Source organism: Alteromonas sp. HB246098, from assembly GCF_054890645.1.
The window spans coordinates 57,672-441,050 of sequence record NZ_JBTZUG010000003.1; the positions used below are offsets into that span (position 1 = coordinate 57,672).

The 383,379-nt window shown below is 43.5% G+C and carries 342 protein-coding genes, 1 tRNA gene, 3 pseudogenes and 1 other annotated feature (1 of these 347 cut by a window edge); of the genes and pseudogenes, 156 read left to right on the top strand and 190 right to left on the bottom strand.

Features of this window, described 5'->3' with window-relative positions:
* The 3 genes from ACYTPF_RS08195 to fldA all read left to right on the top strand — a co-directional run.
* Positions 1–172, top strand: the final stretch of a protein-coding gene (locus ACYTPF_RS08195; protein ID WP_461851856.1) for an alpha/beta fold hydrolase. The gene continues 608 nt to the left of window position 1, outside the view; the window shows 172 of its 780 coding nt (coding positions 609–780); its start codon lies beyond the left edge, outside the window; the stop codon is at positions 170–172.
* Positions 173–296: 124 nt separating this feature from the next.
* The gene (locus tag ACYTPF_RS08200) at positions 297–515 is read left to right on the top strand and encodes a DUF2788 domain-containing protein (protein ID WP_012519093.1); all 219 of its coding nucleotides are present in this window, start codon (positions 297–299) and stop codon (positions 513–515) included.
* Between the two features lie 26 nt (positions 516–541).
* The gene (gene fldA / locus ACYTPF_RS08205) at positions 542–1,066 is read left to right on the top strand and encodes a flavodoxin FldA (RefSeq protein ID WP_014949739.1); all 525 of its coding nucleotides are present in this window, start codon (positions 542–544) and stop codon (positions 1,064–1,066) included.
* 135 nt (positions 1,067–1,201) lie between these two features.
* On the opposite strand, the gene ACYTPF_RS08210 is transcribed toward fldA, so the two are convergent.
* Positions 1,202–3,208: a methyl-accepting chemotaxis protein gene (locus ACYTPF_RS08210; RefSeq protein WP_461851857.1), complete on the bottom strand. Its 2,007-nt coding sequence runs from the start codon at positions 3,206–3,208 to the stop codon at positions 1,202–1,204.
* Between the two features lie 312 nt (positions 3,209–3,520).
* Here ACYTPF_RS08210 and fur point away from each other — a divergent pair, with 312 nt between their 5' ends.
* The gene (fur, locus tag ACYTPF_RS08215) at positions 3,521–3,949 is read left to right on the top strand and encodes a ferric iron uptake transcriptional regulator (RefSeq protein ID WP_179983643.1); all 429 of its coding nucleotides are present in this window, start codon (positions 3,521–3,523) and stop codon (positions 3,947–3,949) included.
* Between the two features lie 51 nt (positions 3,950–4,000).
* Here fur and ACYTPF_RS08220 read toward each other — a convergent pair whose 3' ends face one another.
* The 4 genes from ACYTPF_RS08220 to ACYTPF_RS08235 form a co-directional block, all read right to left on the bottom strand.
* Positions 4,001–4,867 (bottom strand): D-amino acid aminotransferase, encoded by an 867-nt coding sequence (locus ACYTPF_RS08220; RefSeq protein ID WP_461851858.1) that lies wholly within the window; start codon positions 4,865–4,867, stop codon positions 4,001–4,003.
* Complete coding sequence (locus tag ACYTPF_RS08225) at positions 4,864–5,811, bottom strand: 5-oxoprolinase subunit C family protein (protein WP_461851859.1); 948 nt, start codon at positions 5,809–5,811, stop codon at positions 4,864–4,866. Before ACYTPF_RS08225 ends, ACYTPF_RS08220 begins: the two co-directional genes overlap by 4 nt.
* The gene (locus ACYTPF_RS08230; protein ID WP_461851860.1) at positions 5,808–6,548 is read right to left on the bottom strand and encodes a 5-oxoprolinase subunit B family protein; all 741 of its coding nucleotides are present in this window, start codon (positions 6,546–6,548) and stop codon (positions 5,808–5,810) included. The genes ACYTPF_RS08225 and ACYTPF_RS08230 overlap by 4 nt, the downstream gene beginning before the upstream one ends.
* A gap of 134 nt (positions 6,549–6,682) precedes the next feature.
* A complete protein-coding gene (locus tag ACYTPF_RS08235; RefSeq protein ID WP_461851861.1) occupies positions 6,683–7,420 on the bottom strand; it encodes a 5-oxoprolinase subunit PxpA in 738 nt (245 codons plus the stop codon).
* A 65-nt stretch (positions 7,421–7,485) separates the two neighbouring features.
* On the opposite strand from ACYTPF_RS08235, the gene ACYTPF_RS08240 reads away from it, so the two are divergent.
* The 5 genes from ACYTPF_RS08240 (at position 7,486) to ACYTPF_RS08260 (ending at position 16,779) form a co-directional block, all read left to right on the top strand.
* The gene (locus tag ACYTPF_RS08240; RefSeq protein WP_461851862.1) at positions 7,486–8,370 is read left to right on the top strand and encodes a CvfB family protein; all 885 of its coding nucleotides are present in this window, start codon (positions 7,486–7,488) and stop codon (positions 8,368–8,370) included.
* Positions 8,371–8,454: 84 nt separating this feature from the next.
* Positions 8,455–8,847 (top strand): OsmC family protein, encoded by a 393-nt coding sequence (locus tag ACYTPF_RS08245; protein WP_014949747.1) that lies wholly within the window; start codon positions 8,455–8,457, stop codon positions 8,845–8,847.
* Between the two features lie 213 nt (positions 8,848–9,060).
* A complete protein-coding gene (locus ACYTPF_RS08250; RefSeq protein ID WP_461851863.1) occupies positions 9,061–10,194 on the top strand; it encodes an efflux RND transporter periplasmic adaptor subunit in 1,134 nt (377 codons plus the stop codon).
* 25 nt (positions 10,195–10,219) lie between these two features.
* Positions 10,220–13,603, top strand: a complete 3,384-nt coding sequence (locus ACYTPF_RS08255) for an efflux RND transporter permease subunit (protein ID WP_461851864.1) — start codon at positions 10,220–10,222, stop codon at positions 13,601–13,603.
* Positions 13,600–16,779: an efflux RND transporter permease subunit gene (locus ACYTPF_RS08260; protein ID WP_461851865.1), complete on the top strand. Its 3,180-nt coding sequence runs from the start codon at positions 13,600–13,602 to the stop codon at positions 16,777–16,779. The genes ACYTPF_RS08255 and ACYTPF_RS08260 overlap by 4 nt, the downstream gene beginning before the upstream one ends.
* A 125-nt stretch (positions 16,780–16,904) precedes the next feature.
* Here ACYTPF_RS08260 and ACYTPF_RS08265 read toward each other — a convergent pair whose 3' ends face one another.
* A complete protein-coding gene (locus tag ACYTPF_RS08265) occupies positions 16,905–17,234 on the bottom strand; it encodes a DUF3718 domain-containing protein (protein WP_014979515.1) in 330 nt (109 codons plus the stop codon).
* A gap of 416 nt (positions 17,235–17,650) precedes the next feature.
* Positions 17,651–18,445, bottom strand: a complete 795-nt coding sequence (locus tag ACYTPF_RS08270) for a DUF2189 domain-containing protein (RefSeq protein WP_461851866.1) — start codon at positions 18,443–18,445, stop codon at positions 17,651–17,653.
* A gap of 272 nt (positions 18,446–18,717) precedes the next feature.
* Here ACYTPF_RS08270 and ACYTPF_RS08275 point away from each other — a divergent pair, with 272 nt between their 5' ends.
* The 3 genes from ACYTPF_RS08275 to ACYTPF_RS08285 all read left to right on the top strand — a co-directional run bounded on the left by ACYTPF_RS08275 (position 18,718) and on the right by ACYTPF_RS08285 (position 21,959).
* On the top strand, positions 18,718–19,938 hold the full coding sequence (locus ACYTPF_RS08275; RefSeq protein ID WP_461851867.1) for a pyridoxal phosphate-dependent aminotransferase: 1,221 nt from the start codon (positions 18,718–18,720) through the stop codon (positions 19,936–19,938).
* 1 nt (position 19,939) lies between these two features.
* Positions 19,940–20,539, top strand: a complete 600-nt coding sequence (yfbR, locus tag ACYTPF_RS08280; RefSeq protein WP_012519109.1) for a 5'-deoxynucleotidase — start codon at positions 19,940–19,942, stop codon at positions 20,537–20,539.
* A gap of 76 nt (positions 20,540–20,615) precedes the next feature.
* Positions 20,616–21,959, top strand: a complete 1,344-nt coding sequence (locus ACYTPF_RS08285) for an anti-phage deoxyguanosine triphosphatase (RefSeq protein ID WP_461851868.1) — start codon at positions 20,616–20,618, stop codon at positions 21,957–21,959.
* 64 nt (positions 21,960–22,023) lie between these two features.
* On the opposite strand, the gene ACYTPF_RS08290 is transcribed toward ACYTPF_RS08285, so the two are convergent.
* A complete protein-coding gene (locus tag ACYTPF_RS08290; RefSeq protein ID WP_461851869.1) occupies positions 22,024–22,851 on the bottom strand; it encodes a hypothetical protein in 828 nt (275 codons plus the stop codon).
* Positions 22,852–23,149: 298 nt separating this feature from the next.
* Here ACYTPF_RS08290 and msrP point away from each other — a divergent pair, with 298 nt between their 5' ends.
* Both msrP and ACYTPF_RS08300 read left to right on the top strand, forming a co-directional pair.
* Positions 23,150–24,157 (top strand): protein-methionine-sulfoxide reductase catalytic subunit MsrP, encoded by a 1,008-nt coding sequence (gene msrP, locus ACYTPF_RS08295; protein ID WP_461851870.1) that lies wholly within the window; start codon positions 23,150–23,152, stop codon positions 24,155–24,157.
* Positions 24,158–24,254: 97 nt separating this feature from the next.
* The gene (locus ACYTPF_RS08300) at positions 24,255–24,914 is read left to right on the top strand and encodes a protein-methionine-sulfoxide reductase heme-binding subunit MsrQ (protein WP_461851871.1); all 660 of its coding nucleotides are present in this window, start codon (positions 24,255–24,257) and stop codon (positions 24,912–24,914) included.
* A gap of 22 nt (positions 24,915–24,936) precedes the next feature.
* Here ACYTPF_RS08300 and ACYTPF_RS08305 read toward each other — a convergent pair whose 3' ends face one another.
* Positions 24,937–25,335: a YqaA family protein gene (locus tag ACYTPF_RS08305; protein WP_461852102.1), complete on the bottom strand. Its 399-nt coding sequence runs from the start codon at positions 25,333–25,335 to the stop codon at positions 24,937–24,939.
* Positions 25,336–25,663: 328 nt separating this feature from the next.
* On the opposite strand from ACYTPF_RS08305, the gene ACYTPF_RS08310 reads away from it, so the two are divergent.
* From ACYTPF_RS08310 to ACYTPF_RS08320, 3 genes are all read left to right on the top strand, one after another.
* A complete protein-coding gene (locus tag ACYTPF_RS08310) occupies positions 25,664–26,074 on the top strand; it encodes a hypothetical protein (RefSeq protein WP_039216466.1) in 411 nt (136 codons plus the stop codon).
* A gap of 288 nt (positions 26,075–26,362) precedes the next feature.
* Positions 26,363–26,845: a YchJ family protein gene (locus tag ACYTPF_RS08315; protein WP_461851872.1), complete on the top strand. Its 483-nt coding sequence runs from the start codon at positions 26,363–26,365 to the stop codon at positions 26,843–26,845.
* 90 nt (positions 26,846–26,935) lie between these two features.
* Complete coding sequence (locus tag ACYTPF_RS08320; protein ID WP_461851873.1) at positions 26,936–28,189, top strand: GGDEF domain-containing protein; 1,254 nt, start codon at positions 26,936–26,938, stop codon at positions 28,187–28,189.
* A 40-nt stretch (positions 28,190–28,229) separates the two neighbouring features.
* Here the strand turns inward: ACYTPF_RS08320 and ACYTPF_RS08325 are convergent, their stop codons facing one another.
* Complete coding sequence (locus tag ACYTPF_RS08325) at positions 28,230–28,823, bottom strand: DUF6515 family protein (RefSeq protein ID WP_461851874.1); 594 nt, start codon at positions 28,821–28,823, stop codon at positions 28,230–28,232.
* A 271-nt stretch (positions 28,824–29,094) separates the two neighbouring features.
* On the opposite strand from ACYTPF_RS08325, the gene ACYTPF_RS08330 reads away from it, so the two are divergent.
* The 3 genes from ACYTPF_RS08330 to ACYTPF_RS08340 all read left to right on the top strand — a co-directional run bounded on the left by ACYTPF_RS08330 (position 29,095) and on the right by ACYTPF_RS08340 (position 32,408).
* Entirely contained in the window at positions 29,095–29,823 is a 729-nt protein-coding gene (locus tag ACYTPF_RS08330) for an SDR family oxidoreductase (RefSeq protein WP_461851875.1), read from the top strand.
* 224 nt (positions 29,824–30,047) lie between these two features.
* Positions 30,048–31,463 (top strand): alpha-amylase family protein, encoded by a 1,416-nt coding sequence (locus ACYTPF_RS08335; RefSeq protein WP_461851876.1) that lies wholly within the window; start codon positions 30,048–30,050, stop codon positions 31,461–31,463.
* Between the two features lie 180 nt (positions 31,464–31,643).
* A complete protein-coding gene (locus ACYTPF_RS08340; RefSeq protein WP_461851877.1) occupies positions 31,644–32,408 on the top strand; it encodes a DUF6174 domain-containing protein in 765 nt (254 codons plus the stop codon).
* Positions 32,409–32,496: 88 nt separating this feature from the next.
* Here the strand turns inward: ACYTPF_RS08340 and ACYTPF_RS08345 are convergent, their stop codons facing one another.
* The 4 genes from ACYTPF_RS08345 to ACYTPF_RS08360 form a co-directional block, all read right to left on the bottom strand.
* Positions 32,497–33,471 (bottom strand): NADPH:quinone oxidoreductase family protein, encoded by a 975-nt coding sequence (locus tag ACYTPF_RS08345; protein WP_461851878.1) that lies wholly within the window; start codon positions 33,469–33,471, stop codon positions 32,497–32,499.
* A 74-nt stretch (positions 33,472–33,545) separates the two neighbouring features.
* A complete protein-coding gene (locus ACYTPF_RS08350) occupies positions 33,546–34,604 on the bottom strand; it encodes a phosphotransferase family protein (protein ID WP_461851879.1) in 1,059 nt (352 codons plus the stop codon).
* Positions 34,605–34,613: 9 nt separating this feature from the next.
* Positions 34,614–35,843, bottom strand: coding sequence for an acyl-CoA dehydrogenase family protein (locus tag ACYTPF_RS08355; protein WP_461851880.1), 1,230 nt, complete (start codon positions 35,841–35,843; stop codon positions 34,614–34,616).
* A gap of 11 nt (positions 35,844–35,854) precedes the next feature.
* On the bottom strand, positions 35,855–36,541 hold the full coding sequence (locus tag ACYTPF_RS08360) for a histidine phosphatase family protein (RefSeq protein WP_461851881.1): 687 nt from the start codon (positions 36,539–36,541) through the stop codon (positions 35,855–35,857).
* Between the two features lie 336 nt (positions 36,542–36,877).
* Here ACYTPF_RS08360 and ACYTPF_RS08365 point away from each other — a divergent pair, with 336 nt between their 5' ends.
* The gene (locus ACYTPF_RS08365) at positions 36,878–39,490 is read left to right on the top strand and encodes a TonB-dependent receptor (RefSeq protein WP_461851882.1); all 2,613 of its coding nucleotides are present in this window, start codon (positions 36,878–36,880) and stop codon (positions 39,488–39,490) included.
* Here ACYTPF_RS08365 and ACYTPF_RS08370 read toward each other — a convergent pair.
* From ACYTPF_RS08370 to ACYTPF_RS08380, 3 genes are all read right to left on the bottom strand, one after another.
* Positions 39,487–40,479: an XdhC family protein gene (locus tag ACYTPF_RS08370; protein WP_461851883.1), complete on the bottom strand. Its 993-nt coding sequence runs from the start codon at positions 40,477–40,479 to the stop codon at positions 39,487–39,489. The two genes, ACYTPF_RS08365 and ACYTPF_RS08370, sit on opposite strands and share 4 nt — an antisense overlap.
* A gap of 27 nt (positions 40,480–40,506) precedes the next feature.
* Positions 40,507–41,175, bottom strand: coding sequence for a DsbA family oxidoreductase (locus ACYTPF_RS08375; protein ID WP_461851884.1), 669 nt, complete (start codon positions 41,173–41,175; stop codon positions 40,507–40,509).
* Positions 41,176–41,282: 107 nt separating this feature from the next.
* A complete protein-coding gene (locus ACYTPF_RS08380; protein WP_461851885.1) occupies positions 41,283–42,071 on the bottom strand; it encodes an SGNH/GDSL hydrolase family protein in 789 nt (262 codons plus the stop codon).
* Positions 42,072–42,150: 79 nt separating this feature from the next.
* On the opposite strand from ACYTPF_RS08380, the gene hemN reads away from it, so the two are divergent.
* Entirely contained in the window at positions 42,151–43,527 is a 1,377-nt protein-coding gene (hemN, locus tag ACYTPF_RS08385; protein ID WP_461851886.1) for an oxygen-independent coproporphyrinogen III oxidase, read from the top strand.
* Positions 43,528–43,529: 2 nt separating this feature from the next.
* Here the strand turns inward: hemN and ACYTPF_RS08390 are convergent, their stop codons facing one another.
* From ACYTPF_RS08390 to moaB, 7 genes are all read right to left on the bottom strand, one after another.
* Positions 43,530–44,753 carry an ATP-binding cassette domain-containing protein gene (locus ACYTPF_RS08390; protein WP_461851887.1) on the bottom strand — a complete coding sequence of 408 codons (1,224 nt, stop codon included), beginning with the start codon at positions 44,751–44,753 and terminating at the stop codon, positions 43,530–43,532.
* A 1-nt stretch (position 44,754) separates the two neighbouring features.
* On the bottom strand, positions 44,755–45,450 hold the full coding sequence (modB, locus tag ACYTPF_RS08395) for a molybdate ABC transporter permease subunit (RefSeq protein WP_039225451.1): 696 nt from the start codon (positions 45,448–45,450) through the stop codon (positions 44,755–44,757).
* A 2-nt stretch (positions 45,451–45,452) separates the two neighbouring features.
* A complete protein-coding gene (gene modA / locus ACYTPF_RS08400; RefSeq protein WP_461851888.1) occupies positions 45,453–46,679 on the bottom strand; it encodes a molybdate ABC transporter substrate-binding protein in 1,227 nt (408 codons plus the stop codon).
* Positions 46,661–47,134 carry a molybdenum cofactor biosynthesis protein MoaE gene (locus tag ACYTPF_RS08405; protein ID WP_461851889.1) on the bottom strand — a complete coding sequence of 158 codons (474 nt, stop codon included), beginning with the start codon at positions 47,132–47,134 and terminating at the stop codon, positions 46,661–46,663. Before ACYTPF_RS08405 ends, modA begins: the two co-directional genes overlap by 19 nt.
* Positions 47,135–47,136: 2 nt before the next feature.
* The gene (locus ACYTPF_RS08410) at positions 47,137–47,385 is read right to left on the bottom strand and encodes a MoaD/ThiS family protein (protein ID WP_461851890.1); all 249 of its coding nucleotides are present in this window, start codon (positions 47,383–47,385) and stop codon (positions 47,137–47,139) included.
* 154 nt (positions 47,386–47,539) lie between these two features.
* Positions 47,540–48,019, bottom strand: a complete 480-nt coding sequence (gene moaC, locus ACYTPF_RS08415; RefSeq protein WP_461851891.1) for a cyclic pyranopterin monophosphate synthase MoaC — start codon at positions 48,017–48,019, stop codon at positions 47,540–47,542.
* Positions 48,016–48,522, bottom strand: coding sequence for a molybdenum cofactor biosynthesis protein B (moaB, locus tag ACYTPF_RS08420; protein WP_014949775.1), 507 nt, complete (start codon positions 48,520–48,522; stop codon positions 48,016–48,018). Before moaB ends, moaC begins: the two co-directional genes overlap by 4 nt.
* Positions 48,523–48,646: 124 nt before the next feature.
* On the opposite strand from moaB, the gene ACYTPF_RS08425 reads away from it, so the two are divergent.
* A complete protein-coding gene (locus tag ACYTPF_RS08425; RefSeq protein ID WP_461851892.1) occupies positions 48,647–49,429 on the top strand; it encodes a HesA/MoeB/ThiF family protein in 783 nt (260 codons plus the stop codon).
* 91 nt (positions 49,430–49,520) lie between these two features.
* Positions 49,521–50,639, top strand: coding sequence for a peptidase M14 (locus tag ACYTPF_RS08430; RefSeq protein WP_461851893.1), 1,119 nt, complete (start codon positions 49,521–49,523; stop codon positions 50,637–50,639).
* Positions 50,640–50,840: 201 nt separating this feature from the next.
* Here the strand turns inward: ACYTPF_RS08430 and ACYTPF_RS08435 are convergent, their stop codons facing one another.
* The 6 genes from ACYTPF_RS08435 to ACYTPF_RS08460 form a co-directional block, all read right to left on the bottom strand.
* On the bottom strand, positions 50,841–51,875 hold the full coding sequence (locus ACYTPF_RS08435) for an FAD:protein FMN transferase (RefSeq protein WP_461851894.1): 1,035 nt from the start codon (positions 51,873–51,875) through the stop codon (positions 50,841–50,843).
* Positions 51,876–52,206: 331 nt separating this feature from the next.
* On the bottom strand, positions 52,207–52,968 hold the full coding sequence (locus ACYTPF_RS08440) for a hypothetical protein (protein WP_461851895.1): 762 nt from the start codon (positions 52,966–52,968) through the stop codon (positions 52,207–52,209).
* Between the two features lie 164 nt (positions 52,969–53,132).
* Positions 53,133–53,435 (bottom strand): type II toxin-antitoxin system RelE/ParE family toxin, encoded by a 303-nt coding sequence (locus ACYTPF_RS08445; protein WP_461851896.1) that lies wholly within the window; start codon positions 53,433–53,435, stop codon positions 53,133–53,135.
* A complete protein-coding gene (locus ACYTPF_RS08450; RefSeq protein ID WP_014949780.1) occupies positions 53,423–53,680 on the bottom strand; it encodes a type II toxin-antitoxin system Phd/YefM family antitoxin in 258 nt (85 codons plus the stop codon). The genes ACYTPF_RS08445 and ACYTPF_RS08450 overlap by 13 nt, the downstream gene beginning before the upstream one ends.
* A 93-nt stretch (positions 53,681–53,773) precedes the next feature.
* Positions 53,774–54,430, bottom strand: a complete 657-nt coding sequence (locus tag ACYTPF_RS08455) for a hypothetical protein (protein WP_461851897.1) — start codon at positions 54,428–54,430, stop codon at positions 53,774–53,776.
* A gap of 15 nt (positions 54,431–54,445) precedes the next feature.
* Positions 54,446–56,893, bottom strand: coding sequence for a zinc-dependent metalloprotease (locus tag ACYTPF_RS08460; RefSeq protein WP_461851898.1), 2,448 nt, complete (start codon positions 56,891–56,893; stop codon positions 54,446–54,448).
* Positions 56,894–57,116: 223 nt separating this feature from the next.
* Here ACYTPF_RS08460 and ACYTPF_RS08465 point away from each other — a divergent pair, with 223 nt between their 5' ends.
* The gene (locus tag ACYTPF_RS08465; protein ID WP_461851899.1) at positions 57,117–57,359 is read left to right on the top strand and encodes a YdcH family protein; all 243 of its coding nucleotides are present in this window, start codon (positions 57,117–57,119) and stop codon (positions 57,357–57,359) included.
* A gap of 74 nt (positions 57,360–57,433) precedes the next feature.
* Here ACYTPF_RS08465 and ACYTPF_RS08470 read toward each other — a convergent pair whose 3' ends face one another.
* From ACYTPF_RS08470 to ACYTPF_RS08480, 3 genes are all read right to left on the bottom strand, one after another.
* Complete coding sequence (locus tag ACYTPF_RS08470) at positions 57,434–58,036, bottom strand: peptidoglycan-binding domain-containing protein (protein ID WP_461851900.1); 603 nt, start codon at positions 58,034–58,036, stop codon at positions 57,434–57,436.
* A gap of 60 nt (positions 58,037–58,096) precedes the next feature.
* Entirely contained in the window at positions 58,097–59,509 is a 1,413-nt protein-coding gene (locus ACYTPF_RS08475) for a choice-of-anchor L domain-containing protein (protein ID WP_461851901.1), read from the bottom strand.
* Between the two features lie 425 nt (positions 59,510–59,934).
* Positions 59,935–60,162, bottom strand: a complete 228-nt coding sequence (locus ACYTPF_RS08480) for a type II toxin-antitoxin system CcdA family antitoxin (protein WP_461851902.1) — start codon at positions 60,160–60,162, stop codon at positions 59,935–59,937.
* A gap of 160 nt (positions 60,163–60,322) precedes the next feature.
* Here ACYTPF_RS08480 and ACYTPF_RS08485 point away from each other — a divergent pair, with 160 nt between their 5' ends.
* Both ACYTPF_RS08485 and ACYTPF_RS08490 read left to right on the top strand, forming a co-directional pair.
* Complete coding sequence (locus ACYTPF_RS08485; RefSeq protein ID WP_461851903.1) at positions 60,323–61,537, top strand: aminotransferase class I/II-fold pyridoxal phosphate-dependent enzyme; 1,215 nt, start codon at positions 60,323–60,325, stop codon at positions 61,535–61,537.
* Positions 61,538–61,673: 136 nt separating this feature from the next.
* A complete protein-coding gene (locus tag ACYTPF_RS08490) occupies positions 61,674–62,849 on the top strand; it encodes a saccharopine dehydrogenase family protein (protein ID WP_461851904.1) in 1,176 nt (391 codons plus the stop codon).
* 90 nt (positions 62,850–62,939) lie between these two features.
* On the opposite strand, the gene ACYTPF_RS08495 is transcribed toward ACYTPF_RS08490, so the two are convergent.
* The gene (locus tag ACYTPF_RS08495; RefSeq protein ID WP_461851905.1) at positions 62,940–64,121 is read right to left on the bottom strand and encodes a pyridoxal phosphate-dependent aminotransferase; all 1,182 of its coding nucleotides are present in this window, start codon (positions 64,119–64,121) and stop codon (positions 62,940–62,942) included.
* Between the two features lie 374 nt (positions 64,122–64,495).
* On the opposite strand from ACYTPF_RS08495, the gene ACYTPF_RS08500 reads away from it, so the two are divergent.
* Positions 64,496–64,759, top strand: a complete 264-nt coding sequence (locus tag ACYTPF_RS08500; protein ID WP_269918036.1) for a DUF7218 family protein — start codon at positions 64,496–64,498, stop codon at positions 64,757–64,759.
* 309 nt (positions 64,760–65,068) lie between these two features.
* Here the strand turns inward: ACYTPF_RS08500 and ACYTPF_RS08505 are convergent, their stop codons facing one another.
* Positions 65,069–65,938, bottom strand: a complete 870-nt coding sequence (locus ACYTPF_RS08505) for a sterol desaturase family protein (RefSeq protein ID WP_461851906.1) — start codon at positions 65,936–65,938, stop codon at positions 65,069–65,071.
* Between the two features lie 205 nt (positions 65,939–66,143).
* Between ACYTPF_RS08505 and ACYTPF_RS08510 the strand changes: the two are divergent.
* The 7 genes and pseudogenes from ACYTPF_RS08510 to ACYTPF_RS08540 all read left to right on the top strand — a co-directional run bounded on the left by ACYTPF_RS08510 (position 66,144) and on the right by ACYTPF_RS08540 (position 75,711).
* Positions 66,144–66,734, top strand: a pseudogene (locus ACYTPF_RS08510) (GrpB family protein).
* Between the two features lie 248 nt (positions 66,735–66,982).
* Positions 66,983–67,504 carry an RNA polymerase sigma factor gene (locus tag ACYTPF_RS08515; protein ID WP_461851907.1) on the top strand — a complete coding sequence of 174 codons (522 nt, stop codon included), beginning with the start codon at positions 66,983–66,985 and terminating at the stop codon, positions 67,502–67,504.
* Positions 67,505–67,509: 5 nt separating this feature from the next.
* Positions 67,510–67,869: a DUF6768 family protein gene (locus ACYTPF_RS08520; protein WP_461851908.1), complete on the top strand. Its 360-nt coding sequence runs from the start codon at positions 67,510–67,512 to the stop codon at positions 67,867–67,869.
* Between the two features lie 175 nt (positions 67,870–68,044).
* Positions 68,045–69,034 carry a DUF1852 domain-containing protein gene (locus ACYTPF_RS08525; RefSeq protein ID WP_461851909.1) on the top strand — a complete coding sequence of 330 codons (990 nt, stop codon included), beginning with the start codon at positions 68,045–68,047 and terminating at the stop codon, positions 69,032–69,034.
* Between the two features lie 145 nt (positions 69,035–69,179).
* Entirely contained in the window at positions 69,180–70,220 is a 1,041-nt protein-coding gene (locus ACYTPF_RS08530; RefSeq protein ID WP_461851910.1) for a methionine synthase, read from the top strand.
* A gap of 300 nt (positions 70,221–70,520) precedes the next feature.
* The gene (locus ACYTPF_RS08535; RefSeq protein ID WP_461851911.1) at positions 70,521–72,263 is read left to right on the top strand and encodes a GGDEF domain-containing protein; all 1,743 of its coding nucleotides are present in this window, start codon (positions 70,521–70,523) and stop codon (positions 72,261–72,263) included.
* 601 nt (positions 72,264–72,864) lie between these two features.
* On the top strand, positions 72,865–75,711 hold the full coding sequence (locus tag ACYTPF_RS08540) for a TonB-dependent receptor plug domain-containing protein (RefSeq protein ID WP_461851912.1): 2,847 nt from the start codon (positions 72,865–72,867) through the stop codon (positions 75,709–75,711).
* A gap of 155 nt (positions 75,712–75,866) precedes the next feature.
* Here the strand turns inward: ACYTPF_RS08540 and ACYTPF_RS08545 are convergent, their stop codons facing one another.
* From ACYTPF_RS08545 to ACYTPF_RS08555, 3 genes are read right to left on the bottom strand one after another with little or no spacing between them, the layout of a single operon-like run.
* A complete protein-coding gene (locus tag ACYTPF_RS08545; protein WP_461851913.1) occupies positions 75,867–76,553 on the bottom strand; it encodes an SCO family protein in 687 nt (228 codons plus the stop codon).
* A complete protein-coding gene (locus tag ACYTPF_RS08550) occupies positions 76,504–77,109 on the bottom strand; it encodes a toxin-antitoxin system YwqK family antitoxin (RefSeq protein ID WP_461851914.1) in 606 nt (201 codons plus the stop codon). The genes ACYTPF_RS08545 and ACYTPF_RS08550 overlap by 50 nt, the downstream gene beginning before the upstream one ends.
* A gap of 13 nt (positions 77,110–77,122) precedes the next feature.
* Entirely contained in the window at positions 77,123–78,007 is an 885-nt protein-coding gene (locus ACYTPF_RS08555; protein ID WP_461851915.1) for a YHYH protein, read from the bottom strand.
* 304 nt (positions 78,008–78,311) lie between these two features.
* Between ACYTPF_RS08555 and ACYTPF_RS08560 the strand changes: the two genes are divergently transcribed.
* Both ACYTPF_RS08560 and ACYTPF_RS08565 read left to right on the top strand, forming a co-directional pair.
* Complete coding sequence (locus ACYTPF_RS08560; RefSeq protein WP_461851916.1) at positions 78,312–79,499, top strand: DUF3500 domain-containing protein; 1,188 nt, start codon at positions 78,312–78,314, stop codon at positions 79,497–79,499.
* Positions 79,499–80,101 (top strand): hypothetical protein, encoded by a 603-nt coding sequence (locus ACYTPF_RS08565; RefSeq protein WP_461851917.1) that lies wholly within the window; start codon positions 79,499–79,501, stop codon positions 80,099–80,101. The genes ACYTPF_RS08560 and ACYTPF_RS08565 overlap by 1 nt, the downstream gene beginning before the upstream one ends.
* 23 nt (positions 80,102–80,124) lie before the next feature.
* Here the strand turns inward: ACYTPF_RS08565 and ACYTPF_RS08570 are convergent, their stop codons facing one another.
* Positions 80,125–80,979, bottom strand: coding sequence for a hypothetical protein (locus ACYTPF_RS08570; protein WP_461851918.1), 855 nt, complete (start codon positions 80,977–80,979; stop codon positions 80,125–80,127).
* A 196-nt stretch (positions 80,980–81,175) separates the two neighbouring features.
* Positions 81,176–81,625 carry a GyrI-like domain-containing protein gene (locus ACYTPF_RS08575; protein WP_461851919.1) on the bottom strand — a complete coding sequence of 150 codons (450 nt, stop codon included), beginning with the start codon at positions 81,623–81,625 and terminating at the stop codon, positions 81,176–81,178.
* A 186-nt stretch (positions 81,626–81,811) separates the two neighbouring features.
* On the opposite strand from ACYTPF_RS08575, the gene ACYTPF_RS08580 reads away from it, so the two are divergent.
* From ACYTPF_RS08580 to ACYTPF_RS08600, 5 genes are all read left to right on the top strand, one after another.
* Positions 81,812–82,708, top strand: a complete 897-nt coding sequence (locus tag ACYTPF_RS08580) for a class I SAM-dependent methyltransferase (protein WP_461851920.1) — start codon at positions 81,812–81,814, stop codon at positions 82,706–82,708.
* Positions 82,709–82,716: 8 nt separating this feature from the next.
* The gene (locus ACYTPF_RS08585; protein ID WP_461851921.1) at positions 82,717–84,066 is read left to right on the top strand and encodes an MBL fold metallo-hydrolase; all 1,350 of its coding nucleotides are present in this window, start codon (positions 82,717–82,719) and stop codon (positions 84,064–84,066) included.
* Positions 84,067–84,218: 152 nt separating this feature from the next.
* A complete protein-coding gene (locus tag ACYTPF_RS08590) occupies positions 84,219–85,103 on the top strand; it encodes an EamA family transporter (RefSeq protein ID WP_461851922.1) in 885 nt (294 codons plus the stop codon).
* 209 nt (positions 85,104–85,312) lie between these two features.
* Entirely contained in the window at positions 85,313–85,531 is a 219-nt protein-coding gene (locus ACYTPF_RS08595; RefSeq protein WP_179985215.1) for a hypervirulence associated TUDOR domain-containing protein, read from the top strand.
* 26 nt (positions 85,532–85,557) lie between these two features.
* Positions 85,558–86,178, top strand: coding sequence for a DNA-3-methyladenine glycosylase (locus ACYTPF_RS08600; protein WP_461851923.1), 621 nt, complete (start codon positions 85,558–85,560; stop codon positions 86,176–86,178).
* Positions 86,179–86,223: 45 nt separating this feature from the next.
* Here the strand turns inward: ACYTPF_RS08600 and ACYTPF_RS08605 are convergent, their stop codons facing one another.
* The 4 genes from ACYTPF_RS08605 to ACYTPF_RS08620 form a co-directional block, all read right to left on the bottom strand.
* Positions 86,224–86,559, bottom strand: a complete 336-nt coding sequence (locus ACYTPF_RS08605) for a hypothetical protein (RefSeq protein ID WP_461851924.1) — start codon at positions 86,557–86,559, stop codon at positions 86,224–86,226.
* Positions 86,560–86,588: 29 nt separating this feature from the next.
* Positions 86,589–86,969 carry a VOC family protein gene (locus ACYTPF_RS08610; RefSeq protein ID WP_461851925.1) on the bottom strand — a complete coding sequence of 127 codons (381 nt, stop codon included), beginning with the start codon at positions 86,967–86,969 and terminating at the stop codon, positions 86,589–86,591.
* A gap of 37 nt (positions 86,970–87,006) precedes the next feature.
* On the bottom strand, positions 87,007–87,345 hold the full coding sequence (locus ACYTPF_RS08615; protein ID WP_269918058.1) for a nuclear transport factor 2 family protein: 339 nt from the start codon (positions 87,343–87,345) through the stop codon (positions 87,007–87,009).
* A gap of 82 nt (positions 87,346–87,427) precedes the next feature.
* Entirely contained in the window at positions 87,428–88,030 is a 603-nt protein-coding gene (locus tag ACYTPF_RS08620) for a LysE family translocator (RefSeq protein ID WP_461851926.1), read from the bottom strand.
* A 256-nt stretch (positions 88,031–88,286) separates the two neighbouring features.
* On the opposite strand from ACYTPF_RS08620, the gene ACYTPF_RS08625 reads away from it, so the two are divergent.
* Positions 88,287–89,714 (top strand): aminotransferase-like domain-containing protein, encoded by a 1,428-nt coding sequence (locus tag ACYTPF_RS08625; protein WP_461851927.1) that lies wholly within the window; start codon positions 88,287–88,289, stop codon positions 89,712–89,714.
* A 169-nt stretch (positions 89,715–89,883) separates the two neighbouring features.
* The gene (locus tag ACYTPF_RS08630; protein WP_461851928.1) at positions 89,884–90,279 is read left to right on the top strand and encodes a hypothetical protein; all 396 of its coding nucleotides are present in this window, start codon (positions 89,884–89,886) and stop codon (positions 90,277–90,279) included.
* A gap of 48 nt (positions 90,280–90,327) precedes the next feature.
* Here the strand turns inward: ACYTPF_RS08630 and ACYTPF_RS08635 are convergent, their stop codons facing one another.
* From ACYTPF_RS08635 to recC, 4 genes are all read right to left on the bottom strand, one after another.
* Positions 90,328–91,566 carry an IS4 family transposase gene (locus tag ACYTPF_RS08635; protein WP_461851929.1) on the bottom strand — a complete coding sequence of 413 codons (1,239 nt, stop codon included), beginning with the start codon at positions 91,564–91,566 and terminating at the stop codon, positions 90,328–90,330.
* 109 nt (positions 91,567–91,675) lie between these two features.
* A complete protein-coding gene (recD, locus tag ACYTPF_RS08640) occupies positions 91,676–93,850 on the bottom strand; it encodes an exodeoxyribonuclease V subunit alpha (protein ID WP_461851930.1) in 2,175 nt (724 codons plus the stop codon).
* A 31-nt stretch (positions 93,851–93,881) separates the two neighbouring features.
* Positions 93,882–97,739 (bottom strand): exodeoxyribonuclease V subunit beta, encoded by a 3,858-nt coding sequence (gene recB, locus ACYTPF_RS08645; protein WP_461851931.1) that lies wholly within the window; start codon positions 97,737–97,739, stop codon positions 93,882–93,884.
* Positions 97,736–101,353, bottom strand: a complete 3,618-nt coding sequence (gene recC, locus ACYTPF_RS08650) for an exodeoxyribonuclease V subunit gamma (protein ID WP_461851932.1) — start codon at positions 101,351–101,353, stop codon at positions 97,736–97,738. Before recC ends, recB begins: the two co-directional genes overlap by 4 nt.
* 639 nt (positions 101,354–101,992) lie before the next feature.
* Here recC and ACYTPF_RS08655 point away from each other — a divergent pair.
* Positions 101,993–102,646: a dUTP diphosphatase gene (locus ACYTPF_RS08655; protein ID WP_179983719.1), complete on the top strand. Its 654-nt coding sequence runs from the start codon at positions 101,993–101,995 to the stop codon at positions 102,644–102,646.
* A gap of 210 nt (positions 102,647–102,856) precedes the next feature.
* On the opposite strand, the gene ACYTPF_RS08660 is transcribed toward ACYTPF_RS08655, so the two are convergent.
* From ACYTPF_RS08660 to ACYTPF_RS08690, 7 genes are all read right to left on the bottom strand, one after another.
* Positions 102,857–104,536, bottom strand: a complete 1,680-nt coding sequence (locus tag ACYTPF_RS08660) for an AMP-binding protein (protein ID WP_179983720.1) — start codon at positions 104,534–104,536, stop codon at positions 102,857–102,859.
* Positions 104,537–104,753: 217 nt separating this feature from the next.
* The gene (locus tag ACYTPF_RS08665; protein ID WP_461851933.1) at positions 104,754–108,926 is read right to left on the bottom strand and encodes an EAL domain-containing protein; all 4,173 of its coding nucleotides are present in this window, start codon (positions 108,924–108,926) and stop codon (positions 104,754–104,756) included.
* Between the two features lie 245 nt (positions 108,927–109,171).
* The gene (locus tag ACYTPF_RS08670; RefSeq protein ID WP_461851934.1) at positions 109,172–110,560 is read right to left on the bottom strand and encodes a ribonuclease J; all 1,389 of its coding nucleotides are present in this window, start codon (positions 110,558–110,560) and stop codon (positions 109,172–109,174) included.
* Positions 110,561–110,627: 67 nt separating this feature from the next.
* Positions 110,628–110,861: a DUF2789 domain-containing protein gene (locus ACYTPF_RS08675; RefSeq protein WP_179983722.1), complete on the bottom strand. Its 234-nt coding sequence runs from the start codon at positions 110,859–110,861 to the stop codon at positions 110,628–110,630.
* 164 nt (positions 110,862–111,025) lie between these two features.
* Complete coding sequence (locus tag ACYTPF_RS08680; RefSeq protein ID WP_179983723.1) at positions 111,026–111,376, bottom strand: DUF2750 domain-containing protein; 351 nt, start codon at positions 111,374–111,376, stop codon at positions 111,026–111,028.
* A 73-nt stretch (positions 111,377–111,449) separates the two neighbouring features.
* The gene (locus tag ACYTPF_RS08685; protein WP_179983724.1) at positions 111,450–112,280 is read right to left on the bottom strand and encodes a LysR family transcriptional regulator; all 831 of its coding nucleotides are present in this window, start codon (positions 112,278–112,280) and stop codon (positions 111,450–111,452) included.
* 126 nt (positions 112,281–112,406) lie between these two features.
* Entirely contained in the window at positions 112,407–112,604 is a 198-nt protein-coding gene (locus ACYTPF_RS08690; protein ID WP_179981859.1) for a hypothetical protein, read from the bottom strand.
* A 367-nt stretch (positions 112,605–112,971) separates the two neighbouring features.
* Here ACYTPF_RS08690 and ACYTPF_RS08695 point away from each other — a divergent pair, with 367 nt between their 5' ends.
* Complete coding sequence (locus ACYTPF_RS08695; protein ID WP_461851935.1) at positions 112,972–113,328, top strand: MaoP family protein; 357 nt, start codon at positions 112,972–112,974, stop codon at positions 113,326–113,328.
* 201 nt (positions 113,329–113,529) lie between these two features.
* Positions 113,530–114,270, top strand: coding sequence for a PRC-barrel domain-containing protein (locus ACYTPF_RS08700; protein ID WP_461851936.1), 741 nt, complete (start codon positions 113,530–113,532; stop codon positions 114,268–114,270).
* Positions 114,271–114,357: 87 nt separating this feature from the next.
* On the opposite strand, the gene ACYTPF_RS08705 is transcribed toward ACYTPF_RS08700, so the two are convergent.
* On the bottom strand, positions 114,358–114,669 hold the full coding sequence (locus ACYTPF_RS08705; protein WP_179983727.1) for an ArsR/SmtB family transcription factor: 312 nt from the start codon (positions 114,667–114,669) through the stop codon (positions 114,358–114,360).
* 189 nt (positions 114,670–114,858) lie between these two features.
* Between ACYTPF_RS08705 and ACYTPF_RS08710 the strand changes: the two genes are divergently transcribed.
* The gene (locus tag ACYTPF_RS08710) at positions 114,859–115,209 is read left to right on the top strand and encodes a rhodanese-like domain-containing protein (RefSeq protein ID WP_461851937.1); all 351 of its coding nucleotides are present in this window, start codon (positions 114,859–114,861) and stop codon (positions 115,207–115,209) included.
* A 55-nt stretch (positions 115,210–115,264) separates the two neighbouring features.
* Entirely contained in the window at positions 115,265–116,188 is a 924-nt protein-coding gene (locus ACYTPF_RS08715; protein WP_461851938.1) for a LysR family transcriptional regulator, read from the top strand.
* An 8-nt stretch (positions 116,189–116,196) separates the two neighbouring features.
* Here the strand turns inward: ACYTPF_RS08715 and ACYTPF_RS08720 are convergent, their stop codons facing one another.
* Positions 116,197–116,802: an exopolysaccharide biosynthesis protein gene (locus ACYTPF_RS08720; RefSeq protein ID WP_461851939.1), complete on the bottom strand. Its 606-nt coding sequence runs from the start codon at positions 116,800–116,802 to the stop codon at positions 116,197–116,199.
* Between the two features lie 486 nt (positions 116,803–117,288).
* Here ACYTPF_RS08720 and ACYTPF_RS08725 point away from each other — a divergent pair, with 486 nt between their 5' ends.
* From ACYTPF_RS08725 to ACYTPF_RS08780, 12 genes are all read left to right on the top strand, one after another.
* The gene (locus ACYTPF_RS08725) at positions 117,289–118,620 is read left to right on the top strand and encodes a sigma-54-dependent transcriptional regulator (RefSeq protein WP_179983731.1); all 1,332 of its coding nucleotides are present in this window, start codon (positions 117,289–117,291) and stop codon (positions 118,618–118,620) included.
* A gap of 15 nt (positions 118,621–118,635) precedes the next feature.
* On the top strand, positions 118,636–118,860 hold the full coding sequence (locus ACYTPF_RS08730) for a hypothetical protein (RefSeq protein ID WP_118494075.1): 225 nt from the start codon (positions 118,636–118,638) through the stop codon (positions 118,858–118,860).
* 4 nt (positions 118,861–118,864) lie between these two features.
* Positions 118,865–120,382: a sensor histidine kinase gene (locus ACYTPF_RS08735; RefSeq protein ID WP_461851940.1), complete on the top strand. Its 1,518-nt coding sequence runs from the start codon at positions 118,865–118,867 to the stop codon at positions 120,380–120,382.
* The gene (locus tag ACYTPF_RS08740) at positions 120,372–120,824 is read left to right on the top strand and encodes a response regulator (RefSeq protein ID WP_025255558.1); all 453 of its coding nucleotides are present in this window, start codon (positions 120,372–120,374) and stop codon (positions 120,822–120,824) included. The genes ACYTPF_RS08735 and ACYTPF_RS08740 overlap by 11 nt, the downstream gene beginning before the upstream one ends.
* A gap of 12 nt (positions 120,825–120,836) precedes the next feature.
* Complete coding sequence (locus tag ACYTPF_RS08745; protein WP_461851941.1) at positions 120,837–122,930, top strand: response regulator; 2,094 nt, start codon at positions 120,837–120,839, stop codon at positions 122,928–122,930.
* 181 nt (positions 122,931–123,111) lie between these two features.
* Complete coding sequence (locus ACYTPF_RS08750; RefSeq protein ID WP_179983735.1) at positions 123,112–123,441, top strand: DUF883 domain-containing protein; 330 nt, start codon at positions 123,112–123,114, stop codon at positions 123,439–123,441.
* Positions 123,442–123,445: 4 nt separating this feature from the next.
* Complete coding sequence (locus ACYTPF_RS08755) at positions 123,446–123,970, top strand: hypothetical protein (protein WP_461851942.1); 525 nt, start codon at positions 123,446–123,448, stop codon at positions 123,968–123,970.
* A 95-nt stretch (positions 123,971–124,065) separates the two neighbouring features.
* Complete coding sequence (locus ACYTPF_RS08760; protein WP_179983737.1) at positions 124,066–124,323, top strand: hypothetical protein; 258 nt, start codon at positions 124,066–124,068, stop codon at positions 124,321–124,323.
* 24 nt (positions 124,324–124,347) lie between these two features.
* Positions 124,348–124,926 carry a CC0125/CC1285 family lipoprotein gene (locus ACYTPF_RS08765; protein ID WP_461851943.1) on the top strand — a complete coding sequence of 193 codons (579 nt, stop codon included), beginning with the start codon at positions 124,348–124,350 and terminating at the stop codon, positions 124,924–124,926.
* Positions 124,927–125,477: 551 nt separating this feature from the next.
* On the top strand, positions 125,478–126,122 hold the full coding sequence (locus ACYTPF_RS08770; protein ID WP_461851944.1) for a phosphoribosyl-AMP cyclohydrolase: 645 nt from the start codon (positions 125,478–125,480) through the stop codon (positions 126,120–126,122).
* 306 nt (positions 126,123–126,428) lie between these two features.
* Positions 126,429–126,605, top strand: a complete 177-nt coding sequence (locus tag ACYTPF_RS08775; RefSeq protein WP_118494051.1) for a DUF1328 domain-containing protein — start codon at positions 126,429–126,431, stop codon at positions 126,603–126,605.
* 32 nt (positions 126,606–126,637) lie between these two features.
* Positions 126,638–126,832 (top strand): hypothetical protein, encoded by a 195-nt coding sequence (locus tag ACYTPF_RS08780; protein ID WP_025255565.1) that lies wholly within the window; start codon positions 126,638–126,640, stop codon positions 126,830–126,832.
* Between the two features lie 83 nt (positions 126,833–126,915).
* On the opposite strand, the gene ACYTPF_RS08785 is transcribed toward ACYTPF_RS08780, so the two are convergent.
* The 7 genes from ACYTPF_RS08785 to ACYTPF_RS08815 form a co-directional block, all read right to left on the bottom strand.
* Entirely contained in the window at positions 126,916–127,134 is a 219-nt protein-coding gene (locus tag ACYTPF_RS08785) for a hypothetical protein (RefSeq protein WP_179983741.1), read from the bottom strand.
* 12 nt (positions 127,135–127,146) lie between these two features.
* Entirely contained in the window at positions 127,147–130,098 is a 2,952-nt protein-coding gene (locus ACYTPF_RS08790) for a DUF349 domain-containing protein (protein ID WP_461851945.1), read from the bottom strand.
* Positions 130,088–130,381, bottom strand: coding sequence for a YeaC family protein (locus ACYTPF_RS08795; RefSeq protein WP_179983743.1), 294 nt, complete (start codon positions 130,379–130,381; stop codon positions 130,088–130,090). The genes ACYTPF_RS08790 and ACYTPF_RS08795 overlap by 11 nt, the downstream gene beginning before the upstream one ends.
* Complete coding sequence (locus ACYTPF_RS08800; protein WP_118494035.1) at positions 130,382–130,708, bottom strand: zinc ribbon domain-containing protein; 327 nt, start codon at positions 130,706–130,708, stop codon at positions 130,382–130,384.
* Between the two features lie 263 nt (positions 130,709–130,971).
* Positions 130,972–132,630, bottom strand: a complete 1,659-nt coding sequence (locus tag ACYTPF_RS08805) for an alanine/glycine:cation symporter family protein (protein ID WP_461851946.1) — start codon at positions 132,628–132,630, stop codon at positions 130,972–130,974.
* A 109-nt stretch (positions 132,631–132,739) separates the two neighbouring features.
* Complete coding sequence (locus tag ACYTPF_RS08810) at positions 132,740–133,879, bottom strand: M14 family metallopeptidase (protein ID WP_136782846.1); 1,140 nt, start codon at positions 133,877–133,879, stop codon at positions 132,740–132,742.
* 192 nt (positions 133,880–134,071) lie between these two features.
* The gene (locus ACYTPF_RS08815) at positions 134,072–135,517 is read right to left on the bottom strand and encodes a glyceraldehyde-3-phosphate dehydrogenase (RefSeq protein WP_269918089.1); all 1,446 of its coding nucleotides are present in this window, start codon (positions 135,515–135,517) and stop codon (positions 134,072–134,074) included.
* Between the two features lie 192 nt (positions 135,518–135,709).
* Here ACYTPF_RS08815 and ACYTPF_RS08820 point away from each other — a divergent pair, with 192 nt between their 5' ends.
* On the top strand, positions 135,710–136,591 hold the full coding sequence (locus ACYTPF_RS08820) for a DUF2989 domain-containing protein (protein ID WP_461851947.1): 882 nt from the start codon (positions 135,710–135,712) through the stop codon (positions 136,589–136,591).
* Positions 136,592–136,762: 171 nt separating this feature from the next.
* Here ACYTPF_RS08820 and msrB read toward each other — a convergent pair whose 3' ends face one another.
* The 5 genes from msrB to malQ all read right to left on the bottom strand — a co-directional run bounded on the left by msrB (position 136,763) and on the right by malQ (position 145,966).
* Positions 136,763–137,191 carry a peptide-methionine (R)-S-oxide reductase MsrB gene (gene msrB / locus ACYTPF_RS08825; RefSeq protein WP_269918091.1) on the bottom strand — a complete coding sequence of 143 codons (429 nt, stop codon included), beginning with the start codon at positions 137,189–137,191 and terminating at the stop codon, positions 136,763–136,765.
* Positions 137,192–137,289: 98 nt separating this feature from the next.
* Positions 137,290–138,843 carry an NADP-dependent phosphogluconate dehydrogenase gene (gene gndA, locus ACYTPF_RS08830; protein ID WP_461851948.1) on the bottom strand — a complete coding sequence of 518 codons (1,554 nt, stop codon included), beginning with the start codon at positions 138,841–138,843 and terminating at the stop codon, positions 137,290–137,292.
* A gap of 443 nt (positions 138,844–139,286) precedes the next feature.
* Positions 139,287–141,386: a glycogen debranching protein GlgX gene (gene glgX / locus ACYTPF_RS08835; protein ID WP_461851949.1), complete on the bottom strand. Its 2,100-nt coding sequence runs from the start codon at positions 141,384–141,386 to the stop codon at positions 139,287–139,289.
* Positions 141,387–141,434: 48 nt separating this feature from the next.
* Positions 141,435–143,609, bottom strand: coding sequence for a 1,4-alpha-glucan branching protein GlgB (gene glgB / locus ACYTPF_RS08840; RefSeq protein WP_461851950.1), 2,175 nt, complete (start codon positions 143,607–143,609; stop codon positions 141,435–141,437).
* Between the two features lie 158 nt (positions 143,610–143,767).
* A complete protein-coding gene (gene malQ, locus ACYTPF_RS08845; protein WP_461851951.1) occupies positions 143,768–145,966 on the bottom strand; it encodes a 4-alpha-glucanotransferase in 2,199 nt (732 codons plus the stop codon).
* A gap of 236 nt (positions 145,967–146,202) precedes the next feature.
* On the opposite strand from malQ, the gene gap reads away from it, so the two are divergent.
* Entirely contained in the window at positions 146,203–147,198 is a 996-nt protein-coding gene (gene gap, locus ACYTPF_RS08850) for a type I glyceraldehyde-3-phosphate dehydrogenase (protein ID WP_118494003.1), read from the top strand.
* 176 nt (positions 147,199–147,374) lie between these two features.
* On the top strand, positions 147,375–148,226 hold the full coding sequence (locus ACYTPF_RS08855) for a D-hexose-6-phosphate mutarotase (RefSeq protein ID WP_461851952.1): 852 nt from the start codon (positions 147,375–147,377) through the stop codon (positions 148,224–148,226).
* 126 nt (positions 148,227–148,352) lie between these two features.
* On the opposite strand, the gene ACYTPF_RS08860 is transcribed toward ACYTPF_RS08855, so the two are convergent.
* From ACYTPF_RS08860 to zwf, 5 genes are read right to left on the bottom strand one after another with little or no spacing between them, the layout of a single operon-like run.
* Positions 148,353–148,997 (bottom strand): bifunctional 4-hydroxy-2-oxoglutarate aldolase/2-dehydro-3-deoxy-phosphogluconate aldolase, encoded by a 645-nt coding sequence (locus ACYTPF_RS08860; protein WP_179983754.1) that lies wholly within the window; start codon positions 148,995–148,997, stop codon positions 148,353–148,355.
* A 3-nt stretch (positions 148,998–149,000) separates the two neighbouring features.
* Positions 149,001–149,954, bottom strand: a complete 954-nt coding sequence (locus tag ACYTPF_RS08865) for a glucokinase (RefSeq protein WP_269918098.1) — start codon at positions 149,952–149,954, stop codon at positions 149,001–149,003.
* Positions 149,954–151,780: a phosphogluconate dehydratase gene (gene edd, locus ACYTPF_RS08870; protein WP_461851953.1), complete on the bottom strand. Its 1,827-nt coding sequence runs from the start codon at positions 151,778–151,780 to the stop codon at positions 149,954–149,956. The genes ACYTPF_RS08865 and edd overlap by 1 nt, the downstream gene beginning before the upstream one ends.
* An 8-nt stretch (positions 151,781–151,788) precedes the next feature.
* A complete protein-coding gene (gene pgl, locus ACYTPF_RS08875; protein WP_461851954.1) occupies positions 151,789–152,481 on the bottom strand; it encodes a 6-phosphogluconolactonase in 693 nt (230 codons plus the stop codon).
* A gap of 1 nt (position 152,482) precedes the next feature.
* Positions 152,483–153,976, bottom strand: a complete 1,494-nt coding sequence (gene zwf / locus ACYTPF_RS08880; protein ID WP_118493985.1) for a glucose-6-phosphate dehydrogenase — start codon at positions 153,974–153,976, stop codon at positions 152,483–152,485.
* Between the two features lie 284 nt (positions 153,977–154,260).
* Here zwf and ACYTPF_RS08885 point away from each other — a divergent pair, with 284 nt between their 5' ends.
* Positions 154,261–155,112: a MurR/RpiR family transcriptional regulator gene (locus tag ACYTPF_RS08885; protein WP_025255586.1), complete on the top strand. Its 852-nt coding sequence runs from the start codon at positions 154,261–154,263 to the stop codon at positions 155,110–155,112.
* A 238-nt stretch (positions 155,113–155,350) separates the two neighbouring features.
* Positions 155,351–156,787 (top strand): pyruvate kinase, encoded by a 1,437-nt coding sequence (pyk, locus tag ACYTPF_RS08890; protein ID WP_179983758.1) that lies wholly within the window; start codon positions 155,351–155,353, stop codon positions 156,785–156,787.
* A gap of 131 nt (positions 156,788–156,918) precedes the next feature.
* Here the strand turns inward: pyk and ACYTPF_RS08895 are convergent, their stop codons facing one another.
* Complete coding sequence (locus ACYTPF_RS08895; protein WP_179983759.1) at positions 156,919–157,296, bottom strand: hypothetical protein; 378 nt, start codon at positions 157,294–157,296, stop codon at positions 156,919–156,921.
* Between the two features lie 668 nt (positions 157,297–157,964).
* Here ACYTPF_RS08895 and ACYTPF_RS08900 point away from each other — a divergent pair.
* Positions 157,965–159,041: pseudogene (locus tag ACYTPF_RS08900) on the top strand (polysaccharide lyase family 7 protein); the annotation flags it as partial.
* A 621-nt stretch (positions 159,042–159,662) separates the two neighbouring features.
* Here ACYTPF_RS08900 and ACYTPF_RS08905 read toward each other — a convergent pair.
* Positions 159,663–160,262, bottom strand: a complete 600-nt coding sequence (locus tag ACYTPF_RS08905; RefSeq protein WP_118493973.1) for a BON domain-containing protein — start codon at positions 160,260–160,262, stop codon at positions 159,663–159,665.
* Positions 160,263–160,709: 447 nt separating this feature from the next.
* Between ACYTPF_RS08905 and ACYTPF_RS08910 the strand changes: the two genes are divergently transcribed.
* Positions 160,710–161,693 (top strand): endonuclease/exonuclease/phosphatase family protein, encoded by a 984-nt coding sequence (locus tag ACYTPF_RS08910; RefSeq protein WP_179983761.1) that lies wholly within the window; start codon positions 160,710–160,712, stop codon positions 161,691–161,693.
* A gap of 16 nt (positions 161,694–161,709) precedes the next feature.
* Here the strand turns inward: ACYTPF_RS08910 and ACYTPF_RS08915 are convergent, their stop codons facing one another.
* Positions 161,710–162,258: a hypothetical protein gene (locus ACYTPF_RS08915; protein ID WP_179983762.1), complete on the bottom strand. Its 549-nt coding sequence runs from the start codon at positions 162,256–162,258 to the stop codon at positions 161,710–161,712.
* A gap of 298 nt (positions 162,259–162,556) precedes the next feature.
* Entirely contained in the window at positions 162,557–162,793 is a 237-nt protein-coding gene (locus ACYTPF_RS08920) for a hypothetical protein (RefSeq protein WP_179983763.1), read from the bottom strand.
* A gap of 217 nt (positions 162,794–163,010) precedes the next feature.
* Here ACYTPF_RS08920 and ACYTPF_RS08925 point away from each other — a divergent pair, with 217 nt between their 5' ends.
* The 7 genes from ACYTPF_RS08925 to ACYTPF_RS08955 all read left to right on the top strand — a co-directional run bounded on the left by ACYTPF_RS08925 (position 163,011) and on the right by ACYTPF_RS08955 (position 169,151).
* On the top strand, positions 163,011–164,450 hold the full coding sequence (locus ACYTPF_RS08925) for an ATP-binding protein (RefSeq protein ID WP_461851955.1): 1,440 nt from the start codon (positions 163,011–163,013) through the stop codon (positions 164,448–164,450).
* Positions 164,450–165,142, top strand: a complete 693-nt coding sequence (locus ACYTPF_RS08930) for a response regulator (protein ID WP_461851956.1) — start codon at positions 164,450–164,452, stop codon at positions 165,140–165,142. The genes ACYTPF_RS08925 and ACYTPF_RS08930 overlap by 1 nt, the downstream gene beginning before the upstream one ends.
* A 100-nt stretch (positions 165,143–165,242) precedes the next feature.
* Positions 165,243–166,262, top strand: coding sequence for a YHYH protein (locus ACYTPF_RS08935; protein WP_269918106.1), 1,020 nt, complete (start codon positions 165,243–165,245; stop codon positions 166,260–166,262).
* Between the two features lie 32 nt (positions 166,263–166,294).
* Positions 166,295–166,585, top strand: a complete 291-nt coding sequence (locus ACYTPF_RS08940) for a hypothetical protein (protein WP_461851957.1) — start codon at positions 166,295–166,297, stop codon at positions 166,583–166,585.
* A 254-nt stretch (positions 166,586–166,839) separates the two neighbouring features.
* Complete coding sequence (locus ACYTPF_RS08945) at positions 166,840–167,820, top strand: glycosyltransferase family 2 protein (protein ID WP_461851958.1); 981 nt, start codon at positions 166,840–166,842, stop codon at positions 167,818–167,820.
* A 47-nt stretch (positions 167,821–167,867) separates the two neighbouring features.
* Positions 167,868–168,533: a guanitoxin biosynthesis heme-dependent pre-guanitoxin N-hydroxylase GntA gene (gntA, locus tag ACYTPF_RS08950; RefSeq protein WP_269918109.1), complete on the top strand. Its 666-nt coding sequence runs from the start codon at positions 167,868–167,870 to the stop codon at positions 168,531–168,533.
* A 24-nt stretch (positions 168,534–168,557) separates the two neighbouring features.
* On the top strand, positions 168,558–169,151 hold the full coding sequence (locus ACYTPF_RS08955; RefSeq protein WP_179983768.1) for a DUF1989 domain-containing protein: 594 nt from the start codon (positions 168,558–168,560) through the stop codon (positions 169,149–169,151).
* Between the two features lie 35 nt (positions 169,152–169,186).
* Here the strand turns inward: ACYTPF_RS08955 and ACYTPF_RS08960 are convergent, their stop codons facing one another.
* Both ACYTPF_RS08960 and ACYTPF_RS08965 read right to left on the bottom strand, forming a co-directional pair.
* Positions 169,187–170,929, bottom strand: a complete 1,743-nt coding sequence (locus tag ACYTPF_RS08960; protein WP_461851959.1) for a hypothetical protein — start codon at positions 170,927–170,929, stop codon at positions 169,187–169,189.
* Between the two features lie 65 nt (positions 170,930–170,994).
* Positions 170,995–172,851: an alkaline phosphatase PhoX gene (locus tag ACYTPF_RS08965; RefSeq protein ID WP_461851960.1), complete on the bottom strand. Its 1,857-nt coding sequence runs from the start codon at positions 172,849–172,851 to the stop codon at positions 170,995–170,997.
* Positions 172,852–173,244: 393 nt separating this feature from the next.
* Here ACYTPF_RS08965 and ACYTPF_RS08970 point away from each other — a divergent pair, with 393 nt between their 5' ends.
* Positions 173,245–175,368 (top strand): response regulator, encoded by a 2,124-nt coding sequence (locus ACYTPF_RS08970; protein WP_461851961.1) that lies wholly within the window; start codon positions 173,245–173,247, stop codon positions 175,366–175,368.
* Between the two features lie 64 nt (positions 175,369–175,432).
* Here ACYTPF_RS08970 and ACYTPF_RS08975 read toward each other — a convergent pair whose 3' ends face one another.
* From ACYTPF_RS08975 to ACYTPF_RS08990, 4 genes are all read right to left on the bottom strand, one after another.
* A complete protein-coding gene (locus tag ACYTPF_RS08975; protein WP_461851962.1) occupies positions 175,433–176,320 on the bottom strand; it encodes a WYL domain-containing protein in 888 nt (295 codons plus the stop codon).
* Positions 176,321–176,435: 115 nt separating this feature from the next.
* Complete coding sequence (locus ACYTPF_RS08980) at positions 176,436–177,053, bottom strand: PEP-CTERM sorting domain-containing protein (RefSeq protein WP_461851963.1); 618 nt, start codon at positions 177,051–177,053, stop codon at positions 176,436–176,438.
* A gap of 16 nt (positions 177,054–177,069) precedes the next feature.
* Positions 177,070–181,092, bottom strand: coding sequence for an ExeM/NucH family extracellular endonuclease (locus ACYTPF_RS08985; RefSeq protein WP_461851964.1), 4,023 nt, complete (start codon positions 181,090–181,092; stop codon positions 177,070–177,072).
* A 285-nt stretch (positions 181,093–181,377) separates the two neighbouring features.
* Positions 181,378–181,629, bottom strand: a complete 252-nt coding sequence (locus tag ACYTPF_RS08990) for a hypothetical protein (protein ID WP_461851965.1) — start codon at positions 181,627–181,629, stop codon at positions 181,378–181,380.
* A gap of 167 nt (positions 181,630–181,796) precedes the next feature.
* Between ACYTPF_RS08990 and ACYTPF_RS08995 the strand changes: the two genes are divergently transcribed.
* On the top strand, positions 181,797–182,201 hold the full coding sequence (locus ACYTPF_RS08995; RefSeq protein WP_179983776.1) for a type 2 periplasmic-binding domain-containing protein: 405 nt from the start codon (positions 181,797–181,799) through the stop codon (positions 182,199–182,201).
* A gap of 74 nt (positions 182,202–182,275) precedes the next feature.
* Here ACYTPF_RS08995 and ACYTPF_RS09000 read toward each other — a convergent pair whose 3' ends face one another.
* Positions 182,276–183,184 (bottom strand): LysR family transcriptional regulator, encoded by a 909-nt coding sequence (locus ACYTPF_RS09000; protein ID WP_179983777.1) that lies wholly within the window; start codon positions 183,182–183,184, stop codon positions 182,276–182,278.
* 109 nt (positions 183,185–183,293) lie between these two features.
* On the opposite strand from ACYTPF_RS09000, the gene ACYTPF_RS09005 reads away from it, so the two are divergent.
* From ACYTPF_RS09005 to ACYTPF_RS09015, 3 genes are all read left to right on the top strand, one after another.
* Positions 183,294–184,160 (top strand): type 1 glutamine amidotransferase domain-containing protein, encoded by an 867-nt coding sequence (locus tag ACYTPF_RS09005; RefSeq protein WP_461851966.1) that lies wholly within the window; start codon positions 183,294–183,296, stop codon positions 184,158–184,160.
* Positions 184,161–184,174: 14 nt separating this feature from the next.
* Entirely contained in the window at positions 184,175–185,329 is a 1,155-nt protein-coding gene (locus ACYTPF_RS09010) for an iron-containing alcohol dehydrogenase (protein WP_461851967.1), read from the top strand.
* A gap of 99 nt (positions 185,330–185,428) precedes the next feature.
* Positions 185,429–186,535 (top strand): NADH:flavin oxidoreductase/NADH oxidase, encoded by a 1,107-nt coding sequence (locus tag ACYTPF_RS09015; RefSeq protein ID WP_461851968.1) that lies wholly within the window; start codon positions 185,429–185,431, stop codon positions 186,533–186,535.
* Positions 186,536–186,602: 67 nt separating this feature from the next.
* Here the strand turns inward: ACYTPF_RS09015 and ACYTPF_RS09020 are convergent, their stop codons facing one another.
* Together ACYTPF_RS09020 and ACYTPF_RS09025 are read right to left on the bottom strand one after the other, a co-directional pair.
* On the bottom strand, positions 186,603–187,259 hold the full coding sequence (locus tag ACYTPF_RS09020; RefSeq protein ID WP_461851969.1) for an NADPH-dependent FMN reductase: 657 nt from the start codon (positions 187,257–187,259) through the stop codon (positions 186,603–186,605).
* 104 nt (positions 187,260–187,363) lie between these two features.
* Positions 187,364–188,035, bottom strand: coding sequence for a nitroreductase (locus tag ACYTPF_RS09025; RefSeq protein ID WP_179983782.1), 672 nt, complete (start codon positions 188,033–188,035; stop codon positions 187,364–187,366).
* A gap of 295 nt (positions 188,036–188,330) precedes the next feature.
* On the opposite strand from ACYTPF_RS09025, the gene ACYTPF_RS09030 reads away from it, so the two are divergent.
* From ACYTPF_RS09030 to ACYTPF_RS09040, 3 genes are all read left to right on the top strand, one after another.
* Positions 188,331–189,860, top strand: coding sequence for a DUF3369 domain-containing protein (locus ACYTPF_RS09030; protein ID WP_461851970.1), 1,530 nt, complete (start codon positions 188,331–188,333; stop codon positions 189,858–189,860).
* Positions 189,857–191,209, top strand: a complete 1,353-nt coding sequence (locus ACYTPF_RS09035) for a sensor histidine kinase (RefSeq protein ID WP_461851971.1) — start codon at positions 189,857–189,859, stop codon at positions 191,207–191,209. Before ACYTPF_RS09030 ends, ACYTPF_RS09035 begins: the two co-directional genes overlap by 4 nt.
* A gap of 141 nt (positions 191,210–191,350) precedes the next feature.
* Positions 191,351–192,205 carry an alpha/beta fold hydrolase gene (locus ACYTPF_RS09040; protein WP_461852103.1) on the top strand — a complete coding sequence of 285 codons (855 nt, stop codon included), beginning with the start codon at positions 191,351–191,353 and terminating at the stop codon, positions 192,203–192,205.
* Positions 192,206–192,426: 221 nt separating this feature from the next.
* Here the strand turns inward: ACYTPF_RS09040 and ACYTPF_RS09045 are convergent, their stop codons facing one another.
* Positions 192,427–193,446 (bottom strand): hypothetical protein, encoded by a 1,020-nt coding sequence (locus tag ACYTPF_RS09045; RefSeq protein ID WP_461851972.1) that lies wholly within the window; start codon positions 193,444–193,446, stop codon positions 192,427–192,429.
* Positions 193,447–193,543: 97 nt separating this feature from the next.
* On the opposite strand from ACYTPF_RS09045, the gene ACYTPF_RS09050 reads away from it, so the two are divergent.
* Both ACYTPF_RS09050 and ACYTPF_RS09055 read left to right on the top strand, forming a co-directional pair.
* On the top strand, positions 193,544–194,563 hold the full coding sequence (locus ACYTPF_RS09050; protein WP_461851973.1) for a helix-turn-helix transcriptional regulator: 1,020 nt from the start codon (positions 193,544–193,546) through the stop codon (positions 194,561–194,563).
* A gap of 72 nt (positions 194,564–194,635) precedes the next feature.
* Positions 194,636–195,364: a hypothetical protein gene (locus ACYTPF_RS09055; RefSeq protein ID WP_461851974.1), complete on the top strand. Its 729-nt coding sequence runs from the start codon at positions 194,636–194,638 to the stop codon at positions 195,362–195,364.
* Positions 195,365–195,644: 280 nt separating this feature from the next.
* Here the strand turns inward: ACYTPF_RS09055 and ACYTPF_RS09060 are convergent, their stop codons facing one another.
* On the bottom strand, positions 195,645–196,046 hold the full coding sequence (locus ACYTPF_RS09060) for a hypothetical protein (RefSeq protein ID WP_461851975.1): 402 nt from the start codon (positions 196,044–196,046) through the stop codon (positions 195,645–195,647).
* 384 nt (positions 196,047–196,430) lie between these two features.
* Between ACYTPF_RS09060 and ACYTPF_RS09065 the strand changes: the two genes are divergently transcribed.
* The 9 genes from ACYTPF_RS09065 to ACYTPF_RS09105 all read left to right on the top strand — a co-directional run bounded on the left by ACYTPF_RS09065 (position 196,431) and on the right by ACYTPF_RS09105 (position 204,117).
* Positions 196,431–197,327 carry a tyrosine-type recombinase/integrase gene (locus tag ACYTPF_RS09065; protein ID WP_461851976.1) on the top strand — a complete coding sequence of 299 codons (897 nt, stop codon included), beginning with the start codon at positions 196,431–196,433 and terminating at the stop codon, positions 197,325–197,327.
* A gap of 201 nt (positions 197,328–197,528) precedes the next feature.
* Positions 197,529–198,236 (top strand): hypothetical protein, encoded by a 708-nt coding sequence (locus ACYTPF_RS09070; protein ID WP_461851977.1) that lies wholly within the window; start codon positions 197,529–197,531, stop codon positions 198,234–198,236.
* Between the two features lie 579 nt (positions 198,237–198,815).
* Positions 198,816–199,388 carry a recombinase family protein gene (locus tag ACYTPF_RS09075; RefSeq protein WP_461851978.1) on the top strand — a complete coding sequence of 191 codons (573 nt, stop codon included), beginning with the start codon at positions 198,816–198,818 and terminating at the stop codon, positions 199,386–199,388.
* Between the two features lie 975 nt (positions 199,389–200,363).
* On the top strand, positions 200,364–200,558 hold the full coding sequence (locus ACYTPF_RS09080; protein WP_049586892.1) for an RNA-binding protein: 195 nt from the start codon (positions 200,364–200,366) through the stop codon (positions 200,556–200,558).
* A gap of 192 nt (positions 200,559–200,750) precedes the next feature.
* The gene (locus ACYTPF_RS09085) at positions 200,751–201,512 is read left to right on the top strand and encodes a hypothetical protein (protein WP_461851979.1); all 762 of its coding nucleotides are present in this window, start codon (positions 200,751–200,753) and stop codon (positions 201,510–201,512) included.
* A gap of 4 nt (positions 201,513–201,516) precedes the next feature.
* Positions 201,517–202,254 carry a hypothetical protein gene (locus ACYTPF_RS09090; protein WP_461851980.1) on the top strand — a complete coding sequence of 246 codons (738 nt, stop codon included), beginning with the start codon at positions 201,517–201,519 and terminating at the stop codon, positions 202,252–202,254.
* A gap of 16 nt (positions 202,255–202,270) precedes the next feature.
* A complete protein-coding gene (locus tag ACYTPF_RS09095; protein WP_461851981.1) occupies positions 202,271–202,735 on the top strand; it encodes an RNase H family protein in 465 nt (154 codons plus the stop codon).
* Between the two features lie 56 nt (positions 202,736–202,791).
* Complete coding sequence (locus tag ACYTPF_RS09100) at positions 202,792–203,217, top strand: hypothetical protein (protein ID WP_461851982.1); 426 nt, start codon at positions 202,792–202,794, stop codon at positions 203,215–203,217.
* A gap of 141 nt (positions 203,218–203,358) precedes the next feature.
* Positions 203,359–204,117, top strand: a complete 759-nt coding sequence (locus ACYTPF_RS09105) for a hypothetical protein (RefSeq protein ID WP_461851983.1) — start codon at positions 203,359–203,361, stop codon at positions 204,115–204,117.
* A 139-nt stretch (positions 204,118–204,256) separates the two neighbouring features.
* Here the strand turns inward: ACYTPF_RS09105 and ACYTPF_RS09110 are convergent.
* From ACYTPF_RS09110 to apbC, 4 genes are all read right to left on the bottom strand, one after another.
* Positions 204,257–204,333: transfer RNA gene (locus ACYTPF_RS09110), tRNA-Pro, on the bottom strand.
* A gap of 137 nt (positions 204,334–204,470) precedes the next feature.
* Entirely contained in the window at positions 204,471–205,907 is a 1,437-nt protein-coding gene (locus ACYTPF_RS09115; protein ID WP_461851984.1) for an SLC13 family permease, read from the bottom strand.
* 131 nt (positions 205,908–206,038) lie between these two features.
* Positions 206,039–206,632, bottom strand: coding sequence for a dCTP deaminase (gene dcd, locus ACYTPF_RS09120; RefSeq protein ID WP_461851985.1), 594 nt, complete (start codon positions 206,630–206,632; stop codon positions 206,039–206,041).
* 250 nt (positions 206,633–206,882) lie between these two features.
* Positions 206,883–207,989, bottom strand: a complete 1,107-nt coding sequence (gene apbC / locus ACYTPF_RS09125; RefSeq protein ID WP_461851986.1) for an iron-sulfur cluster carrier protein ApbC — start codon at positions 207,987–207,989, stop codon at positions 206,883–206,885.
* A gap of 108 nt (positions 207,990–208,097) precedes the next feature.
* Here apbC and metG point away from each other — a divergent pair, with 108 nt between their 5' ends.
* Together metG and ACYTPF_RS09135 are read left to right on the top strand one after the other, a co-directional pair.
* Positions 208,098–210,125, top strand: coding sequence for a methionine--tRNA ligase (gene metG, locus ACYTPF_RS09130; RefSeq protein ID WP_461851987.1), 2,028 nt, complete (start codon positions 208,098–208,100; stop codon positions 210,123–210,125).
* A gap of 342 nt (positions 210,126–210,467) precedes the next feature.
* Positions 210,468–211,307 carry a mechanosensitive ion channel family protein gene (locus ACYTPF_RS09135; RefSeq protein WP_461851988.1) on the top strand — a complete coding sequence of 280 codons (840 nt, stop codon included), beginning with the start codon at positions 210,468–210,470 and terminating at the stop codon, positions 211,305–211,307.
* A gap of 185 nt (positions 211,308–211,492) precedes the next feature.
* Here ACYTPF_RS09135 and ACYTPF_RS09140 read toward each other — a convergent pair whose 3' ends face one another.
* Positions 211,493–212,350 (bottom strand): class I SAM-dependent methyltransferase, encoded by an 858-nt coding sequence (locus tag ACYTPF_RS09140; protein WP_461852104.1) that lies wholly within the window; start codon positions 212,348–212,350, stop codon positions 211,493–211,495.
* Between the two features lie 84 nt (positions 212,351–212,434).
* Here ACYTPF_RS09140 and gloB point away from each other — a divergent pair, with 84 nt between their 5' ends.
* From gloB to ACYTPF_RS09160, 4 genes are all read left to right on the top strand, one after another.
* Positions 212,435–213,226, top strand: a complete 792-nt coding sequence (gene gloB / locus ACYTPF_RS09145) for a hydroxyacylglutathione hydrolase (RefSeq protein ID WP_461851989.1) — start codon at positions 212,435–212,437, stop codon at positions 213,224–213,226.
* 64 nt (positions 213,227–213,290) lie between these two features.
* Positions 213,291–214,955: a lytic transglycosylase gene (locus ACYTPF_RS09150; RefSeq protein ID WP_461851990.1), complete on the top strand. Its 1,665-nt coding sequence runs from the start codon at positions 213,291–213,293 to the stop codon at positions 214,953–214,955.
* A gap of 79 nt (positions 214,956–215,034) precedes the next feature.
* Complete coding sequence (locus ACYTPF_RS09155; protein ID WP_269917806.1) at positions 215,035–216,066, top strand: ion transporter; 1,032 nt, start codon at positions 215,035–215,037, stop codon at positions 216,064–216,066.
* A gap of 120 nt (positions 216,067–216,186) precedes the next feature.
* Positions 216,187–216,612: a halomucin gene (locus tag ACYTPF_RS09160; protein WP_461851991.1), complete on the top strand. Its 426-nt coding sequence runs from the start codon at positions 216,187–216,189 to the stop codon at positions 216,610–216,612.
* 19 nt (positions 216,613–216,631) lie between these two features.
* On the opposite strand, the gene ACYTPF_RS09165 is transcribed toward ACYTPF_RS09160, so the two are convergent.
* A complete protein-coding gene (locus ACYTPF_RS09165) occupies positions 216,632–217,066 on the bottom strand; it encodes an Lrp/AsnC family transcriptional regulator (RefSeq protein ID WP_014949919.1) in 435 nt (144 codons plus the stop codon).
* A gap of 213 nt (positions 217,067–217,279) precedes the next feature.
* Here ACYTPF_RS09165 and ctlX point away from each other — a divergent pair, with 213 nt between their 5' ends.
* Entirely contained in the window at positions 217,280–219,277 is a 1,998-nt protein-coding gene (ctlX, locus tag ACYTPF_RS09170; protein ID WP_461851992.1) for a citrulline utilization hydrolase CtlX, read from the top strand.
* Positions 219,278–219,386: 109 nt separating this feature from the next.
* Here the strand turns inward: ctlX and cysS are convergent, their stop codons facing one another.
* Positions 219,387–220,769, bottom strand: a complete 1,383-nt coding sequence (cysS, locus tag ACYTPF_RS09175) for a cysteine--tRNA ligase (protein WP_461851993.1) — start codon at positions 220,767–220,769, stop codon at positions 219,387–219,389.
* 219 nt (positions 220,770–220,988) lie between these two features.
* Here cysS and ACYTPF_RS09180 point away from each other — a divergent pair, with 219 nt between their 5' ends.
* From ACYTPF_RS09180 to gtfA, 6 genes are all read left to right on the top strand, one after another.
* On the top strand, positions 220,989–221,480 hold the full coding sequence (locus ACYTPF_RS09180) for a peptidylprolyl isomerase (protein WP_020743833.1): 492 nt from the start codon (positions 220,989–220,991) through the stop codon (positions 221,478–221,480).
* Positions 221,481–221,614: 134 nt separating this feature from the next.
* On the top strand, positions 221,615–222,343 hold the full coding sequence (lpxH, locus tag ACYTPF_RS09185; RefSeq protein WP_461851994.1) for a UDP-2,3-diacylglucosamine diphosphatase: 729 nt from the start codon (positions 221,615–221,617) through the stop codon (positions 222,341–222,343).
* A gap of 175 nt (positions 222,344–222,518) precedes the next feature.
* The gene (locus ACYTPF_RS09190) at positions 222,519–223,133 is read left to right on the top strand and encodes an OB-fold-containig protein (protein ID WP_461851995.1); all 615 of its coding nucleotides are present in this window, start codon (positions 222,519–222,521) and stop codon (positions 223,131–223,133) included.
* An 18-nt stretch (positions 223,134–223,151) separates the two neighbouring features.
* Entirely contained in the window at positions 223,152–224,921 is a 1,770-nt protein-coding gene (locus tag ACYTPF_RS09195; protein ID WP_461851996.1) for a flotillin family protein, read from the top strand.
* A gap of 191 nt (positions 224,922–225,112) precedes the next feature.
* A complete protein-coding gene (locus tag ACYTPF_RS09200; RefSeq protein WP_179983806.1) occupies positions 225,113–225,292 on the top strand; it encodes an oxidoreductase-like domain-containing protein in 180 nt (59 codons plus the stop codon).
* A 386-nt stretch (positions 225,293–225,678) separates the two neighbouring features.
* Positions 225,679–227,175 (top strand): sucrose phosphorylase, encoded by a 1,497-nt coding sequence (gene gtfA / locus ACYTPF_RS09205; protein ID WP_461851997.1) that lies wholly within the window; start codon positions 225,679–225,681, stop codon positions 227,173–227,175.
* A gap of 140 nt (positions 227,176–227,315) precedes the next feature.
* Here the strand turns inward: gtfA and ACYTPF_RS09210 are convergent, their stop codons facing one another.
* Entirely contained in the window at positions 227,316–227,738 is a 423-nt protein-coding gene (locus ACYTPF_RS09210; RefSeq protein WP_461851998.1) for a winged helix-turn-helix transcriptional regulator, read from the bottom strand.
* A gap of 197 nt (positions 227,739–227,935) precedes the next feature.
* Between ACYTPF_RS09210 and ACYTPF_RS09215 the strand changes: the two genes are divergently transcribed.
* The 3 genes from ACYTPF_RS09215 to ACYTPF_RS09225 all read left to right on the top strand — a co-directional run bounded on the left by ACYTPF_RS09215 (position 227,936) and on the right by ACYTPF_RS09225 (position 230,352).
* The gene (locus ACYTPF_RS09215; protein WP_461851999.1) at positions 227,936–228,925 is read left to right on the top strand and encodes a YhdH/YhfP family quinone oxidoreductase; all 990 of its coding nucleotides are present in this window, start codon (positions 227,936–227,938) and stop codon (positions 228,923–228,925) included.
* Positions 228,926–229,172: 247 nt separating this feature from the next.
* The gene (locus tag ACYTPF_RS09220; RefSeq protein WP_461852000.1) at positions 229,173–229,820 is read left to right on the top strand and encodes a peroxiredoxin-like family protein; all 648 of its coding nucleotides are present in this window, start codon (positions 229,173–229,175) and stop codon (positions 229,818–229,820) included.
* Positions 229,821–229,923: 103 nt separating this feature from the next.
* Positions 229,924–230,352, top strand: a complete 429-nt coding sequence (locus ACYTPF_RS09225; RefSeq protein ID WP_461852001.1) for a DUF2383 domain-containing protein — start codon at positions 229,924–229,926, stop codon at positions 230,350–230,352.
* Between the two features lie 138 nt (positions 230,353–230,490).
* On the opposite strand, the gene ACYTPF_RS09230 is transcribed toward ACYTPF_RS09225, so the two are convergent.
* From ACYTPF_RS09230 to ACYTPF_RS09240, 3 genes are all read right to left on the bottom strand, one after another.
* Complete coding sequence (locus ACYTPF_RS09230; RefSeq protein ID WP_269917792.1) at positions 230,491–231,393, bottom strand: SDR family oxidoreductase; 903 nt, start codon at positions 231,391–231,393, stop codon at positions 230,491–230,493.
* Between the two features lie 389 nt (positions 231,394–231,782).
* Positions 231,783–233,852, bottom strand: a complete 2,070-nt coding sequence (locus ACYTPF_RS09235; RefSeq protein WP_461852002.1) for a catalase — start codon at positions 233,850–233,852, stop codon at positions 231,783–231,785.
* Between the two features lie 284 nt (positions 233,853–234,136).
* Complete coding sequence (locus ACYTPF_RS09240) at positions 234,137–235,150, bottom strand: zinc-binding alcohol dehydrogenase family protein (RefSeq protein WP_461852105.1); 1,014 nt, start codon at positions 235,148–235,150, stop codon at positions 234,137–234,139.
* Between the two features lie 99 nt (positions 235,151–235,249).
* On the opposite strand from ACYTPF_RS09240, the gene ACYTPF_RS09245 reads away from it, so the two are divergent.
* The gene (locus tag ACYTPF_RS09245) at positions 235,250–236,170 is read left to right on the top strand and encodes a LysR family transcriptional regulator (protein WP_461852003.1); all 921 of its coding nucleotides are present in this window, start codon (positions 235,250–235,252) and stop codon (positions 236,168–236,170) included.
* Here the strand turns inward: ACYTPF_RS09245 and ACYTPF_RS09250 are convergent, their stop codons facing one another.
* Both ACYTPF_RS09250 and ACYTPF_RS09255 read right to left on the bottom strand, forming a co-directional pair.
* Positions 236,171–237,688 (bottom strand): S10 family peptidase, encoded by a 1,518-nt coding sequence (locus ACYTPF_RS09250; RefSeq protein WP_461852106.1) that lies wholly within the window; start codon positions 237,686–237,688, stop codon positions 236,171–236,173.
* Between the two features lie 323 nt (positions 237,689–238,011).
* Complete coding sequence (locus ACYTPF_RS09255) at positions 238,012–238,608, bottom strand: acyl carrier protein phosphodiesterase (protein WP_461852004.1); 597 nt, start codon at positions 238,606–238,608, stop codon at positions 238,012–238,014.
* Positions 238,609–238,804: 196 nt separating this feature from the next.
* Here ACYTPF_RS09255 and miaE point away from each other — a divergent pair, with 196 nt between their 5' ends.
* Positions 238,805–239,587, top strand: a complete 783-nt coding sequence (gene miaE, locus ACYTPF_RS09260) for a tRNA isopentenyl-2-thiomethyl-A-37 hydroxylase MiaE (RefSeq protein ID WP_461852005.1) — start codon at positions 238,805–238,807, stop codon at positions 239,585–239,587.
* 209 nt (positions 239,588–239,796) lie between these two features.
* On the top strand, positions 239,797–240,396 hold the full coding sequence (locus ACYTPF_RS09265; protein ID WP_179983817.1) for a Yip1 family protein: 600 nt from the start codon (positions 239,797–239,799) through the stop codon (positions 240,394–240,396).
* An 86-nt stretch (positions 240,397–240,482) separates the two neighbouring features.
* On the opposite strand, the gene purF is transcribed toward ACYTPF_RS09265, so the two are convergent.
* From purF to ACYTPF_RS09315, 10 genes are all read right to left on the bottom strand, one after another.
* Positions 240,483–242,006, bottom strand: a complete 1,524-nt coding sequence (gene purF / locus ACYTPF_RS09270; RefSeq protein WP_118493769.1) for an amidophosphoribosyltransferase — start codon at positions 242,004–242,006, stop codon at positions 240,483–240,485.
* Positions 242,007–242,020: 14 nt separating this feature from the next.
* Positions 242,021–242,509 carry a CvpA family protein gene (locus ACYTPF_RS09275; RefSeq protein WP_179983818.1) on the bottom strand — a complete coding sequence of 163 codons (489 nt, stop codon included), beginning with the start codon at positions 242,507–242,509 and terminating at the stop codon, positions 242,021–242,023.
* Between the two features lie 157 nt (positions 242,510–242,666).
* Positions 242,667–243,290: an SPOR domain-containing protein gene (locus ACYTPF_RS09280; protein ID WP_461852006.1), complete on the bottom strand. Its 624-nt coding sequence runs from the start codon at positions 243,288–243,290 to the stop codon at positions 242,667–242,669.
* A 45-nt stretch (positions 243,291–243,335) separates the two neighbouring features.
* Positions 243,336–244,667 carry a bifunctional tetrahydrofolate synthase/dihydrofolate synthase gene (folC, locus tag ACYTPF_RS09285; RefSeq protein ID WP_461852007.1) on the bottom strand — a complete coding sequence of 444 codons (1,332 nt, stop codon included), beginning with the start codon at positions 244,665–244,667 and terminating at the stop codon, positions 243,336–243,338.
* A complete protein-coding gene (accD, locus tag ACYTPF_RS09290) occupies positions 244,667–245,512 on the bottom strand; it encodes an acetyl-CoA carboxylase, carboxyltransferase subunit beta (protein ID WP_461852008.1) in 846 nt (281 codons plus the stop codon). Before accD ends, folC begins: the two co-directional genes overlap by 1 nt.
* Positions 245,513–245,821: 309 nt before the next feature.
* Complete coding sequence (gene truA, locus ACYTPF_RS09295) at positions 245,822–246,613, bottom strand: tRNA pseudouridine(38-40) synthase TruA (RefSeq protein WP_179983822.1); 792 nt, start codon at positions 246,611–246,613, stop codon at positions 245,822–245,824.
* A gap of 203 nt (positions 246,614–246,816) precedes the next feature.
* Positions 246,817–251,385, bottom strand: a complete 4,569-nt coding sequence (locus ACYTPF_RS09300) for a FimV/HubP family polar landmark protein (protein ID WP_461852009.1) — start codon at positions 251,383–251,385, stop codon at positions 246,817–246,819.
* A gap of 544 nt (positions 251,386–251,929) precedes the next feature.
* On the bottom strand, positions 251,930–252,946 hold the full coding sequence (locus ACYTPF_RS09305; RefSeq protein WP_179983824.1) for an aspartate-semialdehyde dehydrogenase: 1,017 nt from the start codon (positions 252,944–252,946) through the stop codon (positions 251,930–251,932).
* A gap of 29 nt (positions 252,947–252,975) precedes the next feature.
* The gene (locus tag ACYTPF_RS09310; RefSeq protein ID WP_461852010.1) at positions 252,976–254,184 is read right to left on the bottom strand and encodes a 4-phosphoerythronate dehydrogenase; all 1,209 of its coding nucleotides are present in this window, start codon (positions 254,182–254,184) and stop codon (positions 252,976–252,978) included.
* A gap of 240 nt (positions 254,185–254,424) precedes the next feature.
* Positions 254,425–255,180, bottom strand: a complete 756-nt coding sequence (locus ACYTPF_RS09315) for a class II aldolase/adducin family protein (protein WP_461852011.1) — start codon at positions 255,178–255,180, stop codon at positions 254,425–254,427.
* A gap of 189 nt (positions 255,181–255,369) precedes the next feature.
* Between ACYTPF_RS09315 and ACYTPF_RS09320 the strand changes: the two genes are divergently transcribed.
* Together ACYTPF_RS09320 and ACYTPF_RS09325 are read left to right on the top strand one after the other, a co-directional pair.
* Positions 255,370–256,059, top strand: coding sequence for a Crp/Fnr family transcriptional regulator (locus ACYTPF_RS09320; RefSeq protein WP_461852012.1), 690 nt, complete (start codon positions 255,370–255,372; stop codon positions 256,057–256,059).
* 81 nt (positions 256,060–256,140) lie between these two features.
* A complete protein-coding gene (locus ACYTPF_RS09325) occupies positions 256,141–257,049 on the top strand; it encodes an alpha/beta hydrolase (RefSeq protein ID WP_461852013.1) in 909 nt (302 codons plus the stop codon).
* Between the two features lie 219 nt (positions 257,050–257,268).
* On the opposite strand, the gene ACYTPF_RS09330 is transcribed toward ACYTPF_RS09325, so the two are convergent.
* The 3 genes from ACYTPF_RS09330 to ACYTPF_RS09340 all read right to left on the bottom strand — a co-directional run bounded on the left by ACYTPF_RS09330 (position 257,269) and on the right by ACYTPF_RS09340 (position 259,048).
* On the bottom strand, positions 257,269–257,556 hold the full coding sequence (locus ACYTPF_RS09330) for a type II toxin-antitoxin system RelE/ParE family toxin (RefSeq protein WP_461852014.1): 288 nt from the start codon (positions 257,554–257,556) through the stop codon (positions 257,269–257,271).
* Entirely contained in the window at positions 257,557–257,787 is a 231-nt protein-coding gene (locus ACYTPF_RS09335; protein WP_118493727.1) for a ribbon-helix-helix domain-containing protein, read from the bottom strand.
* 514 nt (positions 257,788–258,301) lie between these two features.
* A complete protein-coding gene (locus ACYTPF_RS09340; protein WP_461852015.1) occupies positions 258,302–259,048 on the bottom strand; it encodes a hypothetical protein in 747 nt (248 codons plus the stop codon).
* A gap of 436 nt (positions 259,049–259,484) precedes the next feature.
* Here ACYTPF_RS09340 and ACYTPF_RS09345 point away from each other — a divergent pair, with 436 nt between their 5' ends.
* Positions 259,485–261,206 carry a serine hydrolase domain-containing protein gene (locus ACYTPF_RS09345; protein WP_461852016.1) on the top strand — a complete coding sequence of 574 codons (1,722 nt, stop codon included), beginning with the start codon at positions 259,485–259,487 and terminating at the stop codon, positions 261,204–261,206.
* A gap of 126 nt (positions 261,207–261,332) precedes the next feature.
* On the opposite strand, the gene ACYTPF_RS09350 is transcribed toward ACYTPF_RS09345, so the two are convergent.
* The 4 genes from ACYTPF_RS09350 to ACYTPF_RS09365 all read right to left on the bottom strand — a co-directional run bounded on the left by ACYTPF_RS09350 (position 261,333) and on the right by ACYTPF_RS09365 (position 265,256).
* Positions 261,333–261,596 (bottom strand): Txe/YoeB family addiction module toxin, encoded by a 264-nt coding sequence (locus ACYTPF_RS09350; RefSeq protein WP_179983832.1) that lies wholly within the window; start codon positions 261,594–261,596, stop codon positions 261,333–261,335.
* On the bottom strand, positions 261,589–261,843 hold the full coding sequence (locus ACYTPF_RS09355; protein ID WP_118493715.1) for a type II toxin-antitoxin system Phd/YefM family antitoxin: 255 nt from the start codon (positions 261,841–261,843) through the stop codon (positions 261,589–261,591). Before ACYTPF_RS09355 ends, ACYTPF_RS09350 begins: the two co-directional genes overlap by 8 nt.
* 338 nt (positions 261,844–262,181) lie before the next feature.
* Positions 262,182–263,396 (bottom strand): beta-ketoacyl-ACP synthase I, encoded by a 1,215-nt coding sequence (gene fabB / locus ACYTPF_RS09360; RefSeq protein ID WP_118493712.1) that lies wholly within the window; start codon positions 263,394–263,396, stop codon positions 262,182–262,184.
* Positions 263,397–263,690: 294 nt separating this feature from the next.
* Positions 263,691–265,256 (bottom strand): AMP-binding protein, encoded by a 1,566-nt coding sequence (locus ACYTPF_RS09365; RefSeq protein WP_461852017.1) that lies wholly within the window; start codon positions 265,254–265,256, stop codon positions 263,691–263,693.
* A 223-nt stretch (positions 265,257–265,479) separates the two neighbouring features.
* Here ACYTPF_RS09365 and ACYTPF_RS09370 point away from each other — a divergent pair, with 223 nt between their 5' ends.
* Positions 265,480–266,754, top strand: a complete 1,275-nt coding sequence (locus ACYTPF_RS09370; RefSeq protein ID WP_461852018.1) for a Kelch repeat-containing protein — start codon at positions 265,480–265,482, stop codon at positions 266,752–266,754.
* A gap of 3 nt (positions 266,755–266,757) precedes the next feature.
* Positions 266,758–268,818, top strand: coding sequence for a bifunctional tRNA (5-methylaminomethyl-2-thiouridine)(34)-methyltransferase MnmC2/FAD-dependent 5-carboxymethylaminomethyl-2-thiouridine(34) oxidoreductase MnmC1 (gene mnmC / locus ACYTPF_RS09375; protein ID WP_461852019.1), 2,061 nt, complete (start codon positions 266,758–266,760; stop codon positions 268,816–268,818).
* Positions 268,819–268,944: 126 nt separating this feature from the next.
* On the opposite strand, the gene ACYTPF_RS09380 is transcribed toward mnmC, so the two are convergent.
* From ACYTPF_RS09380 to ACYTPF_RS09405, 6 genes and pseudogenes are all read right to left on the bottom strand, one after another.
* Positions 268,945–269,670 (bottom strand): FlgO family outer membrane protein, encoded by a 726-nt coding sequence (locus ACYTPF_RS09380; protein ID WP_461852020.1) that lies wholly within the window; start codon positions 269,668–269,670, stop codon positions 268,945–268,947.
* Between the two features lie 10 nt (positions 269,671–269,680).
* The gene (locus ACYTPF_RS09385; protein WP_014949957.1) at positions 269,681–270,445 is read right to left on the bottom strand and encodes a FlgO family outer membrane protein; all 765 of its coding nucleotides are present in this window, start codon (positions 270,443–270,445) and stop codon (positions 269,681–269,683) included.
* A gap of 4 nt (positions 270,446–270,449) precedes the next feature.
* A complete protein-coding gene (locus ACYTPF_RS09390; protein ID WP_461852021.1) occupies positions 270,450–271,115 on the bottom strand; it encodes a FlgO family outer membrane protein in 666 nt (221 codons plus the stop codon).
* Positions 271,116–271,499: 384 nt separating this feature from the next.
* Positions 271,500–271,919, bottom strand: coding sequence for a GNAT family N-acetyltransferase (locus ACYTPF_RS09395; RefSeq protein ID WP_461852022.1), 420 nt, complete (start codon positions 271,917–271,919; stop codon positions 271,500–271,502).
* Positions 271,916–272,294, bottom strand: a pseudogene (locus ACYTPF_RS09400) (VOC family protein). The gene ACYTPF_RS09395 and the pseudogene ACYTPF_RS09400 overlap by 4 nt, the downstream one beginning before the upstream one ends.
* A gap of 45 nt (positions 272,295–272,339) precedes the next feature.
* Positions 272,340–272,777 carry a GNAT family N-acetyltransferase gene (locus ACYTPF_RS09405; protein WP_461852023.1) on the bottom strand — a complete coding sequence of 146 codons (438 nt, stop codon included), beginning with the start codon at positions 272,775–272,777 and terminating at the stop codon, positions 272,340–272,342.
* Between the two features lie 268 nt (positions 272,778–273,045).
* On the opposite strand from ACYTPF_RS09405, the gene ACYTPF_RS09410 reads away from it, so the two are divergent.
* Positions 273,046–273,756, top strand: a complete 711-nt coding sequence (locus ACYTPF_RS09410) for a hypothetical protein (RefSeq protein WP_461852024.1) — start codon at positions 273,046–273,048, stop codon at positions 273,754–273,756.
* 106 nt (positions 273,757–273,862) lie between these two features.
* Here ACYTPF_RS09410 and ACYTPF_RS09415 read toward each other — a convergent pair whose 3' ends face one another.
* Complete coding sequence (locus ACYTPF_RS09415; RefSeq protein ID WP_461852025.1) at positions 273,863–274,354, bottom strand: DUF2938 domain-containing protein; 492 nt, start codon at positions 274,352–274,354, stop codon at positions 273,863–273,865.
* Between the two features lie 91 nt (positions 274,355–274,445).
* Here ACYTPF_RS09415 and ACYTPF_RS09420 point away from each other — a divergent pair, with 91 nt between their 5' ends.
* Together ACYTPF_RS09420 and ACYTPF_RS09425 are read left to right on the top strand one after the other, a co-directional pair.
* Complete coding sequence (locus tag ACYTPF_RS09420; protein WP_461852026.1) at positions 274,446–274,859, top strand: helix-turn-helix domain-containing protein; 414 nt, start codon at positions 274,446–274,448, stop codon at positions 274,857–274,859.
* 312 nt (positions 274,860–275,171) lie between these two features.
* Positions 275,172–275,696: a lactoylglutathione lyase family protein gene (locus ACYTPF_RS09425; RefSeq protein ID WP_136783032.1), complete on the top strand. Its 525-nt coding sequence runs from the start codon at positions 275,172–275,174 to the stop codon at positions 275,694–275,696.
* Between the two features lie 86 nt (positions 275,697–275,782).
* Here ACYTPF_RS09425 and ACYTPF_RS09430 read toward each other — a convergent pair whose 3' ends face one another.
* The 6 genes from ACYTPF_RS09430 to ACYTPF_RS09455 all read right to left on the bottom strand — a co-directional run bounded on the left by ACYTPF_RS09430 (position 275,783) and on the right by ACYTPF_RS09455 (position 280,875).
* Positions 275,783–276,847, bottom strand: a complete 1,065-nt coding sequence (locus ACYTPF_RS09430; RefSeq protein ID WP_461852027.1) for a YcbK family protein — start codon at positions 276,845–276,847, stop codon at positions 275,783–275,785.
* 41 nt (positions 276,848–276,888) lie between these two features.
* On the bottom strand, positions 276,889–278,277 hold the full coding sequence (locus ACYTPF_RS09435; RefSeq protein ID WP_461852028.1) for a L,D-transpeptidase family protein: 1,389 nt from the start codon (positions 278,275–278,277) through the stop codon (positions 276,889–276,891).
* 280 nt (positions 278,278–278,557) lie between these two features.
* Positions 278,558–278,947, bottom strand: coding sequence for a hypothetical protein (locus ACYTPF_RS09440; RefSeq protein ID WP_461852029.1), 390 nt, complete (start codon positions 278,945–278,947; stop codon positions 278,558–278,560).
* A gap of 19 nt (positions 278,948–278,966) precedes the next feature.
* Positions 278,967–279,455 (bottom strand): GNAT family N-acetyltransferase, encoded by a 489-nt coding sequence (locus tag ACYTPF_RS09445; protein WP_461852030.1) that lies wholly within the window; start codon positions 279,453–279,455, stop codon positions 278,967–278,969.
* 5 nt (positions 279,456–279,460) lie between these two features.
* On the bottom strand, positions 279,461–280,192 hold the full coding sequence (locus ACYTPF_RS09450) for an SDR family oxidoreductase (RefSeq protein ID WP_461852031.1): 732 nt from the start codon (positions 280,190–280,192) through the stop codon (positions 279,461–279,463).
* A 29-nt stretch (positions 280,193–280,221) separates the two neighbouring features.
* The gene (locus ACYTPF_RS09455) at positions 280,222–280,875 is read right to left on the bottom strand and encodes a hypothetical protein (protein WP_461852032.1); all 654 of its coding nucleotides are present in this window, start codon (positions 280,873–280,875) and stop codon (positions 280,222–280,224) included.
* Positions 280,876–281,115: 240 nt separating this feature from the next.
* Here ACYTPF_RS09455 and ACYTPF_RS09460 point away from each other — a divergent pair, with 240 nt between their 5' ends.
* Positions 281,116–282,600 carry an ATP-binding cassette domain-containing protein gene (locus tag ACYTPF_RS09460; protein WP_461852107.1) on the top strand — a complete coding sequence of 495 codons (1,485 nt, stop codon included), beginning with the start codon at positions 281,116–281,118 and terminating at the stop codon, positions 282,598–282,600.
* 136 nt (positions 282,601–282,736) lie between these two features.
* On the opposite strand, the gene ACYTPF_RS09465 is transcribed toward ACYTPF_RS09460, so the two are convergent.
* The gene (locus tag ACYTPF_RS09465) at positions 282,737–283,420 is read right to left on the bottom strand and encodes a DUF1826 domain-containing protein (protein WP_461852033.1); all 684 of its coding nucleotides are present in this window, start codon (positions 283,418–283,420) and stop codon (positions 282,737–282,739) included.
* Position 283,421: 1 nt separating this feature from the next.
* On the bottom strand, positions 283,422–284,624 hold the full coding sequence (gene zigA, locus ACYTPF_RS09470; protein WP_461852034.1) for a zinc metallochaperone GTPase ZigA: 1,203 nt from the start codon (positions 284,622–284,624) through the stop codon (positions 283,422–283,424).
* Positions 284,625–284,830: 206 nt separating this feature from the next.
* Here zigA and ACYTPF_RS09475 point away from each other — a divergent pair, with 206 nt between their 5' ends.
* Positions 284,831–285,031 (top strand): cysteine hydrolase family protein, encoded by a 201-nt coding sequence (locus ACYTPF_RS09475; protein WP_371342296.1) that lies wholly within the window; start codon positions 284,831–284,833, stop codon positions 285,029–285,031.
* A gap of 120 nt (positions 285,032–285,151) precedes the next feature.
* On the opposite strand, the gene ACYTPF_RS09480 is transcribed toward ACYTPF_RS09475, so the two are convergent.
* Positions 285,152–286,459, bottom strand: coding sequence for a short-chain fatty acid transporter (locus tag ACYTPF_RS09480; RefSeq protein WP_461852035.1), 1,308 nt, complete (start codon positions 286,457–286,459; stop codon positions 285,152–285,154).
* Positions 286,460–286,526: 67 nt separating this feature from the next.
* Positions 286,527–290,660, bottom strand: coding sequence for a two-component regulator propeller domain-containing protein (locus tag ACYTPF_RS09485; protein WP_461852108.1), 4,134 nt, complete (start codon positions 290,658–290,660; stop codon positions 286,527–286,529).
* A 162-nt stretch (positions 290,661–290,822) separates the two neighbouring features.
* On the opposite strand from ACYTPF_RS09485, the gene ACYTPF_RS09490 reads away from it, so the two are divergent.
* Positions 290,823–291,077 (top strand): carboxymuconolactone decarboxylase family protein, encoded by a 255-nt coding sequence (locus ACYTPF_RS09490; RefSeq protein WP_461852036.1) that lies wholly within the window; start codon positions 290,823–290,825, stop codon positions 291,075–291,077.
* Positions 291,078–291,139: 62 nt separating this feature from the next.
* Here ACYTPF_RS09490 and ACYTPF_RS09495 read toward each other — a convergent pair whose 3' ends face one another.
* The 4 genes from ACYTPF_RS09495 to ACYTPF_RS09510 form a co-directional block, all read right to left on the bottom strand.
* Positions 291,140–293,893, bottom strand: a complete 2,754-nt coding sequence (locus ACYTPF_RS09495) for a M16 family metallopeptidase (protein ID WP_461852037.1) — start codon at positions 293,891–293,893, stop codon at positions 291,140–291,142.
* Positions 293,894–294,111: 218 nt separating this feature from the next.
* A complete protein-coding gene (locus tag ACYTPF_RS09500; RefSeq protein ID WP_179983857.1) occupies positions 294,112–294,405 on the bottom strand; it encodes a YfcL family protein in 294 nt (97 codons plus the stop codon).
* Positions 294,406–294,524: 119 nt separating this feature from the next.
* A complete protein-coding gene (locus ACYTPF_RS09505; RefSeq protein WP_461852038.1) occupies positions 294,525–295,688 on the bottom strand; it encodes an ATP-NAD kinase family protein in 1,164 nt (387 codons plus the stop codon).
* A complete protein-coding gene (locus ACYTPF_RS09510; RefSeq protein ID WP_461852039.1) occupies positions 295,685–296,314 on the bottom strand; it encodes an elongation factor P hydroxylase in 630 nt (209 codons plus the stop codon). The genes ACYTPF_RS09505 and ACYTPF_RS09510 overlap by 4 nt, the downstream gene beginning before the upstream one ends.
* A gap of 154 nt (positions 296,315–296,468) precedes the next feature.
* Here ACYTPF_RS09510 and ACYTPF_RS09515 point away from each other — a divergent pair, with 154 nt between their 5' ends.
* The 3 genes from ACYTPF_RS09515 (at position 296,469) to ACYTPF_RS09525 (ending at position 298,961) form a co-directional block, all read left to right on the top strand.
* Complete coding sequence (locus tag ACYTPF_RS09515) at positions 296,469–297,179, top strand: FFLEELY motif protein (protein ID WP_461852040.1); 711 nt, start codon at positions 296,469–296,471, stop codon at positions 297,177–297,179.
* 106 nt (positions 297,180–297,285) lie between these two features.
* Positions 297,286–297,735: an acyl-CoA thioesterase gene (locus ACYTPF_RS09520; RefSeq protein ID WP_461852041.1), complete on the top strand. Its 450-nt coding sequence runs from the start codon at positions 297,286–297,288 to the stop codon at positions 297,733–297,735.
* A complete protein-coding gene (locus tag ACYTPF_RS09525; RefSeq protein ID WP_461852042.1) occupies positions 297,732–298,961 on the top strand; it encodes a retropepsin-like aspartic protease family protein in 1,230 nt (409 codons plus the stop codon). Before ACYTPF_RS09520 ends, ACYTPF_RS09525 begins: the two co-directional genes overlap by 4 nt.
* A gap of 64 nt (positions 298,962–299,025) precedes the next feature.
* Here ACYTPF_RS09525 and ACYTPF_RS09530 read toward each other — a convergent pair whose 3' ends face one another.
* The 3 genes from ACYTPF_RS09530 to ACYTPF_RS09540 all read right to left on the bottom strand — a co-directional run bounded on the left by ACYTPF_RS09530 (position 299,026) and on the right by ACYTPF_RS09540 (position 302,704).
* A complete protein-coding gene (locus ACYTPF_RS09530) occupies positions 299,026–299,385 on the bottom strand; it encodes a HopJ type III effector protein (protein WP_461852043.1) in 360 nt (119 codons plus the stop codon).
* 208 nt (positions 299,386–299,593) lie between these two features.
* Entirely contained in the window at positions 299,594–301,636 is a 2,043-nt protein-coding gene (locus ACYTPF_RS09535) for an oxidoreductase (protein ID WP_461852044.1), read from the bottom strand.
* Positions 301,637–301,864: 228 nt separating this feature from the next.
* Positions 301,865–302,704, bottom strand: coding sequence for a crotonase/enoyl-CoA hydratase family protein (locus tag ACYTPF_RS09540; RefSeq protein WP_461852045.1), 840 nt, complete (start codon positions 302,702–302,704; stop codon positions 301,865–301,867).
* Positions 302,705–302,842: 138 nt separating this feature from the next.
* On the opposite strand from ACYTPF_RS09540, the gene ACYTPF_RS09545 reads away from it, so the two are divergent.
* Positions 302,843–303,448, top strand: coding sequence for a TetR/AcrR family transcriptional regulator (locus tag ACYTPF_RS09545; RefSeq protein ID WP_461852046.1), 606 nt, complete (start codon positions 302,843–302,845; stop codon positions 303,446–303,448).
* A 212-nt stretch (positions 303,449–303,660) separates the two neighbouring features.
* On the opposite strand, the gene ACYTPF_RS09550 is transcribed toward ACYTPF_RS09545, so the two are convergent.
* The gene (locus ACYTPF_RS09550; protein ID WP_461852047.1) at positions 303,661–305,313 is read right to left on the bottom strand and encodes a GMC family oxidoreductase; all 1,653 of its coding nucleotides are present in this window, start codon (positions 305,311–305,313) and stop codon (positions 303,661–303,663) included.
* A gap of 214 nt (positions 305,314–305,527) precedes the next feature.
* Between ACYTPF_RS09550 and ACYTPF_RS09555 the strand changes: the two genes are divergently transcribed.
* A complete protein-coding gene (locus ACYTPF_RS09555) occupies positions 305,528–306,253 on the top strand; it encodes a DUF1439 domain-containing protein (RefSeq protein WP_461852048.1) in 726 nt (241 codons plus the stop codon).
* A gap of 24 nt (positions 306,254–306,277) precedes the next feature.
* Here the strand turns inward: ACYTPF_RS09555 and ACYTPF_RS09560 are convergent, their stop codons facing one another.
* The 3 genes from ACYTPF_RS09560 to ACYTPF_RS09570 are packed head-to-tail and all read right to left on the bottom strand — an operon-like array spanning position 306,278 to position 309,657.
* On the bottom strand, positions 306,278–307,717 hold the full coding sequence (locus ACYTPF_RS09560) for a wax ester/triacylglycerol synthase domain-containing protein (RefSeq protein WP_461852049.1): 1,440 nt from the start codon (positions 307,715–307,717) through the stop codon (positions 306,278–306,280).
* Positions 307,718–307,727: 10 nt separating this feature from the next.
* Positions 307,728–308,393: a TetR/AcrR family transcriptional regulator gene (locus tag ACYTPF_RS09565; protein WP_461852050.1), complete on the bottom strand. Its 666-nt coding sequence runs from the start codon at positions 308,391–308,393 to the stop codon at positions 307,728–307,730.
* Positions 308,394–308,448: 55 nt separating this feature from the next.
* Entirely contained in the window at positions 308,449–309,657 is a 1,209-nt protein-coding gene (locus ACYTPF_RS09570; RefSeq protein WP_461852051.1) for a DUF445 domain-containing protein, read from the bottom strand.
* 414 nt (positions 309,658–310,071) lie between these two features.
* Between ACYTPF_RS09570 and ACYTPF_RS09575 the strand changes: the two genes are divergently transcribed.
* Positions 310,072–311,532 carry a DUF3336 domain-containing protein gene (locus ACYTPF_RS09575; RefSeq protein WP_461852052.1) on the top strand — a complete coding sequence of 487 codons (1,461 nt, stop codon included), beginning with the start codon at positions 310,072–310,074 and terminating at the stop codon, positions 311,530–311,532.
* Positions 311,533–311,610: 78 nt separating this feature from the next.
* A complete protein-coding gene (locus ACYTPF_RS09580) occupies positions 311,611–313,044 on the top strand; it encodes a hypothetical protein (protein ID WP_461852053.1) in 1,434 nt (477 codons plus the stop codon).
* A 76-nt stretch (positions 313,045–313,120) separates the two neighbouring features.
* Here ACYTPF_RS09580 and ACYTPF_RS09585 read toward each other — a convergent pair whose 3' ends face one another.
* The 5 genes from ACYTPF_RS09585 to fadR all read right to left on the bottom strand — a co-directional run bounded on the left by ACYTPF_RS09585 (position 313,121) and on the right by fadR (position 318,421).
* A complete protein-coding gene (locus ACYTPF_RS09585) occupies positions 313,121–313,396 on the bottom strand; it encodes a hypothetical protein (RefSeq protein WP_461852054.1) in 276 nt (91 codons plus the stop codon).
* Between the two features lie 279 nt (positions 313,397–313,675).
* Positions 313,676–314,440 carry a hypothetical protein gene (locus tag ACYTPF_RS09590; RefSeq protein ID WP_461852055.1) on the bottom strand — a complete coding sequence of 255 codons (765 nt, stop codon included), beginning with the start codon at positions 314,438–314,440 and terminating at the stop codon, positions 313,676–313,678.
* Between the two features lie 210 nt (positions 314,441–314,650).
* Positions 314,651–315,010 carry a phasin-related domain-containing protein gene (locus ACYTPF_RS09595; protein ID WP_025255732.1) on the bottom strand — a complete coding sequence of 120 codons (360 nt, stop codon included), beginning with the start codon at positions 315,008–315,010 and terminating at the stop codon, positions 314,651–314,653.
* 170 nt (positions 315,011–315,180) lie between these two features.
* The gene (locus ACYTPF_RS09600; RefSeq protein WP_461852056.1) at positions 315,181–317,358 is read right to left on the bottom strand and encodes a S9 family peptidase; all 2,178 of its coding nucleotides are present in this window, start codon (positions 317,356–317,358) and stop codon (positions 315,181–315,183) included.
* A gap of 352 nt (positions 317,359–317,710) precedes the next feature.
* Positions 317,711–318,421 (bottom strand): fatty acid metabolism transcriptional regulator FadR, encoded by a 711-nt coding sequence (gene fadR, locus ACYTPF_RS09605; RefSeq protein WP_461852057.1) that lies wholly within the window; start codon positions 318,419–318,421, stop codon positions 317,711–317,713.
* A gap of 429 nt (positions 318,422–318,850) precedes the next feature.
* Between fadR and nhaB the strand changes: the two genes are divergently transcribed.
* From nhaB to ACYTPF_RS09620, 3 genes are read left to right on the top strand one after another with little or no spacing between them, the layout of a single operon-like run.
* Positions 318,851–320,425, top strand: a complete 1,575-nt coding sequence (gene nhaB, locus ACYTPF_RS09610) for a sodium/proton antiporter NhaB (RefSeq protein WP_461852058.1) — start codon at positions 318,851–318,853, stop codon at positions 320,423–320,425.
* A gap of 3 nt (positions 320,426–320,428) precedes the next feature.
* Positions 320,429–320,956, top strand: coding sequence for a disulfide bond formation protein DsbB (dsbB, locus tag ACYTPF_RS09615; RefSeq protein ID WP_461852059.1), 528 nt, complete (start codon positions 320,429–320,431; stop codon positions 320,954–320,956).
* On the top strand, positions 320,953–321,507 hold the full coding sequence (locus ACYTPF_RS09620) for a GNAT family N-acetyltransferase (RefSeq protein WP_136782973.1): 555 nt from the start codon (positions 320,953–320,955) through the stop codon (positions 321,505–321,507). The genes dsbB and ACYTPF_RS09620 overlap by 4 nt, the downstream gene beginning before the upstream one ends.
* A gap of 42 nt (positions 321,508–321,549) precedes the next feature.
* Here ACYTPF_RS09620 and ACYTPF_RS09625 read toward each other — a convergent pair whose 3' ends face one another.
* The 12 genes from ACYTPF_RS09625 to ACYTPF_RS09680 all read right to left on the bottom strand — a co-directional run bounded on the left by ACYTPF_RS09625 (position 321,550) and on the right by ACYTPF_RS09680 (position 333,686).
* Positions 321,550–322,833 carry an alginate export family protein gene (locus tag ACYTPF_RS09625; protein WP_461852060.1) on the bottom strand — a complete coding sequence of 428 codons (1,284 nt, stop codon included), beginning with the start codon at positions 322,831–322,833 and terminating at the stop codon, positions 321,550–321,552.
* 155 nt (positions 322,834–322,988) lie between these two features.
* A complete protein-coding gene (locus ACYTPF_RS09630) occupies positions 322,989–323,483 on the bottom strand; it encodes a YcgN family cysteine cluster protein (protein ID WP_461852061.1) in 495 nt (164 codons plus the stop codon).
* Positions 323,480–324,148 (bottom strand): fumarylacetoacetate hydrolase family protein, encoded by a 669-nt coding sequence (locus ACYTPF_RS09635; protein WP_461852062.1) that lies wholly within the window; start codon positions 324,146–324,148, stop codon positions 323,480–323,482. Before ACYTPF_RS09635 ends, ACYTPF_RS09630 begins: the two co-directional genes overlap by 4 nt.
* Positions 324,148–325,230 carry a lytic murein transglycosylase gene (locus tag ACYTPF_RS09640; protein WP_461852063.1) on the bottom strand — a complete coding sequence of 361 codons (1,083 nt, stop codon included), beginning with the start codon at positions 325,228–325,230 and terminating at the stop codon, positions 324,148–324,150. The genes ACYTPF_RS09635 and ACYTPF_RS09640 overlap by 1 nt, the downstream gene beginning before the upstream one ends.
* A 6-nt stretch (positions 325,231–325,236) precedes the next feature.
* Positions 325,237–325,533 (bottom strand): YcgL domain-containing protein, encoded by a 297-nt coding sequence (locus ACYTPF_RS09645; RefSeq protein WP_179983919.1) that lies wholly within the window; start codon positions 325,531–325,533, stop codon positions 325,237–325,239.
* 77 nt (positions 325,534–325,610) lie between these two features.
* Positions 325,611–326,768 carry a ribonuclease D gene (gene rnd, locus ACYTPF_RS09650; protein WP_461852064.1) on the bottom strand — a complete coding sequence of 386 codons (1,158 nt, stop codon included), beginning with the start codon at positions 326,766–326,768 and terminating at the stop codon, positions 325,611–325,613.
* A gap of 62 nt (positions 326,769–326,830) precedes the next feature.
* Positions 326,831–328,483 carry a long-chain-fatty-acid--CoA ligase FadD gene (gene fadD / locus ACYTPF_RS09655; protein WP_179983921.1) on the bottom strand — a complete coding sequence of 551 codons (1,653 nt, stop codon included), beginning with the start codon at positions 328,481–328,483 and terminating at the stop codon, positions 326,831–326,833.
* Between the two features lie 121 nt (positions 328,484–328,604).
* Positions 328,605–329,444: an alpha/beta fold hydrolase gene (locus tag ACYTPF_RS09660; RefSeq protein WP_179983922.1), complete on the bottom strand. Its 840-nt coding sequence runs from the start codon at positions 329,442–329,444 to the stop codon at positions 328,605–328,607.
* 97 nt (positions 329,445–329,541) lie between these two features.
* On the bottom strand, positions 329,542–330,198 hold the full coding sequence (locus ACYTPF_RS09665) for a Slp family lipoprotein (protein ID WP_461852065.1): 657 nt from the start codon (positions 330,196–330,198) through the stop codon (positions 329,542–329,544).
* Between the two features lie 349 nt (positions 330,199–330,547).
* Positions 330,548–330,841 carry a hypothetical protein gene (locus tag ACYTPF_RS09670; protein WP_014950008.1) on the bottom strand — a complete coding sequence of 98 codons (294 nt, stop codon included), beginning with the start codon at positions 330,839–330,841 and terminating at the stop codon, positions 330,548–330,550.
* A 130-nt stretch (positions 330,842–330,971) separates the two neighbouring features.
* A complete protein-coding gene (gene tsaB / locus ACYTPF_RS09675; protein ID WP_461852066.1) occupies positions 330,972–331,688 on the bottom strand; it encodes a tRNA (adenosine(37)-N6)-threonylcarbamoyltransferase complex dimerization subunit type 1 TsaB in 717 nt (238 codons plus the stop codon).
* 78 nt (positions 331,689–331,766) lie between these two features.
* Positions 331,767–333,686 carry an ATP-dependent DNA helicase gene (locus ACYTPF_RS09680; RefSeq protein ID WP_014950010.1) on the bottom strand — a complete coding sequence of 640 codons (1,920 nt, stop codon included), beginning with the start codon at positions 333,684–333,686 and terminating at the stop codon, positions 331,767–331,769.
* Positions 333,687–333,995: 309 nt separating this feature from the next.
* On the opposite strand from ACYTPF_RS09680, the gene ACYTPF_RS09685 reads away from it, so the two are divergent.
* Positions 333,996–334,235 (top strand): hypothetical protein, encoded by a 240-nt coding sequence (locus ACYTPF_RS09685; protein WP_461852067.1) that lies wholly within the window; start codon positions 333,996–333,998, stop codon positions 334,233–334,235.
* Positions 334,236–334,430: 195 nt separating this feature from the next.
* Here ACYTPF_RS09685 and ACYTPF_RS09690 read toward each other — a convergent pair whose 3' ends face one another.
* Both ACYTPF_RS09690 and ACYTPF_RS09695 read right to left on the bottom strand, forming a co-directional pair.
* Complete coding sequence (locus ACYTPF_RS09690; RefSeq protein ID WP_461852068.1) at positions 334,431–334,763, bottom strand: hypothetical protein; 333 nt, start codon at positions 334,761–334,763, stop codon at positions 334,431–334,433.
* A 102-nt stretch (positions 334,764–334,865) separates the two neighbouring features.
* Positions 334,866–335,786, bottom strand: a complete 921-nt coding sequence (locus ACYTPF_RS09695) for a cation diffusion facilitator family transporter (RefSeq protein ID WP_461852069.1) — start codon at positions 335,784–335,786, stop codon at positions 334,866–334,868.
* A gap of 162 nt (positions 335,787–335,948) precedes the next feature.
* Between ACYTPF_RS09695 and ACYTPF_RS09700 the strand changes: the two genes are divergently transcribed.
* The 4 genes from ACYTPF_RS09700 (at position 335,949) to ACYTPF_RS09715 (ending at position 339,212) form a co-directional block, all read left to right on the top strand.
* Positions 335,949–337,004 (top strand): aromatic ring-hydroxylating oxygenase subunit alpha, encoded by a 1,056-nt coding sequence (locus ACYTPF_RS09700; protein ID WP_461852070.1) that lies wholly within the window; start codon positions 335,949–335,951, stop codon positions 337,002–337,004.
* A 47-nt stretch (positions 337,005–337,051) separates the two neighbouring features.
* Positions 337,052–337,450 carry a GFA family protein gene (locus ACYTPF_RS09705; RefSeq protein WP_461852071.1) on the top strand — a complete coding sequence of 133 codons (399 nt, stop codon included), beginning with the start codon at positions 337,052–337,054 and terminating at the stop codon, positions 337,448–337,450.
* A gap of 319 nt (positions 337,451–337,769) precedes the next feature.
* Positions 337,770–338,465, top strand: a complete 696-nt coding sequence (locus ACYTPF_RS09710; protein ID WP_461852072.1) for an EF-hand domain-containing protein — start codon at positions 337,770–337,772, stop codon at positions 338,463–338,465.
* Between the two features lie 132 nt (positions 338,466–338,597).
* Positions 338,598–339,212: a phosphatase PAP2 family protein gene (locus tag ACYTPF_RS09715; protein WP_461852073.1), complete on the top strand. Its 615-nt coding sequence runs from the start codon at positions 338,598–338,600 to the stop codon at positions 339,210–339,212.
* A gap of 93 nt (positions 339,213–339,305) precedes the next feature.
* On the opposite strand, the gene ACYTPF_RS09720 is transcribed toward ACYTPF_RS09715, so the two are convergent.
* The 3 genes from ACYTPF_RS09720 to ACYTPF_RS09730 all read right to left on the bottom strand — a co-directional run bounded on the left by ACYTPF_RS09720 (position 339,306) and on the right by ACYTPF_RS09730 (position 341,920).
* Entirely contained in the window at positions 339,306–339,524 is a 219-nt protein-coding gene (locus ACYTPF_RS09720; RefSeq protein WP_179983931.1) for a hypothetical protein, read from the bottom strand.
* A gap of 84 nt (positions 339,525–339,608) precedes the next feature.
* Complete coding sequence (locus ACYTPF_RS09725) at positions 339,609–340,913, bottom strand: alpha-amylase family glycosyl hydrolase (RefSeq protein ID WP_461852074.1); 1,305 nt, start codon at positions 340,911–340,913, stop codon at positions 339,609–339,611.
* Positions 340,914–341,011: 98 nt separating this feature from the next.
* Positions 341,012–341,920, bottom strand: coding sequence for a sulfite exporter TauE/SafE family protein (locus ACYTPF_RS09730; RefSeq protein ID WP_461852075.1), 909 nt, complete (start codon positions 341,918–341,920; stop codon positions 341,012–341,014).
* A gap of 152 nt (positions 341,921–342,072) precedes the next feature.
* Between ACYTPF_RS09730 and ACYTPF_RS09735 the strand changes: the two genes are divergently transcribed.
* The 4 genes from ACYTPF_RS09735 (at position 342,073) to ACYTPF_RS09750 (ending at position 345,064) form a co-directional block, all read left to right on the top strand.
* Positions 342,073–342,555 (top strand): DUF2244 domain-containing protein, encoded by a 483-nt coding sequence (locus ACYTPF_RS09735; protein WP_461852076.1) that lies wholly within the window; start codon positions 342,073–342,075, stop codon positions 342,553–342,555.
* Positions 342,556–342,765: 210 nt separating this feature from the next.
* Entirely contained in the window at positions 342,766–343,011 is a 246-nt protein-coding gene (locus tag ACYTPF_RS09740) for a DUF6482 family protein (protein ID WP_136782995.1), read from the top strand.
* Between the two features lie 187 nt (positions 343,012–343,198).
* Positions 343,199–343,771, top strand: coding sequence for a lipid-binding SYLF domain-containing protein (locus ACYTPF_RS09745; protein ID WP_136782996.1), 573 nt, complete (start codon positions 343,199–343,201; stop codon positions 343,769–343,771).
* Between the two features lie 303 nt (positions 343,772–344,074).
* Positions 344,075–345,064 (top strand): hypothetical protein, encoded by a 990-nt coding sequence (locus tag ACYTPF_RS09750; RefSeq protein WP_461852077.1) that lies wholly within the window; start codon positions 344,075–344,077, stop codon positions 345,062–345,064.
* 78 nt (positions 345,065–345,142) lie between these two features.
* On the opposite strand, the gene ACYTPF_RS09755 is transcribed toward ACYTPF_RS09750, so the two are convergent.
* Complete coding sequence (locus ACYTPF_RS09755; RefSeq protein ID WP_461852078.1) at positions 345,143–345,361, bottom strand: hypothetical protein; 219 nt, start codon at positions 345,359–345,361, stop codon at positions 345,143–345,145.
* A gap of 18 nt (positions 345,362–345,379) precedes the next feature.
* Positions 345,380–346,183 (bottom strand): MBL fold metallo-hydrolase, encoded by an 804-nt coding sequence (locus tag ACYTPF_RS09760; protein WP_461852079.1) that lies wholly within the window; start codon positions 346,181–346,183, stop codon positions 345,380–345,382.
* Positions 346,184–346,345: 162 nt separating this feature from the next.
* On the opposite strand from ACYTPF_RS09760, the gene ACYTPF_RS09765 reads away from it, so the two are divergent.
* The gene (locus ACYTPF_RS09765; RefSeq protein ID WP_461852080.1) at positions 346,346–347,119 is read left to right on the top strand and encodes a ParA family protein; all 774 of its coding nucleotides are present in this window, start codon (positions 346,346–346,348) and stop codon (positions 347,117–347,119) included.
* A gap of 15 nt (positions 347,120–347,134) precedes the next feature.
* Here the strand turns inward: ACYTPF_RS09765 and ACYTPF_RS09770 are convergent, their stop codons facing one another.
* Entirely contained in the window at positions 347,135–347,374 is a 240-nt protein-coding gene (locus ACYTPF_RS09770) for a hypothetical protein (protein WP_014950026.1), read from the bottom strand.
* A gap of 230 nt (positions 347,375–347,604) precedes the next feature.
* Positions 347,605–347,722, top strand: a sequence feature (His leader region).
* Between the two features lie 51 nt (positions 347,723–347,773).
* Here ACYTPF_RS09770 and hisG point away from each other — a divergent pair.
* From hisG to hisIE, 8 genes are read left to right on the top strand one after another with little or no spacing between them, the layout of a single operon-like run.
* Positions 347,774–348,676, top strand: a complete 903-nt coding sequence (gene hisG / locus ACYTPF_RS09775) for an ATP phosphoribosyltransferase (RefSeq protein ID WP_179983939.1) — start codon at positions 347,774–347,776, stop codon at positions 348,674–348,676.
* 13 nt (positions 348,677–348,689) lie between these two features.
* Complete coding sequence (gene hisD, locus ACYTPF_RS09780) at positions 348,690–349,994, top strand: histidinol dehydrogenase (RefSeq protein WP_461852081.1); 1,305 nt, start codon at positions 348,690–348,692, stop codon at positions 349,992–349,994.
* The gene (gene hisC / locus ACYTPF_RS09785) at positions 349,994–351,073 is read left to right on the top strand and encodes a histidinol-phosphate transaminase (protein WP_461852082.1); all 1,080 of its coding nucleotides are present in this window, start codon (positions 349,994–349,996) and stop codon (positions 351,071–351,073) included. Before hisD ends, hisC begins: the two co-directional genes overlap by 1 nt.
* The gene (gene hisB / locus ACYTPF_RS09790; protein ID WP_461852083.1) at positions 351,070–352,140 is read left to right on the top strand and encodes a bifunctional histidinol-phosphatase/imidazoleglycerol-phosphate dehydratase HisB; all 1,071 of its coding nucleotides are present in this window, start codon (positions 351,070–351,072) and stop codon (positions 352,138–352,140) included. The genes hisC and hisB overlap by 4 nt, the downstream gene beginning before the upstream one ends.
* The gene (hisH, locus tag ACYTPF_RS09795) at positions 352,140–352,781 is read left to right on the top strand and encodes an imidazole glycerol phosphate synthase subunit HisH (RefSeq protein ID WP_461852084.1); all 642 of its coding nucleotides are present in this window, start codon (positions 352,140–352,142) and stop codon (positions 352,779–352,781) included. Before hisB ends, hisH begins: the two co-directional genes overlap by 1 nt.
* Positions 352,781–353,518, top strand: coding sequence for a 1-(5-phosphoribosyl)-5-[(5-phosphoribosylamino)methylideneamino]imidazole-4-carboxamide isomerase (gene hisA, locus ACYTPF_RS09800; RefSeq protein ID WP_461852085.1), 738 nt, complete (start codon positions 352,781–352,783; stop codon positions 353,516–353,518). Before hisH ends, hisA begins: the two co-directional genes overlap by 1 nt.
* Complete coding sequence (gene hisF, locus ACYTPF_RS09805) at positions 353,500–354,312, top strand: imidazole glycerol phosphate synthase subunit HisF (protein WP_039222819.1); 813 nt, start codon at positions 353,500–353,502, stop codon at positions 354,310–354,312. Before hisA ends, hisF begins: the two co-directional genes overlap by 19 nt.
* Entirely contained in the window at positions 354,309–354,926 is a 618-nt protein-coding gene (hisIE, locus tag ACYTPF_RS09810) for a bifunctional phosphoribosyl-AMP cyclohydrolase/phosphoribosyl-ATP diphosphatase HisIE (RefSeq protein ID WP_015067587.1), read from the top strand. Before hisF ends, hisIE begins: the two co-directional genes overlap by 4 nt.
* 98 nt (positions 354,927–355,024) lie before the next feature.
* Here the strand turns inward: hisIE and ACYTPF_RS09815 are convergent, their stop codons facing one another.
* Together ACYTPF_RS09815 and ACYTPF_RS09820 are read right to left on the bottom strand one after the other, a co-directional pair.
* Positions 355,025–355,330, bottom strand: a complete 306-nt coding sequence (locus ACYTPF_RS09815; RefSeq protein ID WP_197964241.1) for an excalibur calcium-binding domain-containing protein — start codon at positions 355,328–355,330, stop codon at positions 355,025–355,027.
* A gap of 235 nt (positions 355,331–355,565) precedes the next feature.
* A complete protein-coding gene (locus ACYTPF_RS09820) occupies positions 355,566–355,811 on the bottom strand; it encodes a hypothetical protein (RefSeq protein ID WP_461852086.1) in 246 nt (81 codons plus the stop codon).
* A gap of 103 nt (positions 355,812–355,914) precedes the next feature.
* Here ACYTPF_RS09820 and ACYTPF_RS09825 point away from each other — a divergent pair, with 103 nt between their 5' ends.
* Complete coding sequence (locus tag ACYTPF_RS09825) at positions 355,915–356,856, top strand: LysR substrate-binding domain-containing protein (RefSeq protein ID WP_461852087.1); 942 nt, start codon at positions 355,915–355,917, stop codon at positions 356,854–356,856.
* A gap of 605 nt (positions 356,857–357,461) precedes the next feature.
* Positions 357,462–360,122, top strand: a complete 2,661-nt coding sequence (locus ACYTPF_RS09830) for a hypothetical protein (protein ID WP_461852088.1) — start codon at positions 357,462–357,464, stop codon at positions 360,120–360,122.
* Between the two features lie 209 nt (positions 360,123–360,331).
* Here ACYTPF_RS09830 and ACYTPF_RS09835 read toward each other — a convergent pair whose 3' ends face one another.
* A complete protein-coding gene (locus tag ACYTPF_RS09835) occupies positions 360,332–361,177 on the bottom strand; it encodes a formate/nitrite transporter family protein (RefSeq protein WP_461852089.1) in 846 nt (281 codons plus the stop codon).
* 324 nt (positions 361,178–361,501) lie between these two features.
* Here ACYTPF_RS09835 and lepB point away from each other — a divergent pair, with 324 nt between their 5' ends.
* Complete coding sequence (gene lepB / locus ACYTPF_RS09840; RefSeq protein WP_461852090.1) at positions 361,502–362,176, top strand: signal peptidase I; 675 nt, start codon at positions 361,502–361,504, stop codon at positions 362,174–362,176.
* A 447-nt stretch (positions 362,177–362,623) separates the two neighbouring features.
* Positions 362,624–365,218, top strand: a complete 2,595-nt coding sequence (locus ACYTPF_RS09845; protein WP_461852091.1) for a TonB-dependent receptor — start codon at positions 362,624–362,626, stop codon at positions 365,216–365,218.
* Positions 365,219–365,301: 83 nt separating this feature from the next.
* Here the strand turns inward: ACYTPF_RS09845 and ACYTPF_RS09850 are convergent, their stop codons facing one another.
* From ACYTPF_RS09850 to ACYTPF_RS09920, 15 genes are all read right to left on the bottom strand, one after another.
* Positions 365,302–365,496, bottom strand: a complete 195-nt coding sequence (locus ACYTPF_RS09850; protein ID WP_461852092.1) for a hypothetical protein — start codon at positions 365,494–365,496, stop codon at positions 365,302–365,304.
* Positions 365,497–365,760: 264 nt separating this feature from the next.
* Positions 365,761–366,156 carry an MAPEG family protein gene (locus ACYTPF_RS09855; protein WP_179983953.1) on the bottom strand — a complete coding sequence of 132 codons (396 nt, stop codon included), beginning with the start codon at positions 366,154–366,156 and terminating at the stop codon, positions 365,761–365,763.
* Between the two features lie 149 nt (positions 366,157–366,305).
* Positions 366,306–366,950 (bottom strand): adenylate kinase, encoded by a 645-nt coding sequence (gene adk, locus ACYTPF_RS09860; RefSeq protein ID WP_461852093.1) that lies wholly within the window; start codon positions 366,948–366,950, stop codon positions 366,306–366,308.
* 349 nt (positions 366,951–367,299) lie between these two features.
* The gene (gene htpG, locus ACYTPF_RS09865; RefSeq protein ID WP_461852094.1) at positions 367,300–369,222 is read right to left on the bottom strand and encodes a molecular chaperone HtpG; all 1,923 of its coding nucleotides are present in this window, start codon (positions 369,220–369,222) and stop codon (positions 367,300–367,302) included.
* Between the two features lie 235 nt (positions 369,223–369,457).
* Positions 369,458–370,057 (bottom strand): recombination mediator RecR, encoded by a 600-nt coding sequence (gene recR / locus ACYTPF_RS09870; protein ID WP_039222833.1) that lies wholly within the window; start codon positions 370,055–370,057, stop codon positions 369,458–369,460.
* A 5-nt stretch (positions 370,058–370,062) separates the two neighbouring features.
* Positions 370,063–371,010 carry a hypothetical protein gene (locus ACYTPF_RS09875; RefSeq protein ID WP_461852095.1) on the bottom strand — a complete coding sequence of 316 codons (948 nt, stop codon included), beginning with the start codon at positions 371,008–371,010 and terminating at the stop codon, positions 370,063–370,065.
* Between the two features lie 284 nt (positions 371,011–371,294).
* Positions 371,295–373,709: an EAL domain-containing protein gene (locus ACYTPF_RS09880; protein ID WP_461852096.1), complete on the bottom strand. Its 2,415-nt coding sequence runs from the start codon at positions 373,707–373,709 to the stop codon at positions 371,295–371,297.
* A gap of 4 nt (positions 373,710–373,713) precedes the next feature.
* Positions 373,714–376,275: an HWE histidine kinase domain-containing protein gene (locus tag ACYTPF_RS09885; RefSeq protein ID WP_461852097.1), complete on the bottom strand. Its 2,562-nt coding sequence runs from the start codon at positions 376,273–376,275 to the stop codon at positions 373,714–373,716.
* 423 nt (positions 376,276–376,698) lie between these two features.
* Entirely contained in the window at positions 376,699–377,025 is a 327-nt protein-coding gene (locus ACYTPF_RS09890; protein ID WP_014950049.1) for a YbaB/EbfC family nucleoid-associated protein, read from the bottom strand.
* 38 nt (positions 377,026–377,063) lie between these two features.
* Positions 377,064–380,129 (bottom strand): DNA polymerase III subunit gamma/tau, encoded by a 3,066-nt coding sequence (dnaX, locus tag ACYTPF_RS09895; RefSeq protein ID WP_461852098.1) that lies wholly within the window; start codon positions 380,127–380,129, stop codon positions 377,064–377,066.
* A 41-nt stretch (positions 380,130–380,170) separates the two neighbouring features.
* Positions 380,171–380,707 (bottom strand): adenine phosphoribosyltransferase, encoded by a 537-nt coding sequence (apt, locus tag ACYTPF_RS09900; RefSeq protein ID WP_179983962.1) that lies wholly within the window; start codon positions 380,705–380,707, stop codon positions 380,171–380,173.
* Positions 380,708–380,729: 22 nt separating this feature from the next.
* Positions 380,730–380,852, bottom strand: a complete 123-nt coding sequence (locus ACYTPF_RS09905; RefSeq protein ID WP_257720278.1) for a hypothetical protein — start codon at positions 380,850–380,852, stop codon at positions 380,730–380,732.
* 154 nt (positions 380,853–381,006) lie between these two features.
* Positions 381,007–381,771 (bottom strand): HvfC family RiPP maturation protein, encoded by a 765-nt coding sequence (locus ACYTPF_RS09910; protein ID WP_461852099.1) that lies wholly within the window; start codon positions 381,769–381,771, stop codon positions 381,007–381,009.
* Entirely contained in the window at positions 381,768–382,619 is an 852-nt protein-coding gene (locus ACYTPF_RS09915) for an HvfB family MNIO-type RiPP peptide maturase (RefSeq protein WP_461852100.1), read from the bottom strand. Before ACYTPF_RS09915 ends, ACYTPF_RS09910 begins: the two co-directional genes overlap by 4 nt.
* A 150-nt stretch (positions 382,620–382,769) precedes the next feature.
* Entirely contained in the window at positions 382,770–383,153 is a 384-nt protein-coding gene (locus ACYTPF_RS09920; protein WP_461852101.1) for an HvfA family oxazolone/thioamide-modified RiPP metallophore, read from the bottom strand.
* Positions 383,154–383,379 lie beyond the last annotated feature (226 nt).

A 383,379-nucleotide genomic window follows, 5' to 3' on the forward strand; every position in this document is an offset into this window, starting at 1 on the left:
TATTAAGGGCAGCGAGTCCGACTACATTACACCGGCCTATCGCGATGCGATAGCTCGCTACTTTCCAAATGCGAAAGCGCATATTATTGAAGGTACAGGGCACTGGTTACACGCAGAAAAACCAGCGATATTTAACGGTATTGTAGAAAGAACGCTCAACAAATCGTCATAAAGTAGAACATTTCTCATCCAACAGGATGAGAATGACTATTATTACATATTTTTGAACGTTTTAGGCTCTTACAGGCGTATATACTGTGATATAGTTGCGCCAGATTTTTTTAAGTAACAACACTATGCTTGCAGAAAATTACGAACTCATTGAGTCCATTATGCTGTATGGCGGCTTATCTATTCTTTTTGGATTGATGGGTTTTGCCGTACACGATGTATTACGTAAGAACGATGTTCCTCTTATTGGAAGAGTAGTCACCTATGGCGTGCTGGGTTTAGGCGCGTTAGGATTTCTTGCGAAAGGCATTATTGAATGGTTTTGGCTAAGCACAGGCGTTTAATTAGTAACGATTAATAGAGGTTAGATATGGCAAGCGTTGGCCTATTTTTCGGAAGTGACACGGGTAACACCGAACATGTTGCGAAAATGATCCAGAAGGAATTGGGTAAACAGCTAATTGATGTAAAAGATATTGCCAAGAGCAGTAAAGAAGACATCGCTGAGTTTGATTTGCTTATCTTCGGTATCCCTACGTGGTACTACGGCGAAGCACAGTGTGACTGGGATGACTTCTTTCCTGAATTAGAGCAGATAGACTTTAACGACAAGCTTGTTGCTATTTTTGGTTGTGGCGACCAGGAAGACTATGCGGAATACTTCCTTGACGCAATGGGCATGGTACGCGACATTGTAGAAGCTAAAGGCGCTATTTTAGTAGGTCAATGGTCTACGGAAGGCTATGACTTTGAAGCATCTAAGGGTATGGCAGACGACAACCACTTTGTGGGTCTTGGCATCGACGAAGACCGTCAACCAGAGCTAACAGACTCTCGCGTTAAAGCATGGTGCAAGCAAATTCACGACGAGCTTTGCTTGGCGGAATTGGCGTAGACATAGCTGAATCAGCCATAAATTGGCTATTTAGAAGCTATAAAGTAGCTATCAATTGAAAAAACCGCTCTAATTGAGCGGTTTTTTGTTATATAGAAACACTCCTTGAATTATTAGCTTAGCTGATTGAACTAACTAAAGCTGAAACCGCTCTACCGCCTTTCTCAAGCTCTCTGTTTGCGCGTCTAGCATCATTGTCGATTCGTTCGACTGTCGGGTGCTTTGTGCACTTGAATCTGCCAGCGCTACAATGCGGTTTAAACTTGTGGCCACATCACCGAGCAACACATCTTGCTGCTCTGTATCTTCAACAATATGTTCGTTAATGTCGCTCAGACGCTCAATAATTTCTCTAATGCTTTCTACTTGTTGAGAAACCTGTTGGGTTATTTCTACCCCTGCTTGCGCTTGCTCTCGACCTGCATTAATAGCTTTTACAGCCTGCGCTGCATCTTTTTGTAAGTTGCCAATCATTTGCTCGATTTCTTCCGTGGAATCGTGCGTTCGATTTGCTAATGTTCGCACTTCATCTGCAACAACTGCAAAGCCCCTACCCTGTTCGCCTGCCCGCGCAGCCTCAATAGCAGCGTTTAGGGCTAATAAATTAGTTTGCTCTGCTATGGTTTTGATAACGTCCAAAATACTGCCAATACTCCTAGAGTTATCATCTAGGCGCCCAATAACCTGTGCTGAAGACTCAGCTTGCTCGGCTTGATTGCTAACTTGATCACTACTTTTTTGAACCAGCAACCCAATGTCAGTACTCTGTCTTGTGATAGTACGTAATGCATCCATCGCTTCATTGATTTGCGCAAGATTACTGCGACTTTTGTCTTGAACATTTTTAGTATTGGTGGAGGTAATAGTAACTTGCTCTCGCTGTTTATCCACTTCAGATAAGCTCTTATTGCCAAGCTCAACACTTTCTTTAGTAATTTCAATTAAGCGCTTTTCCTGTTCAAGAATATTGCCTACCAGTTCTCGCAGGCTATCGGTTAAGCTGTTTACCTTTGCTGAAAGAGCAGAAAACTCATCGTTGCCTTCTTCGGGTAATTTGGTACTTAAATCACCATGGCTTAACTGGTTTAGCCCTTTGTTTATATGCTTAAGTGGCTTTGAAATGCTGCGTGTTACTATTACCGCTAAAAAAATGGCAGCCGTAAGTCCTAAGATTGCAACGACAGTGTTGCGAACTAAATTTTCTTGTACCGATTCGAGTATAGCGTTTTGCCCTTCGAGGGATTGCGCTTGAACGGTATCAAACAGAGTATTTATATCAGTAAGCGCGGTTTCTAATGCTTGCATTGCTTGTTTTTGTGCTTGCGCCGCTTTGTCTACTTCAGCAAGTTTTTGTTGTTGCAACGCAATTAGCCCGTTTGAACCGTTTACGGCGTCTATTAATAAATCATATTGTTCATTAAACGCCTCTATTGTGCCACCATCATCCACACTTGAAGCCAAACGGTTCACATAATCCTTATCTACCTGTAAATTGCTTAGCTGGTATTTAAGGTCTTCAATGATATTTGCACTTTGGGTTTCATCGATAGATTCAGCTAACTCAATAAAAGAGTCGTTCATGGTAAGCAGCTTATTATCAATGGCGGTGCCAGCGCCAATAAGCGTATCTAGACTAGGGTCATTACTTTCCAAATAAGAGAGGTCGAGCATCAATGCGCTTGCTTCGTCTGCCGCCATAAGTACTTTTTCAAGCTGCGTAGCAAGCGCGCTTTCAATATTCATTCTTTCATCAATTGCAATGTACATTTCAATACTGTCGCTCACATAGCTCGAACTTACTTCAACAGCATTTTTAGCTATCGAGTTTTCTGGCATGAGAGATTTCAGTCGCGACAAATCGTTTGAAAAGGTTGATGACAGCGAATCAAATGTTTGCTTATTTTTTTCTAATTCGTCTCTACTTTCTACGTGATAACCATTGGCCGTTATTACCGATAAAGACAATATTTCAGTTTTTACTTTTACCATACTGGTCTGTACTGGCATTTTTTGCTCTACTACGTCTTGTGCAGAGTCTTTAATACTAGTTAAACCGAAATAGGAAAGAATACTTGTAAGCAATAGCAAGCAGCCAAATAAGCCGAAGCCTAAAGTGATTTTATTTATAATTGTTAATCGCATGGACACTTCCACTTAAATACGTGCAAAAAACTACCAAATGAACGCAACTTTTTAAGTTTAGTTTAACAGGATGTTAATTCAATACATCAAAAGTTTTATTTATTTTACTTATTTGTTAGATAAATCGAGCACTTACATTCTGGTCAGGCCACATGTTGCAAGGCCCACACTTAAGTACAATATTTTTTGCAATTAGCGCCTTGGGCAAATTTTCGGCGAGAAGACAAAGATTCCACGGTTTTGCTTTTAAATTGTTTCAACTTACCTATAATAACCACCAAATACTTATTCACTCGTTCTTAGTAGGCTGTAATGGATCAAAATAAAGAATTGAAAAAAGCAGGGCTAAAAGTCACTCTGCCTCGCCTTAAAATTTTACAAATTCTGCAAGAGCCAGAAAACCAACATATCAGCGCTGAAGATGTCTATAAGATCCTAATTGAACAGGGTGAAGAGATAGGTCTTGCGACCGTTTACCGCGTATTAAACCAATTTGATGATGCAGGTATTCTTAACCGCCACCACTTTGAAGGTGGAAAGTCAGTATTTGAAATCAGTCATAAAGATCACCACGACCACCTTGTATGCCTTAAGTGTGGTAAAGTGATCGAATTTGAAGACGAGATTATCGAAGAACGTCAAGAGATGATTGCTAAGCAGCATAAGATGAAGCTTACTCACCACAGCCTTTACCTATATGGCGAATGTACAGACGGTAACTGCGACAACGCTCCTGAATAAGTTGCAATATTAATTAGTAAGAAGCCCGCTTGAGCGGGCTTTTTCAATTTATTAGGCTTTGAATTTGTATGCATGGTAGGCGTTGATTGCCTTTTCCCATACATCGCCCACTTCTCCGGAACCTATCTGCTTGCCCTCTACTTCGACTACCGGGGCAACTTCTTTGCTTGACGACGTTAACCAAACCTCATCAGCCTCTAGCAATTCGCCTTTACTAAACCAGGTTTCCGTCACCACCAGCCCTGCTTGTTTGAATGCCTCAATGGCAATGGCACGAGTAATACCGGGAAGCAGTTCATGGTTTAATGGAGGCGTAAAAATACATCCATTTTTCACCATAAAGACGTTACATGAGCTTGCCTCAGTTATCATACCTTCGCTGTTGTACAAAATAGTTTCATTAACACCTGCGTCAACACCTGCTTGGTAGTGCATTACATTGCCTAACAAGGAAGTAGATTTAATATGGCAGCGTTGCCATCTTTTATCTTGCTGAAGCGCAACTTTAAAAGGCTTAGCATCAGCCTTGGCAGTTGGCTGAGGTGGCGCTATTTCAAAGGCGAACCCAAATACGGTTGGTGCTATATTCTTTGGGTATGCATGAAGTCGTTTTGTATCTGCACCTCGACTTACGTGGAAATAAACACCTATGTTTCCACTTTCAATAAACGCTTTGTTTTTCTCAACCAAACTGGACAAAATGGTTTGCCATTCTTCTATCGTATACGGGTTAGCGATTTCTATCGCTTTAAGGCCTTGCGACATGCGAGAAGTGTGCCCTTTAAACCCTACCGCTTTACCTGAATAAGTAGGTATGACTTCATAGATACCGTCGCCAAAAAGAAAGCCTCTGTCCATCGGAGAAATCTTGGCCTCAGAAAGAGGCATATACTCACCATTTAAAAACGCAATTGTCACAATATTTCTCCTTGTAATCGACGACGCCTACTTGTCATTAGTAGCCAATCCGCCCTTGCTTCTTCTTCGTTTTGAAATACGAAATTCACTTTTTCACCTGGCACCGCTTGGGCCAAGCGACTTATATCACAGGGGCTTACACAGCCAAGCTTAGGGTAGCCTCCCAGAGTCTGCCTATCACGCATCATTACAATTGGCTGCCCGTCACCTGGTACTTGAATGGCCCCTAAATGAATTGCCTCAGAGCGCATATTTTCTACATCGGCGGTAACTGATTCGCCGGTAAGCCTAAATCCCATTCGGTCTATAGATGATGAAACTGTGTAGCTACTGGTTTCAAAAGTACGTAACGCAACCTTGCTAAAGCTTGAAAATTGATAACCAGGGATCACACGAATAGACTCTATAAAGCCATAATCATCAATGTGCTGGTGTGGAAGCCTGCGCATTTTAGCCTTGTCTTGGTTTCTGGTGTTAGCTAAAACCTCGATTAAATCGCCGTCTTTTAAGGCGCTGCCTTGACCGTTTAACCCACCTAGCTGCTCACGCACTACTGTACAAGCACTCCCTACGGCTTTTGGTACTTGCCAGTTTCCGCCTATGGCTAAGTAAGCTTTGCTCCCAAGTAACCCACTTGAAAATGTGATAACAGACCCTGCGGTTGCCTTGTGGCTATGATAAGGCTCTCTAGGACTGCCATCTATATTAAGGGTTGGCTCCCTTCCAGTAACGGCAACTATGCAATCTTCATCAACCTGCAATCGCATTTCGCCAATGGCCTCTATGCAGGGCGTACCATCAAGGTTAAAGGCGAGAAAATTAGCCCAGTCATAGGCATTGCCGTCCATAGGGCCTGACTCACAAAAACCATCCCGTTGTCGCCCTACCCGTCCGTTATCAATGATAAGGCTAAACAGTCCTTTACTGAGTACTTCAATTCTCATCGTTCAACCTGCAATCCTGCTCTATATTCCTGTTCAGTAACTGAAACAAACCTAACCTCATCACCTGCTTTTAAACGGGCTTCACTTTGCTCTTTTTTATGAATGAGCATGTCGAATGCCGTAAGCCCCAATAGATTCCATCCTCCAGGCGATTCACTGGGGTAAACGGCAGTTTGCCTGTCAGCGATTGCGACCGCACCTTTGGGTACTCGTTTGCGCGGTGTGCCTAGTCGCGCACATTTGAGCGCTTCTGGAATATCGCCCATATAGGCAAAGCCCGGAGAAAACCCCACTGCGTATACTTTATAAGTCGTGCTTGTGTGCAATTCGATAACTTCTTCAATAGACAGTGACGTTTTTTTACTCACTACACTCAAATCACTTGCATTAGGTGCACCGTACCAAACGGGAATATCAATCACTGCGCTACTTTCGTTTCCTTTTGCTTGTGAAGAGTCTGACCGCTGGTATATGTCTTCAGTGCTTAAGTTGCTTAGGGCACGGTACACACCGTGGCTATCAATTAATGTCATGTCAAAAACAATTAATAAACTGTCGTAGGACGGCACACATTCACGCAGCCAAGCCCACGGATTGCTTCCCTTTTTGCTATCTATCGCTGCCAGCATGTGATGACAAGCGTTATTGGCGTCATCCAGGTTTGCGCCATCAAAATACAAAATAATGGCGTCTGCACTTGCTGTAACTATTCGCTTAATGCGACCGAAAGCTTGCATCTGCTGTCCTTGTTGTCTTAACGGCCATAACTATTGCTATTGAGCGCTAGATAATAGGTATCTAACACCTAGTACAACAAAGGTTAACAGCCTTTTATATTGTTCTTTTAAATTGTGTTTTTAATGAGGCAAATTTATAGAAATGTTCTGATTTTTTTTGCAATACTCACCGCCCCTTTAGTATCACCATGTACACACAGAGAATCCGCTTCTATTGCAAGTGTTGCTCCCGAAGCTGTGGTTACCGTACCCGACGATATAAGTTGTTTAGCTTGAAGTAGTGCGTCGCTCTCGCTTAACACGGCACCTTCGATCAAGCGGGATTGTAGCAAACCTTCATCGGTATAACGTCTGTCTGAAAATGCTTCAAAATACAACGGCAGTCCCCACTCTTGCGCAGCGTCTTTAAGCGCTGCATTGTGCGACGTAGCCTGCACCATTAACGCAAGGGACGAATCTGAAGACTGCGTATTTATTTCAGCGATGCTTTGCATGACAGTGCGCATGACTGCAGTATCTTTCATCATGTCGTTGTAAAGCGCACCATGAGGTTTCACATAGCTCACTTTAGCTCCGCAAATTTTTGCCATTCCACTTAACGCGCTTACTTGATATTGAATCATAGCGCTAAGTTCATCGGCAGCAATCGCCATACTTCTTCGGCCAAAGCCCTGTAAGTCTGGATACGCTGGATGTGCTCCTATGACCACGTCATGTTCTTTAGCTGACAGAATAGCCTGCTTCATGACTAACGGATCACCCGCATGAAAACCACATGCAATGTTGGCCTGATCAATTTCTGCCATAATGGCCGCTTCCACCGGCATAGACCATGCGCCAAAACTCTCACCTAAATCGCAATTTAACTTCATAATGGTTTAGCTCTTACGTTCATTCCAGTATCATGTTACCTGTTCTTTTTAAAAAGTCAGTGCTGATGATAAATATTGGAAAAATTAATACATTACGCGTGGTAGCCCAATACCCTTTTGGCTACGCTTTAGCGCCACTTGTCGAAAACAACGACGAAAGCGACGGCGTAATAGAAATAGATGATGCTGAAGAGCTGCAAACTGTTACCCTTGCGATTGACGAAGTAGAAACTTCCCTCGCAGAAGGACAACAGATAGACGTATTTGTAGCCACAGATCAGCGCGGCGATCTCTATGCCACCATGAAGAAACCTTTGATTCAAGTTGGTGAAACTAAGGTACTTAAAGCGGTGTCTGCCACTAACTTTGGTGCATTTTTCGACTGGGGTTTAGACAACGACCTTTTAATGCCCAACGACTACCAAGCCCAACCTGTTAATCCAGGTATGTACTATGTTGTTCACACCTTTTTTGATGATAAAACCCAGCGTATTTTAGGTGCTACCAAGCTTCACTATTTTTTAAAGGAAAGTAGCGCCTACCTCAACGAGGGCGACACAGTGCACTGCTTGGTTTATGCCAAAACTGATTTAGGTTTTAAGGTAGTTATCAATGAAAAAAGCTTAGGTCTTATTTTCCATAGCGATGCCTTTAAGCCGCTTAAAGTCGGGCAAGCTACTGAAGGGGTAATTAAAACAATTCGTGAAGACGGCAAAGTGGATGTAGCCCTTCAGCGCATAGACAAAGGTGGCCGTGATGCACTTCAACAAGCCATTTTGGATGATTTGGAAGCCCACGGTGGGATTTCTACGTTAACAGATAAAAGTGCGCCAGAAGCCATTTACTCTCATTTTAACGTGAGTAAGGCGGCGTATAAAAAAGCGTTAGGGGCGCTATATAAGCAAAAGAAAATCACGCTTAGCCCAGATGCAGTTCGCCTTAACAAATAAACGCACATGTTACAGCTGCATTGAAGCGCTAAACTAGCCTGTCTTGCAGCTTCCTTTTTTATTCTTATGACATTAGGACAAACAATGAAAGCACGTGTTTCTTGGGACCAGGATTTAACGTTTACCGGTACAACAGACAGCGGATATAAAACGGTAATGGACGGCAGCGGTAAGGCCGTGTCACCAATGGAATCAGTACTATTAGCAGTTGGTGCGTGTTCAAGTATTGACGTGGTAGACATTCTTAAAAAAGGCCGCTTTAACATTGAAGCCTGTAATTGTGAGTTGGAAGCTGAACGCGCTGAAGAGCCACCTCGAGTATTTACTAAAATTCACGCGCATTACACTGTGTCAGGCGAAGGCATTAGTGAAAAGGCCCTTGCTCGTGCTGTGCAGCTTTCTGCAGAAAAATACTGTTCCGTCATGCTAATGCTAACGGGAAATGTAGAGATCACTACAAGCTATACTTTGGTTTAATAAACTATAGTAGAACCAACCTCTTTTTAGTGATTCTCGCTAAGCATTAGTATAAAAAGCCAACCGTTTAGGTTGGCTTTTTCGTAGACACCGTTTGTTACAATCGTAAACCTCTGAAATATATAACAATTAACATTAGTTAACATCTTTGGCATATTAGCTGCTGTATGTGGTCATTATTATATAACGACAATTACGTTAGGGTTATTGACCATGGAAACTACAACGCACAGCAACACCTCTTTTGCACCAATACGTTCTTTATTACCGTTTTCGCCAACATCACTCAAATTACTTGTTGGAAGCGGTATTGTTGCCCTCACTCTCTCTATGACAGCATGTTCTGATGCTGATGCTGTTAACGACCAAGCCAATGCCACTGAAGTCGAAGAAACCGTTTTTGCTATTCCCGTTGAAACCCAAACCATTGTTACAGGCGACATTACGTCTACTTACGATACAACCGCTATTTTAGAAGCTCGTGAAGAGGCATTTGTGGTTGCGCGAGCATCTGGAATTATCGAAGAAATCTTCGTAGAAGAAGGTGATTATGTTGAAAAAGGCCAGGTACTGGCACAGCTTGATAAGCGCCGCTACGAGCTGAACTTATCAAAAGCTTTGGCTGATTTAGCTGGCATTGAAAGCGAACTAGAAAAGGTCAACAAAGTCTATTCTAAAAAGCTTATCAGCGATGACACTTACGACAAGCTCACTTCGCAATTTGAATCAGCAAAAGCATCTGTACGCTTAGCTGAACTTGATTTGAAAGAAGCCACTATCACAGCCCCAATTGATGGATACATTGCAGAAAGGAATGCCAAGGTAGGTAACCTGACTGAATCGTTCCAACGGGAGAGAATGTTTCATATCGTTCAGCAGCGCAATCTTCAAGGCATTGTGTACCTGCCTGAAAATGAGCTACCCAACGTAGTGATTGGACAAGGTGCAATGCTTACTGTGGCAGCTTTAGGCGACAGAACGATTACAGCCAACGTAGAGCGTATAAGCCCGGTCATCGATGCGACCACCGGCACGTTTAAAGTAACCTTAAAAGTACCTAACGAAGGCAACCAACTCAAAGCCGGCATGTTTACTGATGTGTCGCTTGAATACGCGACCCACGCTAACGCCACGCTGTTACCCCGCAGAGCCTTAGTCACCATTGACAATAGTCATAGCGTATTCGTTGTCGATAACGGCAAAGTTAAAAAAGTGAATATTTCTACTGGCTTTGAAAACAACGAAGTAATTGAAGTTACCAATGGTTTAAGCGGCAATGAAGAAGTAGTGACTGCAGGCCACCAGAATTTGAAAGACAGCGCTCCCGTTGAAGTCGTAAACAGCTAATTCGGCCAAACAAGGAATTCACACAATGCGTATTGTAGATATTGCTGTAAAGCGCCCTGTTGCCGTTAGTATGTTCACTTTTGCGGTATTGCTATTTGGTATGGTGTCGTTAGGCAGACTGTCGGTTAACTTACTGCCCGACTTATCTTACCCTACTCTCACTATTCGCACCGACTACGACGGTGCAGCACCAGGAGAAGTAGAACAACTGGTTTCAAAACCCATTGAAGAAGCCATCGGCGTAGTAAAAGGTGTACGTAAAGTCACGTCTACATCGCGAGCTGGCCAGTCTGATGTGGTGCTTTCTTTTTCGTGGGGTACCGACATGGATTTCGCGAGCTTGGAAGTACGCGAAAAGCTTGATGTGTTGCAGCTTCCCCTTGATATTGAAAAGCCAAGACTTCTTCGTTTTAACCCAAGTTTAGACCCGGTAATTAAACTGGGGCTGACGGCACAAAGCGATACGTCAAGTTTAAGCGTAACGCAAATGAAGCGATTACGTTTATATGCCGAACAGCAAGTAAAACGAGCGCTAGAGTCAGTAGAGGGTGTGGCAGCAGTGCGCGTTGGCGGTGGTTTAGAAAACGAGATTCACATTCTTATCGACCAGCAGAAAGCCAGTCAACTGTCTATTCCCATTACCCGCATTGTTGACCGAGTAAGTGCTGAAAACATCAACGCGGCGGGCGGTCGAATTGATAACGCAGCCCAGGCGTTTTTGGTCAGAACCTTGAATCAGTTTGAAACGCTTAGCGATATAGAAAACCTTTTCATTGGGCGTTTTGAAGGCAGAAACATTCAACTTAAAGACGTGGCTACAGTTGAAAGTGCCTATAAAGATCGTGATGTGGTAACGCGCTTTAACGGCGATGAAGGTATTGAAATTGCCATTTATAAAGAAGGCGATGCTAACGCCGTTAACGTTGCGCAAAAAGTGGCTAGCCGGTTAAATGAGGTCAACAACAACCTGCCTTCAACCTACACGCTTAGCGAAATTTATGACCAAAGCGTGTTCATTAAGCAAGCTATAGATAACGTGAAATCAGCGGCAGTAATGGGCGGTATTTTGGCCATGTTAGTGCTGTACCTTTTTCTTAAAGACTTCTGGGCTACCGTTATTATCTCGGTTTCTATTCCGGTATCAGTAATTGCTACCTTCAACTTGATGTATGCCAACGACATAAGCTTAAACATGATGAGCTTAGGTGGAATCGCACTTGCTGTTGGCTTGTTAGTAGACAACAGCATTGTTGTGCTTGAAAACATAGACCGTCACAAAAAGTTAAAAACGGCTGGAAGTGACAACGCTACAGCTAATGAAAACTCAAGAGCTGAAAACACTAAAGCAGAGGATTCCGCCGCAAGTGAAGGGACAAAAGAAGTCTCTGGCGCAATTGTGGCTTCGACACTAACCACTATGGCCGTGTTTGTGCCGCTGATATTTGTAGAAGGTATTGCAGGTCAGCTGTTTAAAGATCAAGCGTTAACCGTGTCGTTCGCTTTAGCTGCATCGCTTGTTGTTGCGCTCACACTTATCCCTGCGATGGCACATAAGAAGAAAAAGCAACAGCTAGATCACGAAGATGTGTTTACTACACCAGCGCCTACCCCTCCTACGTCAACATTGGGCAAAGTTATGTACTACCTTACCCTGCCAGTTCGTTGGGTATTCAGACTTATCTTTGTATTTTTACCTGCAGCCTTGGTTACCTTGGTGATAGGCGCATGGCATATCGTTAGCAAATTACTGAGCGTTGCGTTTAAACCACTTATTTGGGTATTTAATAAAGGGTTTGACCTTCTTGCTTATGCTTATGAAAAACTGCTGCGCATAAGCCTTAAAGCCAAAGCGGCGGTGTTAGCTACTGCCTTTATTCTTGCTGCTGGCGCGATAATGCTTATACCAAGACTAGGTATGGAACTTATCCCTACCCTATCACAAGGAGAATTCTCGGTAGAAGTGACCCTTGCTGCAGGTTCGCCACTAGCGCGTACCGACGCTATTATCAGCGAGCTTGCTGCGGTTGCAGTAAATAACAATGATGGCGGCGAAACCAAGGTGCTCCGCACGTATGCCATGTCTGGTACGGGTAGCCTTATAAGCGCCGCGCCTAATCAGGGTGGCGATCATTGGGGCCGCTTAAACATTGTCATGCAGCCTTCGGCGACAGCTGCCGATATGGACGCGGTAAAGCGTGCCCTTCGCGATCATTTAGCGTTTAAACCTCAGGTTCAGGCAACGTTTTCAGAGCCAGAGCTATTTAGCTTTGCATCGCCTATTCAAATTGAAATTGCGGGTTACGACCTTAATCAACTACAACAGTATGGTGACGCTATTGCGACCAAGCTAGCCAGTTTTAATAATTTTGCAGACGTAACGACCAGCATTCGTGACGGGAACCCAGAGCTTAAAATAGCTTTCCATCACGCCAAACTTGCTCGCCTTGAGCTTGATGCATCAACCGTTTCTCAGCTTATTGCGGCCAAAGTAGGTGGCCGTGTCGCTACACAGTATAGTGTTGAAGACAGAAAGGTGGATGTGCTGGTAAGAACCCAACAAAACCAGCGAGATGACATCGCCAGCGTGCGTGCCATTGTTGTTAACCCAGGCTCTGCACAACCTATTCCATTAAGTGCCGTTGCAGACGTGTATATGAGCGTAGGCCCTAGCGAAATCACCCGCGTTGGACAGCAGCGTGTAGCGCTGGTATCTGCAAACTTAGCCAAAGGTAAGCTTGATGAAGCAGTTGCCGTTGCTAATAAAGTCATTGATGAAACCCAACTTCCTCTATCTTTAAGTGCAACAGTAACTGGACAAAGTGAAGACATGCAAAGCAGCTTCCGTTCCCTACAGTTTGCCCTAGCACTTGCCGTGTTTATGGTGTATTTGGTTATGGCGTCTCAGTTTGAGTCGTTGCTGCACCCACTGCTTATTTTGTTCGCCGTGCCGCTAGCCGGTGCAGGTTCTGTGTATGGGTTGTGGCTTACCAATACGCCGCTTAACGTGGTGGTATTTATCGGTTTGATTATGCTGTGCGGCATTGTAGTGAACAACGCTATTGTATTAGTTGACCGTATAAATCAGTTACGCCGTCAAGGAGTAGATAAAGACACCGCTATTCTAGATGCTGCAAATACCCGCCTGCGCCCTATTTTCATGACAACACTTACCACAGTGTTGGGTCTATTGCCTATGGCGTTTGGTTTTGGTGAAGGTGCTGAAATTCGCACGCCAATGGCCATCACCGTTATTTACGGCCTTCTGTTTGCTAGCTTGCTCACCCTCATTTTACTGCCAGTGCTTTACAGCCTGTTCGACGTGAAGAAAAACATTGCGCAGAAAACGTCTGTTAATACTAATGCGGGCTTTGGTGACGAAGAAGCAATGTCGAAAGGAGGTGTACTATGAGTACACCTTCTCACAACGCTAATAACAGTTCTGAAACCCACACTGACAAGCGCCAAACACGTGACCCGAATCAACGCGAGACAGACATAGCTTCACAGCCGCAGCTTTCAAAAATTGCAGGTATAGGCGCTGGGCTGGCACGCTTTGCGTTAAATAAGCCCGTTACCATCGGAATGCTGTTTTTGTCTATGTTGCTGTTCGGCATTGTATCTGGCCGCTTATTACCTTTAGAGAAATTCCCTGGGATTGATATTCCAGAAATGGTAGTGCAGATCCCCTACCCTGATGCAACGCCAGTTGAAATTGAGACGATGATAACCCGTCCAGTTGAAGAGGCTGTTGCTACCATGTCGGGGATAAAGCGATTAAGGGCACGTTCGTACGACAATATGGCTGAGGTCATTGTGGAATTCGATTGGGATGAAAACCTTAAAGCCAAAAGTATTGAAGCGCGGGAAAAGATTGACGCTATTCGCCACGAACTCCCTGACGATATAGAGCGGATCATGGTGTATAAATTTAACACCAACGATATGCCTATATTCCAGCTGCGCGTATCGAGCGACCGCGACTTATCGAATGCTTACGACTTGCTTGAGCGTAACCTTAAGCGTCCGCTAGAGCGTGTTCCAGGTGTATCGAAAGTTGAGCTATATGGCACCATGAAGCGTCAAATTACTATTCGCTTAGATCCTAAAAAAATGGCGGCCTACCAAATAGACGGTACCCGTTTAGAACAGCAGCTTCAAAACGCCAACTTCTCGCTAACCGCGGGCTACATGTACAACAACGGTGAAAAAGTTTTAGTTAACCCCACTGGCGAATTCACCGATGTAAACGACTTTAAAAACATGTGGGTTACTCGCAGCGTGCGCTTGTCTGATATTGCCAGCGTGACATACGAACTTCCTCAGCGCAACGAAGGGCGTCATTTAGATCGCACCTTTGCGGTAGGCTTTAACGTATTTCGCGAATCGGGCAGCAATCTTGTAGAAGTGTCCGACGCGGTAATGAAGGTTATCGAAAAAGCCAAGGAAGACCCCGAGTTTACAGGCATTAGTTTGTTTGTAATGGACGACACCGCGAAAAGCGTGACTTCGTCGCTGAGCGATTTGTTAAATGCAGGCCTTTTAGGTGCGTTGCTTTCAGTTATTGTGCTGTACTTATTCTTGCGTCAGTTAACCACCACCTTAATTGTAGTGCTGTCGGTGCCGTTTTCTATTTGTATAGCCTTGGGCGTAATGTATCTTTTAGGCTATACCCTTAATATTTTATCACTCATGGGCCTCATGCTAGCGGTAGGTATGCTGGTAGACAACGCCGTTGTGATCACCGAAAGCGTATTTCAAGAACGCCAACAAGAGGGAGACATTAAACGAGCCACCCAGATTGGTGTAAACAAAGTCAGTCTTGCGGTCATTGCTGGAACTGCAACCACGGCAATAGTGTTTTTACCTAATATTATTGGGGTAAAAATAGACGTGACCATCTTTTTAGAGCACGTTGCTGTGGCTATCTGTATATCTCTGTTCGCGTCGCTTTTCATTGCCAAAACACTTATTCCCTTACTGACAACTAAGGTAAAGATCCCAGTTGTAAAAACACCTAAAACACCGTCCTACATAAAAGGCTATGGCAGCGCGCTTAACTGGATGTTAAAGCACCAGCTCATAACCTGCATTATCGCTTTATTTATTCTGGGGTCGACTATTGTGCCCATGCAAGCGGTAACGTCTGACGATGAAGGTAACGACAATCAAGAGCGTATTTGGCTTAACTATCATGTAACGCAAAACTTCACCTTGGAAGAAGTGGAAAAAACCGTCGATAAAATGGAAGCTTACCTATATGAAAACCAGGAGCGCTTTCACATTAAACAGGTGTATACCTATTTTACTGCCGGTCATGCAGTAAGTGGTATCACGCTTAACGAAGAGTTGCCCGTAAGTGTGAGTAAAATTAAGGAGGATATTCGTGAAAACATGCCTTCATTTGTGCGTGCTCGCCCCTCTTTCCAGTGGGATAGCGGCAACGGTGGTGGCGTAAGAGTAACGCTGTTGGGTGAATCTTCAGAAACCTTGCTGAATATTTCAGAGCAGATCATTCCTATTCTTTCCACCATAGACGGGTTGGAAGATGTAAAAGCCGACACTGGCTCTACCCGCGACGAAGTTCAGATACGCATAGACAGAGAGAAAGCAAACCGCTTCGGCATTCAGGTGAACGATGTGGCTAAACTTATCTCTACAGCACTACGAGGTAGTAATTTACGTACATTCCGCTATGGTGACGCCGGAGAAGTGGCGGTGCAGCTTAAGTTTGGCAGCGATATTCAAGCCTCGCTAAGCGAACTTAAGAACATCAATATTGGGTTTACGCAGGGACAATCGGTAACGCTGAACATGATTGCCGATTTCTCTGTGGTGCCACAGCTTTCGCAAATTAACCGCAACTATCGTCAAACCGCGCTTGCTATAGGTGCAAACCTAGAGGGTGAAACCACCACCGAACAAGCTCGAGAACGCATAGAAAAAGCACTAGCTAATATCGAATTGCCTACGGGCTATAAGTGGACGCTAGATGGCAGCTTCTCTCGCCAGGATGAAGCTAATGCCGTCATGCAAATGAATATGCTATTAGCGCTTTGCATGATATACGTTGTAATGGCTGCATTGTTTGAGTCTCTCATCCTTCCAACGTCTGTGATCACTTCGCTGTTATTTTCGTTCACCGGTGTGTTTTGGGCATTTATGGTGACGGGTACCTCAATGTCTATTATGGGCATGATTGGTATGCTGATATTGATGGGCATTGTGGTTAACAATGGCATTGTCTTAGTAGACAGAATCAATCAGCTAATCAACGAAGGTTTATCGCTGTATGACGCAGTGATTGAGGGATGTATAACACGCATCAGGCCTATTCTGATGACAGTAGCCACCACGGTATTGGGGCTTATTCCACTAGCTATGGGAAGTACTCGAATTGGCGGCGACGGCCCTCCCTACTCGCCAATGGCGATAGCGATCATTGGTGGGCTGGTGTTCTCAACGCTAACCAGCTTGTTCTTGGTACCACTTGCTTACGTGCTGCTGCTAAAACTTAGGTTTAAAACCCAACGTCTGTTCAAAACCAGTAGAGCGCGTGTAGCCACGTATATAAAAATCGTTAATTAAGACGCATATTAAAACGAGCAAAAAGACAAAAAGCGGGTCTAGTTTTCAACATTTACGTCAACGTGATGACGAAAAGTGTAAGCTAGCCCGCTTTTTCTGGATTTATCGTTACAACAACCAAAGCCTTAGCTACGCGACGTTAAGTATTCGTGTACCGCATCTGCGTGACGCTCTTCAGAAAACTTGATAAGGCTGCTTCCATTACATGTTAGGCCTTCTTCAGACGTTACCATGCGCAATACTTCACGTTGGCTAGCGCCAATACGACCCACGTTACGTGAAAGGCTAGAACGAAGAACTCTTACATCATCGTTGATTATTGCTTTACAAAAACCTGCAAACTGGGTTTCACCAACGAAGCGAATGTCTTTTGACTCTGCTGCTGCATTTGCATTGATGCTAAAAGCGACAGTCGCAGTAGCTGCAAAAACTTTAAGTAAGTTAGATAGTTTCATTTTAAAATCCTCAATGTGTGGTTAAGGGTGCTGTGTAAGTTTGTGGCAAACTCTTAAATTAAGTTGAGCAGAGTTAAATGAATCAACAATTTGCTCAACGCCCTTTATTTATGCATCAAGAATGAAAATTTTTCTGTTGAATGATTGTGTAACCTGGGTAAATGCATAGTAAATCAAGTTGTTACGCTGTTGTTACGACACTAAGCCTTTGAATTAATTAGAATAATATAAATTGCATATTACTTATATATCTAGCGATAGCATTTGTAGGAAGAAAGAAGTATAAAACTTAAGTATAAAAAAGCCCCTTTCGGGGCTTTAAAAGTGTAATTTTAACAAAATTAAAGATATTAACGCTCACTCATTGTACAAATAAAAGCCATTTTACGTAATTTAATTACACAAATTGGAGTAAACTATTCGTATTTACGCTCTCGCTTAGTCTCAATTGCATCAATGTAAGCATGCCACGACGCATAGCCGATAATCGGCATGAGCACGATGAAACCCACGAAACCGGTCACGTAACCAATTGCAACTGTGGTGAAAATGATAGCCCCCCAAATGAGCATGGGTACCTTATTTAGCCATACTGCATTCACACTGGTAAGCACTGCAGTTGCAAGATCTACCTTACGCTCCATTAAAATCGGTTGGGTAAACGCCGTAATAAATAGCACTGCCAGGGTAAAACCCGCGCCAACGATAGTGCCTAACGCTAAAAACGGTAACAAGCTTTCTAAATCGTTCTCTATATAAGGTGGATAAAGTGCATGAATCAGCGATGCCACACGCAACCAAAATATCATCATTACCATAAGCAGTATGGCAAAGCCCCACTCGTTAAATGCGTTTCTTCGCATTGCGCGCAGCGAATGACGAAGTGAAGGCTTATGACCTTTCTCCATCTCCCAGCTTACATCATAAAGACCAGCAGCCAGAAAAGGCCCTACCAACATGAAACACACAATGGCGGGTAAAATAACTAAGTGCCAACCTGTCATTTCAACCAAGTACATAATGAACCACGGAATAACCGCGAAAAGAACGCCATAAAACAATGTGAGACCTGGTGCGCGCATAGCGTCTCGTAATGCCAATGACAACCACTTTATAGGGTCGCCAACGTCTAACTCTTTACAGGGAATAACGCGAGCTATACCGCTTTGCGTGATTGCATTCTCTGGTGTTTCTTTGAAATGGTGCGACATATTCTTATCACCTCTGCTTGTTAGCCTGTTTGTTACTAACGCGTTTTTTATACACGCCTTACTACTACGATAGGCGCAGAATGAAAAGTTCACAAGCTATTAACATATTTTTTATACTTAAGTGACATTTAGAATGTATATCTCGCAATGCGCTCAATAAATAACCAGTTAGTAAAAAAAGTCCTGTTTAAAGTATAAATACTGCAAAAAGGCCATCGCATATGACTTTGTATTGCGATAATCTCAGGGTATGTAAATCAACCAGATAGACCATGAAAACTGTATCTCGCTCACATAAATTAGATAACGTCTGTTACGACATTAGAGGCCCAATTGCTGCGCAAGCACGCAAAATGGAAGACGAAGGACACCGTATATTAAAACTGAATATCGGTAACCCCGCCCCATTTGGATTTGAAGCCCCTGACGATATCGTAAAAGACGTTATTCATAACCTGCCTACGTCTCAAGGATATTCAGACTCGACAGGAATTTATGCCGCCCGTGTGGCCGTGATGCAGTATTACCAGCAGCGCAATATTAAAGACATTCGTGTAGACGATGTTTATATTGGCAACGGTGTATCTGAGTTAATCATGATGGCGATGCAAGCTTTACTTAATCATGGCGACGAAGTGCTTATTCCAAGCCCTGACTACCCGCTATGGACAGCAGCAGTTAGCCTCTCGTCAGGTTCACCAGTTCACTATCGCTGCGACGAGCAAGCAGGCTGGTTCCCCGACATTGACGACATAAAAAGTAAAATCACCAGTAAAACTCGCGCAATAGTACTTATTAACCCTAACAACCCTACTGGTGCAGTTTACGACAAAGCCCTGTTGCAAGAAGTAGTTGAAGTTGCCCGCGAGCACGGGCTAGTGGTATTTAGCGACGAGATTTACGACAAAATTCTTTACGATGAAGCAAAGCACACCAGTATCGCTTCACTGGCTGACGATGTGTTTTTTGTTACCTTTGGCGGTTTAAGCAAAAACTACCGTGTGGCGGGCTTTCGCTCTGGCTGGCTTGTAGTAAGCGGCAACAAGCGATTAGCGTCTGACTATATTGAAGGGCTTAATATCCTATCTTCCATGCGAATGTGCGCGAATGTACCTTGTCAAAGTGCCATTCAAACAGCGTTAGGCGGCTATCAAAGCATTGATGACTTGGTGAAAGAAAACGGGCGCCTTCGCATTCAGCGCGACGTAACTACAGATATGCTAAACGGCATTGACGGTATTTCTTGCGTTAAACCTAAAGGTGCCATGTATTGTTTTGCCAAGGTGGATGAGAAGAAATTCAACATCCACAATGATGAACAAATGGTGCTGGATTTATTAAGCTCTGAAAAAATTCTGCTGGTACACGGTCGCGCTTTTAACCTGACCGAAGGCACCTACTTCCGGTTAGTATTTTTACCGCACAGCGATGTATTGGTACCTGCACTGCATCGTATAGGCAACTTCTTTAGAACCTACAAGCAAGGGGCGTAACGTGTCTGATAAAAGTCACTTTTTTGCGCACCTGGCGCGCTTAAAGCTTATTAATCGCTGGCCGCTAATGCACAACGTGCGCACAGAAAATGTGCAGGAGCACAGTTTGCAGGTGGCCATGGTTGCCCACGCACTTGCTTTAATAAAAAATAAGTTTTTTGGCGGCACACTAAACCCTGATCGTATTGCTACCATGGCAATATTTCACGACGTGTCGGAGGTACTTACCGGTGACCTCCCTACCCCAGTAAAATATTTTAACCCTGCAATTAAAGAAGAATATAAAAAGATCGAAAAAATTGCAGAGAACAAGCTAATTGAAATGGCACCAGAGGCATTTCGAGAAGACTATGCGGCGCTTATTGATCATCACTACCATAGTGAAGAAGAAGCTTTTATTGTGAAAGCAGCAGACGTACTTTGCGCTTACCTAAAAACGCTTGAAGAATTAGCTGCTGGTAACCAAGAGTTTAAGCTGGCTAAAAAACGATTAGATAAAACCCTTAAAGAATATCATTCTGAAGAGGTGGACTACTTCTTAACGCGTTACGTACCAAGCTTTTCTTTAAGTCTTGATGAAATTACGCAAGACGATATGTGAGCAAGGCGATTAACAGCCCATAAATCACTATACTGACGAATAGAAGTAGCATACACAGCAAGGCAGCGAGGTTTTTTTGGCAACAAGCGATTGGGAATTAGCATTACACGAGCGTCGTTTACCCCGTAGCGAAACAAGAGACGGCGATCATCGCAATCCATATCAACGTGATAAGGCGCGCGTTCTTCACAGCGCTGCCTTTCGTAGATTGCAGGCAAAAACCCAGGTGCTCGGTGTGGGGCTGAGCGACTTCTATCGCACTCGACTAACCCACTCTCTAGAAGCCGCCCAAATTGGCACCGGTATTACTGCCCAACTTTGGGTGAAATTTCCAGATATTGCCTCGACGTTAGCGCTTGATCCTACGTTAATCGAAACCCTCTGCTTGGCTCACGATATTGGTCATCCCCCATTCGGCCATGGTGGTGAAATTGCGCTTAATTACATGATGCACCAATACGGCGGGTTTGAGGGAAATGGCCAAACTTTTAGGATCATCACTCAGCTAGAGCCCTATACCGCCGAACACGGCATGAATTTATGCAGAAGAAGCGTGTTAGGCTTGGTTAAATACCCAAACTTTATTGATGCCCTTCATAGTAAAGGACCTACGCCTGAGCGCCCTGCCTCGCTTCGTCAGGTTAAGGCCCATGAATGGCATCCGCCAAAAGGTCTGTTTCGCTGCGATGAGCCCCTATTCGACTGGCTACTTGCGCCATTTAGCAATGAAGATAAAGATGGGTTTATGCAGTTTACTGCAAAACTGAATGCACACAGTAAAACGCAATTTAAATCGTTCGACTGCTCAATTATGGAACTGTCTGACGATATCGCCTATGGCATTCACGACTTAGAAGATGCCATTGTAATGGATATGGTCGACAAGCATCATTTTGTCGAGGATGTAACCACCCCGCTAAAAGCACTAGATGTACCCTGGCTGTCAGACAATATAGAAGTGCTTACCAATAAGCTATTTAGCGCTGCACATCACGAAAGAAAAAATGCTATAGGTGCGCTGGTAAATAGCTTTATCACAGCCATTGAAATAAAAGGCGTTGAGGGTTTTGCTCATCCGTTACTGGCGTTCAACGCTGTGATGCCTGAACAATTTGCGCAAGCTCTAGAGCTTTTCAAACGCTTTGTGTTTAACAAAGTAATACGCCGCCCCGATGTGCAGCTTCTTGAATATAAAGGACAACTGGTGGTTATGGAGCTTTTTGAAGCCTTTGCATCAGATCCCGACCGCTTACTTCCCGAAAACACCCAAGTTCGCTGGCGTAAGGCCTGTGAGAACGACAATGGTATGCGCGTTCTCGCCGACTATATATCGGGTATGACCGATGAATTCGCATCTCGCCTATACAGTAATATCTTTTCGCCTAAACAAGGCGGCATTCAAGATAGTCTGCATATGTAAACTGAGCGACTAATTTTCCAATCATGCAGCAATATTTGTTTCTAGAAATAGCGTTGAGCTTAATTTACAAACGAGTAGACGTACTTGCTAACCAAGGAAGGTGCTCAATTTCAATATAGCTGTACACTCTGTTTGTTAGCGATGCTGCTGGTATTACACCTTCATTTTCAAGTTGTTTGATCAAACGCTTCGTACTCAATTCGAGGGATTGGGCACGCATCTGATTATAGCCAACGGCTAAGTTTCGCAATAGCAGGGCAACATCAATGCGCTCATCTAATACGCTTTCGGGATAGCGTTTGTGAAAGTTGAGAATTGCGCGATGTGTTTTCGCCATGAAAATTGTTTCTCTGGTAACCATCCCGTACATTTGAGCAGCTAAACTTTGCGTTGTCTGGTCTGTATCTCTAAAGTGCCTCATTTGGACTTGATTAAAATATTCATCATTTGCATCAACCAAAGTGTCCAACGCTTTAAGGGTGTATTTAACTTTTTTATTTCCATAAAGCATACAGCTTAAAAAATTTCGTCGCTGCACCCTATTGTTCTTTAAATTTGCTTTGGCTTTTTCATACAGGTCGGATATATCTTCCAGAAAAAGTGGAGAAGTACCGTTAACGATGTTCGCAGATAAAAATTGAAGACCGAGTGAAGCGACTACCATATCGGGCAATTGCACGTTGGGGTCAGTTAATATGTTCTCAATTGCGCTAAGCGTAGAAGCTTCGCTTTGATTTAGGTTACCCGAAATAATGGAGTGATAAAGGGCTGCACTTTTATCTGAAGTGCGTTCTATAAAAGGAAATGCATCGATGTTGGATAATTCGTTAGCCCAACTGGTATTTGCCACATGGGCACAAAAGACAACCAGGGTTGCCAAAAGTATTTTCATAGGGTCCTTCCTTTGCTACTAACATCAACTTTCCTGTATTATTCAAACCCTACTGCCATTATTACAGCATGTCAAAATCGAAGAGTTGTAACAGCACCATACTTTCTTGAAATTTTAATCCGAGTTCTAAGGTCTATTTTTATACGCATCTAAAACTTAATTACTGTGCGCTCGTATTAACAGCAGTGGTAATACATCAAATACAGCTTAATGCGAGCTAGAACATTCTCAAGTGTCAAACATACATAGAGAACCCATTTAGAAATGGCGTTTATTAACGGCAGATAAAGGTAGAGTAATGGCAAAACCATTTAAACCCTCGGTTAAATTAACTGATAATGACGTAACTAATGAAAGCGTTTATATGAATCGTCGATCATTGCTCAAATCTATGGGCTTTGTGGGCGCCTCTACGTTACTTGCAAAGTCGGCAAGTGCTGCCGGTTGGTTTTGGGAAGATGAGGAAGAAAAGGCTGCTTTTAAAGGTAAAGCACTGGAGTTTAGTCAGCCCCCAAAGTACCAAATAGCGGAAACCCGAACGCCTGAAGATAAAGTCACCAGCTACAACAATTTTTACGAGTTTGGCACTTCAAAAGATGCGCCAGCCAAAAATGCGACTGAATTTCAAACTAATCCATGGACGCTGAAAATTGATGGTATGGTGAAAAACCCCATTGAGCTTGATCACGACGCCTTAACCAAACGCTTTCCCCTAGAAGAGCGCATTTACCGTTTGCGCTGCGTTGAAGCGTGGTCGATGGTGGTGCCTTGGATTGGGTTTGAGTTAGGGGCGTTGTTAAAACAAGCTGCTCCGTTGATGTCAGCCAAATATGTAGCATTTGAAACCCTATACGACCCTGAGCAAATGCCTGGCCAACGAAGCCGCTTTACCGGTGGTGGTATTGATTACCCATATGTAGAAGGCTTGCGACTTGATGAAGCCATGCATCCGTTAACGCTTATGTCGGTTGGCCTTTACGGGAAAACCTTGCCACCTCAAAACGGCGCGCCTATTCGGCTTGTTGTACCGTGGAAATACGGTTTTAAGAGTATTAAGTCTATTGTACGAATTCGTCTTACCGACAAGAAGCCCCCTACCACGTGGAATCGATTGGCCGCCAACGAGTACGGTTTTTACGCCAACGTGAATCCAAACGTGTCACACCCAAGGTGGAGCCAGGCCAGCGAGCGTAGAATAACCACAGGTGGGCTACTCGCCAGAAACCGCATCGACACCCAAATGTTCAACGGTTACAGCGAAGTCGCGCCGCTATACAAAGATATGGACTTATCCCGTTATTACTAGCTGCTACTTTTTATAGGGCTACGAGCAAATAGCTAGCCCTTTTAACCAATATCTTATAACCGAAGCTATTAAACATTATTATTAAGTTGTTCATTTAATGCCGTTAAGAAAAAAACCATTTCGATTCTCTATTTGGCAGCGTCGCAGTTTGAAGGGCCTTATTCACCTTTTCGCATTGGGCTATATCGCCTGGTTGTTTTTTGCAGGGGTAACCGATCAGCTTGGTCCAGACCCTGTAAACACGCTCATCAACGAGACTGGAACCTGGGCAATTCACTTTCTTTTACTAACGCTTACTCTAAGCCCACTTGCTAAATGGCTACCAAGCCCAGAACCAATGCAATTTAGACGTATGATTGGCGTATACACCTTTGTGTACGCCTTTGCACACCTGCTCACTTACATTGTGTTTGAACTCCAGCTTGATATGGCACTAGTGGCTAGCGAGATAGTAAGCAGGCCTTACATCATTGTTGGCATGGCAGCGTTACTTCTTCTTTTAGCTCTCACTGCTACGTCGTTTAAGCGTATCCAGCGCAACATGGGAAGAAAGTGGCAGAAGCTTCATAACGGCATTTACCTGATCCTGCCTCTTGCACTACTTCATTTCAGCTGGTCGCAGAAGACGTTTTGGCAAGAGCCCGTTTGGTATTGGATGATTGGACTGACATTAATGAGCCCAAGAATGAAGCAGTGGTATGTGACGTATCAGAAGAAAAGCCAAAAGAAGTCGAGAGACAAAAACGCAGTGGAGTGAGAAAACTAAAGTCGAAAACCTTCTAAACAAGCACGTAAAGCAGCGCAGCATAACGCGCTGTTTTGCTAAGAGTTACCGCGAGGATAAAAAACCAAAACGGGCTTCTAAGTACACCTGATACTAAAGTAATAGGGTCGCCAATAATAGGTACCCAGCATAAAAACAAGCTCCACTTCCCCCACTTTGTAAAGGTGTAGCTTGCACGATTAAACGCTGCTTCGCTCACTTTTAACTTATCGGTCGCAATTTCTTTTCCGAACTTGAAGCCCAATGCATAATTAACCACCGAGCCGAGTACATTTCCTAACGAAGCAACAACAAGCAACAACACCCAGCTCAACCCACTACTGTATAAAGCACTAAGCACAATTTCAGAGCTGAAAGGCAATATAGTGGCAGCCAACAATGCTGATAAGAACATCCCCAAGTAGCCTAAATGTATTAATACGCTCAACGCTCCTCCAGCTTTATACAGTAGTGTTCTATGTAAGATTCGCGCGCATCTTACCTTAATCGGAGTATGAATACTTCCTTCAGAATTCGATAGCACAAAAAAACCATTATCTTTTATATAGTTACTGACAAAGCACCAATTTGTGTGAAAAAAGTACAACTAAATACTTGCCAAATCCCTCTTTTATGAATACTGTATACACATACACACTGTATAAGTAACCAGTATTAATTAATAACAATATTCCTGAAGTTCGATTTATGAACTTAAGGGCAAATGCATAAAGGGTTTTACTATGAACACATCTTCAGTTTCACGATTCAATGCTTTACGCGCTTCGGTTTCAAATGTTGTTCAACTACCTTTGCCGATAGAAGGGTTTCCTGGCGAAAAACAAGGTAATGGAAAAGGAAATAACGACAAAGGTTGGAATTATCTGCTTTCAAATACGGTGTCGTTTTCTAAATCTGTAGATCACGCTATCCGTATTCAGAAACCTGAAAAAGAAAAAATGCCTGAATGGATCAGTAAGCTGATTACAGGTGGCCAGTGTAAAACACTGTATGTGGAAAACATCGATTTAGACCTTCAACCAACAGACAGTGAAATGATTAGAAAGCTGTGTGAGCTTTACTCTGTCAGCCTAGTGAATGTACGTGTTAACAGCATTAATGACGAACAAAACGTAGCATTAGGCCCTTGGTAATACAAAGCCTGTTTATGCCTAAAACCTGTTTTTGCCCAAATAGAGACATAGGCAAAGCTTAAACATTTATTGTCATACGCCCTTTTGCCCTATTTTTTGGTATGAGTTTTTTGGTATGGTTTTCTTGGTATGAGTTCTTTGGTGTGATTTCTCTGACATGAGTTATCTGGCATAGCTCGCCACGGAATCATTGAATACCTGCAACATTCACGTTTAAAAAAGTTGGGGCTCACGCCACTTATATTTATACTGTAGCGCTTGTTATACTCTTAAACCGCGAGTTGTCTTATGCGCTGTTACTGTTGCTCATCAAAACCCTTTAACGAATGCTGCGAGCCTTTTATTAAGGGTGTTAAATACCCTAATTCTGCCGAGCAACTTATGCGCTCGCGATTTTCAGCCTACGCTACAGCGCACTATCAATATATTCTGGAAACCTATACCAAAGAGAAGCAGCTGGCTCTTTCTGTAGAGGAATTGGCGAAAAGCGCACAAGGTGCGACATGGTTTGCGCTGAAAGTACACCCCACTCTAGCGGCTAACTCCAAGCCCAATACTGCCGTCGTTGAATTCACTGCTTATTACTTTGAAAATAAAAGCATGTATCAGCTTCACGAAACGTCAAATTTTAATATTGAAGACGGTAAGTGGCGTTATCACGACGGTGTACTACACGACGACTGCGGCAAAATTAAGTACGGAAGAAACCTCCCATGCGTTTGCGGTAGCAATAAGAAATTCAAGCAGTGCTGCAGCCTTAAAAACCATTAATGTATTAGAACATTGAAAAAGTTACTCTAGAAGGATAATTGCTCTACACTAAAATATGATGATGAGCACGTTGAGGAAAATAGCTATAACATGATCAACACATTGTCGCTTCCGCTGTTTGTTACATCTAGCATCTGCTTGCTGATGAGCTTTTTCTTCGCTTTGCTATATTATCGCTTAACTTTCCACCACCAAGAGCCCGTTAAGTACTATTTTCTCTTTGCTCTTTCGGCTTTCATAAGCTCAATTTTCTTCGGGGCTTTTGGTGTACTGATTAATGCAGGTGAGAATCTTTTTGCTCTTAGTGTTTCAAATAGACTTACCATTATTGGGGCTATGTTTACCCTTGTCACTAGTCTTCATTTCTACCTTGCATTCTATAGCTACACCGCCCCTTATTTTTTGAAATGGTGTTATGTCATTTGCGGTATATTTTCTGTTTTAACTGCTGTGCCCAGCCCATACTTTTTAGATAATGCGTTCTATGCGACGTCTAAGTACTATACTGGGCTAAAGTACGGGCTACTTTTCGAGATCTGGGGTCTTTGGATCTTAGTATTGGGGTCGTACTGCATATATATTCTCATTCGAGTTTTTGTCCGGCAGCGCTCAAGACTTGAGGGAAGTGGCCCTATACTATTGTTACTTCTAGCGAACACTCTATGGCTTATCACCGGTATTGGCGATACCTTAACTGGTATCGAAATTATCGACCTCCCGCCGCTTACATGGCTTGGCTCTTTTGTAGTTACCAGCACCATCGCATGGGTTCTAGTGCTCCACATTGATGGGCTTTATAAAGAAAGACGTACGCTCAACAATCAATTGATGTACGACCATTTAACTCAGGCGCTCTCTCGAAGCTTTATGGAAGTAAAGCTAAATGAGGCTATTTTTCAGATTCAACGTAGCGCTAAAAATCGATTAGCCGTATGCATATTTGATGTTGATAATTTTAAGAACATCAATGATAGCTACGGTCATTCCAGTGGTGATGTATTACTCAAAAACATTACTGAAATTGTGAAAAGACACCTCAGTCCAAGCGATTGCGTGGCGCGTTTAGGTGGCGATGAATTTGTGATCTTATTCTCTGATTACCACTCTGCACTTAAAGCGAGTGATATTGTAGAGCAAATTCGCCAAACTATTGCTTCTACAGTATTTAAAGCAAAAGCACACACTTTTAATACAACCTGTTCATTCGGAATAGTAAATATCTTATCTGAAGAGGGCCTCGCAGAAGACCCGGCTCACGATATTTTATCAATCGCTGACGAGGCCCTATACACGGCGAAATCTTTAGGCAAAAATACTATTAAAAGCATTGGCTATCATGATTGATATTTGCGTTTTTAGCTTGATGATAGCGTCGTTTCCCACTTTATAATTCAACCACTAGATAACGAATTTTACCATTCACAGCCTGTGGCAGAAAAAACTGTCCATTGTATGTAAAATACTGAATTCCGTTAATTTTGACCGTTTGTGCTTCATTCGGCAATTGGCTGTAGAAATGACCTGATAAATATTGATCTTCACCCTCGTGTTTTTCAAGTATAGGTTCACCTACCACCACGTATTCATCGCCCGATTGAAAGTAGTAAACACCCTCCGCCGTAAAATATCTATCTCCCTCGAAAATAATCACGTCGGGGTTTGGTGGAAGTGTCTTAACAGTGATACCTATAGGAGGTTTAACTACTTGGTAATGCCCGTCGAATTCACGGTAAAACACACCATGATGGTAGCGATAAGCTGCCCCGTGATAATGAATGACGTGCGCATTTTGGGGAATGTCTTTTGGTTTATGTCCCGGCTCGTAATTAGGTTTAGTTAACACGTTTGTGATAAGTGCTCCTATTCCAATTCCTGCTGTTACTGCAACCACGGCACCGCTGCCATGTCCACCGACCCTAACGTGCCCTCTAGCACCGCCAGGTGAATGCGCACATGCTGTGATAAGTGATACTGACAAAACAGATACCATCGCTATTTTTAATTTCATATTGCAATCCTATTAGAATTGAAGTTGAACGGTTGGAAGACTGTCGTTACTGTCTGTTCTATTTGATTTCATCCGTCCGAGAAAATTCGTCAGCAACTCATCAAGTAATGTATAAATTGAGTAAAGCGCATGCCTTTAATTTAGTGTCTTCATGCCTAACCTTGTTTCGTGAAAAATGTGATCCTTTACCTATATTTCGAGGAAAGAATTTACGACTGTAACTAAATGGAGGTACTACATTATGGATTTACAAGGTAAGACAGCGCTTATTACAGGTGCAAATCGTGGGATTGGAGAAGCAACTGTAGAAGCACTTTTCGAAAAAGGCGTAAGCAAGATCTATTTGGCGGTACGCGATCCGGAATCTACTACGCATCTTCACGACAAGTACGCAGATAAAGTAGAAACGCTACAAGTTGACGTTACCGACAAAGCATCAGTCCAAACGCTTGCCCAGAAAGCCACTGATACTCACATTGTCATCAATAATGCGGGAATTATGAAGCATGAATCACCGCTAAGCGAGGACGCAGAAGACGCCCTTCGCAGTGAGTTTGAAGTGAACGTGTTTGGTTTAATTCACGTTGCACAAGCATTTGAATCGACATTAGTTGCAAACAAGGGCGCCATTGTTCAACTTAATTCAATTGCATCAGTTAAAACCTTTGGCGATATATCAACATACTGCGCATCTAAAGCAGCAACCTACTCATTAACCCAAGGGTTACGTGAAAAACTATCTGAAAAAGAGGTATCTGTCATAAGCATCCACCCAGGCCCTATTGGAACTGATATGGGTAAAAATGCGGGATTTGATGATGCTCCCGGTCCTGATATCGTAGCAAACGCGATAGCAGAAGCGCTAGAAAGTGAAGATTTTCATACTTTCCCTGATGAAGTTGCCAAACAAATTGGCGATGCATACGAAAGTTTCGCGGAGAATATTATTTTAGGCGATATGTCCCTTTAACCTCTAAAAAGAACGCCCCCGTGCATAACAATCAGGGGGCGTTGCTCTCTACCGTTCATTACACCTTATGTACATTCCTTAGTAAGTAACTTCTATTAATCAAAAAGCACTTTCTTCTTAACCAATAAAAACATGAATACGTATGCATCTTGTTTATTATAGGTTAATAACTTGTAAATATAAATATCATCTTTTATCCGCTCCTTTCCGAAAGAGATCACACTATGAAGATGAAGAAACATGCAGCAGGTGTCTTAATAAGTGCAGTATTGAGTACGCCAAGTTATCACAGCCATGCAGACGTTATCCTACACGCGTTTAACTGGTCCTACGACGATGTTGCCGCAAAGGCGCAAGAGATTGCAGACCTAGGTTACAAGAAAGTACTTGTTTCGCCTGCTTATAAATCGACAGGTAATCAGTGGTGGGCGCGATATCAACCACAGGACTATCGAGTTATTGATAACCCACTTGGTGACACTGCTGACTTTCAAGCGATGGTTAATGCATTAAATGCCAAAGGTGTAGAAACCTATGCGGATATTGTCTTTAATCATATGGCGAACGAAGCATGGAAACGTTCAGACTTAAACTACCCCGGAAGTGAAGTACTACAGCAATACTCATCAAATCAGGGATACTACAATGGCATCACACTATTTGGTGATGTAAGTAGCGGCCTTTTTGGCGGTGGTGACTTCCACGGTACGTATGATCAAGGTGGCCCTAAGTGCATCAGTAACTACAGCGACGTGGGCGATGTTCAGTACAATAGATTATGCGGCGCCGCGCCAGATCCTGGCTTGCCCGACCTAGACCCCAATAATTGGGTCGTGGCCCAACAAAAAGCGTATCTTCAGGCGTTAAAAGACATGGGTGTTACCGGTTTTCGCGTTGATGCTGCAAAGCATATGACCAACTATCATATAAACGCGGTGTTCGACAGCAATATAAAAAACGACGTACATGTTTTCGGAGAAATAATTACCACAGGCGGTGCAGGCTCTAGTGAGTATGATAACTTCCTTGCACCTTATTTGTCAGCAACAGGTCACTCGGCCTACGACTTCCCGCTTTTCGCGCAAATACGCAATGCATTTAGCTCCGGTGGCTCGATGAATGCTTTAGTTGACCCAGCCGCGTACGGTCAGGCTTTATCAGGCGACAAGGCCATTACATTTAGTATTACCCACGACATCCCGCTAAACGATGGCTTCCGCTACCAGTTACTTGACCCTACCGACGAACATTTGGCAAATGCCTATGTACTAGGGCGTGACGGTGGTGTTCCATTATTGTACTCAGATAACAATGAAAGTGGTGATAATCGTTGGGTAGATTTATACAAGCGTGATGACATCAAGGGTATGGTTAAATTCCATAACGGAGTTCAGGGCAGTGGCATGCAAGTGGTAAGTCATAATGATTGCGTTATTTTCTTCAAGCGTGACCACCAGGGCGTTGTGGGTATTAATAAATGCGCAGACGGCCAAGATATTTGGGTAGATACATCAACGGACAATTTGTGGTGGTACAGAAATTACCGCGATACGTTAAGTAACGATGTGCAATATATTACGTCTCAGTGGCATAAGTTCTATATACCAGGCAGAAGCGCCCGCATGTGGCTTATGGAATAACGCAGCGTCACAACGTTTCTGAGCGAAACTGTTTACTTTTTCATCAGTCATATTAATATAACCTTATGGCGGTTTTGTATTACGTGAAGTACAAAGCCGCTTTTTATTTCTATTTGTCACAAAACTGCCGCGAAACCTATTATCGCGGCTAATTATGAAAAATAAAAAACAAGGAAGGTTATGATTACTATTTTACGTATTGCTACGGTGATTTCTGCTATTACGCTCTTATTAGGCTGCGGTGGTAGCGATTCAAACGATGTACTCGACGACCTCAACGCTAATCGCGCAAAATGGGAAAACGAGAACATCGACACTTATCAGTTTGAGTATCAAGTATCATGTTTTTGCACCGAAGAAACTACGCTACCTCGCTTAGTCTTGGTAGAAGATGGTCAGGTCACCTCTCAAACCATTATTGAAGGCAATATTGCCTTACCCTTAGATGATGCAACTACAGAAAGCATTGATAGCTTGTTTCAACTTATTGCATTAGAAGAAAGTCGCGCAGAATCGCTATCGGTGAAATACGACCCTGAACTCGGCTATCCGACCGAAATTAGCGTGGATATCAACGAGCAAATAGCTGACGACGAATATACCCTAACAATTAGCAACCTTGTTGCCGAAAGCGATGTGGCTTGTACAGCAACGGTAGAAGATGGCCTCTTGCTTTCGGTAACAGATCAAGCGACGCAAACGCCGATTGCATGTGGCGTTACGGCTACTGCAATGGAAGAAGCGTATTCTGAAACTGTTATGGTTGATGATACGGATTGTGCAGATGACAGTTTGATCGCAATGCTTGACGAACGTCCTGGTTTTTACACCCTCACAGTACAAAAACAGGGTTATCAAGACTATCAGGTAGATAATTTAGGCATTGGTAAAGACTTGTGTCATGTGTTGACCAGAGAGTTCAATGTAGAACTAATACCAGAATAACCATTGCTTTAAGATTCACGAAAAAAGCCTGAACCATAGAAGGGTCAGGCTTTTTTCGTTAAGTTGTCTTTTTATCAGACGTGTAGGATCAGGGCACAAGCACCATTTTGCCTTTCACCTCGCGGTTCATAACCTTCGCCATGGCTTTTGTTGCTTGTTCTAGTGGTAGGGCTTCATCAACCACTACTTTAACTTTGCCTTGCACGTACCAAGTAAGCAATTCCTGCATGTTCTCAGCAAACCCTTTTGGGTCGTGCTGAGTGAATGAGCCCCAAAATACGCCCATAACCGAATAGCCTTTGACTAGGGCAAGATTTACTGGAAACTTTGGAATTTCACCACCTGCAAATCCAACTACAAGCAAACGCCCTTCCCACGCCATACTGCGGCTGCAAGCGTGGAATGTGTCACCGCCAACGCATTCATAAACTACGTCAACACCTTTGCCGCCTGTGACTTCTTTCAGCGTTTCTTTGAGATCTTTTTCTTTGTAGTTAATTAAAACATCAGCGCCATACTCTTTAGCAAGCGCCAGTTTTTCTTCAGTTGAACAAACGGCAATAACTTTGGCACCCATTATTTTACCTATTTGCACAGCTGCTAAGCCAGTACCACCAGCAGCACCCGTTACCACCAATGTTTCGCCAGGCTGCAGCTTTGCCCGTTGTTTCAAAGCATGATGGGCTGTTGCATGGGCGGTTACAAGGGCAGCCCCTTCGTTCACGTGAATGGGGTCGGGTAACGGCATAACATACGTAGCTGGGATTAGCGCTTTTTCTGCATATCCACCTAAGTTAGAGAGTGCGATAACTCGCTGCCCTTCTTTTAGGTGGCTTACGCCCTCACCTACTTCGCTTATAGTACCCGCTACTTCGTTACCTGGCACAAATGGGAAGTCTGGCTGCATTTGGTAAAGACCTTGTACCAACAGCCCATCTGGAAAATTAACTCCTGCGGCTTCAACATTTACGACCACATAGCCTTTTTTAACTACTGGGTCTGCCACATCTTTTAATTGAAGGTCATCAAGTGGACCAAAAGATTCGCATACAATTGCTTTCATACTGTCTCCAGTTAACTTGTTCGACGTGCCCGCCGTAAATTACATGGCATGTCATTAAATATGTTATGTGGCGTTTATTCGCTTTGGTGTATGGTGTGGTTTGCAATTTGAGCAAGGGGTCGCACCATTGCCCCCAACTGCATAGCCTTTTCACTTGATGCATTGCCATCGTGAGCGCGCTTCACTACACCTTGTAAAATAGCGGCTAAACGGAAAAAACTAAATGCCAAATAGAAGGTCCAGTTATCAATGGTTCCTATACCTCTGCGCCTGCAGTAGGCATCGATATACTCTTTTTCTGAAGGTATTCCTAACTGCTTTCTATCAAGGCCACCTAACCCAGCCGCGTGCGCAATGTCAGAAGGCAAACGCAGTTGCATGCACTGGTACGCCAAGTCGGCGTAAGGATGACCCAAGGTTGAAAGCTCCCAGTCTAATACTGCAACAACCTGCGGCTTATCAGTATCAGACATATCAAACATCATATTGTCTAAGCGAAAATCGCCGTGAACTAACGACACTTGGCCATCGTCTTCAGGCAAATTAGTTTCAAGATACTGAATAAGACGCTCAATCTCTTCAATATGCTCAAGTTCAGACGCTCGGTACTGCTTTGTCCACCTACTTAATTGTCGCTCGAAGTAGCTGCCAGGCTTGCCGTAATCACTTAAACCAGCACCTTCAATATCAACGCTGTGAAGCGCAGAAAGGACTCGATTCATTTCATCGTACATTGCACCGCGTGTCGCAGAAGACTCTACTTCCGGTAACGCACTGTTCCAGAAAATATCCCCCTCTACAAACGCCATAATGTAGAACATACTGCCGATAATGCTGGTATCTTCACATAAATGGTACGCTTTAGGCACTGGCACTTCTGATCCCTGCAAGGCGTTAATAACGCGGAACTCTCTGTCTACTGCATGCGCAGACTTCAATAACTTACCCGGCGGTTGGCGACGTAATACATAAACGCCGTTATCCGTAGTTAGCTTAAACGTAGGGTTCGATTGCCCCCCTGCAAATTTATCAGCACTTTCAACGTGCCCAACACTTGGGCACGCAGTAGATAAGTAATCATTAAGCACCGTTAAGTCTATTGCATGTGGCGCATTAGCTTTGTCGTTTGACACACTTACTCCTTACGCGTTTTTTTCAGCAATTAAATTGCGTCCGAGCTGCATCATATGAACTTCATCTGGGCCATCGGCCAGCTTAATGGTGCGCGCATACGCATACATTGCAGATAGTACAAAGTCTTGACTGGTTCCGGCAGCACCATGCATTTGAATGGCTTGATCGATAACTTTACATGCCATTGTGGGCGCTACAATTTTGATAGCAGCAATCAAGTCTCTCGATACCTTATTGCCGTAGCGATCCATTTTGTCTGCCGCCTTCAACGTAAGCAAACGAGCCTGTTCAATATCGCAGTGCATTTGCGCTATGTTTTCTCTTATCGACTGCTGTTTTGATAAGGGCTTACCAAAGGCAACACGCTGTTCAACACGCTCACATGCCATGTCCAAAGCACGCTGTGCACAGCCAATAAGACGCATACAATGATGAATACGGCCAGGTCCTAAGCGACCTTGGGCAATTTCAAAACCGCGACCTTCTCCTAGCAATAAGTTCTCAGCCGGTACGCGTACGTCTTCAAACAAGACTTCCGCGTGGCCTACTGGCTCATCGTAGTAGCCCATAGCAGCCATTGGGCGCACAATGGTTACGCCTTTTGTATCCATTGGTACCAAAATTTGTGACTGTTGCTGGTGACGGGGGGCATCAAAATCAGTTTTGCCCATTACCACCATTATCTTGCAGTTTTCGTTCATAGCGCCGCTGGTATACCATTTACGACCATTTATTACGTACTCGTCACCATCGCGTTTAATAGATGTTTCTATGTTGGTTGCATCGCTAGACGCTACTGCAGGCTCAGTCATAGCGAAGGCGGAGCGTATTTCTCCGTTTAACAATGGCTCTAACCACTGCTTTTTATGCTCTTCGTTGCCGTACTTAGCTAACACTTCCATGTTGCCTGTATCTGGAGCGCTACAATTAAATATTTCAGCACTGAATAATACGCGCCCCATTTCTTCGCAAAGCGGCGCGTACTCTGCGTTAGTTAGTCCTGCGCCGTAAGGCTTATATTCTTCAGGCAAAAACAAATTCCAAAGCCCTGCTTCTTTGGCACGCTGTTTTAGCGTGTGCATCATTTGCGGCGTTTTCCAGCGCTCTTCACCATTATTGGCTGAGCCATTTTCTACGGCATGAATGTACTCTCTCTCAACCGGGTACACTTCTTCTTTCATAAACGCTTTTAGTTTTTCTAAAAGTGCTTGGGTCTTTTCATTATATTCAAAGTTCATAACTGCCCCATTTAGCTGTAGGTAATGGCGTGTAACCTGTCAATCACATCCAGGTGAGGTACGCTGTTGAAGTTATTTAGGTGAACACCTCGCGCATTGGCGAAGCATTGCGAAAAACTGGCATTGCGAATTTGTAAGTTCATATTCACAACCGTTGCAGAATCGTAGCCAAGAATGTGTTTGAGCATCATGGCAATAGCACCACCAGAACTAACGACCAGCACTCTTTTAGCATCTGTCGTTTTGAGGTGAGTAAGCATGGAGTGAACGCGGTCTTCAAACTGTTTCCACGTTTCGTCTAGCAATTCGTGAGCTAGTTGATCTTCAGACCAGGCTATCATTGCCTTTTTAAGCAGTCGGTAATATTCAGAGGGCGATGCCCCTTCTGGTACTTTAGCTTCGGGGAACCTTGTTAGATATGCTTTAGCCACCGCTTGGAAGTTAAATTCGTTAAGCGCGCTATTTACAGTTACATCAGGCAATGTGTATTCGTCAGATGCAATTCCTTTAGCAATGCCCTCTTTAGTTTCGTGATGGCGAACCATGTCGCCAGAAAATACCGAATCAAACTGAATGTTCCGATGCTTAAAATAATCACCAAGCCAGATAGCTTGTTGCTCACCCAACTCACTAAGTTTGTCGTAGTTCGCTTGACCAAAAGACGCTTGACCATGGCGTACTAAGTAGATGTCTGTCATACCGCTGCCTGATGTTATGAATATGTTAACCAGTTCAAATCACATACTAAGTAAAACAGCAGTATAAGTTTAATTAATATTTTGAATGAGTATGCATCATGTGAAACTATGAACCGGCCTCTTGTGATCATTAAGCAAACGTTTTGAACAAAACTTGACTTATTCGCCGCAATTGCGTGGAATATGCTCGCTTAATTTGTCTACCTAACAGGCAATCTAAACGTCTTATTGGAGTAAAGACGAGACAATGTAAAGGACTGCGCGCACATGGACGCGACTTTGTCGTGATAAGTTTGGCTAGAGGCGCTTAGCTTCTGAACGATAAAAAGAACTAAAATGAAGTCACTTACGTACGCCTTTCCCTGCCTTTCTGCAAATGTAAGAGCAACAGTAAACCCTATCACTTATTGTCTTGTAACTACGCTTCTATTTTCTGCTAGCTCTGTTAGTGCCCAAGCTAGCACCGACGATGGCGCACAAATACAAGCTGCGAACAAGAAACTTGAACGCATATTAGTTCAGGCTCAGAAGACATCACAAAACCTGCAGGACGTTCCCGTGGCTGTCACAGCCCTAAGTGGTCAAGACATGTCAGACACTGTTAGTCGTGACATGTTCGACTTACAAAACTACGTACCTGCTTTTGGTGCGTTTCAAAATCAAAGTGTAACAAATTCAGGGTTTTCAATACGCGGTATCGGTACTGCTTCTCAAAACTTTGGCTTCGAGTCATCGGTAGGCCTGTATGTTGACGGTGTTTACCGCTCCAGACAAAATGCACTTATTAGCGATCTAGTCGATATTGAATCTATTGAAGTGTTGCGTGGGCCACAAGGTACCTTATTTGGTAAGAATACCGCCGCCGGCGCGATGACGGTATCAACCGTGGCGCCTTCACATGGCGAACGTAATGGCTTTGCTGAGGCTATTATTGGCAATGACAACTTGGTTCGTTTGAGTGCAGGATCGTCGTTTTCACTTATCGACGATATTCTTGCTATGCGAGTATCTGGCTTTAGTTCCCAAGGCGATGGCTTTATTACCGATGAGGCCAGCGGGCAAACCCTGAACAACCGTAACCGTTCTGCGTTAAAAGCACAGCTACTTTACACACCAACAGAAAACGTTAGTGTAAGATTAATTGCCGATTACGGCGAGCTAGACGAAAGGTGCTGCGGCGCACTGACGTTTCAAAATAATATTCAGGCCAATGACATAGCGGGTAAATTCGGCACTGATGCACTGCTGCTACAACCTCCATTCAACGCCACCATCTACGGGCGCGAAGACTTTTATAATTATAAGACATCCTTGTCGCAGGCTCCCCTTTCAAAAATGGAAGATAAAGGACTATCAGTTCAAGTAGATGTGGCTTTAAACAATGCATGGGATTTAGTGAGCATAAGCGCGTACCGCGCGTTTGATAGCTTAGATACGGTAGATACCGACTTTTCTGATGCTGACCTGCTTACTGCCACTAACGACGCCAGACAGCAATCATTCTCTCAAGAAGTCAGGCTGCATTACAGCAGTGATGATATACGCGGACTAATAGGCGCTTATTTCTACAGCCAAAACTTAGACTTAACCTTTGATACCACTACCCAAAATGATTTTAGCGTATTTTTCAATGCCGCCGCGCCTGACCTACTGCCGCTAGCTAACGCTATCAACGAGCTATCTGCAGTTACATCCGGTTTTATTGCGCCTGCTGCAGCACCAGCCCCGTCTGGTATCGCTTTTGTGCACTCGGCTAATCAAGAACAAGACAGCATTGCTGTATTTTCTCAGTTCGATTGGCTGCTAAACCGCAATTTTACGCTAACCACAGGCTTACGTTATACCCGTGAAGAAAAATCTATTGACGGAGCTTATGACGAACGAGGCCCCGGTATTGATGGGCTAAGTCAAAACCCTGCGCAATGGCCTAATATCGAACGTGCAGTACAAGGTTTACAAGACATTTCTGCAGCCTTGACTACTGGCCAAGCGCCCTCTGCTGAATCACTGAATGCCATTGCGCCTTTTCAGCAGGCAGGCTGGGGATATTTTTTCTTGGGATCTGCAGCGGTTATGCCTCGCCCTGATTTAAACGAGCAGCTTGACGATTCCCAGCTTACAGGCACAGTAAAACTGGCTTATCACCCCAACGACAACACGTTGACCTATGCCAGTTTAGCCACTGGTTATAAAGCAGGCGGTACGAATACTGACAGGATCTTGCCTTCGCTTAGCCCGCTGTTTGATGCTGAAAAATCGCGAAGTGCTGAAATAGGTATAAAGCACGATTTTGAAGAATACGGCGTTCGCGTAAATGCCGCTGCGCACTACACGCAAATTAGCGACTTTCAGGCAGCGACCTTTACCGGAACAGGTTTCAACTTGCAGAATGCGGGCGATATCATAGTTAAAGGCGTAGAACTGGAAGCAACATGGTTGGTAACAGAAAACACCGAATTACATGCCGTTGCCTCGCGCACTTTAGCGAACTTTGATGAGTTTGAACGTGGCACCTGTTGGGTAGCGTACACTTGGCATACTGGCATCGACGACCCGGGCCGTGCGAACCCTAGCGACCCTTTCTGCGCAAGAGATGGTGATCGCGTTGGCTTCGAACCACAGAATTCACTGTCACTCATGTTGAATCACTATTTCGAGGTTGGGAATTACCCTGCCTCTGCAAGTATTGACTACCAGTACACAGGGGATGTATTTCTTGATGATGCCAACGACCCGTATAAGTACTCAGATGATTTTTCGCTGTTCAACATTCGTTTAAGTTTCACTATTCCACAATGGGATAGTGAAGTTATTGCATGGTCGCGCAACGTATTCGACGAAGAGTACGTTGCCCGAAGCGGATTTGATGTGCCAGTACAAACCGGAAAGATCATGGCCTACCCAGGCGCGCCTAGAAGCTTTGGCGTTACCTTCAGAAAGTCTTTCTAACGCTTTAAATGTGTAGGTTTGGTATGAAACACCGCATGGCACTGAGCAATAACAGACAGTGCTATATGTTCTGGTAGCTCACCACCAATGTCGAAACCAGCGGGGCTTGCGAAATACTGAGTAAAGTTGGTATCGCCAAGCCCGGCTAAATCCATAATTTCCTGCTTACGGTGCAGTGGACCAAGCATTGCCGTATAGGTTAACGATTGCTTACTTAGCACCTGCAGCGCTTTTGCATCTATTTCTCGGTGATGGGAAATAAGCACCGCAGCTTGAATATTATGTTCGCCCATGTGAAGACGCAAGCCTTCCGTAGACGGGTCTTCAATTAAGAAATTTACCTCGGGAAAGTGTTCAAGTCTTGCTTGTGCAGGCCTTGGATCCCAAAGACTTACTAAATAGCCCTGCAAACTAGCAAGCTTAGTCAGAAAGGTAGCGTCGTACCCACCTCCAACAACAAGTAGGTGGATAGGCGGCAGCATCAAAACCGACAATGTGCGCTCGCCATTAACGGTATCTAGCACAGCCTTTCTAGGTGGAGCAGTATGGTCTTCCAATTCCGTACAGTCACCCAAAGTACCGTCTACGGCGCAGTGCCACTCACACACTTTTCCGTTTGATAAGCTTTTGCTAACCACATCCAGTGATAAATACTGATTACTCTCGTTAACAGGTACAAGTGCTAGATGCACCACACCGCCGCATCCTACACCTAGTTTAAACGCAATATCTTCTTCATCTTCATCGTCATAAACTGCAGTACGGCTAACGCCGTCAGTCATTACACGCTGTGCTTTTTTAACGATATCACTTTCTAAACAGCCGCCGCTTAAAATGCCAAGTTGATGCCCGGCATCACTAAACAGCATCATGGCGCCGGCTTTGCGGTAACATGAGCCTTCTGTTTTAAAAATAAACCCTAGCACCCATTTGTGCTTTTTCTTAAGTGGAAGCCACTGCGCGAGCAAATGGTTAACGTGATTACTCATAACTACCTTTAAACTCGTGTAACCTGTTTATTGCTGCGATGCTGCTTTAGCAATAAATGCAGCCAATGTTTCAGGCTCTTGCGCACCTGCTACGCCCTGATTACCAATCACAAACGTAGGTACACTTTGAATACCGCGCTGCATCCAAAGGGTTTCTTCCTCACGCACTACTTGCGCGTATTTTTCACTTTTAAGCACTTGTTCCACATCAGATTTATTAAGACCGACAGCCTCGGCCAGTTCTACTAGTACGCCAAGATCATTCACGTCTTTACCATCAGTGAAATAAGCGTTAAACAAGCTAAGCTTCATTTCTTCTTCAAGGTCGTTTTGTGCTGCAAAGTGAATAAGCTGATGTGCTTTGAAAGTATTCTGCATACGGGAGTCGTCAGTGAAATTAAATGCAAAACCCAACTCTTCACCTGCTTGTACTAGTCGTGCTCGGTTCTCCACACTCTGCTGCTCGCTAATGCCGTATTTTTCCATAATGTGTTCACGAAGGTTTTGTCCTTCAGCAGGCATATTAGGGTTTAGCTCAAATGGGTGGAACTTGATATCTACTTCAATGTTATCAAGGGTTTTAATCGCTTCTTGCAACCGCTGATACCCCACTATACACCATGGGCATACCACATCAGATACCATATTAACCGTTACTTTCTGTACACCCTGTGCACCTTGCTCACTTGCTGCCATGATAGGACTCGCTTTATTGAAGTCGTGAATTTATAGGGGGTTAGATAAGGTTACAAAAAGAAACTTCAACCCCATTTAGCAATTATTTTCGTTGTCGCCAGTCAGTTTTAAAACGTCTTTTTTGAACCATTTATATCGGCATGGTGAATGGGCGTGATTTTATCTAAAGCCAGGCGCGCCCAAATCTCGTAGCCCTTAGAAGAGGGATGAAAGCCATCTTCAGCCATTAAGCCGCTTCGCTGAATATCGGCAACAGTACCACCTAAGTTAAGCGCGGTAACATACAATATTTCTGCGTTAGAATATGCTGTTACGGATTTAACCAAAGCTTGGTTTAAAAGTAATGCTCGCCAGCCTAACAGTGCGCGCAAAGGTTGCGGTAGCGCTGGAAAGCAATGAATAGGAGGAAGAGCAGTAAACACTATTCTTTTACAGCCAAATTTGTGCGTTAAAAGTGTACTGATGGCATCAATATTTTGCTGCCATCGCTTTAGTGACACAAATTTAGTGACATCGTTAACACCTATAGAAATAAGCGCAGATGAGAAGTTTTCGCTGGGGATATCTCTCAGAAGACTAAGCACATCTTCGCTTTTAAACCCTGTTTTGGCATGCAGCGATACACGGGCTGGTCCAATTTGACTAAGGCTCGAATACAATAAACCAGTTAGCGCGTCCTGTTGCGTTAAAGCGCCTACGCCAGCCGCTGCAGAATCACCCACCACTAGTAGATTAGTGAGGGGTAACAACGAACCTTCTACTGAAGCTAGTACACGCTCTCCTTCAGGTTCTGGCAGCACAGTGGTCTTTTTTCGCACCCACAGCGCCTGCATCAATACAACAGGGGAAAGTAAAACAATAGCTAGGTTTAACGCCAAAACTTTGAAGTAGATCAAATCATATACCTAAGCAATCACATAAACTAAAACCATAACGCTCAGTTCGCGCCATATACCTAAAGACAAGTGCAAACATATGACTCACGCTATCACTGTACAACACCAAGCCGTATCGACAATTACCAAATATGCGCTTAATGCTCCTCGTTATACGTCTTATCCCACTGCACTTAAGTTTGAGCCATTGCAAATTGACCCGTTGCCGCAAGCATTAAACATTTCTAAAGCACCTGCGGTGAGCCTGTATGTGCACATTCCGTTTTGCAAAACGCTATGTTATTACTGCGGTTGCAACAAAATGGTAACCCGTCACAACGAGAAAGCAGACGAATATTTAGACTATCTAGAAAAAGAAATTTTGTCTAAACGTTATTTAACAGAAGGTAGGCGCGTGGTTTCACTCCATTTAGGAGGCGGCTCTCCGAGTTTCCTAAGTGAGACTCAACATACCTATTTAATGTATCTGCTTAAAAAACATTTCACGTTTGAGGCAGGGGCTGAGCTATCTATAGAATTAGACCCCAGGAACATAGATAAACGCTACCTTCAAAATTTAAAATGCTTAGGTTACACGCGCATCAGCTTTGGCTTGCAAGACACCGACTACAACGTACAGAGAACGATTAATCGCGTGCAAAGCACATCGCACATTGCCGACTTAGTGTTTGAGGCGCGTTCGCTTGGTTTTGACTCAGTTAATTTGGATTTAATATACGGTTTACCAAACCAATCACTAGACACATTTTCATCAACTATTGCCGCTACAAAAGCCATGATGCCAGACCGCATCTCGCTTTTTAGCTACGCACACCTGCCTGAACGATTTGCCGCGCAGCGCAAATTTGCGGAAGAAACACTTCCAAACAGTGAAGAAAAAGCGTCGTTATACGACCTTGCTGTTAAAAGCTTTACGAGCATAGGTTACGAAATGATTGGCCTTGATCACTTTGCCTTAAGCAAAGATTCATTAGCCATTGCCAAAAATAAAGGCTTACTTCACCGTAACTTCCAAGGGTATACCTTACGTGGCGACGCTGACCTTATAGGGTTCGGCGTGTCCGCCATTAGCACCGTAGCTAATGCGTACGCGCAAAATGCTAAAGATCTAAAGGAATACTATAGCCGATTAGACAACCACCTACCCTGCTCAAAGGTTGGACTTTCACTAACCGTAGACGACCTTATACGCAGAGACGTAATTTCTAGCCTGATGTGCAATCTAGTGGTTTATAAACAAGCTATTGAAAGCAAACACCACATCAAATTCGATGAATATTTTGCTTCAGCTTTAGATAATCTTGCAGAGATGAAACAAGATGGACTTATTGAAATTACATCCGAATATATTCGAGTGCCAGAGTCAGCGCGCATATACATTAGGGCTATTTGTGCGCGTTTCGACGCCTACTTGAATAGAAGTGAAACGCTGAGTAGCTACTCCAGGGCCATCTAAAATTAAGGCAATTTGAAACGCGCAATAACCTGCATACCTTTTACAAGATTAAGGCGCTCAAGGGAAATACAGCTAATGGTGGCGTAGAGGATCTGGCTGCTATCGAGTACATTGAGCGTTAGCAATACTTTGGCGCTTTTTGCAGTAGCTCGCCCAGTTTGAGTGGTATTTGCATAGCCTTTCGCAGAGTCTTCTGAAGAGCTAAGCGGAAACGATACATGCTCGATACTAGATATAGCGCACGGCAACGCATTTAGAATACTACTTGTACTAGCAGTACCTAATTCAGTGATGTTAGTATCGATACTTACATCACAAGATTTAACCGCAAACCGAACCGGAACCTGCCCATCGCTTGTCTGGGGCAAATAAGACAAAGATTCTGCAGTAACGTATATCTCTTGACCCGCTACCGTAACTTGCTCAATTCCGTTTTCCGACTGACACTGCTCGTTGCTTTGTAATGGCAAAACACTTTGTCCCTGTTGCGTATCGCTACCCTTTTTGTGGTCGATAGCGGTACTTTGCGACCGGTTGTTATCGAGAGCTTTGTTTGGTGATACAACTTTAACCCCTTCAAGTACGCTAGAGGGCGTTGCAAACCCTTCTTTTTCGAATACTTGAGTCAAAACATCGCGCGTTTTTCCACAAAGCTCGGTGCGGCCTTGGTCAATAAAAACCAACTCATCGCTGAACAAGGCAAGGTCATCTAAATCGTGAGAGATTACAAGGCATGTGAGCTTCCCCGACACACACAAATTGTTCAAAAACTGGTAAATTTTGCGACGGGTGAAGATATCAATTGCGCTTAACGACTCATCTAGCAATAACACATCTGGTCCATTGACCAACGCACGCGCAATCGCGACCCGCTGCGCTTCTCCACCAGAAAGCGCCTGAATAGGCTTATCAATTAAATGTTCGCAATAACAGCCGCGCAAACACGCATCGATAGACATTGCATTAGGGCTTGCGTGACGCTGCGCTAGAGCTAAATTCCCCCGCACATCGGTATGGGGAAATAGCATGGGCTGCTGAAAAACGATACCGACCTTTTGAGAGGTCCACGGCGTTTGCACTTTTGCGCTTTTTTCTACGCCAGCTAGGGCGCGAAACAAGCTGCTTTTTCCCGCACCTGATGGACCGGTAACCCCAATGAATCGGCTTTGTGGCTGCAATGAGATTTGTGCGTTAATGCGATTAGAAAGTCGCGCAGATATTTGCATGTTAACGCGCCTCATCACTTCGTGCGACACCGTTAAAACGATAGAGCGCCGCGAGCATCACGAATGAAAAAATCAGAAGGGCCAACGCAAGGTTGTGTGCACTGTTATATTCCAACGCTTCTACCTGTTCATATAGCGCGATAGACAGCACCTGAGTTTCTCCAGGAATATTGCCACCTATCATTAATACTACGCCAAACTCGCCTATGGTATGTGCAAAGCTTAAGCCTAATGCCACCACTATGGGCGCTTTGCTTAAAGGCAGCACTATTTTTATAAACGCTTCAAAAGCCGAAAACCCCAGCGTTTTTGCTACATCTAAATAACGGTTATCCAATTGTGAAAAGCCGCTGTACAAAGGCTGCAGAGCAAATGGTAGGGAGTAGATGACAGACCCCAACACCAAACCTTCAAAGCTAAATACTAAATTGCTCCCGGTTAGGCTTTGCCATCCCTGCCCCAACGCACTTTGCGGCGAAAAAGCAATAAGCAAATAAAAACCCAGCACAGTTGGCGGTAACACCAAAGGCAACGCGAGTATCGACATAACCAAAGGCTTAGCTTTGCTCTGCCAGTTCGCTAAAAACCACGCTAGCGGCAATGCGATTAACAACAGCAAACCACTGGTTATAAAGGCCAGCTTTAAGGTAAGTAATATAGCTTCAAGTGTCGATGCCCCGAAGAATTCTGTGAGCATACTTAGTTACCGACGCCCGATGCAATGGTAGGTTCATAGCCCCATTCAATTAAGCTGCGCTGCACCCCTTGCGACATTAAATACTGTACGAACAGGCTGGGTGATGACACTCCATTAGCATCACTCAAACGAAACGCTCTGGTTGTCTCTTTGTCGCCTTTGAGAACAGGCTCATCAACTGGCGCTGCCGCATTTTTAATTGGAAGTGGTTCGAACAGATTCGGAGATAATGTAGCTACCGTTTTACTATTAACCACCAACGACTGAATGATGGGTTGATACAAGGTTTCAGGTACTGGGACGATAACCGTAACAGCATCGGCGCTTTTGGTATTCACAACACTGTTAAAGTTAGAAGGCAAATTAGAGGATAAGTCTGCGGGCAAATCTAAGGCCAATGAGTACGCAACGAACGCCCCTTTCACGCTGCCGGTGGTATAAAACTGCAAGGTTTGTAGCACGTTTTTACCCATCACTCTGTGAGGTAAAAACTGTTGCCATAAGGATAAGTTTTGCAACGCCTGTTGCGCAGCATCACCATAGGGAGCCAGTTTAGGGTTTGCGATAGCTACCTTGTTTTGAGGGTTTTCCATTAATTGAACAAGCTGCCTCGACAAGCAATCGGTAAGCTGAACGTTTATTTGTGCAGTTGTGTCTCCAGTAGATGAGCGCGCGATTTGCTCGCAATTCCTTTCACCGGATGTTTCATGTGATGCCTCACTTGATAAGTCGCCAGCATAGACAAACGCAAGCTTGCCTTTAGCGTAATCCACCAGATTGCCGTGGTGAACTACGTTGTTATCAACCAAAGCTTGCGGCCTAGCGCGATCTGCAGATAGAAAAACGTCGAAGCTAGCACCATGTTGAATTTGCGCATACAAAGTACCGCTTGAAGATACCGTTACCGCGACTTCTATGCCGGTTAGCTCAGTAAACTGCTCGGCAATACTCTTTAGCGGTTTTGCAAAGTTTGCCGCAACGGCTACGTTAATTTTTTCATCGCGCTTGAAATTTACTGACTGGTTTTGTTTTTCGGCACTAATAACCCTCCCTTCATTTACAGTATTATTCGCCGCTTCAAAACTGCTCGCCTGTGCCACAGAACTTGAAAAAGCCGTAACGCCTAGGGCTACACTTGCACATGTACTTACCAAAATAAGCATGGCTAGGTTAACAAAGCTTGAAAGTCGCATTGCCAAAGAAAAAACCATTACTTTTTGCGCATCCACTTGAGTGCCGCTTTATCGTCAGATGCTTTTGCCGCAACCCAATCAGATTTATCGCCCTTAAATTCTTTTTTCCAAAGCGGTACCGATTGCTTAAGCATATCCATTAAATAGCAGGCTGCGTCAAACGCCGCTTGACGATGGGGAGCGGCGGCACCCACCCATACAATTTGTTCGTTATTATATATGCGCCCTACTCTGTGCAGTGCGCCAGCGCTATTAAGTTCAAAACGATCTACTGCTTGCCCAAGTAGCAGCATTAATGCCTTTTCGGTCATACCGGGATAATGCTCTAATTCGATGCCGTCTATGTCGCCAGAATTATTGTAATCACGCACTAACCCAGTAAAAGTAACAACCGCGCCCGTATTACCGCACGCCTTTTCGTCTGCCGACTGTTTCAGCCTAGCGTAAAGCTCTCCTTGGTCGAAATCTTCTACTTGAACTAGTGCAAACATAGCTACCCCCCCGTCACAGGTGGAAATAGCGCCAGCTCATCGCCGTCGCTGAGTACGGTTTGCAGGTCGCAGAGCTCTTGATTGCAGGCAGTTAGTACACTGCCCTCTAGGGCTAATGCCCACTTTTCACTGCGCGTTTTAAGCTGCGATATCACGGTCTCTATGGTGCTGCTCTCGCTTAGATTAAGCACAATATTGTCCTCTCCCGTAACCTCTCGGGTCTGTGCGAATGTTTTTACCGTTACCTGCATACTTTGCCTGTTATCTACTTTGTTGAGGTCGCTTGGTGTGCGCTGATTAATCTTTCCAAGCCTCGAAAATACGTTGAGCCTAAAGTGCGTTGATTTTTGAGTGCGTGTACGCTTTATGCACGTTACTTTTTGAGCTCACTGGTCTTTATTTGAACTAGGTGCCAGACTGCCAATGGCCTGTCTTACCGCCTTTTTTCTCCAGTACCCGTACCCCTTCCATATGCATGCCAGGGTCGATGGCTTTGCACATATCAAACAAGGTTAAGAGCGCCACATTTACGCCCGTGAGCGCTTCCATTTCAACGCCGGTTTTACCGCTTAACTTACAATAGCAGGTGGCTTGAATTCGGTTTTGGTCGGCCTGAATGTCGAAGTTTATATCCACCTTTGACAATGCCAATGGGTGACAAAGAGGAATAAGATCGGCGCAGCGTTTTGCCCCTTGAATACCCGCTACACGGGCAACTGCAAATACATCACCTTTCGCAATTTTTGCTTCAGAGATTTGGCGAATAACGTCTTCGCTTACGTATAAAAAACCTTCTGCTGTGGCTTCTCGCTTGGTAACGTCTTTGTCGCTAACGTCTACCATGTTAGCTTCGCCACCAGCGTTTAAATGGCTAAAGGTACTCATGCTTCCACCAAATGCTTCACAAAATTACACGGTCTAAAGTCGGCATCAAGCTGGCTAGAAATAATTTTTTCCCACGCCGTACGACACGCGCCTGTTGAGCCTGGTAAGCAGAAAATAACCGTATTATTAGCAAAGCCCGCAACCGCGCGAGACTGAATGGTTGATGTACCAATCTCTTCATAGCTTATTTGACGGAATAGCTCACCGAAGCCGTCCACTTCTTTATCGAACAATACGCTAATGGCCTCTGGCGTTGAGTCACGGTGGGTAAAACCTGTACCACCGGTAATTAATACGGCGTGAATGTTTTTATCGGCAATCCATTTCGACACCACGGCGCGCTGCTGATAAATATCGTCTTTCACCAAATCGCGATCGTAAAGGTTATGGCCAACCGAGGTAAGCGCCTCTTTCAAGTAGTCTCCCGACTTGTCGTTTTCGAGGGTGCGCGTATCTGAAATAGTGAGTACGGCAATATTAAGGGGTTGGCTGACAACTGACATATGAAATCCTAATTTGATATGCGACATTTTGGCGGTTTTTGATAAAGTACCAGCCAAAATACTATTTGGTAATCACTTTATAAGGGTGCATGCCATGAATTCAACAATTAAGTTGGCATAAACTATGTCTAAAAGCCTAACTCATCAGCAGGCTATGCGTTATAACCGCCATATCGTGCTTCCTAAAGTGGACCTAGACGGCCAAGAAGCGCTGCTAAACGCCAATATCTGTATCATTGGTATTGGCGGGCTTGGCACCGCGGCCGCCACTAGCCTTTGCGCCAGTGGCGTGGGCTCTCTTACACTTATCGACCACGACACAGTTGAGGCCACCAACCTGCCAAGGCAAACATTGTTTAGCGAACAAGATGTAGGCACAAATAAAGTAGAGGCGGCTAAAGCGCGGCTTACTGCAATAAACAGCGACTGCGACATTACCGTATTGGCAGAACCGTTTTCGGCGCTCAACAGTACCGAGGGCAATACTCAGCTGTCACCAGCGTTAAAACAAGCCATAGAGCGTGCTGACGTTGTGCTTGATTGCACGGACAATACAGACTCGAGAGATTTAATAAACCTACTGTGTTTTAAACTAAACACCCCGCTAGTATCGGGTGCAGCCATTCGCTTTGAAGGCCAGCTTTTCGTAGCTATACCCGGTGAGAGCCGCTGCTATGCATGCTTACGAACGCTATTTGAATCACCCGATTTAAGCTGTGTTGAGGCAGGTATATTCTCGCCAGTAGTAAATATTGTTGGTACTTACCAAGCAATGCTAGCGATGCAAGTATTGATGGATTTCGATAATATTCCTAAAAACACGTTAATGACGTTTGATGCTCTATCGCACGAGTGGCGAAACTGGAAACTACCTAAAGGCGTAGATTGCGAGCTATGTGCTTGCTAACTATACGTGCTTTTGCAGCATTGATGATAAAAGCTGTGTTTAAAAGCAGCATATTTAAACAAAGAACAAGACAGAAAATAGGTTGATTTAAATGACAACCCAAGTAGTGAAAAAACACATGGTAGTGGCGCAAAACGCGTCTGGACGTAACATGAACGTGCCAATTTATCGAATGAAAGGAGCGCGCCCTGGCCCTACTGTGTATATTCAAAGTTCTATTCACGGCGCTGAAGTGCAAGGCAACGTGGTAATTTACCATCTTATTCAGCGCTTAAAAGACATGGATATTTGCGGCGAAATTATCTTAGTGCCCAACTGTAATCCCATTGGCACTAACATTAAAGCCGGTGAGTACACGTTAGGCCGGTTCGATCCTGTGAACGGCACAAACTGGAACCGCGGCTATTTCTTCGATAAAGAAGCGGTTGAGCATTTCGCCAAAACGGTCACCCGCGAAGAGTCTATTGAGGGCATAAAACAACGTTTTCGTGCGCATCTTTCCAATGCTATCGACAACAAATTGGCTGAACCATGGGGTTTAGGCTTGGCACAGCAGTTAAACCTAAAGCTACAGCAAATGGCGGTCAACGCCGATTTCGTGTTAGATCTTCACAACGGCCCGGTGTCTACCCGCCACGTTTATATTCCCGAGTACGCCAAAGACAGCGCCGAGCTGTTTAACATTCCTCACTGTATTTTTATTCCAAACGTATTTGCGGGGGCGTTGGACGAAGCGACGTTCTGCCCGTGGTGGACACTGCAAGAAAGCATAAAAACTAATTTAGAGCGCGAGATTAGCTTTAACGTAGAGGCCTTCACGCTAGAAATGGGTAGCCAAGAAGTGATCGACTTTAACGAAGGTAACATAGATGCCACCAGTATTCTTAGCTACCTGAACGCTAAAGGTGTATTACACGAGTGTGACATTAAACCGAAAGAGATGCAGCGTTTAGGCGTGTATTTGAAAGACTACAAAACCCTGTTTACTAACTGGGGCGGCATGGTGGAGTACATGGCAAAACCAGGCCAAACGGTTAAGAAAGGTGAACCACTGGCGCAAATTCTAAATATAGACGATTTAGACACCGACAACGGCAGCAGAACGCTAGAAGCGCCTTGCGATCTGATCCCTATTCTGCATTTTCCTTCAGCTTCAGTATTGAGCGGAACACAGTTGTATAAGGTGTTTACGAATTACAAGGAGTTGTAGGTTTTTGGACGCAAGTTGATGGCTGCAATGTGAGTAAAGCGGACCTTGACCACAGCCAATGCGCTGGTCCGCTTCAGACAAGGAGCGGACGTTTAGGCTTGTGACACTGGATTTCTGTCATTGGTCAAAAGCGGATAATATTTGCGCCGGCATAAGATAGGAGATTAGGAATCTGACGTATACCTAAGCTTTCAATATGTTTTAACCTTGATCCTGTAAATACGGAGTAAATGCTTCAGAATAGTGCTCTGAGAAAGTTCCATCTATATTCTTAGTAATAAACAAGGCAGCTATATTATGCTCATTTGCTAAGTTCATCGCCTTCTCCAACCCCATAATCAAAAAGGCTGTAGCTAAGCCATCAGCAACCATACATGAAGGTGAGATAACCGAAGTTGATACCATTCTGTGAGTGATAGGTCGTCCCGTTTTAGGATCGATCAAATGCGAATAGCGTACATTTTTTTCTTCGTAGAAAATTCGGTAATCACCTGCTGTTGCAATAGCAGCATCACTTGGCTTAATTAAGCGCTGAATTGCACGTGTCTCTGACACTGGCTTCTCCACTGCAATAACCCAATTTCTATTTTCTAAAGAAGTACCTTTGATGCGAATTTCACCACCAATTTCAACCAAGTAATCATGAATTCCTTCACTATCAAGGAGATCTGCAACTACGTCCACTCCATACCCTTTAGCTATTGTCGATAAATCTATATAAATATCTGGGTTTGCCTTACTAACCGTCGCTCCTTCAATCGTCAAATTGCTAATGCCAATTTTGTCTCTGGCTTGCGCGATCATTTCATCGGTTGGCGTTGTTGTTGGTCGTTTTGTAGGGCCAAAACCCCACAGGTTAACCAGCGGCCCTACCGTTACATCAAGATATCCTTTACTGAAGTCTTCGAGACGAATAGCTTCTAATAGCATTTCTCTAAATGCATCGGAGGCTGCAATAGGAGAAGTAGATTTTCTAGCATTGAACAATGACAACTCGGAATCTTCCATGTAGGTAGAAGCTACCTTATTAACATCAAGCAACGCTTTATCTACGTTCAGCTGAATATCTGCCACCTCGACCGCATCTGACATCGCTTTAAACGTAATATGATAGGTAGTACCCATTGTTCTACCTTCCAACTGGAACTTCTTCTCCTGTGCAGGCGAGCATGCCGAAAGAAAATTTATAAAAGTTAGTATGATAGAGATAATATATATTTTTTTATGTTGATTCACGACATCTGTCCTTAGATAGCATATTTTTTAAAAGCTTCGCTTAAAGATTAGCTTTGAGATGTTGTCCCCTTTGGGGAAACGTTAGAATTTTCTAGGAAATTTTGATTAACATGGTAAGAGTCAATTTGGCTTAATTTTATGTATATGAAATATGCCAGACCAAGGCTTGTTCGTCGACAACTGATGTCCGCAATTCGCTCATAGCTGTCATTAGAAATGCAACTGGCCAATGACCGCAATACGTACACTGCTGCCTAACAGCTCCAAAGGCATCTAGAGACAAACACCGGACGGACTCGCATAAGCGATAGCTAGAGACTGATTGCGTTTGTCACGGTTCAAAACTACTAATCAATGCAGCCCAATCATTTTCAAGCTCACTAAAAGACTTACCAGTAACTGCTTGAATATTCTCCCCAGCATAAATTTTCAGATATTGGTCTAAACCATAATTTTCGATCAGGAACTGGGTAAAGGCACCTTCTTGTAAATACGCCAAACGTCTACCTGTTCCCGTTTTTGCTGAGTGCCTTACATTTTCTGATTCAGTCAAAGGTATTAATCCGCCGTAGCTAACCGACGTTTCTGCTACTGCTCTATACAAATCTTGACCAAAATCAGGGTATTCAGGTGATTCACCAAATCTGTGTTGTAAGAACACGGCAAGACCATCATTAAAGAAACGATCTTCATAGCCGTTTTTCTTCTTTTTACGAAAGTCACTGACAGCATACACGTGCGTTAATTCGTGGATAACAGCCATACCGCTGTTTTCTGACTCTGCTGACGAGAAGGCCGAAAGAATTCTCTTCTCTGGAATATGAATCGTATTCCAATCTTGGTAAGGAGTACGACGCTTTTTGGAAATAAATACTACCAAGTCTTCTTGAATTGGAGTTCCATTATATTCTTCAGATTGGCTTAAATAAGCTTTTACAATTTTCTTATTTTCACTGACTCTTGAAGCGAGTTGCTCAACTACTGTAATAGGGACGTCGGCATCATATTCGATGATAAAGTCATCAGCTTTGAAAGTGTTTGCAAACGTTGATGCAGAGAGCAGCAGACTTATCAATAAATACTTATTATTCATAATACTTCCGTGTGGGTGCACTAAACTCCATATCGAGCATAACACTCATTTAAATCACAAATCTATGTTTTATGAGTTTCTGGAAAAACTATGCGTCAGCTTTTGGCACAAGCCGGAAGTAACGGGAAAAAACTGCTGTGTTCACCAAATGTACTTAAAGTGAATTAACGGTAATCTAATAAAAAGCGCTTAAGATCTTGTTCGTGCCGCATTACGTGCAAAATAAAGGCTTTGTTGTCCTCAAATTTATAAAAAATTCGACAGGGCTTTACATAAAGCTCGCGGTAATTGAGGGATGGTAATTCGGGGACTGACTTTCCTGATTTAGGATATTCCTTAAGTATTTCTACTTTGGCGAAGACTTCTTTAACCAGTTTCTTAGCCGCAACTAAATTAGATACCGCTATGTATTCAGCAATCTTGTCCAAGTCATTTAGAGCAGGTTCTGTCCATACTATTTCAGCCATTTATCCATTTTCTCTTTGGCCTGCAGGTTAGTTAAAACATCATCATTTCTTATTGCCTGCTCACCTTTTGCAATACCTTCCAGAATCGACATGCGCTTCTGCATCATCTCATAATCATCAACATCAACTAAGTAAGCCGATGGCTGACCATGTTCAGTGATCAAAACAGGCTCTTTTGAAGTGTGCAGGTCTTGCAAAATTTTTGTGGCTTGTCTCTTTAATGTAGTAACTAATTCTACTTTCACGGTGCAGGTTCCAGCTTTTAAATGTACCACTATAGTATCACTTAGCGATAACCACACAAGATTTCATTCACTCAGAGCAGAGTTACAAGGTAACTAACCACACCCTACTTCACCCAAACTAACGCGATATTTAATCCCACTACGCTGATTAAATACGTCAAAACCATTATCAGAAGCTTTAAGCTCTAGCTCCCATACCCAGTTTGTTTTTTCAATAAATGTTAGTTCATAGCGGTTTAAAAGAAGTGGGCATTTTAAATAGAAATAATGGTAGGCCGTACCCATGGCACCTGGGTCTGCTGTAAACACATATATAGTGTTATTTTCTATTTCAAATTCTTTATGAAAGTAGTCTCGGTTAGTTCCTAGTGTTGCATCAATCAGTACACCTAATAGACCTATCGCAATCTGAATGAGCGCCACTATTGCTAAAACACAGCTCAAAATAACAGATAACCATTTACTTTTAACAAGATGCCTAAATCGACCGTACTGCGTAAAAAGCAGGTACACCCCTGTGCAAAGCGCTATAAGCTTAACTAAGGCTAACGCGTCGCCGACCTGTGACATAAACCGGGGGGAATGGTAATTTAAGCCCCACTGCACATCGCCATGCAGGCTTTCTACTAATGGAACTATTATTAGAAGTAGTATAGCGAGTAAGGATGTGACCAAGGCCGCAAAGGTTCTTTGCGGCACTTGCTTGTTACTCGGGCTATGATTTTGCTCTAATTGCGTTGTCCCTAACATTAATTATCAGCTTTTCTAAATCGGCGAACCTGGCGGAAGCGGTTCTATTTCAAAAGCACCTGGCCATGTCTTACTAGCCCAATAGGTATCAAACTGCTCTTTCAGTATTTCATACTGATTGTCGTCAGCCTTATCGTCTAGCCATTCGCTAAATTCAATTAAAGCAAGTTCAGCTTCCATTCTTACTTCTGGCGCCAACTTATCGTTAGTTACAGCTTTCATCACTGCATTTAACGCCACTAACTGTAAGCGTTTTGCTAGTGGGCTTTGCGACTTATTTTTATACCAGTGAACGTTTAGTATTTGTTTCACTAACATTGAAACGCCTACTTTTTTGCGTCTGTCATTAGTACTTCTTGTTTGCCACTCCAAACGGTTTAAGCGCTCTGGGTGCAACAATAATTCAAACGCGAAGTTAGATGCCGAAGCAGCGGCAGAAACAGGGTCTAACATTAAACCCATTTTTCCCTTAAAGTGCTCGCGGGTAATATCGTCGCCATAGGCCGTAGGTGGAATAAGGGCGAGAACCGACTCAGGAATGGTCAGGTAATCGGCGGTAGTCGCGGTCAGCAACTGTTGCATAGCGCGTTGCTGCACTGCAGGCGCTACAAACTGTTGGCCCTGCGCTTGGGTGTAGTCACCTTTACGTTCGTATTCATACACTAAACCGCCGACTTGCTTTGCTACAGCTTCTAGCTGATAGCGATGTAGCAAGTATATAGGAACTAAAGCATTTTCAAGAGACGACAAGCTACTGTTCGGGCTTAAGGTATCTAGGCCTAAATTGGCTAACGCCAGTTCGCGCACTTTTGAAATTTCATCGAAGGCGTCTAGCGGATTGCTCCCATTTTCCCACATATGGCCATTTGCCGATGCATGTCGACTGCTGCGGGTATCTGGGTCTGACTTAAAGCTTAAGCCCTCGTTGCGACCTTTTACAATAATTTTTGCCAAGGCTTCGGCTTCTTCTACGTCACTGGCAAAGTCTTGGTAACCATATGCTACGGCGTGTATATCCCATGCGCCTATGCCTTTATCATAAGCGCCTTCCAAGCTGATTTTGCCGTTTTTAATACTAATTTTGGGATGAGGATAATCCATCACCGACGCACGGTTGTTTTCACTTGCTGCAAAATTGTGTGCTATGCCTAACGTATGTCCTACTTCGTGAGCAGACAGTTGCCTAATGCGGTCTAGCGCCATCTCTTGCTGCACCGTGGTGTCGGTATTACCCTCTTTGAACGGGCTGATTAGGCCTAGGGCAATTAAATAGTCTTGCCTTACGCGCAGCGAACCTAAAGTAACGTGACCTTTAATAATTTCGCCCGTGCGTGGGTCGACAACCGACGAACCGTAAGACCAACCGCGCGTTGCGCGGTGCACCCAGTTAATCACGTTATAGCGCACGTCCATTGGGTCGGCCCCTTCTGGCAATACTTTCACCTGAAACGCGTCTTTATAACCTGCAGCTTCATAGGCTTGATTCCACCAGCTCGCCCCTTCTTTAAGCGCGGTCATTACCGGCTCGGGAATGCCTGGATCAAGATAATACACAATAGGCTCTACTGCTTCGCTCATTGCAGCATGCGGGGTTTTCTTGTTTAAACGATGACGGGTAATAAAACGCTGTTCGGTAGGCTCACTTATGGGCGTAGAGTAATCAAAGTAGCTGAATTTCCAGTAGCCTGAGTATGGGTGGTACTCTCTGGGCGTATAGTTATCGTCAGGCAGTGCCACAAACGAGTGATGCAAATGCACGGTCACGCTCTCTGGGTCGGGCGTAACTTGCTGCACGTATTCGCCCGGCTTTTTACCTGCAAAAGTGACTAAAGCTTCTAATTCAGTATTTTTTTCAAAGCCTTTAGTTTTAGGTAAGTACACACCGCTTCGCATTTTATCAACGCTGAAGCTACCTTGGTTGGTTCGCGCCATACGGTTTCCTATACCGTGAATATCACTTAACAGAAAAGGCGTATAGTCGATAAGGCTAACTTTGTCGCTTTTTGCTACCAGCGTAAAACCAGCAATAACCGAATCTGCGAAAGCTTCATCAATACTCTGCTTTTCAGCTTCGCTGCCGTGGGCCGCGCGGTATTTGGTGTTGTGCTGCTTTAATAAAACCTTATTACCAAATTTTTCAAAGCTGACTAAGCGCGTGTCGCCTAACTGGCCGCGATCAAGGCCAATATCGTTTGAACCAACGCCATATGGCAAACTGCTTTGGAACAAATATTCGGCATCGTTTATTGGCACGGCCAAGTAAACTTTGTCGCTTTCATCGTCATAGTAAACAGGAATTAAACCATCTTTTTTGGTCATATCGCTGGTGAATTCACCAATGCTTGGTAACGCTGCCCAAGCTGAAGATGCAGACACGACAAACAACACCGTAAACGCAATAGCTGATTTACCCGATGCTTTCACGTGTCGCGCGGCTTTGTGAAAAATGTTCAATTGCAGCATGCAGTTAGTCCTTATTATTGTGAATTTCTAGCCTACCCTATGTTAGAGATTTTGCCCATGGCAATTCGTCGGTTTAACGCTACTCTTTGCTCGACTCTAAGCATTGACTGCCGTTATCAATAATTTGTTGAAACTGATTACAGTATTTAGAGCATTATATATCGAAGAAAGTGTTGATAATCTAACTTGGCTGCTATGAAACAGGACAATCAGGAGAACAATTATGTTAGGCGAAGACCACTCACTACTAAGCGACTTTTCAGAACACAAAGATACGATTAACCGTTTAAATACGACTAGCACTGATTTTGCCGAAAAAGCAAAACGCTATCACAGTTTAGATGATGAAATTAGAAACCTTGAAGAGCTTGGCTCACCCGTTAGTGATGAAACGCTACACAAGCTAAAACACGACCGCGCCGAGTTGAAAGATGAGCTTTATCAGGTGTTGCAACATGCTAAGTAAAGCGAATACGATAAGCCTCTAATGTTGCGGCTTATCGTACGTAATTTTCCGTCTGCAAATTAATGAGTGAACGATTAGTTGGGATTAACTTTTAGAAAGAGTGTCGTTAACGTGTTTTGGTCTGGTAAACCGGTAACCTTTAGATTAAATTTCTGCTGGTAGTCAGAAAACGCTTTGATATCTTCGTCTGTAAATTTATCGCCGGAAATTTCTTTTGGATAAAACCCCATTTTTTTTAACCGTGTTTTTGCTCTCAACAAAATCTCTTTGTAATAATAGGCAGTAGCATCGCCCACTTGAACTTTCACGACCGTCCCTTCAGAGTCCATCCGAATAGGATAAAAAGCTCTTATCATCGTATTGGTAGCATCCAGAAATTTAACATTGCTATTTTCACTACAATGTCTCTGTAATAAAATTAAAAACAACTCAGTTGTCTGCCAAGGAGCAATATCGTAATTGTTATCTTGGAACTGGTTATAAGCAGATAAGTATCCCTCTAGCCATCCTGCATAGAGTAAAAATTCAGAATCTTTTTGTTGGAAACTGACTACGAAATCTTCACATGCTTTCCGGCCAGCTCCTTTAGCAGCGAACTTGCCTTCGCTGTCTGCTGCAAAAACGTTCGAGCTTATGTAGATAAAACAAATGCATGCAAACTGAATAAAAACCTTCATAAAACCTCAAAACTAAAAAAGCCCAAGCGTTTCCACTTAGGCTTATAAAATCTACTTATGTTACTTCTTAAGTTTTGCTCTCGTAACCAAAAGACCAAATAGGCTAATGCCCAACATGAAAACTGAGCTGGGTGCTGGAACACTATTTACAGGATCATCGGGAACGAATGTGATTATCGGTGCTTGCGTAAACGAAAGATCACCTGACTCGGCGAAAGACACGCCCGTTACAAAAGCTTGTGGGTTGGTTGGATCTAGCGCCAAATCTAAATTGATACCTAATATTGAGAAATCGAAAACATCGTCAAAGCCGTTTAAACCAAAATCAAACGTTTCGCCTGCATTTAGAGTAAACTGTTGCAGGGTGTTACCAGAAGTAAACTCAAGTATATAACCGTCTGGGTCTGGCACGGTTGCTAGAGATGGCGCAGTAACAGAAGCAATCGCTAGATTTGATGTATAAACATAACCTGATGCGACATCTGGGTCGAACCATATAGTCTCTTCAGCTTCAACTTCAGGCAGTTCGAATACAAATTCACCATCATCATTAGTTGGATTACTCAAGTCTGGAAGGATTGGAGTAAACTCTGATTCGCCTAACTCCCCAAAACTTGCCAAATACATTACAGAATCATAGCTGCTATCACCAGCATCAGCTAAAAGTAAAGTAAAGGTGTTGTCACCCGGTAAAACCGGTACATCAAATCGAAGAAGTGGGTTGCCATTAGGTGCTAACACACCGTTAAGTGCTGTACCTGGCATTTCAACAAAATCTGGATGATTAATATTGATTGGAGCAAGAGAATCACCAATCTCAGCATCACTTGTAAGAGCACCTGCAACATTTTCACCGTTTACATACAAACCGAAGCCGTCTATAAAAGTGTCGCCAACAAAGTCTGGAAATTCTTCTGAGCCGAAAGCACCAAAAAACGTTATTGTTGAAGCTTGGTCACCATCGACAGTAAAACTGATATCCAATTGAACAGGATCAAAATGTGCAGAAATACCGGTCAAAGGCTCTAACAACTCATTTTGAATACTTGTTGCCGAGTTACCATTGCCCCCGCTTATGAAGTTCTGGGTGCTTGCAGAATCTTGCGCGTCAGTGACATTTCCTGTGCTCAATACAATACCGCCTGCGGCTGGTAAATTGTAAGTCCCAGAAGCATTGGAAAAAATACCAGCCTGACCAAGAGCTGGTTGTGAAGGAATAGTCGAGGCAGCATTTATAACGTCAATGGAGGAAGGGATTAAAACTTCGCAATCATTGCCGTCGCAAAACTCATTTCCAAATGCACCTCCAATTAAAGACGCTGAGTTAATGGTAATGCTTGAATCTGGAACTAATAAGGCGTTAGCCAAACTGAGAGCATCTTGAGTTTCTGTAATAACAATCGCAGAGACCGGAGAAGCACCTAGTGCGATGGCAACTGCAAACGCGGAGGCTTTTGACAGGACTTTTATCACTTTTATATTCCCTTATACATGAGTTTTTTATTATACTTAATCTGTATCAGCAATTTGCACGCCAAACAAAAATAAACTAATAATTACATATACTTAATATTCACATAATGGAAATTAACTGCCATAACATTAAAGCACCGTAAAAAATACTGACACTAAAAACTCAAACTAATTTGACTGCACACCTCAAATTAATCAATACAATTCACAGTATTTGATTTACGGCAGTTATCGTTATCCACCAAGAACAAGGTGCAACTACACCTAACTCGACGTATTAGGCGAAAATAGCTCATTACTATGCGACTTCCCTGAACACAAACATACGATTAACCGTTTAAATGCGAATAGCATTGACTATGCCGAAAAAGCAAATCGCTATCGCAATTTAAATGATGTATATCTACATACTGAAATCTGACTTATCACGATAGCTGACGGATTGACTCCGAAAACGTTCCATTCTTAATTACTTTGTCATTATGAGCTTTAAGGGCGCCATCATTCTGCTTGAACCATTCTACTTTTTCTTTCTTGTTTACTGCCCTAATTAAAGCGGCTTCAAAAACCTCAGAAAGCTTTATATCGAGAGACTTTGCTTCATTGAGAAGGTCACTATTGATCGACGTATTACAAGAAACTTTTTGACGCATAACTATCTCAAGCTAATCAACTAAAGATATTATCCGCAAAAGTTGTGCGCATAGCGAACGCAGTCCCTTTCCTTTTTCAAAGATTTACTTGAATCACTGCCAAGAGTAGGCCCTAATTGCGTTATCGATTCAACCAGCTCAAACTATGAAGGGTTTAATTTTGAAGTTTACCTCTCGCGCTACCGCTATTTCTCCGTTTCTCGCCATGGCCTATGGCGAAAAAGCCACCGTACTAGAAGAGCAAGGTAAAGATGTTATTAGGCTTAATTTAGGCGAGCCTGATTTTGGCGCTCCAGCGGCAGTACTTGCGGCAATGAAAGAAAGCTTGGATATTCCTGACTTTCCCTATACCTCTGCATTGGGTATTCCAGAACTACGTCAATCAATCGCTAGCTTTTATGAAACCCAACATGATGTAAAACTAAGCCCATCACGAGTCGTAGTTACCGCTGGAGCTTCAGGCGCACTACTTTTGGCAAGCGCCGCTTTAGTAGAGCCTGGCGACAACGTGATATTGGGCGACCCTTCTTACCCGTGCAATCGACGGTTTTTAAACGCGTTTGGCGCAGAAGTAACGCTAGTACCAACACGTAGTGAAGATAGCTTTCAACTAACTGCCGAAAGTGTTGCCAATAATTGGAAACACAACACGAAAGGCGTGCTTATCGCCACACCTGCCAACCCTACAGGCACGGCGATAGATATAGACGAGCTGTATAAGATTGGACAATACTGCAAAGCCAAGGGTGGCTTTTTAATTGTTGATGAAATTTATTTAGACCTAGCGCTTTCATTGGATGTTCAAGTAGATACTGCCGCGCCTAAATCAAATAACAACAAACTGCAAACTGTGCTTGCCAACGCAGAACTGCAGGAAACTGTGGTTGTCATAAACAGCTTTTCAAAATACTTTGGTATGACGGGTTGGCGTCTTGGCTGGTGCGTAGTGCCTGAGAATATGACCCCAATAGTCGAAAAGCTCGCGCAGAATTTGTTTATTTGCCCTTCTACCCTTTCTCAAAAAGCCGCACTTTCGTGCTTTACCCCTGAAGCGTTGGCGCAGTGTGAGCAAAACCGCAATACGCTGGCAGAGCGTGCAACTCTTGTTTTTGATGCACTTCAGAATATGGGGCTCAGTTTGGATGCTCAACCCGACGGCGCGTTTTACGCTTACATCAATATCAAACATACAGGCTTAAGTGCTATTGAATTCTGTGATGCTCTGCTCTCGCAGTATCATGTGGCGCTGACACCGGGCAATGATTTTGGCGAGCACAATGCAGATCACTATGTAAGACTTTCTTTCGCTACCAGTATAGAGCGCTTGAATGAAGGACTGGCTCGGCTAGCTACTTTTGTTAAATCATTGTGCTAGTTGCTTTGTATCCACTGTTTAATTTCGTGAATAGACAAATATTACCTAAAAAAATGATAGATATGGGCGCTTGTGCGTATATTGGGAAGTGCATTTTGGTGACACGTGTCGAAACGGAATAAAACAGGACAAAACAATGAGTAACGAACGCGAATTTGATGTAGTTATCTTCGGTGCTACAGGTTTTACAGGCAAACTAGTGGCTGAGTATTTTCAGGCGCAATATGGCAATGACAGCAATGTTAAATGGGCAGTGGCAGGTCGTAACGAAGCTAAACTGAATGATGTAAAACAAGAGCTAAGCATTAGCGATAGCGTTGCTAGTATTGTAGCCGACGGTGATGATGCCGACGCACTTGATGCAATGACAAAGCGCACAGCCGTTGTACTAACTACCGTAGGGCCTTATCAAATTTACGGCGAAAAGTTACTTTCTGCATGTGTTGATAATGGTACGGGCTATACAGATTTATGTGGTGAACCAGCGTGGATGCACCAAATGATCAACAAGTACGAAGCAAAAGCTAAGGAAACGGGTGCAAACATTGTTTTTTCTTGCGGCTTCGACTCTGTGCCCTTCGATTTAGGTGTTCATTATTTACAAGAACATGCGAAGAAACAAACCGGCGAAGTAATCGAATATGTAAAAGGTCGAGTACGCAAAATGCAGGGCACGTTCTCTGGCGGTACAGCGGCTAGCCTAAAAGCAACCATGGCTGCAGCGCACAAAGACAAGTCAGTAATGGCAGCACTTATCAACCCTCTCTCGCTAACAGATGGTTCGACTAACCAACCACAGCCAGATGGCAACAAACCTTATTTTGACGAACAGTTAGGTACGTGGGTAGCGCCATTTATTATGGCGGCAATTAATACTAAGAACGTTCACCGTTCTAACTACCTAGCAGGCTACGCTTACGGTAAGAACTTTCAGTACGATGAAATGATGATGACCGGCCCTGGCGAAAAAGGTGAAGCCATGGCAAACCACGTAGCTAAAGATAAGTCGCTGGCTAGCGATGATGGCCCTAAACCTGGAGAAGGCCCAAGTAAAGAAGAGCGTGAGAACGGCTTTTACGATGTAATGTTTGTAGGCACTGCCAACAATGGCGATATGCTAGCCGTATCGGTTAAAGGCGATAAAGACCCTGGCTATGGCTCTACCAGCAAGATGATTTCAGAATCTGCCCTTTGCTTGTGTAAAGACGTAAACCTATCAGGCGGCTTTTTTACACCAGCAGCAGCCTTAGGCGATAAGTTAATTAGCCGCCTAGAAGAAAAAGCAGGCTTAACGTTTGCTATCGAGAAGTAGCGTGCATTTTCGCACAACTAATATGAAAAAAGCTGAACACAAATAGTGTTCAGCTTTTTCTTTCTGCGCTAGGTGTTATTGTTGTTTTTTCTAAGCAAGTACTGCTTTTAATGCTTTAACGCATGCGTCTGTTTCTGCCGGCGTACCCACACTTATTCGCGACCATGAATCGTAACCTGGCCAAGTGCGCCCTACTACTTTTATACCCTGGGCTTTCATTTTTTCCGCGAACTTGTCGTGCGGCATGCCCGTATCCATGTAAATGAAATTCCCTTGTGGATTCGGCGCATATGGCTGCTTTAATTCTTTGGCGACTTTTACTAACTTGTCACGTTCAGTCTTAATCCGTGAACGCATAGTGTTTAAATTCGCGTGATCATCCATACTTGCCATACCTGCAACCAATGCCAAGTAGTTTACACCACCCATGCGCAACATACCGCCCATGGTTTTAGCTTGCTCAGCTGGCATAATGGCGTAACCTAAACGCTGGCCTGCCATAGCGTGAATTTTCGAAAATGTCCGGCAAATTACTACGTTATGCCCTTCCGAAATAAGCTTCGACTGAACGTTAGCTGGGTAAGCATCTGACATTTCAATGTAAGCTTCATCAATAAAAACTTGCGCTTTCTTCGACACGCGTTTTGCAAAAGCGGTAAGTTTGGCCGCATCTACCATGTTGCCCGTTGGATTGTTTGGGTTACACACATAAACAGCAGTAGTGTCTTCAGTCACTGCTGCTTCAATGGCATCTAGGTCGAAAGTCATGTCATTACCAAGGGGCACGTAAGTCACATCTGCGCCCATAAATTCAGCGCCTCGCGGTACACCTTCATAAGTTGCCATAGACGTTACTAGCTTATTACCATTTTTCGTGATCCAGTCGGCATAGCCAAAAAGAATAGGTGAAGAACCGTTTGTGATAACGATTTGGTCAGCAGATACGCCTTCTTGCTCAGCAATTTTTTGCGCTAATACTTCAACCGTAGCGTCGGTATAACGCGCTAGGTTTAAAAGCTCGCTTTGCATGGCCTTAGCGGCCTTTTTCGAAGGTCCAAAGGCGTTTTCATTTGACGATAAGCGAATAAGGCCATCGTTCACGTTAGGTGTAGCCGAAGGAAAATGTTCGGTAGGCATTCCTGCCGCATGCAGGTCGCTCATTATACCGTCGACACTCGCGGTTAGTGCCACGGCACCAGCCCCTAACCCCATTGATTTTAACCAATTACGACGTGAAGAATTTACCGTTGTTTGTTGGACATTTTTATTCATATTTCGCTCTACCAGCCATCTACATTCTCTTTAGACTAATGGCTTAATTTTCAACGCGCAATAGCGTAAAAACGCTAAACCATTGACACAATTGCACTTTTCCTGTGCACAAAACGCACTAAAATAGACAACACAAGAAGTTTTAACGTGTTAAGCGGTAACATTGCGGTGCAGCGCCTTCTTACCCATTTAGGCGTTTGCGATGAATGACATTTTTTCTCGTATTAGCAGCAAAACTATTACTGACTAAACCCATTGTTCTTTAGCCTGAATCTCCAAGTTGCTACCCGAACCTAAACCATTTAGGCGAATACCAAGTAAGAAATACTACAAACATCACAGCTTCTCTTACCATTCAGAACAGGAGTTTTAAAATGGCTAAGGACCACGGTAACCAAATTAAGAACGACGATACCTATGAGGCCCTTCGCGACGAAGGCTATAGCAAGGAAAAGTCAGCGCGCATTGCCAATGCACAAGCCAATAGTAAACAAACTCCGTCAAAAGACGGCGGCAAAGCAAATAAATACGAAGATCGCACTAAAGATGAACTCTATCAAAAAGCCAAAGAAGTGGGCATTGACGGGCGCTCAAACATGAGTAAAGACGAGTTAATTGATGCGCTGCGTAATCACTGAGGGGGCTTTGGCCGTCACTACACAGCGTTGAAGCAACGCATATACGGCCATTATTAAGTGTCAGCGCACAATTATTATTGATCTCTGGTTAAAAGTCCGAGGGATTGGTCGAACTTTCAGGGTTTGCGAAAGTATCTGTGGAACGAAATTCGGCAGATACAAAAAAATGAACAGCATAAGTTCGCGACTATTGCGACTTCCACTCTTCATATTCACGCTGGGCTTTGCGCATATTTATCAGCAGCTTAGTCAGTTCAGGGTCTTTTTTAATGAGAGTTTCCGTATAAGCAAAAGGTTTAATATATACACCTATCGTTTAAAAGGCATTGCAAAAAGTGCTTTGTAACTCGGTTGAACATCACCAATGCCAGTATCTTTCGTATCTGCGTCTTTGAACGTGCCAAATAAGCGATCCCATACAATACATACACAGCCATAGTTAGTGTTGCTTTCACTGATAACTTGAGAGTGATGATGAATATGGTAACGATTAGTTGTGAAGAACCAGCCAACCACCGCCGAGTTTAAATTCAGGTTGCTATGTGCGAGTATGGCAGTAACTGCAGTTAAAGAAACGACCCCAGCTCCTACCGCGTCGCCGCCTAATAGAACTCCAACAATAGCGCGCGGAAGTATGAGAAAAAAAGCTTCAACCGGATGGTTAGCAACCGCATTTAAGCCGCTTAGTTTTTTAAATGCATGGTGTGCACTATGACCAGATAAATGCCACAAAACTCCCCAACGATGAGACGCCCTGTGATACCAATAATTGACAAATTCAAATGCCGCAAAAATTAGCAACACTTGCGCTATCTTAGGCCATTGCGAAGGCAAAATATTTAATTGCCACGCTTCGCTTAAACTCGCCATCCACTTAAAAAGTGATGCTTCATACAGTGTTTCTATTAACGCATATGCTGCCCCTGCAAGGAACACAAATACCAAAAGTGCGGCAGTTTCACCCGCGCTTTTTCGCCACTCTGGGCGCGCCGGTATAGTAATTTCAAAGAGCGTAATAATACAAAACGCTGCTGTGATAAATAAAATATGCACATCAAGGGAGGCGTTAGTATGTGCCAAGTAAAGAGAAGCAGCTATTAAAATAGGCTGTAACGCCCAATAGACTAGTTGACGCGTTCCGCGTAATAAAAGTTTACTAAACGAAGTTTCAGCGCTCATATCAATTCCTTTTAAAATTCTCTTCCATCTGCGAAATTCGGTGAGTGTACTTACGTCACACATCGCGCTAGAGGTTTTCGTACCTTACTAGAGCGAATTTGATTAATAAACAAGCGAAATGGTTTAAGTTGTTACAATTTGCTACCTTCCTGTTTCAAAATGAAAAACGAGCCGAGTTTGTTAATTCACGCAGAAAGGTTGCACTATGAAACACCAAGAGCGAGATAAAGTTGAAATTGTCCCCTATAAAAAAGTGTGGCTTGAGCAGTTTGAAATCGCTAAGCGCTGTTTATTAACGGAGCTGGGCGATATTTGCGTTTGTATTGACCATATTGGCTCTACTTCTATTCCTGACATGCCAGCGAAAGATCGTATCGATATTCAAATTGGGGTTAGTGAAATATCTCCTGCTATTTGCGACACGATAAACCAACGAATAAGTAAATTAAACTTGCCTAACGCTCACCTGAGCCAAGATCATTTACCGCCTAACGAATCATGCCATGCGGACTGACGTAAAATTTACCTGCAAGGGGTCACAGACCAATGGGCGTTTAAAGCGAATATTCATATACGAAAAGTAGGCGCAAAAAACTTTAAGTATGCTCTTCTATTCAGAGATTATCTAAGCATTGATGACGATACCGCAAAGTCTTACGCGTTCTTCAAGCAAACCCTCGCCTCTCAAATTCCCGACGATAGAGACTTATATTCACAACTGAAAGATCCGGTCTGTGACTTAATTATGATTAGTGCTAGGCGTTGGGAGGACAGACAGCTTTCAATATCTGACTAATAACGGTTGCTCTTTCCTAATTTAGGACATGAGTGATTTGTAACAACGTTTCCATTATTTATGTTTTGAAAATGACCTCATTTTTTCTTTAATCATATTTTTTCAGAAACTTGAAAAAGTCGCGAACCAAATTAAGTCCAGCTTCGTCTTTCTATTGTTTTTATCAGGGAACTAACAAAAATGCTTATAGAAATACTCTATTTGGTGATGCTATTCCTATTAGCACTTATTGAATTAATGCTAAGCGTATGAAAGAAGCAGAGATTGAACTATTAGTATTAAAGCTACAAGCCGGACAAACAGAGGCTTTGGGTGAACTATACACCCTTTTACATGCAAGCATGCGTAAGTACGCAGCGATTAGAATAGGTGATGCTATGGTCGCTGAAGACTTGGTTCAAAACGTTTGGCTGCAAGTCTCAAAACGTGTAATGCGACTTAGAGATGTATCACTATTTAGGAGTTGGCTATTTAAAGCATTGCGTTGGGAAATTACTGATTGGCACAGAAAAGCCGCAAAAGAAGTCGTGTCATCGACGCTTCCCGAAAAACCTAACTGTAACAGTAAAACCGACGACATCTTTGTGCTTCCTTTGCTTGAAAAGCTCGTAGATGAGGAACGTGAGGTAATAGCACTTTATTATTTAAACGATATTTCCGTGCGAGAAATAGCACTTATTATCGACTCTCCACTTGGTACGGTGAAATCTAGATTGCATAGAGCGCGCGAGAAACTCAAGCAATTATTAGAACAAACAGAAGAAAGGTAACTGAAATGAAAAACGACTTTGATAAAAAAATTTCGCAAACCCTTAAAAACCAAGCACAGGAGTTAGACGCTATGCTCGACGGCGGTATGTTTAACTATTTGAAATATGGTTTTGATAAAAATTTTGCGGGCATTATGAAGTTAGGCTATGCCATTGCAATAGTACTATCGATTGTAATGTTTTGGGTAGGTTTTAAGTTTTTTACCGCTATGCCAGAGGAACAATTGTTTTGGGGAGTATTGCTAATTCTCTCTTTCATTGCACAGGTCACAACTAAGTTGTGGATTTTTATGCAGACAAACCGAAATATCCTGTCCCGTGAATTACGCATGATGGAACTACGCCTATCTACACTAGAAAAATGACTAGCAGAACAAATTAAGGGTGAAAATACTTAGCACTATCAAATCATGAGATAATTTCATACAAAAATGAAATTAAGTCATTTTTATTCATAGATAAAACCGCGTATAAATTTATTCATAGCTTTTACAGCATTTACATTACTCGGTTTAATCTTAGGAATAGAAGCGCATTCTCATGAACAATAACGTGGATACAAATTTCTCTTTTACTATTAACAGCGTTCAGTTTAATGAAGATTATCGCCCTTCAGACAACACGCGCATTACCACTAACTTTGCTAATTTAGCGCGAGGTGAACGCCGAAAAGAAAACTTACGCGATGCGTTAGGTATGATTAACAATCGGTTTAATGCTCTAGCTAGCTGGGACAATGAGCGTGGCGATCGCTATGCCGTAGAACTAGAAATAGTATCGGTAGATATTGATGTAGAGGGTAACGGCAACACCTTTCCTACTATCGAGATTTTACAGACTGACATAATCGATAAACAAACGGGGAAGCGTACCCAAGGTATTGTGGGCAACAACTTCTCGTCTTATGTTCGAGATTATGATTTTAGCGTTCGCCTTTCTAATCATAATCGTGGCCAATCGTCATTCAGCGTACCTAACGATTTTGGCGATCTACACGGTAAATTGTTCCAGTATTTCGTTAACTCAGAAGCTTATAAAGCACATTTCTCAAAGCTCCCGGTTATTTGCTTAAGTGTTTCCGATAACAAAACCTATCGCAGAACCGAAAACCAGCATCCTGTATTAGGTGTTGAATATCAACCTAACGAGTCCTCGTTGACCGAACAGTATTTCAAAAAGATGGGCTTAAACGTTCGTTATTTTATGCCGCCTAACAGCGCCGCCCCCTTCGCGTTTTACTTCTTTGGCGACTTACTGAACGACTATACAAACTTAGAGCTTATAAGCACTATCGCGACTATGGAAACGTTTCAGAAAATCTATCGCCCTGAAATCTATAACGCTAACGCACAAGCAGGTTTAAGCTACAAACCGAATTTAAAAAATAGCGATCACTCGTTAACACGCATTGTGTACGACCGCGACGAACGCAGTCACCTCGCCGTCGAGCAAGGCAAATTTGTGGAAGAGAACTTTATTAAGCCTTATCAACATAAGCTACAGCAATTTACAGCAAGGTACGCCAGGTAAACCCTCTGATACTGGTTATTGGTAACTTGCTCGTTGCCAATTGCAATCAAGGGCTCGCTAAGGTGAGTCTCTAAGTTTTGGTGGGGCACTACGGCCTGCCCCACAGGCATTCACAATAAATACTGACTTAAAGAATACGAATCACATGAAAAAATTACTCCCCACCTCTATTGCTGGCAGCCTTCCAAAACCTTCATGGCTTGCAGAGCCTGAAACCCTGTGGTCGCCGTGGAAGCTAGAAGGCGAAGCATTAGAAGAAGGTAAAAAAGACGCCCTGCGCGTTACACTTCAGGAACAAACGATATCAGGCATTGATATTGTGTGCGACGGTGAGCAAACCCGTCAGCACTTTGTGACTACCTTCATTGAGCACCTTGACGGTGTAGATTTCGAAAACCGTAAAACAGTACGAATTCGCAATCGTTACGACGCGAGCGTTCCCGTTGTAACCCAGGCGGTTACCCGACCTAAATCGGTATTCGTTGAAGATGCTAAATTTTTAAGAAGCCAAACTGATCAGCCTATTAAATGGGCGTTACCTGGCCCAATGACCATGGTCGATACCTTATACGACGACCATTATAAAAGCCGAGAAAAGCTCGCATGGGAATTTGCGAAGATTTTAAACCAAGAAGCGAAAGAACTAGAGGCTGCAGGCGTTGATGTTATTCAATTTGATGAACCCTCATTTAACGTGTTTTTTGATGAAGTAAACGAATGGGGAATTGCAGCATTAGAGCGCGCTATTGAAGGGTTAAAATGTGAAACAGCGGTACACATTTGCTACGGCTACGGCATTAAAGCCAATACCGACTGGAAGAAAACGCTAGGCTCAGAATGGCGTCAATATGAAGAAAGCTTCCCTAAGCTAGCAAAGTCGAACATAGATATGGTGTCATTGGAATGCCACAACTCCCATGTACCCATTGAACTAATATCGCTTCTTAAAGGCAAAAAAGTGATGGTAGGCGCTATTGATGTTGCAACTGACAGTATAGAAACGCCAGAAGAAGTAGCGGCTACTTTGCGCGAAGCTTTGAAGTACGTGGACGCAGATAAGCTCTACCCCTGTACTAATTGTGGTATGGCTCCCCTTTCACGAGATGTTGCAAGAGGGAAACTTGAAGCACTTAGCGCTGGTGCTGCGATAGTAAGAAAAGAATTAACCCTTAAGCGCTCTGCTTAACGCTAGTTTTATTAATTTCCTTCATATCTTTAAAGCAAGTTTGCAATAAGGCAAACTTGCTCCCCTTAACTTTCATTAGCTATCCAAACACTGCTCGCCCGTCTTTCGTAGACCAACATCCAATCGTTTAACGTTTATATAATTTTTTTTAGGCATTAGAAGCATTTATTTATTTTTTGTCTAAACTAAAAACAATAGCCTCGCTCCCGGTATCAGAAGACGCATTTATGTAACGTCAATTTTGGCTGAAAGGGAGTTGCAGATTAGATGTTGTAACTAACTCCACTGTTCAAAGCGATAATGACGTTAAAACTATTAGTAAAAAGCCTAGTTAAACTCGTAACCTATAGCATCTTAGCAGTACTTTTTTCACTCACCTCTTCGCTATCGTTTGCAGCTGAGACTGGTAATAGCATTTTAGAAGAAGCCTATGAAATACGAAGTTCAAACCCTCAGAAATCAAGAGAGCTGTTTAAAAGTTTAGATAAAGCAAGCTTAAGCGAAGATGATAAGGAGCTTTACGATTTTACTGCAGCTTATATGAAGCTTGTAGCTGGGGACCTGTTGAGTGCCTCAGAAGCGTATCAACAGATTGCCGAAGGTGATTATTCGTTTCGCTATCAGTTTCAATCATACGCAGCGCTTGCTGCTCTCAATGCAGCAACCCAAAATTGGGCTGAGGCATTCTCTGCTATGGACTTTTTAACTGAGAATATAGACAAGGTCACCGATCCCTTAGTCAAGGAACAAGCCCACAATGCGATAATCAACTTTTACAGCTCTATTGACGAGAAAGAAACGGTAATTAGTTATGGAAACTCGTTGATTAGCGGGCAACACTCTCCTCGATTCACGTGCTTTTTACACATGCAGCTTATCGTTGCTTTGGTCTCTACACAGGATGATTCACTCTCTGAAGATAGTTTTACTAAGGCGCTAAACTACTGTGAAAATGCAGAAGAAAAGATAGCGCTTATTGCTATTTACACACACTACGCTACCTATCTGTACAACAAAAACGAAATTGAAGCTTCGCTAGCGGTGTTACACTCGCATCTAAGCGAAGTTGAAAGCACTAAATATCCACCGTTGTTAGAAGAGTATTACGCATTATTGAGCAAAATTTATTTTTTACGCGAAGAGTATGAGAAAGCACAAGAATACGCTTACAAGGTGCTAGGTGAGGAAGAAGATACAGGTTACGCAGTCATCTCTGACATAGATGCTTATGAAGTCTTATACAAAATCGCAGAAAAACAGCAAAATTATGAAAAGGCGCTGCAGTTACATAAAGACTATGCAAAAGCGCGATCGCTAAATTTATCTAGTATGAGCAATAAAATGCTAAGCATTCATAAAGCACAGCAAGATAGTTTAATAAAATCGAACCAAATTACCCTACTCGATGCGGAAAACTCCCTGTTAAAAGCCAGGGCGCAGCTAGCGCAAGAAGAAAGCAATATACGCCGGCTTATTTATCTTGTGCTATTTATGGCGTTCTTAGTGATAGCTTTTTGGCTGTACAAAAAAAGAAGCCATTACATTGCACTTAAAAAAATCTCGCAAAGAGATGGACTTACCGGTATAGCCAACCGCACCTACTTTACGAAAATATCAGCTGAGCTTATAAATTATGCTGATCAGAATGCAAAGCCTGTTAGTCTAATTATTTTTGACTTAGATGATTTTAAAAAAATAAACGACACCTATGGACACCAAGTAGGCGATCAAGCGCTTCAGAGTGCAGTAGCTGCTGCATTAAAAGGTTGCAGACCAGATGACTACATCGGACGCTTGGGCGGTGAAGAATTTGGCATTATTTTACCTAACTGTGATTTGGAACAAGCTATGACAGTTGCCCAGCGCTGCCGGAAACAAATAGAACTCACCAACCAATCAGGTTCACAACAGTTCAAACTTACAGCAAGCTTCGGCGTAGCTAGCGCTCCTAAGGTCGCCTACGACTTTGAAGCTTTGTTTGAAAACGCAGATAAAGCACTTTACCAATCGAAAAACTCGGGCAAAAACCGAGTTAATATTTAGTTTGATTGTTTATCCTCTATTAATAGCGCGAAGGTGAGCAACACATTTTCCTTACGTGTACTCAGGGTGGTAGTGAGTAATTGGAAGTAAAAAAGCTGCCCATAATTAACCTATTTACAACAATTTAATTAACACCCTCATTGCGTCGATAAAAACACATCTTATTACGCTGAAATGCAGAACTTACTTTCAAATGTTCAATGGTTGAACTATTAACCCAAATCACCCTAATTTCGGTTGCAAAGTTTGTATTTTTAGTTGCGTTATCTCGAAGTCAAATCAAGTCAATAAACGCTCATTCAAACTACATTTTGAACAACTGGTTATATAAAGTACTAACTCCGCTCACTTTTTCAACAATGCTCGTAATACATAGTGAAAACCTACTATTTAAACAAACATCAATTAAATGTTAACCCCCCAAAGGGAGTAAGTTGTTTCATCGAAAAAAATTGATTTCGCTTGTTCCTGCTCATTAAAATGCGCGCCCTCTTAGACATAAGTATAAATCCGTATATAAATCGACATAGTAAGGCTTGCCTACAATTTTGGGCCTTATTTAACAACAAGCATCTAAATTCTAATTCATTAGGAACAATCCATGAAAAACATTGCAACTGCTGTTCGGTTAGCATTGGCTGGTAGTGTCGCTTTGACATCTGGCAACGTATTAGCGCAAGACTCAGCTTCTGAAAGCGCTGATGTTGAAAAAATTCAAGTTACAGGTTCACGTATTTCACGTCAGGGCGCGATCGCACCATCTCCTGTTACCGCTATTTCTGGCGAGTCACTACTAAACTCTGGCGCGATGAACATTGGTGAAGTGCTTAACGAGCTGCCTTCTTTAGCGAATACCTTCTCGCTAGGTAACTCAAGTCAATTTATCGGTACTGCGGGTTTAAACATTCTAGACCTTCGCGGTATGGGCACCGACCGCACGCTTGTTTTGGTTGACGGTAAGCGTCATGTGTCTTCATCAGCGGGTACTGCTGCTGTCGATACCAACACTATTCCTACTTCATGGATTGAGCGTGTAGAAATCGTAACAGGCGGTGCATCTGCTGTATACGGTGCAGACGCCGTTACCGGTGTGGTTAACTTCATTCTTAAAAAGAATATTGAAGGGTTTGATGTTAGCGCAACGCAAGGCTTTGCGCAGGAAAATGGCTATAAAAACGATAAGTACCAAGCGTCTTATGGTTTTAACTTTGACAACGACCGCGGCAACATCGCTTTTGCTGCTGAATACAGCTCTCAAGAGTCGCTAGATGCCTTGGACAACCCTTGGACTGCTACACCCTATCGCAACATGAGCTTTGAAAGCATCATGGGATTTGAGCGTAACGAAGATCAGCTGAATTCAACCGCCTACCCAGATTATATATACACTGCTAACGCAGGTTACTACGTAATCAACAATGCGGGTGTATTCGGCGATGGCACAAAAACTTTCAACGCTGACGGTTCAATTAAAGACATATATATTGGTGACCAAGTAGATGGTTCTTTCTGCGCGAACTGTGATTCTTTCAACCTTCGCCAGTTCACACAGCTACAGCCAGAATTTGACCGCACTAATCTAAACGTTAAAGGTAACTACGAGCTTAACGACGACACGACGGTTTATGCGCAAGCAAAATATGCACGCACTCGTGCTATTTCTATGGCGCAGCCGGCATTTTTCTTTGGTGATGCCGAAGCCTCAATTAAAAAGGGAAATCCCTTTTTAGATGAAAGCGTTGTTGAGTATATGAAAGTAAACGACGACCTTCAGAGTATTCAGCTAAATCGCATGATGACCGATTTAGGAGTTCGTACGGAAGCTGACGAGCGTGAAACCTATCGCTACGTGTTAGGTGTAGAAGGCTATATCAATGATGAATGGAACTACGAAGCGTTTGTAAACTACGGTAAAACAGAGCTAGAGCGTGAAAACCGCAATAACCTGATTTTGCAAAACTTCTACAACGCGATAGACGCTGTCACGGATGAGAACACCGGCGAGATCGTTTGTGCATCAGGTAGCGACGATGGCTGTGTACCTCTAAATATTATGGGATACGGTCAAGCCTCACAAGGAGCTATCGATTATGTGAATACCACGTCTGTAGGTACGAGCAAAATTGAGCAGTACAACGCAGGCGCAACAATCGCAAACTCAGGTATCTACGAGCTTCCAGCGGGCTACGTTGGCTTTGCCGCGGGTGTGGAATATCGCAAAGAGAAAAGTGAAATCGCTGAGCCAGACAACGCAGCAGGTACCTTCTTCAATGCGCTAGGTGAAGACAAGGGTGAATATGATGTCTCTGAGGTATTCACTGAAGTTACTATTCCACTTCTTGAAGGTTTACCAGGCGTAGATTCGCTTACGTTCGACACAGCGGCGCGTATTGCTAATTACTCATCTATTGGCAACGCAAAAAGCTGGAAGCTTGGTTTAGATTGGCAGGTTTTCGAAGACTTACGTGTTAGAGCAACTAAGTCATCTGCCCTTCGCGCACCGAACATTAGCGAACTTTACGGTGAAGCCAGCCAAACGTTCTTCGATGTTGACGACCCTTGCCGAACAAAATACCTAGAAAACCTAGCTAATCCCGACCAGCGTATTGCTAACTGCGCAGCACTTGGCGTTCCGGCAGACTTCAACTCTAACTATGATGCAGCAACGTTGGAAGGCGTAAACGGTGGTAACATCGATCTTCAAGCAGAACAGTCTATCTCTAAAACCCTAGGTTTGGTTTATACTCCAGCTTGGTTTGAAGGCTTTACTGCGACAGTCGATTACTGGGAAATTGAGCTTACTGACGCGATCACCAACATTGACGGTCAAACTATTCTAGACCGTTGTGTTGACTCTGAAACAGGCATCGATAATCCGTACTGTGGCCTTATCGACCGTGATTCAGAATCAGGCGAAATTACCGAAATTCGCAGCTACGCGCTGAACATTGCAGGGCAAGAAGCAAAAGGTGTAGATTTCGAATTAGGTTACGACTTTGATGCACTTGAAGGTGCATTCCGTACAAGCCTAATTGCGACTTACCTTAAAGATCGTAAAGAATTTCCATTCCAGGACAACCCAGAGCTATTTTATCAAAACGCTGGTACTGCGGGTGAATCTGACTGGCAAGGTGTATTCACGGTTAATTACAGCCGTGGAGATTGGGAAGCAAGCTGGAAAACGCGCTACATTGAGCGCGCAAGCATTTACGACAATCAAGAGTTAGCACGTAACCCTAACCCAAGTAACCGTATGGAACTGCCTTCATACGCAGTAACTGATGTAACTGCCGGTTATAACTTCAAAAATGGGGTAAGCCTAACGGTGGGTATTGATAACCTGTTTAACCGCGCGCTACCTACAGGTACAACAGGTACTGGCTCAACTGACGCTGCATACGACAACATTGGGCGTTTTGGCTATGTAACCGTAGCGTACAAGATGTAATTTACGATTTAGTACGTAAACCAAAAACCGGCGTTTTTACGCCGGTTTTTTTATTTGAGTTTTTCTTAACTTTGTAAGCAGCAAAATATGGGATCTTTCAAGACTTGTTACAGTGGTAGTTCCGGTGCCAACCCCATAATCTCTGGACATACCCTCTACGACTTCTCATTCTGTAAGGTCTGGATATCTTTTATCAAGTACTGAACAGAGGCGGCATTTAAGCCATTATATATCCCTCGAATATGTTTGTTTTTATCAATAAGTAACAGGCTTTCTGTATGCAGAAAATCTTTGTTCTTTTGCACATTACCTAGATCTTCACTGGCAAAATAAGCTTGTTTGGCAATAGTATAAATTTCGTCTTTATCACCGGTTAGCAAATACCACTGCTCGTTATTTATTTTGTTTTTATTGGCATAGGCTTGCAGCACTTCGATAGTATCTGTTGAAGGTCTTATCGAATGCTGAACTATTCTTACATCATCATTTCCTTTAAACGTTTCTTGTACTCGTATAAGTTTCGAACGCACTGTGGGGCAAATACCTGGGCACGTGCTGAAGAAAAAACCCGCGACGTAAATTTTGTTGTCAAGATCCTTGTCGCTAATTGTGTTACCGCTTTGGGCGGTAAAGCTAAAGGCGGGAATACTGTGAAAAGAGGTTAAGTCTACTTCACCCTCTGATAACCAATAAGGCGAAAATGAGGCGTCTTGGTAGTATGGTAACTCTTCAACATTGGCGCTGTTGTTCTTTTCGGTCAATACTTCGGGCTTTTCAGCATGAGAAAAACCGCTACAGACCAGCAGATTGCAGGCGATAGTAATCAATAGAAATTTCTTCATCTTCTAATCCAACACAGTTATTTGCTTTTCTTAAGCCGAATATTCGGCCATTTTTGTACTCAAAATTACTAAAGAGCTTGCCGTTTTTTAGCCACGCTTGCTGTAGCCCGTTTGGCTGCCCTGACTTAAAATTAAAGCGTTTGAATTTTTCGCCACTGCGATACCATTCCACAGCAACACCTTGAATTTTTCCTTTTTCAAAGTAACGCTTTGAACGTATATTGCCGTTGGCCCACCAGCTAATTGCTTCCCCTTCCCGTTTCGCGTCGTTGAATGTAGCACTAAACGCAAGTGTGCCATTTTTAAACCATTTCTTCGTTTCACCGTGACGTCGGCCTTTTTTAAACTGCTCACGAGCTGCAATAGCACCGTTCGGGTATCGTGTGACGACTTCTCCAGTAAAAGGCTTTCCTTTGAATATACGAAGACCTTCGCGACTTATCGAAATGTCGCTATTAGACACAGGCTGCTTTTCGTTCCCATGAAAAAGGGGCTTTAAATACACAACCGCGCTTAATACAGACAACCCTATGATTAAAGCGATTAAATACTTCATAAAAAAGCGCAGCTTAATTCACTCCGTTTGGCGTACCCTGAAAATCGCCTGGAAAAATAAGGTAATAATCGCCGTTTAGGTATTGTTCAGTTGAGACATGGTAATGGTACTCGCCTTCCTCATTTGACGGGTCGGTAAATTGAGTGATACCCACATGGCCGTTTGATGCATCGAGATCGGTGGGATAGTCGGCGCTTGAATAACAACGTCTACCGTAAATAAAGAAGCCGTCTGACATAATACCTACCAAGCTATCATCGTCATAAGTAATCGCTTTAGGTTCAAGGTGATAATGATAGGTTTGTGGGCCGGTATGTGCACCGTTTCTATCAAAACCTTGTATTACGCCCAGTGAAACATCGCCGTTACCTTCAGAGTCATTGAAAATAGGCGCACCACTGGTGGCAATACCTATTGCACCTAACGGAGTTGCAGAAGAAGAGTCAGCCAACTCAGGGTTTACCGGTACCGTAAGTTGAAACAAATTCACATAATCCTCGATATCTCCGGGTGAGCGCTGTTGATTGAATAAATCTGCGTCTTCAGGCGCTACATAAAGGCCGCTTTCATTCCCTGAGTCCCAATAGGAAGAAGTATGGTTAGGCTTACCATTCGCTTCAACGGTTACAGTACAGCCGTCTGAGGAAAGTACAGCAGTCACGTTTGGTGAGGCGTTAAATTCTAGGAAAATTGCAGGCAAAGTTGTTGCCGGGTTATCGCAACTACCTGCAGTACTATCGGTTCCACTATTACCAGTGTCGCCTGAATCTGCGCCGCTGTCTGTAGATGAGTCGGCATAGACGGTTAAACTATCATTGTCTGAGCCCCCGCAGGCAACAAGCGCTCCGACCAACGCCACTGTGATCAATGGACGCGTTAAAGAAATAGGCTTTTTCATAACTGACTACCTTAGCAACCGTAATTTTTATTAATTTGTGACTTAAAGATACTGAAAGTTTGTGCAGAGAATGTGCAGAAAGCGCACAAATAGTAATGAAAATAGCGACGATAAAACTGCAACGGCACTACTTATCATTATTTGTAGCGCAGCGTTGATAACTATAAAGATAAACATATTGTCAGAGTCACAAAGTGGTCGGCGTTGATCCATATTGTTCTCAATGAAATAGTAAAAAGATTGAAATACTTTAATGAAGTATCAAAGTAATAAAGCAGACCTAACAAAGCAGGAACACTTGCCCATGAATGTAGCTAAACGATTCAAAGTCTCTACCAGTATTCTTGCTATCGCCCTCGTGTTATCACCTTGTACATTTCCTCAGGAACACCCAAAAGGCCCGCATCCTGAAGGCCCACCACCTCCTCGGCCAGATACGGCTGAAACATTGGCAATAAAAGCCCGAATGGGTGATACAAGTACGCTTATGGGAGATATTAGTGTTCCAGCTGCAACGGAAGACTGTGACAACAGTGAACATATTATGACGCTTCTGTGCCTCATCTCTTTGCTTAAATCTACCTTAAGTGAAGATAATCTATCGCTAATCCAAACCGAATATTCACTGGAGCAAGCCAAAAACTGGAGCAATTTGCCCGCCGGTGCGTTCCCAGAGCGCCCAGGAATATTTCTTGGCGAATTGTCTATCAAACAAAGGGGCATGGTAAAAGCTATTTTGAAAGAAGCGGCCAGCGAAAGTAGAAATGAAGGCTTCGATGAAATGGTGCAAACACTTAACGCCGATGACTACATAGGAACTATTAGCACAGACTATAAAGCCGCGTACTCCTCTTACAATGGTAAGCTCGCCTTTTTAGGTGAGCCATCAAAGGACGGACTTTGGGAATTATATTACGGCGGTCATCATTTTGCCTTCTCTAACACGTACAACAACGGAAAGCTTGTAGGCGCTACGCCTTCTTTTCGGGGGATTGAGCCCTTCCCTTCTTTCGAAATGAATGGGCGTGAAAATAAACCGCTTTTGCAAGAACGCGATGCGTTTTCGAAATTACTCACATCATTAAGCGAAAACCAGCAAGAAAAAGCGAAATTGAAAGGAACTTACCGAGATATTTTAGCGGGGCCGCAAGCTGATGATGCTATTCCCGAAAAGCAAGAAGGCTTAGCAGTTTCCTCACTATCAGAACAACAGGTTTCTCTGTTGAAAGAAGCTATCTATACCTATGTTGGCGATATTCACGAAACCGAGGCGAAACGGTACATGGAAAAATACGCAAGTGAATTTAACAACACAGTTATCGGGTTTTCTGGGACTACATCACTGAACTCTGAAGACGATTATGTGCGCGTTCACGGCCCCTCGCTATGGATAGAATTCTCTATGCAGTCGAACAAATCGACAAATCAACCAGGTAACCACCCTCACTCGGTTTGGCGTGATAGACAAACCGATTATGGCGGACAAAAGTAGTGATAACGATAAAACCGTTTAAAACTCTTATCAGTGTTACTTGCGTTTTTGTATGCAGCTTCTTCGCGCTAGCATGTCCAGCTAGCGCGCATTCACTGCCAGGCAGTGAGTTAGTCATTAAACAGAGTAGCTCTCAAACAAGGATAACCTTAAGCTTCGCTTTGGAAGAGTTTGTTATTGCAGCGCCACACTTAAAGTTTGTTGAAAAGACATCAAGTTTAGGTGATTTGACCAATAGCCAAGTCAAGCAATTGTCTAGCTATTTTAACCAATACTTTAAGATTAAGCCCTTAAATGACGAACAGGATGATCAGTTCATTTCACCAAGCTTAGATGCAATCGAAATACAGGGCGCATTCAATGAGCACGTTGGACGATATAGACGAGTTGAAGCCCAATTTTCAGTGGATTCAAAAACGTTGCCGTACAACAGCCTTTTTCCAGCTGTTCTGCACTTCGACGCGATTTTGCACGAAATACGAAGTCATAGAGTTGCGGTGTTTTATGAAGGTGAGCAGAACAGTAAGATAAAGCTTGTTGACTTTGTTTACAGTGAAACTAACGGAAAGCCTGCCACCCATTTACTGTCACCAAACAGCTAACAGAACGTTTAACGGCCTTGCTACTATGAATAAGATTTTAGCATGTCAAACAGCGGCATAAGTTTAACCTCGGCACAGAAAAGCGGCGATTCACTGTTGACCCAACCAGCGCAAGTAAGATGGCTTGGGTCTTTTTCAACAGGCGCAACCAACATGTTTAAACAATCATTGCTTTTGAGTTGCGCTAATTGCTGATTATCGATACACATATTTTGCGAGACGTAGATCATTGGGTTACTTATCAAGTCATAGCCTAGGGCCTGAGCTCGTTCTAACATTGCCGAAGACATTAATGAAAGCGGATAAAACTGTGGGAAACAAACCGTATTCGCAAACTCATCAATGTATTGTGTTTGATCGGCAAAGGCGCTTAACAGGTAATTTTTAGCATTACCAACAATCATCCATTTTCGTTTTAAAAATGCACTGTCATCTAATAATGTTCGGTCTGGCATCTTTGAAAGATGACCTTTGTCATACCTAAGCAATGGGGACGAAACGGATAAATAGTCTGACTGCCTGTAGAACCCCATTAGACTTGGCTTTCCCGATGCTTTTAAGATCAGGCGTTGCGATTCTTGTTCGCCCATCGGTGTTTTAGAAATACGGGCCGACTTGAGTATCAAGCTTAGTTCGTCGCCCTCTTTAGCAGGGTTAACGAAGCTAAATTCATACACTGAGTATTGTCTTTGCTCAATAGTAGACGCACTTTGGTTTATCTGCGTTTCTACAAACAAACCAAGTTGAAAGCCAAGCGCTATCGTACCTTGGAACGGGTTACCTGCAATACGCTGCCAGCGCAATGGATCGTGAAACAAGTTAAAATCGTCCGTAGCATTTCGAGCGATGTCGATATGTAATTGGGTAAGAATGTGCACTTGCTTTCCTTAACTAAGAAACATCCACCATAAAAAGCTATTTCAAACACGGTATTTGTGTTCAAAGATGCCTAATTCACATAGCGAAGGGGAATATTCCACCTTACAGTTTCACCAAGTATAGGTCATAAAAGCAATAGCAACTAACTCTCAGATATTGCATTGTTTCATCGACATTTAGCCCTTATTCGAGTCATTATTTTATCGCCATGTACACATCTATGTGGTTGGCATTCACATAATGCTCGAAGTCCACTGTAAATGCCCTTTCATATTCAGTATCTGCTTGGGTGAAATAGCGCCAGATATCACTCCACACATCGATAGCAATTTGCGGCATTTCACCTTGTCGGGAAAAAACAAGATATTTTCCCGCGGGGATAGTAATGTTCTCAATCTTTAAATGTTCGGGCACTGTGTCGCCATCAAAACCTGCTAGCACCGAAAAGTCACCGGTATGATCTGATTCGTAGTTGAAATAAACGCCATACACCCGCTCGCCGCCTCGATAGTCAACAGATATTGAACTATCAAACCTCTGCCAAAGCGCGGGGATCTTTCCCTTTGGCGAGAATTCAGCATGATTGTTGGTAATCACCGAAAAGCCTTTGATATTTATCGGTGAAGTTAGTTTTCTTACGTCCATAAAAACGTCCTAATTGTTAAGCATACAGAAAGTTTGTCTAAGCAAGTGGATTCAAGCAAACCATGTTTTAGCAGAATGACTTCAACACCTTACCTTAAGTTTCACTCCTACTGGTACGTTTCTTGATTTAATTTTTGATAAAATAATAAATGCTTCTCAAAATAAAAAACAAATTTAGGACTCACCATGGCACATACAGGAAACGTCGTTATTTCGGGTGAAGGTTACGATGTTATTGACTGCGAAACGTGCGGATTTAAACATGTCACGCCAATTCCAGACAAACTGGAGAATGAAACACTTTATCGTGATAGCCACTACGATGACGGCGAACGCGATAGGCTAAATTATTATGAGCGAGACCGCGATTGGTGGCTAATGAGTTACCGTGATGTGCTTAGTGAAATAGCTCAATTTATTACGCCTAATGATGACAATACCCTGGTTGATATTGGCTGCGGTGCGGGTCTGTTTTTGGAAGCCGCCAAAGGTGAAGGGTGGAACACAGTTGGTGTCGAAATAAGTACAATAGCGGCAAACCATTGCCGCGATAAAGGCTTAGAAATCATTAACAGCAGCTTCGATGCTGATCTCACCAGCCTTCCAGAGAATATCAAAGTGGTTCACATGCGGAATATTCTTGAACATGTGCCAGACCCCTTTTCGCTTATCAAAGTAGCTTACGACAAACTTGCTAGTGGTGGAATACTCGTTGTGGGTGTACCCAACGACTTCAACCCACTTCAAGAAGGCCTAAGAAAAACGCAAGACTACAAGCCATGGTGGGTTTCAGTTCCACATCACTTGAATTACTTTGACTTCGACTCGCTTGAAGCACTTGTAGAAAAATGCGGTTTCAAGCCAGTGAGTCGTTTTTCAAGTTTTCCTCTCGACCTATTCCTAACAATGGGCGACAACTACATTGAAACCCCAAGCATAGGCCGTGAATGTCATTTAAAACGAGTTAACTTTGAGTGGTTCATGGAAAACGCGGGATTAAGCAGTTTACGCCAAGATATTTATCGCGCTTTTTCTAACCTAAATTTGGGTAGAGAAGCCATTGTTATTGCTCGAAAGCCTTAGGACTGTCGATGAAGATTGAATACGTAACTAATGCTAGCTTTTTGTTTACTTTCAGTGATGGGACTACTGTTCTTAGCGACCCATGGTATGAAGACGGTATTTATCATGGGCTTTTATTTAATTATCCTCCAATTCATAGCAAGCAGCGAGAACGCTACCTTAATTTAAAACCCGATTATTTATATATCAGCCACATTCATGGTGACCACTTCAATCCTTTTACCCTCTCCCATTTTGATAAAAGTATTCCGATACTTATCGGCAAGTTTCCCACTCCCGCACTTAGTCTGGCTTTACAGCAATTGGGGTTTACCAATATCAAAGAATGTCCCTTTGATGAACCTTGGAAGTTGGGTGAAAACAGTGTCACGATCATAAAGGAATTCTCTGGGTCGTCCGATGACATTGTTAATGAAACCAACATACCTGTAGATTCTTCTATATATCTAGAGGACAAAAACGGCTACAGCGTGTTTTTCGCTGTTGATAATCCAATGCAAATTAGACACGCTGAGCAGATTAAAACAACGTTCGGCAAGCTTGATACTGCTATTCTTGCGTATAGTGGTGCTAGTATTTACCCCTTCGTTTTTTCTCACTATTCTGATGATGAGAAAAAAGCTCGCGTGGAGCAGTTAAAGTCATCTCGATTGAAGAAATTCTGTCAGCTAGCTGAAATCATTGATGCCGATTTTAGCATTCCAGCAGCAGGCTCTTTTGTGATAGGTGGCACAGGTTATAAATATGCGCAGTATCAACACCAAGCATGCCCCTCTGAAATAAAGTCAGCTTGGCATCAGCACAAACTTGAAGAGTCTAAATTGGCTATGTTATCTACTGGAGACGTGCTCGACTTATCTTCGCGTTCAACGTCGCTCTCACCACGTGCTCTTGATAGAGACTTTACTCAGCAAGATAGGATAGATTACGCAAAATCGCTTAAAAATTTCCCTTGCGAGCTTCACAGTATAGCTTGGCCTGAGGGACTAATGATGCCCATTAACAGCTTGTTATTTAAAGCTAGAGCAAACGTTTGGCGTGCTCAAGAGAAATTATCTACGTACCCAGACACTGATGTGTTTTTGCATATTGAGCCAGTAGAGATGCTACCTGCTGGGTTAAAGAGCCCAATCTACGCTAAGATAAGCATGGACAGTGAGCGAGTTAAGATAGACACAATTTTTGAACCTACAAAAGACAAACCCTATATTGTGTTCTCGATGACGACCCAAGTGCTTATCGCTCTACTTTTAGGCGGAACGTTCTGGAACGTGGCTGAATACCACATGACTATTGAACGGGTTCCCGACCAGTTCGACCCAACGTTACGAAGTCTAATGGCCTATTTCAAGTTGTAACAACTTGAAATAGTGATACGAGTACATAATCAACTAGTGTCAGTAGACACTAGTTGTTGAACGTTTATTTTCAATACTTACTCTTATCAACGCGCATTTTGCCTTCGGAACAAATATAATTCTGCTTTATCTCTTTGAAACTGCAATACATTGTGAATCAACGTTTTTTACTTGCCATACTCGCAGTGCTTTTGGCCATGATAACTATCCAATCGGGTGCATCATTTGCCAAACAACTCTTTCCTATCGTGGGGCCTGAAGGTACAAGCGCCCTGCGCGCATTCTTCGCGGCCTTGGTGTTAACAGTAATTTTTAAGCCTTGGAAAGCAAGCTTAAGTGCGAAAGGATGGCGAAACGTCATTATTTATGGCGCCTGTTTAGGGGCAATGAATATCATCTTCTACCTTGCCATTGCACGTATACCATTAGGTATAGGCGTTGCGCTTGAATTCACAGGTCCATTGGCAGTGGCCTTTTTTAGCGCAAGAAAAAAACGTGATTTTGCGTGGGCCATTTTAGCCGTTGCTGGCGTTTGTTTACTGCTTCCGGATATTTTCGGTGCATCAGCAGAAGGCCTAGATCCTATCGGCGTAATGCTTGCGCTAACCGCGGGAGCTTTTTGGGCCGGCTACATTGTATTTGGTAACAAAACGGGCAACGAAGGTTCAGGCGGCGTAACGGTTACCTTAGGTATGCTAGTAGCCGCCATTTGTGTGGTACCCATTGGTATAGTGAGTCAAGGCAGTGCTTTATTATCTTCAGAGGCGGTCCTTATAGGCTGCGCCGTAGGGATTTTTTCATCCGCTATTCCCTACACCTTAGAAATGAGTGCCATGCGCAATATGCCCAAGCAAACTTTCAGCATAATGATGAGTGTAGAGCCGGCTGTTGCAGCTGTAGCAGCGTTTATCATTATTGATGAAACCCTTACACTGACTCAGTGGCTTGCAGTAGCTTTAGTGGTCATAGCTACCGCTGGAAGTTCTGCTACTCAGAAACAAGTGCCCAAACAAAAGCAGCTTGAAACGCTTTCTTAGTGTTTCAAGCTCAGTTGCTTAGCTTTTTTTGCTTTAGATCTTTTGGCTTTAGCTCTTTCTACCTTAGTTCTTTTTACCTTAGTTTCTTGTACCTTACCTGGCTTTTTCTTTACCTTTCGCCTTTCCACTGTATTGCTTTATGAACTAAGCGACTATTTTCCCCGTTTAACACTGTGTAAATAGTAAAACTTACGCTACAGGGAATGATGATGAAGCACTACGCTGTAAATACAGAAGTTGAATGGGAATGGGGTAATGGCAGTGCCACAGGCAATATAAGAGAGAAATTTACCAGTGATGTTACACGCACTATTAAAGGCTCATCGGTAAAGCGTGAAGCGAGCGACAGTGACCCTGCCTACCTTATTGAACAAGACGATGGCAGTAAGGTTTTAAAATCTCACAGCGAAATTAAAAAATCGTCGTAAATTACCTTTAATCTACTTTGAAATAAATGCAGCTTTCTTTTTTCACTGACAGTGATGTGGTCAACATTGCTAGGTCACTTGTTGGCAATTTTGTTTTTAGCAGTGTCGGTGGTTCACTTACCGGAGGAATGATCACAGAAACTGAAGCTTATTGCGGTGAACGGGATCTTGCCATGCAAAAACACCTATTGCGCCGGCCCTCATCTGTAACAACGCTTAAGAAAAAGGGCGGCATAGCCTACATCTATACGGTTTACGGTTACCACAGCATGTTCAATATTGTCACTAACGAGGTGGGCTATACTGATTCTGTGCTTATCCGAGCAATCAGTCCTACCGTGGGCTTAGATATAATGCAGGAACGACGAGGGTCAAACATTGCGGTGCGTGACTTATGTTCTGGCCCTGCGAAGCTTTCACAAGCTTTAGGGTTAACACCAGCGCTAAATGGCGAACCTGTGGTAAACAACAATACTATCTGGATTGAGAGCAACGCCGAATTTAATGCGGCCGAAAGTATCATCAGCGCACCTCGCATAGGCATAGATTACGCCAAAGAAGATAAAAAAGACGATAAAGGTAAACCGCGTCCCGCAAGGGATGATACAAGCCTACCTTGGCGCTTCACACTGAAACAGGGTGTATAAAAAGGCTTAATGTGACAATTTCCTTCGCTCACCCTTAGGAAGACCTTAGTTAGTTAGGGCATACGTAAGCTTACAGTCTATATACTTCAGCAATTTGTTTACTACCCTTGGTACGGCGATATCCCCATTAGCATTTTTGGCTTCTACAAAAATATCACAGTCATCGTACTTAATTTGCTGGCGTATGACATAGTCGTTGAGTCCGTCGAACAACGTTTCTTTTAAAGGCACCATGCCGACAAAAACGTCAGCTTTTTGGTCATCATCACTCCCTTCATGCTTAATAAAATAAGCGCCTTCAATTTCTCTTTTTAGCGTATAGGCCTGCATGGCATCTAACTTTGTTAAGCGAAAGTGCACGCTTATTAGGGGTTCTGTCACTAATTGTCTCGGGATATTTATTTAAATAGTTACTGCTTAATTTCTACTTTCCACGGCGGGTTTACTCTGTTTTCTCCCGCCCAATAAAGCTTTATTTTATTGCCAGATGGGTCTTTTAAAATAGCTTCTTTCCAAAGATAACGTTGATCAGTGGGCGGTTGATCAAAATGAATACCCTTTTCTACAAGCGATGCATATAGCTCGTCTAACGCTTCATGTTCAAAGTAAATCACGCTATGATTTTGCACGCTTTCGCTTTCTAAAGAGAGTGAAAATGTGGAGGTGCCTTCTGGGCACGTAAACCTTGCATAATGCGGTGTATCTACTATTTGTGTAAACCCAAGGGTAAGATAAAACTCAACCGCTTCAGCCATATTGGTAACAGGTAGTGTAACTTGATTCAATTCCATGAGCACTTGCTCCTATAGGGTTTTACTGCAACTTAGCTTAATCTTCACGTCCTAGATAAGCATGAATAGAGGTGATTTTACCGTCTTCATCAAATGTTAAAACATCGACGACAAATAATGTTTCTGCTTTATCAACCACAATTTTAAGCTCTCCAGACACCATATTATCGTTTGCCATGGTTGATAGCACGTGTATTTCTATTGAGTCTGCATTCGCAAAGTTTTTACGTGTTTCGTCAATTGCTAAAGATTTACCTTGTACGGAAATTTTCCAATCACGTAATGCGATGTCATCTGAAAACATGTCGGAAATGCTGTCTAAGTTCTTTTTTTCATAAGCATTTAGGTATTGAATGAAGTTACCGACCAGATTCATTATTCGCGTTCCTTTCATCAAGTTTTTAAGAGGCACTAGCTAGTCGATTTTTCTAAAAACTAGCACCAAGTTCATACAAAGGTTACACAATTAAAAACAATGTTGCAGCTGTTGCCGCGCCCATTGTGAGGTTAAACTGCCGTCTTCGAATTGGCGAACTCAACCATACACGAATTCTTGCACCTACTGCAGCCCATAGCGAAATACAAGGAAACCCAATAACTGCAAAGGCGGTAACAATTGCAATGCCAGATTCCGTATAATGCTCTCCAGGCAGGGTAAATGTGCCTACACTCGCTAACGCCATCATCCATGCTTTAGGGTTTATCAACTGAAATAATGCCCCTTCCCACCATTTGAGTGGCTCCTGACGTCTGGCTGATTTTATCTCAATTTCATCCACAGGCCCGGTGGCAATTTTAAATGCTAACCATAACAGATATGCAACGCCAAGCACCTTAAGCACACTGTACAATACGGGAAATATGCTAAATAACGCACCAATGCCAAGCAGTGTGCTAACCATTAAACCTGCAACACCAATCACAATACCCAACATGTGCGGCAGCGAACGTTTATAACCGTATTGTGCCCCTGAAGCCAAAAGCATCATATTATTTGGGCCAGGCGTTACCGTGCTGATGAATGCGAATGTCGCCAGTGCGATGAGAATAGATGTTTCCATGACAGTCCTTATGTGTTGAGGTAAGTAATGCGTTTCTTTGAGAGAAACTGGGTTAACCAAACGCTTGTTTTTCGCTAACACATTACAGCCATATTTCTGTATGCATCAGACTCAAACACTTTTAAAAACAGCCATACAGTTTAGCCATATTCATCTCTGTATGGTTGTTATTTGACTAATCTGTATGGTTAAAAGCACCCGTTAACTAAGATATAGTTATCTGTATGCAGATGACTTCAGAAGAATAAAGGTTACGATGACGCTTTATGAAACATTAGCCCATGAACTTAAAGCCCAAATCGAACGTGGTGTTTTTGAGTTGGGAAACAAATTACCTTCTGTAAGGCAGCTGTCAACGGAGCATAAAGTAAGTATTGCTACCGTGCAGGAAGCTTATCGTGTTTTAGAAGCGCAGCAACTGGTAGAGGCAAAGCCTAAATCAGGTTATTTTGTTGCCCGTAGTGTATTAATAGACAACACGCCACGCATGACGAAGCCACCGCAGCGTCCTATGGATGTGTCTCAATGGGAAGATGTGCTAGACACTTTGCTGAATACCTTCAGTAAAGACCACAATGTTAATACCCTTTGTCAGTTCCAGCATGCCATGCCTAACATGACCGCCAAAACACTTAAACCGCTGATAAAACGTCTGCATGAACTAACCAAACATAGAGCCTTAGACGGCATGATATACGGTGACGTAAAAGGTGATGAAACTCTGCGAAAACAGCTAAGCCGATTGGCCGCAGCATCTGGCTGTGTGTTACAAAGCGACGAATTTATTGTGACCTCTGGCTGCCAAGAAGCACTATCAGTGTGTCTTCGTGCAGTGGCAAGCGCTGGTGACGTGATAGCGGTAGAATCTCCTGGGTTCTACGGTGCTATGCAGGCTATAAAGGGCGCAGAGTTGAAAGCGTTAGAAATTCCCACTGACTCTGAAACGGGGCTAAGTATAGAGGCATTAAAACTAGCGCTTGACCAATGGCCGATAAAGGCAATTTTAGTCGCTCCAACGGTGAATAACCCGCAGGGATTCGTTATGCCTGAGGCAAAAAAGCAAGCGCTATACGAGTTGGCGAGAGAATACGACATTGCCATTATCGAAGACGATATTTACGGCGATATAGCTTATTCTTACCCTCGACCAAAAACGATAAAATCGTTCGATGAGGACGGTCGCGTTTTGCTATGTTCGTCGTTTTCAAAAACCCTCGCGCCTGGCTTTCGCGTAGGTTGGATAGCGCCCGGTAGCTATAGAAACAAAGTACTACATGCTAAGTATGTCAGTAGCTCTATGTGCCCTACCTTGCCCCAGTTAGCTATAGCAAGCTTTATTGAGCAGGGTGGCTACGATAAACACATTAGGTCCATGCGCCATTACTACGTGAGCGCGCGAGATGCTCTGCGTGCAGACATTAAACGCTTTTTCCCTTCAGACACGTGTATTAGCTACCCTCAAGGTGGCTATGTGCTGTGGGTCGAGCTCAACAGCCGTTACGACAGTGTTAAGCTTGCCGATGAAGCCAAACAGCACGGTATTTATGTCGCGCCCGGACAGCTGTTTTCAGCGACGGGGAAATATCGGCATTGTTTGCGTTTTAATTTTATTGATAGTACTCAAGCTGAACGGACCGAAGCTATTAGGCGCCTTGGCGAATTGCTTAACGCGCAAATAGCCTAGTTCACTATCCAAAATATTTGGTGCTCACTTTTTCATACAACCACCGTTTTAAAAATAGCTTGTAGCCCAGTATTTGCCTCTGATTGATCCACATCAACGCAGGACAAACGTAACTCCACCACAATAAAGTCATCAGAATTACCCCGTGAAACTTTGTATGCTAACGCTAGTGAATGATACAGATGCAAATGATGATATTGTGCCGGAGTCACATGGGCTATATCGGCTGCATATAAAGCCGAATACGCAGATGGCTATAGAAAACAAACCCGTTTTCGGTGCGAACATTACGTTACACAGCAGCTTATTAAAGCACGAGCATTTTGTTGCGACACCAAATAATATATTGGGCTGGCTAGATCATCTCGGCTTATCGCACTTCTCCATAAAAGCCGAAACTAATCGCCTAAAAAATGATGACAATTCTGTGCTTTTGCCTTCACAGTTTTTAAACGCTGAAGGCGGTATTTTGCGCGTAAGCGCACCCACCCGCATTTATTTGATAAGCAAAACGCCAATTGCTATTAACAAAAACGGCCTTTGTTTGTTTACGCCTGTGAAATAACAACGCAGAAATGTACTCTGCCCCTGAGGGATCCCCACGAATTTAATTTCATGTTCCTTCAGCCCAGGCTACGTCAACTATAGAGCTGTACCACTTGAGTGCAGCTTTCCACTGTCGCATCGTAAATCGTATTCGACAAGCGACAGCCCTGAGTCCAAGGTAATGGAATGACAGCACGCTTCTGGTTTCGGTATTGGCTTGGAAGCGCCGATGCCTATTCGATGAGACGAGCACCATACCCAGTAATATAGCCACGAGTGAAGCTAACGTCGTCAGCAATACCAGTATCGTTAGACGCTGCTTTTTCACGCTTTTATTCTGTTCATAGCCAAGTCCGAACTTCGTGCTTTTCATGTCTCTAAAGCCTTCTTCAATTTGCATTCGTTGCCTGTAAATGGCCACTACTTGCTTCGATAAGCTTCGATGAGGTGCCAGTGATGTCGCTAATAGCCATGGATCTTTCGCCCCGTGCGCATGAACTTTTGAGCGTTTTGAGGCTTTACGTGTACCATCTGGATTTGAAGCATGACGCCCTTTAGATTTCTGTTTAAAAAGAACTAGCGTGCAGGTAAAGGGGTTGCTCCTTACTATTTGGCTGTTATCAAAACGCTTCGGTCGACAGGTTGCTTGTGCGTATAAACGACGAATACATTGCCACGTATTTCCTCTATCAAGCGAGTAAAGATGTGGCTTGCGGATACGCCCAACAATGTCCCATCCTAGGGCCCTAACTTCTCTGAACCAAGGCGATTTATACCCTGCATCGGTAACGATAATGGGTCGGCAATTTGAAGGTAATATAGCGTGTAACGCCTTTAAAAATGCCTTGTGTGTAGCAGGTTTCTCTTTGGTCTTGTTGCAATGTACTTCTTGGTAAAGTGTGATGGGCCTTCCTTTCAGAGATACTGCCGCGCGTAAAAGAAAATGCGCTTTACGGTCGTCTAAATCTGACCAATCTATTGAGATAACAGGGCGTGTTGTGTTGCCGCAAAATAGTTGGCATATAGATGCATAGATGAGCGGTGTTTCACTTAGTAAATGCGGATTTGAGAGCAAGCGGTCTGCACGTTTAATCCTATGTTTTTCAAAGGCTTTAGTGTTTATCCCTCGACCTATGCTGGTTACGGTTGCAGCGCTTCCATTAAGCAGACTTTTGACGCACGCCGTGACCGCATTTAGACGAGTTTTATGCATATTGTAGCTGACAAGCGTAACGACTTTGTTCACAATAGATAGGGCATTCATGGCTGTTTGGTCTCGGTGAAGTTTGGCGATTGATCTGATCACCAAACGTCATGAATGTTCCTGTCTTTTTTATCTCACTGATATCATTAGTTTATTTGTGGGGATACCTCAGACTCTGCCCCCCAAATTGGCGGACAGAATATTGTTTCTTCTATTCTGTTTCTGTGACTTCGCCAGTCTTACCCTCTAGGTATTGGCGGATTGCTTCTGACAACCCTGAATAGCGCTTATCTACACGCTGAACCATATGGCTAAATGTCGCGTTGTCTGAAATGATCAAACAACCGCCTTTTGCACGGGTTAAGCCGGTATACACTAGCCCCCGATGGAATAGGTTGGCGGCTTTCTCACTATCGGGCTTGGGCAGTATGAGTACAACGTGGTTGAATTCAGAGCCCTGGGATTTGTGAATGGTCATGGCATATACGGTTTCAAACTGTGGCACTCTTGATAACGATATGCTGCGTAACATTTGTTTTTGTATTTGGCTTTGTACGCCAGTAGCATTCTCGCCCTTATCTGACGAGGTTTGTTGGTCTGCACCTTTTGCGTCTTGGTAAAACCATGCATACAGCTTACCTGTGCTATCAGGCCAGATTACGCCTACTTCACCGTTAGATAGCCGCTGTGGATGATGATTTTTTACTATCATTATGGGCTGACCTTGATAGAAGTGCCCTTCTCGCTTTTTAATTTTGTGCTTGATAGCATCGAACACTAAGCTATTTAGGCCCTCTACTCCCATTGTACCCTTGCGAACCGGTGTGAGCCATCTGACATAGTTTAGGCGATTAAGCGCCTCTTCAGCACTATCGGCATCAAAAATGGGAAAGAAGCTTTCTTTGGCTAACTCATGTAAATCACGACTGCCAACTTCATCTTCTGACCATAAATGCACGCCTTCTTTTAAGCGTGAATTAGTGGTGGAAGCTAGGTTTGTGGTTTTACTGCTTTCATCGCCCCCTTCGGCGATGGCAGCAATCGCTCCATCCGCATCACCTTTTTGGATGGCCGTCGCTACTTTTGCTACTTGGCCTTTGAAACGCTGCGGTGCCTGCAGTGTTGCCACATAGCTTTTGGCTTGCTCATTAACAGGTAACATAGGAAGATGTGGGCACAGCGTGGCAATATGCTGGCGCATCATCGAAGGCACGCCCCCCAATGAGAGCGGGCCGTTATCACTGTGTGAGCTACTTTCGCTGCTCGACGATACATTCTCTACTACGTCAAAGCTTGTTGTGTCACTAACCAATTGTTCTAACACATTGCCAAGCTCAACAGCTGGAAGTTGGTCAGCATCACCGATGAAATAGAGTCGTGCATGGTTCGGCAATGCGCGGACAATGCGCGTCATTAACGCTAGGTCGACCATACTTGCCTCATCGACAATGAGCACATCTGCGGCTAATTGATTGTGCTGATTGTACTTGGTCGATACACCGTATTCTCGCAATCCTAATAATCTATGCAGCGTTACAGCGTCAGTAGGCACATTATCAAGCGCAGCATCGTCCACCTTGCCGCGAAGCCCTTCAATACTGTTAACGATAGACTCGGTCATACGTTGCTGCGCTTTGCCGGTTGGGGCAGCTAATACAATATTTAGGTCTTTGTCACACGCCTGTAGCGCCAGCAATAGGCGTAATACGGTATAGGTTTTACCGGTTCCAGGCCCACCATTAATGACACAGAAACCCTGCATTAAACTTTTAGCAACAGCAATTTGCTGCCAATCTTGTTGATCTGTAGTTTCGGTAGGGAATATAGCGGGCCAAAGTTGCTTTACTTTGTCATTCGCATCTTCTGTTAACGGCGTAAGCGCCGCCCGCTTCACTATGTCTCGCGCTACCTCTTGTTCAAACTCATAATAACGACGGCTATAAAGCCTACCGTTTTCATAAACAAATAATTGAGCAACTTGTTCATTTCCCAGCGCGCTTTTTACTATTTTTAGCAAAGGAGTAAGCCGAGGTAGTTCTAAACCTGTCTTAAGGGCCTGTTCTGGCTCTTGTTGATATATGACCCCTTGGGGATTGTGAATAGATGATGCACTTTCGCTTTCTTGCACTTGGGCCGACAAGCCAGCCGCTTCTTCAGTGTCAGTCTCTTTGAAAAGGGTCGTTCCAGCTACTTCTTTAAGATAGATACAGCTATGCCCGTTACGCTGCATGTATGACAAATACGCCAGTAACCCAGCCCAGATAAACCTATCTTCATGTGCGAGTTCATCAATAAAGCCAAACTCTTTTGCGACAAATTTGTCGATAGCTTCGATGCCAAACAAGTTATCAAAAAACGACGATACAGAATGTTGATTGTTGTTCATTATTTTCCTAACTATATTGTCCTTGATGCCACTACTTGTCATCGAAACTAAACTGCTGCTGTTCTGAATGCTGTTGAGTAGTGCCTTCACTTTTCAAATTGTCGCTTTGCTGACTATTGCCACCACTTTCAAATATTGAATCTATTTGCATGAGCAAAGACGAAGGAATATCGGTATAAAACACCCCTTCACCCCCTTCGTTCTCTGGGTGCATGCCGCGTAAATATAGGTAATACACACCGCCGAAATGAACATCAGGGTCGTAATCAGGCAGGGTATTTTTTAAATAGCGATGTAACGCTAAGCAGTAAATTAAATATTGAAGATCGTAAAGGTGGTGCTGATTATTGTGAAACAGCGCAACGGGTAAGTAGCTATCTAAGGTATCTCCAAGCCAGGTTGATTTGTAATCCGCCACAAAAAACTGACCATCATGTTCAAAAATCAAGTCGATGAAACCGTGCATCATTCCCTGCAATTTCGTCGTGATTAGCTGAGGCGCGGCCTCGGCTTTACCACCAATCGAGTCAGCTACAGATTGGCGGTGGTGAGCAAGAACATCACGAAGCTGAGCCCATTGCGTATCGTTCATGGGAAAGTAAAACTCTGCTTCGCGCAGGGTTTGCGCTAACGGTAAATCACTCATGCTTAGTTGCATTTTAGGATACAAGGGCGTCTGTAACGTTTCTTCAAGCCAATCGTAAAGTAGCGGCGTGCGCTTTTCTTCTAGACCAAAGCGTTTAACGAGTTCTTTGCCAGTTTCTTCCCATTCGGGCGCACTAAAATCACTGTTCTCAAGAATATCGTGAAGTAAGTTACCTGCGCTTGCGCCTTTTTCCAAAGTAAAACGCAAGTCACTTTTACTGATTGTAGTTGTAGTGCTAAAAGAAGGATCTGCATTACTTGCGCCTAACAGCTCTTCTCCCCCCACAAGTGAATCCGCCGCGTACACCTCTTCGTCACGAATGGTTTGAAGTACGGGCACACTCGGGAGTGTTTGACCTGAAGCTTCTACTGGTGTTGTATTTGCGCTCGTACCCACGGTAGTTAAACGGCTCATCGCTGAAAATGAATACAGCCGCCACTCTTCGCTCGCCGTGCCGGTAAATTGCAACGCGCTAAGCTCTACCAGCTCGTCTTCTTGTTCAAAGCCTGAATACACTTCTTCGAACTCGTCACCATCAATGTGGCTTGCATGAGACGCATCTTCTGCGGCGACCCTGCTTAACACACTTGGCCAATCGTTGTTGACACTATCCCCATTTACTCCTAAGGCTCGAGCCAGTGCGCTTTTTTCATTGTTAGCAAGAGGTACAACCCCCATGTAGCAGCGGTGCGCTGCACGGGTTACTGCCACATAGGCCAAGCGCATATCTTCCGCTTCGCTTTCATGTTGAACCCGAGCTATGGCTTGTGGCGTTTGCCCCAGCTGCATCTGCAAGTCTTGCTTCTCTTCGTCGTAATAGGTAAAGATTTGCGATGTCGCCTTTCCATTTTTCGACGCGTCTTTATAGCCCGTGGCATAGGGTACAAAAACTATTGGATACTCAAGGCCTTTTGAGCCATGCTGAGTAATAAGACGAATAAGCTGACTATCACTCTCAAGACGAAGCGTTAGCTCTTCGTCACTTTCCGGCTTATGGATTTGCTTATTCAACCAATCCAGTAGTTGCTCAGGGCGCTGGTGTGTAGTGCTGGCTTTTTCCAGTACTTCCGCTAAATGCTGATAGTTAGTTAATGCTCGCTCCACACTGTCGGCATGGGGCTGATAACTGTCTTGCATTAAGTGCAGCAGTACGCTCATACAGCCTTTTTGCAGCCACATCTCGCGCAGGGACAGTACTTTATCGATAGCGGCATCCCACTGAGCATCATCTTCGTGATAAAGCAGTTCGATAAGGTTTTTTGCGCTATAGCCCCAAAGCGGAGATGCCAGACTGGACGCTACTTTACTGGTATCGTTCGCATGCCAAATGCCATTAAGCAACCTAAGCACGTCTTTCGCCTCAGCACTGGCAAATAGATTACTGCGATCGCTTAAATAAACACAGGCCAGCCCTTTTTGCTGTAATACATTTTTGATAGCGCCTGCTTCGGTTCTATCTTTGACAAGAATGGCGATATCTTGAGGTTTTACTGGCGTAGTGTGACCGTCCGCCGCTTTAAAATGCGCTTCATTCAACAAGCGATAAATTTCTTGCGCAATCCACTGCGCCATTTTACGCCGCATAATGTTAGTGTTTTCTTTCTCCTCTAAACACATGCTCACGTAATTCATTGCACTGCGTTTCACAACATTATCTTGATCAGCGGGGTCTACCAAAGGTGCCTTAGCAGCTGCGGCTTTAGGGGTAAATTCAACAGGGTTGTAATTAATGCCGAAGCCAAATACATCAGTGGGCTTACCCGATGCCACTGGCGCACCGTAGAATAATCGATTGTAGGCCCTTACCATACCTTCCACTGAACGCCAGTTAGTGTTCATAACCCAGCGGTAATCCGCCTGCCTACCCGCTTTTAAATAGGTAAAAATATCGCCTCCCCGAAAGCGATAAATAGCCTGTTTCGGGTCGCCAATCATTAGCAGCGCACTTTCATCAGCTTCAGCTAGATTAGGATATACCGAGTCTAAAATAGCGTATTGCTTAGCATCAGTGTCCTGAAACTCATCGATTAGCGCGACTGGAAACTTCTTACGAAGTTCTGGCACAAGGGTATTGTTTGGCTTTATAACCTCATCAGCTAACATGCGAATAAGGTCGTCGAAGTCGATAACACCCAGCTGTTTTTTCTGCTTTTCAACTCGCTCTTTGATAAAAGCAATAGCTTCGATAACCAACTTGAAAACAGGTACTTTACCTAGTGCTTTATCTTTCTCGGCAAATGCTTTTTTAAGCGCACCAGCAAATTCCTTAATTGGCGTTAAAATCTCTTTTACGCCTGAAGAATTCCGAGCATATCGATTACCCTTAACAAAAGCCTCTGCTTCTGGTGGTGCGAGATAATACTGCTGCTCACTTACGCAAGAGCCTAACCATGCTTTAAGCGCAGCCAATTCTTGGGGTCTTTCTTTTTTATGGGCCGGTGTTTTAATAAGCTGCTCTACGATTAACCCTTCGTTTTCTTCCACACTTTGCAGTAAAGATTTCGCATAGGCCAAAGACGTGTTTGGCGCGTCATTCAGCTGTTTGTTAAAAGCCGCTTCAATGTCGTCCTCAGTTAGCATTAATGGGGTCAGAGTACTTTTTATGCTGGCGTTAAATTCACGCAGTAGGTTTTCAGGTGTGTGCCAGCCAGACTCTGCCAACAGCCTGAAATCGTTCTCGCTTTTACTTATTTTTCGAATGAAATCTTCGGCAGCCTGAAGATATAAATCGCTAGTATCGTTACCCAAATTTAGCGACATAGCGAAGCCACTGTTGAACGCCAGCTGAGTAATAACGTGCTGACAAAAACCGTGGATAGTGAAAACCGATGCCTCATCAAGCTCTAGCTGCGCTGCTTTTAATAGGGCTAAACTCTCATCAGGATCGCAGCTATTAAACAAGCTCTGATAAACCGGGTCGCAGCTAGCGTCTATTTCGTTGCCGTTGTCTTTGGCTTGCTGCCAAATAAGCAATGCCTCTCTTAGGGTGGCCGCAATCCGCCCCTTAATTTCTTCGGTAGCGGCTTTGGTGAAGGTCATCACCAATATTTCTTTAACGTTAAGCTTTTTTTCTAACAGCAAGCGTAGGTACAAACGCGTAATGTTAAAGGTTTTACCGGTACCTGCGCTCGCTTCGATAAGGTGTCGCCCCTTTAGCGGCATAGCCACCACGTCAAGCAATTGCGCTTCGGTTTGGGTTTGCTCGTTCTCGTAATTTTCAGAGGATACAGAATTCTGGCTCATAACTTCTCCTCCTGAGACGCATTATTGACCATGGAAAAAAGTACAAAGGCACACAAGTGCGGGGCATCGTTCCAGCTTACACCTTGCGGGAATAACCAGTTGAGGTAAGGATTGCTTGCCATATCCGCACTGTACTGCCCATTACTTTGCTGCCAATCGGTTAGCGCACGCTGTAGTTCAATGGTGTCAAAAAGTGCGGCAGATTGACCAACTACCTGTTTCGCTTTTTCGTTTCTGTCACTTGTTGTTTCGCGAGTAGTGTCGCTGTCTTTCTCAGCAAACGGGCAGACTTCCTCAATTACCTGTTGAAATTGATCGAGAATGGCTTTATCGGTTTCACTTGTAACATCTGTACTATGCAGTAGTGCATGCAGGATATGGTTAAACATATCCGGTTTTATGCTTTCAACTACGGGCTTAGTCTCTGAGTTTCTTGTGCCGGGCATAAAGGTGCCAAACAAGCTTAAATGCACTGGCGTTGGCGCCGTATAAACAGCTATGTAAAGCTGTTCTATAAACAAGAGTAGCCGCACCGCAGTTTCTTTGTCATAAGAAGGGAAACGCTGCTTTTTCAATACAGTTTCGCCCTTTTCCCATGAACATGAATAAATATCCAGTGGGTAGTTGTTGTAGCGAGTTGCTCCATCACTGCATGAAAATATCAATTGAGAGATGAAAAAGCTTAACGCGCGGTGGGAGTCTATTTTACCGGCACAAAGCTCTACTAACGCGTCGCTACCAACAAGGGCAGTTGTGGTAAAGGTGATAAATTTACCTTGGAACTGCGCCTTTACAGGTTCAGCATCGTGAGGTCCCATCGCCTGACTTAATGCTAACGCCCCTTCTTTCCACATTTCAACTTCATCTCTGGCAACAGGGTTATTGGGAATATCGCCCCGAAGCGACGCAAAAGCGATCACCTGTTCACCGTATGACATTGAGTCATGCTCTTGTGACAACTTGCGTTCAGGCGATGAGAAGATGGCATCAAGCACCTGATAGCGCAGCAACGCATTGGTCTCAAATGGCTCGCTGTTTTCCAGTAGCGTAAATGACTGTGATAAGTTTACACCTAGCCTTTGTATAGAAAAGTGCTCAAGAGGGTCTTTAAAGGCTCTTGCAATTTGGCTATTTGATAGTCGAAGTTCTTGTGTTGAAAGCGTATTGGATTGCTCATCAGGTATCGCTAAATGATTAGAGTCGCTGCTATCGACACCTGTCTTATCAGACTGTGACTTTGTATGCTGTAGCGCATCGGCCAGTCTAAGCCAACCGGTTTCGTAGCTTGGCAATTGTCCAGCGAATCCCTCTTCACTGAAGGGGTGAAGCGGCGCATGTACTCGGTATCTAGACAAGGCCAGAGCGTAGCTATTTTCCAGCATGTCCATAAACTCGGCCAGTACCAGACTAGGTTGGCGCTCACTGTTATTGGTAACATCGTTGCCTTGATAGCTTAAGTACAGGCTTTCCCGCGTTGAAATAATGGCTTCAAGAAATAAATATCTGTCTTCCAAACGCCTTGAACGATCGCCAACCCTACGGTTCGCACCTGCCATTAAGTCCAGGCCTAGGGGGCTTGATTTTCTTGGAAACTCACTGTCATTTAGGCCAAGAATACACACCTTTTTAAACGGTATACTTCGCATTGGCAACATTGAGCATACCGTGACCTGACCGGTCATAAAGTGGTTACCTGCATCTGGTGATGAGAATCGATTTAGCAAAAGGTCGCGTATTTGGCGTAAGGACAATTCATGCTGGTAATCTGCTTCTTCGCATCGTGCTGCAAGATCGGCTGCAACGTTAGCAATAAGATCCCAGCTTTGCTGCTGCTCCTTTATAGGCATAAAGCACGCATCGCGAAGGTCGATTAACGCTTTGGACCACTGTTCGGGTGTTCTTGGATCGGTCAACTCTTGTGCGAATTCCCCGAGCATTGCCACTATATCAACAAGTTTACCCAGGGTTAGCGCACTTTGCCCTTCCACATCTGGAATAGTAAGTAGGTCACTCACAACCACTTCGGCGTCTTGCGCCAACATGCCCATTAGCAGCCTACGAATGCCCCACCACCAGCTGTACGTTTCATCTAGTTTAACGCCCTCTGATACAGCGGTTTTATGGGTACTATTAAGGCCCCAATGGATATGGGCTTGTTTTAGCCACACCACCATTTGTTCTATGTCATCTTGAGATACTGAAAATCGTTTTTGTACAGAGTCCAGCTGCAAATAATCCATGATGTCCGATACGCCAAAGCGGCTATCAGGTAGCTGCAAAAGCGCCATAAACGCCGCGATAAGTGGTTCCGCGTCCATAGGGCTTCTATCTGCAATGGTACAGGGAAGTCTAACCTGCCCGGTGCCAGCTAAGGTTTTAGTACCAACCCTGTGAAATACAGCATCAACAAATGGCGCATAGTTTTCAATAGCCGGGCACATCACAAGAATATCTGACGGGGTACGCGTTTTATCTTGAGATAACCAATGAAGCAGATGGTCGTGCAACACTTGCACCTCGCGAAGCGCGGAATGAGTGCACATGATAGTGACGCTATCATCATTTTGTTTTAGTTCGCTAGTGAATGGTGCAGGTTGAGCGGCTTGTAAAATATCTTTGTGGATATAATCCAGCAGGCCGCGAGTAGGCTCTGTATCACCGTTGTCGACCACTTCGTCGAATTCTGGCGAATCAAAAGCGCTTATCTCAAACGTGTCCAGTTCGGTAAGAAGATTAAATAGCTCTCTGCCCTGCTTACCTAAGTTGCCAAGTAATGGGTTGGACTGGTCTTCTTCCATCCATTTTTTAAGTCCTTCCAGGCGTAATAGCTTGGCTTGTTCGCTACTACTTTTCGCTTCCCCCCAATAATTTACGCTGGGGTTTAGGTGGAATATATGAATATCAATATGCTGTGCGAGGGCGTCAAAAAATGCTATTAGTTGCGGTGCCATAGTGTTAATGGCAAAAACAATAACGCGCTTGGGTAAATGACCGACGGGATCATTTGGTATGTCACCTGCCTCTAACGCCTCTAGGGTCATTTGATGCAAACGGGCAGGATGCAACGGCTCTTCTTTGGCAAGAATACGCCAAATTTCGCTTTGCCATAATTCCATATCATCGAATACAGCCCGTTCATTAGCTTCCCACTTAAACAGCCAGTCGGGACGGTATAAGAGATATTGTTCGTACACGTCAGCTAACGCAGTAGCAAGTTGAAGACGCTGAAGGCCCTGCTCCTGCTCGCTGCCGGCGTTTTTCCAATATCTATTTACTTGCTCAAAAGCTTCACCGTTCATCAGTGAGTCATCTTGAAGAATATTGTCAATGCGCCAAGTCAGTACTTCACGACGATAAGGAGATTGCTTAGGTACTTTATCCTGCCCTAATACAGAGCGCGCTGTATTCCACATAAAGCGTACAGGCAGCGGGTAATCAATGTTCATCGCCACGCCGTGTTCAGTGGCTAATTGCATACTAACCCAATGTTGCATACCTGGGCTTTCAACCAGAATGGTTTCTGGCGTGAATACCCCTAAGGGTTGCTGACGTAAAAGCGTGGTAAGAAGGAAACTTAAGTGTTCTAATTTATTAGAGGGGTATAACGCAAGCAATCGAAAAATCCTTTGTAAAACGTGCTATTAGGTTCTGTATAAAGACTATGCACGCATCGTCGAACTTATCAATTAAGTGTATCGCATTAGGCCAAGTAGTTAAGTTATTTCTCAAAAAAAATAGATAAGCAAATGTCTTATGAAGATAAAAATAAGGACTAAGGCAATGACATAAATAAGCGTATCCAATTAACTCAGTGACAAGTAATAGGAGAAAGCTAGGTATCGGAGGTATGAGAAAAGTAATGGTATCGTTTTTTAGGCAAAAAAAACCCATACAGACCTCAGGACACGAAAAATCTGTATGGGTAAGGTTTACGGTCTACTCAGTAACAACGTGAATAAGCGTTGCCTGGCACTCATTCACGTTAGCGCTACTGGGCAGCACTGTTAACTCTTTAGGTTTTGCAGGTAGAATGCCAACTTTTTAAACTTTAAAATTCAAACACATAGAGCAATTTAGAAAATATGACTAATCAGTCATGGTTTTACTCTGGTGCAAGTGCACCACAAGCAAGCACTTAGTAAAGAAGATGCTTCACTATTATTGGCTAAAATTTAGCAGTTTCTCCTTCATCGCCATTCAAGTACAATTTCTCCTTTAAAAGATGCATTACACATTTACGGTCAGGAGCAACAATGTTAACCGCCCAACAACTCGCCACCATGCTTTCTCTTCAAGATAAAATGAACGCCAAAGTAAACCCAGACTGGCTAAATGCAGGATATGGATACTTGCGTGCAGCTATGGTTGAGTCTGTTGAAGCCATTGAACATCACGGCTGGAAATGGTGGAAAGCACAGAAAAAAGACTTGCCTCAGCTTCAAATGGAGCTCGTGGACATTTGGCATTTTGCGCTGAGCGCATGCATTATTGAATATAAAGGTGATATCAGTGAGTCAGCCAAAAGTATTGCGGCTGAGCTGGCAAGTGGCAATACTCAAGTGACCTTCGATGGTAAAGACTACGACGCATCTAATCAGTCCCTTCTTGATAATTTAGAATTAATGACAGGCCTATGCGCCGCTAAGCGCTTCAGCGTTCCACTCTTTATGTTTATCGTGAGCCAATGCGAAATGTCGGCTGACGAGTTGTATCGTCAGTATGTTGGCAAAAATGTTCTCAATTTCTTCCGTCAAGATAACGGTTACAAAGAAGGAACATACGTCAAAGTATGGGAAGGACGTGAAGACAATGAGCACTTAGTTGAAGTCATGGATGCACTTGATTTGACTAAACCCGAGTTTAGCGATTTAGTGTACGAAGGCTTGCGCGCACGCTACCCTTCTTAAACTTCCCTTAGGCATGATAAAGATTCATTCCGATAGCGTATTAGGCTTAGGTTTTAGGTGCGCATAGTAGACAGTGCTGAGTGGAGACTTGAGGTGCGAAAGGAATAGGCTGTTTAACGCCCGGCAGTATTCATAAGACTACTACGAAAAAGCTCTGTCCAAGGACAGAGCTTTTTTAATCTAGCCAGAAAAATACAGCTAAACGGGCGATTACGCGTCAACCCACACCAATTTATCGCTGTAATTACCTTGTATAATGTCAACAAATCGCTCTTCTAGCACATGGCGCTTAACCTTAAGCGTCGGGGTAAGTAAATCGTTCTCAATACTCCATTCGTTTTTCATTACTACAACGCGGTCCATTACCTGGTGGCTTTCTAATTTAGCGTTGATAGCTTCAAACGTTTTCTTAAGGCTAGCTTCAATACTGGCTTTGTCTTTCTTTTGCGCTTCCTCACTCAACACCAAAAGCGCAACTGGTTGGGGTAAGTTAGTGCCCGTCACACACACCTGTTCAACAACAGGGTTTTCCATAAATTTAGCTTCAATGGGTGCCGGTGTAACATATTTACCCTTCGCCGTTTTAAAGATGTCCTTCAAACGACCAGTAATTTTAACGTAGCCATCGTTATCTATGACGCCTTTGTCGCCAGTGCGCAAGTAGCCGTCTTCGGTGAACACTTCGGCGGTTTTATCAGGCTCTAAATAATATTCCAGCATGTTGCATGGCGACTTAACCTGAATTTCGCCTTCCTCTGATGTACGAATATCGACACCGTTATAAGGCTTACCGATACAACCAATTTTGTCATGTCTGAAAGGTACACTACCAGTACCGTAGGCACTGTTTTCAGTCATCCCCCACCCTTCAGAAATGTAGATACCGATTTTCGCAAACCACTCAATAACAGCTGGCGCCAATGGTGCAGAACCGCTCGCCCATAAGCGCGCATTATTTATACCCAAGCCGTTTCGAATCTTCTTGGCAACGATTTTGTTGAGGAAGGGTATTTTGAGCAAAGTATCTAGTTTTTTCTGCGGCATTTTCGCTAGTACGCCCATTTGGAATTTCGTCCATAGGCGAGGCACAGAAATAAACAGCGTAGGCTGGCAATGACCTACATCTCGTTGGAAGGTAGCTAAGTCTTCCACAAAATGAATTTTTCCACCGCTATAGTAGCTTGAAAGTTCTACAAGCACGCGCTCTGTAATATGTGCAAGAGGCAGATAACTCATAGTGCGATCGTTTTCGTTGATGCCTAACTGATCCAATGAACGCCGGGCTGCCCAACAAGCCGTGTTATAGCTGTGCACCACTCCTTTTGGCTGCCCCGTACTTCCGGACGTGTAGATAATCGTCATCATGTCGTCCATGTCAGGCACAGGTGAATCCGAGATTGGCGCTATATCCATGAACTCTTTCCACTGCTGTTTGGTCGCAATGTTTGGATAAGGGAAGGCAACAGTTAGATACTCTGAAGGAATTGAGGCTACCTGTTCGGCAGTATTATCAAGCTTTCCTACAAACAACAACTGTACATCAGCGTGTTTCAGCACATACTGAACCGTATCAGGGCCGGCTGTAGAGAAAATAGGTACCGACACGTGACCTGCCATCATTATGCCCAGGTCGACAATAAACCACTCTGCACAGTTTTTAGAAAAGATACCAATGCGGCTGCCTTGTGGGAAATCTAATTCACGCAAACGTGCCGCCACCTTTCGGGCTTGCTCCGCAACTTGTTTCCAAGTGTAGTCGTGATATTCACCGTTGATTGGCTGCGTAAGAAATACGTCGTTGCCACGTTTTTTTTCCCAGTGGTACAACATACTTAATGGCGATGTTATTACTTCCGTGGTATTTGCGTTTACTGTCATGTCTAGCGGCATAAGTCACTCATATGTTGTTATAATGTAGCTCATTTTTACAATGATTTCACAGACTCCTAATAAGCCTTATTTTTTATTGAAAAACAAGCTTTTTAAACGAGCGTTTACATTATTTGCGATGAATAACAACAATTTGAGCGCTAAATTTAGTTTTTTTATACATGCGGCTTTTTACTCTTTATGATTGTTTAACGTTAAAAGCCGCTACTAATTACGTTCACTCAGACCAATTTTTAAACAAAATAGGTACTATTTCATCTGCTGTGCATGGCTTTGCGTAAAAATACCCTTGATGGAAGTAGCAGGCCTTTTCGATAAGTTCATCAACTTGTGACTGTGTTTCAACGCCTTCTGCAACACAACTCATCTTTAAATTAGTTGCGAGCGCGATAGTCGTTGTTACTAAGGCTTCGTTGGCATTACCCGGAGCCATCTCATTAACGAAGCTTTTATCAATTTTTAGTACCGACAACGGGTAACGTTTTAAATAGCTTAGCGATGAGTATCCAGTTCCGAAGTCGTCTAACGCTAAAACAAAGCCTTCTTTTACGAACCGCTCAATCTGCCGTAAAGCATTATCGCTATCGTCCATCAATACGCCTTCCGTGATCTCAAATCTAAATGCCTCTTTTGGTAAACCAAACTCGCTCAACAGGCTAAGTACCCCGCTTAAGTCGAACTCAGTTTTAAAGTGGAGGGCAGATAGGTTTATTGACACATAACCGTCAAAGCCTTTTTCATACCACAAAGACAAATCTTGAGCCGCGCGGCGCATGGCTTGCCTTGTCACTTCAATGATGTATTTAAGCTCTTCTAAAACTGGAATGAACTGATCGGGGAACAGCGGCTCCTCGTCTAACCTTCCCCGAAGCAGCAGTTCTACCCCAATCGTTTTATTAGTTCTTGCATCTATGATGGGCTGGTAATGATTAAAGAAGCAGTCATCTGAATAAGCGCGTTTTACTTTGTTTTCTATCTGCAAGCGCGTTTTTGCGCGTTCATTCATATCACTTGTGAAATAAGTAAAACCGCTCAACGCATCTTTTTTAGCGCTGTACATAGCAACATCAGCTTGCTTGATAAGCTCGGCAGGTTCAGACGCATCTTCCGGATAAAAAGCAACGCCAATACTACAAGATACACGAAGCACTTCTTCAGCCAATGAAATAGGTGTTTCTACCGATTCAATAATTTGCGCTACAAATGAACTTAAATCATCGTCGGCGCGCACCTCTTCAATAACAATCACGAACTCATCGCCACCAAGACGCGCAACCGTACCCGACTCTGCCACCAGGTTTCGCATTCTATTAGCGACAATACGTAGAAGTTTGTCGCCATAATCGTGACCTAGAGAATCATTGATGCCTTTAAATCTGTCTAGGTCAACAAACATCACAGCTACACGATGCCCATGATGACGCGCAAGCCCTATGGCGTGCTCAAGTCTATCGAGTAGTAACGTCCTGTTAACCAAGCCGGTAAGACTGTCGTAGGTGGCAATTTTAAGCAGCTTGCGTTCTGCATTTTTTTGCTCGGTAATATCAGATATAACAATCAGATAGTGTTCTGCGTCATTAGTTTCGCCACTTACTGCTGTTATATCTATCAAAACGTCGTAACGTTTTCCGTCAGCACCATCAATAGCGGTCTCATCTTTCCAAAAGTCACCGCCTTGCATTTCGGGTAACTTACCCGATAGGTGTCGATTAAGGTTGGGATAACGCAGGTAAAGGCGAGCTAACTGTTTAGGAAGTGGCTCCCTGTTATTAAATCCAAACACTTGCTCAAAGGCAGGATTAGCGGCAACTAAACGCTTATTTTTATCAAAAATGAGTACCCAATCCCGAGTTTGTCTAAACGCATCGCTAAATAAGGTAACCTGTTGTTGCGCCTTCTGAAGCCTAAACAGGTGACGTTGTCTAGAGAGTAAATAAGCCACTAAAAGGCCAACAATAAGCGTGGCATATAAGGAGTAAGCCAGTGGTGAACGAAGTGGAGCATAAGGCATGGAGAGCGTGATTTCTGCCGGCAATACGTTAAATTCGAAGCTACCTGGAGTCGGCGCCACGGTAAAAACATAGTCGCCAGGCTCTATATTGGTAAAGGTTATTTTCGCATCGTCGGTAACGCCTTCTGTTACCACGCGGTCACCGTTAAGAAACTTATAGTAATATTTAACTTTACCTATTCCCGACATAGCGAGCGAAGAAAAGTGAATGGTTAACCCGTAGTCTTCATAGTCTAAATTAAAGTGGTGACCACTTAAGTTTTTTAAGGGCTGGCTAAGAGCTCGATTGTCTACTGCAACTTCAGTAATGGCCGTTTTTTTGCTCAGCATGCTTTTCTCTGTATCTAAGCTTTCAAGCTGCGAGGCCGAAAATACAACGGCTCCACTTGTTGAACCATAGGCGAGCCTTCCATCATTAAGTTTTAGCGAAGCACCTTGGTTAAATTCAGAAACACTTAGCTCACGACCATATATGAAATTTTTGATTTGGGCAGTGGAAGGATCGTACCGATGAAGGCCTTTATGCGAGCTAAACCAGATGTTCCCAAACTCATCTTTTTGAAGCCCATACACTATGTTTGATAACAAAATATTAGTGTCGTTTAAATTGTATAGGGGTTCGAATGTATCGGCATCGACACCAATCAAACCGACGCCACTATAGGCAAGCCATAACACGCCCATATCATCAATGACCCAAGACGATATTGAGCGCTCGTTTCCTCGCTGCGACTCTGGGAAACGATAAACAAGTTCATGTCGCGAAGTCTCAGGATCTATTAACCACAAGCCTCCTTTGGTAGCCAAGAACAACCTATTGTTGTGATAGGAAGACTGCCCTATAAAGCCATAAGAGAAATTGATGTCGAAAACTCGTGAGTCTAAATTAAGTGGAGAGATGGCTTTATTTTCGACGTCATACTTAAAAAAACCCTCATACCCAATAAAGTACAAAACATCGTTATCAGACAGAACCATGCCGGGAATATAAGTATCGAAGACAACATCATCTCCGCCACTAAGTACTTCTGGGCGAGATATTTCCTCTGTCTTCGGGTCGAATAGTCGGATGCCCTCATAAGTACTCACGAACAGCTTTTCGTTTTCCAAAGGAATAATTTTATCTACCGCTCCCTTACCATAAACTTTGGTATCAAAATAAAGAAACTTGTCAGATGTTTTTGTTGTGAAGTCATAATGATTTAGCCCATTGTCAGTACCTATCCATATTTTATTGGGCTCGGTTTCCGCGAAAGTCCACACTACGTGACTAGTTAAAGCGCTTTCTGCTCCCGCTCGCTCGTTCTGAATGGTAGATATATCAGCACTTTTAACACCGAAGTATAAAGCGCCTGCGTAGACAGAACTCATCCACAAGTTATCAGTTTCGTCTTTTGCTATTGCTGTAATTTTCTTATTTGAGATTTCAGTGAACCCATTATTGGGCTCTAAAATGTGTTCGCTCTCCCAATCGTCTGACACCTTAACTAGTCGATACAGACCCTTGTTAGTTCCCATCCAGAATGCATTGTCCTTGTGCTGGACCATTGTCCACACATTTCTATTATTGACTACCCGATCAAATACACTCTTTTTAGCGCCGTTGACTTGCGCTATAAAATCTTCTTTTTGTGCGACGAATACGCCAAGTACCGTTGAAATCCATACTCTGTTTTGTTCATCCAACAGCAGAAACTTCGCATTGATGTTGTCAATATTCTGTGGTGTTTCACCTAAGTAATCTAAGCTAACCAGAGGCTGTTCTGTATCGTGTATATTTTTTACATAAGCGCCTTTAGATGTTGCTACCAGCAAAGTATCGTCAATAGTAATAGCAGCGCGAATGATATGATTATTTTCCAAAAGCTCAGTAGGTAGCTTAGCAAGGCGAGTTAATTTCTTTTCTTTAGTATCAAATAGCTGAACTTCTTCGTGAAGCGCGATGACCAATTTATTAGTAGTGTACCAATGGAATGTCTGGGCGTGTTGAACCATACCTTCAATATCGTGGTAACTCGTAGGCTCTATTTGAACGACTTTTTGGGTAGTTAAATCTAGATAGTAATTACCCTTGCCAAAAATACTAAACCAAAGCCCTTCGGAGCCTTGCAGCGCTAATCTGTGAATTGAAGCATCAAGTAGCGTGTTAGTAGAATCCGTTATCCGTTTTGTTCTAACGCCGTCCCAGCGCACTAATCCACCTTCAGTGGCAATCCACACAAACCCATCGTCACTTATTACAATGTCGTTTACGACATCTTGAGGCAGTCCATTTTTTGTCGAAAGTGATTGGAAAACCGGGTTGGTAAGCCGTGGAGAAGCCTCTGCATAAATACAAACAGTAAAAGCCAAAAGAACCAGGTAGGATAAAAACTTCATCACAAGTTGTTCGCATAATTTAAATTTTTATTATGCAATTAAGTGTACCAGAATGTTCGAAACATGGGCAGTTTCAAAAAAAGGTTTTTACACTTCCTTAAGATACCGCTATCGCATTGAAATTAATAAACTAATTACACTAGATACAAGAAGTTTAAAAACGCAAAAAGTAAGTCTTAAAAGGATTAAAGAATGATTAAATTATGCCAGGACTTTTTCTTTCTTCCCTACTTTTTTCGAAAAGTTTAGTCCTGTTGGACTGGCACCCGCCCCACTGGAACAACTTGGCGGCGAATGCTGGGCTGAGGAGATAACCGATACAAATCGCCATTTTGTCCCACGTAGTGTTTCATTACCCCGCACGCCTTAGCAATATCTGCATGTGCCTGTAAATGCTGATGCTCACCATGCACCGGTATAGCAATTTTAGGTTTAACCCAGTGGTACATAAGTTTAAGTTCCTCAGCGCAAGGATGGCCGCTGGCATGAATAGGCAAGGCGCTATCCTCGCTGTGAATTACAGTAACCCCTTTCGCCGATAGCGCTTTACTTAAACGCCCTACACTCTCTTCGTTACCAGGGATCACAATAGAAGAAAATATAACAGTGTCGCCTTTGTCCAAAGTTAAGTGTGGATGATTATCGCGAGCTAAACGCGCCAAGGCTGTATTTTTCTCGCCTTGACTTCCTGTTGCTACCGCTAAAACTTCATGTGGGGGCAAGTAACCCAAGTGCTGAGGGTCAGTTATTGGTAAATCATCAGGCCAAATACCTTGCTGCTTTGCAATACCATACATGTTTAATAATGAACGTCCGTACAGCGCCATGTAGCGCTTCGTTTGTTTAGCAATTTTAGCTAACGAAATAAGCCTAGCTATGTTACTGCCGAAGCACCCGACTACCACCCGCCCTTTAAGCGGCGAAATAGTACTGAGTAAACCGTCATAACAATTTCTTTCGGAAATGGAAAACCCAGGCTTTGGCGCATTGGTAGAATCGCCGACTAACGCAAGGATGTTTTCGTTCCCTAGTTGCTTATAAAGGTTTACATCAAAGGGTAATCCAGTAATGGGGTTAGCGTCGATTTTCCAATCAGCAGTGTGTAGAACAGTGCCTGCAGGTGTTGTAATTTTGAGCGCAAAAGGCTCAGGCAAAGAGTGTGTGATAGCCAACCAATTGACGTTAAAGGGACCAATTTGGCGGGTGTCACCAGCCTCTACTTCAACAATAGGAATACGATTGGCAAGCTTGCTCCTAGCTAGCTTGCGCCTTAACACCTCGGCAGTAAATGGGGTAGTGAAAATCGGCGTTTGAAATCGCTCCCAGAGGTAAGGGATAGCGCCCACATGATCCTCATGAGCGTGAGTGATCACAATGCCGGCCAATGAATCTTTCTGCTTCGCGATAAAAGTCGGATCAGGTGCTACTACTCGATGCGTAGCACCCTTAGGCGGAGCGACGCTGCCTACTGAAGCGTCAGTTTTGTAGTTCGGAACAAGGGGCTCATCGAATGACACCCCACAGTCCACCATCAACCATTGACCATTGTGTCCGTATAAATTTAGATTCATACCAATTTCGCCTGTCCCTCCTAAGGGGACAAACCACAAATCATCAATGTTTGGGTGTAACAAAGCGTATACTGCCTTTTTTAAAAATTAGAAATTAGCTAAGAAAGCGATAGATGCATGCTAAGTCGTGTTACTCGTGCAGTTCTACATTTAACTGATCGATAACCTCAGCCCATGCAGCATCTTCTACGATAGCATCTTTCAAAAATGCGGACTGACTTTCGCTCCAGTACGGTGCCTCGTGCAAGTGCTGGCTTTTGTTTAGTCCTCTATGTGTTTCGAAAAACTCTGCAATTTCTTCGTCTGAACTTCCTAGACCAAGTTGACTAAATAGGCTGTTCATTGTGGGTTGTTCAGTAAACATAACGCCTCCTTTGGGTTATCTGATAACAAGAGACATAGATACAATGAACGGTCTATGATTAAACTGCCGCTCAATTGTCTCTATCTGCTTACTAAATAACTACCCCAGGCTCTTTGCTTAAGATCACCCGTAACTTTTGAACTTACAGTGTCTTGAGCAACATGTTATAGGTACTCAGCAAACTCTTGTGGCGAAATGACCTCACCTTCTTCAGCAGGAACAGGACAAACTATAACCATGAGTTCGTCTTGCGTCATACCTGGAACCCATTTGGTTAGAAACTCTTCAGTACTGAGTTCCATTGCTTCACAGTGAGCCCAATCTTCTGTAGCCCACAAAAGCGCAAGTTCAGCGTCTGGCCAAACCGGAACACCATCTTCTTCGTCAGTGGTTAGCATAACGCAACCATGTTCATCTTTAAGGATAAACAATTTCTTATCAGATTTAATCGTGGCCAGGCTAGTTTCTAAGCGTTGAAAAGCGTTTTTTTCTAATAAAGGATGTATTTGAGACATAGTACTCTCTTTTAAACTCTGTCGTTGATGCGCCATATATGATTGGCATTTGCGCAAAACCTCTCGGTTGCATTTAACTTACTGTAGATACGCTGTCTATTATCTCTGCAAGGCCCACGCGTCGTATTTGCTTCATGCTGTGTATGTATAACCTTAATGGTACATTTTCAAGGGTTCTTATCTTAACCACGTTAATATGGGCCGGTATCTGCTTTTCTATATTGGTGGGCAGCACGGCTATTCCCCCTTCGCTAAGTAAGTTATTTAGCGCAAGATTAAGCGAATTAGTCCTTAACTTTGCATCGCGAAGCTGCGGGTAGGCGGTAAGAAGCCAGTCTCTCGCTTTGGTACCCCAGTCAATGGCTACAAAATCAGCAGCATTAACAGCATCGGAAATTTCACCTACACGGTATAATGCTATTTCGTGTTCCATCAAAACCTCGCTATTCACTTCTTCAGACTTAAGCGGCTCAGTAGAAAAAGCGAGATCTGTAACTCTTTCATGTAGTTGACGTGACAGTGAGTCGAGCGTCAAAACTTCTGCCTTTACGGAATAGTCAGGAAATGAGTTGTGAAGGTGGCTTAGCATTGTGGGCAACAGTAATTCGCTGGCAAGCTGTGTTGCCCCGCAAACCACATACTCAGATGATTGTATTTGCAGCTCTTGTTTGGCTTCGTTAAGCGTGGCACACAATTGCCTAGCATAGGGTAGCAGCTTTTCTCCAGACTGCGTGAGCTGAATACTGTTACGCTGTCTAATAAATAGCGTTGTGTGGAAGTATTCTTCAAGCAACTTTATTCTAGCACTAACGGCAGATTGAGTGAGGTAGAGGTTTTCAGCGGCTTTACCAAAGTGACGAGTTTTTGTCACCTCTATAAAGGTGGTGAGAAAGCGTATATCCATGCTTGATGTACAACCGAATTGAGTTGGTTCTAAACTGACACAGATAATACGGTAAGTAAATACAAATGCACAGAAGCGCACCGCTTTAATCGGTGCGCTTAATTAAAAAATCATCAACTCGCTGAATTAATACTCTTCTTGATGTAAACGTCGTTGTTTTTCACGACGTTGGAGGTCACGCTTCTGCTTTACTTTAACAGTGCTTTGACGTTTGGAATTTGATTTTTTTGCGTGAAGATCTTCCTCTTCTACCGAGTCCCATTCATCACGCTGGTAACGATAGTCTTTACTCATTGACTTCTCTGGGTTATGAACACGTTTCAATTATCATCCTAAGCCGAAAAATAGAAAACGAATTTTAATCATCGTAGCGACAAGAATTTTTGATGGCATTTTTACTGTATTTTCACAGGTGCACTTCGCCAACACATGTTTCACTTTTGTAACAAATTTCCCACCGCAAAAACTTGTCTAAAAAGTCGGATATATTGATAAATTTCATCAGGTTAAAAAAGGTAGACTCTCGTCCTATTGCTTATGAGAGAGCCCATTCGCGGCAATATTCTTATTAGATTCCATTACTTTTTGACCCATTAAAAATTTTTTATTGATAAGGAAAAAATCTTTTGTTTTATCTTCGGTTATATTTATTTTAAAAGTGCGCTGAACAAAACAATACGTTGGGTACAACATGAAAAGTTTAGCTATTCGACTATCTGCAAAACCATATATCGACCGTCAAAAGTTTCCCTATGGATTTCGTAAATCAGGTGACTTCAGTATCACTGAAGCCGATCTTCTAACTAACTACGGCAAGACTTTATTAGGCCTCGAAAACGGTGAACTTTCGCCAGAAAGTGAAGATGAGCAACACTTCGTTTCGTTCATTAATGGCAAAGTTGAAGCAGTAAATAACCTCGAAAAGGCATGGGCAAAATATGTGAGACTGGCAAGAGGGAAAAAACATTTTTATACCCTTCATAGCAGTGCTAGTAATCAATCAGAATACGATGATGATTATTCTGATGAAGAGTTTGATGTAGCCTAACCCTAAAACATACCAGTCAACGTTAAAAAGCTCGCTCAGGCGAGCTTTTTTGTTTTAAGCGATAAATGATCTCAATCAAGGTTAAGCAAGAAGAAAATGAAGAAAGGTTAAGGACTGTCTACACTTAGAGTATTAAAGAGTGACGTTAACTAACAATAACTGTCGCTCTATACAAAGAGCCCTAGCAAAGGAGGCGCAACGATGATCATTAGTTCAAAACAGCTTACTCACTTTTCTATTCATGCCGTTGATGACAAAGTAGGCGGCGTTCGCGATATTCTTTTTGACGATGAAACGTTTACCGTACGTTATCTGGTTGCAGATACAAATACGTGGCTTCCGCTTAGCAGAAAAGTGGTTATTTCTCCCATTGCCGTGACAGAACTAGATAGCAGTGATGACACTGTTCATGTAAATATGACTGTTGAAAAGTTAAAGAACAGCCCATCGATTGATGAACATAAGCCCGTGTCTCGAGAGTATGAGGAGAACCTCTTTAAATATTTCGGCTACGGCTACTACTGGATTGGGCCAGGAGCATGGGGAGAGTTTGCACATCCCAATGAGCTTGTTGAAATACAGCAAGCGGAAGAATCTGAAACACTTAACCCTAAGAAAACAAGTAATCACTTGAGGGCTGTTGGAGAAGTGGGAGGCTATGAGGTTGCCACGACTACCGACAATGTTGGGCACATAAGCAACTTCATAATCGACACGCGAAGTTGGAAAATAATAATGCTGGTGGTCGATACCAATAATTGGCTTCCAGGGGGTAAACACTTGGCGCTATTACCGGGGGATATTGAAAATATTGATTGGGCCGCACACAGTGTCGCGGTCAACCTAAGCCATGATGAATTAGTCAATAGACCAGAAGTAGATAGTGATAGAATTCCAGAAGAAGATTACATCGCCGTGTTGTGCAAACAACTGGATAAATAGTTTTAGATATGGATTTGAAGGAATGTTAAACGATACAATGTCCGCTATGTGGCGGACATTGTTGTTTTAATGATAATTAAGAAAAACCTACTCGCAGAAGAATTCGTCCATCAACGCAATAAGTCGTTTAACACGCTCATCCGCAAGTCGATAGTAAATTGTTTGGCCTTCCCTTCTGGTAGCTACCATTTTTGATTCTCGCAATAATGCGAGGTGTTGAGAAATCACGGGCTGTGAAACATTGACTACCTCTAGAAGCTCGGTTACCGACTTTTCCTCTTTCAACAATGAACAAAGCACCATGAGACGTGTTTTGTTCGCAAATTGTTTAAGGAAGATTTCAGCTTCCACCGCATGTTCCATAATATCATCTGAACCTATTACCATATCCTCAGACATAAGCACTTCCTTTCTTTAACGTTTCTGGCAATAATTTAGCCATTAATTATACTAAAGTATAAAACATTTTGCCGACTTGCCATTATATGCGATGAATTCCAGTAATTGATATTGTTTTATTGAATTTCCATTCATACATTAGTTATTACTTATTTGTTTTGCACAAAATCGTCATAAATTGGGAGTACTATGCTAATAGATATTAAAACTCGGATTGAGAACATCAGCTTCGATATTCGTTGCGTCACTGCACAAAAAGCTTCTGAAGAGTTAGTGCACAATGATGGAACCCTTATCGACGTAAGGGAAAGCGGCGAAGTAGCGAGCCAGCCCGTCCCCTATGCCCTCAACATACCCCGAGGCGTGCTCGAGATGAAAGCATTAGAGAGATTCAAAGATGCCTTAATACCGCTCTACATCCATTGTGCGTCTGGCGTTCGTGCAAAGTTAGCTGCCGAGCAACTAATGCAGATGGGATACGAGAAGGTATCAGTGGTAACGTGTCCAGTATCAACCATTAACCAAGCCCTTAAAGAATGACTTGTATAATCTGTCTATGCTATAAGTAGCCCAAAAGACAGGTAAAGGGCGTTGTATGCTTAAATCCACATTAGAACAATGGCGTATGTTTAAAGCCGTTGTTGATGCTGGTGGCTTCAATCAAGCAGCTGCAGAAGTACATAAAAGTCAATCTAGTGTTCATCACGCTGTTCAAAAACTTGAAAACGCCATTGGTGTAACACTATTTGAAAATATTGGTCGTAAAGTACAGCTTTCTCCACAAGGTGAGCTCATGTACCGTCGAGCTTCGTTTTTGCTCAACGAAGCTCAAAAGCTTGAAGCGGTAGCAAGTAGCTTAAAAGTAGGAACAGAAACAACACTGCGTATAGCTGTAGATATTATTTTCCCTTCTGAATTATTGTATAACGTGCTTGCCAAAGTCTCTGCAGAATTTCCGCTCTTGCGTATAGAAATAGAGGAAACCGTGCTTAGCGGTGCTAACGCGTTATTAAGTAGCGGAAAAGTAGATTTAGGCATTTCTCCCTTTGTCTTTCCGAATGGCTTTAGCGAAGACTTATGCGAAATTGAGTTTGCCGCGGTGGCTCATGCTAAGCACCCTTTACACCAATTAAACAGAACCCTAACCTTAGAAGACCTCAAAACTCATCGTCAGATTGTAGTTCGCGACTCTTCTGCAGAGCGCAAGGCAGATGTAGGTTGGTTAGGTGCAGAACAACGTTGGACAGTGAGCCACGTAAGAACATCTTTAGATATCATTACTCAGGGATTGGGATTTGCATGGCTACCTATAGCAATTATTAAGGAAGAATTAGAAAACGGTACCCTAGTTCCGCTTCCTTTGGATAACAATGCGGCGTTAAGAAAAGCCCTTCTCTATCTTTCTTTTGAAGATGGAGACACCTTAGGCCCGGCGGCGCGAGCATTTATGGGAGAACTGAGATACCAAACAATGAACCTACCTACCTCAGATTTTATGCTTGATTCATGCTCAGTGTAGCTCGCGCATTAGCTAACTACTGTTGGCAAATGCTGAAAGCCTAACACAAATCCAAACAGTGAGATTGTTACACCTATCAAGGCCACTGCCCCGTCGTCAGTAGCCATTCCAACGGCCATAATGAAAACTGCCAAGGCGGGAATAAGACCCATAAAGGGAATAAGCTCTAACGGAACCATTACCAAGCCGCAGCCAACACAATTTAAAGCAATTAAAGAGCGAAACACGGGCTGTTTCATAAAAAAACAACGGGGAACGAGAAAGCGGTCGACACTAGCTGCATAGGGTTTTATTTTTTCGACTATTTGGCGTAGTTGATCAGCATCGCAATGTATGTCCATCACTTTTTGAGGTAACCATGGGTGCCTGCTACCGAGTAATATTTGCAATGCAATAAGTAAAATCGTCACACCGGTTAAAGAAGGTACACCAGGAATAGCGCCTATAGGGGTGCAGGCGATAAACGACGGAAGCGCTAGCATTGGGCCAAAGCCCCGCTTTTCCATAACTTCCCAAAAATCTGCAAAATAAAATAAATCTTGACTAGCCCGAGGCTGCATTTTTGTCAGCAGCTCGGTTAAAGTCATTGATCTCTCAGCTGTTTTTGCCCACATTTTCAATTCCTTTGACATAAATTTAGCCGTAGTCCTCTAACTTCAGAGAGCAAATGCGGGCCTACCATAGGCAAATTTTCGGTAAACCTTATCTATTCCTTTCACCAATAATAAAGTTGCTCTACATACAAATTGTGCGAAAAATGTGCCATAGCCAAGCTCACCTACACTTTATAAGGAAATGGGAATACTTTTTGCAGTTGTATGTAAATAGGTAACACTCAATGTGTATTTGATAGACCGAGAATCTTCTAGATTAAATCAAAAACGTAAAATTATAGACGGTCGTTCGTATAGATGAATCACTACAATTAATGTGACTTTATTGAACATTCATTCGGTTTTACCTGAACTAAACAAGTTATTGCTAGGAAAGGAGTAAGTATAGCTAGGTATCTAGTTATTTTTTCTTGCCTTTTATGATACAACTATAACATTGATTTTATTCCATATTTTAAATGGAAAGTAATAGAGAGGGACATTCACGTGCTAACCGTACTTTTAGTTGATGACGATGCCGAGTTTACAGAAGTAGCTTGTACTATTATTGAGTTTTTAGGCCACGACGTCCTAACAGCTGCGACATTAGCTGAAGCCCGCGACTGGCTAGAGAAAGAAACATTCGATCACGTACTGTTAGATTTCATGTTGCCCGATGGTAGCGGCGCTCATCTGTTTAATGAACTTGATGCGCTCCCCAAGCGTCCTCGTGTTACCTTAATCACCGGCCACCCTTCGGTTAAAAGCGTAATCAAAGGCTTGTGTGGCCCTACCGTAGACTACCTTGTCAAGCCAATACAGCGCGAAGAAATCGAGGCTGTGTTAAGTAAAAAGCCAAAAGAAAAAGCACCTAAAGAAGAAACAATTGAAAAACACTTCGATTTGCTTATTGGCGAGTCACCGGTGATGAAGGAGTTATACAAACTCATTTCAAGGGTTAGCAAAACAAGTGCTAACGTCATGCTGTTAGGTGAAAGTGGTGTTGGTAAAGAAGTAGTCGCAGCTGCTATTCACCGAGCCTCAGAAAGTGATGGCCCTTATATCGCCACAAACTGTGGTGCCTTTTCTAAAGAATTGATTGGTAGTGAGTTGTTCGGCCATGAAAAAGGTGCCTTCACCGGTGCTGTGGGCCGTAAAGAGGGTGTTTTTGAACAAGCAGAAGGAGGCACCCTTTTCTTAGATGAAATCACAGAAATGCCTATCGATATGCAGCCTAACCTTTTGCGTGTGCTCGAAAACAAAGTGGTGCTTCGTGTAGGCGGCACAAAATCTATACCTGTGAACTGTCGCGTAGTATCTGCAACAAACAGAACAATGGAAGAAATTGCGCAAAGCAAAGTGTTGCGTGAAGATATCTATTTCAGATTGGCCGTTTTCCCAATCACTATTCCACCTTTACGTGAACGAAAAGAAGATATTCCGCTTCTAGCGAAAACCTTTATTGCAGAATTCAACAAAGACAACGGCTCTAATTTTAAGTGGGAAGATAATCAGCTTGAAACGCTTCAAGCCTACGACTGGCCTGGTAACGTTCGAGAGTTAAGACACTTTGTTCACCGTGCCGCCATTATGAGTGACCCTGAAAAGAGTGAGATTGAGCTACCTAAAACCATCGAATCTCCTTTTGCGCAAAAGCAGAGTACGACACCTGCCCTTCAAGCCGGAAGAACGATTGAAGATGTGGAAAAAGAGCTTATATACGCCACATTAGAGAAAGTCAGCGGCAATAAAACCACAGCCGCAGAAATGTTAGGGATTAGTACCAAAACGTTGTACAACCGCCTTCACGCCTACGGCGATCTTAGCAAAGATGAATAATGAGAGGTATTCGATATGACTAGCGAAGAATTCTCACGTTTAAGCGTTTTCGTTCATGATGCTCGCAAGCCTCTAAATAGAATATCTATGCAGGCAGAGTTAGTAAAAATGGCACTAAATGGTGATGTTGCGCCTGAAAAGGCATTAGCGGCGTTAGATAAAATAATAAGCAGTGCAAAAGACTGCAGCGAGACCCTTTCTGAAATGACCTCAGAATTGGGTGAGAATGATGCGGAATAAATAAATGATCTCTAAAGTTCTGTCTTCCATTTACAGCTGGATAATTTTGGTTGTAGTCATCATTGTTGTTATGACAGCAAACTCTTTTTATGTAGTGAGTACGCTTAACGACCTGTCAGCACTTGAAGCGCGATTATTTACAACTAATCGGGTTATTAATGCAGTTAATAGGCTTCATGTAGCTGTACTGCGGGTGGAGTCTGGTCAACGAGGCTACATGCTTACTGACGATGAAGAATATCTAACTGACTACACCGAAACACTTGGCGTTATCGGCGAGTTAATGGACGAAGTAGAAGTGAGCTCTTTTTCGTCTGATATAGATGAACAATCTGTAAGAATTGAGGAACTGCTTAAGCTAACCAAGGCAAAGATTAACGAAGTTATTCAAGTCGTAGAACTCGTTAAGGAAGGCAAGCAGAAAGAGGCCGTTAACCTGGTTCAAAGTGATAAAGGTATACGGCTATACAAACGTTTTGAAGCACTTTTTCGGGAAATTGATACTTCTGAACGTGGTATGCAAGGTACACATTTAGCAAATTTGATGAGCTTGCGAAGAGACTCGGTCAATACCTTAATCATCTCATCCGCTACTACCCTGCTGCTCGTTATTGCCGTTTTTCTATTGCTGAAAATCAACTCGCGAGAGCACGAGAAGTATCAAGCTGATCTTGAATCTGTAAATGAGGACTTAGAAAATCGCATAGAAGAGCGGACACAAGAACTTAGCCTTTACTCCGATGAGTTAGCCCGAAGTAACCGAGAGTTAGAAGATTTCGCTTTTGTTGCTTCACACGACTTGCAAGAGCCACTTCGCAAAATTCGGGCGTTCGGTAACCGTCTTGAGTCGGGGTACACCGATGTTATTGATGAGAGAGGCAGAGACTATTTAGCGCGAATGCTAAACGCCGCAGAGCGCATGTCGATGCTCATATCTGATCTTCTTGCTTTTTCTCGTGTTTCAACACGTGGCAAAGATTTCAGTGACGTGAATTTAGATAACGTTATACAAAGCGTATTAGATGATTTAGAAATCGCCATTGATGAAAAATCAGCACAGATAGACGTAAGCGAAAAGATGCCTATTATTCGAGGTGATAAGACACAACTTGAGCAGTTGTTTTTAAACTTGATCTCTAATGCACTCAAATTTCAAAGTGAAGGCGTAACACCCGTTGTCAAAATCACTTTACAAGAAGCAAGCGAAAAAGATATTCAAGATATCATCATGTCTGAGGAATACGATTGGATAAAAATTACGGTTACCGATAACGGTATTGGTTTCGACCAGTCCTTCGCAGAGAAAATATTTGCTCCTTTCCAGCGTCTTCACGGTAGAAGTGAGTATAAAGGTACGGGCATAGGGCTTGCCGTATGTCGAAGAATAGTAGAAAGACATAATGGTCAGATTACTGCTACGAGCGCGCAAGGTCACGGGGCCACGTTCACAATAATAATGCCGGTGGATAGCGAGCCGTTTGGTTCCAACAACAATAATGGAGAGACACACAATGACGCGTAAACAAACCCAGCCAATAAATATATTGATGGCCGATGATGATGAGGATGATCGCTTACTGACCGTCGACGCACTGCAAGAAAGTCGAGTACTAAACAATTTATTTTGTGTTGAAGACGGTGTGGAATTATTAGAGTTTCTCCGTCACGAGGGAAAATACACAGATCCTGCGTCTGCCCCTCGCCCTAGCCTCATCTTACTTGACTTAAACATGCCTAGAAAAGATGGTCGCGAAGCACTCCAGGAACTTAAAAACGACCCAAAACTACGCAGTATTCCCGTTGTTATCTTAACAACATCGAAAGAAGAAGAGGACATGCTACGCGGTTACGACCTTGGTTGCGCTTCTTATATTACCAAACCAGTTAACTTTGAAGGGCTTGTTGAACTGATGCGTGCTTTAGGCCGTTATTGGATCGAGTTCGTAGAGTTACCACACGAGTAAAAGAGGTACTAGATGTCAGAGGTTATTAAAATTCTATTGGTTGAAGATGATGAAGATGATTACTTCTTAACTTCTGACTATCTAGAACAATGTGAGTCACCTAAGTTTGAATTAACTTGGGTGACAAACAGTCTTGACGCCATAGAAGCGCTTAAGACGGAAGACTTTGATTTATGCTTGCTCGACTATTTGTTGGGCGCAGAGAATGCCATAGATGTTCTGGGTGTTCTGAAGTCGAACCAATTTAGCCTGCCTGTGGTTATTTTAACAGGTCAGTCTGACGCTACAGTAGATGAAATGGTAATGCGCGCAGGGGCCGCAGATTATCTACAGAAATCGGAGATAGAATCGCCGCGCTTTATGCGCACTATCCGCTACGCCATGGTACGTCGCGATATAGAAAACGAGCGGATTGAACGCAACAAAGTTGAACAAAAAAACAAAGCAAAAGACAAGTTCCTTGCTCACCTTGGCCATGAATTGCGCACGCCTCTTACCTCTATTTTGGGGTACACAGAACTTCTCATAGATGACGCAAGAAACAGCCCGTTTCAGCAAGAGCTATCGATAATTCATTCAAACGGTAAACACTTATTGAGCTTGCTCAATGATTTACTTGATATGTCACGGATAATGGCTGAGAAGCTAGAACTAAACATTAAAGATGTGAACCTATCGGCTTTTCTCACCGATATTCACTCGTTGATGCGTTTGAATGCCAAGGATAAAGGGCTGAGTTTAAATGTGGTTTCAAATACCAAAATTCCCGAATTTATTAAGACGGATCCCACTCGACTTCGCCAAGTGCTGCTTAACCTGATTTCTAATGCGGTTAAGTTTACCGATAAGGGCAGTATCACACTCACTATTACCCTTGATGAAAATTCAACAGATAGTGAAAAGCCTCAGTTACTTAGATTTTCCGTAGACGATACCGGCATAGGTATGCCACCAGACAAACTCATCAATATCTTCCAGCCCTTCGAGCAGATTGAAGATGTGATGCGCGCTAATCACGGTGGTGCAGGTCTAGGTTTAGCTATTTGTAAAGAGCTTGTCACCAAGCTTGGCGGCGATATAGATGTATCATCTCGACTTGGTGAAGGCAGCACGTTTACCTTCGATGTTGACCCTGGCGATATATCCAAACAACCTCTTGTCGACTTAGAGCTTGGTCAGATACAAACCGTTGAGTCTAGCAGTATCGATTTGAATGTTACCGGTAGAGTGCTAATTGTTGATGATTTAAGAGAAATTCGGCGCCTTACCGGTCATCTTGTAAGTCAGTCTCAGGCAGATATTAGTTATGCAGAAAACGGTGTCAAAGCGCTGGAAGCGGTATTACAGGCCGACGAACACAACCGACCTTTTGACCTCGTTCTTATGGATATTCACATGCCTGTGATGAATGGCATTGAGGCGTTACACGCTATTCGTCGCCATGGTAAAGATATTCCCGTTATTGCGGTTACCGCAGCTAGTCGTAAAGGACTGAGAGAATCACTAATACGTGAAGGCTTTAATGACGTTATAGGTAAACCAATAGACCGCTTTGCATTAGCTCAACTTCTTTCACAATACCTTCCGCCTGGCGACCACGTTACTTTTACCAATGTGGAAGCACAGGTTGCCGACATGCCGATACAGAAACCTTACGCACCAGAGGAAAACATGCCACCAAGCGATGGATTTGAACCCAATACGAATATAGGCATAGCAGCTGAAGATCCCCCTCAGAAAAAAGGTGACGGAAGCCCTTCTAGTAAACGTATCTTAGTAATTGAAGATGATGAAGATGCAGCAGAGCTATTGCAGTTGTTTTTAGTACATTTAGGTCATGAAGTCACCACCGAGTACTGTGGTGTTGATGCACTTAGCACCGCGCAAGACAATGACTTTGACCACGTATTAATGGATTTAACCCTACCTGATTACAACGGTTACGACCTCGCTGGTGAACTTAAAAAACAATTACCAAATGCTTCGCTTACCATAGTCAGTGGACACGAAGCCGAAGAAGAAGCAATGGACGCAATAGGAATAGATAGTGCGCTGCTTAAGCCGGTTTCAAAAGATGACCTCGCATCCGTCGTAGGTGGAAGCTAAGCTTTCGTTTTAACGACTAAGAAAATATTACAGGGGTTTGCAAGGATAACGCGTTTCTCTTGCAAACCTTTCACCCTTCCATATAACTCAAAACCCCTATCCCCCTGTAAATTAAGAAATTATTCTATTGGTACAGCCGTTGCAATAGTTATTGTGAATCCAAAATATTAAGGAGAGTATTATGGCTACACAAGCTTCAGCAAAACCACAAACCGTTAAAACTAACAGCACTAACGGTGTGGCTGAACCGAGTCACCCAGTAACGGATCAACTGAAAGACACCCTTCATGCATCAGTAGACAAGCTTGCAGATAGTGCAAGTGTGGCAGAAGAAAAAATTCGTCGTACTGCTTCATCGTCTGCCGAAAACATGTCAGAGCGAAAGCGTCTAGCAGAGCAGAAATGGCAGGCGTCAAAAGTACGTAAATATGCAATTGAGAACCCTGTAACGACTGCAGGTATCGCTTTTGCAGCGGGTATGCTAGTAACATCGCTTCTACGTAAGAAGTAATATTATGAAAGCACCAGATTTTCACAAAGCGCGTTATAGCACGTGCCATGAAAATCCATTTCGCCTGACGCCGCCCCCGGCGCAGGCGAAATTGCATGTAAACGTTACAGGAGAAAGTAACCCCACAGCGTCAGCATCTGGCGAGCAGTCAACCCAGCAACAATACCCCGACCCGTCATTCTCTGAGGTTGTCAACGCGTTCAAAGAAGCATTCTCTCAAAGAAAAGAACAAGGCTTTGCATTTCTTGAGCTCACCAATAGTGAACTCATGCTTGTCAAAAAGAGTTTTTTCGTCACTGTTTTTGCATGCCTTGCAGCATTCGCGGTTGGTACAGTTTGTTGGCTTATTTTAAATATTGCTATAGGCGCTATACTTCACAATGCTGGCTTGCACTACGTTGTGGTACCACTTGTATTATTAGTACTTAATAGTCTTGCGGCATTTGGTTTCTTTAAGCTTGCTCAGAATGCGTTTAACTATTTAAGTTTAAGCAGATTGATTCAGACGTGGCGTAGAGTCTTCGGATAAGGCACATACGGGAAGGCGAGTAGAGACCTTTTTTGATTAAGCCCTTTGACCGCGACTTTTAACTGAGCCTTTTCAACAATAGTGAGGTGAGTACTATGAACATCTTTTTGAAAGCGAACATGAGAGACATAGCGCAAAAGGAGCATGCCTATTTTTCTCAAAAACATCACGCTGATGTTGCACTTACACAAGCAAAAAGGCAATGTTCGTTAATGATGGGTAAGCCGGAGACGTTACTTGGCATAGCTTCTGTTGGAGCTTATAAGGGTGCAGTAGACGCTAAGCCCAAAGCAAAGCGCAATCGCGCGTTAATGGTTTTAGGTAGAACCGCGTTGTTCTCTTTGTTTCAGTAATCACAGTATTAAGGAATTTGTGAGATGAACATCAAAAGTAAAATTAAAAGTAGCCGCGTACTTTTTGCCACCGTAGGTGCGGCACTAAGCTTCGCGATAGTAGGGTGTTCATCGACACCAGTAGCTGCCCCTACCCCATACAAATCAGCGAACTCTAGAGCCTCATATGGTTATTCGAGCGAAAAAGTATCTGCAAATCAGTATCAGGTTCTTTTTAAAGCGACTGACAAAACTCCGGCCGACAGAGTACAGCAGTACGCTCTATATCGCGCCGCAGAAGTCGCACAAGAGCAAGGCTTTACTTATCTAGAGGTGATTAATACAAATATTGATAAAAAGCCTGTCATAGCGCGGGAAGTAACGGCTGGCAAAAATGAGCCAGCAATATTTCAAACAGATAGGCAATGTACTATGTCAGGCTGTGAGGAAGTTGCTCAACCGATGGCCGCCCCAAGCTCAAACGATGTTGTAAATACTCAGATTAACGACATCTACTTTACTATTGATGTAAAAATGGCGAATGATAAAACTCGTTTAGGTAAGAACGCCTTTACTGTCTTAGAAGTGCTGTCACAGCCTTTAGAGCCAAAGAATACAAATTAGCTGAACGTCATTCTGTTCATCTATACACTGCATCATCAGTGTTCTGACAAAATGCTTTTCGGTACGCAATCAGTGTTACCGAAAAGCATAGCTTATATGCACGAGCAAGTCTGTGGAACGCCCTAAAGCCCACTACCCTAAATTCATAGCTATCATCCATTCCCTGAAGTGCCTCTTAAAAAGCAGACTGAGGACCAGCAAAATCGAGTAATTCCATTCCTTCGTATACAAGTAAACAAATAAGTTTGCGCATAAGTCACGTAATATCGATGAAGTAATGTGACAATAAAACACACTTACCAGCATGATAGATGAGACATTCATTCGTTCAGAACTGATACATGTCTGAACACCTTCATTTTTTAATGACCCATTAATCTTCTATTAATGTTGTACAAAAGTCTCCGTCATCCAAGCCAGCTATCATTAAACCCATGAACTGCAGAGCAGATTTGTAGACCGCTTTTTACAACGTTATACAGCTTCTGCTCCCAGCAATTTAATTAGGTAATAACACGTATTTATTTTGCAAATGACTGAGGAGTCACGCGATGAAAAAGCTAAACTCGCTAATGACAAAAACAACGCTTGTAGCGGCTTCGATTATGCTAGTAACAGGCTGCAGTGCAGTGGCCAAACCGCAAATGAATGAGACCGCCACTTCGAACGTGGGTGTATTGAAAGCTAAGGCGCTAGACAATGCGTTACTGTATTCGGATGAATGTATTACAGAGCGTCAAGTTGTAGCAGCACAAAAGATGTGGGGTGAAGGCATTGTACGTATTGGCGCAGTGTTTAGTAACGACGGTGATTACTCTGGCGAAGCGGCTGATTTTATCCAGGACATGTACGGATATGATTTAAGTAGTGTACTGTTTAAACCAACTCTTGCAGCAAATGATCAGTTCCGTTCAAGCTTTGATGCAGCGCTTTCTTACTTTGTCGGTGGAAATGACGCTTATCAGGAAGATAAGGGTTTTGCGATTAAGCCTTATACAAACGTGAAATTCGACAATGTAGGAATTATTAATAACAGTTGTCGGATGGCGGTGGCGATGGGTAACTACTTCTTTACTGACACTGAGGGCGGAGAAACAAAAGTAGAGTACACCTTTGCCTATGTGAAAGACAGTGATGGAGACCTGCGTATTGTCGCTCACCAATCTTCGTTACCCTACAACCCAAATGGTAACTAGGTAACGCTCAGTCCCCAATCTTCTAAGATTATGAGGGGCGTCACCTCCCCCTTTTATCGGCAAAGCGTTTTTTTCTTTCGCTTTGCCCCTTTTTTCGTTTTGAATCAAATGATGAGAAAAGGGCTTCTGCTCTATCATGTAAAAAATGCATTCGCTTGTGTAATCGTGACTCCTGCCACTGAAAATTACGTTTCAAAATTTCAATATAAAACAAACTTAATCTATATAATTCATACACTTAAAAAACAGGCATAAAGATAGCATTAGTTATTGTGAAAGTAACGGAAGCAATACGAGGATCTAGTTATGTTAGGTTGGGCAATCACATTTTTTATCATCGCCATTATTGCAGCAGTTTTTGGTTTTGGAGGCATCGCAGGTGCAGCAACAGGTATAGCACAGTTTCTTTTCTTTGTGTTTATCGCGTTGTTAGTAATTTCACTTATCGCTAATGCGTTACGTGGAAAATCACCAAGGGCCTAAGAAAATTTTATATAGGATAAAGGAGTAAGGATATGTTTTCATTTAAAAATCTATCAAAGGTACTAGTAGCATCAGCATTTGCACTATCACTAGCGGCATGCGGTGACGGTGAGGCGGAAGACGCAGGCGAAGAGTTAGACGAGATGGTTACCGATGCAGGTAACGCCGTTGAAGACGCTTGTGAAGATGTGAAAGAAGGCGCAAACGCCGAAGATAAAGATTGTTAATCACGTCTTTATAAGAGAAGGGCCAGACAATGTCTGGCCCTTCTTGTATGTATTGATCTAACCTATTATGTCTAATATTCTCGTTAAGAGACTTCTTCACCACCTAACTCTCGGGCAAGGTCATCCAGTGTAGATAGCGTAGAATCAAACTCCCCTATCCCATAACGGTACTGTACACTTACGTGATGGTCGGTACGTCCAAATTTAACTCTCAACCCTTCAGCATCAATATGCTTTACGGTATTTAAAAAACGATACGCTGACATTTCGGTTTCAAATTGAAACTCAACACTGTTTTCCATTTATTTTCCCGCTTAAGCCACAATTTCAGGGTGAGCATTAATTACTGCAACAACACGTTGAAGCAGATTATTATCCACTTTATCTATTAAGTCGTAGGATAACCAGTCAGCAAGAATGTCGGGAGCGGTCGCCGCCTCTCCTTGTTCCAACTTAGACGTCATCATTTGTAACTGTACGCTAGAACGTATCGAAGCATCACCATCTGGGCTAGGCATTCCTGTTGCTACTTCTAATGCCACCGTCAACCACTGTCTATCGTGTTGACTCGCTGTACTGCCAGTAGACTGACCAAGTAAACTTGACCACCGCTTACCTAACGTTTCTGCTAACGATTGTTCATCAGCCCGTTCATCAATACCGGCTTCGCCAGCGCTCAACTGAAGTAATGAGACAAGCGCTTGAGCTCGGGCTAAGCGAGCCTGCGACTGTGCATTTTTTACCAGTGTCTCGCGTTTGTTTTCAATAGCGTCTATCTTTCGTTCAACTTTATTGCGCAGTGCTTTAGGCAGTTCATTTAGCTGAGCTTGTACAACATTGACGGATTGAGTAAAGCTTGCGTCATCACTGTTGATATCGATAGCCTCAGTTTGCGTCAGCAAAGAATCAACTAATTCATTAGATGCATTACTCTGCACTTTACGCTGCGCTTTTAAACGCTCAAAAACCGTATCGTTTGCAGCTTTAAACTCTGCCCACAACTTACTCTCTTCCCGTTTACCAGCGTGACCTATTTGCTTCCATTGCTTTTGTAACTGCTGAGCCTTGTCGGCAGCGTCTGTTATATCCTCTTCGGTTGAAAGCTGTTGAGCTTTGGCAACCAAACTACGCTTTTGTGTCTGGTTATCACTTTGCCACTGAGTCACCTTAGTTTGGATAGGCGAAGAAACCGTCTTCCATTCTTGTTTCAACTCCTCATATACTTCACGCTCAACCTGACCTGCGCTGTGCCACTTTTTAGATGCTCTATCAAATACCTTCACCAACTCAGCTTCAGGCATAGTAATATCCATTGCCTTGACTGTATTAATGATGGATTCACGCTGTTCTCGCGCGGCAGCGCGTTGTTGGTCTAACTTAGCGTAATGTGCTCTACATGGCTCAAACGCTTTCTCGAGGGCAGCATCGAATTGCTGTTGCAATGCATCATCACTGCTTTCGTCGTTATTTGACGATGACGGTGTTAGCGATAACCATTGCTTACGCAAGTATTTGATGGCGTCACTTCTTTGCTTAATGTTATCAGGAGCAACATCTGCCAGTGCTTGGGCCTCTGCCACAAGAGCTGGCTTACGCGGCGCTGCAAGGTAATCCTGCCAACCTTCCAATCGCGACACATCATCTGCAGTCTTCACAAAGCGCTTTTCCACACTCTTTTTTGCTGAGCTTGGCAATGCAGAGTAAGTGTCTTGAAGCTTGGCAAACTTTGAAATAGCAACGCGAAACTTACCTTGAGCAATTAAGTTATCAATCACACTAATGTGTTTACGAACGTGTTTAATGTGCTCGTTTTCTTTCGTTCTCTGCGCGCGCTCTTTGGCATTTACACTGTTTTTGGCAGTGTTAAAGCGCTTAGACAAGGCTTTAGGAACAGCGTCGATTTCACCACTAAGCGCTTTATACGCTTGTTTTGTTTCGTCAAATTGAGCTTTGAGGCTTTGCAAGGTGTCTTGTTCGACCGTCTCACTGCTTGCTACGCTTTCCTCACTAGCAGCAGGGGCCACCTCATCTTTGGCATCTGAGTCGCGATTGACCTGCACATTATCGCTATCATTTTCAGAAACAATCTTGGCGGCGATATCTTCAAGCTGTTGTAGCTTAATTAGCAGCTTTCGTCCGTATTGCTGTTGCATGGAGAAGCGATCAAGCTGTTCGTTTAACGTATCAACCTCACGCTTAATTTCTGCAATACGCTTCTCGGCCGTAAGCTCACTGTCAAGGCGAGTAAGCTGTTCTAGAGTAGCCTCTACGCCGCGAACGCTTTCGTTAACGGTAGCCACATCGGCGAGCGTCGCCTCACATAAACGATTGTTGTATAGCCAGGCAACTTGCTCTTTCGCATGAGTTAATTGCTGTTCGCATAAAGCTTTGGTATTGGCACGTTGCGAAGCTTGTTGCTTTTCCTCCCATGCAGGGCGAATACGGCTTACATATCGCTCTACTTGTTCGGTTATACGAGCGCGCTTTTCTTCATAATCAGCGCGTTCTTCCTCAACAAGCAAATCAATTTGTGCAAATAACCCAGTTAGCTCGCTTTCTAACTCGTTGCGTTTCTCTTCAATCGTTTCAACGTCTGACTTATCGAGTAAAGCTTGGTATTTAGATAGCACCAGCGTTAGCTGCTTTTTAAGCTCAATTGGACGCTTTGCAGCCTCTTTAATAGCGTCAATTCGCGCATTAATTTGCTCTGCAAGCGCGTCACTTGACACTTTTTTGGCAAGCTTCTGTAGCTCTGAAACCTCTGATTGTGCGTTAATCAACTGAGTTTGCAGCTGAGCGCTTGCTCCCTCTAAAAAGATAAATTGAGTAAACGAGGGCTTACCCACTTTTTCAATTAGCGCGCTAGCTAGGGCATCATCTTGTAGAAGACTAGGCTCTTTCTTCAACATTTGCGGCACTAACTGTACCACTAAGTCAGGGTTGGCTGTTTCTGTCAAAAACGAGAATATCTCTTGACGTGAAAGCCTCACATCCCCCTCGCCTAACAAAGCGGCGTTTACCTTCTTTTCAGCGGCTTTCTTAACCCTAGATTGCTTTGCAATTTGCGACATTTTAAGCCACAACACAAAGCTGTTTAGCTTTTCAAGCGCTGCCAGGCTGACATTTGCATCTTCATCATTAAATGCCAGTTCGTGAAGTATTGTTTTTTCCTGTGCCTTGTCGGGAGAGAGACTCTCGATTGCCTGCATCCGTTTTTCAGGCTTTGGGCTTTGGTGTGAAGGCGCAAATATACGACTAAATATCATCCTGTTTAAACCGCGCTATTGTATTTTTATCTTCCTGCTCGTCGCGTAACGAGCGTTTAAAGTCGGCTTTGCTTTTATGTACAATTTCGCCGCTTTCACCTACGGTCATGTGTTCAGAGGACCTTTCTATTTTAGCTTGATACAGCATCACGGCCTGCATGCTGCTTGCTTTTTGCTCGTCATTCAAAGGTGTACCATCTGGCCACTTACCGGTTTCAACTGCCTGACGCAGACGCTCGTAAATCTCCGGCGTCATGCTGGCTACAAGTGCTTCTATATTCATTTAGGAAAAACGCTTTATGTAAACAATTCGCGCGCGATTTACTAAGTACCATACAAAGCCAACCACAGCGCCCAAAATAGCTAAATTATGTTGCAAATCGCCCGGGCGTGTCCCGCCCCAATACATGAAGCCAAAACTCGCAACAAATATCAGCATAGCAATAAGCGACTGGTTCTGGATACTCGCTAATTTTTTAAATCTTTGTAAGCTTTGTTTGCGCTCTATATCTTCTGAGGTAGCGTCTCCGATTTTAAAATCGCAGTGAGGGCACGTCTTTGCTTTATCAGACGTTTTCTTATTACATGAAGGACAGTCAACTAATGCCATATGTTGCTCCTGTTTACTGGGTGCGAACTAGAAATGCTTAAGCGTGATTAAGTACGCCAACATTTTACGCGGACGGGTATCATACTGAAGTTCAACACAACAATGAAGTCGATTCTGTTGAATACCCTCTTCGTTACAAAACAAAAATGCGCAGGGTGTTAACTTTTGTACAAAGTTCACCACTGCGCATTTTTACTGGCTAGCTTTCCGTACTCTCTTTCTTCTAAATTGCCGAAAAAAAAGTACTAAAAGTAGCTTAAATACTATTTTTTGTGTCGAGACCAGTAGTCATTGACCGTTTCTTTCATTTCTTTACATAGCAGCATGATGCCAAACAGATTGGGAAGCGTCATTACTACAATAGCCACAGCTGAAAGTGCCCAAACTAATGTGGTGTCAGAAAATGCAGCCCAAACAAAGCCGGCGACGTAGATAACGCGATACGGCATTACCGAACGAGGACCAAACAAGTAGGTCATAGCGCGGTCACCATAATAAGACCATGCAATGGCGGTTGAGAACGCAAACAGCATAAGGCCAATTGACACGATATATTGACCGAAGTCGCCAAAGAAGCCACGAGTAAAGGCAATAGTAGTGAGCGCTGCCGAGTGAACTAGCGACTTACCGCTTACTTCAAGGTTCTCTTTAACCGGCTTTCCGTCGACAATTTTAAGCGTGCCAGTAAACAAGTCTTCACTGCCTACTGCATATTTCACGTCTTCTGCGACAGATCTAGCATTAAGTAGCGTAAAGCCATCGCTTACCGCCGTGCCGTTAACAACAGTAATAGAGCCAGTGTACGGCTGTACATTGTTACCTTCAATTTCATTGAGGTAACCGTATAGCTTGTTTACATCGTCTTGGTTCGAATCGTCGTATTGCCCCGCTACAAAATACATGTCTGAACGGTCGAATACGTTTTCGTGTTTTTCTTTCCACACGCCAGACGACAGGATAACCAAACCAGTAACGGTACAGATTAGAATAGTGTCGATGAAAGGTTCAAGCAGTGACACCATACCTTCTGACGCAGGCTCTTTCGTTTTTGCTGCTGCGTGAGCGATAGGTGCAGAGCCCTGACCCGCTTCGTTTGAAAACAGGCCGCGGTTAACACCACGGTTAAACGCATAAGCTAACGAAGCCCCCAAGAAACCACCTGCAGCGGCTGAACCAGTGAACGCATCACCAATAACTGCGGCAAAGGAAGGCCCAATGTTCTCTAGGTTTGCGAAAATCACGGCAAGTGCGCCAATAAGGTAGATTACGGCCATAACCGGAACAACCCGCGCTGTAAACGCGGCAATGCGTTGGATACCACCAAGAATGACCAAAGCCAGAAGAATACCCAGTACACTACCCACCATCCAAGGCTCGAAACCAAAAGTGGCTTCAATACTTTGTGCTATACCATTACTTTGCGGAAGGTTGCCAGTACCAAATGAACTTACCACCGTGGCAATAGCAAAGGCTACGGCAAGCCACTTCATGTTCAAGCGGCGGTCCATATAATACATAGGGCCACCAGCCATGGTGCCGTCTTCTGTCTTAACACGGTATTTATGTGACAGAGTAACTTCTACAAATTTGGTTGTCATACCTAGAAAGGCTGTTACCCACATCCAAAATAGTGCAGCTGGGCCACCAAGAAAAATAGCGAAAGCAACACCTGAGATGTTCCCTGTACCTACGGTACCAGACAGTGCGGTTGTAAGTGCACGAAAGTGCGTGGTGTCACCTGGATCGCTTTCTTTATCAAACTTACCGGTAACAACCTGCCAGGCGTGTTTAAAGAAACGAATTTGCGGAAACTTAAGATAAACCGTAAAGAAAAGACCTACGCCTAACAGTACATAAGGAAACCAGAACGCGCCCCCTAAGAAACCATCGAGCATAGTTAGAAAACCATATAACCCTTCCAACGTTATTCCCCTTTTTTATTATGTTTAATTGTTGTTTTATTTTAATAATTAAAAGGCCTCTTTTTGTCGAGGCCTTTTTTGCGGAAGCTTTTGCTTCCTTATTTTTATATTATTGCTCTGATGCTTTTAGCTTTTTGACAACTGCATTCACACCAATAAGCAAATCTTCACCTAATTGACGGCTGCGCTGTACCGACCAACCGTATATGTCGTCTGGTACATCAGCGTTGTCTTTAAATGGCATTTCTACCGTGTACGCCATACATTTGAACTTCTCGCCCACCGCGTTTGAAGCCACAGTTAAATTAGCCTTACCCGGCTCATCTTTATCGTAGCCAAACTCGTCTTGAAACTCAGGCGTAGCGTTCAATAGTGCATCTTTAAACGTATTTTCAAGCATTTTGATAGTGTCATTGTAGCTAGGGTTACCTTCACTTCCTGCAACAAAGTTGTACGGCAATGCCTCATCACCGTGCAAATCAAGATACATATCTACACCAATTTCGCTCATTGCGTTAAGTACGTAAAGTACTTCTGGGCTTTTTTCTTTCGATGGTGTTGCCCACTCGCGATTAAGATTGGTTCCTACAGCGTTGGTACGCAGGTGACCGCGCGCGCTTCCGTCTGGGTTCATATTTGGCACAATGTAAAACACAGCGTTATCAAGCAACTGTCGAGCCAAACCATCTTGCTCGTCGAGCAAACGGTAAATAATACCTTCTGCACACCACTCGGCCATGGTTTCACCAGGGTGTTGGCGTGCGGTGATCCAGACTTTTTTCTTTTCGGGTGTTTCTTCACCGATAACCAGCATAGACATATCACGGCCATCAAGGGTGAGGCCTAAGAATTTATGCTCGCACAGTAACGACATTTGCGCGTCGTGCACAAGATCGAGATGACGTTCGTAGCTGTACGGAATGAAATACGCAAAGTAAACGCTAGGCTGTTCTAACGTTAGTGAGAACGTAAGGTTATCGCCGTCAAATTCGCTAGGAATTCTAAACCAGGTTTGACGGTCGTAAGACGCTAAAACGTTATATCCCTTCCAACCCTCTGGATACGCTGATTTTGCCAAGTTACCAATCGTCATTGTGTGCGTAACAAAGGTTTCGCCCACTAAACGAAAATGGAACCACTGAGCAAATTCAGATTGGTTGTCGTTGGGAATGGTTAGACGGATATCGTCTGGTGATTGTGCGCTAACAACTTCAATGTTACCGCTGTCGAATTGACTGGAAATATGCATAGACTGTCGTTTTCCTCATTATTTGAGCGCTAATTTAGCATAGACGTAAACACAAATTCCACGCACACAGCGGGTTTTGTACTATCAAGAGTATACAAAATGTTTACACCATCAAAAAACCGACCACTTGGGTCGGTTTTTTATACAGTTGAAAGTTCGGCTTTTTAAAGGCTTACTTTTAATGCTTTCATTTTAAAGTGGCAATGTAGGGAAGCTTAGCCCCGCCATATCGCGAACCACGCGCAATACCTGGCAGCTATAGCCAAACTCATTGTCATACCATACGTAAAGTGTCAAACGGCTGTCTGCTGCGATAGTTGCCTGAGAGTCAACCACAGACGCAGCGCGAGAGCCCACTAGGTCTGTCGATACAATCTCTTTACTTGCCGTGTAGTCAATTTGGTGCTGAAGTTTTGAGAACAGCGCGGTATCGCGCAAGAATTCATTGACGGCAATGCGATCCACCGGCGTCTTAAGATTTAGGTTCAAAATCGCTAGCGATACGTTTGGCGTAGGTACACGAATAGCATTACCGGTAAGCTTACCTGCCAACTTCGGGTAGGCTTTTGCGACGGCTTTTGCTGCGCCTGTTTCGGTAATAACCATATTAAGTGGCGCGCTACGCCCGCGACGGTCGCCCTTGTGGTAGTTATCGATAAGGTTTTGATCGTTAGTGTAAGAGTGAACCGTTTCAACGTGACCGTTTTCAATACCGTACTCTTCGTCAAGCGCCTTAAGTACTGGCGTAATAGCGTTTGTCGTACAGCTAGCAGCAGAAACAATTGTGTCTTCTGGCGTCACCTCTTCATCGTTCACACCGTGTACAATATTCTTGATGTCGCCTTTACCTGGTGCGGTAAGAACTGCTTTCGCCGCGCCTTTCGCTTTAAGGTGAAGGCCAAGACCATCGCGGTCGCGCCAAATACCTGTGTTATCTACGATGATAGCGTTATCGATACCATATTGGGTGTAATCCACTTCATCAGGGCTATTGGCATAAATCACTTGAATATATGAACCGTTCGCTTTTAGCGCGTTACGTTCGTGATCAACTGTGATGCTGCCGTTGAACGGCCCATGCACTGAATCGCGGCGCAGTAAGCTTGCGCGCTTTTCTAGGTCGCCATCGCGTCCGCCACGAACCACAATGGCACGTAAGCGAAGCTTATTGTTTTTACCCTGACGCTCAATGAGCAAGCGAGCAAGTAAACGACCTATACGGCCAAAACCATATAGTACAACGTCCTGAGGTTTCTGATCGTCCTCTTTGTCGGCAACGTCGTTTAGTTTTTCGTTAAGGTAGGCCGTAAGGTCGTTGTTGTCGACCGCAGAACCGTAGTGAAAATCAAAAGCTAATTTACCAATATCAATTTGTGCCGGAGCAAGCTTCATGTTGCTCAGGGCTTCTAAAATTGGGTAGCTTTCGCGTAGGCGTAGTTTAATACCTTCGTGCAGACGCACTTTGCGGTGCGCTTTAATAACATCAATAGCACTGGCGTTCAGTAGCGAGCGTCCATAAACTGAAATTTCAACTGCCTTATTTCGGTATAACTTACCAATAAGGGGCAACATCATTTCTGCGTATTCCTGACGCTCTTGCCAGCTGCTTTGTAATTCCTGCTCAAACTGTTGATTCATGCTTCTGCCTTCATCGATATTAAATTAACGGTGTTGTCATTGTTGTATGCGCAGCCAATTTATTATTGGCCTAAACGCTTCTAACTAATCCTAATTACGCGTCAGCTTTTTATTATTTTTAGGGTACACTAGGTGAGTTTTCGCCTGACGGTGACGAGCAGTATCTTAAATAAACAAGCAAGGAAGACCAAATTGTTGATAAGTTTCAAAACCTCTATGAAAACTACTGTAACAGAGAGTTTATTTAGTAAGTTTCCAACAAAAGTAGGTATGGCCACACTTTGGCTATCAGTAACAAGCCTCACAGGCTGTGGCGACCTTTTCGAGCCTACTATCAGTGAAATTTGTGAATCTCATAGTGAGATTTGCACAGATTTGAGTTTAGATGCGCGCTGTCGCGCTGAGCGTGCCGAGATCATTCGCCTTCGTTATTACAATCAAGATTCAAAAGACGAGGCTTATAAGTACCCTCTCCTTTTAAACTTCGAGGAATACCTAGTATGCGTCGAAGAAGCACAACATATCGAACACGTTAAACGAAAAGGTAAAGAGGCTACGAGACTTAAAGGCGTTATTACTGCACAGCGTGAAATTAAACGCCTAAGCCGGGAAACGAAAGACTCCCTTGACCCTTATCTTTCTTATTACCATTGGACTCGCTATAACGACAAAAATGCTTTTCATCGCTTCGAGCGCTATGCGGCGAGCAACCGTGTCAGCGACCCTAAATTGTTAGTCGAACTCGCTTCTGTACAAATAAAAACTGACCAAGAACGCACCATCAGCACACTATATCGCGCGCTGAGTTTATACACGGATAGTGACGATATTGATGTCAGTATCTTTTACTCACTGGCTTCAATGGGAATGGATAAAGATAACTTTCGCCTTGCCTATGTTTGGTATGGAGTTGCTGAACATTATGATGACCGACTTAACGAGACACAGCGCATGCAGCTTGGCCAGAAATACGCGCTGCCTGTTGAGATATTAGATAATATCATCGATGAAATAGTCAGTAGCTTGAACAGCGCTACGTTTGATGCAACTTCGTTAAAACTCAACAAACTTTAGAATTTTGAAATTCAATTACACAATTTCATTAGTAAATAATTAAAGAAACCGCCGTTTATGGGCGGTTTTTTTTAACTACGTCTAAAGGCACTTGCCACAAGGTTAAATTTTAATCAGATGTTTACCTTTATTAGCGCTTATATAGAATAAAATGCGATTCAATTAAAGTATTTAGCCTTTGATTTTTATATCGTCTTCACCTTTAAACGTCATAGATAGCGAGTTAACGCAATAACGTTGGCCGGTTGGCGCAGGTCCATCTGGAAATACGTGGCCTAAATGTGAACCACACTGTTTACAAAAAATCTCGACCCGGCGCATACCGTGCGTTAAATCTTCTCTATAATCTACGTTGCCGTCATCAAGCTGTTTATAAAATGAAGGCCAGCCACAGCCGGCATCAAACTTAGTATCTGAAGGAAAAAGTGGCGCTTCACAGCACTTACAGACGTATAGGCCATCTCGCTGTTCATCTAGCAGCACACCGGTAAAAGGTCTCTCAGTGCCGGCTTCGCGACATACATAATACTCTTCTTCGCTGAGCTCAGTTTTCCAGTCTTTTTCATTCAGTGATGCGTTTGTGTTCTTACCTGTTGACATAAATTACCTCTTAAACAAAAAAGGTGTATTTGAATACAAATACACCTTTTCATAGTTTACGCTCAAAAATGAACGTTTGTCCCAGTATTTAGTTCATGCTATCTCTTGATAGCAGTTTGAGGTCGTGCTGGATCACTCCACTCAATATGATACTTCTTGCCTGAAGGCTTATCTACACGCTGATAAGTATGTGCACCAAAGTAATCCCGTTGACCTTGTAATAAGTTAGCTGGTAGCACTGCTGTGCGATATGAATCGTAGTAGCTAAGCGCCGACATCATTGCAGGGCACGGTACACCAGCCAGTGTCGCCTGAGCGATAGACTCACGCCAGTCAGCCTGATACTGCGTAATTTGCTCTGCAAAGAACGGGTCTAATAGCAAGTTAGCCAAGTCTTCATTCGTTTCGTAGGCTTGAGATATAGACTGCAGGAATACAGCGCGAATAATACAGCCTGCACGCCATATTTTAGCTATTTCACCAAACTCTAGCGTCCAACCGTGCTCTTTACCCGCCATTGCCATAAGCTGGAAACCCTGTGCATAGGCACAGATTTTGGAGCAATAAAGCGCTTGTTCCAGCTTATTGATGATAGACGCTTTTTGATCATCGCTAAACGTAGGCGTATCTGGGCCAGCAAGCACTTCGCTCGCCGCTACACGCTCTTCTTTCAAGCTCGAAATACTACGAGCAAATACTGCAGAAGTAATGGTCTGTGCAGGACTACCTACTTGTAATGCACTTACTGCAGTCCAAAGGCCCGTGCCTTTTTGGCCCGCTCTGTCTAAGATAACATCAACTAATGGCTGTTGCGTTTCAGGGTCCATTTGCTCAAGGACTTCAGCGCTGATTTCCATCAAGTAGCTGTTTAACTTTCCTTCGTTCCAATTACGAAACACTTCTGCAATATCAGCAGGCGACATTTTAAGGGCTTCGCGCATTACATGGTAAGTTTCGCAAATAAGTTGCATGTCGGCGTATTCAATACCGTTATGCACCATTTTTACGTAGTGCCCTGCCCCAACGGGACCGATATAAGTGGCGCATGGCTCGCCTTCTAACACAGGCTGGCCTGGCGTATGGCTTTCTAATGGTTTACCTGTTTCAGGGTCAACTTTTGCCGCAATGGCTTTAAGCACTGGCTCAATACGCGTCCACGCATAAGGGTTACCTGATGGCATTAAGGACGGTCCGAAACGCGCGCCCACTTCACCGCCAGACACAGCGGTAGAGAAGAAGATAAATTTACCTTTATACTGTTGTTCGCGGGCTACTGAGTCAGTCCACAAGCTATTGCCAGTATCAACCACGATATCGTCAGCGTGAATTCCCGCGTCAATAAGGTGATTACATACGTGGTCAACAGGGGCGCCAGCTGGCACAGAGATAATGATTAGATGCGGGGCTTTTAACTTGCTTAAAAGCTCGGTGTAAGAGCTGCAGCCTTCAACGCGAGGCTCAGTATTTTCGGCTCTTTCGCTTGCGTCTTTAGCCAGAATTGACTCAACTTTGTTTTGATCTAAATCGAAACACGCGACACGATAGCCATGGTCTACTAGGTTCATGGTTAGGTTACTACCCATCACCCCTAAACCGATAAAACCAATATCACACGCTTTGTCTTCGTGCGAATTACCACCTTTCTTTTGCATAGGAACACCCTCACATTTCAGATGGCTGCGCATGATACCACCAGAAAGAATAAAGAACAGCTTAAGCTAACAAATTAGTACGCGCTGGTGTAAATGTCACCAGCGGTAAACATTAACAGGTTTTTAAGGCCAGTTTGAACGAGAAATTTGTTTTTATTTAATACCGAATAACACACACATCACCACGCAGAACAAAATTCGTACAATTGTAAAGACACGGTAGCGTTTTCCTACAGTGCATGTGATTTGTCGGTGGCCGAGCGCTGCGTTTATCTATTTGGGTTTATCTCGCTGCCTGTATTTCGACTAGCGCTGAATAATCAGGTTCGTGCCCGTTAGCGAACGCCGTGAGTTTTGATAAAGCAAACGGCCTTTGGCAGACAATTAAAACCTGATATAGCGCGTTATCGTTTTAAGGCTTTCTGTTAGTTTAACTACAACTTTCATTCCGAAAATTGGGAAAAACTAAACAGCGTGAGAGATTTACTGGCTTGTAAAAACACCTTTTGAATACAAATAGAAGGTTGCTCTTCTAGTGAACTATAGCGCGTGTCTAAATGCATGGTCCACCCACCTTTTGGTAATACTGTTGGCAGGTGAAAACGCACGTCACTATCGCTAGCATTCACACACAAAAACCAGTGCTCGGGCTTTTGGTCGGGCTCTCTTTGGCTCATGACACAGCCCTTTATTTCAACACCAAACGCTTTGTTGTGATGTGCATTCCAATCTTCAGACGCTTTGTCTGAACCATCCGGTTTGTACCAATTAATCTCTTTAACGTTTCTTGATAGTGTAAAAGTGTCGTCATGAAGCTTTAATTCGCTAAGCAATGATGATGATTGACGCAAGCGCACTACATACTGGCAAAAGCTTAAAAAGTCCTGTTTACGCTTGTTTAGTTCCCAATTCATCCAGCTAATTGGGTTATCCTGGCAGTAGGCGTTATTGTTGCCATTTTGAGTACGACTTAACTCATCACCACCGAGTATATGGGGAGTCCCCTGAGAAAAAATCAGGGTAGCGAACAGATTACGCTTTTGTCGCTCTCGCATAGCAAGAATTCGCTCGTCATTCGTTTCCCCCTCTACGCCGTAGTTTGCAGAAAGGTTGTGCCCATGACCATCTCGATTTTCTTCTAAGTTATCGAGGTTGTGGCGCTCAGCGTAGGTCACCATATCATGTAGTGTGAAACCATCGTGATAAGTGACGTTATTAACTGACGTACTGATATGTCGCCGGCCTTTGTGGAAAATATCTCGTGAGCCCATTAACCGCGTAGCAAAGTCTGCTGTTACACCACCATCTCCCCGCCAAAACGCGCGAACTGTATCGCGGTATTTATCATTTACCTCTAACCATGGTGACGGGAAGTTGCCGACTTGGTAACCGTTTGGACCAATATCCCAAGGCTCAGCGAGCAGCACCTTATCTTTTAAAACAGGGTCGCTACTGATGGCTCTTAGTAACCCGGATTTCTTATTGTATTGCTGGGGCTCTCTTCCCAAACAAACTGCCAAATCGAAGCGAAAACCGTCTACACCAATAACGGACACCCAGTGACGCATGGCATCTAGAATAAGCCCCATCATAAATGGCTGCGCAGTATTTACTGTGTTACCACAGCCAGAGTGATTAGAGTAAACCAATTCACCGTTTTTCGTTTGTTCCAACAAATACGCTTGGTTTGGGCAAAACCCTTTATAGGATAAAATAGGGCCACCACCGCCCGCCTCTGCTGTGTGGTTAAACACCACATCAACTATTACCTCTAAGCCTGCACTGTGATAAGCGTCAATCATAGACTTAAGTTCAGCGAGGGCGTCTGACACGCCATAGCGTGGTTCAGGCGCAAAGAAGTTAACGGGGTTATACCCCCAATAGTTTGTTAAGCCCTTATCGGTGATAAAAGGCTCTGGCATAAACGAACACAAAGGCATAAATTGAACTGTTGTTACGCCTAATGCCTTAATGTGTTTAATGACGCTAGGGTGAGCTGCACCAATGAATTTACCACGGTGTGCTTTTGGCACTTCTGGGTGAAGCTTTGTTAGGCCTTTTACGTGTGCTTCATACACCACTCTCTTATGTTTAGGTATAACCGGCGGACGGGCATGATTAGTTGCATAGTCATTATGATCTATGACTATGCACTTAGGGATCATAAACTGAGAGTCGTGTTTGTACTGCCTCGCATCCCACTTAATTGCACGGCTGATTTTTTTGGCGTACGGATCAATAAGTAACTTGTCAGTGGGCACGGCATGTAAACCACCTTCTCCACGCTCTACACGGTACCCATAGTATTGGCCTGCACTTACACCACTAAAATGACCGTGCCAAACGTCTCCAGTCTTTTCTGGCAGTGGGTGTTCACTTATTGCCTCTTCAGTATCGCAATTGAAAAAGCACAATACGACCGCTTTAGCATCAGGAGCATAAACGGCAAAATTACATCCATCGTGAGTCAGTGTGGCGCCAAGTGGATGTGCATTACCCACCCCACTTTCAACAATTTGCACTATCTCTGAAATTTCTTTCACTGCGTTCTCAATCTACTTATACGCTAAGGCTATAACGCCTAAGACGGATTAACCTACATTAGCAACGTAAAAAACGGTGGCTAACGGCGGTAAAGTTATCTCTACCGAGTGGCCGCGGTTATGGAAAGGCGTGTTTTGCGTGGAAACTTCACGTACGACCTCATAGTTGCTCCCCCAGTAGGCACTATCATCGGTATTAAGTGCAAGCGATAACGTACATGCATCATCTACGCCTATTCTGAAGTTTTCACGTGGCACGGGCGTAAAATTAGACACCACATACACTTTTTGCTTTGCATCTTTTGACGTACGCACAAATGATACTACGCTTTGACCTGCATTACTGTGATCTAGCCATGCGAAACCACTAGGTTCGTGGTCTTGCTCGTATAGCGCTGGTGTTGATGTATAAAGGTTATTGAGCGCTTTATAAAGCGTTTGGACACCCTTGTGTTTATCATAATCGAGCAGGTGCCAGTCTAAGCTGCTGTCATGGTTCCACTCACGTGCCTGCGCAAGCTCATTGCCCATAAAGTTAAGTTTTTTACCGGGATGGCCATACATAAAACCGGCATAGCAACGCAGATTAGCGACTTGCTGCCATTCATCGCCTGGCATTTTGTGCAGCATACTGCCTTTACCATGCACAACTTCATCGTGTGAAATAGGCAGTACGAAGTTTTCATCAAACGCGTAGACCATGCTAAAGGTAATATCGCCATGGTGATAGTTTCGGTACGCAGGGTCTTTAGCGATGTAATGCAAAGAGTCATGCATCCACCCCATGTTCCACTTAAAGCCGAAGCCTAAACCACCTTCAAAAACAGGTCGAGAAACCTTCGGAAATGAGGTGGATTCTTCCGCAATGGTCATGGCGTCAGGGAAGTGTTTATACACTTCTTCATTCATCCATTTGAGTAAACTTATAGCTTCATAGTTTTCGTTGCCGCCGTCCACGTTCGGGATCCACTCACCGTCATTACGTGAATAATCGAGATAAAGCATGGAGGCCACAGCATCAACACGCAGTCCATCCACGTGGAATTTATCTAACCAAAACAGTGCATTTGCTACTAAAAACTGACGTACTGTATCTTTACCAAAATCATAAATGCATGAATTCCAATCTGGATGCCAGCCCTTCCTTGGATCTTCATACTCATAGACACATGAGCCATCAAATCTTGCTAGACCGTGACCATCTTCAGGGAAATGAGCGGGTACCCAATCGATAATTACGCCGATACCTGTTTGGTGAGCCTTATCAACAAAGTATTTAAATTCATCTGGGTTTCCGAATCTACTGGTTGGCGCGAACATGCCCACTGGCTGGTAACCCCATGAGCCATCAAACGGAAACTCTGAAATGGGCAGCAGTTCTATATGAGTGTAGCCCATATCACTTACATAGCTTATGAGATCATCAGACAGTGCTTTGTACGTTAGATAACGCGCATCCGTTTCAACGCCCGGGCGCTTCCAAGACCCTAGATGTACCTCGTAAATGCTCATCGGGCTGTTGTATTTATTGCCCTTGCGCTTTTCCATCCAAGCGCCATCATTCCACTTGTAGATGTTGTGGTCGTAAATTTTTGAGGCATGGGATGGGTATTGTTCTGCACTGAAACCTAGAGGGTCTGCTTTGTGCGGCAGGTCATGGCCGTGCGCATCTTTAAGCTGATACTTGTAGCGCTCTCCGTCGCTGAGTTCTGGAACGAACAGCACCCAGTATCCCATAGACGTTTTTTCCATAGGATGTAAACGACCATCCCATTGATTGAAATCGCCAATAAGTGAAACCGTACTTGCATTAGGGGCGAATACGCAGAACCTTACCCCTTTTACAGCTTCACCTTCTGATGAGGTCAATGTAATAATTTGCGCGCCAGCTTGTTCATATAAGTTCGCAGGCGTGCTGTCGATGTAATGTACTGCGTGATAAGCCTGGTCGGTAAATTGATATGGATCGATATAAGCGTTTTCGCCTTTAGCTAGAACGCGATAAATTTCGCCCTGATACTTTTCTGGCAGTGGTGTTTCGAACAAACCATTACTGGAAGTAACGGTTGTGTCCTTTAGCGCAGGATTGCCCCATTTAATCGTTATCTCACTTGCGTTTGGACGCCAAACACGAAGTAAAGAGCTTTGCTCTTTTGTCACTATACCTAAATGGGAAAACGGCTGAGAACATAATACCTGTTCGAACTGCTGCGCTAATTGCATTCGCTACTCCTAGTAAAAACCCGCATGACAGCGGGTTGAATTGAGAGCTTAAATGCGTTGACCACATTTAAGCTCTTTCAAGTACCGTCTTGGTACTTTATCTTACTCGTTAAAGTTGCCTAAGCAACTGCCTCTCGTCGATTCTTTGACAATGACAGTTAGTCTTGGCTTGCTTGTTTTCTAGCATGAGTAAGTTTAGACGCTAACTCATTTATATCATGTCTTTCAAACATCGACTCAATATTCTCAGTCAGCTTTCTACGCCAGTTTGGATACTCATCAAATGTACCAGGAATGTTCACTGGCTTATCCATTTCTAACCAGTCTTCTAGTTGAAGACTTAACAGCGCACTTGACCCCCCTGCCATATGAACCTGCATGCCGTTATTCAAATCGCGATTCATGCCGGTGTGATTCACATCGCGACCTACCTTGTCGCCAATGGAGCCGTGTCCATGCAGCGTATCAAGGATCGCTTGTTTATTTTCATGACGGTCTGCATAAAGCGTTTGAAGAATTTCTTCTGTCGGGTACAGCCCTATTTCTTTACCCAACTCTAAATCTAGACAGTGCCAGTAACCAATCAACGTCGGCATATCGTGAGTAGTCAAGGTTGACATCGACTGAACGGGATAATGGCTAGGCGAGAAGAAACCGCCGTCTTCTGCTTGCTCGAAGAAAAATACGCGGTAGGAGTACACGCCATTATCAGCGAGCTTGCCGCGAATTTCTTCGGGTACGGTGCCTAGGTCTTCACCAATAACCAAACTTTCATTGCGATGACTTTCTAACGCTAAAATACCTAGCAAATCGTCGACAGGATAATAAACATAACCACCGTCTTTCGCGTGGTCGCCCTTCACTACCCACCACAAACGGAGTAACGCCATAACGTGGTCGATACGCAACGAACCTGAAGACGCCATGTTAGACGCAAACAAGTCAATAATTGGCTGATAGGCTTGTTCGTAAAGCTTGCGAGGGTCCATTGGCGGCAACCCCCAGTTCTGGCCTAGTGGGCCCAAGATATCCGGTGGAGCACCTACACTTGCCCCCGTGCAGTACAAGTCTTTGTTACCCCAAATCTCGGCACTGCCTTCACTTACACCAACAGCAAGGTCGCGATAAAGACCAATAGTCATACCTGCATCGGTTGCTTTATTACTTGCTGCTTCAAGTTGCTGGGCAGCAATCCATTGAAGGAACAGGTAAAACTTAACTTCATGCTGATTAGCGGCCTTAAACTTAGCCACTGCTGGGTTATGATAGTCTTTGTATTCCTGTGGAAATACCGGCCACCCCCAACTTTCCTTACCATCAGCTTTTAGGTGTGACTGAAGAGCATCGTACACCGCTAACATATCTAAGCTTTCGCCACCGGCATCAACAAAAGCATTAAATGCCTTATTTTGTTTGGTGTTTTTACAAAGGTATTTAGCATCGTAAACATCAAACACCGCTTTAAGGGCTGCTAATTTCACATGGGCTACTGCTTCGTAGTCTACATGCTCAACATTACGGGCATGTTCTAGCGTAGCGCTAAACTCATCACTGCTAACTACCGTTTGCACCGATGCATCGTCGTAACCGTCAATTGCAGTTACATCGATATATAAATAGTTTAACCAGCGACGTGAGCTTGGCCCATAAGGAGAGCATGCGTTAGGATTAGCTGGGTAAAGCGCATGAATTGGGTTAAGCCCGATAAAATCTGCGCCAACGCCCGCGGCTTTTTCAATAAGCAGTGCAAGGTCTGAGAAATCACCAATGCCCCAGTTCTTTTCACTGCGAACACAGTAAAGCTGAACACTTAGGCCCCAGATTTTTTTGCCTTCTTTAATCTCTTTCGGTGTATAGCATGCCTCTGGTGCCACAATTAGGCGAGAACGTGCGAATTCATCATCATCTGCACTTAATGCTACGTCGTGATATCCAAGTGGTAAATCCAAAGGTAGGGTTACTACGTATTCATGAAATTCAACATCGTCAATGTGCGCCATTGTCGTCATTTCTTGATCAACAGGCGTAAATTGATGGGTCTGTACGTCACCATTTTCACACGTAATAGTAAGTGTATGGTCATCGTTAACCAACTCGATGGGTAAGCGAACAGCTATAATGATTTCTTGGGTGTTTCGTACAACTTGAACAGGATTTAAAGGCGACAACCATACCGATTTAATATCTTGTGTAATTTGTGACTGAATTTTTTCATCACTGCTGGTGTCATAGCCAAGCGTGTTTAGCAATTTCGCTTTGCTTGATTCTGCGATGGTTGCTGGTTTTCCCCATGCGTCGACGTATTGGGTTTCAATTCCCCGCATTTCAACCAGTTGTTGCAGAAGTTGTTGTGTCATGGTGTGTCATTCCTGTTATTCGGTGAAAGACGCATAGGCCAAAGGTGCAAAGTGCGTCTGCAAACAAATTTTTAACATTATTCTAGAAACAAAGGCTTCGCGATATGTGAATACGATTGCAATAGCACTTATTCGTAATTTTGCAACACTTTAGCTTTTTATTTTGCTAATTATGGCATTTTGATCCATACTTTACGTAATTTATTTTCATTTTATTTGAACAATCGGGGTACGTTATGACAATCCGCATCGGTATCAATGGTTTTGGCCGTATTGGTCGCCTAGTAATGCGTGCAGCAGCTGAGCGCAACGACATTGAAGTTGTAGCTATTAACGACTTGCTAGACACAGACTACATTGCTTATCTTTTGAAATACGACTCGACGCACGGTTTATTCGACGGTGAAGTTTCAGTTGATAACAACAGTCTAGTTGTAAACGGCAAAACTATCCGTATTACTTCTGAAAGAGATCCAGCTGCGCTTAAGTGGGATGAAGTAGATGTTGACGTAGTTGTTGAATCTACCGGTCTATTCCTAACTAAAGAAACTGCGGCAAAGCACATTGAAGCTGGCGCGAAGAAAGTGGTTATGTCTGCGCCTTCTAAAGACGACACGCCAATGTTCGTAATGGGCGTGAACCAAGAAAGCTACGCAGGTGAAACTATCGTTTCTAACGCGTCGTGTACTACTAACTGTCTTGCTCCACTGGCGAAAGTACTGAACGACAAGTTTGGTATCGTAGACGGTCTGATGACTACTGTTCACGCTACTACAGCAACGCAAAAAACCGTAGACGGTCCTTCAATGAAAGATTGGCGTGGTGGTCGTGGTGCGGGTCAAAACATTATCCCATCGTCAACGGGTGCTGCCAAAGCAGTGGGTAAAGTAATTCCTGAGCTTAACGGTAAACTAACAGGTATGGCTTTCCGCGTACCTACACCTAACGTTTCAGTTGTTGATCTTACGGTTAACCTAGCGAAGGCTGCTAGCTACGACGAAATCTGTGCTGCAATGAAAGAAGCCTCAGAAGGCGAGCTGAAAGGTATCATGGGTTACACTGAAGATGCAGTTGTATCAAACGATTTCTTAGGCGACGCACGCACTTCTGTATTCGACGCTACTGCAGGTATCGCGCTTACTGACACATTCGTTAAGCTTGTATCTTGGTACGATAACGAATGGGGTTACTCAAATAAGGTTCTAGACTTAGTAGCTCATATTTCTAAGTAATAAACAAAATATAGAATAAATAGTTAAACTATTTGTTCTAAAGTTGAGTTAATCTAAAGGTGCAAGCATTGTGTTTGCACCTTTTTTTGTTGTCTCAAAAATAAAGACGGTTTTTCAGCGACACACATTTTTCCGTCGCCTATTTGTAAGTTTAGTATTCAGTCCAAGGAGGACGTATGCCATCTGTGAATTCAGTTACCGTTAGCGAGTCTAATGGTCTTACCTTTTTAGACGTGGATAACGCTTTCGCCACAGCGCGCATAAGCTTATTTGGCGGCCATATTTTATCTTTTGTTCCAAAGAGCGATAACAAAGAGCGACTTTGGGTAAGTCCACACGCCTATCTAAACGGCGAGCGCCCAATACGCGGGGGCATTCCAGTGTGTTGGCCGTGGTTTAGTGATGACCATGGTCGCGAAAAAGGGGCCCTTCCCTCTCACGGCTTTTTAAGAACCCAGGTGTGGAAGCTGGTTAATTCAGAAGAATCAGCAAGCGGAACCACTATAACCCTCTCGCCAAGTTTTACCCGGGCTGAGGGATTTGAAAATGACTGCACTGTAACCATGGTTGTCGCTATCGGTGAAACTATGAAGGTATCTTTGGTTACTGAAAACACAGGGGTGGTAGCATTCGACTTTAACTGTGCTTTGCACACTTATTTTCATGTTGATGATATTCAGCAAGCAGTTATAAATGGCATTGAGGGCGAATATAAAGACAAGCTTGACGCTTGGGCGGTTAAGCCTACGCCATCGCCTTACACCATTACCGGAGAAACCGACCGAATTCATATTGCGCCCATTACAAACGCTGATATTGAAGTAGACGGCAGTACGTTTACCGAAGTTGTTTCACAGGGCAATGATTCACTTGTTGTGTGGAACCCATGGCAAGGTGCTGCGTCCATTTCAGACATGGACCCATTTGGCTATAAGCATATGCTTTGTGTGGAGACGTCATTAACCCAAGGCAAAACGTTAGCACCTGGTGAAAGTCACACTCTTAGCCAGACTATTGTTCCCAAGTAAACGTGTGGCTATATCGATGGTCTTTCGCTAAGAGTCGTGCTTTCTAGCACTATTTAATAGCGAAGTCTCTTATAAAAAAACCTGCACAATTGGCAGGTTTTTTTATAACGTAGAGCTTAGCGGCTTTTACTGCTTAGCACCTGCAACGGCTTCTTTAGCCAACTGGGTAATGCGCGCCCAATCACCTGACTCAATTGCATCATCTGGCGCTAACCACGAACCACCCACGCACTTAACATTCTTAAGTGCCAAGTAATCGTTGTAGTTATTTGGACCAATGCCGCCTGTTGGGCAGAAGGTTACATCAGGGAAAGGACCGCTGATAGATTTGATAGCCTTAACGCCACCTGACGCTTCTGCAGGGAAGAATTTCATATGGGTGTAACCCGCATCTTTACCCTTCATTAAGTCAGACGTTGAAGAAATACCTGGGATAAGTGGAATATCAGCATCCATACCCGCTTTAAGCAAGTCAGCCGTCATGCCTGGGCTAATAGCAAACTTAGCGCCGGCTTCAACAACCGCCTTTAGCTGTTGTGCGTTGGTTACCGTACCCGCTCCGATTAAAGAATCTGGCACTTCTTCAGCAATTCGCTTAATTACGTCAATTGCTGCAGGTGTACGTAAAGTTACTTCTAAAACTTTAATTCCACCTTCCATTAGCGCTTTTGCCAGAGGTACCGCTTTTTCTACGTCGTTGATAACCAATACAGGTACAACTGGGCCGGCCGCAAAAATTTCCTCTGGTGAAGTTTTCCATTTTGATGTCATAATTTAGCTCGCTGTATTTTGATTCAGATATGCAGCCGCACCTAATAAACCGTGATCAGGCTCTGCAATAAGATAGGTGGGAATGTCTTTTACGTAATGCTTCATTTGCCCTTTAGCTTCAAAACGCGCTCTGAAATCGCTATTTTGAATAAACTCAGGGAAACGATTTGCAATACCTCCACCAATAAAGATGCCGCCAGTAGTCGCCATATTCAGCGCTATATTACCCGCGAAGCTTCCCATGATTCGACAAAACTGAGTCAGTGTTGCTTCAGCTAACTCACACGTTCCGTTTAATGCTGCTTCTGTAATTTGCGCTGGCTCAGTAAAAGCTACAGGGGCAGACGCATCGTTAGCTAACGCAGTGTAGATATTGTGCAAGCCACGTCCAGACATCACTTCTTCAGCAGAAGCCCGCCCCAACGTTGATTGCAAATGACGCCAAACCACAACATCGGTTTCATCAACGGGAGCGAAGTCAACATGACCACCCTCACCGTCTAATGTTTGCCAACCCGTTGAAGTCATAGTGATATGCTCAACGCCAAGGCCCGTACCCGGGCCAAAAACAGCAATATTGCCGTTCTCTTTTGGTGTGCCCTCACCAATTTGAACAACTTGGTCTTCACTTAGCACAGGTAATGAGTGTGCTACTGCAGTGAAGTCGTTAATAACAAACAGCGCGTCTAGCTTAAGCTGCGAACGCAAAGCGTTTTGAGAAAAAGCCCAGCTGTGGTTAGTCATTACAACTTGGTCACCTAGCACTGGGCAGGCAATTGCAATACAACCTTGGGTAAAGTTGTGCTCTGGCATATCAGTAAAATACTGTGTAATAGCCAAATCAATGCTAGCAAAGTCATTACACATGTATTTTTTGATGTCAGTGACGCCCGACTCGGTTACTCTCGCAACGCGAATATTGGTGCCGCCGACATCAGCCACAAACTTTTGGCTCATTATGCTTGCTCCTGCGTGTAAAACAGTGAACACGCCCCTTCTTCTGCACCAGTAAGGATGGCACGTATACCTGCAAACATTTCACGTCCCATACCAACATGATGCTTCGCCAAGCTTGCTGGCGCTGCTTCTCGAGCGGCAAGTGTTTCGTCATCAACGTGCAGAGTTAAAGCACCGGTTTCGGTGTTGAGCTCAATAATGTCGCCTTCTTGTACCTTAGCAAGTAGACCACCTTTATAAGCTTCTGGAGTCACATGGATAGCAGCAGGTACCTTACCTGATGCACCCGACATACGACCGTCAGTAACAAGTGCTACTTTGAATCCACGGTCCTGAATTACTCCAAGCGGTGGCGTCAAGCGGTGAAGCTCTGGCATACCTATGGCCGATGGGCCTTGGAAGCGAACAACCACGATGCAGTCTTTATCTAGCTTGCCAGATTTAAACGCGTCATCTAGTTCGAACTGATCTTCAAACACTACCGCTGGCGCTTTAATCGTGCAATGCGGAGTACGAAGCGCAGACGTTTTGATTACGCCGCGGCCTAAGTTACCGTCAAGCACGCTCAAACCACCATCAGGCTTAAATGGTTCATCAACGGTCGCGAGTACCTCTTTATCCAGAGATTCTGTTGGGCCGTCGCGCCACTCTAGCTCGCCGTCTTTTAGCACAGGCTCTTTGGTGTATAGGTCTAGACCATCACCAACGATAGTTTTCACATCGTTGTGTAGTAGTCCTGCGTCAAGCAGTTGCTTGATAAGCAACGACATACCGCCAGCGGCAACAAAGTGGTTAATGTCTGCTGAACCGTTAGGATAAATACGGGTAAGTAGTGGAACCGCATTTGAAATATCTGAGAAATCATCCCAGTTAACAATGTAACCAGCAGCGCGCGCAACAGCGATAAGGTGCATGGTGTGGTTAGTAGAACCACCCGTTGCAAGTAAACCTACAAGACCGTTCACAATAGCCTTAGCATCTACAATGTGGCCAATTGGCGTGTAATTGTCGCCAAGGTCAGTTAGGCGAGTTGCTTGAACTGCAGCGGCTTTTGTTAGCGCGTCACGCAGTGGCGTACCAGGGTTAACAAACGAAGAACCTGGTAAGTGTAAGCCCATCATCTCAACCACAAGCTGGTTTGAGTTGGCTGTACCGTAGAAAGTACAAGTACCAGCAGAATGATAAGACTGAGACTCAGCTTCAAGCAGCGCGTCGCGACCAACTTTGCCTTCAGCAAATTCCTGACGAACGCGGGCTTTTTCTTTATTTGGCAAGCCTGATGGCATAGGACCGGCTGGAACAAACACCGTTGGCAAGTGACCAAACGTAAGTGCGCCCATTAGCAGTCCAGGTACAATCTTATCGCAAATGCCTAGCATCAGGGTGCTATCAAACATGTTGTGTGAAAGCGCGATAGCTGCGCCCTGAGCGATATTGTCACGGCTCATAAGACTTAAGTCCATACCAGACTGGCCCTGCGTCACACCATCACACATTGCAGGTACACCACCGGCAAACTGCGCTACACTGCCCACTTCTTTTACCGCTTCGCGGATAAGCGCAGGGTAAGTTTCATAAGGCTGGTGAGCAGAAAGCATGTCGTTGTACGCAGACACAATAGCCACGTTGGCTTTGGTCATGGAACGAAGATCAGCCTTTTCACTTGTACCACATGCAGCAAAGCCGTGTGCCAAGTTTCCGCACGATAGTACACCGCGGTGTGGACCTTGACGGCGTGCTTCCTCAATCTTTTCTAAATACGCTTTACGCGTTTCTTTACTACGCTCGATAATTCGTTGCGTAACTTCAGCAATTTTTGGATTCATATTGTCTCCTATGGCGCCCACATCAGAGTCACCGGTGCTCTATTTACAACGGCAGTGATGGGCTTTTGCGCTTCGGTAGCATTTTCAATAGCGTCTAAAAGCACTTGCTTTTTCTTTTCACCCGTTAAGTGTAAAAAGATGTTTCGGCTATTGAGTAACGCAGGTAGCGTTAATGAAATACGTTGATGAGGTGCTGTTGTAGGTTGAACAGCAATGCAGGTCCTGCCGCTGCTCATATCTAAGCCGTCAAGTACTTGCTCAGAACAAGGGAAAAGCGATGCAGTGTGCCCGTCTTCCCCCATACCAAGAATTAATGCGTCAAAAGGCTGTGGCATGCTTGCCAAATTAGACTCGGCTGCATTTACGCCTTTGTTTGCATCGTCAACATCGCTTTTCAGTTCGATAAAACGAGCTGCTGCGGCTTTATTTTGAATTAGATTATTTTTAACTAGGCTAGTGTTGCTCGCCTCATGGCTCTCTTCTACCCAGCGCTCGTCAGCAAGGGTAATATCAACCTTATCCCACTCAAGGTCGGTCTCGCTTAACTGCTTGAAAAGCGCTAAAGGAGTACGTCCACCGCTAACTACAAGAGATGCACGGCCACGAGTTTTAATACCTGTTTTAAGAATGCTTACTAAATCTTGTGCAAATGCATCGGTAAGCGCGTCAGGTGTTTCAAATGATAGAGTTGTTAACGCCATATTACTTTTTCTTTCCTGTTTTGCTTTCGTACCAACTGCGATTCTCGCGGGCTAGAAGACCGATAGAGTCTACCGGACCCCACGTACCTGCTTGATACGGCTCAGGTGGCTCACTTGATTGCTTCCACGCTTCAAGAATTGAATCTACCCATGTCCAAGCTTGTTCAATTTCGTCTCGGCGAACAAATAGCGCCTGGTTTCCAAGCATCACTTCAAGCAGCAATTTTTCGTAAGCGTCAGGAATACGCTCGTCAGCAAACGCTTCCGAGAAGCTTAGGTTAAGCTTAGATTTTTGTAGGTCCATCGAGCCGGAGCTAGTTAAGCCTGGAACTTTATTCATTACCGTGATTTCTACGCCTTCATCAGGCTGTAGACGTATAACGAGTTTGTTAGGCGGAAGGTTTTTGAAGCTATCGCCAAATAAGTTGTGCGGCTGGCGCTTGAAGTAAATAACAACTTCACTCACTTTAGTTGGCATGCGCTTACCTGTGCGCAGGTAGAATGGCACGCCGGCCCAACGCCAGTTATCAATTTCCGCTTTAATCGCAATAAAGGTCTCAGTTTTACTCTGCGTATTCGCCCCTTCTTCTTCAAGGTACCCAGGTACTTCTTCGCCTTTAACAAAACCAGACGTGTACTGACCGCGTACCGTGCTTTCGTTAATATTAAACGAGTTGATAGGGCGAAGCGCTTTAAGCACTTTAAGCTTTTCATCACGAATGCTATCAGCATCCAGGGTTGTTGGCGGTTCCATCGCGACCAAGCTTAAAATTTGTAACAGGTGGTTTTGCACCATGTCACGCATTTGTCCCGCATCGTCGAAATAACCCCAACGCCCTTCAATACCTACTGATTCAGCCACTGAAATTTGAACGTGGTCAATGCAGTTGTGATCCCAGTTTGTAGCAAAAATAGAGTTGGCAAAACGAAGCGACACTAAGTTAAGAACGGTTTCTTTACCTAGGTAATGGTCAATACGGTATATTTGTTTTTCGTCGAAGTATTCAGCAACTTGCTCATTAATAACTTTTGACGATTCCAAATCGTGACCGATAGGCTTTTCAAGCACTACGCGAACGCTTGAGTCTATAATTTTGCAGCTATGCAGGCCGCGACAAATGTCGCCATAAATAGCAGGCGGTGTAGCTAAGTAACACACCATTGTGCGAGTTGGGTCAACATGGTCGTCTAATACGCAATAGCTTTCGACATCTTTCATGTCTACGCATGCGTAATGCAAACGCGCTTTCATTTTTTCCCATGTAGCTTCACATAAGTCCTTTTCACCAAACTTTATAAGATTAGCGTGAACTTCTTCTATGTAAGCGTCTAGTTCCATTTCCTGACGCGCCACACCAACAATTGTGGTTTCAGGGTGCATCAAGTTGGCTTTTTCTAGCTGATATAAAGAAGGCAATAACTTGCGTCGTGAAAGATCTCCCAGCGTACCAAAAAGTACAAAATCACAGGGCTCGTAGGAATTATCCAATACCATATTCGTCGACCTTTTAAATGTATGTGTGCGCGGCGTATTGTACAGTTATTTACAACACTAACGACTATTTTTACCGTATAGTTAACACCAAATGTAGTAAAATTACAACTTGAACCAACTATAGGATCTGAATCTTTACTATTTCCCTCAGTTTACCCTGATTTAACCTGTTTGAAACAACAAATTTTGTCAAAAAATTACATTTTTCTTGTCACAGACGTCACATTGGGTACTATTACAGGTGTACCTTACAATAATTTGTGCTAACCAATTGCTATATCTGTATGAACATTTTAGAAAAAATCACACAAAACCAAGCGGCATTCAGTAAATCTGAAAAAAAGGTAGCTGAAGTAATTTTAGCTAACCCACAAACAGCCATTCATTCGAGTATAGCAACCCTCGCTAAAATGTCGGATGTTAGTGAGCCCACTGTTAATCGATTCTGTCGAAGACTGGATACGAAAGGCTTTCCAGATTTTAAACTTCATCTGGCCCAAAGCTTAGCTAACGGCACGCCATATGTTAATCGTCACGTCGATGAAAACGACAGCCCTGACGAATATACGAACAAGATATTTGAGTCTACTATGGCCTCGCTCGAAGTTGCCCGTCAGTCGGTGAACGTCAATGTGGTGAATCGCGTAGTTGATCTACTTACCCAGGCTCAGAAAATTTCATTTTTCGGTTTAGGTGCGTCGGCATCTGTGGCTCACGATGCACTTAACAAGTTCTTCCGATTCAATGTGCCTGTGGTGTACTTTGAAGACATTCTTATGCAGCGCATGAGCTGTATGAATTGTTCAGCCGGTGATGTAGTGGTTTTAATAAGCCACACTGGACGTACTAAAAGTCTGGTTGAGATAGCTCAAATCGCTCGAATGAACGATGCAACGGTTGTGGGCATAACGTCAGCAGAAAGTCCTCTTGCCCAAGAGTGCAGCTATGTACTGTCGTTAGAAGTGCCAGAAGATACCGACATGTATATGCCTATGGCTTCTCGAATAGCTCAGCTTACGCTTATCGACGTTCTCGCCACTGGTTTCACATTGCGCCGAGGCAATAAGTTCAGAGAAAACCTCAAGCGTGTTAAAGACACACTGCGTGGTTCGCGATACGAAAAACGTGGCGATTAAATCATCATCAACTTGATCATAGTTGTATTTATTGCCGTAGCAATTTACGGCGGATAGATTCAGAAGGGCGCCTAACTGGTCGAGCCAGTTGGGCGTTTTTGTTTATTTCATTCACATTATTGTCAAATTCAACTATTATTCTGTAATAAAATTACGTAAAGCGATTACAGGCGTTTATATAATAATCAACGCTTATCACTCTTTGTCTTTTCTAACTTAGAAACAGCGACGGAATCACATGACCAGAAGAACTAAAATTCTTGCCACCCTAGGACCTTCAACAGACTCACTTGAGAAAATTCAGGCGCTAATAGCCGCTGGCGCGAATACAGTGCGAATGAACTTTTCACACGGGCAGGCTGAAGACCACATCGAGCGAGCTAAGCGCGTTCGCCAGGCTGCAAAGAACTTAGGCAAATACGTAGCTATTTTAGGTGACCTTCAAGGCCCTAAAATTCGTGTTGCCCGTTTTGCCGAGGGTGCTGTTCATTTAGATATCGGTGCTAAGTTCATCTTAGACGCTGAATTAGGTCGTGACGAAGGCGATATCAACCAAGTAGGCATTGATTACAAAGCGCTTCCTGACGACGTATCTGCTGGTGATATCCTTCTTCTTGACGATGGTCGTATTCAGCTTCGTGTGACGGGTGTTGAAGGACGCAAAGTGGTTACTGAAGTTACCGTTGGTGGTAAACTTTCAAACAACAAAGGCATTAACCGTCAAGGCGGTGGTCTTTCTGCAGATGCGCTTACCGACAAAGATAAAGAAGATATTAAAACTGCGGCAAAAATCGGCGTCGATTACCTTGCAGTGTCATTCCCTCGAAGCGGCGCAGATTTAAACTATGCGCGAGAGCTTGCTGAAGCAGCAGGCTGCTACGCCAAAATTTGTGCAAAGGTTGAACGTGCTGAAACCGTCGCTTCTGACGAAGCCATGGACGATATTATCGCAGCTTCTGATGCTGTAATGGTAGCTCGTGGTGATTTGGGTGTAGAAATTGGAGACGCAGAACTTGTTGGCGTTCAGAAGAAGTTAATTGCCCGCTCTCGTCAACTGAACAAGGTTGTTATCACTGCGACTCAAATGATGGAGTCGATGATTGATAGCCCAATGCCAACACGTGCTGAAGTTATGGACGTGGCGAACGCTGTACTAGATGGTACCGACGCTGTCATGCTTTCAGCTGAAACCGCCGCCGGTAACTTCCCTATCGAGACGGTTGCAGCAATGGCCCGTGTTTGTGAAGGTGCAGAAACTCATCCAAGCGTGAAAATTTCTAAGCACCGCATGGATCAGAAGTTTTCATCGACGAGCGAGTCAATTGCACTTTCTGCTGTGTATGCAGCGAACCACCTGCCAAGCGTTAAAGCGATTGTCGGGTTGACAGAAAGTGGAACTACGCCAACGTTGATGTCTCGTATTACTACGTCACTACCAATAATTGCTATGTCTCGCCACGAATCTACGCTTAACACTATGGCATTATGCCGTGGTGTGAAGCCAGTTTACTTTGACTCATCTAACAGCGAACCAGGAAAGTTAAAGTACGATGTTATTGCTTCGCTAAAAGATAAAGGCTTAGTGAAAAGCGGTGACAGCATCATCCTCACCTATGGCGATGAAATGGAAAAGGTAGGCGCAACTAACACTTTAAAAATTGTAGAAGTTGAATAGCCTAAAATGAATATTGAAAGCGAAGATTAAGCTTCGCTTTTTTTTTGCCTGAAATTTAATTGGGTTTGGAAACTAAAAACGCCCCTTACACCTTTATGATGTAAGGGGCGTTTTCGTTAGTGCTGTTCAGGCTAGATTGCCTGTGCAGTGTAGGTCTCTGTCTCTTGAGCTATATCGTTCGCATATTGTGTTAGATGGTGGCTTATGATGTTTTCAGCCCGCTCAACGAACTCGTCACGTTTAAACTTCCAACCTCTTAAATCAGCTTGTTTTGCCTGCTTAACATAAAAATCTAAGCGTGTTTTTCTAAGCAAATGCGCCTTCTTGGATAAATCAAACTCTACCAGTGATAAAGTCTGCTCAACTTTAACAATATCGGCGTGAACCGTACGTTCTGCGTCATCGGCCGTTGCTTGGCTAACTGAAAGCTTACCCTGCCCGAACATGCCGATTAGTGCTATGACAACTGAAACAACAATAGCTGAATAAACCCACTTTAAAATGTTCATGCCTCACTCCTTGACCAACTGTGAACTGCTCATAGTTTGGATAACAATTATGTGGTTAACGACTTCTATTTGGTTAACGACTTCTTCGGCGCTGAAAAGGTAATGTATGCAAAACAGCACGCTAATATTAATTGCTAAACGTAATTTATAATTTGGGATTGCAGCTTCTATACCACAATATATTTCTTTGAATATCAGAAAGATATGAAACAAGACTGATACTACAAAATGTATATAAAGAATTTTCTACACACTTTAAGAGAATTTTTCCGTGTCTTTCCTTCGGGTTTAATTTAAGCGCTTCTAAACTTAAGTTTGTGAAACGGGCTCAAACAAACAATGGGTAAAGAATATAGTGTCTATTGCATATTTGGTATTACCAAAAAGTTTATTTCTCGCGCCAAATATTGAGGCACGCATAGACATAAGTATGAAAAAGCATCGAAACTAACGGTAGAAGTAAAGATCGTATAATACCCCTCCCCTTCGAACCCCTCTGCATTTAACGACTTGATAACATTTTGCAATTGGTTTACAAGAATGATAAATTGGCATTACAAAGCAAAAGTTTGACCCAGAACTGGACTTACCAATAACTTTAACTTAAGTATTAGTTGTATTGGTAAGCGATTGTCTACCAAGAGGTTTAAATGTCTAAAATAAAAACAATGCCTACTGCCTTCTCGTTATTCACCGTCTCTGTTACCCCATGGACAAAACCCCTGTTGACGTGCCTTCCATTAGTCTTCGCTTCAGGCTTTACTAATGCTGAAGCACTTCCAGCTGAGAAGTTTGATTTAAGCGAATGGAAAATCACAATCCCTACAGATAAAGACAACAATGGGAAAGTTGACGAAATATCCGTAAAGGATATTCAGAGCTTTGAGCACAAAGATTTCTTCTATGTTGACGATGAAGGCAATTTGGTATTTGCCGCGCCGAATAAAGCGCTAACCACTCAAAATTCATCTAATACCCGTAGCGAACTTCGACACATGCTTCGCGGTTCTAACACGCGTATAAAAACTCACTCCCCAAAGAATAACTTTACTGTCGCTAGCAACCCTATTTCAGACCGCTTTGCGCAAGTAGGCGGAAAATTAAATGCCACGCTTAAAGTGCAGCACGTTGCTACCAGAGCTAAATATCCTGACAAAGCGCCGGCTTTTTCAGTGGTAGTGGGCCAAATACACGCCAGTAAATGGAAGAAAAAGGTCAAAGGGTTTGGTTGGGGTAATGAACCACTTAAGATTTATTATAAAAAGTGGCCACAGCATGAAACTGGTTCCGTATTCTGGACGTATGAGCGCAACTTGCCCAAGAATGATAAAAACCGTACTGATATTGCTTATCCAGTTTGGGGAAATTTATGGACCGATCCAGAAAACCCGGGTAGCGAAGGTATTAAACTTAACGAGAGCTTTAGCTATGAAGTTAACGTTCACGGTGATGTGATGTACCTAAGCTTTAAATCAGACGGACACAAAACCGTTAATTATGCTATTAATCTAGCCAATGGGGTTAATGCGTATGGTGAGCTAGACCAGCACGATCATCCTTACGGCTATACGCTAGATTGGAATTATTTTAAAGCGGGCGCTTATAACCAGTGCAGTACTAAAGATGATGACGGCTTTTGGTACGCTGCATGTATGGGTACAGGAAACTGGGAAGAAGATAAGAAAAATGGTGACTATGTACAGGTCGCGTTTTCCAACTTAACGGTAGGTGAAAGCAGCGAACCGACTGAAACCTTCAAAGCGAACCTAATTACGCAAAAACCTGGGGCGCAAAGACCTGTGGCGGAAAGCGACAATGTTAAGATTGGCGCTACACTAAACAAAAAAGAAGCGATATCCGTAGATGCTGTTCCGGCTTCCGCGTTAACGGCAATAAAAAGTGTTGCTCCTAACTTTGCGATACAAGAAGTTGAGAAGGAATACAAACACGATAATGTATATCTTGATGTTGAAGGTGAAGACGCTAACGGCAATGAAATAGAATTCGATATGCTGCAAGATGGCGAACAGTGGAAAATTGTTGAAGTACAGCGGGATTTAACTATGGAAGATTTACCCTCCGCGGTAAAAACACTTATCAAGAAGCAGGAAAACTCTGATCAAATTAGACGTATCATTGAAAGTAAGCAATACGGTACTGATATTACGATTTACGAATTTTATCTTGTGGCAGAAAATGGCACTGAATCCCGTAAAGAAATCAAATCTGAAAATGATGAAGTTGTCTTATTGGATGAAGAGTGGAAACATTAGTTATGTCGATGTGCTAACCATTCTACCTTATTTAAGTTAGGCAAGAAAAAAGGGGCGAATGCCCCTTTTTGATTAAATCGGATAAAGAAACCTTTAATTCATTGCAGTTTCAGTAACTACACGTAGGTCGCTTTCAACATCTTTTACGTCAGAAGCATTTTTAGCAATTTCCACTGCTAGGTCACGCTCGGCGTCAGAATCAACTTCGCCAGTCAGTGTTACCACACCATTTTCTACGTCAACATCAATGTCAAAGCCTGAAATATCGGTATCCATTAAAAGGCGAGTTTTAATTACTGTAGCAATTTTGGCGTCCGTCAGTTCGCTTGTGCCTTCATCTACAGTGTCTTCCATATCGTCAGACATCTCTTTGTGCATATCGTTATCAGCAACAACGGTAAGCTTGTTGTCTACCGAAGTGACACCGTCGATGTTAGTTACCAACTCTTCAGCTAGTTTTTTATCGACAGAATTTTCAACCTTGCCTGTAAGAACGACGTTGCCGTCTTTCACGTCGGTATTAATGTCGAATGAATCTAGATTGCCATTGAACAACAGCGTAGCCTCTGCTTTACCGTCAATCCATGCGTCTTTAGCACCTTTTTCCCACTTATTGTCTGTGTCCATATCACCAGCATAAGCAGCTGTAGTTAATGTAGTAGCAACAATCATAGAAATAATTGAACGTTTCATAACATTTCTCCTTTGTCGAAACTCACAACTACAAGTGCTAAAACCTTGCCAACATAATATCCTATTGTTTTATATGCATTAATTATTGACCTTCGATTATATCGGTCTTCTGAAGTTTGCAAACTTTGCCTGATTTCGAGAATTTTTTACTTAACACAAGCAAATTGTGTATGCCCCTTGGAAATTACGCTATTCATAAGTTGCCACTTAATGTTCCTATGGAAATAAAACAGTGGAAACAACATGGTGGAACTAACATTAAAAAGATACATAGAACTATGCACAGATACTGACGCTCAATAGAAAGGTAAGGTTAAACTTATTTTAGGAAACCGCCGTAATTATAACTATTGTTTTATCATCATTCACATAACCTTTACCAAGCCAACTAACTTTTTGGTTTAGGTAAGATGTGTTTTGTAAGTTTTATTCAAGGACCATCTAGACATGGATACTGCACTCACTGCTGCATCAGTCTTTTTTATCGCTGTAAGCTGGGCTCCGCTTCTACCTTCTTCACACTGGTTGGTAAGGGTGTGGGAGTTTCCACGACTTCAGATAGCAGCAATTATTTCTTTATTACTTATTGGGTATGCTTTTAAAGCAACGTATTACGCCCCGTTAAATAGCCTTTCGCTAATTTTGGTAGTAGGTTTAATTGTTAGCTTGATTTACCAGGTTGTTTGGATAATCCCCTACACTCCTCTTTACAAGCGTGAAGTACAACGCGTGGGTAATGAAGACACAAGTCGCAAACTAAGCGTACTTTCAAGTAACGTATATATGCCAAATAATGATTTTCGCAAACTCATTGAGCATGTGCGCAATAAACACCCCGACTTTCTGGTTACTCTTGAATCTAACGAAAAGTGGCAAAAGGGCATTAGCGAAATAGAGTCAGAGTATCCTTACCGTAAATTTTGCCCTTTAGAAAATCTTTACGGCATGCATCTATACAGCAAGATCCCATTTGAAGAGGCTACACTGCGTTTTATGATAGAAGACGATGTTCCCTCTATGAGGGTAAAAATCAACCATCATGGACAGGACGTACTGCTTTATTTTCTTCATCCAAAACCGCCAAGCCCAACCGAAAATACCTATGCTAAACCTAGGGATATCGAGTTGACCGTAGTCGGAGAGGAAATTGCTAAAACAGAAGGTCCAATCATAGTCGCTGGCGATCTAAATGACGTCGCGTGGTCACCTACTACCAGGAAATTTAAGAAAATAAGCGGCCTATTAGACCCTAGGGAAGGTCGAGGCTTTTTTAATACGTTCCACGCAAAGTATCCATTAGTGAAGTGGCCGCTAGATCACGTTTTTCACTCTAAACACTTTAGTTTAGTAAACATTGAGAAGTTAGAGGGGGTGGGATCTGACCACTACCCTCTTTATACCGAACTTGCGTTAATGACCGACAAAGAATAAAGCGGTTCAATAATGTTTAACGAGCCCCACGATGCTTTACACACCACATGAGGCTGTCGCAAGCCTCTTCACGCTTTTTGAAGTGTGCCAAACCAATTAAGCTATGCTCTCTTGGCCAAACAGCTTGGTTGAGAAGCTCTTTATCCTTTGCAAGAAGTTGCTCGTTATCTAGCATAATCTCAATGGCTTTTTTATTGGGCTTTATCAGCGCAGGCTTGGCGTCTTTAACCAAAGCAGAACGTACACAAATATACTCTCGCTTTACAGGGTCGCGTACCACGCCGATATAGTCATTGTCACAAATGATAGCAGGCCAGCCTTCCGTTATTCTACTTTGCCCGAACATGATAAGTGTAAAAGCAACAAGAACAAAAAGTGTTAGACCAATAAACTGCGCGCTTAAATCAGGTGCCACACTTACAATAACCCCAACAACAGCCGCAAAAAATATCCAACCACCGAAAACTCTACGCATAGCGTTTGGTGAGATACCTGATATAACATCAACCAATTTTAGAGATTGCTTGTCATAGTTTCGAATAATTACAGACGATTGTGATTCCACAGCCTTTGTCCACCAAAGAAAAATACGAAATACAGAAATTAATACGTTACAAGTAAGGCTGAAGATTTACCTACACTCTGAATGAGTAAACACCAATTTTAAAAGACGAATTTTACTCGAAAGGAAACGTGTTAAGTAATAATTGTAGGAATATGCAAACTATTGAAATTTAATGTTTAACCTACTAGGTAAGCATATCAAAATTTATATCGGGGGCAAAGCTATTAAGCGCTAAATAGGCGGTGAGAAACGACATAACAAACATCGTACAACACCGCATTATAGGAAGGATTTAAAATTACCTTTGCGGTCGACGCTCTGGCATCGCAACAAGGGTTTCATCTTTTAGCGTGCACGTACCCTCAACGGTTTCACCTCTTGGCGTTTCAAATGACACGGTTTCGCCTTCAGCTTTTCCTTCACAAGCTTCTATAGCCTCTGGAGGTGGTTGTCTTGGATGTTCTCTATCGCCTTTCGCGAAGCACCCCGCGGTACTCAAACTAAGTAGACCAATTAAAATTGCCGTCTTATTCATATTGCTACTACTCCTAACTTTTGTATTCAAAATATATACAAAATTTGCTGTAATCGGTGCCACTTGCAGTAACCGCAAATGGCACCGGCTCTATAATTCCAATCATAGAATTTAAATGTGCAGAAAAAGTGCAGAACATGAGTATTAACCCATGATTTGAGGGTTAATCAGGCTGTGGATATTGTAGAGTTAGGCCCTAGGTCGCTATACTCGAAATATGAAGTTATCTCATAAACTTACTATCATTTTACTCGCGTTTTCTTGCATGTCTTTAATGCTTGCGCTCGCTACTGCCCGTTGGAGTTTTGAACAAGGTTTCAACAAATTTATTATTGCTCAGGAAAAAGAGAGGCTTAGTCAGCTAGGAGAAATGCTCGCGTTAGAGTACGCATTGAACGAGCGAAGCTGGGAAGGTATATCGCCCTATGCATTTTCTCACCAAAGCAATCGCCCCCCGCCGCGAGGGCCCAAGTTTGGAGCCCAAGAACATAGAGGTATCAATCAGCATCCTCCGCAAAGGCGTGCCTATCAACTACCTAGTCGAAATGAACACCACATAGGCCCTCCTACCACATTACTTGACTCACAAAGTAACGTCATAGCTGGCAGTATGCCTAGCGACGCTGTGACCAACCAAGATATTAAAGTATCTGTCTCTATTGTTAGCGAAGGTCGCAAGGTTGGCGCATTGGAAAGCTATCTGCCACCTTCACCAAGCTCTACAATGGCGCAAGAGTTTATGCGACAGCAGCGCACATCATTTATCGCTGTAGGCACATTAGCGTTACTGGTTTCATTGATTACTGCGGTGATCATCGTGCCTAAACTTTTATCGCCTTTTAAAAAGATAGTAAAAGCTGTCGAACAACTAGCTAGACGCGAGTACGATGTAAAATTTAGGCAGCCGCCCAGCGATGAGTTTGGCGTGTTGATGAAAGACATTAACGCCCTTGCCGAGGCTCTACAAAAACATGAGGCTACGCAAAAACAATGGTTGGCAGATATCTCTCACGAATTGCGCACGCCGCTATCAATACTTGCTGGTGAAATGGAGTTAGTTGAAGCAGGTGTCAGGCAGTTCGATAAAGTACAACTCGCTTCATTCCAAGACGAAGTGAGCCGTTTAACACGCTTGGTTAATGATTTATATCAGTTGTCTTTATCAGATATAGGTGGCATGCACTTCGATTTCGAGATGGTAGATATCGGCGGCTTATTAAATGATAGTTTGGCACAGTTTAATTCAGCTCTAAAGGCCAAAAGCATTACCGTGAGTACTTACATTCCTAGCAATATAAAAGTTCATGCGGACGCTCTACGCCTGCGCCAAGTATTTTCAAATATTTTGAGCAATAGTGTTGAATACACAGATTCTCCAGGCCAAGTACGGATAACATTAGTTGAAACCGGAAATAAAGCCACTATCGACATAGAAGACAGTGCACCTAGCATAACCACCGGCAATGAAAAGCAAGTATTTGACCCTCTCTATAGAGAGGATTCATCTAGAAAACGGCGTACTGAAGGCGCTGGCTTAGGTTTATCGATAAGCCAATCAATTATTCATGCACACAAGGGTACGATAAACGCTGCGAGTTCTGAGCTTGGAGGCGTTAAAATATCAATCGCGCTACCGATTAGGGGAAATGTTATCTAATGTCTACTCAATATCCTGTCTTAATTGTTGAAGACGAAGAGAAAATTGCCCAGATACTTGTAGATTTCTTTGCTCTAGAAGGTTTCAACACAAAAGTGCTACATAGCGGTGAGCAGGTTATCTCTGAACTTAAAGAAAACACCTTTAGCGCAGTCATTCTTGATCGTATGTTGCCTGAGGTAGATGGACTAACCTTATGCAAACAAATTAGGCAGTTTTCAAATGTGCCTATTTTGATGCTAACCGCTCGAATTGATGAAATAGATAGGCTCATTGGGTTAGATGCAGGAGCCGACGATTACATATGCAAGCCCTTTTCTCCACGTGAAGTTGTAGCTCGGGTACAAGTTATTTTAAGAAGAACGCAAACCACGAATAACATAAGAGATGAAGGCTCGAGAAAGCTAGTATTTAAAGATATTTCGTTGGACTTAGACGCTTATGTCTGTGAACGAAGAGACCAAACCATAGAACTCACACCGGTTGAGTTTAGATTGCTTAAAGCATTTATAGAAAAGCCAGGACATGTATTTTCCAGAGAACAGCTTATGGACAAAGGCTATGTGGACGGTCGCATCGTTAGCAATCGCACTATTGATAGCCATATGAAAAACTTACGCCATAAGCTAATGCAAGATGACGAAATCTCGCCGCTTCAGGCTGTATACGGTATAGGATACAAACTGAGCTGACTCAAACTTCTTACATTATGCGTTGAACCTGCAAAATATCTGCACATTTCACTTTTATCATAAAAGTTCTTAACCGAACCTATGCCTAAGAGACGATATCATGCAGTCAAGTAACACACGCTTTCCCGTTCACCTATGTCTTTACACTGCTTGCGTTATGGGAGTAAGTGCATGTTCAGGCGGAGATTCAGAAGACAGCTCTACGTCACTGACTGACGATACATCGTCTAGCGAAATTGTCGATAATGAAGCAATACAGGCAAGTCTAGACCCCGACTTATTTTTGGCAGCAGGCCTTGCTGAAAGCATTACCACTACTGCATGTACACTTACTGATGGCACGCAAACCGAGTGCTTTAAAGTGGTAATTAACGGAACACCTGCTAACGCCGACATTGGTCCATTCTGCCCTCGCAATATTACCGATGATGCTACGCAAGGTGGTGTATGGTTTGATGGGAGCGGAGAACTTTATCAAGTCGACGGAAGCTTTATTCTAAGTCTTCCTGATTTGTATGGCAGTGACTGGCAACTCTATGATGAAGCAACCGGAGAAGTATTTGTTACGGATTCACAGATTGCATGTGAAGCTGCCGCCCGCCCAGATGTCGATCCAGAATATCAAAACCACTGCGTTGAGTGTTCCATTGACTATTATGGCGGTGGGGTTACCCAAACACTTCTTATTCCTGTTGAACCCGTTGCGCTTGCAAACCCAAATTCACTTTCAGCTGATTTAGGAGTGTCGCTAAATGGCGTTGTTATTGCGGGCCCTGCTCCTGTAGACGCTATTTTAAGTGCAAATACCATAGCTGCTTTCGACGACTGTGGCGGGCACGTTAACCCAGTAGAAGGATACCACTATCACGCGGCATTAGGCTGCAGTGACGTTATTTCTTCATTAGACGGTCACGCTAATATATTAGGTTACGCGTTGGATGGGTATGGTATTTACGCCATGTTAAATAGTGAAGGCGAAGAAGATTTTGACCTTGACGAGTGCAGAGGTCATAGCGATGAAACCCGTGGTTATCATTACCATGCAGCGAGCGCCGCCGAAAATATGTTTATCGGGTGCTTCAAAGGTGCGCAAGGCAGTATTACCGTCGATAGTAACTAACGAAAATAAATAGACAGTTTGAGGGGGCTTTCATGAAAATAACAACAACACGGTTTGCAGCATTTAGCTTGTCATTGTGCTTCACAACACTCAGCTTTGCGCATAGCGGGCACGTGCATAAAGCACCGCTAATTGCCTGCCAATCATTAAGTAAAGGTGAGCCATGTCGCTACATGGTTGGCAAAGATAAAATATATAAAGGCACCTGCCAGATGTTCGAAAAAACACTTATGTGTGTTAGAAATCAGCCCATTGAATACCTTAGCCCCCTTGCTGATTCCAAATTAGAAAGTATTGAAAGCAAAACCCTTAATGAGCAATGAAGAACGACGGATTTTCAAAGTTACTTCAGTGCTAAACTTACCTACTTTTTTCGTTTGTAAATTTTTCTCTGTCTTTGCAGCTCTTGCTCGCTTTTAAAGCTAACTACTGTTAAATCGGCAAATGAAAAACAAAAAACCTCACATCTTCAATAACTTGCAACTTTGGAGCACTCTTTGCTTTATACAAAAGTATAACGTACAAGGTACACCGTTTAAGCCAAGGGCTTTAGAAAGGTTAGCAAAGGAGGTTGAGTATGCGTTCACCAGTAAGTGCAGTAACTATTGTTAAAAGTAGAACCGAGAAGCTTTGCAATTTGATTTCGCAGTTGGAGCAATGCTCACCAACGCCAGATGAACTTGTTATTGTATGGATGGCACCTCCTTCTGATTTGTCTCTCATTCAAAGCGAAAAATTCGATATTGTGCACAAGTTCACTACCCAAGAAGAACTGCCAATAGCGAAAGCGCGAAATAAGGGAATGCTGGCGGCTAAGCATGAAAACCTTGTTTACTTAAACGTTGATGCGGTTATTTCACCTACGCTCTGTAAAGATGGGCTTTTGGCATTAAAAGACAACACAGTGGTGTTTACCTCCGTCGTCTTTTTACCTAAGGAACGTTGCAACAAGCCGTATTCAACTATTTCAAAAAACGAACAGCAAATTGGTTATCTAGCAAGTAACGATGAAACGTTACCAAAAGAAGATAACAACGAAATACCTTCAAGAGATCAGGGAAATAATCATGGAAAGTTTAGTGACGATAGTATTTGTTCTACAGTGTTTTTTATTCGTAAGACAGACTTTCAGAAAACCGGCGGCTTCGATGAAGGCTACGCGGGTTTCGGACTAAACGACGAAGACTTTTTCACCAACTGTAGGGCGCTCGGCTATTCGTTAGAGCAATTGCCTACGCGCACTTTTGCACCACAGCGCCCCAATTATCAATGTCCCGTCAATCACTTATTAGACTTTGTGCATAATGCGCAGCGCTTTCATTCGAAATGGGGCTTCTACCCTTGCGCTGAAGTACTCACCGCTTATGCGGAAAAAGGCTTTATCGATTCAAACTACGAAGAAAATGGGTTGAAGATTATTCAGTTGCCCGAGCAGGAAGATAACTCAAGCAATGTAGATACGAGCGGCTCAAGCGCTGCCACGACTTCTACGGGATTTAAATTCACTTCTTTTCATTCGCCAGCGAAAAACCAAGAGCGTTTAAGCAGCACGGCTTAATTTCTGTGAAAGAAATAGGCGGTAACGTTTAAGTAGGGAGATATGGAATGTCTTTACTAAAACCCGATCTAACACACCGTTTTTTATCATTTGTAGGGGAAGGTGACTTCCCCTGTGTAGGCGCTAAATCGGCGCTAACTAAGAAGCAAATACACGTTCTGCAATTTGACGATATCTACTGCGAAAGTAATGAACCTGATATCTTGGCTTCAATTCACAAATTCGTGGAAGCTTTTACGCTTAATCGCGATATGTACTCCTCACTTGTAGTTACGTTCGAACAGCCCGATACCATTACCGAAACTGAGTTTGATAAAGTACTCTGGGAAAAGCTTCAACGTCTTCATGAAGTAGACGCATGCTTAAAAAGTTGGGATAGCAAAGTATCAAGCGATCCGCACAGTGCACAATTTAGTTTAAGCCTTGGCGGGAAGGGCTTTTTCGTGATTGGGCTGCACCCAAATGCTTCTAGAAAGAGCCGACGTTTTTCTCATCCCGCAATTGTGTTTAATTTACACGAACAGTTTGAACTGCTTCGGAAACAACAGAAGTTTGAAGCGTTTAGAGATCATATCAGAAAGCGTGATGCCGCCTACTGCGGCAGTAAAAACCCATTGCTTGCTAACCATGGTGAAAGTTCTGAAGTTTATCAATACAGTGGTAAAAAGCATTCAGAAAGCTGGGAATGCCCCTTTAAACAAGTAAAAAATTAACTCTTAAAATATAAAAGGCACAGTATGAGACAAACTATACAGCCAAGAAGCGGTACTGCATTTACTATCAAGAAAGGTGAACGCCTTAAAGTCATTGACCCTGAAGGCGAACAAGTGGCCGACCTTTATGCCTTTAACGAGCATAATAAAGACGAGTTCATCTCCTCGGGTAGAAGTCTGGATTACAACGAAAGCCTTAAATTTAAAAAAGGCAGTTTGCTTTACTCAAATCAAAGCAACATCATGTTTGAAATTATCGAAGATAAAGTAGAAGACCATGATTTTTTACTAACGCCTTGTAGCGTAGACACCTTCAAACACTTCTACCCTAATGAAGAGCCAGTACCAGGTTGTCACGGTAACTTAGTTGCCGCTTTCGCTGAATTTGATATTCCAGAGCACCATGTTTGCACAACCTTCAATACATTTATGAACGTTGAGGTAGACAGTACGGGTAAAATCGCTGTTTTGCCGCCCAAATCGAAAGCCGGCGACTACACCATATTTGAAGCTAAAATGGATATGATTGTAGGGTTAACGGCTTGCTCTGCCGGTGAGTCTAACAACTTTCGATATAAGCCAATTCAATTTGAAATAATGCCTGCGAACCCGTTGTAGTTCGCAAGCATCATTTTCAACAAACTATGCCAGCACTATTGCGCGTCTGCGATAGTGCTCGTTTTGTCTTGCTGCCAGTTAAGCCGCATATCCCACTTGAAGCGATGCTCAGGTTTTAACGGTGGTTGCGCCGCATCAATATTACTTAAAACATTAGTTGCCTCGGTAAGCGTAGCATCGCGACCAAACAAATAGCTTTGCTCTTTAACGATGGTTAAGTAAGCTTTGTTTAGCGCGTAAGCGCGCTCTGATGATGGTGTGATGATGTCGTACACCGACTTAGCACGCTGCACTTTTTCTGTATTAACCATCCCTTTATCATCGAACCACTTTGCCAACATTTCACCGTTTTGACGGAATTCATCACCGCCTCCTACACGCTCCATGTAGGTGAGGTATTCACCTTTTTCTTCGTTAATATTTGGCACATCTTCGATGGCACGCAAATCAATATAGCCCCACCCAGCTTCGCCAGGTACTTTACGGGCAAATGAAAATGTCTGGTCAAATGTAGACCCTACTGTTTTATGACAGCCGTTGCAAAAGGCTAGCTCTTGATCGTGCTGCGCACGCAGTTCACCCTGCTCATCTTCGATAAAGCCATTGATTGTCCAGCCAAAGCCGTTGTCTATCCCCTTTTCGCCTAGGTAGCGAGTTTGAGGCAGCTTTTCAAAATGCTTATCTTTTGCCTCAGCATAATAGGCAGAAGCTAGGCTTTCTCGGCTTCTAAACATGTGCTTTTTCATATAACGCACTTCTTTCATGCGCGGCGCATTATAAATATCCCCGTTATCATCCACACCAATGTAGCGTACGGTATGCAAAAACTCGGTACCTTCAGGGTAAAGCATACGGGCCAAAGGAACCGCACTCGCATCACCCACATAATGTGAGGTGCGAACAATTTCAGTTACAGATGGCGACAACTTACCGTCTTGGTTAACGTCTACATTAATGGCAGTCTCATCTACTGGCGCTACGCTTAGTTTATTAAGCTCCTTAAGCGTCATTTCAACTAGGCTTAGGTTCAATGTGTATATAGCTTTGTTGTAGTCGCCATTTAGCGTTTGAAAGTTTTCCGGAAGTCGAATCATCGCATCACCCGTCGACCCGTTGGTCGGCCAGAAAGTACTTGGGAAAGGTTTGTAATTGTAAGATACCCATCCGCTGCCATCTTTAGCAAAACCGTCGCCATCAAAGGCTTTGTCAGCAGAGCTCAAGTTTTCGATACGCATATACTCTGGCATTGCGTGTTTTTTAAGTGAAGCGGTGTAGTTGTCTTGCTCTACGTATTTTTTAATTGTGGCATCATCAATACCCGCTATAAGCGACGTTCGGTCAATAAACAGGTTCTTCCAGCTGTTTGTTAGCCCCACATCGGAAAATTCATAGTTACCCTGCAATGTACCATCACCCATTTGGTTAGGGCGCTTTTCTATCGAATCGTAACTTTGGTGACATGCGTAACAAGGGTTATTTACGCCCTCTGTTTTGGTATAGCACTGGGGAGGGATCACCGACTCAGGGTTATACACTTCATCATGTTCAATATAGGCAAGAGCGGGAATATCGTCCCCTTCTCGGTATGGGTAGGAATGTGCGCTATCGCCGTCTGTTTGAGCCGATGAAGGCCCGTTCCCATTTGTAGGGTAAGTATTCGCGCTTACGCCGGTATTAGATTGATTGATTAAATCAGCACTTGAGCTTTCAGTGCACCCTGCACTGATAAGTAGTGAAAGCAGAATACCTGCACCTGGAATTATTTTTAGTATTTTCATAATCGTCACAACGGAAAAAAGCCGGGCGCGTAAACACCCGGCGTATTTTAAATTAAAAAGAAAACTTATTTATCTGCTGGTTCATACATCCACAGCGTGTTGTTTTCTTGGAAACCGTCTTCACCGATAAGAATACGGCCGTCGTTCATTACAACAACGTTATCTGGCTGAGAAAGCTGCTCAACGTCACAACGCTCTGCGCCTGTTAGGCTTGAACGATACGTACCGCCCATCACTACAGGTTCAATGCGAGAAATGTTGTAGCCTTCTTCCAGCTTGGCGCGATAAACACCACCACAATCTTTAACGCGGGCAGAAAGCTGCATATCGCCTTCATCATCGATCATTGTGTTGTCGATATCTGCAATGCCTATGTAAAGGTATGCATTCTCGACAACTTCACCTTCAATAGTATCGACGCCTTCTACGGCTTCTTGCGCGCGTTTTTGGTTAATAGAGATACCTTCCAGTTTTCTCCACTCTGCCGTTGCGCCTTTAAGACGAGCCGCAGCACGACTTTCTAGGAATGCAACACGGTCATCCATTGGCTCACCGGCTGTTACGCTTGAACCGCCCTCTTCTACCGTTGGGTAAGTTGCATCGCCATCTGCCCATGCTTGAACATCGGCCATTGTGATATAAGAGCTTTGGCCATCTACGTAATCGTCGGTACCAATACCGTTGTATTCGTCAATCCATGCGCGAATAGTCATATTATCGCCACTAGCTAGCTCAACCCACTCAACAGCAAACCCCGTTGTTGCTGGGTCATTCTGCCCTGCATCCTGAGTGAGCTTAGCCCCGTAAAGCGTACCTGCAGATAAGTCTTCTGCAGTATCAGCGACAAATTTAAACAGCACGCCGCCAGTGTCATCTTGAGAAAGATAAACGGTTTTTCCATCAGGCATTACTGTTGAGTTTTCGTGCTCATAACGACCCATCGTGAAGTGCTTAACAATCACCGGCTCATCAGCCAGTGGCTCTGTTACTTCTGCAATATAGCCGTAGTTGTAAGGGTTTGGTGCATCAGGTGCTGTCATTTGCCACATGCGACCTAAGCGTGCATCTGTAGATACTGCTTCTGGGTTGTTCCAGTTAGGTGACGTTGTGGTATCCACCGCCGAATCAACTACCCACTCTTCAGAGGTAAGCGGCGTGCCCCAAGGAGACATCGAGCCGAAACAGTTTGCTGCCGTACCCCATACTGGCGAGAAGTCTAGCATCATCGCTTCTGTGACTTCCCACATGCCGAATTCATCTTTTTCTACTTTCATGCGGCTCATACCGCCAGGTAGTTCTTCCCAGTTCGAGAAAAGATAGCCTTCGCCTTCGGCAGTTGAAATAAAGCCGTTAAAGTCAGGCATATCGTTTTCTAACACTAACTCTTCACCATCAAGTGTGTAGATATGGCCCAAGCCTTCTGGTAGGTCAGAACCAAAGGTGTCACCGGTTTGACCTAGCACTTGATACTGACCGATAGCAGAAACAACCAGCTCTTTCTCTTCGTCAGAGCTAGGTACTGGAGAATTTGGCAAAGTAACAGGTAAGTTGTTGAAGTTAGCGCCTGCAAGTACACCTACAGTACCTGTGTTGATAGGCATATCGTTAACGCTATTAGTCGCAGCGTTAGTACCTGAAGGATGCTGGACGTTGAAGAAAAGGTCGCCTTCATCAGTTAAGAAAATACCGGTAACTTCTGCACCAAGCGGAACCGTTGCAATACGTGTTAGCGTGCCCGCTGTATCACCTTGCGGACCTTGTTCACCTACTGGACCTTGTTCTCCTACCGGGCCTTGCTCTCCCACAGGGCCTTGTACGCCATCTTCGCCGTCATCACCTTCTAGTGAACAGGCAGTCATTCCAAGAGTTACAGCCAATGCTATCGCTGAATACTTTATTCCACGAAGAGTTTCGCTTTTCATTGTGGTTCCTTGCTTATAGTTGTTTTCTATATTGATTAGAGGCAAGCGAAAATCTCACCTCGGTAAACGGTCTTAGCGGGCAAAAAGTGTGGATGACATTTGTGACATTTCAGTGACAGTGAATTGACACCAAAATGAAGCTTTATTGACACAAGGGTTTGTTAAGGAGATTGATGCAAGTAGAGGGAACAACCTAGTCTGCGTAAAACCTGAGCTTATTGAATATCTGTTTAATGAAAATCGGGCTATTTGGTCAGATTATGAAATATTTGTTGCAGTGCCCTAAGCAACGACTCTAAACATCGAAAGTTAATCTAACTATTTCTCCAATCAGTTTGCGTAACTAGTTGGCATCTATTATCTTTTAGTTACCACTATGAATTTCTTTACCTTATGTCCATACGTTTTCGATATATCGTTGCTTTAGCGCTAACAGCGTCGCTAATTACCCTGTCTTTTTTCATTCTTTCTGGATTAATTAACGAAAAAAAGCAAGATGGAGAAATTATCAATATTGCAGGCCAGCAGCGTATGCTATCGCAACGTATAGCGATGCTAGCAGCGTCATCGACATTGTGTGAAGACAGCAAAGAATTAGGCTACTTACAACAAGACCTTGCTAAATTTGAACAGAATCATAAGTATCTTACCTCTTTAGAACATCTGCCTATTCAAATCTTTAACACTTATTTTCAGCAAGGGCAGCTAGATGCAAAAGTCAAAAACTTCGTCGATAAAACCGAGGCCGTCTTAAGCAATGCAAGTTGCGAAACCTCTTCCCTTATGCCAGTTGAAGACCTTACGACGCTTCTACAAGAACTAGACAATGTTGTGAACCAATTTGAGCAGGATGCAACATCACGTGTGGATACCGTTCTTACTATTGAGATGTACCTGTGGCTAGCAGCACTTGTTCTATTAAGCATTGAAGCTGCGTTCATCTTTTTTCCTATGGAGCGACAGATTAAACGCTCTATTTACTCGCTAGAGCACTCGAGAGAATTGGCACAAAAAGCCGCAGATAAGGCAGAGAAAGCCAGTAAGGCAAAGTCAGAATTTCTCTCAAGCATGAGCCATGAGTTACGTACGCCTATGAATGGCTTATTTGGCATGATTGAACTGGCGATCGATAACCCGGAAAAAAGCAACCTGTACTTGAAAAAGGCAAAAACAGCCGGCCGGCAGCTATTGGTTTTGATTAATGACATTCTCGACATATCAAAGATTGAAGCCGGCAAAATAAAAATAGAACAGGCCCCTGTTGATTTATTGCAAGTACTCGATGATGTGGTGTCGTTACAACGGGTTTATTGCCAGCGCAAAGGTCTTGAATTTCACTATTTGAAAGATGCTGACCTTCCCCACGTCATTGAAGGTGACATAACGCGAATAGCACAGATTTTGCACAACCTGCTAAGTAATGCAATTAAGTTTACGGCCGAAGGTTCGGTAACACTAAAAGTTACACACACTAAACATAAAAACGGCAATCGCCTTGTTTTCGATGTTATCGATACAGGCATTGGTATACCCGCTTCTAAGCTAGAAAACATTTTTCAAAAGTTTGAACAGGCCGACCAATCTACGACACGAGAATTTGGTGGCACCGGGTTAGGACTTAGCATTGCAAAGCAGCTAGCTAACTTAATGGGTGGCGACATAAATGTGGTCTCTTTTACAGGCCAAGGCAGTACTTTCAGCTTCACGATGCCTGCTAAAGAGGCACACCTACCAGACATTGAAATTGTTCCTAATGCTAACTTGCGCTGTGCCATCGTTGATGATTTACAAACCAGTCGCGAATACTTTGAGCACATCGTTGCATCTATGTCGATTGAGCCTTGTAGCTATGAAAGTGCAAAAGCATTTTTAGATGACGAACCTTTTAGTTTTGATGTCATTATTCTTGACCTTTCTATGCCAGTAATGAGCGGCGTAGACTTACTGCACCAACTTAAGAAGTTAACACCGCCTAAGTTTCCTAAAGTGATTTTGATTTCGGCTGAACTAGAAAGACTGGAAGACGAACACGAAATACTCAAAAGTATTTGGAAAACTCATGCCAAACCTATCAACCGACGTGAACTGGAAAATGATTTAAGTAAGTTAATTGAATCTAAACCTGTTAGCCGCCAAGAGATTCAAGAGCTTAATAAAAAGAAACGAATACTATTGGCCGAAGATAACGAAATTAATGCAGAGATTGTAAAAGCTATATTGCAAACAGAAGGCTATAAATTTTTGCATGTTAAAAATGGCCGCGATGCCGTTGAAGTAACCAAACGTCATAACTTCGATGTTATTCTTATGGATTGCAATATGCCAGTTATGGGCGGTATCGAAGCTTCAATAATTTTAAGAAAAACACTGGAAACTAACACCCCAATAATCGCACTCACCGCAAATGCATTCGCAGAAGATAAAGAAGAGTGCTTAGCTGCGGGCATGGACGATTTCCTCTCCAAGCCCTTAGACAAAGACACCCTACTCGCTACGATTAAAAGATACATCAGTTAGTAACGACGCTTGGGCTTATGGGATAGGTTTACCAAACGTCAATTATAAGGCATATAAACAGTATCTAAGCGGTATAAGCCTCTTGTTCGCCTACATAGCCTGGAGCAATGGCAAGGTTATCAGTGTCTGCTAGGCTCTGCTGATTTCTAAGCCAAAGCTGGTATTCACCGGTGCGTAAACTGGCATGCTTCGTACAGTCAACGTTCCAACGCCTTAACAAATACCCTGCCATGGCTGCGCGTACTTTTAAGGTCAACACACCCTCTTCCATAGCGTAGTCGAGCTCTATAGCCGTAGAATATTTTATATTTTTCGGGTGAGGCACAATTTCAAGAGAAATAAGCCTTCCCCACTCTTCATCGTGCTCGATGCATTCGTGAGTTTCAGGTTCGGTTTTAACCGTTACCTTACTAATTCTTGTAAGCACAAAATCGCGAAAACTTTGTGATTTTCTGTCGAAGGCTCGCACATGCCAGCGCTGGCCGTTGTCAACGATGCTATGTGGCACGAGCTCACGTGCGCCACTACCACTAGACAGCGATGTGTAAATAACACTCATCGCCTTTTTGTTTACTATGGCTTGTACTACTTTCGCTACCACAAAAATATCAGGTACGTTCAGCGAAGACGCACTTTCTACCGGGAAATGTACATCGCCAATCGCATCGAAACCGTCCGATATATCGTTGGCGAGCTTTACCAAGGTACGTTTTGCATCGTGCTCAAATACCGGAACGAAGCTTTCTGTTTGAAAATAACGTTTTTCCCTTGGATCGTAAATTAAGTTATCAGGCGCGAGTTCTTTATACAGCGTAAAGTCACGAGAGCCGGCCGATAAACCCACTTCAAAACGATTGATTAAATCTTGGCGATGAATGGCCCCTTTAAATAAAAGGCAGAAATCGATATACGCCAGTCGTTGGCGTTGAGAAAAAGAAATAGTCTCTAACATGGTGCGCGCTTATTGTATTTTTATTCAGTGTGGTTCATTTAAAGCCGCATGTAAATAGCAAGAGACATAAAAAAGCCCAGCACTTGGCTGGGCTTCAACTTTTAGCATTTAAGGTTTATGACTTCGCACGCTTACGAGCGAAAAACATACCACCTAATGCCAGAAGCGATAGCGCAAAGGTACCTGGCGTAGGTACTTGAGCGATGGTGAAGCTTGCGGTTTCTGGCATAGCCGTTTCAGGTGAAAGTGGGCCTACTACAGCGTCTATAAATTGATTTTGCAAAAATGTAAATGGCGATATATCGTTTCCAAAAGAAGTAGCCAAAAATTGCGCGCGATAAAGGCTAATTTCATTTTGCCCTTGCTGTGGTGCTGTCGAACCGAGCGCCCCAGTTGATTCAGCAAAAAGCGCTGTACCTTCAATTCTTCCCGAAAATAACTCCGGCGGAAAAGTAGGCCCTCCTGGGAACGTCGGTATTGCTTGAGTACCAAACGGCATTAAGCTTTCAATACTATTATCAATAAATTGCAATACACTATCATCAAAGCTAAATGCTGTAGCATAGGCAGATATGAGAGTCTGTACGCTATTATTGAACAAGCCGGAAATACTTATTGTAACCGTCACAGTATCACCAACACTATAAATCGGTTTATCTGTCGTCAAACTAATTAGCGCTGCATTTGCATTGAAAGTAGCGGCAGCCATTAATAGTAAAAAGAATTTTTTCATTGTTATTTTCCTAAAATTAAATTGCACAGTTAGCGCGTGTACACATCGCCATTAATGCCTGAATGTCGAAGAAGTTAATTTGGCCATCGCCGTTAAAATCGAAGTTTTCACCCGTCGCTTGCCCTTGTAAGAACAGTTGATAGAAAGCCATGATATCGTTGTAATCCACATCGTTATCACCATCAAAATCTCCAACTGTGACTTCTTCTGGGAAGTTAAGCACTACCACTACTGGGTCGTGATCTGACGAGCGATACGCATCAGCGCCGTAGTAACTAGAAAGTTGGGCTTCAGTCTTATAATTTACGTTATAATCGAATACGCGGGGTTCATCGGCGTTAATATGCCATACCGTTGCGTCTACCACATACTCCGTTAACGATGGGCTTGATAAAGCGTGATCTAAGTAACCTACTTCTCCGCCGAAGCTATACGAATAAGCGTTGTCTCCATCAAAGAAGTTAACCAAGTTACTGTAGCCAGCCTCTTCAAGCGCAAGGATAGGCTCTTCTTTCGCATAGGCATTCAAATCACCCATTACGATAACGCGGTCAGACAAGACGTTACTATTTTGCTCAACAAGAGAAATTAGGCCTTGTGCTGCTTGGGTACGCAGTTCGTTCCAACACCCTTGACCGTCTCCCGAATCAGCATTATTGCCTGTAGCACTGCCACAGCTTCCCTTCGACTTAAAGTGATTTATCGCTAAGGTAAAGTCTTCGCCATTACTGTTCACACTAAAGCTTTGTAGTAAAGGTTGGCGGTTGCCATAGTCAAATGGTGCGCTAGATGAAGTCACAGGGTTACCCTGTAACGAAACTACAGCTGGTTTATAAATAATACCAACCGCAATTTCATCACCGCCTAGTTGAGACTCTAATGCAACATAGCTGTACTCATCGCTGCCCAGTTCAGCGTTGACGCTTTCAACTAATGTCGCAATAGCTGAATCACTGCTATAACCATCGTTTTCAATTTCAACAAGACCAAGTACATCGGCATTCATTGCTACAATAGCCGCAATGGTCTTCGCTTTCTGACGTTCAAATTCAGCAACTGAGTCTGCGCCGCGAGAGGTTGGGAATTCCGGGCCATTGAAGTAATTGAGTACGTTAAAGCTAGCTACTTTTACATCACCGATAGCGTTTAGCTGTGGTGCAGCAATTCGCGGGTTAGTGCGCACGGTTTGAATATCACCTACCGGGATTAAGTTATAATCACCAAAAGCGAAATGTAGAACCCCTTCCAGAGCTTCAACGCTATCTCCTAAACGCAGTGGGTTGTTATGGGATAAACCACCTACAGGGAAAGGAATATCATCCAAATTCTGTGAGGTTTCTCCGTCATCAACCAATAAGGTGTTTCGTGCATTAATTTCGGCGAGCGCTAACGCTTCTTGTGAACCCGCTACAAACTGATTAGTAGGAATGAATAAGCGTTCTGAAGACACGTTGAACTGACCATAACGTCCAAGATTGTAGATATCAGAAACTTTAAGGGTTTGCTCAAAACTAATATGCATGCCCTCTAGTGCTTCTAAATCAGTATCAGGGCTAAATGGCATTGCAACAGGTGTGTAAAGCACATTACTACCTACACCCGTAACCTCGAGTTCTGCAGACAGAGACAGTTGGGTTACACCAAAGCGCTCGCCTACTGTACCTTGCAAACGCACCGCATCCCCTTCTTCCGGCAGGTTAAATGAGCCTGCGTAAACGAACACACCTTCAGAAGTTGCTGTGTTATCGTCTGAATCACTTGCCTCTTCCTGAACAAAGAAACCACTCATGGCTGGTACAACTTTGGTTACTACTGCTTCAACAATAACATCCGTGCCGACAAGCGCTGATTCTTCACCATCACCTTGAATTGCGCTGATAAGTACCACTTCAGCAATTGGATCGGTTGGGTCTGTAGGATCCGTCGGGTCGGTTGGGTCTGTTGGCTCACTTACTGAACCGTTGTGAGAACCAAAATTATTTAGTGTATCTTTTGCAAAGCTATCCCATTCATCTGTGGTAAAAGCAGGGTTGCGGTTAGGGTTTCCGCCAGTCACTGTGCTCTTACGTACTAACGTGACGTCTTTGCCCCAATTAGTCTTAACGCCGAAGGTACCTAAAGCATCTACAACTTGACCGTTATATACCAACTCCACGTAATCGTCGCCGTTGAAGTTCATTACGAAACTACTGATTGTAGAGCCAGTTGTGAGTAAGGCATCGGCTTGGGCGTGAGCGAATGTTGCTACGCCACCTGCAGGAATTTCGCCCTCAAGCGTTAGTACTTTACGGTCAGCGTCGGCAGTATCACCGTTTGAAAGTAAAACTAACTCATAGCCAGACAAGCTCACAGACTGAGTCGAGCTATTAAAAAGCTCTATCGCTTTGTTAAAGCTACCACCTTCAATATACTCTGAGATGTAAACACTATTGGATGACGGCCCAGCATCACCACCGGTATCGCCACCTGTGTCACCGCCTGTATCACCGCCAGTATCGCCACCTGTGTCTCCACCGGTATCGCCGCCTGTATCACCACCTGTACTATCGCAGCTTTCGTTATAAATAAGTGAAGCAAGTTCAGGCTTGTCAATAAACGGGTTACGGTTTCCTTGGAATTCAAACACACGCTCATTACGTCGACGCTCAAATTCATCAACAGGATCGCTCTCATGCCACTGAAGCAGCACACAAAGCTTGCCAAATGCTGCTTCGTCGGTAGAGGTTAAGCGGTTTAGCAATACTAAATCTTCTTCGGTATCACCTGCAGTGTTACCATCGTAACGCACATCCATATAAAGCATAGAGCGAGCAACGTCGCCTTTCACTGCATCGCGCGGTTCGAAAGAATCGCTATCAACGCGGTTTTCAGGTGCTTCGGCAAGTGCGCTATCGCTGAAATCAAAGTCTAAATTACCGCGAGAGCTATTTACTGAAATGTCTGTAGGGCGCAGATGAAGAATATCTGTGTATGCCGTTAAGCTTGTACTTGAAAAACCATGGCTTTTTGCCCATACGTGTTCGCGATTCCAATTTTCTTGATTAGAGCTTTGGCTACCGCTTCCGTTGGTGAACTTACCTTGTGATATCCCTTTATAAAATAGGATAACATTGTCAGTATTTGAAGGGTCTTCATCAGTATAGGTAAGCGCAGTCCACACCTCAGAGTAGGATAATGTGCGATGACCGTTTTCAATGATGTTGTGTGTTGTTTCTTTCAGTGTTTGTGCGCTATCGCCGTTAGCGATAGCGGTATCTAAAGCGGCGTAGTAGTCTGATGCGACAAAATTACTTGCTAAGTTAATTGCCTCTAAATCCGGGCAGTTAAAGCAAGTACCGCTTAAGAAAAGGAGTTCGTCAGAAGGTTCACCACCATTATCTGGGTTATCACCGCCATCGCCGTTGTCACCGGTGGCGCTATCGCCGCTTACCGAAATACTGTCTAGATTTAGGTACTCAGAGCCAGCATTGTTCGCCATGGCAACTTTTAATACCAACGTGCTACCACTTCCAATTGTTTCATTTACCGTGGCACTACCGAAATCATCCTGAACGGTATTTGATGCTCCTTCGTTTAGCGTTATAAGCTCGAAAGCACCGCCGTCTAGTGAGTAAAATACGTCGACGTAATCTGCCGATTCAAACGTCCCACTTTGAGAAAGTGCTGCGTTAATAGTGACTTCACCGGCACTAGCAATATCGATTGATTCACTCAACCAAACTACTTCGCCATCCACATCACGGGCTTGCATAGCGCCGTTCTCAACGCGAAACCAATCTGTAGTTGCAGTTAATGCGCCTGCGGACACATCAATTGACCAACGCTCTACTCCGTCGAGGCTTAGAACGGCTCCATCAGGATTAGAACCAGTTGCACCCTTTCCTTGCAATTCACTGGATTCAAAATCTTCCTGCCAAACCGTATCGGCCGAAGCATTAAGTGATACTACGCCCAGTGACAAGGCCCCTGCCAACAACGCGTTTACGACTTTAGCTGATTTACTCAGCTTATACTTTTGTGTGTTACCCTCATTAATCATTTTGCTTTCCGCTTTTTTGCATAAGGAAGGTATAAATTCTTATACATACGTATTTACAGCAAGCACTTAACAAAAATAATAATAAAAACGTAACACTATTTATGTTTCAATAAGTTACGCGTTTAAAATAAGTTTATTTGTTGATTAACTCGACTGAACGTTGGTACAGGGAAAGTTGATTTGTAACATTACTAAGTTGTTTCAGTTCTGAAACATTTTCGTGTTGCAAAGCGGTGCATGTTACATTTGGAATGCACGTTAAACGTGCGCCCGCTTCACAGGCTTTCACTTCATATGCACTTTACCGCCAACAACCTTAAGCGCGGGAGCACCACGTATCATTGTGCCTCTGGCAAACTGGACATTACATGAGGGACAAATCCCCTCTTCATTAGTGTAGTCTTCAACAATCCGCTCCTTAAAGCATTTCACCAAAGCCCCCTTGCCACCTTTTCGGTATTTAAGTAGTTGGAATTTGCATTTGGCACAAAATATTTGAACGGTTCTTACCGGCCCTTTTGCATTGGGTTTTGCCATAACGTTACTTGATTTCCTTTTTTTAAATTTCACCTTTTGTTGAAGTGCGACAAATCACAAATCTTGGTTATACTTCAAAGAGGGTGATGTGCCCTTTCACAATAATGTCTCTGCAGTTTATTAACGTAGCAATTTAGCTGACAGAGAAAGGACTAAAGGTAATACCAATGAAGATAATTGCAGCCCTGTTTTTAATTTTATCGGCACCACTTTATGCGGGCACTGCTGTAATTGTAAATGCTAACAACAATTCAGGTATAGATATCGACACAGTGAAAAAGATTTACCTGGGAAAAGTGAAGGCATTTCCAGATGGCAACCGCGCCATTCCACTCACGTTCGAGCAAGGCAATGCAGCGAGAGATGCATTTAATAACAGCGTGTTAGGAAAATCGGAATCACAATATTCTGCATTTTGGTCGAAGCTAGTTTTTACTGGTCGCGGTACACCACCTGAGATGATTGCATCGGAAGACGAAATGTTGAAATTAGTTGCGACAAATCCAAATACAATTGGATTTATTGATGAGAGCAAAGTTGACAGCCAAGTAAAGGTTGTTGGCACGTTTTAAACTGGCCACCTCTAAAAAGCTTATTTTAGTCACAGTGCGACACACTTTTGTGCGTGTCGCACTGCACCTCTAAGTTAGTCTGGGTAACTGGCTAGATAATTAATATTGGCAAATGCCATTATCACGTCTTTTGCAAAATCTACTCTAGGATGTCGCAGCGCACCTTTCTTCCATACCAAGTAAATCTCGTTTTCAGGCCCACTCTTTCCAAGTGGAATAAGTTCACCCTTAGCTATTGCTTCTTTGCACAGGTAATCGGGTAGAACAGAGTACCCTATTCCAGCTTTAAGTATGCTGCTGATTGCGCGAATATCTGGGCATATCGCGGCCACAGGTGACTCGCAGGGCGCGTTAAATACTTCTGAAAAATAACGGCGAATAAGCGGAAGCTGCTCGTCATAGCTTACTACCTTGTGTTGATTCAGTAACGACGCCGTAATCTCTTTGTCACCAAGTAATTTACCTTGAACCCGGTTCATGACCAAAATTAAACGTTCTTTATCTAACATCTGATATTCGTACATGGCATCAGTTGGTTCAGAGGCAGTGATAGCAAGTTCAGCAACATCATCTTCTAACAGTTGATAAGTGTTATTTTTATTACCCGTATGGATAACCAAATTTACTTTATCTGCTTGAAGCAAGTTTGCTAACGCGGGGCCAGCAACAAAGCTTAAATATTCTGCGGGACCAGCTAAGTGTAAGGTACCATGGTCGGTTGAAGCGCGGCTTCGGATAGACGCTACCTTTTGTTCTAATGTATCTATATGACTGGCTACTTGTAACGCTAAGTCATCGGCAATGGCTGTAGGTTCAACGCCCCGGGCTTTTCTTACAAACAACTCTTTACCGACAATATGCTCCATTGCCTGAATATGTGAAGTTACTGCTGGCTGAGACATATGCAGCCTTGCTGCGGCGCGTGTGATGTTGCCGCTTCGATAGACTTCTACAAAGGTTTTTAGCTGTGTTAGGTACGACATAATTCTCCACCCATCAGATTTTTGATGACTCATCATAATTTATCTGACTTCTGCTTTTAAACCAATAACTCTAAGATGCTTGCACTTTCAAATGCGACAGGAAAAGCACATGAAAAAATCATCAACAATTCTATCACTTGCCATCATCGCTGGGTTATCACAATCAGCGTATGCTGCAGACGCTCAGTCGGCAAAAGCCAGTAAAGGCGAAGTGCTTGTTCTACTTTCAAGCGAAAATGTAATGCAGCTTGCAGAAGGAAAAACCGAGCCAACAGGTTATTACCTTAACGAGTTTGGCGTGCCAGCTAAGGCTTTGGTAGATGCGGGCTACAAGCTAGTATTGTCAACACCTAAAGGCAATGCTCCAGCAGTAGATAAAAAGTCTGTTATTCCACAATACTTTGATGGCGGCGAATCGCAAATGCGAGATATTCAAACATTTGTTGCATCAATAGATGGAATTAATGACACATTGTCATTAAATGAAGTTATCGCACAAGGGCTTGATGAGTTCGAGGGTGTATTTATCCCAGGTGGGCATGCTCCGCTTATCGATTTAGCAAACAACCCTCAAGTGGGCGAGATTTTGTCTCACTTTCACAATGAAGGAAAACCTACTGCCGCAATTTGCCATGGCCCAATCGCCTTACTTTCTGGGCAATCTAACCCAAAGGCATTTGAGCTGGCATTGAAAACAGACGAGCAAGCCACATCTGAAAATTGGATTTATGAAGGCTACAAAATGACAATCTTTTCTACACCAGAAGAAGAGTATTTTGAAAGCACTTTAGATGATGCAAAGCTATTATACTACCCAGCAGATGCCATGGCGCAAGCGGGTGGAATTATGGAATACAAAGAAATGTGGGCGCCAAACGTAGTAGTAGACCGTGAACTTATTACTGGCCAAAACCCATTCTCTGACGAACTGCTAGCTGAGAAGCTATTACAACAGCTAAATTTACAAACTAATTAAGGACAGGCAACACGATGCTTAATTTTACATTTAAAAATCAAACCGAAATTTTGTTCGGCAAAGGTCAACTAAGTGAAGTGTCTTCACGTTTGCCGAAACAAGCAAAAGTCCTCTTCCTATATGGTGGCGGCTCAATTAAGAAAAATGGTATTTACGATAAAGTAAATGCCGCGCTGGAAGGCGCTGACGTTATTGAATTTCAAGGCGTTGAACCAAACCCAGAATTCGAAACACTGATGAAAGCGGTGAATGTGGCCCGTGAAAATGACGTTAACTTCATTCTTGCTGTAGGCGGCGGAAGTGTTATCGACGGCGCAAAATTTGTGGCAGCGGCAGTAAACTTTGAAGGAGACCCATGGGATATATTAATCAAGGGGGCATCTTTCGAAAATCCACTACCTATTGGCGCAGTGCTTACACTGCCTGCAACAGGCTCTGAAAGTAACGGCAACTCGGTAGTAAACAGAAAGGAAACTTCACAGAAGCGCGCGTTTTCATCGGAAACAGTACAGCCAGTATTTGCTGTACTTGACCCGGAATTCACGTATTCACTACCGCCACGCCAAGTTTCTAACGGTGTAGTTGATGCATTTGTTCACGTAATCGAGCAGTACCTAACTTACCCAGTCAATGCGCCGCTTCAAGACCGTTTTGCAGAAGGTATTTTACAAACCTTAATTCAAGAAGGTCCTAAAGCCCTAGCAACACCTGAAGACTACGACGTACGTGCAAATGTGATGTGGTCAGCAACTATGGCGCTTAATGGCCTTATTGGAAAAGGCGTACCACAAGACTGGGGTACTCATATGATTGGCCACGAACTAACGGCCTTACACGGTTTAGATCACGCCGCAACGTTAGCTATTGTGTTGCCTTCGCTTATGTTCGTGCAGCGCGACAAGAAACAGGAAAAAATACTGCAGTTAGGCGAGCGCGTCTTCGGTATTCAAGAAGATGACAAAGAAAAAGCCATCGACTTGACCATTAAGGCTGTACAAGACTTTTTCGAAACCATGCAGGTAAAAACCCGCCTATCAGACTACGACATTGAAAAGTCTGCAATTGATGGGCTTATCGACAACTTAGAGCGCAACGGATTAACAGCGCTTGGTGAGCATGGCGATATCGACCTGGCAAAAGCCCGCGAAATTTTAACCCTCGCAGCATAAGCCTGGTTGCATATGACGCTACTCGCATATGCTTTTTCAACATTTAAGTACCCAGCATAGTTTGGGTACTTTTTATTCTTATCCTAATTAGAGAGAAATATGACTGCACTATTTGAACAGTTTTCGTTAAAAGACGTCACGCTTCGCAATCGTATTGCTGTACCTCCTATGTGCCAATATTCGGCAGAAGACGGCTTTACCAACCAGTGGCATGAAGCAAACTATCAGTCGTTCGCCCGTGGTGGCGCAGGGCTTGTAATCGTTGAAGCTACAGCGGTTTCTCCGGAAGGTCGTATTACGCCAAATTGCTTAGGCATTTGGAAAGACGATCACGTTAGTGGCCTTAAAAACATCGCAGAGCGCATCAAAAGCCAAGGCGCGGTGGCAGGTATTCAAATTGCTCACGCTGGGCGAAAAGCTAGCGCTAACCGTCCTTGGGAAGGCGACGATCACATACAGCCAAGTGAAGAAAACGGTTGGCAACCTATTGGCCCATCTGCAGAAGCGTTTGGCGCGCACCTTCCGGTAACACCTACCGAAATGACCAAGGCCGACATTGAACGTGTTAAGGCTGACTTTGTTAAAGGCGCCGAGCGTGCACTTGAAGCTGGCTTCGAATGGCTTGAGCTACACTTTGCCCACGGTTATCTGGCCCAAAGCTTCTTCTCAAAGCATGCCAATAAGCGTACAGATGAATACGGCGGTGACGCACAAGGCCGCGGACGTTTCTTGCTTGAAACACTAAGCGCAGTGCGTGAAGTTTGGCCAGAAAACCTACCGCTAACCGTGCGTTTTGGCGTTATTGAATACGATGGTGAAGACGAGCAAACGCTAAGCGAATCTATCGAGCTCATTAAACAGTTTAAAGAAATTGGTGCTGATTTTGTGAGTGTTAGCGTGGGCTTCAATACCCCTGAAGCAAATATTCCGTGGGGCCCGGCTTTCTTAGCGCCTGTTGCAAAACGCGTACGAGACGAAGCTGAAATCCCTGTTGCAACAGCTTGGGGTGTAGACACACCAGAGCTTGCTAACGAGACTATCGAAAACCAACAGCTTGACGTTGTTATGGTAGGTAGAATGCACCTTACTAACCCACATTGGACGTACTATGCAGCAAAACAGTTAGGCGTTGAGAAACCGTCATGGGTAATGCCTGCGCCTTACGCTCATTGGTTGGAGCGTTACGCGCCATCAGATGAAAGGTAATAAGTAGAAATAAAGGCAGCAGAGGCTTTAAGCTATGCTGCCTTTTTTGTTTGCGCTTATTTTGCTCTTAATTAATATTCCTTTGGGTTGGCGATGCTTTAAAAGCTTTTGAGGTTTCAAACGGATCTTTTTCTTGGCGGTGATTCGATGTAGCTTCAGCCCACCAGCGCATTTGGCTAAGCGCACGACCAAAGTAGGTTCGCCAATTATCTTCTTGTTCACTATCAGCGGCCCCGTCCTCATCGAACGCATCTTGCGCATGAGGCACGTGGATCATTGCTGAAACAGGAAGACACCCTAGTTCAGATAGAAAAGTTCTCATTGCGACGGCAGCGCGCATTCCGCCCCACTGCCCTGCTGAATAAGTGGCAATAACGCTGGGCTTGAATGAATATAAAGAACTACCAAAGTGATTAAGTAAATCCGCCAACGCCGGACTCATCGAATGGTTGTACTCAGGGCTTACCATCACATAGCCATCAGCCGCCTCTATTTTCTCGGCAAGAGTAGATAGCGCCTCGGGAGCTTTTCCTTGCGCGTACGCAAAATGAGGTTTGAATACTTCACCGGTTGAATAATCTAAAGGGTCAATTAGCTCAAATTCATGTTCAGCCATATTATCTTTGGCCCAATTCATTATCGCTTTTGCGACTCGAAGGCCTAACCTTGCTGGCCTAGGGGGCGTGCTGTCACGTACGGTGCCGAGAAAAACTAAGAATTTCACCTCGCTTGCTCCTTTGTTAGTGCATTGCGTAGCCCAGCCTAGTGTTTCTTAAAGAAGGGCACAACCGTTACGCTATCAAAAAAGCAAAGCATAAGTTTAATAGGCTAAAACCCGTGATAAGTCACAAACTCTTCGTTGTCAGCACGAGTAGAGCGAACATTGTTTGCGGGGAAATCTGGGTCTGGGTAACCTAGCGCAATACAAATCATAATGGCTTCGTCATCAGGGATATTAGCGTACTTATGTACTACGTCAGACTGCATAATACCTTGGCCATTGATAACGCAACCCAGACCTAAATCCCACGCCGCCAGCACGATACCATACGCTAAAGATCCTAAGCCGAACTGCGTTATACCTGCAGGCTCTAGAGATTTGTCATACGTCAGCACCAAAGATACAGGCGCATCAAATTGTCTAAAACCTCTCATCATCCAATCCATGCGCTTCTCTTTATCTTCACGCGCGATACCCATTACGTCAAACAACTGTATTGCTACATCTATTTGGCGTTGGCGATGTGTACCTTCATAGTCTTCTTTATAGGGAAAATCTCGAACGTGAGGTTTGCCTTCTAATGTATTCTTGGTATTACCCTCGCGAATTTTATCTAAAACATCACCAGCCACCGCATGAATTTTCCAAGTTTGCGTGTTATATGATGATGGCGCCCACTTCGCTGCGTTAATAATGGCGTCCACCGTTTCCTTAGTAACAGGCTGTTTGGTGAACCCTCGAACACTTTTTCTTGATGCTGCAAACTCTGCGAAATTCATACACTTCCTTAAACGCGGTTATTCAAATTGTTAATTTAGAGTAAACACGGGGAAGTGACTCTTCAATAGGCAGGAAAGCTTATTAAGATTGATTGTTCTTATAGATATATATAGAAATATTGAAAAAATTTTATTTACTCACTTCCATTCAGAACACGAAATGAGTCAGAAATAACAATCGTTTTCCTTAACAAATCAACGGCATTCAACTTTAGAACAAAAGTTTATTCACAGATTTGCGAGAATGAAAATTGTGGCTTACGTTTAGGGTATCTAATCGTTCACTGCACTGTGTATGTCGTTATTCAAAAAGTCTAAAACTGAACAAAATACCCCGCGTTTAGCGCCGTGGAAAATTGCCATTATTGATGATGAAGAAGGCGTTCATGAGGTTACCAAACTCACGCTACGCAAATTCCATTTTGAGAAGCGTGGCGTAGAGTTTTTATCTGCTCATAGTGGCGAAGAAGGTTTAGCGCTATTCAAAGCTAACCCTGACATTGCCCTTGCGTTTGTTGACGTAGTGATGGAAACCGACGACGCTGGATTGAAACTGGTAGATGCTATTCGCAATGATCTTAAAAACCACGTTACTCGACTAATACTAAGAACTGGCCAGCCCGGGCAAGCGCCTGAAGAGGATGTGATTAGACGGTATGACATAAATGACTATAAAGCCAAGACAGAGCTTTCTTCACTAAAGCTTAAATCATGCGTTTATACGGCAATTCGCTCTTATCGTGATATACAAACCATAGAGCAAGGTAAGCGTGGTATGGAAGAGGTCTTAAAGTCATCCTCTTCTGTACTGGCAAGTCAGTCGCTGGCTCAATTCGGTACTGCCGTTTTGAAACAGACACTCACCCTTCTCAATTTAAATAACTCAGTGTTATATCTTTCCACACAGCATACCGACTTGTATGGCGATACGAGTATGACCGTATTGGGGGCAAGCGGAGACCTTGTTGGTTTATGTGAACCGGGTATCTCAACGCGTATACCAGAAGCCATCGAAGAAGAGGTTAAACAAGTATTGGCGAATAAATCGCACTACCAAAGCGATAAAGTATTCATCGGTTATTACCCCACAGGTGAAGATAGCCACAATATTTTGTATGTAAAGCTAGACCAGCCTTTAGATGCAATGCAAAGAAAAACGCTGGAAATGTTTGCATCCAATGTAGCGGTTATTTTCCAAAATCTCACGCAGAAAGAAGATATACAAAAAACACAAAAAGAACTCATCATGGTGCTAAGCGACGCTATCGAAATGCGTAGCAAGGAAACCGGCGGCCACGTTAGACGCGTTATATTAATGACAGAGTTTCTAGCAGAAAAGCTGCACATGAGCAGAGAGTTCATAGATACCATTCGCTACTCTGCTGCCCTTCACGATGTAGGCAAAATCAGCATACCAGAATCTATCTTACACAAACCTGGAAAGCTTGACCCTGATGAATGGGAAATAATGAAAACCCACGCGCAAAAGGGCTATGAACTGCTTGCCGACTCTGATCGCATCGTTGCCAAAATGGGCGCTATCATTGCCAAGACCCACCACGAAAGATGGGACGGTAAAGGCTACCCTGACGGGCTTGCCGGAGACAACATCCCAATTGAAGGGCGTATCATGGCTATTGTTGACGTGGTGGATGCCCTGCTTTCCAAACGTTGCTATAAACCCGCATGGAGCGTTGATGAGGTAAAAGCGTACCTTCAAGAAAATGCAGGAAAACAATTCGACCCGCTAATCACCCATATAATGCTAGAGCACTTCGATAGAATATTAGAGATCCGTGCCACAGAACCGGACGAAGATGAATGAAAGAAAACCTAGAGTTAATTTTACTACGCGTTAGCCAAAGCCCTGACATTGATAAAGGTGAACTAGACGTTGCGTCTAGGCTAATTATCAACTCGGTGTGTGAAGGCTTGAAGATTACTCGAGCAGGTATTTGGTTATATGATGAAAACCAAACTCTTGTGCAGTGCACATTGCTTATAGACAAAGGCAATGATCTTGATAATGAGAGTTTAGTGCTAACTCGAAGGGATTTTCCGCATTACTTTGAAGCGCTTGATTCAGGTAGAACAATAGCCGCCCATGACGCGCTAACCGATGTTGCGACATTTGAATTTGCTGAAGTATATCTTACACCACTGGGCATAAGTTCTATGCTGGACGTCCCTATTCGCCACCGCGGTAAGATGATAGGAATAATCTGCTGTGAACACCAAGGTAAGGCTCGTGAATGGCTTGACGATGAAATGGTATTTGCGGCTTCCCTTGCCGATCTTTACGGGCGTGCGGTAAGTGCTAACGAACGGGCTGACTATGAGCAACAGCTTATAGAAGCTAACCAGAATCTAGAGCAAAAAGTAAAAGATCGCACTGCCGAACTTGAGGCTGCCCAAGAAAAGCTTGTTGAATCAGAAAAAATGGCTGCCTTGGGTAACCTTGTAGCCGGCATAGCCCATGAAGTTAATACGCCGTTAGGCATTGCGCTTACCTCCGTAAGCAACTGCAAAGAAGAACTGAAAGAGATTTATCGAGATTTCGAAGATGGTGAATTAACAGAAGAGGGTTTCAAGGATTTTGAAGCGATTTGCACTGAGGGGCTAACGTTAGCTGAAACAAGCCTGATGCGAGCCGCAAACCTAGTTCAAGACTTTAAGCGAACCTCTGCCGACCAAACATCTCTAGAAATTGAAGAAATCGCACTGGATGAATATATCCCTCGGGTTTGCAATCCATTAAAGCCTATGCTTCGCAAGGAACAAATCGAGCTTAGTATTGATGTTACCCCAGATTTGGTTATTACAACCTGCCCCGGTGTTATTGCCCAGTTACTGACTAATTTAATATCGAATGCCCAGCGCCATGCTTTCGACTCATCAATGAAAAACGAGGTGAATCAAGTCACAGTATGTTGTAGCAAGAGTGACGAAGGTGTTGTAGTAAGCGTTAAAGACAACGGAAAAGGCATTCCTGCCGAATTTCACAAGAAGGTGTTTGAGCCTTTTTATACAACAGCTCGTGACAAGGGCGGCACCGGTTTGGGCTTAAATATTTTGTACAACCTCGTTCGCCAAAAATTTAATGGCGAAATTGATTTAGTATCGTCACCTGGTGAAGGAACAAAGGTAACAGTTTGTATACCTGTCGAGAGTTAATGCAGTTACCGCCCTATCGCCCATTTGTTTTGGTGTAAACTGACGCAACAAGCGCGACATGGTTTAAATGTCGCGCTTACGACAGACCCAAAGCTTCACAATGGGCAAGCTGAGTGTAAAAACATAATAAGGCTTTTCGTGATGCAACTTTCACAATGGCGTAGCTCAGGCCAATTTCTAAACGTTAATGATCAGCAAATTTTCTACACTACCCAAGACGAAGGCCCCGTGCTGTTGTTAATTCATGGATACCCTACCGCGAGCTTTGACTGGGTTAAATTATGGCCTGCACTTACTCAGAAATTTCACGGTGTAACTTTCGATATGCTGGGGTTTGGTTTTAGCACCAAAGCGCCCAAAAAATACAAAATAAAAGAACAAGCCGCGGTGATAGAAACCTTAATGGAGCACCTTCAAATTACGCATGCTCACGTTCTTTCTCACGATTACGGTGATACCGTTGCTCAGGAGTTAGTGGCCCGTCAGTTAGACGGCACTCTTGCTTTTCGTATTGAATCGCTGCATTTGCTAAATGGCGGCCTTTTTCCTGAAGCACATCGTGCATTACCCATTCAAAAACTTTTACTTTCCCCTATTGGCGGGCTACTCATTCATCTTTTAAACAAAAGCGCCATTCGAAAAAGTATGCAAAACATTTTTGGCCCGAACACGCCCCCTTCAGACCAAGACATTAATGACTTTTGGACGCTTATTACTGAAAACAATGGCCACAAATACATGCACTTGCTTTTGAACTATATGAAACAGCGCAAGCAATACAGAGAGCGTTGGGTAAGCGCACTTCAAAATGCCGACGTTCCGGTTCGACTAACCGCCGGCATGGCAGACCCAATTTCTGGTGCACACATTGTGGTAAGATATAAAGAACTTATACCCAAGCCTGACACAGTAGAACTTGCTGATATAGGACATTACCCACAGATTGAGAGTGCTGAATTGGTTTTAGAGTCGATTTTTGGATTTATTGAAGATTAGGTGCGTGGGTGTCGCTTTAGAGAGAAAAATTGGTCGGTATGAGAGGATTTGAACTTCCGACCTAACAATTTATTACTGTGATTTTCATAGCCTCCCCTTTCCCTTGAAAAATCATATTCTGTGTTTTAATGGGACGAGATGTTAGATGTCCGCTCTACGCTCATAGCCGACTTCTGTCACTCAAAGGTGCGGCTACGAAGTATTCCGGAATTCGCGACTTTCTATGTTTGATATAAATAATTATTAAGCACTTCAACTAACTCAAGTGCTTCACTTTTTGACAGATAAGGTATCTTTACAGTCCTAGCCCAAAAGAAAGTTTTACCCGTTTTTAGTTTCACTTGTGAAAAAGGCATAGCCAACATTCTGTTATCCTTCCGGTTCGGGGTAGGAGTCAAAAATTCTACATCTCGATACAGAGTTTCACTGTCTAGAACTTTAATCTCACCTTTTACTTTTGCGGCAGCAATTAAGCCGCACCATTCGTGCGAAAAGAAAACAATATCATCTACATGAATATCGTGAACAAAATTCTTTGCGTCACCATATGCTTCAAGACGACTATTATCTATCATCGACCAAATAGAGTTCTCGTCCCAGCGGCGATTTGTGTCGAATATTACTCCTTTCACATCTCTTGGGTTTTTGTGTTGATCATGTGGAAGTGCAAAGAATTCAAAGTAATTTTCTCCAGCGAGTTCATAAAACCTATATGGTAGGAAATAAATAGAAATATTGTTTTTCTGCCAGTAATCAACGTGAGAAATTAGTGATTGATCGGCTGCACTGCCGATAACTAATAGATGTTGTTTATTGTTCATTTTTTCAGGCTCTAGTTCGTGCTCAAGGCCGAAAGCTTCTTTGTGAGCTTGAACTAGCGACGTTTCGTTTCGACTATGCCGTATAAATTTTTCTTCTAATTTTTGGTAGCTCCATTGACCAGCGTTTTGCATGTATCTTAGAGCTTGATTGACGGCGTCTTCCCCATCAGTTGAACGCTTTAAGCTAAATAATAATAATTCACCAATTTCATTGAGAGCATATATATCCGCTCCTACTGGCCGCTGCTTTAGCGGTAACGCAGGCATTAATCTAGCTTCTTCAAACAATACATCTAAAATACTACTTGCAATTAAGTTCTCTAGATTATCCGCAAGCTTTCCAAAACTCGAAAAGTCTTTGAACTCCAAAGGTTTCAATTTCTTAAAAACGTTGGCTTGTTCTTCTATTTTGTAGAGCATTTTTTCACTCCTTCGAATGATCATTCAGTAAAATAAGATAAGGTATAGTGATTAAAAGGCGCGACAGTATGTGTCGCACATGTAAGGACGAATTGAGATGAGTCAGATAACAGAACGGAATACGCTAAGTCGCCAGTGGGAAATCTTGAGACTCTTACCTTCAGTTGGCGTAGGTATATCGGCCAGAGAACTAGTAGAAAGGCTTACAAGCTTAGGTTTTAATGTTTCAAAGCGTACTGTTGAGCGAGATTTAAATGAGCTATCTCGACAGTTTCCCTTGCTCTGTAACGACAAAAGTAGACCTTATGGCTGGCGCTGGATGGATAATGCTTCGTTTGATATACCTAATCTCAGCATCAGTGATTGTGTTTCCCTGGCAATAACCGAAGAAGTTATCGCTCCACTACTACCACCCTCGGTTTTAAGACCATTAAAGCCGCGTTTCGAATATGCTAAAAAACATTTGCAAGAAGCTAATCGAGACCATGCTCTTGCTCAATGGACGGATAAAGTCGCCATTCGATCACCATCAATGCCGTTACTCCCTCCAGCTATTGACGGACAAGTCCTTAACATTATCCAGAGTGCTCTGCTAGATGATAAGCAAGTGAAAGTTGTCTATTCGGGTGTTTGGGCAGAAGAGGCTAAAACACTCGTGCTACACCCACTCGGGTTGATTCAGCGAGGTAAGATACTTTATTTAGCTGCCACAGCATTTAGCTACAGTGATATCCGTTTATATGCGTTACAGAGAATAAATGTCGCTGAACAGCTGGAGGACAATATTGATAAGCCATTGGATTTTTCGTTGCAACATTATATCGATTCTGGTGCTGCTGAATTTAGTTTGAGTGGTGACATTGCTTTTGAAGCTCGAATTCATCGTTCGGTCATCAACTATCTTTTTGAGACTCCGCTATCCCATGATATGAAGGTTAAAGAAACTAATACTGACTGGCTTAACCTTACTGCCACCGTCAAGGATTCTTGGCAGTTCAGATGGTGGCTACGTTCACAAGGGAGCAGTATTGAAGTGCTCGCGCCTACGAATTTGCGACAAACAATTAAAAATGAAGTCACCGCATTATCCAATTTGTATAAAGTAGATAATTGTTAATCTATGCGACAAGTTATGACGCAGGTTAGATGTAAGTTTTGTGTTTAAGTTGAAAGGATAAAGGATTAAGTAATGACGAAGCGCCATTTAAATGAAAAATTCAAACAATTTGCATGTTCCCACTACGGCTGTGATGGTGGAAATTTAGATTCAAGTGTTTGGGTATGTGGCTTGGAATGGGGAACGGAGTTTAAAGACTTGGCTGATCTAGAAAAGGCAATGGAGGGACCTTTCAATGTGGGCAACTGGGATGGACAGGTACAAGAGCGTCTTAAATATCAATACAATAATAAGATTGCCTGGCTATACAGTTATCTCTATGACTGGGAACATGGGCATAAAGAACAAGCTGTTAGACACAAGCTTATGTGCTCGGATGGCATTGGATTTAAGATGAACGCTTTTCCTATTTCTTTCAAAAATCGCTCCAGTGTATCTTGGAATAGCGATATGGCTAAGCTCATAGGACTGCATTCTTTCGACGTTTATATAGAATGGTGTATTTCACATCGAGGGCGTTTCTTTCAAAGCTTAGTAAAAAAACATAGTCCGCGAGTAATAGTATGTACCGGCAAAGGCTCGATGATGTCCTTTTTTCGCTTTTTCGACTGCGATTTGACGACTGTGGACGACGGTGAAATGTTCAATGTTGCGCGTTGCAATGACAATAACACTCTGGTGTTTGTTGTCCCATTCTTTGGTGGTGCTTCGGGTATCAATAGTTTCGACAAAATGGCTACGCTGGCAAGTAATATATCTAAGTACGCTGATAATGCCTTGGGCTCAACCGGCTGGAAGTAAAGGAGCATGCGAAACCTGAGTATACACTTTGCTTTTTAGGCCTCTGCCTTTTGCGATGGAAAGTATATCGTCTAAGGGTCTGCACTACGCACAGAAACGCGGCAGGAAAAATAATGTAAACACGTAAACTTATGACATTTTAATATCTTTCAGATTAGGTCTCAAAGCACGTGTGCGAGCTCTAGCTCAGACATAAGCAACTACCGCTAAACGAGCAATCTAAAAATTGAAATAAATGGCTTTATGTTTAATGGTTAAAAAAGGGGCTGCAAAGCAGCCCTTAAAGTGATTCAATCTGCTCAGTCCATTCATCAATTGCTTCGGCTGAAAAGTAACGATGTTTCGTTACACCGAAAACATTTTCAAACTCTCCATCATCAACTTCATCTGAATTGATAAAACCAACGATTTGTAGCTCGAACATTAAGAACAATAAGCATCGTTCAGATGGCTCGAAATATTTCTTCCTGAACTCTTCTGGAAGCTGATTTGCGAGACCGTCTGATATAACAAAACCATTGGTAACAAATTGCTCGTTCTTATGTTCGTAAACATAATCCAGGGTTTCTGAGTTGAAATACCAACATAAACGAAACTTGTCAGGCCAAGCTGTTCTTGTCGCTCTTTTGAACTGATGAATGAACGTGATTTGCAGATCATGCTTCTGAGTCTTATTTGTCACAGTTATGTCCTGTTTAGTAAACCTCAGGATTAACTAGTCACGACTAGGGAGAATTTTCATTGTTGATACGGGTGCATCAAGCTGGAAACATAAAGTTAGTAATGAATGATCAGATAAGAAAATTAAAACTGTACTACTGTATAATGTGACAATTATGGGACAGTTTTGGGACGCTTATTTCGCGAGCAATCAATGAGCGGGGTAAGTCATTGAAAAATAGGAGAGATTGGTCGGTGTGAGAGGATTTGAACCTCCGACCCCTGACACCCCATGCCCACCTGCGCGATAACGCTGCGAACTCTACACGCACCTCCGAAAGTCAATACTGGCAAGGCCTCAAGAATTTCACTTCCATTAACCTTTAAGTATTTTGGAGTGAACGAAGTGGCAACTATCCGTCAATTAAAATCAGGCAACTGGAACGTACAGATTCGTGAGCAAGGTAAGCGAATCTCTAAGACTTTTCCAACTCAACAAGAAGCAGAACGTTTCGCCTTAATGGGCTCAAATGAATTGTCTTTTCACGAGGTCTGCGACAAATACCTTGAGCACATGGGCGGTTCTGTACGTTACCGTGTGCGATGCTTGAAGAAAAACTTTAAGTCGCCTCCTACCCTAGCAGAAATCGAAGCGTTTAAGCGTCAGAGGCTCAAAGAAGTAAAGAGCAGTACCGCGAGATTAGACTTACAGATGCTGTCTCGCATCGTTAAGTTTGGAATTGAGCACTTCGAGTTAGATTGGCCTTTTCCCTTCAAGGACTTCAAATATCCTCCTGAATGCCAACCAAGAGACAGAGTAGTAACACAGAAAGAGTTAAAGCTACTGCTTGAAGATTTACCTCCATTAGTTGCATCTGCTACTGAACTCTCTTACGAGACAGCTATGCGTAGAGGAGAAATTGTAAAGATACAAAAACAACATATAGAGTTTCACCAAAACAGACTTTATGTTCCTGAAGCCAAGAATGGCTACTCACGCTACGTTCCGTTAAACGCAAAAGCAACTCAGATTTTAAAAGACAGGCTTATGTCATGTAATAATCATCAAATCCTCTACAACGTTACAGCAGAAAGTCTCTCGAAGGCTTTTAGACGAGCGTGTAAACGCCTAGAAATAACCGGACTATCGTTTCATTCAATGAGGCATTCAGCTATCACTAAGTATGCTCAAAGAGGCCTTTCGGTTAACCAATTAAAAGTTATTTCAGGGCACCGTTCAACTGAGATGCTGGAGCGATACACACACCTTGGGGTTAAGGACGTGGTTTCTCTGATGGACTGATTTCTATAAGTGAAATTTTTTGTAACTATCTTCTTTCACTACCTATTCTTACTCACTAATAAGAAATATCACGAGTGAGAGTTAAGTTGCCGATGATAACAACCTAACAGGTGAAAGAAAAAGTTGATGCGGAAGTCACTGCACGAATACACTCTAGCTTTAAATCTAATTCATCAAAAATGGATATAGCAAGGGGTCAGCATGGACAGACATACTATTGGTGGAATTGCCGTGGGTTTATTTGGCTTACTATGGGTCGTTTTCTTAGTTTCAGCTGTAAATACATTAGACAAACTTGAGGCCAAGGATATTTCAGCTGTTATGAGTATGCTTGTTGCTTCCGCAGCTCTTGTATACACAGGTTATGTCAACAGAAAGAATGAAAAATGGAGAGAATCAGAGGCGTATCTAAAACGAAGTGAACAATTACTACTTGAAGCATTCGAACACTTATCGTCCGAAATGACTGAAGATGGTAAATACCCTCTTAATAACAGAATGCTCTGGATTACATCTGCACGTCTTATCAAGCGTTCAGAGCAACTATCCAAATTAATAATTGAGGAAGCTCATAAAGATATCTACACGAGCACACGACTTTTAATCAAACACCGTTTCTATAGCTTATTAAAGCTGGGCACGGAAGAATCAATGCCTATGGACTACTATGCTATGTCTCCAGAAAAGTTTTATGTTTATGGTACTAAAGATAGAGAACCTCTGGATGAATCCAGCTTAGTAGTGATTTTTCGATTCGCGCAAGATACAGATGGAGTTGATGAACTGAAAGGCAGGTTTACTGATAAAGAAATAAACAAACTTGCACTTTTTGACTCTCGTGGACTTGGCCTGCTGATGAAAAGAGTAAGGGCGTTACTGCAACCCAAGGGTTCAACTAACAACGATTAAGCCTAACGTTTTTAAAACTATGTTAGTCAATATTTATAGCGGCATGAGAATATTGGCAACACAACTGCGAACTATATTTTCTTTCAAGTTGCATAATTCCACTCAGCGCAAATTAAACGACTTAAATCTCAAGAGTCGTTTGATTGTCATGACATAATTAATGTTAGAAAACATAGTTGCCTAGCTGACGTCTCAGTGTTTTTCACTACAAAAATCTGAGAGGCCAATTCGACAATGATGAAGCCTCAACTCCCCCCATAGGGTGCCTCTATGCACCACAGGAACACCGCTAAGACAATCTTCAAGCAAGTCGCAGTTCATCTTGACCAAACACGAAGACAACGCACAGGCTCTGCTGGTGGTTCTATGTTCTCACTCCGGAAATTTCCAGAGTGGTGGCAATGTAAACCGAACGACAAATTTGGAGGTTGGTTATTAGTGCTCGCTATGCAAATTTCCATATCGACATTCGTCCACCAAAGTAAACTTTTTTGAACTTACCTATTGACCGTTCACTTACCGTTCATTATCTTATTGGTCACTTAACCTTTAGACTTTATTGAACAGGATGGATTTATCATGACAGGTCAACTTATCGGTTACGCACGAGTATCAACCACAGGCCAGAAGCTAGACGTACAGTTAGACGCATTGAAGGCGAAAGGCTGCGCTAAGATTTACCAAGAGAAGCGCTCAGGTAAGACAGCAGACCGTCCAGAGTTAGAGAAGATGCTTGATTACGTGCGTGAAGGTGAAGCCATTGTTGTGACCAAGCTAGACCGTTTAGGTCGCTCTGTGGCTGACCTAGCGAATATCTCGAAGTCACTCGATGATAAAGGCGTAGGTCTCATAGTGATTGACCAAGGCATCGACACGACAACACCACACGGTAAGCTAATGTTCCACATGATTGCTGCTGTAGCTGAGTTTGAGTTGTCTCTACGCTACGAGAGACAAATGGAAGGTATCGCTAAGGCGCAAGAGAAAGGCGTTAAGTTTGGGCGTAAGAAGTCTGTAGACCGTGAGAGAGTCCACCAGCTACGAGAGGAAGGCTTGAGCATGGCTAAGATTGCTGAAGAATTAGGCTGTAGTAAGGGAGCGGTGCATAAGATAATCAATGAGTTCATAAGCCAGAGTAATCAACCTAGCTAGTTCGATCACTGAAACTTATAGTTCGTGTGGTCTGTCACTCCTCTACAAGACATCTTCAGCACTATCATAACGGAGTCTCATGCTTAAATGTTCGAGGCTCTGTAAAGCCCTCTCAGATCGAGTTATCTCACCTAATACAATCGTATTAATTGTACCTAGAAAAGCCCGTAGAGAGGCGCTGTCGATCTTTAGAGAGGTCTTGAAGTTACGATTTCCTTTTTCCGTTGGTTTAGACCTAATGACCATGAAGCCCGCATATTCATTAACGTTTTCTAATATAAGGTGAGTCCAGTAAATTCAATGCTTAGACGACTCCCTGACCTATGGAAGAAAAAGTTCAGTTAATGACTCCCTGACATATGGATAAAAAAATTGAACAGATGACTCCCTGACTTACGGACAGAGAGAAATCAACATTCCAGAGGACATCGTGAAGACAAACACTCGGTCACTAACTTCACGGTGGTGAGCTACGGCTCAGGGGCAAGTGACCAGTCAATCAAACTCAAGACCAACACAAAGCTAACAGATACTGGTTCACAGATGATTGTTTCCACCCTTATCTACCTACATAACGTGGGGGGTAAGGGGGGCAACTCTAAGTCACCAAATCTAAGACCAACACCAGTATCGTTTAGTTAGTCTTAAAGACAGTCCGTTACTGGATATATCAATGATTAACCCAATTAGTTAATGGACTAGAGGCAAGTCTTTAAGACTCTCTTAGTCATCCCTTACTCATGTGTATTGATTCATGTGTGTATGGTCTAACTGAGTTTGTTTACTCATATCTTTCTAAGCCTTTGGACTTGTGCTCTACCTCCAGCACTTGTCCTAGGCATCCTTTCGTTCACTGAATACAACCACAAGAGGGTTCTCTGTAGGTAAGCCCTAAGATACCTACATGCAGCCTGAGAGCCTTCTTGTCTTTGTATTCATTTATTTTCACAAAACTTCAACTATAGGAGAAACACTATGACTGACATTAACGTTGTATACGGCCTTATGCGTGACGGTAAGATTATCGCTATGGATGACGGTACCGTGACATTTACTACACCTGAGAAAGCCCTTGAAGCTAAGAAGACGCTTAACTTCGAGGAATCGAAAGGTGTCTCTACCAAGGTTCAAGCATTCGCACTATCACGTACTGTAGTTGCTGGAGGCTAACGATGAATGCACTAGGTAAACCACACAAAGTTGTGTCTCAGCCTTGCATCAACGTGTATCTAACCAGCAAGAACTTCGAGACCGTCCAGAAGTACCAAGCACGACTTCAAGACACTAGAGGCGTGAAAGTAAGCGCTAGTAGTATCGTGAATGAATGTATCCATAATTACTTAACTGACAAGGTTTAAGGCTATGACAACTTCCACATGCAAGGTGTGGGGTTGTTCTCGTCCTATCGATAACGCTAAGTACGGCAAGCACTGTAAGCGACACCGTGAAGCTAATTTGCACAACGGTCATCCAACGTTTAAGCCACCAGCACTATCCAAGCGCTATGCCTCATACAACCAAGAGCTAACTAAAGCTTTTCACGGTGGTAAGCAATGGTACTCAGAGGCTGACTTAACTCACTACGAGAAAGCCTTTGGTGGCTTGCTAGATGAAGCAGAGAAGCTTAAAGCACTATCACCTTACAGACGACTCGGTGACTTACCAATTCGCTCTCAGTTGCTGTATCTGCTCAAGGCATCAGTCGAAGCAGTGGGTAGGCATGTGACCATGAAACAGTGGTTGTGTATCTACCTCGCTGCTTGGTTCAAGAAAGACCTGTTCCCTAACAGGAAGACCTTAGCAATCTTTGTGTGCCGTAAGAGCCTTGTGAGGATGATTAACATGCCTCAGCACATCACAAGGACAGGTAAAAAGAGGCGTTATCGACTGAACGCTAACAGAGCCTTGAAGATGCTAGACATCCTTGAGCCAATCTTCGAGTTATCGCATGTGCCAATTAATAATCTCGGCCTTTGGACTAGGCATTACACATACAAGCTGAACCTATCCAACATCCAGAAGCGAGTTATGAGAGAGAAGCACGAGAAGAACCCTTTTCACGCCAAACAACTTAACCGAATTAAAACCATTAAATCCCTTGAACGAAAATACTTAGGAGGATAAATCCATGAGCAAACAAGCTGACATTATTAGAGAACTTCGAGACCGTCTTAACGCTACTGAGGCTATCTGCCAAGACTTACTGAGTCACTTGTATAACAGCGAAGCACAAGGTCGCATTAAGTTCGATGACTACCGCATTAAATACACACAAGAAGCTATTGAACGTCGAGAAGCTGAAGCCAAGGCGAAACAACTTCGAGACAGTTTCAACACGGCTAAGGCTGATTTCAGAGACATGGCTGAGGCTAACTTCTGGACTCTTGTGTTCCTGAACGAGAAACAGCGACAAGAGAAACTAGACGACATCTGGAGCACTATCACGGATAGCTTGGTGTTGCCTGAAGATGCTAAACGACCTCAACACATTGTGCCTGAACTGACTGTAGACCAGCTTATCAGTCGTCGCTCTGAGTTACTGGATTCAATAAACAGAACTAACGCTACTCAGTACAACGACACCATTGAGCACTGCAACCAGTCTAAAGCTGATTTCGCTTTAAGTATGGAGCGTGAGCGAGACAAGCAGATTGCTGAGATAAATCGCAAGGATGGACTTTCAGAGTCTGAACGACAACAGCAAGTCAGTGAGACAAAAGCTTACTTTGACCGTGAGATTAAGAAGCACTTGCTCGAAATGAACAGACAAATCAGTTCAGCAGAGGTTGGCCTTAAACGTCTTGAAGACTGCAAAGCAGAACTAGCCAAGGTTCAACAAGCACTAGCTAAACAATTAACCCATTAATCGGAGGAATTAGGATATGAGTACACTAACACCACGACTTATCTTTACTGACGGTGCAGCGCCTAACAACCAGAACGGATGTAAACACGGTGGCTTAGGCGTTGTCGTGTTGAATGACCAAGAGGAAGTCTTGGAGACCTACAAGGCACGAGTTGAGCCAGTAGAAGGCAAAGAGACAACCACAAATGTTCGCTGTGAAATGCTGGCAGTTATAAAAGCTCTCGAACTGGCAGAGCCTGAAGACATTATCCACACAGATAACGACATTATTGCTAAGGGCTACAACGAGTGGCTCAAAGGGTGGAAGCTGAAAGGCTGGAAGACTGCCAGTAAGAAGCCTGTAGCCAATCAAGACCTATGGCAACGTATCGACAAGCTGAAGCAAGAGAAGCCTACGGTTGTCGTTAAGTGGGTTCGAGGTCATAGCGGTATCTACGGCAATGAACTTGCAGATAACTTAGCGACTGAAGCTGCTGCTTAACACTTCTCTTAACCACTCCCTGACTTACACATAAACACTTATTGGAGGTATTTCTTATGATTAACACAACTATCAACCCAGCCATTGCAAACAGTGACTCACTAAAAACAGTTGTAGATGCCTGTAACGCAGCAAAGGATAAGGTGTCTATTGAAGATTTAGTAGTCCATGGCAAGGCCTTTCCTCATTCAATCACCACATATCTTGAAGATAAGCACGGTATGGATAAATACGACGTCATCAATTTGGCTGTAAACTTCTTTGATGAAATGTTATGGGTGATTGAGGAACGAGTAGAGCAAGTGTTGGGCTATTCGTATTCAACGGCTCATGAGTTCACCGATTGGTTAACAGGAGCACAAGGTGATTATCTTGATGATGAACCCGTAAAGCATAGTGCTCTAATAGGCGCATTTACCGGAAACACCGATGCCATAGATGCAGCATTCCTATTTTATTACAGCGCAAAGAAAGCAGCGTAAACAGCGATCTAAACGATCTTCTGAGAAGACTTTAAGCCTATCCCTAGGCAATCCCATTACCAACACCTAACTCGATCTTATATCGCCTCTCAGGAGGTCGTTTCCTTTAACCATTAACACACGTATCGGAGGTACAAACTCATGAATACTACTAACAATGAATCAATAGACTTCCCTGACTATTCAACAGGAGAGCTATGTGAGACCACTCAGCAACAACTTAGCGAACTGTTAGAGCAAGAAGAACACGTAGAACTAGCTACAGAAGACTTAGCGATAACAGACATTAGGACAGTTGAGGGTCGTCCAGTCCAACTAAAAGACATCCAGCCTCACACTGTGGTTACTGTCAACGGTATCTCAGGACAAGTAGACCACTTGATTGAAGCTGGAATACTTAGCAAGTCAATCTACGCTGGCAACTACGACGACTATCTCGACGATGCTGAAGACTTCTTTGAGGTATCTGAAGAATCAGAAGATACACAAGGAACACTTGAGTACATAAATACTGAAGCATTAAGCACAGCTAATCAGATTGAAGATGTTATTGGTTCAGCTAATACCATTGATACGTTGACTGCTGTATTGGCTGGCGAAAACTTATCTGAGGAAGTGCTAGTTGGCCTTAGCGAATCTTACGGTGTATCGCCTGAACGAGCAGAGCGAGAGATACACAAAGCAACGGAGCAACTTTACAACGACTTTGCTGACTATGCAGAGAGTGAACTAGGCATTACTGACCCTGAACACTTCTCTGATTGGGTAGCTTATGCAGTGAACCAAGACCTGAAGACTAAGCAGTTGTACCAGCAAGCAGTAACAGGTGCGCTTAGTGGTGACTTCACGTTGTCTCAAGACTTGGTTCAGCAGTACAAGCAGTACTACTTTCCCGTGTGAACAAGATTGTGAACGTTCACAAATTTGACTATCATTGAGACGAAAGTGAAGTTTGTGTGCAGTCTTGAAGATTGATTTTAAGCTGTGTTGTAGAGTACGCCAAATAAGGCTTTAGGGTGTCGCTTCAAAGAAGAGAAGTTGGTCGGTGTGAGAGGATTTGAACCTCCGACCCCTGACACCCCATGACAGTGCGCTACCAGGCTGCGCTACACACCGACCGAAAGAGCGAGTAAGTCTACTTAAATTTGTTCACAATGCAACGAGAATTAGCAATAAGCCTGTTTAAGCGCTCAATTGCTAACCACCTTCGCAAATTTCTACATTAAAACACCTAGTTGCCGTTGTTTTTGATATCAGGCCAAAGTGACGTAGCACACTGCGGTTACAACTAAGGCCACAAGCACGTTCAGCATTATTCCTTCTCTTGCCATTGTTTTAATATCGAACTTTTCAGTTGAGTACGCAATGGCGTTAGGCGCTGTTGCTACTGGCAGCATAAAAGCACAACTTGCGCTTATGGCAGCCGGTATCATAAGTAATTTAGGGTCAACGCCTACCGCCAGACCTGCTGCGGCTAATATTGGCATTAGCAATGTAGATGTTGCTGTGTTTGAAGTAATTTCCGTTAGGAAAGTCACGAATAAGCAAATACCCAGTACTAGTAACAACACAGGCAAGGTTGCGAGCCCAGTTAACCAAGAGCCCATCAACACGCTTAAACCCGATGACATAAACGCTTTTGCAATACAAATTCCACCTGCAAATAGCAGTAGCATTCCCCAAGGAATATCGTTTGCCGTTTTCCAATCGAGCAGCTTGTCGTTGTTACCTTTTGCGTCTACTTCGCCGTTGTCATTGCCGCTATTGGTGAAAAACATTGCGGCAACACCCGCAACGGCTATAGTGCTATCACTGATAGTAGTTACCCCTATCCATGCAGTCCAAAAAGGTCTGAATATCCACGCCATTGCAACCGTACCAAAAATGGCAAGTACACGCTTTTCGGCTTTCGTCCACGTGCTTGGTATGGGTAAATCGATGTTTCCCACTTCTTTTATACCGCGTGCTAACCATAAAGCCATAATCGGTACACCAAGGATCACAATGGGTACACCGGTTTTCATCCAGTCGATAAAGCTGTATTCAACACCTAGTGTTTCTTCATATACGCTCATGAATATAATATTCGGCGGCGTGCCAATTGGCGTGCCTACCCCGCCCAAACTTGCTGAATAAGCAATACCTAGAATAAGGGCAACGCCAAATCGGGGGTTATCGACCGCATTGATAATGGCAATAGCCATTGGCAACATCATCAAAACTGTAGCCGTGTTACTAATCCACATACTAAGTACTGCAGTTGTCAGCATGAAGCCCAGTACCAGTTTAAGCGGGCTGCCGCTGCCTGTTACCCGCAGCATGTAAATGGCAAATCGCTTGTGTAAGTTCGCACGTTCAAGCCCTTTTGAAAGCATGAAAGCTGCCATTAATAAAATAATGACATGACTTCCTAAGGCAGACGCAGCTTCGCTATGCGACAGCACGCCGAATAATGGAAATAACGCAAATGGCAGAAGCGAAGTAGCGGGAATGGGGAGCGCTTCGGTTACCCAAAGTATTGCTACAAAAAGGGTGATTGCAGCGGTAAATATAATTTCGCTGGGCTGATTTACAGCCCATAAGCCCATGCCACTAAGAACGGAGGCGATAAAGGCGAAAAGAATAATAGTATTCTTACGTGTTGGCTGTCGTTGTTGAGAATCTGAAGAGGGTTCAGGATTTGTGTGCATTGCGCTTCCCGTTACTAATAGCTTTATTATAAGTGCCAGGGCAGAAACCCTGGTTATTGCTTTTATATTTTCTATCAGTAATTAGCGGGAAACGCACGAGGCTTTTCCAAAAAAATTGTTTTTAGGTTGTTTTACTTACTTTCGTCGTCTGACGAAATACGGCTGGCTACTGCACCGGCTTGATCCTTATATTTCGCATCAACTCTGGCGTTATAAGGTTTTTCAGCTGGGGCTGATAACACTTCAAAGCTTAGTGCGCCTATTTTCATCTTAGGGCGAAGCGCTAAAGGTAATTTACCGCTGTTGTAAAACTCAAGAACGATGTTACCAGACCAACCTGGGTCGATTCTATGCGCCGTCACGTGAACCATTAAGCCCAAACGCGCCAGTGAAGAGCGCCCGTCTAGCCAACCAACGATATTATCCGGCAGCGTTACTGATTCGTAGGTTATAGCTAGTGCTAATTCGCCTGGGTGTAAGAAGAACGCTTTACCTTCTTCTAGCTCAATTTCGTCGCTCATTACGTGGTCGAGCGCTTCTTGTACCTGCGCTTTTGGCCCACTTAAATCAATAAACGGTGCTTGATGGTCTTCAAACACACGAAATTTGTTACCAAGGCGGATATCTACCGTTACACCGCTAATCTGATCATAGTTAGGTGTAGGCTCAATTTTGATTTTTCCATCTTGAAGATGTTGGTAGATATCGCGGTCGCACAAGCGCATGGTGTATTCCTCATTTCGTTAGGCCGCTATTATGCGTATGTCACCGCATGCATTCAACTGCTCAAAGGCTTGTTTTATCTGCTTTTGCGCAATTTTTATAAAGTTTTAGCGAATTTTAAATTAAAGCGCCAAAACTTGCCTCTATTTTTCCTTGGTTCAGCATCTAACTAGGCTTTAAACTAAACATTCAACACTATTGTGCGTCACCTGTTATTACTTAACCAAATCTCTTTCAATCGTTCCCCTTTTTTCAATCTTTCCCAATAATGCCAATTGGGTCGCCTTTAATGTGTTTAACTGCCCCTTTGCGTGGCTCAACGGTAAGGGCTAATTGCATAGACAGTGCCCGCGCAGCTTCACGGTAACTTTCACTTAAAGCACCGTCGGGTGAGGCAAGTAACAAAGGTGTACCTGCATCGCCATGCTCGCGAATATGAATATCAAGCGGTAGCTGTCCCAAAAGCGGCAGTCCGTGGCGTTCGGCAAGCGCCTCGCCCCCGTCTTTTGAAAACACATAGTCTTTGGTACCACAGGCTCTGCATTGGTAATAGCTCATGTTCTCGATAAGCCCGAGTACTGGCACATCGACCTTTTCAAACATGCTTATGCCTTTTTGGGCATCGGCTAGCGCTAAGTCCTGCGGCGTTGTAACTATCACTGAAGCAGTCAGCGGTACTTGTTGCGCCATCGTCAACTGGATATCGCCTGTTCCTGGTGGCATATCTACAATTAAGTAATCCAGCACGGGCCACAAAGTTTCATCTAGCAACTGCTTTAATGCTCTGCTTGCCATTGGCCCTCGCCATACGGCCGCGTCTTCCTGAGGCACTAAATAACCAATTGAGTTCGCCACCAGCCCATGCGACATAAGGGGCTGCATGTGCTTATTATCTTCGCTTTCAGGGTGTGCATCGGGGTTGCCCAACATAATGGGAATAGACGGCCCATAAATATCGGCATCTAAAATCCCAACTTTCGCGCCTTCTTGCATAAGCGCAAACGCTAAATTGATACTGGTTGTCGACTTACCTACACCGCCCTTGCCAGAGGCCACTGCTATGATGTTTTTAATGTTGGTGACCGGTGCTACTTCAGTTTCTCCACTCGCTACGTTTTGTTTAAACGTAAGCTGGTCATCGCCAAGCTTCCCTTTTAGCTGGTTAAGCACTTGTTGTTTAAGCGCGTCTAGCTGTGTAGCTATACAAAATGGCAAGGTAACTGTCACACCGGCATCTTCATTTTCTGGCTGACTAAAAGCACACCAAGGTAAGGTATCGTCTACGTCTAGCGAGAAATACTTGGCTAAAATAACAGCAACCTTTTGCGTTAGCGGCTCTGCTTTGCGAGAAAAGAACATAAAATGCCTTACTAGTAGTAGAATTGTGTGAATTACGAGATGCAAAAAACGCGGTTTTCCGCTAGTATTTGCAGCCATTTTGAAACGCAAAGAATCAATAACGTCATTATGTCAGAAAAACGCCGAATTCTGGTAACCAGTGCGTTGCCATACGCAAATGGTTCTATTCACTTAGGTCATTTGCTAGAACACATTCAAACCGACATCTGGACTCGTTTTCAGCGCCTTCGCGGAAACGAATGTTACAGTGTTTGCGCCGACGATGCACACGGTACACCGGTTATGCTTAAAGCCCAAGAGCTTGGCATTACACCAGAAGAAATGGTGGCTAGAACCCGTGCTGAACACCACCAAGACCTTGTTGATTTTCACGTTGATTACGACAACTACTATGTAACCCATTCGCCAGAAAACAAGGCATTGTGTGAAGAAATTTACACACGTTTAGATAACGCGGGTTACATTAGCAAGCGCACTATTAACCAACTGTTCGACCCTGAAAAAGAAATGTTCCTGCCAGATCGTTTCGTTAAGGGTACCTGCCCAAGCTGTGGCGCAGAAGATCAAAACGGCGATAGCTGTGACGTATGTGGCGCAACGTATAGCCCAACAGAAGTTAAGAACCCGCGCAGCGTGGTGTCTGGTGCTACACCAGTACTACGCGAATCTGAGCACTTCTTCTTTGACCTGCCAAAGTTTGAAGGCATGTTAAAAGAGTGGATCCGCTCGGGTGCACTGCAAGAAGAAATGGCAAACAAGCTACAAGAATGGTTCACTGAAGGTCTTCAGCAGTGGGATATCAGCCGTGATGCGCCTTATTTCGGTTTTGAAATTCCAGGTGCACCTAACAAGTTCTTCTACGTGTGGGTAGATGCGCCTGTTGGCTACATGGCTAGTTTCAAAAACTTCTGCGACCAAAACAATCTAGAGTTTGATGACTTCTGGAAAGCAGACTCAGAGGCTGAGCTTTACCATTTTATCGGTAAGGATATTACTTACTTCCACTGCCTATTCTGGCCTGCCATGCTAGAAGGTGCGGGATACCGTAAGCCTACTGGCGTAAATATTCACGGTTTTGTAACGGTGAACGGCGCGAAAATGTCAAAGTCGCGCGGTACTTTTATAAAAGGCCGTACTTACCTTGATCACCTGAACCCAGAGTATCTGCGTTACTACTTTGCGTCTAAGTTGGGCGACGGTGTTACTGACATCGACCTAAACTTTACTGACTTCGCACAAAAAGTGAATTCAGACCTAGTAGGTAAAGTGGTAAATATTGCTAGCCGCTGTGCAAGCTTCATCACTAAGCGTTTCGATGGCAAATTGTCTGACAACGTGATTGAGCCAGAGCTTATTGCTGAGTTCCAAAACGCATCTGAAAGCATTGCTGCACTATTTGAGAAGCGTAAGTACCACCAAGCCGTGCGCGAGATTATGGCCCTTGCTGACAAAGCAAACCAGTTCATCGACAACAACGCACCTTGGGTAACCATTAAAGACGAGACTAAGCAGCAGTTCACACACGATGTGTGCTCGCTAGGTATTAACATGTTCCGTCTGTTGGTGATTTACTTGAAGCCTGTACTACCTGTACTTGCAGAAAAAGCAGAAGAATTTCTAAACGACTCGTTTGACTGGAATTCACTGCAAACCCTATTGAAAGGCCACGCCATCAACAAGTTTAAGCCGATGATGCAGCGTGTAGAAATGGAGAAAATCGACGCCATGGTTGAAGATTCAAAAGAAAGCCTAGCGCCAGCAGCACCGGCAATCGACCCAGACAGCCCGCTTGCTAAAGACCCTATCAGCGACACTATCTCGTTTGATGAGTTCGCCAAGGTAGATTTACGTATTGCACGTATCGCTAAAGCTGAACACGTAGAAAAAGCTGACAAGCTTTTACGTTTAGAACTAGATTTAGGCGGCGAAACTAAGCAAGTTTTTGCAGGTATTAAGTCGGCCTACTCGCCTGAAGCCCTAATCGGTAAACATACAGTAATGGTGGCGAACCTCGCCCCTCGTAAAATGCGTTTTGGCATGAGTGAAGGCATGGTATTAGCCGCGGGCCCTGGCGGCGACGAGCTATACATTCTTGAGCCGCACGAAGGTGCAAAGCCGGGTATGCGCGTTAAGTAAGCTTTAAAGCGAACATATAAAAAAGTAAGGTGACATTCAGCGCTATTAAGCGACGGGATGTCACCTTTTTTATTGGGCGGTCAAAGCGGCGCTCAGATTTATAAGGCAAAAATCACATAGGCAACGTCACGGATCAAGCACAAACCCAGTAAGCTAAGAAACCCTATAGCAAAGCATCTCAACCCATCGTTACTCATACATTCTTTCCCCCAATGCCCCAAAGTGAATTAGGCTAATGGCTTCAGGTCAACAAACGAGCTAGAACCATTCGGGTTCATTGATAGCGATCTAACCCTCTTTCTATAACGTAGTCAGCGTGATTTATTAATGAAAGAGGTATTTATGGAAGATTTATTCGGGACTAATATCGATTTATCGGAATTAACCGAAAAAGCCATATCATTGGTGATGACTTACACCCCCAAATTGCTATTAGCTATTCTGACTTTGGTGGTGGGTCTTTGGCTAGTGAATCGTTTTGTAACTCTGTTGGATCACCGAATAGGAAAAAAGGACCCCACGCTAAACAAGTTTTTATGCGGGCTTATTAGTGCCGTTTTAAAAGTCATGTTGTTAATTTCTGTTGCCTCTATGATAGGTATTGAAACCACCTCATTTATTGCAGTAGTTGGGGCGGCAGGTTTGGCTATAGGTTTAGCTTTACAAGGCAGCCTGGCTAATTTTGCTGGCGGTGTGCTAATACTGATTTTCAAACCCTTTAAAGTGGGTGACACCATTGAAGCAGAAGGCCATTTAGGTTCTGTTGCAGAAATACAAATTCTTTATACTGTAATCAACACCTTTGACAATAGGCGTGTTGTTATTCCCAACGGGAATCTGTCCAATGCCACACTAACTAACGTTAGCGTATATGATAAACGCCGCTGCGACATGACATTTGGTATTGGCTACGATGACGATATAGACAAAGCAAAGAAAATTTTGCAACGTCTGTTTGAAGAAGACGAGCGTTCACTGACCGATCCTGAACCTAGGATATGTGTTGGTGGGTTAGGTGATAACTCAGTCGACCTGATGTTTAGACCGTGGGTCGGTACAGATGACTTGTGGCCTTACTACTGGGATATGCAGGAAAAAGTTAAAAAAGCCTTTGATGAAGAAGGTATTAGCATCCCTTATCCACAGCGAGATGTGCATTTGTATAAAGCAAACGAAGAGTAACCTACTAACGTGGAGATAGCTTTCTAGGCTATCTCCATCTCCCCTTCAGATTGGGTTATAAACGCTAAAGCCTAGGGGTCTGGTACAGCAATCAACCAAATACTTAAAAGGGTTAACGCTTTTTACAGCCTTTTAGTTAAAAGCCTGGCCCGCGCTACGTGCGCGTGACATATACATTAACACCGCTAACGCAGCGTACGATTTACCGAGGAAGTCCGTACACTGGCCCCCACCGCCGAAAAACGCGGTTTTAAATTACGTTTAGGTTTTATGGCCGTCATAGGGATTACCCGCTTTTTCGCGAGGATTACATATACCGCGCTGCACCAAGGTAAATAAGAGGATAAATAATCCTGAAGTTTAACCGCCCCTTTCCACTTTTGTTGAAAAAAGAGCGTTGAGAACATTACTTGACGTTGTTCAACAATTTCAAATCCCAGCAACTGAAGCCAATCTTTAATGCGATAGGATGTAAAAAAACGTGCATCGTGCAAAATATTTCCGCGCTTAACGGGTAGGAACTTGGCGATACCGGCAAGACTTAATGGGTTAAAGCCACTTATGATGACATAACCGTTTTGCGTAATAACACGGTCTACCTCTCTTAATATCTCGTGAGGGTCTTGAGCGAAATCTAACTCGTTAGCCAATAGAAAGCCATCAATACTATTTTCAGAAAAAGGTAAAGAATGCGACTGCCCTACAATGGTATTTTCTCTGCTAATGGTTGATTCGCGGCTTTCATCCTGTGATTGTGAAGGTGCAACATTATTGTCTGAGGTACTATTAGATGCAGTGTTGTCGTCTGACTGGCAGCCAAATTGATTATCAAAGGGCACTTGATTGATGTGGTGCCTAATAGGGCTAGTGTTTAAATTAATCTCGGTACTTAAAGAGCCTAGCTTAGCAAAGTGATACCCAAATATGCGCTCAGCATAATCGCTACACACTGTATTTACGGCATCGCGGATATGCTCACCTGCGGGGAAATCACCCCAGCTTGTCGGGTAGCGAGGCGGTTTGGCTCTAAAGGCCGATCTCATTAACACTGCGCGCTCTTAGGTTGCTCTGCTGTTCACAAGTCCCTATAGTAACGCATAATTCTACCTACACAAGCAGGTACTCTTATGACGGCAGAAACGCTTCCTTCAGATGTAACAATTCATCCTATCCCCGCTTTTACTGACAACTACATTTGGTGCATTCACAACGGTAACAGCGCTATAGTCGTTGACCCGGGCGATGCAGAACCTGTATTGGCTTTTCTCAAAGCCAATAAATTATTACTTAGTGCGGTTCTTATTACCCATCATCATAGAGATCATACTGGTGGCATCGCTAAGCTAGTATCTACCGTACCGGATTTACCGGTTATAGGGCCACGAGGCAACCATATAAGAGGCATCACTAAATCGGTGGCGCAGGGCGACACCGTTTCTCTTCCCGTGTTTAAAATGGCACTTCAAGTTATGGAGGTGCCGGGTCACACGCTAGATCACATCGCGTTTTTTGGTCATGGCGTACTATTTTGCGGTGATACGTTGTTTTCCGCTGGCTGCGGGCGCTTATTTGAAGGCTCGCCAGAGCAAATGCATCATTCTTTGAATAAGTTAAAGCGATTGCCTGACACTACCAAGGTGTACGGCGCCCACGAATATACGCAAGCAAACGTTGCATTTGCGCTTGCTGTTGAGCCTGACAATACGGCACTAAACGACTACTCAGATTGGGTTAACGCTAAGCGAGAACAGAATCAACCTACTTTACCAAGTACCCTAAAAGAGCAAAAAAGCATAAACCCATTTTTACGAGCTCATGAACTTTCTGTGAAAACTGCTGCCGAAGCCTATTGCGAAAATAACCTGGCTGACGATGTAGCGGTATTTGCTGCAGTTCGCCGCTGGAAAGATGAGTTTTGATGCAAAAGTAAGCCGATTATCGTAATATTGCCGGTTTGCAGTGCTCCAAGAGGTTTCTTCATATATGCAGTTGAAGTTTTTCCCTCTATCGCCATTGTTGTTGGCGATAGGTTTAACGGGTTGTCAGATAACAGATAATAATAGTGACAACGCGCAATTAGAAAGTAACGAAAATGCTTCGCTAGAAGCGTGCAGTGAAATTCATAGCAATGAAGAAGCTATTTCTGATTGTGAGTTAGCAAGAGATGGCGTTGTTGAAGTCGTGCACCCAAATGACGATACGCTAGAAGAAGGTGCCGAACTTACCGCGACACCTGACATGCATACGCAGGCTGTTGTAACAGACGTGTGGGAACGTGCTAGCGCAAACTTTGCTTTACCTATCCCTGACAATAAACGTCTAAATGCACAGAGAAAGTGGTACTTAAAGCACCCTGAATACATGGCTCGCGTTGTTAAACGTGCCAAGCCATTTCTTTACTACATCGCAGAAGAAATTGAAAAGCGTGACATGCCGATGGAGTTAATTCTCTTGCCCATCGTAGAAAGCGCATTCGACCCTTTCGCCTATTCTCATGGTCGGGCAGCCGGTATGTGGCAATTTATCCCAGGCACCGGTAAGCGGTTTGGTATGGACCAAAACTGGTGGTACGACGGGCGCCGCGACGTTGTTGCGTCAACACAAGGTGCACTGGATTATCTTACCTATTTAAATGAGATGTTTGACGGTAACTGGCTACATGCACTAGCTGCCTATAACAGTGGTGAAGGCCGTGTTCAACGAGCGATTAAAGCTAACAAACGTGCAGGTAAACCTACCGATTTTTGGAACTTGAACTTACCGAAGGAAACACGTGCGTATGTGCCTAAGTTATTAGCCCTTGCTGATATTCTTAAAAACAAAGATGAATATGCATACTCATGGCCAGAAGTAGAAAACGTTGCCGTTATTGAAGTGGTTGATATTGGCTCTCAGGTCGATTTAGCGTTTGCGGCCGAGCTTGCCGGCATGTCTTTGAAAGAGCTTCATGGATTAAACCCTGGGTTCAATCGCTGGGCTACATCCCCAGATGGCCCTCACCGCTTAGTACTTCCCCTTGATAAAGCTGCTGCGTTTACGCAAGCCCTTGCTAAGATTGATCAAAAAGAGCGTCTTAACTGGGTACGTCACACCGTTAAGTCTGGCGATAGCTTAGGTAAAATTGCAAAGCAATATCACACAACAGTGAAAGTGCTGAAAAGGATAAATGAGTTAGACTCATCAATGATCAGAATAGGTCAAGCGATAATGGTACCTGTAGCGCTTCAAGAGTTAGACAGCTATACCTTATCGCAAGAGCAACGTTTAGCCAGTTTACAAAACAACAGCTCTTCACAGCAAAAAGTGCGTCACACCGTTAAATCCGGTGATACGCTATGGGATATTGCGCGTAAGTACAAAGTAAGTACTAAGCAGTTAGCTAAATGGAACGGCATGGCGCCGGGTGATACGCTTCGTCCAGGAAAAACTTTGGTTATTTGGCAGAAAGGCAAAGCGCAAGCCGGGGTTACAAAAAAACTGACCTACACAGTAAGAAACGGTGACTCGTTATCTCGTATCGCCAGCAAGTTCAATGTTAAGGTAAGTGACATTGGCAAGTGGAACTCCCTAAACACTAAGCGCTATCTGCAACCCGGTCAAAGACTTAAACTGTATGTAGACGTGACAAGGTTGAACGCATCGAGCTAGTGACTCGGCCTAGATTAGCATTAACGCGTTTTCCTTTAAGCGGTCATATCATACGTTAAATCACGAAAAGGATATGGAAATGCTAAGAATTAACCGAGAAAATCTGCGAAATAGTCACGAAACGCCTTGGTTAATTTTAGATTTAGTCATGCTAGGTATATTGTTTGTAAATCTAGCGTGGCTTATTTTCGATGCGCTTTATGCTACAGATTTTGTATACGGTCTTTTAGGTACATATTTCCCCGCCTTTCTAAACGCTTACGACCCAATCCACGCCAACTTTTTGTTGGTCGATTTAGTCTTCATCGCCATATTTTTTACCGAGTTCTGTTTTCGTTGGGCCGTTGCTATTGTTCGTAAAGAGCACTTACGCTGGTACTTCTTTCCGTTTTTGCATTGGTACGACATTATTGGCTTAATACCAACTGGCCCTACTCGTCTGTTTCGCTTCTTGCGAATATTCTCCATACTACACCGCTTGCACAAGTTCGAAATTATCGATTTAAATCAGACCGCCGTCTTTCGCTTTTTTGCCTTTTATTACGACGTGTTTGTTGAAGAACTTAGCGACCGGATTGTTGTTAAAGTGCTAAGCGATGCGCAAAAAGATATTTCAGCGGGCTCGCCTTTGTTAGACGATATCAATGCACAGGTGCTAGCGCCCCGCCGTCCTGTCATAACCCAATGGATGGCTGGCGTTATCAACCATTTAGGGCAATCTATTCAAAGTGAAGAACATGGTGAGGTGATTCGAGAGCACGTCCGAAAAAGCGTGGGAAAAGCGGTGAGAAGCAATGCACAAGTATCCTCGCTGCATTACCTTCCTGTTATCGGCAAAACCATTGAAAATACTTTGGAAGAGTCAGTCACCGATATCGTTACTACATCGCTAGTAAACCTATTGAGCGACTTAGATGCAGAGCGCATCGACCATTTCATTTCAGTCGGCATGCACGACTACACTCCTACTGCTGACGCACTAGATAAAGAAGTGCTTAACGTTGTAAATGAATGCTTAGAACTGGTGAAAGCGCACGTTGCCCAGCAGCGTTGGAAGTCACATCTCACCGAAAAAGAATCGGCTATCCCTACTGACAAACCCAAGATTTAATTAATTTGCAAAGCGATAGAGTCAAGATGAACGCTAGCCAGTATTCTGTTCAGCCACTGTTCATAAAAATAAGCTAATATAAAATCCTTACGAGTATAATTATAACAATTTTAGGGACTTATGATGAAAATTAAACGCTGCAGAATGTTCAGCCGCTCATTTAACCACGTAATTCTAGCAATTTGTATAACGGCATTTGCTTCAGGCTGCATTGTGATCTTGCCGACCTCTTCTATTTCCACCAACCAAGAACCTGAAAAAATAGTTGATCGCATTGAATACAATGCAAACCGATGCTGGTCCACACTGCATCAGCCAATCCATAGCGATATAGTCGTAAACACATATACAATACAAAACGGCTACAAACTCACGGCCAGTCGTAAAGAAGGGAGCACCCCGCAATATCCTTTTTTACACGTCACCGTTACCCACTCAACCTACGGTAGCGAGGTATCTGTTCGAGAAGGTGAGTTTAACTTAGGCACAGACTTAAATTTAAGTGATGATGTAAATCGATGGATAAATGGCGACAATAGCTGCTAAGACTGATAAGGCGTACACACTATTTTTCAGTAGTAGACAGAATAATACTCGTCTCACTATTAAGCACGCCTTTAACGCCGCGCACTTCTTTTAAAATGCCATCTAAGTGCGCGAGACTTTCGGCGGTGATAACAATAAGTAAATCCCAATTTCCGTTTGTAGTATGAAACCGCTCAACACCATTCACCTGCCTAAGCTTACTAATAAGCTGTGTAGTACTAAGCCCTTCAAGCTCGACTGACATAAGAGCTTTTATTTTGTCTGGTTGCAGCTGCTCATTAACGCGAATAGTAAAACCGTCGATCACCCCCGAATTTACTAACCTGTCGATTCGTTTTTGAACCGTATTTCGCGATAACGAGAGGACTTCAGCAAGCACGGTCACAGGTGTTCGCGCATCGCGTTTCAATATATCGAGAAGCTCGCGATCTTTCGCATCTAAATCTACATACATAGCCATTTCCCCAATAGATAAACGACTCGTCTAGTCATTAACGCATTATCCAAGACTAATCAGCAAAAATCATAATGATAAAAACATTGAGCATTATGCTTAAACTAAATGACAACTTGCAACACCTTGCGCATGGTTAAGTGAATTCGCCAGAGAATAAAATACACGCTCTTTTCAGTAGAAATATTTCAGCTAAGGGCTGTAGGACGTTATATGCAAGCCAGTCACATCACAAACACCCGCCTAACTACGCCAAATACGGTTTTAATGGTACGCCCCTGTCACTTTCGCCCAAACGAGCAAACAGCCAAAGACAATAGTTTTCAAAAGCCCTTTGTATTGAAGCGAGAAAATATAGAGGAAATATCAAAGAATGCGTGCATAGAATTTGATGAGATGGTTCGCACTTTACGCATAAACCATATGACAGTTGAAGTATTTGAAACTGAAGACGAAAAAACACCTGATTCCGTGTTTCCGAACAATTGGTTAAGTACACATCCCAATGGTTTGCTTGTCACCTACCCTATGTACTGCGAAAACCGCAGAAATGAAAGGCGAGGTGACATAATCAGCTATCTGCAAAAACACTATGACGTAGCGCAAACAACGGATTTGTCTTATCTAGAAAAAGACAACCTGATTGTGGAAGGAACAGGGGCCATGGTAATCGATCATAAAAGCAAGTTAGCCTATGTTTGCCTTTCTCAACGAGCCAACAAAAAAGCTGTAACAGCGGCGTGCAAATTAATTGGTTTAACACCTGTATTTTTTAGCGCCTTTGACGCCAACGGTACAGCCGTTTATCACACTAATGTGATGATGAGTGTGGGTAGCGACTTTGCCATTGTTGCGACTAGCATGATTAAAGACTGCGACAGGCCTTTGGTGCTATCAACACTTAAGGAATCGGGTAAAACTGTAATAGAAATTAACGAAGCGCAAGTAAATGCATTTGCTGGAAACTGCCTTGAGCTATTGAATAACAGCGGAAAACGTTTGTTACTCTTATCACAAACCGCTTTTAATTCATTAGATGAAACGCAACGAGCTTTGCTTCCCACCGATCTTACTTTGCTTCCTATCGCTGTTCCCACTATTGAAATGGGAGGTGGTTCCGTACGCTGTATGGTGGCTGGTATTCACCTTCAACGCAAGGTGGTTGATAGCAAAGTAAACGAGACAAGTAGACCAAGCCCACAGACACGAATTAGGTTGGTAAAAGAAGGTGATTTGGAGGGCTTACTTGCACTAGCACAAGCTGCTTCACCGGGCATGACCACATTCCCACCCGACAGATTAACACTTAACTCCAAGCTAAAACGCTCAATAATCGAAGAGCAAAAACTGTATAAAAAAGAACGGCCTGATTATTTGTTATTCGTTTTGGAGGAGCTTCATTCCGGTGAGCTAGTTGGTACATCTGCCATTTTTGGTGAGTTGGGAAAAGATGATAGTTTCTATAGTTATAAACGAGAAAAAGTAACACAGCGCAATAACGCGCTTGGTGTACAATACACCCACGATGTGCTGCACCTTAGTCATCATTTTGAAGGCTATGCAGAGGTGGCTTCGCTTTTTCTTCTCCCCCAATACCGAAAAGACTTTAACGGCAAACTACTGACTAAAGTACGGTATCTATTCATGGGCTTGCATCAAAGTGTTTTTCCCAAAAACGTAATGGCCGATTTGCGAGGATATGTTGACGAGGAAGGCCGCTCCCCTTTTTGGAACGCTTTAGGTAACCATTTCTTTCCAATGACTTATGCCGAGGCAGATTTATACGGCGCCGTTAACGGCAACCAATTTATTGCTGATTTAATGCCTAAGCTTCCCTTGTACGTGAACATGCTACCTGACGATGCTCAACACGCCATTGGAAAGCCTCACAATGATGGACGACCTGCCATGGCATTACTGGAAAAAGAAGGGTTTAAGTTTACCAACTACATCGACATTTTTGACGGTGCACCAAGTATGGAAGCCGAAGTAGCAGCGCTTAAGACTGTTCAAACGACGAAACAAATCAAGGTAGAAATCGCTCATAGTGTTACAAAAGGCAGGTTGATGCTTGTGGCAACCCGAAACCAACCGTTTTATGCCATGATGGCCGAAGTGAATGAGCAAGGCGAAATTGCTGTTATCTCTCAAAGAACTGCACAAGCGCTAAACCTAAGCTCCGGAAATACAATTTTACTTTCTGAGGTTTAAGCCTAATACGGTATCCCAATCATAGAAGCTATTAAACGTTTCTCTTTACCGAATAAAAAAGCCCGCAAAATTGCGGGCTTTCTTTCTGTCAAAAAGTACAGGCTGCTAATTAGGCTTTACGCCACGTAGTGCCGCTTGGGCCGTCTTCTAACACTACGCCTTTCGCGTTTAATGCATCACGCGCTGCATCTGCAGCAGCCCAGTCTTTAGCTGCACGAGCATCATTACGCTGTTTAATTAACGCTTCAATTTCAGCGGCTTCGTCATCGTTACCTTCACCACCTTTAAGGTAAGTATCTGGGTCGCTTTGAAGCATTCCCAAAATAGCGCCTAACCGTTTAAGAACAGCAGCCAGTTTACCTGCTTCTTCAGCATTGTCTTTTTGGCGGTTAAGCTCACGTGCTACATCGAACAATACAGAAAACGCTTCAGGTACGTTTAGGTCATCATTCATAGCTGCTTCGAAACGCGCTAAATAGCCGCCGTAACTAAGGTCTGTACTCTCGTCTACCACAACGCCACGCAGCGCAGTATATAAACGCTCTAGGGCTGCCTTCGCTTGAGTTATGTTGTCTTGAGAGTAACTTAACTGGCTACGATAATGCGCTGACATCAGGAAGAAACGCAAAGTTTCGGAATCGTGCTCTTTAAGCACATCGCGCAAGGTAAAGAAGTTACCTAACGACTTAGACATCTTTTCATCATCAACCTGCACCATACCCGCATGCATCCACACGTTTACGTATGGCGTATCGTATGCGCAGCACGACTGAGCTACTTCGTTTTCATGGTGCGGGAAGGTTAAATCTGAACCACCGCCATGAATATCAAAGTGTGCGCCAAGGTGCTTGTGGTTCATAGCAGAACACTCAATGTGCCAGCCCGGACGTCCCTCGCCCCATGGTGACTGCCACGCAGGCTCTCCCGGCTTGGTAGTTTTCCACAATACAAAATCTAGCGGGTCGTCTTTACCTGCCGCCACTTCAACACGGGCACCTGCTTTAAGCTGCTCTAGGTCTTGCTTACTCAGCTTGCCGTAATCTTCATACTTGCTTACGTCGAATAGTACATCGCCGCTTTTAGCTTGATAAGCGTAGCCTTTGTCCATAAGACGTTGAATAATTTCAATGATCTCATTCATATGGCCACTTACTGTTGGCTCAACGTCTGGTTCTAGTAAGTTAATCGCCGCAAAATCTTCGTGCATCATAGCGATAGTACGTGCAGTTAGTGCCTCAAAGCTTTCGCCATTTTCATTGGCGCGAGCGATAATCTTATCGTCGATATCCGTGATATTACGCACGTACTTCACGTCTAAACCAAGGTGACGCAAGTAGCGTACTAAAACATCGAAACTTAGGTAGGTACGGGCGTGACCCATGTGACTTAGGTCATAAACAGTAATACCACACACATACAAACCCACTTTCCCTTCTTGAAGCGGAACAAACTTCGCTTTTTCACGGGTTCGGGTATTGTAAAGATGTAGCATGTCTATATTTCCTATTTGTCATAATTTTGGGGCGCAAAGTTTAGCACTGTCACGATTTAAATGGTACAAGCCTTTTGCAGCGATATTGCTGTTATTTGCCATACGCGTCTCTTTGAGCTGAGCACCCGTTTGCGCTATCGACTCGTTTTGCGCTATCGACTCGTTTTGCGCTAAAATGCCACCACTTTACATGTACGCTAACACACAGGACAAACCACAATGGTTACGTTAAAAACAAATTTCGGTGACATCACCCTAGAGCTTTTTGAAGATAAAGCACCTAAAACAGTAGCTAACTTCCTTTCTTACGTAGAAGACGGCTTTTTCGACAACACTATCTTTCACCGTGTAATTAACAACTTTATGGTCCAAGGTGGCGGTTTTACGCCTGACATGGAACAGAAAGATACGAAAGAGCCTATCGAAAACGAAGCAGACAACGGTGTTGCAAATGAAGTAGGTACCATCGCGATGGCGCGTACCCAAGACCCACACTCAGCTACTGCACAGTTTTTCATTAACGTGAACAACAACGACTTCCTTAACCACACTAGTAAGTCTGTAAACGGTTGGGGTTATTGTGCTTTCGGTAAAGTGGTTGAAGGTATGGACGTGGTAGAGAAGATCAAAGCGGTTAAAACCGGAAACAATGGCTACCACCAGGATGTACCTGTTGAACCAGTGATCATTGAAAAAGCAGTTGTAGCCTAAGTAACTGCTTAGATAACTGTCAAATACCTAACTAAATATTGGCTTGGCTGGCATGCTGTTCAAAACAAGCCTTTAGTTATATAAAAGCCGCGTGATCGTTAACGCGGCTTTTTAAACCACACTTAAGAAGATTTATGTCGTTCACCTACTTCATTGCTGATTTACACCTAAGTGCAGACCGTCCAGATATAACAGAGTGTTTAATGCGCTTCTTAAAAGAAGAGGCGATTAACGCCGACGCACTATATGTTCTTGGTGATTTATTTGAAGTGTGGATTGGCGACGACAATGTTACCCCGTTTAATACTGCTATAGCGACAGCCTTTAAAGAGGTAAGTCAGCACTGCCCGATTTACTTTATACACGGCAATCGCGATTTCGCAATACGAGAAAAGTGGCTATCAAAAGCAGGCATGACCCTGTTAAACGAACAAGAGGCCATAGACTTATACGGCACGCCTACCCTGCTGACCCACGGTGACGAGTTATGTACTCGTGATGTTGCCTATCAGAAGTTTCGCAAGAAATCTCGTGGTTGGTGGTGGCCTCGTTTAATGCTTGCCCTTCCTTTATGGTATCGCCAACGCGTAGCCGATAATGGCCGTAAGGAAAGTAAGGCTAAGCAACAAAACCTTAAACCAGATATCATGGATGTTACACCTGAAGAGGTGGTGAAAGTGATGGAAAAGTGGGGTGTGCAGCGCATGATCCACGGCCATACACACAGGCCAAACATTCACAGCCTTGAAGCTAATGGCAAACCTGCTACGCGGATTGTACTGGGTGATTGGTACGATCAAGGTAGCGTTTTAAAAGTTACAGGAAACGACGTGATGCTGCAGCAACATAACTTTAGTAAATAGCAGTCTTTCGAACGAATAAACGCTTCCTCTTTTTTAAGGCCATCTCGACAATACTGGCGTTTTACCGATCATCATTTCTTACAAACTAGTCCAAAGTACATGCGTTACGCGCTGGCTTAATTTTTGTTCTGTGGTATAAAGAATAAAAGCAAGTTAGTCATCATGGACGGTGTAAATGACAGATGTTCTTCTTTCCCCTGCAAATTTCTGGTTTAGCATTGCGCTTATAGCCGTATTCTTTGTTTTTATATTAGAACTTATAAGTACTATTTTCGGTGCGAGCTTTTTGGGGCTTGGCGACGACTTTGCTGAAGTCGATGGCGAAGGCTTTTTAAGTACATCGTTAGCTAACTGGTTAAATATCAATAAAGTCCCTTTCCTCATATACCTAGTTGTATTGCTTACTTTATTTGGGCTTGCAGGCCTAATGCTAAACGGCTTAACGGCCAGCATATTTAAAATAACTTTGCCTGCTGCTATTTCTGTTCCACTCGCCCTCGTTGTTGGGCTGTTCGTTACTGCCAAAACCGTAAAAATTATCGCCAGTGTTTTACCCAGCGTTGAATCTAGTGCAGTCAACAGCGAAGACTTTATTGGCTCCGTGGCGGAAATCACCATTGGTAAAGCAAGCCGTGGTAATCCGGCAGAAGCGAAATTTACCGACCATTATTCTCAGCCTCATTTTGTGTTAGTTGAACCATTCGAAGATGAAGAATTGTTCGCACAGGGAGAGCGCGTCATTTTAGTTCAGAAAAATCAACACAGCTGGTTAGCCACCCGCTATTTATAACTTAAAAGAGATAAAAGTATGGATACAATTCAAACATCTAGCTTGCCGTCAATACTCTTCATTGCCGGTGCTATTGTTGTAGGGCTTATCGTTATCGGTCTTATTTTTGCCAAACTCTACACCCGCGCTACGAAAGAAACTGCGTTCGTAAGAACCGGTTTAGGTGGCGAGAAAGTCATTAAGGACGGTGGCGCTTTAGTTCTGCCTGTTGTTCACGAAATTATTCCGGTGAACATGAATACCCTTCGTATAGAAGTAGAGAAAATACAAAAAGACGCGCTTATCACTAAAGATCGTATGCGTGTGGACGTAAAAGCCGACTTCTATTTGCGTGTAGCACCGAATGCCAACGGCATTTCAATGGCTGCGCAAACGCTCGGTACTCGCACAACCCGCGCTGAAGAAGTCAAAAAATTAATGGAGTCGAAGTTTGTTGACGTATTACGTGCCGTAGCTGCTGAAATGAGCATGACGGAAATGCACGAGCAGCGCGCTGATTTTGTACAAAAAGTTCAGCAGAGTGTTGCTAACGACCTTGAGAAGAACGGTTTAGAACTTGAATCGGTGAGTTTAACTGGCTTCGATCAGACAGACCTTCAGTTCTTTAATGAAAACAATGCATTCGATGCTGAAGGCCGCGCTCGATTGACCAAAATCATTGAAGAAAAGCGCAAAGAAACCAACGACATTCAGCAAGAAAACCGCATTTTCATTGAGCAGCGTAACCTAGCTGCCGAGAAACAATCGTTAGACGTAAAACGCGATGAAGAAGAAGCCCGCCTGGCGCAAGAGCAGGTACTTGCTTTTAAACGCCAAGAGCAAAAAGCTGAAATTGCTAAGCAACGAGAAATGAAAGAACGTGAAGAGCGCGAAGCAGAAATTGCTAAAAACCGTGCTATCGAAGCGGCAGAAATTGAGAAATCTCGTGAAATAGAAACTCAGGAAATCGCCAAGCGCCAGGCGCTAGAACAAGCGCGCATTCGCCAGCAACAAGAAGTTGAAGTTTCAGAGCAAGTGAAGCAAATTGCTGTTGCTACCAAGTCGGAAGAAGAGTCTGCTGCACGCGCTAAAGCTGCCGAAGCTGAAAAGCAAAAGGTGGAAAAAGAAGAAGCAGTACTTACCGCTAAATCGGTAGCAGAAGCTGAGCGTAAGAAGCAAATTGAAGTTATCGATGCTCGCAAAGAGGCGGAGCGTGAAGCTGTAGGTATAACTGTTGAAGCACAAGCTAAGAAAGAAGCGGCTGAAAACTCTGCTGCCGCAATTCTTACAGAAGCCAAAGCTGCAGCTGATGCTAAAATGCTGCAAGCCGATGCGGACGAGAAAGTGCTTGCCGTTGAAGCGCAAGGTAAACAAGCGCTTTACGAAGCTGAGAATACGCTCAAGACCGAACAAATTGAGCTACAAAAAGCCCTTGCGATGCTTAAGATATTACCTGAACTTGTTGAGCAAGCGGTTAAGCCTCTTGAAAATATTGAAGGTATTAAAATTTTACAAGGCTACGGCCAAGGTAGCGGTGCAAAAGGCGAGCATACCGTTGCAACCTCGGGCAACGGTTTGGCTGAGCAAGTAACACAGGCAGCGCTAAATTACCGTGCTAACGCCCCACTGGTAGACTCTATGCTGCGTGAAGTAGGTTTAGTCGATGCCGACAATGGCTCTTTAGCTGACTTGGTTACCGGCAACAGCGATATTCTGGCAAAAGCAGGCGCAGTTAAGCCCAAGCCGGTTGTAGCTGCACCAGAAAACCTAAATGGCCATACAGCGCAGGACAGCCAACCTATTGAATAACGCTCACTAGAAAAATAGTACACTATGATGAGCTAAGCCCTGTTATTTAACAGGGCTTTTTGTTTTCGGGCGTTTTTGCGAGTAATATTATGTTTTGCAGCTTTAATTTCCAGCACTTGGGTCGACGTTGAACATAAAGAATACTCTTAGTGCATAGGCATATTTGAATAAAGAAGGCAGACTAAATTGTTATGAAGTCGCTACCTGAAGAGCCGGAAAAACCATTAAGAGACGATTGTTGCGGCGGTGGTTCGTGTTGCCCATGCATTTGGGACGTGTATTTTGAAAAACTTGATAAGTGGAAAGAAGCAAAGCGAGAATTCGACGAACTAAATAATAGTGAGTCATCAAACACCGGGGCACAGGAGTAACGGTTCGTACTCGTTCTTGGATTATCGTGTTCGCTATTACTATTACCTACTACTAGGAAGCCATCAAACTTGCTACCTTGCTCTAATATATGCGGGAATTATGCGTGAATAAAAACGCCGCATTGGGGTTTAAGCGTTCCATTTTTTAAACTTCTCATTTACAAATATTCCTTCTACTGCTATTTTAACTTAATCGATTAAGGTTTCACTTTACCGCGTATTACAATCATATTGAGTGAGACCACGGTAAAAGATTAAGAATTAAGCTAAGCCCTTTATACGGTCAACTATAAGCCAGTCAGGCTGGTAGTGCTTAACCCGTAGGAATGTGTACTCGCAAACAAGAGCAGTACGAGCTAGCGCATGCTGAGTTTTGGAGAATTATCATGTCTATACGCAATGGCGTTCAACTAATCACCTATGCTGATCGATTAGGCGATGGCAATATCGATAGCCTGACAGCAATACTTGAAGGTCCATTAAATGGCCTGTTCACCGGTGTTCACATTCTTCCTTTTTACTATCCTTACGATGGTGAAGACGCAGGTTTTGACCCTATTGACCACACATCAGTGGATGAGCGCTTGGGCGATTGGAACAGCGTTAGAAAACTGGGTGAGTCTGTAGATATTATGGCTGACCTTATTGTTAACCATATGTCTGGACAAAGCGAGGCGTTTAAAGACGTTTTGAAAAACGGGCGCGAATCTACCTATTGGCCACTATTTTTAACTAAAGAAGATATTTTTAAGGGTAATGACCCAGCGCAAATCGACGAACAAATAGCAAAAGTGTTCCGCCCTCGCCCAACGCCATTTTTTAGCGATTATGAAGTAGGCACAGAGACTGGTAACCCAGAGACGGTTCCATTCTGGACCACCTTTACCTCTAATCAAATCGACATTGATGTAGAGTCACAGCTGGGCAAAGACTATCTATCATCTATTCTTCAGTCATTTACTGAAAGTAATGTTGACCTTATACGCCTTGACGCAGCAGGCTACGCCATAAAACGCGCAGGCTCGAACTGCTTTATGCTTGAAGAAACCTTTGAATTTATTGAAGAGTTATCAAACCGAGCGCGTAACATGGGCATGCAGTGCTTAGTAGAAATACACAGCCACTATCAGACTCAAATTGATATTGCCGCACGTTGCGACAGCGTCTACGACTTTGCTTTACCACCACTTGTACTGCACACCTTGTTTACTAAAAATGCAGACGCATTGGCACGCTGGCTTTCTATTTCGCCACGAAACTGCTTTACCGTACTTGATACCCACGACGGTATTGGGATTGTCGACGTTGGTGCAAGTGGTGACAAACCTGGTCTTTTAAGTGCTGAAGCAATTAACGCACTTGTAGACCAAATACATGAAAACTCTAACGGTGAATCTAAGAAAGCCACAGGCGCAGCGGCGAACAATGTCGACCTTTACCAGGTTAACTGCACCTATTATGACGCATTGGGTAAGGATGATTTCGCCTATTTAGTTGCTCGCGCTATTCAGTTCTTTAGCCCGGGTATTCCTCAGGTTTATTACGGTGGCTTACTTGCGGCCCATAACGATATGGAACTACTCGCCAACACCAATGTTGGTCGTGACATTAACCGCCCTTATTTGTCTTCCACTATGGTCGAAGAGGCAGTTAAAAAGCCAGTAGTTAAAGGCTTAATGCAGCTAATAACCCTAAGAAACGAAAGCGATGCCTTTAATGGCACGTTTGACGTAAATTACAGTGATAATGTTTTGACTCTGTCTTGGGCAAATGGCAACAATGCAGCGTCACTACACGTAGATTTTAGCGTGATGGACGCGACTATTAAGACAGTTGCAGACGGTGAAGAAAGCGTATTGTCTATTAGTTCGTTAATCGCTTAAGTCATAAAATACAAGACTACTAAGGCGAGTACTGCTGATCTTCTCAGTACTCGCCGTCCTTAGCCGTCCTTACCTAATTCGCTGTTTAACGTTTTCATTATTTTCAGCTAAAACAAGTTTATTTGGCAGCCTGAGTCGCATTATCTGTAGTTATCGTTGTAGGCCCTACCCCAATCACATAGCTGTCGTAGAGTTGGCTCTAACGTGCGACCTAATTCAGTAAGTGAGTACTCCACACGAGGAGGTACTTCAGCATACACCTTCCGGTTAACCAAGCCATCGCGCTCTAACTCTCTTAACTGCTGAGTAAGCATTTTTTGTGTGACGCCTTGCAAACGTCTTCGTAATTGACTGAAACGTAGTGTTTTATGACAGAGGTGCCACAAAATAACGCCTTTCCATTTACCACCGATAATCTCAAGCGATACCGCTACACCGCAAATGTATTGCTTAGGGTCGTTTGAGCTTTCACTAACGCACTGTCTTGCATTCGCGGCGTTACCTTCGACTTTAGTAATCGTATCGCACGGCTCTGTTTCTACACTTTTCAAATTTGTTGCCATTTCGCCCTCTCAGCTCAATCAAGCAAAAGATACTGCTTCAATATCAGCTCGCCTTTTGCAAAAGCACACAAGCAAAAAGCTAAATATAACTCCAATAGTATCTTTTAGGGTACTACCATACTAAAAAGTGCATACTTGCACAAAGTTTATATATAGTCACAATGAGCAGTGTAAATTTTCGACCAACGGAGACAGGTATGACATCGTTTAAGGCTTTGCTTGTAGAAAAACAGGAAGACAAATCATTTACTCGTTCCATCACGGAGCGTTCACTCGATGATTTGCCAGACGGCACGCTGCTCATCAAGGTTGCGTATTCGTCACTTAACTATAAAGATGCCTTGTCTGCGACAGGTAACCCTGGTGTCAGCAGAAATTTTCCCCATACCCCTGGCATCGATGCAGCGGGCACTGTGGTGTCACGTGATGACGGCCAGTTCAAAGAAGGCGATGAGGTTATCATCACAGGTTATGACCTTGGCATGAATACCTCCGGTGGCTTTGGCGAGTACATCCGTATACCCAGTGAATGGGCGGTACCAAAGCCAGATGGCCTTACCTTAAGGGAATCTATGGTTATTGGCACTGCTGGCTTCACAGCTGGGCTATCAGTACAAGGGTTAGTTGAACACGGCATAACACCTGATAAAGGCGATATCTTGGTAACGGGTGCTACAGGTGGCGTGGGCTCTGTAGCAGTTGCACTACTAGCCAAAGCTGGCTTTTCTGTAGTGGCATGTACCGGCAAAAAAGAACATGAGTCGTTCTTGAAAACCCTCGGCGCAAATAAAGTAATAACTCGCGACGAGTTGTTAGAAAGTAAAGAGCGCCCTATGTTGAAAGAGCTATACGCGGGCGCTGTCGATACTGTAGGCGGCGAATACTTAGCGCAGGCTATAAAGGCCACCCAGTATGGTGGTTCGGTAACGTGTTGCGGGCTGACTGCTTCTGCCGATCTTAATGTAAGTGTATTTCCCTTTATCTTACGCGGCGTGTCTTTGCTAGGTATCGACTCGGTGCAATGCCCCATGCCGCCTAGATTGAGGCTATGGGATAAATTAGCTAGCGAATGGAAACTAGACTGTCTTGACGATTTAACTGAAGAAGTTTCGCTAGATGACGTTAGCCAAAAAATAGATGCCATATTAAGAGGCGAGCTGTCAGGCAGAACATTAGTAAAGCTTTAGCCTGTTGAACGAAGTGGCTGCCGCAATGGCAGCCTTGTACATTAACTAAAAACAACGCGACATTTATAGAAACCTAACAGTGTTTATGCTGACAGCCGAGCCTGCCTGTGCATTTATCGCAAAGGTACTACGACACTATAGTAACGGGGAACAAACAAGGGTATTACCTGTCAACTATCAAATGCTTAGTCAAATCATTAGCACTAATTTATAGCTGCTAAAACCATAAAATAAGGTCAGGTACTCTATGTCATCTCTTAAATCGCAAACTCAAGCAAAAGTCGACGCAGGACGAAAAAACAACCCTGCCTTTATGGAGGGTGTTGATAGAGAAATCGAAAAGGCGCGCACATTCCAGCAAGGCGAAAAAGCGCTTGATTTAGGTGGCGCAGCACAAGATTTCACGCTCCCCTCTGCAACAGGAGAGTTATTTCAGCTATCCGAGGCGCTAAATAAAGGTGCAGTGGTACTCACGTTCTATCGAGGCAGCTGGTGTCCATATTGCAACTTACAGCTAAACGCACTGCAAAATATCAATGGCGAAATTAAAGCGTTAGACGCGCAACTAGTCGCCATTAGTCCAGAGAGCCCCGACAGCAGTTTAAGCGCGGAGCAGATTAAACAGTTACCTTTTACTGTGTTGTCAGATCAGGGTGCTAAAGTTGCGGCAAGCTATGGTGTTGCTTGGGAAGTGCCAGAATTTTTACTTGAGCATATGCGTAACGACCGCCAGCTTGACTTAGAAGCAATTAATAATGGGAATAGCAATATCCTTCCTATACCCGCAACATTCATCTTAAATAAAGATGGCCAAGTTATTTGGCGCTACGTTGATGTAGATTATAGAACGCGAGCCGAACCACAAGAAATTATAGAAGCTCTTCAAAAGGGCTAACTAGACCCGAGTCTCTGTGTACAGAAAATAATTAAATATAGTTAATCTTCTACCGAGATATGCCGGTACAAATAATTTTAACCGACATATTAAGGAGAGAACTATGTCATCTACTTCAAAAGTGATATCGGAACTATGCCAATTAGACTTTGATGCTCTTGCCGCCTACGAGGCAACGCTAGAACGTATAGAAGAGCCAAGTCTCAAGGAAACAATAGCGATGTTCCGAGACGACCATCAAGCGCATATAGAATCACTAAACCAAATGCTAGTGCAACGGAGTGAAGATAGAGTTACTGAAGCTGATTTTAAGAAAGTCCTGACCAAGGGAAAAGTTGTTATCGCGGGTCTTATTAACGATAAAGCGATTTTGAAAGCAATGGTTGTTAATGAAGAGGTCACAACCAAAGCGTATGAAAAGGCTTTAGACCATGACGATTTTACACCGCAAGAGCGAGCAACAATAAAAAGGCATTGGGCAGATGAGAAGCGCCACAAGCAATGGTTCTCTGACGCTGCTGACAGATTGTAGTTGCAAAGCACTTGCGAACGCGCTGTTTTAGCGCTTCGGCACAGCTGATAGCTTTAAGAAAATAAAGAAGGGGCGTTATGTTACGCCCCTTCCTTGAATAATATCTTTTTAGAAAATAAAATCTCTTTCAAAAAATTATTACGGAAGATGTTTCCCGCCTGTTACGCCTAGTATTTCGGCAGTGACATAGCTAGATTCCTGAGACGCTAGATACACATACGCCGGCGCAAGTTCTGCAGGCTGTCCTGCACGGCCTATAGGCGTATCTTCACCAAAGTTAGGAAGCTTACTCGGTGCTTGCCCACCACTTTGCTGTATGGGTGTCCAAATGGGTCCAGGGGCAACGCCGTTCACCCTGATACCTTTTTCTATCAACATTTTAGCGCACGACTTGGTAAACGAAGTAATAGCACCTTTAGTTGATGAATAATCCAGAAGGCCGGGTGAAGGCTGATAACACTGAATAGATGTAGAATTGATAATGCTACCACCTGGGGGCATATGCTTAGCTGCTGCTTTGGTAATCCAAAACATAGCGAAAACGTTAGTTTCAAACGTAGTTCTAAATTGCTCGGTAGTGATATCCTCAATATTTTCAACAAACTTCTGCTTGCCGGCGTTATTTACAAGAATATCGAGACCGTCCAAAAAGGTGTTCGCCTCTTCCACAAGGGAAACACAGAAGTCTTCGTCTTTAATGTCTCCGGCTATCCCCTTAGCTTTTACGCCTGCTTCTTCTAGAATAGCAACGGTTTTATCACCATCTTCCTGTTCAGAGGGAAGGTAATTGATGACGACATCAGCGCCTTCTCTAGCAAAAGCGATAGCAACTGCTCTACCTATGCCGGAATCTCCGCCTGTTACGAGCGCTTTTCGCCCCTTCAGCCTATCGCTCCCTCGATAAGTATTTTCGCCATGGTCAGCTGACGGGTCTAATTTTTTATCTAATGCAGGATCCGGTTGGTCATCGTTGTAATGGGTTCCATCGTTATCATATTGAGTACGAGGGTCGGTCATTGTGTATTGGTCTTGCTTTGACATAGTTGTTCCTCCTTAATGAATATACACACTCTTATGGGTGCATGACCCATGCCGAAGGAACAAGATATTAAAGATTCGCTCATTGCAAATAAAAGCATCACGAAAGGCATAGGCAATTGAATTAAAACAAAAAAATTCAAATTTAATTTCTATTTTTAGAATATAGATAACAGTAAAACTGTTTTAAGATATTGTTGTCAGTAAAACATTCTTACCATTGAAAAATAAGTACAGAACCACCGAGATTTAGAGTTATTTAGTGTCCTTATAAAGAAGTGTTCTTAATTTTAACGTAGTTCAGGACTGGTCAATTACAGGACGGGGGCACGCAATAAAAAAGGGCGCTCAAAAAAGCGCCCTTCTATTCCTAAACAAGTACAAAGGCTGGGTTAAGATCTAGCCCAGTAACGAATACTACGTAATGTCTTAATAAATTCGTCTGCTGACTTTTGTTTAAGGTCCACAAAACCGTCATCCATCATGCTATCTAAGCCAACTGCCTTGATAAGTGGCATTGCAGCATCTGTGTAGCCGATAAACTTGTTGTGAGCAAACGCATCTGAAACAAAGTCTTTTGCTTCAGGCTTGCTCGCTAACTTTTCGGCTCCTGACTTAGACATCAACAACAGAACTGCATCGTACAATACTGACGGTCCGCCATCGACCTTCTGCTGAGCATCTACTGAATTGCCTTTATCGCACGTAACGCCGCCAATCTGAGGTGCAACAATCTCGTACATAGCGCCTTCATTGTCTAAGGCGTTTTTTACATTACCAAGTAATTCACCGTCAAGGTCATCACTTACTAAGATACCCAGCTTTCTACCTTTAAACGTATCCGGCGCATTCTTCAAAATACTTAACGCATCGGATTCAGCAAGATCTTCTCTAGTTTCCATTGCAGCCTCTGCTGGCTCTGGCATTTCGCTAAAACCTAGCGCTTCAGCAACCGCTTTAGCCAAATCCTTATCAACATTTAGCAGATGTGAAACAACTCTTTCACGAATGGCTAAACGCTCTACTTTAGATAGCTCAAAAGCGAATGCATCGCGAATATGCTCCTTCTCAGTCTCAGTTTGACTAATATAAAACTGACGAGCTTGGCTGTAATGGTCAGCAAAAGTTTCTGAACGATGTCTAACCTTTTCACCAGAAACCTCTTCATTATGTGACTGGAATCCATGAGCAGGACACGCGCGCGGATTATCTTCATCAGCTTCCCAAGAATTCGGTTCGTAATTGGCGCGCCCTTTCGGATTATGCATCGCCATGTGGCCGTCTTGCTGGAAGTGACGCATCGGGCATTTAGGCGCATTAATGGGTAGATGAGTGAAATTGGTACTACCTAAACGTTTTAGCTGCGTATCTAGATAAGAGAAATTACGCCCCTGCAATAGTGGATCGTTGGTAAAATCTATGCCAGGTACAATGTTTTGTGTACAAAATGCAACTTGCTCAGTTTCAGCGAAGAAGTTATCTACCACCTTATTAAGTACCATTTTACCTACAATTTTTACTGGTACTTGCTCTTCTGGAATAAGCTTGGTTGCGTCCAAAACGTCAAACTCAAAATTATCTGCAAACTCCTGGTCGAATATCTGCATACCCAACTCCCATTCTGGGAAGTCACCAGCAAGAATAGAGTTCCAAAGATCCCGACGGTGAAAATCTGGGTCAGCACCGTTGATTTTGAGTGCTTCGTTCCACACAACTGACTGCATGCCCTGCTTCGGTTTCCAGTGAAACTTCACATATTTCATTTCACCCTTAGCATTTATCAGTTTGAAGGTATGAACGCCGAAACCTTCCATAAAGCGGAATGAACGTGGAATAGCACGGTCTGACATAGCCCACATAAGCATGTGAACAGACTCTGGGCTTAAACTTGCGAAATCCCAGAAGTTATCGTGCGCGGTTTGCGCTTGTGGAAAGCCTCGGTCTGGCTCTTGTTTAGCCGAGTGAATCAGATCTGGAAACTTGATAGCATCTTGGATGAAGAAAACAGGAATGTTGTTACCAACTAAATCCCAATTGCCCTCTTGGGTATAAAATTTGACAGCAAAACCACGTACATCTCGCGCTAAATCTGGAGAACCTTGGTTACCCGCTACGGTAGAAAATCTAGTGAATACTGGGGTCTTTTTGCCTTTTTCTTGAAAAATATCGGCGCAAGTTATATCCGAAAGTGACTCATACGTTTCAAAGTAACCGTGGGCGCCATAGCCCCTTGCATGAACTACCCTTTCTGGAATTCGTTCGTGGTCGAAATGAAATATCTTCTCACGCATTACGTGGTCTTCTAAAGCTGTTGGTCCGCGTACACCAGCTTTCAACGAGTTCTGGTCATCATGTACAGGGCAGCCTTGGGCTGTCGTCATAGTCGGATACCCATCCCCTGCTTTTTGATGTAATTCGCCGCCTTTTCCCTTGTTTCCTTCATATTTGAATGATTCAGCCATGATTTTTCCTTGTCATTTAAGATTGAACACATTTCACATTGTTTTTAATGCTATGCGTACCATCTACAGCAAGTTAGATTCCATGGATTAAACCATTAATTATCAACCACTTAATAAAATGACAGCTATACGAGTCGTCACTTTTACAAAAAGGCTAGAAAGTTTTACATGATTTGGGGCAAGGCTTAGGGCAGTCATTTCGCCCTAAGCCAATACGTTAAAATCGCTTTTTATTTAGCATTGAGAAAAGCGAATTAACGAATCAGGTAAATGGAAGTAAGAGGCTAAAAACCTTCTAGTACAAGCTTACCAATTGCGCGCCCTTCTTCCAGAGTTTTGTGCGCCTCTATTAGGTTGGCAGCATTAATTTTCCCCAAGTGTTTGCCTACGGTAGTCTTAATTTTTCCCTCATCGATGAGCCCTGCTACGTGTGTGAGAAGACGACTTTGTTCTGCCATATCATCAGTTTCAAACATAGAGCGGGTGAACATGAATTCCCAGTGTAACGACAAGCTCTTTTGTTTAAGCTTTGCTACATCTAAACTTTCTGGGTCGTCAATTAATGCAAGCTTACCTTTCGGTTTCATCACCTCTACATAAGTATCGATGTACTGGTGGGTATTATTTAAACTTGCAACGTGCGTCACTTCACCAATTTTTAACGATTTAATTTGCTCTGCCATGGGTTTACTGTGGTCAACCACGTAATCGGCACCTAATTCCTGAACCCATTGTTTAGAGCTTTCTCGCGATGCAGTAACTATAACCGTTGCACCCGTAAGCGTTTTGAGAAGCTGAAGCATAATAGAGCCCACACCACCAGCCGCGCCTACGACAAGCACCACTTCGTCGCTTTGTTCGTGCTGCTGCTTAAGGGCAAGATGGTCAAACAATAATTCATAAGCAGTAATTGTTGTAAGCGGAAGCGCTGCTGCGTCACTATCAGCTAAAGATTTAGGCGCTTTACCGGCAATACGTTCGTCGACCAGTTGAAATTCAGCATTTGAACCAGCTCGTGTTAGATCGCCAGCATAGTAAACCCTGTCGCCTACCGTAAATTCGGTAACATCAGCGCCAATATCAACTACTTCACCTACTGCGTCCCAGCCTAGTATCTTGGGTTCTCCGCCCTCTGGGTTTACTCGCTGCCTAATTTTATAATCAACTGGGTTAACCGCTATAGCGCTTATTTTTACAAGCAAGTCTCTACCTGAAGCACTAGGTTTATCGACTTCTAAGTCCATCAATACATCAGGTTCATTTATATCGAGCGAGCGGGTATAGCCAATAGCTTTCATCATTCGTTTCTCCTTTAAGTAATATTTCCATCATACCCTTGATTAAATTTGCATAAACAGCACAATACTAGAAACATTATCAAATGGTTTTTGAAAATCATGTTACTCGATGACTTAAATGTTGTAATAAAAGTAGCCGAATTTAGAAACATTACCGCAGCAGCAACTCATTTAAATATGCGAACCGCAACGGCAAGTGCGGCAGTTAAACGCGTAGAGCAAGCGCTTGGCGCTGAGTTGTTTGTTCGCACAACCCGTTCTCTCAGGCTTTCTTCTGCTGGTGAACGTTTCCTTCCAACATGCGAACAAGCCATGTCGATGCTGACTACCGCCAAGCAGAACTTAAAAGGTGATACCGGCGTTATCGAAGGCGAGCTAAGGCTTGGGTTATCGTCTGACCTAGGCCGCAATGTGATTGCCCCTTGGCTTGACGATTTTATGGAAGAGCATGAAAAAATAAGCGTTAAGCTCAATTTAAATGACAGTAATATCGACTTCTATCGCGACCCAATTGACTTAGCTTTACGTTATGGCTCGCCTGACGATGCGAGCGTTTACGGGTTTAAGATATGTGATGTACCACGCTTACTTGTTGCCTCTCCGTCTTATATCAGCACTTATGGTGCACCTAAAAACATCGAAGACCTGCAAGGTCACAACGGCCTTTTTTATCAGCTGCACGATAAAGTGTATAACGAATGGGATTTCGTACACGGCGATAAACCGATAAAGGTAAAAATGCAGGGCAACAGAACAGCCAATGACGGTGAGATGGTAAGAAGATGGGCTGTAGCAGGGAAAGGCGTCGCCGTTAAATCAAGTTTAGATACCTGCGACGACATCATAAATGGTCGGCTTGTTACCTTATTGCCAGACTACCAACCGAAGCCCACGCAACTTTGGCTTATTTGCCCAAGCCGCCAGTCTATTACACCAGCGGTTAGGCTATTACGAGACATGCTAAAAGCGCGCTGCGCCGAGTGTTTAGCGCAGCTCAAAAAAGCAGGCGTTTACCTCTGACTATCTATTATACATCGCAGGTGCACCTTTACTAGGTGTGCTTGCTTTAATGAATTCACGTAGGTCTTGGTTAGACTGTTTCAAGTCATCGCGACGCAGGTACATCATGTGTCCGCTGCGATAACCTTTAAAGCTTAAACGGTCTTTTAAAGTGCCACTTTGATCTAGCTGCCACATGGTATATTTGGCATCAAAGTAATTCGTTGCACCATCGTAATACCCCGCTTGAATCATTACATTTAGATATGGATTTTGCGCCATGGCTAATCGTAAATTCTGCCCCGTTTGATTGTTACTTCTATCCCACGGATGCACGTTTCCGAACATGTTGTACTTAATGTCGGTTTTGTAGTTTAACTCTTCACGCAAATAGTAATTGATAGCAGGCGTGAAGGAATGTAGCCATGAGGTCAATTCAGCCCAATAGTCAGGGCGATCGCCACTTTGCTTAGCATCTATGCCCAAATAGCGACTATCCAAACGGCCTAAGGTCTTCCCTTCGTCTCGCAATAAGTCTTTCCAGAAGAAAGCTGTGCTTACATCTAAGTTATTTTGCGCAATAGACGCTTCGCTTAAACCAGAATAACGCGCCATTTGTTTTAGTACATCACGCTTCTCTGTATCACTTATAAAGCCACCTTTAGCGAGTGCCGGAATAAGCGTGTTGATAGTGAAATTTTCGACTTCGGGTAAGAGTTCAGTTAGGTCTTTATTTTGCAGTTCTGGTTCAAGTTTATTGTGATACCAAGCAGCAGCGGCAAAATAAGGCAGGCGATTGGCGGCCTTTACTGGCCCGTTGCGCTCAATGCCGATGTCTGTTGGTGACACCAATACGACGCCGTTTAAATACATCCACTGGCGATTTTGAAGTTCTAATGCTAGGCCTGAAACCCGTGTTGTTCCGTAACTTTCACCGATAAGATACTTAGGCGAACGCCAGCGATTATTACGTGTAACAAAGGTATTCACCCAGTCGGCCAAATAGCTAATATCCGCGTTTACGCCAAAGAACATCTTCTTTTGTTCATCCTTCGACGGCATGCTGCCATCAGCTTTCGGCAGTACTCGGCTGTAACCAGTGTTTACCGGGTTAACAAATACAATATCAGCAACATCTAAAATAGAATAAGGGTTGGTTTGAACGCCATAGGGCTGAACAGGGTAACCTTCGTCATCAATATTAAGAATACGTGGGCCTGTGTATGCTACATGCATCCACACTGACGCAGAGCCCGGGCCGCCGTTGAAAGAAATGATAAGCGGGCGCTTTGTATTATCTTTGACGTCGGTTCGCTTGTAGTACGTATAAAATAAAGTCGCAACCGCTTCGTCTTTACTGTTCCAAACCGGTTGAGTACCTGTCGTTGCGCTGTACTTTACGCGTTTGCCAAGAATTTTGGTTTCATGCTCCGTTACTACACTACTATCAATTTTAATCGCGCGAGCGTGAGAGGCCGAGCTTTCCTCTTGGGCTGAAGCACCGGTTGTTAAACCGATGAAAGCAATCATGACGGCCATTAGCCACGCAGATGGACGGTGAGTTGTTTTAGCGCGCGCTAGTAAACGGTGAATTTGTGATTTGTGTTTTGAGTTAACCTGACTGAATAACAGGTCTCTTGTATTTCTATTGAAAGAAAGATGATTTTTCATTTTTTCGTCTTTTGTGTGTCGTTAGTTTTTGGTTTTGTATTTGTTGAGCGCAAGCTAACCTGTTTTTCATACAGATCATCATTGCACTATGTTTGAGACTCTATCAATTAGGACTATATCGCTGTTAACAAGTGAGCTTAGCAATCAACGATAGAACTACCAATTTCTTCGATACGTTTCTGTTATGGTGACTAACCCTTATCGATATTTTCAGGGCCCCTGTCATTTATATGAGCGATGAGGTCTGGGAAAAATGTCATAAATCTCGCTTCTATTTCCTTTTTATTCGCACTTATATCATCTACCACGTGATGAAAAGTGTTCGCAAACCGAATTCGTTTAGCAACAACAGAGATGGCCCTAGCAATGCCCTCCTCTTTGGCATAATCTTCAAACCAATCGTGGGTTATCATGTGCCCTACGCTATACTGCATTGCCCTTGGCATAGTGGGCAGTCTCTGTTCTAGCAAGGAAAAACTTTGCTCTCGAAATTCATCAAAGCTTTGCGACGTGAACGTTGACCAATGCTTTATCAGCAAGTGGTCGAAATAGATATCTAGCGCCACAGGCGCAAATCGCCTGCGCTTTTTATCAAATAGTTTTTTTGCAGCCAAAACACTGTCGTGACTATCCGTAAACTTGTCCACTTCGTAGTGGTTTTTAAGACCTAGCTGAACCGCTTTTCCATATGTATTTATATCAACACCACGCCTGAAATCGCCAAGTAAATTACCAAAGTGGGAGTCGGCAGTAGGAAGCGCTAAAAAAAGGTGAGCAAGGTAATTCATTTTGTAATTTATTGGCCTCTATTTTAAGTTGTAACGGCTTGCAGGTATCAAGTAAAATCGGTGCTTAGTTCAGAAGCATCGAATTTGTATTGCCTCAGTCTAGGGCGCGCACAACTGCCTTGTCGACATTAATGTTGGAAGTTTGACAAATTCAAATGTAACTGAAAATTCGTAGCACTTAAAACCGAGTTTCAACATGTCTGTTATACCTTCTTCTGAAGTCACTTCTCTTCTGTCCCCTGTCAATGAATTTTTACATTGCGAGACGCCGCAGTCGTGGATTGACGAAGCGCAGAAAGAAGAAAACCTACGGGTTATTCTTACCGATCACTTAATATGCGAGCTTAAAGCAGCGCAGTCCGCTATGTATTTACTTCGTCGCTATGTGGCTGATGAGGAAACAAGTAAAGTATTGCTTGGCTGGCTGAAGCCCTATGAAGACTTCACCTACCGCCATGAGGGCGATTGGCAATTGCTAAATACTAAACACCTGTCTAAAAACGTGTTTAATGTTGAAGGTTTAGATCCGTTTAAAAAAGACATGTTAGATAAGATGGTCATGCTTATTAAAGAAGAGCTTCACCATTTTTATCAAGTACTCGAAATTATGCACGAGTTAGGCTTTGAATATAAGTCAGTGACATCAAGCCGTTATGCGAATGGGTTGTTACGTCACGTGCGCACTTACGAGCCTGAAAAGCTGGTTGATAAGCTTATTTGTGGCGCTTACATTGAAGCGCGCTCATGCGAGCGTTTTGCCAAACTCGCGCCCTATGTTTCCGAAGGTTTAGGCAAATTTTATGTGTCGCTGTTACGCTCAGAAGCCAGACACTTTGAAGATTATCTTACCCTTGCCGAGCAAATCGCCAAAACCGATATTTCAGAGCGCGTCGCTCATTTTGGAAGTGTTGAAAAATCACTTATTGAAAGTGACGATAAGGAACTGCGTTTTCACTCCGGCGTTCCTCAATCCAACTAGCACCCATAGCCGTTTATAAATTAATCAATTTTTATTGACGGCTTTGCTTTTCTGCTGCACACTCAGATTGTAAACATATTGTTAACGGCAGTGTTTGACGCCTTGCGTCGTGTTCGTGTTTTCTTAGTTTTACGGTTTGTCCGTGTGTTTACCCTGCCTCACAACAATATTCTTTAAAACAATAACGTTGGTGAACAAGGCGGGACATTATGATTTTAAATCATCTAATTGGTATTTACACTCACCCAAGAGAAGAATGGCAAACCATTGATACCAAACACGAAACCTATTTTTACGCGCTTACCCACATTGCTTTTATTGCACTTATTCCTTCCCTCGTAGCCTATTATTCTAGTGCGCATACAGGGTGGAGTATTGGTGCTGGAGACATAATACGGCTAAGCGAGAATACCGCTATTCTGATGGGTATCGGTATGTATTTTGGCTTAATTGCTGGTGTTGTGGCGCTGGCAGTGTTAATTCATGAGTTGGCTAAAGCGTTCGATGCAACACCTACGTATACCCAGTCCCTAGAACTTGCGGCTTATACTGCGACACCATTATTTATGGTCGGCTTTGCAGGTCTTTATCCTGAACTATGGGTAGTGATGACGGCACTGCTAGTGGGTATTAGCTACTCAGTTTACCTACTCTATTCCGGCGTACCTATTTTGATGCATATGCCAGAAGACAAAGGTTTCATTTACTCAAGCTCGGTAGTCACATGTGGGCTGGTTTTACTGGTTATTTTAATGACAGGCTCGGTATTAGTGTGGGGATTAACTGGCGGGCCAGTGTTCGTGCACTAAGGCTTTCAGTTATACACAAGATAGGATAGTAAAAAGCCGCTCTAAAAGCGGCTTTTCTCGTTCACTATCAACTTATTTCAAAGATGCTAATCAGCAGCATCAATGTTATGTACATCAAGGTTACTCAGTTCAGCTTGCACCACAGGTGCTTTTCTTGCTGCCTCACCCCGCGACATATCGATGCGCTCAAGATACTCCTGGTTGATATCGGCAGTGATATAGTTACCGTCAAATACTGATGTTTCAAAACGCTGAATCGTATCATTCTCTTCGCGAACGGCTTCAACCAGGTCAGAAATATCTTGGAAAATAAGACCGTCTGCTTGAATAAGCTCTGCAATCTGATCGATTTCTCGTCCGTATGCAATTAACTCATTTGCCGAAGGCATATCAATACCGTATACATTCGGGAAGCGAATTTCCGGTGCCGCCGACGCAAAGTACACTTTCTTTGCACCAGACTCTCGGGCCATTTCAATAATCTGACCCGATGTAGTACCGCGTACAATAGAGTCATCTACAAGCAATACACTTTTGCCTTTAAACTCGGATGATATGGCGTTTAGTTTACGACGCACTGACTTTTTACGCATGGTTTGGCCAGGCATAATAAAGGTTCTGCCGATATAGCGATTTTTAACAAAACCTTGGCGATAAGGCAGTTCAAGCGTGTTCGCAATTTGCAGCGCTACATCCATCGACGTTTCAGGAATAGGAATAACTACGTCGATATCAAGATCTGCCCATTCACGCTTAATTTTCTCACCTAGCTTGCGGCCCATGTTTACGCGGGACGCATAAACTGAAATACCATCAATAAAGCTATCTGGACGAGCAAAGTATACAAACTCGAAGATACATGGTGACGTTACCGGGTTCTCGGCGCACAATCTGGTATGAAGCTGACCTTCTTCGGTAATAAATACCGCTTCACCTGGCATTACATCGCGAACAAATTGGAAGCCTACAGCATCAAGTGCAACGCTTTCAGAGGCTACCATCCACTCTTCACCTAGTTCGCTCATACGCTTACCAAGTGCAAGCGGACGAATACCATGGGGGTCACGAAAAGCTACAATACCCTGACCGATAATGGCTGCAACTACAGCATAAGCACCGCGTATTTTCTTATGAACTTTAGTTACCACTTCAAATATGTGTTCAGCGCTTACGCTTAAGCCTGCTACCTGCTGTAGTTCGTGAGCAAGGATGTTAAGCAATAGCTCGGAATCTGACGTGGTATTAATGTGACGGCGTGCTATGCGGAACACTTCTTCTTGTAACTCATGTGCATTGGTTAAGTTACCGTTGTGAGCAAAGGCAATACCAAATGGCGAGTTTACATAAAATGGCTGTGCTTCCGCAGAGCTTGACGTACCCGCGGTTGGATAGCGAACATGACCAATACCCATGTTGCCTGATAACCTTTTCATATGACGCGTATGGAAAACATCTCGAACCAAGCCATTTGCCTTACGCAAATTAAACATATTTTGGTCGATAGTCATAATGCCTGCGGCATCCTGTCCACGGTGTTGAATAACCGTTAGACCGTCGTACAGTGACTGAGCTACGGGCGTTTTACCAACTATTCCGACTATACCACACATGTGCGTTACCTATTTCAAGCGGGATTTAAGAAACTGGAGGAGTCTTTCACATAACTGAAAAACCACTCAATGATGACACCAAACTCTGGAATGAGCACCGATGCTTGCCACCAATTAGAGGAAGCGGCGCCGGTGAAGGTATCCATAAAAAAGAGCAATGCGCTAACTATCAGCACGCCACGCAGAGCACCAAAAACTATACCAAGGGCCCTGTCTGTGCCAGACAACCCCGTTGCTTGTACCAATTGGCTTATGACGTAATTGATCATGCCGCCCAGAATGAGCGTTGTAATAAATAGCGCAGCGATCGCAGCGCCATTTTTCAGATAAGGATCGTCAATGGCTGTAAAGTAAACGGCAAGGTCAGCGTAGAAATTACTTGAAATAAAGAGTGCAGCAAACCACACCACTAACGAGATGGCTTCTTTAACAAACCCTCTAATAAGGCTTATTAAGGTAGATACCGCAATGATACCCAGTATGGAAAAGTCTACCCAGTTCATCGTCTCTTTATTGCGTTGATGTTGCTTTTTGTGATGAAGCAACGAGCCTTTGGCGAGATGGCGCGCATTCTAACAGAAGATAGAAATATTACTAGTCTGTAATGCAATCCGTGACACTTCCTTTCAGTAAGCGTGGTTCAAGTAGAAAGAATACGCCCTACTCAACTTTGAACGTGGTGACTTTCCCTTTGAGTTTCGTTAGCTCTTTCAAATGGGGAAGTGCCGATTCCAGTTTCTTTTTGTCTAAATCAGGGCCTACAAAAACTTTATTGAGCGGCCCCGAGCTGGTTTGAATTTTGCGACTGAACGCGCGATACCCAGCCTTTTCTAGCTTCGCCAACAATGCCTTTACGTTTTTTTCATGACGAAAGCTGCCAAGCTGAATAACCCAGCCTGCGTCATCATCGGCAGTGGCACTTTTCGTATCAACAACCGTTTGGCTCGCTAGCTCGTCCTCTTCTTCAAATGCTTTTGGCACTGGCGCTTTAGCAGCAGTAGCTTGGTCAGTACTTTTGCTGTCACCAGTACTTGAAGCAACCAGCTCTTCATCTAACGCTGTTTCATCTTCAATCTCCACAGCCGGAACCGCAGCTTTCGCTACCCGCTCTGAAGGGAAAGATTCAGGCTCTACGATGGGCTTTTTAGGTGGGTTTGAAGGAACAGAGACAAAGGGCTCTCTGTTCGTTTGCTTCTTGCCATCAAGAAAGTCTGGTAAAAAGATAACCGCTAGGGCGACAACAATAATTGTCCCCACCAGTCTATTCTTTAATGCCGATGTCACTGTGCTCTCCTGCTTGAATACACGGTTTTACTTACAATGCGCGTGTTAGTTTTGCTCAGCAAGTACGTCTGCAACGGTAACAAAAGAACCAAAAACGAGAATAAGTTCACCAGTTTGATAATCTGCAAGCGCACGTTGATATGCTGAAGTCACGTCTTGAAACGTATCTATATTCTCTATGGTTGTGCCGGCATTAACAAGTGCATTTTCAAGTACTTCTGCACTGCAACCTCGCGGCCCACTTGTTGAAGCTAAGTACCACTTTGCGTTAAGCCCTGAAAGAGGCGCCAAGGTTTCAGCAATTGACTTATCTTTGAGCATACCCACAACAACGCGCATCTGGCTAACGTCGTAACGATTTAGCCACTCTTGCATGGCCGTGGTAGCTTGTGGATTATGGGCGACATCTACGACAACAAGAGGCGATTCACTAATTGTTTGTTGGCGACCCGGCATAGTGGTATTTTCGATAATGTCCCTAACCACGCTTTCTTCGGGCAGTAAGTCTAAAAGCTCAAGTGCTGCTAATGCTGTGCTTGCATTTTGTAGAGGGATTTTGGGATAAGGTAGCGACGCGTAGCTGTTACTCTTTCCTTTCCAGCTCCACTCGCTGTAGTCACTTGCCACTACTGTGACGAAGTCTTGCGTGGCCCAGCGTACGTTTGCCTGTAACTCATTAGCCACATCGTAAAGAGAAGATGGCGGAAACAGTTCACCCACTACTACACTACCATTTTTACGCATAATACCGGCTTTCTCACGAGCAATTTTTTCCCTTGTATTGCCAAGCCAATCCTGATGATCAAGGTCAATAGTCGTAATAACGGCAAGATTAGGGTCTATAATGTTCGTAGCATCCAAGCGTCCACCTAAACCAACTTCAAGAATAACTACATCGACTGCCCATGACTGCATCATTTTCATTGCAGCGAGCGTACCAAATTCAAAATAAGTTAAGGTGATGGGTTCGCCAGCATTGCTCTTTCGCGCACTTTCTACAAACTCAAAAGCATCGACAAATTCACTGGCAGGCGGTAATTCGCCATTATAACGCACCCGTTCACGGTAATCGGTTAGATGAGGTGAGCTGTATACCGCAACACTTTTGCCTTGCGATAACATGGCTTGTTCAAGCAAGCGGCAAGTTGTGCCTTTCCCATTTGTTCCTGCGACGGTAATAACCAACGACTGACTGAGCGATAATGCCATGGCGTTAGCCACTTCTTTAACTCTGTCTAGCCCCATATCGATGGCGCTAGGATGAATAGATTCTAGGTAGGATAACCACTGACTCAGGCTTTTTTGCGAAGCTGAAGGCGCAGAGGCGCCTTCTTTATTTGGCACTGAGCCAGGTTTTAAATTGTTTTCGTTATTCACTAATTCTTGTAATGCAACTTAACCAACAGGCTGTGTAATCTATCACGCATATCTCTGCGGTCAATGATCATATCAATTGCACCTTTCTCAACAAGGAATTCACTGCGCTGGAAACCTTCCGGCAGCTTTTCTCTTACTGTTTGCTCGATTACGCGAGGGCCCGCGAAGCCAATAAGCGCCTTTGGCTCTGCTACGTTTACGTCACCAAGCATTGCCAAGCTTGCAGATACACCACCCATTGTTGGGTCGGTAAGCACACTAATATAAGGCAAACCTTTTTTGCTCATCTTAGCAAGCGCCGCCGATGTTTTAGCCATTTGCATTAGTGACATAAGCGCTTCTTGCATACGCGCACCACCACTTGCACTGAAGCAGATTAGCGGCATATCATTTTCTAAACATGCATTAACAGCGGCAACGAAACGTGCACCTACTACTGAGGCCATTGAACCGCCCATAAACGCAAATTCAAAACACGCAACCACTATCGGCATACCTTTTAACTTGCCCTGCATTACTACTAGGGCATCTTTTTCGTTAGTCGACTTTTGCGCTGCAACAATACGATCTTTGTAGCGTTTAGAATCTTTAAACTTAAGTACGTCTTGCGGCTCGTGCTCTGCACCTAACTCAACGCGATCGCCATCGTCTAAAAACGCATCGATGCGACGGCGTGCAGTAATGCGCATGTGGTGGTCGCATTTAGGGCAAACTTCCTGAAGTTTTTCCAGTTCGCTCTTATACAGCACTGCTTGGCATGAACCACACTTTGTCCATATACCTTCTGGCACATTACCTTTGGTTGAAGTTTGCGTGCGAGGAAGAATTTTTTGAATCCAGCTCATGGAAATTGAATCCTTTGTTTTTGTTTGCCGACCATGACGATTAATGTTTGTTCATACTTGTGGTCAACAACACATTAAATTTTTAAGTTTCATACTGTATTACAAAGAAAAAATACGTAACACAATAGAACAGCTACCTAATATAGCGCGCTATTAGACCACAATACAACGAAATGGAAAAAACAAAACTGGTCTTAGAAGTTGGCAAGCAGTGGTTTGGGGGTGGTGCATTTGATTTTGCCTAAGTTAACTACCGTAGAAAAGGCAGCTAACTCAGGCGTGAGTTACATCGGCCGCGAGGCAAAAGGCTTATACTTCTGGGAGAAAAAGCGGGCCTAACGGCGGTTTAGGCAAGTTATGCTCTTCAGGGTAAGTTACATCTACCAGATACAAACCATTTGGCTTTGCCGTGGCTGCTGATTTGCTTCTATCTTTTAGGCTTAATAAGTGAGCAATCCAATTAACGTCTTGCTCACCTGCCCCAATTTCAACTAGCGCGCCTGTGATATTGCGAACCATGTGATGCAAGAACGCATTGGCACGAATATCAATAATCACATAGCGACCTTGGCGATACACACTTACATCGGTCACATTGCGAAACGGGGTTTTACTTTGGCACAACGCCGCACGGAACGACGTAAAGTCTTGTTCACCCAATAGCGCTTGGGCAGCAAGATGCATTTTTCTCTCGTCTAATTCACGGTGAATGTGGGTAACGCCCGAGTTCAAAATTGCTGGGCGCATTTTTGCATTATGGATAACATAGCGATAGCGGCGATGGGTAGCAGAAAAACGAGCATGAAAATCATCGCTTACGTTTTTCGCCCAAGTAACAGCAACAGAGTTTGGAAGGTTAGCGTTAACCCCAAGCGTCCATGCGCGCTCTGACCGTGGAGCATCACAACTGAAGTGAACCACTTGCCCAGTCGCGTGCACACCAGCATCAGTGCGTCCAGCGCATTGCACTTCAATAGGTTGGTTGGCTACTGTCGATAGTGCCTTTTCAAGATGCTCTTGAACACTCGGTACTTCGCGCTGGCGTTGCCAACCGTAAACTGCAGCACCGTCGTATTCAATACCTAAGGCAATTCGCCCCATATCAGTTTTACCCCGTTTCTTAAAAGGCGCTAAGTGTAGTCATCTCGCTTACAACATGCAATGCTGCTTATAATCAAAGCCCAGCTACTGCGTGGCAAATAAATGCAAGTTAATGAAATCAAAAGCGGCCTGTATATCTTATCAATATACAGGCCGCTTAATACGACAATCAATGCAGGTTTACGCCTACTCCTACAAGTGAATTAAGTAATTTTTTGTAGAATTGAAGCCGCTTCCTGTTTCTGCTCTTCGCTGCCATCTTTCATTACTTCTTCAAGCAACTCCTTCGCAGCATCTGCATCTTCCATTTCAATGTATGCACGAGCCAAATCTAAATTGGCGTTTTGCCCTGCGTCTTTATCTATGTCAATTACTGTGTCTTCGTCAGAAACGCCAGTAAAATCAGATAAACTCACATCGAGATCTAGCGCTTGGCTATCTGGGTCAAGTTCGTCAGAGTCGTCGCCATCGTCCATCAATGCTTCTACATCAAGAAAATCTTCGGATGGCGTTTGAGGCTCACTTTCCGCGTCGACATCACTTAGTAAAGCAGCTAAATCTAAATCAGGATTATCAAGCTTCAGCTCTTCCTCTTGTTCCTTTTCAGGCTCAGCTTGTTCCGCACCCTGCTGGTCCTCTTCAATTTCCATAGGCGTGGCGATATCTAAGTCCACATCATCTGGAATGTCGAGGTCGTCTAACGCTAGTTCAGAGTCATCGTCTTCAAGGGCGAAAGTTTGTTCTTCGTTATCATCCTGCGCTGATTCTTTGTCATCGCCATCATCTAACTCGAAGGTATCGTCGTCTTCAGTTGCTTCAAGGTTGTCAGCGACATCCTCTTCCAACTCAAACGTGGCATCATCGTCAGCTTCCTGTTCAAGTTCGAGCGTATCTTCATCATTTTCGGTAACTGACTCTTGTGTATCTTCACTTTCGATGTCGCTTGTATCTACGGCATCATCTGACTCAAGGCTTTGAAGAAGTTCATCAAACTCAGCACTGTCTAAGTCATCGAGTATCTCGTTGTCGTCAACAGCATCGTCTTCGTCAGAGCCTGACAACCAATCGTCAAGACCAGGCACGTCATCAAGTTCGTTGAATTCTTTTTCTTTACTCTCTTCTGAGTCATCCTCGCTTGAATCTGGCTCTTGGACTGAGTCCATGTTTTCAGCACTACCAGAGTCTTCGAGTTGCTGATCACTTTCATCAACGCCGTCGACCTCTTGCTCAAGTTCAAAGCTGTCTATTTCATCAAATGCTTCATCTAACAGACTGTCGTCGTAATCATCACTGTCTTCTTCTGCCGGTGACTCAGATTCATCTTGGCCAAAATCATCCGATGAAGGCTCTTGTTCAGCTGATGGCTTTTCGACTGCTGAAGGCTCTATCTCACCGAAAGAAGGAATGTCGTCCATCATTTGCTTTTCAAACGCTTCGATGGCCTCATCTAACGGATCGTCTGCATCACTTTCCGTATTGCCTTCGGCGCTTTCATTGGCACTTTCTAGTTCAGATTCCGGATCTATCTCAGCTTCTACTTCTTCCTCGAATTCCAACTCTGCTTCAGGCTCAGGCTGAGACTCTAGCTCCGCTTCCAATTCAGGCTCTAGTTCTGATTCTGTATTGGCGTCTTGTTCGGGCTCTATTTCAACGCCCTGCTCTGGTTGACCTTCTAATTCTTGTTCTTGTTCTGGCTCTGGCTCTGGCTCTGGCTCTGGCTCTGCATTATCTTCAAGCTCGGTATCAGCGTCTGCGTCTACCTCAACCTTGTCTTCAGGTGTTAACTCGGCTTCTTCTGATTCAGTATCGAAGTCTAGTTCTGCTTCAGGTTCTGACTGAGACTCTAGCTCTGCTTCAGGCTCAGGCTGGGACTCTAGCTCCGCTTCCAATTCAGGCTCTAGTTCTGACTCTGTATCGGCGTATTGTTCGGCCTCTATTTCGGCGCCCTGCTCTGGTTGACCTTCTAATTCTTGTTCTGGCTCTGGCGCTGCATTATCTTCAAGCTCAGTATCAGCGTCAGCTTCCGCCTCAACCTTCTCTTCGGGTGCTAATTCGCCTTCTTCTGATTCAGTATCGAAGTCTAGTTCTGCTTCAGGTTCTGGCTGAGACTCTAGCTCTGCCTCCAGTTCAGGTGCTACTTCTGGCTCTATACCGGCTTTTTGTTCGGGCTCAACTTCAGCGCCCTGCTCTTGTGTGCCTTCTTGCTCTGGCTCTGGCTCTGGCTCTGGCTCTACATTATCTTCAAGATCGGTATCAGCGTCTGCGTCCACCTCAACCTTGTCTTCAGATGCTAACTCGCCTTCTTCTGATTCAGTATCGAAGTCTAGTTCTGCTTCAGGCTCAGGCTGAAACTCAAGCTCTGCTTCTAGCGCTGGTTCTGTTTCTTCAGGTTGTGTAACGGTTTCGTCTTCAGCATTAAATTCTGCATCTGTGTCATTTTCAGACTCTATTTCAGATTCAAGTTCAGAAAGCAGTTCGTCTGTTAGCTGATCTACGTCTTCGCTGGTGTTAGATTCCTCAGCTTCTAGTTCGGCGAGAAGCTCATCAGTTAGAGGGTCGCTAAAGTCATCTTCGTTTTCTTCGCCGTCAGAAAGAGTTAAGTCGGTATCTTCATCGTGAGCGTCTGGGCTAACTTCTGGCTCACCTTCCAGCTCCGCGAGTAACTCGTCAGTAAACGGGTCCTCAAAATCCCCTTCATCTTCTACTTGAGAAGGTGACTCACTTGAAATGTTTTCATCTTCAGGTATTTGATCCGCTGAAGGCTCTTCCGCTAGTTCATCTTCTGCCTGAAGTTCAGCGATAAGGTCGTCGGATAGAGGGTCACTGAAATCAGCATCCGTTTCTATTTCGTCGGTAACTATTTCATCTAAATCATCAGTGATAGCATCAAGACTCTGGATAGACTGAGGTGACGGTGCCGATGTAGTTATTTCATCTTCAATATCGTCTTCGTCATCTTCTTCGCCTAAACCACCCATCATTTCAATTTGCTCTATTTCGTTAAGCAAATCGTCGGTGATCTTATCTATTTCGTTGTTTTGCTGATTTATCTCATCGTCGAGCTTACTCAGCATGTCCTCATTGATAAGGTCATCGTTACTGTCTAACTCATCGGTAAGGCCTGCGTCAACGCCATGCTCTTCAAGCAAATCATCAATGCTTATCTCTGGCTTATCGTCTTCATCTTCTACATTTGGTAAAGATGAATGACTTTCTTCCTCTCCAGCCTCTGATACCGAATCAACAGAACTTGCAAGCAAGGCGTCTATATCGTCTTCGTCGACGTTTTCAGAGTCGGAAGTTCCGTTAACCTCAGCAAGGATATCATCAGGGTCTATATCACCTGACTCATTGAGTTCATTACTTTCAGGTTCTTCGGTGCCTTGACTTTGTACATCATCAAGCAAATCATCAATATCAAAATCGTCGTCATCTACTGATACAGCTTCTTCAGTAGCCGCGGCCTCAGGCTCGCTATCATCTGCCGCATCTTCATCAAAGATATCGTCATCACCTGAAAGGTCAAAGCCTTCTAGGTCATCTGCGTCTTTGTCATTTAACACTTTGTCTGACAGGTCATCATCATCAAATAAGCTGTCTAACTCGCTCTGGTCAAGCTCATCATCACCAGCCTCGAACAGATCGTCTCCACCATCGTCTGGCACTAACATATCATCTTCGAGGTCAGCAAAGGTTTCTAGCTCGTCATCGAGACTTTCTTCTAAATCTGAAGTCAGAACGTCATCAAGCAGGTCGTCATCATTGAACAAATCATCATCTGACAACTCCGCTTTATCATCAAAGTCAGGGGCTAATGCGCTTGAAAGATCATCAATGTCAGCATCTGGAACCGGTACTTCATCGTTATCAGCGGTAATAGTAGGGCTAGGTGCAGGCGCCTCTTCCGGCTTGCTGTTGCGTTTCAGCAGCCACATTATGAGTCCACCTACCAACAACAGTGACAGAATTGCAGAACCGATGATTAAGCTTAGCGGGCTGGTAAGTGCGCTTAAAAACGAAGACTGTTTTTCTGCTTCTCGCTGCGCTTGCTCGGCTTTAATCATATCGAGCAGTTCTTGCTGCAGCGCCACTTGCATATCAAGCTGACTCTTAACGTCACCTTCAACTTGGCTACGCAAGGTTTCTAGCTCACCGTTTACGGCCTCAACACGCTCGTACAAGCGTCTGTTTTCGTTAAGAATCGCTTCAACATTTTCTAGTGAGGCGGCAAATTGCATACGCAGTTCGTCAAACTGACGGGTTTGTTCTTGATCTAAGCGGGTGATCTTTTGCTCAATGTCAGTTTGTGTTTGAGAGAGGTCTTGTTGGTTAACTAATGGGGATGCTGGTTTAACATTCCTTACGCTGCTACCAGGCTTGTTAAGCGTTTCAGCGAATGCCCTATCGTCTTGCTCAGCTCGCATTTGGGCTTTTTGTTTGTCGATTCTGGCAATATAACGCTCAGACGGCAGCTTCAAAATCGCGCCATCTACTAACAAGTTTAAGTTGCCATTTTCAAATGCGTTGGGGTTGAGTTCATAGATAGCAGTCATAACCTGATAAACACTCAGGTTATTGTTTTGGCGATAGCGCTCGGCGATACGCCACAGGGTATCGTTAGCGTCTATAGGTCCGTACTCTAGACCCGAATATTGATCAGTTGCGTCTTTAGGACCTTTTAAGAAGGTAGCGCGTTCTTGTGCATCAACAGTGATTATAGGGCCAGACAAACATAATGTGAGTAAAAGTAAGCCCGTCAAATGCAATTTCATAGCAGTCCTATATGCCCTCAAGCGTCTTTACCACCCGGTCGTATGGGCGGATTTTTTAGCCAATCACTACAGAAAAATTTATTGGCTTTTATTTTTATTCTTAAGCCACCTTGAAACCATTAATCGTCAAGCTAGCGTTTTTCAGTCTAATATGACCCTGGCAGTAAGATTTGTTTGCGCTTTTTAGAGTTCTTACTCTTCGCCTAAGTGTCTGACTGACTATTGTTTTTAACGTTGTTCTGTTCCTAACCCTACAAACTATAAACCAGTTATTCAGGGTGATCTAGTTAGACAGTAGTATTGGTCTAATCTAATGTTTAAAGTTTTGCTAAATGCTGCTTGTTTAATGCCCTTAGATTTATCTTCCCATTGCGTCAAGAACGCCAATTTCGCTACACACGTTATCTCTTTTACAGTGCAACAGACGCATTTTTTACATCGCACCAAACACCCTGCTTAGTTTGCGTATCGGCAAGCACAGAAAAAGGTTTACCTTTTCCTGTGCATATCCGATTAATCAGAAGCAGAACCTCTGTTGAACCGTTTACAGGTAATCGCGAATTAGCGTTTCAGCAATTTGAATGCTGTTTGTTGCTGCGCCTTTACGGATATTGTCAGAAACTACCCATAAATTTAAGCCACAAGGGTGTGTAATGTCGTTTCTAATTCTGCCCACGTGCACAATGTCGTTACCGCTAGCACTACTAACCTGAGTTGGGAACTGCTCATTTCCATCGTACACGGTAACACCTGGTGCATCGGCTAGAAGCTCTTTAACATGCTGTGCATCTATCGGAGAACGTGTTTCTAAGTGAATTGCTTCCGCATGACCGTAAAATACAGGCACACGTACCGCAGTAGCGTTTACCAAAATACTTTGGTCACCCATGATTTTTTGGGTTTCCCACAGCATTTTCATTTCTTCTTTGGTGTAGTCGTTATCTTGGAAAACATCGATTTGAGGGATAACGTTAAAGGCAATTTGTCGACTAAATGACTCTGACTTCACTTCACGAGCATTTAGCAAACCCGCAGTTTGTTTAGCCAGCTCTTCCATGGCTTCTTTACCTGCACCAGACACTGACTGGTAGGTACACACGTTAATACGGTCAATACCAACAGCTTCTTGTATTGGTTGAAGTGCTACTAACATTTGAATAGTTGAGCAGTTTGGGTTCGCAATTATGTTTCTATTGCGAAACTCTGCCAGTGCATGCGCGTTAACTTCTGGCACTACAAGAGGGATATCAGGCTCGTAACGAAACTCTGAAGTATTGTCGATTACAATACAGCCTTCTTCTGCGGCTAGCGGCGCAAATTTTGCTGAGATACTTCCACCGGCTGAGAAAAAACCTAATTGTACTAATGACCAATCGAAGTCGTCAGCATCTAATACTTCAATGTCTTCGCCTTTAAACGATACAGTACTACCAGCTGAACGTTTACTGGCAAGCGGATACAAACGGTTTACCGGAAAGTCTCGCTCTTCTAATAGTTCAATCATGGTTTGGCCCACTAAACCAGTGGCACCAAGTACCGCTACGTCAAACGCTTGCGACATAATGCTTTATGCTCCTAATAAAAAAATATCTAAACCAGACTAACGGAAAAGCCTAGTTTGGTGAAAGTGTTTTGAATTTGTTTGCTGGTGTTCTTTGGCAATTGTAACGCATAGGCGCTGCACTCGCGACGTACTCTGTATTGCTTGCGCAGTGCAGAAAACGTATTCGCTACATCAGATTTCGTCTTTTCGTTATTTTTTGATGTTGTTGAAAAAGCGTTTCTCGTTATTTCGTCATCAATAGCGACATCGTACACCTTGTGAAATACTGCTGTAAGATCTTCAACCGATAAGCGAGATGCTTCTGGCGATGCTAAATCACCGTTTATTGGGCTGGTCTTATCTAGAAAGTCGCTGAGCTCTTTATCTGGTGCTGTACCCACTACTTCACATATTTGCTCGTAAATCATTTGTGTACCGCGCACTTTGCCTTCAACAGAGTGACCCGCAATATGTGGCGTACCGAACCAAACATGGTCAAATAGCGCTGTGTTTATTGCGGGCTCATTATCAAATACATCGAGCACCACCGTTGGCGCCTGTACTTGTTGAAGCAGGTTAAGTAGCGCTTCTTCATCTATAACCTCACCCCGACATGCATTGATAAGCAGCTGGTCAGGTGTTAATGCTTCAAGAAAAGTCTGGTCGATCATCTGATACGTGGGATAGTCGCCGCCTTTAATGAAAGGCACATGAAGCGAGACAACGTCGCACGTTGCAATTTGTGCTAAATCTACAAACGACTGACCGTTGTGCTGTGTTTTACCAGTACTTGCTAACGCTTGTTGTAGCGGAGGGTCGTACAAGCAGTGTTTAACATCAATTGCCGTTAAAATACGTGATAGCGCGCTTCCCACGTTACCGGCCCCTACTATACCTACTGTCGCATTGTACAAGTCGAGCTTTTGGGCTTTTTGTGCATGTAATAAAACACTTAATACGTACTCAGCAACTGCAACGGCATTACACCCTGCTGCGCTGCTATGGGCAATACCGACCTTGTCTAGATGTATTTTATCTAGATGATTGGTTCCTGCCGTTGCTGTGGTAACAAACTTAAGCTTGTTAGCGTTCGTTAACAGTTCAGGGGTAACCTTGGTGGTAGAACGCAGCGCAAGAATATCAACATCGCACAACATTTCTGGCACAAGAGACTGCCAAGCATAGGTTTCAACTTGACCTACGCTGTTAAGGTAATCTGTGCCAAAAGGAATGGTATCTTCAAGAAGTATTTTCATGGCGCTAAGTGTACCTTAAGTTAGGCTTTTAGTAACCTAGCGCCCTTAATTTACTTGCTTTTAATTGGCTTTAATTTACGTCATTTAATACAGGGTTGGCTGCAATATTTAAGATAAGGCCGAAATACAAACAATCTGTTTAAAACGATAGCTTTTATGATAAGAGCTATTAGGCTAGTTCTTTTTTGCCTACCTCACCATTGTAGAGCTTTCTGTTAGATAACGTTTAACTTCAAACCATTACTTATCGTATCCAGGGAAGCGACGCTCAACGCGACGTTTAATACCTGGCCATGCCAGTGACCCACCCGCTTGCCTGGTAACTTGCTCGGCTTGAGCGCGAATACCCTCTAGAATTGCCGAGTGAATAGGAATCAACGGCTTACCTGTAGCCTGGGCTTTTAGCTGAATTTCACAGGCGCGCTGCATAATAAACATAAACAAAAAGGCATCTGGAATATTATCAGCACAGGTTAAAAGCCCGTGATTGCGCAAAATCATAAATTGAGTATCGCCAAGGTCGCGAACCAGCCGAGCTTTTTCTTCTGGGTTCAACGCCACCCCTTCATAGGCATGATAAGAAAGGGACGCCAGTGGAAAAAGGGACTGCTGCGAGTAAGGCTGTAGACCGTCCTCTAAAATGGAAACCGCCACGCCTTCTGCTGTGTGCAAATGCAAAACGCATTTGGCATCGTCACGTGCTTCATGAACTGCGCTGTGAATAGTAAAACCTGCAGGGTTAATATCGTACTCGCTTTCCATTACTTTGTTACCGTGCAAATCAACTTTTACCAAACTTGATGCAGTAACCTCATCAAACATTAAACCGTAAGGGTTAATTAAAAAATGATGGTCAGGCCCTGGTACACGAGCGGAAATGTGAGTAAAAATAAGGTCATCCCAACCATACATAGCAACCGCACGGTAACACGCGGCAAGGTCAACACGGGTTTGCCATTCTTCACTGCTTACCTTCGACTTTACTGAATCTGTCATAGCTTTACTCTTTTTATATTTAAAACGATTCCATTGAGATTTGTCGTTTTAGGCTTGTCAGCCCCTTTATGAAGGCTCCTCACCTTAAGCGCTTCAATGAAACTTCCATTTACTTTCTCTTACCGCCTACATTACGCGCAGTAATTGCTATACACTGTCGGATATACGACATTGTAAGTAATTTGTTAAATGGAAAAATTTAAACCTGTTCTGGCTGGCTCTACGTGGTTTAGCGCGATCCCTTCTTATTTACAGGAGGCTATGTTCGAAAAGATGCGCCTTAAGCATTTAAAAGCAGGACAGCAATTGCATGCCAAAGGTGAAGACGGTGTAGGTTTCTATGGTGTGTGCGAAGGCCGCTTAAGAGTTGTGACCGTGGGTGTAGACGGTCGCGAAATGCTATTTGCGTTGCTGGGGCCCGGCACCTGGTTTGGTGAAATATCAATGTTCGACGACCTCCCTCGTACCCACGACAACTTCTGTGAAACGAACTCCACCGTTGCTATTATTCAAAAAAACGCGTTTAAGGCATTACTTGAGCAGTACCCAGAATTGTATCCGCATTTTACTCGGCTTTTATGCACGCGAGTGCGCAGTGCATTTCAATTTATTGACTCAAGCGCAGGGCTTAGCCTCAAACATCAGCTGGTGAAACGGCTATTAATGCTTACCACTAGCTATGGCCAGCATTTACCTAAAAACAACGCGATTACACTCACCCTCTCGCAGGAGTCTTTGGCGCAAATGATAAATAGCAGTAGGCAAACGGTTAATCAGCTTTTAGGTGAGCTTGAAAGTGAAGGTTTACTGAAACGGCATTATGGGAAAATTACTATTCCCGAGCCAAATACCTTGTTTAGTCGTTACCAGTTTATTTGACCGAAATAATTAGCTGAATTGCTCAAGAGTTTGTGGAATATTATTAAAAGCGCAGAAACGCAAAGAAAAGGAAAGTTCGCATTGAAAATTTTATCTGCCAGCATAGTTTTGCTTTTCATGGTTGGTTTTGTTTATCAGTCATATTCAAGCTATGTCGATTCCACCTCCTTTAACAAGCATGGAGAAATGATAGACGTCGGTGGCTACAGTCTTTATGTCGAGGATTCTGGAACAGGAAAAGTTACCGTTATTTTTGATGCTGGTATGGGTGATGACTCGTCAGTCTGGAATAAAGTAGCAGAGGAAGTCTCACAGTTTTCTCGGGTCATTACCTATGATAGAGCTGGCCTTGGATGGAGTGAAAAAAGCCCGCACGAGAGAACCAGTAAAACTATTGTCTCTGAACTTCATTTGGTTCTAGAAAAGAAAGACATTACTGCACCAATAATCCTTGTAGGCCATTCATTTGGCGGGGTAAACATGCAACGCTATGCTCTCACCTATCCCGAATATATAGCCGCTTTGGTGTTGGTAGACTCTGCCCATGAAGATCAGATAGATGAGATGCCTCAAACGAATTCTCTTCAAAAATATCTATTTAAATTTGGAATGTGGGCAGCCCCTGTCGGTATTCCCAGATTGTATCTTTCCAACACTAATCCAGAAGAAAAAGCCAAAAAAAGTACAACCAAACATCAATATACCAGCTTAGATGAAGCCGAATACTTTCCAAGAAGCCTTAGTGAATTAAATGAATTAACGCCTAACTTTGGCAATTTGCCTTTGGTGGTGGTTGCACGCAATAAAGCATCTTCTGAAATCGATAATACCAAAACTAGAGATTTGGTATGGGCGACTTTGCAGGAAGACATCGCCGCTCGCTCTACCGATAGCACAATTGTTTTTTCAGGGGAACGACAGCATTCTATTCACAAAAGGCAGCCAGAAATTGTTATTGAAGCAATCCAAAAGTTAGCTGAAAAGCTTTAAGTAATACTAGGATTCCGCCGTGGAATGCTTAGTAGTTATTTTCCGAAAACTTAGTAATAACACAGTAGCCCTTTACTAATATTAGGGTGAGCTTACGGTTTTACTTAGACGGATATGGATTTGTACGTGACGTACTGTGTTGAACAGTGCAACTTCGTTTCCGTCCTTAAGGTCTGCTTAAAACAAGGAGCGGACACCGAGTTTTTTTGTTGGCTTGATTTAGAGCCAGTCAACGACGTCTTGCCCACCCAGAATTGCCATTATCTCAACTTCAACACCATTGTATCGATAGTAAATACTGTCTGAGCCGTAAGCGCAGCGTCTATACCCCTGTCGAATATGGTCAACTGATTGGTATGCCGATGGATTACTCGCAATTTTTTCAAATGTCTGAAAAAAACCTTCGAAATACTTATCTGCTTGGAGTTCGCCAAATTCTACAAATCCATATGTATAAATACGCCTTAGATCCTTTTTTGCATTCAGCGATAGCTTGTAGCTTTCCATTTATCTTTTTAACTCAGCCTTGAATTCTTTCAGCATATCTTCAGGCGATTGTTCAATGAATCCGCTTCTCTCTGCGCTGACGAGCTTTTGATTGATTTCCTCAGCGCGTCTGGCCCGGCGAATCAAATCATTCACGAGTTCACTTTTGTTTGCATATTCTCGCGTATCTTCAACATGACTCTTGAGCCACGCATCATTTTTTTCGGTCAGAGTAATACTTTGACGAGGCATGACATTTACTCCAATAGACATCATCTGGTGCAATATTACACCAGACTTAGTTAAATGTCAGCATTTGGTAACTGAGAGACAATAAAAGCCGAAATTATCACAGGCAACTTGAGTGGCTGGTAAATGTACGCAGCCGAAGAATAGTCTTTTCTGGCAAACGAAAAGCTATGAATGTCCTTACCAAAGATGAATGCAGACGATTTTACTGTGAGTCTACTAGCCTTAAAGGTGGAGAAATTCACTCCCCCTAGGACCGCTTCACGTACTTTTCTGCCCTACAGGAAGAATTGACTGGCACAAACAATGAGCAGACTTCCTACCGAGCGAAATTTTAGTCAATGAGCATTAAAAAATGCGGCTCTTATTTTTTCCGTCGCTTTATTCGGTACAATGGCGAAGTACTTTGATTTTCGTATTAACCAACAAACGGTTTTCAAAGCACTATTCGTACGATATATACATAATTGCCTCACGCGCAAAAGCGAGGAAAATAGAACCTCCCAACTTTTTGCCGTCACAGTGAAAGCGGCACAACCTTCTCTGCTATACACTTACCATTCATCATTTTTACGTTTTTCAGTATTGCTCTGTTAGCATATTTGTTAAGCTCAGCGCGAAACGCATAAATTACACCTCTTTCTATTACTGGGTCTATATATATTCTGTTTCCGCATTCATGCTTCGGATCCTTAACTGGCTTGCCGTCTTCATCCAGTAACCTGAAGAGAGCAAATTCCGGCATTAATCTGAGCATCGATACACGCATATCTCCAATGACATGATCGCCTGCCACAACGACTTTGTCTTGCTGCGCTTTTTTTTGTTCTGCTTTCTTTTTGGCAACGTCTTCAGCGCTTGCCAGTACTTTAAACCCGGTAAAAGTGCATTGCAGACCACCAGCACCGTAATGTCGCTGAACACCACTGAGTTCAATACTGGCACCCGCGTACTTATTAACAAAAGTAATATATTCTTCAGCGGTGTAACTCTCGTCTTTATAATACATTCTGCACGAGCGATAGCTGCTATTCCCTAAAAAAAGCTCTAAAGGGTACTGCGCCTTTAAGCCATAAGCCCGCGCCATATTTTCACGACTGCTATTGTACATTAAAGGTATTTCAGCAATGCTCGTTTTACTAGCTAGTATTCCGCTTACGACCCCAACACTTTCCGAGCGTTTAATGCTGGAGTTATTAGCCAATGCATGTAAGGAAAAAAGTACCCAAACCACCACGAAAATCGATTTCTTATTAAATATCATACTCAGCATCCTTGATGAAATTGTACAGCTTCAACTGATTACAAAGTGAACAAATACTATATTCTACTCTCTGTTACAACTGTCTTTTTGGTGACCTGATTCATTCAACAAATGTTTGTGTTGGTATTTGTGAAACCTACGCCTGTTAGTATCAGAGGAAAACTGCTTTTTTAGGCCAACTAATACTAAATAAATTCGTCATAAAGTTAGTATATTTAGCAAATGATAGGAAATAGCAACCAAGTCAAAGTGAAAAGAATAAGTACAAAAGCATTTTCATCAGTGGGTAGTTAATAGCGAATATGTTTGCCTACTAATTAAAACAACTTTACCCTAACCTTCGCCTGAGAATAGTTTTTGCGTTTTTCTGCAGCGTATTGAAGTTTGCTCTTCATCGGAAAAAATTGAAAATAAGTGATAACAAGGAATAGTTATAATGTCTAATTTTGCAGCCCGTCTAGTCATTAGTTTTCTACTATTGATTGGTTTATTCGCCTGCCAACCATCTTCAAAACCTGAAAAGCCTCTTAATAGCCCATCACAACAAACTATCGAGCTTGACCGACTTTTTGCCCAATTCGATGATATAAAAAAGCCAGGGGCCTCAGTTGCAGTTCTGCAGGATGGAGAGATTATATTTTCAAAAGGTTATGGTAGTGCAAACCTAGAATACGATATACCTGTTACGCCAGAAACTATGTTTCACGTTGCATCTGTATCTAAGCAATTTACCGTATTCGCCATTCTTCTACTTGCAGAAGAAGGTAAGTTAAATTTCGATGATGACATACGACAATACATTCCAGAAGTGCCAGACTTTGGTCACACCATAACTTTACGACACTTAGCATCACATACAAGCGGCATGCGAGATCAATGGAATTTGTTGCGTATGGCTGGTTGGCGATTAGATGACGTAATCACTACCGAACACGTACTAAAAATAGTAGCCCGACAAAAAGAGCTAAACTTCAAACCGGGAGAAGAGTTTCTGTACTCAAATACCGGGTTTACACTATTAGCAGAGGTTGTTGCACGGGTTAGCGGTAAATCTTTTGCTCAATTCACACAAGAAAGGCTGTTTACTCCATTGAATATGACTAACAGCTTGTTTTATGACGACCATCAGAAGATCGTTAGCAATAGGGCCTACTCATACGAGCTCGATGGTAATAGTTACAAAAAAAGTGTGTTGAACTTTTCAAATGTTGGTGCAACCAGTTTGTTTACGACCGCAGAAGATCTGCTGAAATGGTCAGCTAATTTTAGCGAACCGACTGTGGGTAGCCCCGCTATAATCGAGCAAATGAATACCCTTGCGTCCTTAAACAATGGAGAAACATTTGGTGGCGCATATGGGCAATTTATTAGCCATTACAAAGGTACCAAATATATTCAGCATAGCGGCGGAGACGCAGGATTTCGTTCGTATTTGGCTCGATTCCCTAAACAAAATTTAGCAATAGCAATATTGAATAATGGCGCAGATGCAAGGCCATGGGAATTGGCTCTACAAATTGCTGACAGACTTTTGAAGAAAGACCCCCCTCCACCTCAGAACGCGATTGCTAACGCATTTCTGGAGTCGATCTCACCTAAACAAATATCTGATTCTATTGAGTTAGATGAAGAGACACTCAATGCCTATGTGGGCCACTATTGGTATGAACCAGAAGCGTACTCACGAGAGATTTATTTAGAAAACGGTAAACTAATGTATTCAAGAGGCCAAGACGACGTAAGCGTACTCGCTCCTATCAGCGAAAACACCTTTAAAATGCTGAATGTAGAGGGAGAGATTTATGTTGAATTTACTAAAGATGACGATGAAAGCTTAATGACAGTGCAGGTAGACAATGTCGATACGTATGTGTCGGTTGGCTATACACCAGTCAAAATAACCAAAACCTGGTTATCGCAATTCGCCGGCAGTTACTTCAGCCCTGAGCTTTCTTCCACTTACCACTTTTCACCAGAAAATAAACAGCTGAAAATTTCTCATCACCGCCTAAGCGACCATTATATTGCGCCAGTCAAAGGTGACTTTTTTAGCTCACAAGTTGGAGATATCCTATTTGAGCGCGATGTTCACGGTGAGGTGAATGGCTTCAGGATATCTAACGGTCGTGTTCGCAATCTTTACTTTAGAAAGCTTTAGACAAAAACAACTTTTAATTTGTTCTCTTATCAATTAGGGCTATAAACAAAACGAAGTGAAACAACCGCCATGTTTGTGGCTCAGCGAGCCCGCGAGCGACTTTATTGGATTGTTAGCAGACACCAGCTAGTAATGGTAACGACACGAGATAACCGTAATTGCGGTATCATCCACGGCATATACCAAACGGTTGGTGTCATCTATTCTACGTGACCAGAAACCAGCAAGATTTTCTTTTAAAGGTTCAGGCTTTCCAATTCCATCAAATGGAGAGCGCTTAACATCGGTTATTAATTTATTGATACGTTTCAAGGTTTTCTTGTCTTGGGATTGCCAATAAACGTAGCTATTCCAAGCTTCATCAGTCCATGACAACAACCTGTCACTCATCAATAAGTTCTCGCTGTGCCGTTTTTGCCGCTTTAAACTGTGTAATCGAACGATTTAAGTGTTCAGCATTCGCTGGAGAACGAAGTAGATGAACGGTTTCCATAAGGCTGTTGTAGTAATCTAATGACATTACAACCGCATCTTCTGAGTCACGACGAGTGATTACTGTTGTATCTGCATCGTTGACTACATTGTCCAAAACGGCTTTTAGTCCATTTCTTGCTTCTGTAAAAGAGACAATGCGCATTTTTCACCCCACTTGTACATTATATGGGACATATTCTAGACTGCAAATGAGCACATGTACAGGATATTGTGCATTACAGAGGCGTGATAGTTAAAAGCTTATTGCTGACACTTCATAGTAACGAATGTGGGACGTTTGCTTCACCTATAAAACTCTCGATTACAATCACTCAAGCAACAACGTTGCTAAAGTGATTGTCATCAAAATGCAGGTTTAATTGAAAAACGGTAATAAAAAAGGGCGTTAACACAAACACTCAAGGTGTTCAGGTTTACGCCCTTTTTAGTTTAAAGCTTCTTAAAATGAAGCTAAAAATTTTCTGTACCTAGCTTCTTTGACTAGCCATTATAACGCTGCATAACTAACGTTGCGTTAGTGCCGCCGAAGCCAAAGCTATTTGACATCACTGTGTTTAGCGTTGCTTCACGTGCTTCAGTAACAATATCTAGCCCTTGTGCTGCATCGTCCAGCGTGTCGATGTTAATTGATGGCGCGATAAAGTTATTTTCCATCATCAACAAGCTATAGATAGCTTCGTTTACACCCGCTGCACCTAGTGCGTGACCTGTCAGAGACTTTGTTGCACTAATAGGTACGCCGGCTTGGCCAAACACTTCTTGAATCGCCGCAAGTTCTTTTACATCACCTACAGGCGTTGATGTACCGTGGGTATTCAAGTAATCGATTGGAGCATCGATATTTTGCATCGCCATCTTCATACAGCGAATTGCTCCTTCACCCGATGGTGCAACCATGTCGAAGCCATCTGATGTAGCACCGTAACCTACTACTTCACCGTAGATTTTTGCGCCGCGTGCTAGTGCGTGCTCAAGTTCTTCAACAACGACCATACCGCCGCCGCCTGAACTTACAAAGCCGTCGCGTGCCGCATCATAAGTACGTGATGCCACAGCTGGATTATCGTTATATTTGGAGCTTAGTGCGCCCATAGCGTCGAATTGGCTTGATAGTGACCAATGTAGTTCTTCGCCGCCACCGGCGAATACTACGTCTTGCTTACCAAGCTGAATAAGCTCTAGCGCATTACCAATACAGTGGGCGCTGGTTGCACACGCCGAGGCAATCGAATAGTTCACGCCGCGAATTTTAAACGGTGTGGCTAAGCACGCTGATACCGTAGATGCCATACAGCGAGGAACCATGTATGGGCCTACACGCTTAACGCCCTTTTCGCGAAGAATATCTGCAGAAAGCACTTGGTTTTCAGAAGACGCGCCACCTGAGCCTGCGATAATACCTGTGCGCTCGTTTGAAATGTCACTTTCTTCTAAACCAGAGTCTGCAATAGCTTGCTGCATTGCCACGTATGCGTAGCCCGCTGCATCGCCCATAAAACGCATAGCTTTACGGTCGATGTGCTCTTTTAAATCGATATCAATGTCGCCCCAAACTTGGCTGCGAAGGCCCATTTCGGCGAACTGTTCTGAAAATGTAATTCCAGACTTACCCGCTTTTAGTGAAGCAAGTACGTCTTCTTTATTTACGCCGATGCTTGATACGATACCAAGACCGGTGATAACTGCTCTTCTCATAGTTTACCCTTTGCGTTGTTGCGGCTTATGGTAACGATTTTGAATGGTAAAGTGGTCTGCTCTGCCGATTGCCCCACTGGAATTAGTTAAACGTCAGCGTTGCAGCAACAGCCTTAGTACCGTGCTTATGTTTACGAACAGGAGGTTTCCCAGTTCCTTTCTTTTATCGCTTTTACCGTCTGCGGCTACTTATTTTTTATTCTAATAAGTCCAATGTACCACGAATGCACAGGGTCATGACCAGTGTTAATTTATACCTTCACAAAACCTTCAAAATAGCTTTAGTGATTTCTTTTATTGACTAAATTGAGCTCTAAGTTTGTTCTTAAATATTTTACCCGTATCTTCTCTGGGCAGAGCATCGAGTATTTGCAACATTTTAGGCCACTTAAACCGCGCTAGCTTGCCACCTAAATACCCGTGTAGCGTATCAATAGAAAGCGTATTGCCGGGTGAGCATTGAACAGCCACCACAACTTTTTCGCCATACTCAGCATCAGGCACACCGAATACCGCACAGTCTGTAACCTCAGGCATTTCTATGATGACGCTCTCTATTTCAGCAGGAAATATATTGGCGCCACCTGAGATGATCATGTCTTTTTTTCTATCGCAAATATATAAGTAACCATCTTTGTCCACATAACCCATATCGCCTAATGTCGTGAATTCACCAGCGTGTAAGTCACTCGAAGCGCCCGTAGTATTGGTATATTTGAATGGCGCGAACATAGAAAGATGCGCGTATATAACGCCAATGTCCCCTACTTCACACTCCTCTTTATTGTCGCTCAGTATTTTAATTGCGGCACCGGGAATGGGTTTACCCACAGAATTTGGCTTATCTAATGCTTCTTGAGATGAAATTAGGGTCATAAAGCCTAATTCACTAGCACCATAAGATTCATAGAAAATTGGACCAAACCAATTAATCATTGCTTCTTTCACATCGCTTGGCAGTGCGGACCCAGTTGATAAGGCAAATCGCAAGCTTGAAGTGTCGTATTTGCTTCTTATCGACTCGGGCAGTTTAAGTAGCCTCACCATCATGGTAGGAACGATATAGGCGTGAGTAAGTTTAAACCGCTCTATGTCTTGTAAAAAGCGTTCGGGGTCGAATTTAGGCTCAATGTATACATCAATATTACCCGCTGCTAAACAGCAGAGCGTAAGCGCATGTGGTGCGCTGTGATAAAGCGGTGCAGATACGAAAAAGCGATCGCCTTCCGACAATTGCATTAACGCTTCAGAGAGTCCTTTGAATATTAAATAAGGATCAGGACGTGTTAAGTCTTCATCGCGCTTAATGCCTTTAGGTTTTCCTGTACTGCCCGACGTGTACGGAAACATGCCCTTAAAGCGTTTTGGCGTTTTACTGTGGCGCTTTGCGTTTGGGGCAGCTAATAGCGTATCAAGGCACTGATACTTTTCCCCATTTTTCGGCTCTGAGGCTAACAGTGAATTATCTATAAGGTGATAGCGCTCTAAAATGCTGCCCGGCGTTTTAATCGTGTATATCACTGCCAAGGTGGGAACGAGTGACAATGATTGGAGGTCATTCTCACCCTTTAATAAATCGCGATGCGCGAACAGCACTTTAGCACCGCAGTCGTCCAGAATAGGCAAAAGTTCGGCAACGGGGCTGTGCCAATTTAGCAGAACATAGCGCGATCCCACATATCGGCATGCCTCTACTATTTCAAATATATCAACGTGGTTTCGCATAAGAATAGCTACCACATCGTTATCGCACACACCTTGCTCAGCAAGTACACGTGCGATGATACGTGCACGATCATCCATTTCGACTCTTGTGCGTTTGCAAATGCTTTGACCACACTGGTGAAACACGCCCGCCATATCTTCTCCCTGAACAATCTTCAATAGACTTACGGTTAAACTTAACAAATTATTTACAATAACAATTAAATAAACGTATTGTTTTTATTGATAGATTGTTATTTGCAGAGGCAATAAGAAAAGATGAGTTTTAAGCAGATACAAACTTTTGCGGAAAAACAAAAAGGTGACAGGTAGAATACACGGCAAAACGTTCGAAATTTAGATAAAACTGAAGGTTGCTGTGTTATTAAAAAAGCCAAGAACCATTGCTCTACGCATTTTTCGAAGTGCGGTACCCCGTCTTTCTCTCGTGGTGGGTGCCTTTATCATTGCTTCTGCAGCGACTGTCTCAGTAACAGCTGCGCCTATCGTCCTCCCCGCGCTACCAGAGCCAGTTTCAAACAATGCCGTAGCTTCTGTAACCATAGACGACACACAATATGTATTTAGTTTTATGGGGCTGGGCAAAGGCAAGACCCATAAAGACGTGCACAACCGTGCTTGGCAACTTGTTATCAACAACAAAGATAAACCATTGCAATGGCAAGCCCTTACCCCAGTTCCATCCAGCCTTGCGCTTAAAGGCCGCTTAGCCTCCGTAGCAGTGGGCGTTAATGACAGCATTTATATTTTTGGCGGTTACACGGTTGATGAAGATCACAATGAAATTAGTACGCCAGATGTTTATAAATACGCTCCTGTAACAGGGGAATATACGCTATTAACGCCTATGCCTGTGCCTGTTGATGATGCAAGTGCACTGGTTTACCAAGACCGCTACGTTTACTTAGTTTCAGGCTGGCACAACGATGGCAACGTAAACCTTGTGCAGGTTTACGATACGCAAACCGGCCAATGGCAACAGGCGAGCCCTTTTCTTGGCAATCCGGTATTCGGTCAAGCTGGAGGTATCGTTAATAACACTATAGTAATTTGTGACGGCGTATCAGTAACACCTCACAGTGATAAACGCCGTAGCTTCGCTGCAGAAACTGCCTGCTTTAAAGGCGTAATTGATAAGAAAAACCCTTTAAAGATTGATTGGCGTACACTTGACCATCCAACAGGTACTGCGCGCTATCGCATGGCTGCAGCGGGCGATAAGGCCACCAATAAAATCTATTTTGTAGGCGGTTCAACTAACCCGTACAACTACAATGGCATCGGCTATAACGGCGAGCCTTCAACTGCAGATGACGCCATATGGACCTTTGATATTGCCGAAGGCACCTGGGTTATCTCAAAAACAGAAGCTGAAGCGCCTACCATGGATCATCGCGGATTAATTAACGTTAACGGTTCTTGGGTTACTATTGGCGGTATGCTTGGCGCGCAGCTCGCGACCAGTAAAGTAACATCGCACTTTTCAACACCTGCAGAAGTGTCCTGTCCCTCTAAAAGCCAGGTTAGCTCTGGCGTTTCAAAACAAGCAACGGATGGGCGAGCTATTGAAGTAGTGAAAACTGCCTCCAATTCAAAGTGCCAACACAACAACGACATAAACGGAGAAAAATAAACAGTGAAATCTAAGCATGCACAGGTTCATTTTAATGAGAGCGGTACGCCTGTCGCCGACCATTTTGACGACGTTTATTTTTCTAACGACAGTGGAATTGATGAGACCCAACACGTTTTTGTTGCAGGCAACGACCTTGCTGAGCGCTGGCAACAGTGGCCCAACCCAACTTTTGTCATTGCCGAAACAGGTTTTGGAACTGGGCTGAACTTTTTGGTCGCCATGCGTGCCTTTAACGAATTTAGAACTGCGAACCCTGACCATCCGTTAAAGCACCTGTATTTTATTACCACGGAAAAGTTTCCTTTGCCTCAACAGGATATGCAGCGTGCGCTAGAAGCTTTTCCTGCCCTCAAAGACGAAGCAGAAGCACTCGCCTCACTTTACCCCATGGGCCTAGAAGGTTGTCATCGCCTTCATTTTGATAACCATTCAACCACACTCGACTTGTGGATTGGTGATGTACACGAGCTTTTGCCTCAATGGCATTCTCCTGTAAATGGCCTCATTGATGCCTGGTTTTTAGATGGTTTTGCACCAAGCAAAAACCCTGATATGTGGACAGATGCTCTGTTTAGCCAAATGGCTCGCTTGTCGAAAACTGGCACAACCTTTGGAACCTTTACCGCCGCAGGTATCGTAAAGCGTGGGCTAGCTGGTGTGGGTTTTACCATTAAAAAACGCAACGGTTTTGGCCGTAAGCGTGACATGTTGACCGGCGTCTTTAACCAAGACAATGAGAATGTACAGCATAAACTTCGCCTGCCTGCTGGCCCCTACTATAGGTACGCGAACGACAGTTTAGATAAAACAAGTAAGGTCGCGGTAGTAGGCTCCGGCCTTGCAGCAGCTACGGCATGCTTGGCTTTAGTAAAACGCGGCATTAGCACTACTTTGTATTTTGATGGTGAGACCCTTGCAAGCGGCGCGTCTGGCAACCCGCAAGGCGGTTTTTATCCGCAGCTCCATAGCGAAGCAAGTATTGCCAGCCGCATTCAGGCGCACAGTTTTTTGTATGCTAGACAAGCCTACGACCACACTATTGAACATGCAAAAGCCTGTGGCCTAGCCGACGTCGCCCACGATTTCTGTGGCGTTATTCAACTAAGCTTTAACGACAAGGTAGCAGAACGCCAAAATAAATTGGCTGCTGCCGACGTATGGCCTGAAGCTTTGATTAAGCCCGTGGACGGCAAAGAAGTGAGCGATATCGCTAACCTAGCTCTTCCCTACTCTGGCTTATACATTGGCTTAGGCGGTTGGCTTTCTCCTCCGCAGCTAGTAGCGGCCATGATTGAAGAAGCACTTCAAAGTGGCAAACTCGAGCTGAAACCCAATCATACCTACGTATCTCATGAGGCAGTTGAGACAACAAAGCAGCGGGTGCAGATTCGTTTTAACTTAGATAGCGCTGAGAGTGAAGAAGTTATTACTGCCGATCACCTTATCCTTGCCCTTGGAGCAGGTGCGGTAAACGCTAGCGATTTTGACAGCCTGTCCCTTCGCCCTGTTCGCGGACAGGTTGAAGCTATTCCCACCCAAATGCCAATTGAACAGCTTAACACTGTGTTGTGTCACAAAGGCTATATGACACCTGTATTCGAAGGTCGGCACGCGTTAGGTTCAACCTACGTGAAAAACGACTTAAGTACCGATGTGAGAAGTGACGAAACTGAAATGAACCTCGCCACCCACGAACAGGCGCTGGCAAACACCGACATCGTGCAAGCATTACAACATGACGGTAAAGCCAGAGCGGCTACCCGTTTAGGTTCACCCGACCACCAGCCAGTAGTAGGTGCACTGCATGATTTTAATGCGCTGAAAAAACACTACACTATGCTAGGCGTGGGCAAACCGTTAACCAGCGCGCCAGTGTTGCCAACCAGCGAAGTTTCCACGCTTACTTGCCTTGGGTCACGAGGGTTAACCACAGCGCCTTTAATGGCAGAGGTCTTGGTGAGCAGTCTATGTAATGAGCCGCTACCTTTAAGCAATGATCTGCTTAATGCTGTAAACACAAGCCGCTTTATGACTCGCGAAGCAATTAGAAGTCAGGGTTAATAAACCAAGAGGCCTTTGTGAAAATTCTACTGTGCCTAGACACAAAAGATCGGATATTCAAAGGTTTTAAAGCGAACATGAAACGAGTTCGCTTTCGAAAAAACAGAGTGCAAAGGAAGTAAATGGCTAGTTTACGCTAGCCATTTTATTTAAATCCATTACGATAAACGCAGGAATGTATACGTTGGCGCTTGCCACCACTTGTTTATTTTCCAGCGACACGATACGGGCGTTTACGCGGACGCCTCTGTCATCTTCAATGATGGTGCCAGTTACAACATGGTCCATTTCAACCTGTTTAGCGAGTGCAGTACCATCTCTAGTAAGTACGAAATCGCCAACAGGCGTTACGGTAATGCCACCTGCAAGCTTAAAGTCGACAACCGCTAATCCGAAGTCTTGCAGCTCGGCTATTAGATACTCTGAAAGCTGATTGCCTAGCACGGTACTGTCGCTCAACGACTGATTAAGCCTCACAAAACTCGCCACACCCACCATATCTTGCTGCGTAAGACGGGTTGCATTGTCCATTAATTCCATCGCAAGTTGCGAGGCGTAATCATTTAAGCGCTTATGCGTTTGTGAAGGTGAATAGCCATGGTGTAATGGGTCTTTATAGCCGGGTTCGACTTCCACGTGCTGTTGATATTGTCTATCGCGAGAATCTGGTGTGTACTCCAGCCCTGAACGGCTTGGTACAGGCACTGGCTCGGCGTGATGCGTAATCTCACCGTCTTCACCTAACCAAAACGAGCCAATAGACTCTGTGCTAGTGCACCCTGTCATACATACACTTAGCATTATGCCACCGGCTACCCAACTGCTTGGCACTAGCTTCTTTGTAAACACCATGCTGAAACTCCTAGCCGCGACTTAGCTTAACGCCATCGCGCATACCGTTTTGCTGGCTACCGTCACTTGGAATAAGTGCATCTACCACGTAGAACGGCACTAACATTTGCGCAGTTGCCACCACTGCGCGCGACTCCATGCCCAAAATACGAGCGTTAACTAATACGCCACCTTGGTGCTTGGTCATTGTTCCGGTCAACACGTATTCAATAGGAAGGCTGCTGCTCAATTCCAAATAGTCTCGGCTTAATACAAAATCGCCATCGTCAGTAATGCGAATATACTCGGTGGCTTTGAAGTCGATAACCGGCACGCGGAATTTATGCAGTTCGTGAACAAAAGATTCCGCCATCTGACGACCAAGCAAATCTGTTTTCTGCAAGTCAGTATCTAGTAGTGCGAAATGGGTTACACCAATAGGTGTCTTGTTATTCACATATTCCATATTGGCAATTAAGTCTTGCGCCATGTTCTTCACATAGTCGCCGATGTGCTTGGTTAGAGGTCGACCCTTATACGCGCCCTGTACGCTCGAATACAAAGGAGGTTGACCGATAGCGCCGTATGCGTCCATACCCTGAGACTGGGTATCACTGGTATTTTCAACTGGCTTTGAGGGAGCGCGGTCGGCGGCAGTAATATCAATCACGTTCATGGCCGGGCGCTGAGGCGCTTGTTCGGCTACCTCTTCTTCCCCCATCATCATAGAGCACCCGCTAACGCTTAGCAGTGAAGCACAAAGCGAAAGCGCCGCGTATTGATTTCGTCTTTTCATGGGGTTACCTCGTACCTTCAGTTCTGTATAACTTGCCGTTTCTGGTGGTTACTTGTTCTTCGCGCCAAAACAGTTCGGCAGGGAAAAAGCGTGTTGCTGCAGCGACAATGTTTTTATTTCTAGCGTTGATAATTCGAGCGTTAACCACCGCACCAGACTCTTGATACACCATGGTGCCGGTAATATAAAAATCGACGCGCTCAATGTTGGAAAGCTGGTCGATATCGCGGGTTAATACTCTGTCGCTTTCGTTACTAACAATTATATCGTTCGAAAGCTTAAATTCTTGAGTAGAAAAGCCTCTTTTCGTGGCCTCAGTGATCATTCCCTGTTCAAGCTGATGGCCCAACAACATTAACGGATGTTGATGACCAGCACTGTATTTCATGGTATCGGCAGGTACAAAGCCAACTACCGCATAGCGTGACTGACGTGCAGGACCCACATCCGCAAAAAGTTCGTTTGCCAACATATAGGTATGGTATTCCACATTCCCCAATGCCGATACGTCGCTGGCATCGGTTTGCGCAAATTGATTTTTAGGTTCGTCAGATGAAGAGCAACCAGAGAGTAAGCCCAATAGAAGCGCGGTATATGCCAAGGCTTTCGCGACTAAGCGACCATTTTCTATCAGCAAAGCGTGAGAGACAGGTTTTGTCATACTTTTCATTACACGTGTCCAGTGAAAAACGTCAAAATTCTATCGGAAAGAAGCAAAAACTCATCGAAAAACAGTGATCAGCTACTACGCAAACCGACATTTTCAGTGTCTTTAAACAAGCTTCTGCAAAATTCACACCAAAGAGAGGCTACAAGTAGCGTTGAGAACGCTACTTTTAAACGTGTTAGATAAGGCGGCTAATTTCAGGGAGATATAGTTTTTCAGTGCTGAAGGAATTTAATATCCATCGCCATCCAATTCATAAAAAGCGGAGGGAACTTGCCGCCTTAGGACAGAAAGCTGCCGATAATTAATAGGCAATTATCATAATACCAAGTGACTAAAAAACTTGAGGACTCCTGAGACTCTCATGCCGCGTTAATGACCAATTAGCTAAATAAACCTGCACATGCCTAAACCTAAACTTTCACCATCACGAGGTTCAAAACCGAATTTAAGATAAAAACTCTCTTTACCGTGCGCAGCCAACAAACCAATCGTTGCGCCAGGTGCGCAGCAAGACTCTAAATGTCTGATCAACGTGTTCATTATTTTCGTTCCCAAACCTTTATTCTGATGTTCTGGATGAATAATGACGTCTTGAATATAAAAATACATTGCGCCATCGCCAATCACCCGACCACAGCCTGCAAGGTTGTTATTGAAGTAAATTGTTGCCCAAAACAACGAGGCATCAATACTTTTTTGAACAACCGATAGACACGGGTTACTCCATCCAATCAATTTTCTTAAACTGGCAAAGTCTTCAACTGACGGAGGGCTTTCTTTAATGGTGTAATTCGTATGCATCATTGGTCATTCCGCCCCTCATTCTCGCAAAAGCTAGCTACCTAATTCGGTAATGTGAAGTAGTTCGCCCGACGGGCCCCACAGATAGAAAACACTTCCCCAATGTTGTTGCTCAATTGGTGAAATTTTCGTTTTATGTAACGAGCGCGAGCACAAATCAAAAGCGTCCTGAATGTCTGCTACACATATTTGTAGCATAAAGTTATTCGCCAATTCAGGATTATAAAAGCGCTGAAGAAAGAAGAGACAATCACCATTTTCAAACAGTGTTAGGTCTTCATTTACGTATTCTGCATTAAATCCAATCTCAGAATAAAATGCTTTAGAAATGTCGTAGTTTTTGCTTGGAATAAAAGTCTTAATATCTATGACGTCCATATCTCGAGATCCCTCGCATTTCGCTGCTTTAAATTTAAATCGTGGCTAAATGGCAATAACAGCAAGCATGTCTTCGCCATCTTCATCTAACCCAACCTCTTCGAAACTAAAGCTTGAATAGAAGGTTTTGGCGACAGGATTCTTAGGGTTATAGCATATCTCAATAAATTTGAGCTCAGAAGTTTGCTTTATAAGCGTGATAGCTTGAGATAAAGCAACTCTGCCAATTCCTTTATTTTGATGGCTCTCGTCAATCATAAAGCGCCAAATGGACACCTTAGTTTGTGTTTCCTGAACCCACATCAATAACCCTACGGGCTGGTCGTTGCAATAAATGGCTTTGCAGGTATGATTCTCGTTGTAAAAAGACTCAACCAACGACCACATATTGCACGCTACAAACGCTTGTTGATCATCCGCCACATCCAAGTCACAAACCTGCTCATAGTTAGATTTGTTTATTTCTTCCAGTGAAATTTTCATCCTGTCTTCTTTTTCCGGTTAATTATTAAGAACAAATAAATAATTGTGGCTGTTTTGGTATTTTAAACTTTCTTATCAGCAATTGAGGTAAGTAATTTCGTTATTCATTGTGATATGTTGTTCTTGGTTCGTATTTTAATCTTAAAGTACAGTGACACGCTTTACAGAACCTGTTGGTTAGGAGCATACGGAATAGCGCTTTTGACAGAGGTAATCTTCCCCACAACAAGCACATCATCTTTCAGTTATTGAAATAAGGATATTTATATTGAAAAAACTCTCTTTTGTTTTGACCGCAGTATTGTTCACTACTGTGGGTTACTTTATCGGCTCGTTAACCAGTGAGCCAGGTATTCAGAAAAAAGACCAAGTAACTAACCTGAACAATACAGCAGTTGCCCTCGCGGATAAGTCAGGTTCAACTTCGTCTCAAGCAATGACTTCAGCGGAAGAACTTACGGTGACGAAAATTGATACTGTCGCTGAGCTAAAAAATGAAAAGCTAACTAGTGATGAAACCAATGTTCACGCTTTGATTGAACCAGAAGACCCCATTGACGATACAAGTCACATTTTGCAGGTCAATAACGACATTGCCACATTAGATACAAAGCGCTTAGGCTCTTTAACTATTACAGAATTAAGGGGCCTTGTAGAGACGATAAAGTTTGCTCCAAAAACTAGTGAGACTCTTTCAATAGAAAGCGATCTGCAAGATTCACTTATCGACAAACTAAATGAGCAAGACGCAGCACAGTATCAAGAGGCCGTTTGCAATAATGACCTTTGTGCAATAGAGGTGGCGTCAGATGACGCTGAAATATTAAATAGTCTAGTAGATGACTTAATGTTTGATGCAGACATTTCCTCTAGTATGCAAGGAGGCTTTGTTAGGCTATACAGTGAAGACAATCAACACGTTGCTACATTTCTTGGCGTTAGAAAAGGTAAGGCATCAACTGTAATAATCGCCAACTGAATAACCCCAGTCGCCGTTTCTTTTACTAGCTAATGCCTTCCCTAAACAGATTCTGTCTGGCACTCTGCAGCTTTTATTTGTAATTACCGCTCGACCAACTCCATGACTATAAGGACAGGACGGAACTAAGAACCAATGCCGAAAGGTACAACCCTAAGCCAAATACTGCATGGTTTAAAACGCTATGTAGACGGACAGCGTTAGGGTTAGGCGTTTTCGACGCAGCAATTCCTGCGCCCATACCAGGCTGCAATACGAAAAATGGTGCAACTACTGTGGCTATACCTAGTGCTAAAGCTGGCCCAGCAGATGGTTTGAGCAACCAATCTTCTCCGAATATAAGATAAAGTAACACCGCATAGCCAATACCGATCACGTAATGCGCTGTCCACCCTATGATCTTCTCACCACTCACAGCATCGGCGTTGGCAATAGAAGTATGCGAGAACCGCCCTCTTCTCATGTGCCCTATCCAGCGCCCCACCATGCCCCAATTTGTTGCAGCAATACCAAACAGTTGTTGCCTTAGCAGCGCCCATAAATCCATCACTAGGGTTGCCCCAATACCAATTAGCACGATAAAAACAATATTCTGCATATTCACACTCAACAGCTAGTTTCAATTAGTAAGAAATGCTAGCCTACAACTTAAAGTTAACTTTAAGTCAAGCGAACCTTTGGAAAAGTGTATGGAAATATCTCAAGTTGTAAAAAAGTCCGGAGTTTCAGCTTCCACGCTGCGGTTTTATGAAGAGAAAGGTCTTATAAGTTCTATTGGTAGACAAGGTATACGCCGCGTATTTAGCCCAAATGTACTAGAGCGTCTTGAGTTAATAGCATTAGGTCGCGCTGCAGGTTTTTCTTTAGAAGAGATAGCGGGTATTTTGGGGAACGAGGCAAAGCCGGAAATTGATCGTGAACTACTACTGAGAAAAGCCAACGAACTAGACGGAACAATAAAGAAGCTTACAGCTATGCGTGATGGTCTGAAACATGCGGCAGCCTGTACAGCGCCAAGCCACTTAGAATGCCCAAGATTTCGTCGTTTGATGAACCTTGCCGGTACGGGGGCAATAAAAGGCTTAGCATCGAGTAAAAAGTAAAATAAAGCTTTTAGACAAGTATTTGTTCGAACTGAAATTTGAAACTATACGCGCATACCCTTCTTGCTATTCACCCAGCGCAATTATCCTATTAAAAGCCATCGCAATAATTTAAGTTTATCAAAATAATAATAATCGATAATTTCAAGTTAATAACTTTAGAAACTAGTATATCGGTCAATCAAGGGCGCTTGCCCAGTTCACAGTAATACAACAGTTAAGGAAGTTATGATGAAGAAGTGGCTATTAATGATGGCGAGTTTGTCGGTAATCACTCTACCGACATATACTGCAAATGCTGCGCAGGAAACAATGACGAAAGAAGAGCAAGCCTCACAAACGGCTTATCCACGTGCCTTTTCTCACATTGGTATTTCGGTACCAGATCTAGAAAAAGCGGTAGAGTTTTATAGTGAAGTCCTGGGTTGGTACACCATAATGGGGCCGACTAGTGTGCAAGAAGATAACAGCGCAATTGGCAAAATGTCGACCGACGTATTCGGCAAGGGATGGGGCAGCTATAAAATTGCTCATATGTCGACCAGCGATAAGATAGGTATTGAGCTGTTCCAATTTGAACAACAGAAAAACCCTGACAATAACTTTAAATATTGGGAAACGGGCGTATTTCACTTTGCAGTTCAAGATCCAAATGTTGAAGAACTGGCGCAGAAAATTGTGGATGCCGGCGGTAAGCGCCGTATGGAAAAGCCTCGCTACTATTACCCGGGTGAAAAGCCATATCGTATGATTTATATGGAAGACCCGTTCGGTAACATCATCGAAATTTACAGCCACAGCTACGAACTTCACTACGCTAGCGGTGCTTATCAGTAAGCCTAATAATCGTTAAAACGCCCGCATGTAGCGGGCGTTTTAGCTAATCGAAAATTAAATGCAATTGAGAGACCCCGATAATCTGCTTAAGGCTTTCTCCATCGCGCTTTAATACCACGGGTATCAATATGAATAAATGGACCTCGGTGAGGTTTAGGCCCATAAACCCCCATACCACCGATTAAGCCTTTATATTCACTGCGTTTATTTAGCTCTGCAATCATGTTTGCCATTACGTCAGCATCTTTAATATTCACTACCCCATCGCTGTTCAAATCGTCCATTCTGTAGTTACCGTCATTATCTACAAAAATGTCGGCTGCATCGCCATATACATGTCGACTAAATTTGACGTTACCGATTGCCTTATTATATTGGGGCGTTCTGTAGCCGCTCATTATCACCATGTTTGAAACATGAATATTGTTCATATTCATTTCTCTTCTAAGCATTTCGAGCTTTAAAAGTAGAGATGGACGAAGATACACGAATTTAGGGTAGCCAGAGCGCTGTTTACTGGTGAACTCTTTCAATTTGAAATGGGGAGACAATAGTAAGTCTTGGTTTTTTTGGGTAACTTCAATAAAGCCTTCGGGTTCAACGTAAACGTCTTTATTTTTAACTTCGCTTTCATCTGGATAGGGCCCTATATGATAATATTTTAAGCGTCCACCTTGTACTTCCTCGGCAGGAATCATCACAAATACATTTAACGACATATTGACCTGTCCGCCTTCGCTTCTTATTTCTAGGTGCTGCTCGCCAGGGGTATCTTTCGCCTGCCAATGCCATGTCATAGACTCGGATTTTGCAACCATTACGCCGTTTTCAAACAGCTGATAGGTTTTATCCGGTTGCGGATAAATAATTTCTAGCTCTGTAATCTCTTCAGGCAATACAAATAAAGAAAAGACGTTGTAAGGCACCACGATATTATTGATCTTTAAACTAAACTCAGCATCCTCCAAGTGAGCTTTATTCTCAACGACAACTGGCTCGTGTGGCGCTCTTTGAGTGCTTCTTTTAGAGACTTTTTTCTGAACCACCTCGGCATTTTTTGCATCTGCGTCCTGCGCAAGGGCATGTGTATAATGTGCGTTAAAAAGTAATGCAAATGCCACTACCGAAGCTATTAGGTTGTTCACTATCATCTTCATTTACCTTGTTACCACTATTATTCGTTTATATTTTTTTACAGAGACGCTACCTGAGTAAGCACCTTAGCGTCGCGTCTATCGCGCTGATAAATATCATTTCTAAAGTTCACGGTACCGTCTTGGTCAGCCCACGCGGTCCAATACACCAAATGAATAGGCAGAGGCTCTTCGAGGTGAAAGGTTTTTGACTGGCTTAACTCACGAGCTGTCATGACGTTGTCCATTAGACTCTCTACGCCCTGCTCTTCTGCAATTAACTTTGCTAGTGAAAAGGGGTCTTCCAATCTAATACAGCCGTGAGACGCTGCGCGGTTTGTTTCACTAAACCACTGTTGATAGGGCGTATCGTGCACGTACACAGCGTGTCGATTCGGGAATAGATACTTAACCTTGCCTAACGGATTCTTTTTGTTGGGGAGCTTTACTAAAAAATGATCGAACTGATAGGGCTTTATGTTTTCCCAATCGATTGTATTGGGGTCAACCAACTCATCATCAACAAAACTATTTTTACGGATAACAATGTTGTTTTCTTCTAAGTAATTAGGGTTGTCTGCTACTTTTGGGGCGATCTCTTTAGTCGTGATCGAAAGTGGTATACGCCACTCTGGGTTAACGACAAACTTTTCGATATGATCGCTAAAAGAAGGCGTAGCCCAGCTTGGCTTGCCTACTACCACATCTTTAGTGGCTTTTACTTTACCTTGACTAATATAACGAAGCCGGAATTCTGGAATGTTAACTAACACGTAAGCATCGCTGTCTTTTTCTTCGAACATCTCCAAGCGTGTTATATTCAGTGCTAATTGCTGGGCTTTCTCATCTGCCGACACATTCAGTGCAGCAAGCGTCTTTTTGCCTACTACACCATCTACTAGAAGGCCATGACGGCGTTGAAAATCTTTTACTGCATTTTCGACATCGTTATCGAAAACGCATGGCTTGGAGTGAGTAGCGGTTAATGCATAAGTACAATTTGTATCTATCGAGGTGTATTCTCTGCCTAAACGAGCGACTAATGCACTTACAGCTTGAGCTTCCTCTTCACTGTAGATAGGTGTTGCATCTGCTGAAGCCTTTCTCAATGCACCATGCTTAAGAAGCAAGTCTTCGTCTAAGGTTACCCAACCACCTTGCTGAGCTATAGAAGAATAAAAAGCATAGGCACTTTTCATTTGCTTTAACTGTGTCTGCAAAACAGAGTTGTTACTTGTCTGTTCTAATGCTTTTGGCGAGGAAGTAGAAACGGTCGAGGCAACACCTACTAAAGGTAACCAGAAAGATGCAGCAGCAATAATGAGTTTTTTCGCTATGCTAGAAGTTCGCTTTTTAGGCGCTAAAAAGCGGCCAGAAGCGTTCACTTCTAATTGATTACTATGCCGCAATTGAACAGTATGCTTGACGGCTCGATGTTCGGTTTCCATTGTTCCTTTCCTTGAAAATACACACGTAGACAAGGTCGCAAAACAAGTGCCAGGGAACAACAAAAACCATAACCAACTGAAAAATATAACTTATTTACATAAACAGGAAGTAAAAGGCTTTAGATAACAGAATTATTATGTGTAGGTAATTCAGCTTTTCAGTAAGATTTTTACGGGAAAAGGTTAGAAAATTGCCGTAAATTTTACAAACTAGATAGGTTCAGGTGAGTTGATAAATCGCATTTATAGAGTTACAAGTCGTTTTCAATATCCGAGCGAATCAATCACCACTGGATACTAACAAAAATCTATAGCACCATTCAAACAAACCAAGGATCGCTACAAATATGCTCTCAGCACTAATAAATAGCAGTGCGAACATACTCGCTTGTTCGAAGTAAATTAGGATAACTCCTACACATACAATTGCCCAAAGAAAGTTTGCAATAGCTAAACCTGTTACTACTTTAAGTGATCTATTGCATATAAGGGCAAGCCTCAATGCGTATATGCCATAGCATACATTAGCACCGGCTAAGAATAGAATTAGCCCTTTCGGCAGTTGGTAGAAGTCGCTCGCTATATCTTGGAAAAACAGAAGCAATAGCCCAACACTCGTTCCTGCAAAACCATCGATATGAAGTATGTATTTAACTAAAAGAGCTTTCATCTGTGCTGTAACGCTTAACCTATTTCAATGTAGCAAAAATATGGCTATCGTAAAACTGTCCATCTTTGAAAATGGCGCGTTGCAATATCGCTTCCTGCTTGAACCCTGCATTTAGAAGCAGCTTTTGCGAAGCAAAATTGGATGAAAATACGCAGGCAAAAATGCGCTCTATATTTGTGTTTGAGAAAGTAAGCGCAATAATCTGGCGCAGCGCCTCGCGCATAATGCCGTTTCGCCAATGTGATGAGCAAAGCCAGTACCCAACTTCTCCAGATCTCTCATATTCAAAGTTACCTGGGTTAACACCGATACACCCTACTAACTCGCCCTCATACTCAACAGCTCTTATAAAGCCTTGGGTACTACCCTCTTGAACCCACCATTTGGCATCTTCTTTTGTATAAGGGTTAGGAATTTTTGTCGAAAGATATTGAGTAACCGACGGTTGATTTAAAATATCTACCAGTCTACCCACATCGCCCATTTTAAAATCTCTGAGTGTTATCATGCGCTTTACTTCCCACCCGCTAAATCAATAAAGGACCCAGTAACATATGAAGACTGAGGTGATAGAAGCCAGGCTATCGCCTGTGCGACTTCATCTGCTGTACCGCCCCGCTGCATAGGAATTTGTGGGCTTAACCGCTCTACTCTGCCAGGTTCACCACCATCGGCATGAATGTCTGTTTTAATAAAACCAGGCCGGACGCTGTTTACACGAATGTTCTTCGTAGCAAGTTCTAATGAAAGCCCTTTGGTGAATGAATCCATTGCCCCTTTCGACGTCGCATAGTCGACGTATTCAAAAGGAGCACCAGTACGAGAGGCAATGGACGAAACATTAACGATTGCGCCCCCTGCAACGTTTTGTTTTACAAAAGCCTTCGAACACAAGAATGCGCTAAGCACATTGGTATTAAGTACTTTGGTGAAGCGCTTTGCAGTGACGTTTATTAACTCAGTTTTGGTGAATAAAACGCCCACATTGTTTACCAAATGCGTTATTTCACCCCATCGGCCGTTCACAGTCTCGAACATGTTCAGCACTTGCGCTTCATCTGAAACATCGGCTTTATGAGCAAATGCAACGCCACCGTTGTCAGCTATCGACGCGCACACCCTATCCGCAGCATTTTTATCTGATAGGTAATTAACGCAAACCTTATAATCGTTACTTCCTAGCAGTTTAGCGGTTGCGGCACCAATACCACGGCTTGCTCCAGTAACAAGGACTACTTCTTCCACTTGGTATCCCTTTCTAAAAAATTTGTTTACTATTTGCTTAGCAATCGCTTTATAAAATACGCCTGAGTACAACACACAATCACAATTAACGTTACTGAAATTTCTAAGGGCATTCCCAATTGTTCAAGAGCGATAACAGGCTCAGGTAGCTTCCCACCGATAAATATTAAGTGGCGAAGGTCAAAAAAGACTGGGAAAATTGAGTAGCATAGCAGGTCATAAAACATAAAAGCGCCGAATACACACACTTTTCTCAAGATACCCACAGGGCTGCATAGCCAAAGGAAAATGGTACATAGCAAAGAGATTAAGTAAGTTGTACCACTTCCCATCAAAAGCACTACAGCTACACGGTTTTGGTCGTATAAAACGCTGCTATGCTTTATGTTTAGGATAGGCTTTATAATATAAGAGTTAAATTCGCGGTGAATATCAACACTTAAAGATTTTACCTCAGGAATGAAGCTAACAACTGCTACCGCTCTGCCGGGCCAATGCTTTATATGATTCAGCGCCCCCATTTCCGGAAAAATTTCGAAGCCAGGCCAAACAGCAATGACTAACTGCCCCATCCCTAATATTTTCCCTGCTATTCCGTGCCCTAACTCGTGTATAAAAACCGAAATAATAAAATAAATGAGTGCTACACAGATTAGTGTAAATCCTTTTTTAAACGTAATCATTCCTTGTTCTTTTAAATTATCTATTTGGGCAATAAGTATTAAAAGTTGAAGCTGTTGGTTTTTAATACAAATACTAAGAGGTGTAAATTACATCAAGGTTCCCACGATAATCGTGATTAAACATAAAGCGCCATTTTCGAAAGGCACTGCAGGCTAATTAGCTCTACTGAGGAATAACATCATTGACAGGTAACCAGAAAACTTCACAATAGTTCGACTTCTTATCCACTCGCAATCATGATGCTGTATCTTTCAGAATTTCAAACAAAGCTTTCTAATCAATATATTACCCCTGCGTTTTCGTTAACGCTAAACAATGAAAAACCACCCTCGCATTACCTTATTGCAGGTAGAAATAGTAGCGGGAAGTCGCTCTTAATTTCATCACTAGCGGGTAACGGTAAAGTAGAAAGCGGTATTCGCGAAAGTAGTTCTCTTGTTGCGGAAGTATCGGTATTTAAGCAACAGGCGTTAATTGAAGAAGAAAAACAAAAAGACAGTGCGGATATTTTAGATGTAATCACTGAGCCAACACAGGTACGCGAGTTATTCTTACGCACCAATGAGGGTTATAAAAATCACCCTTATTACAGCGAACTTACTTCTGCGCTGAGAATTGAACATATACTTGATAATGCGTTTCTTTCGCTGTCGACGGGAGAAACCCGCAAGATAATTATCATGCTGGCATGGTTGAGCGATGCCGCAATTATATTGCTTGATGAACCTTTCGAAGGCTTAGATGTTGAAGCGATTGATGCATTTAGTCGCTTTCTTGTTTCTCAACAGCAAGCCGCACTGGCGTTGACCGCCAACAAGCTTGCAGACATTCCTGAGGGCCTTCACGCACAACTCATCGTCATGGATGATCTAGCTATTACGTGGAAATCTGACGGCACACTTAACTACGATGACTTGCGCTCAGAGTTAAGCACTTGGTTTGCGCTGGAGTCTGATGATATCGATGTACCCGCAGCGCTTAGCGCTAATGATCAAAACCGCAGCGACCCAAATCACAAGGAGTCAACCAGCGAACTTGATTCACAACCCCATACCTTAATCGAGCTGAATGACGGCTTTGTGCGTTTCGATGAACGTACTGTATTTGAAAAGCTTAATTTTACGCTTAATAAAAACGAGCATTGGCAGATAACGGGCCCGAACGGGTCAGGTAAAACTTGTTTGCTTCAAATGTTTACTGGTGATAATTCCCATTGCTATACCAACGACTTAACGATGTTTGGAATAAAACGGGGTACAGGCGAGAGCATATGGGATATTAAGAAGCACATTGGAATTATGTCGAATGCGCTGCACATGCAATACAAAGTAAACGCAAGTGTTGAACATGTAATCATTTCTGGCTTTCACGACAGCATTGGTCTATATACCCGACCAACGTTGGCTGAGCGAAACGTAGCAGAACAATGGCTTGCTGTACTGGGCTTACAACAGAAGAAGAATACACCGTTTCAGTCGCTATCGTTTGGCGATCAGCGATTAGTGCTTATAGCGAGGTCTATGGTAAAACACCCTGCACTGCTTATATTAGACGAACCCTGTAACGGTTTAGACGACTTCAACCGTCAAAAAGCACTTAAGCTCATTGATATATTGGCAAAGGCTGGCACCAGCACTCTTTTGTATGTTAATCACAACCCAGGGGAGTGCATTCCCAGCATTCGCAACACCTTGAATATGAAAGACTACAATGTAGCAAACTAAAATCTGAGAAGAAAAAGGCGCTATCACAAGGGAAACTCATGAAAAAGAGTGATAGCGCCAAAGAAATGTTAGAAAGGCATTATAAGCGCTTAAAATCTGCATCTGGCTCATATTCAATGCAGTACACTTTTTGAAACTACATTGGGTCTAGAGTAAGCAATACACGTTGAGTATTTGGCTGCACTTTGCAAGACCGATGTACGGCGGCAAACTCTTCATGACCTTGCCAAGACTTTCCTTTGAGTAACCCCACATCAAAAGCGCTCATTTGTTTAATGCTGCTTTCTTGGTAGTGCTGCCCTAGCCTATTTTTCGTAAGCCCTTGCGTATTCGCGTTGTTAAGGCCAATCATCGGGCTAGTTACCACACTTTCTTTAGGTAGCCACTCAGTACCTTCGCCTAAATAGGTATTCACCAATCGAACAGGAATATTGTCTACGTGAAAACTGGGGCACATTGCCGAAGATAAGGGCACGAGTCTTACCCCTACACTGTCACAATCAAATAGTGTGGTAAGCATGTCAGAAAGCAGATAAATATCATCAATGGCGGCTTGTTTTCCAATACTGGTTTCTTCGCCTGGTAGAAGCGTGGCAATTTCCTTCCTTAGAGAAGCAACAGAAAACACACCACGAATACCCATTCCTAATGATTTAAAAACGTCGACATAATATTGCGTGACAAGTGGTACTTCGGGCCTTGTCCATACCGCAACGCTAATCCCTTTATCAAAGATATCGCCCAACACCATAGCATCGGCGCTTGAACGCCAAGAGTCGCTGTGTTCAAAGGAAGTAATGTGGTCTTTTAACGCCTGCATATTAGTGCTCCCACGCAGGAAATGGGTCAGGCATTTCAGCCCAAACATGATGGCCTTGAATAAGCTGATCGTCTGTTAACAAGCAACTGTCTAACCGCTCGATAATGTCGTTTTTATTAAGCCCTTGTCCAATGAACACCAGTTCTTGACGCATGTCACCGAAGGGCTCCATCCATTGTTCTTCAATCGCTTTAAGGTATTCAGGGTCTTCAGGCCACTGCTCTTTGGGTACGGCTTTCCAAAACAGCCCAGCAGCCCCGTATCTCGCCATACCGCCAGCTTGGCTCCAGCTGCCTGCAAGCTGTGGGCGTGTTGCTAACCAGAAAAAACCTTTTGAACGAATTAATTTGCCAGCTATTTCTTTACTATGAAGAAAATCATAAAACTTCTGCGGATCAAACGGACGTCGCGCTTCGTACGAAAAGCTGCTGATACCAAACTCCTCAGTCTCTGGCACGTGTTCGCCACGCATTTCTTTCAACCAACCCGGCGATTGCTGAGCGCGCTCAAAACTAAAACGACCTGTGTTTAGCACTTTATCTAACGGTACTTTCCCATGCTCAATAGGAACTTGAATAGCCTCGGTGTTGAGGGTTTGCAGAATACTTTTAAGGCGCGCCAACTCTTGTTCAGAGATAAGGTCGGTTTTGCTTATTAGCAATATATCAGCAAATTCCACTTGTTCGACCAACAAGTCTGCCACACTTCGCTCATCTTCCTCCCCCAAGCTTTCGCCTACTTCGTTAAGAAACTTTGCTTCGTCATAGTCTTTAAGAAAATTCAATGCGTCGACAACGGTAACCATCGAATCGAGGCGTGATATTTCCGACAAGCTTTTACCGTCTTCATCGGCAAACGTGAAGGTCTCAGCTACAGGCAAAGGCTCAGAAATACCTGTAGACTCTATTACCAGATAATCGTATTTACCTTCATGCGCTAAACGCTCTATCTCTTCAAGCAAATCTTCTCGCAACGTGCAGCAAATACAGCCATTGCTCATTTCAACCAGCTTTTCTTCAGCTCGATTAAAGCTAACTTCATTTTTCACCGTAGCAGCATCGATATTGATTTCACTCATATCGTTAACAATGACGGCTACTCTTAATCCATCACGATTATTCAGAATATGGTTTAGAACCGTGGTCTTACCGGCGCCTAGAAAGCCCGATAGTACGGTAACGGGAAGCTGAGTTTGAATAGACATAACGACTCGCTAAGTTTCATTTTAAATTTCGAATTTAATAAATGTTATAACATAACATTTAAAATGAAAATAACGATATGATTAATTTATTGCAAAACGCTTGCGGTATTCCACCGGACTAAGCCCATACTCTTTACGGAATATCTTCCTAAACGCATTGACGTTTTGAGAACACCAATTTAGAAGAAACCTTACAGTCATTGGGCGTGGATGAAATTCTTCTTGCAGGTATGATGACGCACAACTGCGTAACTCACACAGCATTATCACCAGCTGCTGCCAAGTATTCCCCCAAAGTCATTGAACCTTGCACCTGTACGCGTGACGCCATTGGTCATCTATTGGCGCTGGATTCTATGCAAGTGCGTGGTATTGACATTGTATCGATAGAAACCGCATTCGCTTAGCTCCGACTTGTTTCGCTCATCACGTTGTTCGACTACTTGATGAGCGAGTTAAGCACTTCAGTGGTACCGTTCACTTAATTGTCTGCTTGTTAGCTGTAATTACACTTTGCAAATACTGTTTTAAACAAACCGCAATACCAAGGAAATAATGACACCGGTTACGATAAGCTGAACCAAGCAAAAGCCCATAATGTCTTTGGCTTTCAGGCCGGCTATGGCAAGTACGGGGAGCGCCCAAAATGGCTGAATCAAATTGGTCCACGCATCACCCCACGCTACCGCCATGGCAACTCTATTTATTTCGGCTCCAAGTTCAGCGGCAGCCGGCAAGATTACAGGGGCTTGCACTGCCCACTGCCCTCCACCCGACGGCACAAAGATATTAACAATGCCTGCGCTAATAAAACTCCATACTGGCAACGACTCTGCAGATGCAAAACTAATTAGCCATTCTGACATAGTCTGCGCTAATCCAGATTGCACCATGATCGCCATGATGCCAGCATAAAACGGAAACTGTATTACTATTCCGCTGCCACCCTGAACCGCTTGCTGTAAACTATGTAAAACATTGCGTGGCGTACCGTGAAGGACAATAGCAAGGAAAAGAAATAACATATTAACGATGTTTAGGTTTAGCCCGCCGCCAGAAATAAAATAATTTGTAAGATAAGCAAGCCCAGCGAAACCGACCAGTAAACCAAGCACTTTGCTGTTTTCAAGTTTATCGGCGGGTCTTTCGTTTTCTGCTGAAGGTAAAGCATCGTCTTGTAGCTTTGTGCTATCCACAATCACGCTTTCAGATTTAGGAGGGAGCATTAAACGATTCACGAGGGGGATAACTACAAACATAATCGCCAACAACAGTAAGTTGAAGCCGCTAAAAATAGTCTCGCTGGTACCAATTACGCCTATTTGTGCCTCTGAAAAATGGCCCGGTGTTGCAATAGTTAACGGTACAGAGCCCGCTAGACCGCCATGCCATACAATAAAGCCTGAGTACGCGCTTGCCACCAATAACCGATAATCAACCAACACTTTTCTTGCAAGTACTTTGGCGAATAACGCTCCCACCACTAGCCCGAAGCCCCAGTTTATCCAACTGGCTGTAAGCGACACTAAAGTAACCATTAGAATAGCGCTTCCTGGGCTTTTAGCTAGACGGGCGAGACTTTCTAGCAGTGTCTTGACTAGCGGCGTGCATGCCAGCATAAACCCGGTTACCAATACCAAGAGCATTTGCATTGAGAAGGTTAGCAACCCCCAGAAGCCGTCGCCCCACTGTTGAACTGTGGTAAGTGGCGATTGGTCTTGAATGACCACCGCAAAGACAAGCGTTATGAGCGTTAACAATAAAACGAAAATGTAGGGGTCAGGAAGATATCGTTCGACGAGTTTGACGAAGGGTTTTGATGCTCGGTTTAGCATTAACGCTCTCACAACATGTTAAAAACTTGTTGCATATTAACGCGTTTACTTCCTCGTTGGCGAGAGGCTAGTTAATTTTGCTAAGCCACTTCTGTAAGGTTGAGGTTACTTTTTGGTGATCGATAGGCTTTGTTAAAAAGTCGTCCATACCTGCTGCCATGCACATATCTTTGTCACTCTGCATGGCATTGGCCGTCATCGCAATAATAGGCGTACTTTTATAGATATCTCCGGCCGCTCCTTCACGGATGCATTTCGTTGCTTCAAACCCATCCATTTGTGGCATCTGGCAATCCATAATAATTGCGCTGTATTGAGCTTCAAGCTTGCAGTTCTTCAACATATCTAACGCTTCTAAGCCGTTGTTCGCTACTTCTACCTCATACCCTTCGCTTTCGAGCACATTAGTAGCGACCAGTTGATTTATCACGTTGTCTTCAACTAACAAAATTCGTGGTGCTTCAATAGTAAGGGGGCGGTTTTCAGTTTCTTGCTCTGCTAGACCTTCATCTGGATGTTGCTCTACAAAGTCTGCAGTACCCGTAACCAACTGCCGTGAATGCAAATCGTTTTGTGTGCCGGGTTTACCTACCGTATTTTCTAGTATTCTCAGTAAATCTGTTGTCGTTATAGGTTTGGGCAGACATTCGTCAATTGGCAGCCCTCTAAACTCGCTATAGCTATCGACATCGCTTAATTTGGTCATAAGAATAGTACGACTGAAACTTAAGTTTTCGATACCCTTAAAATTCAGTAATTGATTGTCTTGCTCGTGGTCATTAACGACTTTTTCCAAAAACAAAATATCAATACTTAAAGTGTCTTGTTCACTAATCTCGTCAGCTAAGTAAAGCGTTGCAGCCTCTTCTAATGACGATGCAGTTAACGTATTCACACCCCACAGCCCAAGCTGATTTTGCAAGGTATGCCTTGTTAATGCATTGTTATCCACTATTAAGCAACGGGTGTTTTCTTTAATAAGTTCAGGTTGCAGTGTCGTGCTTTCCTTTGAGCCCGTAACTTTGCATATAACGTTGAAGCAGCTACCTTTGCCAAGCTCTGACGCAACGCTTATGTCGCCACCCAATAAATGACACAAATTCTTTGTAATACTTAAACCAAGTCCTGTGCCGCCGAAGCGCCTCGTTGTAGACGCGTCTACTTGGGTGAAGGCGTCGAACAAATGAGGAAGTTTGGATTCCGGGATGCCTATTCCCGTATCTTTTACAGTTAAGTGCAGTATAGCTTCATTTTCAACATCACTTGGAAGCAACTTTGCTGCAATGTATATTTCACCCTGTTCAGTGAATTTAACGGCATTGCTCAAGAGATTAGTCAGAATTTGTTGAATCCGGTTTGGATCTGAATATATCTTTGTTTCGCTGATCTCAGAGACATCAACGACTAATTCTAGATTTTTTTCTTGGGCTGAGTGCGCTACCGATAGCGCGACACTTTCCACTAGCTCCCTTAGGTCAAAATCCAAAGATTCTAATTCAAGCTTGCCCGCTTCTATCTTCGAAAAATCCAGGATGTCATTGATAAGCACAAGTAGTGAGTTAGCACTGGTTTTAGCAATACTCACGCGCTGGCTTTGTTCTGCTGTTAGGTCACTCTTTTTCAACAGGCCAAGCATGCCAATAACTCCGTTCATTGGCGTCCTAATTTCATGGCTCATATTGGCGAGAAATTCAGACTTCAATTTCGTGGCCTCTTCAGCACGTTCGAGCGCTTGTTTTAAATCATTAGCCTGCGCTTTTAGCGACGCAGTTTTTTCAGAGACCTGTTGCTCTAGTGTTTGAACGAAGCGTTTTTGTTTAGTGATTTCGGTTTGCTGTAGACGGGTGCGCAGATAAACCACCAATACAAGTATGCCTAACAAAAATAAGCCGTAGATAGTATATGCCCACCAGCTTTTCCACGGTGCGACTGCCACATGTAAATTCAACGATAGGGTATCATCACCCCACTCTCCATTTGGTTTCATGGCTTTTACGAGTAATCTGTAGTCTCCCCCATTTAAATTGGTAAACGACACCGAAGTATGATTTCCAATATCAATCCACTGCTCATCGTACCCTTCTAACTTGTACGCAAAGTGGGCGCGCTTAGGGTCTGAAAAATCCAAAAGCGCAAAATCTAATGAAAAAAAGTAATCTTCATAAGAAAGGTCGATATCAGTAACATAGGACAGTGGCTTATTAAGCTCTACTGATTCTCCCATTTTGTTAAAACCTGTAAGAACTATGTTTGCGCTAACGGCGTCAATTTGTTCTCGGTTATATTTGAAGTACTCTATCCCCCGCTGACTACTCGTAAAATAGGTATTCTTACCCGCTTTAATTAAGCTATCTGAGTAAAAGTTTTTACCTGCCAAATCTGTGGCACTGTTGTAGCTAATAACATTTTGTGTGTCAGGATTATAAAGAAAAACACCTTTATTGGTGGTAAGCCACAGCCTGCCATCATCGCCATCGGCGATAGCTCTTATTAAGGTGGTGGGCAGCCCATTCTTTTCACTGAAATGCTTGAAGGATTTAGACTCGGCGAAATACTGATACAGTCCCGTTTGTGTCGCTACCCATATTTCTCCATCATTCGTTTGGTGAATGTCTTCCACAATGCTATCGACCAAGCTTCCCTGCTGATCCTTTGCGCCACTAAAGAACGCGAAACTTTCACTTTCAGCTGACCACAAATTCACACCTCCGCCCGTGCCAACCCACATATTGCCGCTGGCGTCTTTATATAGACTATGAATTTCTGGGTGCGTTAAACCGTCCTCGGTTGTGAGATGTCTGAATTCCTCGGAATGCTTGTTGTAAATGTAGATACCGTGCTTATAAGTACCAATCCAAACGTTGCCATTATTGTCTAGTTCAAGTGCTCTGAACTCACGAAACTGGCGATAATTGCTGTCAGTCTTAGGGTATTCAATGCGGCTTATTGCTTTAGTACGTCGGTCAACTCTGGCCACAAAGTCATCTTGTGCCACCCACAGAAACCCTTCTTGATCTGGTACTATAATGGGTCTTTCTATAACCCCACGCTCTTTATAACCTTTAAGCTCTTTAAATACCGAGTCGTATTCTTTTTGCAAAAGCTCTTCTTTCACTTTCCATTTGAACACGTCGGCGTTTGCCGTAACAATGAGTACATCGCCATTTTTATTGCCATTTTTATCGACGTTATCAAGTGCGATACCACTTGGTGCGGTTAGTAATTCACTATTAATTTGTTTAATTTTGCCGCGAGGAGAAAATCTAAAAATTCCATGAACCTCACTGGTAATCCACTTGGTTTTAGTATGGTCTTCAAAAATTATGCGAAGGCCATTTTCATAACCAAAGTCGACCTTTTCAACATAGTTCCCCTCTCCGGTATGTCGATACAATCCCTCAGTAGTGACGAACCATATTTGACCATCATGGTCCTCAATCATTGAGTTTACTTGACTTAGTGCTTTACCTTCTCGTGTCGTTTGAGGCAAAAAGACTCCGGAACTTGGAAAGAATAAGAAGGGCCCGTTTTGCGTAGCGACGAATAGCTGATGCGAAGATGTACGGAGTAAGCTGCGTATTTCATTTGCGCCTGTAGCCGTTTTGTTTTTTGGTTCGGGCAAGAAATGTTTGACGTTTAGCGTCTTTTTATCGAGCAAATTTATCCCATAGCTGGTTGCTACCCAAAGGCTATCAGCATCGTTATCAATAATGTCCCAAATGCGATTATGGGAAAGACTGTTTTTATCTCCTGGTACTTTTTGAACTCGCTGAAATCGCCCGTTGCCTAAAAAACGATTAAGCCCTTTGTCGTAAGAGCCTAGCCAGATATCACCTGCGTTATCTTGAAAAAGTGACTGAATTCGGTTTGATGACAGAGAATTTGCATCATCAGGCACATTTAAATAGCGCGAATACTGACCGGTTGTAGGGTCGTATTGGTTAACACCACCGCCCCACGTACCCACCCAAATATTGCCCTCGGCATCCAACATTAAGTTGCCGGCATCGTTATGAGAAAGGCTTTGGTCGTCTTCGCTATTCGACTCAAAGAGCTTGACGTTGCGACCGTCGTAGCGCATTACGCCATTTTCTGCTGTGCCAAACCAAAGGAATCCTTGGCGATCTTGCACTATGGAATAGATTTCCGATGAAACAAAGCCATCTTCAGCAGTTAAAAGCTCAACCGCATATTCATTCATTAACTTGTTTGAACCAGATGCGAGCGCAACACTAATAAACACTACATTTAGAAGAGCTACTGCAAACACGCGAATGGGTGAGAGAATAAATTTTGTCGTGTTCACCAGAGAGGTTGTCTTCAAATCACAAACGGAGCTGCTAATTAAACTTGTTTAACTTTAGTGCATGTTGTCGCCGCTCACCATTCTACAAAAGGCGCATTTGTCACCAACAAACAAACGCCTCTTGACTCTGCGATTGGTATTGCAACGCGATGTGATGACTGCATAGGTTTTCATGCTAAAGCTTTAATGCATTTAGGTGCTACCCGTGAAGAAATAGAAGAAGTGTATGGTATGTCGGTTTACATGGGCGGAGGCCCATCATTTATGTACGCTGCCGATGCTTTGCGCGCATTTGACGAATTTAGCGAATAATTCTGAATAAAAAGGGGCCGAGAAATTTCTCGGCCCTTTCGCTTGCTCTGCAGTATCACTTATTACAGCGAATTCATACTTTGAACACTAACAGGTCCAAGCTCCGCTGCTTCAACATCCGCTTTGATTTTTTCTGCATCACCAATGATTATCCAAGTCAATTTTTCCGGATGCAGCACTTCTTTCGCCGCACTACTTAAATCGTCTAAAGATAAGCCATTGTACTTTTCAACCAAAGACTCTGGATAATTATATTCTCTATTGAATCTCTCACTTGATAAGAGGCTATACATTACCGCATTGGCTGTTTCAAATTGACCAGGCAACGAGCGGACTTCATCCAATCGAGCTCTTTCCAATTCATTTGCCATCGGCGGCTTATCCCCTACATATGCATTGAGCTCTTTTTTGAGTTCAAGTAAAGACGGCCCTGTTTTATCGGTTTGCACTGGCGCATAAACCATAAACGGCCGCTGCCCTCTAGCATCTTGAAGGAAGGTATACGCACCATAAGACCAGCTTTTATCTTCACGTAGGTTCATATTCACACGCGCCGTAAAAGCACCACCTAGGGTTTTATTCATAGCATTGATGGCTATATTATTGTCGGCCCCTGTTGGTGGCGCTAAATGCGCAGCTAGTATAAGAGACTGTTGTGCACCGGGACGGTCGATGATAATCGCTTGGCCTTGCTCTGGCATAGACGCTTCGGTAATTTGTTTAACGCCCTTATTGCCTTTGACTTTCCAGCGGCCAAATTCTTTTTCCAGCATTGGCTTGATTGTATCCAATGTGGTGTCACCCACTACAAAAATTGTCGCGTTATCAGGGCGTAGCCAGGTATTTTTGAAATTAACTAAATCGCTTCGCGTAATTTCTTTAACGTCTTGAGCAACGCCTGTACCGGTAAATGGAATACCGTAGGCATGATCATTACCATAGATAAGTGGCGGTAGCAGAGTCAGCGCAATGCTCACAGGACGCGTTTTTTGCTGTGCAATATTACTTAATATAAGGCCACGTTGACGTTCAATCTCTTCTTCTTTAAACGTGGGCGATTTTAATATATCTCCCAAAAGCGCCAAAGAAGGCTTCATGTTTTCTGTCAACATCGACATGCTAACTGTTGTAGTGTCTAAATTTGAGCCAGCATTTAGATTCGTCCCCAACTGCTCAAGCTCTGCAGCTAGTTCCAAGGCATCGTATTTACCCGCCCCTTCATCAAGCATCTGTGTGGTGAAACTCGCAAGCCCAAGTTTACCGCCCGCATCAGCAGCATAACCTGCATCAAACTGCACCGCCACATTAACTAAAGGCACCGTAGAGCGCTTCGCAAACACTACATTCACACCGTTAGATAAAGAGGTCTGCGTAACCCCAGGGAAGCTTAGCTGTGTCTCTGCATTAATTGGCGGCAAACCTGAACTGCGATCAACGCTTTCAGTGGATGCTGTATGTTCAATAAACGGCACAACCGTGATTTGGTGCCACCCTTCTTTTAACCATTTATTCGCAGCCGCTTTAACGTCTTTGGGCGTCGCTTTTGCTAGCTCGTCTAATTCAGTTTTAAAATAGTTAGGGTCTCCAGCAATAAACTCCCCGCTAGCAAGGGTGTCAGCTTTCCCGCCAAAGCCCCCTACTTCTTCGAGTCCTCGAATGATTGAAGCGCGTTGTTTCGTCGACACGAGCTTAACTTCGTCTTTGCTAGGGCCTTTACGCAAGAATTCGCTAATGACCTTATCAATCTCTTTTTCTACTTTTGCTACGTCAACGCCGTCTTTTACGTCAACCGTAACACCAAAGATGGATGCCATTTGTAGCTCGTAATTAAATACCGACGCATTGGTAGCAATTTGCTGATCGTAAACAAGTTCTTTATAAAGACGTGAGTTTTTGCCATCCCCCATGACACTTGCGGCGATGAACAGATCGGTTGCAGTTGAAGATGTGTTTTCAGGTGAAACCCAAAGGCGATAAATGCGCGACTGTGGCACTTTATCTTGAATCACTTCTCGGGTGTTAGCGCTACGCTTCGGTACCCATGCTTCCCATTTAGACAGCGCTGGACCCGGTTCAATATCAGCGAAGTACTTATTAACCAAAGGTTTGGCTTCTTCTGCGTTGATATCGCCGCTCAGCACCAATATTGCGTTATTGGGGCCATAATATTGATTAAACCAACCCTTAACGTCGTCAAGCGACGCTGAGTTGAGGTCTTCCATAGAGCCTATTACCGTATGATGATAGGGATGCCCAATGGGAAATAAGCCCTCAAAAATATGAGTGAATACGCTACCATAAGGCTGGTCTTCGCCTTGGCGCTTTTCATTTTGTACAACGCCACGTTGTTCGTCTAATTTCTCTTGTGTTACTGCACCTAACAGGTGACCCATACGGTCAGACTCCATCCACAAAATGCGGTCTAGCGCAGGTGTTGGGACGGTTTGAAAATAGTTAGTACGGTCAAAATTTGTGGTACCGTTGAGGCCTGTAGCCCCGGCTTCTTGAAGCGGCCCGAACCACTCATCATCATAGTTTTCGGTACCGTTGAACATGAGATGTTCAAATAGATGGGCAAACCCAGATTTACCCTCTGGCTCATCTTTTGAGCCCACTTTATACCACACAGCCACAGCAACTACTGGAGCTTTGCGGTCTTCGTGAACAATTACGGTTAATCCGTTATCAGTAGTAAATTTTTCGTAATCAATATTAATATCGTTCTTGGCAAACGCTGAGCCTAACAGCGTACTGCTTACTGCCAGCACACCTACGCTCACTTTCAAACGCTGGGTGAGATGCTTAAGTACAGTCATGTCGTCATCCTTAATCTTATTATCTGTGCCAAACACGAAAATGTGCCAAGCACCATGAAACGGCTTTGCCGCCAACACTAAACATAAATCAATTTGACAGTTTATAAAGCGCTATGATGCAGAAAACTGTAACGGATTGTAAAAGAGGGAAAAACGACGCGTAGGGGAGATAGCTCTTATGAAAAAGCTTATGAAAAAGTAGATAAGGAAAGCCGCAATTACATTGCGACTAACCGTGCCCATAGTGCTTTGACTTGTTGAGCATCTTCACTTTCTAATTCGTTGTTAGCGAAAGCTTTATTAAGGCTCTCAAGCATTTTTTCATTAAGCATCGCAACGGTAGCGCCTTCTTCCATCTCTAGTTGGCGTGCCTCTACCGCGAAATGGCCTTGTAAGTAGCTGGCAATAAACAATTCATCATCGCTACCATGATTTACCACGTCATCAAGCGATGCCTCAATATCTGCAATAGCTTTAACGACACTTTCTGGTGCTGCAGCAGGTGGTAACACGTCTTACTCCTTTCTGTTGTTAATTTCAGTTCTTTGTCTCTACATTTCAATTCTTATTTCGAGACAAACCTCGTTGTTCTAAAGGCTATGAGTTTGCTTTGGTATATGGCGCTATGCCCTTAAACAGCTTGGCAAAGTACTTTGTCTTTGTAGCCGGTAATAACCGTAAAGGCGCCCGCTAATTCAGTATCGAGCGCAGCATCGCTTGAATCTAAACGAAGCGGTTTGCCGTGTAACGCCTGTAGTTTTTGTTTAGTGGCAACGACAAGCATGTTCTGCTTGCCAATCTGACGAATAAACACCGGGCTTAACTGTTGATTTCCGCGCCCCAAGATGTGGCCCTGACCACCGATAACCGTCAAAATGACCTTCGTGGGCTTATCTTGAGTTAGCTCAATCAGTTCACTGGCAGTAACGTCACTTGCAATTAACTCTCCTTGCTTCACCACATCAACGCCTAACAAGGTATTGTCTAAGCCAAGAAACTCCATGACAGCGCCTACCGTAGAGCCCGAGCCCATAACAAAGTACGTATCAGGCTCATCGTCCATGATTTCGCTCACATACGCCGCAATATCATCAAGCACCAACGCCTCGTCTTCTTTGCCGCCCATTTTTACAGCTTGAACGTAAGTGAGTTCAGCGGGTACGCGCATTTCACCATAGTGTTTGGCAATAACTTTCCCGTCGCGAAAGGCGTTTTCGTCAATATCTCGGACTTCAGCGTCCATTTCACTTACAAGCTCGCCAGCAATCATTTGACTTACTACCTGCCCTGCCGCTGACGGCGATACACAGTATACGCCAGAGTGAATTTTGCATCCTGCAGGCACGCCTAGTACGGGCACTTGGGTTCCCACTACACTACAAATATTGCGCGCGGTTCCGTCACCACCCGCAAACAGCAACAAGTCAACATTAGCGTGTACCATGGCTTTAGCCGCGCGTTCTGAGTCTTCACCTTCAGTTTGCGCGGCATCGGCTGTGTAGATAACTTCACAAGGAATACCTAGAGATTCACATACGGTCTCCCCCATATCGCCTGAGGCTGTAACTACTGTGAACTGGCCTGACAACGCTTGTACGATACTGAGCGCTTTAGCCATTTTTTCGTTAGCTTTTTTCTCTGCTCCCATAGCGAGGGCTTTTTCACGAATCTCAGCACCATCGCTACCTTTAAGCGCAAGCGCTCCGCCAATACCCGCAAAGGGGTTAACTATAACGCCTAGCTTGAATGTAGGCTTGTGATCAGACACTGATTGACTAGTGCTAACTTGACTCATTCAGCAACAACTCCTATCCCGTAACCTGTTTCGCTTCTTTCTACACCTGTTGGCGCATTTCCAGCCGCCTTATCTGTTGCTTTGCTGATGGGTAAAGCAGACAATTTACTTTTGCCAAACTCAGATGACAGCGCTTGTATAAAACGTTCAGCGCGTGGTGGAAAACCATTCGCTTTATAGGCTTCTAGCTGAGCAGCTACGTTTCGGGTAAACCCTTCTCTGTCGGGCTCAGCACCATTTAAATTATCTGTGCTTACCTGAAATTTTCTGCCCGCCGCTTCAGTAAACGCCCATTCAATAGCCTGTGGCTTAATTTCTACTTTTTCAAAATCGGCTTGCTGCGCTGCATCTCGACCGTCTGGGCAATACCAGTAACCGTAGTCTTCTAATAGTCGGCGCTTTTCACCGGCTATACACCAGTGTGCAATTTCATGCAAAGCACTTGAAAAAAATCCATGGGCAAACACGATTTGATGGTAAGGTTTTTCACCGTCTGCTGGGAGGTAAATGGGTTCATCATCACCTAAAACCAAGCGCGTATTAAAATCTTCAAATGTAGAATTAAACAATTCTATTAACGCAGGTACGTCTGAGTCAGGCTTAGCGTGATGACTTGCAATCTTCATGTCGGCAAATAAGTTCTATACGAGTGAGCTAAATCAATGGCGGTGGAGTATACCAGCAAAACTTTGTCTTCTCACTTGAAAGGCATGCTGGCATAGGTCAATCTAGGTTTACAAGAGCGAACAAGTCACATTAGTTCAACAGGGAGTTTCTCATTTGGCGCAACAGATAATTAAACATATTCATCGGGTAAATGCCCTTCGTGATTTGGCCAATCAGTTGGGTGTAATGCCTATTATTCATCAGCTGCAGCATTGGCAGTGTGAGCGTTTACTGGTCACGCACGACGATTTGGCGCAGCAAACACGCTATCAAAAAGCCATGGCGTTCTTTGTAGATGAATTGTACGGGCCAAAAGATTTCAGCCAGCGCGACGCTGACTTAGTTCGCGTTATCCCTAAGCTCGCAAAAGTATTGCCAGACAAAGCCATGAACGCCATGGACGATGCATTATCATTAAATGCACTATCGTTCGATTTAGACATGGAAATGGCCCAATATCTACAAAGCCATTTTCCTTCAGAGCCAATTAACCGAGATAACTACGCTCTGGCCTATCGCAATGTGGGCAGGATGGAAGACAGAGCGCATCAAATCGATATAATTTCTCATTTGGGCGATCAACTCTCTGACGTAATAAAGATTCGTGGTATAGGTATGTTGATTTCGCTATCTCGACGTCCAGCCAAATTAGCTGGCTTACTGGCTCTGCATGAGTTTTTAGAGCGTGGTTTTAATGCATTTAAAGCGCTAGGCGATGTGCAAGGCTTTATACAACCTGTTTTGGTAAGAGAAAAAGCAATTATGCAGTCATTGTTAAGTGACGATTTAATCTTACCTGAAGATAACCCATTACCTGTGGTTTAAGTTGCAAAGAAAGAAATGCAAAAACAGGCCTTCGTGAGCAACTGCGCTACGCCGACGGTAATGAAGCAGCTAGGGTATAAACAAGATATATAAATGAGGAAGAAGTTTGAGCTCAACCACGCTAAATTGGATGTTAGACAACCCCTATGTTCAGCAATGGCATATTGATGAAACACATATTGATCACTATCAGCATGTGAACAACGTGGCGTATCTGTCGCAGTTAGAAAGCCTAGCGTGGGCTCATTCAAACGCCCTTGGCTTACAGTTTGCCGATTATCAATCGCTCAACCGCGGCATGGTTATTAAGCGTCACGAGCTTAACTACCACCTGCCAACACATCTTGGAGATACGTTAGAATGTGCAACTTGGATAGTGTTTTGCGATCGCAAACTAACTCTGAAGCGCCAATTCCAGTTCATCTGCCCAAAGCGTAACAAACCCGTTTTTGATGCACTAACAACTTTTGTTTGCGTCAGCCTTGATACTGGTACGCCCAAAAGGATGCCTAAGCAATTTGTGGACATATACGGCGAGGCTTGTATATCCAAATGAGAACCTGGCTAGCATTGTTGCTTCTATGTACGTTGTGTGTTTCGTTAAGCTTTAATATATACCTGTGGGTTAGCTTAAAACAGCACAATGATAAAGCTTATGAAATAGAGGCAAGCTATGAACACCGCCTAGAAGATAATGCAAAGCACAAAAGCGGTCTAAATGTAGGAAGTAAGGCAGTACCTATTTCTGACCCAAGATCTTCTGACTTTCGCACTGATTTCCCCACTGACATCAGCGGGGCAAATACGGTATCAAATGAGATAAAAGGGCAAGGCTTCTCTTCATCTCAATTAGACCAAGACCAGCTGTCAGAGCTAACAGCTTTACTCGATAATGGGCAATATGCACTGCTTGCCACAGAGCTTACAAAGTATCTGAAAAATGATCCGCTTAATGAATCACTACTGCTACTAGAAGCTGAACTAATTGAGTTAACCAAGCCCCTGCCTACAGCGATAGTGCACTACTACGACTTAGCTGAACTGCCTCTTTCAAACAAAACGCTTACGTTTATTGACACAAAAATTGCCACCTTGTATCAACAAGCACAGACGCAGTTAAGTCAAGACGAACAATGGGAACTGGTTGCCAGATTAAATGAGCCACTTTATCAACGCATTCCCGACGCGAAACACTACACACTTAACCTGGCTGAAGCCTACGCTTATCAGCAAAAGCTTACCTTAATGGAAGATGTGCTCGCCGCCTTGCCATTAAACGACAGAGACGCAAATATCATTCGCAATAAAGCTTATGAAATACGCGATATTGCTAACGCCGACACTACACCGAACAACAGTGAACTAACGCCGACAGGCGCGGAGGACGCACGTTATCAAACACGCGTAGATTTAGAGCGTATCGGCGACCAATATCGCCTTGAAGCAAAGGCGCTTAATCAAAAAGCCACCATGATTCTAGATACGGGTGCCAGCACAACAGCAATATCGTCACGACTATTCGCTCGCTTAGGTCGCATGCGAAACCTCACGTTCATTGGTAACTTCAACATTAGAACCGCATCAGGAACCATTGAAGCCCCACTGGTACAAATACCGCGCTTTTATTTCGCAGGCTACGAGTTCAACGATGTTTCAGCCATCGTGCTGCCCGAAAACGCATTACCCGATTCTGATGGATTATTGGGAATGAACGTCTTAGGGCAATTTGACTTTGCGATAATGCCCCAGTCTAGTGAATTGATTTTAACTGAGCGTGATTGATTCTATTTGCGTAAAAGCGAGAGCTGTAAGTGTCTCGCCTTTCATGCCAGTTACGCGCAGGGCGTTAATTTTGTAGCTCAACTAAAGGAAACGTCTCAAACGCCACTCCTTCATGGCCCGTTTTCATAAAGTTGCGGATATTGGCGTGGTCGTCGCCGTTAGGGTTATTAAGTACGTCTTCGCGATAGAAGCGTCCAAATAAGGCCAGCGTTTGAGCTTGGTTTAGGTTTAAATGCTGACCGAGTGCGAGCAGTTTGCAAGAGCCGCTGTTCTGGTTTGCTTCGTTTGACACATCACCATTGGTAAAAGCAGTGGGCGTGAAAGTAAACGCGCTATCGATAAGCGCAATAACGTCGTTAAATTCGATAGTATCTGGGAAATGAGTAACTGCTTGAACTAAGTCTTGGATGTTGCTGTATGCCATGTTTATCTCAAAAAAAAGAAAACGATAATAGCAGGTCTAGGCTACCATCACAGACTGAAACAGGTCTGGTTTCGTTATTTTCATGAAAAATCACAGCCTTCGGTTGCTAGATAAAATAAACCCCTCCGAAAAAGAGGGGTTTATAATGAACCTGAAGCACCTATTGATGAGGCGCTTATATTTCTAACCGCACCTTTGCGCTAGGCAATTAAACCGCTGCGCACACACGCGTGCCTTGGTCAATTGCGCGTTTTGCGTCTAGCTCTAACGCTTCATCAGCACCACCAATTAAGTGATAAGGCATGTTTAAGCCTTCAACGATATCTCGCATTGGCTCTTGGCCTGCGCAGATGATGATGTTGTCTACCGGCAATACTTGGCTGTTACCCTCTACCGTAATGTGTAACCCTTCGTCATCAATTTTATCGTAGCTTACCCCAGGGATCATGGTCACGCCTTTGGCCAGCAAGCCGACTCTGTGCGCCCAACCTGTTGTTTTACCTAAACCCGCGCCGACTTTGGTTGTCTTGCGCTGTAGTAGGAAAATTTCTCTTGGCGATGGCTCTGGCTGCGGCTTAACGCCTTCAATGCCTGCACGGGCCGAAAAGGTCATATCAATGCCCCACTCTTTCATAAATGCAGGAATGTCTTGGCTTGGCGTTTCTTTGCCATGAGACAAATACTCAGCGGTATCGAAACCAATTCCACCAGCGCCAATAATGGCTACTTTATTGCCAACAGGTTTCTTTTCTTTCAATACTTCAATATAGGTGAGCACTTTTTCGTGCTCAATGCCTTCGATCGCTGGCGTACGCGGCTTGATGCCAGTTGCAATCATGACTTCGTCGAACCCTTCATCGTTTAGCGCAGCCGCATCAACATAAGTATTTAGCTTAAGGGTAATGTTTTTATGAAGCTCAATTTGACGCTTAAAATAACGTAGCGTTTCGTAAAACTCTTCTTTGCCCGGAATTTGTTTGGCAATATTAAATTGCCCACCAATTTCGCTAGACGCATCGTAAATCACAACATCGTGTCCGCGCTCGGCAGAGGTCACTGCCGCTGCTAATCCCGCTGGGCCTGCGCCTACTACCGCAATACGCTTTTTGGTTTCTGCAGGTTTAACGTTTATTTCAAGCTCGTGACAGGCGCGTGGGTTCACCAAACAGCTGGTCATTTTGCCGTTAAATACATGGTCAAGGCAGGCTTGGTTACAGCCAATACAGGTATTGATTTCATCAGCTTTATTTTGCTGCGCTTTGCGCACAAAGTCTGGGTCTGCCAAGAATGGACGAGCCATTGATACCATGTCAGCATCGCCGCGAGACAGCACTTCTTCCGCAACTTCAGGGGTGTTGATACGGTTTGACGTAATTACTGGAATTGAAAGCGCCTCTCGGAATTTAGCGGTAACCCACGTAAATGCCGCTCGCGGTACTTTGGTGGCAATGGTTGGAATACGCGCTTCGTGCCAGCCAATACCGGTGTTAATAATAGTGGCACCCGCTTTTTCAATTTCTTTACCAAGTTCTACCACTTCATCGTAAGTAGAGCCGCCTTCAACAAGGTCAAGCATGGACAAACGATAGATAATGATAAAGTTTTTACCTACCGCCTCACGCACGCGGCGCACTACTTCGATAGGCAAGCGGATACGATTTTCATATTCACCGCCCCACTCATCGTCGCGGTGGTTAGTGCGCTTTGCAATAAATTGATTAAGGAAATAGCCCTCAGAACCCATGATTTCAACGCCATCGTAACCCGCACGCTGGGCTTGGGTTGCGGCAGTTATGAAATCTTCAATTTGCTTTTCTATCTCGTCAGCTTCAAGTGCTTTTGGCTTAAACGGGTTAATTGGCGCCTGTACCGCAGAAGGTGCCACAAGCTTAGGGCTGTATGCGTAGCGACCCGTATGCAGTATTTGCATACAGATTTTGCCACCCGCTATGTGCACTGCGTCAGTGACTTCTTTATGGTTTTTAACTGCTTCGTCTGTATCTAAACGAAACGTTGACGGATGAGTAGCGCCCTCTTCATTTGGCCCAATACCGCCGGTAACGATAAGCCCTACACCGCCTCTGGCACGTTCGCCGTAGAATGCCGCCATACGTTTGTGGCCATCGGGTAATTCTTCTAAGCCTGTATGCATAGAGCCCATGAGCACGCGGTTTTTAAGGGCAGTGAAGCCTAAGTCTAAAGGACGAAATAAATGAGGGTAAACGGGATGATCGGTAACGGTCTGATTCATGATACATTCCTGAAAGTTGTTTTGGCTTGGTAAAAGCCGTTAAAAAGCCTGTTTGAATATTCTTATTTGATGCGTTTCTGTAGTAGAAGCGCTCTTTATCTAAATGTTTACTTAATTTAATTTGCTACTTAGTTTATGTAATAGAGATCGTGTCGCGCGCCAGCCCAAACGTATGCTAATCATCAATGGGCAATTAGCTACAAGGGAAACGCGCTTTCATACATTCACTTACGAATTCATTTTTTTAATCGCTGGGTGCAATGGCGGATAATCAGGCAGCGTTTTTGTTTTTTGTGCTTCCATGGCTTTAAACACATCTTCCATTTGGAACATGCCCGCCTGCCACGTGGCCATATAAGTCAAGCTCTCTGCTACCGTGTGTTCTGCCGCGTAGTTAATCATAGTCTTGGTGCCTGAAACCGCTAGCGGCGAATTCATTGCAATCTGCTGCGCTATTTTCATCACTGCTTCTAGCATTGATTCTTGGTCGTCAAATACCTGATTTACAAAGCCAAGTTGCTGCGCTTCTGCGGCACCAAAGTTGCGACCTGTATAAGCCAACTCTTTAACAATGCCAATAGGAATAAGCTTGGGTAGCCGTTGCAGCGTGCCGACATCAGCGGTCATGCCTAATTGGGTTTCTTTTATGGTGAAAAAAGCGTCTTGGGTGCAATAGCGCATGTCGCATGCACTAAGTAGGTCAACCGCACCTCCAATTGCCCCGCCTTGGACTGCGCCGATAACCGGCATACGTGCCTGCTCTATAGCGGTAAAGCTATCTTGAAGTAACATCACCATACGGCGCATGCGTTCAGATCTGCGCGATGGGTCGCCCTTAAAGTCTTCTTTCATATTCAGAAACACCGATAAATCCATACCGGCAGAGAAATGCTTACCTGTAGATGAAATAACGATTACCCGTGCTTTGGCTTCATCATCTATTTCTCGAATGGCTGCCGGTAGCTCTGTCCAGAACTCTGGGATCATGCTGTTCATTGCTTCAGGGCGGTTAAGTACTACGTGGGCGATATGGCCCTCTTGTTTTACTTCTAATGTAGAGTACTTCATGGTTTGCGCTGTCTCCTTGGGCTGTTCCTGTTAACAAATTTGCAAACTAGACAGCGTCAAGATAAAAGGCTATGTTGACACTGTCAAGATAAAACGTAATCTATTCGTCTCAATCATGAAGTTGGAAACATTTGGTTTATGGCTAATGCAGTACAAAGCTACCATCACGGTGATCTTCGCAGTGCGCTAATAGAGGCAGCAACTGCGCGTTTGTCTGAACACGGCGTTGATAGTTTATCTCTTAGAAAGCTGGCAGAAGATGCGGGGGTTTCACGTACTGCACCGTATCACCATTTTAAAGATAAAAGTGCTTTGTTGAGTGCTATCGCGGCGAAAGGCTTTAGCGACTGGCATAGCGCAGCAAAGCGCATTTTTGAGCAAGAAGATAAAACACCGCAGGTACGTTTTCGCGAATTTGTGCACGAATACATTGGCTACGCCGCCGACAACCCTGAAATGTATGAACTGATGTTTGGGCGCACTATTTGGCAAAATCAAGCGGCAACTAACGACTTAAAAAGCGTTGCGTTCCCTTGCTTTCAATTTCAGGTAACTATGACCCGCTATTGGCAAGACAAAGGGCTGCTTCCAAACAATCAGGATGCACTGAGACTAGCACAGGTGACATGGGGCACGTTACACGGTATTGCGCGTTTACTTATTGACGGCATATACGCTGACAGCAGTCATATCGATGAGATGTGTGATTGTGCAGCGGATTTATTTATGCAAAAGCAGGTGTAAACGTCTTATCAACACAACTACTTGAATATAGCGTTGCGCTTGTACGCCGCGAAAGGCGTTTAACTGCCTAGAGCGGAAAAATAGCCTAGAGCGGAAAAATAACCTTCAAGAGACGATCAGCACTGCATGATAAAAGTGCTGCAAGCAAATGGATGCTTAAAACGGATGAAATGCCAGAGCGAGACGAAGGCTCGCTCGTAGCACTTTTTCAGTTACGCCGATTCTGCTTTAGCCAAAGATACTGGCTGACCTTCGTGCGTCGCTTTAATAAACTCAGCAGCACGTTCGGCAATCATGACGGTGGGTGCGTTAGTATTGCCACCTATTAAACTTGGCATCACCGAAGCATCTACCACTCTAAGACCTGCTATGCCCCTTACCCGTAACTGAGTATCAACCACTGCCATCTCATCGTCATCGCTGCCCATTTTACAGGTACCAATCGGGTGATAGATTGTTTCAGCGCGCTCACGCAAAAACTCTAATATTTCTTCATCTGTTTGTGCTTCTTCCCCAGGGTATAGCTCACTGCCTTGGAACTTGTCGAAGTCAGGAGCCGATAGTAGCTTACGAGCAATACGCACACCTTCAATCATAACTTGCTGGTCTTCTTTGGCAGACAAGTAGTTCGGGTCAATAAGCGCTTGATCAGCAGGATGGTTGCTTTGAAGCGATATAGTTCCTCGGCTTTTGGGGTATAGACAGCATACATGTAAGCCATAACCGTACCCAAAGGCCAACTGTCTTCCATGGTCATTTAAGATTGCAGGTAAGAAATGAAACTGAATGTCAGGACCTTGCGTTGCTAAACTTGAACTAACAAAACCACCGGCTTCAGCAATATTTGAAGAAAGAATACCTTTGCGTTTAAACGCGTAGTCTGCAGTGGCTTTCACATAGGAAGGCAACGCTCCGAATGCCACGGCATAACCCTCTCTGGCTTTACAGGTATATTGCACAATGGCATCAAGGTGGTCTTGTAAGTTTTGTCCCACACCAGGCAAGTCTTGCTGTACAAAAATACCTTTGTCTTCTAACTCTGCTCTTGGTCCAATACCTGACAGCATTAGAAGTTGTGGAGAGTTTATCGCACCGCCACAAAGAATGACTTCGCTTTTAGCGAAATAGCGGTTTACTGCGCCTTTTTCACGTACCTGAACGCCAATTGCACGCCCTTCTTTTAAGAGCACTTTTTCGGCAGCCACTTTTGTTAAAACAGTTAAGTTATTACGATGCTTTGCCTGCGTTAAGTAGCCTTTTGCTGTTGAGCAGCGCTGGCCGTTGGCTTGTGTGACATGATAGTAGCCCAGTCCTTCTCTATCGTCTCTGTTAAAGTCGTTAAGCTGTTGATAGCCGGCAAATGACGCAGAGTTTACAAATGCGTCTGACAATACGCTGGTATGCCTTAACTTGCTAACATTCAGTGGGCCGCCGGTGCCGTGGTATTCATCAGCACCTTCTTCAAAGTTTTCGGAGCGCTTGAAATAAGGCAACACATCTTCAAATGACCAGCCCTCAGCCCCCTCTTCATTGGCCCAGCGGTCGTAGTCTTCCTGTTGTCCGCGAATATAGCACATGGCGTTAACTGAACTGCTGCCGCCTAAAGTTTTACCGCGAGGCCAAAACAGCTCTCTGTCATACATCTCTTTTTGTGGCGCCGTATGATAACCCCAACCTATACCCTCAAACCTACTCAGCAAAGATAAACCAAAAGGAATATGAATAAGTGGGTTGGTATCTTTCGAGCCAGCTTCCAATAGCAAAATATCTAATGCAGGATTTTCCGATAATCGAGTGGCTAGCACCGCCCCGGCAGAACCGCCGCCTACAATGATGTAATCGTATTTGCTGAGTACTTCGCTCATTTCGCCGACTCCTTGAGGGCAAGACTTTTAAATGTTAATAAAACGTTGTGGTACGACCAGATTAGCAAACAATACTTCATCAATAAAAGACTTAAATTGTAAGATTTAAAAAATCTAATAATCCTGATAACTTAAGTGCTGTAACGGTATTACCCCTATCCAATAATAGCTAACTACAAGCCATCGCCTAATAAAATTAGGCTAAGAATGAACGTTGACCAATAACCTTTCGTTTAAAGACAAATGCAAAGTCTACCTCGCACAATGGCTTGTGAAATGGGGTAAACTCACGCACGATGATTTCACAAAGTCAGAACTAGAAACGCTTGTAAAAGGCAGCTTTCCTTACTCATTCACTTTCAATATCCCCATGGGAACTGGCACGGTTACCGTGCTTGAGGGAAATATCACGCTAGATAGTGAAAGCAACCGTATTGGTCTTCAGTGCCTTGCGGCACTTAATATTGTGGTAGCTTCTACAACTATTTATCGCGCTCACGTGGTGTTCACTGTGTCAGCATCGCCTCATTACGACAAAAATATGAGCACGCTTTATCTAACCGGCCTTTCCACTGATAGTGTCAGTTTAGTTAACGATGATTACGCGCTTATTAAAGACACGCAGTTTTTAGTTTCGCGCTTCTTTCCTAAAAGTGTAAATACACTCCTTGGCGGCTCGTTAAAGTCAGCCCTATCGCTTTTTAGCGCCGGAACGTCTGATATTGCAGCGGATTATTTACAGGTCTATTTAACGGGTTCGAAACAAGCTGTTTTGGAATACCACATTCCTCACATTAATAACGCGATCAAACAACAAATTACCCAAGAAGACTTAAGCCATGCTATGCGTGGTGACCACTGGCGCGAGGTACTCTTCTCGAAACTAGGTCAAAACGTACGTGTAGAAGACGACGTACTGCGCTTCTATCTCATCGAATAGCACTTAGTCTGCAAATTACGCATGCTAGTGATCTGACACAATAGAAACAGGCACGGTATCCACCTGCTCACCAATATCATCAATATTTAGCCTTGGGTCGTCCACGCTCGCTTCTAGCATGTCGAATGCCTCTTTAACGTAGCGCGCTAATGGTTGTAACGATTCGATATTTTTATTGCAGCACACCAACCCAACATTCGCAGTGCCCGCGTAGGTCATAAGCGTAATATTTACCCCGCCCCCAGGCGTCATGGTAGAAATGGGATAGCAGGCTAATAACTCCGCATCTTTTAGATACCTTGTATCTTTGGGGCCAGGTACGTTTGAAATTAGAATATTTGCAATGGGTTTAACTAGACTAGATAGCTTTAACCATTCGAAAACCAGTGCTAGAGATTGAATAGCAATGGTATACCCACTAAATGCCGCAGGGCGCGCATGCTGCGCTGCATTTTTAACAATACGGTGATTCACCACAATCTGGCGCAACCTAAGGTAGGGGTCGTTTTCGCCATGTGCTAACTCCACCGGTACAATAGCTATTTTATTACCTGTGGTTTTCTCACCGGGTTTGCGCAAATTAATCGGCATATTGGTGAATAAGGCTTTTTTAAATACCTGACCATGATCTTGTAGCAACTTATGCACACCGATATCAAAGGCGCATAGCAATACCTCGTTCGCGGTAGAGCGCGTGCGTCTTGCAAGTTTCTTTACTCGCTTGAAGTCTAAGTCCATAGTTGCCACGGCCCTACCCGCTTTTACCTGCCCAGTCAGCACTGTTTTCGTGCCCGTAAAAGGAATAGGCATATAATTTGGATTTACACGCAGTACTTTCATAAATATGCGAATAAAGATGATGAGTAAATCGAACGCTGTTTTTAACGCATAGCCCACCCCAACTAAGCGCTTGTAAAAACTCACCGAGTCTCTACGCTTGTGACGAAGCCGCTTCACTGCCCAAACAGGTGTAAACTTTGTTTCGTGAGAGTTGGAAACGTACCCAGCCTGAAACCAGCGTACTAAAGTCGCACCATCACCATACATATGGTGAACGCGAGCATAAATGGCAAATGTTTCGCTATTATCGTCAAAAATAAAATGGTATTGCCACAAAGGTTTGTCAGGGTCTAACCGCGACGCATGTAACCTCGCAACAAAGGCGTCCAGCGCCTCTCGGTTTGTAATATCTGCCACTCGATGAATTTGCACATGATAGTCCATGTTTAGCTTTTTCACCGGCGAAAACCCAACAGGGTAACCTAGCACCGTTTTTACCGAACAGTTGAACGGAGAAGTAGCGCGAGCAAAGCTTCTTATTTCTTGGAATAACTGAGGCACATATTCAGTACTTTTTGCCCCTTTTGGAATTGCGAGTAGCTGCAAGCAAGCAACATGTTTGGGGTTCTCGTCTGACTCTGTTATCCAAAATGACTTATCTAAGAAACTGAGCGTTTTTGCCATTACTATTCCTTTACGCGAAGTCTAAGGGTGACGGGGTTGAGGCATTTCTCACAAAGTCATGTGAGTTCAGCATCTGTTCTAGCTCGTGCTTTTGTTCATCAGGCAGCGTCAGCCTTGGCAATACACTCACCATCATGAGTGATAGAGCATGATAACGCTGCATTGTGCTATCCATATGACTGTTTAGCTCATCAAACTGACAAGACTGGGTAATAATTAAAGATATCAAATCTACTAATAGCGCCCTATCTCCATTTGAGGCAATAAGAATATCTCGCTTCGATAGTGACTCGAAAAGAAACGCTAATTGTTTATTTAAGCTAGATAGGATGTGCTGCCTAGGCCGCACAATACTCGGGTATTTTTCCGCCAAGTCAGCTGGACTGCGATAGAAGAAGCGAAATACATGAATGCTATCGATAAGAAGATACAGGTAGTACATGATTTCTTCAGGGTGAAGCGTGTCGAGCTTTTCTCGATTTAGCACCTTCTGCATTTGTTGTTCATGCATTTTCATCAGCGCACTAACTAGGCTGTCTTTACCTTTAAAGTGGTAATAAAGGTTTCCCGGACTAATATCCATTTCGACGGCGATATCCACACTGGTTACCGTGTTTTCGCCGTGCTCATTAAATAATGTTAGCGCGGTGAGTAGTATTTTCTGCGCGGTTTTCATAGTTCAGTTCGACCCTTTGCCAACCCTATGCGTTAGTTTTTGCTAATGGAACACCTTACATAAACACCAAATAAAGTTGGGCAACACCAGCTAACATTCCTAAAATAGCGCCCGTTACGATGAGTTTCCACTCATCTTGTTGATAAGCTGGGCGCAACACCCCTTCGAATTCTTCAACACTCAGTGCCTGCATGCGCTCGCTCAAATCGTGTCCAATCTGCATAGCATTGTTGGCATAATCAAAGGCATAAAGTAAGTATTTATCGGAATTATCAAATATTTGACGTACGGCTAGAGCCTTCATTTGATGGTAATTTTCTGACCCCACACCTAACGCGAAATAAGGCTGAGCGATAGCAACGTAACGTTCAATAGCATCATTAACATGAAGCTCAATTAGCTCTAAAAGCTGCGCAGAACCAGAACCGTGCAATATAACGTGGGTAATGTTTTTCGGCGTTATCAGCTTTTTTTCAATAATGCTTGAGTAAACTTCTGATACTTCTTTTTGCCGCTTTAAAAACATACCCTGAATAGTAATAGGCCCGATTTTTCGTGGGCGTTTGGGCTCAAATATAATTTTGATGGCAATATAATTAGTCGCATAACCCACAAGCAAGCCGCCTAGGGGTAATATCCACCATGCTTGATAGAAATACCAAAGCAGCATGGTCGGTAAGCCGAACAGGAAGCCGAAATAAAAGCCAGAACGCACTATAAACGGAAATTCTTTGCTGCCGGCGGTTAAGAAAATCTCATTGACAAGTTCTGGGGTGTTAACCAGTTGTTCAACCACCAACTCTTTAATATCTAAAATTTCTGAAACGTTATGCTGAAAGTCGTCCACCATTTTGTGGACCACATTGGGGATGTCGTTTTCGATACGCTGGTAAACTAGATTTTTGCCTTGGACAGGCAAAGCAGCCCAAAGTTGAGGCGCTGACTGGGCCATTACGTCATTAACAACTTTGCGAATAACCTGACCTAAGCGGCGCTCGATAGCCTTCGTTAGCTCATCTGCATCTAAACGCTGGGCTAATTCTTCAACACTTAGCAATTTACCTAAAACTAGCTCTACCTCAATCTCTGCCATTTGACGACGCTTAGCAGGAATGAGCCCTTGCCAGCCAAGGAAAGGTTTAATACCAACGAACTCTATGGGGTAAAACATCATTTTTACCGCCAAAAAGTTAGTCAGCCATCCAACAATAGCGCTAATTAAAGGAATTGATAGCAGGCTTAGCGTTTGAAAATTCCATTCCATACTACAAAAAAGAGGTCCACATTATTATTTTCTTTCTCAGGCTACTGAGTGCTCATGAAATGGTCAACGTAAAAAACAAAATTACTGCTAATTGTTGATTGAAAACAAGTCTCTGAGAGTCTAAAAATTTAAAGATAACGCTTTGACTCCCGCGCAATAAGAGCAACGCGGTTAATTAAGTAAAAGGGTTTAGGTAGTGGATTCTAAATTTACGCCATACACTCACTATAGCGTAGAAACCGTTGTTGATGTGCGCAGGCTTATCACATGCTTTTTGACAAATGTCGATAAATGCGCCTCTTAGTAAACAGGGTTTAAAATACGTATCTATCCTTTTACTGGTGTTAACCGCGCCTGTTCGCTCGTCTTATAAGAAAAGGCAGCAGCGCTCATCAATTAAAATAGGTAATCGTTATGGCAGTATTCGATTTTCGGTTGAAAAAGCTTGAGCATGAGATTGAACATGCAAGCAGTTACGATGAATATGAAGCCGCGTGCCTAGCGCACGATGCGCTGTCTGGCGCTGACGAGTGGAAAGCAGAAGATGCTAGCGATGACTATGATTACAAGCTTATTCGAAAGCGGGTTCAGCGCTTACAACTTGCTAGAGGTAAAGGTGATTTACCTGCACTGATGTCAATACTGCACGAAGGATTACACGGCAACTTGGGCAATATTGCCAACCCTATACTGCTTACCCAGTGCAAAATTGGCACTAAATACCTTATTGAACAGTTTATTGATGAAGTAATATTGGCATTAGAACAGATCTATAATGCCGACGAGCAAGACGTAGACTTCTATGAAAAGCTGTCATTTTTTGACGAAACTGCGCACGCCTTCGGGCGAAGCTGCCTTATGCTTTCAGGAGGAGCTGGTTTAGGTTTTTTTCATGCTGGTGTGGTCAAGTCGCTAAATGAAAAGAATTTACTACCTACCGTCGTGTCTGGCTCTAGTGCTGGGTCGATCATTGCTGCGATGTTAGGTACGCGAACGCACGATCAGTTGCTAGAAGCTCTCAGCGCGGATTTTATCTACGAGACTTTCAAACATTGGCGAAGCTTTGCCGGTCTTGGTAAAAAAGGACTATTTGATAGCTCAGTACTTGAAAATGCACTGATTGAACTGTTCGACCTTACAACCTTTGAAGAAGCCTTTAAGAAAACTGGCCGCCACATAACTGTGACGGTATCTCCTGCCGACCTGCATCAGCATTCACGACTGTTAAATGCCAAAACCTCGCCCAATGCTATTATTACCCAAGCGGTACGTGCATCTTGTGCGGTACCCGTTATCTTTAGCCCTGTGCAGCTGAGAGCGAAAACTCCGTCTGGCGAGATAGTTCCTTATATCCCTAACCGACGTTTTGCCGACGGTTCGTTAATGGCTGACCTCCCCTACGAACGGTTAGCTAGGTTATACGGTGTCAATCACAGTATCGTAAGCCAAACAAATCCACTAGCGGTGCCGTTCATTTCATCAAATCGCATTGATCCCAACTCGCTATGGGATATGTCGGCACGTCACATTGGACAACTTGCAAAAACCAATAGTATTTTCGCTATCGATATCATTGAACGTTTGACTGGAAATAAGAGCGCCAAGCTAGCAATTCATAAAGTACGTTCTATTATTGATCAGCAGTATGTAGGCAATATCAATATTTTACCAAAGCGCCAAATAAGGAATTTATCCCAGGTATTGTCTAACCCAACCCGCGAAAGTATTAACCAGTTAATTGTAAGTGGTGAGCGAGCATCATGGCCGCAACTACATGTTATTAAAAGAAATACCAAAATCAGTGAAAATTTACGGTATCATTTAGGCCAATTGAAAAAACGTGAGGCAGTAGAGCTTGGACACGAGGTTAGGTAACCTTTGTGTCGCTTGGTCTGTCCTGAATTGCTTATAGCAACGTAATCGCAATTCGCAGCATCATTTGAAAGGAAGACGGTGAGCGCACAAAGCCAAAACCCCGATAGCATTTTTACGCAGCAGGTAAAACAACTTATCAACATGATTTATCCTAAAGACTCGGGCTTCGGTTCGGTTTTTGAGGATGCCAGTCATTACTTTTCCCTCACCCCTTCTCTTGAGCAGCATATTGAAGAATTAAAAGCACAGCTTAAGCGAATAGAAGGTAATAAAAAGAAAGAAGTATTAGCTGAACAGCTTGCTCAACAAATAAGAAATAGCTCAGAAAAACTTGAAGAGGAGCGTTTAGCGAGATTAGAGCGCTTGGACGCTGTAAGCACTAAAATAATCGAGCTCTGTGAAGGCGATAACTGGCAAGAAACACAACAGTTAAGCGCTAAGCTGCTTGGGACCGTAATGCTGCTGACACGAGGACCTGAGGGCAATTTTGCTCGTGTGCATATGCGCTTCAAACCGCTCTATAAGGCTGTTTTAACGTTGCGCTTAGTAGATAGACTTTTAGAACACGACACAATTGCCCACAAATATTTATCAAAGTATCGCGAAGCCGCCTCTCGCTTTCGCGGAAACCGCTATTGGCGAGACAAATGGAAAACTGAGTTAGGTCGCCCTCTTATCACCGCCGCCCTTCTGCAAGATATTGGTTTACAAAGCCCTGCTGCGCAGACCATATTAAAAGGTGAAAACGGCGACCTAGATGAGTTTCGTTTATTAGAAGAATCGCAGCGAAAAGACCTGCTGAAGCTAAACTATCACTTCACGTTACGTTACTTATCCGATGGTTTAGGACAGCCTAACTACGTAGGTAACAACAAAGAAGAAAGAGACCGTTTCAATCAAACTCACAAAGATGCTAACGAATTTTTGCTGAGTTTGGTTAAAGACGCCTTTGTGTCAAAAACCGGTTTAGGCGAGATTGTAAAAATCCCGCAAATTTACGTTTCCATCGTGCTTTCTACCAAGTCAGACTATTCCCGCATGAGCTTACCCAAGGGCTATATGTTAATTGAGCAACTTGCGAAAAAAGGTGGCCTAAATAAACAATTAGCACAGGACTTTGTTGAGCTGGTGGGCTACTTCCCACAAGGTTTTGGTGTTACATATATACCTGTTAATGAAAAAGGCCAAGAGAAAGACCAATATGAATGCGCCATAGTGATTGGGCTGAACCCCGCGAACCCCGCAGAGCCTTTATGCAAAGTCGTGACAAGGAACCAAAAATACATCACCAGCGGTGCGCAAGAAGTCATTCCAAAAGGTAGAAACCTGTATTTCCCAGCAAACAGAAAAAAGCTAATGCGCGTGGGCCAAGAAAGGTTAGGCGAAATTATGAGCCAACTGTCGAGCAATTTCACGCCAGATGCTATTGATGATTTAGTACCAAGCTTTTGGGAACCCTACGATTTCTTCGGTTTTAAAAAGCATCAGAGTTTGTGGACGAAAAATAGTTAACAAGCGATAAGTTTGAAGCATAAAAAACGCCCATCTAAGGGCGTTTTCAATGAAACTCGTTTATGACCAATTGCTATTACACTTCGCGACACGATGAAGTGAGACGAGGTTCATTCATAATACCCGCCCGTCTGTAGGTGTTATTATTTTCCGTATTACTGTTAACGGCTCTCATATTATGACGTATCGCAGCAGCATGACAATCCTGTGCATCTTGGTACTGCCTAACGAAGAAGCCCTGCGCATCATAAAGCGCAACACCGCCGCTATTCGCTTCTGGCTGTTGCTGAGCAATTTCTGTTGAATCGCATGCCGTTAAAAAAATTACTGACGCTACCAATAGTATTCTCATGCCATATTCCTTCATTTATTGTTCAATTAAACAGTAGGTTATATGAACAACAACTGCAAGTGTTTATTGAACAATAATCATTCACCGCTAATCTGAAACGTAATTCTCAATTGATTACTTTACGCCAAAACCACTACTAAAAACTTATCATATTCGATTGCATGGGTTGTACACGCCAACTGCCCAAAACATCGTATAATCGTTCGGGCAGCGAACACTATAACGACGATACCTCGCTAAGGACCTTTACTATGCGCCCCTAATTTTTGGCGAGGACTTTTACTCGTTGTTCTTAGTGCTTTCAGACGAACTCGATGTAGTTTTAGTCGTGCTTTTGGCCGGTGTCGCTTTAGTACTAACTGTTGTCTTACGCGCTGTACTCTTAGCTGCCGTTGACTTCGCCTCAGTGCGCTTGTTAGCTGTTCCAGTAGCGGCCTTTTTAGTCGAATTAGACGATGAAGCGGCCGTCGTAGTAGCTGTTTTTGCTGTACTCGCTTTGCGGGTACCGGTGGTTGTCGACGAGGTCGTTGTTGACTTAGCTGCAGAACTTTTAGTTGCTGTTCTTTTAGTGGCAGTAGCCTTACTTGCAGTACTTGTCGCTTCGGCTTTTTTAGCCGCTTCTTTTGCAGCTAAAAGGGCTACTTGCTCGACGAGCAAATCCACTTTTGCACTCAACATTTCAAGTTGCTGCTCTTTCTGTTGACGTTTTTGACCACCTGATAATGCTGAAAATAACGGCGTTGATGCCACCAGCTTTTGTGCAGCGTCGACTAAAGCGAATGGATTAAGTGTACGCCTAAGTTCACTTTCCACTTCAAGGCCTTTAACCTGCATAGCGTTAATGGTTTCGTGTGTATCGTCAATTCTCTGGCTGACCACACCTGCAGCTTGGTCTAGCTTTTCAGATAATAAGTCAGAACCAGCGAAGAGCCATCCGAACAAGGGGGACGATTTTAAAGGTGAAGCGTTGCTACCATTTAGTGTTGTCGTTTTTCTTTCGGCAACAGGCACAACTTCTGGATTGGGAATATTTTTGTTGCTCATAACGCCTCCAATATGGAGATTTGTAAGCATGGCAGTGTAAGGCCTTTTCACAGCTTAGTTTCAAAGCTTTGCTAATAGCTCACTCTAAGCTTGAACACGCGGCTTTCACTGCCACTCAGTTGCAATTTTATTAATACCCTACTCAAACTAAGTAGTAATCAAAAACTGCATATTGAGCACCGCAAGCGGAGCCCAAAAAAGACTATCGCTTTACTTGCTTGCCGCCAGTTTAGCAACAGCTTCAGTCAAGGCATCGATTTTAGCCGAAAGCTCTTCAATACGCTGATCTGCTGGCTCAGAATCAAGACCAAGTTTTTTGCGAACATCAGCTACACGGTTTTCCACATCGTTAGTGGTCGATTTAAACTTGCTCTTAGCATCGTCTTCTAGCGTTTCACCTTTAGTTACTAGCTCGTCGAACATTTTGTTCGCCTCTTCGCTTAGTTTCTCGTAACGCCCTTGCGCTTCTTCAACGCTTTTACCATAAGCGCCTAGGCCTGCTAACCAAATTTTACGCGCCATTTCTTCGGCTTCGTTAATTTTGCCTTTAATTGTGTCAGTAGTAGTCATGTTCAGCTCCTATGAATGCTAAATTTGAGTGTGTTTCAACACCATGGTTAAACTGTACGCTTAACAATTAGAATCCGCATACTAAAAACACTAAAAAATAAAAAAGCCCGAAAAGTGGTGACTTATTCGGGCTTAAAGACAAAAGCTAAATTCTAAATATTAGCATCGAATTAAAGTGGTACACCTGCAAGGTGCAAAACAAAGGCATATTCTAGAGCAGTTGATTCAAACCGCTTAAAACGTCCTGACGCGCCGCCGTGCCCCGCTTCCATGTCGGTTTTAAACAGAAGCAAGTTGTCATCTGTTTTATACTCTCTAAGTTTAGCAACCCACTTCATCGGCTCAAAGTATTGAACTTGCGAATCATGTAACCCTGTAGTTACTAGCATGTGTGGATAATCTTTAGCTTCTACTTGATCGTAAGGCGAGTAAGACAGCATGTAATCAAACTCATCTTTATTCGCTGGGTTACCCCATTCAGTGTACTCACCTGTGGTCAATGGAATAGTCTCATCGCTCATCGTGGTCACCACGTCAACAAACGGCACGTGAGCACTTACCCCTTGATAAAGCTCAGGGGCCATATTGACAACGGCACCCATTAGTAATCCACCTGCGCTGCCGCCCATTGCAAATATGCGATCTTTATCAGCGTACTGCTTAGCAACTAAGCCTCTTGATACATCAATAAAATCAGTAAATGTATTCATTTTTTGATGCATTTTACCGCTCTCATACCATTCACGCCCTAGCATCTGCCCACCGCGAATATGTGCAATAGCAACAACAAACCCTCTGTCTATTAAAGAAAGCCAGCTGCTTCTAAATGTCGGGTCAATAGTTGCGCCATACGAGCCATAAGCATATTGATACAGTGGGTTAGTGCCATCTTTCTTAAACTGATCCTTGCGATAAACCAATGAAACCGGAACTTGTGTGCCATCACGCGCTTCAATCATAACTCTCTCAGATGCATAAGCGGAAGAGTCAAACGTGTCAGACACACGGGTTTGCTTCATCACTTCACTTTCAAGCGTATCAAGGTTGATATCAATGATAGAGCCTGGCGTCGTTAGCGAGCTGTAATAAATTCTCAACTTGTTAGTATCCATTTCAGGGTTCGCATTGAAGTAGGCACCGTAAATTGGATCTTGAGTTGGTATAACCTTTTCTTCTTTTGAAGTTAGGTTGTGTACGACTAAGCGCAGCATGCCATTTTCTTTTTCTTTCACAACCAGATGATTTTTCATCACTTCAATGCTTTGAAGGAAGACGTTAGGACGATGTGGGACTACTTCTTGCCATTTCGACACGTCACTTGTTGCATCAAGTGGCGCTTTCATTACTTTGAAGTTTTTTGCATCAATATTAGTTAAAACGTAATAACCGTCACTTGCTTTTGCTACGCTATATTCCTGACCGTCTTTAATAGGTAGGAATACTTCTGATTGAGACGTAGGATTGTCTGCATCTATCAAAGTCACGCCAGTTTTGTCAGTGTTAGAATGATGAATGTAAATAACGCTATCGTCTTTGCTTTTACTGATGTAAGTATAAAACGTAGGGTCGCTCTCTTCGTACACTAAGACATCGTCTTCTTGAGAAGTACCCAGCTTATGGCGATACACTTGATAGCCTAAAAGGGTTTGCGGGTCTTTTTTCACATAAAATAAATGTTCATTGTCATTAGCCCACACTGCGCTACCTGACGTGCCCTCTAATACATCGTTTAACTTTTCGCCGCTTTCCAGATTTTTTACGTAAACGGTATAAATTCGACGACTGAGCGTGTCTTCAGAGTACGCCATAAGCGTGTTGTTACTGCTCACCGAGTAACTTCCAATACTAAAATAGTCATGTCCTTCAGACATAACATTTGCATCAAGCAACACTTGTGGCTCTGCATCCAGTGAAGGTTTTCTCAGGTATACAGGATACTCATTCTCTCCCGAATAACGGGTGAAGTACCAATAACCATTATCGAAAACAGGTACCGTGGAATCGTCTTTCTCTATACGAGAAATCAGCTCTTCATAAAGTGCTTCACGGTTTTCTTTGAGCGGTGCAAGAACTGTTTCAACATAGCTGTTTTCCTGCTCTAGATGCGCCAATATCTCTTCATCTGTGCGTGAATCATCTCGCATCCAGTAATAATTGTCGTTCCTAGTCACTCCATGCGCCGACATTTCATAAGGCACTTTTTTCGCTAATGGTGCATTAACATTTGTATTTAACATAACTGATGGAGCCGCCTTGTCTAACTCTTGTTGAACGTTTTCCGTTTTGTTCTCAAGGCTACAGCCTGACATCAGCCCGCCTGCAGCAAGTGCTATCCATATGAATTTCATTATTTTTCCTTTGTACCCATGTTTATCCACGCTTTGTGCTTTATCGCTGTCAAAAAGTGCTTCTTCAAAACTGTCTTAATTTTGAATTTGTGCGCAAGAAAGCCCTTCGCTGTTTTATATAGCGAGTATATCTAAATGAAAGTGAGGTTCTAGTTTTAATGGCAAATGTATGCGGGTAAGGCGGGGATTAAATGTTACAAAATATACACGCCTTAAAGATAGAAAAATATTACGCAGATTGCACAAACAAAAACACCGCATATCCCTAAGGGCGATGCGGTGCTTGATATAAAAACCTGTTATCGAATTTAGAATCAAGTTTACGTTCTTCTGAACCTAAACGTGACTAACCTTAATCGACTAAATCTTTCGGCATTTCGTCGCGAATAGACAGCCATACTTTACCACTCTCAATACCGTAGTTTCTTACCACTACTGGTACTCTTTCATATTCGCCTTTTTCAGCCACTTCCAGCAAATCAGCGTAATACTTGTTTGCTACGTCCCTTGCTTGCTGATGCGAGAAAAAGTACCCGCCTATTCTCGAGTAGAGCCCGCGGAATCCGTTCATCATCAGAACGAAAACGTTATTGTTTGAGGCAAGCGCTAGATCGTGAGTCATTTGATAATCGAATTGAGCAAACGCCAAGCCTTCTTGCTCAACATCTTTGTATCTTGCGATAATATCTGCAGACGCTTGAGGGTTGTTACGGATAGCACCTCGAATGAAAACCGCACTTAAGTTAGTGCGCGCAGCAAGCAGATTATCGACAAGCTCAGGAATGCCCTCTTGGTCTAAGCGAGCCAGGGTTTCAAGAATGTTCAGACCGCACGTTTCCCAGAAGTTATTTACTTTGGTCGGCTTGCCGTGTTGAATAGTCAACCAGCCATCACGTGCCAAACGCTGCAATACTTCTCGTAAAGTGGTTCGCGTTACACCAATTAACTCAGAAAGCTCTCTTTCTGCAGGCAAAATGGTGCCAGGTGGAAACCTTCCACTCCAAATAGATTCAACAATATATTCTTCGGCGAATCCGGCTGGACTCTGTGCCTTATAAATCATAACTAATCGCCTGCACGTTCTTGTTATTTTCCAACTGATTGTACCAGATGCTGTTTTATTATCACAATGAATTATGCTTCGTTCACTAAAGGTTTTAACAACTTGTTAAAATTAAAGTGTTATTTCAGAGGCTACAAAGTGGTATTTGTTTACTTTACGTTCAAATTAGCCAGCATTTTCTATCTCAATCATAAATATCATCAAAAAAGTGATAAATATTCAGTGACTTTCATATGGTGGGGTCTGTGAATTGCTTTCTCAAGGCGGTAATATCATGTACGCTTAATTTCCGACTATAATGACAGCAGCAAAACCGTGGTAAAGCGAAATAAATCGCATAACGCCAGCAGTTTATGTATGCAATAACCGGAACTACACAGTATAAAGATGCGCAAAATGCGTGCTTTGTTGTAAAAGGAACAGGAACTCATGCAAACCTCAATGATCGCGGCGATCTATAAGAATTTCCTGGGACACGCGCCCGACTGGTATAAAAAAACCATTATTGCCTTTCTCATTGTTAATCCCTTCATCTTTATGGTGGACCCATATGTAGCTGGCTGGACACTTGTCATTCAGTTTATTTTTACGCTAGCAATGGCGCTTAAATGCTACCCGCTTCAACCAGGTGGTCTCCTTCTTATCGAAGCTATGTTTATAGGTATGACGACACCCGGTCATATGATGCATGAGATTGAAGTGAACTTAGAGGTACTACTACTGCTTGTATTTATGGTAGCAGGTATCTACTTCATGAAAGATTTACTTATGTACTTGTTCACCAAACTGGTTATCAAGGTACGTAATAAGCTAATACTTTCGCTTTCATTTATTTTTGCCTCTGCGTTTTTATCTGCATTCCTAGATGCGCTCACAGTAGTGGCGGTAATCATCAGTGTTGGCTTAGGCTTTTACTCTATTTATCACAAAGTGGCGTCAGGCAAAGAGTTTCATTCTGACCACGACCATACCAGTGATGACGAATTAGGAAGCCACGATTTAGAAGACTTCAGAGCATTTCTACGCAACCTCATGATGCACTCAGCGGTAGGTACAGCGTTAGGTGGCGTTATGACTATGGTAGGTGAACCCCAAAACCTAATTATTGCTGACAAAGCAGGTTGGGATTTTGTAGAGTTCTTTATCCGCATGGCGCCAGTAACCTTACCCGTTTTTGTATTCGGTTTGTTAACCACGGTAGTGTTAGAAAAAACCGGTATGTTCTCGTACGGTGCCAAACTACCCACAGCAGTTAGACAGATTTTGGTCGATTACAACGAGCACATGGATAAAGGCCGCAGTAAGCGTGAAACAGCAAAACTTGTAGTTCAAGCGCTAATTGGTGTTTGGCTAATAGTAGGCCTGGCTACACACATGGCATCCGTGGGTTTAATCGGCTTATCCGTTATAGTGCTTGCCACTTCAATGAGCGGTGTTATCGAAGAGCATGCACTAGGTAAAGCATTCGAGGAAGCACTACCTTTTGCTGCACTACTTTGCGTTTTCTTTGGTGTAGTAGCCGTTATTATCGACCAGGGCCTATTCCAGCCAGTTATACATTGGGTGTTGTCGTTTGAAGGCGAAACTCAAATGGTCATGTTTTATCTTGCCAACGGTGTGCTGTCAATGGTGAGTGATAACGTATTCGTGGGCTCTGTGTACATCACTGAGGTAACGGCTGCTCTGCAAGCTGGCCAGATCACTCGCGACCAGTACGACATGCTTGCAGTAGCAATTAACACAGGTACAAACTTACCAAGTGTTGCAACGCCAAACGGTCAAGCAGCTTTCTTATTCTTGCTTACCTCAGCTATCGCACCGCTACTTCGCCTGTCATATGGCCGCATGGTGATGATGGCGCTGCCATACACAATTGTACTTACTATTGTAGGTTTGGTCGCAACCTATATTGGACTTGCCGATGCAACTCAGTGGCTATACGACATGCACCTTATTGAGCACCACTCGGTTACCGAAGCAGGCGTGCAAGCGGTGGGGCACTAATCCATGCGAGGTCTTATTCACGGCATAAGCCAGTGGGCAGAGCACAAGTCTTCTTGGCTTGTGCTTTTCGCTACATCACTAGCATTGGAAATTGCAGCCCTGTACTTCCAATACGGCATGGGCATGAAACCATGCATTATGTGCATTTATCAGCGTACGGCTATGTACGGGATTGTGTTGTCGGCACTTGTGGTAATTATAAAAAACAACGGGTTCACCCGTATGCTTGGCTTTGCTGGTTGGGCGGTATCTGCAGGCTGGGGCTTTTTGATTGCCAAAGAGCACGTGGGTATTCTTAACGCTGCGAATCCATTTTTTGCTAGCTGTGAAATAGTGCCTAACTTTCCTTCATGGTTACAGCTTCATGAGTGGCTGCCCGCGGTGTTTGCTGCTGAAGGTGACTGTTTAGAAGACTCGTGGCAGTTTTTGTCTATGGGAATGGCTGAGTGGATGCAAATTATATTTGCTGCTTATTTTGCTGTATTTGCCATTGTATTTGCATGCCGTTTGCTGGATAAGAAACCCTTTTGATCGACTTATCCATTCTGCCCTCTCGCCTTCCTCCTATACATACTGAGCAAGGCCCAATTAGCATTCAGCGCATCGCAGAGAAACACTGCTATGCGCTGTGTGATGCAGGCCAACAGTCGATTCATCATGTCAAACCTTGGTTTGGCTCTGCCGTGTGCCCAGTTACTCCAGCTTTATCTAAACAGTGTATAACTGGTATGGAGAAGGCACGCGAAACAGGCTACGGCCTAACCTATTTGTTAATACATGACGAAAAATGTTTGGGTATGGGGATTATCAATCATATCCACCATACGCATTTGACGGCAAATCTTGGCTATTGGTTAAGACCAGATGCATGCGGTAAAGGCTTAGCAACAGCAATTTGTGAAGCGTTGAAAAAGCTTGCGTTCTCTCAGATGAATTTGCATCGTTTAGAATGCTTTATTGAGCCAAATAATAAGGCAAGTATCCGTGTTGCTGAACGTATTGGTGGGATAAAAGAAGGGCTGTGTAGAAAGCGTGTATTTGGAAGAGATGCGCTTCTTTATGCCGTTATCAATGACAGCTAAGCTGCCTAAAATATTGCCGCTTTTAAGCGGCAACTTGCTTTTTTAAAACGTGTAAGTCAACGCCGTATAACCGTATATAGAATCATCAGGATATGCACCACTATCTAGCGCGTCGCCTTTAGCTAAATAAGCGCCTCCAAACTCTAGCTGTAATGCCTCGTGCGCGTTATAGCGCCAGCGAAGCTCAACCTGATGCCCCAAGAAGTCATTTGCGCCTTCAGCAACTTTTTGCAGCCATAACCCTTTATAGCCGATCATTATGTCGTGTAACTCGTCAAGTTTCGTTACGCTTCGAAGGCCTGGTGCAAAAATGTTACTTCTAGGGAAAGTTTGATATACATCTGTAGGTCCAAAGTCAAAACGCCGCAATCCATACAAGGAGTCGAACGCGCGTATGGTATCATCGCTTGTGTCGTCATCACCGCTTGCAGCGTCAACTTCCGCCCTTAAAAACGTACTATCGTTTATTTGTTTACCTATGTGACTATGAACCATCCATGCTCTGACATCTCTGTTTATCACATCAGAAGCCAGCGCGGATTGTCTAGCCTCACCAACTTGCCCAATCGCTTCTATGTTAAACTGCCAGTCGTTGAGCAACATCGCGGTATGATCTATTGAGAGTGTATAGAGATCTCGATTTTTCGTACTAAGTTCTGCAGAGTCAGACTCTTTTAGCCAATAGCTATGAACCTTCCAAGCATTGTCTTTAGACTCTGCGTAAATACCGAAAATCTTTCGATTACTGAAGCTTTTATCAAACTCACGTTCGTTGTCATCAATTGCCCCTGTATCATTTGGAAAACGGGTTACAGGGAGCAAATAGAAGGCTCGGACGCTCCATTCAAGCCAATTTGTATCAACAAGCATCCCCTCAAACGTGTTGGTAGCATTTCGGTACCGTGTGCGCCCCATTAATCGTCGACTTCCATGGTCTAGCGTTACGCGACCAATAGATAGACTGTCGATGTAAGGCAGTGCGCTTTTGTAAGAAAGGTAGAACTGGATAGGCTCTACGGCATTGACTTGTGAAGACGTTAATGTGGGATCGTTGTCGTCCATGAAGGCTCTTGCATCTTCCAACTCTCCAACTGCTTGCCAACGACCATATTCAACTGCACCTTTTAATCTAATTCGCGTTGAAAAGCGTTCATTCGTTTTTGGACGTGCTTCTTCAGTAGTAGGGAAAATGGGGTTGTTCAAGGTTTCGTAACGTAACCTAACCGAACCGCTGTGCTCAAAACTAAATTCCTGTGCACTAACATTAGATAGTGTATTTGTTATAACAAACGACAACCAAACGCTGTTTAGGACAAACGCCTTCATCGATAAACCTTATTAGTTCGCAACTAACTACGTGTAAAAGTGGGAGTATAAACTAGGTTCGTTGCCAATTCTCATGGCTTTAAGTCTAATACAGTTAAAAAAATGACTGCTTGAGCAGTCATTTAAGAGCAAGATAGTGCGGAAAAAATGAAAGGTTAATCTATATCTTCCAGAGGCCAAATGGCGATATAGTCTTCAAAGTGGTTAAGATCTACATCGCTTTCAAACACCGTTTTATTACGTACTGACATTCCCTTCGCGTGCATTACGTGCTTCTTACCTTTGTTTAGCAAAGGGTGCCACGAGGGTATCCCCCTTCCTTCATAAAGGCGTCGATAAGTGCAACTGTTTGGCATAAAGAAAATATCTTTGAGGTTTTCTTTTGTCAGCTTCACGCAATCAGGAACCAACTCGGTGCGTCTTTCATACTGAGTACATTCACACTTTTTCGTATTCAAATATGAACACACAATATTGGTGTAGTGAATCTTCTCATTTTCGTTGATATGATCGGTCACTTCATATTCTTCTACCGCATCATCATCGATAAATTTTTGCAGACAACACTTCCCGCAACCGTCACAAAGAGATTCCCATTCTTTTTGGGTCATTTCTTCTAATGACTTAGCTTCCCAAAATGCTACTGTCATTCAGCTACTACCTTTGAACTTACCGTTATTAGGCCGTCTAACGATGCCTTAACTTTATCTGCCGGGCTAAGCTTACCCACCCCTTTGGGCGTACCGGTAAGGATTACATCACCGCTATCTAGGGTAAATATAGACGACATATGGGCGATCAGGGGAATGATCTTGTGTAGCATGAGCTCGGTATTCCCCTGCTGCCTGACCTCTCCGTTTATGGTTAAGGTAAAGCGCAAATCATCAAGATTCCCAACTTCGCTGTACGGCACAAAGCCAGAAAGTGGCGCACTGTTATCAAAAGACTTCGCCCGTTCCCAAGGTTGCCCTTGCTTTTTAAGCGCTGCTTGGATTTCCCGAAGGGTTAAATCAAGCCCCAGGCCAATTCCCCAAATAGCGTCTTTGACCTCATCATTACTAGCATTTTTAAGTGGTGACTTAAGCAGTACTGACACTTCAAGCTCGTTGTGGCACTCGCCTTTGTCAGTGGGAATAGCAATGGGCTCATGCATATGGCACAAAGCAGCTTTCGGTTTCATAAACAGCAGCGGTGCTTCAGACACCGTAGAGTTCATTTCTTGAATGTGGTCGAGGTAATTTCGACCAATGCATAGCACTTTACTAACCGGTAATGGTATCTCATTACCTTGGGTATCAATGTGACGATATGTCATTAGTAACCTCGCTTTATTCGTTCTGATAAATACCCAACCGACACACCAAAATATGATGAGCGGTTCCACTTCATTAGCGTATGGAAATTGTTATACACCAAGTAGATTCGGCCTTTCTCACCGTCTGGCATAATGAGTGACGCATCAACATTTGCATTGGGAAGCCCGCTACCGTTATAGCGCCTAACGCCATTTGAGCTCCAAAAAGATAGCGGCTTCATATTAGATTTTGCAAGGCCTGAAAAAGGCACTGGCTTGGTCAATGTTACTTGGCGTCCCCATGTCCCTTCACTATCCCACCCTTCAGATGACAAGTAGTTAGCGATTGACGCGAACACATCAGCCTTAGTTTCCCAAATATCCTTTCTGCCGTCGCCGTCGTAGTCCACTGCGTAATTTAAAAAGGATATGGGCATAAACTGTGTTTGTCCCATGGCACCGGCCCAAGAGCCTTTAAGCGCCTCTACAGAGATATGCCCTTCATCTAGTATCTGAAGTGCCGCAAAAAAATTGTCCTTAAACAGCTTTTCCCGACGCCCTTCGTATGCCAAAGATGCCAGTGCAGACAACACACTGAAATTGCCCTGTATTTTACCAAAGTTAGACTCGTTACCCCAAAGCGCAACAATAAATCGTGCCTGAACCCCGTATTTTTGAGCAATTTCTTCCAGCAGCAGTTTATGTTCGTTGTACTGCTCAACCGCTTGCTTTACTTTCCAATCAGGTACTCGCGTTGCCAGATAGTCATCTAACGTGATCTTTTTCTCTGGCTGACTTTTATCAGATTTAACGACGGTAGGTCTAAAGGCGATATCAGCGAACGCCTGCTCTAGCTTAGCTTTATCAATACCTTTTGCAGCCGCTTCGTTTTTAAGCTGAGCAACATAACGGTTAAAGCCTTCCTCACTCAGCCCATTGTCACTACTCGGCTTATTTTCAGCGTAAGCCGAAGCCGAAAGGCTTAAGGTGATACTAGATATAAGCACGGCAACGTTTAGCGGCTTAGGCAGCAAACTGTAGCAACTACGCTTAGTGTGAACCGTCAGTCGAGCGACTAAGCGGTTTATTATCTTTACTAACATGAATATTTAAAACTTTTTATCCGGGTTTTTAGACAAGCCGAGGGATTCGCGATGCTGCTCAAGTAGGTTGTCTTCTTTGGGTGGCATTTGTAGATAAAAACCTTTTTCAGTAAGTTCATCGATAAGCTTTTGCTTATCGACCATACCCAGTTTTTCCCGTTTTTCTAAAGCGATAATAGTCACTAATTCCGGGCGACCAAAGGTTTCCATTAGCGCTTCGGGCACATCTTCGAAATGATCTTTTTTTGGCACATATAAATACATGCCTTCTTTTTTTCGCGTTTTATAAACTGCGCATAACATAAATGATTTACTCGCTTTGTAATGAGTGCGGTCGTGAAAATTTTAACTTTTGTACACCCACGTTGTTTTGTAGACGGTTACTGGGAAGGCGCGTCGCCTAACAGTCGGGTTACGTGAGGACGAAATAATGGCTCACGCCAAGTAGACAACACGTCAGGCATTAAACCTTGTACACGGGTCTCATCAACTGGAAACCAGTACCATTTTAACAATTGATTTAGCTGTTTTTTAGAGGCAATAACGTCACTATTAACGGCATTGTCTTTCGCTATCTGGTCGCTGATGACTTTAAGCTCGGCCAGCGTCTTTTTGTACTTGGCGATATCAATTAACCGCAGCACAGCTGGAAGCCTAAGCTTTTCTGGCGTTTGCGCATATTTTGCTCTCGCCTCTTCAATTAGCGTGATAATGGTGTCGCCGTAACGACGGACCGACTGGTGATTCACGCCGTTAATGCGCGAAAGGCCAGATTTGCTATCAATAAGACGCTGAGCTGCTTCAAACAAGTGACCTTCTTTGAAAACAAAGTTTAACGCCAAGTCTTTCTTTCGTGCTGTATTTAGACGCCATGCGGCTAACGCTTGTAATACTGTGAGCTGTTCGCTGTTTAAGCGCCAATTGTTCTTAATACTTAAATAGGCAAAATCTTCTGGCATTTGAGCGCGTTTTTTATCCACTAGCAACGCTATTTCTTGGTAAATCCAATGCACTTTACCCGCTTCTTGGACTTTACTGGCTAGCTCTTGGTAGCATGGTAGTAAGTACAATACGTCGTTTGCTGCATAGCTAAGCTGAGATTCGCGAAGGGGCCTGGCTATCCAGTCTGTTCGCGATTCACCTTTATCTAATGTTATATCGCATAGCAACTCTACTAGCTTTGCGTAGCCCAGTGATGGCCCCATATCCAAAATACTTCCCGCCAACTGTGTATCAAATACCGGCGTTGGCACCGTATCAAAGGCGGTGAGAAACGCCTCTATATCCTCTGAGCACGAGTGCAGCACTTTTACTACTTCGGTATTTTCCATAAGCTCAATAAACGGGCTCATGTTGTCTATAGCTAACGGGTCAATAAGCACTAGTTGATGGCCATCATAAAGCTGAATAAGCCCAAGGTGAGGAGTAAGGGTTCTTGTTCTTACAAATTCGGTGTCTAAGGCTACCGCCTCTTGACGTTGTGCTGCAGTACACACTTTTTCGAGTTGTTCAGATGTTGTAATTAATTGATATTGCATATTTTTGCACAGTAATAAAAAAGCCGGCTAACGCCGGCTTTCAAAAAACTATTTCAACGAAATTAGTCTCGAAGCTCCCGACGCAGTATTTTACCTACATTGGTTTTTGGTAAGTCGTCTTTGAAAACAACTTGCTTAGGCACTTTGTAACCTGTTAAATGATTACGGCAGTGCGCGATAACGTCTTTTTCAGTGAGTGAATCGTTATTTTTAACTACGAATAGTTTCACAACTTCACCGCTGACTTCGTGAGGAACCCCAACTGCAGCTGCTTCAACAATATGGTCATGCATTGCAGCAACTTCTTCAATCTCGTTCGGGAACACGTTGAAGCCTGACACTAGGATCATATCCTTTTTACGGTCAACAATATAGAAGTAACCTTCATCATCTATTGTTGCTATGTCGCCAGTGGCTAGCCAACCGTCTTTTAAAATTTCTTCTGTTGCTTCAGGTCGGTTCAAATACCCTTTCATCACCTGAGGGCCTTTTACCCACATTTCACCCGGCTCACCCTTTTCGACAGGGTTACCGTCATCATCAAGCAGCTTGATATCTGTAGAAGGCACAGGCATACCGATTGCGCCTTTATAAGCTTCAATCTGAGGTGGGTTTACCGCAACCACAGGTGAGCACTCTGTAAGGCCATAGCCTTCAAGAAGCACAGTGTTAGTAATCTTCTCCCACTTCTCTGCAACAGGGCGCTGTACAGCCATACCGCCGCCTAAGCCAAATTTAAACTTACTGAAATCAAGCTCGCTGAACCCAGGCGTGTTTAACAGGCCGTTAAACAAGGTGTTAACGCCAGGCAGGATAGTAAATGGGTATTTGCTAAGTTCGTTCACAAAAGCTGGCATGTCGCGGGGGTTGGTAATAAGCAAGTTGCGGCAGCCATATTTAACGAACATGAGGCAGTTCGCCAATAGTGCAAAGATATGATACAGCGGAAGCGCGGTAACAACAAAGTCTTCGCCTTCTTCTATAACGGTTTCTAGAATACCTGACACTTGTTCTAAGTTTGCCACCATGTTGCGGTGAGTTAGCATAGCCCCTTTAGAAACACCGGTTGTTCCACCTGTGTACTGAAGGAATGCCAAATCGCCACTATCAATATCTGGACGCTTGTATTCAAGAGACTGACCTTTTTTAACCGCCGACATAAACGAAGTTGTTTCAGGCAGGTTGAATGAAGGCACCATCTTTTTGACGTACTTAACCACCGCGTTCACAACCCAACGCTTAGGAGCAGGCAACATATCACCCAATGCCGTCAAAAAGACTTCTTGTAGATTAGTATCTGCGATAACCTCTTCGAGAGTACAAGCGAAGTTCTCAACTATAACGATAGCTTTAGCGTTGGCATCGTTAAGCTGGTGCTTCAACTCGCGAGCGGTATAAAGAGGGTTAACGTTAACCACAACCATACCTGCACGCAATATCCCAAACATAGCAACAGGGTACTGAAGGAGGTTAGGCATCATAATTGCCACAGCATCACCGCGTTTTAACCCGCTAGACTGTAAGTATGCAGCGAACTGCGCTGATAAGGTATCTAGCTCCTCAAACGAAATTGAGTGCCCCATGTTGATGAAGGCTTCTTTGTTTTTAAACTTCTTAACCGACTGCTCGAAAATGTCTACTACAGATGCGTAACGATCGGCATCGATTTCTGCGGAAACGCGAGGGTCGTAATGCTTAAGCCAGGTTTTTTCCACCAAAACCTCCTCTACTTTATTCTTATACTATTTAATGAGCACTTTAGAAGACGTGCCCATGTAACTGGTCTGATAACTTGCGAATAGTATAGGAAGTGTAAAAAAAAATAAACGGCACAATTTACAATTGCTCAACAAAATTGCGAATTAATAGCCCTACATCATCAGTATTTTCCATGTGAATATGATGACCGCCTACTAATTGTTCGTATTGTGCATTTAAAAACCACCCCTTCCTTTTTGGAAAGACTGACTCTAGATTTTTAAAGCTATTAGATGCACCGATAAAAAGTACAGGACATACAATAGCACGCATAAGAGATTCTGCCTGTTTTTCTGTGAACCTTAACGATGATTTTGTGCGTAGTTTAGGATCGCTCGCCCAAAAGCAATGTCCACCAGCATCTTGGGTTAAGTTTCTAGACAATATTGAACGGGCGTGCTCTTCTGGAATATCTGAAATTTTGCATCTTGCTTTTACAGCATCTTCTAAATCGACGATTCGCAACTTATTACGCGATTTAGCATGACGGCTGATAATAGACTCTCGCATTTGCGATGCAGTGGTCTCTTCGCTTTCTGTAAGCGGGCCGCATGCGTCAATGCTAATGACTGCAGAGACTTTTTCGGGGAAGAGCGCAGCGAATAAGCTAGCAAGGATTCCACCAAGTGAGTGCCCCAGTAGAATCACCTCTTCCCAATTTTGAGATTCAATTAAAGCGTACAAGTCTTGCAGGTAGTCAGCTTGATTGTAATGCGCACCATGCACACGATGAGATGAACGGCCATGCCCTGCAAGATCAATTGCAATAAAGCGGTGGGTTTGAAGATAAGGCGCTAGCAACCTTAGGCTTTCTGCGTTATCTAAGTACCCGTGTAAACCAATAACAACTTTGCCACCACCTTGATTATCTAACGCAGCTAGGTGTAGTGCTCCAATATTGAATTCTGTTTCAATCATAACGCTCCGTACCGGCAAATAACCGCCGCCTCCCTTACATTTTCATTCCACTAAAACCAATAAGGCGGCAATTACATGCCGCCCCAATTAACTATCCCTATTGTCGCTTGCTGGTACTTGGTGATTTACCGCGCGGTTCAGAATTGTTGTTGCTTGGTCTATTGTTGGTAGAAGGTAACTTTGCTTTGCTCGGTGCATTTTGATACCGGATTACGCGGGTCCTATTGAAATGCGGGTACATCCACGGCCCATTAAAGCGATAAAACGGTGAGTACCAGCCAGTGTGATAGTTAAAGAAGTAAGTATTTACATCGTAAACCTCTTGTTTTTTCCACATATGGTAGTCTTCGACGATAATTGTTGGGTAGATATAAGGTTGCTCCCCTACCATACCCGCAGTCGGCGCAGTAATACTGCCTAAAAACGTTGCGGAGCGCCCTTCTTCAAAAACTATAGGGTCAACAAAGCCATCTATTTGCACTTTAAATCGGCCTGACGTTTCGCCATTGGTGGAAGGTTTACCGTAGTGGTTCAAAGGAAAGTGAGCAAGCTCGATCAATGTCTTGTTGGGCTTATTTTCAACCCCAACAATCATACCACCCCATCGCGCTTTTTGACCTTGCGCACTAGCACCTGAAGTCACCGCCTTAGAGTAGCTGACTAACTGGGTACCTTCAGGTACATCGATACTATCTGGAACTATGGTACAGCCTGTAAATAACATGACCGTAATTAGAATTAAATAACGAGACATCAAAGCGCTCCTCTGAACCCTAGAAAAAATGTTGCGCCTAATTGAATCACAATGAATCAACAGGTGTTTTAAACGAAATTCTTGTGCGGCAACACATCTAAAAACTCTTATATACTCTTACGTATCTCTTTAAGTTACAAAGAAAAACCGCATCCTAGCAACTCAACATTAGCATTAATACGAGACGACTACCATTGTCGTTCAATTAATGTATTGGATAACCGCAAAAGGGGCCGTATACCACACTGATTTAGTGTAGATACAGTAGTAGTTAGTTCAAAAGGATGTGCGAGATTTAACAATTCGTTAGAATTAATTTGCAAGTAAAAAGACAGCAGTGTGCGAAGATTTATGCGTAGATATCTACGCCAAACATAGATTGAATAGACTCGCGTTGTTGTTGTTTTTCAAAACTGGTGTAAGAAGCTATCGCGTTTTGAGAATACGTGTTGCCATCTTCACGAATAAATTGTTGGTACGCTTTGGCGTTATCCGTTCCCTGTTCGTCGGGCGCAACAACAATCGCCCTAGCAGACGATTCGCTTTGCCCTTTACTTTGCTGTTCAGGGTCTTTGTTAATTTTAGCGACACGGCCTTGCGAAGGTTCGGAAGACGGGACGGCGAAATTATTATTGATAATCATATAAAGTTAACTGAGGCAAGAATCATACCATTGGGAAGCGAGCTTTAACCTTAAGACTCGCTCCTCTTTTCCCCGTTGCTCGATTTATCTTATTGTTAGTAATGAGCGCCCAATATTTGGCGGCGTGTCGTTACTCTCTGCCTGGTAATTTTTTCCACGTTACTTTATCGCGCAGATATACAGGTTCTACATTCACAGCGTCAGATACTTCGCCTTTGCTATGTGCATCTATTGCAAGTTTAAGCATGTATTGAGCGTTTGGAAGGGTCACGTCAGACGCTACTTCGCCACATACCTCAGACTTCCAGTTATCAAGCTCCTGATAGGCAGACCAGCCGGTGCCCGCTGCAATTACAGCCGCGCCGCTTTCTTCTCTAAGTACTTTTAGCTGTTCAATAGCCACTTCGGGCGGACATACTTGCTCTTCAACGCAAAGTACAAGCCCATTTTGCGACTGTGAGTAAACCGCGAAGTACACTTCACCCATACGCGCATCAGACGCGACGGCAATCCATGCATCTTTATGCTGAGTTTTAGACGCTACTTCAAACGCCATAGCTTCAAGCGTACTCACGCCCGCTACTTTTAACCCTGTCCCTAACGCTAAACCTTGAATCATTCCCGTCGCTATGCGAACACCGGTAAAGCTGCCTGGGCCTCGACCAAAAGCCAGTAAATCTAGGTCGCCCAGCGAAACCTTTGCTTCTTTTAACACCTCATCGACCATGGGAAGAAGTCGCTGACTATGCTGCTGAGGGCATATCTCGAAACGCGTTATGACGGTGTCTTTGAATTGAAGCGCAACCGAACAAGCTTCGGTTGCGGTATCTATAGCTAAAATGTTCATGTTTATCTCTTATTTCATATAAGCTGAAAACGGGGCTAATGGCGTAATACACGCTTACCGCTTTTTCAGTGCTTTAACTTAGGCTTCATCAATGCCGGCTAAAAATTTTTCCACTTCGTCCAAGCTTCTTGTTCTTTTCATATCTGGCAAGCTACCGACGAAGGTTTTGGCGTAAGGTTTTGTCACTAGTCGATTGTCACATATTACCAATACGCCTTTATCTGATGGGTCTCGGATGAGTCGTCCTGCGCCCTGCTTTAACGTAATAACAGCTTGAGGAATTTGAATAACACCAAACGGGTTTGCTCCACGTTTTTTTACATCTTCCATACGGGCTTGAAGCAGCGGATCATCAGGTGACGCAAAGGGCAGCTTATCAATCATCACGCAAACCAAATCGTTGCCGCGTACGTCTACTCCTTCCCAAAAAGCGCCTGTGCCCATTAGTACCGCTTTTTCATCTGCAAGGTACGCATCCAGCAATGCTTGCTTGGTGGTAGTCCCTTGCACCAGTAGCGGGTTGTCTATCTCATCTTCTAGCTTCTGCGCAATCTCTCTAAGCATAGCGTGACTTGTAAACAGCAAAAAACATCTGCCGCGGCTCGCTTTAATTAACCGTTTGGCTGTTTCTAGCAAGGTTTCGCGCATAGCGTAGCTATTCGGTTCAGGTAAATAGCGGGGCACGCAAAGCATGGCCTGTTCAGGGTAGTTAAACGGGCTATCCAATCCTAAGGTTTCTGCGTCTTCTAAGCCCATACGACGCTGAAAGTGATCAAAACCGCCATTTACCATTAAGGTTGCCGAGGTGAAAATCCACCCGCGCGGCGGCGATGATACGAAACGCCTGAATTTAGCGGCAATTGATAAAGGTGTTAAATGCATAATGAGGTGGCGCTGAGTAGTTTCATACCACAAACTTACATTTTCTTGCTTATTATCGCTTAACGCATCTAATTGCTCTCTTGCAGCCACAACACGTTCGTACATGTTGTCTAAATCTTTATCGCGGCCAATATGTAGCTTACACACTTCATGCAGTACACCCAGCGCTTCGGCCAGCTTACCTACCTGCATACGCACATCGTCACGGTCTAGCGCCTCGGCCCAGTTGCCGCGTTCAGCCGTATCCGGGAACAATAACCGTAAATCAGAGGCAATCATTCTGCATTTGTCAGCTGCTTTGTCTAGCTGCCCAGCATCTTTTAGCACTGTTCTGAACAACAGCGTGATATCTTTCGCAATGTCGTGAATTTGTCTTGTTGAAAGTGACTCACCAAAATAATCACTCGCAATATCGGGAATTTGATGAGCCTCATCAAAAATAATCGCGTCAGCTTCTGGAATAAGTTCGCCAAAACCTGTGTCTTTCAGTGCCATATCAGCAAAGAAAAGGTGGTGATTTACCACGATAATATCAGCATCTAGCGCCTTTCTGCGTGCTTTAACCAAGTAACAATCTTCATAATCTGGGCAATCGCGGCCCAAGCAGTTATCCACTGTAGAGGTAACAAGCGGTAAAACGCGGGCATCTTCAGGAAGGGTTTTAAGCTCCCCCATATCACCTGTTTTCGTAGTACTAGACCAACGTTTCACTTCTGAAAGCTGACCCAATACCTCTTTTTCAACCAGCGTAGAATTACCACTGTGCTGTGCTACTCGATGAAGACAAAGATAATTTGAACGGCCTTTTAACAGCGCAGTTTTTCGCTTGCTGCCCAAGGCCTTTTTTACCAGTGGTAAGTCGCGGTGAAATAGCTGCTCTTGTAAGTTTTTAGTTCCTGTAGAAACAATAGCCTTTCCGTCGCTCAACAATGCAGGGGCGAGATAAGCGAAAGTTTTTCCCGTTCCCGTTCCCGCTTCAACGATCAAACTACCCGTGGTATCAATAGCACGCTTCACCGCCTTTGCCATTTCAGTTTGAGCTTCGCGAGGTACAAACCCCTTGATAGCACCCGCAAGGAGGCCATCTGAAGAGAATACGTTATTTATTGTGGGCATGGTTTCAGCGCTGTCGTTACTTTTCTACTTTAGGCCGCGCATTATGCCAAAAAGCCTATGGAATGCCCATTAAAGGTTTGCATTTTAGCGTGAGCCTAGCCCAATCTCTTAAATCCTGAACTACCCAGATATCAAAAAAACTTCCCACCTTAACTATTCGCTTCCTGACACTTTAAGAGTCAAAAAAATTGTTAAATTTTTGATGAAAAGAATTTGTCTTCTAGAACAAAAAAATTAGCTTTTTAATAGTAAAACTTAGGCGCAATATCCCGCTCGTAAATATTTACACAACTATTTAACGAGGTAATTATGAAAGGTTTACGCTTTATAGGTTTAGGCTTGGTAGGTTTAAGCGCAATGGCGTTCTCTGTAATTGCAGCTGCATCGGAAGAGGCGCCTGCAGAACTAGTAGCGGAATTAACCCAGTTTTGTAAGGAAGTCGCTGCAGAAGAAGGCACAAAAGGCAAGTCGGAAGACGTATTCGTATTAGAGTGCGTAAACGATGAGCTAGAAGCTGAAGGTTACCAGAAGCTGAAATCTTTAAACTAGACTAACAAGCTAGTTTACTGATTCGCGTTAACAGAATGAATAAACGTGCCTCGCCAGAAATGGCGGGGCCTTTTTGTGCTTTTCTTTTTTGTACTTTTCTTTTTGGGACGTGGTTTCGGGCTCTGGTCTTAGAAAAATTTTTCGCTGTTAAGCGTTTTTGACGGCGACGTATACCATAGCTGCTCAATATAAAAGTTAGCGCTCAAAAAACGCGTCAACCAAATCGGCGAGTGATTCTTCTAACTCTTCTTCAAAAGTGTCGATATCAATGCCAAAACTGTCCATATATTTAGCCGCATTGTCGCGGGAAAGTAAGGCATTTTTTATCTGAAATTCAAGCTCAGGCAGTGTCTTGTCGTAGCGGGGCTTAATGGTCCATCGCAAACAATGACCATGGTTGTCTTTTAGCTTTTTCTTGGCAAATACACAGAATTCCTCGACGTAATCAGCACCTTGCGGCCCAAGGCAACCCGGTTCTATGCGGTACATCACCAGCAGCTTTTTATATAGCGGAAGTCGCGTTTCCATCACATCTTCAATTTGTTTAAAGATTTGATTATCGGAAAATTTGGAGAATTTTGCCAGCCACGCAAGGGGTGAATACGAGAAATGTCATATTCACCCATATTATTACTCTGCTAGTTCAGGATCTTTTATGAACAAAATATCCATGATAATTGCAGGGTCCCACTCGCGCATCTCTGCTTCGCATTTCAGTCGAATTTCGTCTAACTCACTGATCGTTGCAATAGAGAATGCGTCATCTACTATAATGTGGACTAACAGATAAACATCCCTACCCCGCTTACTAATTCGCACTTCCACGTGCTCGTATGGGACGTCAGCCAAGGTTTTTTTGAATTTTTTCTCGATTACCGCCGAGATAGCTTCAGGCGGCGCTTTATTGATTACCTCGTTAAGACTTTCACGCAGAATCTTAAAAGGCACCGGCAACATCGCCGAGCCAAGAATAATCAATAAAACTGGGTCAACGTACGGCGACAGCGTTCTATATTCCGTCAACTCCAGCGCATAGGCCAAAATAAAAGCAAACAAGATGGATGCACTTAGCACACCGTCTATCATCCAAGTATGAGAATCCACTTTTACTAAATCGGACAGTAAATGCTTACCTTTTACACGCATGTAAAAAGAGATACTAAAACAGCCAACTGTTGCAACAACACCGTAGACCATACCAATACCATACTCAGCTGCGTGACCACCTGCTAGTAAACTCTGAACAGAGCTCGCGACGGCATACACACAAGTGGCAATGATAATAAGCGACTTAAACATGTTTAGCGTAGGCTCAATCGCCGTGTAACCAAAGTGGAACCGGTCATCATCAGGACGTTGAACCAAATTAGCTACTTTAAGCGTTAGCATTGACATAACAAAAGCAATTAACGAGTAAGCAGCATCAAATAAAATAGCGCCAGAGCTGGTTAAAATGGCAAAACCAAGCGCAATAACGACAAATGCACCGGCAATGTAAAAAGAAAGCGTTAATAGACGCTTTTCTTCAAGGTGATGGAAGCCAATGTCCATGAGAGTCACATCGAAATTAAGGTGCGCGGATTCTACTCCGTTATTTAAAAAAAAATAGTGCTTTGAACAAAAATATTGCTATTTTTTTAATCAATTCAGTGATACATAGCGCCTATATAATTTCGACTTAACGCAATGCGTTTTTAATACCTATTTTAAACTATGAAAACCGTTATCCACCCTTCTATAAAAAGTTATTTTGATGCTAATGAAAGCCAGCAGGAAATCGAACAGGCATTCTCTCGTGGGCTTGCTTATGCGGGCCATTCTCTCATGGTGCCAGAGAAGTTTAGTTATCAGGTTCTGCCGCACTTTAACGACCGTTATGTGTTATTTAATCAGGGTGAGAACCATGAACTTATATCCAATGTTTGCTTACATCGACAAGCTCAACTTCTTGAAGGGCAAGGCCGGGCACGCAGCATAGTTTGTAAACTCCACTGCTGGGGCTATGACAATACAGGCCAGCTTAAAGGTGCGCCCCACTTTAAGGATGCCCCTAGCGGTCAGTTGAAAAAGGAATCACTGTCAGTGTGGAACGGTCTTCTATTTCGAGGGCGCTCTCCTAATATGGACTTATCTGCCCTTGGGCTTGAGGACTATCTCGACTTTACCGATTACTTTTACGCCGGTTCTGAAACCACGGAATATCAATTTAACTGGAAGACATTCGTCGAAATCTATCTAGAGAACTATCACGTGTACTCCATGCACCCTGGGCTTCGCCAGTTTGTTAAACCCGATGATTTAGAATGGTCGTTTGGCGATGATTTTTCAGTTCAAAAAGTTGGGCTAGGCGACCAGCTTACCAAGCGCACAACACCGCGTTACAGAGAGTTCCAAGACGCATTATTGGCACGATTCGGGCAAACACTTCCTCGCTTTGGCGCAATATGGTGCTTTTTGTACCCTAATATTATGATTGAGTGGTACCCAGATATTATTGTCGTCAGCACGATTTATCCCAAGGGTGCAGGCGCATGTGTAAACCACGTTGAGTTTTATTATCCCGAAGCACTTTATAAAGATATGCCAGACTACTTTGCAGCCGAAAAAGCGGCCTATATGGAAACAGCGGTAGAAGATGAAGAAGCCTGCCTATTGTTAGAGAAAGGTCGACGTGCACTTTATTTATCAGACGAAGAAGAACACGGTCCCATAGAACCGTTTTTAGAAGCAGGCGTGGCGCATTTTTACGATTGGCTTGCTAAACAGTAGCAGTCTTGGTGCTTTAAATAGTGTTATTTCACAAAAAAGGAGTTTTGATGAACAATTACAAAGGGTCTTGTTTGTGCGGTTCGGTAACTTTTAAAATTGAGGGTGATTTTGACAGTTTTTATCTGTGCCACTGCAAACACTGTCAAAAGGATACAGGTTCGGCCTTCGCAGCCAACCTGTTTTCAAGTTCGGCTATATTAACTTGGGCATCGGGTGTTGACGCTGTAGTCAACTTCACGCTCGAGAACACGCGTCATAGCAAAAGTTTCTGTAAAATCTGTGGTTCAGCCCTTCCGTGTACTCAACTCGGTGACATTCTAGCCGTACCCGCTGGGTGTCTGGATACAAAACTACTGATTAAACCTACTGCACATATCTTCGGCGTAAGCAAAGCTGCGTGGGAACAAAGTTTAGAAACAATTACAAAATTCGAACGTTTACCGTAACAAACATCGAGCACTCATTCGAAACTTGGTGACTTTATATTAAACAAAACTCGCTGCTTGAATAGCTGCAGGTCGATTGATGCTTATGGTCTTAGCGAACCTAAATCATCATGTATCACTTTTGTTAAAATCATTGGGTAACTTTTGCATGAAATTCTATAGTTCTCACAATTCAGCGTTACGCCAACTAGCCCCGCAAAAACCTAAACCATCTACTTTTCATACACTTACTAGAATGGCACATGCTGTGAATAGTCCATTGTGAATTCTCTCCTCCGTTTTTAAGCAGTATGGAGGCCGAAAAACCAAGGAGTAAGATATGAAAAAGTTAACTATTGCTACATTAATTAGTGCCGCTCTGTCTGCTGGTGCATTTGCTGGCGACGACATGGAAAAAATCGACACAACCTTTGTTGATTTAGACAACGATGACAATGGATACATTTCACGAGAAGAGGCAGACGACGATGAGATTTATGCGCACTTCTCTAAAATTGATACCAATTCAGACATGAAACTTTCAGCTAAAGAATTTAATGCTCATGTTATGAAACACCCTCAACATTTCGATGATGAAGTGCTCGCTACGGTAAAGTCTATGAAAGTGAGCATGGGCAAAAAAGGAGCCATGGAAACAAAAGTTAAAGTTGACACCGATGTAGATGAAGTGGTCGCAGCAACAAAAGATAAAAGGCTGACTCATGAGTTAAGAGCTGAAACTGAGCTTAAAGCTAATGGAAACTTAGAAAAGACAAAGGTCGATAAAGTAGCCGAAGATACTGTTGTGAACGATAAGACGGTGATCGCAGATGAAGCAGTAATCGCGCGTAGTAAATTCGAAATGATGGACGCAAACAACGATGGCGAGCTTACCAAAGCTGAAGCCTCAAGAAGTGGCGTAACGCGCAATTTCGATAAAATTGATTTAAATGATGATGAATTGATTACGCGCACAGAATTTAAGCGTTATCAGCGCTCATTTGAAGGAAATTTAGACGGTAACTCGGAAGAGTAATGTTGCAGTAAGAAAAGAGCCGCTCGTGCGGCTCTTTTTATTGTTTAAATACTTTTTCTGTACACGTGCTATCAAGCCTGCACGTATTGATTCCCTTTCTTTCCCATCACTTCATCGAATAAAGGATTTTTTATGTTAGCTTCAACAGGACTTAAAAGTTTACTCGCGTACCGAGCACTGCGCCAAATGAATGGGCCCAGTTCAGACAATGCGCAGAGTAAAGAACACCTCATTACATCTAGTAAATTAAGCAATGCAACGACGCCGCCATCAGTCGCCGCAATAACAGGTTCAGCCTATGCTGTATCTAAGATGACGGACGCTCCAAAAATACAACGCTTCCTTCTAAAATCGACGTTATCAGCCTCAGTGGCAGGTCTACTTAATGCAGGCCTTAAGAGATTGATTGGACGAAAGCGTCCTAGAGCTGAGAGCGGCCCTGAAATAAAAGGCCCGGCATTGAAAGACAAATTTAACTCTATGCCATCAGGACATGCGGCAGCAGTAGCGGCAGTGGCAGGCTCAATACCTCGGACTTCTGGACCTCTACTATTAGCATCAGCGGCGGGTTTAGCTGCTACGGCAGTTATTGGAAGGTCGAGGACTAAGCGCGATGCACATCATTTATCAGATGTTTTGGTGGGAAGTTGTTTAGGCTTTGGCGTTGCCTACGCAGTGTCTAAACTCGAGAAACCTGTTGAAGCTGAAGTTGAAAATCTGAACAAAAATAAGCATCTACGGAAGTAATTTAAACAAAGTTGCGTTCGTAAGTATAAGCTATGGTGCGCCCCTTCCGGTAATAGAAGGGAACGCACTTACCTTAAGGTAAATAAGATAAAACTAACTTTCCGGCGTAGACTTGATTACTTCCTCTATCTCACTATTCCCACTTAAGCGGGCGAGGTCAATTAAGTAGCCTTTTTCTAGCTTGTTTAAAGAATGCCCTTTGAGCCGCGTCTTGACCTCTCTTACATCACCATTGGCAATGGAAGTTTTCAGCGCAGCGTGATTATTTAAAGAGCGGTCTTCGCTTTTTTCACTTGAATCATTCGCAGTCATAGTTCGTCCTTAATCTTTACTTAGTAAAAATGAAAAATCTCATATACCTTTTGTAGTTAAACACGACGCCAAACGATCAACGCTTCAAGCTATCCATATTTCAAATTGCCATGGTTCAAGCTTACAAACAGAACCAGCTTCAAAATTTCGCTTCTCCTCATGCTGCCATTGCGTATATTCGCCCTGAAATAGTGGCTCTTCAAAGGTTACTTCGAGATGCTCATTTGAAAAGTTAATAACAACAAACACTTTTTCCCGCTCGTTATGACGTACAAAGCTGAAAACCTTGTCCATTTTCGAGTTCGGGACCTGAATCATTCTTGCGCCATACTCTCCATTTCCTAACACGGCTTTAGATTTTTTAAGCGTAATAAGCTCGCGATACAAATTGCCGATTTTATGGTCTTGCCATTCAATAGGATCGCGCTCGAAGAATGCTAACCGTTTAGTTTCTCCCGCTTCTTGCCCGTTGTGAATTAGGGGCATGCCCTCACCTATTACCGATAAAGCAATGCAAGCTTCAAGTGCTTCGCCAAACTGTTCACGCTGAGTGCCATCCCAGGCATTTTTGTCGTGGTTACTAACAAAGGTCATTCTATACGCAGAGGCTGGCCAGCTGCGTTCGTTCCACGAATAATACTTGCGCAACCTATCTAGTGAGCACTTTCCGTGAGCAAGCTCATGAAGTGTTTCATTCCAGCTCCATGCGTAAGTCATATTGAACGCATTTTCGTGAAGGTCGCGATTCTCCCATTCAGCCAGCATAAAGACCGGCCGAATTGCATTTAATGTCTCGACAGCTTGACTCCAGAAGTCGTTGGGCACGTAACCTGCCACATCACAACGAAAGCCGTCGATGTTGAACTTTTCAACCCAGTAACACAATGCATTAATCATGTATTTTCGAAGGCCAATCTGTTCATAATCGAACTCAATAATATCGCTCCAATCCCACCACGGCGAGGGACGAAAATCGCCTTTATAATCTTTGGCGTACCACTCAGGGTGCTGTTCAGCTAATTGATTATCCCATGCACTGTGATTTGGTACCCAATCTATGATGACTTTCAGCGATAGGCGGTGCGCTTCGTTCACCAGCGCTTTGAGATCTTCTTCGCTGCCAAATTCTGGATTAATGGCCAAGTAGTCTTTAACGGCATAGGGGCTGCCAAGCTCACCTTTTCTGTTTTTTTCACCGATAGGATGTACAGGCATAAGCCAAACGATATCCGCGCCCAAGGATTTAATATGCGCAAGCCCCTTCCTTACACCCTCGAAAGTTCCTTCTTCTGAAAACTGACGGGTGTTGACCTGATAAATAACCGCATGAGATGACCATTGTGGCTGAAACACGTTGTAGCGTTTCTGAGGGGTAGGATTGATATCCATTTTATCTTTCCTTTTGCCGATTAGCGTTTTTAAAGAATAATTGGCATCACACTTACGAGCTTATTTACTAGTGTTTGTAGTAGTACCGATAGCCACACCTACAATATTGGTAAACTTGTAATGCCTAAAATTAATACCCACATGCCGAAAAAAAGTTTCAGCCGATGAACAGAAAAAGCTAAGACCACATATTTTGCAATCATTCCGCCAATAACTGCACCAGCCCCCGCAAACAAAACGACCTGCCAAACCACCGACGGATTTATAAAAGCGTGATACGGCAACGCTGACCACACAGTAAACGCGGATAAAATAACAGCTACCGCGATAGACATGGTGACATTAAACCCACGAATAATGAGGTAAACCGCCACTAACTCACCCACTCCCACCGAAAGCCAGGCCGTAATAATGCCGCCTAGAAAACCGATGAAGGGCAGAAACACTAAGTCTTTTGTTTGTAACTCTTTTATAAAATGAGTGCGCTTCATTAGAGGAATAGAAGCAAAAATTGCAATCGCTAATAAGATAGAAAAACTTCCAAAAGCAATATGAAGGTTATTAGCTCCCCCCCATAAATGTTCGAGCAGAAGCTTGCTTTGCGACGAATATTGCGCAAAGCCTATACCGCAAATTGACGAAGGAATGGTTAGCATTAGTGCGCTCGGCAGCGTTTGCCAGTAGCCATCGTACTTGTGCTGTCTTTTATAATACGCCGCCCACGTTAATGCGCCAGCGGTCATTCCGCAGCATTGAATAGCAAAGCTGGTTGCCACTACGCTTTGAGGAGAAAACGATAGATAGTTAAAAAACGGAACAAACACCACACCTCCACCGGCGCCTGTAGCGTTTGCAAATATAGCCCCTATCACACCTAGCCCGCTGAAAAGTCCAAATTCCTTAACAAGCTCAATGGGTGCGGGCTGCGCTAACAGAAGACTGCACCAGATAAGGAAAAGTAGAACAATAATTGATTTGCCAGTTTGGCGCTTTAAATAAGAGATCACATACGTCCTTACGACAAAACAATGATAATTGTTAGAAAATAAATTCGCTTAACACGTTAATCATTAGCATTAGTACATTTTTCAGACTATTGTTAGCTCGAAACGTATAAGCTTTTACTTACGCAATTGTCATGTATAGCACTTTGTAAAATATGGTTGAAGTATCTACATTTGAGCAACAGGTGCAACTGCATCTTTCGCCAAACCGCTCAGCAACATGGCGGCAGACTAAATATCTAATTATGACGTTTGCTTTGTTCATTGGTTTAATCGCTATTGCGTGGTCAATAGTCGGTGCTTGGGTAATTTTGCCGTTTGCAGGGTTAGAAGTGGGGTTGCTCGCGTTAGTTATGTATTTGGTGTCTAAAGCCACCTACCGATGGGAAACAATTTTAGTTTCTGCTGACCGCATACAAATCTCCTGCTCGAACGGCACCAGCCTATGCTTCCCCCGCCCAGACACATCCTTGTTTTATCAAAAAGACGTAAGCCTTAAGCGGATTTCACGATTAATTTTACAAACTTCTTTGCAGCAATTTGAGCTGGGCGCTTTTTTAAACTCGGAAGATAAAAAGCTAGTACACGATAATTTGTACAAAGCTGGGATCATGGTCTGCTCGAACAAATGGTGGTAACGCTCGCTGTTACAGTTTGCTTCCAGCAAACTCTCGTCTGCTTCAAAGGTTTGGTGTTTGGTGTTCGTTGTTCGTTGTTCGTTGTTCGTTGTTCTAACGAGGCTGAATGGAAACCTTCATGAAACAAAATTAATGATCATTGTCACTGTTTTCGACTAATTAATTAAAAGACGCAGCCACAGTTAGCTGCGACCTAACGAGGGCTACACTATGAACTTATATATTGAATCATTAGAAGGTGGTAACTACCTTGCAGCTACAGGCATGGGCGCTTCACGCACTTTAGTTCGAGATAAAAAATCGCAACCCAAAACGTTTCACTGTTTAAATGAAATCAGAGAGCATTTTGATACTCAAGCCTTTGAGCACGTTTGGCTTCGCCAAAGTACGCCGTATGAAGAAATGGTCGGTCAAACGGACCATCCCGGCGCGCTAGAACTTGAAATTGAATGGTAAACCTTTATCGGTAAGAAGCTAATAACTCATTTAGCTTTTTCTAATTTAAGTTTGAATGCATCACCTAGCATAGTTTTTGCGTACAAGTCATGTAACGTAAATAAAAACGGTATTTTATTGAATTACTAGCGATAGAAACTGTCTTTTAACGCAAGCAATAAAATACCTACATGCTAAGGAGAATTGCATGAAGATTAGTAAGTTAGCGATTAAGTCTGTATTTTTGGCTGCTGTTTTGGCATTAACTGCTTGCGCCTCTATGGGTGACGGTACTGTTGCTGAAAAGCAACAAGCGATCTTAGACATGCAAGAAAATGCGCTGGCTCGTCTATACACCGAGAAGCCAGATACTCGCTCTCAGATAAGAGACGCAGCGGGATACGCCGTATTCACCAACGCCAACATAAATGTTTTCTTTGTGGCAGCGGGCACTGGTTACGGTGTAGTGAACAATAATGTTACCGGTGCAAAAACATATATGAATATGGCCGAAGGCGGCGTTGGCCTTGGTTTAGGCGCCAAAGACTACCGCATTGTGATGGTTTTCCACACTCAAAAAGCGATGAACTACTTTATCGAAAACGGCTGGACCGTGGGCGGTAACGCGGATGTAGCAGCGAAAGCCGGTAACAAAGGTGCATCTGCAGAAGGCGAAGGCTACTTGGGTAACGTCACAGTGTATACTATGACTGAAAGCGGCCTTACATTACAGGCCACTGTTAAAGGCACGAAATTTTGGGTAGATAAAGAACTAAACTAATTCTGCCCTAACTATTCCTAAACATATTAGCGATTAGCGCTCCAACACACGAAGGCCTCTTGAATGCAAGAGGCCTTTTTATTTTTTCTGCACAACTGCCCGCTACCGCTCTAAATCTTTAGGCTGTCTGAATCACAGTAATAAGCAGTGTCGTGTTCCCCATAGCATCTCTTACCACCGCCGTGTATACGAAAGTCTAAATTTAGGGGGAAACCCTCATAACTGAATTGAACACTCGTGACTACGCTTTACTTGTAAAAGGCTCGCTTAGCAGCACGCTAAGCCATAAACGAGGGTTTCATCATGCAACCACAAAACAACAAAGTGATAAGAGCAGTAGTAAGAACGATATTAACGAGCGCATTGTTCGCTTCGGCGACGGTAGGCTTTTCAACTAACGCGGCAATAATAGGCAGCAGTTATGGGAATGCAGTCCATGTCGATCTTTCCATTACAAGTAATGTAGGAGGTATGGTCTCTGCAATCGCTAACTCAACTATCAACTTAGCTCATACCAGCGGTAGTGCTCCTGAAAATTATTCTCAGATTGACACTATCATTGGCGCAAGCGCAGATGCTTCGGGTACGTTGGGCAGCCCCATCGACGTTACAGAGTTTGATGGCGCGCTATCCACCGCCATTATTGAAGGCGAATCTCAATCGTCTTTAACGAGTTTTGTTCCGGCAAGCTTTTTTACGTCTGGCCGCGGAACCATAAACGACCTTAATCTTGACTTATTTTCAGACTTACTTGGAATAAGTGGCTTTTTAACGCTAAGTGCTGATGTACTTTCCACAATCTCGCAAATTGACGGAAACGCCACGACCGGCTCAAACGTGAATCTATCTACAGCAGGTTCATCAGACATCGTGGATGTGGAAGTGAATCTTTGGGGAAATACCGTAACGGCTACTGCACTTGAAAATCAGTATCTCTTTGCAGGTTTGAATATCGCTGACTTTGGCTTGGGAATATTTGTTAATGAAGTCGAAACGTCGTGTTCCAACACCTCTTGCACTGAATCGCGCAACGCGGTTAGAGTATCTTTTGATGATTTCTCACTCAATGCATTTTACGATGCGCTATTCCCTGCTGGCGGGCCGTTAACCGGGCCTGTGTTTAACTTGACCAACAACCCTATTGTCAACGGCGAGATCATTTTAGCTAGCTCGTTTGCTACAACCTCTTCTTCAACTGAGGTAAGTGCACCCTCTACGTTTGCAATTTTTATTTTCGCAGTAGGCTTATTGAGTGCAAGAAGATTTAATAAACACAAAATGCTACAGAAATAACGTTTGAAAATCTCAAGGCAGAAGGAGCAAGTCTACGGTTTCTCTCTTTCTTGCCTTGAGAATCATATCGCTCACATTTTACTGAGCACGGTTTTCCTCAATCTGCATCCACTGTGCTCTTGTACAATTCTCGAGAAGCTCAAATGCTTCAACAACCATATCTTCTCCTTGTATAAATGGATGTGCCTGATTATCTTTCCTATCCGTTAACGCCTTAAGCTTATCTCTTGTTCCGTCTCTTCCAGGGTGATTTGACAAAAATACATCAATATTTTGTTCTTTCACCAACGCTTTCATTGCATTGGCCGAGTTTGTCTAAGACTTTATTCTTGCGACATCCGGACCATAACTGAGCCCTGTGCCGCCCCATAATACAGCGCGATGCCGTTCATCTCCATCGATCACAGGGAGAACGATAGTAAGCGTACCCGGTGTATGTCCAGGCGTTACATAAAACGCTAACTCAGTGCCATTCACGTTGAGTACATCCCCATCTTCAATCAGTAAATCTTTTTCAGGTTTTGCTCCCCAGCGATAGCTAGCAAACGCGTCGTTTTCTAACACGTGCCACTCAATTTCACTCATCACAATACGTGGACTATAAACTGATTTAATCAGCCCAAAACCACCGTAATGATCGCCGTGTCCATGAGATATGATTAGATGGGAAACAGGCTTATCTCCCCACCCCAGTGCCGAAAGTCCATTAAGAATATACTGTTGAGCTTGTTGATCATTATTTAGCGCGTCTACTAAAACTATACTTTCGCCTGTATCTATTGCCCAACTCGCCACGTTTCCAGCGCCGACATAATAAAGGTTATCGAAGACCTGTTGAGGTGGAATTTGACGACGGACTTTAGCATTTCCTTTTACTTCGCTATCACCATTACTGCGCTTGGATCTCTCACGCTGGTTATCGTTAATAATGAACATATCCCGCGGCTCCTGACTGATATCGCAAAGACTCGCCAATCCAGGAAAATGCTTAGCACTATTCAATCCTTTATCCGCGTAATATTGCGCAGTGTATACATCGGCTGAGTAAGTATTATTGGACATCCAAACCGCCAGAAGCATTATTGCAAGCTGCCATACAGACTTTTTTATATTAACCATAACGCTTTCCATTCTAGGTATATAAAACCACGTTGTTTTACGATGTTGATTTTTTCACTGTTTGGGACAACTGTATTCAGTTTGCATTAAACCATAAACAATATTTTGCATAAGCACTTTTAATTGGGCATATTTTAAACACAACTGACGAAGGGATTTCTTATGATAATCGTGGTGTTTAATCAAAAAGGCGGCGTAGGCAAATCGACCATTAGCACCAATTTAGCTGCGCAAAGCGCTAAGCTGGGTCATAAGACCTTATTGATAGACTTAGACGCTCAGGGAAATAGTACTCACTACGTGGGATTTAACGCCAGAGAACAAAGCCTTACCGTGGCCGATATGTTCAAACAAGTAGTTGGCATTTTCAGAACAGCCAAGAAGCCTAACGCGTTCGTGCATGCAACGCCTTATGAAAACCTCTTCGTTATGCCTTCTTCTCCTGCGTTGGCAGAAATCGAGCGAGAGCTCGAATCACGATACAAAATTTTTAAACTTAAAGACGCGTTAAAGGAGTTAAAAGACGAATTCGACAACATTTTTATCGACACGCCTCCTAATTTTAATTTTTATTCTAAAGCGGCACTTATTGCTGCTGATGGCTTTTGCGTCCCCTTTGATTGCGACGACTTCTCGGCACAGGCGATTGAGCGTTTACTTGAAAATGCAATGGAACTAAAAGAAGACCACAACCCTGAACTGCGTTTATTGGGTATTGTTGTTAATCAATTCAATAGCCAAGCAAAGCTTCCAAGAGAGTTAATTGAGACACTTAAGCAGCAAGATTTGCCAGTGTTAGAAAGTTATATAAGTGCCACGGTAAAAGTGAAAGAGTCTCACTCTAAGCGAATGCCGCTGCCTTTCTACTTACCTAAGCACAAAGTGACGAATCAAATTGCGGCTTTATTTGAAGAACTCAATGCGAGCAAAACCTAACGCTAACAAGTTTCGCTAAACATCAATATCAATATGCTTAAGCCCCCCCTCGCTGTTACCTCGCTCTTTATCTTTCGAGTTTTCAGCTGATTTTTCGATAATCTCAGTCCGCTTCACGTCTTGAAACTGATCGCGCTCTTCTTCACTAAAGTGCTCGGACTTTTTGGTTTTTTGCACTTTCTTCACGCGGTCGTCCGTCTCAATCGGCACTTTTGTGTTGCGAGGCAAAATGGGAAACAGTAGATCGTTGCTCATACGCCCTCCAGAAGTTTGCATTTGTCTCTATAACTTATCGGCAACGAGTTGCCTAAAATTACGGTTCAAAACTAATTCATAACGAATTGTTTTATTATATACACATTAAATTAGAGTTAATGTGCCAAAAGAGTTCACTTTTGCCTTGCAAATCCATGCTCAAACCGCTAATGTTTCAGCCGTTCGAAATTAGGAATTTAATTCATCAAAATGATTAACTGCGCGGCGAAACATCACCATCACCACAAAGCATAACCTTTCAGGTTCGTGCTGGAAGGTCTATGAATCCTTCCAGTGGCGCAGATAGAAAAATTCTCGACCCTCGGAAGGAAACTTCCGGGGGTTTTTCGTTTTAGGCGCAATCAAAAAGTTAAAACATAACGTGTAAGGAACGTTTCAATGAGTAACAGCAACAGACTTCGAATTGCCGTACAAAAATCAGGTCGCTTGAGTGATGACAGCATCGCACTTCTTAAAGCTATCGGCATTAAATTGAACATTCGTGATCGCCTGCTGATTGCGCACTCAACGAACGAGCCAATTGATTTACTTCGCGTACGTGATGACGACATTCCAGGCCTTGTTATGGATGGCGTTTGCGACCTTGGTTTCATTGGCGAAAATGAGCTTGAAGAAAAAATGCTTGAACGCAAAGCAGCAGGCAAGCCGTTTGAGTATGAAGTATTACGTCGTCTAGACTACGGCGGCTGCAGGCTGTCAATTGCCGTACCTAATGAGATGGATTACGACGGCATTAAGTCTTTAGAAGGTAAAAAAGTAGCAACCACTTACCCTTACCTTCTTGAGCGCTACTTCAAAGACCAAGGCATTAACGCAAAAGCTGTAATGCTACAGGGCTCAGTAGAAGTAGCACCTCGCGCTGGTGTAGCTGACGCTATCTGTGATCTTGTATCAACAGGCGCAACCCTTGAAGCAAATGGTCTTGTAGAAAAAGATGTCATCTTCCGCAGTAAAGCAGTACTTATCAAACGTACCGACAGCGAACTTAGCGACGAGAAAGTAACACTGGTTAATCGTCTTATGCCTCGTGTTGATGGGGTATTACTGGCGAAAGAAAGCAAGTACATCATGTTACACGCGCCCAAAGCCTATTTAGAGCAGGTTAAAAGCCTACTTCCAGGTGCTGAAAACCCAACGGTGCTTCCATTAGCTGGAAATGAAGAGCAAGTAGCTATCCACGTTGTTTCTACAGAAACCTTATTCTGGGAAACCATGGAAAAGCTTAAAGCCCTTGGTTGTAGTTCTATTCTTGTAATGCCAATCGAAAAAATGATGGGCTAAAAGGCAGACAATTATGATTACTTGGTCATCTCTCTCGGCAAATGAGAAAAAACAGGCGCTAGCCCGCCCGGCTATGGCCAATAGCCAACAGTTAAAGCAAACCGTGGGCGAGATAATCGCCCGCGTTGAGGCAGATGGTGATGCAGCAGTACTTGATTACACACGTAAATTTGACTGCCCAGATCTCACTGACCTTGTGCTTTCGCAAGAAAATATCGATACCCTTGCTGCTAAGGTAACGCCCGAGGTAGCGAGTGCGATCGATACTGCGTTTAACAACATAAAAATGTTTCACGAAGCGCAAATGCCAAGTGATATTGCGCTAACTACCACACCAGGGGTTAAGTGTGAGCTGCGCTTCACTGCCCTTGACGCTGTAGGTCTTTATATTCCAGGCGGCAGTGCTCCACTTCCCTCTACCGTGCTGATGCTAGGTGTACCAGCGCTAGTGGCAGGTTGTGAGAACAAACTACTGTGCACACCGCCAAACAAAGAGCAGCTTATCGCCCCTGAAATTGCCTATGCAGCTAGAAAGTGCGGTATTGATAAGATCTTTTTATGCGGCGGAGCGCAAGCGGTTGCAGCCATGGCGCTAGGTACTGAAACGATTCCTCAGGTCGATAAAATTTTCGGGCCGGGCAATAGTTTTGTAACTGAAGCAAAACAACAAGTTAGCCAACGCGCTGATGGTGCGGCTATTGATATGCCGGCTGGTCCATCAGAAGTGTTAGTACTTGCTGATGAATTCGCAAACCCTGAGTTCGTCGCTGCAGACTTACTTTCTCAAGCAGAGCACGGTCCTGACTCGCAGGCTATTTTGGTATCTAACAGCGCTACGCTCATTGAAGAAGCTAAAGCCGCCGTTGAACGTCAGTTAGCGACCTTATCTCGCGCTGAAATTGCACGCCCTGCTATGGAAAATGCACGCTATATACTGGCCGATTCAATTGAACAGGCTATTGAAGCAAGTAACGCTTACGCGGCTGAGCACTTAATTGTACAAATAGAGAATGCCCGTGATTATTTGCCAAAAATTAAGTATGCAGGCTCTATATTCTTAGGCCCGTGGTCACCAGAGTCTGCCGGTGATTACGCGTCAGGTACTAACCACGTACTGCCAACTTATGGCTATGCTAAGAATTATTCCAGCCTTGGTCTTTTAGACTTTATGCGCCGCTACACTATTCAAGAGCTAAGCGCAGACGGCATGCGTAATTTAGGCCCTGCGATTATGGCACTGGCCGCTGCCGAGGGCTTAGATGCACACGAACAAGCTGTTGCACTTCGTATGCAGGCACTTAAGCAAGGAGACGCATAATGTCGGCACTTATCGATAACCTAATTAACGAAAATTTAGTGCCGCTAAAGCCGTATGAATCGGCTCGTCGCTTGTTTTCAGGCGGTCAAGACTGGCTTAATGCCAACGAGTCACCTTATGCTAACGAATACAGCGTTGATAGCAGTAACTTTAACCGTTACCCATCGTGTCAGCCTGAAGCGGTAGTCAGTGGTTACGCAAACTATGCTGGGCTAGATAAATCACAGCTTATTGTTACCCGCGGCGCAGATGAAGGCATCGAGTTACTTATTCGCACCTTCTGCACGCCGGGTAAAGACAGCATTCTAATATGCCCGCCCACCTACGGTATGTATGCTATCAGTGCTGAAACCTGTGATGTGGGCATTAAGAAAGTGCCGTTAAACGACGATTTCAGCTTGAATGTAAATGCCGTTTGCGCTGAAGATGACGTTAACGTGATTTTTATCTGTGCGCCAAATAATCCAACCGGTACGCCGGTCGCTCGTGAAGACATTAAAACTGTGCTTAATCACTTTGCCGATAAAGCACTCGTTGTTGTTGACGAAGCGTACATTGAGTTCGATGCTGACAATACGTGGGCAAATGAAATTAACAGTTACCCGAACTTAGTAGTACTTCGTACGCTGTCTAAAGCGTTTGCACTGGCTGGGCTTCGCTGTGGTTTTACACTTGCTCAGGCACCGGTGATTCAAGCTCTGCTTAAAGTGATAGCGCCCTATCCCATTCCAGAGCCAGTAGCGCAGATTGCAGCACAAGCATTGTCGGCTGAGTCACTAACGTTACTTGAGCTTCAGGTGGCTACCATTAATCGAGAAAAAGAGGCCCTAGCCGAAGCGCTGGCATCTATTGAAGGCTTTGAATTAGTGGGTGATAGACGAGCAAACTTTATCTTATTCCGCTACGCAAAAGCGCAAGCCCTAATGCAATACTTGGTAAGTCAAGGCATGCTTATTCGTGACCAATCAAAACAGCTCAACTTACAAAACTGTTTACGCGTAAGCATCGGCACTGAAGAGCAAAACCAGCGTTTAATGCAGCTAATTAACGAATTTAAAAATAATGAGGACGCGGCATGAGTCAGCAAGCCATTTTATTTATTGACCGCGACGGTACACTTGTAGAAGAGCCGCCAATAGATAAGCAATTAGATAGTTTAGAGAAGCTTGTATTCGAGCCAAACGTTATTCCTGTGCTACTTAAGCTTAAAGCGGCAGGCTTTAAGTTAGTGATGGTGAGTAACCAAGACGGCTTGGGTACAGACAGTTTCCCGCAAGAAGACTTCGACAAGCCACACAATGCCATGATGGCCATTTTTGAAAGCCAAGGCGTAGTGTTTGACGACGTACTTATTTGCCCGCACTTCGATGCTGATAACTGCACATGCCGCAAACCAAAGCTTGGCTTAGTGCAAAAATACTTGCAGCAGGGCAAAGTGGATTTCACCCGCTCGTTTGTGATTGGTGATCGAATTACCGATGTACAGCTTGCTGAAAACATGGGTATTCGCAGCTTTCAGTACAATCGCGAAAGCTTAAACTGGAACTATATTCAGAAGAGCTTGCTTGCGTCTTCACGTATAGCAGAAGTGGTACGTACCACCTCTGAAACTGATATTCGCGTGCGTGTAGATCTTGATTCGCAGGCTAAATCAACTATTCAAACCGGCATGGGCTTTTTTGACCACATGCTTGACCAAATTGCTACCCACGGCGGCTTCGAGCTAAATCTTACTACCAATGGCGATTTGCACATTGACGATCACCACAGTGTAGAAGACACCGCCCTTGCCCTTGGTGAAGCCCTTAAAAAGGCACTGGGCGACAAACGCGGTATTGGTCGCTTTGGTTTCGCGTTGCCAATGGATGAGTGTCGTGCGGAATGTATTATGGACATTTCAAACCGCCCACACCTTAAGTTTGACGCTGAATTTAGCCGCGACCAGGTAGGTGAAATGGCAACAGAAATGGTGCCGCACTTCTTTTATTCGCTTGCACAAAGCATGGGGCTATCGCTGCACCTTTCTACCAGCGAAGGTAATGCACACCACCAAGTAGAAAGCCTGTTTAAAGTATTTGGCCGTGCGCTGCGTCAGGCTATTACGCGCCAGGGTGATGCACTACCAAGCAGTAAAGGAGCACTGTAATGTCAGTGGTAAACACTAGCCAGCGACAAAAAATAGTCATAGTGAATACCGGCTGCGCGAATATTTCGTCGGTACGCTTTGCCCTTGAACGCTTGGGCGTTGAAGTGGACGTATCTGACGATGTAAACGTGATTAAAAGCGCTGACAAAGTGTTTTTACCCGGCGTAGGTACAGCAGCAGCGGCTATGGCAAGCATTAAGCAAAAAGCTTTAGTGGAAACCCTGCAGTCGCTTACCCAACCTGTACTAGGCGTATGTTTAGGCATGCAGCTTATGGTTGAAACCAGCGCTGAGGGTGGTTTTCAAGGAACTGGCAACATTGACTGTTTGAACCTTATGCCAGGTCATGTGGCACGCATGGAATCAAACGGCGTGCGCTTACCTCACATGGGTTGGAACACCGTTTCTCACAACAGCGGTCATAAAGAAGAAAGTTTGTTCAAAGGCATTCCACAAGATACCTACTTTTACTTTGTTCACAGTTTTGCCGTTCCTGAATACGAGCACACGCTTGCAAGCTGCACTTATGGAAATACATTTTCCGCGGCCATAAACAAAGACAACTTTTACGGGGTGCAATTCCACCCAGAGCGTTCTGGCGAGGCCGGAGCACAATTACTGACTAACTTTGTGAACCTATAATGATTATTCCAGCGATTGATCTTATTGACGGACGCGTAGTACGCCTTTATCAAGGCGACTACGAGCAGAAAACCCAATACGAACTGGACCCAGTAGACGTGGTTCACGACTATGCCGACCAAGGTGCAACCTGGCTGCACATTGTTGACCTAACGGGTGCTAAAGACACCAGTAAACGTCAGCTTTCATTAATCAAGTCCATGGTCGATACCAAGCGCATGAAGTTTCAAGCCGGCGGCGGTATTCGAAGCGAAGAGGAAGTGGCGCAGTTACTAGAAACTGGCGTGAGCCGCGTAGTGATTGGTTCTTTGGCGGTAAAACAACCCGAGCTTGTAAAGTCTTGGGTGGAAAAATACGGCCCAGAGCACATTGTATTGGCCCTTGATATCAATATTAGCGACAGCGGTGAAAAGCTTATTGCTACCCACGGTTGGCAAGAGAATTCGGGCGTAGCCCTTGAAGGCTTACTGGAAGACTTCGCTACAGTGGGCGCAAAGCATGTACTGTGTACCGACATTAGCCGCGACGGCACGTTGCAAGGCGCGAACACTGAGCTTTATCAAGAAATGGCGGCCCGTTTCCCTAATGTAAGCTGGCAAGCATCTGGCGGTATCGGCAGTATTGCTGATATCGAAGCTTTGAAGCCGACTAACGTTGGTGGCGTAATTTTAGGTCGTGCATTACTTGAAGGTAAATTCACGGTGAAGGAGGCTATTGCATGCTGGCAAAGCGCATAATTCCCTGTTTGGACGTACGCGACGGTAAAGTCGTTAAAGGCGTTCAATTTAGAAACCATGAGATTATTGGTGACATCGTGCCTCTTGCCGAGCAATACGCGAAAGCAGGTGCCGACGAATTAGTATTTTACGATATTACCGCAAGTTCTGATGCTCGCGTGGTAGATAAAAGCTGGGTAAGCCGTATTGCACAGGTTATAGATATCCCGTTTTGCGTAGCGGGCGGCATTAAAAGCATTGAAGATGCTGGGCGCATTTTGGAAATGGGTGCGGATAAGATTTCGATTAACTCCCCTGCCCTTAATAACCCAGATCTAATTAACCAGTTACACGACGTATACGGTCAACAGTGCGTAGTGATTGGTATCGACAGTTTCTATAACGAAGCAACCGACCAATACGAAGTGTATAAATTCACCGGCGATGAAGCGCGTACGCAAAAAAGCCAGTGGCAAACCATTGACTGGATCAAAGAAGTTCAGTCGCGCGGTGCGGGTGAAATTGTACTGAACTGCATGAACCAAGACGGCGTGCGCAAAGGCTACGATGTGAAGCAGCTAAAAGCCGTGCGCGATATCTGTGAAGTGCCGCTAATTGCATCGGGTGGCGCAGGTGAAATTGCCCACTTTACGGATGTGTTTCAACAGGCTGACGTAGATGGCGCGCTTGCAGCATCAGTATTTCATAAAGGCATCATCAACATTGATGAGCTTAAAGCAGAGTTGACCAGCAATGGCGTTGCCATGCGTAAGCGTCACGGATTAACGGCGCAAGCAGAAGGAGTAAACCCGTGATCATTACTAACGAAAACAGCAATAAATTAGCTTGGGACAAAATGGACAACCTGCTACCCGCCATTGTGCAAGACGCACTGTCTGGCAAGGTATTAATGCAGGGCTACATGGACCAAGACGCATTGGCGAAAACCCTTGAAACGGGCAAAGTGACTTTTTTCAGCCGCTCAAAACAGCGCCTTTGGACCAAGGGTGAAACGTCTGGTAACACGCTAGATTTAGTGAGCGTTGCTTGTGACTGTGACCAAGATTCGCTGTTGGTACTTGCCAACCCTAACGGCCCGACATGCCACACTGGTGTTGAAAGCTGTTGGTTCGACGGCAACACTCCAGCCTTTACGTTTCTTGCAGATTTAGAGCGTGTGCTAGCAGCCCGTAAAGATGCCGACCCTAAAAGCAGCTACACCGCAAGCCTTTACAATAAAGGCATTAAGCGCATAGCGCAAAAAGTAGGTGAAGAAGGTGTAGAAACTGCGCTAGCAGCTACTGTGCACGACAAAGAAGAGCTTAAAAACGAGGCCGCTGATTTGTTGTATCACTTAACGGTACTGCTTCAAGCAAGCGATATGTCACTAAACGATGCGCTAGATGTGCTTCGCGAGCGTCATAAGTAAGCAGCACTCGCAGTTACATATTAAAGTACTCTGACCCCCGATAATTAAATCGAATGATTATCGGGGGTCTTTTTATTTGTCAGTTAACCACTTAGCATTTAGTCAAACCTTCGAAATTGACTCTCACATGGAATGCCATCGTCATCACCATCCATTTTCGTATTAGGGCAATTTTTCAGAAAGTACTTTGCCTCTTCATACGACGACATTTGACTGCAATATTGTCGTCCGTCGCACATAAAAGAAACGCGCTCAGGTTGAGTGAGACGCTCTTGAGTAAGCACCTCTTGAGTAGAAAGTTGATTTCGGTCCGATAGATTATCTGAGTATGGATGGCTGCTGTTTTCGAGGTAAAGTTTCACGCCAAAGACAACGACTAAAATAAGTAACAGTTTATTCAACATAGTGTTTTTCGTCCCTGAATGATTCGCTTGCCTACTTATTCGGTCTAGATAGCGTTAACACTTTCATGCACTAATGACTGCTATTATTAACTAGGCATTTACTAAAATTATGCGTAACATCTCAATTCTACTGTTTTGAAGACCAATAGCCAATGATGAAATAGCGACACATTCTATTAAGCAACCTTTGCCATAAGTTTACTAAGCCCCTTTCTCATTTAGTAAACGACTTAGGTTACTTAAATGCGCTCAACATTGATAAATTGAGCTTATTTCCAATAATCGATAACAAGCTTTTCCTGTTCAGCTTAAATGTGTCGCCATGTTGCTCCAAACAAGCCATTTTTGATAAATTTTTTAAGTCACCCTCGCTATTCCTGAAAACTTCAAAGCTTTCTTCACTAGCAGCAAAACTTTTGTTTTCATTGGCTTGCAACAAAGTTGAATCTATCTTTTTCGCGGTTTTAGGCAGCTTTTTCATGTAAGTCTCACTGAATGTATTTGAGACTAGTTTCTGTTTTCGAGCTTTACATGACCAACGATAAAAGTTAACTTTAAATATTAGGTGAACTTATATTTCGACTATGGATAGAAGATTAAGATGGTTAAATAATTTGCTCTGCTTTGAAGTGGCTGCTAGACACGAGAGTTATAGTAAGGCTGCTAATGAGCTATGCATTACGCAAGCTGCAGTTAGTCAGCAGATGCGTCAATTAGAGCAGAATTTACAGGTTAAACTTTTCAGACGAAGCGCAAGAAGGATGCTACTGACTTCTCAGGGACAGATACTCTTTGAAGCTTGTCAAAATGGCTTTAGTGAAGTTATAAACGGTTTAAACAAAGTTCAAGAAGAGCCATTAGAAGGAAGTTTGACAGTGAGTACTACACAGGCGTTTTGTGCTCTGTGGCTGTTACCAAATTTGTTTAAATTCTTTAATCAGTATCCAGATATAAATATTAATACTTTCGCCTCCAATAGAATAGAAAGCCTGCATGATGGCAAGATAGATATCGCAATTCGCTTTAGTACTTCGACTTCGTCAATTATTGAGGATGGCTTAGAGGTACAAAAGTTTGGTGAAAATGGAATTGTTCCAGTTTGTTCACCAGATTACAAACAAACGCTTGCGTTGAATACTCCATTTGATCTTCTTGATGCTAGATTACTTGCCCTAGCTTTTGGAGATAGAGCTAATTGGGAAAGCTATTTTGAGCATTGCAATATTGATATTACCAACAAAAACCTAAAAAAAACGGAAATTTCTTCCAGTGACTTAGCATTAAGTGCAGCATTAACTGGTCAAGGTGTAATGCTGGCATCAGACGTAATGATTGGCCAGTATGTTAAATCAGGTCAGCTTGTTGTTCCGTTTAATATACCTCACCCTGTTCGTTGGAAATCTCATTTTGTATACCTTAAGAATTCACCACGTAAAAGGCGCATCGCTCTTTTTTGTAGTTGGTTAGCACAGCAGATGGAAAATGATGAAGCGCTTATGAACTTAGACCAACCTTCTTTAGGCTAAAATTTGTCTAAACGTTATTGACAGAACTCTTCGCGTCAAGCGTACCTACTCCCAGTTATCGACAAATAAAATCTGTTAAACGAAAAAGCAACCAAAAAACTTGTGCAAACAGTTTTATCTCCAACGAAAGCCCATCACAAAAATATATTTAGCAATTAATTTTTACTGCTAAAAACATAATTATTTGATTTTACTTGAACTGTTAAATCACTCGTATCACTACTTATACGGGGACTTAAGGTTTGATACCGTTTGGACAAATGCGCTTACTACACTGTGCCAAGAGACATAAACAATTAGTTTTTTTAACTAACTATAGTTCGTCTTGTACCCAGAAATTTTAAGTCAGTAGTATCGAGTAGTCTAATATGAATGGTTACAAAATTAAGTTTTTTCATTTCAGTAAAATATGGTTAATAGCTTTTATTATGGGCGTAATTAGCTTACCAAGCTTGGCCCAAAGTCAATGTGAAGAGAAGAGCATAAAGTTGTTTAGCGACCTTGGTGAAAGGTTACAGTTCGCTTTTGAGACAAGCCGTGCGGAACAGCCGAACAGTGAAGTCATATCGCAGTGTGTGAGAGTAGTTGACTTAGAGTCAAAATTGATGGCATCAACAAAGGGTGTAGTACTTCTTTCTTTAAATGGTGGAGAGTTCACTAATCAACCCGTGTTAGTAAGCAATAATGACACGATTCAGTTAAAAAGTTCATCTCCCGATGAGATGGAAACCACTCTAGAGAATAGCTTAGTACTTTCACAAACGACAACAAATGGAAACGTGCATAGCTGGAAATATCCATGGAAGATTTTATTAGAAACGCCAAGAACCACTACCCAAAATTGCTTTATTGCTGACTTTACCTTCGATGAGCGTCGACAGCGTCTCCGCGTTTTCGAGCTGCCAGCTGAGAAATATAAAATCCCTGGCGAAAACGTTACTTCTCAGTGTATTGAGGTAACAAACCTACCAAAACCTGTTGTAGCTAAATTTCAGCGCAATAGCGAGTTTTCTGTCAACTACGGCGAGTATTCAAGTAAAGAGAAGGAAATATTTAATGGTGATATCATTAAAATAAAAAATGCAGCCCCCGTTCGTCTTGGCAATATTATGTTAGATAGACTTATATTAAAACTTAGTTTGGACGGGGAAACGACATCACCAACGTACTACCAATGGTACATTGGTAACCGTTCTAATGACGATTACACGCGCTTATCTGGCTGCTACCTACTTTCGAAAGATAACCTTAATACCGGTATATTACCCCACTCTATAACTTCAGATGAAAGTGTTTCCGCAAAGTCTACATGTATGATAAATGCTGAACCAAGCTCACTGTTGGAAATCCAGTCTATTCAAAAGAATTTAAACATTTTCGTGAATAACAGCCCTATCGAAAATGATACGGTTTATTTGGATTATGGAGATAAACTTCACTTAGAACACACCTTTGCAACCCCAGGGTTCAGTTATGCATGGTTTAACCTCAAGCAATCATGGGAAGACCAGCCTGGCTCTAGTAGTGAACTTAAGTGGGTTATCGAGAATAATATCACGTCAGTAGATAGGACAGTAACACCTGTTGTTGAGAGTTTTTCTATGGAAGTTACAGATGAAATGTTCGCGAACTGCCGCACATCCTCCTTCCACTTACGAATAAACGACACTCGGCATTTTCAAGCTGCTGCTTTTCCAGAATCACTATATCAACCTATTGCGACTGAGCTAGCGTCAGCTTGTATTGAAATCGATGGTTTGGAAACCGACCTAAGGATAAATAGTCATCAGGGAAGCTGGTATGCAATTAATGGTCAACCGTTTACACAGCAAGAAAGTGTAATTAAAAATGGAGACAAATTGGTATTGGGTACCTTTACACCATCTGATTATATGCAGAGCAAGTCTGTAAGAGTTCGGGTTGAACCAGGCGCAAATGCACAGGACAACCGAGTCTTTTTCTTCAATTGGGGTATACAAACGATCAATACCGAAAGAGCCCCGAAAATTTGGAAAATTGGGCCTTCTCAAGAGCATCGACAAATTGAAGACGTTATGCATGAGCTGGTCGCAGGCGATGTAGTTGAGGTCATAGGTGATGCAGACTATGCCCCTTTCATTATGAAAAATGTAAGCGGAACGCCAGAATTACCAATAAAAATTATAGGCATAGAAGTAAATGGTAAAAAACCGCGCTTTGTTGGTAACCATACCGACTGGGATTGGACTGTCGGCTTAAGAGGGTCTCACTCTATCGAACTTCACAATATTGAAATTACAGGGGGAGATTCTTTATGCTTTAGACACGAGTCTGACAATATCAGTATTTTTAGCTCTTACATACATAGTTGCCCAAGCATAGGGATACTCGGCACCGATAACAATTCAGGTAGTCTATCAATAATAAACACTGAGGTTACAAACTCTGGCGGGCTTGCAAGCCCTGATGCAAAGTGGGGCCATCCGATCTACGTAGCAACAGATCATTTTAGATTCCCAAACAGCGTACTGAGAGTTGAGCGCTCATTCTTACATAATAATCGCGGAAACAGTATAAAGTCTCGCGCTGAAAGAACTGAGTTATACTACAACTGGATTGAGGTAAGCGATATCGAACAATCTCGCTACGCCATTGAGCTTATTGGGCCAGCACTCAAAAGTTTACTTTATACTGATCAGGATGTGGTTGGGAATACCATAATTATGAATAAGGCGTTCCCGATGGCTCGATTTGGCAATGATGGAGCCGGAGGCTCAAATGGTCGCGTACGATTTGCCAATAATATTGTTTTGCTAAATTCAGGAAATTACGACACTTACTTATTTAATTTGTCGTTCCAAATGACTTCATTCACCGTGCAAAACAATTTAGTTCACTCTGTAGATGAGTCGACAGAAGTAACCTGGTTACTACGTGAAAGTATGGTTTTAGAGGGTTGGCACTACAACTTTCCTCATATCTACATCGAAAATAATACGTTTACTAATGAAATGAAGATGAAAGCGAATAGCATGCCCAGCACAGTAGGAGATACTAGCGAGCACATTTTAGGTACTGAAAGATGGAGTAATAATGATTATGCCCGAGATGTAATATCTACATCAGTTCACAACGGTTTGGTAGAACAAATTTGGGGTTATCAAGAGAACACAATGCCCTATCAATTAAACGTTCCTGACTACTTAATATTAGATGAGTACTTGGTAGGTGCACCTGTGGATATGATGCGCCTAAGCAGACCTATACCTGGAGAAAGTATCCACTAACCTTACTTTTCAACACGATGTATTTAGATTTAGTCGAGACTACTTCAAATTAGTATTTTGATAAGTCAAAAAACTGAAGATGTACTTTTAAATGCCCATATCAATTATCGTTATGGGCATTTTTCACAAGCACCTGCTTCTCATTAGAAAATAAAGTAATTCTTGTATCTCTATGGTAGAACCTGAGAGGTGGAATCTTCTAATCACGCTTACTCTTCTATTTCCCTTACTACCTGTCCATAAGCTAGTAGCGCGAACAGCCCCGTTCCGCCCACAATATTTCCTAATAGTGTTGCGCCGATTAGTGAGATTGTTTCAAGAACGCTTATTTTATTTTGTAGTGCTAACAAGAACAGTTCTGTTGAACCGGCTATTACGTGCGTGAAATTTCCTATAGCTATTAAATAGGTAAAAATAACTATCATCCATATTTGCGAATGTTTAACCGAAGGCTTCATCCACACGATAGCGGCAATAATAAATCCAGACGTTATGCCATATGAGAAGGCGTCTGACGGTGATAACTTGGCATAGTGTTCAGATATAGCAGTCATTCCTTCCACCAGCTCTGATGGAACCGCTTGCAGAGTATAGCTGAAAAAGGCGGCTAAGAAGGTGCCAACCATGTTTGCGGCGAAAACGATAGTCCACAGTCGTGCAATGCACACTCCCATATTAAGAGATGGCTTACTTAGCAACGGCAAAATAACTGACAGTGTATTTTCGGTAAATAGCTGTAATCTACCAACAATAACCAGTACAAAGCCCACTGTATAACCTAAGTTCTCTATCACAAACTGATAACGAGAACCGACAAAAAGGTGATGCAGGATCCCCTCAGCTAGAATAGACAGCGAAATACCAATACCCGCCGCAACCCCAGACCACCAAAGCGACATCATAGGCCGCTGAAGCTCTTCTAGCCCTTCTCGATGCACTATTGCGTATAAAGAGACAGAGTTTAAACTTTGATTGTTTTGTACATCCTTTTCTTCGGTGTGACTAAGTGCCACATCCTGTTCTCGACGTCTAGACTCCTTCTCTTTCTCAGTCACTTATGCCTCCGTAACGCTTTTTTAAACTTCTAAACTTCGTTCAAACATTTTCAACAGCGTAATAGCAGGTGAGTAATGCAGGACGATATTAATTACACTAATACGTGTTCTTATACAGGTACGTCGGTTTCGCACCTTTTCGGTCATATTAATTACTCTCTTTAGAAGTTCGTACTTAAAAAAACTAAGATAGAAGTACTAGAGTTGAGGCGATTCTGTATAGGCAAAAACACAGTTACTTACATTTTTCAAACAGCTAAGTTGAACGAATGGGTTAAATTGACCTCTATATTCAATGAAAGGTGAGACTTCAAAAGTCTTTGCATGATTTTGCCAGATGCGAATAGCGAGCACTCGATTTTGAAAAATATTAAACAAAGCGTAAAAAACAACCTGCCTTTTATCTTATTCATCGTCTTGCTTTTCTCATTTAGAAGTAGCGTAGCTGACTGGTATCATGTTCCCAGCGGCTCTATGGAGCCAACTATTATGGTCGGGGACCGAGTGGTGGTAGATAAATCAGCATACACGCTAGAGCTTCCCTTTACCGATGTTGTAGTTGCTCAAACTGGTGATATAAAACGCGGCGATATCGTGATTATCGACAGCAGCGCTGCTGATACAAGGCTTATTAAGAGAGTCATTGCCGTCGAGGGCGATAAGGTCGCGTTAAAAAATAATGTGCTCTTTATTAACGGCGAGAAAGCGGCATTAACCTCCACAAATGAGCAGGTTTATTCTGAAGACATTCTAGGTCACAACCGCACTATTGCGCTTAATCCAATACCAAGCCCTGCAAAGAGTTTTAATATGGTCACAGTGCCCAAAGCTCATGTCCTTGCTATGGGGGACAACAGAAACAATAGTGTCGATTCCCGCTACTATGGATTCATTCCAGTTGAAGAGATTCAAGGCAAGGCGACATCCGTTGCATTTTCTTTAGACACGCATGATATGTATTTACCAAGAAAAGACAGAGTTTTTGTGGCACTTCAATAGAGCTATTTAAGTTCAGTCTTCATTGCGTTTTGAAAGCGACCTTTACTCACGTTCAAATTTTCATCATAAAAAGACTGGTCAGGTCTGCGAAAATGAGTGGTCGCCAGTATCTCACGAAAAAAATATGAGCGCTCCCCCCCACCTAGCATATTAAAAACCATACGCTTGTATGTACAAATTATTTCTTAATTAAACCAAGCCAGTAGCACTCAGCTATCAGGCTTCAGCTCTCTGCCCAATCGAGTTTTCAGCCCTTTAAGATCACTTCGTCTAGACAAGCACTACACTAAAAAGTAAGTCTTTATTTACACACCTTGTAACCAAGTGTCACATTTTTCGCGTTTTTCCCTATTGCAACTTTAGTATAAGGAATGCTATTCATAATTTCGCAGCATGACTATGTTGCAGAAACACACAACAAGTAAGATGGACAATAAGGAAATAATAATGAAACAAGGTCGTAAAGTAAGTGCAATTGCAGTGGGATTAGCACTTTCAGGATTAACTTCTCTATCTCCTGCGCATGCACAGCAAGCTGACGAAGAATCAGCGAACCTCGAGCGTATAGCGGTCACCGGTTCTCGTATTAAGCGTACAGATATGGAAGGCCCCTCTCCTATTCAATCAATTGATGCAACCATGATTGAAGGTATGGGCTATGAAAACCTTCAACAGTTACTTGAGCGTATGCCTGCTACCGGCGCCGGTACCTTTTCAACCCGCAATAACAGTCAAGACTCGACTGCGAATGGTGCGGCTGCAGTATCGCTTCGCGGCATGGGCCCAGACGCGACGCTGGTACTAATTAACGGTCGCCGTGTAGCAATTAGCGCATTTGCAGAAAGCATTACGAATTCATTTGTTGATATTAACTCTATTCCTGTATCTGCTATTGAGCGCATTGATATCTTAAAAGACGGTGCATCGGCGATTTATGGTTCAGACGCGGTAGCAGGTGTGGTTAACGTTGTTCTTAAGAAAGACTATGAAGGTCTTGAGATTAACGCCGGTTACGGTGGTACTACCGGGCCAAGCTATGATGAAACCACAGCAAGTATTTTGTGGGGCTCTCAAAGCGAGAAAAGCAGTGCTACTGTTATTATCGATTACTTTAACAACAGCACGCTAGGTGCTGATGAAATGGGTCGTTTCGGTACCGCGAACCAATCACCTTATGGCGGCATGGATTTTCGTTCATCGCGCGGCTACCCTGGCTACTTTTATGTAGATGGCGTTAAAACAATCGACCCAGACTGCCCAGAAGATAGCGCTACGGCATCTGGCAGCTGCCTGTTCGATTACGGTCCGTTTGGCTTAGTGATCCCTTCTTCTGAGCGCGTAGGCTTTATCGGCCAGTTTGATTACAAAATTGGCGATGAAACCACAGCGTTTCTGGAAGTGGCTATGCAGCACAATACGTCTGAAGCAGGCGGCGCAGCAACCCCACTTGATGAAGATGCGGGCTTAACCGTTCCTGGCACTCACCCTGACAATCCTTTTGGTCAAGATATCGAAATCGGCCGCTACCGACCTGTTGACGCTGGTGCTCGTCGTTGGGACATTGAGTCTGATACCTTACGTCTTGTCGCGGGCCTTCGCGGTACATTCAACGACTATGATTGGGAAGCGTCGGTACAAAAAGGCCGTAGCCGTTCAGAGCAAAGCGGTGACCAATCACAAGGTTGGGTTCGCGTTGACTGGTTACAAGAGCAAATCGATCTTGGCAACTACAACCCATTTGGTGGCGTTACTAACCCACAAAGTGTAATTGATGACATTACCACTAGTCTTGTACGTCGTGGTGAATCTCGCATGACCAGCGTTGATGCACACATTACGGGCGAAGCCTTTGATTTTGGTGACGACGTTGTCATGATGGCTGCGGGCGTGGAGTATCGTGAAGAACAAGTGTCAGATGTACCAGACGTTCAATTCCAACGCGGTTTGATCTTTGGTACTGAGTCTGTGTCAACTTCAGCAGAACGCGACCAGTATGCGGCGTATTTAGAGCTTTCAATTCCTTTGGCTGAAGAGCTAGAACTTCAATTAGCTGGCCGCTACGACCACTACAGTGACTTTGGCAGCACAACCAACCCTAAAATTGCGTTACGTTGGGCGCCAAGCGACGAAGTAACAGTACGCGGCTCTTGGGCGCAAGGGTTTAGAGCACCGTCTCTCGCCCAAGTTGGTCTTGGCCCGTCTCAGAAGAGCGTATTTTTTGTCGACCAATACCGCTGTGAAGCAACTGGCCAAGATTGTGAGTCTCTGGACTACAATATCGAATTTGCGGGTAACCCTAATCTAGACGCCGAAGAGTCAGAGTCGTGGAACGTAGGTGTAATTTACGCGCCTATTCAAGAGCTAGGATTAAGCATTGATGTATGGAGCATTACTCAAGACAACAAAATTGACGAACAGCAGTTTGGATTGGTTTACAATGCCGAATGTAATAATCAAGACAGCACAGTCTGTGTTCGTTTAGACCCTCAGGAGGGTGAGTCGTTAGGTGTTATTCAGAAAATTTTCAACACCTACCAAAATGTCTCTTCACAAGAAGCCTCGGGTGTAGATTTCAGTGCCAATTACAGCATGGAACTTGAAGAATATGGTAACGTGCGCTTCAACCTGGACTGGTCATATATGGACGAGTTTGAAAAAGACGGTTTAGAATACACAGGCGAATACGGTTACCCGGAGCATCGTTGGTTGTTCGGTACAACGTGGTCTAAAGGTTCGTTTGACGCTAACTTAAACATTAGCTTTATTGGTGAATTTGAAGACACGCCTGACATTGACTTCGACGGAGTATTAGACTTCGAAGAAAATACGTCAAGAACGGTTGATTCGCAAATGTTAGTAGACTTGCAGTTTGGTTACAACTATAGCGATAACCTTCGCTTAGTCATCGGTTCTAACAACTTGCTTGATGAAGAGCCTCCATTTGCTATTGGCGATGGTGATAGCGACCTTTACGGTTACGTAGGTAGCGTGCACAACCCTCGTGGCCGCTTTGTTTACTCTAAACTAACTTGCCGCTTCTAAAAGCTTGTAAAACGACAAAGCGCTCAATGGTATTACTTCACATTACCGTACCTTGAGCGCTTTTTAACTTCGATTAGCTTGCTCTAAAAGAACAAGTATTCAATTAGAACCGTCGTGAGCCATGCGAAAAGTACCGGCAGAATGATCATGATATAAACCATAATCTCTGCCCCCACAATTTCGGCGCGCCAAGCATCCATCATCTTCACTTTAAACCTGCGCTTCAACAAGTAAGTGTAGAAGATCATAAATACCAGAGTCATCAAGATTTTAAGCATTTAAATAACAACCAAGATTATTTAACGGTTAGAAAGCTGAGGTAATAGCTTTGCTTGTGTATTTTCGAATGTGCCGACACAGTAAATAACTGTGTGAGAATACTCAGCTGGTTTTCGTACTATACCTTCGCATCACGCAGAGCGAACCTGTCTTAAATACCTGAATTAATATAATCTTTTTAGAAATGAGATAAAAAAGTGCCAGCTAATGAAGTGGCCTCATAAGCTGGCATTCTTTACTTGTATTCAGTATTTGTGCTGTGACTACAAGCCGAAATGAATAAGCACCAAATTACCTATTGCGGCGCACAACATAGCTAAAAATGTCAATATCATTCCCGCAAAGCGTTGCCAACTGACGCCAGAGTGACGCCCTAATCCGTAAGCGTGAAAGACGCGACCGAATAACAATGCACTTCCCAGAGCGTGAACAGCCCATACTTGCCCAGTATTGGCTTCAAAACACGCGATCATAATAAGCGTAATGGGTACGTATTCACTGAAATTACCATGGGCTCTCGCTAGTCGACTAAGATCTTCATGACCTCCATCGCCGATACTCACTTGGTGACGACGCCTAGCACCAATAACTAAAAACGACAAATACAGGTAACAAATACCCAATAGGCTGGCGTAAAACGCCGTGATTGGTAAAACCATGGTCAACTCCACATGTTATAGTTATAGCGCGTAATTTTAATCAGTGATTAAGTGGTGCGTTTATTAGAAGCTATTAAACGTTATCCATTAACAAGTTACAAGCAACAAAAAAGGCCGCGTATGCGACCTTTTATAAACCTTTTTAGCGATTAGCCTAAACGTTCTGCTAATTCAGCACTTACTTCTTCAACAGGACGTGTGCCGTCTAGCTTGTGGTATTCACAATTTCCAGCTTCAGCTTCAGCACTGTAGTAATTTACAAGCGGCTTAGTTTGCTTGTGGTAGATAGCAAGACGCTTGCGTACTGTTTCTTCTTTGTCATCGTCACGAACGATTAGGTCGTCACCCGTTTCATTGTCTTTACCTTCCACTTTTGGTGGGTTGTAAACAACGTGGTAAACACGGCCCGATGCTGGGTGCACGCGGCGGCCGCCCATGCGCTCAACAATAACGTCATCTGGAACGTCAAACTCAATACAATGGTCAACAGAAACACCTGCTTCTTTCATTGCATCAGCTTGTGGAATGGTGCGAGGAAAGCCATCTAACAAGAAGCCGTCTTTGCAGTCATCTTGTGCAATACGCTCTTTAACTAGGCCAATGATGATCTCATCTGACACAAGTTTACCTTCGTCCATTACACGCTTTGCTTCAAGACCTAGCTCTGTACCTGCTTTAATAGCTGCACGAAGCATATCGCCTGTTGAAATTTGTGGAATGCCATATTTGCCCATTAAGAACTGAGCTTGTGTGCCCTTACCCGCGCCAGGAGCGCCGAGAAGAATGATTCGCATGAGTGCGTTCTCCGCTTATGATTTTTGAACTTTTTACTTCGGGCACTTTACACATTCAACACTGTAGTGACAAGTGTAAGAAGTACCGTAAAGTTAATCTTAAGACTAATGGCGAATATATGTTCAGCTTATAGGCGTTTTTATAAATTTAAGTCTAAACCTGTAAGCCAATCGCCAGGAAATTCATCTTCTTTAAAGCATGAATTTTTAAAGTTTTAGGTGATTAACTAGAAATTTTTAGCTGCCAAAATATAGCATAATAAATCGGCCAAATTTATTTTTGTTGATAGCAGACATAAAAAAACGGGCATGATGCCCGTTTTTAAGTGTAAACCTTCTACCTACGTATTTATTTAGCCAACTTCATTAGCAACGTGTTCAAGTTCTGAACAAACGTAGACGGGTCTTTCAAACTACCTTGCTCTGACAGTGCAGCTTGGTCGAACAATACACCTACCCACTGATTAAATAGCTCTTCATCCTGCGTGTCGGCAAGCAGTTTAACTAAGCTATGTTCTGGGTTAAGTTCAAAGTGATACTTCACATCTGGCACGGTCTGGCCAGCTGCCTGCATCAACTTCATCATCTGTGTAGTCATACCATTGTCGTCAGCAACAATAACGGCAGGAGAGTCAGTAAGACGGTGCGTAAACTTAACGTCTACAACCTTGTCACCAAGCGCTGCTTTCGCTCGCTCCAGTACGCCTTCAACTTCTTTCTCTGCTTCTTCTTGGGCTTTCTTAGACTCTTCGTCTTCTAAGTCGCCTAAATCTAAGTTTCCTTTAGCGATAGAAACAAACTGCTTCTCGTTAAACTCAGTTAGGTGAGACATTAGCCACTCGTCAATGCGCTCGCCCATTAGCAATACTTCGATTCCCTTCTTACGGAAGATCTCAAGGTGTGGGCTAGACTTAGCCGCTTGCAGGCTGTCTGCGGTCACGTAGTAAATTTTATCCTGACCTTCCTTCATTCGCTCAATATAATCAGCTAATGAAACCGTTTGAGCGTCAGATTCACCGTGTGTCGAAGCAAAGCGCAACAGACCAGCAATTTTCTCACGGTTGCTGAAGTCTTCCGCTGGGCCTTCTTTCAGTACATTACCAAACTCGTTCCAGAACGACTGGTACTTATCGCTGTCGTTCTTAGCCATCTTTTCAAGCATTTGTAGAACGCGCTTAGTACAACCTTGACGAAGTGCCTGGGTAATCTTGTTGTCTTGAAGAATTTCACGAGACACATTTAGCGGAAGGTCGTTGCTATCTAGTAAACCTTTAACAAAACGCAGGTAGGTCGGCATAAACTGCTCTGCGTCATCCATGATGAAGACGCGTTGAACGTAAAGCTTAAGACCATGGTTTTGGTCGCGATTCCACATGTCGAAAGGCGCTTTAGAAGGGATATAAAGTAAGCTGGTATATTCAGTTTTACCTTCTACCTTGTTGTGCGCCCATGCTAGCGGATCTGCAAAGTCGTGAGAGATGTGCTTATAGAACTCGTTGTACTCTTCATCAGTAATATCAGACTTTTCACGAGTCCACAGCGCGGTGGCTTTGTTAACTACTTCCCACTCACCAGGCTGAGCTTCGATTTTCTCGCCATCTGGACCTTCACTTTCAGGCACTTCATCTTTCCACATTTGTACAGGAATGCTGATGTGGTCTGAGTATTTGCTTACGATTGAGCGCAGACGCCATGTATCGGCAAATTCTTTTTCATCTTCTCGAAGGTGAAGCGTAATCTCGGTGCCGCGAGTAGGCTTATTGATTTCAGCGATAGTGAACTCACCTTCACCGTCTGAAACCCATTCCACACCAGTAGATGCATCAGCACCAGCCGCACGAGTGCGAACAGTAACTTTGTCTGCAACGATAAATGCTGAGTAGAAACCTACACCGAACTGACCAATAAGCTGCGAGTCTTTCGCACTATCGCCAGAAAGCTTGCTAAAGAAGTCTTTAGTACCAGATTTAGCAATGGTACCTAAATTAGCGATGACTTCATCACGAGTCATACCGATACCATTATCGGTAATCGTAACTGTGTTCGCTTCTTTATCAACGCTAAGTTTTACGTTTAATTCACCATCGTTTTCGTACAGGCTGTCATTTTCTAGGGCGCGAAAACGCAGTTTATCCGCAGCATCTGCCGCGTTTGACACTAGCTCGCGTAGAAAAATTTCTTTGTTTGAATACAAAGAGTGAATCATCAGTTGAAGAAGCTGTTTTACTTCTGTTTGAAAACCGTGGGTTTCTTTGTGGGCTGCTTCAGCCATAATCCAATATCTCCTCGTTGAATGGATCACGTTTGATGTTAAACAGGTAAGGTCACTCAACGCACTTTTCAACGTTTAGAACGAAAATTTATCTTCTATTCGTAAACTTTTTCGAGAAAGGACAAATGCCGCTTATTTAATAAGCGAATAGGCAGGTATTAGCTTAGCAATGGGCAAACGATTTTATGAAAAGAGAGCGTTTTATTTTAAATTCTTAAAACGCTCTGCATCTTAGTTACAGCTTGCGACGACCTGAAAAAGCGTGGGTAAGTGTATTGCCGTCAATGTATTCAAGTTCTCCCCCAACAGGCACACCATGAGCAATGCGAGAGGCGTCGACGTTGTGACTTGTACATAGCTGAGCAATGTAGTGCGCCGTTGCTTCACCTTCGACGGTGGGGTTTGTGGCTAAGATAACTTCATTTATCCCACCAGCGGCTAAACGTGCCTCAAGCTCGGTTAAACCAATTTCTTCAGGCCCAACACCATCTATAGGAGACAAGTGCCCCATTAGTACAAAATACTGGCCTTTGTAGCTTAACGTCTGTTCTATCGCTAATACGTCTTGAGGGCTTTCCACAATACACAACAACCCACTTGCTTCTCTTTCTGGGTGGCGGCAGATATCGCATAATTCATCTTCGGTGAACGTTCTGCAACGCTTACAATGATGAATATGCTCCATAGCATTGTGTAGCACATTGCTTAAATCAATCGCCCCCGTACGATTTCGCTCTAAAAGATGAAATGCCATTCGTTGGGCGCTCTTATTGCCTACGCCGGGGAGACAGGTTAATGCCTGTATTAGTTCTGAGAGTAGCGGGCTGAACTTCATAATGTTTACTGCTTAGATATTTGTTCGGTTTGTTTCGGGCTTTCGCGGTATTTAATCACGTTACGCTTCACTTGGTCGAGTTTAACTTCGTATACATTGCCGCCGAATAGGCCTTTGTATTCTTCGTCAGTAAACACGAGGGTGTTGTCATCATAGAAAGTTACCGCCTCTTTTTGTGTTACCACACCGAGATCGATACGAGATACGTCGCCACTAAAAAAGTTATCGCCTTCAAAATTCTCAAATAGCCACAAGCTGGTTGAATCTAATAATACCAGCTTTGTTCTATCAGGGCTTATCGCCGCAGACGTTATCCAACATAACTTTTCAAGTGTGGTACAGGTTTTAAATTCTCCAATTAACTGTGCATCGAAGTTCGCTGCATGATCGCCTACTTTATATAATTTTGTAATACCATCAAATGGCTTCGTTCTATTCTTCGTGAACAAGTAAAGGTTGCGTTTGTATTCCACAAAAGCTTCTAAATCGTAGTTTTTATCTTCAGGTTTTACTTTACCCTCTCCCATTTCAGGGTAAGTAAACTTGATAATCTCTGCTTCCGTGGCCCCCCCCTGAATATCGATAGGGTTTTCAATTCTATAAATGGTTAACCAGCGGCGGTTATTGTCATTATTGCCAAAGTCTCCTAGGAAGAAATGACCAAAACTGTTTTGTGTCATGTCTTCCCAATCAACATTTTTAGCATTTGAAACCGTCACCTCTCTCTCTATACTGCCGTCTTTATTCAGCATATATAGAATCGGCCCATCACCACTATCGTTGATAGCCCACAACCTTTTGTATTTGTCGAACTCTATTCCAGAAATTTCTTTGAGTTTTGGGTCTACCGTTACCGTTTTCATTTGAAACAGTTCGTGAACACTCATAAAAAACAGCACGGCTGCGATAGGAAGCAAAAGAACCGTGGTGATAACTAAGCCTTTCCTTAGCACTACAAACCTCTATTTAGGGTGATTGGTTTTCCGTTTCCCCTGCACATTTTTTTTGGAAGAAACCTGTCTGAACGCTGCAGGGAATAAGAATCAATAATATAACGAATCAGGTCAGATTAAGGACCATTTCTAAGCGAATGAACATTTTAGTGCGATAGGTACACTTCTGTCGACGTAAAATAGTGCATGAGACCTCTCTAGCGCGAACAGATGTCGAAGAAATGCAAAATGTTATAAAAGTGGAACAAACAATTCAGCAGAACTACCTTAACTAACTGGCTCTTTCATTGTTCCTCGGCTGGTTCGGTAACGCTGATGAGCGGTGAAGCATGTTCGGCTTGCAGATACTCCATCAAGCCCACCAAGCTTAAAGGCTTGGTAAAGTAATACCCTTGCATAGCTTTGGCACCAATCTTTTTGGCGAAGGTTACCTGCTGAACGGTCTCTAAACCTTCTAACGTGCACGGCATGCCTAGCTTCACACACATCGACACCACATTCTCGATGATTAGCGCTCTACGTTTTTCTTGTTTACTTCGTAGTGGAAAGTCAGGCAGCAGCGAGCGGTCAATTTTGATAGCGTCATACGTTTCGTCAGCTAACTCTGATATGCAAGAAAAGCCTGTACCAAAGTCATCAATGGAAATAATAACCCCAAGTGCTTTAATTTTGGTAAGCACTTCCCTCGCCTTTGAACTTTGAAGCGTAGATTCAGTTATTTCTATCACTATTCGTCTAGGGTCAATATTATGAAAGGCAAACCGCTCTGCAAATAGCTCAATAACCCCGGTATTCTGTAACTGTACCGGTGACATATTCAAATTGAACTTCACGTCTGAAAAACCCCATCCACTGAGAGCTTTAAGTGCGAAACAGACTTCGTCTAACATTAAAAGACCAATGTCATGAATGTGTTTTGTACGTTCAGCTATCGGTATAAACTTTTCGGGGCTAATTGGCCCATGGCTAGGAATGTGCCAGCGAGCTAACGCTTCCACAGCTAAAACTTCACCATTCGAATCTATTATAGGCTGAAAGTAGGCTGTGATTTGTTTATTTTGAATTGCGCTTTTAAGCCCTTGTTGAATGAACAGCCTATACTCGATATTTTTCGAAAGATCTTCACTGAATGTGACAACACTATTCTTACCGCCTTGTTTTGCTGAAAACATTGCAATATCAGCATTTTTTAGTAGCTCTGTTGGCGACATGTTTTCTGTAGATGACGCTAGCCCAATACTTGCTGTAATTTGAAAGTCGCCTGATGTCGTCTTAAACACTGATTTCAGTGAAGAAGATAACCGGGATGTCATTTTGTTTAAAAGCTTATGGCAAGTAGTACTTGTCACAATAACGAATTCGTCACCACCAAACCTTATAACAGTATCATCATCTCGTAGCGATGCTTTAAATCGGCTCGCGCATGCTCTTAGTATTTCATCTCCCACCTCATGCCCATGGGTATCGTTAATGAGCTTGAATTCATCGATATCAATAAAAATGATTGAGCAAGGCTCGCATGATTCACTGTAAGTCTCGACAATACTGTTCAAAAAGTTTCGATTTCCTGCACCGGTGAGAGCGTCAGTGAATGCGAGGTACTTGAGTTGACTTTCCGATGACTTTAGTTCTGAAACATCGGTAAGAATGGCAACGAAATTAGTTTCTCCATCATCAAGATTAAATGAAGTTACCGACATGGTTAAATGAAACCTTCGTCCTTCACTTACAATAGTGAGCTCTGTCCTTAAACCGTCTTCCAGATAGTCTGGGCGAGGATCGTGTTTTCGCGCTTTAGGAAAAACATTGTTTATTTGAGTAGATATGAGGTGCTCGGCTTGGGTGCCTAGCATCTCGCACAAGGATTGGTTAGCTTTAATTATGAGACCTTCAGCATCACAGACTAAAACCCCCTCTTTAATCTCACTTACAATCTTATCTGCAACACTCAGATTTGACTGAGTACTCTGTAGGATAGATATATCTTGTATGGCGCCAATTTGAACATAGTCTTCGCCCCACCCTATGTCGGAGAGGACAACCTGAAACCATTTAGTCGGTTGGCCTTCAATTTTTAGCTGCAACGTAGTGAGGTAATTCGACTTTAAATGTATCGCCTCTTTTAACTCAATTTCTTTTTCTTCGGGAAACAACGAAAGGAATTTGGATAATGGCATTTTGCGTGGAAAATCGAAAAGGTTCTCCACACTTTCAATAACGACTGACTGAGTAGAGGTATCAACTTCTAACACGCCTAACTTCGCAATCTCTGACGCCATTGCGAAACGCCTATTAGAAGAAGCTAGCGCTTTTTCCGTTTTTTTTCTTTCCAGCGCAACTTGAATAGTAGTAGTGAGTGAAAGCACACCGTACGGTTTTACTAGATATCCATAAGGGGAAATCGCGAGCGCATTAGAAATTGTGGTGTCATCACAGTAAGAGGTACTAAACACTACTGGCACTTTAAACCTTTCTGTAATGTTTTTTGCAATTTCAATACCAGAATCTGAACCACCTAAATCAATGTCCATTAAAATGAGGTCAGGAATACGCTTATCAAATAACGCATACAGTTCGCTTTCCGTCTTTGCTATGCCTAACACCTGCATACCTGCCTCGGTAAGCGCATTTTTAACGTTCATCGCTTCAACTAAATTGTCTTCAACAACAAGTATTAGGGGCCTGGTTATATCAGTCACAAATTTACACCTTGAAACCAAAAGCTTCGATAGAACGCTTTAGCAATGTGGTGTCGACGGGTTTGGTTAATATATCCACATCTGATAACTCCTCGGGCAGCTCTATTGCGGCTCCGTAACCCGTAATAAAGAGAAAGGGTATTGATAACTTTTGTATTTCAATCCCTAACTGAAAGGTATTTTCATTTCCCAAATGAACATCTAAAAACATCATCGACGGTTTACCTTTAGCCAAAGCCGCTCTTGCAGAGCTTATGTCGCCAAAAATATCAATTTTATCAATTCCCAATTGTTTAAGATGCTTCTTAAGGTCTAGCGAAATAAGCAGGTTATCTTCAACGATAAAGGCGCTTGTGAGGATTTTTTCGGAATTAGCAGTGCTGACGGGTTGAGGCTTATCGCCATGAATTACATGTTGAGTGCTTGTTTGGCTAGTACCCAATTCTATATATTTACGAGGAATGAGAAACTCTGCATTGAGCCCGGTGATTTTAGTACTTAATGACGCCTTGCCTTTTAGCTCATGGGGAATAACTGATTTTATAACCGTCATTCCAAACCCTTCCTCACCTAAACCATGCAAAGGCGGCCCCCCAAATTCTTCCCATTTAATAAAGCAGCCTTTCTCGTCTAACTCCCAAGTTATCGCCACTCTGCCGTCATTACTTGTCGCGCTTAAGGCTCCATATTTGGCTGCATTGGTAATCATTTCATGAAAGACCAACACGATAGGCGTTACTGCATAGGGTAAGATTCTTATATCAGGCCCCTCTATTTTAAAAGATGACTCTTTGATCATATAAGCCTTAAGCTCGTTATGAAGTAGGTCCTTGAATCTTACACTGTTGTATGAGGCATGCGTGAGCTGATCATGCCCTAGAGCAAGTGCAGATATTCTTGATGATAAGGAGAGCACAAATTCATCGATATCTTTCTTATACTGTGATGTCTGTCCGATAATCGCACTGACTAAATTTAAGATATTGCGAACGCGGTGGTTTAGTTCACCAATAAGTAACTCGAGTCTTTTTTTGGCTTCACGTTGCAGTAGTTCTTTTTCGTGCAAATGGCGAATGGTCAGTTCCATTACACCGAGTCTAATAGATTTAGCACGCTCAATATCCAGCGTTGTCCATGGAGTAGAGGTAGATTCATTATTTTCTACCCACTTATCAAAACTCGCTCGGGGAGTAAGCGTTTCTTTACCGCCTTTCAACTCAACGCGTTTTGCAGGGTTACCGGCCCAAGAGACTTGTTGCACAACTGAGTTTCTAAAAAGAAAAATATAGTCCATTGGCTGATGAGAGATCTTTAATGCCAATACCCCGGCAACACTCTCGTCCGCTAACTCGTTGTGAATGTCTGCTAAGTTGTCAAATTGATGGATTTCTTCTTCGGGAAGTTCAGCAAGTATTGCTGTAAGACGTTTGATTTTTCGTGCGCTAAATGCAGCGCCCGACTTAGTATATTCATTGCTAAAAATACAGCCGATGCCGTCAATATCTATAAGCGTTTTAAGCAGGGATAATTGTTGTACGATGGCATTATTAAGCGATTTGCCTAAAGAAAGGTTGCTCAGTACACGTGTAAATGTAGCGTTTGCTTTCTCGCTTACCCTTATCCGTTCATTTACCAGCCTTCGCGATAATTCTAGTGAAAACATCTCTGCGAAGAGTTCTAATTGCGAAACTAAGCGGCTAGGGATAACTTTTTTAGTGTTGTGATGACAAGCAATCAGCCCCCACAGTTCACCTTCTACGATAAGAGATATAGACATAGAGGCGCCGACTTTCATATTCTTTAGATATTGAATATGAATTTCAGAAACCGCCCTAAGGCGTGAAAGGGAGAGATCTATAGAAGCTCCATCGCTTCTGTTGTTACCAATGATAGGGAAAGTTTCACTGTTAACGTCAGAAATAGTTCTGATAAGATTCTTCTTATAAAGCTGTCTTGCCTGACGCGGAATATCTGAGGCGGGATAACGCAACCCTAAAAAGGGCGTCATATCGCTTGAGGTCGATTCAGCAATCACTTCACCTGAACCGTCTGATAGAAATTGGTAGAGCATTACCCTATCGTACCCAGTTGCAGTCCTAACGCTTTCAACCAAACCTTCATAAAGGTCTTCGAGTTCAGAGAACATCGACATTTGCGCCATTAACGCTGTGATAACGCCCTCATACTTGCCGGAGCTCTCTGTTTGTTCGAATTCAAGAATTAAATGTTCTGCACTTTGATGAACACATAAGTCGAAAATATCTTCACAGTGCGGCAGTGAAACAGAATGAAGGTAGCTTGCTTTACCGAGGATCATAGCTTGGCTCTGCGCGCCCCGTATCGCATGTATCAGCTTACGGTCGAGCAACTTCCAAAACGAGTGACCTATAAGCTTATCTTGTGGAATACTGGCAAAGCTGCCTAAGTTTTCGGACAAATGGGTAATAGCACCTTCTCTATCTACGACAATCATGAAACCATGATTTTGTATCCTACCAAGAAGGTGAATCGGTTCTTTGTCGCATTCATTTACTAATGATGTGAGTTCGCTTGCTTCGTCATGCATTATTGTTAATCCAACAACCTTATTTGAATTAGACTAATTAAATAGCAGCGTTATCAGTCTTTAAAAAGCGCTGTAAAGTAAAACTGAAAAGAGAATAAACATAAAATATAGACCAAGAATAAGTTAAGCTAAACCTTTCATGCGCATTTATTAATATTAGTGTAAATATAACCAAACGTTTGTTTTCTATGAGCTAAGCTTGCACATTAGGAAAAAATGAAGCCATACGAGTCCAACTTATAAAACAAGATATTAGGTTGGCATGAAAATAGAGGGGATTTGGTGGTTTCGCTGAGGAGACTAGACACAAAAAAGCTCTGGCAATGAACCAGAGCTTTTTCAGAGCTAAGCCACTTACATAACCCGAAAGCCCAGCGAGTTTACGCAGGCTTACGCGTAAGGGACTAAAAGCTGAATACTTACTTAAAACGGCATTTTGAAGCCAGGAGGTAGTGGCATACCACCGGTTACATCGCCCATTTTCTCTTTGCTAGTCTCTTGAACGCGACGTACCGCGTCGTTAAACGCTGCAGCAACTAAATCTTCAACCATGTCTTTGTCATCGTCCATCAATGACTCATCGATATCTACACGGCGGACGTTGTGATTACACGTCATGGTTACTTTAACCATGCCTGCACCCGCTTCGCCTGTTACTTCAATTTTAGCTAAATCATCTTGTGCTTTTTGCATGCGCTCTTGCATCTGTTGCGCCTGCTTCATGATATTGCCCATTCCACCTTTAAACATAATTTTTGTCTCGCTTCGTTTTGGTGTTAATAATTCTGCTATCGCGCTTTAACCGAATCGGTTAGCACTGACGCATCGAAAGTCGATAGCAATGCTTGAATTGTGTCATCGGTTTTAATTACCGAATGTGCATGCGCATGGCGCATTGCATGAATCTCTTGTTGTAACGCAAAAGGTGTAGATGACGGTTCACCCAATGTAATATTAACTTCTACGTTTTCACCCAGTCCATGATGTATTGCATCGACTAATTGCTTTTTCGCGCTCTCATTTAATAAGTGCGTCTGACTGTGGTCAATTTCAAGGGAAACTTGATTGCCGTCTCGAGAAAATGATGCGTGTAGCACTAATTGTTTAAGTAGGCCGGCAACTGGCATTTGCTCAACTAGGTTGCTCCACTCATCAATCTGGCTTGCGTGAGTTAGCTTGCTTCCGTCATTTAAATAGGCTTTTAATTGCCCGTGATAGGTACTGCTTCTCGGCGTATCGAAGTTTAACGCTTCATGCGTAAAAGAGCGATCTCCAGCACTTTCCATCTGATCTGGTGCATTTTCGTAATTCGAGCTGCTGTTGGTGGGCGCTTCAGCATAGTTATTACCTTCGACATGTTGAGGGGGCTGATGATCGTAATCGCTAGCCCAAGGAGGCATATCTTCTGTAGACGGCGCTGTAATTGGCTGAGCGACAGCCTCATCACTTGAAAAAGGCATATCCTCTTCAAACTCATCTAGAGAGAAATCGCTCGTATCGTTTTCGCTAGAGTGGCTCGTTTCTGCATCGCTAGTTCGCAAAGTGTCAGCAGAATGTGCATGAGTACTATCTAAAGCCGAATCTGAATCTGCACTTTCTAGTTGAGATGCGTCACCGCGTGCAGTGGTACTATCTTTTTGTTCTGAGCCGCTATCTATAAGCCCTGGGCTATGATCTTGCAGCTCACGGCTGTCCTCATTCCCAACGGGGTTTACATTACCACTCTTGATTTCGTTATCTGCGTTAGGCTGCCCTGCACTAGTATCGCTACCCCTGTTAATTCCATGTGCAGTTTGTGCAGTACTCAAAGCCTCAGCCTTACTTCTGGTAAAACGCGCTTGAATATCACTTGCACTTTCAGATTTAGCATCGGCTACACTGTTGCTCTTTGCATCAGCGTCTTGAGCTTTTCTTCGCTTTAACTTTTGACGAAGCGCCAACATATCAGCCGTAGAAGTAAGCTGCTCTTCGGCGGTTAATGAGGACGCTTCGTTCTCGTGCGCCAATGACTCACTGTTTTTATCAGAGCCTTTAGCGTTATGAGAGCCCTCAGCGTCATAAGAGCCTTCAGCGTCATAGGAGCCCTCAGCGTTATGAAAACCTTCAGCGCTTTGAAAACCTTCAAAACCTAAGGAGCTTTCATCTTCTGACGGAGGTGGCATACCGTCCATGTAAGCATCTAACGGTGGTCCATCGAAATGTTGCGCTGCTTCACTATGGGGCGCGCTGACTTCGTTTGGCGTTGGTTCAAGCTCTGCGGCAACGCTTTCTGTTTGAACCGCGGTGTTTTCTACGGGTAGTTCTTCAATAGACGAAGTTGGTGGTAACTTTACGGATTCATCATCATGTTCAGCATCACGCTCAAGCGCTGTTGTCTGAGTTGACGTTGTACCCGACGCTACAGAGGGCGACATCGACTGAGTATTGTCTTCACGCAACTTGCTTTCATCAACAACGGCATATTCCTGCTCTTGCCGTGGCTCAAATTGAGACGTCGATTGAGGCTGTTCTTGCGGCTCTTTTTCAATTACAGATGCAGCAGGTGCCTCTGGGTTAGATGGCGTATTTTCTAATGACTGAGCCGAAGTAGATTTTGTTTGTGGTGTTGACGGAGCCTTCTCCTGCACGTTGTTTGCAGAAGTTTCGCTTAGCGGCGCTTCCTCCTGCTTACCGACGTTTCCCGGGCCACCACTGGAAGAAGCATGATCTACAGGTAAACTATGCTCACTCCTCCCACTTTCAATCTCATTTGGTGTATTTTCAATGGGAATATTTGGCGCAAACGACATCATACGCATTAACGTCATTTCAAAAGCGCTTTTGCCATCTGCCGCAAAAGGTAAGTCTTTTCTGCCTTGAAGTGCAATTTGATAGAGTAGCTGCACTTGCTCTGCCGGAATAGTTTTGGCTAATTGAAATATCGCTTTGGCAGACGTGGTTTCTAACTTACATGCTTCTGGCACCCATTGCGTTAACGCTATTTGGTGCAGTAGGCTAGCCAACTCGCTGTGTACGTTGTCATAATCTGGTGCTTGCGCTGCGATATCATTCACCAGCTGCAACACCTCAGCCGGGCTTTTGTTTACCACAGCGTGTACTACTTTAAGCAACTGGTTCTTGTCCATCAACCCAAGCATATCGGTTACCACCGATGCCAGAACTTGATTTCCGCCTTGCGCAATCGCTTGGTCCGTTAAACTTAGCGCATCACGCATACTGCCCTGAGCCGCTCTAGCTAAAAGTGCGAGTGCCTGTTGTTCAAATGACAGCTGTTCATGCTCTAAAATATGCTTAAGCTGTCCAACAATCTGCTCCCGAGACATCGCTTTCAAATTGAACTGCAAGCAACGGGATAAAATGGTTATGGGAAGCTTCTGTGGATCAGTGGTCGCTAGTAAGAACTTGACGTGTGGAGGTGGCTCTTCTAACGTTTTCAACAGCGCATTAAAGCTGTGTTTTGAAAGCATGTGTACCTCATCAATAAGGTACACTTTATAGCGTCCGCGAGTAGGCTTGTATTGCACGTTATCAAGAAGTTCGCGAGTATCCTCGACTTTGGTTCTTGATGCTGCGTCAATCTCTAATAAATCAACGTAGTTGCCCTGCTCTATCTCTTTGCAGGTGTTACATTGACCGCAAGGGTTAGCCCCTTGCCCTTCTTCGCAGTTAAGGCTTTTTGAAAAAATACGCGCAATCGTGGTTTTGCCCACACCTCGCGTACCGGTAAAAAGGTATGCGTGGTGTAAACGGTCGTTATCTAAAGCGTTCGAAATGGCAGAGACGACATGTTCCTGGCCTACAAGTTCACTGAACTTGCCTGGTCTCCACTTCCTTGCTAGTACCTGATAACTCATTATTACGTATTTCGCCTTTTGCTAATTATGCTTTACAGCGATTATTCGCCTTCAAATTCACAAATTGAATAACTCTCAATATCAAGCTGATTCAATTTTTGCTCGCCGCCTAAATCGGGAAGATTGATGATGAACCCTGCGTGGTTGATTTCGCCACCTAGAGAACGAATTAGCTTTGCAGATGCAGCTATAGTGCCGCCAGTTGCAAGTAGATCATCAATAAGAAGGACTTTATCGCCTGGCTCTATAGCATCTTTATGGATTTCCAACGTATCCATGCCGTATTCCAGTTCGTAGCTCTCACTTACTACTTCACGAGGAAGTTTGTTGGGTTTTCTTACTGGAACGAAACCAATGCCCATTTCGATGGCCAATGGCGCACCAAATAGGAATCCGCGCGCTTCAGTACCTGCAATTTTGGTGAAGCCCATACCTTGATACTTTTCTACAAGTAAAGAGATACAGCTACTGAATGCTTTGTGATCTTCTAAAACGCTGGTCACATCTCTAAATAAAATACCTGGCTTAGGATAGTCAGGTACGGTTTTCACTACTGATTTAATATATTCTGCAGTCACAATTTTGCCTTGAATGTCTGCGTTATAACCAGAAGGTGAACCAGCCGGCGATGATATGCATCAACGGGAACGCAATTAAAGTTACTAGCGAAGCTAGAAAGTACCACTTGTTATAGACTTCTTTGAAATCTGAATTGTTAGCCATTTGCACTACCTAAACAATTTTTGTGAACAAAAAAATGGTGCTAAATGTTAATCGAAAGCAAGCTCGATTGACAGCGCTAATGTGACTGATCGCTCACTTTCAATACAGATCCTAGCGAAAGTTTAATATAAAGCAGTTAAATACTCTTTTTTAGCTAGCGTACAGGAAGAAATATCCCTTTTTGAAGCATATCCATGAGGGTTTGGTTTATGCCATTTACAAGCACATTCGAGGGTATTTGAGGAAGTTGTTGACATAAAGACTTGGATAATTGTTCTATTTTCATTCCCTGCTCACTTTGCTCCAGCGTGTTGACTAAAATAGCCGTTACCGGGTTAACATGAGCAAATTGTACGTTATAGTCGCGATCTCTATAGACTACATAGAACTGTTGTTCTTGAGCAGGTTGCTCAGGAATATAGTCCTTACCAATTAAATGAACTTCAAAGTGATAGGCAGCTAATGAAGCATACGGCGAAACTCTTATAGCATTAACTGTATGATCTTGGGTGTAGAACTCAATATCTTCTTCGTTTTTTCTTATACTGACATCAAGCTCTAACCATTCATAATGAGCAAGTTCTGCGATAAAATCAGGCAAATCCAACCCAAAAGACGGTGCTGTTGATAAGTACTCAACGAACTCTTTACTGATTTCTGCAAAATAAGGCGATCGGCATTCGTGCTCAATAAAGAACTGACGCACAACACTCTCCCACCCTTTCTCCCCATACAATTTTAATACGATAGATTTTAGAACTGGGAAGCCTGTACTAACGAAGTTATCTATATTATTAAAAAATAAAGACTGATAGATTTTCATTCGACGGGCGTTATCGGTGTCAGTGTCCCGATAAGTTTGTGGATCTTTTATCGCCTCGACGAACGTTTTTTGGGTGCGCTGAAATGATTGCGTCATGCGACACTTCCATTTACGACTGATTCTCTAATAACTCCGCACTTTGTCTGAATCTGCTTAATCTTCCTTACTTCTGACAATAACTCGCGCAAAGGAGGAATATTAAAGTCACGTTCTAACAAAGTGGGAAATACTCCATGAGTAAGGTAGGCGTGCTCTAATAAATCCCATACTGGCTCGATGACATCTGCGCCGTGTGTATCAACCTTTAGATCCTCAGCTTCGTCATAGTGACCCGCAATATGCCCATAAACAATTTTTTCAGAAGGAAGACCGTTGATAAATGCTTTTGCGTCATATTTGTGGTTGATGCTGTTCACGTACACGTTATTTACATCAAGAAGCATTTGGCACCCTGACTCTATTAATATATTTGTAGTGAATTCCAATTCATCCATTTCCTGACCGGGTGCGATGTAATAAGAGACATTCTCTAAAACCAGTGGCCGCTCAATAATATCTTGAACTTGAACAATGCGAGATACAACGTGCTTAATAGCTTGTTCAGTAAAAGGAATTGGCATTAGATCGTACATATGACCGTTACCAGAACAAAAGCTTAAGTGCTCACTGTACAATGCAATATTATTAGCATCTAAAAATCGCTTAACGGTTTTTACGAACTCAACGTCTAGCTTGTCGCTACTTCCGATAGACAAAGATAAACCATGGGTGGTAAAAGAAGCTTGTGAAGATGCTTGCTGAAATTGATTTTGGTACTTTCCACCAAGTGGGATCCAGTTTTCAGGTGCAACTTCCCAGAAATCAACCTCCGATGGCAACGTGGGTAATAGCTCTTTTAGCATTTCCCTACGAAAGCCTAAGCCAGCGCCATAGATGTCTTTCATATTTCCCCCTTCTACCTCATGGGATTACATAATATCAACTTACGTTATAAGACAGAAATGGCCATCATTTGACAGCCATTTTTACTAAACGTAATTCGTGTAGCGTTTCGTTACTTTATAATAAGCTACACAATGTTTTTTGAGTGGCAATTACATGCTGCCGCATTTGCCTTCACCGCACTTGCCTTCTTTACCAGCTTTCTTGTTGCCGCCACATTTACCTTCGCCACACTTGCCTTCTTTTTCAGCTTTCTTGTCGCCGCCACATTTACCTTCGCCGCACTTGCCTTCTTTTTCAGCTTTCTTGTCGCCGCCGCATTTACCTTCGCCACACTTTCCTTCTTTTTCAGCTTTCTTCTCGCCGCCACATTTACCTTCACCACACTTGCCTTCTGCAGCGAATTGGCTGTAGCCAGATTCTAGTGCCTGTATACCAAATGGATTAACGTCTGCTACTGCAACTGTTGACGCCAAAGAGCCAATTACAACTGCACCCAAAGCTGTAGCTACTGATGATTTTTTAATTTGTTTCATTGATGTACCCTCAATAATATTAGTCATGTTTGACGTACAGTAAGCACGTGTACTTTAAAAGACCTTATGGGCTTAAAGGTTATTTCACAAAAAATTAATTTTTTTACAATTATTTCTTATCTAATTGATATTACTGATTTTTACATAAGTTTAAATGCACATTAAAGCTTCAATAAGTAACAAGTTTTGGGGTCAGAGTCTGAGGTATCCCCACAAATAAACTAAT

What these genes read in the sequence shown, in the direction of transcription:
- ACYTPF_RS09390 (WP_461852021.1), bottom strand. Translation starts at nt 271,115, where the DNA reads ATGAAAAGTATGACAAAACCTGTCTCTCACGCTTTGCTGATAGAAAAT.
- ACYTPF_RS08815 (WP_269918089.1), bottom strand. Translation starts at nt 135,517, where the DNA reads ATGAATCAACAGTTTGAGCAGGAATTACAAAGCAGCTGGCAAGAGCGT.
- gntA (WP_269918109.1), top strand. Translation starts at nt 167,868, where the DNA reads ATGTCTTTACTAAAACCCGATCTAACACACCGTTTTTTATCATTTGTA.
- ACYTPF_RS08980 (WP_461851963.1), bottom strand. Translation starts at nt 177,053, where the DNA reads ATGAAAAAATTCTTTTTACTATTAATGGCTGCCGCTACTTTCAATGCA.
- ACYTPF_RS09200 (WP_179983806.1), top strand. Translation starts at nt 225,113, where the DNA reads ATGAAGTCGCTACCTGAAGAGCCGGAAAAACCATTAAGAGACGATTGT.
- ACYTPF_RS09485 (WP_461852108.1), bottom strand. Translation starts at nt 290,660, where the DNA reads ATGAATGAATATGCGGTTGAGCTTTTAACTGCTGAAGATGGCTTTGTT.
- ACYTPF_RS09850 (WP_461852092.1), bottom strand. Translation starts at nt 365,496, where the DNA reads ATGCTTAAAATCTTGATGACTCTGGTATTTATGATCTTCTACACTTAC.
- ACYTPF_RS09665 (WP_461852065.1), bottom strand. Translation starts at nt 330,198, where the DNA reads ATGTCTCGTTATTTAATTCTAATTACGGTCATGTTATTTACAGGCTGT.
- purF (WP_118493769.1), bottom strand. Translation starts at nt 242,006, where the DNA reads ATGTGTGGTATAGTCGGAATAGTTGGTAAAACGCCCGTAGCTCAGTCA.
- ACYTPF_RS09690 (WP_461852068.1), bottom strand. Translation starts at nt 334,763, where the DNA reads ATGGAAACGCGACTTCCGCTATATAAAAAGCTGCTGGTGATGTACCGC.
- ACYTPF_RS08810 (WP_136782846.1), bottom strand. Translation starts at nt 133,879, where the DNA reads ATGCATATTTCCAGTCAATTCGACAGCGGTAACATTGAAGTTGTTAGC.
- ACYTPF_RS08965 (WP_461851960.1), bottom strand. Translation starts at nt 172,851, where the DNA reads ATGAAAAGCGAAACTCTTCGTGGAATAAAGTATTCAGCGATAGCATTG.
- ACYTPF_RS08375 (WP_461851884.1), bottom strand. Translation starts at nt 41,175, where the DNA reads ATGGCAGCAAGTGAGCAAGGTGCACAGGGTGTACAGAAAGTAACGGTT.
- ACYTPF_RS08390 (WP_461851887.1), bottom strand. Translation starts at nt 44,753, where the DNA reads ATGCAAATATCTGCGCGACTTTCTAATCGCATTAACGCACAAATCTCA.
- hisA (WP_461852085.1), top strand. Translation starts at nt 352,781, where the DNA reads ATGATTATTCCAGCGATTGATCTTATTGACGGACGCGTAGTACGCCTT.
- ACYTPF_RS09920 (WP_461852101.1), bottom strand. Translation starts at nt 383,153, where the DNA reads ATGAAACAAATTAAAAAATCATCAGTAGCTACAGCTTTGGGTGCAGTT.
- ACYTPF_RS09320 (WP_461852012.1), top strand. Translation starts at nt 255,370, where the DNA reads ATGGAAAAATTTAAACCTGTTCTGGCTGGCTCTACGTGGTTTAGCGCG.
- hisH (WP_461852084.1), top strand. Translation starts at nt 352,140, where the DNA reads ATGTCAGTGGTAAACACTAGCCAGCGACAAAAAATAGTCATAGTGAAT.
- glgB (WP_461851950.1), bottom strand. Translation starts at nt 143,609, where the DNA reads ATGCAATTAGCGCAGCAGTTCGAACAGGTATTATGTTCTCAGCCGTTT.
- ACYTPF_RS08910 (WP_179983761.1), top strand. Translation starts at nt 160,710, where the DNA reads ATGGATACTGCACTCACTGCTGCATCAGTCTTTTTTATCGCTGTAAGC.
- lpxH (WP_461851994.1), top strand. Translation starts at nt 221,615, where the DNA reads ATGTCGTTCACCTACTTCATTGCTGATTTACACCTAAGTGCAGACCGT.
- ACYTPF_RS09235 (WP_461852002.1), bottom strand. Translation starts at nt 233,852, where the DNA reads ATGGCTGAATCATTCAAATATGAAGGAAACAAGGGAAAAGGCGGCGAA.
- ACYTPF_RS09315 (WP_461852011.1), bottom strand. Translation starts at nt 255,180, where the DNA reads ATGACAGATTCAGTAAAGTCGAAGGTAAGCAGTGAAGAATGGCAAACC.
- ACYTPF_RS09195 (WP_461851996.1), top strand. Translation starts at nt 223,152, where the DNA reads ATGGATACAATTCAAACATCTAGCTTGCCGTCAATACTCTTCATTGCC.
- ACYTPF_RS08530 (WP_461851910.1), top strand. Translation starts at nt 69,180, where the DNA reads ATGAAAAAATTACTCCCCACCTCTATTGCTGGCAGCCTTCCAAAACCT.
- ACYTPF_RS08545 (WP_461851913.1), bottom strand. Translation starts at nt 76,553, where the DNA reads ATGAAGAAATTTCTATTGATTACTATCGCCTGCAATCTGCTGGTCTGT.
- ACYTPF_RS09445 (WP_461852030.1), bottom strand. Translation starts at nt 279,455, where the DNA reads ATGATAACACTCAGAGATTTTAAAATGGGCGATGTGGGTAGACTGGTA.
- ACYTPF_RS09210 (WP_461851998.1), bottom strand. Translation starts at nt 227,738, where the DNA reads ATGGCAACAAATTTGAAAAGTGTAGAAACAGAGCCGTGCGATACGATT.
- ACYTPF_RS08660 (WP_179983720.1), bottom strand. Translation starts at nt 104,536, where the DNA reads ATGCCGCTAGACATGACAGTAAACGCAAATACCACGGAAGTAATAACA.
- ACYTPF_RS08470 (WP_461851900.1), bottom strand. Translation starts at nt 58,036, where the DNA reads ATGAAGGTTTTTATTCAGTTTGCATGCATTTGTTTTATCTACATAAGC.
- ACYTPF_RS09525 (WP_461852042.1), top strand. Translation starts at nt 297,732, where the DNA reads ATGAGAACCTGGCTAGCATTGTTGCTTCTATGTACGTTGTGTGTTTCG.
- ACYTPF_RS09640 (WP_461852063.1), bottom strand. Translation starts at nt 325,230, where the DNA reads ATGTTAGTAAAGATAATAAACCGCTTAGTCGCTCGACTGACGGTTCAC.
- ACYTPF_RS09710 (WP_461852072.1), top strand. Translation starts at nt 337,770, where the DNA reads ATGAAAAAGTTAACTATTGCTACATTAATTAGTGCCGCTCTGTCTGCT.
- ACYTPF_RS09000 (WP_179983777.1), bottom strand. Translation starts at nt 183,184, where the DNA reads ATGTCGTACCTAACACAGCTAAAAACCTTTGTAGAAGTCTATCGAAGC.
- ACYTPF_RS08790 (WP_461851945.1), bottom strand. Translation starts at nt 130,098, where the DNA reads ATGATATTTAGTCGTATATTTGCGCCTTCACACCAAAGCCCAAAGCCT.
- ACYTPF_RS09415 (WP_461852025.1), bottom strand. Translation starts at nt 274,354, where the DNA reads ATGCAGAATATTGTTTTTATCGTGCTAATTGGTATTGGGGCAACCCTA.
- ACYTPF_RS08745 (WP_461851941.1), top strand. Translation starts at nt 120,837, where the DNA reads ATGTCAGAGGTTATTAAAATTCTATTGGTTGAAGATGATGAAGATGAT.
- ACYTPF_RS08555 (WP_461851915.1), bottom strand. Translation starts at nt 78,007, where the DNA reads ATGAAAAAGCCTATTTCTTTAACGCGTCCATTGATCACAGTGGCGTTG.
- fldA (WP_014949739.1), top strand. Translation starts at nt 542, where the DNA reads ATGGCAAGCGTTGGCCTATTTTTCGGAAGTGACACGGGTAACACCGAA.
- ACYTPF_RS08320 (WP_461851873.1), top strand. Translation starts at nt 26,936, where the DNA reads ATGATCAACACATTGTCGCTTCCGCTGTTTGTTACATCTAGCATCTGC.
- hisF (WP_039222819.1), top strand. Translation starts at nt 353,500, where the DNA reads ATGCTGGCAAAGCGCATAATTCCCTGTTTGGACGTACGCGACGGTAAA.
- ACYTPF_RS09155 (WP_269917806.1), top strand. Translation starts at nt 215,035, where the DNA reads ATGCTAAGAATTAACCGAGAAAATCTGCGAAATAGTCACGAAACGCCT.
- ACYTPF_RS09600 (WP_461852056.1), bottom strand. Translation starts at nt 317,358, where the DNA reads ATGAAATTCATATGGATAGCACTTGCTGCAGGCGGGCTGATGTCAGGC.
- ACYTPF_RS09230 (WP_269917792.1), bottom strand. Translation starts at nt 231,393, where the DNA reads ATGTCAAAGCAAGACCAATACACAATGACCGACCCTCGTACTCAATAT.
- ACYTPF_RS08665 (WP_461851933.1), bottom strand. Translation starts at nt 108,926, where the DNA reads ATGAAGTTTTTATCCTACCTGGTTCTTTTGGCTTTTACTGTTTGTATT.
- ACYTPF_RS08860 (WP_179983754.1), bottom strand. Translation starts at nt 148,997, where the DNA reads ATGACATCAAAATGGAAAACTTCACCAGAGGAAATTTTTGCGGCCGGC.
- ACYTPF_RS08305 (WP_461852102.1), bottom strand. Translation starts at nt 25,335, where the DNA reads ATGTTCTTATCAGCATTGTTGGCTGCCACTATATTGCCTTTCAGCTCT.
- ACYTPF_RS09385 (WP_014949957.1), bottom strand. Translation starts at nt 270,445, where the DNA reads ATGAAAAGACGAAATCAATACGCGGCGCTTTCGCTTTGTGCTTCACTG.
- htpG (WP_461852094.1), bottom strand. Translation starts at nt 369,222, where the DNA reads ATGGCTGAAGCAGCCCACAAAGAAACCCACGGTTTTCAAACAGAAGTA.
- ACYTPF_RS08260 (WP_461851865.1), top strand. Translation starts at nt 13,600, where the DNA reads ATGAGTACACCTTCTCACAACGCTAATAACAGTTCTGAAACCCACACT.
- ACYTPF_RS08990 (WP_461851965.1), bottom strand. Translation starts at nt 181,629, where the DNA reads ATGGCAAAACCCAATGCAAAAGGGCCGGTAAGAACCGTTCAAATATTT.
- hisB (WP_461852083.1), top strand. Translation starts at nt 351,070, where the DNA reads ATGAGTCAGCAAGCCATTTTATTTATTGACCGCGACGGTACACTTGTA.
- ACYTPF_RS08275 (WP_461851867.1), top strand. Translation starts at nt 18,718, where the DNA reads ATGAAAACTGTATCTCGCTCACATAAATTAGATAACGTCTGTTACGAC.
- ACYTPF_RS09745 (WP_136782996.1), top strand. Translation starts at nt 343,199, where the DNA reads ATGAAGATTAGTAAGTTAGCGATTAAGTCTGTATTTTTGGCTGCTGTT.
- ACYTPF_RS08550 (WP_461851914.1), bottom strand. Translation starts at nt 77,109, where the DNA reads ATGAAGTATTTAATCGCTTTAATCATAGGGTTGTCTGTATTAAGCGCG.
- zigA (WP_461852034.1), bottom strand. Translation starts at nt 284,624, where the DNA reads ATGTCTATTCAAACTCAGCTTCCCGTTACCGTACTATCGGGCTTTCTA.
- ACYTPF_RS08235 (WP_461851861.1), bottom strand. Translation starts at nt 7,420, where the DNA reads ATGAAGTTAAATTGCGATTTAGGTGAGAGTTTTGGCGCATGGTCTATG.
- ACYTPF_RS09050 (WP_461851973.1), top strand. Translation starts at nt 193,544, where the DNA reads ATGAGTCAGATAACAGAACGGAATACGCTAAGTCGCCAGTGGGAAATC.
- ACYTPF_RS08255 (WP_461851864.1), top strand. Translation starts at nt 10,220, where the DNA reads ATGCGTATTGTAGATATTGCTGTAAAGCGCCCTGTTGCCGTTAGTATG.
- ACYTPF_RS08575 (WP_461851919.1), bottom strand. Translation starts at nt 81,625, where the DNA reads ATGGACGTAAGAAAACTAACTTCACCGATAAATATCAAAGGCTTTTCG.
- ACYTPF_RS09160 (WP_461851991.1), top strand. Translation starts at nt 216,187, where the DNA reads ATGATGAAAATTAAACGCTGCAGAATGTTCAGCCGCTCATTTAACCAC.
- ACYTPF_RS09140 (WP_461852104.1), bottom strand. Translation starts at nt 212,350, where the DNA reads ATGAGATCGGCCTTTAGAGCCAAACCGCCTCGCTACCCGACAAGCTGG.
- ACYTPF_RS09455 (WP_461852032.1), bottom strand. Translation starts at nt 280,875, where the DNA reads ATGATTACGTTTAAAAAAGGATTTACACTAATCTGTGTAGCACTCATT.
- ACYTPF_RS09340 (WP_461852015.1), bottom strand. Translation starts at nt 259,048, where the DNA reads ATGATATTTAATAAGAAATCGATTTTCGTGGTGGTTTGGGTACTTTTT.
- hisD (WP_461852081.1), top strand. Translation starts at nt 348,690, where the DNA reads ATGATTACTTGGTCATCTCTCTCGGCAAATGAGAAAAAACAGGCGCTA.
- ACYTPF_RS09440 (WP_461852029.1), bottom strand. Translation starts at nt 278,947, where the DNA reads ATGAAAGCTCTTTTAGTTAAATACATACTTCATATCGATGGTTTTGCA.
- dcd (WP_461851985.1), bottom strand. Translation starts at nt 206,632, where the DNA reads ATGCGCTTGTGCGACCGCGATATCTACCAACATCTTCAAGATGGAAAA.
- ACYTPF_RS08315 (WP_461851872.1), top strand. Translation starts at nt 26,363, where the DNA reads ATGCGCTGTTACTGTTGCTCATCAAAACCCTTTAACGAATGCTGCGAG.
- ACYTPF_RS08520 (WP_461851908.1), top strand. Translation starts at nt 67,510, where the DNA reads ATGAAAAACGACTTTGATAAAAAAATTTCGCAAACCCTTAAAAACCAA.
- ACYTPF_RS09705 (WP_461852071.1), top strand. Translation starts at nt 337,052, where the DNA reads ATGAACAATTACAAAGGGTCTTGTTTGTGCGGTTCGGTAACTTTTAAA.
- ACYTPF_RS09660 (WP_179983922.1), bottom strand. Translation starts at nt 329,444, where the DNA reads ATGATTGAAACAGAATTCAATATTGGAGCACTACACCTAGCTGCGTTA.
- ACYTPF_RS09460 (WP_461852107.1), top strand. Translation starts at nt 281,116, where the DNA reads ATGCTGTATCTTTCAGAATTTCAAACAAAGCTTTCTAATCAATATATT.
- ACYTPF_RS09135 (WP_461851988.1), top strand. Translation starts at nt 210,468, where the DNA reads ATGGAAGATTTATTCGGGACTAATATCGATTTATCGGAATTAACCGAA.
- ACYTPF_RS09725 (WP_461852074.1), bottom strand. Translation starts at nt 340,913, where the DNA reads ATGGATATCAATCCTACCCCTCAGAAACGCTACAACGTGTTTCAGCCA.
- ACYTPF_RS09245 (WP_461852003.1), top strand. Translation starts at nt 235,250, where the DNA reads ATGTTACTCGATGACTTAAATGTTGTAATAAAAGTAGCCGAATTTAGA.
- ACYTPF_RS08710 (WP_461851937.1), top strand. Translation starts at nt 114,859, where the DNA reads ATGCTAATAGATATTAAAACTCGGATTGAGAACATCAGCTTCGATATT.
- ACYTPF_RS09105 (WP_461851983.1), top strand. Translation starts at nt 203,359, where the DNA reads ATGAATACTACTAACAATGAATCAATAGACTTCCCTGACTATTCAACA.
- ACYTPF_RS09300 (WP_461852009.1), bottom strand. Translation starts at nt 251,385, where the DNA reads ATGAAATTGCATTTGACGGGCTTACTTTTACTCACATTATGTTTGTCT.
- ACYTPF_RS09070 (WP_461851977.1), top strand. Translation starts at nt 197,529, where the DNA reads ATGGACAGACATACTATTGGTGGAATTGCCGTGGGTTTATTTGGCTTA.
- ACYTPF_RS09765 (WP_461852080.1), top strand. Translation starts at nt 346,346, where the DNA reads ATGATAATCGTGGTGTTTAATCAAAAAGGCGGCGTAGGCAAATCGACC.
- ACYTPF_RS09045 (WP_461851972.1), bottom strand. Translation starts at nt 193,446, where the DNA reads ATGCTCTACAAAATAGAAGAACAAGCCAACGTTTTTAAGAAATTGAAA.
- ACYTPF_RS09010 (WP_461851967.1), top strand. Translation starts at nt 184,175, where the DNA reads ATGCTTAATTTTACATTTAAAAATCAAACCGAAATTTTGTTCGGCAAA.
- miaE (WP_461852005.1), top strand. Translation starts at nt 238,805, where the DNA reads ATGTCTGTTATACCTTCTTCTGAAGTCACTTCTCTTCTGTCCCCTGTC.
- ACYTPF_RS09855 (WP_179983953.1), bottom strand. Translation starts at nt 366,156, where the DNA reads ATGGTTTTACCAATCACGGCGTTTTACGCCAGCCTATTGGGTATTTGT.
- ACYTPF_RS09635 (WP_461852062.1), bottom strand. Translation starts at nt 324,148, where the DNA reads ATGACATATCGTCACATTGATACCCAAGGTAATGAGATACCATTACCG.
- rnd (WP_461852064.1), bottom strand. Translation starts at nt 326,768, where the DNA reads ATGCAATATCAATTAATTACAACATCTGAACAACTCGAAAAAGTGTGT.
- ACYTPF_RS09090 (WP_461851980.1), top strand. Translation starts at nt 201,517, where the DNA reads ATGAGCAAACAAGCTGACATTATTAGAGAACTTCGAGACCGTCTTAAC.
- ACYTPF_RS08930 (WP_461851956.1), top strand. Translation starts at nt 164,450, where the DNA reads ATGTCTACTCAATATCCTGTCTTAATTGTTGAAGACGAAGAGAAAATT.
- ACYTPF_RS09215 (WP_461851999.1), top strand. Translation starts at nt 227,936, where the DNA reads ATGACATCGTTTAAGGCTTTGCTTGTAGAAAAACAGGAAGACAAATCA.
- edd (WP_461851953.1), bottom strand. Translation starts at nt 151,780, where the DNA reads ATGAATCCAAAAATTGCTGAAGTTACGCAACGAATTATCGAGCGTAGT.
- ACYTPF_RS08920 (WP_179983763.1), bottom strand. Translation starts at nt 162,793, where the DNA reads ATGAATAAGACGGCAATTTTAATTGGTCTACTTAGTTTGAGTACCGCG.
- ACYTPF_RS08445 (WP_461851896.1), bottom strand. Translation starts at nt 53,435, where the DNA reads ATGGCTGAAATAGTATGGACAGAACCTGCTCTAAATGACTTGGACAAG.
- cysS (WP_461851993.1), bottom strand. Translation starts at nt 220,769, where the DNA reads ATGCTACATCTTTACAATACCCGAACCCGTGAAAAAGCGAAGTTTGTT.
- ACYTPF_RS09625 (WP_461852060.1), bottom strand. Translation starts at nt 322,833, where the DNA reads ATGAAGGCGTTTGTCCTAAACAGCGTTTGGTTGTCGTTTGTTATAACA.
- ACYTPF_RS08335 (WP_461851876.1), top strand. Translation starts at nt 30,048, where the DNA reads ATGAAGATGAAGAAACATGCAGCAGGTGTCTTAATAAGTGCAGTATTG.
- ACYTPF_RS08995 (WP_179983776.1), top strand. Translation starts at nt 181,797, where the DNA reads ATGAAGATAATTGCAGCCCTGTTTTTAATTTTATCGGCACCACTTTAT.
- ACYTPF_RS08955 (WP_179983768.1), top strand. Translation starts at nt 168,558, where the DNA reads ATGAGACAAACTATACAGCCAAGAAGCGGTACTGCATTTACTATCAAG.
- ACYTPF_RS08945 (WP_461851958.1), top strand. Translation starts at nt 166,840, where the DNA reads ATGCGTTCACCAGTAAGTGCAGTAACTATTGTTAAAAGTAGAACCGAG.
- ACYTPF_RS09575 (WP_461852052.1), top strand. Translation starts at nt 310,072, where the DNA reads ATGGCAGTATTCGATTTTCGGTTGAAAAAGCTTGAGCATGAGATTGAA.
- ACYTPF_RS09750 (WP_461852077.1), top strand. Translation starts at nt 344,075, where the DNA reads ATGCAACCACAAAACAACAAAGTGATAAGAGCAGTAGTAAGAACGATA.
- ACYTPF_RS08755 (WP_461851942.1), top strand. Translation starts at nt 123,446, where the DNA reads ATGAAAGCACCAGATTTTCACAAAGCGCGTTATAGCACGTGCCATGAA.
- ACYTPF_RS09015 (WP_461851968.1), top strand. Translation starts at nt 185,429, where the DNA reads ATGACTGCACTATTTGAACAGTTTTCGTTAAAAGACGTCACGCTTCGC.
- ACYTPF_RS09265 (WP_179983817.1), top strand. Translation starts at nt 239,797, where the DNA reads ATGATTTTAAATCATCTAATTGGTATTTACACTCACCCAAGAGAAGAA.
- ACYTPF_RS09585 (WP_461852054.1), bottom strand. Translation starts at nt 313,396, where the DNA reads ATGAGAATACTATTGGTAGCGTCAGTAATTTTTTTAACGGCATGCGAT.
- ACYTPF_RS08770 (WP_461851944.1), top strand. Translation starts at nt 125,478, where the DNA reads ATGAAAAAGCTAAACTCGCTAATGACAAAAACAACGCTTGTAGCGGCT.
- ACYTPF_RS09080 (WP_049586892.1), top strand. Translation starts at nt 200,364, where the DNA reads ATGACTGACATTAACGTTGTATACGGCCTTATGCGTGACGGTAAGATT.
- ACYTPF_RS08440 (WP_461851895.1), bottom strand. Translation starts at nt 52,968, where the DNA reads ATGAATAATAAGTATTTATTGATAAGTCTGCTGCTCTCTGCATCAACG.
- recR (WP_039222833.1), bottom strand. Translation starts at nt 370,057, where the DNA reads ATGAAGTTCAGCCCGCTACTCTCAGAACTAATACAGGCATTAACCTGT.
- ACYTPF_RS09740 (WP_136782995.1), top strand. Translation starts at nt 342,766, where the DNA reads ATGAACTTATATATTGAATCATTAGAAGGTGGTAACTACCTTGCAGCT.
- ACYTPF_RS09095 (WP_461851981.1), top strand. Translation starts at nt 202,271, where the DNA reads ATGAGTACACTAACACCACGACTTATCTTTACTGACGGTGCAGCGCCT.
- ACYTPF_RS08230 (WP_461851860.1), bottom strand. Translation starts at nt 6,548, where the DNA reads ATGCAAGCTTTCGGTCGCATTAAGCGAATAGTTACAGCAAGTGCAGAC.
- ACYTPF_RS09905 (WP_257720278.1), bottom strand. Translation starts at nt 380,852, where the DNA reads ATGGCTAACAATTCAGATTTCAAAGAAGTCTATAACAAGTGGTACTTT.
- ACYTPF_RS08695 (WP_461851935.1), top strand. Translation starts at nt 112,972, where the DNA reads ATGAAAAGTTTAGCTATTCGACTATCTGCAAAACCATATATCGACCGT.
- ACYTPF_RS09570 (WP_461852051.1), bottom strand. Translation starts at nt 309,657, where the DNA reads ATGGAATGGAATTTTCAAACGCTAAGCCTGCTATCAATTCCTTTAATT.
- ACYTPF_RS09310 (WP_461852010.1), bottom strand. Translation starts at nt 254,184, where the DNA reads ATGAAAATACTTCTTGAAGATACCATTCCTTTTGGCACAGATTACCTT.
- ACYTPF_RS09510 (WP_461852039.1), bottom strand. Translation starts at nt 296,314, where the DNA reads ATGAAGATTGCAAGTCATCACGCTAAGCCTGACTCAGACGTACCTGCG.
- ACYTPF_RS08355 (WP_461851880.1), bottom strand. Translation starts at nt 35,843, where the DNA reads ATGAACTTTGAATATAATGAAAAGACCCAAGCACTTTTAGAAAAACTA.
- ACYTPF_RS08885 (WP_025255586.1), top strand. Translation starts at nt 154,261, where the DNA reads ATGAACATTTTAGAAAAAATCACACAAAACCAAGCGGCATTCAGTAAA.
- gtfA (WP_461851997.1), top strand. Translation starts at nt 225,679, where the DNA reads ATGTCTATACGCAATGGCGTTCAACTAATCACCTATGCTGATCGATTA.
- ACYTPF_RS08775 (WP_118494051.1), top strand. Translation starts at nt 126,429, where the DNA reads ATGTTAGGTTGGGCAATCACATTTTTTATCATCGCCATTATTGCAGCA.
- ACYTPF_RS08490 (WP_461851904.1), top strand. Translation starts at nt 61,674, where the DNA reads ATGAGTAACGAACGCGAATTTGATGTAGTTATCTTCGGTGCTACAGGT.
- ACYTPF_RS08680 (WP_179983723.1), bottom strand. Translation starts at nt 111,376, where the DNA reads ATGTCTCAAATACATCCTTTATTAGAAAAAAACGCTTTTCAACGCTTA.
- ACYTPF_RS08905 (WP_118493973.1), bottom strand. Translation starts at nt 160,262, where the DNA reads ATGAAACGTTCAATTATTTCTATGATTGTTGCTACTACATTAACTACA.
- gloB (WP_461851989.1), top strand. Translation starts at nt 212,435, where the DNA reads ATGACGGCAGAAACGCTTCCTTCAGATGTAACAATTCATCCTATCCCC.
- ACYTPF_RS09350 (WP_179983832.1), bottom strand. Translation starts at nt 261,596, where the DNA reads ATGAGTGACAGGTTGTTGTCATGGACTGATGAAGCTTGGAATAGCTAC.
- ACYTPF_RS08455 (WP_461851897.1), bottom strand. Translation starts at nt 54,430, where the DNA reads ATGTTAGGGACAACGCAATTAGAGCAAAATCATAGCCCGAGTAACAAG.
- ACYTPF_RS08780 (WP_025255565.1), top strand. Translation starts at nt 126,638, where the DNA reads ATGTTTTCATTTAAAAATCTATCAAAGGTACTAGTAGCATCAGCATTT.
- ACYTPF_RS09355 (WP_118493715.1), bottom strand. Translation starts at nt 261,843, where the DNA reads ATGCGCATTGTCTCTTTTACAGAAGCAAGAAATGGACTAAAAGCCGTT.
- ACYTPF_RS09715 (WP_461852073.1), top strand. Translation starts at nt 338,598, where the DNA reads ATGTTAGCTTCAACAGGACTTAAAAGTTTACTCGCGTACCGAGCACTG.
- ACYTPF_RS08750 (WP_179983735.1), top strand. Translation starts at nt 123,112, where the DNA reads ATGGCTACACAAGCTTCAGCAAAACCACAAACCGTTAAAACTAACAGC.
- ACYTPF_RS09915 (WP_461852100.1), bottom strand. Translation starts at nt 382,619, where the DNA reads ATGAAAGACATCTATGGCGCTGGCTTAGGCTTTCGTAGGGAAATGCTA.
- ACYTPF_RS09755 (WP_461852078.1), bottom strand. Translation starts at nt 345,361, where the DNA reads ATGAAAGCGTTGGTGAAAGAACAAAATATTGATGTATTTTTGTCAAAT.
- ACYTPF_RS08730 (WP_118494075.1), top strand. Translation starts at nt 118,636, where the DNA reads ATGACTAGCGAAGAATTCTCACGTTTAAGCGTTTTCGTTCATGATGCT.
- ACYTPF_RS09240 (WP_461852105.1), bottom strand. Translation starts at nt 235,150, where the DNA reads ATGAAAGCTATTGGCTATACCCGCTCGCTCGATATAAATGAACCTGAT.
- ACYTPF_RS08300 (WP_461851871.1), top strand. Translation starts at nt 24,255, where the DNA reads ATGCCGTTAAGAAAAAAACCATTTCGATTCTCTATTTGGCAGCGTCGC.
- ACYTPF_RS08620 (WP_461851926.1), bottom strand. Translation starts at nt 88,030, where the DNA reads ATGGAAACATCTATTCTCATCGCACTGGCGACATTCGCATTCATCAGC.
- ACYTPF_RS08405 (WP_461851889.1), bottom strand. Translation starts at nt 47,134, where the DNA reads ATGTTTGCACTAGTTCAAGTAGAAGATTTCGACCAAGGAGAGCTTTAC.
- ACYTPF_RS08360 (WP_461851881.1), bottom strand. Translation starts at nt 36,541, where the DNA reads ATGACAGACATCTACTTAGTACGCCATGGTCAAGCGTCTTTTGGTCAA.
- ACYTPF_RS09345 (WP_461852016.1), top strand. Translation starts at nt 259,485, where the DNA reads ATGTCTAATTTTGCAGCCCGTCTAGTCATTAGTTTTCTACTATTGATT.
- ACYTPF_RS08675 (WP_179983722.1), bottom strand. Translation starts at nt 110,861, where the DNA reads ATGTTTACTGAACAACCCACAATGAACAGCCTATTTAGTCAACTTGGT.
- ACYTPF_RS09830 (WP_461852088.1), top strand. Translation starts at nt 357,462, where the DNA reads ATGGCATCAACAAAGGGTGTAGTACTTCTTTCTTTAAATGGTGGAGAG.
- ACYTPF_RS09180 (WP_020743833.1), top strand. Translation starts at nt 220,989, where the DNA reads ATGGTTACGTTAAAAACAAATTTCGGTGACATCACCCTAGAGCTTTTT.
- ACYTPF_RS09275 (WP_179983818.1), bottom strand. Translation starts at nt 242,509, where the DNA reads ATGAACTGGGTAGACTTTTCCATACTGGGTATCATTGCGGTATCTACC.
- ACYTPF_RS08460 (WP_461851898.1), bottom strand. Translation starts at nt 56,893, where the DNA reads ATGCTGCAATTGAACATTTTTCACAAAGCCGCGCGACACGTGAAAGCA.
- ACYTPF_RS09430 (WP_461852027.1), bottom strand. Translation starts at nt 276,847, where the DNA reads ATGATAGTGAACAACCTAATAGCTTCGGTAGTGGCATTTGCATTACTT.
- pyk (WP_179983758.1), top strand. Translation starts at nt 155,351, where the DNA reads ATGACCAGAAGAACTAAAATTCTTGCCACCCTAGGACCTTCAACAGAC.
- ACYTPF_RS08340 (WP_461851877.1), top strand. Translation starts at nt 31,644, where the DNA reads ATGATTACTATTTTACGTATTGCTACGGTGATTTCTGCTATTACGCTC.
- ACYTPF_RS09040 (WP_461852103.1), top strand. Translation starts at nt 191,351, where the DNA reads ATGCAACTTTCACAATGGCGTAGCTCAGGCCAATTTCTAAACGTTAAT.
- ACYTPF_RS08270 (WP_461851866.1), bottom strand. Translation starts at nt 18,445, where the DNA reads ATGTCGCACCATTTCAAAGAAACACCAGAGAATGCAATCACGCAAAGC.
- ACYTPF_RS08425 (WP_461851892.1), top strand. Translation starts at nt 48,647, where the DNA reads ATGTCTAAAAGCCTAACTCATCAGCAGGCTATGCGTTATAACCGCCAT.
- ACYTPF_RS08785 (WP_179983741.1), bottom strand. Translation starts at nt 127,134, where the DNA reads ATGGAAAACAGTGTTGAGTTTCAATTTGAAACCGAAATGTCAGCGTAT.
- ACYTPF_RS08250 (WP_461851863.1), top strand. Translation starts at nt 9,061, where the DNA reads ATGGAAACTACAACGCACAGCAACACCTCTTTTGCACCAATACGTTCT.
- ACYTPF_RS09365 (WP_461852017.1), bottom strand. Translation starts at nt 265,256, where the DNA reads ATGGCGGGCGTGTTTCACCAGTGTGGTCAAAGCATTTGCAAACGCACA.
- recB (WP_461851931.1), bottom strand. Translation starts at nt 97,739, where the DNA reads ATGAGCCAGAATTCTGTATCCTCTGAAAATTACGAGAACGAGCAAACC.
- ACYTPF_RS09845 (WP_461852091.1), top strand. Translation starts at nt 362,624, where the DNA reads ATGAAACAAGGTCGTAAAGTAAGTGCAATTGCAGTGGGATTAGCACTT.
- ACYTPF_RS08655 (WP_179983719.1), top strand. Translation starts at nt 101,993, where the DNA reads ATGTTAACCGCCCAACAACTCGCCACCATGCTTTCTCTTCAAGATAAA.
- ACYTPF_RS08625 (WP_461851927.1), top strand. Translation starts at nt 88,287, where the DNA reads ATGACGCTTTATGAAACATTAGCCCATGAACTTAAAGCCCAAATCGAA.
- apbC (WP_461851986.1), bottom strand. Translation starts at nt 207,989, where the DNA reads ATGTTCTTTTCTCGCAAAGCAGAGCCGCTAACGCAAAAGGTTGCTGTT.
- moaB (WP_014949775.1), bottom strand. Translation starts at nt 48,522, where the DNA reads ATGTCAGTTGTCAGCCAACCCCTTAATATTGCCGTACTCACTATTTCA.
- ACYTPF_RS08895 (WP_179983759.1), bottom strand. Translation starts at nt 157,296, where the DNA reads ATGAACATTTTAAAGTGGGTTTATTCAGCTATTGTTGTTTCAGTTGTC.
- ACYTPF_RS08595 (WP_179985215.1), top strand. Translation starts at nt 85,313, where the DNA reads ATGAAGCACTACGCTGTAAATACAGAAGTTGAATGGGAATGGGGTAAT.
- tsaB (WP_461852066.1), bottom strand. Translation starts at nt 331,688, where the DNA reads ATGAACATTTTAGCTATAGATACCGCAACCGAAGCTTGTTCGGTTGCG.
- nhaB (WP_461852058.1), top strand. Translation starts at nt 318,851, where the DNA reads ATGCAAACCTCAATGATCGCGGCGATCTATAAGAATTTCCTGGGACAC.
- ACYTPF_RS08765 (WP_461851943.1), top strand. Translation starts at nt 124,348, where the DNA reads ATGAACATCAAAAGTAAAATTAAAAGTAGCCGCGTACTTTTTGCCACC.
- hemN (WP_461851886.1), top strand. Translation starts at nt 42,151, where the DNA reads ATGACTCACGCTATCACTGTACAACACCAAGCCGTATCGACAATTACC.
- ACYTPF_RS09085 (WP_461851979.1), top strand. Translation starts at nt 200,751, where the DNA reads ATGACAACTTCCACATGCAAGGTGTGGGGTTGTTCTCGTCCTATCGAT.
- ACYTPF_RS09420 (WP_461852026.1), top strand. Translation starts at nt 274,446, where the DNA reads ATGGAAATATCTCAAGTTGTAAAAAAGTCCGGAGTTTCAGCTTCCACG.
- zwf (WP_118493985.1), bottom strand. Translation starts at nt 153,976, where the DNA reads ATGGTATTGGATAATTCCTACGAGCCCTGTGATTTTGTACTTTTTGGT.
- ACYTPF_RS09545 (WP_461852046.1), top strand. Translation starts at nt 302,843, where the DNA reads ATGGCTAATGCAGTACAAAGCTACCATCACGGTGATCTTCGCAGTGCG.
- fur (WP_179983643.1), top strand. Translation starts at nt 3,521, where the DNA reads ATGGATCAAAATAAAGAATTGAAAAAAGCAGGGCTAAAAGTCACTCTG.
- ACYTPF_RS09055 (WP_461851974.1), top strand. Translation starts at nt 194,636, where the DNA reads ATGACGAAGCGCCATTTAAATGAAAAATTCAAACAATTTGCATGTTCC.
- ACYTPF_RS08760 (WP_179983737.1), top strand. Translation starts at nt 124,066, where the DNA reads ATGAACATCTTTTTGAAAGCGAACATGAGAGACATAGCGCAAAAGGAG.
- ACYTPF_RS08365 (WP_461851882.1), top strand. Translation starts at nt 36,878, where the DNA reads ATGAAGTCACTTACGTACGCCTTTCCCTGCCTTTCTGCAAATGTAAGA.
- ACYTPF_RS08535 (WP_461851911.1), top strand. Translation starts at nt 70,521, where the DNA reads ATGACGTTAAAACTATTAGTAAAAAGCCTAGTTAAACTCGTAACCTAT.
- ACYTPF_RS09220 (WP_461852000.1), top strand. Translation starts at nt 229,173, where the DNA reads ATGTCATCTCTTAAATCGCAAACTCAAGCAAAAGTCGACGCAGGACGA.
- ACYTPF_RS08505 (WP_461851906.1), bottom strand. Translation starts at nt 65,938, where the DNA reads ATGAGCGCTGAAACTTCGTTTAGTAAACTTTTATTACGCGGAACGCGT.
- ACYTPF_RS09305 (WP_179983824.1), bottom strand. Translation starts at nt 252,946, where the DNA reads ATGTCGCAAGCGTTTGACGTAGCGGTACTTGGTGCCACTGGTTTAGTG.
- ACYTPF_RS09190 (WP_461851995.1), top strand. Translation starts at nt 222,519, where the DNA reads ATGACAGATGTTCTTCTTTCCCCTGCAAATTTCTGGTTTAGCATTGCG.
- ACYTPF_RS08245 (WP_014949747.1), top strand. Translation starts at nt 8,455, where the DNA reads ATGAAAGCACGTGTTTCTTGGGACCAGGATTTAACGTTTACCGGTACA.
- ACYTPF_RS08410 (WP_461851890.1), bottom strand. Translation starts at nt 47,385, where the DNA reads ATGCAGGTAACGGTAAAAACATTCGCACAGACCCGAGAGGTTACGGGA.
- ACYTPF_RS09165 (WP_014949919.1), bottom strand. Translation starts at nt 217,066, where the DNA reads ATGTATGTAGATTTAGATGCGAAAGATCGCGAGCTTCTCGATATATTG.
- ACYTPF_RS09100 (WP_461851982.1), top strand. Translation starts at nt 202,792, where the DNA reads ATGATTAACACAACTATCAACCCAGCCATTGCAAACAGTGACTCACTA.
- ACYTPF_RS09425 (WP_136783032.1), top strand. Translation starts at nt 275,172, where the DNA reads ATGACGAAAGAAGAGCAAGCCTCACAAACGGCTTATCCACGTGCCTTT.
- ACYTPF_RS08720 (WP_461851939.1), bottom strand. Translation starts at nt 116,802, where the DNA reads ATGTGGGCAAAAACAGCTGAGAGATCAATGACTTTAACCGAGCTGCTG.
- ACYTPF_RS08240 (WP_461851862.1), top strand. Translation starts at nt 7,486, where the DNA reads ATGATAAATATTGGAAAAATTAATACATTACGCGTGGTAGCCCAATAC.
- ACYTPF_RS09535 (WP_461852044.1), bottom strand. Translation starts at nt 301,636, where the DNA reads ATGAATCAGACCGTTACCGATCATCCCGTTTACCCTCATTTATTTCGT.
- ACYTPF_RS08735 (WP_461851940.1), top strand. Translation starts at nt 118,865, where the DNA reads ATGATCTCTAAAGTTCTGTCTTCCATTTACAGCTGGATAATTTTGGTT.
- ACYTPF_RS09540 (WP_461852045.1), bottom strand. Translation starts at nt 302,704, where the DNA reads ATGAAGTACTCTACATTAGAAGTAAAACAAGAGGGCCATATCGCCCAC.
- ACYTPF_RS08495 (WP_461851905.1), bottom strand. Translation starts at nt 64,121, where the DNA reads ATGAATAAAAATGTCCAACAAACAACGGTAAATTCTTCACGTCGTAAT.
- ACYTPF_RS08500 (WP_269918036.1), top strand. Translation starts at nt 64,496, where the DNA reads ATGGCTAAGGACCACGGTAACCAAATTAAGAACGACGATACCTATGAG.
- ACYTPF_RS09030 (WP_461851970.1), top strand. Translation starts at nt 188,331, where the DNA reads ATGTCGTTATTCAAAAAGTCTAAAACTGAACAAAATACCCCGCGTTTA.
- moaC (WP_461851891.1), bottom strand. Translation starts at nt 48,019, where the DNA reads ATGAGTACCTTTAGCCATTTAAACGCTGGTGGCGAAGCTAACATGGTA.
- ACYTPF_RS08865 (WP_269918098.1), bottom strand. Translation starts at nt 149,954, where the DNA reads ATGAGCCAAAAGTTTGTGGCTGATGTCGGCGGCACCAATATTCGCGTT.
- accD (WP_461852008.1), bottom strand. Translation starts at nt 245,512, where the DNA reads ATGAGCTGGATTCAAAAAATTCTTCCTCGCACGCAAACTTCAACCAAA.
- ACYTPF_RS09380 (WP_461852020.1), bottom strand. Translation starts at nt 269,670, where the DNA reads ATGGTGTTTACAAAGAAGCTAGTGCCAAGCAGTTGGGTAGCCGGTGGC.
- ACYTPF_RS09595 (WP_025255732.1), bottom strand. Translation starts at nt 315,010, where the DNA reads ATGACTACTACTGACACAATTAAAGGCAAAATTAACGAAGCCGAAGAA.
- ACYTPF_RS08935 (WP_269918106.1), top strand. Translation starts at nt 165,243, where the DNA reads ATGCAGTCAAGTAACACACGCTTTCCCGTTCACCTATGTCTTTACACT.
- ACYTPF_RS09760 (WP_461852079.1), bottom strand. Translation starts at nt 346,183, where the DNA reads ATGGTTAATATAAAAAAGTCTGTATGGCAGCTTGCAATAATGCTTCTG.
- ACYTPF_RS08975 (WP_461851962.1), bottom strand. Translation starts at nt 176,320, where the DNA reads ATGTTAGAGACTATTTCTTTTTCTCAACGCCAACGACTGGCGTATATC.
- msrP (WP_461851870.1), top strand. Translation starts at nt 23,150, where the DNA reads ATGGCAAAACCATTTAAACCCTCGGTTAAATTAACTGATAATGACGTA.
- ACYTPF_RS09405 (WP_461852023.1), bottom strand. Translation starts at nt 272,777, where the DNA reads ATGAAAATTTCACTGGAAGAAATAAACAAATCTAACTATGAGCAGGTT.
- ACYTPF_RS09670 (WP_014950008.1), bottom strand. Translation starts at nt 330,841, where the DNA reads ATGATTATCAATAATAATTTCGCCGTCCCGTCTTCCGAACCTTCGCAA.
- fabB (WP_118493712.1), bottom strand. Translation starts at nt 263,396, where the DNA reads ATGAGAAGAGCAGTTATCACCGGTCTTGGTATCGTATCAAGCATCGGC.
- ACYTPF_RS09530 (WP_461852043.1), bottom strand. Translation starts at nt 299,385, where the DNA reads ATGGCATACAGCAACATCCAAGACTTAGTTCAAGCAGTTACTCATTTC.
- ACYTPF_RS09395 (WP_461852022.1), bottom strand. Translation starts at nt 271,919, where the DNA reads ATGATGCATACGAATTACACCATTAAAGAAAGCCCTCCGTCAGTTGAA.
- ACYTPF_RS09720 (WP_179983931.1), bottom strand. Translation starts at nt 339,524, where the DNA reads ATGACTGCGAATGATTCAAGTGAAAAAAGCGAAGACCGCTCTTTAAAT.
- ACYTPF_RS08480 (WP_461851902.1), bottom strand. Translation starts at nt 60,162, where the DNA reads ATGCGTCAAAAAGTTTCTTGTAATACGTCGATCAATAGTGACCTTCTC.
- ACYTPF_RS08210 (WP_461851857.1), bottom strand. Translation starts at nt 3,208, where the DNA reads ATGCGATTAACAATTATAAATAAAATCACTTTAGGCTTCGGCTTATTT.
- gndA (WP_461851948.1), bottom strand. Translation starts at nt 138,843, where the DNA reads ATGCAAAAGAAAGGTGGTAATTCGCACGAAGACAAAGCGTGTGATATT.
- hisG (WP_179983939.1), top strand. Translation starts at nt 347,774, where the DNA reads ATGAGTAACAGCAACAGACTTCGAATTGCCGTACAAAAATCAGGTCGC.
- ACYTPF_RS08715 (WP_461851938.1), top strand. Translation starts at nt 115,265, where the DNA reads ATGCTTAAATCCACATTAGAACAATGGCGTATGTTTAAAGCCGTTGTT.
- hisC (WP_461852082.1), top strand. Translation starts at nt 349,994, where the DNA reads ATGTCGGCACTTATCGATAACCTAATTAACGAAAATTTAGTGCCGCTA.
- ACYTPF_RS08330 (WP_461851875.1), top strand. Translation starts at nt 29,095, where the DNA reads ATGGATTTACAAGGTAAGACAGCGCTTATTACAGGTGCAAATCGTGGG.
- ACYTPF_RS08580 (WP_461851920.1), top strand. Translation starts at nt 81,812, where the DNA reads ATGGCACATACAGGAAACGTCGTTATTTCGGGTGAAGGTTACGATGTT.
- ACYTPF_RS09255 (WP_461852004.1), bottom strand. Translation starts at nt 238,608, where the DNA reads ATGAATTACCTTGCTCACCTTTTTTTAGCGCTTCCTACTGCCGACTCC.
- ACYTPF_RS09035 (WP_461851971.1), top strand. Translation starts at nt 189,857, where the DNA reads ATGAAAGAAAACCTAGAGTTAATTTTACTACGCGTTAGCCAAAGCCCT.
- ACYTPF_RS08740 (WP_025255558.1), top strand. Translation starts at nt 120,372, where the DNA reads ATGACGCGTAAACAAACCCAGCCAATAAATATATTGATGGCCGATGAT.
- ACYTPF_RS08345 (WP_461851878.1), bottom strand. Translation starts at nt 33,471, where the DNA reads ATGAAAGCAATTGTATGCGAATCTTTTGGTCCACTTGATGACCTTCAA.
- ACYTPF_RS08970 (WP_461851961.1), top strand. Translation starts at nt 173,245, where the DNA reads ATGTCCATACGTTTTCGATATATCGTTGCTTTAGCGCTAACAGCGTCG.
- ACYTPF_RS08515 (WP_461851907.1), top strand. Translation starts at nt 66,983, where the DNA reads ATGAAAGAAGCAGAGATTGAACTATTAGTATTAAAGCTACAAGCCGGA.
- ACYTPF_RS09075 (WP_461851978.1), top strand. Translation starts at nt 198,816, where the DNA reads ATGACAGGTCAACTTATCGGTTACGCACGAGTATCAACCACAGGCCAG.
- ACYTPF_RS09150 (WP_461851990.1), top strand. Translation starts at nt 213,291, where the DNA reads ATGCAGTTGAAGTTTTTCCCTCTATCGCCATTGTTGTTGGCGATAGGT.
- ACYTPF_RS09825 (WP_461852087.1), top strand. Translation starts at nt 355,915, where the DNA reads ATGGATAGAAGATTAAGATGGTTAAATAATTTGCTCTGCTTTGAAGTG.
- ACYTPF_RS08960 (WP_461851959.1), bottom strand. Translation starts at nt 170,929, where the DNA reads ATGAAAATACTAAAAATAATTCCAGGTGCAGGTATTCTGCTTTCACTA.
- gap (WP_118494003.1), top strand. Translation starts at nt 146,203, where the DNA reads ATGACAATCCGCATCGGTATCAATGGTTTTGGCCGTATTGGTCGCCTA.
- ACYTPF_RS09890 (WP_014950049.1), bottom strand. Translation starts at nt 377,025, where the DNA reads ATGTTTAAAGGTGGAATGGGCAATATCATGAAGCAGGCGCAACAGATG.
- ACYTPF_RS08925 (WP_461851955.1), top strand. Translation starts at nt 163,011, where the DNA reads ATGAAGTTATCTCATAAACTTACTATCATTTTACTCGCGTTTTCTTGC.
- ACYTPF_RS08685 (WP_179983724.1), bottom strand. Translation starts at nt 112,280, where the DNA reads ATGGATATACGCTTTCTCACCACCTTTATAGAGGTGACAAAAACTCGT.
- ACYTPF_RS08985 (WP_461851964.1), bottom strand. Translation starts at nt 181,092, where the DNA reads ATGATTAATGAGGGTAACACACAAAAGTATAAGCTGAGTAAATCAGCT.
- msrB (WP_269918091.1), bottom strand. Translation starts at nt 137,191, where the DNA reads ATGTCAACAGGTAAGAACACAAACGCATCACTGAATGAAAAAGACTGG.
- pgl (WP_461851954.1), bottom strand. Translation starts at nt 152,481, where the DNA reads ATGGCGTTAACAACTCTATCATTTGAAACACCTGACGCGCTTACCGAT.
- recD (WP_461851930.1), bottom strand. Translation starts at nt 93,850, where the DNA reads ATGAACAACAATCAACATTCTGTATCGTCGTTTTTTGATAACTTGTTT.
- ACYTPF_RS09685 (WP_461852067.1), top strand. Translation starts at nt 333,996, where the DNA reads ATGAAAGGTTTACGCTTTATAGGTTTAGGCTTGGTAGGTTTAAGCGCA.
- dsbB (WP_461852059.1), top strand. Translation starts at nt 320,429, where the DNA reads ATGCGAGGTCTTATTCACGGCATAAGCCAGTGGGCAGAGCACAAGTCT.
- ACYTPF_RS09225 (WP_461852001.1), top strand. Translation starts at nt 229,924, where the DNA reads ATGTCATCTACTTCAAAAGTGATATCGGAACTATGCCAATTAGACTTT.
- ACYTPF_RS08615 (WP_269918058.1), bottom strand. Translation starts at nt 87,345, where the DNA reads ATGAATCTGGTCGGTAACTTCATTCAATACCTAAATGCTTATGAAAAA.
- ACYTPF_RS09435 (WP_461852028.1), bottom strand. Translation starts at nt 278,277, where the DNA reads ATGGAAACCGAACATCGAGCCGTCAAGCATACTGTTCAATTGCGGCAT.
- ACYTPF_RS08290 (WP_461851869.1), bottom strand. Translation starts at nt 22,851, where the DNA reads ATGAAAATACTTTTGGCAACCCTGGTTGTCTTTTGTGCCCATGTGGCA.
- ACYTPF_RS08560 (WP_461851916.1), top strand. Translation starts at nt 78,312, where the DNA reads ATGAATGTAGCTAAACGATTCAAAGTCTCTACCAGTATTCTTGCTATC.
- ACYTPF_RS09465 (WP_461852033.1), bottom strand. Translation starts at nt 283,420, where the DNA reads ATGCAGGCGTTAAAAGACCACATTACTTCCTTTGAACACAGCGACTCT.
- ACYTPF_RS09885 (WP_461852097.1), bottom strand. Translation starts at nt 376,275, where the DNA reads ATGCATGACGAAGCAAGCGAACTCACATCATTAGTAAATGAATGCGAC.
- adk (WP_461852093.1), bottom strand. Translation starts at nt 366,950, where the DNA reads ATGCGAATCATTCTTCTCGGCGCTCCTGGCGCGGGTAAGGGCACACAA.
- ACYTPF_RS09820 (WP_461852086.1), bottom strand. Translation starts at nt 355,811, where the DNA reads ATGAAAAAGCTGCCTAAAACCGCGAAAAAGATAGATTCAACTTTGTTG.
- lepB (WP_461852090.1), top strand. Translation starts at nt 361,502, where the DNA reads ATGATTTTGCCAGATGCGAATAGCGAGCACTCGATTTTGAAAAATATT.
- ACYTPF_RS08600 (WP_461851923.1), top strand. Translation starts at nt 85,558, where the DNA reads ATGCAGCTTTCTTTTTTCACTGACAGTGATGTGGTCAACATTGCTAGG.
- ACYTPF_RS08225 (WP_461851859.1), bottom strand. Translation starts at nt 5,811, where the DNA reads ATGAGAATTGAAGTACTCAGTAAAGGACTGTTTAGCCTTATCATTGAT.
- ACYTPF_RS08525 (WP_461851909.1), top strand. Translation starts at nt 68,045, where the DNA reads ATGAACAATAACGTGGATACAAATTTCTCTTTTACTATTAACAGCGTT.
- ACYTPF_RS08265 (WP_014979515.1), bottom strand. Translation starts at nt 17,234, where the DNA reads ATGAAACTATCTAACTTACTTAAAGTTTTTGCAGCTACTGCGACTGTC.
- ACYTPF_RS09680 (WP_014950010.1), bottom strand. Translation starts at nt 333,686, where the DNA reads ATGCCCACAATAAATAACGTATTCTCTTCAGATGGCCTCCTTGCGGGT.
- ACYTPF_RS08370 (WP_461851883.1), bottom strand. Translation starts at nt 40,479, where the DNA reads ATGAGTAATCACGTTAACCATTTGCTCGCGCAGTGGCTTCCACTTAAG.
- dnaX (WP_461852098.1), bottom strand. Translation starts at nt 380,129, where the DNA reads ATGAGTTATCAGGTACTAGCAAGGAAGTGGAGACCAGGCAAGTTCAGT.
- ACYTPF_RS08610 (WP_461851925.1), bottom strand. Translation starts at nt 86,969, where the DNA reads ATGGAATTGAATCAAGTTACACTACCTGTTACCAATATGGCTGAAGCG.
- ACYTPF_RS09480 (WP_461852035.1), bottom strand. Translation starts at nt 286,459, where the DNA reads ATGCTAAACCGAGCATCAAAACCCTTCGTCAAACTCGTCGAACGATAT.
- ACYTPF_RS09560 (WP_461852049.1), bottom strand. Translation starts at nt 307,717, where the DNA reads ATGGCAAAAACGCTCAGTTTCTTAGATAAGTCATTTTGGATAACAGAG.
- ACYTPF_RS08430 (WP_461851893.1), top strand. Translation starts at nt 49,521, where the DNA reads ATGACAACCCAAGTAGTGAAAAAACACATGGTAGTGGCGCAAAACGCG.
- ACYTPF_RS09025 (WP_179983782.1), bottom strand. Translation starts at nt 188,035, where the DNA reads ATGAATTTCGCAGAGTTTGCAGCATCAAGAAAAAGTGTTCGAGGGTTC.
- ACYTPF_RS09550 (WP_461852047.1), bottom strand. Translation starts at nt 305,313, where the DNA reads ATGAGCGAAGTACTCAGCAAATACGATTACATCATTGTAGGCGGCGGT.
- ctlX (WP_461851992.1), top strand. Translation starts at nt 217,280, where the DNA reads ATGCAAGCCAGTCACATCACAAACACCCGCCTAACTACGCCAAATACG.
- metG (WP_461851987.1), top strand. Translation starts at nt 208,098, where the DNA reads ATGTCAGAAAAACGCCGAATTCTGGTAACCAGTGCGTTGCCATACGCA.
- ACYTPF_RS08800 (WP_118494035.1), bottom strand. Translation starts at nt 130,708, where the DNA reads ATGGCATTAGTTGACTGTCCTTCATGTAATAAGAAAACGTCTGATAAA.
- ACYTPF_RS09330 (WP_461852014.1), bottom strand. Translation starts at nt 257,556, where the DNA reads ATGGAAAGCTACAAGCTATCGCTGAATGCAAAAAAGGATCTAAGGCGT.
- ACYTPF_RS09910 (WP_461852099.1), bottom strand. Translation starts at nt 381,771, where the DNA reads ATGACGCAATCATTTCAGCGCACCCAAAAAACGTTCGTCGAGGCGATA.
- ACYTPF_RS09590 (WP_461852055.1), bottom strand. Translation starts at nt 314,440, where the DNA reads ATGAGCAACAAAAATATTCCCAATCCAGAAGTTGTGCCTGTTGCCGAA.
- malQ (WP_461851951.1), bottom strand. Translation starts at nt 145,966, where the DNA reads ATGACACAACAACTTCTGCAACAACTGGTTGAAATGCGGGGAATTGAA.
- ACYTPF_RS09505 (WP_461852038.1), bottom strand. Translation starts at nt 295,688, where the DNA reads ATGAGTCAAGTTAGCACTAGTCAATCAGTGTCTGATCACAAGCCTACA.
- ACYTPF_RS08705 (WP_179983727.1), bottom strand. Translation starts at nt 114,669, where the DNA reads ATGTCTGAGGATATGGTAATAGGTTCAGATGATATTATGGAACATGCG.
- ACYTPF_RS09630 (WP_461852061.1), bottom strand. Translation starts at nt 323,483, where the DNA reads ATGACAGTAGCATTTTGGGAAGCTAAGTCATTAGAAGAAATGACCCAA.
- ACYTPF_RS08855 (WP_461851952.1), top strand. Translation starts at nt 147,375, where the DNA reads ATGCCATCTGTGAATTCAGTTACCGTTAGCGAGTCTAATGGTCTTACC.
- ACYTPF_RS09115 (WP_461851984.1), bottom strand. Translation starts at nt 205,907, where the DNA reads ATGCACACAAATCCTGAACCCTCTTCAGATTCTCAACAACGACAGCCA.
- truA (WP_179983822.1), bottom strand. Translation starts at nt 246,613, where the DNA reads ATGGGGCGAATTGCCTTAGGTATTGAATACGACGGTGCTGCAGTTTAC.
- ACYTPF_RS08795 (WP_179983743.1), bottom strand. Translation starts at nt 130,381, where the DNA reads ATGAATATAGAAGCACTTGTAGCCAGCATGACGCCGGAGATTTACGAG.
- ACYTPF_RS08540 (WP_461851912.1), top strand. Translation starts at nt 72,865, where the DNA reads ATGAAAAACATTGCAACTGCTGTTCGGTTAGCATTGGCTGGTAGTGTC.
- ACYTPF_RS08310 (WP_039216466.1), top strand. Translation starts at nt 25,664, where the DNA reads ATGAACACATCTTCAGTTTCACGATTCAATGCTTTACGCGCTTCGGTT.
- ACYTPF_RS09700 (WP_461852070.1), top strand. Translation starts at nt 335,949, where the DNA reads ATGAAAACCGTTATCCACCCTTCTATAAAAAGTTATTTTGATGCTAAT.
- ACYTPF_RS08700 (WP_461851936.1), top strand. Translation starts at nt 113,530, where the DNA reads ATGATCATTAGTTCAAAACAGCTTACTCACTTTTCTATTCATGCCGTT.
- ACYTPF_RS09645 (WP_179983919.1), bottom strand. Translation starts at nt 325,533, where the DNA reads ATGTTATGCGCAGTTTATAAAACGCGAAAAAAAGAAGGCATGTATTTA.
- ACYTPF_RS09770 (WP_014950026.1), bottom strand. Translation starts at nt 347,374, where the DNA reads ATGAGCAACGATCTACTGTTTCCCATTTTGCCTCGCAACACAAAAGTG.
- fadR (WP_461852057.1), bottom strand. Translation starts at nt 318,421, where the DNA reads ATGATTTATAAGGCACAGAGTCCAGCCGGATTCGCCGAAGAATATATT.
- ACYTPF_RS08200 (WP_012519093.1), top strand. Translation starts at nt 297, where the DNA reads ATGCTTGCAGAAAATTACGAACTCATTGAGTCCATTATGCTGTATGGC.
- ACYTPF_RS09815 (WP_197964241.1), bottom strand. Translation starts at nt 355,330, where the DNA reads ATGTTGAATAAACTGTTACTTATTTTAGTCGTTGTCTTTGGCGTGAAA.
- ACYTPF_RS09565 (WP_461852050.1), bottom strand. Translation starts at nt 308,393, where the DNA reads ATGAAAACCGCGCAGAAAATACTACTCACCGCGCTAACATTATTTAAT.
- ACYTPF_RS09250 (WP_461852106.1), bottom strand. Translation starts at nt 237,688, where the DNA reads ATGGCCGTCATGATTGCTTTCATCGGTTTAACAACCGGTGCTTCAGCC.
- ACYTPF_RS09495 (WP_461852037.1), bottom strand. Translation starts at nt 293,893, where the DNA reads ATGACTGTACTTAAGCATCTCACCCAGCGTTTGAAAGTGAGCGTAGGT.
- ACYTPF_RS09335 (WP_118493727.1), bottom strand. Translation starts at nt 257,787, where the DNA reads ATGCCTCGTCAAAGTATTACTCTGACCGAAAAAAATGATGCGTGGCTC.
- ACYTPF_RS09005 (WP_461851966.1), top strand. Translation starts at nt 183,294, where the DNA reads ATGAAAAAATCATCAACAATTCTATCACTTGCCATCATCGCTGGGTTA.
- ACYTPF_RS08585 (WP_461851921.1), top strand. Translation starts at nt 82,717, where the DNA reads ATGAAGATTGAATACGTAACTAATGCTAGCTTTTTGTTTACTTTCAGT.
- ACYTPF_RS08465 (WP_461851899.1), top strand. Translation starts at nt 57,117, where the DNA reads ATGTTAGGCGAAGACCACTCACTACTAAGCGACTTTTCAGAACACAAA.
- ACYTPF_RS08940 (WP_461851957.1), top strand. Translation starts at nt 166,295, where the DNA reads ATGAAAATAACAACAACACGGTTTGCAGCATTTAGCTTGTCATTGTGC.
- ACYTPF_RS09695 (WP_461852069.1), bottom strand. Translation starts at nt 335,786, where the DNA reads ATGGACATTGGCTTCCATCACCTTGAAGAAAAGCGTCTATTAACGCTT.
- ACYTPF_RS09735 (WP_461852076.1), top strand. Translation starts at nt 342,073, where the DNA reads ATGGTTGAAGTATCTACATTTGAGCAACAGGTGCAACTGCATCTTTCG.
- modB (WP_039225451.1), bottom strand. Translation starts at nt 45,450, where the DNA reads ATGCTCACAGAATTCTTCGGGGCATCGACACTTGAAGCTATATTACTT.